The sequence below is a fragment of the Halarchaeum sp. P4 genome (genome assembly GCF_051195175.1).
Lineage (GTDB): Archaea > Halobacteriota > Halobacteria > Halobacteriales > Halobacteriaceae > Halarchaeum.
Genome location: NZ_JBNTKC010000001.1, coordinates 655,170 through 1,086,822 on the forward strand (window position 1 = coordinate 655,170; position 431,653 = coordinate 1,086,822).

At 68.1% G+C, this 431,653-nt stretch carries 469 protein-coding genes, 4 tRNA genes and 1 other RNA gene (2 of these 474 only partly in view); 250 read left to right on the forward strand and 224 right to left on the reverse strand.

The window, feature by feature from the left end; all coding sequences use genetic code 11:
• Nucleotides 1-672 carry the 3' portion of a PhoU domain-containing protein gene (locus tag ACQUS8_RS03450; RefSeq protein ID WP_435096957.1) on the forward strand. 357 nt of this gene lie to the left of the window's left edge, so the window shows 672 of its 1,029 coding nt (coding positions 358-1,029); the start codon falls outside the window, past its left edge; its stop codon occupies nt 670-672.
• Nucleotides 673-695: 23 nt separating this feature from the next.
• Here the strand turns inward: ACQUS8_RS03450 and ACQUS8_RS03455 are convergent, their stop codons facing one another.
• Nucleotides 696-1,862: an LEA type 2 family protein gene (locus ACQUS8_RS03455; protein WP_435096959.1), complete on the reverse strand. Its 1,167-nt coding sequence runs from the start codon at nt 1,860-1,862 to the stop codon at nt 696-698.
• A gap of 120 nt (nt 1,863-1,982) precedes the next feature.
• On the opposite strand from ACQUS8_RS03455, the gene ACQUS8_RS03460 reads away from it, so the two are divergent.
• From ACQUS8_RS03460 to ACQUS8_RS03475, 4 genes are read left to right on the forward strand one after another with little or no spacing between them, the layout of a single operon-like run.
• Nucleotides 1,983-2,162: a DUF7525 family protein gene (locus tag ACQUS8_RS03460; RefSeq protein WP_435096970.1), complete on the forward strand. Its 180-nt coding sequence runs from the start codon at nt 1,983-1,985 to the stop codon at nt 2,160-2,162.
• A 42-nt stretch (nt 2,163-2,204) separates the two neighbouring features.
• The gene (locus ACQUS8_RS03465; RefSeq protein WP_435096972.1) at nt 2,205-2,429 is read left to right on the forward strand and encodes a DUF7123 family protein; all 225 of its coding nucleotides are present in this window, start codon (nt 2,205-2,207) and stop codon (nt 2,427-2,429) included.
• A gap of 48 nt (nt 2,430-2,477) precedes the next feature.
• Nucleotides 2,478-2,894: an SRPBCC family protein gene (locus ACQUS8_RS03470; RefSeq protein ID WP_435096974.1), complete on the forward strand. Its 417-nt coding sequence runs from the start codon at nt 2,478-2,480 to the stop codon at nt 2,892-2,894.
• Complete coding sequence (locus ACQUS8_RS03475) at nt 2,894-3,718, forward strand: nitrilase-related carbon-nitrogen hydrolase (RefSeq protein ID WP_435096976.1); 825 nt, start codon at nt 2,894-2,896, stop codon at nt 3,716-3,718. Before ACQUS8_RS03470 ends, ACQUS8_RS03475 begins: the two co-directional genes overlap by 1 nt.
• Nucleotides 3,719-4,289: 571 nt before the next feature.
• Here the strand turns inward: ACQUS8_RS03475 and ACQUS8_RS03480 are convergent.
• Nucleotides 4,290-5,123: an RIO1 family regulatory kinase/ATPase domain-containing protein gene (locus ACQUS8_RS03480; protein WP_435096978.1), complete on the reverse strand. Its 834-nt coding sequence runs from the start codon at nt 5,121-5,123 to the stop codon at nt 4,290-4,292.
• Between the two features lie 100 nt (nt 5,124-5,223).
• On the opposite strand from ACQUS8_RS03480, the gene ACQUS8_RS03485 reads away from it, so the two are divergent.
• On the forward strand, nt 5,224-5,424 hold the full coding sequence (locus tag ACQUS8_RS03485; RefSeq protein WP_435096980.1) for a hypothetical protein: 201 nt from the start codon (nt 5,224-5,226) through the stop codon (nt 5,422-5,424).
• 297 nt (nt 5,425-5,721) lie between these two features.
• Here the strand turns inward: ACQUS8_RS03485 and ACQUS8_RS03490 are convergent, their stop codons facing one another.
• From ACQUS8_RS03490 to ACQUS8_RS03505, 4 genes are all read right to left on the reverse strand, one after another.
• On the reverse strand, nt 5,722-6,981 hold the full coding sequence (locus ACQUS8_RS03490) for a Glu/Leu/Phe/Val family dehydrogenase (RefSeq protein WP_435096982.1): 1,260 nt from the start codon (nt 6,979-6,981) through the stop codon (nt 5,722-5,724).
• A gap of 216 nt (nt 6,982-7,197) precedes the next feature.
• A complete protein-coding gene (locus ACQUS8_RS03495) occupies nt 7,198-8,043 on the reverse strand; it encodes a class 1 fructose-bisphosphatase (RefSeq protein WP_435096984.1) in 846 nt (281 codons plus the stop codon).
• Nucleotides 8,044-8,145: 102 nt separating this feature from the next.
• Nucleotides 8,146-10,617: a heavy metal translocating P-type ATPase gene (locus ACQUS8_RS03500; protein WP_435096986.1), complete on the reverse strand. Its 2,472-nt coding sequence runs from the start codon at nt 10,615-10,617 to the stop codon at nt 8,146-8,148.
• On the reverse strand, nt 10,614-11,390 hold the full coding sequence (locus ACQUS8_RS03505) for a sulfite exporter TauE/SafE family protein (RefSeq protein ID WP_435096988.1): 777 nt from the start codon (nt 11,388-11,390) through the stop codon (nt 10,614-10,616). Before ACQUS8_RS03505 ends, ACQUS8_RS03500 begins: the two co-directional genes overlap by 4 nt.
• Before the next feature lie 123 nt (nt 11,391-11,513).
• Here ACQUS8_RS03505 and ACQUS8_RS03510 point away from each other — a divergent pair, with 123 nt between their 5' ends.
• The 5 genes from ACQUS8_RS03510 to ACQUS8_RS03530 all read left to right on the forward strand — a co-directional run bounded on the left by ACQUS8_RS03510 (nt 11,514) and on the right by ACQUS8_RS03530 (nt 14,123).
• Nucleotides 11,514-12,098: a TIGR00730 family Rossman fold protein gene (locus ACQUS8_RS03510; RefSeq protein WP_435096990.1), complete on the forward strand. Its 585-nt coding sequence runs from the start codon at nt 11,514-11,516 to the stop codon at nt 12,096-12,098.
• 48 nt (nt 12,099-12,146) lie between these two features.
• Nucleotides 12,147-12,458 (forward strand): DUF7111 family protein, encoded by a 312-nt coding sequence (locus tag ACQUS8_RS03515; protein ID WP_435096992.1) that lies wholly within the window; start codon nt 12,147-12,149, stop codon nt 12,456-12,458.
• Nucleotides 12,459-12,548: 90 nt separating this feature from the next.
• Entirely contained in the window at nt 12,549-13,442 is an 894-nt protein-coding gene (locus tag ACQUS8_RS03520; protein WP_435096994.1) for a dihydrodipicolinate synthase family protein, read from the forward strand.
• Between the two features lie 65 nt (nt 13,443-13,507).
• A complete protein-coding gene (locus ACQUS8_RS03525; protein WP_435096996.1) occupies nt 13,508-13,684 on the forward strand; it encodes a protein translocase SEC61 complex subunit gamma in 177 nt (58 codons plus the stop codon).
• Between the two features lies 1 nt (nt 13,685).
• The gene (locus tag ACQUS8_RS03530) at nt 13,686-14,123 is read left to right on the forward strand and encodes a transcription elongation factor Spt5 (protein WP_435096998.1); all 438 of its coding nucleotides are present in this window, start codon (nt 13,686-13,688) and stop codon (nt 14,121-14,123) included.
• A 114-nt stretch (nt 14,124-14,237) separates the two neighbouring features.
• Here ACQUS8_RS03530 and ACQUS8_RS03535 read toward each other — a convergent pair whose 3' ends face one another.
• Nucleotides 14,238-14,624 carry a BGTF surface domain-containing protein gene (locus ACQUS8_RS03535; RefSeq protein ID WP_435097000.1) on the reverse strand — a complete coding sequence of 129 codons (387 nt, stop codon included), beginning with the start codon at nt 14,622-14,624 and terminating at the stop codon, nt 14,238-14,240.
• Between the two features lie 207 nt (nt 14,625-14,831).
• Here ACQUS8_RS03535 and ACQUS8_RS03540 point away from each other — a divergent pair, with 207 nt between their 5' ends.
• Nucleotides 14,832-15,377, forward strand: coding sequence for a GNAT family N-acetyltransferase (locus ACQUS8_RS03540; protein ID WP_435097002.1), 546 nt, complete (start codon nt 14,832-14,834; stop codon nt 15,375-15,377).
• A gap of 27 nt (nt 15,378-15,404) precedes the next feature.
• Here ACQUS8_RS03540 and ACQUS8_RS03545 read toward each other — a convergent pair whose 3' ends face one another.
• The 3 genes from ACQUS8_RS03545 to ACQUS8_RS03555 are packed head-to-tail and all read right to left on the reverse strand — an operon-like array spanning nt 15,405 to nt 17,196.
• Nucleotides 15,405-16,505 (reverse strand): zinc-binding dehydrogenase, encoded by a 1,101-nt coding sequence (locus ACQUS8_RS03545; protein ID WP_435097004.1) that lies wholly within the window; start codon nt 16,503-16,505, stop codon nt 15,405-15,407.
• 49 nt (nt 16,506-16,554) lie between these two features.
• Nucleotides 16,555-16,833, reverse strand: a complete 279-nt coding sequence (locus ACQUS8_RS03550; protein WP_435097006.1) for a hypothetical protein — start codon at nt 16,831-16,833, stop codon at nt 16,555-16,557.
• Nucleotides 16,834-16,875: 42 nt separating this feature from the next.
• On the reverse strand, nt 16,876-17,196 hold the full coding sequence (locus ACQUS8_RS03555; protein ID WP_435097008.1) for a DUF7565 family protein: 321 nt from the start codon (nt 17,194-17,196) through the stop codon (nt 16,876-16,878).
• A 29-nt stretch (nt 17,197-17,225) separates the two neighbouring features.
• Between ACQUS8_RS03555 and ACQUS8_RS03560 the strand changes: the two genes are divergently transcribed.
• Complete coding sequence (locus ACQUS8_RS03560) at nt 17,226-18,044, forward strand: PHP-associated domain-containing protein (protein ID WP_435097011.1); 819 nt, start codon at nt 17,226-17,228, stop codon at nt 18,042-18,044.
• On the opposite strand, the gene ACQUS8_RS03565 is transcribed toward ACQUS8_RS03560, so the two are convergent.
• The 3 genes from ACQUS8_RS03565 to ACQUS8_RS03575 form a co-directional block, all read right to left on the reverse strand.
• Complete coding sequence (locus tag ACQUS8_RS03565) at nt 18,041-18,547, reverse strand: metal-dependent hydrolase (protein WP_435097014.1); 507 nt, start codon at nt 18,545-18,547, stop codon at nt 18,041-18,043. The genes ACQUS8_RS03560 and ACQUS8_RS03565 overlap by 4 nt on opposite strands.
• Complete coding sequence (locus tag ACQUS8_RS03570; RefSeq protein ID WP_435097017.1) at nt 18,544-19,059, reverse strand: CinA family protein; 516 nt, start codon at nt 19,057-19,059, stop codon at nt 18,544-18,546. The genes ACQUS8_RS03565 and ACQUS8_RS03570 overlap by 4 nt, the downstream gene beginning before the upstream one ends.
• Nucleotides 19,060-19,154: 95 nt before the next feature.
• Nucleotides 19,155-19,514 (reverse strand): nuclear transport factor 2 family protein, encoded by a 360-nt coding sequence (locus tag ACQUS8_RS03575; protein ID WP_435097020.1) that lies wholly within the window; start codon nt 19,512-19,514, stop codon nt 19,155-19,157.
• A gap of 126 nt (nt 19,515-19,640) precedes the next feature.
• Here ACQUS8_RS03575 and ACQUS8_RS03580 point away from each other — a divergent pair, with 126 nt between their 5' ends.
• Complete coding sequence (locus ACQUS8_RS03580; RefSeq protein WP_435097023.1) at nt 19,641-21,137, forward strand: GAF domain-containing sensor histidine kinase; 1,497 nt, start codon at nt 19,641-19,643, stop codon at nt 21,135-21,137.
• 48 nt (nt 21,138-21,185) lie between these two features.
• Here ACQUS8_RS03580 and ACQUS8_RS03585 read toward each other — a convergent pair whose 3' ends face one another.
• Nucleotides 21,186-21,932, reverse strand: coding sequence for a proteasome assembly chaperone family protein (locus ACQUS8_RS03585; protein ID WP_435097026.1), 747 nt, complete (start codon nt 21,930-21,932; stop codon nt 21,186-21,188).
• Between the two features lie 97 nt (nt 21,933-22,029).
• Between ACQUS8_RS03585 and ACQUS8_RS03590 the strand changes: the two genes are divergently transcribed.
• Together ACQUS8_RS03590 and ACQUS8_RS03595 are read left to right on the forward strand one after the other, a co-directional pair.
• Entirely contained in the window at nt 22,030-22,938 is a 909-nt protein-coding gene (locus tag ACQUS8_RS03590) for an RsmB/NOP family class I SAM-dependent RNA methyltransferase (protein ID WP_435097029.1), read from the forward strand.
• Nucleotides 22,935-23,438, forward strand: coding sequence for a DUF7122 family protein (locus tag ACQUS8_RS03595; protein ID WP_435097032.1), 504 nt, complete (start codon nt 22,935-22,937; stop codon nt 23,436-23,438). Before ACQUS8_RS03590 ends, ACQUS8_RS03595 begins: the two co-directional genes overlap by 4 nt.
• Here ACQUS8_RS03595 and ACQUS8_RS03600 read toward each other — a convergent pair.
• Complete coding sequence (locus tag ACQUS8_RS03600; RefSeq protein ID WP_435097035.1) at nt 23,435-24,946, reverse strand: DUF790 family protein; 1,512 nt, start codon at nt 24,944-24,946, stop codon at nt 23,435-23,437. The genes ACQUS8_RS03595 and ACQUS8_RS03600 overlap by 4 nt on opposite strands.
• Nucleotides 24,947-24,990: 44 nt before the next feature.
• On the opposite strand from ACQUS8_RS03600, the gene ACQUS8_RS03605 reads away from it, so the two are divergent.
• Nucleotides 24,991-25,350 carry a hypothetical protein gene (locus ACQUS8_RS03605; RefSeq protein WP_435097038.1) on the forward strand — a complete coding sequence of 120 codons (360 nt, stop codon included), beginning with the start codon at nt 24,991-24,993 and terminating at the stop codon, nt 25,348-25,350.
• Between the two features lie 27 nt (nt 25,351-25,377).
• Here ACQUS8_RS03605 and ACQUS8_RS03610 read toward each other — a convergent pair whose 3' ends face one another.
• Nucleotides 25,378-26,721: a DEAD/DEAH box helicase family protein gene (locus ACQUS8_RS03610; protein ID WP_435097041.1), complete on the reverse strand. Its 1,344-nt coding sequence runs from the start codon at nt 26,719-26,721 to the stop codon at nt 25,378-25,380.
• A gap of 170 nt (nt 26,722-26,891) precedes the next feature.
• On the opposite strand from ACQUS8_RS03610, the gene ACQUS8_RS03615 reads away from it, so the two are divergent.
• The 6 genes from ACQUS8_RS03615 to ACQUS8_RS03640 all read left to right on the forward strand — a co-directional run bounded on the left by ACQUS8_RS03615 (nt 26,892) and on the right by ACQUS8_RS03640 (nt 33,284).
• Nucleotides 26,892-27,545 (forward strand): nucleotide exchange factor GrpE, encoded by a 654-nt coding sequence (locus ACQUS8_RS03615; RefSeq protein ID WP_435097043.1) that lies wholly within the window; start codon nt 26,892-26,894, stop codon nt 27,543-27,545.
• Between the two features lie 191 nt (nt 27,546-27,736).
• A complete protein-coding gene (gene dnaK / locus ACQUS8_RS03620; protein ID WP_435097045.1) occupies nt 27,737-29,629 on the forward strand; it encodes a molecular chaperone DnaK in 1,893 nt (630 codons plus the stop codon).
• 48 nt (nt 29,630-29,677) lie between these two features.
• Nucleotides 29,678-30,838 carry a molecular chaperone DnaJ gene (gene dnaJ / locus ACQUS8_RS03625; RefSeq protein WP_435097048.1) on the forward strand — a complete coding sequence of 387 codons (1,161 nt, stop codon included), beginning with the start codon at nt 29,678-29,680 and terminating at the stop codon, nt 30,836-30,838.
• A 122-nt stretch (nt 30,839-30,960) separates the two neighbouring features.
• Nucleotides 30,961-31,563, forward strand: a complete 603-nt coding sequence (locus tag ACQUS8_RS03630; RefSeq protein WP_435097051.1) for a cupin domain-containing protein — start codon at nt 30,961-30,963, stop codon at nt 31,561-31,563.
• Nucleotides 31,564-31,662: 99 nt separating this feature from the next.
• Nucleotides 31,663-32,784: a pyridoxal phosphate-dependent aminotransferase gene (locus ACQUS8_RS03635; protein ID WP_435097054.1), complete on the forward strand. Its 1,122-nt coding sequence runs from the start codon at nt 31,663-31,665 to the stop codon at nt 32,782-32,784.
• Between the two features lie 56 nt (nt 32,785-32,840).
• Nucleotides 32,841-33,284, forward strand: coding sequence for an NUDIX hydrolase (locus tag ACQUS8_RS03640; protein WP_435097057.1), 444 nt, complete (start codon nt 32,841-32,843; stop codon nt 33,282-33,284).
• Here ACQUS8_RS03640 and ACQUS8_RS03645 read toward each other — a convergent pair.
• Nucleotides 33,281-34,234 (reverse strand): TIGR03557 family F420-dependent LLM class oxidoreductase, encoded by a 954-nt coding sequence (locus tag ACQUS8_RS03645; protein WP_435097060.1) that lies wholly within the window; start codon nt 34,232-34,234, stop codon nt 33,281-33,283. The two genes, ACQUS8_RS03640 and ACQUS8_RS03645, sit on opposite strands and share 4 nt — an antisense overlap.
• Nucleotides 34,235-34,349: 115 nt before the next feature.
• Between ACQUS8_RS03645 and ACQUS8_RS03650 the strand changes: the two genes are divergently transcribed.
• The 3 genes from ACQUS8_RS03650 (at nt 34,350) to ACQUS8_RS03660 (ending at nt 36,103) form a co-directional block, all read left to right on the forward strand.
• The gene (locus ACQUS8_RS03650; protein WP_435097063.1) at nt 34,350-35,027 is read left to right on the forward strand and encodes a class I SAM-dependent methyltransferase; all 678 of its coding nucleotides are present in this window, start codon (nt 34,350-34,352) and stop codon (nt 35,025-35,027) included.
• A 78-nt stretch (nt 35,028-35,105) separates the two neighbouring features.
• Entirely contained in the window at nt 35,106-35,855 is a 750-nt protein-coding gene (locus ACQUS8_RS03655) for a competence/damage-inducible protein A (RefSeq protein ID WP_435097066.1), read from the forward strand.
• Between the two features lie 113 nt (nt 35,856-35,968).
• Nucleotides 35,969-36,103 carry a hypothetical protein gene (locus tag ACQUS8_RS03660; RefSeq protein WP_435097069.1) on the forward strand — a complete coding sequence of 45 codons (135 nt, stop codon included), beginning with the start codon at nt 35,969-35,971 and terminating at the stop codon, nt 36,101-36,103.
• 34 nt (nt 36,104-36,137) lie between these two features.
• On the opposite strand, the gene ACQUS8_RS03665 is transcribed toward ACQUS8_RS03660, so the two are convergent.
• From ACQUS8_RS03665 to ACQUS8_RS03680, 4 genes are all read right to left on the reverse strand, one after another.
• Complete coding sequence (locus ACQUS8_RS03665; protein WP_435097072.1) at nt 36,138-37,319, reverse strand: redox-regulated ATPase YchF; 1,182 nt, start codon at nt 37,317-37,319, stop codon at nt 36,138-36,140.
• Nucleotides 37,320-37,358: 39 nt separating this feature from the next.
• On the reverse strand, nt 37,359-37,793 hold the full coding sequence (locus ACQUS8_RS03670) for a VOC family protein (RefSeq protein ID WP_435097075.1): 435 nt from the start codon (nt 37,791-37,793) through the stop codon (nt 37,359-37,361).
• 93 nt (nt 37,794-37,886) lie between these two features.
• Nucleotides 37,887-38,759 carry an acyltransferase gene (locus ACQUS8_RS03675; RefSeq protein WP_435097078.1) on the reverse strand — a complete coding sequence of 291 codons (873 nt, stop codon included), beginning with the start codon at nt 38,757-38,759 and terminating at the stop codon, nt 37,887-37,889.
• Between the two features lie 34 nt (nt 38,760-38,793).
• Entirely contained in the window at nt 38,794-39,420 is a 627-nt protein-coding gene (locus ACQUS8_RS03680) for a GNAT family N-acetyltransferase (protein ID WP_435097081.1), read from the reverse strand.
• A gap of 249 nt (nt 39,421-39,669) precedes the next feature.
• On the opposite strand from ACQUS8_RS03680, the gene ACQUS8_RS03685 reads away from it, so the two are divergent.
• On the forward strand, nt 39,670-39,870 hold the full coding sequence (locus tag ACQUS8_RS03685) for a DUF5800 family protein (protein WP_435097083.1): 201 nt from the start codon (nt 39,670-39,672) through the stop codon (nt 39,868-39,870).
• Nucleotides 39,871-39,902: 32 nt separating this feature from the next.
• Entirely contained in the window at nt 39,903-40,241 is a 339-nt protein-coding gene (locus ACQUS8_RS03690) for an SHOCT domain-containing protein (protein WP_435097085.1), read from the forward strand.
• On the opposite strand, the gene ACQUS8_RS03695 is transcribed toward ACQUS8_RS03690, so the two are convergent.
• Together ACQUS8_RS03695 and pan1 are read right to left on the reverse strand one after the other, a co-directional pair.
• Entirely contained in the window at nt 40,242-41,048 is an 807-nt protein-coding gene (locus tag ACQUS8_RS03695; protein WP_435097087.1) for an aminoglycoside N(3)-acetyltransferase, read from the reverse strand.
• 105 nt (nt 41,049-41,153) lie between these two features.
• Nucleotides 41,154-42,362 carry a proteasome-activating nucleotidase Pan1 gene (gene pan1, locus ACQUS8_RS03700; RefSeq protein ID WP_435097089.1) on the reverse strand — a complete coding sequence of 403 codons (1,209 nt, stop codon included), beginning with the start codon at nt 42,360-42,362 and terminating at the stop codon, nt 41,154-41,156.
• A 136-nt stretch (nt 42,363-42,498) separates the two neighbouring features.
• On the opposite strand from pan1, the gene ACQUS8_RS03705 reads away from it, so the two are divergent.
• The 3 genes from ACQUS8_RS03705 to rad50 all read left to right on the forward strand — a co-directional run bounded on the left by ACQUS8_RS03705 (nt 42,499) and on the right by rad50 (nt 46,815).
• On the forward strand, nt 42,499-42,753 hold the full coding sequence (locus ACQUS8_RS03705; RefSeq protein ID WP_123076928.1) for a MarR family transcriptional regulator: 255 nt from the start codon (nt 42,499-42,501) through the stop codon (nt 42,751-42,753).
• Nucleotides 42,754-42,826: 73 nt separating this feature from the next.
• On the forward strand, nt 42,827-44,134 hold the full coding sequence (gene mre11, locus ACQUS8_RS03710; protein ID WP_435097090.1) for a DNA double-strand break repair protein Mre11: 1,308 nt from the start codon (nt 42,827-42,829) through the stop codon (nt 44,132-44,134).
• Nucleotides 44,131-46,815, forward strand: a complete 2,685-nt coding sequence (gene rad50, locus ACQUS8_RS03715) for a DNA double-strand break repair ATPase Rad50 (RefSeq protein ID WP_435097092.1) — start codon at nt 44,131-44,133, stop codon at nt 46,813-46,815. Before mre11 ends, rad50 begins: the two co-directional genes overlap by 4 nt.
• Here rad50 and ACQUS8_RS03720 read toward each other — a convergent pair.
• Genes ACQUS8_RS03720 through ACQUS8_RS03730 form a run of 3 tightly spaced genes read right to left on the reverse strand, consistent with a single transcriptional unit; the run spans nt 46,812 to nt 47,823 of the window.
• Nucleotides 46,812-47,234, reverse strand: a complete 423-nt coding sequence (locus tag ACQUS8_RS03720) for a DUF7346 family protein (protein ID WP_435097094.1) — start codon at nt 47,232-47,234, stop codon at nt 46,812-46,814. The two genes, rad50 and ACQUS8_RS03720, sit on opposite strands and share 4 nt — an antisense overlap.
• Nucleotides 47,235-47,273: 39 nt before the next feature.
• Complete coding sequence (locus ACQUS8_RS03725; RefSeq protein WP_435097096.1) at nt 47,274-47,588, reverse strand: DUF7322 domain-containing protein; 315 nt, start codon at nt 47,586-47,588, stop codon at nt 47,274-47,276.
• 40 nt (nt 47,589-47,628) lie between these two features.
• Complete coding sequence (locus tag ACQUS8_RS03730; RefSeq protein ID WP_435097098.1) at nt 47,629-47,823, reverse strand: DUF7331 family protein; 195 nt, start codon at nt 47,821-47,823, stop codon at nt 47,629-47,631.
• Nucleotides 47,824-47,996: 173 nt separating this feature from the next.
• Between ACQUS8_RS03730 and ACQUS8_RS03735 the strand changes: the two genes are divergently transcribed.
• From ACQUS8_RS03735 to ACQUS8_RS03770, 8 genes are all read left to right on the forward strand, one after another.
• Nucleotides 47,997-50,708: a DNA-directed DNA polymerase gene (locus ACQUS8_RS03735; RefSeq protein ID WP_435097101.1), complete on the forward strand. Its 2,712-nt coding sequence runs from the start codon at nt 47,997-47,999 to the stop codon at nt 50,706-50,708.
• Nucleotides 50,709-50,781: 73 nt separating this feature from the next.
• Entirely contained in the window at nt 50,782-51,351 is a 570-nt protein-coding gene (locus ACQUS8_RS03740; protein ID WP_435097104.1) for a DJ-1/PfpI family protein, read from the forward strand.
• Nucleotides 51,352-51,461: 110 nt separating this feature from the next.
• Nucleotides 51,462-52,370 carry an ABC transporter ATP-binding protein gene (locus tag ACQUS8_RS03745; RefSeq protein WP_435097107.1) on the forward strand — a complete coding sequence of 303 codons (909 nt, stop codon included), beginning with the start codon at nt 51,462-51,464 and terminating at the stop codon, nt 52,368-52,370.
• 12 nt (nt 52,371-52,382) lie between these two features.
• The gene (sufB, locus tag ACQUS8_RS03750) at nt 52,383-53,810 is read left to right on the forward strand and encodes a Fe-S cluster assembly protein SufB (RefSeq protein WP_435097110.1); all 1,428 of its coding nucleotides are present in this window, start codon (nt 52,383-52,385) and stop codon (nt 53,808-53,810) included.
• 1 nt (nt 53,811) lies between these two features.
• A complete protein-coding gene (sufD, locus tag ACQUS8_RS03755) occupies nt 53,812-55,038 on the forward strand; it encodes a Fe-S cluster assembly protein SufD (protein WP_435097113.1) in 1,227 nt (408 codons plus the stop codon).
• 147 nt (nt 55,039-55,185) lie between these two features.
• Nucleotides 55,186-55,677 carry a ferritin-like domain-containing protein gene (locus ACQUS8_RS03760; RefSeq protein WP_435097116.1) on the forward strand — a complete coding sequence of 164 codons (492 nt, stop codon included), beginning with the start codon at nt 55,186-55,188 and terminating at the stop codon, nt 55,675-55,677.
• A gap of 28 nt (nt 55,678-55,705) precedes the next feature.
• Complete coding sequence (locus ACQUS8_RS03765) at nt 55,706-56,158, forward strand: metal-dependent transcriptional regulator (RefSeq protein WP_435097118.1); 453 nt, start codon at nt 55,706-55,708, stop codon at nt 56,156-56,158.
• A gap of 196 nt (nt 56,159-56,354) precedes the next feature.
• Nucleotides 56,355-56,427: transfer RNA gene (locus tag ACQUS8_RS03770), tRNA-Gln, on the forward strand.
• A gap of 127 nt (nt 56,428-56,554) precedes the next feature.
• On the opposite strand, the gene ACQUS8_RS03775 is transcribed toward ACQUS8_RS03770, so the two are convergent.
• Nucleotides 56,555-56,854 (reverse strand): NifU family protein, encoded by a 300-nt coding sequence (locus ACQUS8_RS03775; RefSeq protein WP_435097121.1) that lies wholly within the window; start codon nt 56,852-56,854, stop codon nt 56,555-56,557.
• A gap of 87 nt (nt 56,855-56,941) precedes the next feature.
• On the opposite strand from ACQUS8_RS03775, the gene ACQUS8_RS03780 reads away from it, so the two are divergent.
• Complete coding sequence (locus ACQUS8_RS03780; protein WP_435097124.1) at nt 56,942-57,070, forward strand: hypothetical protein; 129 nt, start codon at nt 56,942-56,944, stop codon at nt 57,068-57,070.
• A 3-nt stretch (nt 57,071-57,073) separates the two neighbouring features.
• Here ACQUS8_RS03780 and ACQUS8_RS03785 read toward each other — a convergent pair whose 3' ends face one another.
• Together ACQUS8_RS03785 and ACQUS8_RS03790 are read right to left on the reverse strand one after the other, a co-directional pair.
• Nucleotides 57,074-58,078 carry a hypothetical protein gene (locus ACQUS8_RS03785; RefSeq protein WP_435097126.1) on the reverse strand — a complete coding sequence of 335 codons (1,005 nt, stop codon included), beginning with the start codon at nt 58,076-58,078 and terminating at the stop codon, nt 57,074-57,076.
• Nucleotides 58,075-58,269: a hypothetical protein gene (locus tag ACQUS8_RS03790; protein ID WP_435097128.1), complete on the reverse strand. Its 195-nt coding sequence runs from the start codon at nt 58,267-58,269 to the stop codon at nt 58,075-58,077. Before ACQUS8_RS03790 ends, ACQUS8_RS03785 begins: the two co-directional genes overlap by 4 nt.
• Before the next feature lie 285 nt (nt 58,270-58,554).
• Here ACQUS8_RS03790 and ACQUS8_RS03795 point away from each other — a divergent pair, with 285 nt between their 5' ends.
• From ACQUS8_RS03795 to ACQUS8_RS03845, 11 genes are all read left to right on the forward strand, one after another.
• Nucleotides 58,555-59,625 carry a TIGR00341 family protein gene (locus tag ACQUS8_RS03795; protein WP_435097131.1) on the forward strand — a complete coding sequence of 357 codons (1,071 nt, stop codon included), beginning with the start codon at nt 58,555-58,557 and terminating at the stop codon, nt 59,623-59,625.
• Nucleotide 59,626: 1 nt separating this feature from the next.
• Nucleotides 59,627-60,760 (forward strand): hypothetical protein, encoded by a 1,134-nt coding sequence (locus ACQUS8_RS03800; RefSeq protein WP_435097134.1) that lies wholly within the window; start codon nt 59,627-59,629, stop codon nt 60,758-60,760.
• A gap of 77 nt (nt 60,761-60,837) precedes the next feature.
• Nucleotides 60,838-61,698 (forward strand): DUF2182 domain-containing protein, encoded by an 861-nt coding sequence (locus ACQUS8_RS03805; RefSeq protein ID WP_435097137.1) that lies wholly within the window; start codon nt 60,838-60,840, stop codon nt 61,696-61,698.
• 2 nt (nt 61,699-61,700) lie between these two features.
• A complete protein-coding gene (locus ACQUS8_RS03810; RefSeq protein WP_435097140.1) occupies nt 61,701-62,777 on the forward strand; it encodes a hypothetical protein in 1,077 nt (358 codons plus the stop codon).
• A 105-nt stretch (nt 62,778-62,882) separates the two neighbouring features.
• Nucleotides 62,883-64,397 (forward strand): permease, encoded by a 1,515-nt coding sequence (locus ACQUS8_RS03815; RefSeq protein WP_435097143.1) that lies wholly within the window; start codon nt 62,883-62,885, stop codon nt 64,395-64,397.
• A 3-nt stretch (nt 64,398-64,400) separates the two neighbouring features.
• Nucleotides 64,401-65,726 carry a hypothetical protein gene (locus ACQUS8_RS03820; RefSeq protein ID WP_435097146.1) on the forward strand — a complete coding sequence of 442 codons (1,326 nt, stop codon included), beginning with the start codon at nt 64,401-64,403 and terminating at the stop codon, nt 65,724-65,726.
• A 339-nt stretch (nt 65,727-66,065) separates the two neighbouring features.
• A complete protein-coding gene (locus tag ACQUS8_RS03825) occupies nt 66,066-67,628 on the forward strand; it encodes a cytochrome c oxidase subunit I (RefSeq protein ID WP_435097149.1) in 1,563 nt (520 codons plus the stop codon).
• Between the two features lie 126 nt (nt 67,629-67,754).
• A complete protein-coding gene (locus ACQUS8_RS03830) occupies nt 67,755-68,069 on the forward strand; it encodes a hypothetical protein (RefSeq protein WP_435097152.1) in 315 nt (104 codons plus the stop codon).
• Between the two features lie 24 nt (nt 68,070-68,093).
• Nucleotides 68,094-68,405: a hypothetical protein gene (locus ACQUS8_RS03835; RefSeq protein WP_435097155.1), complete on the forward strand. Its 312-nt coding sequence runs from the start codon at nt 68,094-68,096 to the stop codon at nt 68,403-68,405.
• A gap of 35 nt (nt 68,406-68,440) precedes the next feature.
• Nucleotides 68,441-68,767, forward strand: coding sequence for a hypothetical protein (locus ACQUS8_RS03840; protein ID WP_435097158.1), 327 nt, complete (start codon nt 68,441-68,443; stop codon nt 68,765-68,767).
• Nucleotides 68,768-68,868: 101 nt separating this feature from the next.
• Nucleotides 68,869-69,540 carry an HD domain-containing protein gene (locus ACQUS8_RS03845; RefSeq protein ID WP_435097161.1) on the forward strand — a complete coding sequence of 224 codons (672 nt, stop codon included), beginning with the start codon at nt 68,869-68,871 and terminating at the stop codon, nt 69,538-69,540.
• Here ACQUS8_RS03845 and ACQUS8_RS03850 read toward each other — a convergent pair.
• The 4 genes from ACQUS8_RS03850 to ACQUS8_RS03865 are packed head-to-tail and all read right to left on the reverse strand — an operon-like array spanning nt 69,537 to nt 72,913.
• Nucleotides 69,537-70,166, reverse strand: a complete 630-nt coding sequence (locus tag ACQUS8_RS03850) for a LysE family translocator (RefSeq protein WP_435097164.1) — start codon at nt 70,164-70,166, stop codon at nt 69,537-69,539. The two genes, ACQUS8_RS03845 and ACQUS8_RS03850, sit on opposite strands and share 4 nt — an antisense overlap.
• Nucleotides 70,167-70,214: 48 nt before the next feature.
• Nucleotides 70,215-70,976 carry a TMEM165/GDT1 family protein gene (locus ACQUS8_RS03855; protein ID WP_435097167.1) on the reverse strand — a complete coding sequence of 254 codons (762 nt, stop codon included), beginning with the start codon at nt 70,974-70,976 and terminating at the stop codon, nt 70,215-70,217.
• On the reverse strand, nt 70,977-71,663 hold the full coding sequence (locus ACQUS8_RS03860) for a metal-dependent transcriptional regulator (RefSeq protein WP_435097170.1): 687 nt from the start codon (nt 71,661-71,663) through the stop codon (nt 70,977-70,979). It lies immediately after the preceding gene.
• Between the two features lie 56 nt (nt 71,664-71,719).
• The gene (locus ACQUS8_RS03865; protein ID WP_435097173.1) at nt 71,720-72,913 is read right to left on the reverse strand and encodes a pyridoxal-phosphate dependent enzyme; all 1,194 of its coding nucleotides are present in this window, start codon (nt 72,911-72,913) and stop codon (nt 71,720-71,722) included.
• A 108-nt stretch (nt 72,914-73,021) separates the two neighbouring features.
• Between ACQUS8_RS03865 and ACQUS8_RS03870 the strand changes: the two genes are divergently transcribed.
• Nucleotides 73,022-73,948, forward strand: coding sequence for a VOC family protein (locus ACQUS8_RS03870; RefSeq protein ID WP_435097176.1), 927 nt, complete (start codon nt 73,022-73,024; stop codon nt 73,946-73,948).
• The gene (locus ACQUS8_RS03875; protein WP_435097179.1) at nt 73,945-74,610 is read left to right on the forward strand and encodes an alpha/beta hydrolase; all 666 of its coding nucleotides are present in this window, start codon (nt 73,945-73,947) and stop codon (nt 74,608-74,610) included. Before ACQUS8_RS03870 ends, ACQUS8_RS03875 begins: the two co-directional genes overlap by 4 nt.
• A gap of 28 nt (nt 74,611-74,638) precedes the next feature.
• Here ACQUS8_RS03875 and ACQUS8_RS03880 read toward each other — a convergent pair whose 3' ends face one another.
• Genes ACQUS8_RS03880 through ACQUS8_RS03900 form a run of 5 tightly spaced genes read right to left on the reverse strand, consistent with a single transcriptional unit; the run spans nt 74,639 to nt 76,837 of the window.
• The gene (locus tag ACQUS8_RS03880) at nt 74,639-75,394 is read right to left on the reverse strand and encodes a proteasome assembly chaperone family protein (RefSeq protein ID WP_435097182.1); all 756 of its coding nucleotides are present in this window, start codon (nt 75,392-75,394) and stop codon (nt 74,639-74,641) included.
• A gap of 5 nt (nt 75,395-75,399) precedes the next feature.
• Nucleotides 75,400-75,570 (reverse strand): RNA-protein complex protein Nop10, encoded by a 171-nt coding sequence (locus ACQUS8_RS03885; protein ID WP_435097185.1) that lies wholly within the window; start codon nt 75,568-75,570, stop codon nt 75,400-75,402.
• 4 nt (nt 75,571-75,574) lie between these two features.
• On the reverse strand, nt 75,575-76,378 hold the full coding sequence (locus ACQUS8_RS03890; protein WP_435097188.1) for a translation initiation factor IF-2 subunit alpha: 804 nt from the start codon (nt 76,376-76,378) through the stop codon (nt 75,575-75,577).
• Nucleotides 76,375-76,548 carry a 30S ribosomal protein S27e gene (locus tag ACQUS8_RS03895; RefSeq protein ID WP_435097190.1) on the reverse strand — a complete coding sequence of 58 codons (174 nt, stop codon included), beginning with the start codon at nt 76,546-76,548 and terminating at the stop codon, nt 76,375-76,377. The genes ACQUS8_RS03890 and ACQUS8_RS03895 overlap by 4 nt, the downstream gene beginning before the upstream one ends.
• Before the next feature lie 4 nt (nt 76,549-76,552).
• The gene (locus tag ACQUS8_RS03900) at nt 76,553-76,837 is read right to left on the reverse strand and encodes a 50S ribosomal protein L44e (protein ID WP_435097193.1); all 285 of its coding nucleotides are present in this window, start codon (nt 76,835-76,837) and stop codon (nt 76,553-76,555) included.
• Nucleotides 76,838-76,965: 128 nt separating this feature from the next.
• Between ACQUS8_RS03900 and ACQUS8_RS03905 the strand changes: the two genes are divergently transcribed.
• The 3 genes from ACQUS8_RS03905 to ACQUS8_RS03915 all read left to right on the forward strand — a co-directional run bounded on the left by ACQUS8_RS03905 (nt 76,966) and on the right by ACQUS8_RS03915 (nt 79,329).
• Nucleotides 76,966-77,931 carry a hypothetical protein gene (locus ACQUS8_RS03905; RefSeq protein WP_435097196.1) on the forward strand — a complete coding sequence of 322 codons (966 nt, stop codon included), beginning with the start codon at nt 76,966-76,968 and terminating at the stop codon, nt 77,929-77,931.
• A 69-nt stretch (nt 77,932-78,000) separates the two neighbouring features.
• Nucleotides 78,001-79,011, forward strand: a complete 1,011-nt coding sequence (locus ACQUS8_RS03910) for a hypothetical protein (protein ID WP_435097199.1) — start codon at nt 78,001-78,003, stop codon at nt 79,009-79,011.
• 48 nt (nt 79,012-79,059) lie between these two features.
• The gene (locus ACQUS8_RS03915) at nt 79,060-79,329 is read left to right on the forward strand and encodes an HAH_0734 family protein (protein WP_435097202.1); all 270 of its coding nucleotides are present in this window, start codon (nt 79,060-79,062) and stop codon (nt 79,327-79,329) included.
• 125 nt (nt 79,330-79,454) lie between these two features.
• On the opposite strand, the gene ACQUS8_RS03920 is transcribed toward ACQUS8_RS03915, so the two are convergent.
• From ACQUS8_RS03920 to hpt, 3 genes are all read right to left on the reverse strand, one after another.
• Nucleotides 79,455-79,529: transfer RNA gene (locus ACQUS8_RS03920), tRNA-Met, on the reverse strand.
• A gap of 71 nt (nt 79,530-79,600) precedes the next feature.
• On the reverse strand, nt 79,601-80,281 hold the full coding sequence (locus ACQUS8_RS03925; RefSeq protein WP_435097205.1) for a type 1 glutamine amidotransferase domain-containing protein: 681 nt from the start codon (nt 80,279-80,281) through the stop codon (nt 79,601-79,603).
• Nucleotides 80,282-80,395: 114 nt separating this feature from the next.
• Nucleotides 80,396-80,962 (reverse strand): hypoxanthine/guanine phosphoribosyltransferase, encoded by a 567-nt coding sequence (gene hpt, locus ACQUS8_RS03930; RefSeq protein WP_435097208.1) that lies wholly within the window; start codon nt 80,960-80,962, stop codon nt 80,396-80,398.
• A 243-nt stretch (nt 80,963-81,205) separates the two neighbouring features.
• Here hpt and ACQUS8_RS03935 point away from each other — a divergent pair, with 243 nt between their 5' ends.
• From ACQUS8_RS03935 to ACQUS8_RS03945, 3 genes are read left to right on the forward strand one after another with little or no spacing between them, the layout of a single operon-like run.
• A complete protein-coding gene (locus tag ACQUS8_RS03935; RefSeq protein WP_435097211.1) occupies nt 81,206-81,748 on the forward strand; it encodes a type IV pilin in 543 nt (180 codons plus the stop codon).
• A gap of 56 nt (nt 81,749-81,804) precedes the next feature.
• Nucleotides 81,805-82,320: a DUF7549 family protein gene (locus tag ACQUS8_RS03940; protein WP_435097214.1), complete on the forward strand. Its 516-nt coding sequence runs from the start codon at nt 81,805-81,807 to the stop codon at nt 82,318-82,320.
• Nucleotides 82,321-82,363: 43 nt separating this feature from the next.
• A complete protein-coding gene (locus tag ACQUS8_RS03945) occupies nt 82,364-82,717 on the forward strand; it encodes a TRAM domain-containing protein (RefSeq protein ID WP_435097217.1) in 354 nt (117 codons plus the stop codon).
• Nucleotides 82,718-82,787: 70 nt separating this feature from the next.
• On the opposite strand, the gene ACQUS8_RS03950 is transcribed toward ACQUS8_RS03945, so the two are convergent.
• From ACQUS8_RS03950 to ACQUS8_RS03970, 5 genes are all read right to left on the reverse strand, one after another.
• Complete coding sequence (locus ACQUS8_RS03950) at nt 82,788-83,558, reverse strand: bacterio-opsin activator domain-containing protein (RefSeq protein ID WP_435097220.1); 771 nt, start codon at nt 83,556-83,558, stop codon at nt 82,788-82,790.
• Nucleotides 83,559-83,750: 192 nt separating this feature from the next.
• Nucleotides 83,751-84,812, reverse strand: coding sequence for a tyrosine-type recombinase/integrase (locus ACQUS8_RS03955; protein ID WP_435097223.1), 1,062 nt, complete (start codon nt 84,810-84,812; stop codon nt 83,751-83,753).
• Nucleotides 84,809-84,940, reverse strand: coding sequence for a hypothetical protein (locus ACQUS8_RS03960; RefSeq protein WP_435097226.1), 132 nt, complete (start codon nt 84,938-84,940; stop codon nt 84,809-84,811). The genes ACQUS8_RS03955 and ACQUS8_RS03960 overlap by 4 nt, the downstream gene beginning before the upstream one ends.
• On the reverse strand, nt 84,933-85,205 hold the full coding sequence (locus ACQUS8_RS03965) for a hypothetical protein (protein ID WP_435097229.1): 273 nt from the start codon (nt 85,203-85,205) through the stop codon (nt 84,933-84,935). The genes ACQUS8_RS03960 and ACQUS8_RS03965 overlap by 8 nt, the downstream gene beginning before the upstream one ends.
• Nucleotides 85,202-85,555 (reverse strand): PadR family transcriptional regulator, encoded by a 354-nt coding sequence (locus ACQUS8_RS03970; protein ID WP_435097232.1) that lies wholly within the window; start codon nt 85,553-85,555, stop codon nt 85,202-85,204. Before ACQUS8_RS03970 ends, ACQUS8_RS03965 begins: the two co-directional genes overlap by 4 nt.
• Nucleotides 85,556-85,938: 383 nt before the next feature.
• Here ACQUS8_RS03970 and ACQUS8_RS03975 point away from each other — a divergent pair, with 383 nt between their 5' ends.
• The 3 genes from ACQUS8_RS03975 to ACQUS8_RS03985 all read left to right on the forward strand — a co-directional run bounded on the left by ACQUS8_RS03975 (nt 85,939) and on the right by ACQUS8_RS03985 (nt 87,381).
• Nucleotides 85,939-86,253, forward strand: coding sequence for a hypothetical protein (locus tag ACQUS8_RS03975; RefSeq protein ID WP_435097235.1), 315 nt, complete (start codon nt 85,939-85,941; stop codon nt 86,251-86,253).
• Between the two features lie 2 nt (nt 86,254-86,255).
• A complete protein-coding gene (locus ACQUS8_RS03980; protein ID WP_435097238.1) occupies nt 86,256-86,561 on the forward strand; it encodes a repressor phrH2 in 306 nt (101 codons plus the stop codon).
• Nucleotides 86,562-86,685: 124 nt separating this feature from the next.
• A complete protein-coding gene (locus ACQUS8_RS03985) occupies nt 86,686-87,381 on the forward strand; it encodes a hypothetical protein (protein ID WP_435097240.1) in 696 nt (231 codons plus the stop codon).
• A gap of 1,257 nt (nt 87,382-88,638) precedes the next feature.
• On the opposite strand, the gene ACQUS8_RS03990 is transcribed toward ACQUS8_RS03985, so the two are convergent.
• Nucleotides 88,639-89,298 (reverse strand): hypothetical protein, encoded by a 660-nt coding sequence (locus tag ACQUS8_RS03990; RefSeq protein WP_435097243.1) that lies wholly within the window; start codon nt 89,296-89,298, stop codon nt 88,639-88,641.
• A gap of 61 nt (nt 89,299-89,359) precedes the next feature.
• Nucleotides 89,360-90,406 carry a hypothetical protein gene (locus tag ACQUS8_RS03995; protein ID WP_435097246.1) on the reverse strand — a complete coding sequence of 349 codons (1,047 nt, stop codon included), beginning with the start codon at nt 90,404-90,406 and terminating at the stop codon, nt 89,360-89,362.
• Between the two features lie 187 nt (nt 90,407-90,593).
• Between ACQUS8_RS03995 and ACQUS8_RS04000 the strand changes: the two genes are divergently transcribed.
• From ACQUS8_RS04000 to ACQUS8_RS04035, 8 genes are all read left to right on the forward strand, one after another.
• Nucleotides 90,594-91,004 carry a hypothetical protein gene (locus ACQUS8_RS04000; RefSeq protein WP_435097249.1) on the forward strand — a complete coding sequence of 137 codons (411 nt, stop codon included), beginning with the start codon at nt 90,594-90,596 and terminating at the stop codon, nt 91,002-91,004.
• Nucleotides 91,005-91,113: 109 nt separating this feature from the next.
• Nucleotides 91,114-91,374 (forward strand): hypothetical protein, encoded by a 261-nt coding sequence (locus ACQUS8_RS04005; RefSeq protein ID WP_435097252.1) that lies wholly within the window; start codon nt 91,114-91,116, stop codon nt 91,372-91,374.
• Nucleotides 91,371-92,948, forward strand: coding sequence for a hypothetical protein (locus tag ACQUS8_RS04010; protein ID WP_435097255.1), 1,578 nt, complete (start codon nt 91,371-91,373; stop codon nt 92,946-92,948). Before ACQUS8_RS04005 ends, ACQUS8_RS04010 begins: the two co-directional genes overlap by 4 nt.
• Before the next feature lie 2 nt (nt 92,949-92,950).
• Nucleotides 92,951-93,169 (forward strand): hypothetical protein, encoded by a 219-nt coding sequence (locus tag ACQUS8_RS04015; RefSeq protein ID WP_435097258.1) that lies wholly within the window; start codon nt 92,951-92,953, stop codon nt 93,167-93,169.
• A 72-nt stretch (nt 93,170-93,241) separates the two neighbouring features.
• Nucleotides 93,242-93,781, forward strand: a complete 540-nt coding sequence (locus ACQUS8_RS04020; protein WP_435097261.1) for a hypothetical protein — start codon at nt 93,242-93,244, stop codon at nt 93,779-93,781.
• Nucleotides 93,781-94,611: a hypothetical protein gene (locus ACQUS8_RS04025; protein WP_435097264.1), complete on the forward strand. Its 831-nt coding sequence runs from the start codon at nt 93,781-93,783 to the stop codon at nt 94,609-94,611. Before ACQUS8_RS04020 ends, ACQUS8_RS04025 begins: the two co-directional genes overlap by 1 nt.
• A complete protein-coding gene (locus ACQUS8_RS04030) occupies nt 94,604-95,761 on the forward strand; it encodes a hypothetical protein (RefSeq protein WP_435097267.1) in 1,158 nt (385 codons plus the stop codon). Before ACQUS8_RS04025 ends, ACQUS8_RS04030 begins: the two co-directional genes overlap by 8 nt.
• 184 nt (nt 95,762-95,945) lie before the next feature.
• Nucleotides 95,946-96,320, forward strand: a complete 375-nt coding sequence (locus ACQUS8_RS04035) for a hypothetical protein (RefSeq protein ID WP_435097270.1) — start codon at nt 95,946-95,948, stop codon at nt 96,318-96,320.
• Nucleotides 96,321-96,332: 12 nt separating this feature from the next.
• On the opposite strand, the gene ACQUS8_RS04040 is transcribed toward ACQUS8_RS04035, so the two are convergent.
• The 5 genes from ACQUS8_RS04040 to ACQUS8_RS04060 form a co-directional block, all read right to left on the reverse strand.
• Complete coding sequence (locus ACQUS8_RS04040) at nt 96,333-97,067, reverse strand: hypothetical protein (protein ID WP_435097273.1); 735 nt, start codon at nt 97,065-97,067, stop codon at nt 96,333-96,335.
• A gap of 290 nt (nt 97,068-97,357) precedes the next feature.
• Entirely contained in the window at nt 97,358-98,113 is a 756-nt protein-coding gene (locus ACQUS8_RS04045) for a hypothetical protein (protein ID WP_435097276.1), read from the reverse strand.
• 222 nt (nt 98,114-98,335) lie between these two features.
• Nucleotides 98,336-98,512, reverse strand: a tRNA-Trp gene (locus ACQUS8_RS04050).
• 49 nt (nt 98,513-98,561) lie between these two features.
• Nucleotides 98,562-98,789 (reverse strand): DUF5795 family protein, encoded by a 228-nt coding sequence (locus ACQUS8_RS04055; protein WP_435097279.1) that lies wholly within the window; start codon nt 98,787-98,789, stop codon nt 98,562-98,564.
• A gap of 45 nt (nt 98,790-98,834) precedes the next feature.
• Nucleotides 98,835-99,716, reverse strand: coding sequence for a DUF5794 domain-containing protein (locus ACQUS8_RS04060; protein ID WP_435097282.1), 882 nt, complete (start codon nt 99,714-99,716; stop codon nt 98,835-98,837).
• Between the two features lie 504 nt (nt 99,717-100,220).
• Between ACQUS8_RS04060 and guaB the strand changes: the two genes are divergently transcribed.
• The gene (gene guaB, locus ACQUS8_RS04065) at nt 100,221-101,717 is read left to right on the forward strand and encodes an IMP dehydrogenase (protein WP_435097285.1); all 1,497 of its coding nucleotides are present in this window, start codon (nt 100,221-100,223) and stop codon (nt 101,715-101,717) included.
• 49 nt (nt 101,718-101,766) lie between these two features.
• On the opposite strand, the gene coaBC is transcribed toward guaB, so the two are convergent.
• The 4 genes from coaBC to ACQUS8_RS04085 are packed head-to-tail and all read right to left on the reverse strand — an operon-like array spanning nt 101,767 to nt 105,969.
• Complete coding sequence (coaBC, locus tag ACQUS8_RS04070; RefSeq protein WP_435097288.1) at nt 101,767-102,918, reverse strand: bifunctional phosphopantothenoylcysteine decarboxylase/phosphopantothenate--cysteine ligase CoaBC; 1,152 nt, start codon at nt 102,916-102,918, stop codon at nt 101,767-101,769.
• A 46-nt stretch (nt 102,919-102,964) separates the two neighbouring features.
• Nucleotides 102,965-103,864 (reverse strand): alpha/beta fold hydrolase, encoded by a 900-nt coding sequence (locus tag ACQUS8_RS04075; RefSeq protein ID WP_435097291.1) that lies wholly within the window; start codon nt 103,862-103,864, stop codon nt 102,965-102,967.
• Nucleotides 103,861-105,216, reverse strand: a complete 1,356-nt coding sequence (locus tag ACQUS8_RS04080) for an NAD(P)/FAD-dependent oxidoreductase (protein WP_435097294.1) — start codon at nt 105,214-105,216, stop codon at nt 103,861-103,863. The genes ACQUS8_RS04075 and ACQUS8_RS04080 overlap by 4 nt, the downstream gene beginning before the upstream one ends.
• Before the next feature lie 3 nt (nt 105,217-105,219).
• Nucleotides 105,220-105,969, reverse strand: a complete 750-nt coding sequence (locus ACQUS8_RS04085) for an FAD-dependent oxidoreductase (RefSeq protein WP_435097297.1) — start codon at nt 105,967-105,969, stop codon at nt 105,220-105,222.
• A 148-nt stretch (nt 105,970-106,117) separates the two neighbouring features.
• Between ACQUS8_RS04085 and ACQUS8_RS04090 the strand changes: the two genes are divergently transcribed.
• Nucleotides 106,118-106,645, forward strand: coding sequence for a type II toxin-antitoxin system RatA family toxin (locus tag ACQUS8_RS04090; RefSeq protein ID WP_435097300.1), 528 nt, complete (start codon nt 106,118-106,120; stop codon nt 106,643-106,645).
• Here the strand turns inward: ACQUS8_RS04090 and ACQUS8_RS04095 are convergent.
• Nucleotides 106,642-107,694, reverse strand: a complete 1,053-nt coding sequence (locus tag ACQUS8_RS04095; protein WP_435097303.1) for a M42 family metallopeptidase — start codon at nt 107,692-107,694, stop codon at nt 106,642-106,644. The genes ACQUS8_RS04090 and ACQUS8_RS04095 overlap by 4 nt on opposite strands.
• 846 nt (nt 107,695-108,540) lie before the next feature.
• On the opposite strand from ACQUS8_RS04095, the gene ACQUS8_RS04100 reads away from it, so the two are divergent.
• Entirely contained in the window at nt 108,541-109,767 is a 1,227-nt protein-coding gene (locus ACQUS8_RS04100; RefSeq protein ID WP_435097306.1) for an orc1/cdc6 family replication initiation protein, read from the forward strand.
• Nucleotides 109,768-109,773: 6 nt separating this feature from the next.
• Here the strand turns inward: ACQUS8_RS04100 and ACQUS8_RS04105 are convergent, their stop codons facing one another.
• Nucleotides 109,774-110,844 carry a polyprenyl synthetase family protein gene (locus tag ACQUS8_RS04105; RefSeq protein ID WP_435097309.1) on the reverse strand — a complete coding sequence of 357 codons (1,071 nt, stop codon included), beginning with the start codon at nt 110,842-110,844 and terminating at the stop codon, nt 109,774-109,776.
• A 94-nt stretch (nt 110,845-110,938) separates the two neighbouring features.
• Here ACQUS8_RS04105 and ACQUS8_RS04110 point away from each other — a divergent pair, with 94 nt between their 5' ends.
• Nucleotides 110,939-111,196, forward strand: a complete 258-nt coding sequence (locus ACQUS8_RS04110; protein ID WP_435097312.1) for an MTH865 family protein — start codon at nt 110,939-110,941, stop codon at nt 111,194-111,196.
• 2 nt (nt 111,197-111,198) lie between these two features.
• Here ACQUS8_RS04110 and ACQUS8_RS04115 read toward each other — a convergent pair whose 3' ends face one another.
• Together ACQUS8_RS04115 and ACQUS8_RS04120 are read right to left on the reverse strand one after the other, a co-directional pair.
• Nucleotides 111,199-111,531 (reverse strand): hypothetical protein, encoded by a 333-nt coding sequence (locus tag ACQUS8_RS04115; RefSeq protein WP_435097315.1) that lies wholly within the window; start codon nt 111,529-111,531, stop codon nt 111,199-111,201.
• A 43-nt stretch (nt 111,532-111,574) separates the two neighbouring features.
• On the reverse strand, nt 111,575-112,054 hold the full coding sequence (locus ACQUS8_RS04120; protein WP_435097318.1) for a hypothetical protein: 480 nt from the start codon (nt 112,052-112,054) through the stop codon (nt 111,575-111,577).
• Between the two features lie 96 nt (nt 112,055-112,150).
• On the opposite strand from ACQUS8_RS04120, the gene ACQUS8_RS04125 reads away from it, so the two are divergent.
• Genes ACQUS8_RS04125 through ACQUS8_RS04135 form a run of 3 tightly spaced genes read left to right on the forward strand, consistent with a single transcriptional unit; the run spans nt 112,151 to nt 114,991 of the window.
• Complete coding sequence (locus ACQUS8_RS04125) at nt 112,151-112,864, forward strand: hypothetical protein (protein ID WP_435097321.1); 714 nt, start codon at nt 112,151-112,153, stop codon at nt 112,862-112,864.
• Nucleotides 112,865-112,914: 50 nt separating this feature from the next.
• Entirely contained in the window at nt 112,915-114,216 is a 1,302-nt protein-coding gene (locus ACQUS8_RS04130; protein ID WP_435097324.1) for a M28 family peptidase, read from the forward strand.
• A gap of 37 nt (nt 114,217-114,253) precedes the next feature.
• A complete protein-coding gene (locus ACQUS8_RS04135; RefSeq protein ID WP_435097327.1) occupies nt 114,254-114,991 on the forward strand; it encodes an ATP-NAD kinase in 738 nt (245 codons plus the stop codon).
• 18 nt (nt 114,992-115,009) lie between these two features.
• Here ACQUS8_RS04135 and nth read toward each other — a convergent pair whose 3' ends face one another.
• Complete coding sequence (nth, locus tag ACQUS8_RS04140) at nt 115,010-115,693, reverse strand: endonuclease III (protein ID WP_435097329.1); 684 nt, start codon at nt 115,691-115,693, stop codon at nt 115,010-115,012.
• A gap of 102 nt (nt 115,694-115,795) precedes the next feature.
• On the opposite strand from nth, the gene mvaD reads away from it, so the two are divergent.
• Together mvaD and ACQUS8_RS04150 are read left to right on the forward strand one after the other, a co-directional pair.
• On the forward strand, nt 115,796-116,773 hold the full coding sequence (gene mvaD, locus ACQUS8_RS04145; protein ID WP_435097332.1) for a phosphomevalonate decarboxylase MvaD: 978 nt from the start codon (nt 115,796-115,798) through the stop codon (nt 116,771-116,773).
• A 42-nt stretch (nt 116,774-116,815) separates the two neighbouring features.
• Entirely contained in the window at nt 116,816-117,967 is a 1,152-nt protein-coding gene (locus tag ACQUS8_RS04150; protein ID WP_435097335.1) for an NAD(P)/FAD-dependent oxidoreductase, read from the forward strand.
• Here ACQUS8_RS04150 and ACQUS8_RS04155 read toward each other — a convergent pair.
• Nucleotides 117,964-118,434 (reverse strand): hypothetical protein, encoded by a 471-nt coding sequence (locus ACQUS8_RS04155; protein ID WP_435097338.1) that lies wholly within the window; start codon nt 118,432-118,434, stop codon nt 117,964-117,966. The genes ACQUS8_RS04150 and ACQUS8_RS04155 overlap by 4 nt on opposite strands.
• Before the next feature lie 372 nt (nt 118,435-118,806).
• Between ACQUS8_RS04155 and ACQUS8_RS04160 the strand changes: the two genes are divergently transcribed.
• Entirely contained in the window at nt 118,807-119,586 is a 780-nt protein-coding gene (locus tag ACQUS8_RS04160) for a proteasome assembly chaperone family protein (RefSeq protein WP_435097341.1), read from the forward strand.
• On the opposite strand, the gene ACQUS8_RS04165 is transcribed toward ACQUS8_RS04160, so the two are convergent.
• Nucleotides 119,587-119,778, reverse strand: coding sequence for a hypothetical protein (locus tag ACQUS8_RS04165; protein WP_435097344.1), 192 nt, complete (start codon nt 119,776-119,778; stop codon nt 119,587-119,589).
• A 69-nt stretch (nt 119,779-119,847) separates the two neighbouring features.
• A complete protein-coding gene (locus tag ACQUS8_RS04170) occupies nt 119,848-121,710 on the reverse strand; it encodes an SLC13 family permease (RefSeq protein ID WP_435097347.1) in 1,863 nt (620 codons plus the stop codon).
• Between the two features lie 161 nt (nt 121,711-121,871).
• Here ACQUS8_RS04170 and ACQUS8_RS04175 point away from each other — a divergent pair, with 161 nt between their 5' ends.
• Entirely contained in the window at nt 121,872-122,090 is a 219-nt protein-coding gene (locus tag ACQUS8_RS04175) for a hypothetical protein (protein ID WP_435097350.1), read from the forward strand.
• Nucleotides 122,091-122,408: 318 nt separating this feature from the next.
• Here ACQUS8_RS04175 and ACQUS8_RS04180 read toward each other — a convergent pair whose 3' ends face one another.
• Nucleotides 122,409-123,443: a tyrosine-type recombinase/integrase gene (locus tag ACQUS8_RS04180; protein ID WP_435097353.1), complete on the reverse strand. Its 1,035-nt coding sequence runs from the start codon at nt 123,441-123,443 to the stop codon at nt 122,409-122,411.
• Between the two features lie 385 nt (nt 123,444-123,828).
• Between ACQUS8_RS04180 and ACQUS8_RS04185 the strand changes: the two genes are divergently transcribed.
• Complete coding sequence (locus ACQUS8_RS04185; RefSeq protein ID WP_435097356.1) at nt 123,829-124,158, forward strand: phage repressor protein; 330 nt, start codon at nt 123,829-123,831, stop codon at nt 124,156-124,158.
• A gap of 419 nt (nt 124,159-124,577) precedes the next feature.
• Here the strand turns inward: ACQUS8_RS04185 and ACQUS8_RS04190 are convergent, their stop codons facing one another.
• From ACQUS8_RS04190 to ACQUS8_RS04225, 8 genes are all read right to left on the reverse strand, one after another.
• Nucleotides 124,578-125,516, reverse strand: coding sequence for a hypothetical protein (locus ACQUS8_RS04190; RefSeq protein ID WP_435097359.1), 939 nt, complete (start codon nt 125,514-125,516; stop codon nt 124,578-124,580).
• Nucleotides 125,517-125,697: 181 nt separating this feature from the next.
• Nucleotides 125,698-126,591, reverse strand: a complete 894-nt coding sequence (locus ACQUS8_RS04195) for a hypothetical protein (protein ID WP_435097362.1) — start codon at nt 126,589-126,591, stop codon at nt 125,698-125,700.
• A 131-nt stretch (nt 126,592-126,722) separates the two neighbouring features.
• Nucleotides 126,723-127,685 (reverse strand): hypothetical protein, encoded by a 963-nt coding sequence (locus ACQUS8_RS04200; RefSeq protein ID WP_435097365.1) that lies wholly within the window; start codon nt 127,683-127,685, stop codon nt 126,723-126,725.
• On the reverse strand, nt 127,675-128,541 hold the full coding sequence (locus ACQUS8_RS04205) for a hypothetical protein (RefSeq protein WP_435097368.1): 867 nt from the start codon (nt 128,539-128,541) through the stop codon (nt 127,675-127,677). The genes ACQUS8_RS04200 and ACQUS8_RS04205 overlap by 11 nt, the downstream gene beginning before the upstream one ends.
• Nucleotides 128,531-129,118, reverse strand: coding sequence for a hypothetical protein (locus ACQUS8_RS04210; protein ID WP_435097371.1), 588 nt, complete (start codon nt 129,116-129,118; stop codon nt 128,531-128,533). The genes ACQUS8_RS04205 and ACQUS8_RS04210 overlap by 11 nt, the downstream gene beginning before the upstream one ends.
• Before the next feature lie 304 nt (nt 129,119-129,422).
• Nucleotides 129,423-130,961, reverse strand: a complete 1,539-nt coding sequence (locus tag ACQUS8_RS04215; RefSeq protein WP_435097374.1) for a hypothetical protein — start codon at nt 130,959-130,961, stop codon at nt 129,423-129,425.
• A 113-nt stretch (nt 130,962-131,074) separates the two neighbouring features.
• On the reverse strand, nt 131,075-131,467 hold the full coding sequence (locus ACQUS8_RS04220; RefSeq protein ID WP_435097377.1) for a hypothetical protein: 393 nt from the start codon (nt 131,465-131,467) through the stop codon (nt 131,075-131,077).
• Nucleotides 131,467-131,841 carry a hypothetical protein gene (locus tag ACQUS8_RS04225; protein ID WP_435097380.1) on the reverse strand — a complete coding sequence of 125 codons (375 nt, stop codon included), beginning with the start codon at nt 131,839-131,841 and terminating at the stop codon, nt 131,467-131,469. Before ACQUS8_RS04225 ends, ACQUS8_RS04220 begins: the two co-directional genes overlap by 1 nt.
• Nucleotides 131,842-132,180: 339 nt before the next feature.
• Between ACQUS8_RS04225 and ACQUS8_RS04230 the strand changes: the two genes are divergently transcribed.
• The gene (locus ACQUS8_RS04230; RefSeq protein ID WP_435097383.1) at nt 132,181-132,948 is read left to right on the forward strand and encodes a hypothetical protein; all 768 of its coding nucleotides are present in this window, start codon (nt 132,181-132,183) and stop codon (nt 132,946-132,948) included.
• Nucleotides 132,949-132,953: 5 nt separating this feature from the next.
• On the opposite strand, the gene ACQUS8_RS04235 is transcribed toward ACQUS8_RS04230, so the two are convergent.
• The 4 genes from ACQUS8_RS04235 to ACQUS8_RS04250 all read right to left on the reverse strand — a co-directional run bounded on the left by ACQUS8_RS04235 (nt 132,954) and on the right by ACQUS8_RS04250 (nt 135,951).
• On the reverse strand, nt 132,954-134,741 hold the full coding sequence (locus ACQUS8_RS04235; RefSeq protein WP_435097386.1) for a hypothetical protein: 1,788 nt from the start codon (nt 134,739-134,741) through the stop codon (nt 132,954-132,956).
• 191 nt (nt 134,742-134,932) lie between these two features.
• Entirely contained in the window at nt 134,933-135,073 is a 141-nt protein-coding gene (locus ACQUS8_RS04240; protein WP_435097389.1) for a hypothetical protein, read from the reverse strand.
• Nucleotides 135,074-135,287: 214 nt separating this feature from the next.
• Entirely contained in the window at nt 135,288-135,533 is a 246-nt protein-coding gene (locus ACQUS8_RS04245) for a hypothetical protein (RefSeq protein ID WP_435097392.1), read from the reverse strand.
• Nucleotides 135,534-135,876: 343 nt separating this feature from the next.
• Nucleotides 135,877-135,951, reverse strand: a tRNA-Arg gene (locus ACQUS8_RS04250).
• 97 nt (nt 135,952-136,048) lie between these two features.
• Here ACQUS8_RS04250 and ACQUS8_RS04255 point away from each other — a divergent pair.
• From ACQUS8_RS04255 to ACQUS8_RS04265, 3 genes are read left to right on the forward strand one after another with little or no spacing between them, the layout of a single operon-like run.
• Nucleotides 136,049-136,879 carry a geranylgeranylglycerol-phosphate geranylgeranyltransferase gene (locus tag ACQUS8_RS04255; RefSeq protein WP_435097395.1) on the forward strand — a complete coding sequence of 277 codons (831 nt, stop codon included), beginning with the start codon at nt 136,049-136,051 and terminating at the stop codon, nt 136,877-136,879.
• A gap of 50 nt (nt 136,880-136,929) precedes the next feature.
• Complete coding sequence (locus ACQUS8_RS04260) at nt 136,930-137,625, forward strand: RAD55 family ATPase (protein ID WP_435097398.1); 696 nt, start codon at nt 136,930-136,932, stop codon at nt 137,623-137,625.
• Between the two features lie 31 nt (nt 137,626-137,656).
• Nucleotides 137,657-138,067 (forward strand): CoA-binding protein, encoded by a 411-nt coding sequence (locus ACQUS8_RS04265; RefSeq protein WP_435097401.1) that lies wholly within the window; start codon nt 137,657-137,659, stop codon nt 138,065-138,067.
• On the opposite strand, the gene ACQUS8_RS04270 is transcribed toward ACQUS8_RS04265, so the two are convergent.
• Complete coding sequence (locus tag ACQUS8_RS04270; protein ID WP_435097404.1) at nt 138,068-138,331, reverse strand: DUF5798 family protein; 264 nt, start codon at nt 138,329-138,331, stop codon at nt 138,068-138,070. It lies immediately after the preceding gene.
• A gap of 96 nt (nt 138,332-138,427) precedes the next feature.
• Between ACQUS8_RS04270 and ffs the strand changes: the two genes are divergently transcribed.
• Nucleotides 138,428-138,743, forward strand: an RNA gene (gene ffs, locus ACQUS8_RS04275) — signal recognition particle sRNA.
• A 154-nt stretch (nt 138,744-138,897) separates the two neighbouring features.
• On the opposite strand, the gene ACQUS8_RS04280 is transcribed toward ffs, so the two are convergent.
• The 3 genes from ACQUS8_RS04280 to ACQUS8_RS04290 form a co-directional block, all read right to left on the reverse strand.
• Nucleotides 138,898-139,827, reverse strand: a complete 930-nt coding sequence (locus ACQUS8_RS04280) for a mechanosensitive ion channel family protein (protein ID WP_435097407.1) — start codon at nt 139,825-139,827, stop codon at nt 138,898-138,900.
• Nucleotides 139,824-140,066: a YhbY family RNA-binding protein gene (locus ACQUS8_RS04285; RefSeq protein WP_435097410.1), complete on the reverse strand. Its 243-nt coding sequence runs from the start codon at nt 140,064-140,066 to the stop codon at nt 139,824-139,826. The genes ACQUS8_RS04280 and ACQUS8_RS04285 overlap by 4 nt, the downstream gene beginning before the upstream one ends.
• A gap of 73 nt (nt 140,067-140,139) precedes the next feature.
• The gene (locus tag ACQUS8_RS04290) at nt 140,140-140,415 is read right to left on the reverse strand and encodes a ribonuclease P protein component 4 (protein ID WP_435097413.1); all 276 of its coding nucleotides are present in this window, start codon (nt 140,413-140,415) and stop codon (nt 140,140-140,142) included.
• Nucleotides 140,416-140,487: 72 nt separating this feature from the next.
• On the opposite strand from ACQUS8_RS04290, the gene ACQUS8_RS04295 reads away from it, so the two are divergent.
• Nucleotides 140,488-141,555, forward strand: a complete 1,068-nt coding sequence (locus ACQUS8_RS04295) for a glycosyltransferase family 4 protein (RefSeq protein ID WP_435097416.1) — start codon at nt 140,488-140,490, stop codon at nt 141,553-141,555.
• 55 nt (nt 141,556-141,610) lie between these two features.
• On the forward strand, nt 141,611-142,708 hold the full coding sequence (locus ACQUS8_RS04300; protein WP_435097419.1) for a glycosyltransferase: 1,098 nt from the start codon (nt 141,611-141,613) through the stop codon (nt 142,706-142,708).
• On the opposite strand, the gene ACQUS8_RS04305 is transcribed toward ACQUS8_RS04300, so the two are convergent.
• Genes ACQUS8_RS04305 through ACQUS8_RS04320 form a run of 4 tightly spaced genes read right to left on the reverse strand, consistent with a single transcriptional unit; the run spans nt 142,709 to nt 145,400 of the window.
• The gene (locus ACQUS8_RS04305) at nt 142,709-143,131 is read right to left on the reverse strand and encodes a hypothetical protein (RefSeq protein WP_435097422.1); all 423 of its coding nucleotides are present in this window, start codon (nt 143,129-143,131) and stop codon (nt 142,709-142,711) included.
• Nucleotides 143,132-143,179: 48 nt separating this feature from the next.
• Nucleotides 143,180-143,599, reverse strand: coding sequence for a hypothetical protein (locus ACQUS8_RS04310; protein WP_435097425.1), 420 nt, complete (start codon nt 143,597-143,599; stop codon nt 143,180-143,182).
• Complete coding sequence (locus tag ACQUS8_RS04315) at nt 143,596-144,612, reverse strand: DUF7490 domain-containing protein (RefSeq protein WP_435097427.1); 1,017 nt, start codon at nt 144,610-144,612, stop codon at nt 143,596-143,598. Before ACQUS8_RS04315 ends, ACQUS8_RS04310 begins: the two co-directional genes overlap by 4 nt.
• Nucleotides 144,613-144,641: 29 nt before the next feature.
• A complete protein-coding gene (locus ACQUS8_RS04320) occupies nt 144,642-145,400 on the reverse strand; it encodes a DUF2797 domain-containing protein (RefSeq protein ID WP_435097430.1) in 759 nt (252 codons plus the stop codon).
• Nucleotides 145,401-145,472: 72 nt separating this feature from the next.
• Between ACQUS8_RS04320 and ACQUS8_RS04325 the strand changes: the two genes are divergently transcribed.
• The 4 genes from ACQUS8_RS04325 (at nt 145,473) to ACQUS8_RS04340 (ending at nt 149,497) form a co-directional block, all read left to right on the forward strand.
• Nucleotides 145,473-146,126, forward strand: a complete 654-nt coding sequence (locus tag ACQUS8_RS04325; protein WP_435097433.1) for a Yip1 family protein — start codon at nt 145,473-145,475, stop codon at nt 146,124-146,126.
• 94 nt (nt 146,127-146,220) lie between these two features.
• Nucleotides 146,221-147,699, forward strand: coding sequence for a hypothetical protein (locus ACQUS8_RS04330; protein ID WP_435097436.1), 1,479 nt, complete (start codon nt 146,221-146,223; stop codon nt 147,697-147,699).
• A gap of 2 nt (nt 147,700-147,701) precedes the next feature.
• Nucleotides 147,702-148,364: an ABC transporter ATP-binding protein gene (locus ACQUS8_RS04335; RefSeq protein WP_435097439.1), complete on the forward strand. Its 663-nt coding sequence runs from the start codon at nt 147,702-147,704 to the stop codon at nt 148,362-148,364.
• Entirely contained in the window at nt 148,361-149,497 is a 1,137-nt protein-coding gene (locus ACQUS8_RS04340; protein ID WP_435097442.1) for an ABC transporter permease, read from the forward strand. The genes ACQUS8_RS04335 and ACQUS8_RS04340 overlap by 4 nt, the downstream gene beginning before the upstream one ends.
• A gap of 36 nt (nt 149,498-149,533) precedes the next feature.
• Here the strand turns inward: ACQUS8_RS04340 and ACQUS8_RS04345 are convergent, their stop codons facing one another.
• The gene (locus ACQUS8_RS04345; RefSeq protein ID WP_435097445.1) at nt 149,534-150,568 is read right to left on the reverse strand and encodes a restriction endonuclease; all 1,035 of its coding nucleotides are present in this window, start codon (nt 150,566-150,568) and stop codon (nt 149,534-149,536) included.
• A gap of 136 nt (nt 150,569-150,704) precedes the next feature.
• Here ACQUS8_RS04345 and ACQUS8_RS04350 point away from each other — a divergent pair, with 136 nt between their 5' ends.
• From ACQUS8_RS04350 to ACQUS8_RS04360, 3 genes are all read left to right on the forward strand, one after another.
• Nucleotides 150,705-151,217 carry an adenylyltransferase/cytidyltransferase family protein gene (locus tag ACQUS8_RS04350; RefSeq protein WP_435097448.1) on the forward strand — a complete coding sequence of 171 codons (513 nt, stop codon included), beginning with the start codon at nt 150,705-150,707 and terminating at the stop codon, nt 151,215-151,217.
• Between the two features lie 24 nt (nt 151,218-151,241).
• Nucleotides 151,242-151,919, forward strand: a complete 678-nt coding sequence (locus ACQUS8_RS04355; RefSeq protein ID WP_435097451.1) for an SOS response-associated peptidase — start codon at nt 151,242-151,244, stop codon at nt 151,917-151,919.
• A gap of 156 nt (nt 151,920-152,075) precedes the next feature.
• Nucleotides 152,076-153,116 (forward strand): lysylphosphatidylglycerol synthase transmembrane domain-containing protein, encoded by a 1,041-nt coding sequence (locus tag ACQUS8_RS04360; protein ID WP_435097454.1) that lies wholly within the window; start codon nt 152,076-152,078, stop codon nt 153,114-153,116.
• Here the strand turns inward: ACQUS8_RS04360 and ACQUS8_RS04365 are convergent.
• Nucleotides 153,113-154,015 carry a hypothetical protein gene (locus ACQUS8_RS04365; protein ID WP_435097457.1) on the reverse strand — a complete coding sequence of 301 codons (903 nt, stop codon included), beginning with the start codon at nt 154,013-154,015 and terminating at the stop codon, nt 153,113-153,115. The genes ACQUS8_RS04360 and ACQUS8_RS04365 overlap by 4 nt on opposite strands.
• A gap of 351 nt (nt 154,016-154,366) precedes the next feature.
• Between ACQUS8_RS04365 and ACQUS8_RS04370 the strand changes: the two genes are divergently transcribed.
• Nucleotides 154,367-155,131: a helix-turn-helix transcriptional regulator gene (locus ACQUS8_RS04370; RefSeq protein ID WP_435097460.1), complete on the forward strand. Its 765-nt coding sequence runs from the start codon at nt 154,367-154,369 to the stop codon at nt 155,129-155,131.
• Nucleotides 155,132-155,133: 2 nt separating this feature from the next.
• Here the strand turns inward: ACQUS8_RS04370 and ACQUS8_RS04375 are convergent, their stop codons facing one another.
• Nucleotides 155,134-155,706 (reverse strand): hypothetical protein, encoded by a 573-nt coding sequence (locus ACQUS8_RS04375; protein WP_435097463.1) that lies wholly within the window; start codon nt 155,704-155,706, stop codon nt 155,134-155,136.
• Between the two features lie 112 nt (nt 155,707-155,818).
• Here ACQUS8_RS04375 and ACQUS8_RS04380 point away from each other — a divergent pair, with 112 nt between their 5' ends.
• From ACQUS8_RS04380 to ACQUS8_RS04395, 4 genes are read left to right on the forward strand one after another with little or no spacing between them, the layout of a single operon-like run.
• Nucleotides 155,819-156,691, forward strand: a complete 873-nt coding sequence (locus tag ACQUS8_RS04380; protein WP_435097466.1) for an ATP-binding cassette domain-containing protein — start codon at nt 155,819-155,821, stop codon at nt 156,689-156,691.
• Nucleotides 156,688-158,460 (forward strand): PrsW family intramembrane metalloprotease, encoded by a 1,773-nt coding sequence (locus tag ACQUS8_RS04385; RefSeq protein ID WP_435097469.1) that lies wholly within the window; start codon nt 156,688-156,690, stop codon nt 158,458-158,460. Before ACQUS8_RS04380 ends, ACQUS8_RS04385 begins: the two co-directional genes overlap by 4 nt.
• Entirely contained in the window at nt 158,453-159,499 is a 1,047-nt protein-coding gene (locus ACQUS8_RS04390) for an ABC transporter permease (RefSeq protein ID WP_435097472.1), read from the forward strand. The genes ACQUS8_RS04385 and ACQUS8_RS04390 overlap by 8 nt, the downstream gene beginning before the upstream one ends.
• A gap of 31 nt (nt 159,500-159,530) precedes the next feature.
• On the forward strand, nt 159,531-160,505 hold the full coding sequence (locus ACQUS8_RS04395; RefSeq protein WP_435097475.1) for an aldo/keto reductase: 975 nt from the start codon (nt 159,531-159,533) through the stop codon (nt 160,503-160,505).
• Between the two features lie 228 nt (nt 160,506-160,733).
• Here the strand turns inward: ACQUS8_RS04395 and ACQUS8_RS04400 are convergent, their stop codons facing one another.
• Nucleotides 160,734-161,162: an EamA family transporter gene (locus ACQUS8_RS04400; protein WP_435097478.1), complete on the reverse strand. Its 429-nt coding sequence runs from the start codon at nt 161,160-161,162 to the stop codon at nt 160,734-160,736.
• Between the two features lie 84 nt (nt 161,163-161,246).
• Here ACQUS8_RS04400 and ACQUS8_RS04405 point away from each other — a divergent pair, with 84 nt between their 5' ends.
• Nucleotides 161,247-161,663, forward strand: a complete 417-nt coding sequence (locus tag ACQUS8_RS04405) for a GIY-YIG nuclease family protein (protein WP_435097481.1) — start codon at nt 161,247-161,249, stop codon at nt 161,661-161,663.
• Between the two features lie 33 nt (nt 161,664-161,696).
• Here the strand turns inward: ACQUS8_RS04405 and ACQUS8_RS04410 are convergent, their stop codons facing one another.
• From ACQUS8_RS04410 to ACQUS8_RS04420, 3 genes are all read right to left on the reverse strand, one after another.
• Complete coding sequence (locus tag ACQUS8_RS04410) at nt 161,697-162,356, reverse strand: RAD55 family ATPase (RefSeq protein WP_435097484.1); 660 nt, start codon at nt 162,354-162,356, stop codon at nt 161,697-161,699.
• 87 nt (nt 162,357-162,443) lie between these two features.
• On the reverse strand, nt 162,444-164,141 hold the full coding sequence (locus tag ACQUS8_RS04415; protein WP_435097487.1) for a potassium channel family protein: 1,698 nt from the start codon (nt 164,139-164,141) through the stop codon (nt 162,444-162,446).
• 66 nt (nt 164,142-164,207) lie between these two features.
• Nucleotides 164,208-164,405: a heavy-metal-associated domain-containing protein gene (locus ACQUS8_RS04420; RefSeq protein ID WP_435097490.1), complete on the reverse strand. Its 198-nt coding sequence runs from the start codon at nt 164,403-164,405 to the stop codon at nt 164,208-164,210.
• 103 nt (nt 164,406-164,508) lie between these two features.
• Here ACQUS8_RS04420 and ACQUS8_RS04425 point away from each other — a divergent pair, with 103 nt between their 5' ends.
• The 4 genes from ACQUS8_RS04425 (at nt 164,509) to ACQUS8_RS04440 (ending at nt 166,140) form a co-directional block, all read left to right on the forward strand.
• Nucleotides 164,509-165,102 carry an AsnC family transcriptional regulator gene (locus tag ACQUS8_RS04425; RefSeq protein ID WP_435097493.1) on the forward strand — a complete coding sequence of 198 codons (594 nt, stop codon included), beginning with the start codon at nt 164,509-164,511 and terminating at the stop codon, nt 165,100-165,102.
• A gap of 41 nt (nt 165,103-165,143) precedes the next feature.
• Nucleotides 165,144-165,398 carry a heavy-metal-associated domain-containing protein gene (locus tag ACQUS8_RS04430; protein WP_435097496.1) on the forward strand — a complete coding sequence of 85 codons (255 nt, stop codon included), beginning with the start codon at nt 165,144-165,146 and terminating at the stop codon, nt 165,396-165,398.
• A gap of 87 nt (nt 165,399-165,485) precedes the next feature.
• Nucleotides 165,486-165,782, forward strand: a complete 297-nt coding sequence (locus ACQUS8_RS04435; protein WP_435097499.1) for a PadR family transcriptional regulator — start codon at nt 165,486-165,488, stop codon at nt 165,780-165,782.
• A 79-nt stretch (nt 165,783-165,861) separates the two neighbouring features.
• Nucleotides 165,862-166,140: a MarR family transcriptional regulator gene (locus tag ACQUS8_RS04440; RefSeq protein ID WP_435097502.1), complete on the forward strand. Its 279-nt coding sequence runs from the start codon at nt 165,862-165,864 to the stop codon at nt 166,138-166,140.
• Nucleotides 166,141-166,201: 61 nt separating this feature from the next.
• Here ACQUS8_RS04440 and ACQUS8_RS04445 read toward each other — a convergent pair whose 3' ends face one another.
• Nucleotides 166,202-166,570, reverse strand: coding sequence for a winged helix-turn-helix transcriptional regulator (locus ACQUS8_RS04445; RefSeq protein ID WP_435097505.1), 369 nt, complete (start codon nt 166,568-166,570; stop codon nt 166,202-166,204).
• A 117-nt stretch (nt 166,571-166,687) separates the two neighbouring features.
• Between ACQUS8_RS04445 and ACQUS8_RS04450 the strand changes: the two genes are divergently transcribed.
• The 4 genes from ACQUS8_RS04450 to ACQUS8_RS04465 all read left to right on the forward strand — a co-directional run bounded on the left by ACQUS8_RS04450 (nt 166,688) and on the right by ACQUS8_RS04465 (nt 169,738).
• The gene (locus tag ACQUS8_RS04450; protein WP_435097508.1) at nt 166,688-167,155 is read left to right on the forward strand and encodes a halocyanin domain-containing protein; all 468 of its coding nucleotides are present in this window, start codon (nt 166,688-166,690) and stop codon (nt 167,153-167,155) included.
• A 63-nt stretch (nt 167,156-167,218) separates the two neighbouring features.
• Nucleotides 167,219-167,857 carry a uracil-DNA glycosylase family protein gene (locus ACQUS8_RS04455; RefSeq protein ID WP_435097511.1) on the forward strand — a complete coding sequence of 213 codons (639 nt, stop codon included), beginning with the start codon at nt 167,219-167,221 and terminating at the stop codon, nt 167,855-167,857.
• Between the two features lie 230 nt (nt 167,858-168,087).
• On the forward strand, nt 168,088-169,041 hold the full coding sequence (locus ACQUS8_RS04460) for a mechanosensitive ion channel family protein (protein ID WP_435097514.1): 954 nt from the start codon (nt 168,088-168,090) through the stop codon (nt 169,039-169,041).
• A 37-nt stretch (nt 169,042-169,078) separates the two neighbouring features.
• Nucleotides 169,079-169,738, forward strand: a complete 660-nt coding sequence (locus tag ACQUS8_RS04465) for an O-methyltransferase (RefSeq protein WP_435097516.1) — start codon at nt 169,079-169,081, stop codon at nt 169,736-169,738.
• Nucleotides 169,739-169,765: 27 nt separating this feature from the next.
• On the opposite strand, the gene ACQUS8_RS04470 is transcribed toward ACQUS8_RS04465, so the two are convergent.
• From ACQUS8_RS04470 to ACQUS8_RS04485, 4 genes are all read right to left on the reverse strand, one after another.
• Complete coding sequence (locus tag ACQUS8_RS04470) at nt 169,766-170,476, reverse strand: PGF-CTERM sorting domain-containing protein (RefSeq protein WP_435097519.1); 711 nt, start codon at nt 170,474-170,476, stop codon at nt 169,766-169,768.
• A gap of 126 nt (nt 170,477-170,602) precedes the next feature.
• On the reverse strand, nt 170,603-170,833 hold the full coding sequence (locus ACQUS8_RS04475) for a DUF7543 family protein (protein ID WP_435097521.1): 231 nt from the start codon (nt 170,831-170,833) through the stop codon (nt 170,603-170,605).
• Between the two features lie 37 nt (nt 170,834-170,870).
• Nucleotides 170,871-171,947, reverse strand: coding sequence for a M24 family metallopeptidase (locus tag ACQUS8_RS04480; RefSeq protein WP_435097523.1), 1,077 nt, complete (start codon nt 171,945-171,947; stop codon nt 170,871-170,873).
• Nucleotides 171,948-171,993: 46 nt separating this feature from the next.
• A complete protein-coding gene (locus ACQUS8_RS04485; protein ID WP_435097525.1) occupies nt 171,994-172,800 on the reverse strand; it encodes a hypothetical protein in 807 nt (268 codons plus the stop codon).
• Between the two features lie 147 nt (nt 172,801-172,947).
• Between ACQUS8_RS04485 and ACQUS8_RS04490 the strand changes: the two genes are divergently transcribed.
• From ACQUS8_RS04490 to ACQUS8_RS04515, 6 genes are all read left to right on the forward strand, one after another.
• A complete protein-coding gene (locus ACQUS8_RS04490; RefSeq protein ID WP_435097527.1) occupies nt 172,948-174,438 on the forward strand; it encodes an extracellular solute-binding protein in 1,491 nt (496 codons plus the stop codon).
• 24 nt (nt 174,439-174,462) lie between these two features.
• Nucleotides 174,463-175,449, forward strand: a complete 987-nt coding sequence (locus ACQUS8_RS04495; protein WP_435097530.1) for a carbohydrate ABC transporter permease — start codon at nt 174,463-174,465, stop codon at nt 175,447-175,449.
• 25 nt (nt 175,450-175,474) lie between these two features.
• A complete protein-coding gene (locus ACQUS8_RS04500; RefSeq protein WP_435099248.1) occupies nt 175,475-176,428 on the forward strand; it encodes a carbohydrate ABC transporter permease in 954 nt (317 codons plus the stop codon).
• Nucleotides 176,429-176,431: 3 nt separating this feature from the next.
• The gene (locus ACQUS8_RS04505) at nt 176,432-177,571 is read left to right on the forward strand and encodes an ABC transporter ATP-binding protein (protein ID WP_435097533.1); all 1,140 of its coding nucleotides are present in this window, start codon (nt 176,432-176,434) and stop codon (nt 177,569-177,571) included.
• A gap of 2 nt (nt 177,572-177,573) precedes the next feature.
• Nucleotides 177,574-177,777: a hypothetical protein gene (locus ACQUS8_RS04510; RefSeq protein ID WP_435097536.1), complete on the forward strand. Its 204-nt coding sequence runs from the start codon at nt 177,574-177,576 to the stop codon at nt 177,775-177,777.
• Nucleotides 177,778-177,857: 80 nt separating this feature from the next.
• On the forward strand, nt 177,858-178,928 hold the full coding sequence (locus ACQUS8_RS04515; protein WP_435097539.1) for a Gfo/Idh/MocA family protein: 1,071 nt from the start codon (nt 177,858-177,860) through the stop codon (nt 178,926-178,928).
• Here ACQUS8_RS04515 and ACQUS8_RS04520 read toward each other — a convergent pair whose 3' ends face one another.
• The 4 genes from ACQUS8_RS04520 to ACQUS8_RS04535 form a co-directional block, all read right to left on the reverse strand.
• Nucleotides 178,929-180,305 carry an NAD(P)/FAD-dependent oxidoreductase gene (locus ACQUS8_RS04520; protein ID WP_435097542.1) on the reverse strand — a complete coding sequence of 459 codons (1,377 nt, stop codon included), beginning with the start codon at nt 180,303-180,305 and terminating at the stop codon, nt 178,929-178,931.
• A gap of 204 nt (nt 180,306-180,509) precedes the next feature.
• Nucleotides 180,510-181,760, reverse strand: coding sequence for a Glu/Leu/Phe/Val family dehydrogenase (locus ACQUS8_RS04525; protein ID WP_435097544.1), 1,251 nt, complete (start codon nt 181,758-181,760; stop codon nt 180,510-180,512).
• A gap of 87 nt (nt 181,761-181,847) precedes the next feature.
• Nucleotides 181,848-182,933 carry a DUF7096 domain-containing protein gene (locus tag ACQUS8_RS04530; RefSeq protein WP_435097547.1) on the reverse strand — a complete coding sequence of 362 codons (1,086 nt, stop codon included), beginning with the start codon at nt 182,931-182,933 and terminating at the stop codon, nt 181,848-181,850.
• A gap of 181 nt (nt 182,934-183,114) precedes the next feature.
• Nucleotides 183,115-184,266, reverse strand: a complete 1,152-nt coding sequence (locus ACQUS8_RS04535) for a DUF7345 domain-containing protein (protein WP_435097550.1) — start codon at nt 184,264-184,266, stop codon at nt 183,115-183,117.
• A gap of 347 nt (nt 184,267-184,613) precedes the next feature.
• Here ACQUS8_RS04535 and ACQUS8_RS04540 point away from each other — a divergent pair, with 347 nt between their 5' ends.
• The 3 genes from ACQUS8_RS04540 to ACQUS8_RS04550 all read left to right on the forward strand — a co-directional run bounded on the left by ACQUS8_RS04540 (nt 184,614) and on the right by ACQUS8_RS04550 (nt 186,594).
• The gene (locus ACQUS8_RS04540) at nt 184,614-185,492 is read left to right on the forward strand and encodes an alpha/beta hydrolase (protein WP_435097553.1); all 879 of its coding nucleotides are present in this window, start codon (nt 184,614-184,616) and stop codon (nt 185,490-185,492) included.
• 99 nt (nt 185,493-185,591) lie between these two features.
• The gene (locus tag ACQUS8_RS04545) at nt 185,592-185,792 is read left to right on the forward strand and encodes a hypothetical protein (RefSeq protein WP_435097556.1); all 201 of its coding nucleotides are present in this window, start codon (nt 185,592-185,594) and stop codon (nt 185,790-185,792) included.
• Nucleotides 185,793-185,844: 52 nt separating this feature from the next.
• Nucleotides 185,845-186,594: a ribonuclease H-like domain-containing protein gene (locus tag ACQUS8_RS04550; RefSeq protein ID WP_435097559.1), complete on the forward strand. Its 750-nt coding sequence runs from the start codon at nt 185,845-185,847 to the stop codon at nt 186,592-186,594.
• A 117-nt stretch (nt 186,595-186,711) separates the two neighbouring features.
• Here the strand turns inward: ACQUS8_RS04550 and ACQUS8_RS04555 are convergent, their stop codons facing one another.
• Nucleotides 186,712-187,353, reverse strand: coding sequence for a DUF7504 family protein (locus ACQUS8_RS04555; RefSeq protein ID WP_435097562.1), 642 nt, complete (start codon nt 187,351-187,353; stop codon nt 186,712-186,714).
• A 193-nt stretch (nt 187,354-187,546) separates the two neighbouring features.
• Between ACQUS8_RS04555 and ACQUS8_RS04560 the strand changes: the two genes are divergently transcribed.
• Nucleotides 187,547-188,677 carry a WD40/YVTN/BNR-like repeat-containing protein gene (locus tag ACQUS8_RS04560; RefSeq protein ID WP_435097565.1) on the forward strand — a complete coding sequence of 377 codons (1,131 nt, stop codon included), beginning with the start codon at nt 187,547-187,549 and terminating at the stop codon, nt 188,675-188,677.
• Nucleotides 188,678-188,763: 86 nt separating this feature from the next.
• Complete coding sequence (locus ACQUS8_RS04565; RefSeq protein WP_435097568.1) at nt 188,764-189,099, forward strand: hypothetical protein; 336 nt, start codon at nt 188,764-188,766, stop codon at nt 189,097-189,099.
• A gap of 33 nt (nt 189,100-189,132) precedes the next feature.
• Here ACQUS8_RS04565 and ACQUS8_RS04570 read toward each other — a convergent pair whose 3' ends face one another.
• A complete protein-coding gene (locus tag ACQUS8_RS04570) occupies nt 189,133-189,627 on the reverse strand; it encodes a DUF7504 family protein (RefSeq protein ID WP_435097571.1) in 495 nt (164 codons plus the stop codon).
• Nucleotides 189,628-189,870: 243 nt separating this feature from the next.
• A complete protein-coding gene (locus ACQUS8_RS04575; protein ID WP_435097574.1) occupies nt 189,871-190,113 on the reverse strand; it encodes a hypothetical protein in 243 nt (80 codons plus the stop codon).
• A gap of 300 nt (nt 190,114-190,413) precedes the next feature.
• Here ACQUS8_RS04575 and ACQUS8_RS04580 point away from each other — a divergent pair, with 300 nt between their 5' ends.
• Complete coding sequence (locus ACQUS8_RS04580) at nt 190,414-190,623, forward strand: DUF7563 family protein (RefSeq protein ID WP_435097576.1); 210 nt, start codon at nt 190,414-190,416, stop codon at nt 190,621-190,623.
• Here the strand turns inward: ACQUS8_RS04580 and ACQUS8_RS04585 are convergent.
• The 3 genes from ACQUS8_RS04585 to ACQUS8_RS04595 are packed head-to-tail and all read right to left on the reverse strand — an operon-like array spanning nt 190,620 to nt 192,796.
• A complete protein-coding gene (locus ACQUS8_RS04585; protein ID WP_435097579.1) occupies nt 190,620-191,630 on the reverse strand; it encodes a carbohydrate kinase family protein in 1,011 nt (336 codons plus the stop codon). The two genes, ACQUS8_RS04580 and ACQUS8_RS04585, sit on opposite strands and share 4 nt — an antisense overlap.
• On the reverse strand, nt 191,631-192,308 hold the full coding sequence (locus tag ACQUS8_RS04590; RefSeq protein WP_435097582.1) for a phosphoglycolate phosphatase: 678 nt from the start codon (nt 192,306-192,308) through the stop codon (nt 191,631-191,633).
• A 41-nt stretch (nt 192,309-192,349) separates the two neighbouring features.
• Nucleotides 192,350-192,796 carry an acyl-CoA thioesterase gene (locus ACQUS8_RS04595; protein WP_435097584.1) on the reverse strand — a complete coding sequence of 149 codons (447 nt, stop codon included), beginning with the start codon at nt 192,794-192,796 and terminating at the stop codon, nt 192,350-192,352.
• 112 nt (nt 192,797-192,908) lie between these two features.
• Here ACQUS8_RS04595 and ACQUS8_RS04600 point away from each other — a divergent pair, with 112 nt between their 5' ends.
• Nucleotides 192,909-194,306 carry a hypothetical protein gene (locus ACQUS8_RS04600; protein WP_435097587.1) on the forward strand — a complete coding sequence of 466 codons (1,398 nt, stop codon included), beginning with the start codon at nt 192,909-192,911 and terminating at the stop codon, nt 194,304-194,306.
• Between the two features lie 11 nt (nt 194,307-194,317).
• Here ACQUS8_RS04600 and ACQUS8_RS04605 read toward each other — a convergent pair whose 3' ends face one another.
• Entirely contained in the window at nt 194,318-195,430 is a 1,113-nt protein-coding gene (locus tag ACQUS8_RS04605; RefSeq protein ID WP_435097590.1) for a M24 family metallopeptidase, read from the reverse strand.
• Between the two features lie 120 nt (nt 195,431-195,550).
• Here ACQUS8_RS04605 and ACQUS8_RS04610 point away from each other — a divergent pair, with 120 nt between their 5' ends.
• From ACQUS8_RS04610 to ACQUS8_RS04625, 4 genes are all read left to right on the forward strand, one after another.
• Complete coding sequence (locus ACQUS8_RS04610; RefSeq protein WP_435097593.1) at nt 195,551-195,814, forward strand: hypothetical protein; 264 nt, start codon at nt 195,551-195,553, stop codon at nt 195,812-195,814.
• Nucleotides 195,811-196,983, forward strand: coding sequence for an MFS transporter (locus ACQUS8_RS04615; RefSeq protein WP_435097596.1), 1,173 nt, complete (start codon nt 195,811-195,813; stop codon nt 196,981-196,983). Before ACQUS8_RS04610 ends, ACQUS8_RS04615 begins: the two co-directional genes overlap by 4 nt.
• A 68-nt stretch (nt 196,984-197,051) precedes the next feature.
• Nucleotides 197,052-197,528, forward strand: coding sequence for a metal-dependent hydrolase (locus tag ACQUS8_RS04620; protein WP_435097599.1), 477 nt, complete (start codon nt 197,052-197,054; stop codon nt 197,526-197,528).
• Nucleotides 197,529-197,573: 45 nt separating this feature from the next.
• Nucleotides 197,574-198,158 carry a DUF6663 family protein gene (locus ACQUS8_RS04625; protein WP_435097602.1) on the forward strand — a complete coding sequence of 195 codons (585 nt, stop codon included), beginning with the start codon at nt 197,574-197,576 and terminating at the stop codon, nt 198,156-198,158.
• Nucleotides 198,159-198,162: 4 nt separating this feature from the next.
• Here the strand turns inward: ACQUS8_RS04625 and ACQUS8_RS04630 are convergent, their stop codons facing one another.
• Nucleotides 198,163-199,068, reverse strand: a complete 906-nt coding sequence (locus ACQUS8_RS04630) for a ketopantoate reductase family protein (protein WP_435097605.1) — start codon at nt 199,066-199,068, stop codon at nt 198,163-198,165.
• Nucleotides 199,069-199,162: 94 nt separating this feature from the next.
• Between ACQUS8_RS04630 and ACQUS8_RS04635 the strand changes: the two genes are divergently transcribed.
• Entirely contained in the window at nt 199,163-200,938 is a 1,776-nt protein-coding gene (locus tag ACQUS8_RS04635) for an FG-GAP repeat domain-containing protein (RefSeq protein WP_435097608.1), read from the forward strand.
• Between the two features lie 6 nt (nt 200,939-200,944).
• Here ACQUS8_RS04635 and ACQUS8_RS04640 read toward each other — a convergent pair whose 3' ends face one another.
• Together ACQUS8_RS04640 and ACQUS8_RS04645 are read right to left on the reverse strand one after the other, a co-directional pair.
• Complete coding sequence (locus ACQUS8_RS04640) at nt 200,945-201,556, reverse strand: response regulator (protein ID WP_435097611.1); 612 nt, start codon at nt 201,554-201,556, stop codon at nt 200,945-200,947.
• A gap of 66 nt (nt 201,557-201,622) precedes the next feature.
• Nucleotides 201,623-203,485: an ATP-binding protein gene (locus ACQUS8_RS04645; protein ID WP_435097614.1), complete on the reverse strand. Its 1,863-nt coding sequence runs from the start codon at nt 203,483-203,485 to the stop codon at nt 201,623-201,625.
• Nucleotides 203,486-203,645: 160 nt separating this feature from the next.
• On the opposite strand from ACQUS8_RS04645, the gene ppc reads away from it, so the two are divergent.
• The 4 genes from ppc (at nt 203,646) to ACQUS8_RS04665 (ending at nt 209,740) form a co-directional block, all read left to right on the forward strand.
• Nucleotides 203,646-206,363: a phosphoenolpyruvate carboxylase gene (gene ppc / locus ACQUS8_RS04650; protein WP_435097617.1), complete on the forward strand. Its 2,718-nt coding sequence runs from the start codon at nt 203,646-203,648 to the stop codon at nt 206,361-206,363.
• Nucleotides 206,364-206,480: 117 nt separating this feature from the next.
• A complete protein-coding gene (locus ACQUS8_RS04655; RefSeq protein ID WP_435097620.1) occupies nt 206,481-207,902 on the forward strand; it encodes a multicopper oxidase family protein in 1,422 nt (473 codons plus the stop codon).
• 72 nt (nt 207,903-207,974) lie between these two features.
• Nucleotides 207,975-208,973, forward strand: coding sequence for an ABC transporter ATP-binding protein (locus tag ACQUS8_RS04660; protein ID WP_435097623.1), 999 nt, complete (start codon nt 207,975-207,977; stop codon nt 208,971-208,973).
• Nucleotides 208,970-209,740 (forward strand): ABC transporter permease, encoded by a 771-nt coding sequence (locus ACQUS8_RS04665; protein ID WP_435097626.1) that lies wholly within the window; start codon nt 208,970-208,972, stop codon nt 209,738-209,740. The genes ACQUS8_RS04660 and ACQUS8_RS04665 overlap by 4 nt, the downstream gene beginning before the upstream one ends.
• On the opposite strand, the gene rtcA is transcribed toward ACQUS8_RS04665, so the two are convergent.
• Nucleotides 209,730-210,737, reverse strand: coding sequence for an RNA 3'-terminal phosphate cyclase (gene rtcA, locus ACQUS8_RS04670; protein WP_435097629.1), 1,008 nt, complete (start codon nt 210,735-210,737; stop codon nt 209,730-209,732). The two genes, ACQUS8_RS04665 and rtcA, sit on opposite strands and share 11 nt — an antisense overlap.
• A gap of 130 nt (nt 210,738-210,867) precedes the next feature.
• On the opposite strand from rtcA, the gene ACQUS8_RS04675 reads away from it, so the two are divergent.
• A complete protein-coding gene (locus ACQUS8_RS04675) occupies nt 210,868-211,416 on the forward strand; it encodes a DUF1684 domain-containing protein (RefSeq protein ID WP_435097632.1) in 549 nt (182 codons plus the stop codon).
• A 148-nt stretch (nt 211,417-211,564) separates the two neighbouring features.
• Here ACQUS8_RS04675 and ACQUS8_RS04680 read toward each other — a convergent pair whose 3' ends face one another.
• A complete protein-coding gene (locus ACQUS8_RS04680) occupies nt 211,565-212,545 on the reverse strand; it encodes a transcription initiation factor IIB (protein WP_435097635.1) in 981 nt (326 codons plus the stop codon).
• Between the two features lie 393 nt (nt 212,546-212,938).
• On the opposite strand from ACQUS8_RS04680, the gene ACQUS8_RS04685 reads away from it, so the two are divergent.
• The gene (locus ACQUS8_RS04685; protein WP_435097638.1) at nt 212,939-213,508 is read left to right on the forward strand and encodes a response regulator; all 570 of its coding nucleotides are present in this window, start codon (nt 212,939-212,941) and stop codon (nt 213,506-213,508) included.
• Here ACQUS8_RS04685 and ACQUS8_RS04690 read toward each other — a convergent pair.
• The gene (locus ACQUS8_RS04690; RefSeq protein ID WP_435097641.1) at nt 213,505-213,930 is read right to left on the reverse strand and encodes a DUF7112 family protein; all 426 of its coding nucleotides are present in this window, start codon (nt 213,928-213,930) and stop codon (nt 213,505-213,507) included. The two genes, ACQUS8_RS04685 and ACQUS8_RS04690, sit on opposite strands and share 4 nt — an antisense overlap.
• A gap of 241 nt (nt 213,931-214,171) precedes the next feature.
• On the opposite strand from ACQUS8_RS04690, the gene ACQUS8_RS04695 reads away from it, so the two are divergent.
• Nucleotides 214,172-214,306: a DUF7503 family protein gene (locus ACQUS8_RS04695; protein WP_435097644.1), complete on the forward strand. Its 135-nt coding sequence runs from the start codon at nt 214,172-214,174 to the stop codon at nt 214,304-214,306.
• A 40-nt stretch (nt 214,307-214,346) separates the two neighbouring features.
• Here ACQUS8_RS04695 and ACQUS8_RS04700 read toward each other — a convergent pair whose 3' ends face one another.
• Nucleotides 214,347-216,509, reverse strand: a complete 2,163-nt coding sequence (locus tag ACQUS8_RS04700; protein WP_435097647.1) for a hypothetical protein — start codon at nt 216,507-216,509, stop codon at nt 214,347-214,349.
• 197 nt (nt 216,510-216,706) lie between these two features.
• Entirely contained in the window at nt 216,707-217,609 is a 903-nt protein-coding gene (locus tag ACQUS8_RS04705; protein WP_435097650.1) for a lysine exporter LysO family protein, read from the reverse strand.
• A gap of 132 nt (nt 217,610-217,741) precedes the next feature.
• Here ACQUS8_RS04705 and ACQUS8_RS04710 point away from each other — a divergent pair, with 132 nt between their 5' ends.
• The gene (locus ACQUS8_RS04710) at nt 217,742-218,047 is read left to right on the forward strand and encodes a hypothetical protein (RefSeq protein ID WP_435097653.1); all 306 of its coding nucleotides are present in this window, start codon (nt 217,742-217,744) and stop codon (nt 218,045-218,047) included.
• Here the strand turns inward: ACQUS8_RS04710 and ACQUS8_RS04715 are convergent.
• Both ACQUS8_RS04715 and ribH read right to left on the reverse strand, forming a co-directional pair.
• Complete coding sequence (locus tag ACQUS8_RS04715) at nt 218,044-219,186, reverse strand: pyridoxal phosphate-dependent aminotransferase (protein WP_435097656.1); 1,143 nt, start codon at nt 219,184-219,186, stop codon at nt 218,044-218,046. The two genes, ACQUS8_RS04710 and ACQUS8_RS04715, sit on opposite strands and share 4 nt — an antisense overlap.
• A gap of 2 nt (nt 219,187-219,188) precedes the next feature.
• Entirely contained in the window at nt 219,189-219,599 is a 411-nt protein-coding gene (gene ribH / locus ACQUS8_RS04720) for a 6,7-dimethyl-8-ribityllumazine synthase (protein ID WP_435097659.1), read from the reverse strand.
• Nucleotides 219,600-219,680: 81 nt separating this feature from the next.
• Here ribH and ACQUS8_RS04725 point away from each other — a divergent pair, with 81 nt between their 5' ends.
• The 18 genes from ACQUS8_RS04725 to ACQUS8_RS04810 all read left to right on the forward strand — a co-directional run bounded on the left by ACQUS8_RS04725 (nt 219,681) and on the right by ACQUS8_RS04810 (nt 238,913).
• Nucleotides 219,681-221,408: a flippase activity-associated protein Agl23 gene (locus ACQUS8_RS04725; protein ID WP_435097662.1), complete on the forward strand. Its 1,728-nt coding sequence runs from the start codon at nt 219,681-219,683 to the stop codon at nt 221,406-221,408.
• Nucleotides 221,409-221,498: 90 nt separating this feature from the next.
• Nucleotides 221,499-222,623 carry a 5-(carboxyamino)imidazole ribonucleotide synthase gene (locus tag ACQUS8_RS04730; protein WP_435097665.1) on the forward strand — a complete coding sequence of 375 codons (1,125 nt, stop codon included), beginning with the start codon at nt 221,499-221,501 and terminating at the stop codon, nt 222,621-222,623.
• Nucleotides 222,624-222,625: 2 nt separating this feature from the next.
• On the forward strand, nt 222,626-223,261 hold the full coding sequence (purE, locus tag ACQUS8_RS04735) for a 5-(carboxyamino)imidazole ribonucleotide mutase (RefSeq protein ID WP_435097668.1): 636 nt from the start codon (nt 222,626-222,628) through the stop codon (nt 223,259-223,261).
• A gap of 85 nt (nt 223,262-223,346) precedes the next feature.
• A complete protein-coding gene (locus tag ACQUS8_RS04740; protein ID WP_435097671.1) occupies nt 223,347-223,742 on the forward strand; it encodes an NADH-quinone oxidoreductase subunit A in 396 nt (131 codons plus the stop codon).
• Nucleotides 223,739-224,443: an NADH-quinone oxidoreductase subunit B gene (locus ACQUS8_RS04745; RefSeq protein ID WP_435097674.1), complete on the forward strand. Its 705-nt coding sequence runs from the start codon at nt 223,739-223,741 to the stop codon at nt 224,441-224,443. Before ACQUS8_RS04740 ends, ACQUS8_RS04745 begins: the two co-directional genes overlap by 4 nt.
• Complete coding sequence (locus ACQUS8_RS04750) at nt 224,440-226,119, forward strand: NADH-quinone oxidoreductase subunit D (protein WP_435097676.1); 1,680 nt, start codon at nt 224,440-224,442, stop codon at nt 226,117-226,119. Before ACQUS8_RS04745 ends, ACQUS8_RS04750 begins: the two co-directional genes overlap by 4 nt.
• Nucleotides 226,119-227,171 carry a complex I subunit 1/NuoH family protein gene (locus tag ACQUS8_RS04755; RefSeq protein WP_435097679.1) on the forward strand — a complete coding sequence of 351 codons (1,053 nt, stop codon included), beginning with the start codon at nt 226,119-226,121 and terminating at the stop codon, nt 227,169-227,171. Before ACQUS8_RS04750 ends, ACQUS8_RS04755 begins: the two co-directional genes overlap by 1 nt.
• Nucleotides 227,168-227,629: a NuoI/complex I 23 kDa subunit family protein gene (locus ACQUS8_RS04760; protein WP_123073988.1), complete on the forward strand. Its 462-nt coding sequence runs from the start codon at nt 227,168-227,170 to the stop codon at nt 227,627-227,629. Before ACQUS8_RS04755 ends, ACQUS8_RS04760 begins: the two co-directional genes overlap by 4 nt.
• Complete coding sequence (locus ACQUS8_RS04765; protein ID WP_435097684.1) at nt 227,626-227,889, forward strand: NADH-quinone oxidoreductase subunit J; 264 nt, start codon at nt 227,626-227,628, stop codon at nt 227,887-227,889. The genes ACQUS8_RS04760 and ACQUS8_RS04765 overlap by 4 nt, the downstream gene beginning before the upstream one ends.
• Nucleotides 227,886-228,182, forward strand: a complete 297-nt coding sequence (locus ACQUS8_RS04770) for a hypothetical protein (protein ID WP_435097687.1) — start codon at nt 227,886-227,888, stop codon at nt 228,180-228,182. The genes ACQUS8_RS04765 and ACQUS8_RS04770 overlap by 4 nt, the downstream gene beginning before the upstream one ends.
• Nucleotides 228,182-228,484 carry an NADH-quinone oxidoreductase subunit NuoK gene (nuoK, locus tag ACQUS8_RS04775; RefSeq protein ID WP_435097690.1) on the forward strand — a complete coding sequence of 101 codons (303 nt, stop codon included), beginning with the start codon at nt 228,182-228,184 and terminating at the stop codon, nt 228,482-228,484. Before ACQUS8_RS04770 ends, nuoK begins: the two co-directional genes overlap by 1 nt.
• A gap of 1 nt (nt 228,485) precedes the next feature.
• Entirely contained in the window at nt 228,486-230,519 is a 2,034-nt protein-coding gene (nuoL, locus tag ACQUS8_RS04780) for an NADH-quinone oxidoreductase subunit L (RefSeq protein WP_435097693.1), read from the forward strand.
• Between the two features lies 1 nt (nt 230,520).
• Entirely contained in the window at nt 230,521-232,041 is a 1,521-nt protein-coding gene (locus ACQUS8_RS04785) for a complex I subunit 4 family protein (RefSeq protein WP_435097696.1), read from the forward strand.
• Complete coding sequence (locus tag ACQUS8_RS04790; RefSeq protein WP_435097699.1) at nt 232,042-233,514, forward strand: NADH-quinone oxidoreductase subunit N; 1,473 nt, start codon at nt 232,042-232,044, stop codon at nt 233,512-233,514. It abuts the gene before it with no gap.
• Nucleotides 233,515-233,567: 53 nt separating this feature from the next.
• Nucleotides 233,568-235,073, forward strand: coding sequence for a DHH family phosphoesterase (locus ACQUS8_RS04795; RefSeq protein WP_435097702.1), 1,506 nt, complete (start codon nt 233,568-233,570; stop codon nt 235,071-235,073).
• Nucleotides 235,074-235,119: 46 nt separating this feature from the next.
• Nucleotides 235,120-235,926 (forward strand): CBS domain-containing protein, encoded by an 807-nt coding sequence (locus tag ACQUS8_RS04800; protein WP_435097705.1) that lies wholly within the window; start codon nt 235,120-235,122, stop codon nt 235,924-235,926.
• Between the two features lie 218 nt (nt 235,927-236,144).
• Entirely contained in the window at nt 236,145-238,154 is a 2,010-nt protein-coding gene (gene acs, locus ACQUS8_RS04805) for an acetate--CoA ligase (protein ID WP_435097708.1), read from the forward strand.
• Nucleotides 238,155-238,250: 96 nt separating this feature from the next.
• Nucleotides 238,251-238,913: a haloacid dehalogenase type II gene (locus ACQUS8_RS04810; protein WP_435097711.1), complete on the forward strand. Its 663-nt coding sequence runs from the start codon at nt 238,251-238,253 to the stop codon at nt 238,911-238,913.
• On the opposite strand, the gene ACQUS8_RS04815 is transcribed toward ACQUS8_RS04810, so the two are convergent.
• The 6 genes from ACQUS8_RS04815 to coxB form a co-directional block, all read right to left on the reverse strand.
• A complete protein-coding gene (locus ACQUS8_RS04815; RefSeq protein ID WP_435097714.1) occupies nt 238,910-239,194 on the reverse strand; it encodes a DUF7520 family protein in 285 nt (94 codons plus the stop codon). The genes ACQUS8_RS04810 and ACQUS8_RS04815 overlap by 4 nt on opposite strands.
• A gap of 186 nt (nt 239,195-239,380) precedes the next feature.
• Nucleotides 239,381-241,135: a cbb3-type cytochrome c oxidase subunit I gene (locus tag ACQUS8_RS04820; RefSeq protein WP_435097717.1), complete on the reverse strand. Its 1,755-nt coding sequence runs from the start codon at nt 241,133-241,135 to the stop codon at nt 239,381-239,383.
• Nucleotides 241,136-241,194: 59 nt separating this feature from the next.
• A complete protein-coding gene (locus tag ACQUS8_RS04825) occupies nt 241,195-241,443 on the reverse strand; it encodes a DUF6684 family protein (protein ID WP_435097720.1) in 249 nt (82 codons plus the stop codon).
• Nucleotides 241,444-241,490: 47 nt separating this feature from the next.
• Entirely contained in the window at nt 241,491-241,850 is a 360-nt protein-coding gene (locus ACQUS8_RS04830) for a DUF7541 family protein (RefSeq protein WP_435097723.1), read from the reverse strand.
• Between the two features lie 49 nt (nt 241,851-241,899).
• Nucleotides 241,900-242,769: a cytochrome c oxidase subunit 3 gene (locus ACQUS8_RS04835; RefSeq protein WP_435097726.1), complete on the reverse strand. Its 870-nt coding sequence runs from the start codon at nt 242,767-242,769 to the stop codon at nt 241,900-241,902.
• Between the two features lie 108 nt (nt 242,770-242,877).
• Complete coding sequence (coxB, locus tag ACQUS8_RS04840) at nt 242,878-243,729, reverse strand: cytochrome c oxidase subunit II (protein ID WP_435097729.1); 852 nt, start codon at nt 243,727-243,729, stop codon at nt 242,878-242,880.
• A gap of 116 nt (nt 243,730-243,845) precedes the next feature.
• Here coxB and ACQUS8_RS04845 point away from each other — a divergent pair, with 116 nt between their 5' ends.
• The 4 genes from ACQUS8_RS04845 to ACQUS8_RS04860 all read left to right on the forward strand — a co-directional run bounded on the left by ACQUS8_RS04845 (nt 243,846) and on the right by ACQUS8_RS04860 (nt 247,642).
• Entirely contained in the window at nt 243,846-245,228 is a 1,383-nt protein-coding gene (locus ACQUS8_RS04845; protein WP_435097732.1) for a heme o synthase, read from the forward strand.
• Between the two features lie 3 nt (nt 245,229-245,231).
• Nucleotides 245,232-245,879, forward strand: a complete 648-nt coding sequence (locus ACQUS8_RS04850) for a DUF7546 family protein (RefSeq protein ID WP_435097735.1) — start codon at nt 245,232-245,234, stop codon at nt 245,877-245,879.
• Between the two features lie 66 nt (nt 245,880-245,945).
• Nucleotides 245,946-246,866, forward strand: a complete 921-nt coding sequence (locus ACQUS8_RS04855; RefSeq protein WP_435097737.1) for an ABC transporter ATP-binding protein — start codon at nt 245,946-245,948, stop codon at nt 246,864-246,866.
• Nucleotides 246,863-247,642 (forward strand): ABC transporter permease, encoded by a 780-nt coding sequence (locus ACQUS8_RS04860; protein WP_435097740.1) that lies wholly within the window; start codon nt 246,863-246,865, stop codon nt 247,640-247,642. Before ACQUS8_RS04855 ends, ACQUS8_RS04860 begins: the two co-directional genes overlap by 4 nt.
• On the opposite strand, the gene ACQUS8_RS04865 is transcribed toward ACQUS8_RS04860, so the two are convergent.
• Nucleotides 247,643-248,242 carry a DUF420 domain-containing protein gene (locus ACQUS8_RS04865; RefSeq protein ID WP_435097743.1) on the reverse strand — a complete coding sequence of 200 codons (600 nt, stop codon included), beginning with the start codon at nt 248,240-248,242 and terminating at the stop codon, nt 247,643-247,645.
• 85 nt (nt 248,243-248,327) lie between these two features.
• On the opposite strand from ACQUS8_RS04865, the gene ACQUS8_RS04870 reads away from it, so the two are divergent.
• Nucleotides 248,328-249,239, forward strand: a complete 912-nt coding sequence (locus ACQUS8_RS04870) for an alpha/beta fold hydrolase (RefSeq protein WP_435097746.1) — start codon at nt 248,328-248,330, stop codon at nt 249,237-249,239.
• Here ACQUS8_RS04870 and ACQUS8_RS04875 read toward each other — a convergent pair whose 3' ends face one another.
• The 4 genes from ACQUS8_RS04875 to ACQUS8_RS04890 all read right to left on the reverse strand — a co-directional run bounded on the left by ACQUS8_RS04875 (nt 249,240) and on the right by ACQUS8_RS04890 (nt 253,376).
• On the reverse strand, nt 249,240-249,590 hold the full coding sequence (locus ACQUS8_RS04875; RefSeq protein ID WP_435097749.1) for a Zn-ribbon domain-containing OB-fold protein: 351 nt from the start codon (nt 249,588-249,590) through the stop codon (nt 249,240-249,242).
• A complete protein-coding gene (locus ACQUS8_RS04880; RefSeq protein ID WP_435097752.1) occupies nt 249,587-250,753 on the reverse strand; it encodes a thiolase domain-containing protein in 1,167 nt (388 codons plus the stop codon). The genes ACQUS8_RS04875 and ACQUS8_RS04880 overlap by 4 nt, the downstream gene beginning before the upstream one ends.
• A 102-nt stretch (nt 250,754-250,855) precedes the next feature.
• The gene (gene ftsZ / locus ACQUS8_RS04885; RefSeq protein WP_435097755.1) at nt 250,856-251,992 is read right to left on the reverse strand and encodes a cell division protein FtsZ; all 1,137 of its coding nucleotides are present in this window, start codon (nt 251,990-251,992) and stop codon (nt 250,856-250,858) included.
• Between the two features lie 31 nt (nt 251,993-252,023).
• Complete coding sequence (locus ACQUS8_RS04890) at nt 252,024-253,376, reverse strand: D-aminoacyl-tRNA deacylase (protein ID WP_435097757.1); 1,353 nt, start codon at nt 253,374-253,376, stop codon at nt 252,024-252,026.
• Nucleotides 253,377-253,548: 172 nt separating this feature from the next.
• Here ACQUS8_RS04890 and ACQUS8_RS04895 point away from each other — a divergent pair, with 172 nt between their 5' ends.
• From ACQUS8_RS04895 to ACQUS8_RS04925, 7 genes are all read left to right on the forward strand, one after another.
• Complete coding sequence (locus ACQUS8_RS04895; protein ID WP_435097760.1) at nt 253,549-254,688, forward strand: sodium:calcium antiporter; 1,140 nt, start codon at nt 253,549-253,551, stop codon at nt 254,686-254,688.
• A 51-nt stretch (nt 254,689-254,739) separates the two neighbouring features.
• On the forward strand, nt 254,740-255,537 hold the full coding sequence (locus ACQUS8_RS04900; RefSeq protein WP_435097763.1) for a shikimate dehydrogenase: 798 nt from the start codon (nt 254,740-254,742) through the stop codon (nt 255,535-255,537).
• Nucleotides 255,538-255,563: 26 nt separating this feature from the next.
• Nucleotides 255,564-256,256 (forward strand): helix-hairpin-helix domain-containing protein, encoded by a 693-nt coding sequence (locus ACQUS8_RS04905; protein ID WP_435097766.1) that lies wholly within the window; start codon nt 255,564-255,566, stop codon nt 256,254-256,256.
• A gap of 81 nt (nt 256,257-256,337) precedes the next feature.
• Nucleotides 256,338-257,828, forward strand: a complete 1,491-nt coding sequence (gene pabB / locus ACQUS8_RS04910) for an aminodeoxychorismate synthase, component I (RefSeq protein WP_435097769.1) — start codon at nt 256,338-256,340, stop codon at nt 257,826-257,828.
• Nucleotides 257,825-258,484 carry an anthranilate synthase component II gene (locus ACQUS8_RS04915; protein ID WP_435097772.1) on the forward strand — a complete coding sequence of 220 codons (660 nt, stop codon included), beginning with the start codon at nt 257,825-257,827 and terminating at the stop codon, nt 258,482-258,484. The genes pabB and ACQUS8_RS04915 overlap by 4 nt, the downstream gene beginning before the upstream one ends.
• A complete protein-coding gene (locus ACQUS8_RS04920) occupies nt 258,469-259,320 on the forward strand; it encodes an aminotransferase class IV (RefSeq protein WP_435097775.1) in 852 nt (283 codons plus the stop codon). The genes ACQUS8_RS04915 and ACQUS8_RS04920 overlap by 16 nt, the downstream gene beginning before the upstream one ends.
• A 61-nt stretch (nt 259,321-259,381) precedes the next feature.
• The gene (locus tag ACQUS8_RS04925; protein ID WP_435097778.1) at nt 259,382-259,798 is read left to right on the forward strand and encodes a Rieske (2Fe-2S) protein; all 417 of its coding nucleotides are present in this window, start codon (nt 259,382-259,384) and stop codon (nt 259,796-259,798) included.
• Here the strand turns inward: ACQUS8_RS04925 and ACQUS8_RS04930 are convergent.
• Nucleotides 259,795-260,085, reverse strand: a complete 291-nt coding sequence (locus tag ACQUS8_RS04930) for a transcriptional regulator (protein ID WP_435097781.1) — start codon at nt 260,083-260,085, stop codon at nt 259,795-259,797. The two genes, ACQUS8_RS04925 and ACQUS8_RS04930, sit on opposite strands and share 4 nt — an antisense overlap.
• Before the next feature lie 129 nt (nt 260,086-260,214).
• Between ACQUS8_RS04930 and ACQUS8_RS04935 the strand changes: the two genes are divergently transcribed.
• A complete protein-coding gene (locus ACQUS8_RS04935; RefSeq protein ID WP_435097784.1) occupies nt 260,215-261,177 on the forward strand; it encodes a sugar phosphate nucleotidyltransferase in 963 nt (320 codons plus the stop codon).
• Between the two features lie 37 nt (nt 261,178-261,214).
• Here the strand turns inward: ACQUS8_RS04935 and ACQUS8_RS04940 are convergent, their stop codons facing one another.
• The 4 genes from ACQUS8_RS04940 to ACQUS8_RS04955 form a co-directional block, all read right to left on the reverse strand.
• On the reverse strand, nt 261,215-261,949 hold the full coding sequence (locus tag ACQUS8_RS04940; protein WP_435097787.1) for a diphthine--ammonia ligase: 735 nt from the start codon (nt 261,947-261,949) through the stop codon (nt 261,215-261,217).
• A 36-nt stretch (nt 261,950-261,985) separates the two neighbouring features.
• Nucleotides 261,986-263,122, reverse strand: a complete 1,137-nt coding sequence (locus ACQUS8_RS04945) for a DUF373 family protein (protein WP_435097790.1) — start codon at nt 263,120-263,122, stop codon at nt 261,986-261,988.
• Between the two features lie 87 nt (nt 263,123-263,209).
• Nucleotides 263,210-264,211, reverse strand: a complete 1,002-nt coding sequence (sppA, locus tag ACQUS8_RS04950; RefSeq protein WP_435097793.1) for a signal peptide peptidase SppA — start codon at nt 264,209-264,211, stop codon at nt 263,210-263,212.
• A 162-nt stretch (nt 264,212-264,373) separates the two neighbouring features.
• A complete protein-coding gene (locus ACQUS8_RS04955; RefSeq protein WP_435097796.1) occupies nt 264,374-265,273 on the reverse strand; it encodes a coiled-coil protein in 900 nt (299 codons plus the stop codon).
• A gap of 300 nt (nt 265,274-265,573) precedes the next feature.
• Between ACQUS8_RS04955 and ACQUS8_RS04960 the strand changes: the two genes are divergently transcribed.
• Nucleotides 265,574-265,990: a DUF371 domain-containing protein gene (locus ACQUS8_RS04960; RefSeq protein ID WP_435097798.1), complete on the forward strand. Its 417-nt coding sequence runs from the start codon at nt 265,574-265,576 to the stop codon at nt 265,988-265,990.
• A gap of 30 nt (nt 265,991-266,020) precedes the next feature.
• Here the strand turns inward: ACQUS8_RS04960 and ACQUS8_RS04965 are convergent, their stop codons facing one another.
• Entirely contained in the window at nt 266,021-266,353 is a 333-nt protein-coding gene (locus tag ACQUS8_RS04965) for a winged helix-turn-helix transcriptional regulator (RefSeq protein ID WP_435097801.1), read from the reverse strand.
• Between the two features lie 135 nt (nt 266,354-266,488).
• On the opposite strand from ACQUS8_RS04965, the gene ACQUS8_RS04970 reads away from it, so the two are divergent.
• Genes ACQUS8_RS04970 through ACQUS8_RS04980 form a run of 3 tightly spaced genes read left to right on the forward strand, consistent with a single transcriptional unit; the run spans nt 266,489 to nt 268,426 of the window.
• Nucleotides 266,489-266,908, forward strand: coding sequence for a DoxX family membrane protein (locus ACQUS8_RS04970; protein WP_435097804.1), 420 nt, complete (start codon nt 266,489-266,491; stop codon nt 266,906-266,908).
• Entirely contained in the window at nt 266,909-267,553 is a 645-nt protein-coding gene (locus tag ACQUS8_RS04975) for an alpha/beta hydrolase (RefSeq protein WP_435097807.1), read from the forward strand.
• 54 nt (nt 267,554-267,607) lie between these two features.
• Nucleotides 267,608-268,426: an endonuclease III domain-containing protein gene (locus tag ACQUS8_RS04980; protein ID WP_435097810.1), complete on the forward strand. Its 819-nt coding sequence runs from the start codon at nt 267,608-267,610 to the stop codon at nt 268,424-268,426.
• Nucleotides 268,427-268,505: 79 nt separating this feature from the next.
• Here ACQUS8_RS04980 and ACQUS8_RS04985 read toward each other — a convergent pair whose 3' ends face one another.
• A complete protein-coding gene (locus tag ACQUS8_RS04985; RefSeq protein ID WP_435097813.1) occupies nt 268,506-268,889 on the reverse strand; it encodes a methylglyoxal synthase in 384 nt (127 codons plus the stop codon).
• A gap of 362 nt (nt 268,890-269,251) precedes the next feature.
• Here ACQUS8_RS04985 and ACQUS8_RS04990 point away from each other — a divergent pair, with 362 nt between their 5' ends.
• The gene (locus ACQUS8_RS04990; RefSeq protein ID WP_435097816.1) at nt 269,252-269,428 is read left to right on the forward strand and encodes a hypothetical protein; all 177 of its coding nucleotides are present in this window, start codon (nt 269,252-269,254) and stop codon (nt 269,426-269,428) included.
• A gap of 184 nt (nt 269,429-269,612) precedes the next feature.
• Here ACQUS8_RS04990 and ACQUS8_RS04995 read toward each other — a convergent pair whose 3' ends face one another.
• Nucleotides 269,613-271,532: a beta-CASP ribonuclease aCPSF1 gene (locus tag ACQUS8_RS04995; protein WP_435097819.1), complete on the reverse strand. Its 1,920-nt coding sequence runs from the start codon at nt 271,530-271,532 to the stop codon at nt 269,613-269,615.
• Nucleotides 271,533-271,778: 246 nt separating this feature from the next.
• On the opposite strand from ACQUS8_RS04995, the gene ACQUS8_RS05000 reads away from it, so the two are divergent.
• A complete protein-coding gene (locus tag ACQUS8_RS05000; RefSeq protein ID WP_435097822.1) occupies nt 271,779-272,267 on the forward strand; it encodes a hypothetical protein in 489 nt (162 codons plus the stop codon).
• A gap of 16 nt (nt 272,268-272,283) precedes the next feature.
• On the opposite strand, the gene ACQUS8_RS05005 is transcribed toward ACQUS8_RS05000, so the two are convergent.
• On the reverse strand, nt 272,284-272,424 hold the full coding sequence (locus tag ACQUS8_RS05005) for a hypothetical protein (RefSeq protein ID WP_435097825.1): 141 nt from the start codon (nt 272,422-272,424) through the stop codon (nt 272,284-272,286).
• Between the two features lie 122 nt (nt 272,425-272,546).
• Between ACQUS8_RS05005 and proS the strand changes: the two genes are divergently transcribed.
• The 4 genes from proS (at nt 272,547) to ACQUS8_RS05025 (ending at nt 280,465) form a co-directional block, all read left to right on the forward strand.
• A complete protein-coding gene (gene proS / locus ACQUS8_RS05010) occupies nt 272,547-274,052 on the forward strand; it encodes a proline--tRNA ligase (protein ID WP_435097828.1) in 1,506 nt (501 codons plus the stop codon).
• Nucleotides 274,053-274,232: 180 nt separating this feature from the next.
• Entirely contained in the window at nt 274,233-278,720 is a 4,488-nt protein-coding gene (gene gltB / locus ACQUS8_RS05015; protein WP_435097831.1) for a glutamate synthase large subunit, read from the forward strand.
• 63 nt (nt 278,721-278,783) lie between these two features.
• Entirely contained in the window at nt 278,784-279,425 is a 642-nt protein-coding gene (locus ACQUS8_RS05020; protein ID WP_435097834.1) for a hypothetical protein, read from the forward strand.
• 50 nt (nt 279,426-279,475) lie between these two features.
• Nucleotides 279,476-280,465, forward strand: a complete 990-nt coding sequence (locus ACQUS8_RS05025) for an NAD-dependent epimerase/dehydratase family protein (protein ID WP_435097837.1) — start codon at nt 279,476-279,478, stop codon at nt 280,463-280,465.
• On the opposite strand, the gene ACQUS8_RS05030 is transcribed toward ACQUS8_RS05025, so the two are convergent.
• Complete coding sequence (locus tag ACQUS8_RS05030; protein ID WP_435097840.1) at nt 280,466-280,726, reverse strand: hypothetical protein; 261 nt, start codon at nt 280,724-280,726, stop codon at nt 280,466-280,468.
• A gap of 92 nt (nt 280,727-280,818) precedes the next feature.
• Between ACQUS8_RS05030 and ACQUS8_RS05035 the strand changes: the two genes are divergently transcribed.
• The gene (locus tag ACQUS8_RS05035; RefSeq protein WP_435097843.1) at nt 280,819-281,877 is read left to right on the forward strand and encodes an NAD(P)-dependent glycerol-1-phosphate dehydrogenase; all 1,059 of its coding nucleotides are present in this window, start codon (nt 280,819-280,821) and stop codon (nt 281,875-281,877) included.
• 27 nt (nt 281,878-281,904) lie between these two features.
• Here ACQUS8_RS05035 and ACQUS8_RS05040 read toward each other — a convergent pair whose 3' ends face one another.
• Nucleotides 281,905-283,704 carry a S9 family peptidase gene (locus ACQUS8_RS05040; protein WP_435097846.1) on the reverse strand — a complete coding sequence of 600 codons (1,800 nt, stop codon included), beginning with the start codon at nt 283,702-283,704 and terminating at the stop codon, nt 281,905-281,907.
• 102 nt (nt 283,705-283,806) lie between these two features.
• On the opposite strand from ACQUS8_RS05040, the gene ACQUS8_RS05045 reads away from it, so the two are divergent.
• A complete protein-coding gene (locus tag ACQUS8_RS05045) occupies nt 283,807-284,850 on the forward strand; it encodes a glycosyltransferase (RefSeq protein WP_435097849.1) in 1,044 nt (347 codons plus the stop codon).
• Nucleotides 284,851-284,877: 27 nt separating this feature from the next.
• Here the strand turns inward: ACQUS8_RS05045 and ACQUS8_RS05050 are convergent, their stop codons facing one another.
• The 3 genes from ACQUS8_RS05050 to ACQUS8_RS05060 are packed head-to-tail and all read right to left on the reverse strand — an operon-like array spanning nt 284,878 to nt 288,943.
• Nucleotides 284,878-285,531: a class I SAM-dependent methyltransferase gene (locus ACQUS8_RS05050; RefSeq protein ID WP_435097852.1), complete on the reverse strand. Its 654-nt coding sequence runs from the start codon at nt 285,529-285,531 to the stop codon at nt 284,878-284,880.
• Nucleotides 285,524-287,986, reverse strand: a complete 2,463-nt coding sequence (gene folP, locus ACQUS8_RS05055; RefSeq protein ID WP_435097855.1) for a dihydropteroate synthase — start codon at nt 287,984-287,986, stop codon at nt 285,524-285,526. The genes ACQUS8_RS05050 and folP overlap by 8 nt, the downstream gene beginning before the upstream one ends.
• Before the next feature lie 54 nt (nt 287,987-288,040).
• The gene (locus ACQUS8_RS05060; protein WP_435097858.1) at nt 288,041-288,943 is read right to left on the reverse strand and encodes a CPBP family intramembrane glutamic endopeptidase; all 903 of its coding nucleotides are present in this window, start codon (nt 288,941-288,943) and stop codon (nt 288,041-288,043) included.
• An 85-nt stretch (nt 288,944-289,028) separates the two neighbouring features.
• Between ACQUS8_RS05060 and ACQUS8_RS05065 the strand changes: the two genes are divergently transcribed.
• On the forward strand, nt 289,029-290,102 hold the full coding sequence (locus ACQUS8_RS05065; RefSeq protein ID WP_435097861.1) for an ATP-binding protein: 1,074 nt from the start codon (nt 289,029-289,031) through the stop codon (nt 290,100-290,102).
• Nucleotides 290,103-290,258: 156 nt separating this feature from the next.
• Here ACQUS8_RS05065 and purH read toward each other — a convergent pair whose 3' ends face one another.
• The gene (gene purH / locus ACQUS8_RS05070) at nt 290,259-291,845 is read right to left on the reverse strand and encodes a bifunctional phosphoribosylaminoimidazolecarboxamide formyltransferase/IMP cyclohydrolase (RefSeq protein ID WP_435097865.1); all 1,587 of its coding nucleotides are present in this window, start codon (nt 291,843-291,845) and stop codon (nt 290,259-290,261) included.
• 169 nt (nt 291,846-292,014) lie between these two features.
• On the opposite strand from purH, the gene purB reads away from it, so the two are divergent.
• Nucleotides 292,015-293,385 (forward strand): adenylosuccinate lyase, encoded by a 1,371-nt coding sequence (gene purB, locus ACQUS8_RS05075; protein ID WP_435097868.1) that lies wholly within the window; start codon nt 292,015-292,017, stop codon nt 293,383-293,385.
• Between the two features lie 93 nt (nt 293,386-293,478).
• Entirely contained in the window at nt 293,479-293,706 is a 228-nt protein-coding gene (locus ACQUS8_RS05080) for a zinc ribbon domain-containing protein (protein WP_435097871.1), read from the forward strand.
• On the opposite strand, the gene ACQUS8_RS05085 is transcribed toward ACQUS8_RS05080, so the two are convergent.
• From ACQUS8_RS05085 to dapA, 6 genes are read right to left on the reverse strand one after another with little or no spacing between them, the layout of a single operon-like run.
• Complete coding sequence (locus tag ACQUS8_RS05085) at nt 293,703-294,782, reverse strand: M20 family metallopeptidase (RefSeq protein WP_435097874.1); 1,080 nt, start codon at nt 294,780-294,782, stop codon at nt 293,703-293,705. The two genes, ACQUS8_RS05080 and ACQUS8_RS05085, sit on opposite strands and share 4 nt — an antisense overlap.
• On the reverse strand, nt 294,775-295,596 hold the full coding sequence (gene dapF / locus ACQUS8_RS05090) for a diaminopimelate epimerase (protein WP_435097877.1): 822 nt from the start codon (nt 295,594-295,596) through the stop codon (nt 294,775-294,777). The genes ACQUS8_RS05085 and dapF overlap by 8 nt, the downstream gene beginning before the upstream one ends.
• Nucleotides 295,593-296,855 carry a diaminopimelate decarboxylase gene (gene lysA / locus ACQUS8_RS05095; RefSeq protein ID WP_435097880.1) on the reverse strand — a complete coding sequence of 421 codons (1,263 nt, stop codon included), beginning with the start codon at nt 296,853-296,855 and terminating at the stop codon, nt 295,593-295,595. Before lysA ends, dapF begins: the two co-directional genes overlap by 4 nt.
• Nucleotides 296,852-297,700 (reverse strand): 2,3,4,5-tetrahydropyridine-2,6-dicarboxylate N-succinyltransferase, encoded by an 849-nt coding sequence (locus tag ACQUS8_RS05100; protein ID WP_435097883.1) that lies wholly within the window; start codon nt 297,698-297,700, stop codon nt 296,852-296,854. Before ACQUS8_RS05100 ends, lysA begins: the two co-directional genes overlap by 4 nt.
• A complete protein-coding gene (dapB, locus tag ACQUS8_RS05105; protein ID WP_435097886.1) occupies nt 297,697-298,461 on the reverse strand; it encodes a 4-hydroxy-tetrahydrodipicolinate reductase in 765 nt (254 codons plus the stop codon). Before dapB ends, ACQUS8_RS05100 begins: the two co-directional genes overlap by 4 nt.
• Entirely contained in the window at nt 298,458-299,351 is an 894-nt protein-coding gene (gene dapA, locus ACQUS8_RS05110; protein ID WP_435097889.1) for a 4-hydroxy-tetrahydrodipicolinate synthase, read from the reverse strand. The genes dapB and dapA overlap by 4 nt, the downstream gene beginning before the upstream one ends.
• 313 nt (nt 299,352-299,664) lie before the next feature.
• Between dapA and ACQUS8_RS05115 the strand changes: the two genes are divergently transcribed.
• Together ACQUS8_RS05115 and ACQUS8_RS05120 are read left to right on the forward strand one after the other, a co-directional pair.
• Nucleotides 299,665-300,306, forward strand: a complete 642-nt coding sequence (locus tag ACQUS8_RS05115) for a metallophosphoesterase family protein (protein WP_435097893.1) — start codon at nt 299,665-299,667, stop codon at nt 300,304-300,306.
• A 54-nt stretch (nt 300,307-300,360) separates the two neighbouring features.
• Nucleotides 300,361-300,858 carry an NYN domain-containing protein gene (locus ACQUS8_RS05120; RefSeq protein WP_435097896.1) on the forward strand — a complete coding sequence of 166 codons (498 nt, stop codon included), beginning with the start codon at nt 300,361-300,363 and terminating at the stop codon, nt 300,856-300,858.
• Here ACQUS8_RS05120 and ACQUS8_RS05125 read toward each other — a convergent pair.
• On the reverse strand, nt 300,855-301,037 hold the full coding sequence (locus ACQUS8_RS05125; protein ID WP_435097898.1) for a hypothetical protein: 183 nt from the start codon (nt 301,035-301,037) through the stop codon (nt 300,855-300,857). The two genes, ACQUS8_RS05120 and ACQUS8_RS05125, sit on opposite strands and share 4 nt — an antisense overlap.
• A gap of 87 nt (nt 301,038-301,124) precedes the next feature.
• On the opposite strand from ACQUS8_RS05125, the gene ACQUS8_RS05130 reads away from it, so the two are divergent.
• The 3 genes from ACQUS8_RS05130 (at nt 301,125) to ACQUS8_RS05140 (ending at nt 302,783) form a co-directional block, all read left to right on the forward strand.
• Nucleotides 301,125-301,604 (forward strand): PUA domain-containing protein, encoded by a 480-nt coding sequence (locus ACQUS8_RS05130; RefSeq protein WP_435097901.1) that lies wholly within the window; start codon nt 301,125-301,127, stop codon nt 301,602-301,604.
• A 70-nt stretch (nt 301,605-301,674) separates the two neighbouring features.
• A complete protein-coding gene (locus ACQUS8_RS05135; protein ID WP_435097904.1) occupies nt 301,675-302,061 on the forward strand; it encodes a nascent polypeptide-associated complex protein in 387 nt (128 codons plus the stop codon).
• On the forward strand, nt 302,058-302,783 hold the full coding sequence (locus ACQUS8_RS05140) for a tRNA (adenine-N1)-methyltransferase (protein ID WP_435097907.1): 726 nt from the start codon (nt 302,058-302,060) through the stop codon (nt 302,781-302,783). The genes ACQUS8_RS05135 and ACQUS8_RS05140 overlap by 4 nt, the downstream gene beginning before the upstream one ends.
• A gap of 32 nt (nt 302,784-302,815) precedes the next feature.
• Here the strand turns inward: ACQUS8_RS05140 and ACQUS8_RS05145 are convergent, their stop codons facing one another.
• The 4 genes from ACQUS8_RS05145 to ACQUS8_RS05160 form a co-directional block, all read right to left on the reverse strand.
• On the reverse strand, nt 302,816-303,133 hold the full coding sequence (locus ACQUS8_RS05145) for a hypothetical protein (RefSeq protein ID WP_435097910.1): 318 nt from the start codon (nt 303,131-303,133) through the stop codon (nt 302,816-302,818).
• A 69-nt stretch (nt 303,134-303,202) separates the two neighbouring features.
• Nucleotides 303,203-303,517 (reverse strand): transcription factor S, encoded by a 315-nt coding sequence (locus ACQUS8_RS05150; RefSeq protein WP_435097912.1) that lies wholly within the window; start codon nt 303,515-303,517, stop codon nt 303,203-303,205.
• A gap of 47 nt (nt 303,518-303,564) precedes the next feature.
• Nucleotides 303,565-303,825, reverse strand: coding sequence for a DUF5789 family protein (locus tag ACQUS8_RS05155; RefSeq protein ID WP_435097915.1), 261 nt, complete (start codon nt 303,823-303,825; stop codon nt 303,565-303,567).
• Nucleotides 303,826-303,907: 82 nt separating this feature from the next.
• Nucleotides 303,908-304,681, reverse strand: a complete 774-nt coding sequence (locus tag ACQUS8_RS05160; RefSeq protein ID WP_435097918.1) for an enoyl-CoA hydratase/isomerase family protein — start codon at nt 304,679-304,681, stop codon at nt 303,908-303,910.
• A gap of 91 nt (nt 304,682-304,772) precedes the next feature.
• Here ACQUS8_RS05160 and ACQUS8_RS05165 point away from each other — a divergent pair, with 91 nt between their 5' ends.
• Nucleotides 304,773-305,273: a DUF5797 family protein gene (locus tag ACQUS8_RS05165; protein WP_435097921.1), complete on the forward strand. Its 501-nt coding sequence runs from the start codon at nt 304,773-304,775 to the stop codon at nt 305,271-305,273.
• 1 nt (nt 305,274) lies between these two features.
• Here the strand turns inward: ACQUS8_RS05165 and ACQUS8_RS05170 are convergent, their stop codons facing one another.
• Genes ACQUS8_RS05170 through ACQUS8_RS05180 form a run of 3 tightly spaced genes read right to left on the reverse strand, consistent with a single transcriptional unit; the run spans nt 305,275 to nt 307,106 of the window.
• Nucleotides 305,275-305,643, reverse strand: coding sequence for a hypothetical protein (locus ACQUS8_RS05170; RefSeq protein WP_435097924.1), 369 nt, complete (start codon nt 305,641-305,643; stop codon nt 305,275-305,277).
• Nucleotides 305,644-305,680: 37 nt separating this feature from the next.
• On the reverse strand, nt 305,681-306,679 hold the full coding sequence (locus tag ACQUS8_RS05175) for a DUF5787 family protein (protein WP_435097927.1): 999 nt from the start codon (nt 306,677-306,679) through the stop codon (nt 305,681-305,683).
• Nucleotide 306,680: 1 nt separating this feature from the next.
• Entirely contained in the window at nt 306,681-307,106 is a 426-nt protein-coding gene (locus ACQUS8_RS05180) for a bis(5'-nucleosyl)-tetraphosphatase (RefSeq protein WP_435097930.1), read from the reverse strand.
• A gap of 126 nt (nt 307,107-307,232) precedes the next feature.
• Here ACQUS8_RS05180 and ACQUS8_RS05185 point away from each other — a divergent pair, with 126 nt between their 5' ends.
• Nucleotides 307,233-307,565, forward strand: a complete 333-nt coding sequence (locus ACQUS8_RS05185) for a 30S ribosomal protein S10 (protein WP_435097933.1) — start codon at nt 307,233-307,235, stop codon at nt 307,563-307,565.
• Nucleotides 307,566-307,669: 104 nt separating this feature from the next.
• Here the strand turns inward: ACQUS8_RS05185 and ACQUS8_RS05190 are convergent, their stop codons facing one another.
• Together ACQUS8_RS05190 and ACQUS8_RS05195 are read right to left on the reverse strand one after the other, a co-directional pair.
• Entirely contained in the window at nt 307,670-307,936 is a 267-nt protein-coding gene (locus ACQUS8_RS05190; RefSeq protein ID WP_435097936.1) for a DUF7513 family protein, read from the reverse strand.
• On the reverse strand, nt 307,933-309,492 hold the full coding sequence (locus tag ACQUS8_RS05195; protein ID WP_435097939.1) for a Na+/H+ antiporter NhaC family protein: 1,560 nt from the start codon (nt 309,490-309,492) through the stop codon (nt 307,933-307,935). The genes ACQUS8_RS05190 and ACQUS8_RS05195 overlap by 4 nt, the downstream gene beginning before the upstream one ends.
• A 103-nt stretch (nt 309,493-309,595) precedes the next feature.
• On the opposite strand from ACQUS8_RS05195, the gene ACQUS8_RS05200 reads away from it, so the two are divergent.
• The gene (locus ACQUS8_RS05200; protein ID WP_435097942.1) at nt 309,596-310,876 is read left to right on the forward strand and encodes an amidohydrolase; all 1,281 of its coding nucleotides are present in this window, start codon (nt 309,596-309,598) and stop codon (nt 310,874-310,876) included.
• A 299-nt stretch (nt 310,877-311,175) separates the two neighbouring features.
• Here ACQUS8_RS05200 and ACQUS8_RS05205 read toward each other — a convergent pair whose 3' ends face one another.
• Nucleotides 311,176-312,546, reverse strand: coding sequence for a geranylgeranyl reductase family protein (locus ACQUS8_RS05205; RefSeq protein ID WP_435097945.1), 1,371 nt, complete (start codon nt 312,544-312,546; stop codon nt 311,176-311,178).
• 109 nt (nt 312,547-312,655) lie between these two features.
• On the opposite strand from ACQUS8_RS05205, the gene ACQUS8_RS05210 reads away from it, so the two are divergent.
• A complete protein-coding gene (locus ACQUS8_RS05210) occupies nt 312,656-312,988 on the forward strand; it encodes a 2Fe-2S iron-sulfur cluster-binding protein (RefSeq protein ID WP_435097948.1) in 333 nt (110 codons plus the stop codon).
• Nucleotides 312,989-313,003: 15 nt separating this feature from the next.
• Here the strand turns inward: ACQUS8_RS05210 and ACQUS8_RS05215 are convergent, their stop codons facing one another.
• A complete protein-coding gene (locus ACQUS8_RS05215) occupies nt 313,004-314,008 on the reverse strand; it encodes a PhoU domain-containing protein (RefSeq protein ID WP_435097951.1) in 1,005 nt (334 codons plus the stop codon).
• Nucleotides 314,009-314,237: 229 nt separating this feature from the next.
• Between ACQUS8_RS05215 and ACQUS8_RS05220 the strand changes: the two genes are divergently transcribed.
• The 5 genes from ACQUS8_RS05220 to phoU (ACQUS8_RS05240) are packed head-to-tail and all read left to right on the forward strand — an operon-like array spanning nt 314,238 to nt 319,549.
• The gene (locus ACQUS8_RS05220; protein ID WP_435097954.1) at nt 314,238-315,257 is read left to right on the forward strand and encodes a PstS family phosphate ABC transporter substrate-binding protein; all 1,020 of its coding nucleotides are present in this window, start codon (nt 314,238-314,240) and stop codon (nt 315,255-315,257) included.
• A 55-nt stretch (nt 315,258-315,312) separates the two neighbouring features.
• Nucleotides 315,313-316,323 (forward strand): phosphate ABC transporter permease subunit PstC, encoded by a 1,011-nt coding sequence (gene pstC / locus ACQUS8_RS05225; protein WP_435097957.1) that lies wholly within the window; start codon nt 315,313-315,315, stop codon nt 316,321-316,323.
• A 1-nt stretch (nt 316,324) separates the two neighbouring features.
• Nucleotides 316,325-317,968, forward strand: coding sequence for a phosphate ABC transporter permease PstA (pstA, locus tag ACQUS8_RS05230; RefSeq protein WP_435097960.1), 1,644 nt, complete (start codon nt 316,325-316,327; stop codon nt 317,966-317,968).
• Between the two features lie 8 nt (nt 317,969-317,976).
• Entirely contained in the window at nt 317,977-318,828 is an 852-nt protein-coding gene (gene pstB / locus ACQUS8_RS05235; RefSeq protein ID WP_435097963.1) for a phosphate ABC transporter ATP-binding protein PstB, read from the forward strand.
• 40 nt (nt 318,829-318,868) lie between these two features.
• Complete coding sequence (phoU, locus tag ACQUS8_RS05240; RefSeq protein ID WP_435097966.1) at nt 318,869-319,549, forward strand: phosphate signaling complex protein PhoU; 681 nt, start codon at nt 318,869-318,871, stop codon at nt 319,547-319,549.
• A 211-nt stretch (nt 319,550-319,760) separates the two neighbouring features.
• On the opposite strand, the gene ACQUS8_RS05245 is transcribed toward phoU (ACQUS8_RS05240), so the two are convergent.
• A complete protein-coding gene (locus tag ACQUS8_RS05245; protein ID WP_435097969.1) occupies nt 319,761-321,002 on the reverse strand; it encodes a mandelate racemase/muconate lactonizing enzyme family protein in 1,242 nt (413 codons plus the stop codon).
• Nucleotides 321,003-321,050: 48 nt separating this feature from the next.
• Nucleotides 321,051-322,265 carry an HAD family hydrolase gene (locus ACQUS8_RS05250; protein ID WP_435097972.1) on the reverse strand — a complete coding sequence of 405 codons (1,215 nt, stop codon included), beginning with the start codon at nt 322,263-322,265 and terminating at the stop codon, nt 321,051-321,053.
• A 159-nt stretch (nt 322,266-322,424) separates the two neighbouring features.
• Here ACQUS8_RS05250 and gfcR point away from each other — a divergent pair, with 159 nt between their 5' ends.
• Both gfcR and ACQUS8_RS05260 read left to right on the forward strand, forming a co-directional pair.
• Entirely contained in the window at nt 322,425-323,072 is a 648-nt protein-coding gene (gene gfcR / locus ACQUS8_RS05255; RefSeq protein ID WP_435097975.1) for a transcriptional regulator GfcR, read from the forward strand.
• A 133-nt stretch (nt 323,073-323,205) separates the two neighbouring features.
• Nucleotides 323,206-323,628: a glutaredoxin family protein gene (locus ACQUS8_RS05260; RefSeq protein ID WP_435097978.1), complete on the forward strand. Its 423-nt coding sequence runs from the start codon at nt 323,206-323,208 to the stop codon at nt 323,626-323,628.
• 45 nt (nt 323,629-323,673) lie between these two features.
• On the opposite strand, the gene ACQUS8_RS05265 is transcribed toward ACQUS8_RS05260, so the two are convergent.
• Nucleotides 323,674-324,507, reverse strand: a complete 834-nt coding sequence (locus tag ACQUS8_RS05265; RefSeq protein ID WP_435097981.1) for an aldo/keto reductase — start codon at nt 324,505-324,507, stop codon at nt 323,674-323,676.
• A gap of 139 nt (nt 324,508-324,646) precedes the next feature.
• Here ACQUS8_RS05265 and ACQUS8_RS05270 point away from each other — a divergent pair, with 139 nt between their 5' ends.
• Nucleotides 324,647-325,342, forward strand: a complete 696-nt coding sequence (locus tag ACQUS8_RS05270) for a hypothetical protein (RefSeq protein ID WP_435097984.1) — start codon at nt 324,647-324,649, stop codon at nt 325,340-325,342.
• Here the strand turns inward: ACQUS8_RS05270 and ACQUS8_RS05275 are convergent.
• A complete protein-coding gene (locus ACQUS8_RS05275) occupies nt 325,339-326,457 on the reverse strand; it encodes an aminotransferase class V-fold PLP-dependent enzyme (RefSeq protein ID WP_435097987.1) in 1,119 nt (372 codons plus the stop codon). The two genes, ACQUS8_RS05270 and ACQUS8_RS05275, sit on opposite strands and share 4 nt — an antisense overlap.
• A gap of 45 nt (nt 326,458-326,502) precedes the next feature.
• Entirely contained in the window at nt 326,503-327,039 is a 537-nt protein-coding gene (locus ACQUS8_RS05280) for an NUDIX hydrolase (protein WP_435097990.1), read from the reverse strand.
• A 204-nt stretch (nt 327,040-327,243) separates the two neighbouring features.
• Between ACQUS8_RS05280 and ACQUS8_RS05285 the strand changes: the two genes are divergently transcribed.
• From ACQUS8_RS05285 to ACQUS8_RS05305, 5 genes are all read left to right on the forward strand, one after another.
• Nucleotides 327,244-328,995: a 2-oxoacid:acceptor oxidoreductase subunit alpha gene (locus tag ACQUS8_RS05285; RefSeq protein ID WP_435097993.1), complete on the forward strand. Its 1,752-nt coding sequence runs from the start codon at nt 327,244-327,246 to the stop codon at nt 328,993-328,995.
• Nucleotides 328,992-329,858 carry a 2-oxoacid:ferredoxin oxidoreductase subunit beta gene (locus ACQUS8_RS05290; protein WP_435097996.1) on the forward strand — a complete coding sequence of 289 codons (867 nt, stop codon included), beginning with the start codon at nt 328,992-328,994 and terminating at the stop codon, nt 329,856-329,858. The genes ACQUS8_RS05285 and ACQUS8_RS05290 overlap by 4 nt, the downstream gene beginning before the upstream one ends.
• Nucleotides 329,859-330,079: 221 nt before the next feature.
• Nucleotides 330,080-331,342, forward strand: a complete 1,263-nt coding sequence (locus ACQUS8_RS05295; protein WP_435097999.1) for a digeranylgeranylglycerophospholipid reductase — start codon at nt 330,080-330,082, stop codon at nt 331,340-331,342.
• 39 nt (nt 331,343-331,381) lie between these two features.
• Nucleotides 331,382-332,482: a pyridoxal phosphate-dependent aminotransferase gene (locus ACQUS8_RS05300; RefSeq protein ID WP_435098002.1), complete on the forward strand. Its 1,101-nt coding sequence runs from the start codon at nt 331,382-331,384 to the stop codon at nt 332,480-332,482.
• A gap of 87 nt (nt 332,483-332,569) precedes the next feature.
• Nucleotides 332,570-333,634 (forward strand): ArsA family ATPase, encoded by a 1,065-nt coding sequence (locus tag ACQUS8_RS05305; RefSeq protein WP_435098005.1) that lies wholly within the window; start codon nt 332,570-332,572, stop codon nt 333,632-333,634.
• Here ACQUS8_RS05305 and ACQUS8_RS05310 read toward each other — a convergent pair.
• Genes ACQUS8_RS05310 through ACQUS8_RS05330 form a run of 5 tightly spaced genes read right to left on the reverse strand, consistent with a single transcriptional unit; the run spans nt 333,624 to nt 337,735 of the window.
• Complete coding sequence (locus ACQUS8_RS05310) at nt 333,624-334,946, reverse strand: glycerate kinase type-2 family protein (protein ID WP_435098008.1); 1,323 nt, start codon at nt 334,944-334,946, stop codon at nt 333,624-333,626. The genes ACQUS8_RS05305 and ACQUS8_RS05310 overlap by 11 nt on opposite strands.
• The gene (locus ACQUS8_RS05315; protein WP_435098011.1) at nt 334,947-335,768 is read right to left on the reverse strand and encodes an SDR family oxidoreductase; all 822 of its coding nucleotides are present in this window, start codon (nt 335,766-335,768) and stop codon (nt 334,947-334,949) included.
• Nucleotides 335,769-335,816: 48 nt separating this feature from the next.
• On the reverse strand, nt 335,817-335,993 hold the full coding sequence (locus tag ACQUS8_RS05320) for a DUF1059 domain-containing protein (protein ID WP_435098014.1): 177 nt from the start codon (nt 335,991-335,993) through the stop codon (nt 335,817-335,819).
• Nucleotides 335,994-336,050: 57 nt separating this feature from the next.
• On the reverse strand, nt 336,051-336,848 hold the full coding sequence (locus ACQUS8_RS05325; RefSeq protein WP_435098017.1) for an endonuclease V: 798 nt from the start codon (nt 336,846-336,848) through the stop codon (nt 336,051-336,053).
• The gene (locus ACQUS8_RS05330) at nt 336,848-337,735 is read right to left on the reverse strand and encodes a rhomboid family intramembrane serine protease (RefSeq protein ID WP_435098020.1); all 888 of its coding nucleotides are present in this window, start codon (nt 337,733-337,735) and stop codon (nt 336,848-336,850) included. The genes ACQUS8_RS05325 and ACQUS8_RS05330 overlap by 1 nt, the downstream gene beginning before the upstream one ends.
• A gap of 147 nt (nt 337,736-337,882) precedes the next feature.
• Here ACQUS8_RS05330 and ACQUS8_RS05335 point away from each other — a divergent pair, with 147 nt between their 5' ends.
• The 3 genes from ACQUS8_RS05335 to ACQUS8_RS05345 are packed head-to-tail and all read left to right on the forward strand — an operon-like array spanning nt 337,883 to nt 340,565.
• Nucleotides 337,883-338,359 carry a DUF5788 family protein gene (locus ACQUS8_RS05335; protein ID WP_435098023.1) on the forward strand — a complete coding sequence of 159 codons (477 nt, stop codon included), beginning with the start codon at nt 337,883-337,885 and terminating at the stop codon, nt 338,357-338,359.
• 2 nt (nt 338,360-338,361) lie between these two features.
• A complete protein-coding gene (gene polX / locus ACQUS8_RS05340) occupies nt 338,362-340,113 on the forward strand; it encodes a DNA polymerase/3'-5' exonuclease PolX (protein WP_435098026.1) in 1,752 nt (583 codons plus the stop codon).
• Nucleotides 340,113-340,565, forward strand: a complete 453-nt coding sequence (locus ACQUS8_RS05345; protein ID WP_435098029.1) for a Mut7-C RNAse domain-containing protein — start codon at nt 340,113-340,115, stop codon at nt 340,563-340,565. The genes polX and ACQUS8_RS05345 overlap by 1 nt, the downstream gene beginning before the upstream one ends.
• 9 nt (nt 340,566-340,574) lie before the next feature.
• Here the strand turns inward: ACQUS8_RS05345 and ACQUS8_RS05350 are convergent, their stop codons facing one another.
• Nucleotides 340,575-341,447, reverse strand: coding sequence for a DUF7139 domain-containing protein (locus ACQUS8_RS05350; RefSeq protein WP_435098032.1), 873 nt, complete (start codon nt 341,445-341,447; stop codon nt 340,575-340,577).
• A gap of 102 nt (nt 341,448-341,549) precedes the next feature.
• Here ACQUS8_RS05350 and ACQUS8_RS05355 point away from each other — a divergent pair, with 102 nt between their 5' ends.
• Nucleotides 341,550-341,909: a DUF5789 family protein gene (locus tag ACQUS8_RS05355; protein ID WP_435098035.1), complete on the forward strand. Its 360-nt coding sequence runs from the start codon at nt 341,550-341,552 to the stop codon at nt 341,907-341,909.
• A gap of 3 nt (nt 341,910-341,912) precedes the next feature.
• Here ACQUS8_RS05355 and ACQUS8_RS05360 read toward each other — a convergent pair whose 3' ends face one another.
• The 3 genes from ACQUS8_RS05360 to nreA are packed head-to-tail and all read right to left on the reverse strand — an operon-like array spanning nt 341,913 to nt 344,325.
• Nucleotides 341,913-342,689 carry a CPBP family intramembrane glutamic endopeptidase gene (locus ACQUS8_RS05360; protein ID WP_435098038.1) on the reverse strand — a complete coding sequence of 259 codons (777 nt, stop codon included), beginning with the start codon at nt 342,687-342,689 and terminating at the stop codon, nt 341,913-341,915.
• A gap of 33 nt (nt 342,690-342,722) precedes the next feature.
• A complete protein-coding gene (locus tag ACQUS8_RS05365; protein WP_435098041.1) occupies nt 342,723-343,025 on the reverse strand; it encodes a preprotein translocase subunit TatA in 303 nt (100 codons plus the stop codon).
• A 34-nt stretch (nt 343,026-343,059) separates the two neighbouring features.
• Nucleotides 343,060-344,325: a DNA repair protein NreA gene (gene nreA, locus ACQUS8_RS05370; RefSeq protein WP_435098044.1), complete on the reverse strand. Its 1,266-nt coding sequence runs from the start codon at nt 344,323-344,325 to the stop codon at nt 343,060-343,062.
• 214 nt (nt 344,326-344,539) lie between these two features.
• Here nreA and ACQUS8_RS05375 point away from each other — a divergent pair, with 214 nt between their 5' ends.
• Entirely contained in the window at nt 344,540-344,686 is a 147-nt protein-coding gene (locus ACQUS8_RS05375; protein ID WP_435098047.1) for a hypothetical protein, read from the forward strand.
• A 210-nt stretch (nt 344,687-344,896) separates the two neighbouring features.
• Here ACQUS8_RS05375 and ACQUS8_RS05380 read toward each other — a convergent pair whose 3' ends face one another.
• Complete coding sequence (locus ACQUS8_RS05380) at nt 344,897-347,377, reverse strand: DNA topoisomerase I (protein WP_435098048.1); 2,481 nt, start codon at nt 347,375-347,377, stop codon at nt 344,897-344,899.
• Between the two features lie 192 nt (nt 347,378-347,569).
• Here ACQUS8_RS05380 and ACQUS8_RS05385 point away from each other — a divergent pair, with 192 nt between their 5' ends.
• On the forward strand, nt 347,570-347,935 hold the full coding sequence (locus tag ACQUS8_RS05385; protein WP_435098049.1) for a hypothetical protein: 366 nt from the start codon (nt 347,570-347,572) through the stop codon (nt 347,933-347,935).
• 4 nt (nt 347,936-347,939) lie between these two features.
• Here the strand turns inward: ACQUS8_RS05385 and gatB are convergent, their stop codons facing one another.
• The gene (gene gatB / locus ACQUS8_RS05390) at nt 347,940-349,415 is read right to left on the reverse strand and encodes an Asp-tRNA(Asn)/Glu-tRNA(Gln) amidotransferase subunit GatB (protein ID WP_435098051.1); all 1,476 of its coding nucleotides are present in this window, start codon (nt 349,413-349,415) and stop codon (nt 347,940-347,942) included.
• A gap of 490 nt (nt 349,416-349,905) precedes the next feature.
• On the opposite strand from gatB, the gene ACQUS8_RS05395 reads away from it, so the two are divergent.
• Genes ACQUS8_RS05395 through ACQUS8_RS05405 form a run of 3 tightly spaced genes read left to right on the forward strand, consistent with a single transcriptional unit; the run spans nt 349,906 to nt 354,913 of the window.
• Nucleotides 349,906-350,241, forward strand: a complete 336-nt coding sequence (locus ACQUS8_RS05395) for a DUF7518 family protein (RefSeq protein WP_435098053.1) — start codon at nt 349,906-349,908, stop codon at nt 350,239-350,241.
• A 21-nt stretch (nt 350,242-350,262) separates the two neighbouring features.
• On the forward strand, nt 350,263-353,838 hold the full coding sequence (gene smc, locus ACQUS8_RS05400) for a chromosome segregation protein SMC (RefSeq protein ID WP_435098054.1): 3,576 nt from the start codon (nt 350,263-350,265) through the stop codon (nt 353,836-353,838).
• On the forward strand, nt 353,831-354,913 hold the full coding sequence (locus tag ACQUS8_RS05405; protein WP_435098056.1) for a segregation/condensation protein A: 1,083 nt from the start codon (nt 353,831-353,833) through the stop codon (nt 354,911-354,913). Before smc ends, ACQUS8_RS05405 begins: the two co-directional genes overlap by 8 nt.
• Here ACQUS8_RS05405 and ACQUS8_RS05410 read toward each other — a convergent pair.
• Nucleotides 354,910-355,551: a DUF7504 family protein gene (locus ACQUS8_RS05410; protein WP_435098058.1), complete on the reverse strand. Its 642-nt coding sequence runs from the start codon at nt 355,549-355,551 to the stop codon at nt 354,910-354,912. The genes ACQUS8_RS05405 and ACQUS8_RS05410 overlap by 4 nt on opposite strands.
• A 222-nt stretch (nt 355,552-355,773) precedes the next feature.
• Between ACQUS8_RS05410 and ACQUS8_RS05415 the strand changes: the two genes are divergently transcribed.
• Complete coding sequence (locus ACQUS8_RS05415) at nt 355,774-357,198, forward strand: MATE family efflux transporter (protein ID WP_435098060.1); 1,425 nt, start codon at nt 355,774-355,776, stop codon at nt 357,196-357,198.
• Nucleotides 357,199-357,205: 7 nt separating this feature from the next.
• On the opposite strand, the gene ACQUS8_RS05420 is transcribed toward ACQUS8_RS05415, so the two are convergent.
• On the reverse strand, nt 357,206-357,907 hold the full coding sequence (locus ACQUS8_RS05420; RefSeq protein WP_435098062.1) for a phosphoribosyltransferase: 702 nt from the start codon (nt 357,905-357,907) through the stop codon (nt 357,206-357,208).
• Nucleotides 357,908-358,243: 336 nt separating this feature from the next.
• Here ACQUS8_RS05420 and ACQUS8_RS05425 point away from each other — a divergent pair, with 336 nt between their 5' ends.
• A complete protein-coding gene (locus tag ACQUS8_RS05425; RefSeq protein WP_435098064.1) occupies nt 358,244-358,474 on the forward strand; it encodes a hypothetical protein in 231 nt (76 codons plus the stop codon).
• 42 nt (nt 358,475-358,516) lie between these two features.
• The gene (locus ACQUS8_RS05430; protein ID WP_435098066.1) at nt 358,517-359,416 is read left to right on the forward strand and encodes a PhzF family phenazine biosynthesis protein; all 900 of its coding nucleotides are present in this window, start codon (nt 358,517-358,519) and stop codon (nt 359,414-359,416) included.
• Here the strand turns inward: ACQUS8_RS05430 and ACQUS8_RS05435 are convergent.
• Nucleotides 359,413-359,823, reverse strand: a complete 411-nt coding sequence (locus ACQUS8_RS05435) for a hypothetical protein (protein WP_435098068.1) — start codon at nt 359,821-359,823, stop codon at nt 359,413-359,415. The genes ACQUS8_RS05430 and ACQUS8_RS05435 overlap by 4 nt on opposite strands.
• Nucleotides 359,824-359,970: 147 nt before the next feature.
• Between ACQUS8_RS05435 and ppsA the strand changes: the two genes are divergently transcribed.
• The 3 genes from ppsA to ACQUS8_RS05450 all read left to right on the forward strand — a co-directional run bounded on the left by ppsA (nt 359,971) and on the right by ACQUS8_RS05450 (nt 363,996).
• Nucleotides 359,971-362,217 carry a pyruvate, water dikinase gene (gene ppsA / locus ACQUS8_RS05440; protein WP_435098070.1) on the forward strand — a complete coding sequence of 749 codons (2,247 nt, stop codon included), beginning with the start codon at nt 359,971-359,973 and terminating at the stop codon, nt 362,215-362,217.
• A 129-nt stretch (nt 362,218-362,346) separates the two neighbouring features.
• Nucleotides 362,347-363,414: a tyrosine decarboxylase MfnA gene (mfnA, locus tag ACQUS8_RS05445; RefSeq protein ID WP_435098072.1), complete on the forward strand. Its 1,068-nt coding sequence runs from the start codon at nt 362,347-362,349 to the stop codon at nt 363,412-363,414.
• Nucleotides 363,415-363,420: 6 nt separating this feature from the next.
• The gene (locus ACQUS8_RS05450; RefSeq protein ID WP_435098075.1) at nt 363,421-363,996 is read left to right on the forward strand and encodes a YqaA family protein; all 576 of its coding nucleotides are present in this window, start codon (nt 363,421-363,423) and stop codon (nt 363,994-363,996) included.
• A 24-nt stretch (nt 363,997-364,020) separates the two neighbouring features.
• On the opposite strand, the gene ACQUS8_RS05455 is transcribed toward ACQUS8_RS05450, so the two are convergent.
• The gene (locus ACQUS8_RS05455) at nt 364,021-364,209 is read right to left on the reverse strand and encodes a DUF5786 family protein (protein ID WP_435098078.1); all 189 of its coding nucleotides are present in this window, start codon (nt 364,207-364,209) and stop codon (nt 364,021-364,023) included.
• A 348-nt stretch (nt 364,210-364,557) separates the two neighbouring features.
• Between ACQUS8_RS05455 and metG the strand changes: the two genes are divergently transcribed.
• From metG to ACQUS8_RS05470, 3 genes are all read left to right on the forward strand, one after another.
• Nucleotides 364,558-366,618, forward strand: coding sequence for a methionine--tRNA ligase (gene metG, locus ACQUS8_RS05460; protein WP_435098081.1), 2,061 nt, complete (start codon nt 364,558-364,560; stop codon nt 366,616-366,618).
• A 121-nt stretch (nt 366,619-366,739) separates the two neighbouring features.
• Nucleotides 366,740-368,488: a pyruvate kinase gene (gene pyk, locus ACQUS8_RS05465; protein ID WP_435098084.1), complete on the forward strand. Its 1,749-nt coding sequence runs from the start codon at nt 366,740-366,742 to the stop codon at nt 368,486-368,488.
• Between the two features lies 1 nt (nt 368,489).
• Nucleotides 368,490-368,705 carry a DUF7312 domain-containing protein gene (locus ACQUS8_RS05470; RefSeq protein WP_435098087.1) on the forward strand — a complete coding sequence of 72 codons (216 nt, stop codon included), beginning with the start codon at nt 368,490-368,492 and terminating at the stop codon, nt 368,703-368,705.
• 166 nt (nt 368,706-368,871) lie between these two features.
• Here ACQUS8_RS05470 and ACQUS8_RS05475 read toward each other — a convergent pair whose 3' ends face one another.
• Nucleotides 368,872-369,330, reverse strand: coding sequence for a hypothetical protein (locus ACQUS8_RS05475; protein WP_435098090.1), 459 nt, complete (start codon nt 369,328-369,330; stop codon nt 368,872-368,874).
• 216 nt (nt 369,331-369,546) lie between these two features.
• Between ACQUS8_RS05475 and ACQUS8_RS05480 the strand changes: the two genes are divergently transcribed.
• The 3 genes from ACQUS8_RS05480 to ACQUS8_RS05490 all read left to right on the forward strand — a co-directional run bounded on the left by ACQUS8_RS05480 (nt 369,547) and on the right by ACQUS8_RS05490 (nt 372,016).
• Nucleotides 369,547-370,113, forward strand: coding sequence for an NfeD family protein (locus tag ACQUS8_RS05480; RefSeq protein ID WP_435098093.1), 567 nt, complete (start codon nt 369,547-369,549; stop codon nt 370,111-370,113).
• A 65-nt stretch (nt 370,114-370,178) separates the two neighbouring features.
• The gene (locus ACQUS8_RS05485; protein ID WP_435098096.1) at nt 370,179-371,375 is read left to right on the forward strand and encodes an SPFH domain-containing protein; all 1,197 of its coding nucleotides are present in this window, start codon (nt 370,179-370,181) and stop codon (nt 371,373-371,375) included.
• A gap of 44 nt (nt 371,376-371,419) precedes the next feature.
• Nucleotides 371,420-372,016: a winged helix-turn-helix transcriptional regulator gene (locus ACQUS8_RS05490; protein ID WP_435098099.1), complete on the forward strand. Its 597-nt coding sequence runs from the start codon at nt 371,420-371,422 to the stop codon at nt 372,014-372,016.
• Here the strand turns inward: ACQUS8_RS05490 and ACQUS8_RS05495 are convergent.
• A complete protein-coding gene (locus ACQUS8_RS05495) occupies nt 372,013-372,258 on the reverse strand; it encodes a DUF7123 family protein (protein ID WP_435098102.1) in 246 nt (81 codons plus the stop codon). The genes ACQUS8_RS05490 and ACQUS8_RS05495 overlap by 4 nt on opposite strands.
• Before the next feature lie 307 nt (nt 372,259-372,565).
• On the opposite strand from ACQUS8_RS05495, the gene ACQUS8_RS05500 reads away from it, so the two are divergent.
• A complete protein-coding gene (locus tag ACQUS8_RS05500) occupies nt 372,566-374,410 on the forward strand; it encodes a flippase-like domain-containing protein (RefSeq protein ID WP_435098105.1) in 1,845 nt (614 codons plus the stop codon).
• Between the two features lie 3 nt (nt 374,411-374,413).
• On the opposite strand, the gene ACQUS8_RS05505 is transcribed toward ACQUS8_RS05500, so the two are convergent.
• Genes ACQUS8_RS05505 through ACQUS8_RS05515 form a run of 3 tightly spaced genes read right to left on the reverse strand, consistent with a single transcriptional unit; the run spans nt 374,414 to nt 377,263 of the window.
• Nucleotides 374,414-375,169 carry an SAM hydrolase/SAM-dependent halogenase family protein gene (locus ACQUS8_RS05505; protein WP_435098108.1) on the reverse strand — a complete coding sequence of 252 codons (756 nt, stop codon included), beginning with the start codon at nt 375,167-375,169 and terminating at the stop codon, nt 374,414-374,416.
• A 49-nt stretch (nt 375,170-375,218) separates the two neighbouring features.
• A complete protein-coding gene (treF, locus tag ACQUS8_RS05510; RefSeq protein WP_435098111.1) occupies nt 375,219-376,739 on the reverse strand; it encodes an alpha,alpha-trehalase TreF in 1,521 nt (506 codons plus the stop codon).
• The gene (locus ACQUS8_RS05515) at nt 376,739-377,263 is read right to left on the reverse strand and encodes a nicotinamide-nucleotide adenylyltransferase (RefSeq protein ID WP_435098114.1); all 525 of its coding nucleotides are present in this window, start codon (nt 377,261-377,263) and stop codon (nt 376,739-376,741) included. The genes treF and ACQUS8_RS05515 overlap by 1 nt, the downstream gene beginning before the upstream one ends.
• 178 nt (nt 377,264-377,441) lie before the next feature.
• On the opposite strand from ACQUS8_RS05515, the gene lonB reads away from it, so the two are divergent.
• The 8 genes from lonB to ACQUS8_RS05555 all read left to right on the forward strand — a co-directional run bounded on the left by lonB (nt 377,442) and on the right by ACQUS8_RS05555 (nt 387,843).
• Nucleotides 377,442-379,484, forward strand: coding sequence for an ATP-dependent protease LonB (gene lonB, locus ACQUS8_RS05520; protein WP_435098117.1), 2,043 nt, complete (start codon nt 377,442-377,444; stop codon nt 379,482-379,484).
• 127 nt (nt 379,485-379,611) lie between these two features.
• Complete coding sequence (locus tag ACQUS8_RS05525; protein ID WP_435098120.1) at nt 379,612-380,046, forward strand: DUF7575 domain-containing protein; 435 nt, start codon at nt 379,612-379,614, stop codon at nt 380,044-380,046.
• A gap of 203 nt (nt 380,047-380,249) precedes the next feature.
• Nucleotides 380,250-381,374, forward strand: a complete 1,125-nt coding sequence (locus ACQUS8_RS05530) for a substrate-binding domain-containing protein (protein ID WP_435098123.1) — start codon at nt 380,250-380,252, stop codon at nt 381,372-381,374.
• A 73-nt stretch (nt 381,375-381,447) separates the two neighbouring features.
• A complete protein-coding gene (pstC, locus tag ACQUS8_RS05535; protein ID WP_435098126.1) occupies nt 381,448-382,569 on the forward strand; it encodes a phosphate ABC transporter permease subunit PstC in 1,122 nt (373 codons plus the stop codon).
• Nucleotides 382,566-385,226, forward strand: a complete 2,661-nt coding sequence (pstA, locus tag ACQUS8_RS05540; protein ID WP_435098129.1) for a phosphate ABC transporter permease PstA — start codon at nt 382,566-382,568, stop codon at nt 385,224-385,226. Before pstC (ACQUS8_RS05535) ends, pstA (ACQUS8_RS05540) begins: the two co-directional genes overlap by 4 nt.
• The gene (pstB, locus tag ACQUS8_RS05545) at nt 385,219-386,139 is read left to right on the forward strand and encodes a phosphate ABC transporter ATP-binding protein PstB (RefSeq protein ID WP_435098132.1); all 921 of its coding nucleotides are present in this window, start codon (nt 385,219-385,221) and stop codon (nt 386,137-386,139) included. The genes pstA (ACQUS8_RS05540) and pstB (ACQUS8_RS05545) overlap by 8 nt, the downstream gene beginning before the upstream one ends.
• Before the next feature lie 4 nt (nt 386,140-386,143).
• On the forward strand, nt 386,144-386,821 hold the full coding sequence (gene phoU, locus ACQUS8_RS05550) for a phosphate signaling complex protein PhoU (RefSeq protein WP_435098135.1): 678 nt from the start codon (nt 386,144-386,146) through the stop codon (nt 386,819-386,821).
• 2 nt (nt 386,822-386,823) lie between these two features.
• On the forward strand, nt 386,824-387,843 hold the full coding sequence (locus tag ACQUS8_RS05555; RefSeq protein ID WP_435098138.1) for an AbrB/MazE/SpoVT family DNA-binding domain-containing protein: 1,020 nt from the start codon (nt 386,824-386,826) through the stop codon (nt 387,841-387,843).
• A 25-nt stretch (nt 387,844-387,868) separates the two neighbouring features.
• Here the strand turns inward: ACQUS8_RS05555 and ACQUS8_RS05560 are convergent, their stop codons facing one another.
• From ACQUS8_RS05560 to trpC, 5 genes are all read right to left on the reverse strand, one after another.
• Nucleotides 387,869-389,035, reverse strand: a complete 1,167-nt coding sequence (locus ACQUS8_RS05560) for a 3-dehydroquinate synthase II (protein WP_435098141.1) — start codon at nt 389,033-389,035, stop codon at nt 387,869-387,871.
• A 72-nt stretch (nt 389,036-389,107) separates the two neighbouring features.
• On the reverse strand, nt 389,108-389,896 hold the full coding sequence (locus tag ACQUS8_RS05565) for a 2-amino-3,7-dideoxy-D-threo-hept-6-ulosonate synthase (protein ID WP_435098144.1): 789 nt from the start codon (nt 389,894-389,896) through the stop codon (nt 389,108-389,110).
• A gap of 23 nt (nt 389,897-389,919) precedes the next feature.
• Nucleotides 389,920-390,744 carry a tryptophan synthase subunit alpha gene (trpA, locus tag ACQUS8_RS05570; RefSeq protein WP_435098147.1) on the reverse strand — a complete coding sequence of 275 codons (825 nt, stop codon included), beginning with the start codon at nt 390,742-390,744 and terminating at the stop codon, nt 389,920-389,922.
• Nucleotides 390,741-391,964, reverse strand: a complete 1,224-nt coding sequence (gene trpB, locus ACQUS8_RS05575; RefSeq protein ID WP_435098150.1) for a tryptophan synthase subunit beta — start codon at nt 391,962-391,964, stop codon at nt 390,741-390,743. The genes trpA and trpB overlap by 4 nt, the downstream gene beginning before the upstream one ends.
• Nucleotides 391,961-392,725, reverse strand: coding sequence for an indole-3-glycerol phosphate synthase (gene trpC / locus ACQUS8_RS05580; RefSeq protein ID WP_435098153.1), 765 nt, complete (start codon nt 392,723-392,725; stop codon nt 391,961-391,963). Before trpC ends, trpB begins: the two co-directional genes overlap by 4 nt.
• A 93-nt stretch (nt 392,726-392,818) precedes the next feature.
• On the opposite strand from trpC, the gene ACQUS8_RS05585 reads away from it, so the two are divergent.
• The gene (locus tag ACQUS8_RS05585) at nt 392,819-393,274 is read left to right on the forward strand and encodes a methylated-DNA--[protein]-cysteine S-methyltransferase (RefSeq protein WP_435098156.1); all 456 of its coding nucleotides are present in this window, start codon (nt 392,819-392,821) and stop codon (nt 393,272-393,274) included.
• On the opposite strand, the gene ACQUS8_RS05590 is transcribed toward ACQUS8_RS05585, so the two are convergent.
• The 3 genes from ACQUS8_RS05590 to ACQUS8_RS05600 form a co-directional block, all read right to left on the reverse strand.
• Nucleotides 393,275-393,955 (reverse strand): type I 3-dehydroquinate dehydratase, encoded by a 681-nt coding sequence (locus ACQUS8_RS05590; RefSeq protein ID WP_435098159.1) that lies wholly within the window; start codon nt 393,953-393,955, stop codon nt 393,275-393,277.
• 25 nt (nt 393,956-393,980) lie between these two features.
• Nucleotides 393,981-394,349 (reverse strand): hypothetical protein, encoded by a 369-nt coding sequence (locus ACQUS8_RS05595; protein ID WP_435098161.1) that lies wholly within the window; start codon nt 394,347-394,349, stop codon nt 393,981-393,983.
• Between the two features lie 123 nt (nt 394,350-394,472).
• The gene (locus tag ACQUS8_RS05600; RefSeq protein ID WP_435098164.1) at nt 394,473-395,441 is read right to left on the reverse strand and encodes a transcription initiation factor IIB; all 969 of its coding nucleotides are present in this window, start codon (nt 395,439-395,441) and stop codon (nt 394,473-394,475) included.
• A gap of 123 nt (nt 395,442-395,564) precedes the next feature.
• Here ACQUS8_RS05600 and ACQUS8_RS05605 point away from each other — a divergent pair, with 123 nt between their 5' ends.
• Both ACQUS8_RS05605 and yjjX read left to right on the forward strand, forming a co-directional pair.
• The gene (locus ACQUS8_RS05605; protein WP_435098167.1) at nt 395,565-396,305 is read left to right on the forward strand and encodes a helical backbone metal receptor; all 741 of its coding nucleotides are present in this window, start codon (nt 395,565-395,567) and stop codon (nt 396,303-396,305) included.
• Between the two features lie 25 nt (nt 396,306-396,330).
• The gene (gene yjjX, locus ACQUS8_RS05610) at nt 396,331-396,834 is read left to right on the forward strand and encodes an inosine/xanthosine triphosphatase (protein WP_435098170.1); all 504 of its coding nucleotides are present in this window, start codon (nt 396,331-396,333) and stop codon (nt 396,832-396,834) included.
• On the opposite strand, the gene ACQUS8_RS05615 is transcribed toward yjjX, so the two are convergent.
• A complete protein-coding gene (locus ACQUS8_RS05615) occupies nt 396,831-398,147 on the reverse strand; it encodes an APC family permease (protein ID WP_435098173.1) in 1,317 nt (438 codons plus the stop codon). The genes yjjX and ACQUS8_RS05615 overlap by 4 nt on opposite strands.
• A 118-nt stretch (nt 398,148-398,265) precedes the next feature.
• Here ACQUS8_RS05615 and ACQUS8_RS05620 point away from each other — a divergent pair, with 118 nt between their 5' ends.
• A complete protein-coding gene (locus tag ACQUS8_RS05620) occupies nt 398,266-399,222 on the forward strand; it encodes an LLM class flavin-dependent oxidoreductase (protein WP_435098176.1) in 957 nt (318 codons plus the stop codon).
• A gap of 10 nt (nt 399,223-399,232) precedes the next feature.
• Entirely contained in the window at nt 399,233-399,478 is a 246-nt protein-coding gene (locus ACQUS8_RS05625) for a hypothetical protein (protein ID WP_435098179.1), read from the forward strand.
• 28 nt (nt 399,479-399,506) lie between these two features.
• Here ACQUS8_RS05625 and thsA read toward each other — a convergent pair whose 3' ends face one another.
• On the reverse strand, nt 399,507-401,075 hold the full coding sequence (gene thsA, locus ACQUS8_RS05630) for a thermosome subunit alpha (protein WP_435098182.1): 1,569 nt from the start codon (nt 401,073-401,075) through the stop codon (nt 399,507-399,509).
• A gap of 105 nt (nt 401,076-401,180) precedes the next feature.
• Between thsA and ACQUS8_RS05635 the strand changes: the two genes are divergently transcribed.
• Nucleotides 401,181-402,002, forward strand: coding sequence for an amidohydrolase family protein (locus tag ACQUS8_RS05635; protein WP_435098185.1), 822 nt, complete (start codon nt 401,181-401,183; stop codon nt 402,000-402,002).
• Here ACQUS8_RS05635 and ACQUS8_RS05640 read toward each other — a convergent pair.
• Nucleotides 401,990-402,910 carry a glycosyltransferase family 2 protein gene (locus ACQUS8_RS05640; protein ID WP_435098188.1) on the reverse strand — a complete coding sequence of 307 codons (921 nt, stop codon included), beginning with the start codon at nt 402,908-402,910 and terminating at the stop codon, nt 401,990-401,992. The genes ACQUS8_RS05635 and ACQUS8_RS05640 overlap by 13 nt on opposite strands.
• A gap of 98 nt (nt 402,911-403,008) precedes the next feature.
• Nucleotides 403,009-403,713 (reverse strand): class I SAM-dependent methyltransferase, encoded by a 705-nt coding sequence (locus ACQUS8_RS05645; protein WP_435098191.1) that lies wholly within the window; start codon nt 403,711-403,713, stop codon nt 403,009-403,011.
• A 176-nt stretch (nt 403,714-403,889) separates the two neighbouring features.
• On the opposite strand from ACQUS8_RS05645, the gene ACQUS8_RS05650 reads away from it, so the two are divergent.
• The 3 genes from ACQUS8_RS05650 to ACQUS8_RS05660 are packed head-to-tail and all read left to right on the forward strand — an operon-like array spanning nt 403,890 to nt 405,653.
• Nucleotides 403,890-404,159, forward strand: coding sequence for a MarR family transcriptional regulator (locus ACQUS8_RS05650; RefSeq protein WP_123074166.1), 270 nt, complete (start codon nt 403,890-403,892; stop codon nt 404,157-404,159).
• Between the two features lie 60 nt (nt 404,160-404,219).
• Nucleotides 404,220-404,969, forward strand: coding sequence for an MBL fold metallo-hydrolase (locus tag ACQUS8_RS05655; protein ID WP_435098195.1), 750 nt, complete (start codon nt 404,220-404,222; stop codon nt 404,967-404,969).
• Between the two features lie 36 nt (nt 404,970-405,005).
• Complete coding sequence (locus ACQUS8_RS05660; protein ID WP_435098198.1) at nt 405,006-405,653, forward strand: YkgJ family cysteine cluster protein; 648 nt, start codon at nt 405,006-405,008, stop codon at nt 405,651-405,653.
• A 36-nt stretch (nt 405,654-405,689) separates the two neighbouring features.
• Here ACQUS8_RS05660 and ACQUS8_RS05665 read toward each other — a convergent pair whose 3' ends face one another.
• The 3 genes from ACQUS8_RS05665 to ACQUS8_RS05675 form a co-directional block, all read right to left on the reverse strand.
• Nucleotides 405,690-406,109, reverse strand: a complete 420-nt coding sequence (locus ACQUS8_RS05665) for a TRAM domain-containing protein (RefSeq protein ID WP_435098201.1) — start codon at nt 406,107-406,109, stop codon at nt 405,690-405,692.
• Between the two features lie 61 nt (nt 406,110-406,170).
• Nucleotides 406,171-407,868 (reverse strand): radical SAM protein, encoded by a 1,698-nt coding sequence (locus ACQUS8_RS05670; protein WP_435098204.1) that lies wholly within the window; start codon nt 407,866-407,868, stop codon nt 406,171-406,173.
• 45 nt (nt 407,869-407,913) lie between these two features.
• Nucleotides 407,914-408,738 (reverse strand): DUF429 domain-containing protein, encoded by an 825-nt coding sequence (locus ACQUS8_RS05675; RefSeq protein WP_435098207.1) that lies wholly within the window; start codon nt 408,736-408,738, stop codon nt 407,914-407,916.
• 120 nt (nt 408,739-408,858) lie between these two features.
• On the opposite strand from ACQUS8_RS05675, the gene ACQUS8_RS05680 reads away from it, so the two are divergent.
• The gene (locus ACQUS8_RS05680) at nt 408,859-409,017 is read left to right on the forward strand and encodes a DUF7559 family protein (protein WP_435098210.1); all 159 of its coding nucleotides are present in this window, start codon (nt 408,859-408,861) and stop codon (nt 409,015-409,017) included.
• Entirely contained in the window at nt 409,014-409,415 is a 402-nt protein-coding gene (locus ACQUS8_RS05685) for an Hsp20/alpha crystallin family protein (protein WP_435098213.1), read from the forward strand. The genes ACQUS8_RS05680 and ACQUS8_RS05685 overlap by 4 nt, the downstream gene beginning before the upstream one ends.
• On the opposite strand, the gene ACQUS8_RS05690 is transcribed toward ACQUS8_RS05685, so the two are convergent.
• Together ACQUS8_RS05690 and ACQUS8_RS05695 are read right to left on the reverse strand one after the other, a co-directional pair.
• A complete protein-coding gene (locus tag ACQUS8_RS05690) occupies nt 409,416-409,808 on the reverse strand; it encodes a hypothetical protein (protein WP_435098216.1) in 393 nt (130 codons plus the stop codon).
• A 65-nt stretch (nt 409,809-409,873) separates the two neighbouring features.
• Entirely contained in the window at nt 409,874-410,947 is a 1,074-nt protein-coding gene (locus ACQUS8_RS05695) for an NAD(P)/FAD-dependent oxidoreductase (protein ID WP_435098220.1), read from the reverse strand.
• A gap of 184 nt (nt 410,948-411,131) precedes the next feature.
• Here ACQUS8_RS05695 and ACQUS8_RS05700 point away from each other — a divergent pair, with 184 nt between their 5' ends.
• Nucleotides 411,132-411,302 carry a hypothetical protein gene (locus tag ACQUS8_RS05700; protein ID WP_435098223.1) on the forward strand — a complete coding sequence of 57 codons (171 nt, stop codon included), beginning with the start codon at nt 411,132-411,134 and terminating at the stop codon, nt 411,300-411,302.
• Here ACQUS8_RS05700 and ACQUS8_RS05705 read toward each other — a convergent pair.
• The 16 genes from ACQUS8_RS05705 to ACQUS8_RS05780 all read right to left on the reverse strand — a co-directional run bounded on the left by ACQUS8_RS05705 (nt 411,299) and on the right by ACQUS8_RS05780 (nt 426,730).
• Nucleotides 411,299-412,078: a DUF7388 family protein gene (locus ACQUS8_RS05705; protein ID WP_435098226.1), complete on the reverse strand. Its 780-nt coding sequence runs from the start codon at nt 412,076-412,078 to the stop codon at nt 411,299-411,301. The two genes, ACQUS8_RS05700 and ACQUS8_RS05705, sit on opposite strands and share 4 nt — an antisense overlap.
• Before the next feature lie 131 nt (nt 412,079-412,209).
• Nucleotides 412,210-412,803, reverse strand: a complete 594-nt coding sequence (locus ACQUS8_RS05710) for an NUDIX hydrolase (RefSeq protein ID WP_435098229.1) — start codon at nt 412,801-412,803, stop codon at nt 412,210-412,212.
• Nucleotides 412,804-412,898: 95 nt separating this feature from the next.
• Nucleotides 412,899-413,426, reverse strand: a complete 528-nt coding sequence (locus ACQUS8_RS05715; protein ID WP_435098232.1) for a DUF7109 family protein — start codon at nt 413,424-413,426, stop codon at nt 412,899-412,901.
• 26 nt (nt 413,427-413,452) lie between these two features.
• Complete coding sequence (locus ACQUS8_RS05720; protein ID WP_435098235.1) at nt 413,453-414,544, reverse strand: glycosyl transferase family 2; 1,092 nt, start codon at nt 414,542-414,544, stop codon at nt 413,453-413,455.
• A 63-nt stretch (nt 414,545-414,607) separates the two neighbouring features.
• Nucleotides 414,608-415,498 carry an SDR family oxidoreductase gene (locus ACQUS8_RS05725; RefSeq protein WP_435098238.1) on the reverse strand — a complete coding sequence of 297 codons (891 nt, stop codon included), beginning with the start codon at nt 415,496-415,498 and terminating at the stop codon, nt 414,608-414,610.
• On the reverse strand, nt 415,499-415,930 hold the full coding sequence (locus tag ACQUS8_RS05730; protein ID WP_435098241.1) for a DUF5791 family protein: 432 nt from the start codon (nt 415,928-415,930) through the stop codon (nt 415,499-415,501).
• 50 nt (nt 415,931-415,980) lie between these two features.
• A complete protein-coding gene (locus ACQUS8_RS05735) occupies nt 415,981-418,686 on the reverse strand; it encodes a DUF7286 family protein (protein WP_435098244.1) in 2,706 nt (901 codons plus the stop codon).
• Nucleotides 418,683-419,174 (reverse strand): DUF7284 family protein, encoded by a 492-nt coding sequence (locus ACQUS8_RS05740; RefSeq protein WP_435098247.1) that lies wholly within the window; start codon nt 419,172-419,174, stop codon nt 418,683-418,685. Before ACQUS8_RS05740 ends, ACQUS8_RS05735 begins: the two co-directional genes overlap by 4 nt.
• Nucleotides 419,171-419,566 (reverse strand): DUF7285 family protein, encoded by a 396-nt coding sequence (locus ACQUS8_RS05745; protein WP_435098250.1) that lies wholly within the window; start codon nt 419,564-419,566, stop codon nt 419,171-419,173. Before ACQUS8_RS05745 ends, ACQUS8_RS05740 begins: the two co-directional genes overlap by 4 nt.
• Nucleotides 419,547-420,014 carry a DUF7283 family protein gene (locus tag ACQUS8_RS05750; RefSeq protein WP_435098253.1) on the reverse strand — a complete coding sequence of 156 codons (468 nt, stop codon included), beginning with the start codon at nt 420,012-420,014 and terminating at the stop codon, nt 419,547-419,549. Before ACQUS8_RS05750 ends, ACQUS8_RS05745 begins: the two co-directional genes overlap by 20 nt.
• 32 nt (nt 420,015-420,046) lie before the next feature.
• The gene (locus ACQUS8_RS05755) at nt 420,047-421,735 is read right to left on the reverse strand and encodes a type II secretion system F family protein (protein WP_435098256.1); all 1,689 of its coding nucleotides are present in this window, start codon (nt 421,733-421,735) and stop codon (nt 420,047-420,049) included.
• Nucleotides 421,732-423,519 (reverse strand): ATPase, T2SS/T4P/T4SS family, encoded by a 1,788-nt coding sequence (locus tag ACQUS8_RS05760; RefSeq protein ID WP_435098259.1) that lies wholly within the window; start codon nt 423,517-423,519, stop codon nt 421,732-421,734. Before ACQUS8_RS05760 ends, ACQUS8_RS05755 begins: the two co-directional genes overlap by 4 nt.
• Nucleotides 423,516-424,031: a DUF7311 family protein gene (locus ACQUS8_RS05765; protein ID WP_435098262.1), complete on the reverse strand. Its 516-nt coding sequence runs from the start codon at nt 424,029-424,031 to the stop codon at nt 423,516-423,518. Before ACQUS8_RS05765 ends, ACQUS8_RS05760 begins: the two co-directional genes overlap by 4 nt.
• Nucleotides 424,028-424,444, reverse strand: coding sequence for a DUF7310 family coiled-coil domain-containing protein (locus tag ACQUS8_RS05770; RefSeq protein ID WP_435098265.1), 417 nt, complete (start codon nt 424,442-424,444; stop codon nt 424,028-424,030). Before ACQUS8_RS05770 ends, ACQUS8_RS05765 begins: the two co-directional genes overlap by 4 nt.
• A 33-nt stretch (nt 424,445-424,477) precedes the next feature.
• On the reverse strand, nt 424,478-425,830 hold the full coding sequence (locus ACQUS8_RS05775; RefSeq protein WP_435098268.1) for an alkaline phosphatase family protein: 1,353 nt from the start codon (nt 425,828-425,830) through the stop codon (nt 424,478-424,480).
• Nucleotides 425,831-426,196: 366 nt separating this feature from the next.
• Nucleotides 426,197-426,730, reverse strand: coding sequence for an inorganic diphosphatase (locus ACQUS8_RS05780; RefSeq protein WP_435098271.1), 534 nt, complete (start codon nt 426,728-426,730; stop codon nt 426,197-426,199).
• Between the two features lie 113 nt (nt 426,731-426,843).
• On the opposite strand from ACQUS8_RS05780, the gene ACQUS8_RS05785 reads away from it, so the two are divergent.
• On the forward strand, nt 426,844-427,197 hold the full coding sequence (locus ACQUS8_RS05785) for a PadR family transcriptional regulator (protein WP_435098274.1): 354 nt from the start codon (nt 426,844-426,846) through the stop codon (nt 427,195-427,197).
• Between the two features lie 44 nt (nt 427,198-427,241).
• On the opposite strand, the gene ACQUS8_RS05790 is transcribed toward ACQUS8_RS05785, so the two are convergent.
• Nucleotides 427,242-427,793, reverse strand: coding sequence for a DUF7108 family protein (locus ACQUS8_RS05790; protein ID WP_435098277.1), 552 nt, complete (start codon nt 427,791-427,793; stop codon nt 427,242-427,244).
• The gene (rnhA, locus tag ACQUS8_RS05795) at nt 427,786-428,379 is read right to left on the reverse strand and encodes a ribonuclease HI (protein ID WP_435098280.1); all 594 of its coding nucleotides are present in this window, start codon (nt 428,377-428,379) and stop codon (nt 427,786-427,788) included. The genes ACQUS8_RS05790 and rnhA overlap by 8 nt, the downstream gene beginning before the upstream one ends.
• A 206-nt stretch (nt 428,380-428,585) precedes the next feature.
• Here rnhA and ACQUS8_RS05800 point away from each other — a divergent pair, with 206 nt between their 5' ends.
• Complete coding sequence (locus tag ACQUS8_RS05800) at nt 428,586-429,296, forward strand: phosphoglycerol geranylgeranyltransferase (protein WP_435098283.1); 711 nt, start codon at nt 428,586-428,588, stop codon at nt 429,294-429,296.
• 89 nt (nt 429,297-429,385) lie between these two features.
• Nucleotides 429,386-430,687, forward strand: a complete 1,302-nt coding sequence (gene aspS, locus ACQUS8_RS05805) for an aspartate--tRNA(Asn) ligase (RefSeq protein ID WP_435098286.1) — start codon at nt 429,386-429,388, stop codon at nt 430,685-430,687.
• A 215-nt stretch (nt 430,688-430,902) separates the two neighbouring features.
• Here aspS and ACQUS8_RS05810 read toward each other — a convergent pair whose 3' ends face one another.
• On the reverse strand, nt 430,903-431,448 hold the full coding sequence (locus tag ACQUS8_RS05810; RefSeq protein WP_435098289.1) for a hypothetical protein: 546 nt from the start codon (nt 431,446-431,448) through the stop codon (nt 430,903-430,905).
• A 104-nt stretch (nt 431,449-431,552) separates the two neighbouring features.
• Here ACQUS8_RS05810 and ACQUS8_RS05815 point away from each other — a divergent pair, with 104 nt between their 5' ends.
• On the forward strand, nt 431,553-431,653 hold the beginning of the coding sequence (locus ACQUS8_RS05815; RefSeq protein ID WP_435098292.1) for an SGNH/GDSL hydrolase family protein. It continues 928 nt past the right edge of the window; only the first 101 of its 1,029 coding nucleotides appear in the window; the start codon lies at nt 431,553-431,555; its stop codon lies beyond the right edge, outside the window.

Sequence of the window (431,653 nt, forward strand, 5' to 3'; positions counted from 1 at the left end):
CGCATCACCATCCGGTGTTCGGTCGACCCCGAGGACTTCACGCTCAACAACCTCCTGAGCCGCCTCGAGAACACCGGGAGCACGATGCGCGGCGAGGCCGTGAAGGCGCTCGCGCACGGCAACCCGGATCTCGCACAGCGCGCGCTCAACCGCGAGCGGCAGGCGAACAAGATCTTCGTCCTCTGCCTGCGGCTCATCTTCACCGCCTACGAGAACCCGAACCTCGCGCGCGCCGTCGGCCTCGACGACGGCTTCCCGCTCATCGGCTACCGGAGCGTCGCGAAGAACCTCGAACTCACCGCCGACAACGCCGAGGACATCGCCGAAATCGTCCTCGAAGCCGACAGCCACACCCTCGACGTCGACTCCGCGACGATGCGCCGCATCCGCGAGTTCACCGACCAGGTGGACGAACTGACGACGCTCGCCGTCGAGGCCGTCGTCGAGCGCGACTACGACAAGCACGTCCAGTGTCGCGAACTCTTCGCGGACATCGGCGACCTCGAATCGGAGTTGCTGAACGACCTCACGGAGATGGAGAACGAACGCCTGCTCCGCATCCGCGACGTCCTCGTCAGCCTCCAGCAGACCGCCGAGTACGCGATGCGGAACGCCGAAATCGCCGCGAACCTCGCGCTCAACGAACAGTCCGCACACACCACCATCGAATAAGCCGCCGGCGCGGGCCGTCCCGCTCAGGCCGGCTCGCGCACCGCGCCGAGCAGGCCGCCGTCGGACGTCGTGGTAGTGGTCGTCGCCCCTTCCGTCGTCGACGTCGTACTGGTCGTCGTCGCCGTCGTGCCGTCTTCTGTCGTTGAGGTGGTGCCGTCCTCCGTCGTGTCGCTCGTCGTCGTCTCCTCGCCGGACGACCCACCACCTGACCCGCCGGCCGTCGCGTTCGTGCTGGCGTTCGCGTTCCCGAAGATGTCGGTGTGAATCGTCTTCTCGTAGGTCAATCCGCGCAGCGGCACCCGAATCGACTCGCCGCCACCGACGGAGAGGCGCGCGTAGAAGTCGATGCGGAGGTCGGTCGTCTGGTTGTGCTGGAGGTGTGTCACCCACCACTCGTCGAGTCGCCGGTTCTCGAGGACGGTGCTCGCCTGCACGGTGCGGGTCGCGCCGCCCGGAATGACGACTGCTTGCTCGCTCTCGCCCTCGCCGACGTCGACGCCGTTCATCGTGATGTTGTAGCCGAGCGACCCGAACGTCACCGGCGTCGCCTTCGGGTTATAGACGACAAATGACGTCTCGAGCGGCGTCTCGGTGGCCGTCACGGTCCCCCAGTGGGCGCGCGTCTCGCGGACGACCAGCACGGGGTCCTCGACGAGCGGCGAGCCCGCGTTCACCGGCCGGTCCGCCGTGGAGTTGAACTGGTCGCTGATGTTCGTTGAGACCGTACGCGTCACTGGCGTGACGTGGACAGTCCGGCCGAGCGTTCCCGAGCGGACGTCCGCCGCGACCTGTACGGTCGTCTCCTCGCCGTTCGAGACGTGGCTCGCCCACCAGTTCGGGATGCGCTCGTTTCGCAGGTAGCTCTCGAAGCGCAGCGTCGTGTTCCCCGTCCCGATTTCGACGCCTTCCTTCTGGCCGTACGCCATCCCGATGTCGTTCATCGACACCGTGTAGTTCACGCTCACGCCGCCGAGGCGGACGGCGATGGGGTTCGGGTTGTGCACCGTCATCGCCGTCTCGACGGTGGTGGTCGTCTCGTTCACGTCGCCGAAGGCGTTCTCCGTCGCCACCACCGACGGGAGGCCGAGCAGCCCGACGGCGAATGACCCGCCGACGACGAGGCTTCCGGCGAGAACGACGGTGAGCGCCGTCTTCAGCGTGCTCCCGAACGCGAGTGCGCGCAGGTCCATACGTGGGAGCGCGGGCGGCGCCGGCGAAAGCCTTGCGCACCGCACGGCCCGGCCGCCGCGGGCGGCGCACACCGTGACGCGACCGTAGCCGATAAGTCACGGCCTCTGGTAGCCGGTGGTATGGCTGAATCCACCACGGACAAGAGTCTCGGTATCGGACTCGCCGGCGGCGCCGTCGCGACGCTCGGCGCACTCTACCTCCTCATCAACGCCCACCACCAGATTGCGGCGTCGAGCGGTTTCGCCGTCGCGCTGGTCTTCGCGATGCTCGCCGTCGCCGCCTTCCACGTCTTCGAGTGACGAGCGGAAACGGTTAAGCACGACTCGCACCTAGACGTGAGTATGACGGAGTACACCGAGGAAGAACGCCGCATCCTCGAGTACCTCCACGAGAGCGTCGAGGCCGGCGAGCGCTACTTCCGCGCGAAGAGTATCGCCGGCCAGCTCGGACTCACCGCGAAGCAGGTCGGGTCACGTCTCCCGCGGCTCGCGGAGAAGACCGAGGACGTCGACATCGAGAAGTGGGGGCGCTCGAAGTCGACGACGTGGCGGGTCGAACCCGCCTGAACGAGCGGACACCGGCGGTTTTTTGCTCGCCGCTGTCCACGTCCGCGTATGACTGTCCGGGTCGAACGCACCTTCGAGTTAAACGCGTCTCCCGAGGACGTCTGGGAGTTCATCGCCGACCCGACGAAGCGAGCGTCGGCCATCAGCGTCGTCACCGGCTACGAGGAGCGCGGCGACGTCACCGTCTGGTTCGTCGAACTGCCCGTCCTCCGCCGCACCGTCGAGGTCGAAACGCGTGACGTCGAGCGCCGCGACGGCGAGTACGTCAAGTTCGTCGGGAAGTCGAAAGTCCTCACCGTCACCGGCGAGCACGAGCTCGCCGCGAACGACGGCGACGGCTGCACGCTCACCAACACGTTCGTCGTCGAGGGGAAGTTCCCCGGCGTCGAGGGCTTCTTCAAGCGGAAGTTCGACGAGGAACTCGACAACCTCGAGCGCGAGCTCGAGGAGCGCGGCCACCGCTGATGCGCCTCGCGCTCGCCCAACTCGCCCCCACGATGGGCGACGTCGCGGCGAACAACGCGGCCGCCCACGACGCCATCGCGGCGGCCGCCGCGAACGGCGCGGACGTCGTCGCGCTCCCCGAACTCTGGGACGTCGGCTACTTCGCCTTCGAGGCCTACCCCGACGCCGCCGAGTCGCTTGCCGGCGAGCGGCTGGCGAGTATCGCGGACGCCGCCGACGAGCACGATGTCGCCGTCCTCGCGGGGACCGTCGTCGAGGACCTCGCCGCGACGGCAGCCGACACCGACGCCGCCGTGCCCGCCGAGACGGGCTACGCGAACACGAGCGTGCTTTTCGATGCGACCGGCGAGCGGCGCCTCGTCTACCGTAAACACCACCTCTTCGGCTACGACTCCGCCGAGGCCGACCTCCTCGTCCCCGGCGAGCGACTGGAGACCGCCGACGTCGGGGGGTTCACGGTCGCCGCGACCACCTGCTACGACCTCCGCTTCCCCGAACTCTACCGGGAGCTCGTCGAGTTGGGGGCGACGCTCGTCCTCGTCCCCTCGGCGTGGCCGTACCCCCGCGTCGAGCACTGGCGGACGCTCTCGCGGGCGCGCGCCGTCGAGAACCAGTGGTACCTCGGCGCGGTCAACGGCGTCGGCGCGCAGGGCGAGTCGCGACTGCTCGGGCGCTCCACCGTCTACGACCCGTGGGGGACACCGATTGCCACGACGGACGACGACGCCGATGTCGTCTACGCGGACCTCGACCCGTCGCGGGTCGCGGACGTCCGCGAGGAGTTCCCCGCTCTCGCCGACCGGCGCGACGCGGAATGCGAGTAGCGACCGACGGTCCCCACCGGCGGACGGTGACGGCAACGCGGCCGGCACGGTAGCAGCGCCGGGCCGCTGAGACGCCGCGTGCCCCGCACCGTCGGCCATGCTCGGAGGCTGCGTCGGTGGATACCTTTTTACGCTCGGAGGGCGAACCAGGGAGTGCCGACGCGAGACGCTTTTCTCGTCGCGTGTTGGCACAACAACGTCCGCACCTCGTCTCCACGCCGACCCACCGTCGGCCGGCCCGCCCGCACCGGTCGACCTCCGGCCCCTCCGACCAGGAAGGGGCCACCCCCATCGCCTCCCGCCTTCGTCTCTCACCCCGTCGAGCGACCGCTATCTTCGTCGCGACTACCGGAACGGGCTCGACGGTTGGGTGAGTGTCTGGTGGAGCGAGCGGAACTCGGACTCGGTGAGTTCGAGGTTCGCGCGGATGCGTTCGAGTATCCTGCTTCGTCACTACTTGGTCGGTGACGTCATCGACGTACACGACGTGTACCGGTTCCCGGCCGTCGGCGTCGCTGGCGGCGTCTATGCAGTCAGTTCCCCGGCACGGGCGATGAAGGCCGTGCTCGTTTCAGGCTGGTGCGCCCTCGCTCGCCGCGCCCTCGAGTTCTCCCCGGAGCGCGGCGGCGTCGAAGTCGTGGTCGGGGCGGATGGCGACGAAGTCGAGGAACTCGCGGGCGGCGAGCAACTCCTCGGTCTCGAAGCGCTCGCGGGCGGCACGGACGGCGGCCGCCGCGCCGATGAGGGGTTCGAGGACAGCGAGCGCACAGGCGAGGTCGTAGGCCTGTGCGGGGCGCTCGACGCCCGCAGTCTCCTGCCCGCCGCGCTCGCGGACTTTCGTCGCGTCGATGAAGTAGAGTTCGTCCTCGTGAATGAGGACGTTCTCCGCACGCAGGTCGCCGTGCGCGAGACCGTGTTCGTGCATCGTCTTCAGCGCGCCGAACAACTCGGGTGCGCGCACCTCGATTTCGGCGCGCGAGAGGTCGTCCAGCGTCTCGAACTCGGGGAGGTACTCCATGACGAGCACGCCGAGTCCCTCGACTTCGAAGGCCTCGACGGGTTCGGGGACGTTCAGGCCCGCCTCGCGCATCCGGCGCGTGGCCTCGAGTTCGTGCTCCGCCATCTCGACGGGGCCGTCGAACGGCTCGAAGAACCCCTCCTCGCCGGCGGAGAAGACCCCGAGGTTCCGCATCCCGGTGAACAGCGAGTGTACGAAGGCGTTCTGCGCGGAGACGACCTTACAGAACCAGCGGTCGTCGACGACCATCGGAGTGGAGAACCAGTTGTCCGCCTCCAAGAACTCGACGCGAACGGATTCCTCGCCGTACCGCTCGGCGACCTCCCGCGCGACCGCTTCGAGGGCCGGCCACGGGACCGTACCGCGGACGAACCGCCGGACGCTCATACGCCGAGAAGGGCCGCCCGACGTATAGTTCCTTCCGCCCGGGTGGACACCTGTCGAGTTCGTCCCGACTTTTTTCCGTCCGGACACACCTAGTGTGTCAGTGGAAGTCATGTCTGCACAGTCGACGGATTCCAGTGCGGACGACGAGTGGGGGTCGAGCTCGATAGCAGACGCGTTCGAGAACCTCGACAGCGAACTCGAGAGTGCCGAACGCGACGCCTCGGGCGCCCGCGCTATCGCGCTATCGCGCTCGCGGGACCTGCTCACGAAAGTCGAGCGGACCCTGAAGAAGACCGCATAGCGGTTCACGCGGCCACACCGTTTTCTTTGACGCGCACGCCGAGCACCGACACGACCAGCGGCGGCGAGTGCGGGCGCACTGTCGTGGCGCGAGACGTGATCTGGCTGCAGTAGTGGTGTGCCCGCGTCGCCGTCTGGCTCTACGAGGTGTTCGAGCGGCGTCAGCCGCCCGGATGCGTGCGTCGATGGCCAGGGTGGGAGTCTGCAAGGGTTCGGGCGAGACGTTGTCTCGCCCGACGGGTCGGAGAAAACCGAAGATGTTTCGGACCCGAAGAGACCGCCGGTCTCTGCCGGCTTGCTAGGGCCAGTTCCCGCTGCCGGTGTAGGCGTCGACGACGCGCTGGATGGCGACGACGTAGGCGGCAACGCGGAAGCTCGGGAGGTCGAGTTCCTCCTTGGCGTCGACGAGGTCGTCGAAGGAGTCGACGATGATCTCCTCGAGCTCCTCGTTGACGCGCTCTTCGGACCAGTAGAAGCGCTGGCGGTTCTGGACCCACTCGAAGTAGGAGACGGTGACGCCGCCGGCGTTCGCGAGGATGTCCGGGATGACGGTGACGTCACGCTCGGCGAGGACGTCGTCGGCGTCGGGCGTGAGCGGGCCGTTCGCGGCTTCGGAGATGACGTCCGCCTTAACGTCCTGGGCGAGGTCGGCGTCGATGGCGTTCTCGAGGGCGGCGGGGACGAGGAGGTCGACGTCGAGCGTGAGGAGTTCCTCGTTGGTGAGCGACTCGGCGTCGCCGTAGCCGGAGACGGAGCCAGTCTCGTTCTTGAACTCCTTGACGGCCTTCGGGTCGAAGCCGTCGGCGTCGTAGAGACCGCCCGAAGAGTCCGAGACGGCGACGACGGTGGCGCCGAGTTCGTCGGCGAGCTTCGCGGTGATCCAGCCGGCGTTCCCGTAGCCTTGGACGGCGACGGTGGCGTCGGAGATGTCCTCGCCGAGGTAGTTGAAGGCCTCGCGAGCGGCGATAACGGTGGAGCGACCGGTCGCCTCGACGCGGCCCTTACTGCCGCCGTTCTCGAGGGCCTTGCCGGTGATGACGCCGGGTTCGGTCTTGTTCTCGAGGGTCTCGTAGGTGTTCTTGATCCAGTTCATCTCCCGCTGGCCCGTGTTCACGTCGGGCGCGGGGACGTCGCGGTCCTCGCCGATGAGCGGGCGGAGCTCCTTGGCGAACGAGCGCGTGATGCGCTCGAGTTCGTCGGCGCTGTAGTCGTCGGGGTCGATGACGATGCCGCCCTTCCCGCCGCCGAACGGGATGTCGACGACGGCGCACTTGTAGACCATCCAGCCGGAGAGGGCCTTCACCTCGTCGCGGGTGACGCCCGGGTGGTAGCGGATGCCGCCCTTGTAGGGGCCGCGGTCGCCGTTGAACTGGGAGCGGTAGGCGCGGAAGGTTTCGAGGCTCCCGTCGTCCATGTCGACGGTGAGGTTCGCCTCGAGGACGCGCTCGGGGTTCTTGAGGCGCGTGAGTACATCGTCGTTTACGTCGGACGGCAGATACGACGCCGCGTCGTCGATCTGTTCCTGCAGGTTTTCGAACGGATTGTCGTCACTACCCATACTGGGTGGGTCTCTCTGTCTGAGAAATAAACCTATGGATATAGTTGTCAGGGCGGCACGCGCTCGCCGCATCAGATGACCTCACTATCGCTGAAGAGCCCTATGTGTCTTTATAATACATCCATGGGTATAATTACCACATATGTCTCGTCCCGCCGAACGGCCCCATCGCTGGCGAGGTCGCCGCTACGTCTCAGGAATGGCGCGGCTGTCGTCTCAGGGGAGCGCGCGCTCGGCCTGCTGGATGAGTTCGTCGTTGCCGAGGAAGACAGGGGTGCGCTCGTGGAGGTCGGACGGCTCGACGTCGAGGACGGAGCGGCTGCCGTCGGTGGACGCGCCGCCGGCGCACTCGATGATGTAAGCCATCGGCGCGGCCTCGAACTGCGCGCGGAGTTTCCCCTCGGGGCGCTCGCGGAGGCCGGGGTAGGCGAAGACGCCCCCGTAGGTGAGCACTTGGTTGACGTCCGCGACCATCGCGCCGCCGTAGCGGAGTTTCAGGTCGTCCTCGACGTCGTCGGCGTAGTCGGCGAACGCCTCGGACCACTCGGGCGTCCGGCCGCCGAAGCCGTAGACGGTGGGGTCGCAGGGGAGTTCGACGCACTCGGGGTTCTCCCGACCCGACTCGGTGACAGCGTAGCGGGTCACGTCACCGTCGCGCGCGACGACCATCGTTGTGAGGGGCCCGTAGAGGACGTAGGCGGCGGCGACGAGGTCGTTACCGGGCGCGGGGAGGGGCGCGTCGTAGACGCCGACGATGGTACCCGTGGGGTTGTTCGCGGTGAGGTTCGAGGAGCCATCGAGGGGATCGACGGAGACGGAGAACGGGCCGTCCCCGACGTCCTGGACGGTCTCGGCTTCCTCGCTCGCGTACTCGCCGACGGCGTCGAGGCCGCCGAGGAAGCCCTGGAGGACGTCGTCGGCATGCAGGTCGGCGTGGAGTTGCTGGTCGCCGGACGCGTTCTGGCCGTCGGTCTTCTCGCGACGGCCCGCGAAGCCCGCTCGGACTTCGAGGGCGGCCGCGGCGAGCGCGTCGAGCACGTCGTCAACGTCGGGCGTCGCCATCACGACGTACTGGTCGTCGAACGGCCTTAACCCTTTCCGAACATCCGCCGATTTCTCGGAGTATACGCTCTCTATCGGCAAAATTCGAAACTACAGTCTGAGTTAATCGTCGCCGAGGCCGAAGGAGCGCGAGGAGTTCGCGACGACGAGGAGGCTGGAGGCAGCCATCGCGACGGCGGCGAGGAGTGGGTCGATGAAGCCGAGCGCCGCCGTCGGGAGCGTGAAGACGTTGTAGCCGAGCGCCCACCCGAAGTTCTGCCGGACACGCGAGCGCGTCGTCTCGGCGATACCGAACAACCGGCGGACGGAGCGCAGGCCGCCCTTCGTGACAGTGGCGTCCGCGGCCTCCGTCGCGAGTTCGGTGCCGGAGGCGAACGCCACACCCAGATCGGCGGCGGCGAGCGCGGGCGCGTCGTTCGTCCCGTCGCCCACCATCGCCACCGTCCCGTCGGCGCCGCGGAGGCGTTCGACGACGGCGGCTTTCGCCTGCGGGAGCACGCCCGCGAACACGTCGTCGACGTCGGGGTGCGCCTCGAATTCGGTAACCTCGGACTGGTCGTCGCCGGTGACGACGACGATTGTCCGACCCTCGGCGGCGAGCGCCTCGACCGTCTGCTCCCAGTCGGCGCGCGGCGTGTCGCGCGTCGCGAGCACGCCCTTCGCCTCGCCGTCCCAGCCGACGACGGTGGCGATGGCGCCCGCGTCCTGGACGTCGGCGACGGCGCGCGCGACCGACTCGGGGAGCGTCCAGTCCTCCGCGAAGAGGTCGGGGTGGCCGACGAGCACGCGCGTGCCGTCGAGGGTGCCCGAGGCGCCGCGGCGGTGTTCCTCGAAGTCCGTAACGCGCGGGACGTCTCCGTCGTCTGCCTCGCTCTCGTTGCGGTCCGTGGTCTCCATGTCGGCGACCGCGCCGCCGTCGGCGACGGCCTGCCCACTCGCGTCGCTCGCGTGTTCGTCGGCGCGCGCGACGATGGCGTCCGCGACGGGGTGGTTCGCATCGCGCTCGACGGCCGCCGCGTACCGAAGCACCTCGCGCTCATCGGTGTCAGGCGCGGCGACGTCCGTGACGCGCATCCGGCCCTCGGTGAGCGTCCCAGTCTTGTCGAAGGCGACGACGTCCACGTCCGCGAGCGACTCGACGGCGGAGGTGTTCGTGACGACGACGCCCTCGTCGGCGGCGCGACTCACGCCGGCGGCGACGGCGACGGGCGTCGCGAGGCCGAACGAGCACGGGCAGGAGACGACGAGGACGGAGACGCCGATGGTGACGGCTTCCCGGACGGGCGCGCCGAGCGCGAGCCATGCGCCGGCGACGACGACGGCGAGGCCGAGGACGAACGGCACGAAGAGCGCGGCGATGGTGTCCGCGAGGCGCTGGCTCCCCCCAGATCCGGACTGAACGTTCCAGAGCTGGGCGAGCAGGCGGTCGTAGGTGCTCTCGGCCTTCTCGCCAACGGAGACGACGAGGCGGCCGTCCGTGGCGATGGATCCGCCGATGACCGAATCACCTGGCTCCTTCGTCTCGGGGACGGACTCGCCGGTGACGAGCGCCTCGTCGACGGCGGCCTCGCCCTCGACGACGGTACCGTCGAGCGGAACGCGCTCGCCGCGCTTCACGACCGTCTCGTCGCCGGGCTCGAGGTCCGACACGTCGACCGTGTGGGCGCCCGACTCGTCGCGGACGAGCGCCTCGGTCACGCGGTCGAAGTCGAGGTCGCCGACGGAGCCGAGCGCGCGGCGCTTCACGCGGCGCTGGACGAAGTCGCCGAGCGTGACGACGGCGACGATGGCGACGGCGACGTCGAAGTAGATGACGATGCCGCCGGTCAGCACCTCGTACATCGAGTAGCCGTACGCGGCGAGCGCGCCGCCCGCGATGAGGACGTCCATGTTCGGCTTGCCCGCGCGCAGGCTGACGTACGCCGAGCGGAGGATGGGGTAGCCGACGAGGAAGACGACGAACGTCGAAATCAGGGGTATCGGCACGAACACCATCACGTGCGTCGCGGACTCCCGGAGGAACGACTCGGGGTAGATCCCGAGGTAGGACGGGTAGACGAACAGGACGTAGATCATCATCACCGCCATCGCACCCAGCAGGCCGAGGACGGTGCGGAGTTCGTCGCGGCCGAAGCGCTCCTCCTCGGCGGCGGCCGTCCCGACCTCCGGGGTGTTCGCGCGGTAACCGAGGCGGCTCACCGACTCCCCGACGGCCTCAGGGTCGGTTCGCTCGGGGTCGTAGGTGACCTTCAGCATCTCCGTCGTGTAGCTCGCCTCGACGTCGTAGACGCCGTCGGTGTCGCCCGCCGTCGACTCGAGGAACGCCTCGCAGGCCGTGCAGTGCATCCCGTCGACGGTGAGGAACGCTGTCTCAGCGTCGTCGCGGACCTCGACAGCCTCGGCGTCGCTGGCTTCGGCGTCGAGGTCGCGCGCCGACACCTCTTCGGGGTCGACGTCGCCGAGGGTGCGATACACTTCGAGACAGCCCTGACAGCAGAAGGACCCCTCAGTGTCGGGGTCGGTCAGGGGGTCGCCGCGTATCGGCAGCTCACAGAGGGTGCAGTCGTCGGTCATGGTCTGAGGGAGGGCGGGACGTAGTGGGGGACGCGAATCATCGGGACCGGCACGCCGAGGAGGCCGAGGCCGTGGAGGAGCGGGAGCAGGCCGAGGAGGACGAACGCGACGCCGAGGACGCGGTGGGCGGCCGCGCGGCGCGCCGCCGGCACCGACCCGAGGACGGTGCCGTAGAGGAAGAGCGTCGGAATCGTCCCGACACCGAGCGCCGCGAGGTTCAGCGCGCCCGCGAACGGCTCGCCCTGCCCGAGCGCGTAGACGAACGCCGGGTAGAGCAGCGGGCATGGGAGGAAGGCGTGTATCGCGCCGAGGAGCGCGATTTTCGGCCCGTTCGCGTAGTCGTCGACGCGCGCGGTTGCGACGCCGGCGACGCGCCCGAAGAGGCCGCCGACGCCGAGCGAGACGGGGACGAGCGCGCTGAGGCGGTCGCGCCCGAGGACGCGCGTGACGCCGACGCTCACGACGAGGAGGCCGACGAGGACACCGGCAACGCCGCGAACGACGTCGCCGACGCCGCCGAAGTCGGCGCCGGCGTAGAACGCCGCGCCGACCAATCCCAGGAGACCGCCGACGAGCGCGTAACTCGCGGTGCGCCCGAGGTTGAAGAGGGCGTGCTGGCGGAGTTCGAACCACGAGGGGCCCCGGCCGTCCGAGGGCATTCGCTCGGCGTACGTCGTCACGAGTGGGCCGCACATCCCGAGGCAGTGCGCGCCGCCGAGTAGTCCCACGACTGCGAAGAGCGCGAGTTCCGTGGGTGCGACGGCGGCGGGCATCGTGTTCGGGGCTAAGACGTTCGGGCCTAAACCCTCACCGGGTCAGCGTCGCCCCACCACGCCGTGGCGAGCCACCGTCGCGAGCCAGTGATATTTATTCACCGGACGCGCACAGTCGCGAGTATGGACACTCTCTGTGTCTACTGTGGGTCGAGCCCCGGTGACCGCCCCGAGTACGTCGAGGCCGCGACGGCGCTCGGCGAGGCGCTCGCGGCGCGCGACGTGACACTCGTCTACGGCGGCGGTCGCGTCGGGATGATGGGTGCCGTCGCGGACGCCGCGCTCGCCGCCGGCGGCGACGTCCACGGCGTGATTCCCGAGTCGCTCGAAGCGAAGGAGGTCGCACACTCCGGGCTCACCGAACTCAAGGTCGTGGAATCGATGCACGCCCGGAAGGCCCGGATGGCCGAGCTCGCGGACGGCTTCGTCGCGCTCCCGGGCGGGTTCGGCACGCTCGAGGAAATCGTCGAGGTGCTCACGTGGGCGCAACTCGGCTTCCACGGGAACCCGTGTGGCTTCCTGAACGTCGCGGGCTACTACGACGACCTCGCGGCCTTCTTCGACCACCAGACCGACGAGGGGTTCGTCGAGGCGAAACACCGCGAGATGGTGGTGTTCGCGGACGACATCGAGGAACTCCTCGCGGCCTACGAGTCCTACGACGCCCCGAGCATCAAGTCCGTCCTCTCGGACGCCGAGGAGACCTGAGGCGCGGGACCGACAGCGTCACTTACCGGGCGCGAGAACCGCCGGCGTATGACTGACGCCGCCGACGGCGACGCCGCCAGCGACGACCCCGACACCGCCGAAGCGAACGACGTCACTGCGCGCTACTACGAGACTGACGAGGAGCGCGTCCTCACGTTCGAGCGCGAGAACGGCGCGACGGCCGCCGTCGCGCAGAACGTCGAGGGGTACGCCATGCTGAAGGTCCGCCCGACCGCCGAGGGCGACGAACTCGAACGCTACTACGGCTTCGACATGGCGCTCGACCACGCCGCCGAACTCCTCGGTGTCTCCCCGAGTGACCTGCCCGTCCCCGAGCGGGCCGCCGACATGGGGATGTAGGACTGGACGGCGCTCGCGTGCCGCCTCAGCAGCCAGCGGTCGTCTCCCCCTCAGAAGACACTATACGCTCGCGCGGTGAACGCGTCGCTGATGTCTGAGACACACGTCCTCACGCCGCTCGTCACGCCGTTCGACGAGGCGGGCGACGTCGACTTCGACGCCCTCGACGCCATCATCGACTCCGTCCTCGAGGCGGGTCTCGACGGCGTCGTCCCCTGTGGCACCACCGGCGAGTTCGCGAGCATGACGCGCGCGGAGAACCACGCCGTCCTCGAACGCGTCCTCGCGCGCGTCGACGACGATACCACCGTGGTCGCCGGTGCGGGCGCGACGTCCGTCGCCGACACCGTCGACTCGCTCGAGTTCGCCGCGGACGTCGGCGCGGACGCCGGCCTCATCGTCGTCCCCTACTTCCACACCGCGAACGCACCCGACGGGAACGCGCGCTTCCTCCGGCGGGTCGCCGACGCCAGCCCGATCCCGCTCTACCTCTACAACATCCCGGCCTGCACGGGCAACGAAATCCCCGTCGACACGGTCGTCGAGCTCGCCGACCACGAGGACGTCGTCGGCCTGAAGGACTCCAGCGGCGACTTCGGCTACTTCACGGACGTCCTCGCCGCCGCGCCCGACGACTTCGAGGTCTACCAGGGCGTCGACGGCCAACTCGTCCCCGCGGGGCTGATGGGCGCGACTGGCGGCATCAACGCCCTCTCGAACGCGATTCCCGAGGTGTACGCCGCCGTCCGCAACGCCCTCGACGCCGGCGACGACGAGCGCGCACGCGAGCTCCAGCAGGAGGGGATCAAGCCGCTGTTCGCCCACTGCGCGGAGTACGGCTTCGCGCCCGCGACGAAGGCCGCGCTCCGCGCACGCGGCCGCCTCCCGACCGATACCGTCCGTCCGCCGCTCGTCGAACTCGATGCCGACGCCCGCGCAGACGTCGCGGACGCCGTCGACGCAGCGCTCTCGCTCGTCGGGTAATCAGCCGGGCCATTCCGTGAACGGCGGTGCGAAAGACAGAAAAGGAGCGCTGTCGAAGGAACGCTATGGACGTTCCCCTAGAGCTTTCAGCGTACATGCGGGTGCTGAAACTGGCCAGCACCCCGGGATGGGACGAGTTCTCCCAGATCGCCCTCATCGCGGGTGCCGGCATCCTCCTCATCGGCCTGATGGGATTCATCATCTTCCTCGTTATGGGCGTCGTTCCGGGAACGGGAGTCTAACATGAGCATTTACGCCGTCAAAACGACCGCGAGCCAGGAACAGACCGTCGCGAGCATGATTGCGAACCGCGAAGAGGACGAGATTCACGCCGTCCTCGCGCCGGACGCCCTCACCAGCTACGTCATGGTGGAGGCGGACAACGATGCCGTCATCTCGCGCGTGCTGGAGGAGATTCCGCACGCCCGTAGCATGGTGCCCGGCGAGTCCGGCATCAGCGAGGTCGAGCACTTCCTCAGCCCGAAACCCGACGTCGAGGGGATCGCGGAGGGGGACATCGTCGAGCTCATCGCCGGCCCGTTCAAGGGCGAGAAGGCGCAGGTCCAGCGCATCGACGAGGGCAAGGACCAGGTCACCGTCGAACTCTACGAGGCGACCGTCCCGATTCCGGTCACCGTTCGTGGCGACCAGATTCGGGTGCTCGATTCCGAAGAGCGCTAACGCGCGCTCCCCTACTGTCGAACGACGTGCCGTACGGCAGTTCGTCGATCACTCCTTTCCGAGTGATGCGACTGCCGACGAGCGGCAGTGCTCGGGAAAAGGAGCGGTGTGGCGTCAGGCGACGACGCCGTCGGCGGTGACGACGGACGATCCGTTGTGGCGGACGGCGACCTCGAACGTCGCGCCGCTGGGCGCGTCGGAGAAGTCGAGCGTCGCGTTGAACGCCCCGCCCTCGGTGACGTTCGTCGTCGTGCTCACGATGAAGGGCGACGAGCCACTCGAGGACTGCGCGCGGACGACGACTTCCGTGCCGGCCTCGAGCGTCGTCTCGCCGCTGATGACCTGCCCGCTCGCGGGCTGGACGGTGACGTTCTCACCCTCGTGTGCGATGTAGGGCGGCTCCGGGTGCGACTCGTCGCTCGGCGCGACGAGCCCCGAACAGCCGGCGGCGGCGACGAGTGCTGCCGCGAGGAGGGCGAGCGCGACCGGCCGCCACCTCATCGTTCACCTCCGGACGGGCGGACAGCTCGAACGGCGAGACGCGGTCGGCGTGTCGCTGGAGGGTCGGCGTGGAGGTGGGTAGGGACCATGCGTTTCAGCCTATCGTGTAGAGTCGAATAACCGTACGGTACGGTGAAACGCCGACTTCACCTCGGCGTGCCGACGGATGACGGAAAACCCATTGCGCCCCCACCCGGAGTCGGAGGTATGCCCGGCGCACGCGTGAAGTTCGGCGAGCGGGTGTCCCTGCGGACGGTGGAGCGCGAGGACGTCCCGTTCGTCCAGCGCGCGAACGCCGACCCGGCGATACGCCACCCGCTCGGGACGCGACTGAAGAACCGCGAGCAACTGGACGTCGACGAGGAGGACGGCCCCGATAAGTTCCTCGTCTGCCGCGAGGACCCGGAGCGCGCCGCACCCGAGGACGACGTCGAGGTGCGCCGCCTCGGCGAAGTCCACGTGGACGACGCCCACTACAAGCGCCCGCGTCTCGGCTACTGGCTGGTGCCGAGCGCGCAGGGCGAAGGCTACGGGCGTGAGGCGGTGGCGCTCGCGCTCGACTACGTCTTCCGGACGTACGACACGCCCACCGTTGGCGCGGGCGCGTTCGCCTACAACGAGGCCTCGCGCGGCCTCCTAGAGTCGCTCGGCTTCGAGGAGGAGGGCCGCCGGCGCGCGTTCATGTTCGTCGACGGCGCGCACCGCGACATGGTGGAGTACGGCCTCCTGCGCGAGGACTGGCGCGGACGCTGACCGAACCCCGGCCCGTCCCGCGACTGCTCAGTGCTCGTGCGGGATGAGCGAGGCGCGCGTAATCTCGCGCGCGTCCGACTTCTCGAGGGCAGTCTGGGCGTCCACGAGGTCGAACTCGGCGTCGATGAGGTCCGCGTAGGGGTATTTGTCGACGGTGCGCGCGAGGAAGTCGAGGCCCTGCTTGAGGTACCACGGGTCGTAGCGCATCGTCGGCGTCACCTGGATGTTCTTTCGCGTGAACAGCGCGGGGTCGACGTCGGCGGTCCGGCCCGGCGTGATGTTGCCGATTTCGAGGTAGCGTGCGCCGTCGCGCAGGAGGTGTGGGCCCTCCGCGAAGGCGTCGGGGACGCCGGCGACTTCGACACCGACGTCGGCGCCACGCCCGTCGGTGAGTTCGGCGACACGCTCGCCGCGCGCCTCGACGGTGTCGTACTCGCGGAAGTCGACGACGTGGTCGACGCCGAACTCGCGGGCGCGCTCGATGCGGTCGTCGACGCCCTCGACGAGAATCGTCTCCGCGCCGTACTCGTTCGCGACGGCGATGGCGTTCTGCCCGAGGCCGCCCCCGCCCTGAATCACGACGGTTTCGCCGTAGGAGAGGCCGACCTCGTCAAGGCCGAAGAGCACCTGCGTGAGCGCGCAGTTCGCGGCCGCCGCGACGCCGCCCGGGATGTTCTCGGGGACCTTGTAGAAGTGCTGCTCGGGGTGGATGTAGTAGTGCGTCGCGAACGTCCCGTGGAAGTGGGGCCACTCGTCGGGGTGTTTCAGCCAGTGCTGGAGGGCGTTCTCGCAGGAGCGGAAGTCGCCGCGCCCGCAGTAGTCGCACTTCCCGCAGGCGACGAAGTAGGTGGGCGCGACCAAATCGCCCTCCTCGATGGGTTCGCCGGCGTAGTCGGTCTCGACGCCCTCGCCGACGTCGGTGACGCGGCAGAGCGCCTCGTGGCCGAGCACCATCTGGTCGAGGACGGGGTGAATCCCCTTCCAGATGTGGAGTTCGGAGCCACACACGTTCGCCTGCTCGACTTCGGTGACGAGCGCGCCCGGTTCGGGGTCGGGCACCGAGTACTCGCGTATCTCGACGGACTGCTCCTCGCGGAGGTAGGCGAGACGACCCGTGGTTGACGTCATCGTGTGTGAGGACGACGCCCACGGACTATAGGCGTTCGCGTCCCGGACCTCAGTCGATGTAGCCGAAGGCGTCCTCGCCGAACTCCACGCTCGCGTACTCGCGGCCGCGCTCGGTGAGCCGGTAGTACTCCGTGTCCTCGAGCGTCTCGACCATGTCCCGATCGGCGAGCAGTTCGAGCGCACCCTCGACGTCCGCGAGTCCCACTGTCTCATCGAGGAGGCTGTCGATGTTCGCAGCGATACCGCCGGGAGAAACACCGAGCGCCGTCTGTGCGAGTACGCGCAGCACGGCGTCGACGTCGTCCGTCCGCCACTCGTCGTCGGTCATACTCGTCGCGTGTGTCGGCGTCGGGAAAAACCGTCCGGCCGCTCAGGCGTCCGCGGCGTCGTCCGCCCCGGCGTCGAGGTCGAGGCGCTCGCGGACCGCCGCGACGTCGACGGCGTCCTCGACGTCCGCCTTCACGTCCTCGCGGACGCGGATGTCGTCAGAGTCGGCGTCGTAGGCGCGGACGTAGTCGGCGCGGGTGTGCGCGTCGAAGAAGTGCGCGATGGCGAAGAACCCCTCGGGGACGACGGTGTTGCAGACGCGACACTCGTGGCGGCCGTGCTCGGTGACCTGGTGCGCGAGCAGGTCCGTCACGTCGCCGTAGACCGCCGAACAGTCGCCGATTGCGCACTCCCAGCCGGGCATACACCCCGATACCGCGAGCGCGGGGATAAATGTTGTCCGAGAGCGGCGCGGGAAACTACAATCCTAAAACCCCGCCGCGCGTAGCCGAGGCCGTGACGGAGACTCGGGTCGACCCCCACGTGAAGATACTGGACGCGGACGTCGTCGAGCGCGCGAAGGCGCGCGGCATCGACGTCCTCGTGTACGCGCCGCACTTCGTGCGCCTCCCCGAGATCCGCGAGCGCGCCGAGGCGTTCAGCGACGACGAGCTGCTCGTCGTCCCCGCCCGCGAGGTGTTCACCGGGCCGTGGCAGACCCGCAAGCACGTCCTCGCGCTCGGCCTCTCGGAGCCGGTGCCGGACTTCATCACGCTCGAGGGCGCGTTCGAGGAGTTCGAGCGACAGGACGCGACGGTGCTTGCACCCCACCCGGAGTTCGCGACGGTGAGCCTCGGCGCGAGCGAGTTCGAGCGCTACGGCGACCAACTCGCCGGCGGCGAAGTTTACAACCCGAAACACCTCCCGTGGCAGAACGAGCGGGCCCGCGCGGTCGTCGAGGCCTTCGACCTGCCGCCGTTCGGGTCGAGTTACGCCCACCGGCACGCGACGGTCGGCGAGGTGTGGACGACGTTCGAGCGCGACATCGAGACCGAGGCCGACCTCATCGCGGCGCTCGAGGAGGGCACGCCCCGACGCGTTGAACACCGGACCGGGTGGAAGCACACCCTCCGCTGTCGCCTCGAAACGCTCGACTTGCTCTACGAGAACACCTACAAGAAGATGGACAGAATCCTGCTCTCCGGGATGGAGCCGACCCATCCGCGCCACATCGCCTACGAGGGTCGGTTCGACGACGTTCGCGTCTATTAGCCCGTCAGTGCCTGCAGGCCCTGGACCTTCGAGGCGAAGTCGACGTTCGGGACGACGCCCGGCAGGAAGTGGATGAGGGCGTAGATGACGACGAGTTCGACTATCGTGATGATGACCGTGATGGCGGTGGCGTACTGCGAGGACGTCGTGACGCCGACCGGCGTGCCGAACTCCTTGTCCCAGAGCGGGTAGAACAGCGCGATGCCGCGCTTCGACCCGAGGACGTCGAGCACGAAGTGCGTCACGACGCCGATCCACACGAACATCAGGTTGTCGAAGTAGAGGGTGTAGCCGTAGAGAATCCCGACGACGAAGAGGTTGTGCAGGGTCTTGCGGTGTTTGCCGAACTCGGTGTCGATGTCGGGGAACATCGCGCCGAGCACCACCGGCACGAGGACGGCGGCGGTGGTGACGAGCGTCTGCATGCTCCCCTCGGGGTGGAGGACGAACCCGAGTCCGGCGCCGAGGAGGAGGCCGTTCAGGATGTGGTCCTTCTTGTTCATTCGCGGGCCTCCATCGCGGCGAGCGCGTCCGTGAGCGCCTGTCGGGCGATCTGCTCCTTGATTTCCGTCCGCGTGCCGTCGAAGACGTAGCGCTCGACGGTGGTGTAGGTGTCGTCGGCGCCCCATTCGCCGGCGTGCGCGACGCCGATGTAAACGGTGCCGACGGGTTTCGTCTCGCTACCGCCAGTCGGGCCCGCGATGCCCGTCGTGGAGACGCCCCACGTCGTGCCCGCCTCGTCGCGGACGGCGCGCGCCATCTCGCGGGCGACCGGCTCGCTCACCGCGCCGTGCGAGTCGAGGGCCTCGCGGGAGACGCCGGTGTCGAGTTTCGCGTCGTAGGTGTAGGTGACGTAGGTCCGGTCGAAGTAGTCCGAGGACCCCGGAACGTCGGTGATGAGCGACCCGACGAGGCCGCCCGTGCACGATTCTGTCGTGGCGATGGTGTCGCCGGATTCGCGGAGCGCGTCGCCGATGCGCTCCTCGACCGGCGGGTCGTCGGCGAACTCTCGCATACCGCGAGGTAGCACCGGGGGTGGTATTGCGCTTGTGGGTGCGGCGGACAGCGTCACGCGCACGTCGGACGCGACCGCCGCCGACAGTCCGACCCTCAGACCGTGTCGCGGTCGGTGTAGCTGTGCCGGTAGACGATGAAGCCCTCGTCGTCGAACTCGTGGAAGTCCGCGAAGCCGAAGGAGACGCGCTCGCCGTCCTGCACGCCCTCGAAGGAGCCACGGACGGCGACGGTGTCCCCCTCCGCGACGACGGCGTGGAGCGTGTGCTCGCCCTCCGAGAGCGGACGACCCGTCTCGTAGAACGCCCGGAGCTCGGAGAGCCCCTCGATGGGGGGTTGTCCGGGGCGCTCGTAGACGACGTTCGGGCTGAACAGCCCGACCAGTCCCTCGTAGTCCTCGTCGTCCACGAGGTCGTAGTAGCGTCGCGCCGCGTCTGGGTCCGCGTTGCCGACCATACGTTTCGTGGGCGGCGTCGGGTACGTAAGCGGTTCGGCCCGGCCGGGGGGCGGCGCCGGGGGAGTCGACCCGCCGTACGCAACGTTATAACTGCGTACGACCTAGGACTCTCAAGACTCGAACGCGTGAGCCACTCAACCACCACTCCAGCACTGGACCTCTTCGACGGCCTGTTCGTCGGCTTCGACGACTCGCTCGCCGCCGTGGAGTGGAACCGCTCCCTCCGGGAGTCGCTGGCTTACGACGACGCGTCCCTCGCGGGACTGACGCCGGCGGAGCTGTTCGCCGACGCGGACGCCGCCGACGTCCGGGCAGCTCTGGACGGCGCACCCGACACCGGCGAGACGACGCTGGACGCCTCGCTCGTCACCGCGGCCGGCGAGCGGATTCCGTGTCACGTCACCGTCGCCGCGCTTCCCGAGGGGAGCGCGGCGGGGGCCGTGGCGTGCGTCTGCCAGCCGAACGCCGAGGACGCACATCGAGCGTTGCGCGAGCGCGAACGCGTCCTCCGGCGCATCTACGAGATAACGTCTGACCGCGAGCGGACGTTCGAGGAGCAAGTGTCGGCCGTCCTCGACCTCGCTCGCGAGCAACTCGACGTCGCGTACGGCACGCTCTCGAAAATCGAGGGCGAGGAGTACACCTTCGAGGTGGTCAGCAGCGCGGACGACCGCGTCACGGAGGGGATGGTCGTCCCGCTCTCCGCGACGAACTGCGAGGTGGCCGCCACGACGGAGCGGACGCTCGTCCTCGGCGACGTCGCGCGGGACGCCCCGGAGCAGACGGACCGCGCGGGCTACACGGACATGGGCATCGCGTGCTACCTCGGCGCGCCCGTCTTCGTGGACGAGGGCGTCTACGGGACGCTCTGCTTCTACGACACCGAACCGCGCGACGGCCAGTTCAGCGAGTGGGAGGTCACGCTCGTAGACCTGCTGAGTCGCTGGGTGAGTTACGAGGTCGAGCGCCGGCAGATGAACGAGCGCCTCCAGCGCCGTAACGAGCGACTGGACCGCTTCGCCTCCATCGTCTCGCACGACCTCCGCAACCCGCTGAACATCATCGTGGGGACGCTGGAGTTGGCGGAGGAGACCGGTGACGCCGAGCACTTCGAGCGAGCGTGGGACACCATCGACCGGATGGACGAACTCATCGACGACCTGCTGACGCTCGCGCGCTCCGGAACGGTCATCGGCGATCCAGAGCCCGTCGCCCTCCGGGCCGTCGCGTCGGCCGCGTGGAAACACGTCGAGACGGACGCGGCGACGCTCAGCGTCGAGACGGAGGCGACGGTGCTGGCGGACGCCTCACGGCTCCAGCAGGTGCTGGAGAACCTCTTTCGGAACGCCGTGGAGCACGGCGGACCGACCGTGACTGTCCGCGTCGGCGACTGCGAGGGCGGCTTCTACGTCGCCGACGACGGCGTAGGGATTCCCGCGGACGAGCACGGGCAGGTGTTCGAGGACGGCTACTCGACGCTGGCCGAGGGCACCGGGTTTGGGCTCGCCATCGCCGCCGAAATCGCCGACGCGCACGGCTGGACGGTGTCCGTCACGGAGGGTGAGGGGGGCGGCGCGCGCTTCGAGTTCGCCGGCGTGGAGCGTGCACAGCGTGCGGACTGAGAGGAGACGGGGAGCCGCGCACGTCACGCCGGCGGGCGTGTCAGGCGCTCACTCGAACATTCGCATCGGCTTGGCCTGACTGGACTCCTCCTCGCTGGCCTGCTGCATCCGCTGGGCGAGCTGTTCTTTCTGCTCACGGATTTCTTCGGCCTGCTCGACGAGGGTGTCGGTGTCGACAGTGATGTCCGCGATCGGCTCGATACCCTTGTCGATGAGCTGCTTGGAGGCGGCGGGGTCGGGGAACTGCGGATCGGACTCGACGACGAGGCCGACGCCGTCGAGTTCGTTGACCTCGGCGCGGTTGACGAGCGCGCCCGTGGGGCCGCCGACAACGCCCTGCTCGGGCGGCGTCTCGACGTCGTGCTCGGTGAGGAAGTCCGAACCGTCGCCGGTGGCCACGCCGAACACCTCGGGGACGTGGCTGGGGTCCTCGTTCTGCGTGGGGAAGCCGCTGAGGTAGAGCGGGGTCGCGCCGACGTCCATCACCCAGTCGGTGACGCAGTCGGCGAACTCGGCGGCGGCGACGCGGTTCACGGGGATGTCCGCCTGGAGCGCGAGCAGGTCACGCTCCTCGTCGGCGTAGAGGCGGACGGGGGGACGCGCGGTGTAGTCGTCTTCGTCGTAGACGGCGACCTCGGGGAGGCCTTCGCAGTCGACGCTGGCGACGAGCTCCATGTCGTACTGGTCGACGATGTGGTCGGTCGCGATCTTTCCGACGAGACCGACGCCCGGCAACCCCTCGACGAGCACCGGGTCGTCCAGGTCGAACTCGGCTCGTTCTCTGACGCGTGCCATGCGTGTGGCGTCTCGCGGGCGCTGTATAAAGCCGGGGGCGGCCGGTCACGCTCGAACGCAACCCACAAGCGGGCGGGAGCCGACACGGTAGACGAGAATGGACGCGCTCGAACGCTACGAGCCGATAATCGACGACTACGACGCCTTCTTGGCGGCCTGCGAGCGCCCGCTCCCCTCGGTGGTCCGGGTGAACGAAATCAAGGCCGACCCGGAGCGCGCCGTTGCGGCCCTCGAAGCCGAGGACGTCACCGTGACGCGCCGCGAGTGGAACGACACCGTGCTCGAGGTGGACACGGGCAAGCCCGGGAACACGTGGCCGTACTTCCACGGCTGGATTCACGGCCAGGAGGAGGTCTCCGCGGTGCCCGCCGTCGCGCTCGACCCGAGCCCGGGCGACGCCGTCTGGGACACTTGCGCCGCGCCGGGGTCGAAGACGACGCAGCTCGCCGACCGCCTCGACGACGAGGGGCTGCTCGTCGCGAACGACGACAACCTCGGGCGCCTCTCCGCGCTCCGCTCGAACGCCGAGCGCCTCGGCGCGACCTGCGTCGCCGTGACGAACGAGGACGCCCGGCGCTTCACCACCGAGGGCTTCGGCATCGAGGCGTTCGACGCCGTCCTCGCCGACGTCCCCTGTACCTGCGAGGGCACCATCCGGAAGAACGCGGACGCCCTCGACGACGTCGGCCGCGAGGCCAGCCTGAACATCGCCGCCCTGCAGGAGGACATCCTCCGGCGCGCCATCGAGTTGACGCGCGACGGCGGCACCGTCGTCTACTCGACGTGCACGTTCGCCCCCGAGGAGAACGAAGCCGTCGTCGACGCCGTCCTCGAAGACGAACCCGTCGATATCGTCGAGTTCGACGTCGGCCTCGACTCCTCGCCCGGCCTCACCGAGTGGGACGGCGAGACCTACGACGAGTCGCTGTCGGTGGCCAAGCGCTTCTACCCCCACCAGAACGATACTGGCGGATTTTTCTGCGCGAAACTGGAGGTGGCGCGATGAGCGAGAACGTCAGCCACCGCTTCGAGCGCCTGCCTGCGACCGAGGCGGAGAAGGACGTCGAGGGCCGGCCCACCCGCGAGGCCGTCCTCGACTACTGGGAGGACCGCTTCGGCGTCCCGCGGGACGTCTTCGACGACTACACGTTCTGGGAGAAGGGCGCGGGCAAAGTTTGGGTGTCCGCGAGCGACGTGCCGGACGGCCTCGAAGTCGAGTCGCTCGGCATCACGTTCCTCCGGACGCGCCAGGAGCACTGGAAGCCGACGACGAACGCCGCCCAGCGCTTCGGCCGCCACGCTACCGACTGCGTCGTCACCCTCTCGCGCGAGGAAGCCGAGCGCTTCGTCGCCGGCGAGGACCAGGAACTCGAGTGGGACGGCGACTGGGGCTACCTCATCGCCGCCCACGAGGTCGAGGGCGAACGTGAACCACTCGGCGTCGGCCTCTACCTCCACGGCGAACTCCGCTCGATGATTCCGAAGGGCCGCCAGCGCGACCTTTAATTCTTCTCGCGGAGGACGCCGCCGCCGAGCCCCTCCCACTCGACGCGATAGCCGAGCCGGGCGAGCACCGCGCTCGTCTCCGAGAGGCCGCGTTCGTCGAGCGCGTCCTCGGCCTCACCGAGCGCCATCCCCGTTTCGAGGTCGTCGGCGAGCGCGTCCAGCACGGCGGGCCGGACGAGCGTGCGCCCGACGCGCTCGTGCTCGGGGAACGCCCGGTCTTCGAGGGCGTCGACGGCCACGCCGTGCGCCTCGGCGAGGGCGCCGAGCGTCACCGCGTCCGCGTCAGGGGCGAGTTCATCGGGGAGGTCGTCGCTCGCGTCGGCGAGCAACTCGGTCTCGAACTCGCGGAGGACGTCCACGACGTCCTTCACGCGCACCGACCCCGAGTAGGGGATGGCGCGGTGGTCGCGGGCCGCGACGTCCTCGCTCACGCCCAAGGACTCGTCGATGGCGACGAGCAGTTCGACGTCCGTCGCCTCCAACTGGGCGAGTTTCTTCTCGACGTACTCGGGCGTCCAGAAACCCATAATTTCGAAATACACGCGGAAGTCGGCGTAGCGGTAGTCGAAGGCGAAGTCCGGCACCATCAGGTAGTCGCCGGCGTCGAGCAGGTCGGGTTCGCGCACGAGGTCCCAGTCGAGGTCGAGCGACGCGAAGCGGGTGGCGAACTCGCGCTCGACGTCGCTGTCGTAGGACACCTCCGCGACCGGGTCGGCGTCCGGGACGCGCAGCGGGTCCGAATCGGAGAGCACCATCGTCCGCTCGGTGCCCCGGTCGTCGATGGTCGCCTCGAGCCGCCAGTCGGCGCGCCCGACGACGGAGCGGAGGACGCGCGCGAAGCGCGTGCCATACCTCCTAGTTCGCTTGAAGAGCGCGTCCGGTCCCGTCAGGACGACTTCGCGGCCCGCGCCGTCCTCGACTTCGTGGACTTCGTAGAGGAGGCCGAGGCGCTTGATGGCGAGGACGAGTGAGCGCGGGTCGTCGGTGCGGACGCGGACCTCGGTGGCGTCGAAGAGCGCGGTCTGCGCGAGCGAGAGGTTGTACTGCGCGAGGAGGTCCGCAGGCGCCCACCGCGGGTCGAACTCCGTGAGCACCGCCCGGGAGTCCCGGTCGGCGTGGAGGCTCGTCGCCACGTCCTCGGGCGTCGCGTCGAGGCGGTCGCCCGCCGCCGCGAGCGCCGCCTCGCGTTCGTCGTCGGTGACGACGCCGACGTCCTCGGCGGCCGCGAAGGCGACGCGGCGCGCGGTCGCGGGGTCGACGGCCGCCCGAACCTCGAAGTCGGCGTCGCGCTCCGCGAGTTTCGCGAACCCCCGCACGAGCTTGAAGTCGGGCGCGTCGCGTTCGAGGTCGGTGAGCGCCGCCTCGACCTGTCGGCGTTCGTCGCCGACGCCGTCGCGGTAGGCCGCGAGGACCCGGCGTGCGACGTCGCGGTCGGCGTCGCCGCTCGCGAACTGGGGGCGGTAGCCGCCGCCCGCGCGCGACACCCGCAGGAGGTCCTTCGTGAGCACGAATCCGGGTTGGCGACCGGCGGATAAAAGGTGCGGGGAAGCGCATGGCCACCATGGACCGCCGGACGCTCCTCCGCAGGACGGGGGCGCTCTCGCTCGCCGCGCTCGCTGGGTGTACCGGGTCGGGGGGCGGCCAGTCGCCGCTCCTCGTCGCGAGCGAGGACTTCCGCTTCGCCGACGACGGGTCGCTCGTCGTCTCCGCCACCGTCTCGAACGTCAGCAACGCCCGCCACGGCGCGACGCTCGTCTTCGCGCCCGAGATCAACGGCGAGACGCGCGAACGCCGCGTCGAGGTCGAACTCGCCACCCACGAGACGCGCGTCGTCGAGACGACCTACGCGGACGTCAGCGAGAGCGACGTGCGCAGCGTCCAGATGCACGCCTACCTCGAAGACGTCCGGTAGAGCGGTCAGCGCCACCGATGACGTCGCCTAGCGCCGACGGTTTGCGACGCGTTCTTCCGCCGTGTCAGCGCTCACGAGTTCGTAGAGCGTCGCGCGCGAGCCGTCGTCCTTCGGTCGGAGGACGCGCCCGAGGCGTTGAGTGAACTCCCGCTCGCTCCCCGAGCCCGCGAAGACGACGGCGACGTTCGCGTCCGGGACGTCCACGCCCTCGTCGAGGACGTTCGCCGTCACCACCCGCGAATAGGTGCCGTCGCGGAACTTTCGCAGGATTTCGCGGCGCTCCGCCGCGCCCGTCTCGTGCGTGATGGGCGGCATCAGGAAGCGCTCGGAGAGTCGGTAGACGAGGTCCGTCGAGGCGGTGAAGACGATGACGCGGTCCTCGCGATGCGTGTCGAGCAGGCGCTCGAGTTCTGCGACCTTCGCGTCCGACTCCTGGACGATGGTGCGCGCGCGCTGCTTGGCGAGGAGCGCCTCCCGCGCCCGCGGGTCGTTCCCGGAGCGCTTCACGAGCTCCTGGTAGTCGCTCCCCGAGGTGAACGTGATGTTCGCCTGCCGGAGGTAGTCCGTGAAGGTGCTCTGGGCCTCCTCGTAGCGCTCGCGTTCCGCGGGCGTCAGGGGGACTTCGAGCCTGCGGACGTCGTAGGCGGCGAGGTGCTCGCCCGCCAGGTCGTCCACGTCGAGGCGATAGACGACGTCGCCGACGAGGTCCTCCAGAACCTCGTGGGCGCCGTCCGGGCGCTCGAACGTCGCGGTGAGGCCGAGGCGCGCGGGCGCGGCGAGGAGGCGCGCGATGTCCCGGTAGCCCTCGCCGCCGAGGTGGTGCACCTCGTCGAAGACGACGAGGCCGAAGTGGGCCCCGAGTTCGTCCGCGCGCAGATAGGCGGAGTCGTAGGTGGCGACCGTCACGTCGCCGAGTTCCTGTTCGCCGCCGCCGAGTTGCCCGACGTCGCAGTCGAACTCGCGCTCGAGCTCCTCGCGCCACTGGTTCAGGAGGTCGATGGTGGGGACGACGACGAGCGCCGTCTCACCGACCGCTTCGATGGCCTTCAGCGCGAGGACGGTCTTGCCCGCCCCAGTGGGGAGTTCGACGACGCCGCGCTCGTCGTTCGCCGCCCACGCGTCGAGCGCCTCGCGCTGGTAGTCCCGCAGGTCGTAGGTGGAGGCGACGTCGAGGCGCTCCCACTCGGGCACGGCGTCCTCGACGGTGGTGCCGAGCGTCCGCAGGTGTGCGCGCAGCGGGCCGTACCGGTAGCCGGGGACGCGGCCCGACTCCGTCCGGTCGTCCCGCTCGACGTACGGGAGGCGCCCGTAGACGTCGGCGTCGCCGCCGACCCGCACCGTGCCGTCCTCGTAGTCGAGCGTGACGGTCATGGCTCGACGTAGGTCGCGGGGGGATAAATCGTCGTTCCTCTCGGGCGACGGCCACCCGGCCGACTTCGACACGTCGGGGACACAGACGCCACCGCAGCCGGGCGCGGCACGCGTGTCGACGCGGCGGGGTTTCTGAAACGCTTATACGGCGAAGGCCGCTTCCCTCACCCATGACTGACGACGCCGACGGAGTCGAAGTCGAAATCGAGGACGAGGACGGCGCGGCGGACGACCCCGCCGAGGACGTCGAAGCCGAGGGGCCGACGCTCGTCGAGCGCGTCGCCGAGTACGACGAGGACCTCGCCGAGGAGGTCGCGGACGTCGTGAGCGACCGGAACGAACTCGCGGAGGACGTCGAGGACCTCGAAGCGGAGGTCGAGGACCTCACCGAGCGCCTCCAGCGCGTGCAGGCGGACTTCCAGAACTACAAGAAGCGCGCGAAACGCAAGCAGGAAGAGACCGAGGAGCGCGCCACCGAGGACCTCGTCACACGCCTGCTCGACGTCCGCGACAACATGACGCGCGCGCTCTCCGAGGAGGCCGGCGACACCGAGTCGCTGCGCGAGGGTGTCGAGATGACGAAGCGCGAACTCGACCGTGTCTTCGAGGACGAGGGGGTCGAGGAGATCGCACCCGAGCCCGGCACGGAGACAGACCCGCACCGCCACGAGGTGATGCTGCAGGTCGAGAGCGACGAACCCGAGGGCACCGTCGCGGAGGTCTACCGCCCGGGCTACGAGATGGGCGGGAAGGTCCTGCGCGCCGCGCAGGTGACGGTGAGCGACGGGTCCGGCCACGACGGTGAGGGTGGCGAAGACGAGTAACGCGTCTCGCGGCGGCGCCACCCGGCGCTGCTCGGCGTTGCGCCGGCCGCCTGCTTACCGGTTCAACATAAATCCAGCGCTCTTTCGCTCTCTGACGGCCCGAAACGCCCGAATTCGTGGCTGTCGGCGCCCTCGAGCGGCGTCCGCACTAGCAAGCTTTAAACCGAAACAGCGGTTCATTCTCTCCCAAGATGGCTAGTCAGAAGATTCTCGGTATCGACCTCGGTACCACGAACAGCGCGTTCGCGGTCATGGAGGGTGGCGAGCCCGAGATCATCCCGAACAGCGAGGGCGACCGGACGACGCCCTCCGTGGTCGCGTGGGACGACGGCGAACTCCTCGTCGGCAAACCCGCGAAGAACCAGGCCGTCCAGAACCCCGAGCAGACCATTCAGTCCATCAAGCGCCACATGGGCGAGGAGGACTACACGGTCGAGCTCGGCGACGACGAGTACACCCCCGAGGAAATTTCGGCGCGCATCCTCCAGAAGATCAAGCGCGACGCCGAGGACTACCTCGGCGACGACGTCGAGAAGGCCGTCATCACGGTCCCCGCCTACTTCAACGACAAGCAGCGCCAGGCGACGAAGAACGCCGGCCAGATCGCGGGCTTCGACGTCGAGCGCATCGTCAACGAGCCGACCGCCGCGTCGATGGCGTACGGCCTCGACGAGGAAGGCGAGGAGACCGTCCTCGTCTACGACCTCGGTGGCGGGACGTTCGACGTCTCCGTCCTCGAAATCGCCGACGGCGCCTACGACGTCATCGCGACGAACGGCGACAACGACCTCGGCGGTGACGACTGGGACGAAGCCCTCATCGACCACCTTGCCGAGGAGTTCGAGGACGAACACGGCATCGACCTCCGCGAGGACCGCCAGGCCCTCCAGCGCCTGAAGGACGCCGCCGAGGAGGCGAAGATCGAGCTCTCCTCGCGCAAGGAGACGACCGTCAACCTCCCGTTCATCACGGCGACCGACGACGGCCCCGTCCACCTCGAACAGGACATCACGCGCGCGACGTTCGAGAAGGTCACCGCCGACCTCATCGAGCGGACCGTCGGCCCGACGGAGCAGGCCCTCGAGGACGCCGGTCTCGACGCCGCCGACATCGACGACGTCGTCCTCGTCGGTGGGTCGACCCGGATGCCCCAGGTCCAGGAGAAGGTCGAGGAGCTCATCGGCCAGGAGCCCCGGAAGTCCGTCAACCCTGACGAGGCCGTCGCGCTCGGCGCGGCCGTCCAGGGCGGCGTGCTCTCCGGCGACGTCGAGGACGTCGTCCTCCTCGACGTGACGCCCCTGAGTCTGGGAATCGAGGTGAAGGGCGGGCTCTTCGAGCGCCTCGTCGAGAAGAACACGACCATCCCGACGGAGGCCTCGAAGGTGTTCACGACGGCCGTGGACAACCAGCAGTCCGTCCAGATTCGCGTCTTCCAGGGCGAACGCGAAATCGCCGAGGAGAACGAGCTGCTCGGCGCGTTCCAGCTCACGGGCATCCCGCCCGCGCCCGCCGGCACCCCGCAGATCGAGGTGTCGTTCAACATCGACGCGGACGGCATCGTCAACGTCGAGGCCGAGGACCAGGGCTCGGGGAACTCCGAGGACATCACCATCGAGGGCGGTGCCGGCCTCTCCGAGGAGGAGATCGAGCAGATGCAGGAGGAAGCCGAGAAGCACGCCGAGGAGGACGAGCAGCGCCGCGAGCGCATCGAGGCCCGGAACGAGGCTGAGACCGCGATTCAGCGCGCCGAGACGCTCCTCGAGGAGAACGAGGAGATGGTCGACGACGACATCCGCTCGACCATCGACGCCGACATCGAGGAGATCGAGGCCCTCCTCGAAGAGGAGGACGAGGTCGACATCGAGGAGCTGCAGGACGCCACGGAGCAGCTCTCCGAGGACCTCCAGGAGATCGGCAAGCAGGCCTACCAGCAGCAGGCCCAGGCTGGCGCGGGCGGCGCCGGTGCCGGCGCTGGCATGGGCGGTATGGGTGGCATGGGCGACATGGACGCCGAGGACGTCGATGCCGAGGACTTCGTCGACGCCGACTTCGAGGACGTCGACGACGAAGACGACGAGGAGTAACGCGAACGCCTAACCGCTTCCACCCACTACCGTCTGTCAACGAAGCCGATGAGCGAGAACTTCTACGACGCGCTCGGGGTCGACCGCGACGCCGACGAGAGCGAGATCAAGAAGGCGTACCGCAAGAAGGTCAAGCAGTACCACCCGGACGTGAGCGATGAGCCCGACGCCGAGGAGAAGTTCAAGACGATCCAGAAGGCGAAGGACGTCCTCACGGACGAGGAGAAGCGCGAGGCCTACGACCGCCTCGGCCACGAGCGCTACACGGAAGCCGAGAAGCATGGCGCCGACCCCGGCAGCGGTGGCGCCGGTGGCATGGGCGGCGCTGGTGGCATGGGCGGCGCTGGTGGTATGGGTGGTGCCGGCGGGATGGGCGACATCTTCGACCAGTTCTTCGGCGGCGGCGGCCGCCAGGACCCGAACCGCCCGCGACAGGGACAGGACCTCCGCACGCGCGTCGACATCGACCTGCAGGAGGCCTACGACGGCGTCACGAAGCAGGTGACGGTGACGCGACCCGAGTCCTGTCCGGAGTGTGGCGGGAGCGGCCACCCCGCGGACGCCGACGTCCGCACCTGCCCGGAGTGTGACGGGCAAGGCCAGACGACGCGCGTCCAGCAGACGCCCCTCGGTCGCGTCCAGCAGCGCCAGCAGTGTCGGCGCTGTGGCGGCGAGGGCCAGATTTACAGCGAGAACTGCGGCGAGTGCAGCGGCCAGGGCACGGTCCGGCGCGACGCGACGCTCACCGTCGAAATTCCGGCGGGCATCGCGGACGGCCAGACCCTCCGCATGGAGCGCGAGGGCGCGCCCGGCGAGAACGGCGGGCCGAAGGGCGACCTCCTCATTGAGGTGTCCGTCGCCGACCACCCTGAGTTCGAGCGCGACGGGACCGACCTCGAACACCGCCACGCCATCTCCTTCCCGCAGGCCGTCTTCGGCGCGACCGTGCAGGTGCCGACGCTCGACGGCGACGTCGAGTTCGAGGTGCCGAAGGGCACGCAGAGCGGCGAGCGCTTCCGACTGCGCGGGAAGGGTATGCCGCGCCTCCGCGGTCGCGGGCAGGGCGACCTCTACGTCACCGTGCAGGTGGTCACGCCCGAGTCGCTGAACGAGGAACAGCGCGAGGCTCTCGAGGCCTTCGCGGAGGCCGGCGGCGAGGAGGTCGACGTCGAGCAGGGCTTCTTCGAGAAGATAAAGAACTCGCTGTAGAGCCGCTCTCGCCGTTTTTCGCGTCCGACTTCGTCCGAGTAGCCGGTCGGCCGCGCGGCTTCACCCAAATCGTGTTGGGTGGTGACACACCCCTAAGTGTGTCGGGCTCGAACACGCCACGTATGGCCGACGACGCACCCTCGTTCGTCGACGCCGACCCGCACCTCGTCAGAGCGACGGCCGAGGAAACCGACGGTGCGTTCGTCCGCTTCGAGAGCACACTCCACCCCGCCCTCGACGCGGATGACCCGGGTGTCGACCTCGCCCACGAACGCTGGGGGTTGGACAACGACTTCGAGCACGTCCACCCGGAACAGGAGGAGCGCTGGGAGGTCGTCGCCGGCGAGCTGCGCGTCGCGTACGCCGACGAGACGCGGACGCTGCGCGCGGGCGAGTCGGTGACGCTGCCGTCGAGGGTGCCACACCGCCACTGGAACCCGAGCGCGGAGCCGGCGCGCGTCGTCTGGGAGCGCCGCCCGGCGTTCCGCGACGAGGAGTGGGCCGAGAGCGTCTACGCGCTGGCGCAGGCCGGGGAAACCGACGAGAACGGCGTGCCGGACGCGCTACAGATAGCGGTCTGGATGGACGCGTATCCGCACGCGACGGCGTACCCCGCCGTCGTCCCGGTCGGCGTCCAGCGGGTGCTCGCCGCGCTCGTCGCACCGCTCGGTCGGTTCGCCGGCTACGAAGCCACCCACGCACGACCCGACGGCACGGACGACTGACGCGCCGGCCTCGGCGCCGTCGGACGAGTCGGGCGCATCGCGTGCCGGCGCGACTCGGAACCCGAGCGTTTTAATCGGGTGCGCGACGCCCCCGCACACATGAGCGACTTCTCCGAGCGCGTGGAGGCCATCGACATCAGCGGCATCCGGAAAGTGTTCGAGGCGGCGGGCGAGGACGCCATCAACCTCGGACTCGGGCAGCCGGACTTCCCGACGCCCGAGCACGCGCGACAGGGCGCCATCGAGGCCATCGAGGCCGGCAAGACGGACGGCTACACGTCGAACAAGGGGACGGCGAGCCTCCGTGAGGCCATCGCGGAGAAACACGCCCGCGACAACGACCTGACGGTTCCCCCTGAGAACGTCATCGCGACGTCCGGCGGGAGCGAGGCGCTCCACATCGCCATCGAGGCGCACGTTGACGAGGGCGAGGAAGTGCTCTTCCCCGACCCCGGCTTCGTTTCCTACGACGCACTGACGAAGCTCGCGGGCGGCGATCCCGTCCCGCTCCCTCTCCGCGAAGACCTGACGCTCGACCCCGAAACGGTCGAGGAGCACATCACCGATGACACGGCGGCGTTCGTCGTGAACTCGCCGGCGAACCCGACTGGCGCAGTGTCCCCGCCCGAGGACATGCGCGAGTTCGCACGCATCGCCGAGGAGCACGACGTCCTCTGTATCAGCGACGAGGTCTACGAGCACATCGTCTTCGAGGGCGAACACCGCTCCCCGATGGAGTTCGACGACTCGGGGAACGTCGTCGTCGTGAACGCCTGCTCGAAGACCTACTCGATGACCGGGTGGCGCCTCGGCTGGGTCGCCGGCCCGGAGGACCGCGTCGAGCGGATGCTCCGCGTCCACCAGTACGCACAGGCCTGCGCGTCCGCACCCGCCCAATACGCCGCGGAGGCCGCGCTCACCGGCCCGCAGGACCCTGTCGAGGAGATGGTGTCGGCGTTCCAGGAGCGCCGCGACGTGCTGCTCGACGGCCTTGAGGACATGGGGCTGGAAGTCCCGAAACCGAAGGGCGCGTTCTACGCGATGCCAAAAGTCCCCGAGGGCTGGGTCGACGAGGTGCTGGAGCGCGACGTCGTCGTCGTCCCCGGCGACGCCTTCGGCGAGCGCGGTGAGGGCTACGCGCGCATCTCCTACGCGACGAGCATGGAGAACATTGAGGCGGCGCTCGACGCGATGCGCGAGGCGACAGCCGCGACGCGCTAGTCAGGTCAACCCGCTGACCGGAGGGCTTTAGCCGACGTCCGACTAACCTCCGGAGTATGTCCGAGGGGAGGCGGCGCGTCGTCGAGAAGGCGTACGCGTACGTGACGCGGCGCGACGGCGCGGAGCTGCTGGTGTTCGAGCCGCCGAGCGGCGAGGGCCCCGAAGTCCCGAAAGGTGGCATCGAGCCGGGTGAGGACCCCGCCGAGGCGGTCGTCCGCGAACTCCGCGAGGAGACCGGTCTCGCGGACGCCGAGGTCGTCGCCGCCGTCGCCACCGACGAGTGGCCGCATCCCTCGAAGCCCAAGACCTACCGCCGTCACTTCTTCCACGTCGCCGTCGCGGACGCGCCCGACGAGTGGGTTCACGAGGTGACGGGCGGCGGCGAGGACGACGGCCTCCGCTACACCTGCCACTGGATGGGGAGCGAGGACGCCGGCGACGCGCTCATCCGCGAGCAGGGCGCCTACCTCGACGCGCTCGACGCCCGCGAGGACGCCTAGAACGACGGCAGCACCTCCTCCTCGTAGAAGTCGAAGAACGCCTCCTGGTTCGGCCCGACGTTGTGGACGTAGACGTGGTCGTAGCCCGCGTCCACGAACGCCTGGAGGGCCTCGACGTGCGCCTGCGGGTCCGGGTCGGTGAGCGTGTGGCCCTCGCGGACGTCCGCGCGCGTCACGTCCTCGCAGGCGTGCTCGAAGTGCGCAGGCGTCGGGAGCTCCGAGCTCACGCCACCGGGGAGTTCGCCGGTCGGCCACCAGTCGTAGACCGTCTCGACCGCCTCGTCCTCCGTTTCGGCGTAGCAGACCGCGAGCTGGCCGTAGGTCGGGCCGTCGCCGCCGGCGTCGCGGTAGGTCTCGACGACGCGCTCGTTCGGGCCGACGCAGACGAGACCGTCCCCGAAGTCTGCGGCCTTCCTGGCGGTGCGGTCGCCGTACGCCGAGACGTACACCGGTGGGTTCTTCTCGGGGAGTGTGAAGAGCTGGGCGTTCTCCACGGTGAAGTGCTCGCCGTCGTGGCTCACCATCTCCCCGCTCCAGAGCTCCCGGATGACCGTGACGGCTTCTTCGAGCATTTCGAGGCGGACGTGGTGGGGTGGCCACTTCTCGCCGGTGACGTGCTCGTTCAGGCGCTCGCCGGTGCCGACGCCGAAGAAGAACCGGCCGTCGAACATCGACGCCGTCGTCGCCGTCGCCTGCGCGAGGTTCACCGGGTGCTGGCGGTTGATGGGCGCGGTGACGCCCGTTCCGACCGCCAGGTCGTCGGTGGTCTCGGAGATTGCGCCGAGGCTGCTCCAGACGTAGGGCGCCTCGCCCTGCTGTCGGACCCACGGGTGGAAGTGGTCGGAAATCGGCGCGAAGTCGAAGCCCCGGTCCTCGGCCTCGGCAGCGAGCGCCGCGAGGTCGCTCCCGCCGTGCTCCTCGCTGGACAGCGCGTAGCCGAACTCGGTCATACGTGGGACGTCGCGCGCCGGCGGGTCGTGATTTCGGGCCGCGAGCGCGCGGCGAGGGAACCCGGAGGGTTATGTCGAACCGGGAGGGACGACCGAACGACCGGGGGATGCACTCGTGACACGCTCGACGCAGGACGGCGCCGTGAAGGACCTCGTCCGACGGCACTGGAACGACCGCGCGGCGACGTTCGACGCGGCGGCCCACCACGGTATCCACTCCGCTGAGCAACGCGAGCGATGGCTCGACGTCCTGCGCGAGTGGGTCGGCGACGAACCGCGTCGCGTCCTCGACGTCGGCTGCGGGACGGGCGTCGTCTCACACCTCCTCGTGGCACTCGGGCACGACGTCGTCGGGGTCGACTTCGCGGCGGCGATGCTCGAGCGGGCACGCGAGAAAGCCGGGGACGCCGCGAACGCGCCCGCCTTCGTGCGCGGCGACGCCGAAACACTCCCTCTGCAGGAGGACGCCGTCGACTGCGTGGCGGCACGCCATCTCGTCTGGACGCTCCCGAACCCGAACGCGGCGCTCCAAGAGTGGCGACGCGTCACCCGCCCGGGCGGACAACTCCTCCTCGTGGAGGGCTACTGGGACCACGACGAGCCGTGGGCCGAGTACGAGGCGATGCACGAGGCCCTACCGCTCTACGACGGCCGCCCGCCCGACGAACTCGCCGACGTCCTCGCTCGCGCGGGCTTCGCCGACGTCACGCACGACTATCTGCGGGACGCGACGCTCTGGGGGCGCGAACCCCGACACGACTACTATGTGATGCGCGCCACCGTCCCGCGCTGAGTGCGCGGGTCGGGCAGGTCTGCCCCCTCATCCGCCGATGCCACACCGCTTAATCGTCGCGCCGTCCTCCACTCGGGCATGGAAGTCGCGATTCTCACTGTCGGCGACGAACTGCTCGCCGGCGACACGGAGAACACGAACGCCACGTGGCTCGCGCGCCAACTCTCCGCGCGCGGCGCGTCGGTACGTCGAGTGCTCGTCGTCCCGGACGACCGGGGGACTATCGCCGACTACGTCCGGGAGTGGCGCGACGCCTTCGACGCCGTCATCGTCACCGGCGGCCTCGGCGGGACGCACGACGACGTGACGATGGACGCCGTCGCGGACGCCACCGACCGGACCCTGCACGTCCCCGAGGAGTCCCGCGAGGCCGTCGAGCGCGCCGCGCAAGCCTACCGGGACGCGAACCCCGAGGAGGCCGAGCGCTTCGACCTCGACTTGGACGTCGAGGCATGGGCGGCCGTCCCCGAGGACGCGCGTGTCCTTCCGAACGATCCGGGCCTCTCGCCGGGCACGAAAGTCCCTGCGGAGGGCGACGCGGGTGCCGTCTACGTCTTTCCCGGCGTCCCCGACGAAGTCCACGCGATGTTCGACCTCGTCGCCGAGGACTTCGGCGGGGACGTCGTCTCCGAAATCACGTACACGAGCGCCCCGGAGGGCGCGCTCGGCCCCGTGCTCGACGCCGTCCGCGAGTCCCACGACGTCGCGGTCGGGAGCTACCCCTCCGGGGAGGGGCCAAACCGCCTGAAGGTCACCGGCGAGGACGAAGCCGAAGTCGAGGCGGCGCTCGCCGACCTCGAGGAGCGCGTCGCCGAGCTCACGGCCTGAGCACGCCGGACGACGGAAGCAGGGTACGGAGCCGACGACAGCCGCGCACAGTCGTGTCGGCGGGGATAGATTTACGGGATTCCACCAGAAAGTATATCACGGGGGATCTCACCGTGCCAGTACCCACGTACCCGAGCGACGAACCGGACCGCCGCGGTGGTGCCCCCGACATCGACGACCTCATCGGGCGCATCATCCGCGGGAACGACGACCACGACAGCGCACCGAGCCCGACGTGCGGTGCCTGACGCCCGCGCGTCAGGACTGACCGAAACCGTCGCGCTATTTCGCGGTACTGACGATTTTGATGACGTCACCCTCCTCGAGTTCGTAGTCCTCACCCACCTCGCGGCTCGTGCGGGCGTTCACCGCGTGCAGGTAGCCGTCGCCGATGTCGGAGTGGACGGCGTACGCGAGGTCGGGCGGCGTCGACCCGTCGGGCAGGAGGAAGGCGTCCGGGAGCATCGTCCCCGTGCCGTCCGTCCACTTCGAGGCGTCCTGTACCGGGTAGGCCGTGATGTGCTCGAGCAGGTCGTAGACCGCGTAGTCGAGCGAGCGCTGAATCCCGGTGCCGCCGTACTCGGCCATCGTCTCGCGCAACTCGGAGAGGAGGTCGGCCTGCTCCGCGGGCAGGTCGCCGACGACGTCGAAGGACTCGTCGCCCGGGTCGTAGTCGAGCGCGCCCGCGTCCGCGCCGCGGCGGAGCGCGAGTTCGCCCTGCGCGGTCGCCGGAATCACCGGCTTGTCGAGTGAGAGGAGGCGCTCGACGTTCTCCGCCGGCGCGACGTCAATCTTGTTCGCGACGACGACGATAGGCTTCGTCCGCGCGCGGAGGTCGCGCGCGAGTCGCTCGCGGTCCTCGTCCGTCCACTGGATGGGGTCCTCGGGGTAGTCGATTTCGCGGAGCGTCGCCATCACCTCGTACTCCGTCGCGCCGAAGCCCGTCAGGAGGTCCGTGAGCGCCTCCTCCATGTCGAAGCCGGGACTGCGCGACTGGCGCTCGACGGACTCCCAGTTCCGGTTCACGATGCCCGCCAGCCAGAGGTCCATCTCCTCCTCCACGAAGTCGATGTCGTCTAAGGGGTCGTGCGTCCCCACCTCGACCGGTTCGCCCTCGGGGCCCGTGCCACCGGAGGCGTCCACGACGTTCAGGATGGCGTCCGCGTTCGTCAACTCGTCGAGGAACTGGTTGCCGAGGCCGCGTCCCTCGTGTGCGCCCGGGACGAGGCCGGCGACGTCGAGCAACTCGACGGGGACGTAGCGCTTCCCGTCGTGACAGTTCTCGCTGTCACAGGACTCCTCGCGGTCCGTACACGGGCACGTCGTGCGGACGTGCGTGACGCCACGGTTCGCGTCGATGGTCGTGAACGGGTAGTTCGCCATCTGGACCTCCGCCATCGTCGCCGCCGTGTAGAAGGTGGACTTGCCGGCGTTCGGCTTGCCCGCGAGCGCCAGAGAGAGCATGGGACGACGTAGCAGAGCGGCGGAAAAGGCCGTTTCGCTTCAGGTCTCGATAATTTCGATGAGGTTGCCGTCCGGGTCGCGCACGAAGAGGATGGTCGACCCGCTCGCCGTCGTCTGCGGCCCGTCCGAGAGCGTCTCGACGTCGTCGGGAAGCGACTCGTAGAACGCCTCGACGTCGTCGACGGCGAGTCCGAGGTGCGTCGCGCCCACGTCGTTCACCGCGCCGCCGCGAGCGTCCGCGCCCTCGGGGTCGTAGGAGACGAGTTCGACGCGCGCGCCGTCCGCGTCCAGATGCGCGAACGCCGCGCTCGCGCCCTCGACGCCGACGCCCGTCGCGAACCCCTCGCCCGACACCTCGAACTCGCTCAGGACCTCGAGGCCGAGGACGTCCCGGTAGAACGCGACGGCCGCGTCGAGGTCCGAGACGGTGATGCCGAAGTGGTGCGCGCTGAGAGCCGTGTCGCTGTCGCTCATACGCGGACGTGTGACGTTCGCGGGCAAATAGCTGACTCACTCGGCGCGGGTCCGTCGCTCGCCGTTCGTGTGTTTGCACACCCGTCGTGTGGTCTACTCGGGGTCGCGCGTCGGGTCCCGGTCGAGCGTCATCTCGCCGCGCGCCCGGATCCCACCGTCGACGTCCGCGTCCGGGTGGATGACGACGTTCTCGCCCGAAACGTCACCGAGGACGAGTGCGTCCTCCCGGATGTAGACGTCGCCGCCGCGCGTCGTCACGTCGCCGTGGACCTTCGTCCCCTGCCCGACGACGACGTCGCCCTGCGCGCGCAGGCTCCCAAAGAGGTTCGAGTCGCTCCCGACGTCGATGTCCGTCGCGCGGACGTTCCCGTGGAGGCGACAGTCGTCGCCGATTTCCGCGGGCGTCGACACCCGCCACGCGTCGTCGCTGACGCGCGCGCCGCGCGGAATCGTTATCGGGTCGGCCTCCGCCTCCGCCGAGAGTTCGTCGATGAGCTCCTGGGCTTCGGCTTCCTCGCCGAGCCGGAGGAGCTGGGCGAGGTAGGCCATGAAGAAGACCACCGTCGGCATCGGGTTCCGGATGACGATCCAGCCGTTCGCCTCGAACCCCTCCTCGATCTCGACGTCGTCGCCGATGTCGAGGTCGCCGCCGACGACGAGGCGCCCCGAGACGTGGACGCGCTCGCCGAGGTAGGCGTCGCCGCCCGCGAGGACGTTCCCCTCGACGTCGCACCACATGTCGAGACGGACGTCGCCCTCCGCCTCGATGTCGCCGCCGAAGCGGGCGCGCTCGCCCGCGACGACGTTCTGACCGCGGACCCCTAGCTCGACCGTACTCTGGCCGCCGACGAGGACGTCGCCGTCGTTCACCACGTCGTGTTCTTGGACGGTCGTTCCGTCGGGAATTCGCAACCTGTCGAGGGGGTCCGAACCGAGCACGGCCGTACGGAACCACCCCACCGACATAAAGGACTCGTCGGTTGGGTATCCGACAGGAGCGCTACGTCGACGCCCGGTACTCAGCTCGCGTTATCGTGTAGCGGACTTCGTCGTGGACGCTGCCGTCGAGGTCAACGAGGCTGTTGCGCAGGCGGCCCTCGCGGCGGCCGCCGTGGCGCTCGACGTACTTCGTGATGGCGCGCTCCGACTGCTCGTTCTCGGGACGGTGGCTCACCTCGACGCACGCCAACTCGAGCGTTTCGAAGGCGAGTTCGAGCAGGGCGTCCGCTCGCTCGCCCGAGTAGCCCCGTCCCCAGTAGCGCTCGCGGAGCCAGCAGCCGAGCGTGCCGAGGTCGCGCTCCCAGTCGACGTGGAGACCCGTGGCACCCGCGAGGTCGCTCGTGGTTTCACCGCTCGCGTGTTCGGCGTCCGCCCGTCGGTCGGCCGCCTGCTCGCCGTCCGCGTAGATGGCGTACTCCGCGCCCTCGCCGGCCTCCCAGCGCTCGCGACAGCGCTCGAGGAACTCCTTCGTCACCTTCGGCGTGTCGTGGGGGCTCCACGTCATGTACTCGGTTATCGTCTCGATGCCGGGGTCGTGCGCGCAGACCTCGTAGTAGTCGAGGACGTCGACGGCGGTGTCGAGGCGCCGCAGTTCGAGTCTGTCCGTCTCGATGGTGTCGGGGAACATCTCTATCTAGTGTTCGTGTCGCAATCAGTCGTCGACGATGCGTCGAGAGAAGCAGAGTGAGCACGGCCGGACCGTCACGTGGGTGACGCCCGCGTCACGCACCGAACGCACTGTCCGCTTCCAGGACACGACAGACATGGGTGGAAGCGGACATCGTACGCCATACCACGGCGAGCGGTCCCTTCAAGCTACCGCCGTCCGCAGGCGTCCGACGCGCCGTTTTTACGCGCCGACCACGTACCGGTGGGTATGACTACGCTCTCCTTCAGCGAGGACGGCGTCGACGTCGTCTACGAGGGCACGGAGTTCCGCCTCGAACGAGACCTCGTCGAGCAGGCCACGCAGAAAGACTACTTCGACGTCACCGACCACGAAGTCCTCCGGATGGTCGAGGACGACCCCCAGCTCAGCGGCGAAGCGCGCCAGATCAGCGACATCGTCGGCCGCTAACCTTCTTCTCGCTCGCGGGTGAACACCCGCACATGGACGACTGGCTCAAAGCGGTGCTCGCAGTGCTGGCGCTCCTCGTCACCATACCGCTGCTCGCGATGGCGTTCTTCGTGCCGATGCTGTACGGCGGCATGGGCGGGATGTACGGCGACATGGGGATGTACGGGCCGGGCTACAGGGCGCTCGGCATCGCCCTCGCGCTCCTCGTCCCACTCGCCTTCCTCCTCGGGTTGCTCTACGTCGCCTCCCGGCTCCTCGGCTCGTTCGAGGACGGCCGCGACTCGGCGGCGCTGCGCGAACTCGAGGCCGCGTACGCCCGCGGCGACCTCACCACCGAGGAGTACGAGGAACGCCGCGAGCGCCTCGAGTAGCTACCTGTTCTCCGTCATCCACGTCGTCGCGTAGTCGACGAGCGCACGCTGGTCGGCCAGTTTCGCGTCCGCGAGCCCCACGGTCCCTTCACGGAGGCCCACGTCGGCCTCGAACGCCGCGCCGAGCGTTGGGAAGTCGTCCGTCTCACGCTCGACGTCCTCAAACGTCACCCATTGGCGCTCGCCGTCGCGTCGCACCGGGCCTTCCTCCGTCACCGTCTCCGTATCGTACTCCGCGCGGTCCTCCGCGAGATGGAGCGACGTGTTCGCCTCGTGGCCGACGCCGAGCAGGAGGACGCGCCCGTCGCGCTCGTAGACGGCCGCGAGCGGCGACTCCTCCCCGAGACCGTAGTCGAGGCCGTGGTTGTCGACGACGGCGTCGCGCTCCGCGCCCCACGCCGCGAACGAGTTCGAGGGGTGGGCGCTCCGCCGGACGTCCGGGTGAGTGCGGAAGCACTCCGGTATCGCGCCCATCCCGCGCGTCGGCGTCACGTCGGGGTCGTACGCCGGCATCGCCTCGCGCACCTCGGGGAGCCAGTCGTCCGGTATCGGCGGGTTCGACCACAGCTCGGAACTACAGAGCTGCGAGGAGTGTGTCGGCAGCACGAGCGTCCCCGAGTCGGTGACGGCGCGCTGGAGGGCGTCCACGACCGTCTGCGCGCCACCCGGCACCCAGCCGAGGCTGGACAGCGAGGAGTGGACGAGCAGCACGTCGCCGGCCTCGACGCCGAGTGCGCGCAAGTCGTCGACGAGTCGGTCCGCCGTCACGGGCGCCTCGGAGCGCTCGACCGCGTCCGCTTCGCTCATGGGTGACGGGGACTGCGAACGAGAATAAGTCTTCTCGAACGGAAAAATGGGAGAGAGACGCGACAAGCCGAGAACGAGATGGAGCGACGCGCTCCCCGGCCTCGCTTACGCGAAGGTCCGGGAGACGTCGGGCTCGTCGTCGTGGTCGAGCTTCGCCATCGCGTTGCGGAAGTCGTCCATCCGGACCTCCGTGCGGTCGTCGCGGATGGCATACATGCCGGCCTCGGTCGTGACGGCCTTCACGTCGGCGCCCGAGAGCTCCTCGCTCTCGCGGGCGAGGACGTCGAAGTCCACGTCGTCCGCGAGGTTCATGTCGCGCGTGTGAATCTCGAAGATCTTCGAGCGACCCACCTCGTCGGGCTTGGGCACCTCGATGAGGCGGTCGAAGCGGCCCGGCCGGAGGATGGCCCGGTCGAGCATGTCGAAGCGGTTGGTGGCGGCGATGATGCGGATGTCCCCGCGCTCGTCGAAGCCGTCCATCTCGGAGAGGAGCTGCATCATCGTCCGCTGGACCTCCGCGTCGCCGGACGTCTTCGAGTCCGTGCGCTTGGAGGCGATGGCGTCGATCTCGTCGATGAAGACGACGGCAGGCTCGTGGTCGCGCGCGACCTGGAAGAGGTCACGGACGAGCTTCGCGCCCTCGCCGATGAACTTGTGGACGAGTTCGCTGCCGGCCATCTTGATGAACGTCGCGTCAGTCTGCGCGGCGACAGCCTTCGCCATCATCGTCTTCCCCGTGCCCGGCGGGCCGTAGAGCAGCACCCCGCTCGGCGGGTTGATGCCGACGGTGTCGAAGAGTTCGGGGTTCTCCATCGGGAGTTCGACCGTTTCGCGGACCTCCCGGAGCTGGTCCTCGAGGCCGCCGATGTCCTCGTAGCCGACCGACGGCGACTCGTCGACCTGCATGACGCGGGCGCGGACGTCGGCCTCGTCGTCGAGACGCTTCACGATGGAGAGGCTGTTGTTGACGGCGACGCGCGCACCGGGTTCGAGGTCGTCGCGAAGTTCCTCGGTGACCTCGGTGAGCGCCTCCTGGTTGTTCCCGTGCTGCTTGATGATGGCCCCACGGTCGTTGAGTTCCTGAATCGTGGCGACGAACAGCGGGGACTGCTTGAGCTTCTTGTTCTCGTGGTTGAGCCGCTCGAGCTTCTGCTGGTACTTGTTGTTCTCGGCGTTCGCGTCGAGGAGCTTGTCGCGCATCTCCTCGTTCTGCTCCTCGAGGACGTCGAGGCGCTCCCGGAGGGCCTCGATTTTCTCCTGCTGAGGCGCCCCCTCCTCGTACGGGAGTTCGACGTCGTCGACGGTGTCAGTCATCGCTACTCGCTAGGGCGTTAGTTCATAAGAGGCTTCGGGTGAACCACGTCCTCACGGGAGCCCGACACGACTGATGCGTAGAAGTAATAGAAGAGAAGCACAAATATTATCTTAGAGTATCGCATCGACCCAGGTGATGAGCGCGATACAGGCCGCGGACGAGGAAACCCTCGAGCGGGTTCGGGACCTCCCGCCGAGCGCGAAACTTGTGGCGAAGGTGCTGGAGTACAACGACACGCTCACCCAGAGCGAACTCGCCGAGGAGACGCTCCTGCCGCCGCGAACCGTCCGGTACGCCCTGAACCGCCTCGAGGAAGAAGACGTCGTCGAGTCCCGATTCTCCTTCACCGACGCCCGCAAGCGCCTCTACACGCTCTCCCTCGACGCCTGACGCGCTCCACCGCCCCGCCGTCGGCCGGTCGGCGCTGCATACTTATGACCGACTGGCCAACCTATTGTCGAGCATGACGAAGGTCATCCACACGGGGGACACCCACCTCGGGTACCGTCAGTACCACTCCCCCGACCGCCGGCAGGACTTCTTCGACGCCTTCCGGCGGGTCGTCGAGGACGCCATCGCGGACGACGTCGACGCCGTCGTCCACGCCGGCGACCTCTACCACGACCGCACGCCCGGCCTCGAAGACCTCATGGGCACCATCGACGTCCTCCGCCCGCTCTCCGAGGCCGACATCCCCTTCCTCGCCGTCGTCGGCAACCACGAGGGCACCCGCCACGCCCAGTGGCTCGACCTCTTCGAGCGCCTCGGCCTCGCCGAACGCCTCGACGCCGACGGCCGGCGCGTCGGCGACACCGTCTTCTACGGGCTGGACCACGTCCCGAAGTCCAAGCGCGACCGACTCGACTACGAGTTCGCCGCGCGCGACGCCACCCACACCGCCCTCGTCTCCCACGGCCTCTTCCAGCCGTTCCCACACGGCGACTGGGACCTCGAGGAAGTCCTCGCGGAATCGAACGTCGCGTTCGACGCCGTCCTCCTCGGCGACGACCACACCGCCGACACCGTCCGCCTCGACGGCACGTGGGCGACCTACTGTGGCTCCACCGAGCGCGCGAGCGCGAGCGAGCGCGACCCCCGCGGCTACAACGTCGTCGAGTTCGACCCCGAGGAGAAGGCAAACGCCGACGCCGGCGAGGAGACGGGTACGGGCGTCCACATCCGCCGGCGCGGCATCGACACCCGTGACTTCGTCTTCATCGACCTCGAACTCGGCGAGTCCGAGGGCGCCGAGCGCGTCCGCCAGCGCATCCGCGAGGAGGACGTCGAGGACGCCGTCGTCGTCGTCACCATCGACGGCGAGGGCGGCGAGGTGACGCCAGCGGACGTCGAGCGCTTCGGCGACGAGCAGGGCGCGCTCGTCACGCGCGTCACCGACCGCCGCGAGGTCGACGTCGAGGCCGACTACGAGGTGTCGTTCGCCGACCCCGACGAGGCCGTCCGCGAGCGCGTGCGGGACCTCGGCCTAAGCGAGGCCGCGCGCGGCATCGACGACACCGTCCGGCAGGGCGACGTCGCGGACTCGAACGTCCGAGACACAGTGAAAGAGCGCGTGAGCGACCTCGTGGACGACGGCGACCTCGCCGCCTTCGAGGCCGCCGCGCAGGACGCCGGAAACGAGGGGGGTGTCGAGGTGGCGGGCGACGACGGCGAGCGAGCCGAGACCGGCGACAGTGACGCGCCCGCCGATGCTGTCTCCGAGCCGGCCGAGACCGACGACGCGACGACGACCACGATGGAGGACTACCTGTGAGAATCGACCGAATCCGACTGTCGAACTTCAAGTGCTACGCGGACGCGGACGTCTCGCTCGATGCCGGCGTCACGGTCATCCACGGCCTCAACGGGAGCGGGAAGTCCTCGCTCCTCGAGGCGTGTTTCTTCGCGCTCTACGGCGCGACGCCACTCGACCGGACGCTGGAGGAAATCGTCACCATCGGCGCCGAGGAGGCCGAAGTCGACCTCTGGTTCACGCACGCCGGCGCGTCCTTCCACCTCCACCGGCGCGTCCGCAACACCGGCGACCGGGCGACGACCGCGGACTGCACACTCGAAACGCCCGACGACGTCGTCGAGGGTGCGCGCGACGTCCGGGACTACGTCGTCGACCTCCTGCGGATGGACGCGGACGCCTTCGTCAACTGCGCGTACGTCCGGCAGGGGGAGGTGAACAAACTCATCAACGCGACGCCCCAGGAGCGCCAGGACATGATCGACGACCTGCTCCAACTCGGCAAGCTGGAGGAGTACCGCCAGCGCGCCCGGAAGGCCCGCCGGGGCGTCACGGCCGTCCACGACGCCCAGCAGGAGCGCCTCGACACCGTCGCCGAGCAGGTTGCCGAGTACGAGGAGCGCGACCTGCACGCCGAGTTGAACGCCCTCCAGACGGAGCTCGCGGACGTCGAGTCCGACATCGAGAACTTCGAGGAGAACCGCGAGCAGGCCCAGCAGACGAAGGAGGACGCCGAGCGCGTCATCGAGCAGTACGCGGACAAGCGCGGGGAACTCGACGACCTCAAGGAGACCATCACTGACCTGAAGGAAGCCATCGCGGAGACCGAGCGCGAACGCGAAGCCCTCGCGGAGACGGTCACCAAGGCCCGCGAGCGCGTCGACGAACTCGACGAGCGCGTCGCCGAGTTGCTCGTCGAGACGGACATCGACGCCGACCCCGACGCGGTGGACGTCGAGGCGGTGCGCGAGCGCCGCAGCGCGGTCGCCGAGGAGCGCGACGACGTGCAGGACGAACACGGCGACTGCCGGACGACCATCCAGTCGCACGCGAGCGATGCCGAGTCGAAGCGCGAGCAGGCCACCACGTACGAGGAGCGCGCCGAGGAAGCGCGCGAGCGCGCCGACGAACTCGACGCGGAGGCCCGCGAGGCCGCCGAGAAGGTCGCCGAAGCCGACGAGCGCATCGAGGGCGTCGAGGCGAAACTCGACGCGAAGCGCGAGGCGTTCGCGGACGCGCCCGTGGCCGTCGGGGAGGCCGAGGCGCACCGCGAGTCGCTCCGCGAGACGCTCGCGGACGTCCGCGAGCGCGAGTCCGAGATTCGCGCCGACCTCCAGACCGCGCGCGCCAGCGTCGAGGAGGCGGAGGAACTCCGCGAGGCCGGGAAATGTCCGGAGTGTGGCCAGCCGGTCGAGGACTCTCCGCACGTGGACGCGCTCGAGGAGCGCCGCGCGGAGGTCGAGGCGCTCGAAGCCGACCTGGAGGCCGTCCGCGAGGAGAAAGCCGACGTCGAGGAGCGCCTCGAGCGCGCCACGGCGCTCGTGGACGCCGAGAGCGACGTCGAGCGCCTCGAGTCGCGCAAGCAGGACCTCGCGGAACTCCGCGAGGGGCACGCCGAGGCCGCCGAGTCGAAGCGTGCGGAGGCAGAGGCGAAACGCGAGGAGGCCAGCGAGTACGAGGAGCAGGCCGCAGAAGCGCTCGACGCCGCTGAGGAGGCCGCCGAGCGGGCGGACGAGGCCCGCGAGCGTCTCGGCGAACTGAACGCCCGCATCTCGACGCTGAAGGGGCGCATCGAGACGCTGGACGCGCTCGCGGACGCGCTCGCCGACCGCGAGAGCGCCGCGAACGACCTCGAGCACGCCCGCGAGCGCCGCGCCGACCTCGAGAGCACGAACGACGAGCGCCGCGAGCGTCTCGCGGAGGTCCGCGAGCGCAAGCGTGAACTCGAGTCGGAGTTCGACGAGGGGCGACTGGAGAGCGCGCGCGAGGAGAAGTCACGCGCCGAGGACTACCTCGAGAAGGTCACGGCGAAACTCGAGGAACTCGACGAGAAACGCTCGGAGCTCCGAGGGAAAATCGGCGCCGTCGAGAACGATATCGAGACGCTCGAGGAGTTACGCGAGCGCCGCGACGCCGTCCAGGAGCGCGTGGACGCGCTCGAAGACCTGGTCGCGGAGGCCGAGGAGTTGGAGGCGATGTACGGCGACCTCCGCGGGGAGTTGCGCCAGCGGAACGTCGAGAAGCTCGAGCGCCTGCTGAACGAGACGTTCGACCTCGTCTACGGCAACGACTCCTACGCGCGCCTCGAGCTCGACGGCCAGTACGAGCTCACGGTCTACCAGAAGGACGGTGAGACGCTCGACCCCGACCAGCTCTCGGGCGGCGAGCGCGCGCTGTTCAACCTCTCGCTGCGCTGTGCGGTCTACCGACTGCTCGCGGAGGGCATCGAGGGCTCCGCGCCGCTCCCGCCGCTCATCCTCGACGAACCCACCGTGTTCCTCGACTCCGGACACGTCTCGCGGCTCGTGGACCTCGTGGAGTCGATGCGCGACCTCGGCGTCGAGCAGATTCTCGTCGTGAGCCACGACGACGAACTCGTCGGTGCGGCCGACGACCTGCTGCACGTCGAGAAGGACGCGACGTCGAACCGCTCGCACGTCTCGGCGGGCGTCGAGGCGGAGGCGGCGGCGACGCTGGACTAGTCACACAACGCCGCGACGCCCTGTTTTCCCTCCTCGGTGAGTTCGTAGCCGCGCTCGCCGTAGACCTCCGTCTCGGCGACGAGGCCGGCGGCGCGGAATTCCGTGAAGAGGCCGTGGACGTCGCTCTCGCAGAGATCGTACTCGGCGAGGACGGTCCGGACCGGAAGGGCGCCGCGTTCGTGGAGTTCACAGAGGAGGCCGAGCGCGCGCTCGGAGCGCGCGACGGTGAGGACGCGCCGGGTGTGTTCGGGGACGGCCCGTGCGGCGGCTTCGAGGGGGTCGACGCCACCCGCCCGCTCCAGCTCGTCGTTCGGCAGGTGTGTCTCCGCGCCCGTCTCGGGGTCGCGGACGAGGCTGCTCTCGCTCGACTCCTTCACGAGGAGGTACGTCCGGCCGTCGGCGTCGCGAACGGTCCGCATCGCTCGATACGTGGGGCGTCGGGAGGATAGGGCTGTCGTCTATTCGTCCGACTCGTCGTTGGCCTCCGCGTCGGCGCGCGCGTCCTCCTCGGCGAACTCGCGCTGGACGCGCCAGTAGGTGTAGAACCCGTAGGCGAGGCCGGCGAAGCCGACGGCGGCAAGCCCACCACCGAGGAGGAGTTGCCCGCGGAAGTAGAGGAAGAGGAGGCCGAGTGACGCCGCGAGGACGGCGAGGTTGAAGACGACGACGAGGTACCAGAACTTGCGCTGGACGTCGCTGTCTATCTCGACGGAGTCGTCGTCCTCGTCGTCGTCGTCGGGGACGGCGCTCCCGGGCTTCAGCGGGTTGTACACGAGCGAAAGAACGAGGGGGGAGCGTAAAGAGCGTTGCTAGTCAGCGCTGGTCGCCGAGGGGGACCGCGTGCGTCGCCTTCAGCCACGCAAGGGGGTTCTCCGAGTCGTAGAGTACGACCCCGTCGTTCGTCTCGTACGTCTCGATACCTTCTCGGGGGTCGTCGCCTTCGGGGAGCTGGGGAACGTGGTTCCCGCGCTCGTCGTCGTGCGTGGCGTTGTCGGACACGTCTTTCACCTCTGTCCTGTGCTATGTGTTACCACGTTATATGCCTTTCCCCGAATGACGCCCGCAAGACGCCGCGCCGTCACGCGGTTTCGGTTCGGGAACCTCGTGACACGCTCGCGCTCGCCAGTCGTGGCGCCGCCGAAGGCGCGGGCTTTTAGGACGGCAGTCGCTAGAGGACGCCAATGACGAACACCAGCCTCACGGACTTCTCCACGGGCGACGAGGGCGACGCCGACGACGGCGCCGCCCGGCCCGACGAGGAGGCGCGATACGTCGCCGGCGACGACAACCCCGTCGTCAGCGAGGTGTTCGACGCCGAATCCGGCGCCCTCCCCGACGTCGAGGCCACTGTCGACCTGATGGTGACGCAGGTGGACTACACCGTCGAGGGCTCCGGCGACCGCGAACGCCCCGTCATCCACGTCTTCGGCCGCACCGACGACAACGACGTCGAGCACGTCCGGGTCCACGGCTTCCGGCCGTACTTCTACGCGCCCACCGACTCGCTCACGGCGGACGACCTCGCGAAGGACGTCATCACCGGCCACGAGGAGGGCTACGAGTCCATCCGCGGCGACGAGCTCACGAAGATTTTCGGGCGGACCCCGCGCGACGTCGGGAACATCCGCGACGAGTACGACCACTACGAGGCGGACATCCTCTTCCCCAACCGCTTCCTCATCGACAAGGGCATCAACAGCGGCGTCCGCGTGCCCGCCCGGCGCGCCGACTCCGACGGCGCCCTCGTCGTCCGCCACGACGAAGTCGAGGCCGTCGAGGCCGACGCCGACCTCCGCGTCAACACTTTCGACATCGAGGTCGACGACCGCAACGGCTTCCCCGAGGAGGGCGAGGAGCCCATCGTCTGTCTCTCCAGCCACGACTCCTACCGCGACGAGTACATCGCGTGGCTCTACGAGGCCCCCGAGGGCGACGCGCCCAGCCCTGACGACCTCGGCGGCTACGACCTCCTCGAGGAGGACACCGACGCCACCATCGACGTCCGCGTCTTCGAGGAAGAGGAGGCGATGCTCGAGGCCTTCCTCACCTACATCGGGGAGACCGATCCCGACGTCCTCACCGGGTGGAACTTCTCCGACTTCGACGCCCCCTACTTCATCGACCGCCTCGACGTCCTCGACGGCGGCACCGAGTACGACCTCTCCTATCACCGCCTCTCGCGCGTGAACGAGGTCTGGCGATCCGACTGGCAGGGGCCGAACGTCAAGGGCCGGGTCGTCTTCGACCTGCTCTACGCCTACCAGCGCACCCAGTTCTCCGAGCTCGACTCCTACCGGTTGGACGCCGTCGCCGAGACCGAACTCGGCGTCGGGAAGGAGCGCTACCCCGGCGACATCGGCGACCTCTGGGAGGACGACCCCGAGCGCCTGCTGGAGTACAACGTTCGGGACGTCGAGCTCTGCGTCGAAATCGACCGCAAGCAGGACGTCGTCTCCTTCTGGGAGGAGGTCGCCTCCTTCGTCGGCTGCAAGCTCGAGGACGCGACGACGCCCGGCGACGCGGTGGACGTCTACGTCCTCCACAAGGCCCACGGGCGCTTCGCGCTCCCCTCGAAGGGGCGCCAGGAGTCCGAGGACTACGAGGGCGGCGCCGTCTTCGACCCCATCACGGGCGTCAAGGAGAACGTGACGGTGCTCGACCTGAAGAGCCTCTACCCGATGTCGATGATGACCGTCAACGCCTCCCCGGAGACGAAGGTCGACCCCGAGGAGTACGACGGCGACACCTTCCGCGCGCCCAACGGCACCCACTTCCGCGAGGAGCCGGACGGCATCATCCGCGAAATCATCGACGAGACGCTCAGCGAGCGCGAGGAGAAGAAGGGCCTGCGCAACGAACACGAGCCCGGGACGAACGAGTACGAGCGCTACGACCGCCAGCAAGCCGCCGTGAAGGTCATCATGAACTCGCTCTACGGCGTGCTGGGCTGGGAGCGCTTCCGCCTCTACGACAAGGAGATGGGCGCCGCCGTCACCGCCACGGGGCGGGACGTCATCGAGTTCACCGCCGACGCCGCGAGCGAACTCGGCTACGAGATCGCCTACGGTGACACCGACTCCGTCATGCTCGAACTCGGCCCGGAGGTGTCTACTGAGGGCGCCATCGAGCAGTCTTTCGACATCGAGGAGTACATCAACGGCCGTTACGACGAGTTCGCCCGCGAGGAACTCGACGCCGAGGAGCATTTCTTCGAAATCGAGTTCGAGAAACTCTACCGGCGGTTCTTCCAGGCCGGGAAGAAGAAGCGCTACGCCGGCCACATCGTCTGGAAGGAGGGCAAAGACGTCGACGACATCGACATCACGGGCTTCGAGTACAAGCGGAGCGACATCGCGCCCATCACGAAGGACGTCCAGAAGCAGGTCATCGACATGATCGTCCACGGCGAGGAGACGGACGACGTGAAGGAGTACGTCCACGACGTCATCGAGGACTTCCGCGACGGGAACGTCGACCTCGACGACGTCGGCATTCCCGGCGGCATCGGGAAGCGCCTCGACAACTACGACACGGACACCGCACAGGTCCGGGGCGCGAAGTATGCGAACCTCCTGCTCGGCACGAACTTCCAGCGCGGGTCGAAGCCAAAGCGCCTCTACCTCGAGAAGGTCCACCCCGAGTTCTTCCGCGAGCTCGAGGAGGAACGACCCGAGCTGCAGGACGAGCCGCTCTACATCGAGTTCAAGCGCGACCCGGACGTCATCTGCTACGAGTACGCCGACCAGATTCCCGAGGCCTTCGAGGTGGACTGGGAGACGATGCTCGAGAAGACGCTCAAAGGCCCCATCGAGCGCATCACGGAGGCGCTCGGCGTCTCGTGGGAGGAGGTCGAGAGCGGGCAGACCCAGACCGGCCTCGGCTCCTTCATGTAGGCGGGTCCGGTCCGACGCGACCTCGGGCAACGCCTAAGCCCTCGCCCGTCCTCTCTCCGTGTGGGTAATACTCATGGGTAAGAGACTCCTGATGATCGTCGGTGACTTCGGCGAGGACTACGAGATCATGGTGCCGTTCCAGGCGCTCCAGGCGGTCGGACACGAGGTCGACGCCGTCTGCCCCGAGAAAGAGGCGGGCGAGACGGTGAAGACGGCAATTCACGACTTCCGTGGCGACCAGACCTACCTCGAGGAGCGCGGCCACGACTTCCAGCTCACCGCGACGCTGAGCGACGTCGATCCTGCGGACTACGACGGCCTCGTCGTCCCGGGCGGGCGCGCCCCCGAGTACCTCCGAACGTACGACGTCGTCCTGGAAACCGTCAGGCACTTCTTCGAGACGGAGAAGCCCGTGGCGTCGCTCTGCCACGGCCCGCAGATACTCGCCGCCGCAGGTGTCCTGGACGGCTACGAGGTGACGAGCTACCCGGCCGTTCGCCCGGAGTGTGAGGCCGCCGGCTGCTCGTGGGTGGACAAGGTGACGACCGACGGCAACCTCGTGACGGGACAGGCGTGGCCGGACCACCCCGAGTGGATCGCGCAGTTCCTCGAACTGCTCGAGGACGACGAGCCGCGCGACTAACCGGCGCCAGTTTCCAGAATCAGAAAAACGTTTTTCGCTCCGCAAAGACGAGGGGGCCGAATGCGTAACCTTAATCCCGCGCGCGTGCGTTGTTTAGGACGACCTAACCAATGGCTACGATCGAACTCAAGAACGTCCACGCGGAAGTCGCCGAGGGGGACGAGCAGATCCTCCACGGCGTCGACCTGGAGGTTTCCTCCGGCGAGATCCACGCCCTGATGGGCCCCAACGGGAGCGGGAAGTCGACCACGTCGAAGGTCATCGCGGGTCATCCCGCCTATGAGGTCACGGAGGGCGAAATCCTCCTCCACCTCGAGGCCGACGACTTCGACGACCTCGACGAAATCCCCGAGGACGCCCGGACGTGGAACCTCCTCGAACTCGAACCGAACGAGCGCGCCGCGCTCGGCGTCTTCCTCGCCTTCCAGTACCCCGCGGAGATCGAGGGCGTCACGATGACGAACTTCCTCCGCACCGCGCTGAACGCGAAGGTCGAGGAGCGCGACGAGCTCCTCTTCGGCGAGGACGAGGAGGACGAAGAAGAGGAAGAGGCGGGCTACGACACCTCCCCGATGGAGGGCCCAGCCGACGAGGGCGAAATCGGCGTCGCGGAGTTCCAGCAGAAGCTCAAGGAGACGATGGAACTCCTCGACATGGACGAGAAATTCGCACACCGCTACCTCAACGCCGGCTTCTCCGGCGGTGAGAAGAAACAGAACGAGGTCCTGCAGGCGGCCCTACTCGAGCCCACCATCGCGGTGCTCGACGAGATCGACTCCGGTCTCGACATCGACCGCCTCCAGGACGTCGCGAACGGCATCAACGCCCTCCGCGACGAGCAGGGCACCGGCGTCCTGCAGATCACGCACTACCAGCGCATCCTCGACTACGTCGAACCCGACACCGTCCACATCATGCTCGACGGCGAAATCGCCATGGAGGGCGGCCCCGAGCTCGCTGAGAAGCTCGAGGACAAGGGGTACGACTGGGTGCGCGATCAGGTCTACAACGCGGCTTAAACCATACACATCATGAGTTCAGAAGAGAACCTACAGGAGACAGACACCGAGGCACGCTTCGAGTTCAAGAAGGAGCAGAGCTCGGCGTTCGAGTCCGGGAAGGGCCTTACCGAGGAGACGATTCGACTCATCTCCGAGGACAAGGGCGAACCCGACTGGATGCTTGAGCGCCGCCTTCGCGCGCTCAAGCAGTACAAGAAGATGCCGATGCCGACGGATTGGCCGGGCCAGCCCGACCTCTCCGAGCTCGACGTCGAGGAGATCATCCCGTACATCCGCCCCGACGTCGAGACGCGCGGCGGCGCGGAGAACTGGGAGGACCTCCCGGACGAGATCCAGGACACCTTCGAGAAGCTCGGCATCCCGGAGGCGGAACGGGAGGCGCTCTCGGGCGTCGGCGCGCAGTACGAGTCCGAGGTCGTCTACCAGAACATGCAGGAGCGCTGGGAGGAGAAGGGCGTCGTCTTCTGCAACATGGACGAGGCCGTCCAGGAGCACGAGGAGATCGTCAAGGAGCACTTCATGACGAAGTGCGTCCCACCCTCCGACAACAAGTTCGCGGCGCTCCACGGCGCGGTCTGGAGCGGTGGCTCGTTCGTCTACGTCCCCGAGGACGTCACGGTCGAGATGCCCGTGCAGGCCTACTTCCGGATGAACTCGGAGGGGATGGGGCAGTTCGAGCACACGCTCATCATCGCCGAGGAGGGGTCCGAGGTCCACTACATCGAGGGCTGTAGCGCGCCGAAGTACGGCACGCACAATCTCCACTCCGGTGGCGTCGAAGTCTTCGTGAAGGAGGACGCCCACGTGCAGTACTCGACCGTCCAGAACTGGTCGAAGAACACGTTCAACCTCAACACGAAGCGCGCCATCGTCGAGGAGAACGGCACGATGGAGTGGGTCTCGGGCTCGATGGGCTCGAAGGCCACGATGCTCTACCCGTGTACGATCCTCAAGGGTCGTGGCGCGACGGACAACCACATCACCATCGCCTTCGCGGGCGAGGGCCAGGACATCGACACCGGCGCGAAGGTCTACCACAACGCGCCCGACACGAAGTCCACCATCGAGTCGAAGTCCATCAGCAAGGACGGCGGCCGCACGAACTACCGCGGCCTCGTCCACATCGCCGACGGCGCGGAGGACTCCTCCACGTCCGTCGAGTGTGACGCGCTGATGTTCGACAACGAGTCCACCAGCGACACCATGCCGTACATGGAGATCAACGAGTCGAAGGTGGACGTCGCCCACGAGGCGACCGTCGGCAAAATCGGCGACGAGGACGTCTTCTACCTCCAGTCCCGCGGACTGGACGACGACGACGCCAAGCAGATGATCGTCGCCGGCTTCATCGAGCCGATTACAGAAGAACTGCCCATCGAGTACGCCGTCGAGCTCAACCGCCTCATCGAGCTCGAGATGGAGGGAAGTCTCGGGTAACATGAGCGAGGCTACACAGTTCCACGCGGGCATCGACACGGAGACCGTCGAGCGCATCGCCGAGGAGCGCAACGAGCCGAAGTGGCTCCGCGCGAAGCGTCTCGAAGCGCTCGAGGCGCTCTCGGACCTCGAGTTCCCGGACGTCATTCGGACGCCGGGCCGCACGTGGACGAACCTCGAGGACCTCGACTTCGAGGCGCTCGTCGAGCCGTTCGACCAGACCGAGGAGAAAGACTGGGTCGCGGACGACCAGGCGACGGTCGTCCCGTTCCACGAGGCGCTGAACGACGCCGACCTCGAAGAGCTCGTCAAGGAGCACTTCGGGTCGGTCGTCGATCCGCAGGAGAACCGCCTGACGGCGCTCTCTACGGCGCTCTTCACGACGGGGACCGTCATCTACGTCCCGTCGAACGTCGACGCCGAGGACGTGAAGATCCGGACGACGATGAACGGGCAGTCCCTGTTCAACTACACGCTCGTCGTCACGGACTCCTCGGCCTCCGTCACGATTCTGGAACGTCAGGACACCGGTGAGGACGTCGAGGGTGACGAGCGCTACTACTCGGGTATCGTCGAGGTCGCGGCGGGCGAGAACTCCTACGTCCAGTACGGCTCGCTCCAGGACTTCGACCAGTCCACCTACAACTACACGCTGAAGCGCGGCGTCACCGACACCTACTCGACGGTCAACTGGATCGAGGGCAACCTCGGCTCCCGGCTGACGAAGACCGAGGTGTCGACGCTCTTGGAGGGTGAGTCCTCCGAGACGAAGATCGTCGGCGCGTTCTTCGGCCACGAAGACCAGCACTTCGACCTCGACTCGAAGGTCTGGCACCGCGCCGAGCACACGACGGCGGACCTCGTGACGCGCGGCGTCATCGACGACGAGGCACGCTCGGTCTACGAGGGCGTGCAGGACGTCGGCCGCGAGGCGTGGGACACCTCGTCCTACCAGCGCGAAAACACGCTGATGCTCTCGGACGAGTCCGAGGCGGACGCGTCGCCGAAGCTCATCATCAACAACCACGACACCGAGGCGTCGCACTCCGCGACGGTCGGGCAGATCGACCAGGAGGACCTCTTCTACATGGAGGGGCGCGCCATCCCCGAGCACGTCGCGAAGAACATGCTCGTGGAGGGCTTCTTCGTCCCCGTCCTCGAAGAGGTCGAGGTCGAGGAGCTCCGCGAGGACCTCCAGGAGCGCATCGCGGAACTCCTCCGCGCGTAATCCCGCGCACCATCTTCTCTCTCGTCTTTTAGACTCCGAGCGGCGCCGCCGTCCTCGGCACTCGGTCGAACGAAGGTAGAAAGCACTTACTTACTGGACGCCCCACCTATCGAGTATGCGACCGGGAGCACACGGAGAGGGAGCGCCGTGAGCGTCGCGCCGCGCGTCGACTCTGACGGCCAGCTTGCCCGCCTCCTCCAGATCGGCATCGTTCTGGAGGAAGTCGTGGAGGCGCGCGCCTACGAGCACTACCAGCGACTGCCGGACGAGGAGCGTGACGCCCGTATCGAGGCGTTGCTGGAGGAGGCGCGCGAGGAGTCCGCCGAGCATCGCGCCGCGCTCGAGGACCTCGCGGAGCGCCTCAACGGCGACGAGGAGGCGGCGGTCGACATCGCCGAACTCGTGAAGGAACACTACGGTCGGACGGACCCCGAGGACTTCGACGGGGTCCTCTACGACCAGCTGAACGGCGAGGAGACCGCGTACAAGTTCTACGACGACCTCATCGAGGCCGTCGAGGCGAGCGACGCGAGGTTCAGTATCGAACGCGAACTGCTGCTCTCGACGCTCCGTGACATCCGTGAGGCGGAAGCGAAGGGCGTCGAGGCGGTCGCTGCACTGATGGAGTCCCGCGCATGAACGCTCACACCACCACGGAGGCCGTATCGTGAACACCGCCGACCAGTACCTGAAGGCCGTCTTCCTCGTCCAGCAACTCGAGGGCGGGCCGGCGTCGACGGGCGCGCTCGCCGACCGGCTCGGCGTTAGCCCGGCGTCCGCGAACGAGATGGTGGGGAAGCTCGCCGATCGCGGCCTCCTCGAGCACGAGAAGTACAAGGGCGCGACGCTCACCGACGACGGCGAGGCGCGCGCCCGGGACGCGCTCGCGACCTACTGCATCCTCGAGCGCTTCCTCGCGAACGTCCTCGACGTCGAGGACTACCGGGGGGAAGCCGGCCAACTGGAGGCGGTCATTGACGAGACGGTTGCGGAGCGCCTCGACATGATCATTGAGCGCGAGCCGGACTGCCCGAACTGCTTCGACGCGGAGGCTGACGCCTGCTCGCACCTCGTCGAGGAACTCGACGAGGCGGACGCGGAAGCCGAAGCGGGCGACTGACGCCCGAGTCGCGATGCTCGTGTGCCGCGCTCGCTAAAACGGACCCCGTCCAGCGGAGATACGCGCCAAATTCGTCTGTCGTGTCGCGCCCGTCCCGAAGAGTAACCCCTTAGTAGGACACAGACAGAGTATCGGACGGAGTCCCGTGGTGTCCGACGGAGCAGAGCGACGTCGGGTAACCGGGAACGACGTGGGGAGTCCCGTGGTGTAGTGGCCAATCATAGCGGCCTTTGGAGCCGTTGACGGCGGTTCGAATCCGCCCGGGACTACTCGAATTTCGGACATAGTCTAATTCCTAGTGGATTCTGTTCTGATCTCCTCCTCGTGTAGTGACAGCTGGTATCAATCGGTCACATAGACTCGAGTCTCGACGTCGCTGGAGCGCCGCGCCCGTCGCTAGAAGTGCATGCCGACGCCGCCCGCGTCGACGTGGACGGTGTCGAGTTCGGGAATCTCCTGCGGGAGGCGGGTCTGAATCGCCTGGACAGTCATCGGGGAGATGCCGCATCCCGAGCACGCGCCGCCGAGCGCGAGCCAGAGTTCGCCGCGCTCGGCGTCGACGGCTTCGACGCCGGCGGTGCCGCCGTGCATCGAGATCTGCGGGAAGTTGCGCGCGAGGAACGTCTCGACGCGCTCGCGGAGTTCGGCGTCGGTGTCGACGCCGGCGTCGCCGTCGGTTTCGTGCCCGGTGCTCATGACTGCGTGTCGGCGACCACAGGGTATAGCCGTGTCGCCGGCGCCGGACCGTGCAGACTATATGGTTCGTTACTGTCCCATGCGGATATGAGCGCTTTCCGAACGCTCTGGAAACTGGTACGGACCGGGTTCGTGTTCGCCGGCATCTTCGCCGTCGCGTTCGTCGTCCTCTCCTACGGCTGGAACGGCGAGCCGCCCGAACTCACTCTGGAGTAACCACTACGGCTTCTTCGGGCCGTCGCGCGCGGAGCGACTGCGCCCGCCGCTCGGCTGCTGTGACTGTGCGGTCTGCGACTGCCGTGGGTTCGACGGCTGCTTCGAGCGTGGCGGCGCGTGCGTGAGGACGCGACCGCTCGAACCGACGGCGAGGTCCGGATGGCCGAGCGAGACGTCCCGGAGCGCGCTCCCGATGGGCGTCGCCTGCTGGGACCAGCGTCCGTCACCGGTGCGCCGATAGACGCGGCCGCTGTCGCCGACGGCGACCACGCGGCCCTTCCGGACGTCGATGCCCCGAAGCGCGCCGGGCGCGACGTTCGTGCCGTGCCACGTCCCGCCGCGACGGCGGAAGACGCGGCCCGCGCTCGTGGTGACGAACGCCTGCTGGTCGGCGACGATGACGTCGTTCAGCGTCGAGCCGGCGCCGTCGATGCCGACGGCCTCCCAGCCGCTCTCGCGCTCGCGGAAGACGCGACCAGCGCTGTTGACGACGACGGGGCGACCGTTCTCGTCGAGGGCGAGGGAGGTGATGCTCGCGCCGCTGCCGAGCGAGTCGCCGTCGCCGTCGTCGGAGGCGACGGTCCACTCGACGTGGTCGTCGCTGACGCGCCCGCGGAGCACCTCGCCCGAGGTGTTCGTGAGGTAGACCGTCTCGCTGCCGGCTTTCCCGGTGACGGCGACGGCGCTCCACGTGCTCGTCATCGCGCGCGGGGAGACGTGGCTCCGCGTCGCGTCGTCCGTGTAGTCGTAGCGGCCGAGCGTCCCGGACGCGCCGGCGAACCAGACGCGCGTACCGTCGTCGGTGACGTCGAGGCCGTAGAGGGTGTTTCCGCCGCCACCGGGGCCGTTTCCGAGGACGACGCGCCACGCGCCCCCGGCGGTCCGGGCGAGTGCAGTGCCGCCGCTGCCGACGGCGAACGCGCCGTGTTTCGTGCGGACGACGCGGTAGAGCGTCCCGCCGATAGGTGCGCGGTGGTCGTGCCACGGTCGTCGTTGGCGCTCGCTCACGCGAGAACTGTTGCGTGTCGCGGCCGGTAAAACGCCGCCCTCACCCCGACGTCAGTCGTCGGGTGGGACGCTACGGCGGGGTCGACGACGGGGAGGGCGGCGACGTTCACGACGACGCTAAGCGCGCCGCCGGCGTCGGTTGCGGGGGCGACGATGACTGGCACGGACTCGCCGTGGGCGAGGGCGCCCACGTGTGCGCGCCGATAAGTTCGCGTGTGCCGTCGTGGTGGTCGACCAGATTGGCGCGCACAAAGCGACGTACACATCATGGGACATTGTACACATTGGGGAGTGTCCGAACCCGGCCACACATTTTTTACGTCCTTGTGTCGTTAATTAATCTAACAAGGGTCGGGAATGGAATGGATATGATACACTCTACACGCCTCTATTCGGACGACGGCCCGACGGCCGACGCGCCCCGGCCAGTCGCGCAGAACCGTGGAACGAGGACGCGAACACGGAGGACCTGACACGTGGCACGCGAAGACATGCGGAAGGTCGAGCTCGTCGTGATGGACCGCGAGGTCCTGAGTGGCATCACCACCCTGCTCGACGACGAGGGTATCGATTTCGCCGTCTCCGACCACAGCGACGGCGGTGACGCCGCGCTCGTCGTCTTCATGGTGCCGGCGAACGCCGTCGAACCGATACAGGACCGCATCGACGGCGCGCTCGACGACATGGGCGTCGGCAACGACACCTACACCGTCGTCTCCGACCCCGAGGCCGTCGTCTCCCCTCGTCTCGACGTCCGCGAACAGTACGGCAACATGGGCGCGGAGGGCCCCGAACGCATCTCCCGGGACGAACTCCACTCCACCGCCGCCGACATGCTCCCGGACGGTACCATCTACGGCATCCTCACCGCCATCGCCGCCGTCGTCGCCACCTCCGGCGTCCTCCTCGGGTCGATGTCCGTCCTCGTCGGCTCCATGGTCATCGCGCCGCTCATCGGCCCGCCGATGGCGACCAGCGTCTCCACCGTCCTCGACGACCAGCGCCTCTTCACACGCGCCGCCAAGCTCCAGGTCGTCGGCATCGGGTTAGCCATCGTCACCGCGCTCATCTTCGCGTTGTTCGTCAAGCAGACCGCACTCGTCCCGAACGCCGAAGTCACGCAGAACCTCCAGTTGAACAACTACGCACAGCCGACGCTCCTGCTCATCACCGTCGCCGTCGGCTCCGGCGTCGCCGGCGCCATCAGCCTCGCGACGAGCGGCGAGGTCGAACTCGTCGGCGTCATGATGGCCGCGGCGTTGGTCCCGCCGATGGGCGTCATGGGCGTCGCCATCGCGTGGAGCCAGCCCACCGCTGCACTCGGCTCCGGCGCCGTCGTCCTCGTCAACCTCCTCAGCATCAACCTCGGGGCGACCATCAGCCTCTGGTATCTCGGCTACCACCCGCGCGGCTGGACGGACCTCCGGGACACCCGGAGCACCATCCTCAAGCGCGTGCTCGTGCTCATCGGGATGATCGGCTCGCTCGCCGTCGTCCTCTCCTCGCTCGCCGGCCACGGTGGGCTCACGCGACTCATGGGGGTCTGAGATGTCGGCCGCACTCGACAAGGTCAAACTCGCGAAGGTCGGGACGGTGCTCCTCTCGCTCGCCACCGGCGGCGCGCACCTCCTCGCGCGCTTCGGCGTCGTCGCCGTCCGGGTCGGCGCGCGCCTCGGCGGCGCGGGCGTCATCGGTGCGCTCACCCTCCTCACGGACGAGGAGCGCCGCCGCGAGGCGTTCCACTGGCTCCTGTTGAGCGGGAACCGGTGGTACATCGTCGCCGCGATGGAGGGGAGTTTCGTCCTGATGGCGCTCAGCCTCGGCCTCGCGGACATCATCGGCGTGCGCGAGTCGGGTTTCGTCACGACGATGTTCTCCACCATCAACTCCGGGCTGTTCAGTTTCGTCCCCATCGTCGTCTCCATCAACAGCCTCACCATCACGCGCCTGTTCGGCACGCCGGAGGGGCTCCGCGAACGCATCGAGGAGGTCCAGGAGTTCCGCGAGGGCGTCGAGGACCTCTCCTCGGCCACCGTCTCCCCCACCGACCCCGCCGGCTTCCTCGCACTCGTCATCGACTCGCTCCACGAGCGCGTGGACACGCTGGAGGCCGCCGTCGAGGACGACCCCGACCGGACGAAGGGCGACGTCCACGCCCTCGTGGGGGACGTCCGCGCCGCCGTCGGCGACCTCGACCGGGAGCTCGCGGAGGGCGACGCCTCCGTCTTCAGCGTCCTCCTGCCGATGGTGAACGAGAACTACTCCCGGGACATCAACCACGCGCGCCGCGTGAAGCGCTCGCACCGCGAGGCGCTCTCCGAGGAGGCCGAGGAGGCTCTCGAGGACGTCCAGGAGCTCCTCGTCAGCCTCGACGTCACCCGCCAATACTTCAAGGTGCTCTACCTCCAGCAGGAGCTCGCGGCGGTCTCGCGCTACATCGCCTACTCGGGCATCGGCGCGTTCGTCCTCTCGACGCTCGTCATCATGATTTACTCCTCGGGCTATCCACCCATCGTGAACGCCGAGCCGCTGCTCGCGCTGGTGAGTGTCTCGCTCGGCGTCGCGTTCCTCCCGTTCTCGGTGCTGTTCGCGCACGTCGTCCGCGTCGCCACGGTCATCAAGCGGACGTCGGCACCGGGCGCGTTCACGCCGCCGGGCGAGCGGCCGGGCCGCTTCCCCTGATCGGCGATTCGTTCGACGCCGGATGGGGGTGAAGTCGGTCTTTTTAGGCACTTAATTACGTACTAATCTACTACGAAATGAGTTCGCTATCCGACCGACAGATACTCGAAGACGTCGCGTTCCCCACCCTCGATCTGCCCGCCGACCGGACCCAGACCGTCGTCACCGCGCTCGTCGGCTTCGACATCGTCTTCTGGGTGCTCGTGATGGACGGCCACGTCCCGATGCCCGGGATGATGTGGCTGATGGACCAGGGTATCCTGATGAGCGCGCCCGGCGCGATGGAACTCGGCGTCTTCCACGTCGGGAGCGTCGGCGCCGTCCTCGGCTACGTCCTGATGTGGGGCGTGATGATGTGGGCGATGATGTTCCCCGCGATGACGCGCTTCACGCGCGAGTACGCCCGCGCGCTCCGCGGGTCGAACGCCGCCGTCGCCGCGGCCGTCGCGGCGTTCCTCGGCGCATACTGTCTCGTCTGGGCGCTGAGCGGAGTCGTCCCGCTCCTCTGGCACGGCCTCCTGGAGGTCGCCGGCTTCGGCGGCATCTACGGCTTCACGAAGCAGTTCCCGCACCTCGCCGTCGGCGGCGTCCTCCTGGTCGCCGGCTTCTTCCAGCTCACCGAGTTCAAGCAGTCGCTCCTCCGTGACTGCTGTGCGCACGTCGCCCCGCAGGACGTCGACGTCCCGGACGCCGCCCGCGAGGGGTTGCGCCACGGCGTCATCTGCTGTACGGTCTGCTTCGGCTACTTCTTCCTCGTTATGCCGTTCGTCGGGGAGATGAACTTCTTCTGGATGGTCGTGCTCGCCGTCCCCATCATCGTCGAGCGGCTACCGACGTGGGGTGAGGAGCTCGCGACGGCGTCCGGCGTCGTCACCTTCCTCGCCGGCCTCCTCGTCCTCGTCGTCCAACCCGACCTCGGCCTCGCGTTCACGATGTAATCATGACCGACTACGACAGACGCGAGTTCGTCGGCGCGCTCGGGATCGGCGCGCTCGGCGCGCTCGGCGCGGAGAAATACCTCTCCGGGAACGGCCGGGCCGGGGCAGCGGACGCCAACGGCACCGCCGACCCGGACAACGCCAGCATCGGCAACGAGACCGACGGGGACGGCACGCAGGACCTCCCCGAGGGGACCTCCGAGTGGACGGAGGCCGACGTTCCGGTCGAGGCGTCGCTGAACGACGTGGTGACGGCGAAGGACGGCCTCTACGCCGTCGGCGAGAGCGGCGTCGTCCTCCACCGCGAGAGCGACGGGACGTGGAGCACGGTCGTCGAGAACGGCCCGTACGCCGCGCAGAACGAACTCGCGGGCGCGGCCGTCACGGACAACGGCGGCCACGTCTGGTTCGCGGGCGGGAGCGGCGCGCTCGGCGTCTACAAGATACCCACAGGGCAGGTGACAGATTACTCCTTCCCGAAGGAGCATACCTCCTCGTGGTCGGACGTCGCGGTCGTCGGCCTCGCGGGGAGCGAGTGGGTCTTCCTCGTGAACTCCTCGGGCGAACTCTTCCGCGGGCGCATGGACGCCGGGTCGATGACGTGGGCGGACGAGGTCGTCGAACCCGGCTCAGGGACGACGATTCCCGCCATCTGCACGGACTCGAACGGCTTCGGCTACGTCGCGGACTCGTCGGGGGCCGTCTACGAGTCGGTCGACGGCGGGAAGTCGTGGAAGAAAATTGGCATCAAGGGCAACGACGGCGCGCTCTACGACATCGCGGCGCTCGGCACCCACACCATCGACGTCGCGGGCGACGACGGCCACCTGTTCAACTTCAACGGCTTCCGCTGGGACAGACGGGACATCGGGCAGAAGACGCTCTACGCGGTGTCGCGCTCGCGTCGCGACGGCGTGGTCGCCGGTGAGGGCGGGCACGTCTGGGAGTTCACGGAGGACGGCTGGACGGAGGCGGACTCGCCGACGGGCGCGCAACTCAACGGGACGACGCTGGGGTCCTCGACGCATCCGGCGGTCGTCGTCGGCGGGAGTTCGACGGTGCTCGAACGCCAGCGGTGAGGGAAGATGGCGGGCCCAGTCCTTTTTACCGCATGCGGCAGTAGTAAAATCCGAATGAATCCGGGTTGAATTATAGTCTCGGCCCGGACACGTTCGCCACCGACAATGGTACTCCAACAAATACAACTGCTCCAACAACTCGAGAGCGCCGTCACGCTGTTCTTCGGGATGGCGTGGGACACGTGGTGGACGCTCGTCCTCGGGTTCACCATCACCGGGGCCGTCGAGACGTTCGTCTCCGAAGAGCGCATGAGCGAGGTCCTCGGCGGCGACGACTGGGAGGACGTCGGCGTCGGCACCGTCCTCGGGGCCGCCTCCTCCTCGTGTTCGTTCGCCGCAACCTCCACTGCCAAGAGCCTCTTCAAGAAGGGCGCGTCCGCCGAGTCCAGCATCGCCGCCTACCAGTTCGCCGCCACCGACCTCGTCGCCGAACTGTTCCTCGTCATGTGGGCGCTCCTCGGCTGGCAGTTCGTCGCCGCCGAAATCTTCGGCGGCATCCTCGCCGTCGGCGTCATCGCCTACCTCTGGAAGAACGTCGTCCCGCAGTCCTGGTTCGACGCCGCGCGCGAACACCTCATGAGCCTCGAGGACGTCCAGTGTGCGGCCTGCGGGATGAGCGCCGACCCCGAGGACGCCGACACCACCGAGTGGACCGACCCCCGCTCAGGCACGACCAAGTACTTCTGCTGTGGCGGTTGCCTGAACGCCTACAAACACATGGACCGCAACCCCGACGAGGAAATCGGCTGGCAGGAACACGCCACCTCCCTCAAGGGCTGGAAGGACGCCTCCCGGAACACGATGAAGGAGTGGGACATGCTCTGGGACGACATCGCCATCGGCTTCGTCATCGCCAGCCTCCTCGGCGCGTTCGTCCCGACAACCTGGTGGGCGACCCTCTTCCCCGCCGGCGAGAGCATCGTCGCCGTCACCGTCTCCGCCACCATCGGCGTCATCATCGGCATCGTCACCTTCCTCTGCTCGGTGGGGAACATCCCGTTCGCCCTCGTCCTCTGGTCGAACGGCGTCCCCTTCGGCGCGCTCATGTCCTTCATCTACGGCGACATGCTCATCCCGCCGCTCCTGCGCACCTATCGGCGCTACTACGGCACCCGGATGATGTTCGTCATCCTCCTCACCTACGGCTTCGCCGCCATCGTCGCCGGCGTCTTCGTCCACTACCTCTTCGCCGCCGCCGGCGCGATTCCCGCGTCCGGCACCGTCGGCGGGACGCTCTCCAGCGACTACACCGGCATCCTCAACATCATCGCCTTCGCCGTCTTCGGTGCCCAGGTTTACGTCGCCTACGGGCCCGAGAAGATGCAGGAAGACCTCGAGGCCGCACCCGCGCTTGCCGCCGCCGGCCTCGCGGACGCCAAGCGCGCCGGGCGCATCACCGCCGACGCCTTCAGCATCCTCGCCACCGCCGTCACCGAGGCGCTCCGCCTCCTCAGCGCCGCCGGCAGCCACCTGCTGAGCGGCCTCCGCACACTCAACGACGGCCTCAGCCTCGTCACCACCGGCCTCGTCGAACTCTGGGCTGCGTTCAAGACCGTCACCGAAGCCATCGGACGTTTCCTGCGCCGCCTCGGTGACGCCGCCCGCGTCTTCCGCGACTGAACCATGAGCGACGACCGACCACACCCCATCGCGGACGCCACGACCATCCGGGGCTTCCTCGCACAGCGCCCCGAGGTGCTGCTCCTCTCGCTCACCGTCCTCGGATACGACCTCGCCGTCCAACTCGCCAACCGATTCGTCGCCGTCCACATGCTCGACATGGGCGCGAGCGCCGTCGCCGTCGGCGCGTTCGCCAGCCTCGGCTACCTCGTCGCCGTCCTCTACCCCTTCCTCGGCGACGGCCTCCCCGACGCCGCGAACGACCGGGCCGTCGTCGCCGTCACCGGCACGCTCTCCGCCTGTGGCCTCCTCTTCTGGGTCGGCGCGCCGCACGTCGGCGCCACCACCACCACCATCGACGGCTTCCCCGCGTGGGTCTGGGCGTTCGTCGGCATGTTCGTCCTGCACGCCTGGAAGGTCCGGGGCGTCGGCGCCGCGTTCGCCGAAGTCAAACGCCGCGTTCCCTACGAACCGCTCGTGACCGGCGTCGACACCACCGAGCGCCTCCGCCGCCTCGGCGTCGTCGTCGCCGCCCTCCCCCTCGTCGTCCTCTTCGTCAGCGTCCCGTTCACGCCGGGTTTCTACGTCCTCGTCGCCACCGCCGCCGCCCTCGGTCTCGTCGTCACCGTCGTCCAACTCGTCCTGCGCTACCACGACGAACGCGGCCCGCCGCCCTCCTTCCGCGGGAGCGCGACTATCCGCGCCGACGTCCGCTCGCTCCCGCGGAAGGCGTTCGCGCTCCTCTGCGGGGACGCCCTCGTCGAGTTCTCCTTCGGGATGGTCCACGTCTTCCTCGTCCTCTTCGTCGTCAACGACCTCGCCCTCGAGGCCGCCGTCCTCGGGGTGTCCCTCCCGCCCGCCGCCACCTTCGCCGTCCTCCTCGCCGTCGAGGGGTTCGTCGCGCTCGCCGCCGTCGTCCCCGGCGAGGAACTCGCCGCCGAGTTCGGTGCGCGCCCCACCGTCGTCGCCGGCCTCGTCGCCGGCGTCGCCTTCCCCGCGCTCCTCGCGTTCGCCCCGCCGGTCTTCCCCGCCGTCGCCGCACTCTTCGCGCTCTTCGGCGTCCGCTTCATCGCCGTCCCCGCCCGCGGCGAAGTGCTCGCCGACCTCGGCGAGGAGTCCGTCGCCTCCTACCGGACCGCGCGGAACGTCGCCGTCGTCCCGAGCGCCGCCGTCGGCGGCGTGCTCTACGCGCTCGCGCCGTCGTTCGTCTTCGTCGCCGCCACCGTCGTCGGCACCGTCGGCATCGCGCTCTTCTGCGGCGTCGAGACCCTCGTCGACGCCGTGGAGGCGCGTCGGCCGACCGAGCCGCGGGGTGAGCCGACGACGTGACGGCCGCGCACCGTCGCACCTATGTGCCGACTGGTCCACGTGCGAACGTGGAGGACCTCGCGTGACCAACGTCGAATGCGGTCCGACTGGGTCACCCTCGCCCGGGTGGTCTCGCGTGACCAACGTCGAATCTGCGACCCGACTGGGTCACCCTCGCCCGGGTGGTCTCGCGTGACCAACGTCGAATCTGCGACCCGACTGGGTCACCCTCGCCCGGGTGGTCTCGCGTGACCAACGTCGAATCTGCGACCCGACTGGGTCACCCTCGCCCGGGTGGTCTCGCGTGACCAACGTCGAATCTGCGACCCGACTGGGTCACCCTCGCCCGGGTGGTCTCGCGTGACGCACTCCGAGAAACCGTCCGGCATCCGGCGCTGGCTGACGACGGTCGACCACCGGGACATCGGCCTCCTCTACATCACCCTCGGCGTCGGCGCCGGCCTCTGGGGCGCCGTCGACGCCCTGATGTTGCGCGTCGCGCTCGTCACCCCTGCCGCGGACGTCTGGGGCCGGATGACCTACAACGCCGTCTTCACCGCGCACGGCCTCACGATGCTGTTCCTCTTCGCGACGCCCGTGATGTTCGGCGTCGCGAACTACGTCATCCCCGACCTCGTCGGCGCCGACGACATGGCGTTCCCCCGCCTGAACGCCATCGCGTTCTGGCTCCTGCCGGGGTCGCTCGTCCTCATCCGCATCGGCCTGCTCTCCGATTTGGTGGGCATCACGGAGATACGCCCGCCGATGACCGGCTGGACGTTCTACACGCCGCTCTCGCTCCAGAAGCCGAACACCGGCGTCAACCTCGTCCTCATCGGGCTCCACCTCTCCGGGATTTCGACGACGATGTCGGGCGCGAACTTCGTGACGACCATCGTCGCCGAACGCGACCTCCCGTGGGGCCGCCTCGACATCTTCACGTGGGCGATCGTGACGACGAGCGGCCTCGCGCTCTTCGCCTTCCCCGTCCTCGGCGCCGGCGTCCTCATGCTCCTCGGCGACCGGCTGCTCGGGACGGCGTTCTTCGCCGCGGAGGGCGGCGGCGCGATGCTCTGGCAACACCTCTTCTGGTTCTTCGGCCACCCCGAGGTGTACATTCTCGTCCTGCCCCCGATGGGGCTGTTGAGCCTCATCATCCCCGCGTTCTCCGGGCGGGACCTCTTCGGGGAGCGCTTCGTCGTCTACTCGACGCTCGCCATCGCCGTCCTCTCCTTCGGCGTCTGGGCCCACCACATGTTCACGACGGGCCTCAACCCCCGCCTCGTCGCCTCCTTCATGGCCATCTCGCTCGCCATCGCAGTGCCGTCGGCCGTGAAGACGTTCAACTGGCTGGCGACGATGTGGAACGGCGAAATCCGTCTGACGACGCCGATGCTCTTCTGCGTCGGCGCGCTCTCGAACTTCATTCTGGGTGGCGTGACCGGCGTCTTCCTCGCCGCCGTCCCCTACGACCTCGTGATGCAGGGCACCTACTACGTCGTCGGGCATTTCCACCTGATGCTCGTCGGGATGGTGGTCTTCGCGCTCTTCGCGGGGTGTTACTACTGGTTCCCGCTCCTCACGGGGAAACACTACAACGAGGCGCTCGCGCGCATCCACTTCTGGCTCACGATGGTCGGAACGGTGGCGACGTTCGTCGTGATGCTCCTCGTCGGCGCGCACGGCCTCCCGCGCCGGATGGCGACCTACCCGGAGTCGTACACCGTCCTCCAGCAGCTCACCACGGTGGCGGCGTTCGTCCTCCTCTTCGCCCAACTCGTCTGGGTGTGGAACATGCTGCGCTCGCTCCGGCTCGGCGACGACGTCGAGCACGCCGACGTCTGGGGGTTGCGCGAGCGCGGCCAGTTCACCCGCGAGTGGCAGGCCTTCGCCGAGCGACTCGAGGACGACCGCGAGGAGTGAGCAGGCCGAGTTGGATGCGGGCACCCCGCATGCCGTCCGGCCGGCCCTTTATTTTCCAAAACTGAATATGTGAATGTATGTGGCGGTGGGGACACGACCCGCCGAGCCACGCACGGAGACCAATCCATGAGTGCACAAGACGTCGCGCTATCCATCATCCAACTCGTCTCGCTCACCGTACCTCCGATTGCGGTGCTCATCAAGATGCTCCGCAACTCCGAGAACATCGAGTGGCGGACCCGCCAGTTCGCCTTCGGACTCGCCGTCTCCGCCCTCCTCTTCTTCATCCTCGGCGAGGCGTTCACGCTCGCGTGGCTGCTCGGGAACGCCGGCATCCCGCAGCTCCTCTCCTACGGACTGATATGCGTCCTCATCGCCGTCACCGCCTTCCCGCCGTTCATGTACGTCCTCTACCGCGAGCAGAAACTCCGGTTCCACTGACCCGTCGACGGCCTCCGCGCCCCAATGTACACAACCCTCGCCTTCGTCCTGTTTCAGGTCGCCGCGCTGTTCATCCCGGCGATGCTGCACATCATCGGCCTCCTCGAGGAGACGGACAACGTCTCGTGGCGCGTCCGCCAGACCGCCCTCGTCTTCTCCTTCGCCAGCATCGTCTGCTTCGTCGCCGCCGGCGGGACCGTCCTCGTCTACGCCTACACCGTCCTCGCGCTCCCGCCTCTCCTCTTCGCCGCCGTCGCCACCGTCGAGTTCGCGCTCCTCCCCTTCGGCATCTACGTGCCGCTCCTCTACATCGACGAGCGCGTCCTCTTCGAGTAGCGGGCCTTTTCTTCGTTCGGCCCCTTCACGTCCGTATGACCACGCTCTCGTCGCTCCCCGACCGGCCGCTCACCACGACGGAAGTCGCCGCGCTCAACGACGCCGACGCCTTCGACCTCGTCGTCCCCGTCGAACGCGAGGAGGCCGTCCGCACCGACGACTCCGAACCCGTCGTCGTCACCGAATCGCTCATCCTCGCCGCCGGCGACTGGGTGAAGGGCGCCGTCCACGAAACCGACGGCTGGCGCGTCGTCGAGAGCGTCACCGTCGAGGGCGAGAACCGCACGGAGGCCATGCTCACCTGCGAGGAGGCGGTCGAAGACGCGCTCAAGCCCGGCGAACGCGCCGACGTCTCCGCCTGATTTTTTCTCGGGTCGGCGTCTGCAAAAGGCTAAAGAGCGAAACTAGCCTCTATTGAGACAACAATGACAACGCGACACGAACCCCCACCGGAGGTGACGGCATGGGTGTCGAGATAAAGGAATCGACCGTCTCCGAGGACGAACTCACCGCGATGGAGGAGTTCGTCTACGACTACCTCGCCGCCAGCGTCGAGAACGAGGACGACGGCGGCCGGATGCGCTGGTACCCGTGGCACTCCGCCGAGTACCGCTTCAACCACATCGTCAACGTCCGCGAGCTCGCCGCCGAAATCGCCGAGAAGGAGGGTGCGGACGTCGACGTCGTGCGCGTCGCCGCCCTCTTCCACGACATCGCCAAACTCGACGCCGACCAGGAAGTCCACGCCGAGGAAGGCGCGCGCGTCGCCCGGCAGTATCTCGAAACCCATGGCGACTACCCCGCGTCCTTCGTCGACCGGGTCTGTCGTGCCGTCGAGCACCACTCACACACCGACGAACTCGGCGAACTCGACCTGGAGAGTCGCTGCCTCATCGAGGCCGACATGCTCGATAAGGTCGGCGCGAACGGCACCGCGCTCATGCTCCTGCGGATGGGCTACGAGGCGCGCACACACATGGACGCCGCCGAGATGGTCGAGCGCGTCCTCGAACGCGGCCGCGACGCCAAGGCACGCGTCCACAGCGACGCCGCCGAGTCCATTGCCCACCAGCGTCTCAAACGCGTGCGCTGGTTCCGCGAATGGCTCGAAGAGGAAGTCCCCGAGATGGACTAGAGCAACGCGGGCAGCGACCCCGCGACGAACAGCACGCCGAACGCCACGAGTACGACCGCGCTCCCGTACCCGACGACGCGCTCCAACGCCCCGACTTTCTCCCCGGCCGCCCGCAGGAGCGCCGGGAAGCCCGTTATCCAGAGCAGAATCCCACAGAAGAACCCGAGGACGGTGAGCACGCCGTTCGACACCGTGAGCGTGTAACCGAACGCCTCGACGGTCCCCGGGTCGAGCAGCGCGACGCCCGCGGTCAACCACCAGATGATCTGCATCGGGTTCGCGAGCGCCGCGAGGAACGTCTTCCGGAACCCCGCGCCCGCTTCGGTGCGTTCGGCGCCAGCGTGCGCGCTCTTCGCCGCGCCGTACGCGAAGTAGCAGAGGAGGACGCCGCCCGCGACCTTCATCGCGGCCTGCAGGGTCGGGGTATGCTGGAGGAAGGCGACGACGCCGCCGTACGCCAGGAGGAAGAACACCGCGTCCGCCGTCATCGCGCCGAGGCCGGCCCAAAAGCCCGCCTTCCAGCCCCGAACCACCGTCTCGTTCGCGATGAGGGCGTTCATCGGGCCGGGCGGCGCGGCCAGCGAGAGGCCGAGCGCCACGCCGGCGAGGAGTGAGAGGAGCACCATACCCGCACGGAGGCACCAGATTGCGAAAACGCCTGCGTTCGCATCCCGTCAGCGCTCACGAACGCGGCCGTAGGCGACGGTGGCGAGCGCGACGACGATGGCGCCGACGAGGACGTCCTCGCCGACGACACCGAACTCCACGAGGCCGAACGCAACGAAGACGACGGCCGCCGCGAGTTCGATGTAGGCGGTGGGGAGCCAGCGCTCCGCGCGCCCGCCGAGGAAGGCGTCGATGCCCGTCCGGATGCCGAGCGCGGCGACGACGCCGCAGAAGACGGCGACCGGTGCCTCCGGGAACGTCGCCGCGAGGTTGATGGTGAGCAGTTGGGTCTTGTCGCCGACTTCCGCGAGGACGATGAAGCAGAAGGCGGTCGCCATCGGCCCGTAGCCGCGCGTGTACTGCGCGACCCGGTCCGGGAGCACCGCCGACGTCACCGTCCCACCGTCCGTGGACGCGCCGGGCGCGCCGCCGCGCCGATAGCGCCCGTAGACGGAGTAGGCCGTCCAGAGCCCGAACGCGACGAACAGGACGCCGGTCGCAGTACCGATGGCACCCTTCGGGAGGACGCGCGTCAGCCACGCGCCGAGCATGACCTCCACCGCGCTCCACCCCGCGAACGCCGCCATCGCGCCCGCGAAGACGCGCTTCGCGTCGTAGCGGCTCGCGAGCGTCACGACGACGAGTTGGCCCTTGTCACCGAACGTCGCGAGGAAGTTCGCGAGGAACGCTGCAAGGAACGGCCCGTAGTCCGCGTAGCGCCGAACGACCGCGTCCAGCCCGTTCCCGGCTGCGAGTGGGAGGCCGAGCATTCACGCCGTCACCTCGTCCGCCTCGGACGCCTCGACGTCGCGCACGCGAATCGCGGACGCGATGCTCGTCGGCAGGTGGACGTCCCGACCGTCGACGCTGACCGTGATGAGGTCGATGGGCGCGACGTCCACGACGTCGAGGCGCGCGCCCGGTTCGACGCCGCGCTCCGCGAGATAGGCGAGGTGCTCGTCGTCCCGGTCGCTGACGCGCGCGACGACGACCGTGTCACCCTCCTCGGCCTCCGCGAGCGCCGTCGTGTCGTCGTCCGCGAGCGGCGCGAGGTCCTCGGAGGGGATGGGGTCGCCGTGCGGGTCGACACGTGGTTCACCGAGTGCGGCGGCGACGCGGCGCTCGAACTCCTCGCTGATGTGGTGCTCGAGGGCGTCGGCCTCCTCGTGGACCTCGCTCCACCCGTAGTCGAGGTGCTCGGCGAGATACGACTCCAGGAGGCGGTGGTGGCGCAACACCTCCAATGCGACCGTCTCGCCCTCGTCGGTGAGCTCGACGCCCTTGTACTTCTCGCGCTCGATGAGCCCGCGCTCGTCGAGCTTCTCCAGCATACTCGTCACCGTCGGCGGCGTCACTCCCAGGTATTCCGCGAGCGCCGACGTCCGCACCGGCGGTTCCTCTTCGCGCTGGAGGACGTAGATCGCCTTCAAGTAGTCCTCCATGACGTCACTCAGCATCACTACGCGTGATTAGACGCGTCTAAACCTTAGTTTTGCCGGCGACCAGACGCACGTTAGATGCCCTTGCCCATCAGGTGCGAGCGCAGGATGTCGTCGTCCTTGCTCCCCGCGCCCGCGTTCACCAGGACGAGGACGTCGTCGGCGTCGAAGGCGTCGCGCTCGTGCAGCGCGTACGCCGCCGCGACTGCCGCGCCACTCGACGCGCCGAGTTCGAGGCCCGCGGACTCCGCGAGCGACGTCGCTCCCTCCAGAATCTCCGGGTCCGGCGCCGCCACCGCGTCCCCGCCGGACTCGCGCAGCGCCTCGAGGGCGAGCGGACTCCCGACCGGATCGGGAATCTCGATGCGCCCGCAGATGGTGTCCGGCGCGTCCCACGGCTCGTGGCTGTCACGCTCCTCCTCGAACGCCCGGACGATGGGCGCACAGCCCTCCGCCTGCGCCGCGTGGACCTGCGGGACGTCCGCGACGAGGCCGAGGTCGGCGACCTCCGTCGCGGCCTTGTAGAGCGCGTAGAGGCCCGCGCCGCGGCCCGTCGGGTTGATGACGTGGTCGGGGGCCGTCCAGTCGAGCGCCTCCGCCACCTCGAAGTACGTCGTCTTCAGGCCCTCGTGGGCGAACGGCGTCGAGAACACCTGCACCGGGTGCCAGTCGTCGTGCTCGTCGACGGCGTCCGCGAACGCCGCGTCCGCGTCGCCGATACGGCCCTCCACGACCGACATGTCCCCGCCGTGGACGTTCACCATCGCCTTGTTCGTGAAACTCGCGCGCGTCGGCACGAACGTGTGGCTCTCCAGGCCCGCGCGCGCCGCGTACGCCGCCGCCGACTGGCCGTCGTCGCCCGTCGAGGCCAGCGCCACGTCCGTCGCGTCCGCCTCCCGCGCCGCCGTCGCCGCCACCGACTGCGCCCGGTCGTCGATGGTGCCGGTCGGGTTTCGGCCCTCGTCCTTCACGTACACCGCCTCCACGCCGAACTCCTCCGCGAGCGCCGGCACCGACACGAGCGGCGTCCCGCCCTCGTCCGTCGTCACCGCCGCCTCGCGCGCGAACGGCAGGAGTTCGCGATAGCGCCACTGCGAGCGCTCGCCGCGGTCCTCGAACGTCTCGCGCGAGACGTCCAGCGCGTCGTAGTCGTACTCGACGTCGAGGACGCCGCCACACGACGGACAGCGACCCGGCGCGTCCGCCGCCTCGAACGTCTCGGCGCAGTCCGTGCACGTCACGCCCGCGAATGCCGCGTTCGTCTCCATGCGAGGACGTTGCGCGAGGCGGGCGTTAAGCCCTGCCCTTCTCCGTCTACGCCGTCGCAGACCGCCCCGGGGACAACATGGAAACCCCACGAACCCCTATTTCGGGTAGTGCTTACCGACACGCCCGGCATCCACCACGTCACCGGACTCGCGGGCGACGCCCAGCGCAACCTCGACTTCTACACCGAGGTGCTCGGACTGCGCCTCGTCCGCCGTACCGTCAACCTCGAGGACATCCTCCAGTACCACCTCCTCTTCGGGAACGCCGTCGGCGCGCCCGGCACCGTCTACACGAGCTTCCCCTCCCGGAGCGCCGAGGACGGCCGCGTTGGCCCGCCACAGCCCGAGCGCATGGCGTTCGCCGTCCCCGAGGGATCGCTCGACTACTGGCGCGACCGCCTCGCCGACTTCGATGTCGCCCACGAGACCGAAACGCGCTTCGAGGACGAACGCGCCCTCCAGTTCACCGACCCCGACGGTACCCGCATCGAACTCGTCGAGGCCGACCAGCCAATCGAGCCGTGGACGAGTCGCGTCCCCGAGACGGCCGCGATTCGCGGCTTCTTCGGCGTCTCCGTCCTCTCGGTCAACCCCTACGCGACCGCGAGCGTCCTCGACACGCTCGGCTACGACCTCGACGCGCAGGACGGCGATCGGATTCGCTATCGCGCGCCCGGCGACGTCGGAGCTGTCGTCGACATCCTCGACCGGGACGTCCCGTTCGGCCGCGAAGGCGCGGGCGTCCTCCACCACGTCGCTGTCCGCGTCGCCGACGAGACCGAACTTCACGAATGGCGCGAACTCTTCGCCGAGCGCGACCTCCGCGTCTCGCGCGTGAAGGACCGCCACGTCTTCCACTCGCTCTACGTCCGCGAGCCCGGCGGCATCCTCTTCGAGCTCGCCACCGACGGCCCCGGCGTCGCCGTCGACCAGGACGTCGAGAGCCTCGGCGAGGACCTCGTCCTCCCCGGCCACTACGAGGAGGACCGCGACCTCATCACCTCCCAGCTCCCCGCCCTCGACTACACGCCGTGAGCGAGCGCTTCCTCCCGGCGAGCGACGAGGACCCACACGCCGACACACCGCTCGTCACGAGCGGCGCGCCGCTCCGCGCCGCCGACGTCGCCGTCGTCCTCCTGCACGGCCGCGGCGAGTCCGCACAGAGCATCACACGCGTCGCCGAGGAAGTCTATCGGCACGGCATCGCCTTCCTCGCCCCGCAGGCCGCGAAGTACACGTGGTACCCTCATCGCTTCGACGCGCCCGTCGAGGCGAACGAGACGTGGCTCACTTCGGCCGTGGACGCAGTCGAGCGCGCCGTGCAGACGGCGCGCGACGCCGGACTCGACGACGAGCGAATCGTCCTCTTCGGCTTCAGCCAGGGGGCCTGTCTCGCCGCCGAATACCTCCGCAGAGAGCCGCGGCGCTACGGCGGCGCGTTCGTCCTCGCGGGCGCGCTCCCCGGCGAGCCGGGCGAACGCGATCACTTGGGGTCACTCGAGGGCACGCCCGTCTTCTGCGGTGTAGGCGAGGACGACCCCAAGATCGACGTCGAGAGCGTCGAGCGCACCGCCGACGTCTTCGCCGCGATGGACGGAGACGTCACTGTCGAGACCTATCCCGATACCGGTCATCGAATCACCGACGGCGAAATCGCCGCCGTCGAGGCGCGACTCGACGCGCTGCTCGACGACTAGGACCGCGACAAAAGAGGGTCGTTCGGGACTATCCGATGTAGCGCAGGTCTTCCTCGCCGCCCGGGCTCGGGCCCTGCTCCATCTGCTGCATCTGCTCGACGACGTCCTCCATCTCGTCCGCGCGCTCGTCCAGCGCCTCGAAGTCCACCTCGAAGTCCAGCAGGTTCTCCAGCACTTCGAGGACGGCGCGCGCGCTCTTCGGGTCCACGAGGTAGCCCGAGGTCTCGCCCATCAGACAGGCGGCCTCGAAGTCCCGGCGCGTGCCGAGCCCGACCAGCAGGCCGGACGTTCCGACGATGCCGCCGGAGGGCTCCTCCGAGCGGAACTCGACGCCGGCGTCCTCGAGCACGTCCTTCTGTTCGTCGTCGCCCACTGCGCCGACGACGGCGTGGTCCTCGACGAGTTCGCCCGTCGGGACGCCGCCCAGCGCGTACAGTTCGGAGACGCCGAACTTCTCGGCGACGTCGAGGAAGGCGTCCGTCAGTCGATAGTGGCCGCGGTTGTCCGTCGCCTGATGGTCGCCCGTCAGCACGAGGAGGTCGCGGCCCTCCGTCTCGATGGCGTGGAACTCGGCGTCAGCGAGCGACGCGACGCTCTCCTCGCTCACCGTGACCTGCGGCGGGAAGAGTTCGGAGTAGACGCGGCGCACGAGCGTCGACTCCGTCTCCTCGACGAGGTGCTCGGCGACGAGTTTCCCGACGTGTCCGACCCCGGGCAGTCCCTCGACGAGAACAGGGTCGTCCAACTCGACGTCCGCGACGACCTCGATGTCGACTTCGTCCATGCGTCCTAGTCGCGGACGCGGCGCTTAAGTTTGCGTCGGTACTCGCCGTACGGATCGTCCGGGTCGAACGGTGCGGGCGCGCTGTTCTCCGTGCGCTCTCCACACTCCGGACATGTCTCAGAAAGGGTGTAAACGGGGTCGTCGTGCTCGCGACAGACTCGGATGTCCGAGTGCACGGGCCTAGGCTTCTTCTTCGAGCTGGCGCTCGCGGTGGAACTCACCGCTGCCGCCGCGACTCTCGACGTCCGCAGTCGCGCGCGCGGCCGCCGCCTCGAGTTCGTCCTCAGCCGTCTTGTAGTTCGGCGCCTCCACGCGGATGCGGTACTCGGGCGCGCCGACGTACGTCACCTCGAGGTCCGCCTCCTCGGGGACCTCGTCCTCGTCCTCGGCGGCCTGCAGGGCCTCCTTGATGTCGTCCACGCCGTCGGGCGCGGGCGACTCCAGGTGGACGTAGCCCGTCACCGTCACGTAGGGGACGGAGACGTTCTCGCGGGCCGTGGAGACGATGGCGTCGACGTCCTCCTCGGAGAGGTCGAGACCCTCGAGCGCCTCCGTGCCGTGGATGGCGGCCTGCTCGAAGCCCTCGTAGAGCGAACCGAACTCCGCGACGAGGACGTCCGCGACGTCGCGGAACTGCTCGTCGGACATCTCCTCGCCAAAGGCGAGTTCCATCCACTTGTCCGCCTTCTGCTCGTTCTTCCACTCCTGGATGGCCTCCGAGCGCTGGTGGTCGTTGACGTCCTTGATGGAGAGGTCGATCTGCTGGGAGGACTTGTCGACGTCGAGCACCTTCGCCACGACGGTCTGCCCCTCGCGGACGTGGTCACGGACGTTCTTGATCCAACCGCTCGCGACCTCGCTGATGTGGACCAGCCCGCGCTTATCGCGGTACTCTTCGAGGTCGACGAAGACGCCGAAGTCCTCGATCTCGTCGACTTTCCCGACGACGAGTTCGCCCTGCTCGGGCCAGCCCTCGTACTTCATCGGGCCTCGACGGTCTCGACGACCTCGCCTTCGAGGTCGGCCTTCCCGCCGGTCGGTCGCGCGAGCGTCGTACCACAGACGGCGCACGAGACGGGCGAGGAGGCCTTCTCGAAGACGACCTGTTCGTTCTCACAGTCCGGGCACGTGATACGGAAGAAGTTTCCAGCCATCGTATTACTCCTGGAACTCCAGCTTGCCGGCGCGCCATCCCTGACGGAGGTGGGCCTTGCCACACTCGCTGCAGCGGTACTTGAGGTCCGTCTTCTTGGTCGGCTTGTCGCCACCGGGGACCTTGCTGAACTTACCGGAGTTACCGATGCGGGAGGTCTGGCGCTTGCGCTGGCGGCCCTGCACCTTCGTCATGCCGGAGGTGCGGCCCGAGCGGACGCGCTCGACTTCGTGTTCGTGATGCTCGTTGCAGTGCGGGCAGTAGGTGTTGAAGCGTCGTGGCATCTGCATAGCGAATCAGCTCTGTTGTTCACCGGTTCGACTCCGACGCTTAAAATGGACACGGTTCGGCCCGGCGACGCGACAGGCACGACTGCACTCTGACGCAACTATTTACGGCTCGTTGACACACGTCCCGTATGGTCTGCCGCCGTCGCGCCCTCCTCTGTTGTGTCCTCCTCGTCGCCGGCCTCGCCGTCGTCGCCACGCCGACCGTCGCGCGCCCGCCGCCACAGCCCGTCTCCGGGTTCGGCGGCTTCGACGGTGGCACGTACGCGCCCGGCGAATATCCGCCGTCGGACGCGACGAACGTCAGCGTCGACGTCGCCGTCCACGCGAACGGGACGAGCGTCTGGACCGAGCGTGCGACCCTCACGAACTCCGACACCGCCGCCGCGTTCCGGTCGAACGACAGCCTTCGCCGGGCCGTCGTCGCCCACTGGTTCGACGACCGCTTCGACCGCGAGACGACCCACCTGGCCTCGCGCGTCGCGAACGACACCCTCGTCGTCACCTATCGCCTCGGCGGCGTCGTCACCCGTGGCGTCGGCGGCGGCGTCCTCTTCGCGCCGTTCGCGGACTACCGCAACGACTACTACCCGGGCGCGGCCGACGTGACGATTCATGCACCGGAGGGCTACCGTGTCGTCAGCCACCCTGACGAGATGCGCGCCGTCGAGCGCGACACCCTTCGATGGGGTGCGGACGGGCACTCCGCCGGCGTCTCGCCCGGATTGGTGACGTTCGCGCCCGCGGGCGCGGCGCTCCCGAGCGCCCGTGCGGACCTCGCGGTCCTCGCCGCCTATGGTCCCGCAACAGTCGGCGTCGGCCTCGCATGGGCTCTCCTCTTCGGGCTCCCGCTCGGCCTCGTCCTCTCCGGCGGCGTCAGACTCGTCCGCGACGACCGGCGAACTGTCCGCCGCGTCGCACTCGCGACTCCGCTCCTCGTCGGCCTCGTCGTCGCCGTCGCGCAGTACCCCGCGACGGGGAGCACCACCGGGGGCGCGTTCGGCCGAGTCGCTTTCAGCCTCGGTGTTCCCGTCGCGCTCGTCGTCGCGCTCCTCGGCCTCGGAATTCACGGCGTCGCACGGCGCCACGCACCCTGACTCACGCCCGTCGGCGGCGGGCGTCATGGCTGTCCATAGGTTTTTGGTCCGTGTGAATGGACGTTCAGTATGGACTGCCCAGCCCGCCACGCCCTCCTCTGGTGTGTCCTCCTCGTCGCCGGCCTCGGCGTTGCCGCCGCGCCCGCAGCGGCCGCTGACCAGCCGGACCCCGTCTCCGGGTTCGCCGGCGGCTTCGAGGGCGGGACGTACCGCCCCGGGAACTACTCCTACGCCGGCTCGGCCGTCACGAACGTCAGCGTCGACGTCGCCGTCTACGCGAACGGCACGAGCGTCTGGACCGAACGCGCGACGCTCGTCAACGACGAGACGGCGACCGTCTTCCGGGAGAACCCGGGCGTCTACGAGACGATCGTCCAGCAGCGCTTCGACCGGCGCCTCGGTCACGACACCCACGACCTCAGCTCGCGTGTCGTGAACGACACCGTCGTCGCCACCTACCGCATCGACGACGCCGCCTCGCGGACCCGCGGTGCCGTCCTCTTCGCGCCGTTCGACCGCCACGTCGCCGACCTCGCGCCGATGCAGGCCGACGTGACGATTCACGCGCCCGAGGGCTATCGTATCGTCGATCACCCTGGCGTGATGGCTTCGACGGGCACGTCACTGCGCTGGAACCGCTCGACGGGTCCGGGCAACGCCACCGTCGCCTCCGGCCTGATGACGTTCGCGCCCGCGGACGCGTCCAACCCGACGTTCGCCGCCGAGCTCGCCATACTCGCGGCCTACGGGCTCCCGTCGCTCGGCGTCGGCACCGGCTGGGCACTCGTCTACGGGCTCCCGGTCGGCTACGCCGTCGGCGGGCTCCTCAGACTCATGCGCAACAGGCGCCACGACGGCATCGACGTCACCGCCGGCCAGCGCCAGACCGTCCGTCGCGTCTCGCTCACCGTCGTAATACTCGTCGGCGCCGTCGGGACTGTCCTCTTCTACCCGGCGACGACCACCGTCGTCGGCCGCCTCTTCCACCCGGCCACCATCATCGTCGCCATGATGGGCGCCGCGCTCATCGTCCCCATCGCCCTCTACCTCCACCACGCCTCCGGGCGCTACGAGCGATAGCGCCGGGAGTGCGAAGCGTTTAATCGGCGTCCCGCGGAAGGCCCGAGTATGAAGCGGCTCATCATCCACGGGGACCCCGGCGTGCGCAACGGCGCCGTCATCGAGCGCGACGGCGACGAGAAGGTCCTGTTCGGCGTGACTCGCAACGGCGACTGGCACGGCCCCGAGCGCGTCCAGCTCTGGTGCGTTATGGGCGACCGCGAGGAGTACGAGGACTACGAGAAACGCAACTACATCCCCCACTGGCTCGACGTCGAGACCGTCGACGCCGAGGACGTCGTCGTCCGCGAGAAGCAGACGACGCTCACGCTCGACTGACGGGTTTTCGCGACTCTTCAGCGGACTCGAACGACGGACAGCGACGCGTCTCAGAAGTAGGTCGGTTGCGGAGAACGGACGGGTGAGCGAGACGACTCGCTCTCAGGGCGTGAGTTCAGGAGAAGTAGCGGGAGGTAGATTTGAACTACCGATCTCCGGGTTATGAGCCCGGCGGAATCTCCTGGCTATCCCATCCCGCTGATTCTTCATAACGCGGTGCGCTAGTTAAGACTTGCGAAGCCCGGTGCCGTATGTGGATTTGTCCCTCGGTTCAGAGGTCGAGTTCCGCGGCGAACGTCTCGGCCGCGGCAACGGATGACTCGGGGCCACGCGCGGTGACGAGGTCGCCGTCGACGGTGACGGAGGTGTCGGCGTCGAGTTCGGCGTCCCAGTCCGCGCCGGCCGCGACAACTTCGTCCTCGACCCAGTAGGGGAGTTTGCGGCCATCGGGCAGCAGGTCGCGCTCATCAACGATGCCCTCCTCCCACTCGTTCGGGAAGCCCGTGACGGAGCGCCCCTCGACGAGGAACTCGCCGTCGGCGTCGCGCGTGAACGCGAGGATGCCGGCGGCGTGACAGACGACGAGCGCCTTCCCGTCCTCGCCCGCGACGGCCTCGCGGAGGAGGCGTCGGGCGTCCCGGTCCTGGTTGATGTCCCACGCGGTGCCGTGGCCGCCCGGGAAGACGACGGCGTCGTAGTCGCTCGCGTCCTGTTCGGCGAGCGCCTCCGGGTCGTTCAGGCGCTCGTCCGACTCGTGAATCTCCGTGACGCGCTCGGCGGTTTCCTCGCCGACGCTCTCCGGGTCGACCGACCGTTCGTCGACCACTGGCGGGTTGCCGGTCGGCGTCGCGACCGTGATGTCGGCGCCGCGCTCGTCGAGCGTCGTGAGCGGCTCGATACACTCCTCGCCCCAGTATCCTTCTTCGCTAACGACGAACAGGACTGACGTCATGCGCTCGTTCGTTCGGCCGTCGCACGCAAAACAATGACTCCGGGTGTGGTGCTTGCCGCCTTCGAGGCGCCAACACCGAGAATACGGTGGGAATCGCCGCCGGACGGGTCGACCTCAGTCGTCGCCGTGTTCGTCGGTGATGACGACTTCGCCGTCGACGACGTCGACGTTGATGAGCGTCTTCACGTCGATGTCGGACTCGTCGAGTTCGTTCGGCCCCTCCTTCTTGATGACGGCGACGACGTCGGAGACGTCCGCGCCGATGTGATCGAGGGCGTCCGTGATGGCGCGCAGGGTGCCGCCCGTCGAGAGGACGTCGTCGAGAACGAGCACGCGGTCGCCCTCGAAGACGTCGTTGATGTACATCTCGGACTCCGAGTAGCCCGTCTGCTGGGTGAGCGAGACCTCGCCCTCGAGGCCGTACTGACGCTTGCGGATGACGACAAGGGGGATGTCGGTCATCAGCGACACCGCCGTCGAGATGTGGATCCCCATCGCGGCGGGCGTGACGATCTTGTCGACGTCCTGAATCTCGGCCTTCCGGATGATTCGGATGACGATTTCCCGGAGGAGCTCGGGTTCGAGCATCGGGACGCCGTCGCTGATGGGGTGTACGAAGTAGTGATACCCTTCCTTCTCGATGATGGGCGCATCGAGCAGCGACTGCTTCAGTCTATCCATGTCGCCTCTTCTCGCGCGAGCAATAAAGGCTGACGGAACTTTTGCCGCTTCGCTACGCTTTAGCGAGGCAGACCACGTCGCGGCATAGCCTGCCGCTACCGCGGTATCTCGGCCGTCAGGCACTTCTCCCCGTGTTCGCTGGGTCCCATCGGGCATGTGGCAACGTGGGCACGGCCACGATGATTCCAAATCGTGGACGACAGCAATAAAAACAGTAAAGTTGTATTGTATGAATACGTGACTATGGACGTACTGGGGGTCTTCAGCGACGAGCGGGCCGTCTCACCCGTCGTCGGCACGATACTCATGGTGGCGATCACCGTCATCCTCGCCGCCGTCATCGGCGCCGCGGTCTTCGGTATCGTCGGCGATATCGGACAGACGGCGCCGCAGGCGACGTTCGAGTGGGATTACAACAATAGTACGAGCGACACGCTGACCGTGATGCACGCGGGTGGAGAATCCATCAAGCGAGAGCAGCTCGCGTTTAACACTACTGGGGCGACGGTACAGGTTCCTGGTGAAAACGGTGAGTACGGAGACAGTAATGACCAGTACCTCCGTGCGCGTCCAAAACAGGTTATCGGCGATAATGGAACGATGCAGGCTGGCGACTCCGCTACCGCGAACTACTCGGATTTTGAAAGTTACACGAGCCTCTATGGATGGTCGACTCTACACGATGGTAGACTTCACCTCAACGGTTCCACGGCCACACTTGTCTGGAACGGCGGCGAGCGCTCCGCCGTCCTCTCCGGGTGGGAAGGACCCGACGAGAATGAGTAACGCCGTCGAGTCCTGACCGGACACGCTTATACGGCCGTCGGCGGTAGGCGACGCATATGCCTCGCTGGACCGCTCCCGAGTACGAGAACCCGCTCGCCGTCCTCTTCGTCTGGGTGAGCGCGCTGCTCCCGTGGGAGGTCGCCTACGCGACGCTCTCCGGCCCGAACGTCTCCGTCCTCTTCGTGCGCTGGCCGCTCTTCCACCTCCGTCGCGTCACCGACCTCACGAGCGCCGGCGGCAGTAGCACGATGGTCGCCACGTCGCTCGGCGCCTACCAGTATCAGGGTACGACGACGATGGCCACCGGCTACCTCGTCTGGACCGTCGTCTCCGTCGTCTTCCTCGCGCTCCTCGCGTTCAGCGTCGCGTTCTACCTCCGCGAGGAAGCCGTCACGGCGCGCGTGCGGCGGCCCGCGCGCCTCGTCGGCGCCACCCTCCTCCTCACCGGCATCGGCTACCTCGTCGCCGCCGCCGCCATCTACAAGACTGGCTTCGGCGGCCTGCACGTCCCCCTCGGCGCGCTCTTCCAGCTCGCCTTCGGTGCCGTCCTCCTCACGAACGACCCCGCCTGAGCGGGCCGTTCGGCATAAGTACGCCCCGACCCACGCCACCCGTATGGTCTCTCTCACACTCCTTGCCGGCGCCGCCGGGGCCGTCCTCGCGCTCCTCGGTCTCGGCTATGGGTGGCGTCGCCGCACCGCCGAGAAACGCAAATCGAAGCGCGCACACGACGCCGCCCAGCAGCGCGACCCGCCGGTCGACATCGGCGACACCTACGAGTTCGGCGTCACCGACTTCAGCGACCACCACTCCGGCGAACGCGTCGCCGTGGGCAAAGTCGAGGGCTTCGTCCTCTTCACCGAGGACGTCCCCAGCGACGTCGCCGAGGGCGACGTCATCCGCGCGAAGGTCATGTCGTTCAACAACGGCCACACCTCCGCCGACGCGAAGTTTCAGGGTCGGGTGTAGGTGCCGCCGCGCACAGACATCGTCGCAACGATAGCTACGTCTCGGAGCGTTCGCGACTGCCGACGAACCGTCAATCAGTCTCGGCGTCCGCACCCGACGCATCAATGAAGGGGTGGGTCGGCTCCGCCACCTCATCGAGCGTCCCGTCTTCGAACAGCGCGGCGAGGACCGTCTGCTCGGCATTGTGGAGGCGTACGTCGAGCACGGCCTCGTCGACGTCCATCAGGCGCGCGAGTTCCGTGAGCGTCGTCTCTCGTGGCCACGCGTAGAACCCTTCCGAGACCGCCGTCGCGAGCACCCGGCGTTGGTGCTCCGTGAGTACGTCGTGGCTCTTCCGGAAGATGTCCGAGTGCTCGAACGACGGGAGCGTCCTGGCGCTCCCGTCCCGCGTGACGACGTCGACACCCTCGTGCGTGTCGAGGATCTGGCGGACGAGCGAGCGACCCTCCCCGCGCGGGAAGTCCGCGACGACTCGGCCGTCGCCGCTCTCCCCGCGGACGACACGGGGATACGCCCCGACGTCCGCGAGCGACACCGCGATACAGCCGCCCGCGACTTCGAACTCGAACAGGCTCACGTCGCCGTCCTCGCGGAGGAGCGTCGGTTCGACCTGCGGCGTCTCCTCCGCGATTCCGAGAATGCGGTCGGTATCCGCACCGTCGATGCGGAAGAACTCCGAGTAGACCCCGTCGCCCCGCGGAATCATCTCCTCGAGTTCGAACGTACAGGACTCGACCGCCGACGCCCCGACGAACGGATACGTCTCGTTCTCGACGCGGAACTCAACCGACAGGCGACTCGAAGAAGGAGCACCTGACCCCGTATCGTCCCTCCGGGCCATAACCAGACATAACGATGGCGGGTGTTCGGAAAAATCATCTGGCCGACAGCGTGCCGGGACGCGAGACTCGTTCCGAGTACAGACGTGGGAAACGGAAACCCGAAGCTCCCTACCGGAGTTACTTCGAGGAGAATGGGGCCGGAGGGCTCGCGGGGTGTTTCTGCACACCCACCTACCTCGGCGATCGCTTGCTCACTCATCGGCATCGTCCTCCGTCGTCAGGTCGTTCATGATGTCGAGGTTCTCCGTCTCCGGACGTCGTCTCGCGAGTTCTTCCTCTAGGTCGGGCTTGTCGTAGTAGCGCCGAATCGTCTCCGGGGAGGCTGCCACGCGCTTTGCGACCTTCACGTAGCTGAGTCCCTGGTTCAACTGCCACGTGATGCTGCCCGTCCGGATCGCGTGCGGGCTTCGACTCGACGGGCACTTGCTCGAATGCTGGCGGTGGGTGTACTCGCACGTGTCGCGACGGCGGTTGTGCGGACACCCGGCGTAGATGCAGGGTTGAGTCGCCTGATACGCCCAGCACTGGATGCTCGTCTCGCTCGCGCGCCCGTGCGTCGTCGAGAAGAGCGGCTTCCGGCCCGCGTCGTCGCGCTTCTCCGGACGCTCGCGTGCGACGAACAGCTCGAGGGCGTCCGCGACGGGCTTCGGGACGGCGACGTTCCGCTCGTGTTCTTTCCCGTCCTTCAGGCGCGTCTCCGGCGGCCGATGGCGGAAGCGAAGTACGCGCTCCTCGGGGTCCCAGTCGCCCACGTCGAGCGACCGGAGACAGCTCGTGCGACACCCGACGTGCCAGAGCACTTCGAGGACTGCGTGTTGGACCGTCCCCGTGTGCTTCACGCTGTCCCGGTAGAAGTTCAGGAGGCCGCGCGCGTCGTCGGCGGCAAGCAAATCGTCGTTCGTCTGATCGTCCTTCGAGAGACGCGGAAGCGTCACCTTGTCGGGCAGGTCTTCGTCGACGACTTCGATGTCGGCGCAGTACTTCAGGAGTTCCTTCAGCGCGCTCAACTTGCCCTTCACCGTCGCGGGCGCGTTGCCCTGCTCTTCCAGGTGGCGCTCGTACTCGTCGATGAGCCACCCGTCGAGTTCGCGCATCGACTCGATGCCCTGCTCGTGCGCCCACATCACGAACGCCTCCGTCCGCTGGCGGTAGCTCCGGACGGTGTTCGCCGTGTTCTTGTTCTCGCGCTTGCGGATGAAGCGCTCGGCGGCCTGCACGGGCGTGATGTCGCGGCGCGAATCGCGGTCGCTCACCGGTCGGCCCTCCGCGTGAACATGAGGACGTCCGGCTCGCGCTCGTCGCCACAGGCGGGACACTCCTCGACGTCGTCGAAGGTGACGACCGAGCAGCGCTGGCAGACGTAGAGCTGGTCGCTACTCATCGTCGTCACCCATCCAGTCGGCAAGCTCGCTCGCACGGACGAACTCGTCGCGTTCCTCCGCGGGGTCGGCTTCAAGGACGACGTCACCCGCGTCGTTCCGGCGGACGGTGACTTCGTCGCCCACCTCAGCACCGATCGCGTCGAGGGCGGGCGCGGCCAGCGTGACGTGCTTCCCGCCCGTCGACGTCTCGAAGACCGAGTAGCGACGCGGCAGGTCTGGCGCGTGGCGCTCGTAGCTTCCCCGCTCCGATGGTTCGCCGCTCATGCGTCGCCCTCCGAACCCTCGCCGTCAGCGACGACGCGCGCGGCGGCACCGTCGCGAGCGTCCGCCACCTCGTCGTGGGCGACGTCGAGCAGCGACGCGCCCGCGGGCGTGATACGGTACTCGTTCGTCCGCCGGTCGAGCGCCGACTTCTCGATGAAGCCCGCCTCGACGAGCGTGTCGAGGTTCGGGTAGAGGCGACCGTGGTTTACCTCCTCGCCGTAGCGCGCTTCCAGCTCGCGCTTGATGGCCAGCCCATAGACCTTCTCGGCGTCGTCTTCGAGCGACGCCGCGACGAGCAGGATGTCACGCTGGAACCCGGTCAGGTCGTGCCACGCGTGCGTCTGGTTCATTCGTCCGCACCTCCCTCGCGCGTCGCGCACGTGCGACAGGTCGCTCGGCCGTCCGGCAGAACGCCGACGGCGGCGCGGGCTTCACACACCTCACACGGTGTGTCGGGGGCTTTTTCGGTAGGCAGTGCTTCCGGTCGGTCGTGCGGCTTCGGCCGCACAATGGCAGTCTCATCCATGGTTACGGAGTGAGACGCCCTTTTGGGCCGTGTTCCAGCACGGCCCGCCTTCACCAACCAACAAGAGTCATCTTCGACCAACTGGGGCGTCTGTCTGTACTGTAACACTCTGTGTGCATAAATGCACGGGTAGTGCTGTAAGGTGTTTTTAGTGAGTTATAGTCCGATACCCTATTCATACGTACGCTGAGAGAGATTATGCGCTTAATGAGAAAATCCGGGTCGTGGCAGAGTGTATGGGACGACCGGATTCTTGAGTATCTTCGAGAATGCGAGACGGGGACTGCCACGGAGATGAAGGAAAGCGGGTATTTCAGCGTCTCTCGCTCACAGTTGTCCCGCCGACTAAGCAAGCTCGCTGACCACGATCTCGTTCGTCACCTCGGTAACGGTGTCTACACGATCACCGACGAAGGGGAGGCGTACCTCAATGAGGAATACGACGCCGAAGCGGGCGTCTACATCGACTCGGAAGGTGGGAGCGAACCAAGCGCAGCGGAAACGGAGGCAAACGGAGCATAGCCATGCGAATGCGAAAGACCGGTGCGTGGCAACGTGCCCCCGACGACCGCATCCTCGAGTATCTCCGCGATCACGATGTCGCCGGCGCGCACGAGATCGCCCGCGACATCCAGTACCCGATTACCGTTCATCGTGTTCGCCGCCGACTCCGGGTACTTGCCCAAGCCAGCTACGCCGCGCCGCTCGACGACGACTACGACCTGTTCGAGCTGACCGTGTGGGGACAGTTGTACCTCGAAGGCGAAGTTAGAGCGGATTTGCTGGTGCCAGAGCCTGACGAGCGGAGGGAGGGGTACGTGTTGGGGTGAGAGAAAGTGTCTTAAGAAAATATTATAGCATGATTTTCTGTGAGGTTGGTGATCCTAGCAACTGCATAAAGCCGCTCATCGCTGGATGGATTTATGTAGATCTGCCTGAATTGATAGAATAGAGATGCAAGCTGGTATTCTTGGAGAGGTGCAAGGAGACTTCGAAGATCCGCAATCTTTCCATCAGACACATCACCAAGACGGGACTACATTCACCAGGTCATTCCAAATACGGCAAAATGACCACCTTGAATCTGGTATACCCGTATATCAGGGAGAAGCAGCAATAGAGGTCGTGGATGAAAGTCAAACGGTACAGATTGACGAAGAATCAGGGAATATTTCGGTGACTTCCGCACCAGAACGGCGGGGTAAATACACCCGTTTTATTATTATACCAGATAACATTATGGTCGTCGCCAGTTCAGATGGTGACTTTGCGTTCGATCTCCTTTCCGAAGCGGTTCCTTCCGCTGGAGTCCTTCAAAGTAAACTAGATCTTAATTCTTTTGCAGAAGATTACTATTCTGCCGATGGTGTTGATCCTTGGCAGGTAGGCTTCTTCGGAAATATTGGACAAGCCGAGAAGGGCATCGTTTATGGAGAAGACGTCTTTAACGATAGCGAGATGGGCGATCTCTTAGAGAGATCAGAGGTTAATCAGCTCGGATTAGAGTATGAATTCCGGGGGGAAACTGTTAAAATGACATCGGCACGCAGCGGCTACGTTGAAGTGTACAATCCATCTAATTGGGATTACACAGAATATGCACAATATCTATCGGATGAAATATCCAAATACACAACTACAAGAATCTAACTAGGTGATAGCATGAGTTCTTATGAACGGCTAGTAAAAATCGTCTATTCATATTTAGGATGGACGGTGTTTTGTTTATCGATCGTCGGACTAGTTGGATATGTCTACTTTCGCCAAGTGAATTTCATACAGAGTCCGACATATCTGGATGTGGTGAAGGTTTTTGGTTCAATTGCTCTTTCAGCTGCTCTATTCGCTCTATACGGAAGAATGTCAACTATACAATCTAATCAGACAGGGATACAGGATACACAGACCCAAATTATGGACGCACAGCTTCGGCCAGTCGTCGAAGTTCAGGATATTTCAGCGACAGACGATCGGCTTGAGGTTAAGCTAAAGAATATGGGAAATGGTATTGCACGCAATCTGCGTGTTTCAGTTCACATTTTATGCTACAACTCCAATACGGGGTCTAACTTTTACTGTCCTCCTTCAAATAGGGCTGACAAATTAGAGTCAAAGTACGGATCTATTGGCCAACTCCCAGCAGGGGAATCGACGAATCTGACTGCACAAATCCATACCCGCTCGATCACTAATCCAGATTTAGATCGGCTACTGGGCGCGTCTCTGAGCTCCTTAGTAAGCCAAACCGATGGTGGGTACGATCAAACATATTATCAGATAGAAATAAGATATGATCAACATATGACCGAGGGTCCCGAATCAACTTTTCTTCCCCCTGCTCGGGCACCTCTCGGGTCACAGCCAGATATGGAATCTTTGCTCATAAATGGTGAATCTGTTCGTGGTGAATTTTCATTCTACGCTGACCAAGATGAGTATGGATTCCAACCCCCTGGTGATCATTAGACTACTCAAATGTACGACTATGGATTTGAATAGGATTACTAGCAAGAGTTATGTTAGTACCACGGTCTCTAGCACGAATTGACCCTGAGCATTCGCCTCGAAAGCTTTCATCAATTTCAATTCTAAGACGAATGACGATCATACTCGGGAGTTCTTCGAATTCTACCTCTTGACGGTCCTCAATATAGTTAAAGTATCTATTTGTCTGGGATATCGTCACTACTAAAGGCTCTGTAAGATCTAAGCGAAGAGTTCTTCCAGACATTTCTTGTTTCGCTGCCAGTACAGCTATGCCTGGTGTATGGTCAGTAACAAGAATACTGTCATCAGACCACCGTTCATTGTGCTGATCTGACCTTGCTTCAAGGCGAGTTGAATTCTGTAGGGCTAATCGAATAGCTCCTATATAGGAATGAGTCCTTCGGAGATCAATATCGCTTATCATTCAGATGCAAATGCTGATTCAAAATGCTGCAATACATATTCTCGAATTTCGCAAGACTCGTCATCAATTCTAATCTGATCGTCCGAATACACGACAGTTGTGGAATGCTCCGTCCCATTGACTTTCTTAGTGAAACGGAGCTGTAGACGCTCAATGGGGTTCGTTTCAAGACGACCATCAGAAGGGTCTTCAATAGTCACAAGATCACCCCTGGAATCCAGAATCTCCGCTTCAATTAGACGATCAGCTCGATTAATGAAGTCAGATATAGAGGAAGCCTTCGGGCGAAGTTCTGCCATCTCTTCAGGCGAGAAGTCACCGGAATCCTCTTGGCTGGATACAGCTTCTGCAAGCGCCTCTAATACCTTCTTAGCGTTTGGCACACTATTCTCTGACTCGGAAATTATAAGCTGAGAATGCTGGCGTATCTGGAACCTCCCTCTCGATTCTGTTGGCGATCCAAAGAGGGGTTCAGACTCGTATTCGAACGTCCCATAGATTATGTATGGTTGGTCAAAGGGATAATTCTGGGGAGAAACTAGGATCTCCCTCTCTGCTTCGTTCTCGAAGACAAACTCAAAATTTTCGTAGACAAGCTCTTCGACACGCTCAGCGGGGGGCTGACTCGAGATCCGCCGAACGCTGTCTACAGTCATGGGAGCTACTTATGCTTGGGAAATCGTGCTGATGAACTATACGGTTTGTGGCGCACGAATATTAATTGTTCTCCTCATGGCTTCCCCACTCTAGATCGGAATACTTTGACGGGTCTTCACCGCGCTTCTCTGCATAGTCTGTGACTAACTCACTCAGGGGGAAGTCATACTCGGCAGACTGAGGTAGATCGGCAGCGCGACGGTGGAGCTTCGCGAAAAATTTTGGGCTTACATATTTCTCTGTAGGATCTAAACTCGTCCACTCATCGTATAATCGAATAAGACGCCGCAGGAAATAGAGAGAGAGCAACATCCGAATGAGGTGAGGGCTGTCATCAATCGAGTTCTCAACTTTGACATGGATTCGTCCAGTTGTGTAGTCCCGGACATTCGTCTGTATATTTGCGGTTATATCATAGTCTTCAAAGCTGAATCTCCCCTCGATTTCGCGGATCTCGTAGTTAAGGAGGATCCCAGCAATGACTGGAAGAGCATGAGTGGCATTTAGTGAATTACGAACTTCGTTTTCTTCTCCATATGCTCCGATATCTCCAGACATTCGCACATCAGAGAGATTAGAGATGCTAATTCCGTTTAACCTCTCATCCTCATCATATTTCTTGAGAAGATACAGAAGAAAGTCGGGTTTGATCGTTAATGGTTCCAGTTCAACCTCACCACTCCAGTCTTCATGGAGTCGCTCCTTGAGATCACTTACTTTTCCATGGCTTCCTTGAAAGAAGGCATAATCTGGGTTATCCCAATGGAAGTAGGAACTATTGGTCGATCGTTCCCATCCACTGGTCGGATCCCCCTCTTCGTCAACTAGTTCATCAGGCTGATTATAGCTTTCAGATTTGAATTCTTGGATAAGTGTTTCAGAGGCAACCTTCTTCAGCGACGGCTTAATTGCATCATACCTATCAAAGTAATTGCTTAATTCAATCTGTTTAAACCCCGACTTCTCCTCACCTGGTGTCCCTCGATCGAAAGACGTGAGCTCGCTGAGTTTTTCACCGTCAAGGTCGTCAGAATCAACAGAGATAGTCCGATATATTCCATTAAACACCAGCGTTCCTTCGTAAGTGAATTTGTCATTGTCTGCCATTAGTGCTGTAGAATGACTGAAGTCATATTAACATTGAGGTATTCTCACTCGACAAGGGAGCTCTCAGCTGGTGCTAGGGAATCAGATATTTCACTAACAGTGTCTTCTATCTACGATTCGTATCTCGGTGCTCAAACTACAGACAGATAGACGACACTAGACACCTATACCGCCATCGTACGCCTGCATGGCGTACAATCTCGACCGTGAACGGTTGGTACAGGTAATCGACGGCGTGCTGTCGCCGTTCTTCGTGATCGCGACGCTGGTGCTCGTGGGGATCGGGCAGTTCTCCGCACTGGGCGTCTCGATGGCGGACACGCTCGTCGAGGCGAACGGCTCGCAGATCTCCGTCTCGCTCGTGGTGTCGCTCGTCGTCGTGGTGGCGGCCTACGTGATGAACGAGTCGGTAGACTGGTCGGAGTGGAGCGAGTGGGAAGCCGCGCTCGTCGGCGCGATGGTCGTCTCGAACGTCTCCGTCGCGCTGGTGCCGCTCGTCCGCGACGTCGTGACTGGCTCGAAGTGGATCGGCGTGCTCGTGCTGATTCTCAACTCGGCGGCGTACTACGTTGTCGCCTACTGGGACGGTGGTCGCTAATGAGCGACGCCACCCATACGCGCGAAATCGACGCGCGTCTCGCGTTCGTCCTCGGTGCGCTGGCCAGCTTCGCCGGCGTCGCCCTCGCGACGCTTCCGGGGGTGGGGCTATGAACGACGCGACGCTCTGGAAGGGCGCACTCGCAAGCGGTGTCCTCCTGGTGATCGTCTCCGTGACGGGCGCGGACGGCACGGCGCTCATCGGTGCCGCGCTTCCCTTCGCCTGTGTCGCGTGGGTTCGCTACGACCGTCGCCGCCATCCTCGTGCTGAGGACGAACTCGTTCGTCCCGAACGCGATGGGCATGGGCGTCGTGACGTCGGCGGCCTCTCCTACGCCGGACAGAGTCTCCGGCGGGAGGAACGGCAATGAAGCCGCAGTTTCGCCGGCTGACCGCGTTCGCGCTCGTCGTCCTCCTCGTCTCCTCGAGCGTCGCCGCGCCGGTCGCCGGCACAACCGCCTCGACCGGGGAAGACGCTGTCTCCTCGCCGGAAGGGTATGCGGCAACGTCTACAGATGGCTGCTCGGCGTTGGATATGTTGGCGTCGTTCGCGACACTGAATCCCTACGACGACGCCCAGGAAATCGGCAAGTGTCTCAGTGGCTCTACTACCTCCGAAGTTGAGGAAGTGAAGCAGGCTGAGGACAACCAGACAGCGCTCCAAATTTACAATGCTGCGAGCGCCCAAGCCGCCGCAGACGACCAATTCCTCTCGACCGCCTCTAACTACGCCAACGACACGCGCCACGCCGCGTGGTCAGCCGCTGAAGTTGCCTACTACAAGGCGATTCAAAATGGCTCTGCGAAGGCTGTCGCGCGCGAAAAGGCGATGCGCGCCATCGAGGACTATTTCACTCGACGGCAGATGTCACTCAAACAGCGCTGGGAGATTCAGGTTCGTGCTGCCTACGCACTTCATCAGCGCGCCGTCAACGAAACGGGCGTCTCTGACACCCTTCTCGATATCGTCCCACACGGCCAACCTGACTCGAGCCTCGCAGACTCACTCCAGAAAGAGGGTGTCCCTGAGTGGAACAAGACTGCCACCATCTCCTATGTGAACGGCTCGACGACAACGGTCTACTCGTTCGGTGGTACCCGCCACTGGCTCCGGTCCGGTAACTACCACGAGATTGCCCACGGTGTCCGGCTCCCTGACGGGACTGCAACCACCTCCAAGATCTCCGGCGACTACCTCCGTATCGTCGTCAACCCGCCCAGTGGCTCCGACATCAGCCAGTTCACGTACTTCGACACGACCGAGTACGCAACCGTCTGGAACCGCTACAGCGCGCTCTCGACGGATCTGAAAACCGAGTTCTCCACCTACGTCAACAACACCTATCCCGCTGTCGAGGATGGCCGTCTGAATGCCTCGCAAGTCCTCTCGACCGAAACTCGGATGTTCAACCTCGGCACCGCTGGCGGTGACGGAACTCTCTACGACTCGGTCGCTGCACTCGCAAACCTCGGCCTCGCAACCCCCTCGCTGAACGGCACCGGTACCATGACCGTCTACTACAACAACCGCGAGTATCACGGCCTTCTGCTCGCCCCGCAGGTCCCCAACGGGACGTGGCGGGCAAACACGACGTACAACGCGAGTACGCCACCGCTGAACAACTCCACACTGCTCGCCACCACCGGCGGTAAGACGGTGCATCTCTCCGGCGAGTTCCGCGTCGGCACCATCTCGACCCAGAGCGGCGGCACGATGCAGAACGTCTCTGCGACGCGCACGCAGTACCAGACCGCGAACGTCTCGAAGCTGCTCGAACAGATTAACGAGACTCAGCGCCTCATCGCCCAAGTCGAAGCGCGGCAAGGGAGCGGTGCCACAAACCCCGACGACGGCGGTGGCGGTGGTGGCTCCGGCCCGCTCATCATCGTCGGTCTTGCCGTCGTCGCGATCGGCGCTGCGGCAGTCATGCAGAGGGATAGCTGACGATGCCTCGCCCGCTGCTCTCCATCGCGCTCGTCTTCCTCGGCCTCCTCGCGCTCGCGTGGGTAGCCGGTGACGTCACGGGTTGGTGGTCGATGCAGGCGATCGTCGGCGACGCCATCACGCAGACTATCGGTGGATTCGTCGACGGCGTCGTGGACGCCGGGCAGAGCCTCGTCGATTGGTTCTTCGACCGACTCGGCGACGCCGTCAACCCCGTCTAACCCGGCCCATCGTGGCCGGGAGCCGCCCGTGGTCGGCACGTGCGTCGGTTCGATTCCGGCGGCGGCCCTCAGATGAGACGACTACTGTTGGTACTCGCCGTACTCGGTGTCGCAGTCGCACCGGCGGCCGCTGCGCCGAACGGAACGACGACGTCCTCGACGAACACGACCGTTGTCGCCGGCGGCCACCCGGTCGCCGTCGACGGCGTGATGACGATACAGGGTTGGGAGTACGAGAACGGGCGGTTCAACGTCACGCTCACCGCCTCGCAGTATCACGTCGCGACGCTCGCGGCGTCGGCGAAAGCGAGCGGGCGGGTCGCCCACAGCCCATATCGGCAGGTCGTCCTCCAGGGAGGCGAGTCGAAGACCGTCTCCATCCCCGCGGACCGTATCGACGGCGAAGCGAGCGTGAGCGTAACGACCGGTGCGTGCATCCAGTCGGGGAGCTGTCCCACCGTCTACAGCGACGACACCAGTCTCGGGTCGCCGTTCGGTGGCTCGCCGACGCTCGGGTGGCTCGGCGGGGCGGGCATCGCCGTCCTCTCGATGGTCGCCGGCGCGCTCTACGTCGTTCGTCGCGGGGGCGCAGAACCCCGGGAGGCCCGCTGATGAGTCTCCGTCCGACCTTCGCGAACGCGTGGGACCGCCTCACCTACCTGCTCGCCGAGGCCCAGCTACTCGTCGCCACACTCGTCGTCACGAGCGGCGTCCTCCTCTGGGTCTTCTCGCCCTCGATACCCGCCCTTCCCGCGTGGAGCGTCCACCTGCTCGTCGGGTCGCTCGTCCTCGCGCCGCCCTGCCTCCTGGTGGGCGTGCGCTTCGCCGGGTGGTTCGACCGGCGCGACTGGGTGGACGTCCAGCACATCAACGCCGTCGAGGACGTCGCGAAGGAGTACAAGGTCCCACCGGACGTCTGGAAGAACAAGACCGTCGAAGGCCCCGCGCCGTACCCGATGAACGACGGCGAAACCTGGGTCGTGCGCGAGTACGAGTGGCTCCCCGACGCCGGCCCGGACGGCCAGCTCATCGTCCGCGGCGTCTGGCTCTCCGAGCTCGAGGACACGAAGCTCCTCACCACTCGCTCACACTTCAACCGCGTCTACGATACCCTCCAGCAGTCGCACATCCGTCTCGATCTCTTCGAGGACAATCTCGAGGACATGGCCGCCGCCCTCCAATCCCGACTCATGAACAAGATCACCGAAGCGAAGCAGCGTGGCGAATTGCTCGATAAGAACGCAGTGACGGCCGTCGTCGAGGAGTTCGAAGACGACATCGAGGAAGTGACCGGCGACGATCTCGCCGACCTTCGCGAAGACGACGTCGATCCCTTCGATCCTGAAGACGCGACGGGTGCCGTCGTCGACGAGATATCCGCGAGTTCACCGACTGCCGGCCCGGACGCCGTCGCGACGGACGGTGGTGAGAGCGATGAGTGAGGACAGCGATCAGTACACGCCGCCGCAGTTCCGCGAACACCAGGAGGAGAAGGGGCACCGCGAGCCGTTCGCCCGGCGACACACCGGACTCACCCGTGACCCGGCGCTTTCGCGCTTCCTCTCGGTCCTCGACGCCAGCTACGACCCGGTTTCGCACGCGGAAACCCCAGGGAAGATGCCCGGAAACGCCATGGACACCGACCTTGCGCGGACGATTCTGCAGAACGAGGCGACCGAAGTCGGTCGGGAAGCCCTCGACAACGGCGACATGGCGACGCTCAAGCACCTCACCGGCGACGCCGGCCAGCAGGCGGACGTCTCCGGACTGAAGGCGATGCAGACGATCGACGAACTCATCGAGTCGCCCGCGCCCGTCATCGTCGTCTTGGGCGAGATGGGCGCGGGCAAGACCGACTTCGCCTGCCTCCTCGCGCAGCGCGCACGGCACCTCCTCGGCGTCGACCAGGTCGCCAGCAACATCCAGTCGCTTCGGGAGACGACTGATTGGACCGACGTCGAGGGCGAGCATCGCGACGGCTTCGTTCCCGACTATCCGACACTCGAGGAGTGGGTACAGCAGGACGGCGATCCGCTCACCTACGACCAGCAGCAGAAGCTCTTCATCGGCGACGAGTTCTCCTCACACGCGGACGGCACCGGGAAGTCCGGCCATCTCACGCGGAAACTGATGGGGCCGCTCGTCTACAAGATCCGCAAGTACGACGGGATGCTCATCTACATCGCGCACGACGAATCCTCGATCCACCCGCTCCTCTGGCGACTCGGCGTTATCGTGAAGAAGACGGCCCAGAAGACCGCCGTCGTCGCGGACAGGGTGAAGGGTGGCGAACTCCGGGGTATTCGCACCGAAATCACCGGTATCCCGCCGACTGACTGGCGATATAACACGAAAGAGGCCTCCGACTGGGCGTGGACAGACGACGAGGAGAAAGAGGACCCGTCTCCGGACGAAATCGCTCGCGACGTCGCAATCTGGACGGTCCACGAGTGCCAGCGAATGGGTCTCTCCTACCGCGAGACCGCCCAGTACGTCCCGTTCGCGAAGTCGTGGGTCGGTGACCGCGCCGTCGAACTCGAGAACGGCGAGCACGACGCCGCCCTGGACAGGGTGCGTGCGATAACCTCATGAGACGCCCGCTTCGCCGTCTCTCCGGCAGGTGTCCATCTATCCGCGTCCACGGTACACCCTTTAGTAATAGCCCACAGCCGCGGTCGTCCGGCGCTATCGCGCCGAACGAAGCCATGGGCGCGACGTCGCGAGTGGCGGAGGAGTCTATATATAAGACGCGTGACGCGTGCGAGGCGCGATAGCGATGCCCTCTCAGAGAGCGAATCGGTACGGGACGCTCGCCGAACGGAAGGCGTGCGAACGCTACCGGCTTCGACGTGAGGGCGTGCACACCAGCTGGCGCGACGCCGTCGATCGCGACGGCACCCCCATCGAAATCAAGGCCACCGACGCCACTCGAGACTACCCGCGCTTCAAGGTCTTCGAGAAGTACCACGACCGCCTCGCCGCCGCCGGCGGGAAGTACGTCTTCGTCCTCTACCGCCGCCGTGGGCGCGGGCTAACCGTACTCCGGATGCAGATGCTTCCTGCGACGCAGATTCCGGTGTCTACGTGGTACACGAACGGCGGGCATCGAGACAGTAAGGAAACGAAGATACGCCCATATGACATATTCTAACCGAATCTCCCTTTAATTGGGAGATGAGCGTTCCGTCAGAATATATTTGACCACATCTGAGATGTGATCTGGGTTTAGTTTGAACTCTACTTCGTTAGCATCTAACTGGCTCAGGTACTGCCCCTCACCCAGTTCGTATTCCTTGTCGAGAAAGTAGTCCATCTTACTAATAAAGACACCTGCAGAAGCCTCTGAAAATTCAATTTCATCCATAATCTCTTTCTGCGAAACCGTGGGCTGATTCCTCTCATCAGCACGCGAAGCAGCCCACGCTGCTAAAACATAGAGCATAGCCTTATGATCTGCACCAACCTGCCCTTTTGGCGTTAGTTCAATCTCTCCACCTTCGTGTATTGTAAACCACCCCTGAATTTCTCTTAGTGCCTCTTCAATCCGCTCTTCGTCAGATTTGACAAAGCCTCTCACCGGATCTGAAAGACCGGTGTCCATATCTGGTTCTTCACTGGTTAGCTTATTGACTACTGGACTGGTGGATATCGACTGCTTCACTGTGATAACTGAAGCGATAGCTCCAAGAACTCCAAATACGGCAGTTATTATACCAAATGTCCAACTTATTATAGAGTTCGCAGTTACCTCTGGAACATAGATGATCAGAAGGAGGAGATTTAGGAACAGAGAGACCGCTAGAAGAGCACTACTAAACCACGTAAAATGCCGCTTGACGACTCCCTGGATCCTTTGAGGGACTACGTGGTCTACAATAGATCGGAAGGCTTCAAGCATCATAGTATCTCAACTATCTCGATGATTAACCCTTACGGGAAGTGTTTTATGTAATATGGGTTTCCTCAGTCACACTGTTGTGAGTCCGGCGCGAGAGTGGGTGTGAGAAGAAACAGGATTGTTACGCCGGTGAAAGAGCCGTAAACAGCAAGGAGAGACAGCAAGGAGAGAGACACCCAGCAGTAGCGGAGTGTTGCTTGCGTACGGGTTGGGCGTGAAACCCGTAGTGGAGCGGCTACGGCCCCGTGGTGGCACTCACGGCCCTTCGTCGGGCCGTCCTCACAACGGTGTTATTTCGGCCCTCCTTCGCCGTCGAGGCGAGCGGCAGCGTCTTCGCTCCACTCAATCCACTCGTCACGCTCGGCCTGAAGCGCAAGGCGACCATTCCGCTTCGTGAGCGTGAGCAGGTTCGATTCGTCGCGGGGATCGAGATCGCCGTCGTCGTCCCGGGAGGTGAGCTTCGCCGTCCAGCGCATGACGCGCCGGACGGTCTCGTCGGGCCAGTCCTCGGCGTCGACGTCCGTCTTCTCGTCGAGCGCCTGCCGGACATCGTCGGAGGACATGACGAGCTTCATGCCGCCCACAGTGCGTGCTTTCCCGCCGAAGGTCGGGAAGACGACGGCGGCGCGCTCTTCGTTGGCGGTCATGCCGTCGTCACCGACTTGCTGGCGGGCGATACGCGACTCGATGGGGAGCGCGTCGGGATCGGCCTCGGAGCGGACTACGACGTCTGCACGGCCTTCCTCGACGTCCGTGAGACGCTCCTCGATATCCTCGACGTCGCGCCGGTCGGCCTTGTCCGTGATCGCCTGATACGGATAGACGCCGTTCCCCGTCTCGCTGGCGACGATCTCGATGTCGGCGGGGTTCGGTCCCGCCCATCGCACGGTGGCTTCCTGCTCGCGCTTCGCTTCCAGATCGGCGACGCGCTCGCGCAGTTCTTCGTTCTCCTCACGGAGTTCGCGGACTTCGTCGGCGAGATCCTCGACGAGCGCGCGAAGGTCGCCGTCTGCGTCGGCACCGACGCTCGGGGCGTCGGTACTCATTCGCTCTCACCCCAGAGACACCGGCAGGAGCGACAGAGCGGCACTTCGCCGTGTTGTGGCGTTTTGGTACGCTCGACGCCGTGTGACGCGCCACAGAGCGCACACGCGCCGCTCGTGACGGCTTCGCTCACGCGGACCACCCCGAGAAACAGCGATGGCTCTCCGTGCTTACGTGAGGTAAACGGAAGGAGGCAGTACCTTCCGAATTTGTTAAATGTAGTATGGGGCCGGAGGGATTTGAACCCCCGATCGACTGATATCTCCGGTGCGCCTCGGAACTCCAGAGGGTCGTCGTCGCGAGCCGATGATCAGTCGGTCGCTCGGTATACCAGTCTGGAATTTCGTCCCGGGCGCGTGGCCTCTGGAGTCAGTCGCCATCCCTGGCTTGGCCACAGCCCCTTGCATCGTTTCGTATGCCGATTCTGCCTAAATGGGTTTCGATTCGCGGTCAGTCGCGGTCGGTGTCGCTCCAGTCGCAGTCCTGGCACTTGTAGCCGACGACGTACTCGGTGACGCTGGGCATGTAGCCGACTTTGACGACGTCGCCGCCACAATCGGGACAGTCGCGGTCCGCGTCCTCGATGGCTTCGGCTTCCATGACGTCGTCGTCCTCAATGAGTTCGGCGAGGTGGCGGGGCGTGACCATGCGGCCCTGCACGACGCGGTTGTCGGGCATACGCGTAGCGTGTGGCCCGGAGGTGGGTAAGCGCTCCGTTCCGCCCTACAACCAAGGGGCGCGTTCGTCGGCACCCTCCTCACCGGGGTAGCCGTAGGGAGCGGGGCCGTCGTCGTTCGCGGCCGCGGGATCGTCCTCGACATCGTCGGTGGTTTCGACGGTGGGGACGGCGTCGTCCTGCCCGGGCTCAATGGCGAGCAGGCCGGCGAGCGCGAAGACGGGGAGCGCGGCACCTTCGGGGACGATGCCGAACAGCGAGAGGGCGAGCGTCCCGAGCGCGACGGCGCTCCCGAAGCGGAAGCGGTCGATGTCGAGCAGGCGGCGCAGGTGGGGTTCAAGGAGCGCGACGCCGAGCGCGAAGCCGAGCGCGACGACGGCGGAGCCGACGGCGGCGGCGATGACGGCCGGCTGGAGTTGGACGACGAGGTCGAAGGACGCCGGCCGGACGCTGGCGAGGAGGCCGAGTGCGACGATGACGGCGGGGCTCGGGAGGTAGTCGCCGACGCGCGTGCTCGCCGTCTTCGCGGCGATGGCGAGGACGACGAACGCGGCGAAGCGCTCGAAGACACCGGTGTCGAGGAGGCTCTCGACGGTGGGGGCGAGCGCGGCGACGGCGGCGGCGCCGAGGACGAGCGGGACGCCGACGAGGAGGACGGCTTGGGCCTTCTCCCTCCGGTCGCCCTGCATCTCGACGAGGACGACGGCGACGGTGGCGCTGCCGCCGAAGACGAGCAGTCCGATCTGGAGGACGCCCGTCGGTATCACGAGCGACCCGACGGTGGTCGTCTGGGTGAGCGCGCCGCTGAGGACGAGCGCAGCGAAGATACCGTCCACGAGCGGGAGGAGCATGACGGTCGCGAGGAGCCGCGTCGCGCCGCCGACACGCTGCTCTAAGCGAAGGGCGATAGGGTGCCGTGAGATGCTCATCGCTCAGCGATGGCGGCCGTCACCACCGGCCGAACGGCGATATACTGGGTGATGCGACGATGACGAGGTCGTCATCTGCCGCCGCCAGAAATTGGTGGCTCCCGTAAATGTCCCGGTGGTCTCGCAGAGTTTTGTAAAGTCGCCGGAGCGCTGACGCTGGTCACCGGCGGTGCGAACTGCGATGGGACCGTGGGAGTCCATACGTGACCATTCCCGATGAATCGGTATAAACGTTGTGTGACACGAGTGCTCATATATCGTCCATACGTCACGCGATGTGGGCGTTAGAGTGGTCCATTTCCAGGAAATCACCACTATTTTCGTTTATTCTTCGGAAATCCACTCGGCAACGCCGAATCGTACACGTTCGTTCACGGGTCGTGGGCGAACGTGGAGTGCGCGGGCGGCAACGCTTGCCTCTGAGTATACACGACCGTGATAGAATTCGCCTCGGTCTGTGGCCAGTTACGCAACGTTTTTGCGTATCGGGCGAACACGATTTACATGGCGAACGACGAGCGACCCACAGGTTCATTCTCCGAGAAGCTTGACGTCCCCGAAGCGCTCACGTTCGACGACGTGCTGCTCCGCCCCGCCGAGAGCCGCGTCGAACCCGACGAGGCGGACGTCTCCACACGCGTCTCGAAGAACGTCTCGATCAACGTCCCCATCCTCTCGGCGGCAATGGACACCGTCACCGAGAGCGAGCTCGCCATCGCGATGGCGCGCGAGGGTGGGCTCGGCGTCCTCCACCAGAATCTCGACGACGACGAGCTCGTCGCCGAGATCGAGCGCGTGAAGCGCGCGGACGAACTCGTCATCCGCCGCGAGGACGTCGTCACCGCCGCGCCCGAGCAGACCATCGAGGAGGTCGACGCGATGATGGAGCACGAGGGGGTCTCCGGCGCGCCCGTCGTCGACGATGACGACGTCGTCCTCGGTATCATCTCCGGCACCGACATCCGCCCCTACCTCGAGGTCGGCGAGAAGGACACCGTCCGCGAGGCGATGACGGACGAGGTCATCACCGCCACCGAGGACGTCGACGCCCGCGACGCCCTCGAACTCATGTACGAGCATAAAATCGAGCGCGTCCCCATCGTCGACGACGAGGACCGCCTTGTCGGCCTCGTCACGATGCAGGGGATCCTCGAACGCCGCGAGCACGAGGACGCCGCCCGCGACGAGGACGGCCACCTCCGCGTCGGCGTCGCCGTCGGTCCCTTCGACGTCGAGCGCGCGAAAGCCGCCGACGAGGCCGGTGCGGACGTCGTCTTCATCGACTGCGCGCACGCACACAACCTCAACGTCATCGACTCCGCGCGCGAAATCAAGGCGAGCATCGACGCGGACATCGTCGTCGGGAACGTCGGCACTCGCGAAGCCGCCGAGGACATCGTCGACTTCGCGGACGGCATCAAGGTCGGCATCGGTCCCGGCTCCATCTGTACGACGCGTGTCGTCTCCGGCGCCGGCATGCCCCAGATTACCGCCGTCTCGCAGGTCGCGGACGTCGCCACCGAGTACGACGTCCCGGTCATCGCCGACGGCGGGATTCGCTACTCCGGCGACGCCGCGAAGGCCTTCGCGGCGGGCGCGGACGCCGTGATGCTCGGCTCCTACTTCGCCGGCACCGACGAGGCGCCCGGGCGCGTCATCACGATGAACGGTAAGAAGTACAAGCAGTACCGGGGCATGGGCTCCGTCGGCGCGATGCAGTCCGGCGGCGGCGAGCGCTACCTCAAGGAGGACGACGAGGACGAAGAGTACGTCCCCGAGGGCGTCGAGGCCGCGACGCCGTACAAGGGCCCGCTCTCCAGCGAACTCCACCAGCTCGTCGGAGGCATTCAGTCCGGGATGGGCTACGTCGGCGCCGCGACCATCCCCGAGTTCAAGGAGGAAGCCCGCTTCGTCCGGGTCTCCTCGGCCGGCCAGACCGAAGGCCACGCCCACGACGTGATGATTACGGACGAGGCGCCGAACTACAGTCCGGGCGAGTAGGTCGGCTCGGAGGGCGACCGAACACCGAGCGGCGGAGCCGCGAGCAGCCCTAGAGCTCCGTCGCGAGCTCGTCCGCGACGCGGAACCCGAGGCCCGATTTCGACCCCGTGTACTCCGCGACGCCGTCCTCGCGCACGACGAGTGCGCGGGTCTCCTCGGCACCCATGACGCTCGCGTCGTTCGCGACGACGAACGAGAGGCCGGCGCGCGCCATGATGCGCCGCGCCTGGGCGACCATCGCGTCGTCGTCGCCGCTCGTCTCCGCTTTGAACCCGACGAGCGGCAGGTCCGGGTGGGCCTCGCGAACGGAGTCGACGAGTTTCGGCGTCGGCTCGAGTTCGAGGGTGAGCTCGCCGCCGCTGCGAATCTTCTCGGACGCGGGCTCGACGGTGTAGTCGGAGATGGCGGCGACCGAAAGCACGGCGTCGGCGTCGTCGCAGGCGTCGAGCACGGCCTCGAGCATCTCCGCGGCGGACTCGACGTGCGCGACGTCCGCGTAGGGGACGTCGTCGCCGTCGTGGACGAGCGTGACGTCGGCACCGCGGACGTAGCAGGCGCGCGCGACCGCCCGACCCGTCCGCCCCGAGGCGCGGTTCGTCAGGACGCGTACGGGGTCGATGCGCTCGCTCGTCGCGCCGGAGGTGACGACGACGTGATTCCCTTCGAGGGGACGCTCGCCGGCGGCGCGCGCGACGTTGAGGCAGATGGCGTCGATGCTCGCGATTTTCGCCTTCCCCTCCTCGACGCGCGGGTCGACGAAGTCGACGCCCCACGATTCGACGCGCTCGATGCTCTCGAGGACGCCGGGGTGGTCGTACATCGGCTCGTGCATCGCGGGCGCGATGACGACCGGAACGCCCGCGCCGAGCGCCGTCGTCGCGGTCGTCGTGACGGGCGTGTCGTCGACAGCGGCCGCGATTTTGCCGACGGTGTTCGCGGTGGCGGGCGCGACGAGGAAGACGTCCGCCCACCCCTCAGTCCCGCAGAGCTCGACGTGCTCCACCCATCCGGAGACGTCGGTGACGACGTCGTGCTCGGTGGCGAACGTCACGGCGGCCGGCGTGACGATTTCCTGCGCGCTCTCGGTCATCACCGCGCGGACGGACGCGCCGCGACGGCGCAACTCGTGGGCGAGTTCGACGACCTTCACCGCCGCGATGCTGCCCGTGACGCCGAGCGCGACGTTCACACCCTCCAACATGGTGTGCTCTCCTCGCCGGCGGTAGTAAAAGCGTCCGCCTTTGACCCTACGCGTCGAGGTGCGCGCGCAGGCGTCGCGTGACGCGCTCGGGGTGTTCGTGGTGGAGCCAGTGGGTCGCGTCCCCGAAGCGCTCGAGCGTGCCCGCAGCGCAGTAGTCCCGACTCGTCTCGGCCAACTCGGGGACGAGCGCCTGGTCGTCCTCGCCCCACAGAATCAGCGTCGGGGTGACCACGCGCTCGCGCGAGGGCGAGGAGGGCGCGCGCAGGAGTGCCCGGTACCAGTTCACCATCGCGGTCGGCGCGCCGTCGCGTCGCCACGCCGTCCGGTAGCGCTCGAGGTCGGCGGTGTCGAACGCGCCGGGGCGGGCCGCCTCCAGCGCCGCCACCCAGAGCGCGAAGTCGTCGCGGCGCGCCGTCCACTCGGGGAGCCACGGCAACTGGAAGAAGAGGAGGTACCAGCTCTTCCGGAGTTGCCGGGGGTTCGACGCGATCGTGCGCGTGAAGACGGTCGGGTGCGGCGCGTTCAGAATCGCGAGCCGGTCGACGAGGGCGGGATACCGCCGGGCGACGTCCCACGCGACGAGGCCGCCCCAGTCGTGGCCGACGACGTGCGCGGAGTCCCGACCCTCCGTGGCGACGAGGCCGGCGACGTCCCCCGAGAGCGCGTCGATGCCGTACGCGCCGACGCCGTCGGGTTTCGCGCTCAGGTTGTAGCCCCGCTGGTCGGGGACGAGAACGCGGTAGCCGGCCGCGACGAGCGGCGCGACGTGCTCGCACCAGCCGTACCAGAACTCGGGGAAGCCGTGCAGGAGGACGACGAGCGGGTCGTCGGGGTCGCCCGCCGCAACGACGTGCAGGCGGACGCCGTTCGCCTCGCGGTACTCGCTCGTCGCCGAGGGGGCGTCCGGGAGCGGCGCGTCCGCGGGCGTGGGCGGCTCGTCGGTCACCGCGACACCCCCGGGCGGAGCGCGCGCCACAGCGTCCGCGGCGCGAAGAGCGTCGCCGGCGACTCCTCGAGCAGGAAGACGCGCGCGAGCGTCTCGGCGAGCACGGGGTCGTCGTGTGCCTTTCGCGTGAGGCGCGCGATGTAGCGGTTGAAGACGTCAGTTCCGAGCGGCTTCGGACCGGTCGTCTGCGCGTACTCGAAGTCAGGGCCGACGGCGAGTCGCCAGACGACGTCGACGGTGTCGGCGGCGCGCTCGAAGAACCGCGGCGCGAGCGCGTCGGTCCCGGCCGCGAGCGCGTGGTGGAGGTGGAGCGCGTCGAGCGCCGCGACGGACATCCCGTGACCGTAGACGGGGTTGAAGCTCGCGAGCGCGTCACCGGTGACGAGCAGACCGTCGGGGAGCGCGTCGAGGTCCTCGTAGTGATAGCGGCGGCTCGACGGGAACGGGTACCCGACGGCCTCGTTCGTGCGCCACTCGTGCTCGCGGACGATGCGGCCGAGTTCGGGAACTGGGAGGCTCTCGGCGAACGCGACGAACGCCTCGGGGTCCGTCGGCGCCTCGTCCCCGTGCATCCCCTGGAGGGTAACGACCCACGCGCCGCCCTCGACGGGTATCGCGACGCCGCCGCGTGTCCGGGGCGCGCCCGGCGAGGCGAAGAGCACCCGGCGGTCGTCGGGCGGGCGCTCGACCCGAATCGTCGCGTAGGAGACGTCCACGCTGACGGTCTCGACCGCCGGCGCCTCGTCGCCGCGTTCCTCGAGCCACGACGGCGTCCGACTCGTCCGCCCCGTCGCGTCCATCACGAGGTCGGCGGCGAGCGTCTCGTGCTCCCCGTCGGGCGTCTGGACGTCCACGCCGGTGACGGCGTCGCCGGCCGCGTTCGTCCGGTAGTCGAGCCACTGCGTCCCGTCACGGACCGTCACGTCGTCGAGCGCGCGGACGCGCTCCCGGGCGACCTGCTCGAAGAGCGGCCGGGTGGCGCAGTAGAGCGAGAGGCGTGTCTCCGCGGCCGCGACGAACCCGCCCTCCCGGTACATCGAGAGGTCACGGGCGGCGTCGACCAGCAGGCCACCGCGCGCGAGTACCGTCTCGCAGAACCCCGGGAAGAGGTCCTCGACCGTCGCGCGGCCGGCTTCGAGCAGGATGTGTGGCTGGCGGGTCTGCGGGGCGCCGTCGCGCACCACCGGTTCGTCCGGGAGCACGTCCCGCTCGACGACCGTGACGCTGTCGTAGGCGTCGGCGAGCACGCGCGCCGCGCAGAGGCCCGCAATACTCCCGCCGAGGACGACGGCGTGCTCACCGACCGGCGAAACGCGCTCGCGGTCGTAGCGGGCAGTCTCCGAGAGGACCACGTGTTACTCGTCGTCGTCCTCGGCGACGCTCGGGTGCATCGTCGGCTCGTCGGGGTGGCGCTCCGCGAAGGCGTCCTGCATGCGCTCCATCGAGTCGAGTTCGCGCGCCTCGCGCTCCGGCTCGTCGATTTCCTCGACTCCCGGCGGGACGTCGCGGCCGCGGCCCGTGAAGTAGCCCTCGGGGGCGACCCAGTCGTGGTAGTAGGGGACCTCGGAGTCCTCGACGATCGTGAGGCCGACCTTCGCGCCGTGGCCGGCGACGATGGCGGTCTGGTGGGGTTCGGCGGCGAGGCGACCCGCGATATAGAGGCCCTCGACGTCGGTTCGGCCGCGGTCGTCGGTGCGGACGTAGGTCTTCGAGCCCTGCTGGTCGAGGTCGAGGTCGAAGCCGTCGAGGTAGCCGGGGTTCGACTTCGTCGCCGCGACGGCGTAGTCGCCCTCGTAGGCCTCGTTGCCGGCGGCGTCCGCGACGAACTGGCCCTCGACACGGCGCAGCGAGACCACTTCGTCCTCGACGAGGTCCGCGCCCGCCTCGGCGGCCTGCTCCTCGAGCAGGTCGAGGAACGTCCGCGGGTTCACGCCCGCGGGGAATCCCGGGACGTTCTCGAGGTGGCCGTTCCGTCGGAGGATGGACTCGCCCGCGTTCACGACGGTCGTCTCGAAGCCCGCGCGTGCAGTGTAGAGTGCGGCGTTCAGGCCGGCGACGCCGCCGCCGACGATGACGACGCTCGGCGCGTCAGTGGGTTCGCTCATGCCCGAGTCGTTGACGCCCACCGTTACAACGGTTGCGAACGCGGCGACGGCCACCCGTGGCACCACGGGACGACGGCGCGACGGTCGGGTGACGGCACCGCCGTGTGGCACCGACAACTTATGCCACTCGCGCGCGCACGTTCGAGTAGTGAAGACTGTCGAGGTCAGCACCACCGTCTACGCGCCACCCGGAGACGTCTACGACTTCCTCCTCGACTTCCCGGGCTACGCGAACTACTCGAAGCACCTCCAGTCCGTCCGCGCCGACGGCGAGGGCGGTCCCGGCACCGACTACTACCTCACGTTCGCGTGGTGGAAACTCGACTACACCCTCCACTCGCGCGTCACCGACGTCACGCGCCCCGAGCGAATCGACTGGGAAGTCGTCGAGGACTTCGACGCCGCCGGCCAGTGGGTCGTCGAGGAACTGGAAACGGGAGACGGCGAGGGGGAGACCGACGACGGGCGACCGGCGTGTGAGGTCCGCCTCGTCGTCACCTACGACCCGGACTCCGCACAGGGGACGCTCGACCTGCCGCTGTTCGTCTCGCTGGACTGGGTCATCGAGAAAGCCTCGAAACTCGTCGTCGAGGAGGGCGAGCGCGTCGTCGAGCGCGTTGTCGCCGACCTCGAGGGCGAGCGCCGCGCGGTCGACCTCCGGGTCGACGTCTACTAGAGCCGGTAGTCGTTCGCGCCGCTCTCGGAGTCGAGAAACGCCGCGAGGAGGTCGACCGTCGCGTCGATGTCGGCCTCGTGGGCGGCCTCCGTTACCGTGTGCATGTAGCGCAGCGGGACGCTGATGGCCCCGACGGGCTTCGCACCGTTCGTGTTCTGGAAGCCCGCGGTGTCCGTCCCGCCGGCCGGGAGCACTTCGAGCTGATGGGTGATGGTCTCGCTCTCGGCGACCGAGCGCATCCGTTTGTGGACCTTCGGGTTTGTGATGACGCTCCCGTCCTTCAGTTTGATGGCAGCGCCCTCCCCGAGTTCGGTGACGTACTTCGACTTGTCGCTCATCTGCGGGATGTCGTTGGCGACGGTGACGTCGAGTGCGACGGCGAGGTCCGGGTCGAGGTCGACGCCGAGCGCCTTCGCACCCCGGAGGCCGACCTCCTCCTGGACGGTCGCCGCGAAGTGGACGGTGACGTCGGGGTCGACCCGTTTGGCGGCCTCGAGCATCGCGAAGAGGCAGACCCGGTCGTCCATCGACTTCCCGGTGACGGTGTCGCCGAGGACGCGGGTGTCCTGGTCCATCGTCACGACGTCACCGACGGAGACGAGGTCCTCGACCGTCTCGGCGTCGCGCCCGAGGTCGACGTAGAGGTCCTCGACTTCGTCTTTCGACTCGCGCTCCTCCTCGCTCATCGTGTGCGGCGGCGGCGACCCGATTATGCCCTCGACGTCGCCCTCGGCGGCGTGGACGGTGACGCGCTGGGCACGCAGGACGCGAGGGTCCCACCCGCCGAGCGCGTCGAGTTTCAGGAAGCCGTCGTCGGTGACGTGTTTCACCATGAAGCCGATTTCGTCCATGTGCGCGGCGACCGCCACCTCGTAGTCGGGGTTCTCGGACCCCTCGACGGTGGCGACGACGTTCCCCATCGCGTCCGTCCGAATCTCGTCGGCGACGTCGGCGAGTTCGCGCCGGACGACCTCGCGGATGCGGTCCTCGTGGCCGGGCGCGCCGTGCGCCTCGGTAAGTTCCTGCAGCAAGTCGAAGTTCGCGTCCATACCTCCTCGGTGGGTCGGCCCGGCAATAAATACCGGACCCTCGACGGCGAGTGCGCCCACCCGAACACCCCGAGGGCGGCCTCCCGAACCCCCCACGTTTCCGTCGTTTCCGGCGTGTGTCCGGGCGGGTGCCGGGTCCCACCCACCCCACGTTTCCGTCGTCCCGGGCGAGTGAGCGGGAGAGCGGAGGAGGGGTGCCCGCGACACCCCCACCCCACGTTTCCGTCGTACGCGCCGCGAAAGAGGGGGAGGGGGTGACGGCGCGAGCGAGTCAGGAAGGCACGGAGACGGCCGACGACAGCAGCGAGACGCGCACACCGACTCGATACCGGTGAAGCGGGGATGGGCGAGCCCGTCACGATGGGTGGCCGTCACAGCCGTCGGTGCTTCCGGCGGTGGGCTGACTCGACTCGGGGCCGCTCGGCCTCTAACCGGATGTTTGAAGTACGAGAGTAGAGTTATAGTTCAGTAAGTATACTTCGTGTACTGTCGTAACGAAGAGTGCTTCGTGTAGACGCCCGAAACGTACACGTTCTCACGGCTGTTCCTGTTCCGCCCCGAGCTTCCTCTCCAGCGCGCCCTACCGTCGATCGTGCGCCGGCGTTCCGTCGTTTCTCCTCCACCCCGTCCCGCTTCGCGGAATACGTCGGAAACGTGGGGTGGGTGGGTTCCCTGTGTTTCCACGCTCGTCGGCGGAGGAACGGGGATTCCGAGCACCGCGACATCGCCGTACTCGCCACGATACGCACGCCTCACCGCCCCTCGCCGACTCGGATTACGTCGGAAACGAGGGGTGGCGACTTCGCGAGGTTTATCCGGGCGAGTCGATACTGGACGGACACCCGAATGGCGCCCGACTCCTCCTCCATCGACGACCCTCTCTTCGACGCGGGCCACCGCATCTTCGCGAACAAGGACCTCCTGAAGACCGGCCACGTCCCCGAGGCCGACCGCATCGTCGGCCGGGACGAAGAAATTTCGAAGCTCGCGACGCGACTCAACGGCGCCGTCCACGGCTACTCCCCGGAGAACGTGATGGTCTACGGGAAGACCGGCACGGGCAAATCGCTCGTCTCCCGGCACGTCTGTCAGCGCGCGCGCAACGCCGCCCAAAGCGACGTCACAATCGGCACCGCCTACATCGACTGCGCGGAGGACAACACGGAGACGCAGGCCGTCTCCTCGCTCGCCGCGAAACTGAACGACGAGGACGAGACCGGCATCTCGGTGCCCCACACCGGCCTCAGCACCTCGAAGTACTACAAGCTCCTCTGGGAGACGCTCGACGCCCAGTACGACTCGACCATCGTCATCCTCGACGAGGTCGACTTGATGAACGACGACAGCGTCCTGATGAAGCTCTCGCGCGCCGAGGAGGCCGGCAAGATCGAGGGGAGCATCGGCATCATCGCCATCAGCAACAAGATCCAGTACATCGACGACCTGAACGAGCGCGTCAAGAGCAGCTTCCAGCACAAGGAGCTCTTCTTCAAGCCCTACGACGCGAACCAGCTCCGCGAAATCATGTACAACCGGCAAGACGCCTTCCGCGAGGGTGTGCTCTCCGAGGACGTCATCCCGCTCTCGGCGGCGTTCGCCGCACAGGAGCACGGCGACGCCCGGAAAGCCATCGACATCCTACGCCACGCCGGCGAAGTCGCCTTCGAGGAGGAGGCCGACACCGTCCGGGAGAGCCACGTTCGGCAGGCCCAACAGCACGCCGAGAAGGACCGCTTTCGCGAGCTCGTCAGCGGCGCGCCGACGCAGGCGAAGGCCGCGCTCCTCGCGCTCACCGAACTCTCCATCAACGCGAGCGAGGACGCCTTCCTCACGAGTCAGGTCTACGACCAGTACGAGCGGGTCTGTGAGTTTCTCGACATGGACGTCCTCTCCGTGCGGCGCTTCCGGGACATCCTGAAGGAGCAGGCGTTCCTCGGCGTCGTGGAGATCGAGAAGATAAACAAGGGGAGCGCGGGCGGCATCCACCTCCAGAACCGCCTCATCGAGGACGCACACGTCGTCCGCGAGACGATACTGGAGGACACCCGGATGCAGGACTGGGCGAGCGAGTAGCGGGAGTTACACGTCGCGTTCGACGACGTACTCGGCGAACGCGGCGAGTTCGGCGCGCGTCTCCTCGTCGACGGGCACCTCGTGGAGGGCGTCCAGCGATTCCTCGACGAGCGCGAGCGCGCGCTCGCGGGCGTACTCGACGCTCCCGTACTGCTGCATGATGTCGATGGCTTCGAGCGCCTCCTCGTCGGTGGTGTCGTCGGCGGCGAGAATCTCGGTGAGGCGCGCGGCGTCCTCGTCGCTCGCGTTCCGGACGGTGTGGACGACCATCAGCGTCTTTTTGCCCTCCTTGATGTCGTTGCCGACGGCCTTCCCGAACTCGCCGGTGGACTCGGGGTCGACGCTGTGCTCGACGTCGAGGACGTCGTCGGAGATCTGGAAGGCGATGCAGACGGTCTCCATGAACTCCGCGAGCGCCCGCTCGGTCTCGTCGCTCTGGCCGGTGACGAGGGCGGCGAGGCGGCCGACGATGCGGCCGAGACAGCCGGTCTTGCATGCGGACATCTCCATGTACTCGGCTTCGGTGATGTCGACGGCGTCGTCGTTGTGCCAGCGGATGTCCATCCCCTGCCCAAGGTGGGTGCGGTTCAGCTCGTAGGTGAGCATCTCGTAGACAGCGAGGCGCGTCTCAGGGGGGAGGTCGCCGGGGTCGCGCTCAAGGATTTTCAGCGGGATGAAGTAGAGGGCGTTCCCAGCGTTCAGCGCGATGTCCTGCCCGTAGCGGCGGTGGATGGCTTCCTCGCCGCGGCGCATCTCGGCCTCGTCCTCGACGTCGTCGACGATGATGGTGCCGTTGTGGAGGATTTCGGGGATGACGGCATACGGGAGGAGTTCGTCGGGGTCCGCGCCGAACCCGTCGACGAGCATGAGGAAGACGACGGCGCGCCAGCGCTTCCCGCCGCGGTCGAGGAGGTCCCAGACGGGGACGGAGAGGGCGTCCTCGATGGCCTCGGCGTCGTACTCGTATCGGCCCTCGCCGAAGAACGACCGGAGGTACTCCTGGGTGAGGGCGCGCGGGAGGACGCGTTCGATTTCGCGGTCCACCGCGGGCCGCCACTCGGAGAGCGGGTCGGACATATAGCCCGGGATTCGCGCGGGTGAGCAAAAAGGTTGAGTTCTCACACCCCCGAGCAGTCACAATCCTTTTCCGGTCCGTCGGCGACCATCGCTCATGAGCGATGCAGAAGCCGAACTCCGCGACGAACTCACTGCGGCCTTCGAAGGCGCGGACTATCCCGTCACCAGCATGACGAGTCTCCTGCCCGTCCTCCCGCGCGGCCCGATGACGAAGTTCAGCGCGGGCGAGACGACCTACTCCGCGATGGAGCTCGCGAAACTCCTCTCCGGCCACGAGGACTTCCCCTACGAGAACGTCGAGAGCCTCGTCGACGACGTCATCGCGGGTCTAAAGGCCGAAGGCGAACTCTAGTTCTAGTCGCGTCGCCAGTAGACGGCGACGGCGAGAACCCCACAGATAGCGACGCCGATGACGTTCATCCCGAGGAACGCCAGTCCCATCCCGAGGACGAACGCGAGGATGGCGGCGTCGTGCCCGTAGTCCCGACCGGTGTAGAGCATCCAGCACGCGACTAGCTCTGCGAGCGCGATGGCGAACGCGACGCCACCCAAAGCGAATTCCGCGAGCGTGCTGTCTCCGAGCGCGACGAGCGCGTAACCGGTGAGCGCGCTGACGGCGACGGCGAGCAGGCCACCGACGGCGAGGAGTTGGGAGACCGTGTCGACGCGTCGCGGTGAGTCGACCATACGTCTCTCTGGCCGGCCACGACCGTATAGTCCCACGGGTTCCTCACCAGTCGAGGTCGTCGAGCGGCGAGTCGATGCCCCGGTCGGCCGGCGACGGCTGCGGATAGTACTCCCGGTTGCTCCAGACGTAGGCGACGATGACGGCGCCGACGAGGGCGGCGCCGAGGGCGCCCGTGATCGAGGCCGCAACGGTGGAGAGGCCGAAGACGAGGAGTGCGCCGACGTAACCCCAGCGTTCGAGCGTCCAGAGGCCGTAGACGATGGCGAGCTGGGCGGCGGCGACGCCGACGGTGACGAGCGCCGCGACGGCATCAAGCGGCCCGCCCATTTGGAGGAGTTTCACGCCGCCCATGAGGTCGAGGCCGGCGGAGAGCGCGGCGAGCACGCAGATGACCTTGATGCCGAGCGGCGCGCGTTCCGGGGTCTCCACGCCGTCGACACCGTCGCGACGGCGCTCGCGGGGCGGAGTGCGCGCGTCCCGGTCCACCGGCGTCCCGCGCGGCTCCGGGTCGGTGTCGGGCATACCCGTACCGGACGCGGGCGCGCCACCTAAACGGCGGGCGTCACCGCGACGGTGGCCACGGAAACGCAGAAGTATCAGACCCTCAATACTCCCCGTGTGCCCTCCTTCAGTCCCCGCACTCGCCGCCTCGCCCTCGGCGCGCTCGGCGCCGCCCTCCTCCTCGCCGCCGTCTTCGCGCCCGTCCAGTCGACGGCCGTCGCGTACACCCACCAGTACGACGTCGAGACCGTGAGCGCCGACCGTCCGAACCTCGCCGACGTCCTGGAGATACCCGAACGGACGGCGGACTGCTCCCGCGAGCAGTGCCCGCTCGCCCACGAGGCCGTCACGAACGGCTCGCAGGTCGTTCACGAGGTGCGCTACGAGCGGGCGTACGCCCTCGACGGCGGGTTCGCGCTCGTCATCTTCGAGGGGCGCGACAGGCCGTTCTACCGGACGAACATTACGCACTACGACAACAACAGCGTCGGGGTCGCCCTCGAACCGGTCTCGAACGCGACCGCGCTCGACCTCGCGTCCACGTCCGCGCGGCACTATCCGGCCGCCACCCAGCGCCTCCTCGAACGGGGCCGCGTCCGCACCGATCACGCGCTCGCCGGCTACGCGCTCTGGACGCACACCCACGCGATACTCGCCTACGAGGGCGACCACTACCGGCAGTCCTTCTTCGAGTATCGCGGAAGCGCGGACAGCGTCGAGGCGTTCGTCCGTCTCTTCCTGCTCCTTTCGGGCGCGCTGCTCTGCTACGCGGCCGGCCGGACGCGCGTCCCGGAGGTACGCGACGTGACGAGCGCGCACGACGAGGAGTGAGCCGCCTCGGACAGCCAACGCTTAGGTGGGCGGCGCGCCGACACCCGAGTATGTCGGAGTGGATCGGCGAGACGTTCACGAGCGAGACGGGCTGGAACCACCTCGAGACGCTCGTGGACATCGGGAACCGGATGGCCGGGAGCGAGGGCGAGCGCGAGGCGGCGGTGGCGACGCGGGACGCGCTCGCCGAGCACGCGCGCGACGCGCGCCTCGACGAGTTCGAGATTCAGGGCTGGGAGCGCGGCACCTCCCACATCGAGGCTGGCGACACCACGCAGGACTGCATCGCGCTCCCGCGCAGTCCCTCGGGCGAGGTGACGGGCAAGTTCGTCGACCTCGGCCACGGCCTGCCGGAGGACTTCGAGGGCCGCGACCTCACCGGGACGGTCGTCATGGTTTCCTCGGACGTCCCCGGCCACTACGACCGGGTCGTCCACCGCCGCGAGAAGTACTATTACGCCGTCGAGGCGGGCGCGGCGGCGTTCGTCTTCAGGAACCACTACGAGGGCGGTCTCGCGCCGACGGGGAGCGTCGGCACCGCCGAGTCGCCGGTCGGAGAGATTCCGGCGGTCGGCGTCTCCAAGGAGGTCGGCGCGCGCCTCTCGCGGCGCTTCGACGGCGACGACGTCACCGTCGCGGTGGACGCGACGCTCTCCGAGGCCACGTCGCAGAACGTCCACGCGGAACTCGGTCCCGACACCGAGGAGGCGGTGCTCCTCACCGCGCACGTCGACGCCCACGACATCGCGGAGGGTGCAGTCGACAACGGGACGGGCACCGCGATGGTCGTCGAACTCGCGCGGATACTCGCTGACCGCGAGGACGACCTCGACACCCGCGTCCATTTCCTCGTCTTCGGCGCGGAGGAAGTCGGCCTCGTCGGGTCCGCGTACGACGCCGCGAAACGCGACCGGGACGCGATTCGCGCCGTCCTGAACTGCGACGTCGTGGCGGCCGCGCGCACCCTCGAAGTCACCACAAACGGTTTCGACGCGCTGACGCGAGCCGTCGAGGACGTCGGCGAGCGCTTCGGGCACCCGGTGACGACGAACCCCGAGCTCGGCCCACACTCCGACCACTGGGAGTACGTGGCGTACGGCGTCCCCGGCGTGATGGTCGCGAGCGACACCGGCGACAGCGGGCGCGGCTGGGCGCACACCGCCGCGGACACGCTCGACAAGGTGGAGAAACGCACCTTCCGCGAGCAGGCCGTCCTGCTCGCCGCGCTCGCCGTCGACGTGGCGGACGACGGGTTCTCCGTCGTGCACGCCGCCCCCGAAGACATCGCGGCGGCCTGCGAGGCCCAGGACCTCGCCGAGGGCATGAAGGTAACCGGCGATTGGCCGTTCTGACAGCAGTTTTTTCCCCGCGGGAAGCGACCCTCCGACGATGACCGACGCACACGTCGGGCTCGTCGGCCCCGATGCCGACGGCGCCGCCGCCGTCGTGGGGAACGCGGGCGGCCACGCACACGTCGGCACCGCCGCCGACGTCCTCGCGGAGCGCGTCGACGCCGTCGCCGCGCTCTCCGAGTCCGCGCTCTACGACCTCGTGCGGGCCGGCCTCCCGACCGACACGCCAGTCCTAGCCGTGAACGCCGGGGACGGCGTCCCGTCCGTCCCCGCGACCGACCGAGACCGCGCGCTCCGTCGCCTCGTCCGGGGCGAGTATTCGACGCGCGAGCGCCAGACACTCGCCGTCGACGCCCGCCGCGAGGAGTACCGCGCGCTCGCCGACGTCGCGCTCGTCACCGCGGAAGCCGCGCGCATCTCCGAATACGCCATCGACGCCACCGGCGAGACCGGCGAGGTCCACGTCGACACCGTACGCGCGGACGGCGTCGTCGTCGCGACGCCTGCGGGCACCCGGGGATACGTCCGCACCGACGACGCGCCCGTCCTCTCGCCGACCGTTGAGGCCGTCGCTGTCGTCCCCATCGCGCCGTTCCGCGTCGAATGCCCGGACTGGGTGGTGTCGCTCCCCGCGACGCTCTCCGTCGAACGCGACGAGACGAAGGTCGCGCTCCTCGTGGACGACGAGGACGTCGGCCTCGTCGAACCCGGGGCGCCCGTCGCCATCAGCTACGGCGATCCCGTGACGCTCGCCGTCACCGACGAGCAGGACTGAGCGGCCCCACGAACGCGCCTACCACTCCGAGCCGTCCGCGAGGTCGACGTCGTGGTCGAGTTTCGAGGACGGACAGATGTCCTCGAGAACGCAGTCCGAACAGTCCGGGTTGCGCGCCGTACAGGTGTCCCGGCCGTGGCTGATGAGCCAGTGCGTGAAGTTCTGCCAGTGCTCGCGGGGCACGACGTCCATCAGGTCCTGCTCGATTTTCTCCGGGCGCTTCTCCTCCGTGATGCCGAGCCGGCGGCTGATGCGCTGGACGTGCGTGTCGACGACGATACCCTCAGTGATGTCGTGGCCGTGCTGGAGGACGACGTTCGCCGTCTTCCGCCCGACGCCGGGGAGGTCCGTGAGCTCCGACATGGTGTCCGGCACCTCGCCGTCGTGCTCCGCGACGATGGTCTCGCAGGCGTCGTGGATGTAGCCCGCCTTGTTGTTGTAGTAGGTGATGGAGTTGATGTCCTCGGCGAGCTCCTCGACGTCCGCGTTCGCGTAGTCCTCGGGACCGTCGTACTTCTCGAAGAGGTCCGCGGTCACCTTGTTCACGCGCTCGTCCGTGCACTGCGCGGAGAGCACGACGGCGATGAGGAGTTCGAGCCGGTTCGAGAAATTCAGCGAGATTTCGGGCTCGGGGTACTCCGCCTCGAGCCGGTCGATGACCTCCTCGGCCTGTGCCTCCCGCGAGTCGAGTGAGTCGCCCATACCGGCGAGTCGGGTCGCGTGTGGTTTCACTGGTTCGATTCTCACACTCACCCAAACCCGCGTTTCGGGGGCTTTATGGCCGCGTCCGCCGGCCGATGTGGTATGAAGGCCACCGCGAAAGCCCACCCGATTCAGGGCCTCGTGAAGTACCACGGGATGCGCGACCACGACGCGCGCTACCCGTACCACGACAGCATCAGCGTCTGCACCGCGCCCGCGCACACGAAGACGACCGTCGCGTTCGACGAGTCGCTCGACGCTGATGAGTACGTCATCGGCGGCGAGGACGTGACGGGGAGTGGGGCCGCACGCATCGAGAGCGTCCTCGACGAAGTCCGGGAGCGCGCCGGCATCGAGACGCGCGCGAAGCTCGTCAGCGAGAACGACTTCCCGACGAACATCGGCCTCGGCTCCTCCGCGTCGGGCTTCGCCGCGGCCGCCGTCGCCGCCTGCGAGGCCGCGGGCCTCGACCTCTCACACCCCGAGATGTCCACTATCGCCCGTCGGGGCTCAGCGTCGGCCGCGCGCGCCGTCACCGGCGGCTACTCCGACCTCGGCGGCGGCCTGAGCGACGCGGAGTGTCGTAGCCACCGCATCGAGGCCGCCGAGACCTTGGAAGACGACGTCCGCATCGTCATCGCCGAAGTGCCGGCGTACAAGGAGACGCAGGCCGCCCACGACGAGGCCGAGGACAGCCACATGTTCGACGCGCGGCGCGTCCACGTCGAGGACCAACTCGCGGAGATGCGCACCGCGCTCCGGGACGGCGACGTCGAGCGCGTCTTCGAGACCGCCGAACACGACTCGCTCTCGCTCGCCGCGACGACGATGACCGGGCCCGCCGGCTGGGTCTACTGGAAGCCCGACACGCTCGAGGTGTTCGAGACCGTCCGTGACCTCCGCGACGAGGGGGTCCCCGCGTGGTTCTCGACGGACACCGGCGCGACCGTCTACGTGAACACGGACGCCGAGCACGTCGACGCCGTCGAGGCGGCAATCGCCGAGACGGGCGTGAACACGCGCGTCTGGGAGGTCGGCGGTCCCGCACGCGTCATCGACGCGGACGAAGCGCTCTTCTGAGCGGGCCCGAAACCCGAAGGCCCACGCCTTCGAAGCGCGAGTATGCACGTCGCTGTACTCGGCGGAGGCTACGCCGGCCTGCTTGTCACGCGCAAGCTCGAGGAGCGACTTCCGCCCGAGGACGAGGTCGTGCTCGTCGACGAGACGGGCGACCACCTCGTCCAGCACGAACTCCACCGCGCCGTCCGGTATCCCGACATCGTCGAGGACATCTCGCTCCCACTCACCGACCTCACGGAGCGCGCGACGGTGCGCGAGGCGACGGTGACGGCCGTCGACACAGACGGGCGGACGGTCGAACTCGACGACGGCACGCTCGACTACGACGCCTGCGTGGTCGCGCTCGGCTCGCAGACCGCCGACCACGGCATCCCGGGCGTCGAGGAGCACGCGACGCCGCTGAAGCGCCTCGAACACGCCGCTCGCCTCCGCCGGAAGTTCCTCGACGTCGTGGAGACGGGTGGGGGCACGGTCGCCGTCGCGGGCGCGGGGCTCTCGGGTGTCCAGACGGCCGGCGAGTTCGCGGCGCTCGCCGAGCAGGAGGGCGTCCGGGACGCCGTCGAAGTCGTCCTCGTCGAGCAAGCCGACACCGTCGCGCCGTCCTTCCCGGAGAACTTCCGGGCAGAGACCCGCGATGCCCTCGAAGCGTACGGCGTGCGCATCGAGACGGGGACGACGATTACCGAGGTCCGGGAGGACGACGTCGTCACCGAGGGCGGGTCGTTCCGCTACGACATGCTCGCGTGGACGGGCGGCGTCCGCGGACCGGACGCGCTCGACGGTATCAGACGGGACGTCCGCGCGGACCTCCGGCTGGCGGACCGGACGTTCGTCGTCGGCGACGCCGCGCGCATCGTGGACGCGGACGGCGAGCGGGTGCCCGCGAGCGCGCAGGCGGCCGTCCGGGCGTCGCCGACCGTCGCGACGAACGTCGCGCGCGTCCTCGAGGCCGCGCGGAACGACAAACCCGTCGAGCATCTGGAGAAGTGGGCGTTCGAGACGCCGGGCTGGCTCATCAGCGTCGGCGACGACGCCGTCGCACAACTCGGCCCGCAGGTCCTCCGCGGGTCGGCGGCGAACGTCGTGAAGTCGAGCGTCGGCCTCACCTACCTCGCCGAGCACGGCTCGCTCCGAAACGCCCTCCGGGTGCTCCGGGAGGAACTCGGCGACGGACGCGTCATCCCCGAACCCTAGATGCCGGGGATGCCTGCGGTGCGGAACCAGCCCAGTCCCACGAGGTCGAGCGCGCCGTCGAGGACGAGCGCGACCAGCCACGTCCCGACGCCGAGGAGGCCGGCGGCGAGCCAGCCGCCCTCGTAGCGCCACTTGAGGACGCCGAACCAGCCGACGAGCGCGAGAATCGGCCCGAAGAACGGTATCCACCCGAGCGCGAACAGCACGGCCTCGCCGAGCACGGCGGTGAAGAGCGCGTGCAGGTAGCTCTCCTCATCGGTGAAGACGAGTGACGCGCCGTGAATCGCGAGCGCACCGAGCAGGAGGCCGACGAGGAGGCCGACGACGCCGATGGTCCCGGCGCTCACGAAGTGGAAGACGTCGCCCGCCGGCGCGAACGGGGCGAAGAGGACGCCGACGAACCGTCCGGCGACGTAGAACGCGAACACGACCACCAGGAGGGAGACGAGCGCGACCAGGGCCGACATGTCTCGGGATACTCGACGTCGTCACTTAGGGACTCGACCTCACGCGGGACGGCGTCGAACACACTTCTGCCTTCTAAAAGACTTGGCCAGTCAGGGGGTAGCACTACTTGAGTGGAGACGTTATATCCGATGCCTGCGTGTCAGGCCCGACCGTGGGGCAGGTCGGACCGGGGTGGCCGAATCGCTCGCTGCCCTGGACGGATGCCGGTTCGACTATCCACCACCACCCTCCGGCGTCTGGACCGCCCCGCTTTCGGACGGCGCGTGCCCTCTGGGGGGAGGCCTCCGTCGTCCGTTCTCTCGCGTTTCGACTCGTCGAGCGGCGCGTCCGGGGAGTGGTTCTAAGAGTGCGGCGGACGCACGGACACCCACATGTCCGATTCGACCCCGACTGCCTCCTTCGAGCGACTGACGGACAGCCCGGACGAACGCGCGACGCTCGTCGAGGGCCTGCCCGGCCACGGCCTCGTCGCGGCCATCGCCGTCGACCTCGTCACGCGCCAACTCGACCTCGAACAGCACGGAGCTATCACCTCCCCCGCGTTCCCCGCCGTCTCCTCGTTCGCGGACGGCCGCGTTCGGGATCCTGTCCGGGTCTACGCGGGCGACGACCCCTCGGTGATGACGCTCCAGTCCGACGTGCCGTTCCCCGAGTCCGCCTACGACGCCCTCGCTGACGGCGTCCTCGGCGGCATCGGCGACGACCTCGACCGCGCCGTCCTCCTCGTCGGCGCGCCCGCCGAATCCCAGCAGGAAGTCGGCGACGTCTCCGGTATCGCGACGACGGACGCCGTCGCGAGCGATCTCTCGGCGGCCGGCATCGACCTCGCCGAGGGGACCGGCCTCGTCGGCGGCGCGACGGGCGCGCTCCTCGCCGAATGCTACCATCGGGACGTCCCGGCCGCGGCGCTCGTCGTCCGCGCGAACCCCTACATACCGGACCCGCGCGCCGCACAGGCGGTCATCGAGGACGCGCTCGAACCGCTCGTCGACTTCGACATCGACACCGCACAGCTCGAGGCGGAAGCCCACGAGATAGAGGACCGCCTCGAGCAGATGGCCGAACAGTACCGGCGCGCGCAGACGGGGCCGGCCGAGGAGCAGTCGGCGCCGACGAAGCGCTCGCCCACCCTCTCGAACATGTATCAGTAACTAGATGTCGTCGGTCACCGCGTCGACGGCCTGAATGACGATGCGGCCGTCGCGCGTCCGCACGTAGACCTCCTCGCCGATGTCCAGACCGGCGACGAGGAGTTCGTCCTCGTGGATGTTCACGTGCGCGTTGTGGTACTCGCCGTCGGCACCCTTCGCCCCGCTCGGGCTCAGGGTCTTCTTCCGCACCATGCTGTCTTCGCCGAAGCCACGCGCCGATAAAACGGTAGCGACTGCCTCGCCGGCCGAGTCGGCGCGCGACTACGCGCGCACGCCCCAGATGAAGACGATGCCGAGCACCGTCACCACCGAGAGGAGGAACTGGAGTGGCGCGCCGACGCGCACGTAGTCGCTGAACTTGTAGCCGCCCGGCCCGTAGACGAAGAGGTTCGTCTGGTAGCCGACGGGGCTGAGGAACGCCGTCGAGGCGGCGAACGTCACCGCGAGGACGAACGCGAAGGCGTTCGCGCCGAGGCGGTTCGCGGCGTCCACCGCGACGGGAATCATCAACACGACGCTCGCGTTGTTCGAGATGACGCTCGTCACGAGCCCCGTCACGATGTAGAACACCCAGAGGACACCGAGCAGCGGGAGGACGTCGCCGCTCGCAGCCACGAGTTGCCCGATGAGCGCGGCCGCCCCCGACTGCTCGATGGCGATGCCGAGCGGGATGACGCCCGCGAGCAGGAAGATGACGTCCCAGTCGACGCTCTCGTAGAGCTCGCTCGGCCGGAGGACGCCCGACAGCACCATCGCTACGACGCCCGCGAGCGCCGTCACGACGATGTTGACCGGGAGGAACGGCTGGGAGGCGAGCGCGACGACGCCGACGATGATGGCGACGGCGTGCGGTATCTTCTCCGTCCGATAGCTCGGCTCCTCGGGTTCGCGCGCGACGATGAAGTCCGGGTTCTGCGCGAGGCGGTCGATGCTGTCCGCGGGCGCCTGAATCAGGAGCGTGTCGCCGATGCGCAACTCGACGTTGTCGAGTCGCGAGCGTACCGTCTCGCCGCGCGAGCGGAACGCGAGGACGTTCGCGTCGTAGCGCTGGCGGAACGACGTCGAGGTGAGTGTCTCCCCGACGAGCGCTGACCCCGACTGGATGACGACTTCGACGAGCGACTGCTCGTCGCGGCCCTCCTCCAGTTCGGCCTCCGTTCGCGGCATCCCCGTCAAGTCGAGCCCGTCGAGTTCCGCGATAGTCGCGAGCGTGTCCCGGTCCGTGCGGAGCATCAACACGTCGCCCGGCCGGATGCGTTTGCTGTCGATGCCCTCGAAGAACGTCTCCTTGTCCCGGGTAATCTGGAGGATGTCCGCGTCGAACACCGCGTCGTCGATGGCGCGCGCCACTGTCTCGCCGACGATGGGCGAGTCCTCGCGGACGACGACCTCCGTCACGTAGTCCTGAATCTCGTACTCCTCGAGGTAGTCGTCGCGCGCCGGCACGCGCTCCGGGAGGAGACGATAGCCGACCGTCATCAGGTAGATGGAGCCGACGATGAGGACGACGACGCCCAGCGACGTGAACTCGAACATCGAGAACGGCGCGCCCTCCACGCCGAGGTCCGCGGCGACGCTGGACGCGAGGATGTTCGTCGACGTCCCGATGAGCGTCAACATCCCGCCGAACATCGACGCGAACGAGAGCGGCATCAGGAGCTTCGAGGGCGAACTGTTCCCCTCGTGCGCGAGGTCCGTGATGACCGGGACGAGGATGGCGACGACCGGTGTGTTGTTGATGAACCCCGAGACCGGCCCCGTGACGCCGATGGTCGCCGCGAGCTGCTTCATCGGGTCGTCGCCCGCGAACGACGCCATCCGCTTCCCGATGGACTGGACGAGTCCCGTCTTCGAGACGCCGGTGGAGAGGATGAGCATCGCCAACACCGTAATCGTCGCGGGGTTCGAGAATCCCGAGATACCTTCCGCGACGGACACCTCCGTCCACGGCCCGAGCACCATCAACACCACCATAATGGCGATGGCGGTGACGTCGATGGGGAGCGCCTCGGTCACGAAGAGCACGAGCGCGAGCGCGACTACGACGAGCACAACCACGATGGAGGGTGTCACCGTCGCACTCCCCGCTTGCGCTGGAAGTAGTGAGAGAACGGTACCGACCATACCCGCAGTGACTCGCGAACCCCGTAAAGGGTTGATGGTCCGCTCCGGTGAGCCACCCGCTGCGCCCGCCGTTCACCCGTCACGCGACGGCCCCGTGACTGACCACTGACGATGTCGTCCCCGACCCCGGATTTATGTGCAGGTGCAAACGAGGCTACCACATGTCACGATCGGACGACGGACAGGGGGAGAGCGGCGGGTCGTCGCTCACCTGGAAAATCGACACCGACGGGGACGCGGCGTCGGAGATCATCGGAAAGGGGAAAGGCTGGGGAATTCCCGGCATCGTCGTCTTGGGTACACTCGCGCTCGACTTCGTGTTCAACGGCGGGCAGGTCACCCTCTCAATCGTCGACGCGGTCCTCAGCGCCGTCACGTGACCGGAAACGCGACGACGCACGACCCGGACGTCGGGCCATCCTCTGAGTCCCCTCCACGTCGGAACATACCGTTCTCTCGAAGGGGACACACGAGCGACGGTAAATAGAACGCCGTCACCGGAACCGGCTTTGCGTCGGTTCAGGCGGTTCGCAAGTGGGCGTTGCAGGTCTCTGAAACCGGCGCCACCGCGCACCGGACCGCGCGAAATTTCCACGGTCATCGTAGCCACCTCGAGCCGCAGTCGCCGCACCAGGCATCGCGCTTCGGCGTCTCCGACTTGTGCACGTTCTCGCTCCCGCAGTTCGGACAGGTGTCGCTCATAGGAACTCCCACCGGCGATCTGCCTTCTCGCGCTTCGAGGCGCGGTCATAGTGCTTGTCGATCATCGCCTCGGAGGTGTCGAGGCGATCGGAGACGACGCCGCGCGGCACGCCGTCGTCGCGGTACTTCGTCACGCGCGCCTTCCGCACGTCGTGGGTCGAGCGTGACGACGGGCAGCGCGTCATTCCGTCCTCGCGCGCGTACTCGCAGGTGCTCGGGTCCTCGTCGTGCGGGCAGACGATACCGACCATACAGGGCCGGGACCAGCGGTAGAACGCGTTTCGAACCGCCGTGTGCGAGACACGCCCGTACTTCGTCGTCACCAGCGGCGTTCGCCCCGCGTCGTCCTGCACGTTCTTCCGGGGGCCGTCGATGTAGTCCTGGAGCGTCTGCGCGACATCCTGACTGATCCGGTTGAACCGCTCGCCGTCCTCGTCGTTCTTCAGCGGCGTCCCGGTACCGGGCCGATGGACGAAATCGAGGCCGGGCTTGTTGCCCTCGAGCTCGCAGTCGTGGAGGTCGAGCGCGCGCACCGCACCGAGTCGCGCGCCCGTGTGCCAGACGAGCGTCCAGATCACGTGGTCGCGACTCGCGTACTCGTAGCGACGCAGGTACTCGATGATGGGCGGCACCCGGTCAGGTTCGATTGTCGAATCGCTCACTTCGTCCGAGGTCGAGAGGTTCGGTAGCGGCACCTTCTCGTACAGGTCCTCGGGGACCGCCTCGATCTGCGCGCAGAACCGGAGGAACGAGCGCACCGTCGTCAGCACCGAGTGGATGGTCTTCGGCGCGATCTCGCCGTCCTTCCCCTTCGAGTAGCCGCCATTACGTCGCCACACGCGGAACTCGTAGAGGTCGCGGCCGTCGAGGTCGTTCATGTTGTCGACGCCGCCGTGTTCTCGGCACCACTCCACGAACGCGCGCAGGTGACTCTCGTGCGACGTCCGCGTCCACTCTGCAGAGTCCTGCTTCATCGACTCGAGGTGGAGTTCCACGGCCTTCTCCGGGGGGATCGGGGTCAGGTCAGTCATACGCTCACCTCCGCATCGAGGCGCTCGGCGCACATTCGGCAGACTGACCGGCTGAGTTCGGCGTCGTACCCGTCCGCGGCGTCGCCGCAGACTGCACACTGCGAGACAGCGGGTTTATCGGCTAGCGATACACAAAACGTCGTGTGGGCCACCGCGCCCACGATTCTGGTTTCGGGCATTGCAGGTGCCACGAAGCCGTTCTCGGGCGCGTTCCAGCGCGCCCGTTCTTCATCAACCGACAAGAGTCATCTTTGACCAGCGGCGGCTTCGCATGTTCTACCAACGACGCCTAGTTCATATAGTTAACGACGGTGCTACTGGGAACATAGGGTTCTGGTCGGAACGATACGTCAGCACTACACCTGTCCTATACCCAAGTAACGATATGCGACACTCGGGGGACTGGATGGCACTCGTGGACGACCGTGTCCTCGAGTATATCAGCGAGCACGGCTCCGGTTCCCCAACGAAGATGAAGGAAGAGGGGCCGATACACTACTCGCGGCCGTATATTCACAAGCGATGCAAGAAACTCGCTGAGAAAGGGTTACTTCGCGACCTGGGAAACGGCGTGTACGTCCTCACTGACGACGGAGAGGCATATCTTGAAGGCCGTCTCGACACGCAGAATTGGAAGTACCTCACCGACGGAGACGAATCGGCAACGGCCGGAATTGAGGAAACGAGCGGGGAGACGAGCGAGCAGGAGGGATAAGGCATGCGTCAGTCCGCTCCATGGATGGTGCAGCTCGATGAACGCATCCTTGAGCACCTCCACGAGGTCGCGTGGGCGGAGCCCGAAACAATGACCACGACTTTCTGCTCGACTGAATCCCGTGCAAAGGTCAGAAGCCGGTGCCACCGGCTTTCGTCGTCCGGACTTATCGGGCCACTTTGGCCGGGTTCACGGATGTATGAGATAACCACCAGCGGAGAACTCTATCTCCGCGGTCAGCTAAATGCCCAAGACGTGCCGGCACCAGGGCCGGTCCGTGTCGGACCACCACCGAAGAAGAGCGAGCGACCCGAGTACACCCTCAGATAACATGTATCGATTCGAATCCGACGAGATTGATAGTGAACGCGCGCACAATTAGCTACGTCCACTGTATTTCAGCATATTACGAAAAACGACTAACGGGGCTCATTCGGCCGAACAGACACATCTAACTCTTCAATATATGGGATGTCCGACTCAACTATGTCCCCATGCACATCTCTGAAGTTCTTTGCTTTTCGAAACCGCGGCTTAACCGTATGTTCGCCAGGGAGAAAATTGTCAAGTGAGGGCTCATCAGGGTCCGTATAAACACCATCTAAAATCGTTTCTGCGTGAGTTTGTCCATACATTACATCTGTGAATACAATCTGCATATATATCGCGGGTGAGTATGTATCTGGCCGCCCATTTGTATGTCTATCAATTATATCGGGTAGTGTTCCTTCATCGGCCGGGAAGTTCGAATAGAGCGCCTTTGAAGTACCAACATTGTCCATGTAGTCATACAAATTATCGACGCTAACCTCAGATGTAATTCCAGATCGGCCTAAATCACCTTCGGGGAAATTTTCGTCCGGACCTTCTTCCAGTTGTAAGAGTTCTCCCAATGGCTTATCAGTATACTCGGTATAGAACTTTGGTCGAAATACGACTGTGTCACCCTCTGGCGTGTGATAGCTATATTGGGGTGGTAGTGATTCTGATAGCTTCAGCTTGTACGTATCGATTCCACGCCCGACTATAGATATGAGTATAGAGACATTTCTGGCAACACCTTGGCCCCGATTCCGCACTTCTAAACTTATCTCACCATCATCATATTCATATCGAGCATCTAATGCAGGCATATACGTCGCCCTTGCTGCTTCGACCTGATTCTCGTTAATTTTCAATAGCTCCTTCGTTGAATAGGCATACCAGCCTGTTAGAAGGACAAGAGCCAATGTCGACAACGTAGATGCCAGAGAGCTTGTGAAACCCGTACTCTGATACGATTTATATACTGACCAGAGGATTATGGTCACCATCACAACAACCAGTAATAGTACCAACTGGCTAGCTCGCTTCCTCATATCTGTCCTTAGATTGAATCAATAAAAAGGTCTTCTCACAAACCGGCGCGCCCGTGCCGGGGCCCGTTAAGGGCCGCGGGCGCGGTCGCTCGCGCGGAGACGGGTGGGCAAACGACATCCTGCCGGCACGTCAGGCTCCGAGATAAATAGTAGAACCCTCATTTAGATCCTAAGAGAATGCTCAACTGCGAATGAGTGTTCTCTTCATAAATTCTATCGTCTCCTTTTGCATATTCTTTTGGCCAAATTCTACCTTCCCGACTAGATCACCATTTGAGGAGATACGCTGAGTAGACTCATCAGGGAACACACCACCTACCGCGAGGAAGCTTGAACCGTCAGTCTCGACTGACAGATATGCCCTAAACTGGAGGTCATTCCAGAGTGCGTCATCCTCCTTATTCTGCCACTCTGGCTCATACGTGAATTGAACGGTTGTATACCCAGATTTTGAATATGCGAGTGGCTGCCATGTTTGGGAAGATACAGGCTGAAGGTGCCTTTCACTGTCTCTCTGATTAGCAAAACTATGCAGACCGTTGATTTTGTCTTGGAAGGACGCCTTCAATGATTCTGTAGCGTATTCTGAGACAGGGTTTGGATCTGGACTGATACCAACTCCTTTCTCAACCCAGCTACATGGGAGAGAGAGGCCGAACCCATAGATCGTAATACCGAAAGTCCCGCTACATTCTTTCGTCTGTTCCGACTTCTGAGGCAGATCTCCCTTCGGCGAGAGTTGTATCGCAGTTAACGATTGAACTGGCCGGTCAATACGACTATCCGTTGCTGTCTTCACCGATTCTCTCAGATCTTCGTTTGAGAACGTTCTCCGGTGTAGATTGTAGTTCTCTGAAACGCAGATAGGCTCATCCGTCATGGTCCATTTGTCACCCATCTCGGGGGTTTGTGGGGCCTTTGGAGAGCAGTCCTGGGAGCTAGCGGATACTGTTGGTAGCGAGGCGAGGCCAATTCCGACCGAACGGAGGAAGGTCCGTCTACGCACAAAGAATTCCAGAGCAATTTCAAATATAAATGTTTCGATACCCCAATATTGTAGAATTCCGGGGAACATGCGTCTAACATGGTAATACTATTGTCTATCGGTGTACCCCCATAAGTATATAAATATATTTGTGGCTGTTCTGGGTGCGTTGAGGAGTGTGGGAACAGAGACGAGTGGACGAACAACATCCTGCCGGCACGTCAGGCTTCGAGGTCGAAGGTCGATTTCTCGTCGGGCTCGTAGGTGCCGGTGATGGGCGGGACGTGACCGAGGGGGAACTTGAGATCGACAGCGCCGGCGTCGTCATCGAGCCGGTCGAAGAACTCGGCGGAGTACACGTCGTCGTCGCCGCGCCGCCGCTCGCGGTGCTGGACGATGAAGTCGTCTGCGTGCTCGCGGACGGACTTGATGATGTCCTTGCCGTCCTTCCGGTGGCCGATCAGGATGTAGCGCGCACCGTCTTTCGCCTTCCCGGTGATCAGCGGGTACATCTGTTCGTTCGCGGCGTAGCTGTTCGTCTGCCCGTCAAGGACAGTCGAGAGTTCGTCGAGGACTACGACGACCTTCTCGTGTTCATCGAGGACGGCGCGCAGTTCGCTCTTCGCCTCGACGAACTCGGTGCGCTCCTGGAGCCAATCGTCCTGCCAGACGAGCGAAGTCACGTTCGTCGCGAGCACGAGTTCGTCGTCGTCGCGGAGCCCGAGTTCGGCCATCGCGAGCGCGGTCATCGTCTTCCCGCCGTCGGTGTCACCGACGAACTGACCGAGGTAGCCGTCCGTGCGCATTCGCTCGACAACACGCACGAACGCCTGCAGAGAGGACACGTCCGTCTCGCGAGACGTGAGTCCGGAGAGGTAGTTCAGCGTCGCGAGGTGGCCTTCGCGAACGGCCCACGTCGCGAGTTCCGACCCATACCGCTCGATCAGCCGCTTACAGTATCGGGTGTCCTCGAACGTCGGCGGGAGAGAAACATCTACGTCGTCGTCCACCTCAGCATGATGGTCACGGATTTGCTGGTAGTGCTGCTTGTACCAGACGTACCGCTGCAGTGGCGCGCCCTGGAGGAAGGGAGCGAGCGGGAGCGTTCGACGATTCGACGTGAGCTTTCCCTCACTCACTTCGCGGAACTCGGCAGCAGTCACGCCGTCGGCCTTACTGTCCATCGTCGGCACCTCCGGCAACGTCGCCACCGAGGTCTTCATCGAGGTCGAGCGAGAGATCGGGGTCACCGTTCTCCCGCAGCTGGTCGAGTGGGCGCGTCGTGTCAGTCGTCGGCGCACCGTCAGCGAGATCGTCGAGCGAAGTCAGGTCGTCACGAACACCGAGGTCGAGGTTCGCCATGTCCTCGAGCCCGACAGCGAACTCGTCGGCCTCGGCACCGGCGATCAGCGACCGACCGATGGAGACGGAGTTCCGAACGACCTTCGAGTCCGCGGACGCGCGCGTCTGTAGCGCGGACTGCACGAGCGGAACCATCTCGTCACGCTGCTTCTCGAGGACGCTCTTGTCTTCGAGGAACTGGTAGTAGCTCACCGCACCCGACCACGTACCTTCGAGCACGACAGTCTTCTCGGGCGAGACAGAGCCGTCGTCCTGGACGCGGTCGCGCGACTCGACACGCAGGCCCTCAGCGATGTGGACCGTCCGACCGTCACGCGTCGAGTGACGCCGGTCGAGCGACCCGTCCGTCTCGGCGGTACTGAAGAACGACGGACTCCAGAACTCCAGGCCGATCTCCTGCTGGTCCTTATCGACATACAGCACGGGACGAGAGGTCTTGCCAGCGAGGACGTACAGGCAGAGGAAGACGAGCGTCGCGACGTACGGCACGAAGCCGGACATCACCAGCGTACTCAGCGCGAGCGCGCGAGACGGAACGTCAGCGAACCAGATGACAGCCACGGCGAGGATACCGAGCACGCCGATCCCGATGGGAAGCGCAGCGACGCGCAGTACGTCGGTCGCACTCGAGCGCCACGACGACGAGGCCTCACCGACGGACGGCTCTTCAGAAGACATTGCGACGACCCCCGATGAACCGCTTATAGCCGAGACCAGCAGCGAGCGCGCCGAGGAGCGCCGCGATACCGGCAGCGACGAACGTCACAATCCAGTCGCTACCGGACGGCGTACCGGGCAGCAACGACCCGGACGAGTCCTCACGCGAGTAGACAGTCGGACAGCTACCGGACGAGATACAGGCAGACGTGGTGATACCGACCGAGGCACGGCCGTCGATCCGGTCAGCCGGGATTGTGACGGTCGTCGTCTCGCCGCGCTGCAGCGTTACACGACGGAACGCGGAGTGTGCAACACGACCCTGCCGTTCAGCGGAGCCAGACAGCGTAATGACGTGGTACTGTGATACCTTCAGCGTCACGCGCATCACGCCGTCCGCGTACTTCCAGCCGGTGACAGTCGTGACTCCATCAACGGGAAGCGGGCCGCCGGTCACGACGGTTGTGTTCGACGAGGACGAGTTCGATGGAGCCGAGCCGCTTGTCGGACTCGAGGCGTTCGTCCCGTTCGGTGCTGCGGCTACCGAGCCGGTGACCGTGACGGTCACGAGCAAGACTACCAGCAGGAAGCGTCTCATAGGGTCGCCGCCGGAATCGAACCGACGCAAGCCGACCACGGGCGACCACCCGGCTCCACGTGGAGCCGGATTAGGCTGTGCCTCTGCGTACTGCGCTACCAGGGCGACGCGGAGGAGATTACGTCGGACAGGAACGACTTGATACCTCCAACGGCCCAGTCTACCGCAGCATCTACCGACTGGCCCACTGCGTCAGCGAAGATCTGGCCGATATCGAACCAGCCAGTTGCCATACCGATGGCAGCCGCGACGCCGAAGACCGCGAACAGCATCAGCACAAGGGACAGCAGCGGGCGCGGCATCGTTATCTATCCCTCTGTAGAGCGACGACTGCGAGGAACGCGAGCACCGACAACCCGATCAGCACGTACACGGGAGTCATCCCGCTCGAGTCGGAGGACGAACCACCACTACCAGCAGCAGCAGTTCGCTCGCGGATGTCGTCACGGAGCTCCGCGAGCATCTGCAACTGTTGGGTGAGATTCGAGGCGTCGGCGGTCTGTGCGTTATAGCTCTGGTAGCTCACGGACGCGAGTGACTCCCCGTTAGCGGTGCTCGCGCTCAGAATAGTGAAGTTCGCACCGTCATTGAGGGTCATGTACTCGCCGGTCGTCGTCACGATATGCTCGGTACCGTTGAACGTCGACGTGTTGTAGGTCGTGTTGACGAGGAGGCCACCCGACGGTTCGGCGTGCATCATCAACAGGCCGTTATACGTCTGATTCTGGTAGCGGACCTGCATCACGCTCGTGTTGTCGAGGTTCGGCGTCTGCAGACCCATCATCGCGAGCGACGCCGCCGAGTACGAGAACCGACTACTGCCGTCCGTGCTCGAATACTCGGAGGCCAGCATGTAGGGATCGACGAGATCGCTCGTGTTGATCTGTCCAGCCTGATAGGAGTCGTACGTCGAGTTGACGAACGAATCGATGTTCGCGAGGATTTGCGTGCGCGACTCGTTCAGCGCGCTGTAGGACTGCGAGAAGTGCGACCACTTCGCCGCGATAGTCGCGTTGTACTGCGGCGTCGGCGGCTCAACCTTCACTCCTGTTGTCGTCCCACTCATCGCGTTCCCGTTCGACCGGGACTCTTTCACCACACCGGACGGCCCGATGTGGAAGTAGTTGTAGTAGGTGTTTCCACCCGACGCCTCGAACTTTGCCTGCCAGTAAATCGTTTGGAACGTCGTCGTAGAGCCGTTCGGAAGGGTGTACGTGACGTTCTTCGTCCCCTGCCAATTCGGAGTGTAGGACGACGCTCCGACATTACCACCATAGAAGTGGACGAACGACGTCGAGATATTCGAGGCGTTCGCGGCCCGATGCCGCATCCGCTGGACGGTCATCGTCGATGTCTCGACTTGCGCGATCTGGTTGAGGACGCGCTTCGAGTAGTAGTCGTTGACCGCCTCGATCATGTCGTTCTTCATCTCGATCTTGGTGGAGCCGTTGTTCAGCGCCTCTACCCCGGCGGTCTTGGCCTTCATCCAGGCGATGTTCTTCGAGTCGTGCGCGTAGTTCTCGATGACGGTGAGCGTGTTCTTGTCCTGCTGGTAGTTGGTCGCGCCAGTCGAGTAGATGGCCGCCTTCAGGTCTTGAGTCTCCTGTGAGAGGTTCATCCCGTCGTCGACAACGCGCGACTCAGTGGTGTTCGCACTCATGAACAGGTCGAGCACCATCTGCGTGGCTTCAGCCGTCGCGTCGAAGAACATCATCGGCTGGACATCCGGCGAGGCGACGGCGTCCGTCGACGCCGGGCCAGTAGCGGCGACGGGCGCGGCGACGCTCGAGGAAACGAGCAAGACGACGAGGGCGAGGGCGGCGAGCCGGCGAACCCGACTCACACGAGAACACCCGCATTAGCGATAGCGACGCCGGCAAGCGTCGCCAGCGCGCCGACGACGTACATGACGCGGCCATCGACGTTCTTGAGTTCAGTTTCCATACCTTTCACCTCCTATCTCGCGACGATTGCACCGACGACGATCTGCAGGCCGAGTACGATTCCGTCCGACCACGGCGAGTACGTCGCCATCATGTCCTGTACGGGCGTGAGGAACGCATACGCGGCCAGCAGGAGCATCACGGCGAAGACGATGAACCACTCGCTCGGATGGTAGTACCGTGGGTCCCGAGTCGAACTCGAGAAGAAGATCAGGCAGAGCGCGGCCATCGACGCACCCCACGGCAGGTACTTGTACTGCGTGAGGAGGTTGATCGCGTCCTGTGCGAGCCCGGTCATCACGAGCCCGCAGAGCGCGAACACGAGCAGACCGATGGAGGTCAGGATGCTGATACGGCTGTAGGCGCGGATCACACCCGACCAGCCGCTCGAGGACGAGTACGCCATCAGTCACCACCGTCCCGAACGCGGACCTCGAACCCGTACGCCTCCTGCTCCTCGCCGTCGTCGTCCGTGAAGGTGTACGAATCCTCCTCTTTCTTGATGCCGATGACGTCACCGGGACCGACATCCGCGTTGTTCAGCGGACGGGTTACGGACGCACTCGCGAAGTAGGAGACGTAGCGCGGCTCCTCGCCGTCGACGCGAGTCAGGTGGAACCGGTCGCGACCGTACCGGTCCGCGTCCCGCTCGATAGCACGCACTTCAGCAACCACCGAGTCACCGGGGTCGAGGTTCAGCACGTCGTCGTCCTCTTCGTCGTCGTTACCAGTGGAGACCTCAGAGAGGTCGTCCCAGCCGGGCTGCTTGCCTTGCGACATACACGAGGAAATTACCCCTCTTGCATCTAGGACGTGAGCCCCTCTTACGGGGGGACTGAAGGGTTTTTATACCAGTTCTTAGCACCTACCGTAAGCTACTACTCGAAATATCGTCTAAACTAAAACAATGGCTCGGAATAGCGACAACCCGATTAAGACGGGTATAAACATAATGATACTTATCATCCTGCTGGTGGTCTTCTATTCTGTCTATACGACGATGCAGGGTGGTGATCCATCCGGAGTAATTCAGACCTTTTCTGACGTCGCGCAACCGCTCTTTGGAATGATTTTTCTTGCCTCAGTTGTGGTCTGGATACTCTCAGAGATTACATAAATATGAGAACAGCAACACCAACTATTGATGACCTAATCACGAGAGGGATTCCTGGGGCTGTTGTAGTCGCCGCTTTCTTCGTTGGCGGATATCAGCTTGATCGATCAATATTAGATTCGAGTTCTATTCTAATCGCGTTCTTAGCACTCTCATACACTTGTGGAACATTTCTCGATCTGCACAAGCACGATATTTTTACTGCACCTCCCTATCTGCGACGTATACTCTATGAGGAAACAAAAGATGAGCAGTACCTTCGGCTCCCTACTCGTGTAGCATTAGAAATCCGCAGAAGCTCGATCGGATCCATGATGAATGAAGTCCCGAAGATAAATATCTCCAAAAACCCAGAATACGGGCGAGAGTCTGCCTTCTCAGACTGTGATATAGGATTTATCGAGGCCTTCGAGCAGCAAGAGGATATAGAGATTTCTCCTGATAATCTTGATGAGCTCTGGTTAGAGTTAGAACGAGCAACCAATAGTGAACTAGGTCGAATTGGTGAAAACCAACATACTGTGTATCATTTTTCCCTCAACCTATTCCTATCAATTGCCATTTCAGCAGGAATGTTGATTTCTAGTTTTCTTTACCGGAGCATGGCGTCAGCGCAGATTTTATTCCTCATCACTCTACTGATGGTATTTATACTACTTGTAGAAGTAAACCTATTCGGGAGCTATGGATCACGATATACACGGCGGCTAGTGGCAATTTACTACTCGATGATCTCTTCAAATGGGTCTGAAAATGTAGGCCCAGCCTCATAGCCTTCTCAGCGAACCTGTACGATTTCCTCGAAGGCCGTCTCCAGATGATCCGGCGGCACACCGGCCTGTGCAACGACACCCATCGGGGAGAGTGAGGTGTTCTCAGCAAGCCGACGAACGCGATTGAGTGCATCATCGAGTTCGCGCTGTTCTTCGAAGGACAGCTCACGGACGACCGGGTCCGGGTCAAGGAACGACAGCCACTCGTCTACCGACAGCGAGCCGAGCGACCAGTCTTCCGCCGCGTTCGCGAATCGGAGTTGGTCACCGCCGCAGTCACAGGCGTCGGGGAGATCGTCGCCACGCCAGGAGTCGAGCGACCGCGCAAGCACGTCGCAGCGACAGACGACGTACGTCGCGGGATCACTCAAGAACGCAGCTATCTCGCCACGTGTTTTCGGACGAGTCGGTATCCGTAGCGCACGCATATCGACGCCACCGCCAGTTGCGGGCTTCTCCTCGCCGGACGACTCGATGATGGCGTCCATCCTCCACGACGGCGGACGGGTAGTCGATTCGAACTCTACACAAGTGCCGTGGTGTGGATCGACTTTCGTCGAGGCCGAGGCCGCCGCGCGCGCAGACGGCCATCGGTCACCGACACTCTCAGCGTCCCACCGATCTGGTTCGTCATCGTCCTCGAGGTCGTCGCCGGACCCGTCGGTCGCAGGTACGCGAGCACCGGTTTCACGACGCGCTTCGGTCAGTGTATCGTAGTGCTGCGGAATCTGCCAGGGCGAGCCACAACACGAACACTCGAAATCGACGCCGCGCCGGGATGAGCGAACGATTCGCTCACCATGCCCGACGTTCTGGTTCGACCGTTCTGACTCGTACCGCTGTTTGCAGGAATCGGCAGCTATCGCACTGTTCGCAGTCATCGAGCGGGTCGCTTTCTGCGAGCCGGTCGCCCACTGGGTCGCGGCCCACATGATGTACTGGTTCGACCGTTCGAGGAGGTCCTCCTCGGCAGAGGCGATGTATTCGGCAGCGTAGGCGGACCACGACTCGATTTCTTCGTCGTCGTCACCGACACGCCGGACGGAAATCGCACCGTCACCGTGCGCGCCGGAGCCGGCGAGATCGCACACATCGACGTGCTTGTCGATCACTTCGCGGAACGCAGACTCGAGGCGGCGCGTCTGGTCGCCGGAACCGAGCGGAGCGGCATCGACCATCAGCATCACGTGGTGATGGCCGTATCCGACGTTCGGGCCGTCGCCCGGGTGAGGTTCGCCTTGCTTGTGGTAGAGGTAGTCCGTTATTCCGAGGTTCTCCTCCAGCTGGTAGTGGAGGGTTCGATAGACGCCGTTCGTCCACGAGTCCGCGATCTCCCGGTCGTGGTCGGCAGGGCCGATACGGTCGCCGTTCGGCTTTGAGGTACCCGAGAGCGTGAGAATCACCGAGTGCGGATTCTCGTACGCTGGGTCTGCTTCGCCACCAGACGGACGCTGGCCTCCGACCGTCTCGCGTTCGAGCGCTTTCAGCCGGGCGACTTCGCGCTTGCAGTAGCTCGGTTGCCACGAGTTTTCAAGGTCGATCAGGAACTCGTCGTAGTCGGACTCACCGGCGTAGCCACGAGCGAGTCGTCCCTGTCGTCCTCGAGCACGTTCGTACCACGCGAGCATCGCGGCAATCGCGTCCAGCCAGGTGACGGCGCGCCGTTCATCGACCTCGCTCACGTTGAAGGTGTCACCGGTGGGGCCGGGCTCTTCGACACGGTACTCGACCCACGTCTCGTTGACGACCTCCGAACGGAGTTTCCGACCGTCCGTCTCAGACAGCGGCGTCATCAGCCGGTCGCCGTACTCGGCCCATATCTGTGCGAGCCGGTGCGCCGGGTGGGGCAGATCGCGTGTCGGGTCAACGTCCTCGAAGTCGTTCAGACCGTAGCGCTGAATCGCCGCTTTGAGCGCTCTACCCGATGACGAAGAGTTAGTCCGGTTGGCTGGCCAAGCCGCACCGCCGGTTGTTTGGCCGGTACTCATAGGTCGAGATCAGAAGGAGAGTCGCCGATACGGCAGATGGGACAGCTACCGGGGTGGACGGCGAGGTCGCGCTCGTACTCGACGATGTAGGCGTCGCAGGTGCCGCAGATGTACGCGACGTTCACCGTTCCCTCCATGAGGCAAGGTCGAGGTCGGCCCGACGCGGCGTCGTCACGTCGCCGTGATAGCGCGAGCCACCTGCTCGGAGGTTCTCAACCTTACCAGTCGCACCACAGTCCGGGCACCGATAGGACAGCCACCACGCGATGCTGTCCTGCGATTCGTCAACGCGCTCGAGGCGAGTACAGTGACAACTCGCGCAGATGGTATCGTCGGGGAGTACCGGTTCTCTCATCGAGTATCACCCGAGAGATACCGGGCGTGACAGTCGAGGCAGACCCGTGCGCGGAAGAGAATCGACTCGGCAGGATTGAGGCACGGCGTCCAGCAGTTCCGACACTTGTAGCTCCGCTGGTCAGCATCGAGGTCAGCAGTGAGCCGCGCCTCGATCTCCGCGCGGAACTCGTCAGCGGAGGGGCGCGAGTACGGGTCGCCAGGTGTCGGCGAATCGCTCGGCCCTTGGGAGGCATCAGACACGAGAATCACCTCCGATGCAGAACCGTCGAGGGGTCCCTCCCTCCGGTCGGGACTGAGGCGGTGGACAGCTGAAGACCGAGATACTACCGCCGGGCAGTACCGTCCGCGCTCGCGGCGCAGCGCTCGCGCTGGCCGAGCAGTAATCGACGAGATTCTGACCGCGCGCGGAGACTGAAGGGCCGGCCTTTGCGAACGTAATCGCCAGACAGCGGAGGGGCGCGCAAGGTCCGCTGTTTAGATCAGAATATACGTCTTTCTCGAACGACGCTAAAACGCTACTGCGTGGAGAAAGACGACCTGAAACGCCAGAATCGGTTTTGTCCCGATTCGGGCGGTCTGCAAGTGGGCGTTGCAGGATTTGAACCCGCGGCGTCTTGGTCCGAAGCCAAGTGCTCTGTCCAAGCTGAGCTAAACGCCCGGCACGCATTCCTTTCCCGTGGTGGCGCTTAAGTCCCGCGGTTCGGCGTGCGCGGGATGCGGGTGTTTATGCTCGTGGGTGTGCGAGTGGCGCCCGTATGTCTCTGGGTGCGCGCGCGAAGGGATTCCTCGACCTCTGCCGACCGATGAATTCGGTGGTCGCTGGCGTGCTGACGTTCATCGGGGCGTACGTCGCGGGGCGTCCGTTCGCGACGGAGGCGCTCATCGCGGCGGTGGTGACGGTGTTGGCGACGGCGGCGGGCAACGCCATCAACGACTACTTCGACCGCGATATCGACGCCATCAATGCGCCCGAGCGACCGATTCCGCGCGGCGCGGTGTCGGCGCGGAGCGCGCTCGCGTTCAGCCTCGGGCTGTTTGCCGTCGCGGTCGCGCTCTCGGCGCTGCTCCCCTTGTTCGCCATCGGCATCGCGGCGGTGAACCTCGTCGCGCTCCTCGCCTACACGACGGTCTTCAAGGGCCTGCCGGGAGCGGGGAACGCAGTGGTGGCGGCGCTCGGCGGGAGCACGTTCCTCTTCGGTGCGGCGGCGGTCAGCCGGCCGTTCGCCGGCGTCGTCCTCGCAGCGCTCGCGGCGCTCTCGACGTTCGCGCGCGAGGTCGTGAAGGACGTCGAGGACGTCGAGGGCGACCGCGAGGAGGGACTGAACACGCTCCCGATCGCCGTGGGCGAGCGTCCCGCACTCCTCGTGGCGGCGGCCGTCCTCGCCGTCGCGGTGCTCGCGAGTCCGCTCCCCTACCTCACGGGTCTCTTCGGCGTCCCGTACCTCGTCGTCGTCGTCCCGGCGGACGCCGTGATGGCGTACGCGGCGTATCTCTCCTTCTCGGACCCGACGCGCGCGCAGGGCCTCCTGAAGTACGGGATGTTCCTCGCGGCGGCGGCGTTCGTCGCCGGCCGGGCGTTCGCCTAATCGCCGTCGGCGGTAACTTATTTCACCTCACGATGAGTCAGGCGAATGCAATGATGTCCGGGGAGTCTTCTCGTGCGCTCGGGTCGTCGGGAGCCACCCAGCGCGTGCCGCTCGGTGGCCCGTTCGACGACGTCGCCGTCCCGCGCGGGACGAACCTCCTCGTCTCGGGGCCGCCGATGTCCGGGAAGCGAACGCTCCTCTTCGACGCGCTCGCCGACCGGGGCCCCGCCGACCCCGTCGTCGTCGTCTCCACGGACGACGGCCCCGAACGCGTCTTTCGCGCGCTCGACTGCGACCCGGTAAACGCCGCCGAGGAACGGGCCGCCGTCGTCGACTGCGTCTCCAGCGAACGCGGCGACGCCCCGTCGGGCGCGCCGACCGTCGTGTCCGTCGCCTCCCCCGACGACCTCACCGGTATCGGCATCGGTTCCTCGACGTTCCTCTCGCGTTTCGACGCCGGCGAGGGCGACGTCCACCGCGTCGCCATCGACTCGCTCTCGACCATCCTCCACTACGCCGACCCGCGCGCGGCCTTCCGGTTCCTCCACGTCTTCACGAACCGCGTCCGAAGCGTCGACGGCGTCGGCTTCTACGTCGTCAACCCGGACGCCCACGACGACCGGGAGCTCGCGCGCGTCTCCGACCTCTTCGACGGCGCGCTCCGCGTCGAGACCACCGACGAGGGGCCGCGCTGCCGTCTCCACGGCGTCGGGGGTGACGCCGAGGGCGAGTGGCGCGACCTCTAGGCTTTTCGGCCCGGCGCGCGAAGACCCGCGTATGCCCGTCGAGGACGACGAGACGCTCGCGGAGATACTCGACTACGACACCATCGCCGTCGTCGGCTGTTCGAGCACGCCCGGGAAGGCCGCCCACGACGTCCCGAAATACCTCCAGTCGCAGGGCTACCGTATCGTCCCGGTGAACCCGACGACCGATGAGGTGCTCGGCGAACGGGCCTACGACTCGCTCGCGGACGTCGAGGAAGACGTCGATGTCGTGGACGTCTTCCGGCCGAGCGAGGAGGTCGCCGGCATCGTTGAGGACGCCATCACGCGTGACGACGTGACCGTCGTCTGGACGCAACTCGGCATTCGCGACGACGAGGCCGCCCGGCGTGCCGAGGACGCGGGGCTCCTCGTCGTGCAGGACCGCTGTATGAAGGTCGAACACCGCCGTCTGAAAACGTAGCTACGTGTCCGCGTCGTCGAGGTCGTTGTCACCGGCGTCCGCCAACACCTCGTCGACGTCCACGCCGGACTCGGCGGCGAGCGCCTCGATGATGGCGCGCTGCTCGTCGAGTTCGTCCTCGAGGTCGGCGACGCGCTCGTTCGTCTCGCCGACCGTGTCACGGACCTCCTGGATCTGCTCGCGAATTGCCTCCACGCGCTTGTAGAGTTTCTCCGCGAGGTCCGTGAGCTTGCTCACCTTGTTCGCCGTGCTCGTGAGTCCCATACCGTTCGTTCGGCCGGGACCGTCCTAATGTCTTCCCCCACCGTCATGCCGTCCCGTGACTAGCGAAAGGCCCTTATGTGAAACCCGATTACGGTTGAGTGGACTAGGTCGGGCGGTTTGGCCCCGCCCCTTGCCCGCGAAATGGTCATTAGCGGGGACCGAACGCCGAGGAAGTCCGGCCCGCCCGGGTCGGACCCCGGAAGCCGACGTCGAAACCTCGTCCTTCGGGGGCGACGGTCCGTCGTACACGCGCCTGCAGGGGCGTCGTGGCACGGTTCGTCGGTGCGAACCCGCCAGGCACGGAAGTGAGCAGCGGAGCACCGGACGTTCGTCGCTCGAAGGGTCGCGGGGTGGAGGAGGCGACCGGGACTATCCGGCCCGAAACGGTCGGGCGACCTCGGCCCGTCCACCATTCATACTTCATCGCTGTTACTGACGCCCGAGCGACGGCGCCAGTCGTCTTCTCGACCACACGCCACTGAGCCGCCGCTCCGCGAACCCACACTCAAGCGTCACGCGTAGGCGTCGGTTTCGACGCCGAGAAACCGCAGAAAGAAGGAATCGGGTTACCGTTCGTCGGTGTCGAAGGCTTCGGCGTCGACGGCTTCGCCGTTGACCGTGACCGAGCCCTCGAGGGTGCGCGTCGGGTAGGGGATGTCGATTCCCTCCTCGTCGAAGCGCTCCTTCACCGCCTGCACGTACTCCCCGCGGGTCTTCACGAAGTCCGAGCGCGAGGGGTTCGCGATCCAGAAGCGACTCTTCAGGCCGACGTAGGAGTCCCCGAGTGCGGTGAGGCGAACGGAGACGCCGGGGTCATCGAGGATGTCGTCGTGCTTCTCGGCCTCCTCGACGATGATGTCGGTGGCCTTGTCGATGTCGTCGTCGTAACTGATGCCGAACTCGAACTGGATGCGGAGCGTGTCCTTCGCGACGGGGTTCTTGATGACGCCGTCGGTGAGGTTGGAGTTCGGCACGGTGAGGAGTTCGTTGTCGAACGTCCGCACCCGGGAGACGCGGAGGCTGATGTCCTCGACGATGCCGGCGTTGCCGTCCCACTCGATCCAGTCGCCGATCTTGAACGGCTTGTCCGTGTAGATGAAGACGCCGGCGACGAAGTTCTTGAGGACGTCCTGCATCGCGAACCCGATGGCGAGCGTCGCGGCGGCGCCGATGGTCGCGACGGCCGTGAGGATGTTGCCGAAGCCGGCGAACGCGAACGCGACGCCGATGGCGGCGAAGAGTACGACGATGGCCGTGACCTTTCGGAGCGGGCGCTTCGCGTGCTCATCGAGGCCGCGGCGTTCGAGGACGCGACTCACCAGCGGGACGGCGATGGCCTTCCCGACGTAGTAGAGGACGACGGCGACGACGAGGAAGGTAATCGCCTTCCCGAGCGGGCCCGCGTAGGAGGCGTCGATGAAGTTGGCGAGGTAGTCCCCGACGGCGTTCCCGGTTGACGCGCCCGCCTGCAGCGGCAGTGCGAGCGGCCCCGTCATCGGGTATACACCGCGGTGTTCCCGCGAGTCTCGAAGAGGTCGGCGTTCGCCTGTTCGGCGAGTTCCTCGGCGAGTTCCTCGGTGGTCGTCCCGCCGCGGGACGCCCGGAGGAACTTCACCTTCACCACGTCCCGGTCGTCGAGCTGGTCGCCGAGTTCGTCGACGACGGACTCGATGCCGGCCTTCCCGACCCAGACGGTCACGTCGGCCTCGTGAGCTTTCGCGCGTAAGTCAGTCATTACGTCCCCGTTAACTCGCGGCGAGGGTTTGAAGCTTCGGCCTTCGACGCGCCTCGTGGGCGCTGTGCGGCCGTTAGCGGTAGGGATACCGTGCCTGTGCGCCACAGTCGCAGGTGACGACGACGTGGCCGTCCTGCAGGCGCGTGCGGGCGTTCCGGCCCGGTATCAGGTAGGTGTCGCAGGCGTCGCAGGTGAAACGCACGAGTTCGCGGGGGAGGCGCAGGCGGTTGCGCTCGGCGATGCGGCGCGCGAGGCGGACGTACTCGCGCGAGCGCTCGTAATCGCCGTCGCGCGCGGCGGCTTTCGCGAGCGTGGCGAGTCTCTCGATGCGCTCCTCCGCGACGGTCATACCCCGAGATTCGGCGACGGCGACCGAAAACCGTTCCGGTAGGTCTTTCGCCGGCGCGCCACACGCTCCGGTATGCGAACCCTCGACTACCTCGAATTCGAGGACCGCCTGCGTGGCGGCATCGTCACGGCGACCCGCCAGCAGCGCGCGGCCCTCCGCGAGCAGGGCGTGGACGTCGTGGAGTCGCCGTGGCGCGCCGACGACCCGGTGCGCTCGCTCGGCACCGCCTTCGCGGGCATGGGGTATTTCGAGGAGTACGACGTCGCACACTGCAACACCATCGGCCCCGGGTCGCTCGCCGTCGCCCGCCACGCGAAACGCGAGGGCATTCCGCTCGTCCTGCACGCGCACACGACCGGCGAGGACTTCGCCGAGTCCTTCCGCTACTCGGAGGCCGCCATCCCCGCGCTCAAGCGCTACCTGAAGCGCTTCTACGCGCAGGCGGACGTCGTGCTCTGCCCGAGCGACTACACCCGCCGCGTCCTCGAGTCCTACCCGGTCGAGGCCCCGATTCGCACCGTCTCGAACGGCGTGGACGTCGAGAGTCTCAAGGGGTACGAGTCGTTCCGCGAGGAGACGCGCGAGCGCTTCGACCTTGAGGGGATGGTCGTCTTCTCCGTCGGCGAAGTCTTCGAGCGCAAGGGCCTCTCGACGTTCTGCCGGCTCGCCGAGGAGACCGACTACGACTTCGCGTGGTTCGGTCACTACGAGACGGGGCCGGCGGCGAGCGAGGAAGTGCGAACGTGGACGCAGAACCCCCCGGAGAACGTGACGTTCACGGGGTTCGTCGACGACAAGCGGATGGCGTTCGGCGCGGGCGACGTCTACTGCTTCCCGACGAAGAACGAGAATCAGGGCATTGCCGTCCTGGAGGCGATGGCGACGGGCAAGCCCGTCGTGATTCGGGACATCCCGGTCTTCGACGAGTTCTTCGAGGACGGCCACGACTGCCTGAAGTGCGAGACGCGCGCGGAGTTCCGCGAGGCGCTCGACAGACTCGCCGACGACCCCGCGTTACGCGAGCGCCTCGGTGCGAACGCACGTGAGACGGCGAACGAACACAGCCTCGCGCGCGTCGGCGAGCGCCTCGTGGACGTCTACGAGGCACTCCTGAACGAGGAGACGCCGCCCGAGCAATGAGGCGGGGACGCCGTGAACCGATGGACGGATAGGCCCGCACACCACAGTCGGGCGTATGCAGCCACGCGTCGCGGCGTTCACGGACACCTACCTCCCGACCGTCAACGGGGCGACGTACACGGTCCGGACGTGGCGCGAGCGCTGGCAGGCCCGTGGCGGCCGGATGGACGTCGTCTACCCGGACGCCGACTACGACCCCGAGCCCGGCGAGCACCCCGTCGCAAGCCTCGACTTCCCCTTCTACGAGGGGTATCGCGTTGCCGTCCCCTACGTCCCACGCGGCGTCGTCACGCCGGACGTCGTCCACGCCCACTCGCCGTTCTCGGTGGGTGTCGCGGGCTACCGCTACGCCCGCACACATGACGCGCCGTTCGTCGTCTCCTACCACACGCCGACGAGCGAGTACGTCGAGTACGTCGCGCCCGATATCCTGACGCCGCCGCTCGAACGCGTGAGCGAGCGCTGGGAGCGCTGGTTCCTCGAGCGCGCGGACCTCGTGCTCGCGCCGAGCGAGCGCACCTGCGAGCACGTCCGCGACCTCGGCGTCGCCACGCCCACGGAGGCGCTCTCGAACGGCGTCGACGTCGAGTTCTTCGCGCCGACCGACGCGGGCGAGTTCCGCGAGCGCCACGATCTCCCGGACGGCCCGCTCGTCGGCTACACGGGCCGACACGGCTACGAGAAACGCCTCCGCGATCTGGTGGACGCCGCGGCGGACCTCGACGCGACGGTCGTCTTCGGCGGCGACGGCCCCGCCCGCGACGACCTCGAAGCGCGTGCGCACGAGGTGGGCGCCGACGTGCGCTTCCTCGGCTTCCTCGAGCGCGAGGAACTCCCCGCGTTCTACAGCGCGCTCGACGTCTTCGCGTTCCCGAGCCCCGTCGAGACCGAGGGCCTCGTCGCCTTAGAGGCGAACGCCTGCGGGACGCCGGTCGTCGGCGCGGACGCGGGCGCGCTCGTCGAGACCATCGACGACGGCGAGACCGGCTATCACTTCCCGGTCGGCGACGTCGCGGCGTTCCGGGACGCGATTCGGCGCGCGCTCGCGGAGGTCGCGTCGCTCTCCGAGACGTGTCTCGAACGGCGTGAAGAAGTGAGCGTCTCGCGGGCCATCGACCAGCTAGAGGCGGCGTACGCCCGCGTGCTCGAGTAGTTAGTCGCGGTCCTCGAGTGCGTTCGCGATGCGGTCGAGTTTGTTGTTCGTCCGCTCGATCTCCTTGCGGAGTTCCTCGAGTTCGCGCGCCATGCGCTTCTGGGCGCCCGAGTCGCCGGATTCCTCGCCGCCACGGCCGCCGGGCCCGCCGCCCATGCCGCCGGGGCCGCCACCGCCCATCATGCCGCCCATCATCTGCGCGAACGGGTTGCCCCCGGCGCCGCCGGGACCGCCGCCCATGCCGCCTTCGCCGCCCATGCGCTCGCGGAGTTCCTCGCGGCGGGACTCGCCGTCCTCGCCTTCGCGCTCCTCGCGCTGCTCGCGGATCTCCTCGACGCGCTCGCGGAAGGACTTCGTCTCCTCCTCCCCCTCGGTGTCGGCGTCGACGTCGGTGTCCTCGCTGTTTCGGTCGTCTTCTGCCATACGTCCGGTTTCTCGTGTCGCCGTGAAAAGACCTGTGACCCCGGACAGCTACGAGAACGCGTCCGATTCGCGCGCGAGACGGACGACGACGGCGGCGGCGACGAGCAGGACGACGACGTCGAAGCCCGCGCGGAAGAGCGGCTGGTAGCGTGCACCCACCCAGACGCTGATGAGGGTGCCGACGGTGGTGTAGAGGTTCACGGCGGCGACGAGCGCGAGCAGGCTGGCGATGCCGATGCCGACCCAGCGCGCGACGCGCAACAGCGAGCGCGCCGAGGTCTCGGTCGCGGAATCGTCCGTCTCGGAGGTCGTAGTGGTCATCTCGGTGGTGTCGGTGTCGCGGTCGTCCGTCCCGTCCACGGTGGCGTCGGGGCCGTCAGTCGCCGGCTCGTCGTCGGTGTCGTCCGCGTCGGCGACTCGCTCGACGGCGTCGTCGAGCGCATCGTCCTCGCGCGTCGGGTCGCTCACGCCGACCACCTCCGAGCGAGGAGGGCGAGGCCGGCGAACGCGGCGAGCGCGACGGGAACGCCGAACCCGGGCGTGCCGCCGGAGGTGCGGGTAGTCGTCTCCGGTCGCTCCCCGGACTTCGCGTCGCCAGTCTCGAAGTCGCTGACGTTCAACGCGACGTCCTCGGTGGTCCGGTTGACGCTGATGGTGCGCGAGGGGTCGAGGTTCGCGGCGGCGGTCGTGGAGTCGATGACGACGCCGTCCTTCCAGAGTATCGCGTCGACGTAGTAGTTGTAGCCGCTCGGGACGGAGAGCGTCGCGTTCGGCGTGACGGTGTGGCCGGAGGGGACGCTGCCGACGGTGACGCGCGCGCGGTCTGCGACGAGGTTCGACTCGGCCTGTCGGGCGACGTACTCGATGCGCACGGGCTCGCTCTGTCCGCCGGTGTTCGTCACGTAGGCGGCGACGTCGAGGGTCGTGCGCTGCTCGCCCGCCTCCTGAACGGCGACGGAGACGGTCGGCATCGCGCCGCCGTCGAACGCGTGGAAGCGAATCGGACTCCGGGCGTAGGCGGGGGTGAGCGCGCCGATGCCGCGCACCGAGCGGTGGCCGGTCGCGACCCGCGACCCGTTCTCGTAGACCACCGTCTCGATACGGTAGCCGCCCTCGCGTTCGACGGTGAGGTTCACTTGCGGCGAGCGTTCGCCGTCGGCGGTGAGGTCACCGAGCGACACCGTCTCGCTCGTCGCGACGAAGCCGCTGTCGAGGTCGACGGCGCGCGTCAGGAGGGTGACGTTCCTCGCGGGGCCGCCCTGGTGGCGGACGTAGTTCCGGACGCCGAGCGTCACGGTGTCGCCGGCGACGGCAGTCGGTGCGACGGTCATCTCGGTGAACTCGACGTGCGCGGGCGGCCGGTCCCGGTCCGGCGGCGCGAGCGCGCCGGGGACGGCGAGCGCGGTGACGAGCGACAGCACCACGACGGCCGCGGCGCCGCCGAGGAGGGCTTTCTCGACGTTCACGGGGACGAGTCGCATGCCACCGGTAAGTGTTTTCGGGACGAAACTTAGCCGAACGCGCCGAGGCTGGCTTGCAGGTCGCGCCCGCTCGCCCCCTCGCTCGCCTCGTAGCCCACGAGGTCCCGGAGGTCGACGGCGTACGTCGTCCCCGCGCGCTCGAGACAGCAGACGCGGCCCTTGACGCCGCGAACGGTTCCCGTCGCGACCACCTCGGGGACCGGCTGACTCTCGACGTCGAAGCCGTAGTCGAGCGCAAACGTCTCGATAGGGTCGAAGTCGGCGAGCGCGTCTGCCCAGACGGTTTCGTCCATCGACTCGTGGAGGCCCGCAACTTTCGTCGGGACGCGCACCCGGTCCGGGATCTCGTTCGCGATGTCGGCCTCGATCTCGCGGGCGATACGGCCGTTCTCGACCGTCTGGAGGTGGGCGGCGACGTCCGCGCCCTGCTCGCGCAGGCGCGTCAGGAGGCGCCACTCGCGCGTGACGCCGACCTTGACGGTGTCCGGTGCGAACCCCGCGAGGTAGACGGCGTGGGACTCGTGGCAGTCCATCTCGTCCTTCAGACAGTCGCCCGTACACTTCGCGCAGACCCACGTCGAGGTGTGCGAGAGACAGTACGGTGCCTTCTCGTTCTGACAGGCGACGTGGCCGTCGTCGGTGACCGTGCCCGCGCAGCGGCGCTCGCCGAGCGTGTAGGCGAGTTCGACGCCGGGTTCGAGCGGGACGCGCTCGACGGTGCCCTCACTGGCGACGAGGAGCGCCGCGGCGTCGTCCGGCCGACTCGGGCGATAGCCCACGAACTGCACACCCACGCGTAGGCACCACCGCCCTTTAGCCGTGGCGAGACGCGGGACAAGAGCCAAGTGGAGTCCTGTCGAATGCGCTACTACATGCCCTCCACCCCGTCAGTCCTGACCCTCCTCACCGACCCGGACGGCTTCTTCGCCGCGAAAGAGCCCGACGACTGGGGCTACCTCCGCCCCGTGCTCGTCGTCGCCGGCACCGGGCTCCTCGGTGCCGTCTCGGCCTACCTCATGACCAGCCTCGTCCTCGCCGCGCTCCCCGAGGACGCACAGAGCGTCGGCGCGTTCATCGGCCTCATCGGTGCGGCCGGCGGGTTCCTCGGCCCGTTCCTCATTTGGGGCGTCCTCGCCGTCGTCTTCTTCCTCATCAGCGCGCTCTTCGACGGCGAGGGGTCGCTGAAGAAGACGGCAGCCTACGTCGGCTGGGGCTTCCTCCCCCAACTGCTTGGCTCGGTCGTCTCGCTCGCGCTCACCTACGTCGGCCTGCAGGGTATCACGCCCCCGAGCGACGCCGCGCAGTATCAGGCCTTCGTCCAGCAGCTCCAGTCGCGCCCGATATTCCTCCTCTCCTCCGTCCTCGGTGTCGTCTTCCTCCTGTGGGCGGGGTTCGTCTGGACGTTCGCGCTGAAGCACGCGCGCGACCTCGATCTGCGACAGGCCGCCATCACCGTCTTCGTCCCGGTGGGCCTCTACGCGCTCTACCAGCTCTCGACCTACGTCCAGATATGACACATAACAGTCATTTCGGCACAGTTATTCCCCCGGAACGACACGACACGCCCATGCCTGAACGTACGTTCACGTCCGGCGCGAGGTGGCGGCGATGACCGCCTCGCGCTCCCGCACCCCCGTCGTCGCCCTCCTCCTGCTCGCCCTCCTCGTCGCACCGGTCGCGCCCGTCCTCGGCGCCGGCACCGCCTACGTCTCCATCACGGACGCGACGGTCACGCCGAGTTCGCCCGCGCCCGGCGACACCGTCACTGTCGATGCCACCGTCCGCAACCTGGCCTCGAGCGACGCCGGGTTCAGCATCGACTACGTCCGCCTCATCGACGAGCGCGGGAGCGTCCGGGGCTACGCCGGCGACCTCGGCACGCTCGCGCCCGGCAGCGAGATGAGCGTCCCGCTCACCGTCTCCTTCGGCTCCCCCGGCACCTACCATCTCCGCGTCGAGGCGCACGGCACCACCGACACCGGCGCCGAGAAGACCGTGAAGTACCCCGTCGTCGTCCGCGTCCGCGAGCGCGGCCCCGCCGTCGACGTCAGCGCACAGAACGCCGTTGCGAACGCCGCCTCCGCGGTGGACGTCACCATCGCGAACGGCCTCGACAGTCCCGTCCGGAACGTCCGCGTCACCCTTGAGGGCGAGGGCGTCACTGTCGCCCAATCCCAGCGCGTCGCCGCCACCGTCGCCGCCGGCGCGAGCGAGACGCTCACCTTCGACGCCACTGCCGCCTCCGCCGGGACGCACAACCTCACCGCCACTGTCCGCTACAGCACCGGCGACGCCGACCGGACCACCACCCACACCGTCCCCGTCAGGTTCGCGCCGCTCCGCGAGAACGTCGACCTCACCACCGAGCGCGTCGGCGACGGCAGCAGTCTCGCCGTCACCGTCGCCAACCTCGGGAACGCCGACCTCCGGAACGTCACCGTCCGCGGGACCAGCGACGCCGCCACCGTCACCGGCGCGACGCTCCAGCGCGTCCCCGCCGGCGAGTCCCGGCGCGCCGTCGTGAACGCCAGCGGCTTCAGCGGCGAGGCGAGCGTCGACGTCGTCGCCACCTACGACTACGGCCCCGACACCCGCACCGGCCGAGCCACGACGGAAGCCACCGTCGCCGCGAACCCCGGACAGGTCCGGCTCACCGGCCTCTCGCTCGAGCGCGAGAACGGCAAACTCCACATCACCGGGAGCGCGAGCAACGTCGGCCTCGGCACCGTCAACAGCGTCGTCGTCAGCGTCCTCCCCGGGAAGGGCGTCCAACCCGCCTACCCTGGCAAGGAGTACTTCGTCGGCACCGTCCCGGAGAGCGACTTCGTGAGCTTCGACGTCTACGCGTCCACCACCGCGAACGCCACCAGCGTCCCGCTCGAAGTCTCCTACCTCTCCGACGGCGTCCGCAAGAGCACCACCGTCGAAGTGCCCATCGACGACGCCCGGCCCGCGAGCCAACCCGCCGACACCGGCGGTGGCGGCGGGGGCGGCTGGCTCGTCCCCGCGCTCGTCGGCCTCATCGTCGTCGCCGGCGTCGGTGCCGCGATGTACGTCGGCTGGACGAACTACGCCAGCGAGGAGTAGCCGTGCCCGTCATCGAAACCCGCGGTCTCACGAAGACCTACGAGTCCGGCCCCGAGACCGTGCACGCCCTCGTCGACGTCGACTTCTCGGTGGACGCCGGCGAGTTCGTCTCCATCGTCGGGCCCTCCGGGAGCGGGAAGACCACGCTCCTCAACATGCTCGGCCTGCTCGACCAACCGACCTCGGGCGACCTCTACATCGCCGGCGAGGACGCCACCGCGCTCGACGAGCGCGAACGCACGCGGACCAGAAAGCGCTTCATCGGCTTCGTCTTCCAGCAGTTCTTCCTCATCCCGACGCTCACCGCCCGCGAGAACGTCGAGGTCCCGCGCCTCCTCGAGCGCGACCCCCGAACCGAGGCGCGCGCCGCCGACCTCCTCACCCAGTTCGGCCTCGGCGAACGCCTCGAACACACGCCCGACGAACTCTCCGGCGGGCAGAAACAGCGCGTCGCTATCGCGCGCTCGCTCATCAACGAGCCGCGCCTCGTCCTCGCCGACGAACCCACCGGGAACCTCGACCGCGCGACGAGCATGAAGATACTCGAGGAGTTCCAGCGCATCTGCGGGGAGGGCGTCGCCGTCATCGCCGTCACGCACGACGAACTCGTCGAGGAGTACGTCGACCGGACCGTCGAAATCGTGGACGGTGAACTCACGCGATGAACCCACTCTACGAGCGCTTCCCGTGGCTGTTGATGGCGCGCCGAAACGTCGCGCGCACGCCCGTCCGCTCCGCGCTCGCCGCGCTCGGTATCGTCATCGGCGTCCTCGCCATCGCTTCTTTGGGCGTGTTCGGCACGACGCTCCAGTACTCGGTCACGCAGAACCTCGGCGACATCGGCAACGACGTCACCGTCTCGCCCGCCGCCGACGCCAGCCAGCGGTACCTCACCGACCGGGACGTCCGGGAGGTCGAACGCGCCGTCACCACCGACACCGTCGTCCCCGTCAAACAGGGCCGGGGCACCGTCACCTATGGAAGACAACGGACAATCGTCCCGCTCTACGGCATCGAGCGCCCCGGACAGTTGTTCGACGCACGCGACGGCCGCATCCCCTCACCTCTCCGGAGCGGGGTCCTCGTCGGTGACACGCTCGCCGACCGCCTCGATGTGCACGCCGGCAACTCCCTCACGCTCGACGGGAAGACCTACCGCGTGAAAGCCGTCCTCGAAGCTCAGAGCGGTATCAGCGCCATCAGCCCCGGCGGCGGCCTCGTCGTCCCGCCGGGAGCCGTCGAGCACGACGGCTACGACCAGGTCGTCGTCCGCGCGGAGAGCGCCGCCGCCGCGAACGACTCCGCACAGGCCATCCGCGAGCGTTTGAATGACCGCCAGCAGCGCGTCAGCGTCTTCGAGTACTCGTCGCTCACCGACCAGATATCGAGCGTCTTCGGCGTCATCAACTCCTTCCTCATCGGTATCGGTTCCATCTCGCTGGTCGTCGCCGGCGTCAGCATTCTCAACGTCATGCTGATGAGCGCCGTCGAGCGCCGCCAGGAAATCGGCGTCCTGCGCGCCGTCGGCTACCAGAAACGCGACGTCCTCATCATCATGCTCACGGAAGCCGTCCTGCTCGGCCTCGCCGGCGGTACCGTCGGCGTCCTCCTCAGCATGGCCGCCGGCCTCGTCATCAATCAGGTCGTGCTCGGCGACCCGCTGTTCACGTTCAGCGCGCAGAACCTCGTCTACTTCGGCGCGGCGTTCGCGTTCGCCTTCGTTACCAGCCTCCTCAGCGGCCTCTACCCCGCGTGGAAGGCCGCGAACCGGAACCCCGTCGAGGCGCTCCGGTCGTAGCGTGGCAACTCCGACCGGTCTCGGTCCGCTGCGACCTCACTCGACGGCGCTGAACGGCGTCTTGCGGCGGAAGCGCAGCGTGTAGAGTTTGCGCTCCAGCAGGTCGTAGAAGCTGTTGCCGTTGCGAATCCACTCGAGGTCGTTGGCGTCCACGACGACGATGGCGATGCCCTCGTTGCGGAACGCCATGTCGAGCTCGCCGAGCGCGTACTCGCCGCGCGTCCCGCCGGTGACGCCGCTCTGCGAGAAGAAGACGCCGAGGTTCACGCCGGAAGCCTGGAGTTTGCCCTTGAAGTCACGAATCTGCTTCGCGCCGACGGGCTTCGACCAGTTCTTGCACTCGATGAGGATGTAGCGCGAGTACTCGTCGAAGAGCGTGTAGTCGCGCACGCCCTCGTGGCGCGCGACGACGTCCACCTCCGAGGTCGCGGTGAACATGTTCTGCTCGGTGGTCGCGGTGGCGTCGATGCCGTCGAAGAGCAGGCCCGCGAGGTTCTCGAGGCTCTCGCCCTTCTCCTGCGTGCTGGAGGGGTTTTCGACGGTGTGGAGGACGTCCTCGAACGCGTCGAGGTCGAGGTGGAAGCGCTCGGTGTCGATGACGCGCTCGGTCGCGGGGTCGTGCTCGACGAACGGCTCGTCCGGGAGGGATTCGGGGGGTTCGAGGGCGGACGCGACGTCCGCGACGGCGTCTCCGTCGGGGTCGGTGAGATCGACGTGGTGGCGCTCGCCGTCGATGACGGTGAGTTCGGTGGGGGAGACGAGGACGACGTAGTCGGCGCGCGAGCGCTCCTTGTACTCGGCGAGTTTCTCGGTGGCGGCGCCACGCACGCCCTCGCCCTCGAAATCGGCCTCGACGAGGAGATGTGGGCGCTTGTCGCGGCCGGCAGCGACCATCGCGTCCGGGATGAGGTCGTAGGTGGCGTCCAGCGGCACGCGGAAGTGGAGGTGCGTGTCCCGATAGCCCAGTTCGGCGACGAGCTCGGGGATGACTTCCTCCTCGAACGCCTCGGCGCTCTCGAACGTCCGGTCGGACAGGTCGCTCAGGAACGACCGCAGGGACTCACTCGGCATATTATTTCATACCTTGTCCATTCGTAAATATAGTGGGCCGGACGGCGAGCGCGACGACCGGCATTCGGTATCGCGACATACACTATATAATGGGGTGTGGGTACGCTTTTGGGGGCGGCGTGCGCGCCCACGAACGATGTCGTCGCTCGCCGACGCTCGCGTCGCCTTCCCGGGCCGCTTCCAGCCGCTCCACCGTGGCCACTATCGCGTCATCCGGGCATACAGAGAAATCGCGGGGTCGTTCGTCGTCGCGCTCGGTAGCCCCGGGAAGTCCCGGACCGCGGAGAACCCACTCACCGCCACCGAACGCGAACGGCTCCTCGGGGCCTGCTTCCCCGCCCTCGACGTCGCGCGCGTTCCCGACGAGGACCGCGGGGAAGCCGGCTACCCCGTCTGGGGGCGGCGCCTCGTCGAGCGAACCGACGCGGACGTCGTCCTCTCCGGCAACGACCTCGTCCGGCGCATCGTCCGCGAGCACACCGACGCGCGCCCAGTCGAGCAGGACCTCCACCAGCCCGAGCGCTTCTCCGGCACCGAAGTCCGCCGCCGCATCCGTGCCGACGAGTCGTGGCGCCCGCTCGTCCCCTCGTGCTGTCGGGACGAACTCGCCCGGTATACGGACATCATCGCCCGGACCGGCGAGGCTTAAGGCCTGCTCGCCCAACCCGCAGGTATGTGCGGCCGCTACGCGCTCTTCAGCGACCCCGAGACGCTCGCCGACCGCTTCGACGTGAGCGTCGAGGCCTACACCCCGACGTACAACGCCGCGCCCTCCCAGTCGCTCCCCGTCGTGACGAACGACGACCCCGACACTCTCCAGCCGTTCCAGTGGGGATTCGTGCCGTCGTGGGCTGATGACGCCGACCCCGGCCCCATCAACGCCCGCGCCGAAACCGCCGACGAGAAGCCGATGTTCGCCGACAGCCTCGAGGCGCGGCGCTGTCTCGTCCCCTGCGACGGCTTCTACGAGTGGCGCGAGGAGGACGGCACTAACCAGCCCTACTACTTCGCCCGGCCCGACGGCGAACCGTTCGCGATGGCCGGCGTCTGGGCGCGCTACGAATCCGAAACGCGACAGACGGGCCTCAGTAATTTTGCCGACGACCATGTCGAGCGCGAGGCCGACCCCGTCCACTCCTTCGCGATTCTGACCACCGAGGCGTCCGGCGTCGTCGCCGACTACCACCACCGCGAGTCCGTTATCCTCTCGCGCGCGGAGGAAGACGAGTGGCTCGCCGGTGACCTCGCCCTTGACGAGCACGAGAACGACGTCGAACTCGCCGCGCGACCGGTGTCACGTGCGGTGAACAATCCCGCAAACGACCGCCCTGGCCTCGTCGAACGCGTCTGAGCGGCCCGCTCGACGCCCGTTTCTCCCGATGACGCACGAACCAGTAGCGAGAGCCGTGCCGACGCCGGCCAGTTGTAAATCCTATGCCGCGATATAGAATTCGTATCGTCGCCCCGAAGCCGTTGGGTTCACGTCCCCGTTCGCCCAAGGGCCGCCATGCTCGACAACCGCCGGCAGGCCGCCGTCGTCGGGTTCCTCGCCGCGGCGCTGCTGCTCGCCGGCCTCTTCTGGTACGTCGGCGCCGCCGAGGTGTTCGCGGAGCTCGTCGACGCCGACCTGCGACTCGTCGCGCTCGTCGGCGCGACGGCCATCGCGTGGCTGCTCTCGTGGGCGCTCGTCCTCCGCCTCGTCCTCGGAGCACTCGGCCGGACGCTCCCCGCCCACGAGTCCGTCCTCGTCTACGCCGCCGCGACGTTCGCGAACAACGTTACGCCGTTCGGACAGGCCGGCGGCGAACCCATCACCGCGCTCCTCATCGCGGACGTCGCGGACGTCGAGTACGAACGCGGCCTCGCCACCATCGCGAGCACGGACGCGCTCAACTTCGTGCCGTCCATCCTGCTCGCCGTCGGCGGCGTCGCCTACTACGCGACGCAGGTCGGCCTGCAGGGCCGCCTCGAAACTGTCGCGTCCGGCGTCCTCGCGCTCGCCATCGCCGCGCCCGTCCTCTTCGCCGTCGGGTGGCGCTACCGCTATCGGGTCGAGGCCGCGCTGCTCGAGGCGACGGCGCCCGTCCTCTCGCGCCTCGACCGCACGCTCCCGTGGCTTCCGGTACCGACATCGGAGGGCGTGAAGGCCCGCATCGAGGGGTTCTTCCACGCCATCGAGCGCATCGCCACGAGCCCGAAACGCCTCGCGCTCGCGCTCGCCTGCTCGGCCGCCGGCTGGCTGCTGCAGGCGCTCGGCCTCTGGATCGCCTTCCAGGCGTTCGGCGTCACCGTCCCGCTGTACATCGCGCTCTTCGTGATTCCCATCGGCACCATCGCGAGCGCGTCGCCGACGCCGGGCGGCCTCGGCGCAATCGAAGCCGTCCACGTCCTCCTGCTCACCGTCGCGACCGCGGTGCCGGCCTCGACGGTGACCGCCGTCGTCGCCGTCCACCGGGTCGGCGGTTTCCTCCTAATGACGTCGCTGGGTGGTGGCGCGACGGCCTACCTCTGGACCACCGGACGGCGGACCGGGCCGGCCGCCGACTAGCGGTAGCCGAGCGCTTCGAGTCGGGAGACGACGCCGCCGTCGCTCACCGCCTCGTTCTCGTAGTTCGCGGGTTCGTGACTCCCGGTGTCGCTCGCCTCCGCGATACACCACGGCACCTCGCGGAGTTCGGGTGTCGAGACACCACCAACGTGGCCGTAGAGGTGGCGTTCGCCGAGGGCGTTCCCGTGGTCGGCGGTGACGGCGACGCGCTCGGCGTCGATGTTCTCGACGAGCAGACGCACCTCATCGAGGACGTAGCGGAGGTTCTCAAGGTAGTCCGCCCAGACGTCCTCGGGGTCGCGCCACCCGAAGCGCAGTTCCTCCCAGACGGAGAGCGACTCCTTCCCGAAGCGCTCCAAGGCGATGCCGTCCCCGTCGCCGGCGGGGACGCAGGGGAAGTGCGGTTGCATGTAGTGGACGACGAGGCGCTCGACGTCCCGCTCGCGACTCGCGGCGATAGCGCGGTCCGTGATGGGGCGCGCCGGCACCGTGCCAAGGTCGTCGTCCCAGCCGTACTCCCAGACTTCGTCGACGAACGCGAACGACTCGTGCTCGACGTACTCGTCGGAGTAGGGGTTGCCGGTGACGTAGCCGACGTCGGCGAGCGTCTCCGCGGGGAGCGGCCCGAACGTCTCGGTGAGCCATTCGCTCGACGTCGCGCCGGCCGACTGGACGCTCCCCTCGTGAGTGAGCCAGTCGTAGTCGTCTACGACGGCCGCCATCAGGTCGGCACGGCAGGCGTCGAGGACGACGAGGGCGTCCCAGTCGCGCGCGAAGACGTCGTCGGTGTCCGTCCGTTTCCCGTAGGTGTAGTAGGTCCGCGAGAGAAGCTCGAGGGCGACGGCCGGACCGCCGTGTCGGAGCGCTCGAACGCCCTCTCGGACGAGGCCGCGACTCATACACCCCGGTTACCGGACGGTCGTGAAAAGGCCGCCGAAGCGCGTCCAACATTCTCGATTCGTGTCCGCGCGCCGATGAAACGTGGCCGCCGCTCGGCGGGTCGCGTCAGTACGAACGCTCGTCGGCCGCCATCCGGCGGCCGAGAGCGGTTCAGAGGCACAGCCGGTGCGTGCGCACCAGCACCTCTGTAGTGGTCGGGGACCCGTATTAACCCATCCACTGCGGAGGTAGCCATCTATCGATAATCCCTAATAAGTCTATCTGTTATTTATATACTTGCGGTCGCCGCCGCCGGGCGATCCTCCCGGGTAAGCGAGAGTTTATACATCGCGCAGACGCCACGAGGTGGTATGGTCGGCGATCCCGAGTGGTTCGCGCGATTGCTCGTCCAGCGCGTACCCTACCTCCGCTCGCTCGCCACCGAGAGCGCCACGAAGGCCGAGCTCGCCGACGAACTCGACGTCTCGCGCTCCACCGTCGACCGAGCCGTCCGCGATCTCGAATCCGCGAACGCCGTCGAGCGCCGCGAGGGAGGCGTCGCGCTCACGCTCGTCGGCCGTCTCGCCCTCACCGCCTACGACGACTTCTACGCCGACCTCCTCGCGCTCACGGACTGTGCCGCCCTCACCGACCTCGACGTCGAGGCCCCGATAACGATCGACACTCTCCGGGGCGCGGACGTCGTCGACGCGCCCTCGAACGCCCCTCATCGGCCGGTCTCGACGCTCGTCGACTTCATCGAGGACGCCGTCCACGTCTCGCTCTACTCCTCGATGGTCCTCCCAACCGTCCTCGACACGCTCGTCCAGCGCATCGATGAGGGTCTCACCGTCGATGCCTACCTCGACGGCGACGCGCTCGACGCGCTGCTCTCCGACTACGCCGCGATCCTCCCGGACGTCCTCGAAACAGGGCGCATCAGGCTCGCCGAGACGACGGCCGACTACTGCTTCGACTTCGCGCTCATCGACCGCCTGGGCGGCGAACAGGTCGCCGTCGTCGCCTGCGGTGGGTCCGGTATCGACTCACTCCTCGTCAACGACACCGCCGACGCCCTCGAGTGGGCGCGTACCCGGCTCGACGCCGTCGCCGCCGACGCCACGCCGCTCAACTGACGCTACCGTGACGCCAGCGTCCGGCCGTCGTAGTCGCGCTCGACGCGGTACTCGACGTCGGTGAGCCGTGTCCCCGCCCAGACGCCGAGGACGACGTCTGCGTCGGCGTCGAGACCGTCGGCCGGGACGTGGCGCGACCCACCGGGGCGGAGGACGGGCAGGAGCTCGTCGTAGACCCGGTCGCCGTCGACCGCCACCGCGACGCGGGCATCGATTGCCGGGCCGACTCCGACGTTGCTGACGACGAGGCCGTCGCCGGTCGCCTCAAGGACGACTTCGGGGGCGGCCTCTGCGCGTCGCGTCCGGCGCTGCTCGACGTTCCCCCAGACGAGCGCCAGCGCGTACCAGACCGTCGCGAGGACGACGTAGAGCCCGAAGAGGAGGCGCGTTCGACTCGCCGGGAGGACGCCGACGAGGTAGGCGACGAACGTCAGGCCGACAAGCAACCCGAAGCCGACGATGCTCGCGTAGAGGACGAACGCCCGGCCGGCGACGCGCCGAATCCGGTCGCGGTAGCCCGTGAGCCCGACTTCGGACTCACCGCTGGAGGACCAATCGAAGGGGAGCGACGACATCGTCCGCGTCTACCGGGTCCGCACAGGTAACGGCCGTGGTCGACGGCGACGCGATAGCTCACTTGCCGAGGCCGCCGCAACGACCATAGGCGTCCCGCCCGCGAACTCACCCGTGCTCTCCGTCTCCGGCCTCCGCAAGACCTACGGCGACGTCGAGGCCGTTCGCGACATCAGTTTCGAGGTGGCCGACGGCGAGGTGTTCGGTCTCGTCGGCCCGAACGGCGCCGGGAAGACGTCGACGCTGAAGACGCTCGCCGGCCTCCTCGAACCGACCGCGGGCGACGTCGTCGTGAACGGCTACGACTCCACCGACCCCGAGATGCGCCACACCCTCGGCTTCCTCCCCGAGGAGTCCCCGCTCTACGAGGACATGACGCCGCGCTCCTACCTCCGGTTCTTCGCGGACCTCTACGACGTCCCGCGCGAGGTGGCCGACGAGCGCATCGAGACGACGCTCGACCGCCTCGACCTCGCCGTTCGGGACCGGCCCGTCGGGGACTTCTCGAAGGGGATGAAGCGGAAGGTCGCCATCGCGCGCTCGCTCGTTAACGACCCCGACGTCCTGATTTACGACGAACCCGCCTCCGGCCTCGACCCGACGACGACGACCGTCGTCGTGGAGTTCACGCGCGAACTCGCCGACGAGGGCAAGACCGTCGTCTTCAGCGCCCACGACCTCCATCACGTCGAGTCCGTCTGCGACCGCGTCGCCATCGTTTCGGAGGGGGAAATCGCCGCACAGGGGACGCTCGCCGACATCCGCGAGGAACACGGCCGCGTCGAGTACCGCGTGTTCACCGACGTCCCGCTGGACGGGAGCGAGGAGGTCGAACCCGGCCGCCATCGCGTCACCGTCGAGTCGATGGCCGGCGTGGACGACGTCCGCGACCGTGCCCGCGAGGCCGGTGGCAACGTCGTCGACATCCGGACGCGTGAGTCGACGCTCGAGGACGTCTTCCTCGCCGTCACCGGGGGGCGACCGTGACCCCGAAGCGGACGCTCCGCATCGCGCGCTGGGAGGTGGCGCGCGGTGCGGGCGCGCTCGACCGCCGGACCGCCGCCCTGCTCGGCGTCGTCCTCCTGCTCTGTGCCGGCCTCGCGCCCGTCCTCGTCGCGAACCCACCCGCACCCGGCGAGGGCGTCTACCGGGTCGCCGTCTCCGAGTCGAACCCCTACTACGCGCCCGTCGCCGCCGACGGCCAGCTCCGGGCCGTCGCGCCGGACGCGAACGCCGTCGCCGGCGGCCGCGCCGAAGTCGCAATCACGGGCACCTCGTTCCGGGTCGCGGACACCGAGAAGGGGCGCGCGGCGCTCGCAGACCTCCGGAGCGCCGTCGCCGCCTACAACGACCGCCTGATGGCGCTCGAGGCGGACGAGGCCGCCGCGTTCCCCGTCACCGTCGAGTTGACCTACGTCGAGCGCGGGACGACGCCCGTCGGTGGCGGCACCGAACCGACGACGACGCGAGCGCCCACAACGACAGAAACGACTGCGAGCAGAACGACGAGCGGCGGGACGACCGCTGACGGCGGCACTGCGACACCCACGGACACGACCGACGCACCCGTGACGACTATCGCCGACGGTGGCGACGGTGCCGGCGGCGCGCGCCCGAACACACCCGGTAGTCTCTCCCCGCCCTTCCCCCTCCAGTCGCTGTTGCTCGCGTTCGCGTTCCTCCTCCCGCTGAACGTCGTCATCCAGTCCTACGGCTCCAGCGTCATCGACGAACGCATCGGTCGGCGCGGCGAGCCGCTCCTCGTCTCGCCCGCCACCCGGGGCGACATCGTCGCCGGGAAGGCCCTCCCCTACTTCCTCGGGGCGGCCGCTGTCACCGCGGTCATCGCGCTCGCCGTCGGCGCCGGCCTCCCCGCCGTCCTCGCCGTGCTCCCGCTCGCCGGTCTCTTCCTCGGCGTCACCTTCCTCGGCGCGCTCTTCGCGCGCTCCTACAAGGAACTCACCTTCGTCACCGTCGCCGTCAGCGTCGGCCTCACCGCCTACGCCTTCGTCCCCGCAGTCTTCACCGAAGTCCACCCTATCGCCGCTATCTCGCCGCTCTCCGTCGTCGTCCGGGACATCCGTGGCGACCCCATCCAGACGAGTAGCTTCCTCCTCTCGACGGTCCCCGTCGGCACCGCCGCGCTCGTCTCCTACGCCCTCGGCACCGGCGTCTACCGCGAGGAGGACCTCTTCACGCAGAAGCGCCTCCCTGCGAAGGCGATCGACGCCCTCGCCGCGCCGCTCACCTCCGTGTGGCGCGTCGGCCTCTGGAGCGCGCTCCTCATCCCGTTCGTCCTCGTCGCCGAACTGTTCAGCGTCGCCGCGCTCTTCGTCGTCCCCGGCGCGCTCGCGATACCCGTCCTGCTCGTCCTCATCGCACTCGTGGAGGAGGTCGCGAAGAGCCTCCCCGCCTACGCGGGCTTCGTGAACGCGCGCTTCCCCCGGACCGACCGGGCCGCGCTCGCCATCGGCGTCGCCGCCGGCGTCGGGTTCTTCTGCGGGGAGAAACTCCTCCTGCTCACCCGCCTCGTCGGCCTCCCAAACCTCGCCGTCGGGCAGGCCGCCTTCGGCGGCGCGGAGCTCGGCGTCGGGTCCCTCGGTCTCCTCCTCGCACCGCTCGCCCTACACGTCAGCACCGCCGTCGTCGCCGCGCTCGGCGCGCGACGCTCGCGGGCGTGGTACGCCGTCGGGCTCACTGGGGCGATACTGCTCCACGTCGCCTACGACTACACGGTGGTGAGCGTCCTTGGATAGTCGCCTCGTCGTCGCGCGCCGCGAGCTCGCGTCGCTGCGCCGCGAGAAGACCATCGTCCTCGCGCTCGCCATCCAGCTGTTCGTCGCGGCGTTCAGCTCGTTCCTCGTCGTCGGCCTCGTTAGCTTGTATGCGCCCGGCGCGACGGCCGGTGCGTACGTCGTCACCGTCGGCGTCGCCGGGAACGCCAGCGGCGACATCGCGCCCGCCGTCAGTGCGAGCGGCGCCCGGACCGCCATCGAGTACGAGAACCCCGACCTCGCCCGCAACGCGTTCCAGCGCGGCGAGGTGGACGCCGTCGTCGTCGCCGACCGACTGTCCTCCGGGCGTACCACCGTCGAGGCGGTCGCACCCGAGGGCTCCTTCGAGACGACGCTCGTCGTCACCCAGTTGAAGGACGCGCTCTCCGACTACGAGCGCCAGCAGAGAGCGGCGTTGTCCGAGCGCCTCACGCGCCAGCCGCTCGACCTCCCGCCCGAACGCGGCGGCAACCCCTACTTCGGGTTCACCTACACCGTGCTCGTGCCCGTGCTCGCGTTCCTCCCGGCGTTCATCAGCGGGTCCATCGCCGCCGACAGCGTCGCCGAGGAACTCGACCGCGGAACCTTCGAGTTGCTCCGCGCCGCGCCGCTCTCGGTGGCGAATATCGTCGACGGGAAGGCGCTCGCGTTCGTCGCCATCGCACCCGCGCAGGCCGCCTGCTGGTTCGCGTTCCTCGCGCTGAACGGCACGCCGCTCGCGCACCCGCTCGCGACGCTCGGCCTCGTCGGTGCCGTCGCCACCGTCCTCGTCGGGGCTGGCATTGCCACCGCGATTCTCGCGCCGAAACGCCGAGAAGCCCAACTGCTCTACTCGTTCGGCGCGCTCGCGGCGTTCGGCGTCGCGAGCCTCCTCCCCGAGAGTCCGCAGAACGTCGTCGCGAAACTCGCCATCGGCTCGCCCACGACGGTGACGTGGCTCTCCGTCGCCGGCGCGCTCGCCCTCGGCGCCGCAGGCTACGCCGCCGCGCGTCTCGCGGCAGACCGTGCGGGCGGCGCGTAGGCTTTTCCCGGAGCCGCGTGTGCCCTCGCGCATGGAGTACACGACGCTCGGGAACACGGGCATGTCCGTGAGCGAAATCTGCCTCGGCTGCATGAGCTTCGGGTCGAGCGACTGGCGGCCGTGGGTCCTCGACGAGGAGGAGTCGCGGGAAATCATCGAGCGGGCCATCGACCTCGGGATCAACTTCTTCGACACCGCGAACGTCTACTCGATGGGCGAGTCCGAGCGCGTGCTCGGGAACGTGCTCGACGAGTACGACCGGGACGAGCAGGTCGTCGCGACGAAGGTGTTCGGCGAGATGGGCGAGGACCCGAACAGGCAGGGCCTCTCCCGGAAGGCCATCGAGCAGGAGTTGGAGAACTCCCTCGACAGGTTGGGGATGGACACCGTCGACCTCTACCAGATTCACCGCTGGGACGACGAGACGCCCATCGAGGAGACGCTGGAGACCCTCGACGACGCGGTCCGGCGCGGGAAGACCCGCTACGTCGGCGCGTCCTCGATGTGGGCCCACCAGTTCGCCGACGCCCTCGCGACGAGCGACCACCGCAACCTGGAGCGCTTCGTCTCCATGCAGAACCACTACAACCTCGTCTACCGGGAGGAGGAGCGCGAGATGCTCCCGCTCTGCGAGAAGGAGGACGTCGGCGTGATGCCGTGGAGCCCGCTTGCGCGCGGCTACCTCACGCGCCCCCACGAGGACGTCGACGCCACGGAACGCGGCGAAAGCGAGGAGCGCCTGTACGACCACCCCTACCGGGAGGGTGGCGGCGCGGAAATCAACGAGCGCGTGCAGGAGCTCGCCGCCGAGCGCGGCGTGAAGATGGCCCAAATCGCGCTCGCGTGGCTCCTCCACAAGGACTGGGTCGACACCCCCATCGTCGGGACGACGAGCGTCGAACACCTCGAGGACGCCGTCGAAGCCACCGAAATCTCGCTCTCGGCGAGCGACATCTCGTACCTCGAAGAGCCCTACGAGCCGGTCCGGGTGTCCGGGCACGAGTAACCGCGGTTCCGACGGAACCGCGACCGGACGAGCGGGAGGGAGCGAAGCGACCGACACGCGAGCAACGTCGCGCTCCGCGCGACGGCAACACGAGCGCCGAACGCTAGCGAAGCGCGAGTAACCGCGGTTCCGACAAGCTCGCGAGAAAGCGAGCGCAAACGACCACCGGGAGTGAGACGCGAGTAGCCGGAGTTCCGAGCGACGCGAAGAATTCCGAGAACAGGAGCGCTACGCCCGCGGCCCGGCGGTGAGGTAGACGGCGGCGACGGCGAACGCGATCCCGAGGCCTTTGCGGACGGTGACTTCGTCGCCGAGCCAGAGGACGCTGACGAGCGAGCTCGTGACGAGGAACATCCCGAAGACGGGCACGACGACACTCACCGGGCCCTTCGAGAGCGCCTGGTAGTAGGCGAGGATGCCGACGGTGAGGCAGACGCCGGCGGCGAGGACGTACACCATCCGTGGGTGCGTGGCGTACTCGGCGACGGAGAGGTCCGAGTAGAGGACGACGCCGATGGAGCCGACGACGAGGACGGTGTTCGCGACGAGCGCGGCGACCGTCGAGGGGATGCCGCCGGGAGACGTGGCGACCTTCATCAGCGGTGCGACGAACGTGTAGCCGGCGAGGGCGACGAACGCCCACTGCACGTAGTTCATAGCGATGGGTGGGCCGTCACGGGGAAACCCGTGTCGAAGGCGGCGTCCGAACGACCCATGGCGCTCGCGCCCCACCGCCGAGGTATGGCGAACGGCACGTACACGCTCCTGCTCTCGCTCCCGGCGGACGCGACGGTGACGTTCGGCGCGGCGGGTGAGCGCGCACTCGAGGCCGGCTGGTACGCCTACACGGGGTCGGCGTTCGGGCCGGGCGGCCTCTCGCGCGTGGAGCGGCACGCGCGAGTCGCACGCGGCGAGCACGACGTCCGGCACTGGCACGTCGACTACCTCACCGGCCACCCGCTCACCGACCTCGACGCCGTCTACGTCACGGAGGGCGCGGACCGCGAGTGTGCGGTCGCGCGGGCGCTCGACGACGCGGGCGCGACCGTCCCGGGACTCGGCGCGTCCGACTGCGACTGCGAGAGCCACCTCGCCTACGCGCCGGAGCGCGAGACGCTTGCGGCGGTGGCGCGCGAAGAACACGAGACGCGCCGCTGAGTAATTGGGGATTCCGAGAGCGAGTCCGACCAGTCAGTCGAGGGCGACCCAGTCGGTCGGCGCGTCGGTGATGCCGCGCACGCGGGCTTCGCGGCCCTCCTCGGCGAGGCGAATCTCGATCATGCCGTCGAAGAGCTGGCTGATGGTGTTGACCTCCTGCTGGTCGTGGCTGTCCGGGTCGATGGCGAAGAGGCCGAGCCAGTCGCGGGACTGAATCTGGCTCGTGAAGACGTGGAGGAACCGGAAGAGGCGCTGGAGGTCGACGTACATGAGGAGCGGGGAGAGGGAGTCGAAGCCGACGCGGAGGCGCTCGATATCGGCGGCTTCGGCGTCGCGGGCGATTTCGGAGAACTCGATACCGATACCGGTGAGATCGCCGGGCGACGATACCTCGTGGACGCGCGCGCCGTCGACGCTCGCGCCGCTCCGAGAGCTGACGCAGTCGATGACGCGGAAGTAGCCGAGGTCCTCGTCACCGTCGAGCGCGTCACGGTAGGCGTCAGTGACGTCCTCGGCGGGGTTGCGGGAGGTGACGACGACGGAGCCCTCGCTCTCGCGGGCACCGCGAGCGAGGAGCTGCAGCAGGAGCTTGCGTTTCCCCGACATCGCCGGACCGCTGACGAGGAGGTTCGTTCCCGGCTCGACCTCCGTCAGCAGTTCCGGCGGGAGGACACCGTCGATCTTGTATGGCATTGCTGAATGAACCGACATCTCCTCTCGATGCTGTCCTTGGTTCGTCTATGCCCAGCCAACTTAAGTATGTGCGGGATGGCCGTGAATTCACCCCGAACGGATGGCGTCGCTCGCCCACGGCGTCGAGCTGTCGGCGTCGACGTCCGTGGGTTCCGTCTCATTCCCGACGAGTTCGTTGAACGCGGCGACCGCCTCGTCGTCGCCGGCGACGACGAGGGTGTCGTCCTCGCGGAACTCGAAGTCGGGGTCGAGGTCGGAGAGGACTTCGCCGTCGCGCTCGACGGCGATGACAGTACAGCCGGTACGACTCCGGACGTCGGCGCCTGCGAGGGTGTGGCCGGCGAGTTCGGGGGCGGCGGTACGGACGATGGTGACGCCGGTGTCGAGGCTCATGACGTTCTCGCCGAGGATTGTGTCGGCGAGCATCCGGCCGCTGACGGTGGCGAGTGCGAGGACGTAGTCGGCGCCGGCCGCGTAGAGCTTGGAGGCGGAGCCGACTTCGTCGACGCGCGCGACGATGTCGAGTTCCTCGACCTCCTCGCGGGCGACGAGCGTGCTGAAGACGGTACTGGTGTCGTCACCGAGCGCGAGGACGAGCGCGGTGGCGTCCGCGACGCCGGCCTCGGAGAGGACGCCGGGGTCGGAGATGTCGCCGACGACGTCGACGCCCTGTTTGTCCTCGACGTCGACGACGGTGTTCTCGACGCCCTCGCTGTCGAGGACGCTCCGGACGGTGGAGCCGACTTCGCCGTGGCCGGCGACGACGACAGGCCCGCGGGTGTGGACGCGGTGTTCGGCGAGCGTGAGTTCCTTGAGGTCCTTGAGCGCCTCCGTGGGGCCGGCGACGAGGAGGATCGTGTTCCGGTCGATGACGCGGCCGGGGTCGGGGCCGCCGACGAACGCGCCCTCGAACCACGCGCCGATGACGTTGACGCCGGTGCGTTCGCGGATGGCGCTCTCGGCGAGTGTGACGCCGTCGAGGTCGGAGCCGGACTGGATGGGCATTTCGGCGACGACGAAGTCCTCGCCGATGTCGACGGTCTCACCGAGGTCGGTGCTGACCGCGGAGGTTACCTTGTCGGCGAGGCTGTGGCCGAGGATGTCGTTCGGGCTGAGGACTTCGTCGGCGCCCGCGTACTCGAGGTAGGTGGCGACGTCGCGGTCCTCGGCGAAACTGACGATGCGGACGCCCTCGTGGACGCCGCGCGCGGAGAGCGCCATCATCGCGTTGCGCTCGTCAGTGTCGTCGAGGACGACGCTGCGCGCGACGGAGACGTTCGCGGCTTCGAAGCCGTCGGTCGTCTCGGGGTCGCCGACGACGACGTTCCGGCCGTCGGTGTACAACTCGCGCGCGGTTTCCCGGTCCTCGAGGAGGACGACGTAGGGGACGCCGGCGGCGGCGAGTTCGTCGATGAGCGTCTCGCCGCGCGCGGAGAACCCGGCGACGACGACGTGGTCCTCCTCATCGACGCTCGTCGGTGGGTTGACTTCGAGGCGGCGTTCGACCCACGGTGCGGCGAAGAGCGGCAGGGTGAGGACGAGGAGGACGACGCCGGTGAGCTGCATCAGTATGACGAGCACGTGCATGGGCGCCGTCGTCCACGGGGCGTCCTCACCGTAGCCCGTCGAGGTGAACGACTGCACCGTCACTTCGAGCGCGTGGATGAAGGTGACGGGGCGACCTTCGAGGTGCGCCATCCCCCACTGGTAGACGAGCGCGTAGGCGACGGCGACGACTGCGAGCAGCACGAAGTAGCCGGCGGCACGGCGCTGCTGCGTGTTCATCTACCAGTCCGTCCGGCCGGGTCCGGTATAACCCCGGCGGAGCGTCAGTGTGAGTCGGCGGGCGCGTCAGGCGTTCGCGCTGTAGCCGGCGGCTTCGACGGCGGAGACGAGCGCGTCCGTGTCGGTGTCGCCCTCGACGGTGGCGGTTTCGGTGTCGAGGTCGACGTCCGCGTTCTCGACGCCCTCAACGTCCTCGAGGACGCTGGTGACGACGCGGGTACAGCCAGCACAGGTCATTCCGTCGATGTCGAGGGTCTTCGACATACACCACCGTAGCGCCCACAGAGACTTAATTTGCTTGGCCAATCAAGAAAATATTGTACCGTGCCCATCAATAATTAAGGGCGTGAGCGGTGACGGTTCGAGTATGCGCGACCTCGACGACATCGACCGGGAGATCCTCCGGTTGCTCGCGGAGGACGCTCGCCGGCCGTACAGCGAAATCGCGGAGGCCGTCGACCGCTCCCCGCCGACCGTCTCCGACCGCATCGACCGCCTCGAAGAACTCGGCGTCGTCCGGCGCTTCACCGTCGACGTCGACTGGGAACGCCTCGCCACCGGGACGGCGGTCCTCCTCGACCTCTCGTTGCGTCCCGGGAGTGTCGAGTCCGTTCGCGACGCGCTCGCCGACGCCGACGGTGTCCAGTACGTCTACACTACCGCCGACGCACGCATCGTCGTCCACGCCCGCGTCCCCGACGGCGACCCGCGTGCCTTCCTCTCGGAGCACGTCGACTTCGACGACATCCGGCAGTATGACGTCTCGCTCCTCTCCGACACCCGCTGGACGCCCGGCGTCGGCGACGCCTCCCTTTCCCTAGAGTGCGCGCAGTGTGGCAACACGGTTACCGCCGAGGGCGAGGTGGCGACCGTCGACGGGACGCGCTACCACTTCTGCTGCCCGTCGTGTCGCGAACGCTTCGTCGCACAGGCCGAAGGCGGGAGCGTCGGCACGGACTGACACCCACAACGCCCTAAGGCCCGCAACCCGAAGAGGGCGACATGGTGACGACACGACTTCGCGTCAGCGGAATGGGTTGTGAGGGCTGTGCCGACATCGTCTCGAACGCGCTCTCAGAAGCGGCCGGCGCCAGCGACGTCGAGGTCGACTACGAGGAGGGCGTCGCTGTCGTCGAGGGTGACACCGACACCGACACACTCCTCGGGAAAATCGAGCGCGCCGGCTACGAGGGAGAGATCGTCGAACGCGAACCGGTCATCGACGAGGAGGAAACGGAAGCGACCGACGAGGAGTAATCCGTTACTCGCGGTGCCGTAGAATGTTAGATTATTTTACTTTAGGGGAGCAATTTATTAGGCGCATACGTATATACCACGCCCGGGATGAACGAAATAACGGGCTTTCAACGAGACATCCTCTACGTCGTCGCCGGCCTCGGCGACCCGAAGGGGATGCGTGTCCAAGACGAACTCGAGGAGTACTACGGGTCCTCCGTGCTCCACGCCCGCGTCTACCAGAACCTCGACGACCTCCACGAAGCAGGCCTGATCGAGAAGGGAGAGCGCGACTCGCGGACGAACTACTACCGGCTCACCCCAGTGGGTCGCGAACGCATCGAGAACCGCCGCGAGTGGGAGCAGGAGTACGTCGACGACCTCGTCGCCGAACCCGACGGCTGAACGCGGTTACCTCCACGTAACCCCCTCACGCCGCCGTTACCGAGGTACTATAGTGCTGGCGTCCCTTCCGTATAGTACGATGAACGAAGAGACGGTCCAGGACCTCCCGCCGAGTGCGAAGCTCGTCCTCAAGGTACTCGAGTACAACGGTGGCCTGACCCAGAAGGAGATTGTCGAGAAGTCCCGCCTCTCCCAGCGGACCGTCCGCGACGCCCTCGAGCGTCTTCAGGAGAACGACATCGTCCAGAAGGACATCTACATCCCGGACGCTCGGCAGAACCTCTACCAGCTCGACGTCGAGACGGAGAGTGAGGCGGAGGACGCCGAGGCGGAGCAGAGCGCGGCGCTCCTCGACTGAGTCGAGACGTATTTTCCGGTTTTTCGCGGCGCGTAGCCGCGCGTCCAGCGGTGCAGCCGGGTTACGTCGTCGGGGCGCCGTCCTCGGCCGGTTCGAGGTGCTCGTCGCCCCACTCGGCGAGCGCCATCACGACCGTCTCGAGCGACTCGCCGGTCTCGGTCAGCGAGTAGTTGACGCGGACGGGTTTCTCCTCGATGACGGTGCGGTCGAGCAGGCCCTTCTCCTCGAGGTCATCGAGGCTCTCGGAAAGCACCTTGCTCGAGATGCCGTCGACTTGGTCTTGGAGTTCGTTGAACCCGGACGGGCCGTTGATGAGGAGACGGTGGATGATGACGGGGTGCCACTTCTTCCCGATGAGCGAGGCCGTCGCGGTGATGGGGCACCACTCGCTCCCCGGGCATCGCGTCTGGAGGCGGTCGGATTCGGACACACACCTATTGGCGCGTGCACTGCCAAAAAGGATTACGTCTAGAAAGGAGGTTACGTCACGGTACCCCGGTAACGCGACGCCACTACGCTTTTATTTCCGAAGTGGATAACGAGAAATATGACTGTGGACCGTCGGACGCTCCTCCGACGCGGTGGGACGGCCGTTCTCGGCGCCGTCGGCCTCGCGGGCTGTTTCGAGACGGATTCGCCCGACGCCGACCCCGTCGCGGAGGAGCCCGACTACGGCGGGTGGTTCGCCCGGAGCGAGGGGTACAGTCGAACCCTCGACTACACCGGGCAGGGGCAGGTGAACGTCGAGGTCGGCGTCCCCGGCAACGGTGGCGAGTTCGCGTTCGCTCCGCCCGCTATTGCTGTCTCCCCGCACACCACGGTCGTCTGGCAGTGGACCGGCGAGGGCGGCCAGCACGACGTCGTAGCGGCCGACGACTCCTTCCGCAGCCCCTACCACAGCGAGGCGGGTGCGACGTACAGCCACACCTTCGACGACACCGGCGTTCACCGCTACTTCTGTGCTGCTCACCGCTCCGAGGGGATGCGCGGCGCCGTCGTCGTCACCGACGAGTGAGCGGGGGGCGCGGCCACCCGGGGAAGCACACGACTCTTATCCGCGAATCCCCTCTGTCCGCCTATGGAGAACGTGACCGACCGGACGAGCAACCCGTTCGGCATGCAGCCCGAGGGCGACGCGCACGTCTACGGGTACGGCGACGCGAACGCCGACTTCCACGTCGTCGGCGACCATCCCGGCGCGCACGGCGGCATCGACACCGGCGTCCCCTTCACGGGCACCGAGGCCGGCGTCCGCCTCCAGCACGCCCTCGCCGCCGTCGACCTCATCACGGACCCCGGCGACGACCCCGTCGTCGACAACCTGTTCCTCTCCTACCGGCACATGCGCGTCCTCGAGGAGGACCGCGAGCCGACGCCCACGGAGTACGCGGACTTCGAGATGTTCTTCGACGCCGAGCTGCGCGCCATCACCGCCCACGTCCTGCTCCCGGTCGGCCGTGAGGCCACCGAGCACGTCCTCGAACAGTACACCGCGCGCCTCGGGAAGGTGGACACGGACGACATGGCCGCGCTCCACGGCGAGGAGATATCCGGGAACGGCTTTCTCGTCGTCCCCGTCCGCGACCCGCACGACTGGGACGACGGCGACGGCCGGGCGCTCGCGGAGTCGCTCGCCGACCTCATGGCGCGCGATTACCGCCGCGAGTCCGACCTCGGCCGCTTCCTCACGGGTCCCGACCCCTACCGTGTCCGATAGGCCGAATCGGCCGGCGGACTTAAACACATGAATATTCATGCAGAGGGGATTTCCCGTGGCGAGGGCTACCTCTAGACGCCTGTTCGACAGGCACCGTGCCTCTGATAGGGGGCGGACGCCCCACCGCTCCCACCCGCTACTGCCGGCCGGCCGACCGTGCCCCCATCGGCCGGCCTGACGCCCGCACCGACCGGTCGGTTTTTTGTACCGCCACACCGCACTCCTCGGTCGTGAATCGTGGGTACGTCGCGCTCGCCGTCACCGTCGTCTGTGTCATCGCCGGCGGCGTCGTCTTGAACGCCGGTGGCCGCCTCGTGACGACGATGTTCTACGGCTACGCCGCCGGCGAACTGCTCGGCCGCGCGCTCATCGCGACGGCCGTCGTGGCCGGCTTCTACGGCGCGTACGCGCTCATCCGACGCTTCCTCATTCGACGGACCCCGGACAAGGTCGAGCGCCACAAGGCCGTCTCCGTCCTCCAGTTGCTCTTCGTCGTCCTCGGGACGCTCGCCGTCCTCGGCGTCGTCACCGACCGCTGGGTGCCCGCGCTCGTCTCGCTCGGCGTCGTCGGCTTCGCCATCACTTTCGCGCTCCAACAGCCCCTGCTCTCGCTGTTCGGCTGGCTCTACATCATGGTCAAGGAGCCCTACCAGGTCGGCGACCGGGTCGCCATCGAGGGCTCGAAGGGCGACATCATCGACGTCGACTTCCTCGTCACGACGCTCTGGGAGGTGAACGGCGAGCTCGTCTCCTCGAACCAGCCCTCCGGGCGCCACGTCACCGTCCCGAACAGTGTGGTGCTCTCGACGCAGATTACGAACTTCTCGCGCGCGGAGTTCCCCTACGTCTGGAACGAGGTCGAAGTGCAGGTGGCCTACGAGACGGACCTCGACTTCGCGAGCGCGCAGATGCGCGCGGCCGCCGAAGAGTTCCTCGGCGAGGAGATGGAGGAGGCCATCGCACACTACCGCGAACTCCTCGAGGAGACCCCGGTCGAACTCGAGGTGAACGAGCGCCCGAGCGTGAACGTCGAACCCGAGAACACGTTCGTGACGCTCCGCCTGCGCTATCTCGTCCCGCCCAAGCGCGGGCAGAAGACGAAGAACGAACTCTATCAGCGCATCATCGCGCGCTTCAACGAGCACCCGGACCGCGTCGCGTTCCCGATGGGACGCAGCCGATAGGCCTAGAGCTAACTCCCTGCACTCGCACGCCTCTCGTATGGCTGACGTACTCACGGACGATGTCGCGGCGCTCATCGACGCCGCGAACCCCGCCCCGGAAGAGACACTGACGGAGATGGCCGACCACGCAACGCAACGTGGCTTCCCCTACGTCGGACCGGCGGTCGGACAGTTCCTCCGCACGCTTGCGGCGGCGAACGGCGCCGAGCGCGTCTTCGAGTTCGGCTCCGGGTTCGGCTACTCGGCGGCGTGGTGGGCGGGCGTCCTGCCCGCTGAGGGCGACGTCGTCCTCACGGACTTCGACGAGTCGAACCTCGCGGACGCTCGGGAGTTCTTGGAGGGGAGCTACCCGCCGACGTTCCACTACGAGGTCGGCGACGCCTTCGACAGCTACGAGCGTCACGAGGGGCCGTGGGACGCCGTGCTCGTCGACCACGACAAGGGCCGCTACCCGGAGGCGTTCGAAGCGGTGCGCGACGACCTGCGGCCGGGCGCGGTGGTCGTCGCGGACAATGTGATGGAGGGGCCGGTGACGCCGGATGAGGTGCGCGCGGCGCTCGAGGGTGAGGAGCCGGCCTCCGAGGCCGCGGCGGGCGTCGCGGACTACCTCGAACTGGTGCGCGACGACCCAGACTTCGAGACGGCACTCGTGCCGCTGGGCGAGGGCGTCGCTGTCAGCACGTATCGACCCGAATAAAGAAGCGTCGCAGGGGTGGAGGACTGGTTAGTGCTGGCGGGCGGCGACGAGGGCCGCACCGGCGAGCGCGACGAGGGCGAGGCCGGCACCGAAGCCGGGCGAGCCGCCGGATGTCGTCTCAGTCGTGGTCGTCGTGGACCCGCTGGACGTCGTCGTGGACTGCTGCGTCGTGGTCGTCTCGGTCGTCGATGTCGTGGTGGTCGTCACGTCCTTCTTCGTGATGCTCAGGGTCGCGGACGCCTCACCGCCGCTGGACTGTGGGTTGATGTCGGTGGAGACGTTGTAGTCGCCGACCGAGCCCGGGTTCGTCGCGTTCCCGAAGGAGACGACGACCTGGTCGCTCTCGTTCAGGCTGTAGGAGCCACCGAGGTTGAGGGTGAGCGTTCCGCCGTTGTTGCTGGCGGAGACGCCGTCGAGGTCGTCGGAGACGGAGACGTCGACGGTCTTGCCGGCGTCGTCGTTCCCACGGTCGATACCGATGGTCTCAACGTCCGCCATCGTGACGTTACTCACGTCGGCGCTGCCGTCCGGGTAGGTGATCTTGTAGCCGGTCCAGGAGGCGCTCGCGACGTTGCTACCGACCGTCTGGGTGACGGTGTGCGTCGCGGAGCGGTCCGGCGTGCTCGGGTTCGCTTCGATGGTCGCGGTCCCCGCAGCAGCGGCGAGGCCGGACGTCCCGGCGATGACCGTCAATGCGAGGAGTGCAGCGAGGATGCTGCGGGAGAACTTTCCGTTCATGCGTCGTTTGCGACCGACGGCCGGGTAAAGTAAATGGCTTTGGGCCACTGAGAAAACATGTTAACTCCTCTCAATCACGAAATCACGGGTCTGACGGCGTGTCTCGCGACCGGCCTCGACGTCGTGTCAGTGTTCTGCGACAGGCTCGCCGCCGCGCCACTCCGCCGCGAGCGAGAGGGCATCCTCCTCCGATTCGACGGTTCGATGTCGGTACGCTGACCCCTCAGGAGCCTGCCGGAGTCGGTCGTACGTCACCGCCCAGTCGCTCGTTGCCGTCTCGCGGACCCAGACGACGGCGTTCCCGTCCTCGCGCTCCCAGCGTCGGCCGTTCTCGACCGACTGATCGTGCCACTCCATACCACAGTATACGTGCTCGGTGCGTTTATGGCCGTCGTCAGGGCTCGAACGCCACCGGGTGCTCGAGGGCGACGTCGAAGTCGAACGCCGCCGCCGACTCGCGCTCGACGTCGCCCGCCGTCAGACACTCGAAACCGTCCTCGGTGACGAGCCACGTGTCCTCCGTCTTCGTTCCCTGCACCGTCGGGTTCCACGCATACGCCATCGGCAGGTGGACGGCCCGCTCCATCCCGGGCGTCGCGATCCACTCGCGGCCCGCGAACCCGGCCGCGCCGCCCTGATGGTGCTTGCGCCACTCGCCGTCGTAGCCCGCCGCTGCGTAGGCGTCCTGCACGTGCGCGAAGACGTCGCCCGCCGTCCCGCTCGCCCGGCCGACGGCCTGAGTGGCCGCGAGCGCCGTCGACGCGACGCGCGCCGCCGCCTTTTGGCGCTCGTCGTACCAGTCGGGTGCGTCGAAGCGCACCGCGCGCGTCAGACTCGCCCAGAGGCCGTCGCGTTCCGCCGTCACCGAGAGCAAGCCATATCCACCGAGCTCGACGTCTTGCGGCGTGTAATGGCGGTACTTCGGGGCGCGCTCCTCGCTCCCGACGAGCACCACCGGCGAGCGGATATCGCGCTCCGCGAGTTCGCTCGTGAGTGCCGCCGCCGCCTCCGACTCCGTCGTCCGCGGGCCGACGTCGTGACAGACCGCCTCGACGGCCGCCGCGGCGTCCGCGCCCAGTTCGCGGTACGCCTCGACGTCCGCGTCAGTGAGCGGTTGGCGGAGTTCGGTCGCGTCCACCGCCTCGAAGCCGGGGACGTCGAAGTCCGCCGCGGCCGGCGTGGGGCTGCGCTCCGCGAGCGCCTCGGCGAGGCCGTCCGCGTACCACGGGAACGACTCGACGACGGCGTCGCTCGGGAGCTCCTCGTCAGCGAGGCGCTCGGCCTCAATGTCGTCCGTGACGACGCGCAACTGCTCGCCGTCGTAGCCTGCCGCCGCGACGCCGACGTCGCCCGCGTAGTCCACGACGTTGTCGCCGCCGGTCAGCCACGCGAACCCGTTCGGCCGGGCGAACCAGACGGCTTCGAGGTCGGTGCTGTCGAGGTAGGCGTCGAGGCGCTCGCGTCGTCGCATGGCGTGGAGTGTCACGCCGACGCTCTTGAATGGTGCGCTTGCGCAGTCACTCCGAGAAGACGGCCGCCCCACACGCCTCGCACGCGAGCACGCGACTCGGGCCGTCCGGGCCGTAGCCGCCACAACACCCCTCAGTCTCCCACGCGAGCGCCCCGTCGCAGGCGGGACAGCGTTCCAGGAATCGGCGGAGCGCGCTCGCGGCGGGAAGGGCAACATCGGGCGAGACACCGCGTGCGTCGAGGGCGGCGACAGCGGCGACGTCCGCGACCGCGACGGCGGGAGCGAGCCACGTTTCGTCGGGCTCGCCTGCCCTGAGGACGACCCACTCCGCGTCGTCCTCGTCCGTCCGGCGCTCGACGGTCGTGTCGGGGCGGGTCTCCGCGACGGCCGCGACAACGTCGCGGTCGCGGACCGCCCGCATCCGCTCGCGCCAGTCCGCACGGAAGGTCTCGTCGAGCGCAAGGTCGTCGTCGCTCCCACCGATGACGCCCGCATCGACGAGCGCGTCGAAGACGGCGTCGCCGTTCGGGGCGACCCCACTAGACCCACTCGCGTCGGCGTCGGTCGTCGCTCCATCCCTCCCGGACGAGACGACGGCTCGTTCAGAATGACCGAACGATACCGGGAGGTGGCGGGCGATTCGCGGCGCGAAGCGTGGGGTCCCCGGAACGACGTACCCTCGGTAGGCGATGGCGAAACTTCCGAGGACGGCGACGAGAAGCGCCAGCGGCACCGAAACGAGAACGAGTGCGAGCGCGGCGACGGCGACGATACCGGCGTTGAGGGCCGTACAGGGCCAACAGCGGTTCTCGCCGACGAATTCCTCGCGGACGAGGCGGTCGCGGAGCGTCATGGCGTCACGTTCGCTACGCGGCGCTTTCAGGGTTACGTCGGTCTCCACGAGTGTCCGGGAGACGGACAGATTCGGGGCCTCAGGTCACTACAACGGGTGTTGTTCCTGACCTAAATTATAAATAGTGTCCATCTCTGAGGAACGAGTATGGCACCGAACACGCCAAGTAAGGACGACTTTTCGCGTCGAACGTTCGTCAAGACCGTCGGAGCGACCGGCGTCGCGGCCGGTCTCGCCGGTTGTGGGGGCAACGGCGGCGACGGCGGGACGACGACGTCCGGCACGACGACGTCCGGCGGTAGCGGCGGGAAGACCACCATCCAGTTCGCCGCCGACTCCCGTGCGGCGGACCACGAAGCCAAAATCAACGAGTTCCTGCACAACGCGGGCCTCTCGAAGGACATCGAGGTGTCCATCCTCGCCGGTTCGCAAGTCACGGACAACCGCCAGCAGAAGTACACGCAGTGGCTGTCCGCCAAGCGGCAGAACCCGACGCTCCTGATGATGGACTCGGGATGGACGATTCCGTTCATCGTCCGCGACCAGCTGCAGAAGCTCGACGACGTCCTCCCCTCGGACCTCCTCAGCCGCGTCAAGAACGACTACTACCAGGCCAGCGTCTCGACGGCGCAGGCGCCACAGAGCGACGCGCTCTACGGCATCCCGCTCTTCCCGGACTTCCCGACGATGCAGTACCGCAAGGACCTCGTCGAGCAGGCCGGCTACAACCCCGAGAGCGAGAACTGGGCCACCGAGTCGATGAAGTGGGACACGTTCTCCCACGTTATCTCGGACACGATGAGCCAGACCGACGTGGACATGGGCTACAACTTCCAGGCGAAGGTCTACGAGGGCCTCTCCTGCTGTGACTTCAACGAGTGGCTCACCTCGTGGGGCGGCGCCTACTTCGGCGACCACGACAACCTCTTCGGGCCCATCGGCGACCGGCCCATCACCGTCGACGAGCAACCGGTCATCAACTCGCTCAAGATGGTCCGCTCGTTCCTCGACGACGGCTACGACCCCGGGCTCAGCGGCGACTACGCGGGCAAGATTTCGCCCGACTCCTGTCTCCAGTGGGTCGAGGACGACTCGCTCGCGCCGTTCCAGAACGGCAACGCCGTCGCGCTGCGCAACTGGCCGTACTCCATCAACATCTGCGGTGCCGACGACGTCTTCGGCGAGGACCTCGGCGTCATGCCGATTCCCTACGCCGTCGAACCGTCCAACGCCAAGTACGAGGGCACTGGCGGCCCCGTCTCCGCGCTCGGCGGGTGGCACGTCACGATGAACCCGTACGCCTCCGAATCGAACAAGCAGGCCGCCGTCGAGGTCATCAAGGCGATGACGACCGAGCAGTTCGCGCTCGACATGTTCGGCCTCATCGGGTGGATTCCGCCCGTCCCCAGCGCGCTCACGACGGACCGCGCGAAGAGCGTCCCCGTCATTGGCCGCTACGTCGACTCGCTGCGCGTCGCCGGCGAGAACGCCGTCCCGCGCCCCGTCACGGCCGTCTGGCCGCAGGAGTCCACGAAGGTCGCGCAGGAAGCCAACGCCGCACTCAGCGGGGACAAGACCGCCGAGAAGGCGATGGGCGACCTGAAGAGCTCGCTCGAAGCCATCGAGAGCAGCGTCTAAGCACCCGCTCTCTCATTCTCCAGCATGTCGACAGAAACCGACGCACCGTCAGACGGCGTCCGGCAGGGGTCAGCGGGTCCGTTGACGCTCGTAGCGAGGCGGATCGAGAACCTCGGCGAGGCCGGGTTCGCGTACCTCCTGCTCCTCCCAGCGATGGCCATCCTGCTGGTCATCGCCGTCTGGCCGCTCTTCGAGACGTTCAAGATGTCGCTCCACGCCGACGCGCTCCTCTCGGCCAATCAGGTCGGGGAGTTCGTCGGCCTCAAGAACTACCGTCGGCTCCTGACCGGTCAACTCGACCCGCTGCTGGTCAGGCCGTTCTTCGACCTCTCCCAGCCGTTCCAGAGCGCGCTCACCGTCACGCTCCTGTTCACCGGCGTCACCGTCGCGCTCGAAACCGTCATCGGGCTCGGGCAGGCGCTCGTCCTCGACCAGGAGTTCCGCGGCCGGCGCTGGGTGCGGGTCGCGATCATCCTCCCGTGGGCCGTCCCCATCGTCATTCAGGGGATGATCTTCTACCTGCTCTTCCAGCCCCAGATCGGCTTCCTGACAGCGCCGCTCCAGAGCATCGGCCTGTTCAGCTCGACGCCGCTCTCGAACAGCGTCGACTCGTTCATCATCGTCTCCGTCGCCGACGTCTGGAAGACGAGCGCGTTCATGGCGCTCATCATCCTCGCCGGCCTGCAGAGCATCGACCGGCAGCTATACGACGTCGCGAAGGTCGCCGGCGCCTCCAAGTGGCAGCAGTTCAAGATGATCACGTTCCCGCTCGTCCTGCCGTCCATCATGGTCGCGATGCTGTTCCGCACCATCGGCGCGATGCGGGTCTACGGTATCATCGAGACGGTCTCCTCGTGTAGCACCGTCCCGTCGCTGTCCTGCATGGTCGTCTCGTCCTTCAGCCAACACCGCTACGGGAGCGCCGCCACCCTCGCGTTCGTGACGGCGTTCATCATCGCACTGTTCGTGTCCGTGTACATCGTGAAATTCGCCGACGAGGGGGGTGTCTGACGTGTCCGCAGAGGGAGAAGTCCCGATGGACGCCGACGACGAGGAGCCCCGTGGTAACGTCCTGCAACGGTGGACGCGTCGCGCCATCGAGAACCCCGAGAACGTCTACCGGGCGATGTTCTACGTCGCCGCCGCGTTCTTCATGGTGACGACGCTGTTCCCGTTCTACTGGCTGCTCGTCCTCGCGCTGACGCCGAACCAGTTCATCTACCACGTCGGCCTGCTGCCGAACGGCTTCAACCCGGAGGCCTTCATTCAGGTCTTTCAGGTGTTGCCGTTCCACATCTACGTCATCAACAGCCTGCTGCTCGCCGTCGGGACGACGATCATCGTCCTCCTCATCGCGAGCCTCGCGGGCTACGTCTTCGGCCGACTCGAGTTCCCCGGGAAGGCGCCGCTCATGCTGGGCGTGCTCGCCATCTCGTACTTCCCGCCGGCGGCGTTCCTGCTGCCGCTGTTCAGCCTGTTCAACGGCAACGTGGTACTCTTCGGCATCAGCTCGCCGAACCTCTACAACACGCCGTGGTCGATGATGCTGCCGTTCACGGCGCTGTTCATGCCGTTGAGTATCTTCATCCTCTCGACCTTCTACGGGCAGATCCCGGACGGGTTGGAGGACGCGGCGCGCATCGAGGGGACAACGCGCATCGGCGCGCTCTTCCGCGTCATCATGCCTCTGTCGGCCCCCGGCGTCGCGACGGCCGGCGTCCTGACGTTCATCAGCGTCTACAACGAGTTCTTCTTCTCGTTCCTGATGACGGACGGCCTCATCCCGGCCACCATCGCCGGCATCGCGAGCTCGCAGAACCACTGGGCACCCCTCGTGCAGGGGATCATCCAGTACCAGGGACAGTATCAGAAGTTCTACAATCTGATGGCTGCGGCGAGCATCGTCGGCGTCCTCCCGGTCGCCGTGCTCGTCGTCGTCGCACAGGAGAAAATCGTCAGCGGCCTCACGCAGGGCGCTCTCAAGGAGTAATCTATGGGTAACGTAACACTCGAACACGTCACGAAGGAGTACGGCGACGTCGTCGCAGTCGACGACATGAATCTGGACATTCGGGACGGCGAGTTCGTCACGCTCGTCGGCCCGTCGGGCTGTGGGAAGTCCACGACGCTCGAGACCATCGCGGGACTGACCAAGCCCACCTCGGGCACCATCAACATCGCGGGCAAGGACGTCACGATGCTGCCCCCGAAGGACCGGGGCATCTCGATGGTGTTCCAGAGCATCGCGCTCTTCCCGCACATGGACGTCTACGACAACATCTCGTTCGGCCTGCGTCTGCGGGACTACCCGAAGGACGAGATCGACCGACGCGTCGAGCGCGCCGCCGAAATCGTCCAGCTCGAGGGGATGATGGACCGGATGCCCGACGAGATGAGCGGCGGCCAGCGCCAGCGCGTCGCCATCGCGCGCGCCATCGTCCGCGAGCCCGAGGCGTTCCTGATGGACGAGCCGCTCGCGAACCTGGACGCGAAGCTCCGCGTCCACATGCGCACGGAGCTCCAGCGCCTCCACAAGGAGCTGGACACGACCATCATCTACGTCACGCACGACCAGGCGGAGGCGATGACGATGAGCGACCGCATCGCCATCATCAACGAGGGCGAACTCCAGCAGATCGATCCGCCGCTCGTCTGCTACAACGAGCCGGCGAACGAGTTCGTCGCCGGGTTCATCGGCAGCCCGTCGATGAACTTCCTTGACGCCGAAGTGACTGCGGACGGCCTCGTCTCCGAGCACTTCACGCTCGCGCTCGACCCCGAGGACGCCGGCGTCTCGGTCGGTGACCGCGTCCGCGTCGGCGTCCGCCCGGAGGACGTCTACCCCACCGAGGAGTCCGATGACCTCGACCGGCCGAGTACGGCCATCGAGGCGACGACGGACGTCCTCGAGCCAATGGGCGACGAGATCTTCGTCTACCTCCTGCTTGGGGGCGCCGAGGAGCGCCCGAGCATGGACGCGGAGGCGAGCGCGAACCAACTGCTCATGTCCGTCGACCCGGACAGCGACATCGCGGAGGACGACGAACTGAACGTCGTCCTCGACCGCTCGAAACTCCACCTCTTCGACGTCGAGACCGGCGAGGCTATCACACACGGTCTCGGAGGCCGATAAGCATGGTTTCGACGCTCGGTTGGTTCTACCTCGCCGGCGGCACGCTCCTGTTCTTCTTCTGGGCGTACGGCATCGTGTCGTTCGTCCTCGACGTGAAGAACAAGTTCATCCCTGCGCTGCGAACGCTCTGGCGCGAGCGCAAGCGCCAGAAGGCCGAGGAGGAGGCCGAGCGCGAACGCGAGGAGAAGGAGAAACAGCTCTACTGAGGGGCACGGCGGCCGCGTGGCCGCCGCCCGCATCGCCTACCCGAACGACCAACTGACTGACCTACGACACGTGATTCACAATGACTGACACAGACAGTCCCGTCCGCGTCGGCATCGTCGGACTCGGCGGCATCGGCAACCACCACGCGGAACAGCTCACCGACCTCGGCGAGGACCTCGTCGGCGGCGTGGACGTCGTCGAGGAGGCGCGCGAGGACTTCAGCGAACGCTGGGGCGTCCCGACCTACGAGAGCTACGACGCCCTCTACGAGGCCGGCGTCGACGCCGTCATCATCACGACGCCGAACAAGTTCCACGAGCAGTACGCCGTCCAAGCGTTGGAGTCGGGCGTGGACGTCCTCCTCGAGAAGCCGCTCGCGCACACGCTGGAGTCCGCCGAACGCATCGCGGCGGCCGCCGCGGACGCGGAGGGATTCTGCATGGTCGGCTTCAACAACCGATTCCACCCGGGCGTCGAGGTGTTCAAGGCCGAGCAGTCCGACGGGCGCTTCGGCGATGTGATGCACGTGGAGGCGAACTGGGTGCGCCGGCGCGGCGTCCCGGGCCGCGGCGGCTGGTTCACGACGAAGGAAATCTCGGGTGGGGGCGCGCTCATCGACATCGGCGTCCACATCATCGACCTCGCGCTCCACGTCGCGGACTTCCCCGAGGTCGTCGAGGTCGCGGGCGAGACGCGCTCGGAGTTCGGCGGCCGCGAAGACTACACCTACCTCTCGATGTGGGGCGAGGACAGCGAGGAGGTTTCCTTCGACGTCGACGACTCGGTGACGGCCTACCTCCGGACCGAGGACGGCGCGAGCATCGCCGTGGAGGTGGCGTGGGCGGCGAACCGCCCGCCGAAGTCCGAGTTCTCGATTCAGGGCTCGGAGGCCGGCGCAACGTTCGACCGCGAGAGCGGCGACCTCACGATTCACGAGACGAGCGCCGCGGGCGCACCGCACCACGAGGACACCGTCGTGGAGACGCGCGACGTCGACATCCATCAGGAAGAACAGCAGTACTTCTTCGACGCGGTGCGCGCCGGCGAGAAGCCCCAGCGCAACACCGTTAAGCAGGGCTTGCAGGTTCAGCGCGTCATCGACGCCATCTACCGCTCCAGCGAGTCGGGCGAGGCCGTCCGCCTCGACTGATTAGTAGCGGTACTCGTTTTCGCGCAGCTGGACGTACTTGCCCTTGCGGTAGCGGAACTTCGCCTGCTTGTAGTCCTTGTAGAGCCGGAGGCCGTCGACGCCGACGCTCGCGTTCTTCCGGGTGAGAATCTTCCCGCCGTCGGCGGACTCCAACATCTTGCGCGCGACGCGGAACGTCGTGTCCCAATCACTGGGCTCGTAGTCCTGGACCATCTCGGCCATCGCGACGTTCCGCAGGATTTCGTCGCCGATGGCGTCCTTCCACGCGTCGTTGTAGGCGTGGAGTTCGCCGATGGCGGCGAGTTCACCGGCGAGCTTGCCGGTGCGCATGGCGACGTGGTCGCCGCCCTCGTGGAACGCCGACGTGGTGCCCATCGCGCCGCCGACGACGGCGATGCCGGCCTCAGTCGGCGAGTCGATGGGGCGCGTCGAGGAGATGGCGTACGTCTCAGTCCCCCGTGATTTCCCGTATCCGTCCTCGACGACGGGGAAGTCCTCCTCGACGTCGTACTCGTCGCCGTAGAGTTCCTCGAGGAGGCGGCGGATGTACTCGGCGCCCTTCGGGATGCTCTCGTCGTCCTCGTTCAGGAGCCGGTAGGCCGATTTATCGAAGTCGTCGATGTCGAGGCCGATGGGCATCGTGAGGCCGACGCGCGCGACGTTGTCGGCGTTCGGGAAGACCCACGGGTAGGCCGTCTCGCCCGGCATCCACCCCCACCAGAACTTGATGTTGTCCTCCTCGAGGACTTCATCAGGGAACTTGCGGTACTCCTGATAGGCGATGTGGTTCGTCTCCGGGGGGCTGAGGCGCTCGCTCGCGGACTGGTCGTCGGGGAGGAACCCGTCGAGGACGGGGATGGTGATGCGGCGCTGGGGGCCGTCCGCGAGGATGACGTAGTCGGCCGTCCACTCCTCGCCGTTCGAGAGCGTGAGCGTGTGCTCGTGACCGTCCGAGAGGTCGGACTCGACGTTGAGGACGCTGTCGCCGACGCGGTAGTCGGCACCGGCGTCTTCGGCCCGTTCGCGCAGCCAGTCGTCGAAGCGCGCGCGCTGGAACGTAAAGCCGAAGCCGTCGTAGGAGGAGTCGATGCCGGTGCGGTCGACGGCGACGGACTCCTCGGGGCCGATGAACTCGGCCTTGTTCAGTTCCTGTTGGACGACGCCGTCCGGGAGGTCCTCGACGTCGAGTTGCGCGATGTCGACCCAGTAGTCCAGGAAGCCGGCGGCGTCAGTCGAGTCGGGACCGAGTTCGTCGCGGTCGTCGCGGGGGACGCCCTTCTCGAAGACGACGACGTCGGCACCCTCGGCGGCCGCACGCTCCGCGGCGGCGGTGCCGGCGGGGCCACCGCCGACGACGGCCACGTCTACGTGGTTCATATCTCTCCCACTATACGCGCCGACTAAAAGCCTTCAACTTCCGGTAGGTCCTCCCGCACGTTTATACTGGACAGTTGGACACTCCTGGATTGGCACCGGCCGCGTCCTCTACTGGTTCGTCGCCACCGCCGTCTGCTGTCTCGTCCTCCGGTTCTCGCTCGGCAACTGCCTCGTGACAGTCGGCCTCTTGGCCTACGTTGTGACCTAGGGGAACCGTCCCCTGACCTCGTGGGCGCGGGCGGTGCGCTGGAGCGCAGTGGTGTAGGCGGCGGTGCGGAGGTTCGGTGTTCCCTCCTCCTCAGCCGTCTCCACCGTCGTCTCGAAGGCCTCGGTGAGGCGCTCGCGGAGGTCCGCGTTCACTTCCTCGAGGCTCCACGAGTACTGCTGGCTGTTCTGGACCCACTCGAGGTAGGAGACGATGACGCCGCCGGCGTTCGCGAGGATGTCCGGGACGACGGGCACCCCGCGCTCGATGAGGACGTCGTCGGCGACGTGCGTCGTCGGGCCGTTCGCGGCTTCGACGACGAGGTCGGCCTCGAGCCGGTCGGCGACGTCGGCGGTGATGACGTTCTCGATGGCGGCGGGAATGAGGACGTCGCAGTCCATCGTGAGCAGGTCGTCGTTCGTGACCTCGGTCGCGGCATCGTAGCCGGCGAGCGTGTCCTCGGTGGCGACGTGCGTCCGGAGCGCCTCGACGTCGAGGCCCTCGGGGTCGTGACGACCCCCGGTGACGTCGCTGACGGCGACGACGTTCGCGCCCGCCCGGTCGAGGTAGGACGCGGTGACGCTGCCGACGTTCCCGAAGCCCTGAATGGCGACGTCGGCGCCCTCGACCGGCTTGGCGACGTAGTCGAGGGCCCGCTGGGTGACGATGCTGACGCCACGACCGGTCGCCTCGACGCGCCCGACGGTGCCGCCGGCGGCGAGCGGTTTGCCGGTGACGACTTCGGGGACGGCGTGGCCCTGATAGGTCGAGTAGGTGTCCATCACCCACGCCATCGTCTGAGGATCGGTGTTGACGTCGGGTGCGGGGATGTCGACGTCGGGGCCGATGAGCCGCCGGATGCCCTCGGTGTAGCGCCGCGTGAGCGCCTCGCGTTCGCGCTCGGAGAAGTCGCGGGGGTCGCAGACGACGCCGCCCTTCGCGCCCCCGAAGGGGAGACCGACGGTCGCCGTCTTCCACGTCATCCACCCGGCGAGTGCCTCGACTTCCGCCGCGGAGACAGCGGGGTGGTAGCGGATGCCGCCCTTGTAGGGCCCGCGCGCGCCGTCGAACTGGCAGCGGTAGGCCTCGAACGTCTCGACGTGCCCGTCGTCCATCTCGACGGGACAACTCACCTTCAGCGTGCGCTCGGGCGCTTTCAGGCGCTCGAAGGTGTCGTCGTCGAGTGCGACGTACTCGCGGGCGCGCTCCATCTGCGCGTGCATCGTGTCGAGCGGACTTCGCTCTCCCATGCTCTATCCAACTCCGCGTTTCGAGAAATAAACCCGCTCTCGCCCGGAGGTGAAACGGACGGCGCGACGCGACGAGACACCGTGCCCCTAGGCAGTCGTGTTCGTCGCGCCGTCGGTGGTGTTCTGCGTCGTCTCGCCGCTGTCGCCGAGCGTGTCGTCGACACCGTCGAGCGTCGCGTTCACCGTGTCGTTCACCGTCTCACCGACTGCCCCGTCCGCGGACGTGTTCGTCGAGTCGGTCGACGAGACGCCGTCGGACGTCGTCGGTGCCGTGGAGGTGGACGGCGCGGTCGTCGTTGACGTGAGCGACGTCGTGTTCCCATCCGTCTCGACGGCCGTCGTCGTGACGTCCGTCTGCGTTCCGACGCGCACCCCAGTGCTCACGTTGACGAACGACCCCGCCGTCGCAGCGTGGTCCGCCGCGCGCTCCGCGAGGTGGGCAGCACGAGTCGCGTTGCCGTCCTCGCGTGCGGCGCGGGCGTCCTCCAGCGTCTCACGCGCCTGCTGGAGGGCCTCACGGGCGTCCGCGTCCACCGACGACGTCGCGTTCACGGCGGTTTCGACGCGCTCGACGGCGTGCGTCGCACGCTCGAGCGCGGCCGTGGCGTTCCCCGCAGCGGGCGTCGGGAGGGGGGAGGAAGACCCGATACCCGGCGGACCGTTCCCGACCGCCGCGTTCGCGGCGGCCGGCAGGTCGGTGCGGTTCACGACCCCGTGCGCCCGGTCGCTAATGGAGCGGAGCGTGCTGGGGTCGACGCCGTGGTCGGCGCGGACGGATGCGGGAAGCGTGGCGGCGGCGTCGGCGGCCCGGGAGGCGAGCTGGCTCACGGACTGACTCCGTGCGGCCAGCGCCGACATCCGAGCCGCGAAGGCGCCGTCACTCAGCGTCCCGTTCCGATGGGCCGCGACGAGCGCGGCCCGTCGGTCGGCGAACGCGTCGACGCGGTCGTGCAGGGAGACCTGTTGGGAGGCGAGGAACCGCGCTTTCGACGCGTTCGACTGCATGGACGCGAGCGCGTTGGCGAACGACCGGTGCTCGAGCGCACCGTTGACGGTCGCGCCCTGCGCGCCGAGCGCGCCGGCGAGCTGTGCCCCAGGCGCGACGTCGGACGCGTTTGCGCTCGCGTTCGACGCCGTAGTCGTCGTGCTCGACGGGCCCGGCTGTGCCGCCACGGCCGGAAGACCGACCCCGGCCGCGGCTACGACCAGCGCGAGCACAACGAGACGGATACGGGTCGTCACCATGCACTCACCCCTTGGGTCCTCGAGACCATATACGTCCACGACCGTTGGCCCGAATTTCGGACCGTTAAGCCGGATTTGAACGGTCCTGAACGGTCCGCCGTCGTGCGGTTCATGGCTCTCCGCCCTCCTCGTCGTCGGGAAGCTTCAGGACGTTCTCGCGACCGATACGGAACGACTCCAGTTCGCCCGCCTCGCGCATCCCGCTGACGACCTGGCTCGTCTTCGCCTCCGTCCAGCCGGTCTCGGCGACGACTTCCTGCTGGCGGGCGCGCCCGCCGTGCTCGCGGAGCACGCGCTTCACGCGCTCCTCGTTGCTCAGGAGTTCAGGTGGTGGCTCCTCGCGGCCGGTGTCCTTCGCGCCGCTCGCCTCGTCCGCTCCCTCGTCTGCGGACACGGTGTCTTCGGCGCTCGTGGCCGCCGCAGCGTCGCCTGCCGGTTCGGCTTTCGCGGCGCCGCCACCGGCCGACGTGGGTTCGCCAGCACTCGCTCCGTCGCCGGTACCGCCGCCTGGGGCGCCGGCCTCACTCCCCATCCCGGTGTCGCCAGTCGTCCGGCGGCGGTACCAGACCGCGCCGCCACCGGCGAGGACGAGCAGGGCGGCGACGCCGGCGACGAGCGTCCACGGGAACGGCGACCCGGCCGGCGTGAACGTCACGCTCGGGTTCTCGGTCGTGAACGTCAACGGGCCGTCCCAGCGGACCATGTCTGTCGTCCGCTCCGCCGGCGGCGGCGACACAGAGGAGACCGTGTAGTCCTCCGGCGCACTCATCGTGAGCGTCGTGTTCCCGTCAAGGTAGAAGCCCGCAATGGCGTCCCCGGCGTGGACCGTTCGGCCGTCGACGGCCGCGAACCCGTGCCACGTGAAGTGGTAGGCGACGACGCCGTACTGGGTGCCGATTGACTGGACGCGCGTCGTCACCGAGAAGTTCGTGGCGTTCATCTCCCGGCCCGTCGCGTTCTCGGCCGTCCGGACGGTGGCCTCGATGCTCCGCCTGAAGGGGTCGAGGTAGCTGCTGGTGTTCCGCCTGACGTCGCGCTGGAGGTCCGCGAAGGCCGCCGTCTCGTTCTCCGTGGTGAGCGCCATCCGGTAGGTGACGGTCCACGTCGCCGACCCGTTCGCCGCGACGTCGACGCTCAGGTCGACACGGTCCGGGGAGACGCTCCCGGGTGCGAGCGCGGCGAACCCGCCGCTTGCCGCGCCGACGGGCATCGCGACGAGGAGGACGGCGCACGCGAGCGCCGCCGCGGCCGTTCTGTGCATACTCGCCTTGCGGTGCCGAACGCTTGAAAGTCGTTTCTCTCGCCGTCGGTCTGTGATACCCCCTTCGCGGCACCGTCGGCGGCGTGAACGTCGCCGCGGAGACGGGGACGCGCGCGGCGTGCATCCTCGACACGGAGGCCGGTGAGGGCGTTCACAGCGGCGTACACGGTGTGCCTGTCCGCTCCGCCGACGCTATCGCCGAGGCGGACGCCGATATCACCGGTCCAGCCGACTGGACGCCTCCCGATTGCTCCGTAGTCGCCCCTCGTTTTCTGTACCCGTACACAGAGAAAATTCATTGTTCATCCATCCGAGACGTTAGTCGGGCGCGACGCCCACGATTCCACATGACTGAGCAGACCCGACGCACGTTCCTCCGCACCGCCGCCGCGACCACTGCCGCCCTCGGCGTCGTCGGCACCGGCCGCGTCGCCGCGAAGACCGACCGCGGCGTCCCGCTCGTCTCCACCCGGGGCGACGTCGCCGACGACGGTACCCTCACGGACGGCGCGAGCACCACCGGGTACGACACCGACGGCCATGTTCCCGGAGTCGACACCGACGCCGTCGACGACCTGTTCGTCTACGTCCACGGCTGGAACAACGCCGAGAGCGACGCCCGCACGAAGTTCGACACCGCCGACGCCGCGTTCTCGAAGGCCGGCTATACGGGAACCCTCGTCGGATTCACGTGGGACTCCGACGTCGGCGGCGGCGTCGACATGGGCTGGGAGGAATCGAAGGACGCCGCCGACCTGAACGGCCCGAAGCTCGCCGCGTTCTGCAGGGATTACGCCGACGCCGCGTCCTCGCCGCGGATTCACCTCGTCAGCCACTCGCTCGGCGCGCGCGTCCTCTTCGGCGCGCTGCGCGCCCTCCGGAGCGCCGACTGGGGCCCGGACGGTCAGCAGGTGACGAGCGTCCACCTCCTCGGTGCCGCCGTGGACAACGAGACGCCGACGGCCGAGGACACCGCGAACTACCGGGCGACCCGCGACGTTCCCGAGGCCGCCTACAACTACCACAGCGAGGACGACGACACCCTCCGGTCCTTCTACAACGCCTACGAGGTCGACCAAGCGCTCGGCGAGACTGGCTTCGAGGACGGCAACACCGTCCCCGACTCCTACGACGAGTACGACGCCACCGACGAGGTCGGCAGCGACCACAGCGGCTACACCGAGTCGCTCGCCGACCAGGTCGTCTCGGACGCCGCCGCGCAGTAGGCAATCGGCGGAAACTGCCGCGACAGCGCGTCACCCTTAGAGTCTTTGTGGCCTCGGCCGAAACACATAATTTGACCCGTCCCTTGGGAATCGGGTGCCATGTCGACCGATGCCGACGGCCTGCGCGACATCTTCGTGTCGGTCGCAGGCGACGAGGAAATCGTCGAGGAACAGGAGGAGGAAATCAACCACGGTGCCGAGGAGCGCGACGAGAACATCGACGTCGCACGCGCCGTCGACGACGGCCTCAACGAGGCCATCGAGGGCCAGGAGGCCGGCGGCGGCGCGTCCTTCGAGTAACGTTTTTTCGCACGACGTAGCACTCATACGCGTCGAACGCCCAGTCGTGAGTATGCGCGTCGAGAACTCCTTCATCGCGGCCGACGGGGTCGGCCGGAAGACCGAACGGTCGCTCTGGGCGGACGGCGTCCACCACTGGGACGACTTCGAACCGGACTACCTCGGTTCGAAGACCGGCCGGCGAGTCGCGGACTACATCGAGGAGGCGCGCCAGCGCCTCGAGGCCGGCGACGCGGGCTTCTTCGCGGAAACGCTGCCCTCGGGCGAACTCTGGCGCACCTACGAGAACTTCGCGGACGGTGCGTGCTTCTTCGACATCGAGACGACGGGATTGGACGCGGCGACGAACGACGTGACGACGGTGAGCTTCCACCGCGGCGGCGAGACGCGGACGCTCGTTCAGGGCGACGACCTGACCCGGGAGAACGTCCGGTCGGAACTCGACGACGCGGACCTCCTCGTCTCCTTCAACGGCAAGCGCTTCGACGCGCCGTTCCTCGCCGAGAACTTCGACCTCGAGGTCGGGACGCCCCACCTCGACTTGATGTACACCTGCAGGAAACTCGACCTCTCGGGCGGCCTGAAGGCCATCGAGAAGCAACTCGGCCTGGAGCGCGAGGGCGTCGAGGGCGTCGACGGCCGCGAGGCCGTCCGCCTCTGGCACCGCTACGAGCGGGAGAACGACGAGGCGGCGCTCGACCGCCTCGTGACGTACAACCGCTACGACGCGGAGAACCTGCGCGCGCTGGCCGAGCGCGTCACCGGCGACCTCCACGAGGAGACGTTCGCCCCGCACCGCTGAGGAGACGCGTCGCTCGCGGTGTGTCCCCGCGCCCGACAGGGCTTCGAGACGGCGAGCGACGGCCGGGGAGTCGAGGCCCCTCAGCACTCGACCCCGCGGGCGTGCGCTCGCGTCGCCTCAGAGGCTGACCCAGTTGGTCTGCTGGCCGTAGGAGGGAACGTGCCAGCGCTGTTGGGCGCTCGCACCGCTCCGGCGGAGTTCGACACGGGCGTCGAAGAGCGTCGCGACGGACTCGACGGTCTCGGAGGCCTCGGGCGTCGGGAGGTGGCAGTGACACATCCCGTTGGCCTCGGTGACGATGTCGGAGAGTTCACCGACGAAGCGCGCGACGTCCACGTAGTCGTACTCGCCCAGTATCGGGTAGAGCGAGTTGATGGAGACGCGGAGTTCAGCCGGCCCGAGGTCGCTTCCGCCGAGCCGCTCGACGGCGGCGTCGATCTGCTCGAGCAGGTCCTCGAGGTCGGTCTGCGACTGGAGGCGCTGGCCGCCGCCGGGCGTCGTCGCGGCGGCGGAGCGGGTGTTCACCTTGGCGTCGATGACTTCGATGCTGTCGTCGCTCGGCGTGCACCCGCCGGGGAGGTGGGCGCCGACGCCCATGGCCTCCGAATCGGTCAACACCAGTACGCGCTTGCGGTCCTCGAACGGCGCCCCTAGCAGCCGTCGAGTCGCGAGTGCGGTGACGTCCTGCCCGACTTCCCCAGTGACGAGCAGGGTGCATCCGCGCCGCTTGAACCGCGACAACACCTCGTCGAATGACAACGGTGTGTCGTCCCCTCGGAACTGTATTTCTGTGACGGACACTATAAATTGATTCGTGGTCTGTGAAAATATAAATCCCACGGCCCATTCCCGGGCGTCTGCCGCGTGGCCCCCGGAGACCCGCCTCAGGAAATTTATTTTCTCCTCGTCTGGTATTGGATTTATATGGTGTCGGGAAGTATGAATGAGTGCAATGTGGCAGTTAGGCCCTGAAGCGAACGAGCCCGAGTGGCGACAGGTCGACACCCCGTTCACGAACGACCTCTTCGAGATTTGCCAGACGACGGTCGGCCCCTACGCGGTCGGTGACGGCGGCGTCCTCGCCGGCAACCGGAACAACGAAGGGTGGGAGATCATCCTCGACGACGGCCCGAACGCCCGCGACAACCAGCTGCGCGGGATGGACGTCACGGACGACGGGAAGCGCCTCTGGTTCCTCGGTTCCAGTGGTGCCATCGGGTGCTACGACGTCGAGACCCGCCGCAAGTACGACTACTCCTACCCGAAGGAGATGACCTCCACCTGGGAGGGCATCACCGTCGCCGGCCCCGCCGGCAAGGAGAAAGGACTCGCCGCGAACGGCTCCGGTGAAGTCCTGCCGTTCACCATCGACGGCTTCGACGTCGACTGGGGCGTCGCGACGAAGCCGGTCAGCGGCAAGGCCTCCAAGATCGCCGCGCTCGCCTCCACCGAGGAGGGTGTCGGATTCTGTATCGACACCTCCGGCAACGCCTTCAAGACGACGAAGGAGGAGGGCTGGAAGGACATCGGCATCGTCAACGCGCAGGTGAAGTTCTACGACATCTACGCCGGCAGCCACGGCAAGGTGTACGTCTCCGCGGGTGACGGTCGCCTCTACCGCTACGACGACTCCTATCGCTCCTGGACGCCGATCTCCGTCGGGAGCGCCTCGCTGCGCGCCTTCGACATGTACGACACGCAGATGTGCGTGCTCGGCGACAACGGGATCTTCTACGAGCGCCAGTTCGGCGGCGAGCGCTGGGAGAAGGTCCACACGCCAGTCTCCGCGACGCTCTACGACGTGAAGCTCGGCAAGCCCGACGTCGCCGTCGGGAAGAGCGGCACGGTCATCAAGCGCCTCCGCGGCAAGACCAAGCAGTCCGGCAAGAGCGCCGACGGCGACAACTACGAGGGCCGCGGCGAAATCTACGACAACGACAACAACCAGCGCGGCGAGAAGGCGAACGACGACTCCGGCGAGACGTCCGGCGATTCGACGTCGGGTGACTCCACGTCGGGTGACTCCACGTCGGGCGACTCCACGTCCGGCGGCTCGACGAACGACGAGACGACGTCGCAGTAACGCACCCGGGCACCCCCGGCATCGACCCGCCACTCGTTTTACGAATACCGTAGCGTTTTCGGCGGAGTAGCCGTCTATCTACGCGCATGGCTGCACGCCCGCCAGTGAACGACGACGACGGACCCGACGTCGTCGAGTTCGGCATCCCGGCCGTCGAGACACACCTCGATGCGGCCGACCTCACGTATCCCGTCGACAGCGAGACGCTCGTCGCGGTGACCGGCGACCCCGAGGTCCCGGTCAACACGCGCGGGCGGAGTATTCGCCTCTCGACGGCGCTCGAGCGCACCGGACGGGAACAGTTCGACTCCCGACGCGACCTCCTCAACGCGCTCCATCCGGTCCTCGAGGACGCCCGGCAGTCCGGAGCCGCCGGCGTGCTCGGCTACGTCCGCTCGCTCATCCCGAACGTCCTCAAGTGAGGCCAGCCGGTCGTTCTCGGCGGAAGCCGTCGCTCAGTGCTCGTCGAGAGTGACGACCCTATCGAAGAGCGGCGCGACGGTGCGTGCGGTCACGTCGTCGGCGAGGTGGACGTGACAGCGGCCGCCGTCGTCGGTGACGCGCGCGGTGAGCGCGTGAAGGAAGTGGAAGAACGCCCGTTCGTCGTGCTCGTCGAGCGACCCGGGGACGCCGTCGAGGCAGACGTGACAGTCCGGGGTGTCGCCGACGCTGACGAGGTTGGCGATGGCGTCGTCGAGCGCGATGCCGAGTTGGGCGGGCGCCATCTTCTCGAAGACGCCGCTTCCGTACCAGTCGGTGGTGTCAGCACACGGATCGGCGTCACCGACGAGCGCGCGGAACCGATAGTCCTCGTCGGCCGCGAGGGCGCGGCAGGTGTGTCCGTGGGCGTCCTCGCTGCGCTCGCCGACGACGAGGACGGCCTCGGAGTCGTCGCGGTGCCCCTCGACGCTGTCGTCCGCGGCATCAATCGGCTCCGGATGGCTCGTCACGACAGTAGTTGTTGGTTAAAGCGAGGGAAAAAGACTTGTGGCCACGATCAGGGGCTAGGAACGTCGCGGCGTCGCTGAACGGGTGAAGAACGGGTGCGAGCACGACTGCTCGCGAACGAAAACGGGAACGGACGTGACCGGGATGGCGGCGTGTGCCGCGTCCGGTCGGCATGACGGAGTGTCGGTGTCCCCGGGGCCTGTCGACCCGAGGGACGGAGGTCGAGGTGGGGGAGTGGCCTGTCGTCAGGCCTCACCGCCGAGTTCGTCGGGGTCCATCTCCCAGAGGCGACGCGCGAGCCCGTCGACGGGACCGCGGTTTCGGTCGGAGGTGTCGTAGCCCGCGTCCTGGAGCACGCGCCGGACTTCGTTGTACGTGGTGTCCTCACAGTGTTCGACGATCTCCCGAATCGACCAACCGTACTGGTCGTAGAGGAGTTCGAACGTGTCGAGCGTGGCGTCGGTGGGTAGGTCTCGTCGGCTGGGCATGGGGTATCACTTCGTTCGGGTGCAGGGTGGCCGTGAGGGCCGGGTCGAGACGAAACTCGATGCAGACCGGCTCGAGCGTGAGCCATGCCGGAGGCGGCCTGCACAGAGTTTCTTTCTCGACTGCACACCCTGAATTAACGGAGCTATAGTGATAAAGATGGCGGCCATTGGGCCGAGTCTACACATTGTACAATGTCCAAGAATCCTGCACACGGCGAGTAACTTTATTTATCCAGAATTCGTATGCAAAAATGCGAACGCGGGACGAGACCCGCGTCCCCCAACACGAGCGATCCCCCCATGACCCCCGTCGAAACCTCCGCTGTCGAGACCGAGAAGAACCGCTGTCAGGAATGTGGCGCCCGCGTCTCCCCGCACTGGCGACGCGTCTTCGGCAACAACGAGAACGAAGTCTACGGGTGTCCGCAGTGTACGAACAGCGTTGAGCGGCGGTGCGGGCACACGCGCGCCGCGAAGGATTCCGAAACCGAGCTCGGCGCACTCATCTAGAGTCGCTCGGCCAGCCACGACGCCAGCGCCTCGCGTCCGCCCGTGACCGCGTGCGTGACGTAGAACGTCGCGCAGGCGTTCCCCAGCGTCAACGCGTCCACAATCGGCCAGTCGGCCGCCAGCGCGTACGCCAGCCCGGCGCTGAACCGGTCGCCCGCGCCCGTGTACCGAGACGCGGACACCGGGAGGTTCGGACACCGCGTCACTCCCGACGAATCGACGGCGACGGCCTCGTCCTCCCCGTGGAGGACCGCCACCTCGAGGTCCGCGAGCTCGTGCAGGACCGACAGCCGCCCCGACTGCTCCGCCGGCCCTTCTCCCGCCTCCGTCACCGCCTCGGCGAGGAACGCCAGCTCCTCGTCGTTCACGCTCACCGCCACCCGCCAGTCGTCCAGCGCCGCGAGCGCGTCGAGGAACGGCGCGACGGCGCGCTCCTCGCACAGTGTCACGTCGCCCGGGTCGACCACGAGCCACCCGCCGCCGACGTCCCGCTCGGCGAGCTCCTCGAGCGCGAGCGTCCCCGCCTGGACGGACGCCCAGTTCGTCCAGACGACCGCGTCCGCCTCGAACGGCACGCCGAAGTCGTCGACGGCCCGCTCGAGGTCCGCAAGCGCCCAGTCCGCGATGTCCGGCGACTCCTCGGTGAACATCACCGCGTCGTCGACGAACTCGAAGACGGCGACGTCCGCGGGCTGCCCCATCGAATGCGTCTCACACTCGAGGTCGTCGAACACCGCGTGGTCGAGGTGGCCGTAGAGCGCGGTGTCGGCGCCGAGCGCCTGCGCCTGCCGCGCGGCGTTCACCGACTGACCGCCGGGCTCGGTGTCCTCGTGGTCGACGAGGAAGGACTTGGCGTGGCCCGTCGCGATGCGCTCGCCGAGATCCTCGCGGGACTCGACGTCCCCGGACGCGTCCTCGACCTCGTAGCGCCGGTCGACGCTCCCGTCCGGCAGGCACGTCACGGAGACGTCGGCGGCGTCGGCGAGTCGGTCGCGTATGTCCTCCATCTATTCGCTCGCCGCCGCGATTTCCTCGGCGGCTTCGAGGAAGCCGTCCGCGTAGGACGCCTCGGTGACGTAGTCGGCGGCCTCGCGGGCGTGGTCGTCGGCGTTCGCCACGGCGTAGGCGACCCCGACCTCCTCGAACATGTGGGCGTCGTTCTGTGAGTCCCCGACCGCCGCGAAGTCGGTGACGTCGTAGTCGAGGCGACGCGCGACGCTCCGGAGCGCCCGGCCCTTGCTCATCGTCGGGTCCTTCACGTGGTAGGCGTAGCCGGTGTCGACGACTTCGAGGCCCTGCTCAGCGGCGATGACCTCAAGCGGCTCGAGCGGCCGGTCGCGACTCACCGCGACCTCCGTCTCGCGCCACCGGTTCGTCAAGTCGAGCTCGCCCCAGCCGAGGTCGTACCCCCGAGATTCGTACTCATCGATGACGGCCTGCGCGCCCGTCCGGTCGCCGTGGACGACGAGGTCGTCACCGACGAGCGAGATACCGCCGTTCTCGGCGATGACCGTCCGCTCGATGCGGAGGAAGTGCGCGAGCGCCACCGGATAGGGGAAGGCCTTCCCCGTCGCGACGACGACGGGTGCCTCCCACTCCTGCAGGGGGGCGAAGACGCGCGGGTCGACGGCGCCGTCGCCGTCGGTCAGCGTGCCGTCGATGTCGACGGCGAGCGGTGGTACCATACTCGCGACTCGGGCGTGCGCGGACAAAAAGACGGCGTCACTCAGTCGTCGCCGTTCTCGCCCTCGAGCGCCGCCTCGAGCAGTTTCTCGTCGCGCTCGGTCTCGACGTCGAGGTCCGGTACTTCGGTCGGATGGCCGTCCTGGTCGACGGCGACGAAGACAAAGTAGGACTCGGTGGTCTGCTTCAGTTCGCCCGAGCGGGGGTTCTCGCCGAACGCCTGCAGGCGGACCTTCACGCTCGTCCGGCCGACGTCGTAGACGTACGCCTTGATGACGACGATGTCGCCCACCGGGACGGGGCGCATGAAGTCCATGTGGTCGATGCTCGCGGTGACGCACGTCTCGCCGGCGTGGCGCATCGCGCTCATCGCGCCCACCTCGTCCATCCACTTCATGACGTTGCCCCCGTGGACGGTCTCGTAGTTGTTCGCGTGGTTCGGCTGCACCCGGTTCCGGTTCTCTATATAGGTCTCCTCGACAGTCGCCATACCGAGCACTCCACCGCCACCACAAAGAACCCCGCGACGGCGGCAGGAAGAGCCAAGCGGGCGTTGTACCCTGCGGTACAGTTATGTCGAGTACTGTCGAATCGCCGACTCGATGCGCCCTCCACACGCACTCGCACTCGGGAGCGTCCTGCTCGTCGGGGTGGCCGCCGCCTGCCTGGCGGGCCCCGCCGTCGCCGCCGACCCCGTCGCGGCGACGAACGGAACCACCTACGAGCACGGCACCAGCATCGCCATCGACGTCGAAACGAACGGCAGTTACGCCCTCTACACCGCCGACGACGCGTTCGTCGCGGAGTTCGCCGCCGAGAACGGCACGGTCGTCGTCGACACCGGCGACCTCGAAAACGGCGACTACGTCCTGACGAACGCGTCCGAGGCGACGGTGTTCGCGTTCGGCGTCGAGGGCGCGCCGACCACGACGACCACCACGGAACCCGCGAAGACGACCAACGACACGGACCGCCCGGACGACAAGACGCTGAAACTCGAGGACGGCAGCACCTACGACGCCGGCGTGACACTCACCCGCGACGTCGCCGGCGACGAGTACACCCTCGAGACGACCGACGGCGAGTTCGTGATGGAACTCGCCGCCCAGAACGGCACGCTCACCGTCGAGACGGACGGTCTCGACGGCGAGTACGTCCTTCGGGACGCGGACGGGACCGCCGTCGCGACCTTCACGGTCGAGGCGACGGACGAGACGACGACTACGACGACCACCACGACGAGTTCGGCGTCCGTCTCGGACGGCGGCGACTCGGCAGGTGACGACGCGCCCCTCGACCAGACCGTTGCCGCCGAGAACGATAGCGTCTACTGGCAGGGGCTCACCCTCCGATTCGACGTCGACGCGGACCACGCGACCCTGCGAACGGCTGACGGCGCGTTCGTCGGGGAGTACGCCGCCGACAACGGCACCGTCACCGTCGAGACGGCCGGGCTCGATACCGGCGACTACTGGCTGAATGCCTCCGGGACCGTCCACTTCAGCGTCGCCCGCCAGTTCCTCGACGCGGCCGACCAGGGCGACACGCTCGGTGTCACGTCGAACCGGGCCGGCTACCCGCTCGTCCTCCAGTCGTCCGCGCTCAGCGACGAGCAGCTCCGCGTGCTCGTGCCCGCGAGCGAGACGCGCGACGGCCACGTCGTCGTGTCGAACCTGAGCCACGACGCCACGCTCGAGCTCGACGAGAGCGTCGTCGCCCCCGGCAACTACTCGGTGACGGCGGTCGCGGGCGACACCGGCGTCCGCGACGACGCCACCGTCACCGTGCGCGCGACGTCCGGCGGGTCGGCAACCAGCACCACGACTGGTCCCGCCGAGAACGGCGCGACGGGCGGGGCGAACACGACCAGCACGGCGACGAGCACGACCAGCGCCACAACCACGACCCCGCCGGCGACGAACGGCGGCTCGCCCGGGTTCGGCCTCGCCGCCAGCGCCCTCGCGCTCGGCGGCGCGGCGCTCCTCGCGCGGCGCGACTAAGTCTCTCTTTCTCAGACGCGCCACCCGCGCGGCGTGTCGTTCAGCCGCTCACAGCCGTCCGCGGTGACAACGACGAGGTCCTCGACGCGAACGCCCCAGCGACCTTCGAGATAGACGCCGGGTTCGACGCTGAACACCATTCCTTCCTCCAGCACGCGGTCGTTCCCGGCGACGATGTAGGGCTCCTCGTGGACGTCGAGGCCGACGCCGTGGCCGGTTCGGTGGACGAACGCCTCGCCGTAGCCCGCCGCCTCCAGCACGTCGCGGGCGGCGGCGTCGACGTCTTCGGCGGGGACGCCGGGTTCGACGGCGTCCACGGCGGCGTGATGGGCGTCCACGACGGCCTCGTGGGCTTCGGCGTAGCCCTCGGGCGGGTCGCCCGCGAAGACGACGGTGCGCGTCTGGTCGCTCGGGTAGTGATTGACGTGCGTCCCGAAGTCGAGCGTCACGGGGTCGCCCGCCCCGATTTCGCGCTCGCCGTGGCCGTGGTGGGGGTTCGCGGCGTTCGGCCCCGACGCGACGATGGGTTCAAAGGACGTGCCCGTCCCGCCGTGCGCGACGAGGCGCTCCTCGACGTAGCGCGCGAGTTCGCTCTCGGTCATCCCGACGGCGTCCGCGCCGAGGTCGCGGACGTCGCGCATCGCGGCGTCGGCCGCGCGGCCCGCCCGCCGGAGCGCATCGAGTTCGGCGTCGTCCTTCCGCACGCGCAACTCGGAGAGGACGGCGTCCGCGAGGGCGAACTCGCAGTCCGGCCGCACGTCGCGCAGGTCGAGCGTGAAGCGCGCGTGCATCGTCGGGTCGAGGAGTACCGTGCCGTCCTCGACGCCGCAGTCGGCGAGCGCGTCGTCGACGACCGCGAGCGGGTCGGCGTCGTCCACCCACGTCCGCACGTCGTCGACCCACGTCGCGTCCCGAACCTGCGCGCCGTAGAGTTCGGGGACGACGAAGACCGGGTCGCCCGACGCCGGGACGAACAGGAAGAAGTGGCGCTCGCCGGGCTCCTCGTGGACGCCGCCGAGGTAGTAGGTGTTCGGGCTCGGAAAGAGCGCGAGCGCCGCCGCGTCCCGCTCGCGGAGGCGGGCCTGTGCGGCGCGCGTGCGTCGTTCGAACGGTGAGTCGGACATACGCGAGTCGTCGGCCCGCGCGGGCAAGAAACCACGCCCGCGGGAATCGCGGGAGGGCGAGGTGGTGCCGACGAGGCCAGCCCATCACGTTTTTGCGCGTGCCGACCCGAACAGTGGGCGATGAGTTCTGGTCTCGGCTCTCGTTTCCTCGGCGCCATGAGCTCCCGCACGCAGGAGCTCATCGGCGGCATCCTCGGCTGTGTCGGCCTCCTACACTTCGTCGTCTGGATGTCGGCGGGCGGCGGCACCAGCGCGCTCGCCGACCTGCAGGCGGGGCAGTACTCCGTCGCCGCCACCCAGTTCGGCGGCTACGCGAGCGGCCACCCGGCCTACGTCGTCGCGTTCGTCGTCGGCGTCGGCGTCATCCTCGCCGCCCGGAAGTGAGCTCCGAGGGGAGTTGGCGCGGCGTCCTCGCCGTCGCGCTCTGGCAGGTGGTGGCGAGTCTCTGCTACTACTCGGCGTTCCCCGCGACGGACTCCTTCCAGACGGACTTCGGGCTGACGAGCCTGCAGGTCGGCCTCGTCATCACGACGCTCACCCTCGGGTACACGCTCTTCCTCTTCCCCGCGGGCGCGTTCGTTGACGCCTACGGCGACCGGCCGGCGATGGTCGTCGGCCTCGCCGGACTCGCGCTCGGCGCCGTCGGCGTCTCGCTCGCCACGAGCTATCCGACACTGCTCGTCGCCGTCTTCGTCCTCGGGTCGGCGTACGCGACGGCGATGCCCTCGACGAACATCGCGGTGGCCGAGCGCGCGCCGCGAGGCGCGTACAACCTCGCCGTCGGCGTGAAACAGGTCGGCGTCACCGCCGGCTCCGCGCTCGCCGCGTTCGTCGTCGCCGGCCTCGCGGCGTTCGCGCTCGACTGGCAGGTCGGATTCCTCCTCGCCGCGGGCGCGGCCGGCGTCGTCGCGCTCGGCTTCCTCCTCGTCTACGAGGGCGCGGGCGGCACCGGCGACGTGGGCTTCCCGGACGTTCGGGCGCTCTGGGGGAACCGGGCGCTGATGGCGCTCGCCGCAGGCGGGTTCTTCATCGGCGCCGCCATCTTCACGACGACGGGCTACGCCGTCCCCTACCTCGAGAACGACACGACGGCGTCGAAGGCGACGGCGGGCCTCGTCCTCGGCCTCACGCAGGTCACGGGGAGCGTCGGCCGCATCGGCGCCGGCTGGGTCGCGGACCGGGTGCGCGGCACCGCCGCCGTCGCCTCCATTCGCGTGCTCAACTGGCAGACCGGCGTCGGCGCCGTCGCGATGGCCGCGATTCCGCTGCTCGCGATGCCGGGGGCCGCCGTCGGTTTCGCGATTCTGGGAGTGAGCCTCCTCGGCGTCACCGGCCTCTATCACGGCGCGCTCGTCGCGCTCGCCGGTGACGGGGAGTCCGGCGCGGCGACTGCCGCCGGCCAGACCACCATCAACCTCGGCGGCCTCCTCGTCCCCCCGACGTTCGGATGGCTGGCCGACACCGCGGGCTACGCCGCCGGCTGGAACCTCCTCGCCGTCTGCGTCGCCGCCGGAGTCGCCTGCGCACTCGTCGCCGGCCGCCTCACGGACTGAATAACTGTTAGATTTTCTATGGGTGCGCGGTGGGGTTTAACCGTCCGTCTCCCCTTCGTCCCACCGACATGTACAAGCCCGGGCATTACGGCGTCTCCCTGCTCGTGTACGCCCCGGTGTTCGCCGCCCTCCTGGTCGCCGGCTACGACGCCCTCGCCCTCCTCGGCGGCGTCGCGATGCTCGCGCTCGCGACCGTCCCCGACTACGACCAGCGCGTGCCGTTCGTGAAACACCGCGGCGTCACCCACACGTTCGCGTTCGCGTGGCTGGTCGGCGCGGCGCTCGGGGGCGCGGCCCTCCTCCTCCCCGCGGACGGCCAGAACCGCGTCCTCCTCGCCGGCGTCGGCTTCGGCGTCGGCGTCCTCGGAATTCTCGCCCACCTCGCCGGCGACGTCCTCACGCCAGCGGGTATTCGGCCGCTCTGGCCGTTCACGAAGAAGAAATACACCCTCTCGCTCTGGACGGCCGACGACACGCTCGCGAACTACGGCCTCCTCGCCGCCGGCGCGTTCGTCACCGCCGTCGCCTACCTCCTCCTCGCCTGAGAGCGGGTCGCGCGACTTTTCTCCCTGCGGTCCCTCGTCCGACGCGTGACACCGACGACGACCGGGACGTTCCGGGTGCGCTCGCGCCGTCCCGACGGCACGCTCCGCTGCGTCGACCTCTCGGACGGCGAAGCCGTCGACGTCGCGCCCACCGAGGGCCTCCTGCCCGGCTATCGCTTCACCGCCGACCTCGCGTGGGAGGACGGAACTGCCCGCGTCGTCGACGTCGACGTCGAGGACCGGACGCTGTTCGCCTACGGCGAGGGCGTCGCCAACCTCTTCGAAGTCGCCCTCGACACGTGGGAGGAAGCCCGCCACGAGGGGCTCGGCGTGAACGCCCGCCCCACCTACGACACCGGCGGCGACCCGAACGGGGCCGTCTACACGTTCGCCGAGCAGGCCGGCGAGCGCGACGTCTACGCGGAACTCCGGGACGGCACCGCGCCGCTCGAACCGCTCCTGGAGCGCTTCCGGGACGGCGAGGACGGCTTCGACGCGCCGAACGAGGTGTTCGTCCTCCGACCCGCCACCCACCAGTTCGTCCTCGTCGCCCTCGTCGCCGAGAAGGGCGGCACCTACGCCGACACGATGCGCGACACCTACGGCTGTCCCCGCCCCACCGAGGACTGACCGCTCAGTCGCCCTCCGCGAGCCGCACCAAGTCCGCGAGCGTCCGGTTCACCGGCGCCGGCAGCCCCGCGTCCTCGGCGCGCGACACCACCGCACCGTGGAGCGCCTCGACCTCCGTCTTCCTGCCCGCCTCGACGTCCTGCCGCATCGAGGAGCGGTTCGACGCCGTGCGCGCCGCGACGGTCAGCGTTTCCTCGACCGGGTCCCCGACGTCGATTCCCTCGTGACGGGCGACCCGGGCCGCCTCCGCGACTGCGCGCCGGACGAGGCGTTCGCCCGACTCCGTCTCGGCGAGCGCGCCGTTCTCGACGCGCGCGAGCGCCGTCGCCGCGTTGATGCCGACGTTCACGAGCACCTTCCGCCAGAGTGCGCGCGGCACGTCGTCCACAACGTCCGTCTCCACGCCCGCGAGCGACAGCGTCGTCGCGAGCGTCCGCACGGACGCGTCGTTCAGCGCGAAGTACTTCCCGAGGCGCGTCTCGCCCCGGCCCGCGTGCCGGACCACGCCCGAGCCTTCAAGGGTGGCGCCGTGACTCGTCGTCCCCGCGAGCACGCGCTCCTCCGGGACGTACTCCGCGAGCGTCGCCGCGTTCCCGAGGCCGTTCTGGAACGTCGCGACCGCCGCGTCCACGAGCGCGCCCCGCCACGTCGAGAGCGCGTCCGCGGTGTCGTAGCTCTTCACGCAGACGAGCACGTAGTCGCAGGGCGGCGCGGCGAGCGGGTCCGTCACCACCGGCACGTCCACCGTCTCCGCCGCCCCGTCCGGGTGGACGAGACGGAGGCCGTCGTCCTCGACGGCCGCGACGTGCGCGCTCTCCCGGCCGAACAACACCGTCTCCGTCTCGCTCGCCGCGAGCAGGCCCGCGAACAGCGACCCCATCGAACCCGCGCCGAGCACGCCGATGCGCATACGCCGAGATACGGGTGGCGCGGGTTAGTTCCACTCCATTCGGTCGCCGTCCGCGAGCGAAACTATTTCCGCTCGGCACCAGAAGAACGGGCGAATGCACGGCGGGCGACCCACCGACGAGTCGACGCGCGAGGAGCGCCGCGACCGGGGACAACTCCTCCTCATCGCCGGCCTCGGCATCGCCGTCGCGTTCGTCGCGCTCGCTCTCGTCGTCAACAGCGTCGTCTTCACGCACAACCTCGCGACGCGCCCCGCGCCGGACGGCGGCGAAGCAATGGAGTACCAGCACATCGTCGTCGAGGGTGTCGGCGGCGTCGTCTCCGAGACGAACTCCCACCACTACACCGGTCACGGCAACCTCCGCGACGCCCTCCGCGGCGACGTCCAGGTGTGGTCAAACCTCACACTCCATCACTACGGTGCCTTCGGCACGCTGACGAACGTCTCCGTCCACGACGTCACGAACGGGACGAGCATCCACCAGGCCACGGCGCGTTCGTTCACCGACCGCGGCGGCAAGGAGTCGTGGACGCTGTTCAGCGGCGCGAACGGTGCGCGGCGCTTCAAGATGAACGTCACCGACACCACCGGACCGCTCACCGTCGAGACTGGGTTCGCGGACGGAAGCACGGTCTCCGTCACCGTCGAGGAGGACGCCAGCGGCAACATCCAGGTCACCAACAGCGGCACTGGCCAGACCTGCTCGGCATCCGCGCCCGCCACCGTCGACTTCTCGAACGCGAGCGTCGACGGCGCGCACTGCTCGGCGCTCGACTTCTTCGGCTCCGGCACCGTCTCGGAACTCGGCTTCTCGAATGGCGACGCCGTCACCGGGCGCTACGTCGTCGTGGCGAACGCCACGCCCGAGGGCCTCTACACGAGCGAGAACTACACCGACCACTACTACACCGCCGACTCGCCCTCGCCGTACGCGCTCCCCGCCGTCTACGCCGCAACCCTGAACGTCACCTATCGCGGCCCCGACGTCACCTACGCGACGCGCGTCCGCGTCCGACCGAACGCCACGCCACAGGGCCCGCGCTACGGCGTCGTCCCGCTTCGGGGCCAACTCGTCTTCTCGTTCGCCAACGACCCGAAGAACCTCGCGACGGTCGACGCCCTCGGCGGCATCAGCCGCTTCGCGCCCACGAACGCCAGCGTCATCGGGCCGCGAAAGTACGACTTCACCGACGACAGCGTCCAAGACGTCCCGTACGTCGACAGCGCGCAGGCCGTCCACATCGCGAACGCGAGCGGGACGATGGAACTGACGACGGGCGCGGACGCCACGAAGTCGCTCCTCGCCGTCGGGTCGTGGAACAACACCCACCCCTCCATCTTCTACACGTCGGGCGACACCGTTTACCGGGTGCGGCCCGGGACGGCCTCCGAATCAGTCTTCTCGGACACGAACGACGGCGTCTCCGCCGTCGCCGGCGTCGGGGACATCGACGGCGACGGGGCTGACGAGTTCGTCTACGTCGACGACAGCCAGCAGTTGCGCTACCTCGAAAACGACGGCTCGCTCCACAAGGTGGACAACGGGGGCGCCGGCGCGAGCACCGGACTCGGCGTCGGCGCGCCCGTCGACGTCGACGGGGACGGGCACGCGCGCGTCCCGATGGTTGACGGGTCGAACAACCTCTGGCTCGTCGGCGCGAACAGCAGAACGAAGGTCCTCTCGGGGAACGTTGATAAGTCGCCGGTGGCGGCGTACGACGCGGACGGCGACGGCCAACTCGAACTCCTCTACTTGAACAACGGCCAGATATGGTACGCCGACCACGTGCTCGGGAGCCCGACCCGTCACCAGTTCGAGAACGCGAGCGGCGGTGCAATCGTCGCCGACAAGGCGACGGGCGTCGCCTGACGCTCCCTAGCTCTCGATTTCGCGGAAGGCGTCCTCGAAGTCCCCGACGTCGGAGAGGGAGTCCTGCACTTGCGCTTCGAGGTCGGCTTTGCGCTGCTGGAGGTGCTGGTAGGCCGCGTTGCTCTCGCGCTCGTCGCTGGAGAGTTCGGACTCGAGCGTCGCGACTTTCGCCGAGACCGCGAAGTACTCCTGCAGATCGTCGTTGTACTCGGAGCGCGCGAGCAGGTTCTCGACGACGTCGAGGACGTCCTCGCGGGTCACCGGCTTCACGAGGTACTCGTCGAACGGCATGTCGACGATGTCCTCGTCGGGTTCGACGGCGGTGAGCATCGAGACGCGCACCTCGTAGCCGGCGTCGCGGATACGGTCGAGTACGTCGCCGCCCGACATATCGGGCATCCGGCGGTCGAGGAGGACGACGTCGACGTCCTCGTCGATGTCCTCGATGGCGCTCTCGCCGTTGTAAGCCGTGCGTACGTCGTACTCCTCGCCGAGCCAGATCGCGTAGGTGTCCGCGAGGTCCTGGTCGTCGTCGACGGCGAGCACGGTCGGGCGCTCCTCCTCGTCAGTGGCCTCGGCGCGGGAGCGCTCGCCGTGGGCCGGAGCGTCAGGTGACATGGTGGGGGGAATCCGTCTTCGCCTAGAAGATAGGGTCCCGCGATGGTATAGTCTTGTGGCCTCACGTCACGCCCGCGGGAGCGTGACTTCGAATATCGCGCCTTCGGGCTCGTTGTCCCGGACGGCGACGTCGCCGCCGTAGCTCTCGACGATTTCCTTCACGAGGTAGAGGCCGAACCCCGAACCCGGGCTCTGGAGACCCTTCATCCCCTTGTCGAAGACGTGCGGTTTCTCCTCGTCGGGGACGCCGGGACCGTTGTCCCGGACGATGACGGCGACTTCGTCGTCGCGGACGTCGGTCACGACGGTCACGACGGGGTGGTCCTTGTCGTTGTGCTGGACGGCGTTCGTCAGGAGGTTCTCGAGGAGTTCGGGGAGGAGGTCGTCGGCCTGCACGGCGACGTCGGGGTAGCCGTCCTCGACGTCGACGGTGACGTGGTCGTAGGCCGAACGGGTCTTCTCGACCTCCGACTCGAGGACGTCGTCGAGCGCGACGGTGCGGAGTTCGTGCTCCTCGTCCTCGACGATGGCCTTCATGAACGAGCGCATCGTCTCGACGAGGTCGATCATGTCGTCGACACGGGTGGCGACCGTCCGACGGTGGTCCGCGTAGGCCTCGTCGACGTGGCCCTCGAGCAGTTCGAGGCGGGCCTGCACGACGTTCATGCCGTTGAGGAGGTTGTGCCGGAGGATGCGGTTCATGAACTCGAGGCGCTCGCGTTCCTCGCGGGCCTCGCGCTCCTGGTCGAGGCGGGCGAGCGTCTCCGCGACGTGCGTCCCGAGCAGGTCGCCGATGGAGCGGTCGCGGTCGTCGAAGGCACCGTCGGGGCCGCCGAGTTGGATGGCCCCCCGGTCGTCGACGGGGATGGTGAGGACGCTCATCGAGTCGATGCGGGTGACGGTGGTGGTCCCGCCGGCCTGCGCGGCTTCGACGGCGTCAGCGTCGAGCATCCCCTCGGTGCCGCGCGTCTCGACGAGGTCGCCGTCCGCGACGAGGCAGCCGTAGTCGTGCGTGAGCGTCTCGGCGGCGGCGTCCATCGCGACGTCCGCGACTTCCCCAGTGTCCTGAGCGTTCGCGAGTTCGGAGACGACGCCGTGGAGGTACTCGATGCGGTCCTTGTCCGCGACTTCCTTGTGGAGGCGCTTGCGCTCGGTGATGTCGGTGTAGACGGCGTAGGCCTCCTCGCCGTCAGCGAGCGGGATGAGGCGCATGAGGAACTCGCGGCGCTCGTCGGCGCTTTCGCGGACGACCTCGGCCTGGAAGGACTCGCCGCGCCGGACGCGCTCGTTGAAGTCCCGTGCGCGCGTCGCCGCGTCGTCCTCGGGGACGATGAGGTCGTCGAGCGAGCGCCCGACCGCCTCGGCCTCTTCAATGCCGAACGTCCGCTCGAAGGCGCTGTTGACGTCCTCGACGAGCGGGTCGCCCTCGTGGAAGTCGATGCGGACGACGCAGTCGGTGGTGCTGTCGAAGAGCGAGGAGAGCCGGTCGCGCTCGGTGGCGAGCTCGGCTTCGCGGCGCTCCTGTCTGGCGTCGTAGACGCCGACGATGAGGCCGAGGACGGAGGCGGCGATGACGGTGTCGGCGGCGGTGACGTAGGGCTTGATGTCCTGCTGGAGGAAGAGCTGGATGCCGAACACCCAGACGTAGAGGGCGACGGCGGCGACGAACACCGTGAGGCTCCACGAGACGACGGTGCTGACGTACTCGTCCTCCCACTTGCTGAAGACGAACCAGAACGCCGCGCCGACGAGGACGGCGGCGCAGACACCGGGGAGGGCGTTCTCGAGCAGGGTCGAGTAGAACGGCTTCCCCTGCTGGAGGACGGCGTCGGCGTAGACGTCGTAGAGTGGCACGACGAGGGCACCGACGCCGAGGACGCCGAGAAGAGCGGGGCCGAACCGCCCGAAGAGCCGACGAAAGGCGCTCATGTCAGCGAACACGCGTGCTGGCGCCCAAAAGGTTGTGGCACACCGTGAACCCGAGGACAGTATTCACCATCATGAAACGGCATCCTTCCCCGTTCTACATTCCTGTGGCAACACTCGGGTGTTCCGGGGATTTAACTACAGTGGTACTCAATGACGGGGTATGGAGTTACACGGACGGAGCGTCCGACAGGACGTTCGGGAGTTAGGCGACTTACTGGGGGACGCAGTCGAGCGGCACGCGTCGAGCGAGGCCTTCGAGGCTGTCGAGGCCGCTCGAAACGCCGCCATCGACTACCGGCAGGGCGACGCGTCCGACCGCGCGGAACTGCGCCGCATTCTCGCGGAGAACGACGAAGTGGTCAACGCCTCGGTCGCCCGCGCGTTCACGACGTATTTCGAATTAGTGAACCTCGCCGAGGAGCGCGAGCGCGTCCGCTCGCTCCGGGAGGGCGAGGACGAAGGCACGCTCGCGGACAGCCTGCCGGCGGCCGTCGAGCGGCTTGCGGCCGACGGCGCGGACCCCGAGGAGGTTCGGGACGTCCTCGAGGCCGTCCGCGTCGTCCCGACCTTCACCGCCCACCCGACCGAGGCGCGCCGAAAGACGATTAAGGCGACGCTCGTCCGGGTGACCGACCTGCTCGAGGAACTCGACCAGCATCGGCTCACCCGGCGCGAGACCGCGAACAAGCTCGCGCGCCTCGAGGCGCTCGTCGAGAGCCTCTGGACGACCAAGCAGGTCCGGGACCGCCGGCCCGAGCCGTTCGACGAGGCGCGCAACGTCCAGTGGTACCTCGAGAACGTCATCTTCGACCAGGTCCCCGAGGTCTACGCCCGCCTCGAGGACGCCCTCGAGGAGCACTACGAGGACCCGCCCGAAGTCCCCGAAATCCTCGACTTCCGCTCGTGGGCCGGCAGCGACCGGGACGGCAATCCCTTCGTCACCCCCGAGGTCACGACCAAGACCCTCGAGCGCCAGCGCGACCTCGTCGTCGAGAACTATCGGGAGGCCCTCGACGATATCTCGGGCGTGCTCAGCCAGGACGCCTCCCGGATGGACCTCACCGCCGTCGAGGAGTCACTCGACCGGGACGCCGAGCGCGTCCCCTCGCTCGTCTCCGGCGCGCGCGAACGCTATCCCGACGAGCCGCTCCGCCAGAAGATTCTGATAATGTGGCGCCGCCTCGGCCGCATCACGGACGTCCGGCCCGGCGGCTACGACGACCACGAGGCCTTCCTCGAGGACATCGACGTCGTCGAGGACGCCCTTCGTGCGAACGGCGCCGACCGCATCGCCGACGAATACATCGACCCGCTCGAACGGCAGGTCCGCACCTTCCGCTTCCACCTCGCCAGCCTCGACCTTCGTGACCACCAGGAGATGCACACGGGCGCACTCGAGGAGGCCTTAGAGCGCGAGGGCGTCGACTACGCGGGGATGGACGAGGACGAGCGCGTCGAGTTCCTCACCGAAGCCACCCTCCAGGAGGACCCCGTCCTCGACCTGACCGACACCGAGGGACTGAGCGACGACGCCGCGCGCGTCCTCTCGCGCTTCGACGCGCTCGGCGACTGGCACGCCGAGTACGGCGAGGAAGCCATCGACACTTACTGCATCAGCATGACCGAGCGCCCGAGCCACGTGCTCGAGGTGCTCTTCCTCGCCGACCAGGGCGGCGTCGTCTCCCTCCCCGAGCACTGCGGGCTCGACGTCGTTCCGCTGCTCGAAACCGAGTCCGCGCTCGCGAACGCCCGCGAGACCATGGAGACGCTCTTCGACAACGACGCCTACGGCGCCGCCCTCGAAGCCCGCGGCACCGTCCAGGAGGTGATGCTCGGGTATTCGGACTCGAACAAGGAGAACGGCTTCCTCGCCGCCAACTGGGCGCTCAACGAAGCCCAGCGGAAGCTCGCGACGATCACCGATGACCTCGGGGTCGAGTTGCGGCTTTTCCACGGTCGCGGTGGCTCGATTTCGCGTGGCGGCGGTCCGATGAACGAGGCGTTGCTCGCCCTCCCGCCAGAAACGGTCACGGGCGAAGTGAAGTTCACCCAACAGGGCGAGTCCATCGCCGAAACCTACGGCAACCCGTACATCGCCCGGCGGAACCTCGAGCAGATGCTGAACGCGCAGATCCGCGCGCGCCACGACGCGGTGTCACGCGGGGACTCCCGCGACGTCCACGACCCCGGCTCGGACATCGACGCCGAGTGGGAGGAGGCGATGCAGACGATGGCGACGGCCGCCCGCGAGGCGTACGTCGACCTCCTCGGAACTGACGGGTTCGTTCAGTACTTCGAGCAGGCGACGCCGATTACGGTCATCGAGGAACTGAACATGGGCTCGCGGCCCGCGAGTCGCTCCGAAGAGCGGAGCGTCGAGGACCTGCGCGCGATTCCGTGGGTGTTCTCGTGGACGCAGAGTCGGTGTATCGTCCCCGGCTGGTTCGGCCTCGGCACCGGCATCCAGGCCTACCTCGATTCGGGTGGCGACGTCGAGACGCTCCGCGAGATGTACGATGAGTGGGCGTTCTTCCGGACGATGCTCGACCGGGCGTCGATGGCGCTCGCGCGCACCGAGATGGAGATCGCCGAAGAGTACGCCGCTCTCGCCGACGAGGAGTTGCGCGAGCGCATCTTCCCCACCATCGAGTCCGAGTACGAGCGCTCCACGAACGTCGTCCTCGACATCACCGAGCAGGACTCGCTCATCTCCCGCGGCTGGCTCGAGGAGAGCCTCGAACGCCGCAACCCCTACGTCGACCCGCTCAACTTCCTCCAGGTGAACCTCCTGCGCCGGAGCCACCGTACCGAGGAGGCCGAGCGCACCCTCCGGCTCAGCGTCAAGGGCATCGCCGCCGGCATGAAGAACACCGGATAGACGACCGCTCGGAGGTGTGTCGTGTCCCCCGGTCGCCGCGCGTCGACCGCGTCGCGCGAGCGCGGCACCCGGGGTGAGGCCGCTCCCTTTTGTGCGACGCGCGTGACCGATGAACCAATGGTCTTCCGCCGTCGCTTCCTCCAGTCGCTTGCCGGCGTCGGCTCGATACCCGTCGCCTCGACGCTCTACGACCAGCACGACGGCGGCGACGGCGGCGGGACGGGCGACGCGGCGCGCGGTGGACAGGTCACGCACGGCTCCGCCGACCTGAACGCGAGCGACACCGGCGACGACGCGCCGAAACAGCCACCGTCCAGAAAACCGGACTCGCGCGTCCACCTGATGCCCGCGCCCGAGACGGCGACGCCGACGGAACAGGGCAGCGTCGAGCGCTGGCTCTACACGTCCAGCCTCCCGGGCCCGACGATTCGCGTCCGCGAGGGGGACGTCGTCGCCGTGACAGTGCGCAACCACCTGCCGCAGGGGACGACGGTCCACTGGCACGGCCTCCCCGTCGCGAACGCGATGGACGGCGTCCCGCGCGTCACGCAAGCGCCCATCGGGAAGGGCAAGACGTTCACCTACAAGTTCCGCGCGGAACCCGCCGGCACCTACCTCTACCACAGCCACACGAGCCTCCAGCAGGACTGGGGACTCAGCGGCGCGCTCGTCGTCACGAAGAACCCCGTCTCGCGCGCCGACGCGAACGACCGGGTGTTCGTCCTCGACGACTATCGGGACTCGAAGCCGTCGATGGGCGTCGCCGACCCGTCGCCACCGGAGTACGCGGGCTACCTCGCGAACGGCACACTCCCGAGCGACTACCACACCTACGACGTCCCCGAGAACGAACACGTCCGCCTGCGCTTCCTGAACGCCGGGTCCGCGACGACGTTCCGCGTGCGCGTCGCCGGCCACACGATGGCCGTCACGCACGCCGACGGCCGGCCCGTGAGTCCGGTGGAGGTGGACGCCCTCGACATCGCACCGGGCGAGCGCTACGACGCCGACCTCCACACGACGAACCCGGGGTCGTGGTTCGTCGAGGCCGCGCCGCTCGGCGACCCGGACGCGACGCCGGCGCGCGCCGCGATTCGCTACCACGGCGAGCAGCAGGACGCCGAGCCGGACTCACCCAGCGGGTCGCCGTCGTCCGTGCTCGCTTACGGCGACCTGCACGCCACCGACCGCATCGGCGTCGCCGGCCGGCCCGACCGCACCTTCGACCTCGACATCACCGAATCGGGCCGGCGCTGGCAGGTGAACGGCCAGTCCTACCCGCACGCCGACCCGCTGGCCGTCACGCCCGGCGAGCACGTGCGCCTCTCCGTGACGAACGAGACGGGCGTCGACCACCCGATGCACCTCCACGGCCACTTCTTCCGCGTCGGGAACGCCGTCAAGGACACCGTCCGCGTCCCCGCCGGCACCACCCGCACGCTCGACTTCGCCGCGGACAACCCCGGCGACTGGCTGTTCGCCTGCCAGAACCCCTACCACTTCCAGTCCGGGCTCGGGCGCGTCGTTCGCTACGCCTGACACGCGGAAACCCGGTGGTCTCTCCGGGTTCCGCCGGCCTTAATCCCGTACGCGGCCTCCCCTCGAACACGAATGCCACCAGCGATACGCGTCGAGGGCTTGGTGAAGGACTACGGCGACGTCCGAGCCCTCGACGGCCTCGACCTCACGGTCCCCGAGGGGTCGTTCTTCGGGCTGCTCGGGCCGAACGGCGCGGGGAAGACGACGTTCATCTCCGTCCTCGTCGGCCTCGTCCGCAAGACCGACGGCACCGCCGAAGTCTTCGGCCACGACGTCGAGGACGACTACCAGCAGGCCCGGGACGCCATCGGCCTCGCCCCACAGGAGTTCAACGTCGACCGGTTCTTCCCCATCAAGGAAGTCCTGATGCACAAGGCCGGCTACCACGGCATCCCGGAGGACGAGGCGAGCGAGCGCGCCGACGCCGCCCTGAAGCGCGCCGGCATCTACGACAAGCGCGACGTCCGCTTCGACTGGCTCTCCGGCGGGATGAAGCGGCGCTTCATGCTCGCGCGCGCCCTCGTCACCGACCCGGACCTCCTCATCCTCGACGAACCCACCGCGGGCGTCGACGTCGAGTTGCGCCACGACCTCTGGGAGGTCATCACCGACCTGAACGACGAAGGGACGACGGTGCTCCTCACCACCCACTACATCGAGGAGGCAGAACGCCTCTGCGACGAAGTCGCCATCATCGACTCCGGGCGGAACGTCACCGTCGCGACGCCGGACGAACTCACCGAGAAGGGTGGGGACACCCTCACCGTCTTCCTCGAGTCCGAACCCGCGACGCCACCCGAGCTCGACGACGAGCGCATCGAGAGTCTCACCGTCGAGGGCGACGAACTCGTGATTCGCACGCCGTCGGCGAGCGAACTCGTCCCTGAGGTCGTCCGCCAACTCGACGCACAGGGCCAGACCGCGAGCGACATCGACATCGAGCGCACCTCACTCGAAGAGGTGTTCGTCGACCTCACGCGGCGTGAGGACGGCGACGAGGGCGAGGCGACCGACGACGAATCGCGTGACGACGACGAGGACGACGCCCGCGAAGCGGAGGTCCACGCATGAGCGTGCTCTCGACGGGCGTCAAGACGCTCACGAAGCGCGAAATCCTGCGCTACATCCGCCGGCCGTGGAACACCTTCCTCCCACCGTTCGTCACGAACGTCCTCTACTTCTCCGTCTTCGGCGTCATCCTCGGCTCGCGCATCCGCGAGGTCGGCGGCGTCCCCTACATCCAGTTCATCCTCCCCGGTCTCGTCGTGCTCGGCGCCATCGGCAACGCCTTCGAGAACGCCTCGTTCAGCATCTTCCACGGCCGCTGGAACGAGTACATCCACGAACCGCTCACGTCGCCGCTCTCCTACCGGGCGATGGTGTTCAGTTACGTCGCCTCCTCCGCCCTGCGGGGTATCATCATCGGCGTGCTCATCGCCGTCATCGGCGCGTTCTTCACGCCCGTCCACTCGCTCGCCCACCCGGCCTACGCCGTCGCGTTCCTCCTCGTCATCACCGTCCTCTTCGCCGGGTTCGGCGTCATCGGCGGCCTCGTCGCCGAGGACTTCGACCACCTCACGGTGCTCAACCAGTTCATCCTCCGGCCGCTCGTCTTCTTCGGCGGCGTCTTCTACTCGCTGGACGCCCTCGAGGGCGCGGCGCTCACCGCCTCCTACCTCAACCCGATGGTCTACATGGTCAACGGCGTCCGCTACGGCGTCCTCGGCGTCTCGGACATCCCTGTGAACGAGGCGCTCGCGGTGCTCGTCGCGCTCACCGCCGTCGTCCTCGCCGTCAACGTCTACCTCTTCAAGCGCGGCTACGGCCTCACCGACTGACCCGCACCCGTCCCTCCGCTTCTGCGACGTCAACGTCGAACGCGAACGCCTCCAACAACTCGACGTGCGTGTCGAGATGCGCCGTCCGCTCCGGCGTCGTGTACGTCCCGCCCGCGAGCGCGAGGAACGGCAGGAGTTGGTCGGCGAGGTGCCGGTCGACGCTCGCCGCCGTCTCCCGGAACGACTCGAACGCCGCGACGGCCTCGTCCGCGACGTCCTCGGCTGGCTTGCCCTGCTCGCCGAGCGCCGAGAACCCCGCGCGAGTGTGCTCGTAGACCGCCACGACGGTCACCACCGACCCGGGCGAGGTCGTCCTGTCGTAGGACGTCTCGCGCAACACCGGGACGGCGGCGTTCGACTGGAGCGCCTCGACGGCCGCGTCCGCCTGTCGGTGCGCCACGTCCGCGTCGCGCAGCGACTCGCTCGCCACCGACTCGACGGCGATGTGCTTCGGGCGCCCGCGCTCCGCGAGGTCGAGCGCCTCGAACGTCGACGGCCGGAGCGTCAGCGTCACCTCGCCGCCGCCCGCCGGATAGAACCCACGGCGCGTTACCGTCTCACTCGCGTCGAGGCCGTGACGTCGCAACACCGGGAGTTTCACCTCCCGGAAGAAGTCCATCGGCGGCGCCCACCGGACGTCCGTCCCGCCGGTCACCGTCACCCGATAGGGCGCGTCGAGGCGCGCCGCCAGCGGCAGGACGGCGTCGAGGATGAGCGGTATGCTCCCCGCCGTCTCGACGTCCACGCGCGCCTCCCCGCCAGCGAGCGTCCCCGGGTCGATGGTGACGTGCTCGGAGCCGACCGCAGCGCCCTCGACGTCCGCGTCGCAGGCCGCCGCCACCGCCTCGACGGCCGCGACGTGCTGGCGTTTCAACCCGGGCTGTTCGCGCGCACCCCGGACGTCCGTCACCTCCACCGCGCGGCCGGTCAGCGCCGCGAACGTCGCCGCCGTCCGGACGAGCTGGCCGCCGCCCGCCGCACCGGAGAGCGTCAACATGGCCGGAGCCTCGTTCGCACCCCGGATAACGCTGACGTGATACGTGGACGAGGGTCGTCCTACTCGTTCGCGCTCCGCGAGGCACCGCATATCCAATACCCTTACCGCCGCGGCACTCCCAGACGCACGTATGCCCGAGCAGAACTTCGACGAGCCGGCGTGGCGTGAGCGCGTCGAGACGTATCGCGCGGAGAAAGACGAGTTCCTCGCGGAACACCCCCAGTCGCCGATTCCGCCCGAGGAGCGCGAGGACTTCGACGGCCTCGACTACTACGAGCCGAAACCGACGTACCGCGTCGTCGCACGGATTCAGGAGCCAAAGGAGATCGAGGAAGTCGAGTTGGCGACGACGACCGGCCCCGACCGGACCTACGAGCGCGTCGCGACGCTCGGCTTCACCATCGCCGACGAACACCAGGTGCTTGAGGCCTACGCCGCGCCGTCGCAGGAGGGACTTTTCGTACCGTTCACCGACGCGACGAGCGGCGAGGAGACCTACGAGCTCGGACGTTACCTCGAGCTCGACATCGAGGAGTTCGAGACGGGCGACGACGTCGTTGTCGACTTCAACACCGCGTACAACCCGTTCTGCGCGTACAACGACGGCTTCGCGTGCGTTGTTCCGCCAGAAGAGAACCACATCACCGTCCCGATAGAAGCGGGCGAACGCGCGCCTTAGCGGCCGTGTGCTGCCGCGGACCGCCCCGCTACCGCGCGGCCGTGACGTGGAGACGTCTCTCGGCGTGTGAAAACGAAGAAACCGCCTCAGACGGGTACCGGTGCGAGCCGTCGTGGCTCGCGAGAAGAGGACACCAGACGAATACCGCTTACTGGAGCGTCTCGGCTGCCTCGAGGAGCTCCTGATAGCGGTTGCGGATGGTGACTTCGCTGACGTCCGTCACGTCGCTGACCTCGCTCTGGGTGACCTTCTGGTTGGCGAGCAGGCTCGCCGCGTAGATAGCCGCCGCGGCGAGGCCGACCGGGGACTTCCCGCTGGTGACGCCCTTGTCGCCGGCCGTCTTCAGGAGGTCGCGGGCGCGTCGCTCGACTTCGTCGTTGAGCTCGAGTTCGCTGACGAAGCGCGGGACGTAGCTCGCGGGGTCGGCGGGCGCGACCTCGAGTTTGAGCTCGCGGACGATGTAGCGGTACGTCCGCTTGAACTCCATGTCGTCGATACGCGAGACGGTCGCGACCTCGTCGATGGAGCGCGGCGTCTGCATCTGCCGCGCGGCGGCGTAGAGGGAGGCAGTGGCGACGCCCTCGATACTGCGGCCGGGGAGGAGGTCCTCCTTGAGCGCGCGGCGATAGATGACCGACGCCGTCTCCCGGACTTCCTTGGGCAGGCCGAGGGCGGAGCTCATGCGCTCGATTTCGCCGAGCGCCTGCTTGAGGTTCCGCTCCTTGCTGTTACGCGTGCGGAAGCGCTCGTTCCAGGTGCGGAGCCGCTGCATCTTCTGGCGCTGGCGGCTGGAGAGGCTGTTGCCGTAGGCGTCCTTGTCCTGCCAGCCGATGTTCGTCGAGAGCCCCTTGTCGTGCATCATGTTCGTCGTGGGGGCGCCGACGCGGCTCTTCTGGTCCTTCTCCTGGCTGTTGAACGCGCGCCACTCGGGACCGCGGTCGATGGCGTCGTCCTCGACGACGAGCCCACAGTCGACACAGACGGTTTCGCCGTGGCCCTCGTCGGTGCGGAGGTCGCCGCCACACTCGGGGCAGACGGTGGTGTCAGTTCGCGTCTCGGACTCCTCTTCGACGGTGTTCTCGGCGTGCTGGCTGTCGCTGGTGAACGTGCGGATGCTGGTGTCGCTCATTATTGGTGTACTCCGTGACCGGGTGAAGGAGGAACGTATAAAGCCCTTCAACCCGACTCTTCCTAACCATAGATTAGGCCGTAAGACACTTAAAGCTTTCGCCTCCGTAACCTGTGCTATCAAATGCCATAGGGGCGGTAGAGGGAGTATTAGGCGTGATAACCGCCGGTTTTGGCAAGCCTAAGGACTCACACCCAGCCGGTATGTTTATATGTACCGTGGCGGTACTCTCGTATTGGTTGCCAGACAGGCAGGGGAAAGTTTAGGTCAATGAGTACGGAAACCTTCTCACAACGTGAGGATGAGTGGAGAGGGGGCCACACGGACCGCGACGCTCAGCGGTCGGCAACACGACAGGGACACCGAGAGCGACTGGACTCGCGGTGAGAGCACATGAGTCGACAGACGACGAACACGGCGACGCCGACCATCCTCGCCGTCGACGACCTCCCCGAGTACCTCCAGCTCTACGAGGCGCGTCTCGACGACTACGACGTTCGGACTGCCGGCGACGGCGAGAGCGCCATCGAGACCATCGACGAGGACGTCGACGTCGTCCTCCTCGACCGGAGCATGCCCGACGTCCCGGGCGACGACGTGCTCGCGTACATCCGCGAGGAGGGCTACGACTGCCAGGTCGCGATGGTCACGGCCGTCGAACCCGACACGGACATCGTCGAGTTGGGGTTCGACGCCTACCTCGTCAAACCCGTCTCCGGCGACCGCCTCGTCGACACCGTCGAGCGCCTCCTGCGGCGCTCGCGCTACGAGGACGAACTCGAAGAGCTCTACGCGCTCTGCTCGCAGCGCGCCGCCCTCGCCGCGGAAGGGAAGACCGAGAACGAGGAGTACGCCGAACTCAGCGCACGCATCGAGGAGCTTCGACGCTCCGTCGACTACGCCGTCACCGAGTTCTCGCCGGACGACTACCGGGCGACGTTCCGCGACATCCCCGAGTTCTAGCCGTCGAGGTCGCGGGCGATGGCGGCCAGCCCCGAGTCCGGTTGTTCGGTCGCCGTGTATGTCGCGCGCTCGCCGGGCGCGCGCACACCGTACTTGTAGTCGGCCGTGACGACGTCCAGGTGGACGGTCCGACCGTAGTCGAGGTCGACGTCGTCCAGCCACGCGCGGAGGTGGTTCTCGCCCTCGCCGGGCGTGCGGGCGAGACGCGGCGTCTCGAACGCGCCACGAATGACCGGGTCGCCGTCGGCGTCCGTCTCGATGCGCGCGCGGTACTCCGTCTCGTCGACGACGAGGCGGACGACTTCGCCCGTCGGGACGGCGTCGGGGTCGCTGACCCGCAGTTGCGGGCGGTTCGTCGGGCCGTACCGTTCGAGGGTCGTCTCCACGGACGGGACGCCCTCGCTTGTGACGCGGTCAGCCATGGTCGCGTAGAGGGCCTCACCCCGGAAGGCCGTTTCGCCGTCGGTAGTCGTGACGCGTCCGTCACCTCCCGTCTCAGAGCCTGAAACGATCGATGTGGCGGAATGTGGCGGCCAGTAGACTTTTGTAATATCACGCCGCTGAGATATTTATGCAGGCGCCGAACGGATTGTATTCTATCTTCCTTCGTTATTACAAATACAATACCTATTTTAATACAGCCGCCTTGGAATCCAATGTCGCATGACGGATTCCAACCTGCAATCGTACCTGATGGACAACCCGCGCATGGTGGGCGTCCTGTTCACGCTGACGCTGCTCCTCGCGACGGCGGGGAACTCCAGTGCGGCCATCGCCGCGACGTTCAGCGGCCCGTAACTCAGGTACGACTCCCCCCACAGGCGTATCATCCCCCCAACTACCGCTTTTGTGTCGTGCCCGACAGCGTCTCGTGGAGCGTCGCGTACGTCAGGTCGCTACTCCAGTGTAACTCGCCGTCTAGACGCACCGGGATGCTCTCCATCGAGAGCACGTCGAGGAGTTCCTCCGGCGTCATCGTCTCCGTCGTCACGCTGCCGGACGCGAGATAGCGCTCGCCGCCGTCGCCGAACGCTGGGATGAGGACGCTCCCCATGCCCGCGTGGTCGGTCGGGTAGCCACGGAGCGTCACCGAGAGGGTCGCGTCGTCCGTCGCCTCGGAGTCGACGTCGAGCGTCACCGGCGTGCGGCTCTCCGCCTGCGAGAGCGTGAAGCCGCTGTCGCCGATGACGACGTAGCGGTTCGACATGATGCTCTCGTCGCTCGCGATGTCGAGCGCCGCGCTCAGCGGGAAGCCGCGGTTGAGGAGGCGCGCCATCACGTGGCCGATAGCTTCCGCGCCGCGGTTCACGACGTCGCGAACGGTGACGACGCCACCGATGCCGCCGCGCTCGATGAGCTCCATCCCCTGCCCGTAGGACTGGCAGGCGTTCAGGAAGAAGGCGTCCACACCCACCTCGTCGAGCGTCGCGGCGTCGAGCAATCCGTCCGCGCACTTGAAGCCCTCGCCGTCGATGTGGCCGATGAAGTGGAAGAGGTCCGCCGGCTCGGTGAGGACGTCGCGGAGGTCCGCCGTCGAGAGGTTGCGGTAGACGGAGACCGTGAACGGGAGGTCATCCCGGTCGCCGTACACCTCGTTGACGAGGTCGCGCTCGGTGTCCATCTGGGCGTCGTTGCAGACGACGGTGACGCGGATGTCGCCCTCCGAGCGGTCGCGTGCGAGCCGGTTCTTGAACGCCGTCGTCGTCGGCTTGCTCGCGCCGAGCGGCGCGCCCTCGCCAATCCACGCCTGCTCGACGGAGTCCGTCGCCGCCGGGCGGACGGTGTTCGGCGTCTTCGAGGCCGTCCCCGTGACGCTCCGGGTGAACGGCTCGGCGGCCGTCGCGCCGTCTTCGCCGCGCATGAAGTCCCGGACGGCGGCGGTCTTGAGGTCCGTCGAGCCGAAGTCCTGCGTCTGCGGGGAGCGGACGACCGCGAGGTCGTTCACGAGGAACGGGAGGAGTTCGACGCTGTTCGGCGTCGGCGCGACGTGCGTCGTCTGCTTCCACCCGGGCACGTGGTCCTCGATTTCGGCGTGCGGGACCTCGAGGAAGGTCGCGACGCGCTCGGCGAGCGGCGCCTCGAAGAGCCCCGTCCAGTCGAGGTCGAGGCGCTCCTCGAGCGCTTCTCGCTCGTGGATGTCGACGCCGTAAACGCCCTCGCTGCGGACGACGCAGTCGAGGAGGAAGAGCCGTTTGAGAACGGCCTCGACCTCCGCCTCGAACCCCCTCGTGGTGTCGAGGCGGTACTCGTAGTCGCCGGCGACGATTTTCGGGGCGGGCGACGGTTCGAGCGTCGCGCCGAGGTAGTAGGCCAGCGGCGTGGCGACGTAGATTGAGCGGTACTCCGCCGGTATCTCGATGGTGATGTCGGTGTCGGGCGTCTCGATGGTCTCCGGGACGTCGAGTTCCTCGCCGACTTCGATGAGCGGCGGGTGGCCACGCAGCGTCGGGTAGGAGCGCTCCGGGCTGTGGGTCTTGAGCGCGGAGCCGAGGTGTGAGACCGCCGTCATCATGTCGACGGGGTCGGTCGTGGTAGTGATTGTTCCGGCGGGGTGCTCGTGTCGGGAGCGCGCCCCGATTTGTACCGTCGTCGATTCGTCGAACGTTATCTGGGGGGATGGGGGGTTCGTGTCGACCGTCATCGGGCCGTCCGCCCGGACGTAGAGCTTGACCGGAGTGGTCAACTCGATGGTGTACGTCCCGGCGTCCAGCGTGGCCTCCGAGAGTGGGTCGACTTGCTCGACCATTTCGCCGTCGGCGTCCTGTACGAACGCCGCGACGACGGTCGGCAACTCGATGGCTTCGGTGTCGACGGCAACGAGCGAGTCGATGGGGTAGCGGAACCCCTCGGGGTCCAGCCGCCGGAGGGACGACGACTGGGAGATTCCGAGCCGGATTTGGTGACGCTCGATGGCGTCGAAGACGGTGAGGCCATCTTCGTCCGCCTCGATGGAGAGGGGGCCATCCGAGGCGGGCCCGTCCACGTTCCTTCGCGGGCTCATCTATATTGTCGAATCGTCTCTAATGGTAAAAAACTGCGGGCCGTTGACGCCTGTAATTTATAAACGAACTTCGCACAGTTCACACATTGTACACATTGCGAAAAGTTCGCCGGACAGCGGCGGGACGAGCAGGGCCGACCGGACCGACACGACCAGGGGTTCAGGCGGCGCAAACGCAGGCCGAACGGGGGTGGGCCTCAGCGGACGAGCGCGGGAACGAGTATCGGCACGAGGAGACTCAACGTCACCCCGTTCACTACCGCGGGGACGACGGCCTCTCGGCCGGCCGTCCGGCGCACCGCCGGGAGGGTGACGTCCATCGTCGTCGCGCCGCCGGGTGCGATGCCCGCCGTCCGGCCGAAGCGCCGCACGACGAACGGGAGGACGAGGAACGTCAGGAGTTCGCGCAGGACGTTCGCGAGGAACGTCAGCGACCCGAGGTAGACGCCGTGGAGGTCGCTGACCAGGACGCCCGAGAGCGAGTACCACCCGAAGCCCGCGCCGACGGCCGCCGCCTCCATGCTCGCCATCCCGAAGGCGACGCCGACGACCATCGCGCCGGCGATGCTCCCGAGCGCCACACAGAGCGGGAGGACGAGCACCGTCGGCCCGAGGCGCCGCGCGGACGCGATGACGTCCGTGCCCGCTGCGAGCGTCGCCCCCACCGCGACCAGCAGAACGTAGAGTGCGGGTGTCGTTGCCGCCTCGACGAGCGACGCGACGCCGGACGGGACGACCCAGCCGAAGAGGCCCCCGACGAGGAGCGCCGCGAGCACGAGCGCCGGGAGTGACGCCCCGTCCTCGGCCGCGTCCGCCGCGGGGACGTCGCCCTCGAGCGTCGGCAGGTAGCGACCGGCCGCCGCGACCAGCAGGACGCTCCCCGCGATGCTCCCGGCGGCGAGCGCCACCGCGCGGAAGCCGAGCGGGCCGAGGTTCGCGACGACACGCTCGCTCGCGCCCATGCGCACGCCCATCATCGCGAGCAGGACGAGCAGGCCGCCTTCGAGAACGCGGTCCGCGACGCGCCCCACCGGCCACTCGTCGGGCGCGAGACGGCCGGCGACGCCACCACACAGCAGAGAGAGGACCAGATAGAGCACGCACTGGGACAGTCGTCTCGCGGAGAAATACACGTCGGATTCGCCGCGCCGTGCCTCGGCTTCGCACGCGTCGTGGTGTCGCCGTCGAACACGGTGCCAATAGATAAGGTCAGCTGACACGACTGACGAGTCATGTCCACCGACCGCCACACAGCGGGCCTCCGCTATCCGCTCGGCGTCGTCGCGCTCGTCGTCGCCGCCCTCCTGCTCCACGTCGCCGTCGGGCAGTTCGTCGCGACGACCGCCATCACCGGGTTCCCGATGTGGCTCCCGATCGCCGGGTCGCTCGGCGAAACCGTGCTCGTCTACGAGTGGGGCGTCATGCGCTTCGGGTTCGCACTCGTCCCCGCCGGGGCGTTCTGGCTCGGAGCGCAGTACGAGCGGACGAACGGCTGGCGGCGGCGAAAAAGTCGAGAGAACGGAACGAACGCGGTTTAGAGGTAGTCCTCGGCGGCGAGGCGCTCGACGGCCTCCTCGAGGCGCTCCTTGCTGTTCGCGTAGGAGATGCGGGCGTAGCCCGGCGCGCCGAAGGCGGACCCAGGGACGGTGGCGACGTGTGCGTCCTCGAGCGCGTTCGTACACCAGGCCTCGTCGTCCTCGTCGACGGGGAGCATCATGTAGAACGCGCCGTCGGGCGTCGTGGGCTCGACGCCGTGGTCCGCGAGGAGGTCGAGGAGGAACTCGCGGCGCTCCGCGAACGCCTCGACCATCTCCTCGACGGCCGTGTCGGTGTTCTTCAGCGCCTCGACGCCGGCGTACTGCACGAAGTGCGTCGCCGAGGAGACGGAGTGGGACTGAATCTTCCCGGCCTCCGAGATGACGTCGGCGGGCGCGGCGAGGTAGCCGAGGCGCCACCCGGTCATCGAATAGGCCTTCGAGAAGCCGTTGATGGTGACAGTGCGCTCGTACATCCCGTCGAGGCCGGCGAGCGAGACATGCTCGGGGCCGTAGTTGATGTGCTGGTAGATTTCGTCGCTGATGACGGTGATGTCGTGCTCGACGGCGAGGTCGCGCACGCCCTCCATCGCCGCGCGGCTGTAGACGGCGCCCGTCGGGTTGCTCGGGGAGTTCACGACGAGGAGTTTCGTCTCGTCGCTGACCGCCGCCGCGAGGTCGTCGAGCGCCGGCTCGAGCTGGAAGTCGTGCTCGGAGAGGTCGACGCGCGTGAGGTCGCCGCCCGCCATCTTCGCCATCGCCTCGTAGGAGACCCACGCGGGGTCGAGGAGGACGACCTCGTCGCCCTCGTCGACGACGGTCTGGAACGTCTCGAAGAGCGCCTGCTTCGCGCCCGGCGTCACGATGACGTTCCCGGCGTTGTAGTCGAGGCCGTCGTCCTGCAGTTTCTCCGCGATGGCCTCACGGAGTTCGGGGACGCCGTTCGACGGCGCGTAGCCCGTGTCGCCGCGCTCGACGGACTCCTCGGCGGCCTGCACGATGTTCTCGGGCGTCTCGAAGTCCGGCTCACCCACCGAGAGGTCCACGACGTCGTGGCCTTCGGCTTCCAGTTCCTTCGCGAGGTTGCTCACCGCGAGCGTCGCGCTCGGTTCGACACGCGTGACTCGGTCTGCGAATTCCATTGTTAGAGGTCCTCCAGTGTTTCCGCGAGTTCGACGGCAGCGACGACGGCGTCCGCGCCCTTCTCGACGCGCTCGCGCGCCTCCGCGCCGGACATCCCTGGACCCATAACGCCGAGCGTCACGGGCACGTCGCGCTCTACGCTCACGTCCGTGAGCTTCTCCGCGATGGCGTGCCCGATGACCTGGTCGTGGTCGGTGTCACCCGTCACGATGGCGCCAAGCACCGCGACGGCGTCGACGTCGTCGCGACGCGCAAGGCGGTCCGCGACCAACGGCGCGTCGTACGCGCCCGGCACGTGGACGGTCTCAACGACGGACGCGTCGGCGTCAGCGGCCGCTTCGAGAGCGGACTCCTCCATCCCCTCGGTGACGCTGCGGTTGAACTCGGCGACGACCAGGCCCAGGGATACCATACCGGATGCGTTCGTGCGCGCCGGCAAAACGCTACCGTTCTCCGAAAAGACCGTATGGGCCCCACGACACTACAGGGATAGATGTCCGACTCGGACCGCCGCGTGGCCGCCGGCGTCGTCGCCGTGACCGCCGTCGCGCTCATCGCACGACTCGTCTCACTCGGCTTCCGCGTCGCCCACTGGGACGAAGGGCGCGTCGGCTACTGGATACTCCGCTACATGGAGACCGGCCAGTACACCTACCACCCCATCGTTCACGGGCCGTTCCTCTTCCACGTCAACCAGGTCGTCTTCGACCTCTTCGGCGCGAGCGACACGACGATGCGCCTCGTCGTCGCCGTCGTCGGCGGCCTCCTCCCGCTCACCGCGTGGCTCCTCCGCGAGCGCTTCTCGACTGCCGAGACCGTCTCGCTCGCCGTCCTCCTCGCCGCGAACCCGCTCCTCCTCTACTACTCGCGATTTATGCGCAGCGACGTCCTCGTCGGCGCGTTCGCCCTCTTCGCGCTCGCATTCGTCGTCCGCGCACACGACACCGGCGACCGCCGGCACCTCTACGCGGGCGCGCTCTCGCTCGCGCTCGCGTTCACCACGAAGGAGAACGTCCTCATCTACGTCGCGTGCTGGGTTGGCGCGCTCGTCCTCCTCCTCGACTGGATGCTCCTCAGCGCGCGCCACCGCGGCGAGGACCCGAAAACCGTCTTCTCCCGACGGATGCTCGCGCTCGCGCGCGGTCTCCGACCGTGGGCGCGCGACGTCGCGGGGAGCGCCGTCCTCTTCCTCCTCGTCGTCGTGTTCTTCTACGCGCCCCGGCCCGAACTCTGGCGCGCGTTCTCGGACCCGACGCTGTTCCCGAGCGTCGTCGCGCGCGCCACCGCGGGCTCCGTCCAGAAGTTCGTGAACACGTGGGTCGGTGGCCACCCACACAGCTATGTCGAGTTCTTCGTCCACGACGTCGAGACGCTCGCCGCCGGCGCCGCCGCCGTCTGCCTCCTCGGCGTCGCCGGGTTCGTCTACGACCGCTACACGGACGACCACCCGCGGCCGCTCGTCGCGTTCGCCGGCTACTGGGCGCTCGCCTCCATGGTCATCTACCCCGCCGTCTCCGACATCTCCGCGCCGTGGGCGATGGTCCACGTCGTGATTCCGCTCGCGATTCCGGCCGCCGTCGGCGCCGGCCTGCTCCTCTCTACCGTCGCCGCCACCCGCCGCGCCGAGGACGACGCCGGCACCGTCATCGCCGTCGCGCTCGTCGTCACCGTCGTCGGTTGGATGGCCGTCACGGGCCTCTCGACGGCCTTCCTCCACCCGCAGGAGCCTGGCCCGCTCGTCCAGTACGGCCAGCCGAACGGGAACCTGCATCCCGCAATCGCCGAGATCGACGACGCCGTGCAGGCCCACCAGGGCGAGTCCGGGCCGGACGTCCTCTACTACGGTGAGCACTTCTACGCGGCGAGCGAGCCCTCGGTCGCGCCGGACGAGAACTTCTCCGAACCCGGCCACTGGACGTGGCGCCTGCCCCTACCGTGGTACTTCGAGGGGATGGGCGCACAGACGGCGAGCACCACGCAGCTGTCGGCGTTGAACGGCACGACACCGCCCGTCGTCATCACGCGCGCGGAGAACTACGACGAGGTCGCTTCCTACCTCGAGGGCTACGACGCAGCGACCTACGAGCTGACGGCGACCGGCACCCCGACGGTGTTCTTCGTTCGCGACACCGGAAGCGCGGACGGGAACGCGACAGCCGGGAACGCCACGAACCCGAGCACAATCGCGTCGCCCGACGCGCTCCCCGCCGCGACGGCGTAGCTCCACGGCCACCCGAAACTGTAGCACGTTCGTGGATACCTGAAGACACGTTCGACAACTCTTATACACTCCCGTTCACATCCCTCGGGTATGCAGACGCCACCCGGAACCACGCTCGGCGTCGTCGGCGGCGGCCAACTCGGTCGGATGCTCGCCGAGGCCGCCTCACCACTCGGCGTCGACGTGGTCGTCCTCGACCCTACGCCGGACTGCCCCGCGGCGACGCCCGCCGCCGACCACATCGAAGGGGCGTTCGACGACCCGGACGCGTTCGCCGAACTCGCAGCGCGCTCGGACGTCCTCACGTTCGAGATCGAGCTCGCCGACGCGGACCTCCTCGCGGACGTCGACGTCCCCGTCCACCCGAAACCGTCGACGCTCCGGACGACCGAGGACAAACTCGCGGAGAAGGAAGCGCTCGCCGACGCCGGCGTCCCCGTGCCGTCCTTCCGGCGCGTCGACTCCGCGAGCGACCTCCGTAAGGCCCTCGACACCCTCGGGAGCCCCCTGATGTTGAAGGCTCGCCACGGCGGCTACGACGGCCGGGGCAACCACCGCACCGGCTCCGTCGGCGACGCCGAGGACTACTTCGGCGACCTCGAGGGGTTGGTCGCCGAGGAACTCGTGGACTTCGAGCGCGAACTCTCCGTCATCGCCGCGAAGGGCGCGAGCGAGAACGCGCAGTTCCCCGTCGTCGAGAACGTCCACGAGGAGGAAATCCTGCGCGAGACGCGCGCGCCGCCCGCCACCACCGACGACGTCGTCAAGCGCGCACGCGAGGTCGTCAACGACGTCATCGACGTGCTGGAGGGCCGGGGCGTCTACGGCGTCGAACTCTTCGAGGTGGACGGGCAGGTGCTCGTGAACGAAATCGCCCCCCGGCCGCACAACTCCGGCCACTACACCATCGAGGGCGCGGTCACCTCCCAGTTCGAACAGCACGTCCGGGCCGTCCTCGGCCTGCCGCTCGGCGACCCGAGCCTCCGCGGGCCGACGGCGATGGTGAATGTTCTCGGCGACGTCGAGGAGACGAAACCCGCACGCCTCACCGGGGTGCCGGAGGCGCTCGCCGTCCCGACGGCCGCCCTCCACTGGTACGGCAAACACGACGTGCGCCCGCTGCGCAAGATGGGGCACGTCACCGCCCTCGGCGACGACGTCGCGGAAGCAAGCGAGCGAGCGAACGACGCGCGAGACGCCCTCTCCTTCGAGTAACCATGACCAGCATCCCAGACCCCGACGTCGAGCAGGACAGCGTGGACGAACTCTGCGACCTCTTCCGCGCGGAAGCCGAGCGAGAGCGTGAGAAGACCCCGGACGTCGGCATCGTGATGGGGAGCGACTCCGACCTCCCGACGATGCGCGGGGCCTACGAGGCACTCACCGACCTCGGGTTCGCCGAAGTCACCGACTACGACGACCCGCCCGCGGAGCGGTTCACCTTCGAAACGTTCGTCGTCTCCGCCCACCGCACCCCCGACCTGATGTACGCGTACGCGGAGACGGCCGAGGCGCGCGGCCTCGACGTCATCATCGCGGGCGCCGGCGGGAAGTCCGCCGACCTCCCGAACATGACCGCGTCCATCGCCTACCCCGTGCCGGTCATCGGCGTCCCAGTCCAGGAGAAGTCCGTGGACTCCGTCATCGGGATGCCGACCGGCGCGCCGCTCACCACGGTCGACGCCGGGAAGTCCTACAACGCCGCGCTCTCCGCCGCACAAGTGCTGGCGCGCCAGTACGACGACCTCCGCGACCGACTCGTCGCGCTCCACGAGGACCAGCGTGACGGGGTGGGTGACGTCTCCCGTCGTTTGCACGAGCGTGGCACACCCGGATTCGAGGAGAGCGGCTGAACCGTACAAATTCGGGGTTTTAGGAAGTATCCTAAAGAATCAATGTTTATACGCGTGGGGGGTGAAGTGCCGCGTGATACGGACGATGAACCAATGGATCGCCGTCGGCGTGTTCGCCGTCGTGGCCGCTTCGATACCTGCCATCATGGTGCAGGCGTCGAAGCTGCTGCGGCCGAGCGTGCCGGAAAAAGGGAAAGAAACCGTCTACGAGAGCGGTGAGGTCCCGACGGGGGGGACGCGGCTCAACTTCAACATCCAGTACTACCTGGTTGCGCTGCTGTTCCTCGTCTTCGACATCGAGACCGTCCTGATCTTCCCGTGGACCGTCATCTATCAGGACGCCGTCAGCTCCGTCGGTCTCGGAGCCTCACTCTACCCGATGCTGGCCTTCATCGCAGTCCTCGTGGTCGGTCTCGTCTGGGCATGGCGCACCGGCGCCATTCGGTGGGCGAGCACTCCGAAATCTGAGTTCAACACATGAGTAGCGACCACCCTCGCGACGACATCATCGACACGACCGCACCGCAGACGAAGACACGGGAGGACCGAATGGGCGAGGTCGACTCCCGATTCAACTCGACGCTCCGTGAGGCGTTCGGCTCGACGCCGTTCATCCTCACGAAGTTCGACCAGTTCATGAACTGGGTGCGCGGCTCCTCCATGTTCATGCTCCAGTTCGGTATCGCGTGCTGCAGCATCGAGATGATGCACACGTACGCCGTCAAACACGACCTCGACCGCTTCGGCTCCGGGGTCCCGCGCGCGTCCCCGCGACAGGCGGACGTCATGATCGTGCCGGGCACTATCGTCTCCAAGTTCGCCCCGCGCATGAAGCGCGTCTACGACCAGATGCCCGAGCCGAAGTTCGTCGTGAACATGGGCTCCTGTTCGACCTCCGGCGGGCCGTTCCAGCAGGGCTACAACGTCGTCAAGGGCGCCGAGGAGGTCATCCCCGTGGACATCCACATCCCGGGCTGCCCGCCGCGCCCCGAAGCCCTCGTCTACGGCGTCGTCAAACTCCAAGAGCGCATCAAGAACGGCGAAACGTCGCCAGTCACCGTCAAACCCTACGAGCTCGAGGAGTTCGGCGACCTCGAACGCGACGAACTCGTGGAGAAACTCGCCGACGAAATCGACGAGGACACCCTCGTCATGCGCTACAACTGGGCTGATTCGCCATGAGTCAGACCACCGAGGAACCGTCCGAGGACGCCGAGGTCGAGCCCGAGGACGTCGTCGAAGGCGTCGACTACGACGCCATCGAGGCGCTGCTCGGCGACGCCGTCGTCGGACGCGAAACGCACACGAACGCCGAGGGCTTCGTCGTGCGCGCCGACCGCGTGCAGGACGCGCTCTCCGCGCTCAAGGAGGAGGCGGGCTTCGACCACCTCTCGAACGTCTCCGCACAGGAGTACGCGGACCGCTTCGAGTCCATCTACCACCTGAAGAAGTACGACGACCCCACGCAGGAAGTCTCGGTCGTCGTGCCGACGACGCGTGACGACCCCGTCAGTCAGAGCGCCGAGCCGGTCTTCCGCACCGCCGACTGGCACGAGCGGGAGGCCTACGACCTCGTCGGGGTCAACTACGACGAGCACCCCGACCTCCGGCGCATCCTCCTCCCCGAAACGTGGCAGGGCCACCCGCTCGGGCGGAACTACAACCAGGACAAGCCCCAGATCGTTACGTTCGAGGAGCACGAGAACCCGCTCGCGGACGACCACCGCGACGAGGACACCATGCTCATCAACATCGGGCCGCACCACCCCGCGACCCACGGTGTCCTCCACCTCAAGACGATTCTGGACGGCGAGCAGGTGCTCGACGTCGAGCCCGACATCGGCTACCTCCACCGCTGCGAGGAGCAGATGGCTCAATCGGGTACCTACCGCCACCAGATTATGCCGTACCCCGACCGCTGGGACTACGGCTCCGCGGGCATCCTGAACGAGTGGGCGTACGCGCGCGTCGCCGAGGACCTCAACGACATCGAGGTCCCCGAGTACGCACAGGTGATGCGGACGATGAGCGCGGAACTCTGTCGCATCGCCGCCCACCTCCTCGCGCTCGGGACGTTCTGCCTCGACATCTACGGCGACTTCACCGCCATCTTCATGTACGCGATGCGGGACCGCGAAGTCGTCCAGAACATCCTCGAGGACCTCACCGGCCAGCGGATGATGTTCAACTACCTCCGCCTCGGCGGCGTAGTCTGGGACGTCCCCGAGCCCCGCGAGGAGTTCTTCGCGAACGTCCGGGAGTTCCTCGACGAACTCCCCGGCCGCATGGAGGAGTACCACGACCTCATCACGGAGAACGAGCTCTTCCAAGCCCGGACGGTCGACACCGGCATCCTCGAACCCGAGACGGCGAAGGACTACGGCGTCACGGGTCCGGTCGCCCGCGCCTCCGGCATCGACTACGACCTGCGCCGGGACGACCCCTACGGCTACTACGAGAACCTCGACTGGAAGGTCGTCACCGACGACGGGAAGGACAACTACTCGCGCCTGCTCGTCCGCATGCGCGAAGTCGAGCAGTCCGCGCGTATCATCCAGCAATGCGTCGACCTGCTGGAGGAGTGGCCGGAGGACGAGCGCGACATCCAGGCGAACGTCCCGCGGACGCTCAACCCCGAGCCGGACAAGGAAGCCTATCGCGCCGTCGAGGGCGCGAAGGGCGAGCTCGGCATCTACATCCGCTCGGACGGGACGGACAAGCCCGCCCGCTTCAAGATCCGGAGCCCGTGTTTCAGTAACCTGCAGGCGCTCCCCGAGATGGCGGAGGGCGAGTACGTCCCGGACCTCGTCGCCACGCTCGGGAGCCTCGACATCATCCTCGGTGAGGTGGATCGCTGATGGCGACGGCACCGGTCGCGCTCGCGGAGTGGCTCGGTTACGCCACGCCGCCGCTCTGGCTGGAGCTCCTCCTCGACGTCGCCGTCGCAGGTGTCATCGTCACCATCATGCTCCTCATGTCGGCGATTGCCGGCCCGTGGGCGAAGCGAAAGATCACGGCGATGTTCACCGACCGCATCGCCGTCGACCGCATCGGGCCGTTCGGCATCCTCACCATCGTCTCGGACGCCGTGCGCCTGATGTCGAAGGAGCTCATCATCCCGGACGGTGCCGACCGACCCGCTTTCGACCTCGCGCCCGCTATTCTGCCGCTCTCCGCGCTGCTCGGGTTCGCGGTCATCCCGCTCGGGAGCGGCCTCCAGCTCGCCGACCCCGAAATCGGCCTCGTCTACGTCTTCGCGGTGTCCGGCATCGCGAGCGTCGGCATGGTCGTCGGTGGCTACGCCTCCGGGAGCAAGTACTCGCTCCTCGGGTCGATGCGGTCGGTCGCCGAGAGCCTCGCCTACGAGATTCCGCTCGTCGTCACGGCGGCGTCGGTCGTCCTCCTGACGGGGACGCTCCAGCTCAGCGAAATCGTCGCTGCCCAGCAGGGGACGCTGTTCTCGCTCGGGCCCATCGCCGTCCCGGCGTGGTACGGCTTCCTCAACCCGTTCGCGCTGGCGCTGTTCCTCGTCGCGAGCCTCGCGGAAGTCGGGCGTAACCCGTTCGACATCGGGGAGGCGCCGACCGAAATCGTCGGCGGGTACATCACGGAGTACTCCGGTATCTACTTCGTGCTGTTCTTCCTCGGCGAGTTCCTCCACATCTTCCTCAGCGGCGCCGTCGTCACGACGCTGTTCCTCGGCGGCCCCGCCGGCCCCGGACCCGAGTGGCTCGGTATCCTCTGGTTCGCCGTGAAGGTCTGGGCGGTCTTCCTCTTCACCCAGTGGTGTCGCGCCGCAGTCCCGCGCGTACGTATCGACCAGATGCTCGAAATCGGCTGGAAAGGACTCCTCGTCCTCTCCTTCGCGAACCTGGTTCTCACGGCCATCATCGTGGGAGTGATAGCATGATTGGACTCCTCAAGTCGATGGCGACGACGATGAAACACGCACTGGACGGGAAGACGTTCACCGTCGAGTACCCGGAGGAGGCCCCGGAGGTCTCCCCGCGGTTCCGCGGCATCCACAAGTTCAGCCAGGAGCGCTGTATCTGGTGTCGCCAGTGCGAGAAGGTGTGTCCGAACGACACCATCCAAATCGTCACCGACGACAAACGGCAGGGCGAACAGTACAACCTCCACGTCGCGCAGTGCATCTACTGCCGGCTCTGCGAGGAGGTCTGTCCCGTTGACGCGATTCTCCTCACGGAGAACTTCGAGTTCAACGGCGACACGAAACACGACCTCGTGTACAACAAAGAACAGCTCGGGAACGTCCCGTGGTACAAGGACATCGACCCGCTGGCGGCCCGCGAACCCGACCGTGGTGCGTGGGTCGGCGAGGGTGACGGGGAGGTCGACTACCAGTGAGCAACACACTCGAACTCGCGGCGTTCCTCGTGTTCGCGCTCGCGACTGTCGGGTTCAGCCTCGGCGTCGTGCTCGCGAAGCAGGCGTGGCACTCCGCGCTCTCGCTCGGCGGCGCGCTCTTCACCGTCGCCATCCACTACGTGATGTTGAACGCGGAGTTCGTCGCGGCGATGCAGGTGCTGGTGTACGTCGGGGGCGTCCTCGTCCTGCTAGCGTTCGCCGTCATGCTCACGCAGGGTGAGCGGGAGGTGGCGACATGACCTCGCGCCCGAAGCTCGCGACGAACGCGAACTTCGCCCGCGGCCTCGGCGCGCTCGCGCTGTTCGCCGTGCTCGCAGGCGCGTTCCTCCTCACGGAGTTCGGGCCGGCCGCGTGGTACCCCGAGGGCGCATCCGTCACCGCCGGCATCGGCTACGCGCTCTTCGACATGAGCGGCCAGACGCCGCTCATCGACACCGGCTTCCTCGCGGCGTTCGAGACGGTGGACTTCGTGCTCGTCGCCGCGCTCGTCGCCGCGATTACGCTCGCACGCAAGGACGGAGGTGAGGCCTGATGGTCCCGCTAGAGTACTATCTCGTGCTCTCGGCCGCCGTCTTCTGCGTCGGCGTCTTCGGCGTGCTCGCGCGGCGGAACGCGCTCGTCTTCCTGATGAGCGTCGAACTCATGCTCAACTCGGCGAACATCGTCTTCGTCGCGGCGAGCGGCCAGTACGGCACCATCAGCGGCCAGGTGTTCAGCCTGTTCACGATGGCGCTCGCCGCCGCCGAAGTCGCCGTCGGCATCGGCATCGTGCTCGTGCTGTATCGGAACTTCAAAAGTGTGGACGTCACGAAAGCGACGGGTATGAGGTGGTAACATGTCGGGTGCACTCTCCTTCGCGCCCGCGATCGCCCTGCTCCCGTTCGCGGCGTTCCTCGTCGCGTTGCTCGTCGGGCACTACCGGCCGAACGCGCTCCCGAAGGGCGGCGCGCTCCCGGGCATCGTCGCGACGGCGCTCTCGCTCGCGCTCTCCGTGTGGACGCTCCTCGCGGTGAGCGTCGGGCAGACGACGTACTCGCAGGTCTGGACGTGGGTGCCGGCGGCGAACGAGTCGTTCGCGCTGACGTTCGGCGTGCTCGTCGACCCGCTCTCGTCGCTGATGGTCGTCATCGTCAGCGGCGTCTCGCTGCTCGTCCACGTCTTCAGCCTCGGCTACATGAACGACGAGGGGGAGACCGGTCTTCCCAGGTATTACGCCGGCCTCGGCCTCTTCACGGCGAGCATGCTCGCGTTCTCGCTCGCCTCGAACCTGCTGGAGGCGTTCGTCTTCTTCGAGCTCGTCGGTTTCTGCTCGTGGTGGCTCATCGGCTTCTGGTTCCGCGAGCCCGGCCCGGCGTCCGCCGCGAAGAAGGCGTTCCTCGTCACCCGCTTCGGTGACTACTTCCTGCTCGTCGGCGTCGTCGGCGTCCTCGGGACGTTCGGCACCGCCGCGTTCGCGGGCGCGGAGTCGTTCCCGACGCTCGCACACGCCGCCCTCGAGGGCGAGGCGAGCGTGAACACGTTCGGGTTCGCCCCCGAGACGTGGTTCACGATGCTCGGCCTCCTGATCCTCGGCGGCGTCGTCGGGAAGTCCGCACAGTTCCCCCTGCAGACGTGGCTCCCCGACGCGATGGAGGGCCCGACGCCCGTCTCCGCGCTCATCCACGCCGCGACGATGGTTGCGGCCGGCGTCTACCTCGTTGCGCGGATGTACGGCTTCTACGCGCTCACCCCGACGACGCTCACGGTCATCGCGCTCGTCGGTGGGTTCACCGCGCTGTTCGCCGCGACGATGGCGCTCGTGAAGCGCGAGATCAAGCAGGTGCTCGCCTACTCCACCATCAGCCAGTACGGCTACATCATGCTGGGCCTCGGCTCCGGTGGGTACGTCGCGAGCGTCTTCCACCTCTTGACGCACGCGACGTTCAAGGCGCTCCTCTTCCTCGGCGCCGGTGCAGTCATCATCGCGATGCACCACGACGAGGACATGTGGCAGATGGGCGGCCTCAAGGACCGGATGCCCACGACGTACTGGGCGTTCCTCGCGGGGTCGCTCGCGCTCGCCGGCATCGTGCCGTTCGCGGGCTTCTGGTCGAAGGACGCCGTCCTCTACCACGCCCTGACCGTAGGCCTCGGGGGCGAACCGCTCGTCCTGCTCGCCTACGTCATGGGACTCGTCGCGGTGTTCTTCACCGGGTTCTACACGTTCCGGATGGTGTTCCTCACCTTCCACGGCGAACCCCGCAGCGACGCGGCGCGCGAGGCCGAACCCGCCTCGGCGAACATGCGCTACCCGGTCGCGATTCTCGGCGTCGGCGCCGCCGTCGTCGGCCTCGTGAACGTGGACGCCATCCGCTCGCTCGTCGGCCATCAGCTCCTCTTCCTGGAGCGGTGGCTCGACGGCCCGCTGCCGGCCGTGAGCGGCCACGCCGCCGAGCACTACCACGAACTCGTGGTTGACGTCGCCGGCTTCCACGCGGCGTCGCTCAGCCCGCTCGTCGCCGCCGGCGTGACGCTCGTCGTCGCACTCGTCGGCGTCGCGCTCGCGTGGTCGTGGTACAACGTGCCGAACCCGACCGAGCGCACGGACGCGCTCGGCCCCGCGAAGACCGTACTGTACAACAACTACTACCAGGACGAGTTCCAGACGTGGCTCGCGCAGGGCGTCACCGAACCGCTCGCACGCGGCGTCGACGTCTTCGACGGCAGCATCGTCGACGGCGTCGTCAACGGCGTCTCCTCCGGGAGCCTCTCGGCTAGCCGTCGGGTCCGCCGGCTCCAGACCGGCGTTGTGACGACGTACGTGACCCAGATCGTCTTCGGGCTCGTCGCCCTTCTCGTTCTGGTCCTGCTGCTCGGGAGGTGGTTCTGAGATGTTAATCGAAGCCCTACTCGCCGTCACGTTCGCCAGCGCGTTCGCGGTGTTGCTCGCCCCGGAGAAGTACGCGGGCCGGCTCGCCGCCGCGCTGAGCCTGCTCCCGCTCGCCGGGAGTCTCTACGCCTACGCGACGTTCGACGCGAGCGGTAACGCCGTGCTCGGCGGGACGCCCGCGTTCGAGACGACCATGCAGTGGATCGAGGCCGGTGCCTACACCATCAACTGGCACGTCGGCCTCGACGGCATCAGCCTGCCGCTCGTCCTCCTCACCACCGTGCTGACGACGGTCGCCGTCGTCGCCGCGTGGGGCGACATCGCCGAGCGGGAGTCGCTGTTCTACGCGCTCCTGTTGTTCACGGAGGCGAGCCTCGTCGGCGTCTTCGCGGCGCTCGACTTCTTCGTCTGGTTCGTCTTCTGGGAGTTCGTGCTCGTGCCGATGTACTTCCTCGTCGCCGTCTACGGCGGCCCGCGTCGGCGCTACGCCGCGATCAAGTTCTTCGTCTACACGAACGTCGCGAGTCTCGTGCTGTTCGTCGGGCTGATGGCGCTCGTCGTCGCGACGCCCGTCACGAGCTTCGGGTTCGAGGCCATCGCGGCGGCCGTCCGCGCCGGTGAGGTGAGCGCGGCATTCGGCCTCTCGGCCGGCACGCTCACCGCCGTCGCGTTCCTCGCGCTCTTCGTCGGGTTCGCCGTCAAGAGCGCGTTCGTCCCGTTCCACACGTGGCTGCCGGACGCCTACACGGAGGCGCCGACGGCCGTGACGGTGCTCCTCGCGGGCGTCGTCACGAAGATGGGGACGTACTCGCTGCTGCGGTTCAACGTCACGATGTTCCCCGACCTGCTGCGCGAGTGGGCGCTCCCGCTCGCAATCGTCGCCGTCGTCACGGTACTCTACGGGTCGCTCGCGGCGCTCGCCCAGCGCGACGCCAAGCGCCTCGTCGCCTACACCTCCATCCCGTCGATGGGCTTCGTCCTCCTCGGGCTGGTAGCCTCGACGAACTACGGCGTCGCCGGGGCGACCTTCCAGATGGTGAGTCACGGCCTGCTCGTCAGCGTGCTCTTCCTCGGCGTCGGCTACGTCGAGACCGCCACGGGCACACGGATGCTCGATAAGGTCAGCGGCCTCGCCGACCGGATGCCCGTCGCGGCCGCCGTCCTCGTCGCGGGCGCATTCGGCTACATGGGCCTCCCGCTCATGTCCGGGTTCGCCGGCGAGTTCTTCGTCTTCACGGGCTCGTTCGCGGCCGACTACGCGAACGCCCAGCTCGTCACCGCGGTCGGCATGTTCGGCATCGTCGTCGTCGCCGGCTACTTGCTGACGTTCCTCCAGCGCGTCCTCATGGGGCCGTTCGAGGCACCGTCGGAGGCCGTGAGCGCGGCGTCGCGGCGCGACCTCGCGCCCGCCGTCGTCCTCGTCCTCCTCTCGATACTCCTCGGGGTCGCCCCCGGGACGCTCATGGGGATGATTCAGAACGCCGCCGGCGCGCTCGTCGGCGTCATCGGAGGTGGTCTCTAGATGGAACTCCCAGCCCTCACGCCACAGTACGTCCTCGGCCTCGCGGCGCTGCTCGTGCTCGCCGCGGACGCGCTCTGGCCCACGGACCGCAAGAACAGCCTGCTCGCCGGCATCGCGACGCTCGGCAGCGCGGTGAGCGCCGCGGTGGCCGCGTGGTTCCTCGCGGCCGGCGTCGGCGTGACGCCGCTCGTGCGCTTCGGCGGCGCGCTCGCTGTCGACCAACTCGCGCTGTTCTTCACGGTGGTCTTCGGGAGCGTCGCGGCGCTCGTCTCGCTCGCGAGCTACGACTACGTCCGCGACGAACCGCACCGCGCGGCCTACTACGCGCTCGTCCTCCTCTCGACGGCGGGCATGTCGCTGATGGCGGCGGCGAACTCGCTCGTCACGGCGTTCGTCGCGCTCGAACTCGTCAGCCTGCCCGCGTACGCGCTCGTCGCGTACCTCAAGCAGGACAAGGGGAGCGTCGAAGCCGGCCTGAAGTATTTCCTCGTCGGCGCGCTCTCCTCGGCCGTGTTCGTCTACGGCATCGCGCTCGTCTACGCCGCCACCGGCGTCTTCGGCTTCGAGGCGCTCGCCTCGGCCGTCGCCGGGAGCGAGCACGTCGAGTTGCTCGGCGTCGGCATCGTGATGCTCATCGGCGGCTTCGCGTTCAAGACCGCGAGCGTCCCGTTCCACTTCTGGGCGCCCGAGGCCTACGAGGGCGCGCCCGCGCCGATCAGCGCGTTCATCTCCTCGGCGTCGAAGGCCGCGGGGTTCGCGCTCGCGTTCCGCGTCTTCCTGCTCGCCTTCCCTGCGGGCGTTCTCGCGGACGTCGGCGTCCCGTGGCCGATGGTCTTCGCGATTCTCGCGGCGGTCACGATGACGCTCGGGAACTTCGCGGCGGCGACCCAGGAGAACGTCAAGCGGATGCTCGCCTACTCGAGCGTTGGGCACGCCGGCTACGTTCTCATCGGCCTCGCCGCGCTCGGCGGCTCCGGTGACTCCTTCGTCGTCGGCGCGAGCCTCACCCACCTGCTCGTCTACGGCTTCATGAACACGGGCGCGTTCCTCGTGGTCGCGCTCGCCGAGCAGTGGGGCGTCGGCCGCACCTTCGAGGACTACAACGGCCTCGCGACGGAGGCGCCGGTGGCGTGTGCCGCGCTCGCTGTCTTCGTCTTCAGCCTCGCCGGCCTCCCGGTCGGTGGTGGCTTCTTCTCGAAGTACTTCCTCTTCCTCGGCGCGGTCAACTCGGGGCTCTGGTGGCTCGCGGCGCTCGGCGTCGTGAACAGCGCGCTCTCGCTGTTCTACTACAGCCGCCTCGTGAAGGCTGTCTGGGTGAACGACCCCGAGGGCGAGTTCGACATCCGCGAGCGCCCGGTCGGCATCTACGCCGCCGTCGTCGCCGCCGCCGTCGCGACGGTCGCGCTCCTCGTCGCCTTCGGCGTCGTCTCCGACGCGGCGTTCTCCGCGGCGTCCGTCCTCGTCGGCGCCTGAGCCGACTCGTAGACGGCACACTTTACTTTCTACCGGCCCGAGGTTTCGAGCAGATGGTATCTCGGCTGGTGCTCGGTAGCGGGACGGTCTGTCACTCCGTCCTCGAGACGGTCCGCGAGCGGCCCGGCGACCTGCTCGTCCTCGACCCGGACGAGAGCCGTATCGAGTCGCTGCGGAACGAGAAGGTCGCCGCCGAAGTCGGGGACGTCACCGATGCCACGGAGCTCCGCCGCGTCGGCGGGACGCCGGACGTCGTCTTCGTCGCGAGCGACGACCCGACGGTGAACACCCTCGCGACCGAGGCAGCCAACGAGGCATTTCCCAAAGCGTACCTCGTCGCGTACACGGGGACGGGGGCGACCGCACGGCACCGCCGGACGCTCACCGAGACGGCCGACCGGGTCTGTTCCGCGGGCGCAGCGCTCCTCGACGACGTGGAGACCGAACTCGAACGCGGGATGGACACACGCGCCCGGCGCCTCCGCGAGACGCTGCAGGCCGTCGAGGGGACGCTGACAGTTCTCGCACACGACAACCCCGACCCGGACGCCATCGCGGCGGCCATCGCGCTCTGTCGCATCGCCGAGTCCGTCGGCGTCGACGCCGAGCCCTGTTACTTCGGCGAAATCAGCCACCAGGAGAACCGGGCGTTCGTCAACCTCCTCGAGTTGGAGTTGACGCGCCTCGACCCCGAGGAGGCCCACGCGTTCGACGCCGTCGCGCTCGTCGATCACTCCGCGCCGGGCGTGAACGACCAGCTCGACCCGGAGACGGAGGTCGACATCGTCGTTGACCACCACCCGCCGAAGGGCGAGGTGACGGCGCGCTTTTCGGACATCCGCGAGGACGTCGGCGCGACGAGCACGATTCTCACCCAGTACCTCGAGCGCTTCGACATCACCACCGCGGAGGACATCGCGACGGCGCTCCTCTACGGCATCCGCATCGACACGAAGGACTTCCGGCGCGAAATCACCCAGCAGGACTTCGAGGCGGCGGCGACGCTGCTGCCGGACGCGGACACGGACGTCCTCGAGCGCATCGAGAGCCCCTCCATCAGCGCGGACACCTTCGAGGTGGTCGCGCGCGGCATCCGGAACCGCGAACTCGACGGCTCCGTCCTCGCGTCCTGTGTGGGGCCGATAACCGACCGCGACGCGCTCGCGCAGGCCGCCGACCGCCTCCTCGCAATTCAGGGCGTGACGGTGACGTTCGTCTACGGCTTCACCGAGGGGACGATTTACGCGTCGGCGCGCGGCCGCGGGAACGACGTGGACCTCGGGGAGGCGCTCCGCACGGCGTTCGACGGCATGGGGAGCGCGGGCGGCCACACGGACATGGCGGGCGCGCAGATCCCGCTCGGCATCTTCGACGTCCTCCAGGAGGACGAGGGCGAGACGCTCGCGTCCGTGCTCGAGGACACCATCACGCCGCGCTTCTTCGACGCGGTCCGCGGGCGCACCGCGGCTGGCGGGACGATGCCGGGCACCGACGACTCGGACGCCGGCACGGCCGACGAGGGCGGCGACGCCGAAGGCGCGGGGGGCGACGCGGCGTGAGACGCCGGCAACGTCTTTTTGTCCGTCGCACGCCTCCTGACAACTAATGGACGAGCCGTTCGACTCGACGGCGGGCGGGAAACCCCGCGTGCGAGACTACATGACGCGAGACGTCGCGACTGTCGCGCCGGAGGACACCGTTGGTGAAGTCGCGCGGCGCATCGTGGAGAGCGACGGTCACAACGGCTTCCCGGTCGCGCAGGGCCGGAAGGTGGAGGGCTTCGTGACCGCGCGCGACCTCCTGCGCGCGGACGACGCCGCGCCGATGTTCCGCGTGATGTCCGACGACCTCATCGTCGCACACCCCGAGATGAACGTGAACGACGCCGCGCGCGTCATCCTCCGCTCGGGCATCCAGAAACTCCCCGTGGTGGACGACGCGGGGACGCTCGTCGGCATCATCTCGAACGCGGACGTCATCCGCTCGCAGATCGAGCGCGCGACCCCCGAGAAGGTCGGCAAACTCCTGCGGACGCTGGAGACGATTCACGACGTGCGCGCGGACGAGGAGCGCCGCCGCGTCGCCATCGACGACCTCGTCCCCACGCAGGGGAAGGTCTACGCGGACGAGCTGGAGGGACGACGGTACGAACTCGAGCGCGGCCTCACGGAGCCGCTCGTCGTCATCGACAACGCCGGCGACCTGCTGCTCGCCGACGGCCACCACCGCGCGATGGCCGCACACACGACGGACGTCGAGGAGATGGACGCCTACGTAATCGTCCTTAGCGAGCGCGTCGACCTCGGGATGGCGCGTACCGCGCGCAACGAGGGTCTCGAGTCCGTCGAGGACGTCAACGTCGTCGACTACGCCCGACACCCGCTGGTCGAGACGACCGAACGCCTGCAATAGGGACTTTTCTCCCCCGAGTGTCAGTCTGGCGCTCCGTCGCCGGCCGAGACGTGTCACTCAGCCACGCAAGGAGCGTCGGCACACGCGTCGAGAGCCACGGTGTCGAATCGCACGAGGGGTCTCGGTTTGCCCGACGATGCCGCTGGTGTGGTAAGCCCTATCTATCACTATCCATCGGCAAGTTTTATACCGGTAATCGGCCATTGTGCACACGAATCATGGCTGGCGAAGCAGACCCCGAAGACGTGGAACTGGAGGCACATCTCGCGGAGCAAGAGGTATTCGAGCCACCCGCGTCCTTCGTGGAGCAGGCTAACGTCACCGACGAGGATATCTATGAGGAGTTCGAGGAGAACTGGCCCGAATGCTGGGAGGGCGCGGCCGACCTCCTGAGCTGGGACGAGGACTACGACGAGGTCCTCGACGCCTCGAACCCGCCGTTCTACGAGTGGTTCACTGACGGCAAGCTGAACGCCTCGTACAACTGTATCGACCGCCACCTCGACGAACGCGGCGACGAAGCCGCCCTCGAATGGGTCGGCGAACCTGTCGAAGAGGACAACCGCACCATCACCTACGAGGAGCTCCACCGGGAGGTCAACGAGTTCGCCGCCGCGCTCCGCGACCTCGGCGTCGGCGAGGACGACGTCGTCACGATGTACATGCCGATGATCCCCGAGCTCCCCATCGCCATGCTCGCCTGTGCGCGCATCGGCGCACCTCACTCGGTCGTCTTCGCCGGCTTCTCTGCGGAAGCGCTCGCGACCCGGATGAACGCCGCCGACTCGGAGTACCTCGTGACCTGCGACGGCTACTACCGGCGCGGCGACCCCCTCGACCACCTCGACAAGACGAACGAGGGGCTCGCGGGCGTCGACCACGACGTCGACACCGTGGTCGTCGACCGCCTCGGCCCGAACGGCGACGACTTCGGTCATGACCTCGCCGACGACCAGCACGACTACGGCGACCTCATCGACGCCCATGCCGGCGCGGAGGTCGAGCCGGTCGAACGCGACGCCGAGGACATGCTCTTCCTCATGTACACCTCGGGCACGACCGGCCAGCCGAAGGGCGTGAAACACACCACCGGCGGCTATCTCGCGTGGTCCGCGTGGACCTCGCAATCCGTCCTCGACATCAAGCCCGAGGACACCTACTTCTGTACCGCCGACATCGGCTGGATTACCGGCCACTCCTACATCGTCTACGGCCCGCTCGCGCTCGGCACCACCTCGATGATGTACGAGGGAACGCCGGACTATCCGACCCGTGAACGCCTCTGGCAGATCATCGAAGAGTACGAGGCCGACCAGCTCTACACCGCGCCGACCGCCATTCGCTCGTTTATGAAGTGGGGCGAGGAGTACCCCGCAAACCACGACCTCTCGAGCCTCCGCCTGCTCGGGACCGTCGGCGAGCCAATCAACCCGCGCGCGTGGAAGTGGTACTACAAGCACATCGGCGGTGAGGAGTGCCCCATCGTCGACACCTGGTGGCAGACCGAGACCGGTGGCCACATGGTGACGACTCTCCCCGCAGTCAACGACATGAAGCCCGGGAGCGCCGGCCCCGCGCTCCCCGGCCTCGACGTCGAGATCGTCGACACGAACGCCGAGGAAGTCGAGCCGGGCCGCGCCGGCTACCTCACCGTCCAGAAGCCGTGGCCGGGCATGCTCCGGACGCTCTACAAGAACGACGAGCGGTTCATCGAGGAGTACTGGTCGGAGTACTCCGACACGGACTCCGACGACATGGAGGACTGGGTCTACTTCCCCGAGGACGGCGCGAAAATCGACCAGGACGACTACATCACCGTCCTCGGACGCGTCGACGACGTCATCAACGTCTCCGGGCACCGCCTCGGCACGATGGAGATCGAGTCCGCCATCGTCGGCGTCGAAGGCGTCGCCGAGGCCGCCGTCGTCGGCGGCGAGCACGACCTGAAGGGCGAAGCCGTCTACGCCTACGTCATCCTCGAAGAGGGTTACGAGGGAGACGACGAGATGCGCGACCGCATCGTCGCCGGCGTCGAGGACGCCATCGGGCCCATCGCGCGCCCCGAGTCCGTCGTCTTCACGCCCGAACTCCCGAAGACCCGCTCCGGGAAAATTATGCGTCGCCTGCTCGAGGACATCGCGAACCAGGCCGAGCTGGGTGACACCTCGACCCTGCAGAACCCGAACATCGTCGAGGAGATCCGCGACAAGGTCCACGGCGACGACTGACGCGGCACCCACCGTTCCTCCGTCTTTCGCATCGGGTAGCCACGCGTCTCGCCGACGGCCGGGCTTCTTAGGGGCTCCCCGCCCTCGTGGTCGCGTATGGCCGAGGCACTCTGCTTCGACATGTACGGCACGCTCTGTGACGTCTCCAGCGTCGCGGACGCCATCGAGTCCGAACTCGACGTCCCCACCTCGCTCGCCGCGGACGTCGATACACTCTGGCGCGAGAAACAACTCGAGTACGCCTTCCATCGGGGCGCGATGGGGCGCTACGAGCCCTTCGACGTCGTGACCCGGGAGGCACTCGACTACGCGCTCGACTACTACGGCCTCGACGCGACGGCGCGCGCCGCGCTCATGCAGGCCTACGACGACCTCGAGCCCTACCCGGACACGCTCGATGCGCTCGCGTCGCTCGCCGAACGCCACGACACGGTCGTCTTCTCGAACGGCACGCCCGCGATGCTCGACGCGCTCGCCGCGAACACCAGCATCGACGCGCACGTCGACGGCCTCGTCAGCGCCGACGCCGTCGAGGCGCTCAAGCCCGACCCGGCAGTCTACGAGCACGTCGCAAGCGACCTCGGGCGCCCCATCGAGGAGTGTCGGCTCGTCTCCTCGAACGCGTGGGACGTCGCGGGCGCGAGCGCCGCCGGGATGCGGACCGCGTGGGTGAACCGGGCGAACGCCCCCGCCGAACGCGTCGGCGGCGACGCCGACCTCGAAGTCCCGGACCTCGAAGCGCTCGCCGAAACGCTCTAACGCTCCTCGACCGTGGTCGGCGTCGCGTCGTCGAAACGCGCGACGTACGAGACGAGCAACAGGAGGACGCCAAGCATCAAGCCAACCATCACCATCCCGTAGACGGCGAGGTTCAGCGGCGTCAGCGCGAACGTGACGGGGCCGAGCGACCCCGCGTGGCCGTCGATATTCGGCTGCAGGACGTAGCCGAGCGCGTAGCCGAACAGGCCCGCGATGACTACGGCCGCGCCGTAAATCCCGAAGACGACGTGACGGCCGCGAGTCGGCGCAGAAGTGTCCATACGGCGTCTTCGAACCGGAGCGATTAGCCTTTTGCGTTGTCCGCCGTAGCCGCGTCCATGCAAGAGAAGGAGAAACTCCTCATCATGCTCTTCGGCATCGCCATCGTCATGATGGCCGCATCGTTCGCCGTCGTCATCTCGTAACCGCGCGGAAAACAGCGAAAACCGAAACCCCGTCGCGCCGCGTCAGTCCGCCGCTTCGACGTCGACGTCTTCTTCGCCGCCGTCAGCGAGCAGGCGCTCGCGCTTCTGCTCGTACCAGTCCCACTCGTGGGTGAACTGGTCGATCGCCTTGAGGTCCCACGGGTCGCCCGAGTCGATGCGCTTGCCGTAGTTCGCGGACTGCCAGACGTTCCAGAGGAACGCGAGCTGGCCGACCGTCATGATGAGCGCACCGAGCGTCGCGACGGCGTGCCACGTCATGAACTGCGGGATGTAGGTGGCGTAGCGACGCGGCATCCCGCCGTAGCCGAGGATGAGCATCGCGATGAACGTCACGTTCCCGCCGATGATGGAGAGCCAGAAGTGCCACAGCGCGAGGCCCCGGTCGTACATCCGGCCGGTCATGAGCGGGAACCAGTAGTAGAGGCCCGCGAAGAGCGCGAATCCGATTGCGCCGAAGACGATGAAGTGGAAGTGCCCCACCACGTAGTAGGTGTCCTGCATGATGAGGTCGAACGGGATGGCGGCGAGGAAGACGCCGGTGACGCCGCCGATGATGAAGTTCTGGACGAAGCCGACGGCGAACAGCATCGGCGCCGTCATGCGCAGTTTCCCGTTCCAGATCGTTGTGATCCAGTTGAACACCTTCACCGCGGACGGCACGCCGATGGCGAGCGAGATTGCCATGAAGGAGGCGGTGAGTCGCGGGTTGATGCCCGTCGTGAACATGTGGTGCGCCCACACCCCGAAGCTCAGGATACCGATAGCGAGCGTCGAGTAGACGACGAACTTGAAGCCGAAGAGCTTCCGGCCCGCGAACTTCGGCAGGATGAGACTGACCAGCCCCATCGGGGGCAGGACGAGGATGTAGACCTCGGGGTGGCCGAAGAACCAGAAGAGGTGCTGGAAGAGCAAGGCCCCACCGCCCTCCGCGGCGAAGAACATCGTCCCGAAGTTCCGGTCGAGCAGCAGCATCGTGACTGCCGCGGTCAGGACAGGGAAGGCGAACAGGATGAGTCCGCCCTGCGTGAGCATCGTCCAACTGAAGATATCGAGCTTGCTCCACGGGACCTTCTCCGTGTTACGCTCGACGACGATGGTGGCGATGAAGTTGATCGCACCCATCGTCGTCGAGAAGCCCGACAGGTGGAAGCCGAGCAGGAAGACGTCGACGCCCACGCCCTCCATCGACGTCGAGAGCGGCGTGTAGAGCGTCCACGCGGTCTTCGCCGCCTGGATGTCAATCCCAATGACGGGGAGGAAGAACCCGGCCCACATCAGGATAGTCGCGAACGGGAGGATCCAGAACGCGATGGCGTTGATGCGCGGGAACGCCATGTCGTCGGCGTCCACGAGCAGCGGCACCATGTAGTTCCCGATGGCGAAAATCATCGGCGCCGCGAACAGGAACAGCATCGTGATGCCGTGCGTGGTCAGCAACGCGTTGTAGAGCCCGAACCCACCGTAAGTGGACATCAGGTCCATCGACGGCGTCGTGAGCTCGAGGCGCATCAGGAGCGCCGTGATGCCGCCCCACGCGAACGCGACGACGCCGAACACGAGGTAGAGCAGCCCGAGGTCCTTGTGGTCGACGGTCGTTAGCCAGCGAGTCAATCCTGCCGGTTTCTCTTCGTGCCCGTGCCCGGTGCTTTCGCCGTAGCCGCCCCCTCCGACAGGCGCGTACGCCTGCCAGTCTTCGAGGCGGGTCAGCCATCCCGCCACGATGAGGAGCAGCAGCCCCATCAGCACCGAGAGTATGAGTTCGGGGGAAACTGCCATGTTCGGTGGTGGGCGGCCCACCGTAAAGAAAGGTACGGGTTCGTCCCCCGGCGGTCAGTTTATGGACCGACTTCGACGTCCTCGGCAACCTCGATGCGATTGGCGGCGACGTACGTCAGAATCGCGAGGCCGACGAACGGCAGGACGATGAGCGCGTACTGCAGCACGCGACTCAGCAGGTCGCTGCTCGTCCACGGGTCGACGACCCAGAAGAGGACGGCGAACGCTAGCATGATGACGAGCGGAATGATGTTCACCGCGATGTCGAGGAGGACGTCCTTCTCGAAGACGCTGGAGTGGGAAGTCATTGAGGGAGTGTGCGGCCCGCGCCCAAATATATGTTGAGGGTTCCGGCCTACAGGTAGCCGGACTCGTAGAGGAACAGTCCGACGGCGGCGATGACGGCGAGGAGGCCGCCGCCGGCGAGCGTGAGCGCGCGGCTCGTGTAGGGCGTGAGGACGAGGAGCGCCGTCCCCGCGACGCCGACGAGTGCGCCGACGCCGAGCGACGTGCTCCAGAGCGAGTTCGCGTAGCCGGACTCGCGCATGATGCCGACGACGCTCGCCTCGAGGAGGAGGACGCCGCCGATGCCGACGGGGAGGACGACCCCGCCCAAGAACACGCCGACTTCGCTGAGGACGAGACCGAGTGCGACGAACAGTGGCCACGGGCTCGCGGTCGGATATCGCTCGCTGAGGCCCGATTGTTCTTCCATGCCCCGTTGTTGGGGTGCGGGGATAAGAAGCGTATCGCTCCGGGGACGCCTAGAAGGGACTGAACTCGGTGCCGTAGACGGAGCCGATGTAGACGACGGCGACGAGGAACAGCCAGACGGCGTCGACGAAGTGCCAGTACCAGGAGACGGTGGTGACGGAGACGTGGCGGTCCTCGTTGTACTGACCACGCAGCGCGCGGACGACGAGGATACCGATGAGGAGCGCCCCGAAGCTCACGTGCATCCCGTGGAGGCCGGTGAGCCCGTAGAAGCCGCTCGCGAAGACGCCCGAGGTGAGGGTGAAGCCCTCGTGGACGATGAACTCGTAGTACTCGTAGACCTGTCCCACCATGAAGACGGCGCCGAGCAGGAACGTCACGACGAGCCCCTGCACGAAGCGCTGGTGGTTCCCCTTCTGGAGTTCGTGCTCAGCCCAGTGGATGGTGAAACTGGAGACGACGAGCAGCACCGTGTTCAGGACGAGGACGCCGGTGAGAAGCCCGCTGTGCGGGAGGTACTCGGCACTCCACGAGCCCGTGCGGATGAAGAAGTAGTACGCGAAGCCGACGCCGAACGTGGCGATGTCGGTCGCGAGGAACAGGATCATCCCGAGACGCAGGGACTCGCCGCCGTTGTGCGAGCCGCGCTCCCAGAAGTCGACGATGAACGCCTGATAGATCCAGCCGATCATTCCGGCGATGCTGACGACCACGCCGGCGCCGAACAGACCGACGCCGACCGTCGGGGTAGTCAGGTCGGTTGTTCGGCCGACGACGAACAGCGTCGCGCCGAAGTACACCAGCGTGAGCCCGATTGCCGTGAAGAACGGCCACCAGCTCGCCTCACCGTAGCCGCGCGGCCAGTCGCGGACGGCGGGCAGGAAGTGATGACCGTGGTCTTCGCTTTCCTCCGTAGCCATATACTCGCGGGTAGCGCGGGATACACTAAAAAACCTCCCAACTGGCCTCGCGGGTTCGGGCGAACGCCGTCGCTCGGCGTGTGAACGAACGGAGAAGTGTGGGCGGCGTTACGCGGCGAGGCTGGGGGCCGCGACGGCGTGAGAGCTCGAGTCGGTCGACGTGGAGTTGGTGGACGTCGAGTTCCCGCTCGAACTGGAGCTGCTCGACCCGGAGTCACTCTGGGCCTGCTGTGCTTGCTGGCTCGCCCACTGCTCGTAGTCGCTCTGACTCTTCACGACGACGTCAGCGAGCATGTTGGAGTGGCCGGCGCCACAGAACTCCGCACAGTAGAGGACGTAGGGTTCGTCCTGCACGGCGCTGGAGTCGATTTCCGTGGCGATGTAGGTGGCGTGCCCGGGGAAGGCGTCTTTCTTCAACCCGAGCGCCGGAATGTGGACGGCGTGGAGCACGTCACGCGACGTGATCTTCAACACGAGTTGCTTCTCGGCGGGGAGTACGAGCTTGTTGGACGTGAAGTTCGTCCCGTTGTGCTGGTAGTGGAACTGCCACGACCACTGGTAGGAGTCGACGTGGACGACGGTCGTCTCGGGCTGCTCCGCCATCTGCTGGGCGTCGGTCTTCGAGGGCATGACGTAGGGCGAGCCCATCGCACCGTAGGCGGCGAGTCCGACGAACAGCAGGACGACCGCAGTGGCAGCGGTCCAGGTGATTTCGAGACGGCGGTTCTCCTTGGTGGGTTTCGCCTCGTCGGCCTTCCGGAATTTCCAGATGGCGTAGAAGAGGACACCCTCGACGATGATGGTGATGGGGAGCGCGACGGCGAGCAACAGGTCGCTGACGTTGTTGATGTACCCGCTCGTGACGGAGGACGCCGCTGCGGCCGGAGTCGCGGCGACGACGAACGGCACCAGCCCCATCAGCCCCATCGTCAGGACGGACGCGAGCCGCTTCCGGAACATTGCTATGCGACGGTTGGGAGGTGCCGGGCAAATAACTACCGACTCGGGGTTTCGCACGCCACGGAGTCGGACAGGCTAAGTACGCCCCACCCCAACCGACGCCAAGAGGTTTTCACGTGCGCACGACACGCCCCCGACTCACGCACGCACTCGTCGCCACCACCCTCGGCGTTTACGCACTCCTCGTCGTGGGTGCGACGACGGCGCTGACGGACGCCGCATCGGCCTGTCGGACGTGGCCGGCCTGTAACGGCGAGTGGTTCGCGCTCTCCTCGTTCGCGCTCGAAGTCGTCTGGGCGCACCGCCTCGCCGCCGTCGTCGTCGGCCTGCTCGTGCTCGGGACCACCGCGCTCGCCGTGCTGGAGGACGCCGAGACGCGGGTCGTCGCGTCGCTCGGCGTCTCGCTCGCACTCTACCCCGTACAGGTCGGCGTCGGCGCGCTCGCGGCGACGGGCGCACTCGCGTACGTCCCGGCGCTCCACCTCGGCCTCGGCGTCGTCATCTTCGCCGGTCTCATCCTCGCGCTCGCGTGGACGCTCGAGACACAGACGGCCGACCGGCCCTCGGCGGAGTGGGCAGGCGAGCCGAAGGACGGGACCGGCGGCGCCGTCGACGACGACGGCAATTCGCCCTCGGGGCCGCTCGCACTCGCGAACGCCTACTTCCGGATGATGAAGCCGCGGTTGATGTGGCTGCTCTGTCTGGTCGCGTCCGCGGGGATGGCACTCGCCGCCGGCCCCGACCTGTCCGCGCGTACCGTCGTCTTCACGCTGCTCGGCGGCGTGCTCTCCATCGGCGCGAGCGGGACGTTCAACCACGTCCTCGAGCGCGAGAAGGACAAGAAGATGAACCGGACGAGCGACCGGCCGCTCGCCACGGAGCTGATCCCGAAGCGGAACGCGTTCGCCTTCGGCGTCCTGCTCACGGTGGCGTCCGTCGCCGTCTTCCTACAGGTGGGGATGCTCGCGGCGGGCCTCGGCCTCGTCGCCATCCTCTTCTACTCGGTGGTGTACACGCTCCTGTTGAAGCCGAACACCGACCAGAACACGGTCATCGGCGGCGCTGCGGGCGCGCTCCCCGCGCTCATCGGCTGGGCGGCGGTCACGGGAACGCTGGGCGTGCCCGCACTCGCACTCGCGGGCGTCATCTTCCTCTGGACGCCGGCGCACTTCTACAACCTCGCGCTCGCCTACCGCGACGACTACGAGCGCGGCGGCTTCCCGATGATGCCGGTCGTCCGGGGGGCGGCGGTCACCCGCAAGCACATCGTCGGCTGGCTGGGCGCGACGCTCGTCGGCGCGGCGGCGCTCGCCGCGGTCACCGACCTCGGGTGGCTCTACGCGGCGACGGTCGTCGCGCTCGGCGGCGTGTTCCTCTGGGCGGTCGTCCGCCTGCACTACGAGCGCGACCGGGCGGCGGCGATGCGCTCGTTCCACGCCTCGAACGCCTTCCTCGGCGCGACGCTCCTCGCCGTCGTCCTCGACGCCCTCGTGATCTGAGCGATGCACGCACTCGCACGCCGACTCCCCGACCTCGATTCCGGCACACTCCTCTCGTGGGCGGCCGTGCTGAACGCCGAAATCCTCGTCACGCTCGCGTACGTCGTGCTCGCACCGTCGATACCGACGGACCCGCTCACCTACGTCTACCCGTGGGTCTGGCTGAACGTCGCGGCGTGGGGCGTCCTGCGCGTGCGCCCGTCGCCGACCCCCGGGCGGGTCCGGTGGCTCGCGGCCGCCGTCGGCGTCGCCTACTTCCTCGTCGTCGGCTACGCGGGCGGCCTCTACCACCTCTCGGGCGCGGGCCTCGGGTTCTCGCTCCACTGGCTCCCGCCGGGGTGGGGGCCAGCACCCGTCTACAGCGCCGACGGCCTCACCGTCGTCCTGATGCCGTTCAAACTCGGAGGGTACGCGGCGCTCGCCTACCTCGTCTCCGTGACGGTGCGCGACGCCTCCGCGTCGGCGCTCTCGGGCGTCCTCGGCCTCGTCTCCTGTGTCTCCTGTACGTGGCCGATTCTCGCCACCGTCGCGACCGGGCTCTTCGGGAGCGCGTCGGCGCTCACGTCCGTCGCGATGACGGAGGCATACGGGATTTCGACGGTCGTCTTCGTCGTCTCCGTGCTCGCGCTCGTCTGGCGGCCGACGCGTTGACAGTTGTACTGTGCCGTCGCTCCGTGAAGCGATATCCTTACCGCGTGGCCGCGAGGAATTTTGGGTATGGCACCGGTAGTCGTCGCCGACGACGTACGCAAGCACTACGGCGACACCGTCGCGCTCGACGGCGTCTCTCTCGCCGTCGAGGCGGGCGAGGTGTTCGCACTCATCGGGCCGAACGGTGCCGGGAAGACGACGCTCACGCGCTGTCTCACGGGCACGCGCGACCCCGACGACGGGAGTGTCAGCCTTCTCGGTGCGTCGCCGGGCGAGGCGGCGAAGGAGCGCCTCGGGTTGCTCCCGCAGGACTTCGCGCCCCCGGAGCGCCTGACGCCGCGCGAACTCGTCGCGTACTACGCCGCCCTCTACGACGATGCGCGTGACCCCGACGCCCTCCTCCGCGAAGTCGGGATGGACCCCGACGTGGAGACGTGGTATTCGGAGTTGAGCGGCGGCGAGCAGCGCCGCACCTGCGTCGCGGCGTCGCTCGCGAACGAGCCGGACGTCCTCTTCGTGGACGAGCCGACGACGGGCATCGACCCGGCGGGCCGTCGGGCGCTCTGGGACGTCTTCGAGGACCTCGCGGACACGGGGACAACGGTGTTCCTCACGACGCACTACATGGCCGAGGCCGAACGACTCGCGGACCGCGTCGGCCTGCTCGCGGACGGCGAGCTCGTCGCCACCGGGACGCCCGAGGCGCTCGTCACAGAGTACGGCGGCGAGCAGTACCTCGCCGTGGAGACGACGGCCGACCCGGACGCGCTCGACGACCTCGGGTACGAGGTGCGTCGGGAGGGCGATGCCCTCCACGTCGTCGGCGTCCCCCCGGAGGCCATCGGTGACGTCGCCGCCGCACTCGAAGCGCAGGGCGTGGCCTTCGACGCGCTGACGTGGAGCGAGCCCGACCTCGAGGACGTCTACCTCCGGCTCGCGGACGACCCGAGTGTCGTGGACGCCGACGAGGAGGAGGTGGTGGCGTGAGTCGACGCTCCCGAGTCGCCTCGGAGGTCCGGGCGGCCTACAAGTCGTTCGTCCGGCGGCGCGTCGCCGTCTTCTTCACGTTCTTCTTCCCCGTGTTGCTCATCGTCATCTTCGCGGGCCTCGTCCGCACCGGCGGGGGCGGCACCGGGCTGTTCAGCCAGCCGGCGGGCTACTACGTCCCCGCGTACCTCGCCGTCGTCGTGTTGTTCACGCCGCTCTCGCGCATCGGGAGCGAGGTGGCGCGCTTCCGGGAGGGCAACCGCTTCGAGAAGCTCTCAACGTCCCCGATGCGGCGCTGGGAGTGGTTGCTCGCGCAGACGCTCGTGAACGTCGCGCTCATCGCGCTCGCCTGCGTCGTCCTCCTCGCGCTGCTCGTGCTGACGGGCGCGGACATCCACGTCTCGCCGTGGCTCGCACTCTTCGTCCCGGTCGGGTCGGTGTTGTTCTGCGGCGTCGGTGCGATGCTCGGGTCGCTCGCGGACAGCCAGGACGGCGCGATCACGGCGTCGAACGGCGTCGCGCTCCCGCTGTTGTTCCTCTCGAACACCTTCCTCACGCCGGCGTCGCTCCCGGGATGGTTCCAGCCGATAACGAACCTCTCCCCGCTGTCCTACTTCGCGTACGGCGTGCGCGCCGCAACCTACCGGACGCCGGACGCCCTCAGCACGAGCTACGCGGGCTGGCCGGGGTCGGTCGCGGCGAACTTCGGAATCCTGTGCATGCTCGCCGTCGTCGCGTTCGTCGTCGGCGCGCACCTCATCCCGTGGACGGAGTAATCACCGGGGCGCCCACGAGTAGACGTGGTTCAGCATCCAGTAGGTGACGACGCCGAGGAAGAGGCTGAGCGACCACGACGCGACGGCGAGTTTCCCTGCGATCGGGTGGTCGGTGTCCGGGATCTCCGAGACGTCGTGTGAGAGGCCGATGACGACGGCGTGGACGACGACCGGCACCGCGAGCGCGCTCAGGAGGATGTGGACGGCGAGCATCGCGAGGTAGAGCGGGTAGACGACGTCCGCGTAGGCGGCGAGGAACTGGCCCTGCTCGATGACGATTTCCTTCTCGAAGCCGCCACCGACCTTCCAGAGGTAGACGACGAGGAACAGGAGGATGAGCGCGAACGCGGTGAGCATCGCCGCCCGGTGGGCGCGTACCTTCCCGCGGCGGACGAAGTAGTACCCGAGCAGGAGCGCGGTGAGCGCGCAGGTGTTGATGACGGCGATGGCGTCCGAGAACAGGAGGACGGTCTGCCTGCCGATGTCGGGGAATATCGGGAGGACGCCGGCGAACGTCCCGATGACGAGCGCGTAGCCGACGGCCGAGACGACGGCGGTGACTCGGCGCGGGTGCGCACGGGCGTAGCCGCGAATGTTCATACGTCGGGTTGCGGTGCCCGGGCCTTATCCTGTGCGATGGCGGGGCGGCACAACGCCTAACCGGCCGGCGGGCCACCGACGAGGTATGAAACTCGGGAAGGCGCTCGCCGGCCTCGCCGGCGCGGGCGCCGCCACGGTGGCCGCGGACGGACTGCTCGCGACGCTCGCGGGCCCCCTCCCGCCCGCGCTCCCCGGCACGCAACGGACGGTCCACTGGCGCGGCTTCGACGTCGCCTACGCGGAGGCGGGCGACCCCGACGACCCGGACGTCCTCCTCCTCCACGGCGTCCACGCCGCGGCGTCGAGTCGCGAGTTCCGAGGCGTCTGGGAGGCGCTCGCCGAAGACTACCACGTCGTCGCCCCCGACCTCCCGGGGTTCGGCCGCTCCGAGCGCCCGCAGGTCGCCTACACGGCCGCGCTCTACGAGGGGTTCGTCGCCCACGCGGTCAAGCGACTCGACGCGCCGACCGTCGTCGCCTCCTCGCTCGCGGGGTCGTACGCCGCCATCGCCGCCGAGGAAGCCGACGTCTCGGGCCTCGTCCTCGTCTGCCCGACGGCAGACACCACCGACCACCGCGAGTGGCTCCGCGAGGGCTTTCGCGCGCCCGTCCTCGGGCAGGCCGCCTTCGACGCCCTCGTCTCGAAACCCGCCCTCAGATATTTCAACCGACGCGAGGCCTACGCCGGCCCGATTCCGGACGGTGTCGTCGAGTACCAGTGGCGGAGCGCCCATCAGCGCAACGCGCGCTTCGCGCCCGCGTCCTTCGTCGGCGGCTTCCTCGACCCCGTCGTGGACCTCGGCGCGGAACTCGCCGAGCGCGACGTCCCCGTGACGCTCGTCTGGGGGCGCGAGGCGACGACGACGCCGCTCGCAGAGGGTCGCGAACTGGCGGAGAACGCGGACGCGCGGCTCGTCGTCCTCGACGACGCGAAACTCCTCCCCCACGACGAACACCCTGAAGCGTTCCTCGAGGCCGCCGCGCCCGACCTCCCCTGATTACTTGAGGACAAGGTGGCGCTTGCCGCCGGTTTCCGCGACGGTCAGCGTCACCTCGTCGCCGCGTTCGACGTCGCCGCACGCCCGCCCGGTGAGTCGGACGGGGCCGAAGCGCGCGATAGCCAGCCCGTAGGGCGTCTCGTCGGCGAACGCCGGCGTCCCGACGTGGACCTCGGTGGCGGCGCGAACCGTGCCGGTGTCGGGCAGTCGCTCGCGCGTGAGGTCGCGCGACCCGCAGTCCGGACAGACCGTGCGCGGCGGGAGCGACCCGTGGCCGTTCGGGCAGACGAGACAGAACCCCTCGCCACGCTCGACGGCGTCGAGCACGTCGTCGTAGCCGGCGTCGCTCATGCGACCACCTCCAGGACGTGGACGACGGCACTCGCGACCGTTCCGCCCGCGTTGTGCGCGAGGCCGACCTCCGCGTCCGGGACGGCGTCGCTGTTGGTGTGGTCGCCCCGGAGGAGCGCGGTGAGTTCGGCAATCTGGCTCGTCCCCGTCGCCCCGACCGGGTGACCCTTCGCCTTCAAGCCGCCGGAGAGGTTCACGGGGAGGCGGCCGTCGCGCGTCGTCTCGCCTGCGCGCGCCGCGCCGACCGCCTCGCCGTGCTCGTAGAAGCCGAGCGCTTCGAGCGCGAGCACCTCCGCGATGGTGAAGCAGTCGTGGACTTCCGCGACGTCCACGTCGCCCGGGACGATGTCGGCGTCCGCGTAGGCGGCCTCCGCGGCCTCGGTGGCGGCGGGTGTCCGCGCGAGGTGCGCGCGGTCCGCGAGCGCGAGCCGGTCCCCGCCCTGTCCCGACCCCGTGACCCCAACGGGCGCGTCCACGTCGTTCGCGGCCGCGTACTCCTCGCTCACGAGGACGACGGCGCTCGCGCCGTCCGTAATCGGGCAGGCATCGAGCAATCCGAGCGGCTCGGCGACTGGCGGGGCGTCCAGCACCTCCTCGACCGTGATTTCGCGCTGGAACTGCGCGTGCGGGTTCCCCATCGCGTTCGCGTGGTTCTTCACCGCGACGTGCGCGAGGTCCGTCCGGTCGCCGCCGAACTCGCCGAAGTAGGCGTCCGCCATCAGCGCGTACACCGCAGGGAACGTCGCGCCCGCGCGCCCCTCCCAGAGTTCGTCCGCGGCGGACGCGAGCGCCGCCGTCGTCTCCGCGGTGTCGAGATGGGAGAGGCGCTCGGCACCGCCGGCGACGACGACGTCCGCGTCGCCCGCACGGACCGCCCGAACTGCCTCGCGGAACGCCACGCCGCTCGACGCACACGCCGCCTCGTACCGCGTCGCCGGGGCGTCCACGCCGAGCGCCTCGGCGGCGAGCGGGCCGGTGTGTCCCTGCCCCTCGACGAGGCCGCCCGCGAAGTTCCCGTAGTGGACGAACTCCACGTCGGCGTGCGGGACGCCCGCGTCCGCGAGCGCGCTCACCCCGGCCTCCGCGAAGAGGTCGCGACTCGTCCGCTCGGGATGCGTCCCGAAGTGGGTCGACCCGACGCCGGCGACGCGCACGCTGGTCATGCGACGACGTTCCGGGCCGCGCCACAAAAAGACACCCACCGGCTCACACCCGCGACACTCGCGGCGGTCGCGGACGCGGTGGTCGAAAGAGGAGCGGGCGCGTTATTCGACGTAGTCGATGTCGCGGCCGCCGCCGGCCGAGACCTGCTCGTCCTCGTTCTGCCCGTAAATCTGCGGGGACTCGACGCCGGTGACGACGACCATCGTCCGCATCTCGCCGTCGAGTTCCTCGTCGACGGACGTCCCCCAGATGATGCGCGCGTCGGGGTCGATGCGGTCGTAAATCTCCTCGACGACACCCTCGGCCTCTTCGATGCTCATGTCGGGGCCGCCGGTGACGTTCACGAGGGCGGAGTTAGCCTGCCCGATGTCGACGTCGAGGAGCGGACTGCGGAGCGCGCTCTTGACGGAATCCACCGCTTTGGAGTCGCTATCGGACTCGCCGAGGCCGATCATGGCGACGCCGCCCTTCTCCATGACGGTGCGCACGTCGGCGAAGTCGAGGTTGACGAGGCCGGGTTTGGTGATGAGCTCCGTAATTCCCTTCACGGAGCGCATGAGGACTTCGTCGGAGACCTTGAACGCCTGCCGGACGGGGAGTTTCCCGACGGAGTCGAGCAGACGGTCGTTCGGCACGACGATGACGGTGTCGGAGACGTCGCGCAGGCGCTCGAGGCCGGCTTCCGCGTTGTTCCGCCGAACTTCGCCCTCCGCGGTGAACGGCGTCGTGACGATGCTGATGGTGAGCGCGCCCGCCTCGCGGGCGGCCTTTGCGACGACGGGGGCGCTCCCCGTGCCGGTGCCACCGCCGAGGCCGGCGGTGACGAACACCATGTCCGAGCCGGCGATGGCTTCGCGGATGTCGTCCTGCGACTCGAGGGCGGCCTCCTCGCCGACCTGCGGGAGCGACCCGGCGCCGCGGCCGCGGGTCTTCTCCTGGCCGATGAGGATCTTCGTGTCCGCCTCGATGTCGACGAGGTGCTGGACGTCGGTGTTCGCGGCGACGAGTTTCGCGCCGTGAATCCCTTCTTCGTACATCCGATTGACCGTGTTGCTGCCCGCACCGCCACAGCCGACGACGGTAATGTTCGTCTGCAGGTCCTCGAGAACGCCGAGTAGCTCCTCGTCAGACATCTGGCCGGAGCTAGCGTTCCCCCCGCCGGTGTCGGGGGAGACGCCCTCGGAGGAGTCGGCGTCCTCCTCGGCCTCGTCGATAGCGTCCTGCACGATGGAGTCCATGTTGCCTATACAGTAAACGAGAGGCGTTTAATTACCTTTCCCCCTCGTGTCGGACGACCGTCTCACGCTCCGCGAGCGGGTAGGTTTCCTCGCGCTCGCTCGACACCGTCTCGGGGCTGATTTCCTCGCCGTTCACCTCGACGGGCTGGCCAGCAGCGAGGCGGCCGAATTTCGGGCCTTCGGGGACGCCGAGCGTCATCGCCTTCTCGGGGTCGAAGGACTCGTCGACGACGTGGACGGCCGCGTCGTCGCGCGTGACGTCGTCGTACTTCTCGTCGAGGAGGCCGACGAGCGCGTCGACGTAGTCGTCGTAGGCTTCGGCGTCGGCGAAGGCGACCTCGCCGGCGACGCGGTTGCCGCTCTCCTCGGTCGTGTAGGCGAGCGCGTGCTCGGACGCGGCGGCGAGGGCGGCGTCGGGGTCGACGCTGTGCGCGTCCGCCCAGAGGCCGTCCGGGTGGTCGGCGACGACGTACTCGGCGGGCGGCTCGCGGCGCGCGGCGTCGCCGAACCGGAGTCCGTCATCGACGCTACAGAGGTGGGTTTCGAGGTCGTCGACGAGGTCGAGGTCGACGCCGGTCGTCTCGCGGAGCCACGTCTCGCTCACGACGTCGTAGCCGAGGTCGTCGATGACCGAACGCAGGCGCGGTTTCTCGCCGTCGACGACGGCGCGCGTCGCGTCGCTCTCCACGAAGACTTGGTCGACGACGTCCGCGTGCTCGCGGGGGTCGCCGAGGTCGTCCAGACACCAGTCGGCGGCGATGTGGCCGACCGCCCAGTCGGTCGTCTCGACGACGCGGGTGGGGCGTGGGACGTAGTGGCCGCCGCCGAACGCGACGACGGTGCGCTCGGTGTGTGGGGCGACGCCCTGCAGGTCGAGGATGGCGCGCGCGACGGCTTCGGCGGCGTCCTCGTCCGCCCACTGGTCCTCGCCGGAGCCGAGTTCGACGAACATCGACGGCACGCCGACGGACGTCGGGCCGTGGTGGGTGCACTCCATGCCGACCTCGTACCCGCCGGGCGCGTGGTCGGCGAACGCGGAGACGACTTCGCGGTGGGCGTTCGGGCAGGCCTCAGCGAGCGAGCGGTCGGCGCCACCGTGCTCGGCCGCGCCGAAGTTCCCCGTGAAGTGCGCAGTGAGGAATGGCCCCGTCTCCCCGGAGTGCCGGGAGGCGAAGACGACGAGCTCGGGGTCGTCGAAGACCTCGGCGATGTCGTCCAACTCGAGGTGCCAGTCCTCGAACTCGCGGAGTTCGAAGCCCTCACAGCGGTGGCGCGCGGCGCTCGCGTCGTCGTCCGCCCGCTCCCAGTTCCGGAGCGCGAGCAGTCGCTCGCCGATGGCGCGTGAGGCCGAGTCGGCGCGGCTCACGACGATGCCGACAGTCATACTCGAACGCTCGCAGTCGTCGGCGCTAAAAGCCGTCGGAAGGGGCGGCGCTCGGCGGGACCTCGCCGACGGTCCGACCGCGGGGCGCGACGCCAACAAACGACCCCGGGAACCCGCCGCCGTCGGTGCCGAATGAAACTGCTTACAAACCCCGTGGCGGTACACGCGAGGTATGTATACCGGCATCGCTCCGGCACTCATCACACCGGCGGCGGACCGGGCGATTCTCCTCGTCGGGTCGTTCGCCCTGCTGCTGCTGGGCGCGGAAGTGTTCACGAACGGCGTGGAGTGGCTGGGGCATCGGCTGGGCGTGAGCGAATCGGCGACTGGGAGTATTCTGGCGGCGGTCGGCACCGCACTGCCCGAGACGCTCATTCCGGTCATCGCCATCCTGCAGGGTGGGGAGGACTCCGGGCACGTCGGCGTCGGCGCGATTCTCGGCGCGCCGTTCATGCTGGCCACCATCGCGATGTTCCTCGTCGGCGCGAGTGTCTACTACTTCCGCAATCGGCGGACGTTCGGGATGGAGATGCACTTCAACGAGGAGGCGACGCGACGCGACCTCTCGTTCTTCCTTGTCGGCTACGTCATCGCGTTCACCGCCGCGTTCGTCCACAGCCGCCCCGTCGAGTACGCGATGGCTGCACTCCTCGTCGTCCTCTACCTCGTCTACCTCGTGCGTTCCCTCCAGAGCGGCGAACTCACCGAGGGCGAGGACATCGACGCGCTCCACCTCGGCCTCCTTATCGAGCGCGTCGCCTATCGGTTCGGCTACAACCCCCGCGAACACGGCGAGAACCCCCACTTCTTCTTCGTCGCACTCCAAACGCTCCTCGCGCTCGCGCTCATCATCGCTGGCGCCCACCTCTTCGTCAGCGAGGTAAAGTGGCTCTCGAAGGAGGTGTTGGGCATCCCCATCGCCATCGTCGCGCTCCTCATCGCGCCGCTCGCCACCGAACTCCCCGAGAAATTCAACTCCGTGCTCTGGATTTCCCGCGACAAGGACACGCTCGCGCTCGGGAATATCACGGGCGCGATGGCGTTCCAGGGCACCCTCCCGGTCACGCTAGGCATCGTCTTCACGGACTGGGACCTCTCGCTGACGTGGGGGACGACCGGCTTCCTGAACGCTTTCTCGGTCATCCTCGCCGTCGTCTCCGGCGGGATTCTCTACCTCCGTGCACGCTCTGCCCACGAGGAGCCGATGGACCCCAAGCCCTTCCTCATCGGCGGCCTCTTCTACGCCGCCTTCATCGTCCTCCTCGTCTACTTCGTCCTCTTCATCGGCATCAGCCCCGGCGCCGGCCACTGATGCCGACGCCGTAGCACGACCCTTTTTGCTCGCCGCCGTGCCTCGCCCTGTATGGACGTCTATGGACTCATCGGCAACCCGGTGGGGCACTCGCTCTCCCCGCCGATGCACGAAGCCGCCTACGAGGAGCTCGACCTGAACGCGCGCTACGTCACCTTCGAACCGGACGCCGCGGACGGCGCGGCTGCCGTCGAGGCCGCCGAAACCCTCGGCGTCGACGGGCTGAACGTCACCATCCCGTTCAAGGAGGACGTGCTGGACGCCGTCGAGCCGGACGACCTCGCGCGACGCGTCGGCGCCGTCAACACCGTCGATTTCTCCGGGGAGGTCCCGACGGGCCACAACACGGACGTCGCGGGCGTGCAGCGCTCCTTCGAACACTTCGACGTCCCGCTCGCGGGCGCGGACGCCGTCGTCGTCGGCGCGGGCGGTGCGGCCCGCGCGGCGGCCGTCGCGCTCGTCACCGACGGCGCCGAAGTCGCCATCGCCAACCGGACCGTCGAGCGCGCCGAAGCGCTGGCAGACGACGTTGGGGCGGACGCCCACGGCCTCGACGCGCTTGAGGACCTCGTGAGCGAGGCGGACGTGCTCGTGAACGCCACGAGCGTCGGGATGGAGGAGGACGTCTCGCCCGTCCCGGCGGACGCCCTGCACGGCGACCTCGCCGTGCTCGACGCCGTCTACACGCCCCTAGAGACGCGCCTCCTCCGCGAGGCCGCCGACGCCGGCGCGACCACCATCGACGGCGCGTGGATGCTCCTCTATCAGGGGGTGGCCGCGTTCGAGCGCTGGACCGGCGAGGACGCCCCCGTGGAGGCGATGAACGCCGCTCTACGGGAGGGTCTTTAAGTCCCCCGCGGTCGTTAGGCCGGCCAATGGGTCTCATCTCGAAACTGAAGTCGCTTCTCGGTATGGAGTCGAGTCGTACCGGCCGGGGACGCGAGACGGGTGTCACCGTCGAGCGCGAACGCGAGAGCGAGCGGACGGTCGATGAACCGGTGGCCGAGGAGACGGACGCCGCCGCCTCCACCGAATCGCTCGTCGAGGAGTCGGTCGAAGAGGGTGAGGCCGACTCCCCCGCCGAGGCCGCCGAACCCGCGGAGGCCGCCGGCCCCGAAGCCGACGACATGACGACAGACCTCGAGGCCGAGGAGGCCGGTGAAGCCGGCGAGGACGAAGTCGAGGAGCCGGTGGCCGAGGAGACGGACGCCACCGCCTCCACCGAGTCGCTCGTCGAGGAAACCGTCGAGGAGGCCGAACCCGACTCGCCCGCGGAGGCTGCCGAGCCCGCGGAGGCCGCCGGCCCCGAGGCCGACGACATGACGACTGACGTCGACGACGTCGAACCCGACGAGGGCGAGGACGAGGTGCCGGGGAGCGAGGGCGCCGAGGACGTCGAAATCATCAAGGGCGTCGGCCCGGCGTACGCCGAGCGCCTCCGCGACGCGGGCGTCGAGACGGTCGACGACCTCGCGGACGCGGACGCCGAGGACCTCGCCGAGGACGTCGACCTCTCGCCGAAGCGCGTCCAGCGCTGGGTCGACCGCGCGCGAGAGCGCGAAGAGTAGGGCGAGTCGAGGGCGTCGCGCGCGAGCGGCAGGCGTGACCGCCCCGAAACGGGTTTCCCGGTACAGCACTCCTTCTCAGCTATGAACGACGTAGACGTGTGGACCGAACGCGCGGCCTTCCTGGCCGCGGCGCGCGACGCCCCGCCCGGCGCGCGCGTCCCCGTCGAAGTCCGGGTGGCGGTCGACGACCCCTTCGACGCCTATCGGCGCGCACGAGGTACTTCGGGCGGCGCGGCGAGCGACGACGCGGCCTTCTTCTACGAGACCGGCGGCGGCCGCGAGGGCTGGGGCTACTTCGGCGTCGCGCCCACCGACGTCACGACGGTCGGCCCCGACGAGACCGGCGCGTTCGACGCCATCGACGCCCTTCTCGACGACGAGACGCTCGTCCGCGCGGGCTGTGACGTGCCCTATCCCGGCGGGTTCTTCGGCTACCTCTCCTACGATGCCGCGCGCGAAACCGAGGCCATTCCCGAGACGACGACCGACGACCGCGGGATTCCCCGCCTCGAACTCGCCACCTACGAGGTCGTCGCGGCGTGGGCGGACCCCTTCGAGGCGGGCGACGACCTCCGCGTCGTCGCGACGCCGCGCGTCGACGCCCACGACACACCCGCGGACGCCTACGCCGACGCCCGCGAGCGCGCACTCGCGCTCGCCGACGCCGCGACGACCGGCGAGTTCGGCGACGAGACGCCGCCGGCACCGGACGCGGAGCACGTGGCGTTCGAGAGTGACGCCGGCCGGGCGGCGTTCGCGGAGCGCGTCGCACACATCAAAGACGCAATTCGCGCGGGCGAGACGTTCCAGACGAACGTCAGCCAGCGCCTGCGCGCGCCGGCGGCCGTCCACCCCGTGACGGCGTACGCGGCGCTCCGCGAAGTGAACCCCGCGCCATACGCGGGTCTCGTGGAGTTCCCGGGCTGTGACCTCGTCTCCGCGAGCCCCGAACTCCTGTTGGAGCGGCGCGGCGAGCGCCTCCTGACCGAGCCGATTGCCGGCACCCGCCCGCGGGGCGAGACGGCCGAAGAAGACGCCGCCAACGAGGCCGACCTGACGAGCGACGCGAAGGAGCGCGCCGAGCACGCGATGCTCGTCGACCTGGAGCGCAACGACCTCGCGAAGGTCTCGGAGGCGGGGAGCGTCGCAGTCGAGGAGTACAGGAGAGTAGACCGCTACTCGCGCGTGATGCATCTCGTCTCGCTCGTCTCCGGGACCCAGCGGGCGAACATCTCGCTCGGCGAGGCGGTTCGCGCCGTCTTCCCCGGTGGGACCATCACCGGCGCGCCGAAACCCCGAACGATGGAGCTCATCGACGAGGTGGAGGCGACCCGCCGCGGCCCCTACACGGGGAGCATGGCCACAATCGGCTTCGACGGCGACGCGACGCTGAACATCGTCATCCGGACGCTCGTCCGGACGGACGAGGAGTACGGCCTCCGCGTGGGTGCGGGCGTCGTCCACGACTCCGGCCCCGAATCGGAGTACGACGAGACGCTCGCGAAGGCCCAAGCACTCGTGGACGCCGTGGACCGCGCGCTCGCGGACGCCGAGTTGGAGGTGGAGCGATGAGCGCCTCCGTGCTCGTCGTGGACAACTACGACTCGTTCGTCTACAACCTCGTGGACTACGTCGCCACGCACGTCGGCCGCGAGCACGTCGTCGTCCGCCGGAACGACGCCATCGACGTCGCGGACGTGCACGACCTCGACCCGGACGCAGTCGTGGTGTCGCCCGGCCCCGGCACCCCCGAGGACGCCGGCGTCTCGATGCCGCTGTTCGCCGAGACGGACTACCCGATTCTCGGGGTGTGCCTCGGCCACCAGGCGCTCTGTGCGGCCCGCAGCGCGAGCGTCGTCCAGGCGCCCGACATCGTCCACGGGAAGCCCTCGACGGTCACGCACGACGGGCACGGCGTCTTCACGGACCTCCCCGAGACGTTCGCCGTCGGGCGTTACCACTCGCTCGCCGTCGAGGCCGGGACGCTCTCCGAGCGTCTCGAGGAGAGCGCACACACCGTCAGCGGCGAGCACGGGGGAAGCGACGGGGAGAGCGAAAACGACGAAATCGTGATGGCGGTTCGGGACGTCGAGCGGCCGCACGTCGGCGTCCAGTTCCACCCGGAGAGCGTGCTGACCGGCCGGCCCGAAGACCCCGCCGACCTCGCGCTCGGCCGGGAGCTAGTCGCGAACTTCCTCACGGAGGTGGCCGGATGCGCTATCACGTAGGCGGCGAACTCGTCGACGCCGACGAGGCGAGCGTCTCGGTGGCCGACCGGGGCTTTCGCTACGGCGACGCGGCCTTCGAGACGCTGCGCGCCTACGGTGGCGAGGTGTTCCGCTGGGACGACCACGCGACACGCCTCCGGAACACCCTCGAGGAGCTCTACTTCGACGCCTACCCACCGATGGACGACCTGTACGGACGCGTGCAGGAGACGCTCGCCGCGAACGACTTTGAAGACGCCTACGTCCGCGTCTCCGTGACGCGCGGCCCCCAAGAGGGAAAACTCGCGCCGGGGCCGGCGGACCCGACAGTCGTCGTCGTGGCGAAACCACTGCCACGGGGCGGGACGGCCGGCGAGGAAGTGTGGGACGCACCCGCGACGGCACGCGTCGTCGAGACCCGCCGGGTTCCCACGGAGGCGCTCCCCGCGAGCGCGAAGACGCACAACTACCTGAACGGCGTCCTCGCGCGCGCCGAACTCGACGGCGAGGACGAGGCCCTCCTCCGCGACACCGAGGGCCACCTCGCCGAGGGCGCGACGAGCAACGTCTTCTGGGTGCGCGACGGCGTCCTCCACACGCCGAGCCTCGCCGGCGATGTCCTTCCCGGCGTCACGCGCCGCGTCGTCCTCGAACTCGCGTCGGAGGAGGACATCGACGTCGAGACGGGCGTCTACGCACCCGACACGCTCCGCCACGCCGACGAGGCGTTCCTGACGAACACGACGTGGGAACTCCGGCCGCTCGTCGCCGTCGGTGACGTCGAACTCCCGGTCGGTCCCGTCACCGAGCGCCTCCACGAGGCCTTCGACGCCGCCGTCGAGGAAACGCACTACTGAGGACCACCGGCGCGTGGGTGAGACGACGCGTTCAACTCGCCCGAGGGCGTAGCGAGACGCGATGGATTCCGGGACCCGAATGGCCGCCGTCGCGGACGTCCCCGAGGAGTCGAGTCTGCTCGTCACCCTCCGCGAGAACGGCGAGGAAGTCGAGTTCGTCCTCGTACGCGCCGACGACGGCGTCAACGCGTGGCACAACGTCTGTCCACACTGGACGGACGTCCGACTCGACAAGGGAAGCGGGGCGACACTCCGAAACGGCGACCTCGTCTGCAACAAGCACGGCGCGACGTTCGACTGCGAGGACGGCCACTGCGACTTCGGCCCGCCGGAGGGGTCGTCGCTCACCGGCGCGGACGTCACCGTCGAGGACGGCGACGTCTACCTCACTGACGACGACTACGAGTTCGTGCGCGTCGGCGCGGCCGGCACCGGGCGCGACCTCTCGACGAACCCCGGCGAACGCCTCGGGTTCTAGGACTCGACGACGAACGCGGGTTCCTCGATGCCTTCGTGTTTGCACTCCGGACAGCGCGACGGGAGGTTCAGCGGGACGTCGAAACCGTTGAAGCCGCACTCGCGACACTCCGGCGGCCGCACGAGCAGCTCTTCCTCCGACGAACCCCGGACCGACTTCGCGACGTGCTCGACGTGGCTGAGGGCCGCGTGCGGCGTCACCTCGAACGCCTCGGCGAGGGAACTCGGCGTCTCCGGCCCCTCACGGAGGGCGTCCGCGATGCGCTCGCGGGTCGTTCGTGACTCCATACCAACCCTACGTCGTCTCCCGGTTTAGGTTCCCCGATGGACGACGGAATCGCGTCCCGGGCCCGACTCGTTCGGCGCACGAACGTGCAGAGGGAAAAGGACTTAGGGACTGCGGGGGTCGCTTCACGTATGAAAGCCGTCGTGCTGGCTGGTGGGTACGCGACGCGACTCTGGCCCATCACCAAGAACCGGCCGAAGATGTTCCTGCCCGTCGGCGACTCCACCGTCATCGACCGGATCTTCGCCGAACTCGAAGCAGACGACCGCATCGACGAGGTCTTCGTCTCCACGAACGAGCGCTTCGCCGACGAGTTCCGCGAGCACATCCGCGACTCGGAGTTCGAGAAGCCGACGCTCTCCGTCGAGGACACCAGCGAGGAGGACGAGAAGTTTGGCGTCGTCGGCGCGCTCGCCCAACTCTTCGAGCGCGAGGGCGTCGAGGACGACACGCTCGTCATCGCCGGCGACAACCTCATCAGTTTCGACGTCTCCGAGTTCGTCGACTTCTTCGAGGCGAAGGACACCCCGACCCTCGCCGCCTACGACGTCGGGAGTTACGAGCGCGCGAAGTCCTACGGCCTCGTCGAGCTCGAGGGCGACGAAGTCGTCGAGTTCCAGGAGAAGCCCGACGACCCCAACAGCACGCTCGTCTCCATCGCCTGCTACGCCTTCCCCGAGGACGTCATCCCGATGTTCGACGAGTACCTCGAGGCCGGCGAGAACCCCGACGAGCCCGGCTGGTTCATCCAGTGGCTCCAGTCGCGCACCGGCGTCCACGCCTTCACCTTCGAGGACGCGTGGTTCGACATCGGCACGCCCGAGAGCTATCTCGACGCCGTCGCGTGGACGCTCGACGGCGAGACGCTCGTCGACGAGGACGCCACGGTCGAGAACACCACGCTCGGCGAGAACGTCCACGTGATGGACGGCGCGGAAGTCGTCGACTCCAGTCTCGACCGCGCGGTCATCTTCCCGGACGCCACGCTCTACGAGTGCGACGTCCGCAACTCCATCATCGACGAGGACACTCGCCTCGAAAACGTCGACTTCTCCGGCGCGCTCGTCGGCGCGCACACCCACATCACGAACTAGCGGCCGCGACGCCGACCTTCTCCCGCGGTCTCGCAGGCTACCCGAGCCGCGCGTCCGTAATCTCGACGTGGCCCCGGTCGCCCTCCCACACCTGCTCGTAGTCGAGTTCGATGGGGCGCTCCATGTGCGGGCCGTCGGTGACGAACGTCTCGAACTCCCCGCCCTCGCCGAGCGGGTGGACGCCGTACTCCTCGTTGAGCGCGGCGAGCTCCGCGAGCGCGTCCCGGTCGAGCGTCCGGCCGAGCCACGACTCATCGAGACCGTAGGCGGCGACCTGCAGAATCGTGATTTCGAAGCCGGCGTCCAACATCGCCTCGCCGAGTTCGATGGGGTCCTCCTGCCAGAGCGGCGCGAACACTTCACAGCCGAGGCGCTCGGCCATCGCCTCGATACGCGACGTCTGGAACTCGCTCTCGATGGCACCCGCGGTGACGCCCGCGAGGCCGCCCTCGAGGTCGTCGGCGAGGTCGGCGAGCGCGCGCTCCATCGGCTCAAGTTCGGCGTCGCCCTGTTCGCCCGCGTCCGTGGCGTTCGCGGCGTCGAAGTCAGCGGGCTCGACGTTCACGTGCTCGATGCCGACGCTCTCGGCGGCGAGCCCCGTGAGGCGCGTCGCGGGGACGTGATACATGTAGGAGTCGCCCTCCGGGTGGACGGTGAGGAGGCGTGCGACGTCAAGCCCTTCCTCGAGAGCGCGGTAGAGCGCCCAACTGGAGTCCTTTCCGCCGGAGAACAGCGACACCCACCGGCCCGTGCTCGCTTCGCAGTCGCTCATACGCACCCGTGGACGCGGACGGCTAAAGACTCCTCGTTACCGTGAACGTCGCGCGACGTCCGCCTCCCCCTCCGCGGCCGCGAGGTGGCTGGAGACGCGGATGCCGACGAGACTGACGAGCACCCCGAGGAGGACGAACGTCGCGAGGCGCTCCTCGGGCGTGAGGACGACGGTGCCAGCGAGCGGGAGCGGCGGCGTCCGGAACGGCGCGATGGCGTCCGCGCGCTCCACGAAATACGCCGTGAATCCCCGGACGACGAGGCCGACGGCGACGACGCCGAACGGGAGGTTGAGGTGCGACGATCCGAGCGCCTCCTCGCGGATGTACTCGTCGATGAGGCGACCAGTCGCGGCCGCGAGCGCCGCGAGCGCCAGCCACGGGACGCTGTGATAGCCGAACGCCATCGCGGTAACGAGCACCCCGGGGTCGGTGACGGCAGAGGCGCCGAGCACGCCCGCGAACGTCCCGACGAGCGCGAGGCCGGCGGCGATGACGTAGGTGACGATGGAGACTCGCCCCGAGTAGAGCGCGTCGCGGACCTGCGTGGGCAGGTCCGCAAGGTACTCATCGACGCTCAGGCCCTTGTAGAGGAGGAAGACGCCGATGACGGCGGTGATGGACGCGACGGCGACCGCGAGGCTCCGCGTCACCGTGAGCAACACCGGGAAGACGAGGAGGACGACGCCGAGCGGGACGAGCACGCTCTCGCGGAGTTCTTCGTCGGCGAGGAACTGCTTCAGGAGATAATAGGTGCTCTCGATGTCCCGTGCCTGCCGGACGACCACGCGGTCCACCGCATCGACGGGTAGACGACTCTCCACGATGGGAACGAGACGCTCGTCCTCGGCGGTGTCGACGACGACCACCGCGGAATCCGGGTCGTAGAGCGCGACGAGTTCGTCGAGTTGCGCGGCGACCGAGCGGTCCGCGCCGACCGCCGTGTCCGCGACGCCCGAGACGACCGCGGGCACGGCGTCGTCGCCGTCCGCGCGGAGGTCGTCGGTGAGGCGGAGGGCCTCGAGGAGGCAGTTGACGCTCGAGTCCTCGGGGTCGTCCATCCCGAGGTCCACGACGAGCGATTCGACGGCCTCACGGCCGGCGACCGGCACGTCGACGTCGGCCTTCCGGGCCACGTCGCCCGCGCGGTCGACACACACAACCAGCGTACGCATCGAACGTTCCTACCGTCGCGGGCGGCGCCTAAAAAGACTCGCTAATACGGGCTGGCCGACGGGCGAACGCCGGGCCGTCGGGCGCGCTCAACGGAGTTCGACGTCGACACCGTCCTCGCCCGAAATCGTCCGCGCGACGCCGGCGCCCGCCGCGTACGCTACGGACTGCGCGCCGACGCGGAGCCGACGCATCAGGCCGGGTTCGGGTCGGAACTCCTCGACGTGGACCTCGACGCCGAGTTCGGCTTCGAGGGCGTCCTCGGCGTCCCGCGCCGTGCCGATGTCGTCGACGAGGCCGCGTTCGAGTGCCTCCTCGCCGAGGAAGACCCGTGCCTCCGTTTCCTCGACGGTCTCCGGGTCGAGGTCGCGTCCCTCGGCGACGCGCTCCACGAAGTTCTCGTAGTAGTCGTCGATGAGCCCCTGGAGGTAGGTCCGGTCGTCCTCGTCGAGGTCCTTCAGTGGCTGGCCGGCGTCCTTGTACTTCCCGGCGGCGAAGCGCTCGTAGGAGACGCCGAGTTCGTCCGCGAGCTCCTTCGCGTTCACCCTCGAGCCGATGACGCCGATGCTCCCCACGAGACTCCCCTCGCGGGCGAACAACCGGTCGCACGCCGTCGCAATCCAGTAGCCGCCGCTCGCACACTGGTCGGTCGTGTAGGCGACCACGGGACCGTCGAAGCGCTCGACGGCGAGTCGGATGTCGTCGCTCGGGACGATTTCGCCGCCCGGCGTGTTCAGTTTCACGAGCAAGCCGTCAACGTTCGGGTCGTCGTCCGCCGCGTCCACCTCCTCGACGACGGCGTCCGCCGGCGGCGTCACCACGCCGCCCGCGATGCCGTCGCCCGTCCCGTCGCGCGTGATCGGACCTTCGACCACCACTTCCGCGACGTTGTAGTCGGCGAACCATCCGCGGGCAATGCCCGCCGCGATACGGACGACGAGAATCGCGAACACGAGCGTCAGGAGGACGCCGAGCAGTTCGGCGGTGTCGCCCGGGAGCCGGACGAACACCGACCACCCGACGACGACGGCGGCGACGGCCGCGAGCGCGACAATCGTGAATCGACCCAGTCGGTTCCCCACAGTGTCCATACCCTAGTGGGTGGTGCCCGCCACGTAAACACTCGGGCGACGGAACGACGACACTCGCGGAGCCAGACAGAACAGGACGGCCACATCGCTACGCGGGGTGAGAAACGAGAGAAGAACAGTGCGTCGCGACGGCGACGCGAAACCGATAGAGAGAGGAACCGATTACAGGAGGCCGGACTTCTGGAGCTTGCGGAGGTCCTCGGTGTCGACCGTCTCGCCCTCCTTGAAGCGCTCGTAGATTTCCTCGGCCTCTTCGCGAGCCTCTTCCTGCTTCTCGGCGCGCTTGCCTTTGCGCTCTTCTTCTTCCTGCTTGTCGAGTTCGCGCAGGCGCTTCTGGACGCGCACGAAGGCCTCGTGGTGGGCGTCAGCAGCTTCCTGAGCCTCGACGAAGCTCTCGTGCATCTCGTCGGCTTCGTCGCGGATGTCGTCGGCCTCGCGGTAGGCCTCGATCATCTGGTTGTGGTGCTGCTGGGCCTCGTCGGCGAGCTCGGTGACCTTCTCGTGGTGGTTGGACGCCTCGGCGCGGACCTCCTCGGCTTCCTCGACGAGGTCTTCGAGGTCGTCGTTGTCCTCGAGGGTCTCCTTGCGCTGCTGGTACTCCTCGCGCTTGTTCTCGATTTTCTCGATGAGCTCGCGCTCGTCCTCCGGCGAGAGAACTTCGGTCTGCTGCTTGAACTCGAGCTGCTCGATGTCCTCCTTGAGCTCGTCGAGGTCCTTCCCCTCGTCGAGTTCGAGGTCACCTTTGCGCTCATCAACCTTGTCGAAGAGCTCGTTTGCCTTCGCGTTCAGCTCGTTGCGCTGTTCCTTGTGCTCCTGAACGCGCTCGTTGAGCTCGTCGCGCTTCTCGCGGTGTTCCTGCGCCTCGTCGACCTTCTCACGCGTCTTGGCGTTGAGTTCGTCGCGCTCGGAGGCACGGGAAGAAGCGAGTTGGTTGAGTTCGTTCCGTCGGTCACGGAACTGGCCGGCCTTCTTGATGAGCTGGCCCTTGGATTTCTCCTGGAGTTCTTCGTCAGTGATCAGTTCGTCCGCGTCGGATACTTCGAGAGTTGCTTCCTCTACCATTGTTTGATCCTCGGTTCCATTCCGCTGGAGCGTCGCGCACGGCGACCGCTCGTGGTGTCCTGTTGCCCGTCGTAAGGAGAGCGTCGGTTCATTCTCGAGCGGTGCTGACGAACGCCCGCAGCGTTCTGGTAACTCAAGGTAGGGGAGTACCACATTTAAATTTTGCGCTGGCGAGGGCGCTGTAAACAGTTAGCATACCCCGCGTATTCGCGGTCGTCAGGCTGTGGGTTACGTTCACATATGTACTTAAAGCCGCGCCGAAAGAACGGCCTAAAATGTGGCCACGGGCTACGCCGTCGTATGCATCAGGAAGTCGTCCACGCGAGCGGGCACGAGAACGTCAGCGCCGCGCACGCGAGCACGTTTGAGGTCACCACCGACGACTACCTCACGCCCGCCGGCGACTGCATCCTCGCCGTCGAGGCCGACCGCGCGCCCGCCGACTTCGACGACGCGTTCGTCGAGGCCGCACAGGACGCCGACGCCACCATCACGGCGACGCTGGAGGCCGGCGGCCACGAGGAGTCGGTCACGGGACGGGGCGACCCCGAGCTCACGTTCGAGAGCGAGCGCTCGATGGTCGGGCGCACCAGTACCTACGTCGACGAGCGCACAATCATGCTCGACGCCGACTTCGCCGCGGAGGGCTTCGACCGCGACCTCGTGGCCGCGCTCGCCGACGGCGCCGACGCGACGTTCACGCTCACCGTCGAATAGGCCGATACGGGCGAGCGCGGGAAAGAACCTCTAGAGCCACTCGTCCGCCCACGACTCGATCTCGTCGAAGACGGGACAGAGCGCCTCGCCCTTCTCCGTGAGGGCGTAGTAGGTGGCGACCGGGGCGTCCTCCTCGACGCGCCGGGAGACGAGGCCCGCCTCCCCGAGGTCGTCGAGCACGCGCGAGAGCGTCCGGGCGTTCGCGTCCGTGGAGCGCTTCAGTTCGTTGAACCGCTTCTCGCCCTCCTGGAGGTCGTGGAGGACGAGCAGGCGCCACTGCGAGCCGACGAGTTGGAGGGAGTCGACGACGGCGCACGCCTCACCGGTCTGTGCGTCCGTCTCCGCCTCTGCTTCTACGGACATGACTGTTACCTGCTTACGTCTACGTCCGCGAGCCGTTAAGTAGTTCGCTATCGTACCAGGTGACGTGACACAACCACTGTCCATCGAGACGGCGGACGGACGGACGACCAGCGACGCGACGGAGGTGGCGGCCTGATGGCGTTCGAGACGCCGCTCGCCGGCGAGTTCTTCCTCGTCGGTCGCGTCCTCTTCGGCCTCGTGCTCGCCTACATGGGCCTCAACCACTTCCAGTCTGCCGACTGGCTCGCGGGCTACGCCGAGTCGAAGGGCGTCCCCGCGCCGAAGGTGGGCGTCCTCGTCTCGGGTGGCCTCCTCGTCCTCGGCGGCCTCGCCGTCGTCGTCGGCGCGTTCCCCGTCCTCGCGTCGGGCGGCCTCGCGCTCTTCCTGCTCGTCTCCGCGGTTACCATCCACGACTTCTGGGCGGCCCCCGAGGACCAACAGCAGGACGAGCAGACCGCGTTCCTGAAGAACGTCGGGCTCGCCGGCGGCGCGCTCGTCCTCCTCTCGCTCGGCGGTGCCGCGTGGCCCTACGCCCTCAACGTCGGGGTGTTCTAGATGAGCGCGGACGACCCGCACGCGGACGCCGAGTTCGCCACCGCGGGCTCCGAGCCCGAGGACGCCGACGTGGGCGCAGTCCTCATCCACGGCCGCGGCGCCACCGCGCAGAGCGTCCTCGGCCTCGCCGACGAGTTCGACCGGGACGACGTCGCCTATCTCGCCCCGCAGGCCGCCAACCGGACGTGGTACCCTCAGTCCTTCATGGCGGCCACCGAGCCGAACCAACCCCACCTTGACTCCGCGCTCGCCGTCGTCGGGCGCGCGATAGAGCGACTCGCTGACGCGGGCATTCCGGCCGAGAACGTCCTCCTGCTCGGCTTCAGCCAGGGCGCGTGTCTCACCAGCGAGTACGCCGCGCGGAACGCCCAGCGCTACGGCGGTCTCGCCGTCCTCTCCGGCGGTCTCATCGGCGAGACGGTCGAGCGCGAGCGCTACGGCGGCGACTTCGAGGACACGCCCGTCCTCCTCGGCTGTAGCGACAGCGACCCCCACATCCCCGAGGAGCGCGTCCACGAGACCCGCGACGTCCTCGCGGACCTCGGCGCGGACGTCGACGAACGCATCTACCCGGACGCCCCGCACGGCATCTTCGAGGACGAAGTCGCGGCCGTGAACGACATCGTCGCCGGCCTCGGCGAGTAGGCCGCCCGCGAGCGAGCCGCCTCGTTTTTACGCTATCACGGGCAACTCGCGTGCATGAGCGACGACGAACCCGCCGAGAACATCTCGGGCGGCGACGACGGCGGCGGTATCCCCGCGGCGTTCGTCCCCGGTGACGGCGACGACGCCCCGCTCGTCGAGCGCGTCGTCGACCGGCTCGGCGAGCGCTACTGGCAGAAGACCTACGGCGGACAGGACGCCTTCGAGTGTCTCGTCCGCACGATTCTCTCGCAGAACACCACCGACACCGCGAGCCAACCCGCCCACGACTCGCTGATGGCGAAGTACGACCACGACGAGGAGACGGACCTCGCGGCGTCGCTCGCGGACGCCCACCAACCCGAGCTCGCCGAGACCATCGCCTCGGCCGGCCTCTACAACCAGAAGTCGAAGACCATCATCCGCCTCGCGAACCGCATCGTCGAGGAGTACGGCGGCGCCGATGGCTTCGACGAGTTCGTCCGCGAGGGCGACTACGACGAGGTCCGCGCCGCCCTCCTCAACATGAAGGGCGTCGGCCCGAAGACCACGGACTGCGTCCTCCTCTTCGCCGGCGGCCGCGACGGCGTCTTCCCGGTCGACACGCACGTCCACCGCATCGCGCGCCGGATGGGGTTCGCGCCCCCGGACGCCGACCACGAGGGGGTCCGGGAGGCCATCGAGTCCGAACTCCCACCCGAGAAGTGTGGCTTCGGCCACACCGCGATGATTCAGTTCGGACGGGACTTCTGTACTGCGCGCAAGCCCGCGTGCCTCGACGACCCCGAAGCCTGCCCGATGACCGACGTCTGCGAGCAGGTCGGCGTCTATCCCGACACCGGGGAGGTCGTCGACCCGAGCGAGACGGTCGAGTAGCGCGGCACAGCGCCGCGCAGGGCGGCGGTCACTCGCGCCTCACTTCGTTCAGCACTCGCCGTGCTCGCCCGGCGCCGCGTTACTCGTCCGCGCCGATTTCCTCCGCGAGCCCGTCGATGACGTGCTCGGCGGACGCGATGTTCGTCGCGAGCGGGATGTCGTGGACGTCGCAGATGCGCAGGAGTGCGGAGATGTCGGGCTCGTGGGGCTGTGCGGTGAGGACGTCGCGTATGAAGATGATGGCCTCACACGTCCCCTCCGCGACCTCAGCGCCGATCATCATGTCGCCCCCGAGCGGCCCCGAGGCCTTCCGTTCGACCTCGAGGTCCGTTTCCTCCATGATGCGCGTGCCGGTGGTGCCGGTGCCGATGAGGTCGAACTGCTGCAGGCGCTCCTCGTGGTTCTGTGCGAACTCGATGAGGTCCGGTTTCTTCTCGTCGTGTGCGATGAGCGCAATACGCATACCGGGAGTCGGGCGAGGAGGGTGAAGAAGGTTCGGAACACGCCACTCGTGCGGCGCCGCCGCTCGGTGACCGAAAGCAGATACCTGCCAGCGGAGTGGCTAACGCATGGTGTCAGAAGGACCGGGTATCGTCACGACCCTCCCGGTCGCCGTGGTCGTCGGCCTCGCCGCGGTTGCCGCGGGGTTCGCGTACGTAATCCGCCGTCTCGCCGCGCGGCACGACTGTCACGTTCTCGGCCGTCGGACTCGCCCTGCTCTTCGGTACCGTTCACGTCCTCGTCTTCGGCGCGGCGGGCGTCTTCCTCGGCGTCACCGGCGGATGACCGGAGGGGCCACTCTACGGGCCACCACTACTGGCCCTCGTGGGCGTCTACGGCGGGCCACTCGCCGCCGGAGCAGCCGTCGTCGGGTGGCTGGTGGCGTCACGCGGGAACGACACCGTCTCGCGGCGGTTCTGGGCACTCGCGAGTGTGACGTTCGCCGTCGCCCACCTGCTGTCGATACCGACGATTTGGGCGCTCTTCGTCCTGCTCGACTAGAGACCGGCCGCGCTTGCGGACCGAGCCACCGGCTAGCGTCCGTCGACCGAGTGATCCGAAGAACCCGGACGGTCGTCGGTTCGCCGAGCGCGGTGCGCTCGGGTCGACCGGCCACCGACGACAGTGAGGACGGTTTTAGTGCAGGTTTTGCAACGTCACGAAGCGACGCGCGGCAAAACGTGCGTTAGAGGAAGCGGAACGTTTCGAGGTTCTTCGGCGCGAACGTCCGCATGTTGTAGTCGTGGTAGAGGGCACTGGAGAGGTCCTGCGTGGAGCGCTCGTCGCCGTGCACGCAGAGCACCTTCTCGGGGCGCGGGTTCATGGTGCGCACGAAGTTCTCGAGACCCTGCCGGTCGGCGTGACCGGAGAAGCCATCGACGGTTTCGACGTCCATGTTGAGTTCGAGGTGCTGAGTTCTTCCTCCAGAGCCGCCGATGGGGATTTCGTCCCAGCCGTTCTGGATGCGCCGGCCGAGGGTACCCTGCGCCTGGTAGCCGACGAAGATCATCTGGTTGTCCTCCTGTGGCCCGAGGTGCTCGAGCCAGGACATGATGGGGCCGCCGGTGACCATCCCGGAGGTGGAGAGGATGATGCACTGCTCGCCGTCGGCGACGTCCTTGCGCTCGTCCTCGCCGCCGTCGATGTGGTTGAACTGGTCGGCGAGGAAGGGGTTCTCGTCCTCGTGGAAGATACGGTCCCGGAGGTCGTCCCGGAGGTACTCGGGGTAGGTGGTGTGGATGGCGGTGGCCTCCCAGATCATGCCATCAAGGTGGATGGGCATGGTGGGAATCTTGTCCTCGCGCATCGCCTCCTCGAGGACGAGCATCAGTTCCTGGGAGCGACCGACGGCGAACGCCGGGATGACGATTTTGCCGCCGCGGTCGTAGGCCTCGTTGATGACCTCGATGAGTTTGCGCTCGGAGTCCTCCTGGTCGGTCTGGTAGTCGTTGCGACCGCCGTAGGTGGACTCGAGGACGAGCGTCTCGACGCGCGGGAAGTCGTTGACGGCGCCGTTGAACAGGCGGGTGTCCTCGTAGTGGATGTCGCCGGAGAAGGCGACGTTGTAGAGGCCGTCGCCGATGTGGAAGTGCGTGACGGCGCTCCCGAGGATGTGGCCCGCGTTGTGGAACGTGAGTTTGACGTCGGGCGCGATGTCCGTCACGTCGCCGTACTCGAGGGTGATGGTGTGCTTGATGGCCTCGCGAACCATCTCGGAGTCGTAGGGCGGCGTGCGGCCCTCCTTCGCGGCGACGTCGAGGTAGTCGAGTGTCAGCAGACCCATCAGGTCGCGCGTCGGCTCCGTGCAGTAGATGGGGCCGTCGTAGCCGTACTTGAAGAGGAGCGGGATGAGCGCGGAGTGGTCGAGGTGGGCGTGCGTGAGGACGACGGCGTCGATGGTGTTCGCGCCGGCGCCGAGCGCTTCCGAGACCTGGAGGTAGGGGACTTCGTCCTCGCTGCCGGGCTTGTCACCGCAGTCGATGAGGATGCGGGTCTCGGGCGTGCTGAGGATGAAGCTCGCGCGCCCGACTTCGCGACAGCAGCCGAGCGTGGTGATGCGGACGTATTCGTCGTCCGACATCTCCTCGCGGTGAATCTGGCGGCCGACCTTCTCGAGGATGTCCCGGCGGTCTTCGCGCTCGGTCTTCAGGAAGTTCCGGACGTTCCGCACGGTGGAGGACTCGATGGGGGGCGTGCGGACGACTTCGGGCGTCCAGCCGGCACGCTGGGTGATTTCGCGGAGCGTCGAGCCGTGGCGGCCGATGACCATCCCGGGCTTCGAGGCCTCGATGACGACTTCGCCGGTGTCCTCGTGGAAGTCGAGGTCGGTGACGCCGGCGTCCTCGGGCACGACGTCCATGATTTCCTCGCGGGCCTCGCGCGGCGGCGAGAGGACGTCGGGGTCGGGCCGGACGGTGATGCGCTTCCGGAGCTTGGAGGCGAGGCGCCGGATGAGGTCACCGTTCTCCGCGAACTTCTTCGGGTCGCGGGTGTAGACGACGAGTTCCGGGCCCTCGTACTTGACCTCCGTAACGGAGATGTCGGGCGGTACTTCGTCTGTAATCGTCTCTTGGAGTTCCTGGAGTTGTTTGTCTACGGAGCTCATAGTGTAGCGTGGCGGGCTTCGTCGGAACCCGGCGCACCGTCGCTGCGGGGCGCTCTGACGGCCGGGCGTCGAATGGTCAGTGACTGGCCGAAGGGTATCATCGTAGTGAAAGCGGACAGTCGTCGGGCGATGCCGGACGACTCCGCGGGGTAGTAGTCGTGGAAAACCCGCTTGCCCAGCACTATACCCGTCCGGTTATAAAAGCTCTTCGCAAGGTAGACAGTCCTCGGACGCACGACACGTCGTATGGACGTGACGCCGGCGACTGTGCGTGCGGAGCACGAACGACTCCTCGACCGGGCGGACGACGTGGCCCCGGTGGTGAACGCGGTGCGCGACGAGCTCGGCACGGCCTTCGACACCGACGTTGCGCGCGTCGATGCCGCGGACTACCGGAACGCCATCGACACGGTCTTCGCGGACGACGACCGCGCGGTGAACGTCGCGGGGCTCTCGATGCTGTTGCGCGACCTCGACGTCGAGGGGGACTACCCGGGGTTCGTCGTGGACGAACTGCTCGGCCGAGAACTCGCGGCCATGCTGGCGGGCGAACAGCCTCTGCGACTGCTCGCGGAGGCGACGTTCCACTACGCGGACGTGGCGGTCGTCGACGACACCGAGGGCGCCGCAGGTCTCGACGACCTAGACGCGGCGCTGGCGGCGGGCGTCCAGACGCGACTCCCGGGGTGGGAGTGGCGTGAGCGACCGAACCCCTTCGAGGGGAGCCGAAAATAGGCCGAGCGCGAAAGGGTCAGTCCCCGATGCTCAACTCGGAGTCCTCGGGCTCCGGGGGCTCCTCGTCGGCTCGGAGCGTGCGATAGACCTCGCGTTCGCGACGCTGCTGGCGCTTGCCCATACCCTTCCGCTCGCGACCGCGTTTCGTATCTCCCATTACACTGTGGTATGGGTACCCATGGCACTTAAGCCTGTCTTCCACGTATAGGCTTTCCGTTTGTGGCAGAATCTCTGCGTCCCTTCAGGAGATTTAAGGCCGCTGTCGGCCTCGTTCGGGGCATGAGCGAGGACCAGGAGCTCGGCATCACCGAGCAGAAGGAGTACAACCCCGGCGAGTGGTATGCTGAGGTCGTCGAGAAGGCCGAACTCGCGAGCTACGGGCCCGACGGGATGGGTGGGTTCATCGTCACGCGCCCGCGCGGCTACAGCCTCTGGGAGAGCGTGCAGGACAACCTCGACGCGTGGTTCAAGGAGACCGGCGTCGACAACGCCTACTTCCCGCTGTTCATCCCGGAGAGCTACCTCGAGCGCGAGAAGGACATCGTCGAGGGCTTCGACCCCGAGGTCGCGTGGGTGACCCAGGGCGGCCACGACGAACTCGAGGAGCGCCTCGCCGTCCGCCCCACCTCCGAGTCCATCATCGCGCCCTACATGGCGCAGTGGGTGCGCTCGCACCGCGACCTGCCGCTCCGGCTCAACCAGTGGTGTAGCGTCGTCCGCTGGGAGGCCACCGACACGAAGCCGTTCTTCCGCACGAAGGAGTTCCTCTGGCAGGAGGGCCACACCGCCCACGAGACCGAGGACGAGGCGTGGGAGGAGACCCTCACCCGCCTCGACCAGTACCAGCGTCTCTACGAGGAGGTCTTCGCGATGCCCGTGATGCGCGGCGCCAAGCCCGACCACGACAAGTTCCCGGGCGCGGACACGACGACGACCGTCGAGGCGCTGATGCCGGACGGCAAGTCCGTGCAGGGCGGGACCTCCCACTACCTCGGCCAGTCGTTCGCGGAGGCGTTCGACCTCACCTTCTCGGACGTCGACGAGAACGACCGCGTCGCGCACACGACGTCGTGGGGGCTCTCGTGGCGTGCACTCGGCGCGCTCATCATGACGCACTCCGACGATCAGGGGCTCGTCCTGCCGCCCACCGTCGCGCCCGAGCAGGTCGTCATCGTCCCCATCTGGCAGGAGGAGACGAAGGAGGACGTCCTCCAGTACTCCGCGGAGATCGCCGCCGAGCTCGAGGAGGCGGGCGTTCGCGTCCATCTCGACGACCGGGACGAGCGCAACCCCGGCTTCAAGTACAACGAGTGGGAGCTGAAGGGCGTCCCGCTGCGCCTCGAAATCGGCCCGAACGAGGTCGAGGACGAGGAGATCACCGCCGTCCACCGCCCGGACGGCGAGCAGGAGACGACGGCGCGCGAGACACTCGTCGAGGACGTCGAGGACCACCTCGACGAGGTGTTCGCGAAGCTCTACGCGGCCGCCGAGGAGACCCTCGAGGAGAACGTCCGGGAGGCGGACAGCCCCGAGGAAATCATGGGCACCATCGGCCAGCACGGCGGCTACGTCCGGACGCCGTGGTGTGGCGACGAGGCCTGTGAGGAAGCCATCAAGGAGAAGGTCCATGCGGAAATCGTCGCAGTGCCGCTCGACGAGGGCGACGCCGAGGGCGAGCACCGCGAGAACGCCCACCGCGCGGAACCCATCCACGAGGAGGGCGACGAGTGTACGGTCTGTGGCGACCCCGCCGTCGAGACGGCGTACTTCGCCCAGTCCTACTAGAGAAGCGTTAACACACTCTTTTCCCGCCGTTCTCCCGTCGTCAGCGATAGCTGAACGCTCGCGTCCACGGGAGTGACGTCTGCGTGTTCATATTCCCTTATACTCACTAAGGATGTGGTTATATGACCTAAGAGTTTGATAGAAGGTGTTTTATGCGCCGACGTGTGCCCTTCAGTCACAATGACTGAGCACGACGCACGGAGCGGCGGCCGGCGCCTCGCGGACCCGGCCGAGGCACGCTCGAACTGCGGCGTCGGGGTCGTAATGGACCTCGACGGCCGCGGCGGCCACGACGTCGTGGCCGACGGCCTCGAACTCCTCGCGAACCTCGAACACCGAGGGACGACTGGTGCGGAAAAGAAGACCGGCGACGGCGCGGGTATCCTCCTGCAGACCCCTCGCGACTTCTTCGACGAGCAACTCGACCTCCCTGACACCTACGCCGTCGGGTCGCTCTTCCTCCCGCAGGACGCCGACGAGCGTGCGGACGCCAAGGAGACAGTCGCGGACACTCTCGCCGAGCACGACCTCGACGTCGTCGCGTGGCGCGACGTCCCCACGGACAACTCCGACCTCGGACAGACCGCGCTCGACTCCGAACCGCACGTCGCGCAGGTCTTCGTCTCCCCCGACGAGCCCATCAGCGACGACGAATTCGACCGCGCGCTCTACGTCGGGCGACGCGCCGTCGAGAAGGCCGTCGACCACGAGCGGTTCTACGTCTGCTCGCTCGACCGCCAGACCCTCGTCTACAAGGGCCTCCTGAAGGGCGACCAGGTCGAGGACTACTACCTCGACCTGCAGGACGAGCGCCTCGCCTCCACCTTCGTCCTCGTCCACGCGCGCTTCTCCACGAACACCCTCGGCGCGTGGCACCTCGCACACCCCTACCGGAACATCGTCCACAACGGCGAGTTCAACACCATCAAGGGCAACGTCAACTGGATGCGCGCCCGGGAGGCGGACCTCGAGAGCGAGCGCTTCACCGAGGAGGAGCTCGACACGATTCGGCCGGTCATCCCCGACCCCGACCAGTCGGACACCGCGAGCGTCGACAACGCCCTTGAGCTCCTGATGCAGGGCGGTCGGGACCTCCCGCACGCCCTCCGGATGCTCATCCCGGAGGCCTGGGAGGGCGACGACGCGATGTCCGAGGCCCGCAAGGACTGGTACGACTACCACGCCTCCCTCGTCGAACCGTGGGACGGCCCCGCCCTCGTCGTCGGCACCGACGGCGACCGCGTCGGTGCCGCCCTCGACCGGAACGGCCTCCGGCCGTGCCGCTACGAGGTCACCACGGACAACACCCTCGTCATGGGCAGCGAGGCCGGCGCGCTCGAGACCGACGCGGAGAACGTCGCGAAGCGCGGTCGCCTCCAGCCCGGCCAGCTCTTCCTGGCCGACCCCGAGGAGGGCCGCGTCATCCCCGACGAGGAGGTCTTCGACGACCTCACCGACGAGAAGTACGGGGAGTGGGTCGAGGAGGAACAGACCCGCTACCAGGGCCACGCTGCCGACCCGCTCCCGACCGGCGACGGCGACTCGCTGCGCGCGCGCCAGGCCGCGTTCGGCTACACCCACGACGACCTGAACGACGTCCTCGAGCCAATGGTCGAGTCCGGGAAGGACCCGGTCGGCTCCATGGGTGACGACACGCCGCTCGCGGTGCTCTCGAAGTTCAACCTGCCACTGTTCAGCTACTTCCGGCAGATGTTCGCGCAGGTGACGAACCCGCCGATCGACTACATCCGCGAGGACGTCGTCACCAGCCTCCAGACCCGACTCGGGCGCGAGCACAACCTCCTCGACGAGACGCCCGAGCACGCCGACCAGGTCGTCCTCGACTCGCCGGTCCTCACGGACAACGACCTCGGGCGCGTCCGCGACGCGGACGTCCCGGACGTCACCATCGACATCACCTACGACCCCGAGGAGGACCTCGAGGACGCCGTCGAGCGCGTGCGCGCCGACGCCGAGGCCGCCATCCGCGACGGCGCGGAAATCCTCGTACTCTCCGACCGCGAGGTCGGCCCGGACCGTCTCGCGGTGCCGAGCCTGCTCGCGACGAGCGCCGTCCACCATCACCTCGTCCACGAGGGGCTGCGCACGCGTGCCGGCCTCGTCGTCGAGTCCGGCGACCCCCGCACCGTCCACCAGCTCTCGACGCTCGTCGGCTACGGCGCCGGCGCGGTCAACCCCTACCTCGGCATCGAGTCCGTCACGGACCTCGTCGCCGGCCCGGACGGCATGGACGACGCCGAGGCCGTCGAGACGTACGTCGACGCCCTCGAGCAGGGCCTGCTGAAGGTCATGTCCAAGATGGGCATCTCCACAGTGGAGTCCTACCGTGGCGCGCAGATCTTCGAGGCGGTCGGCCTCGACACCGACCTCGTGGACGAGTACTTCACGGGGACGACGAACAAGACGAGCGGCATCGGCCTCGAGGAAATCGAGGAGGACCTCCGCGAGCGCCACGCGCAGGGCTTCGGCGACGAGGAACCCGAACTCGACCGACAGGGCGAGTTCACGAACACCTCGGAGGGTCGCTTCCACCAGTGGAACCCGCAGACAGTCAACGCCCTGCAGTCGGCGGTCCGCTCGGGCGAGTACGAGCAATTCGGCGAGTTCTCCGAGCTCATCGACGACCAGACGAAGCAGCTCCAGACGCTGCGCGGCCTCATCGACATCGAGACGGAGGGGCGTGAGTCCGTCCCGCTCGAGGAGGTCGAGCCGGTCGAGGACATCGTCGAGCGGTTCTCGACGGCCGCGATGAGTCTCGGGAGTCTCTCGCCGGAGGCCCACGAGAACAACGCGGAGGCGATGAACTCCATCGGCGCGAAGGCGAACACCGGCGAGGGCGGCGAACCGCCCGAGCGCTTCGACACGGAGAAGGAGTGTCGCATCAAGCAGGTCGCGTCCGGGCGCTTCGGCGTCACCTCCGAGTACCTCTCGGCGGCCGACGACCTCCAGATCAAGATGGCGCAGGGCTCCAAGCCCGGCGAGGGCGGCCACCTTCCCGGCTCGAAGGTGAACGAGATGATCGCGGGCGTCCGGTGCTCGACGCCGGGCGTCGGCCTCATCAGCCCGCCGCCGCAGCACGACATCTACTCCATCGAGGACCTCAAGCAGCTCATCTACGACCTGCGCTCGGGCAACCCGGACGCGCGGGTCCACGTGAAGCTCGTCTCCGAGGCGGGCATCGGCACCATCGCGGCCGGCGTCGCGAAGGCGAAGGCGGACTGCATCCACATCTCCGGGCACTCCGGCGGGACGGGTGCGTCCCCGAAGACCTCCATCAAGCACGCCGGCCTCCCGTGGGAACTCGGCCTCGCAGAGGCGAACCAGCTCCTCCGCGAGACCGGCCTTCGCTCCCGCGTCACGCTCCGCGTCGACGGCGGCCTGAAGACGGGTCGTGACGTCGCCGTCGGCGCGCTCCTCGGCGCCGAGGAGTTCGCGTTCGGGACGGCGAGCCTCGTCACCTCCGGCTGTGTGATGGCGCGCCAGTGCCACGCGAACACCTGTCCCGTGGGCGTGGCGACACAAGCCGAGAAGCTCCGCGAGCGCTTCCCCGGCCAGCCCGAGCACGTCGTGAACTTCATGACGTTCATCGCGATGGAGCTCCGGGAGATCATGGCGGAACTCGGCTTCACGGAGCTGGACGAGATGGTCGGGCGCACCGACCTGCTCGGCCAGCGCGAGGTCGACCACCCGAAGGCGCGCAACGTCAACCTCGATCGCGTCATCGCGGACCCGGTGCCGAACGACGACCGCTACCGGACGCGCGAGCAGGAGACCGAGCACGACGAGCACTTCGACTGGGACGTCCTCGAGGAGATCGAGGACGCCATCGAGGCCGGCGAGCAGGTCGACCTCGAGACGGACGTGACGAACGTCGACCGCGCGGTCGGCGGCGTCCTCTCGAACGCCGTCTCGAACGCCCACGGCGGCGACGGCCTGCCGGACGACACGGTGTCGCTCGACCTTGAGGGCACCGCCGGCCAGTCCTTCGGCGCGTGGCTCGCCTCCGGCGTCTCGCTGAACCTCACCGGCGCGGCGAACGACTACGTCGGGAAGGGCCTCTCGGGCGGGAAGATCGTCGTGAACACGCCGAACGACGCGCCGTTCGACCCGTCGGCGAACACCCTCATCGGGAACGTCGCGCTCTACGGTGCGACGGACGGCGAACTCTACGTGAACGGCGTCGCCGGCGAGCGCTTCGGCGTCCGGAACTCGGGCGCGAAGGCGGTCGTCGAGGGCGTCGGCGACCACGGCTGTGAGTACATGACCGGCGGCGTCGTCGCGGTGCTCGGCGAGGTGGGGCGGAACTTCGCGGCCGGGATGAGCGGTGGCGTCGCGTACGTCTACGACCCGGACGACGAACTCGCCGAGAAGGCGAACACCGGCATGGTGACCCTCGAGTCCGAGCTGACCGAGCAGGACGAGGCGATGCTCCGCCGGCTCGTTACGAACCACGAGACCTACACGGATTCGACGCGCGCGGAGGAGCTCCTCGAGACGTGGGCGTCCGCGCGTGAGGACTTCGTGAAGGTGATGCCCGAGGCCTACGCAGAGGCCATCAAGGAGCGTCCGGAGAACGACGCGCGAAAGTCCCTGCCGGCGCCCGCCACCCGCGAGGCGGAGGCGGAGGCGGACGCCCGCGCGGACTGACGGACTAAAGCGCGCGCTTTCGTCCACCGAATCCCTTTTTGAGTGCGCCGCGTCCCCACACGTATGCAGCAGACGCGGCGCCAATTTCTCGCGACGCTCGGCCTGAGTAGTGCGGCCGCGCTCGCCGGCTGTACGAGGCAGTCGGGCGCGCCCGCCCCCGAGACGTCACCGCAGACGACCACGACCACCACGACGACGCCGGCGTTCTCGGGGTGTCCGTCGCTCCGTGAGCACGCGGACGAGACGGTGTGCGCGGCGACGGCGGCCGACGACTCGCCGGTCGTCCTCCGACCGTCGGCGACCGAGCTCTCCGGGTCCGGCACGCTTCAGTTCACGCTACGCAACGGACGCGAGACGAGCATCGGGTTGAACCCTTACGACTGGGCAGTCCACCGCAAGACGGAGTCCGGGTGGGCGAAGGTCGCGCCGGACATGGTGATTCAGCCGTGGCACGAGATTCCGCCCGGCGAGGCGCAGTCGTGGGTGCTCCGAGTTGGTGAACGGGCGGAAACCACGACGACGAACGACAGCACGACGGCGTCGAACACGACTACGACGACGTCGAACACCACCACGGCGACCGCGTCGAAGGACCCAATCGAGTGTGGCCCGCTCCCACTCACACCGGGGACCTACGCGTTCAGCGTCGTCGCCGCTGAATCTGGGACGCGGACGGCGTACGTCGCGCGCTTTCGCGTGGCGTGAGCACCGCCGGGTTCGCCATCTCTTTCGGGACGTGGTGAGTGCCCCCGCGTATGAAGGAAGCGCTCGTCATCGGCGGCACGCGGTTCATCGGCCGGCACACGGTCGAGGAACTGCTCGCACACGACTACCGGGTGACGGTGTTCAACCGCGGGGAACACGAGAACCCGTTCGCGGACGACGGCGACGTCCACCACTACGAGGGCGACCGGACGAACGACCGCGAACTCCTCACGGCGAAACGCGAGGTCGAGCCCGAGATCGTCATCGACTGCGTCGCCTATCAGCCGCGGGACGTGCGGAAGGCGACGGAGATTTTCGCGGACGTCGACGCCTACGTTTACGTCTCCTCGGGGGCGTCCTACGCCGTCGACGACATCCCGAAGCGCGAGGGCGTCACGCCCCTCCGGAAGTGCTCGGCCGACCAGGCGGTGGACGACTCGCGGGAGACCTACGGCAACCGGAAGGCGGAGGGCGACCGGGCGGTGTTCCGGGCGGCCGAGCGCGGCGCGCCCGCGATGGCGGTCCGCCCCACGGTCGTCTACGGCCCCCACGACTACTCCGAGCGCCTCGACTACTGGCTCCACCGCGTCCACGAGTACGACGAGGTGGTGGTGCCGGGCGACGGGACGAACGTCTGGCAGCGCGCCTACGTCGAGGACGTCGCCTCCGCGCTCAGAATCGTCGCCGAGGAGGGGACGCCCGGCGAGGCGTACAACGTCGGCGACCAGAACGCGCTCACCCTCGAGGACACGGTGCGACTGGCGGCCGAGAAGTTGGAGACGGACGTCGAGCTCGTGCACGCGAGCGACCGCGAGCTCTCGACGGCCGGCCTCTCGCTCGGGTCGTTCCCGCTCTACCGGCCGTCGCCCCACCTGCTCGATACGCACAAACTCGAAGCGCTCGGCTGGGAGTCAACGCCCGTCGAGGAGGCGATGGCGCGAACGGTACGGGAACACCTCGATGCCGACCGGACGGGTCGCTCGGAAGGGCCGAGCAGGGAAGACGAGGAGACGGTCATCGGCATCCTCGACACGATATAGCTACCGCGTCGACTCGCGGGCGAGCGTGAGGATGTCGGCGACGGTGACGCCGACGACCGCGGCGCCGACGAGGAGCGCGAGAACGGCCGTGACGAGGTAGACGAGGTCGTAGCCGGACGAGCGGAGCCACTGTTGGACGACGATGGCGTACGCGAGCACCGCGACGGCGGCGTACGGCCGCAGGCGGCGCAGCGTCCCCGACAGCCCCTCGGAACCGAACAGGCCCCTCAGCCTGTCGCGGTCCCCGGAACGCGCTTGCATACGACTAGTGCAGTGCGGCCGACTGGAAAGTATTTGGGGCCGGACACGTCGCGGAGGACAACCGCTTTGTCGCCCGACGCCGACACGCCGATATGTTCACGAAAACGTCCTGGATCAAGCTCCCGCGGAACGTCGTCGTCGGTCACGACGTCCTCGGGGACGTCCAGGCAGTGGTCGCGGACACCCATCTCCGCGGGCGGCCGCTGGTCGTCACGAGTCCGACGCCGCGCGAGGTGGCCGCGGACGACATCGTCGCACAGTACGAGGCGGCGGGCGTCGAGCCCGCGCTCGAGGTCGTCGACGCCGCGAGCTTCGACGCCGTGGAAACGGTCATCGACGCCGCGGAGGCCGCCGACGCCGCCTACCTCGTCGGCGTCGGGGGCGGGAAGGCCATCGACATCGCGAAGATGGCGAGCGACCACTGCGACCTCGGCTTCGTCTCGGTGCCGACGGCGGCGAGCCACGACGGCATCGTCTCCGGCCGAGGCTCCGTCCCGGAGGGCGACACCCGCCACAGCGTCGCCGCCGACCCGCCGGTCGCCGTCATCGCGGACACCGCCGTGCTCGCGGAGGCGCCGTGGGAGCTCACGACGGCGGGCTGTGCGGACATCATCTCGAACTACACCGCCGTGAAGGACTGGCGGCTCGCCAACCGGCTGAAGAACGTCGAGTACAGCGAGTACGCGGCGGCGCTCTCCGAGATGACCGCCGAACTCCTCGTCGAGCGGGCGGACAGCATCCGTCCGGGCCTCGAGGAGTCCGCGTGGGTGGTCGTGAAGGCGCTCGTCTCCTCGGGCGTCGCGATGAGCATCGCGGGCTCCTCGCGGCCCGCGTCGGGCGCGGAGCACCTCATCAGCCACCAGCTCGACCGCATCGCGCCCGGCAAGGCACTCCACGGCCACCAGGTCGGTGTCGCCGCCATCGTCACCGAATACCTCCACAGCGGCGAGCGCGGCGACTGGGAGGCCGTCCGGGACGCGCTCGCGCAACTCGACGCGCCGACGACCGCCGACGATCTCGGCGTCACGGACGAGGAACTCCTGGAGGCGCTCACGACCGCCCACGAGATTCGCGACCGCTACACCATCCTCGGGAACGGCCTCAGCGAGGAGGCCGCGGTCGAAGCCGTGACGAAGACCGGCGTGCTGTAGCGCGACAGCGACGAAGAGGCCGCCGTCTCAGACGTGCTCGTCGAGGAACTCGACGGTCGTGCGATACGCCTCGATGCGGTTCTCGAGCTTGGAGAAGCCGTGCCCCTCGTCCTCGAAGATGAGTTTCTCGACGGGGACGTGTTTCGCGGCCTCCTCGGCGATCTGCTCGGCTTCGCCGACGGGGACACGCGGGTCGTTCGCGCCGTGCAGCACGAGCAGCGGGGCCTCGATGCGCTCGATGTTGTTGATGGGCGAAATCGATTCGAGGAACTCCCGGTCCGCCTCGAGGCTGCCGTACTCGGCCTCGCGGTGTTCGCGGCGCCAGTCGCCGGTGTTCTCGAGGAAAGTGACGAAGTTCGCGATGCCGACGACGTCGACGCCGGCCGCCCAGCGCTCGGGGTACTCGGTGAGTGCGGCGAGCACCATGAAGCCCCCATAGGACCCCCCGTAGGCGACGACGCGGTCGGGGTCGACGTCGTCGCGGGCGGTGAGCCACTCGACCCCGGCGTCGATGTCCGCGACGGAGTCCATGCGCTTCTCGACGTTGTCGAGGTTCATGTAGCGCTTCCCGTAGCCCGAGGAGCCACGGACGTTCGGCTCGAAGACGGCGTAGCCGTTGTCCACGAAGTACTGGCGCAAGGCGAGGAAGTAGGGGCGACGCTGTGACTCGGGGCCGCCGTGGATGTCGACGATGACCGGGTGGGGGCCCTCGCCCTCCGGGAGCGTGAGGAACGCCGGGATTTCGAGGTCGTCGAAGCTCTCGTAGTGGACGAGGTCGGGTTCGCGGAACGTCTCCGTCGGGATGCCGGCGGTGGAGGCGTCCGTCCAGCGCTCGCTCGCGCCGCTCTCGAGGTCGAAGACGTGGACGTTCGTGTTCTCGGTGGGGCTGGAGACGGCGGCGGCGACGCGCTCGCCGTCGGGGCCGAAGGAGAACCCCATCACGACGCCCTCGGGGAGGTCGGGGCTGGCGAGTTCGGTCCGATCGCCATCATCGTCGAGTTCGTAGAGCGTGAGGTCGCTGTAGCCCTCGACGTTCCGAATCACCGCCATCGTCCGCGAATCGACGTCGACGGCGACCGAGGAGACGTTCCATTCGCCGCCCCCCTCGACGACCGAGAGCGCGCCGCTCTCGGGGTCGAGTTCACAGAGCGCGAGCGTGTCGCGCCCGTAGTCCGTCGTCACGTAGAGCGTCTCGCCATCGGGCCCCCACGCGACCGAGCCGTAGCGCACCTCGCCCTCGTGGCCGGCGGTAAGGTGGGTCACCTCGGCGGACGCGAGGTCACAGACGTAGAGGTCGTGGTCGCGATTCGAGTGCATCTCGTGGAAGACGAGGCGGTCGTCGGCGGGACTCCAGCCGGCGACCGAGAGCCAGTCCTTGCCCTGCCCGTCGAAGACGAGCTCGGCCTCCTCGTCCGTCTCGTCGCGCGCCTGCACGTAGCCGTCGAAGTTCGCCTCCGTGCGGCGGTTCGCGGTGTACGCGAAGTGCTCGCCGTCGTGGCTCCACCCGCCCCACTGGTGGATGCTCTCCGGGTCGTCCGTGAGCACGACCTCCTCGCTCCCGTCGCCCGAGAGGCGAAAGAGCTGCGTCTTCTCGTTGCCGCCCGTGTCCATCCCGAAGACGAGTTCGTCGCGCGTTGGCGAGTAGGAAGCGAAGCCAATCGACTCCTCGTGGAAGGAGAGTTGCTCCGGCCACGCCTGCGGGTCGTCGAGCCGCCAGACCTGCTGGACGCCCGTCATGTCCATCGAGAACGCGAGCTGGCCGTCCGGGCCGAAGGAGGGCGCGCCGGCGCTCCGGATGTTCAGGTATCGCTCGATGTCGTACGCCATACGCAGAGGTGCTCCGGGCGCCCCGAAAGGTCTTCGGGCGCCGTGGCGCGACCCGGCCGACGGAAGGGAATACTTTTGCCGGCGTCACACCGACGCGAAACCATGCGTGTGGCGCTCGTCACGGCCCGAACCGTCCACCACGCGGACCCCAGCGCGGCCGCCGACCGCCTCGACACACTCCGCGCTCTCCTCGCTGGTCGCGGCCACGACGTGACGGTCTTCTGTGGACAGTGGTGGGAGGGCGAGCACGACGCCTTCGACCACGATGGCGTCACCTATCGCGCCGTCGGGCTGACGCCCGCGGACCGCTGGGCGCCACTCCGTCTCGTCCCGGCGCTCCGCGCGTTCGACCCCGACGTCGTCCACGTCGCCGCCAGTCGCCCGGGGTTCGTCTTCGCCGCCCGGGCCGCGACGCCGCTCGGCGCGCCCGTCGTCACCGAGTACTACGACCCGCCGCCCGCGGGCGCGCTGCACCGGTGGGCGGCGAACGCGAGCGACGCCGTCGTCGTCCCCTCGGAGTTCGTCGCGACCGCCGCACAGGAAGTCGGCTTCCCGAGTGAGTCGCTGCGCCAGTTCCCGAACGCCGTCGAGATGGAGCGCGTGCGCGCCGTCGAGGCCGATCCGGACGCGGGCGACGTCGTCTACTCGGGGACGCTCGACGAGGAGGCGAACCTCGAGTCGCTGTTGCTCGCGCTCGCGGAGTTCCGTTCCTACGACTGGTCGGCCACCGTCGTCGGCGACGGCCCCGAGCGCGCGGGCTACGAGCGCCAGGCCCGCGACATGGGCATCGCCGACCGTATCGACTTCGTCGGTGAGCAGGACCTCGAGTCCCGCCTCGCGCTCTTCAAGGGGGCGCACGTCTACGCCCAGACCGCCTACCGGAGTTCGTTCCCCACCGACCTGCTGCGCGCGCTCGCCTGTGGCTGCGTCGGCGTTGTCGAGTACCACGCGAACTCCGCGGCGCACGAGCTCGTCGCGGGCTGCTCCCGGGGCTTCCTCGCGACCAGCGACGAGGAGCTCGTCGACTGCCTGCGCGACGCCACCGACGTTGACCACGAAGATGTCGATGAGCGCTTCGCGACGTACGACGAGACGGCGTTCCTCGAACGCTACCTCGAGCTCTACCGCGAGCTCGGCGCCGTCTGAGCGCGACGAAGAAGGACGGACGCGAGTTCAGGCCCGGACGCGAACGAAGAGGAACTCGCCGCCGCCGTGTTCGTCCGGGACGCGGGTCTCCTCCTCGACGGTGAAACCGGCGTCGCGCAGGTTTCCGAGCGTCTCCTCGGCGGACGGGAAACTCCAGTGCATCTCGACGCCGCTCCCCAGCCAGTTCGGCGTGCCGCCCTCGTAGGCGTCCGTGCCCGTCGTGACGAGCGCGGGTGCACCGTCGGCGAGCACGCGGTTGAACTCCCGGTAGACCGACGCGTGGGCCTGCCGGGGGACGTGGATGATGGAGTGGAGGGCGACGAGGCCGTCGAAGGCCCCGTCGCGGAACGGGAGCGCGCTCATGTCGCCCTGCACGAGGCCGGCGGTCGGCGAGCGCTCGTGGGCGTGCTGGAGTTGCTCGTGCGAGAGGTCGAGACCGACGACGTCGAACGCGAGGTCAAACCGCGAGAGGACGGGGACGCCGGAGCCACAGCCGGCGTCGAGGACACGCGCGCCGTCCGGAAGGTCACGCGCGAGCGCGTCTACCTCGTCGATGCCGGGTTCGCCGACGGCGGTCCGGGCTTCGCGGTGGACGCGCGCCAGTTCGTCGTAGCCCTCCCGGACCGCGCGGAGGTAGGAGACGCGGCCGTCGGCCTCCGGGAAGTCGTCGTTCTCACTCATCGCTCTCACCCCCCGTGTCGGGACGCATGCCCCGACGCGTCGCCTCGACGGCGCGCACGGCGGCGACGTTCTCCGCGACGTCGTGGACGCGGACGATGTCCGCGCCGCGCTCGGCGGCGATGGTCGTGCCCGCGACGGTGGCGTAGCCACCCTCGTCCGGATAGCGGTCGATGCGGCCGAACATCGACTTGTGCGAGTGGCCGATGAGGACGGGACAGCCGAGCGCGTGGAACTCGTCCGTCCGGTCGAGAATCTCGAAGTTCTCCCCGACGGACTTCCCGAAGCCGATGCCGGGGTCGACGATGATTTGCTCGCGTGACAACCCGGCTTTCTCCGCGAGGAGCACGCGCTCGCGCAACTCGTCGATGACGTCCTCGACGACGTCGTCGTAGTGGACGTCGGTCCCGGGGTCGACGGGCGCGTTCAGCGAGTGCATCACGACGAGCGGCGCATCGTACTCGGCGGCGACGAAGCGCATCTCGGGGTCCTCGAGGCCGGTCACGTCGTTCAGGATGTCCGCGCCCGCCTCGAGGGCGGCGCGCCCGACCTCGGCCTTCATCGTGTCTACGCTGATGAGGCAGTCGAGGTCCGCGATGCGCTCGATGACGGGGACGACGCGGGCTTTCTCCTCGGCGGCCGGCACGGGGTCGGCGCCGGGTCGGGTGGACTCGCCGCCGATGTCGATGACGTCCGCGCCGTTGGCCACCATCTCCTCGGCGCGCGCGACGGCGTCCTCGACGGCCTCGTACTCGCCGCCGTCGTGGAACGAGTCCGGCGTGACGTTCAGGATGCCCATTACGGCCGTCGAGTCGCCCGCCCACGGGTAGTCCGGTTCTGCCGACGGCGTCTCGATGTCGAGCGCCTCGCGGAGTTCGTCCGCGTAGACGGAGAGCCCGTAGGGCTGGCCCTCCAGTTTCCCGCAGAGGCGCTTGAACTGCGCGAGCGTCCCCATCATGACGACGTCGAGCATCCCGCGCGGCTGGTCGTTCAATCCCGAAATCGCACACTCGCCCCCGAGGCTCAACAGCTCCTCCTTCAGGTACTGCGCTTGGCGTTTCTGGACGCGTGAGCGTACGACGCGGTGGACGCCCTTCGCGCGCATCCGCCACGCGCCCGCCGGCGTGACGTGCGCCCGCTTGAGGTGCTCGCGAGACTCATCGAGCGACCGGGCGCGCTTCTCGACGGTGGTGCGCGTCCAGCGCTGGCGGGCCTCCGCGACGGTGAACAGCGACCCCGTGACGAGCACGGCGTCGCCTGCCTCGGCGTCCTCGACGGCGCGCTCGACGGCGGCTTCGACGGAACTCATCGCGGTCACGGTGCGCGCGTCCGTCTCGCGGAACGCGACGGCGAGCGCCTCCTGGTCCTCCGCACGCCCCGAGTCCGGCCGGCACGTCCGGACGGTGTCGGGCGTCGGGAGCGCCGCGGCCATCCCGCCGTGGTCCTTGTCGTGCATCGCACCGACGACGAGGTGCAGGTCGTCGTAGTCGAACTCGCCGAGCGTCTCGGCGAGCGCCTCGCACGCGCCTGGATTGTGCGCGCCGTCGAGCACCACCATCGGCTCCTCGCCCATCACCTCGAAGCGCCCCGGCCAGTGGGCCTTCCGCAGGCCGCGCGCGAGCGTCGCGTCGTCGATATCGGTCAGTTGCCGGACGAGCGTCGCCGCGATGCCCGCGTTCGACGCCTGATGCTCGCCGAGGAGCGGAATCCGGGCGTCCAGCGTCCCGGCGTCGTCCGTGATGGCGACGGCCGCTTCGGCCGGCGAGACGGCACCCTCGTAGGTCGTGCGGACGTCGCAGTCGTCCTCGGGGCCGACGGTGACGATATCGCCCGCCACGTCGCGCACCGCCTCGCGCGCCGCGCCCGTCGTCCCCGTCACCAGCGGGGCGTCCGCGGGCGCGACGTGCGCCTTGTCCGTCGCGATTTCCTCGACGGTGTCGCCGATGATGCCGGTGTGTTCGAGCGTCACGCTCGTCACGCACGCCGCCGCGGGGTCGACGACGCTCGTCGCGTCGTACTTCCCGCCGATGCCGACTTCAAGGACGGCGACGTCGACGTCCGCCCGGCCGAACTGCCAGAGCGCCAGTCCCGTTATCGTCTCGAAGAACGTCGGGGACTCGCCCTCGGCGGCGCGCTCCGTGACGTAGTCGTCGATGGCCTCGACGTACTCACAGACGGCGGCCTCCGGAATCTTGCGGCCGTTCACGCGGACGCGCTCGCGCAGGTCGTCGAAGTGCGGCGACGTGTAGAGTCCGACGTCGAAACCGGCCTCGCGGAGCGCGGACTCGACCATCCGGGCGGTGCTCCCCTTCCCGTTCGACCCCGCTATCTGGACGTACGTCGGGCCCTCGTGGGGGTCATCGAGGGCCGAGAGGAGTTCCGCGACTCCCTCGGTGCCGGCCCGCGGGCGGAACCGTCTGAGGTCGAGGAGGAAGTTCGCGGCCTCGTCGTAGCGCATATACCAATACCTCCGTTCCGGCGGGCAAAGGCGTGTCGGATGCCGCGGCGCCCGTCACACCGCCTCCGGGCGCCGGACGTCCGGGCGACGGAAGAGGAGGAGCGCGAGGGCGACGTAGGGGAGCATCCCCAGCAGGCCGACCGGGAGCGGGCCGAACAGGAGGTCGGGGTCGCCGGCGACGAAGACGAGGCCGAGCCCCGCCGAGGCGTTGATGGCACCGTGGCCGACGCTCGGCGCCCAGACGCTCTCCGTGCGGAACCAGAGCCACGCGAGGAACGCGCCGGCCGCGACGGTGAAGACGCAGAAGACGAGGAAGCCGGTGACCGGGAATCCCGGGTAGGTGAAGCCATACTCGTAGCCCATCGCGATGAGAGGCCAGTGCCAGACGCCCCAGACGAGGCCGTGGACGAGGACGGCCTCGCGGACGCCGAGCGCTTCGAGTTCCGGCAGGAGGAACGCCCGCCAGCCGTACTCCTCGCCGAACGCCGGAATCGCGTTCAGGAGCGGCGCGACGGTGACGGCAACCACCGTCTGTACGAGCAGCGCAGTCATCGGGTCCACGCCCGACCCGGCGAGCGCGCCGCGCAGCGCCTCCAGCGACGGGTCGAACCGCCCGGGGAAGACGGCGAAGTAGCACGCGGCACCGGCGATGGTGAGGACGACAGGGAGGAGCCACGCGACGGCGTACGTCCAGAGGTGCGCGCGGACCTTCGGCCGGATCCCCGTCCCGCCGAACCCCTCGCCCTCAACGAGGCGGACCGCGACGTGCCCGATAGACGGCCCGAACATGTACGCGGTCGGCAGGAGGACGGTTGCGACGGTGAGGCCGCCGACGAGTCGCTGGCTGTCCGTGAGCCCGCCCGTGGCGTAGATGGCGAGCGCCGTGAGCCACGAGACGCCGAAGGCGACGAGCAGATAGAGTCCGACTCGCCGCCGGTCGATTCCGTTCGACGACATGTGGGGGCGTTCGCTCGGCCGGCCCGTAGCTGTTGCCCCGTCCTGCACGCCAACGCCTATGGACGGCCGGCCGTACGACACACGCATGGACATTCCGCACTCGGTCGCGAGCGGCGCGCTCGACGCGGCGAGCGACCCGATCGGGGTGCTCGACGCGGACGGCGTCGTCGTCGGCGGGAACGACCGCTGGGCGTCGTTCGCGCACCTCGGCACGACTGCGGACGACGGCACCGACTACGTCGCCGCGATGGCGGACACCGGCGAGGACGGCAACCGAATCGCCGACGCGCTCCGCTCGGTCCTCGACAGCACGGCGTCGGCGAGCGTCGAGTACGACTACCCCATCGACGGGACGCGACGACGCTATCGCTTCCGTGCGACGGCGTTCGACGCCGAGGGCGAGCGCTACGTCCGCACCGTCCACGAGGACGTCACCGAACAGGCCGTCGCCGAGCGCGCCGTCCGGGAGCGTGACGAGGCGCTCTGGGCGAGTGCCGCCGTCCTCAACCACGACCTCCGCAACCGGCTGACCGTCGCGAGCGGCTGGCTCGACATGCTCCCCGAGGGCGACGCGGAGGGGAGTGGCCCGAACCCGAAGGAGCGAATCGCGAACGCCGTCGAGCGCGCGGACGAGACGGTCGTCGACGCCGTCCACTACCTCCGCATCGGACGCGCCGGCGTCGCCGAGGACGAAATCGACGTCACGGCGCTCGCGAACGCCGCGTGGAAGAACCTGGAGGGAGAGACGGCGACTGCGACGCTCGACGTGCGCTCGCCCGGGACAGTGGCTGGCGACGCCGTGCTCGTCACGGACGCGCTCACGCGCGTCTTCGACAACGCGCTCACGCACGTCGGCCCGGACGTGCTAGTGACCGTGGACGCCTTCGAGCGCGACGGCGAAGCCGGCTTCTACGTCGCGGACGACGGCCCCGGGATTCCGGTCGGCCGCCGCGAGCGCGTCTTCACCCTCGGCGAGACCACGGTCGCGGGCGGCACCGGCTACGGCCTCCCCGTAGTCGCGCGAATCGCGCACTTGCACGGCTGGGACGTGCGCGTGACCGACGCCGAGACCGGCGGCGCGCGAATCGAGTTCGTCACCGACCCGCGGGAGCCGCGGGTGCGCGGCGAGGTGCCGGACCCGCGACTGGCCGGGCAGTAGGAAAAGGCGAACGACGGGACGGCGGCGAGGTGAGCGGGTGTCCCGTCACGAGTCGCGGCGTCGAGCGCCGCACGCGGCCCACCCACCGCCAGCGTCAGAGCATGTGACAGTGTGGCCGCGCGATGTGTCTTGAAGGTCCGTCTACGAGCGTTCCGTCTAGCTGTGCCGGAACGTCCGGTTCCCGGTGAACGCCATCGCGATGCCGTGCTCGTTACAGGCCTCGATGACGTCGTCGTCGTTCACGGAGCCACCGGGTTGGATGACGGCCTCGATGCCGGCCTCGGCGGCTTCCTCGATGCCGTCCGGGAAGGGGAAGAATGCGTCGGAGGCCATGACGGCGCCGTCCGCGTCCTTGCCCTCGGCGTGCTCGTCGGCCTTCATCGCGGCGAGGCGGACTGCGTCGACGCGGGAGACCTGCCCCATGCCGACGCCGACCGTTTCCGTGTCTTTCGCGAAGAGGATGCCGTTCGACTTCACGTGCTTGAGCACCTTCCACGCGAAGAGCATCGTCTCGACCTGCTCCTCGTCGGGTTCGGCTTCGGTGACGAACTCGAGGTCGTCGGCGGTGGGCGCCCACGTGTCGCGCTCCTGGACGAGTGTGCCGCCGACGAGCGACTGCTCGGTGTACGTCTCGGAGACGACGTCTGGTCCGAGTTCGTCGCCACCGACGTCGAGGACGCGGAGGTTGTCCTTCTCGGTGAGGACGTCGAGCGCGGCGTCGGTGTAGCCGGGCGCGACGACGACTTCCTTGAAGGAGTCAATGACGAGTTCGGCCGTCTCCTCGTCGCACGGGCGGTTGAGGGCGACGATTCCGCCGAAGGCGCTCATCGGGTCGGTGGCGAGCGCGTCCTCGTAGGCCTCGGCGAGGGTGTCCGCGGTGGCACAGCCCGCGGGGTTGGTGTGCTTGATGACGGCGGCGGCGGGCTCCTCGAACTCCTTGATGAGGTTGAGCGCGCCGTCGGCGTCGTTGTAGTTGTTGTAGGAGAGGGCCTTCGCGCCCTCGTTGAGCTGGTCGGCGTGGACGACGCTCGGCTCCTCGCAGGTCGCGTCGCCGTAGACGGCGGCGTCCTGATGGGGGTTCTCGCCGTAGCGTAGGTCGGCCTCGCGGTCCCCACTGGTGAGGCGGCGCACCGGGAAGTCGTCGGCCGCATCCGCCGCGACGTGGACCTCGCCGTCGGCGACTTCGGCCTCGCCGTTCGCGAACCACTCGATGGCGCGCGGGTAGGCTTTGAATTCGGCCTCGTAGAGCACGCGGTCCTTGAGCGCGGCTTCGTCGTCGTCCTCGTAAACGGGGACGGGCTCCTGGGTAACGATGGGGCCGGCGTCGACCTCCTCGCTGACGACGTGGACGGTCGCACCCGTCACGCTGACGTCGGCGTCAAGGACCTGCTCGTGGGCGTCCATCCCGGGGAAGGACGGGAGCAGGCTCGGGTGGACGTTCAGCGTCGTCGGCGCAGCATCGAGGAACGTGTCGGTGAGCACGCGCATGTAGCCGTCGAGGGCGACGAGGTCGACCTCGTAGTCGGCGAGGGCCTCGAGGACGCGCTCCTCGTGGGCCTCGCGGTCCTCGTCGTCCGCGCGCTCGACGACTTCGGTGGGGATGTCGCGCTCCGCGGCACCCTCCAGAACGGGCGCATCGGCGTCGTTCGTGAGGATGACCGAGAACTCGGCGTCACCGGGCGCCCGGTCGGCGATGTGCAGCAGGTTCCGTCCACGGTTGCTGGCCATGCCGGCTAGCTTCATACGCGATGCACGCGCACCCCACGCCGAAAGGGGTTGCGGTTCCGAAGACAAACATATGCACGAACAGGCATAGATAACCGGTGAATTTCGCCCTACAAAGAGTCGTGTATGCACGCACGTGGCGATTGGGACCGGCACGCTTTTGGGTCGCGCGACGGGACTGGCGCGTATGCCGGACCCGCTCTACGCGGTTTCACCCCTCGATGGACGCTACGCCTCCCGGACCGCCCCGCTCGCCGATTACGCGAGCGAGGCCGCCCTGATGCGTGCCCGCGTCCGCGTCGAAGTCGAATACCTCTGCGCGCTCGCCGACCTCGACGCGACGCCGCTCGAACTCGACGCCGAGGAGCGCGCCACCCTCCGTGACGCCTACGAATCCTTCGACGAGGAGTCCGCGCACCTCGTCAAGCGGATCGAGACGGAAGGCACCGAGAAGTACGCCGCGACGAACCACGACGTGAAGGCAGTCGAGTATTTCGTCCGCGAACACACCCCCGAGCGCGTCCACCAATGGATTCACTTCGCGCTCACCAGCGAGGACGTCAACAACCTCGCCTACCGCCTGCTCGTCAAGCCCGCCGTCACCGAGGTGCTCGTCCCCGAACTCCGCGCGGTCCGTGACGCGCTCGTCGAGTTCGCACACGACTACGCCGACACGCCGATGCTCGCGCGCACCCACGGCCAGCCCGCGACGCCGACGACGTTCGGCAAGGAGATGGCCGTCTACGCCGCCCGCCTCGGGCGCAAGCTTGCGGACGTCGAGGCCGCCGCCGCCGGCCTCGCCGGCAAACTCGCCGGCGCGTCCGGCACCTACGCCGCCCACCACGCCGCCTACCCGGACGTCGACTGGCGCGCGTTCGCCCGCGAGTTCGTCACGTCGCTCGGCCTCGAGCACACCGAACCCACCACGCAGGTAAACCCCTCCGACGACTTCGCGGCGCTCTTCGACGCGCTCCGCGAGACGAACACCGTCCTCCTCGACCTCGATCGGGACGTCTGGACCTACGTCTCCCAGCGCTACCTCGGGCAGGAGGCCGCGAAATCCGAGACCGGGAGTTCGACAATGCCGCACAAGGTCAACCCCATCGACTTCGAGAACTCCGAGGGGAACCTCTCGAAGGCGAACTCCGACCTCGCCTTCCTCGCCGACTACCTCCCCACTTCGCGCCTCCAGCGCGACCTCTCGGACTCCACGGTCAAACGCAACATCGGCGCCGCGTTCGCCTACTGCCTCATCGGCTACACGAAACTCCAGAACGGCCTCGAGAAGGTCGTGCCGAACGAGAAAGTGATGCGCGAGGACCTCGAAGGCACGCCCGAAATCATCGGCGAGGCCGTCCAGACGATCCTCCGCCGCGAGGGTGACACCGAAGCCTACGAGCGCGTGAAAGCCCTCACGCGCGGCGAGCGCGTCACCATCGAGGACTTCCGGGACCTCTTCGAGGACCTCGACGTCGACGACGACGTCCGCGAGGAACTGCACGCGCTCACCCCGACCGGGTACACAGGCGTCGCCGACGACATCGCCCGCGACGCCTGAAGACGGCGACATGGACGGTGCGACGCGGTGCGCACCGCGAGGACCGACTCCCCGACAAAACTTTTGCCGGCGGGCGCGCCACTCACGCCCGCAATGTCAGACCGCCCTGCGTCCTCCAGCGACACGAACGGCTGCCCGAAGTGCGGACACGACGAAGTGACGACCGGCTCCATCTCCACGACCGGGTCGGGCCTCTCGAAGATGTTCGACGTGCAGACGAACCGCTTCGAGACGGTGACCTGCGCGTCCTGTGGCTACACGGAGTTCTACAAGGACGTCGGAAACAAGGGGAGTGACTTCGTGGACGTCTTCCTCGGCTAGGCGAGCAACTCGCGCAGCGCCGCCGTCGCAATCTCGGCGCCCTCGCGGACTTCCGGGAGGTCGACGTACTCGCGCTCGGCGTGCGCGACAGCACCCTCGTCGTCCGCGAGATAGCCCGGCCCGAAGACGACGGTCGGCGCGTCGTTTGCGAAGTACGACGACTCGGTGGCCGCGCCGAACGGCCGGACCTCGCCCGCGCCAGCGTCGGTGAGCGCCGCGACGACGTCGCTGTCCTCGGGCGTGGCGAACGCCTCCAGGAACGGCGTCGTGCGCTCCTGTGGCGTGACCGTCACGTCGACGTCGTCGGGCACCGCGGCGCGCAGGTGCTCGCGGAGCGCCGCGAAGAAGCCCTCGGCCGTCTCCGGCGGCACCGAACGTCGGTCGATGACGAACGAGCACTCCGCGGGAATCTGGTTCGTCGCCTCGCCGCCCTCAATGGTCGTTGCGGTCAGCGTCGGCGCGCCGAGCGCCGCGTGGACGCCGGGGCCGTGTGCCTCGTCGAACGTCTCCACCGCCCGAAGCGCGGCCGCCGCACCCTGGATCGCTGAGACGCCCGACTCGGGTTCCGCGGCGTGCGCGGCGACGCCGGAGAGCGTCACCGTCCCCTGAAAGCGCCCGCGCGCCGCCGTGCAGACGTCGAGTTCGGTCGGCTCGCCCACGACGTAGTAGTCGGCGTCGAGGGCGAGGTGGTGGGCGCCCGTCGAGTCCGTCTCCTCGTCGGGCGTCACCGCGAGCGTCAGGCGCCCGCGCTCGGGCTCGACCGCGAAGAACGCCGCGAGCAGCACCGCGAGCGGGCCCTTCGCGTCACACGACCCGCGCCCGCGCAGGACGTTGCCGTCCCGCTCTGGGGGGATGTGCGGCGGCACCGTGTCGATGTGCGTGTTCAACACGACGTGCGGGCCGTTTTCGGGCCCCTCTTTCGAGGCGAGCGTGTTTCCCGCCTCGTCGATGTCGACGTCGAGTCCCTCGCCTTCGAGTTCCGCGACGAGCAGGTCGCGCATCGCCGACACGTCCTCGTGAGAGGGCGTCTCGACGGCGCGCTCGAGGAAGCCGACGGGGTCGAAGTCCTCACTCATGGACGGCCTCCGCTGCGTCCGTCCGTTCGACGTCGCCGGACGTCACGTAGCTCGTCGGGCCACGGAGGACGGTGGTGCCGTCCTCACGCAACTCGACGCCGAGGTCGCCACCCGGCGGCGAGACGGTGACACTCCCGTGCTCGGGAATCTCGCCGAGGCGGGCGGCGGCGACTGCGATGGCGACCGCCCCCGTCCCGCAGGCGTCCGTCTCGCCCTCGACGCCGCGCTCGAACGTCCGCTGGTCGAAACCGCCGTCGGCCTGGGGCGAGGCGAGGTTCACGTTCGCGCCCTCCGGGAAGACGTCGTGGTGGCGAATCGCGGGTGCCATCGCGTCCAAGTCGACGGCGTCCACGTCGTCTACGAAGACGACGGCGTGCGGGACGCCCGTGTTCAGTGCGGTGACTGTGTGGCCCTCGATGTCGACGTCGACGAGGTCGCCGTCGCGGGTGTGGGGCACCTCATCGGGCGCGAACGTCGGTGTCCCCATCTCGACGGTCACGTCCTCGCCGTCGACGGTACACCGGCGTGGGCCCGCGCCCGTCTCCAGCGTCACGGCGTCCGCCCCCTCGCGCTCGGCGACCCAGCGGGCCGCACAGCGCGCGCCGTTCCCGCACATCGCCGCGCGGGAGCCGTCCGGCTGGACGAGCGTCATCGACGCGCGCGCGCCGCCATCGGACACACCCAGAAAGAGCGTGCCGTCGACGCCGAGCGAGTCGCAGAGGTCGACACCGAGCGCGTCGGGGTCGCTCGCCGTCGCCGCGTCGACGACCGCGAAGTCGTTGCCGGTGCCGTGGTAGACGTCGTAGCTGGTCATGGGTAGGGGTCCTCGGCCGTGTCCTCGGCGAGCGTCACGTCCGCGAGCGTCTCGCGGCGTCGCACCACCTCGCGGGTCTCGCCGCCGAGCGCGACGACGGCGGGCCGGGGCCGCGAGTTGTACTGCGACGCCATCTCGACGCCGTACGCGCCCGCGTTCCCGACGGCGAGCAGGTCGCCACGCTCGGGTGCGGGGAGGTCACGGTCCTCGCCGAGGACGTCTGTACTCTCACATACGGGCCCGACGACGGAAACGTTCTCGGTCGCCCGCGACTCGGTGGCGAGCGAGCGAATCGGGTGGTGCGAGCCGTACATCGCCGGGCGGACGAGCGTCGTCATCCCGGCGTCCGCGCCCGCGACGGTGGCGTCGCCGACGCGCTTGACGGTGTTCACCTCGGTGAGGAGGACGCCCGCGTCCGCGACGAAATACCGGCCGGGCTCGATGGTGAGCGTCGCGTCGATGCCGTCGAGCGCCGCGCGCGTCCGTTCCGCCACGGCGTCGAGGTCGAGTGGTGCCTCGTCCTCGTGGTAGGGGACGCCGAAGCCGCCCCCGACGTCCACGAACTCGAGGTCGAGGCCGCTCTCGCGCGCGACGTCCGCGAGCGTGGAGACGACCGCTTCGTGCTCCTCGAGTTGGTCGGCGGAGATGCCGCTGCCGGCGTGCGCGTGGACGCCGACGACGTCGAAGCCACGCTCGGCGGCGTCCGCGAGCACGTCGGCGGCCTCGTCGGCGGGAACGCCGAACTTCACGTCCTTGCCGGTCGAGACTTCCTCGCTGTGGCCGGCGCCGACGCCCGGGTGGACGCGCAGACAGAAGCGACCCGTGAACCCGCGCTCGTCGAGGCGCTCGATGGTGTCGCGCGCGCCCGCCGTCACCGTGAGGGCGGGGTGCTCGGCGGCGACCCGGCAGGCGTAGTCCAGGTCCTCGGCGGGCGGGTTGACGGCCGTATAGTGGACGTCCGCAGGGTCGAACCCCGCGTCGAGTGCGCGCGCGAGTTCGCCCGCACTCGCACACTCCGCGCCCGCGCCGGCGTCGTCCAGCGTTTCGAGGACGTGCCGGCCGGCGTTTGCCTTCACCGCGAACAGCACCTCGGCGTCCGGGAAGGCGGCGGCGAGGCGCGCGTGGTTCTCGCGGACGCGTTCGAGGTCGTCGACGTAGAGCGGCGTGCCGTACTCCCTGGCGAGCGCGCGCAACTCGTCGGCTTCCCAGTCCGCGAGCCGGCGGACGGCCGGACCCGTCGCGTTGCCGTCCCCGCTCACTCCCGGAGCGCCTCCTCGCGCTGGCTCGCCTCGAGCGTGCTCGCCTCGAGGTCGGTGGCGACGACGGCGGGCTTGTACGCGCCGCCCTCGAAGAGGTCGTGCTCGCCGATGGAGGACTCGACGAAGCGCGTGAATGCACGGCGGTCCGCCGGCAGTTCGCCGTAGAGGACTTCCTCCTCGACGAGGTCGTAGACCGGGATCCGCGGCGTGAGGAGCGTGTTCTCCCCGACGACCGAGTTCTCCCCGACGACGAAGCCGGAGGTGACGCGACAGCCGGCCCCGAGCGAGACGTTGTCCTCGACGACGACGGGCGCGTCCTCGACGGGCTCGAGGACGCCGCCGATGAGCGTGTTCGCGCCGAGCTTGACGTTGTCGCCGATCTGCGCGCAGGAGCCGACCGTGTCGCAGGAGTCGACGAGCGTGCCGTCGCCGACGTGCGCGCCGATGTTCACGAACGCGGGCGACATCAGGATGGCGTCGGAGCCGATGTAGGCACCCCGACGGATGGTCGTGCCGTCCGGCGTGTTGCGGGTGCCGCGCTCGCCGAGGTCCGCGGTCTCGCGCAGCGGCAGGACGTCATGGTAGGTGACGCCGCCGTACTCGCGGGGCTCGGTCTCGCGCAGCGAGAAGTTGAGCAGGACGCCACGCTTCACCCATTCGACGGACTCCCACTCGCCGTCGACCTTCTCGGCGGCGCGGACGGCGCCCTCCTCGAGCGCGGCGAGGAAGGCGTCGATGGTCGCGGCGTCGTCGCGCGTCAGGTCGTCCGCGGAGACCTCGTCGGCCTGCAGGCGTTCCCAGAGGTCCTCTACGTCGGCTTCGAGCGAATCGTAGCTTCGGCTCACAGTTGGCTGGCGATTGTCTCGAAGCGGTAATAGTCCGCCGATTGCTCGCGAAGCCACGCCGCCGCGTCGAGCGCGCCCTCCGCGAAGACGCTCCGGGAGCCCGCACGGTGCGTGAGTTCGAGGCTCTCGTGGTTGCCGGCGAGCAGCACTTCGTGCTCGCCCGTGATGTCGCCCGCGCGGCGCGCGTGAACACCGATTTCGTCCTCGTCGCGTGGCGCTTCGCCCTCGCGGCCGTGGACGCGATCGCTCTCGCCCTCGCGGGCTTCCTCGATGCGGTCGAGGAGAATCTTCGCGGTGCCCGAGGGCGCGTCGCGCTTCCCGTTGTGGTGGGTCTCCATCAGCTCGACGTCGTACTCGGGGAGGTCCGTGACCGCCGACTCGACGGCGTCGAGGAGCGCCTGCACGCCGCGCGAGAAGTTCGCGCCGACGAGAATCGGCGTTTCCGTGGCGGCCTCCTCGAGCGCCGCGATGTCGGCCTCCGAAAACCCGGTGGTGCCGGTGACGAGCGGGACGCCGGTTTCGGCGCACGCCCGCGCGTACTCGACAGCGGACTCCGGGCCAGTGAAGTCCACGACGGCGTCCGGGCGTTCGGCGGTGAGGAGCGCCTCGAACTCGCTCGCCGGCTGGACGGGCACGCCCTCGACGTGCTGGCCGTCCCCGTTGCGGTTCACGGCGAACGCGACGTCGATGCCGCGCTCGCGCGCGACTTCGAGGACGGTGCGGCCCATCCGGCCGGTCGCCCCGGTGACGGCGACGTTCATCGTTCGCCCTCCAGGTCCTCGTGGACGGCCTCGAGTTCGGCGCGTGTCTCCGGCGTCGCCCGCGAGAGCGGGTCGCGAACCTCCGCGGGGCCGTAGCCCCAGACGTCCATCGCCTCCTTCACCGGAATCGGGTTCGTCTCCCGGAAGAGCGCGCGGAAGAGCGGCCCGAGTTCGTGGTGGTGCTCGCGCGCGAGGGCGTACTCGTCGTCGAGGGCGTCCGTGACGAGCGCGCCCATCCGCTCGGGTTCGACGTTCGCGGCGACGCTGATGACGCCCGTCCCGCCGACGGAGAGAATCGGGAGGGTGAGCGGGTCGTCGCCGGAGAGCACTGCGAACTCCTCGTCGCGCGTGCGCTCGACGACTTCCGAGATGAGGCCGAGGTCGCCGCTCGCGGCCTTGTAGCCGACGATGTTCTCGTGCTCGGCGAGCGAGACGGTGGTGTCGGCGTCGATGGAGCGGCCCGTCCGGGAGGGGACGTTGTAGACGATTTGCGGGACGTCGACGGCGTCCGCGATGCGGCGATAGTGGCGCTCCATCCCCTCGGGTTCGGGCTTGTTGTAGTAGGGCGAGATGAGGAGCAGGGCGTCGGCGCCCGCGTCCGCGGCGCGCCCGGCGAGCGAGATCGCTTCGTGCGTCGAGTTCGACCCCGCGCCGGCGATGACGGGGACGTCGACGGCCTCGACGACGGTTTCGACGACGGCGACGTGTTCGTCGTGCGTGAGCGTCGCGGACTCGCCCGTCGAGCCGACGGGGACGAGGCCGTCGACGCCGGCGTCGGCGAGGCGCTGGGCGTCGGCGGCGAGTTGGTCGTGGTCGATGCGTTCCTCGGCGTCGAACGGCGTCGTCATCGCGACGAACGTGCCGGTCGTGACGTTTCGTGGTGTACTCATTGGTGGTGTCGGATGGGTCTCGGGATACTGTACGTACCGGTGCGGCCCTACGGTGACCCGTGACGGGGGCGCTACGCCCGCAACGAGTGCCTACTGTGGGTCGCGTTTACCGGGTTTCGAGAAAGCGCCGCCGCTCGCGGTAGGGGACGACTCCGCTACTGCGCGAGCGCCGAACATGTCTGCATACCTGCGTTCCACTGGCATAGGTCTGTCGCCGCGAACAGGCGTTGCCGGACGGAAAAGGGGCGCGCCGGCCACCGGGGCGGGTCGTGTGCCGTAGTTTTATGCGGGCGCGGTGGAGACTGCCGAAACGATGCTGGTCCTCGGCGACGCACACGCGACCGACCCCGACCGACGCCAGTCGCTCTTCGCGGCCTACCGGGCCGCCGACGAGGACGTCGCCCTCCAGTGCGGGGACCTGATGTACTACGACCTGCCGGTGCAGACCTACTTCGTCGCGGGGAACAACGAGGACTTCGACGTCATCGACGCGCTCCGACACGGCCGCGTACGCTCCTCGGACGTGGCGAACGCCCGCCTGCTCGCGAGCGACGCCGTCGACGTCGAGGGCGTCCGCGTCGCCGGCCTCTCCGGGAACTACGCGCCGACGCAGTTCGACAAACCACGCGCGGCCCTCGAGGGCGAGCGACGGCGCCATTTCGTCCGTGCGGACGTCGAGGCCGCGAAGGAGCTCGAGGACGTCGACGTCTTCCTCGCCCACGAAGCACCCCACGGCACGCCCGTCGAGGAGGACTACGACGTCGGCTGTCAGTACGTCGACGAGATTCTGCGGGAGCTCGAGCCCGACCTCTGCCTCGTCGGCCACCACCACGAGCACACCGAATCCACCTTCGGCGACACGCGCGTCGTCACCGTCGACCCCGTCTGGAAGTCCCACTACACGCTCGACCCGGCGACACTCGAACTCGAACGCCACGAGACGCCGGACGCCTGAGGATTCGGTCGTGCGTAGCCTCTTTAGGGCGGTATGCACAAGTAGCGGTATCTGATGGTCGAAATTCACGACGCCCAGCGCGTCGCCGTGCTCGCCGACGCGCAGAACCTCTATCACTCCTCTCACAGCCTCTACTCGCAGAACATCGACTACTCGGGGCTGCTGGAGGAGGCCGTTCGCGGGCGCGAACTCGTGCGCGCCATCTCCTACGTCATCCGCGCGGACTCCCCACAGGAGGAGTCGTTCTTCGAGGCCCTGCGCGACATCGGCTTCGAGACGAAAATCAAGGACATCAAGACGTTCGGGGACGGGTCGAAGAAGGCCGACTGGGACGTCGGCATCAGCCTCGATGCCGTCACGCTCGCCGAGAAAGTCGATGCGGTCGTGCTCTGTACGGGCGACGGGGACTTCTCGCGCCTCTGTCACCACCTCCGCCACGAGGGCGTCCGCGTCGAAGTGCTCGGCTTCGGGTCTTCGACGGCCGACGAACTCATCGAGGCCGCCGACACCTTCACCGACCTCTCCGAGCGACAGGAGGACGTCCTGCTCTAGACGGAGCGGCCCTCGACGGACGTTCCGACGAGGAGCGACCCGACTGCCAGTCCGACCGCCGCGACGGCGGCGATGCCGAGGTGGAGCGGTCCAACGCTGTCCATCGAGAGAGTCGTCCACAGCAGGAGAATCGTGCCGACGCCGAGGAGCGGCAGGCCCGCGAGCACCTTCGTGTCCATGTCTAATCGGCCGTTGGGTGGCCCACCACATAAGCCCATCTCCATCGTCCGAAGGGTACATCCCCGTCCCACACGCAGAGGGTGACGATGGAGGACGCAGAACGCCGCACACTACAGGCCGTCGCGGACTACCAGTTTCGTGCCGGTGCCGGCCGCGCGCTGTTCCCCGAGGGCGAGTCCTACGACGTCGACCGCTCGAAGTCCGGGCGCCCCCGACAGGTCGCGACCGACGAGGGGCGCCGGCTCGTCTCGTTCGGCACCGACGGTCGCTTCACGCTCGGCCTCGCCGGCGGTGAGCGCCTGCTCGCGGAACTTGAGGCGCCCGCCTGTCGCGTCGTCGTCGGCGACGAGAGCGAGCCGTTCGTCCGCGACGGGAAGAACGTCTTCGCGAAGTTCGTCACGGACGTCGACCCCGAGGTCCGGCCGGGCGACGAAGTCGTCGTCGTCCACGAGGACGGCCACCCCATCGCGGTCGGGCGCGCGGAACTCGACGCAGAGGCCGTCGCGGACTTCGACACCGGGATGGCCGTGAAGGTACGCGAGGGCGCGGGAACGACTGACGCCTGATACGTCTGTTTCGCGGCGTTCGCGGCGCCGACCCGCAGTGTTTTTCCCTCCTGCGGCCACACGCAGAGGTATGTTTGGAGGAGGCGGTGGGATGAACCCCCGGAAGATGAAGCAGATGATGAAGCAGATGGGTATCGACGTCGAGGAAATCGACGCCGAGGAAGTCGTCATCAAGACGACCGACGGGAAGGAACTCGTCTTCGACGACGCCGACGTCACCCAGATGGACGCGCGCGGCCAGCAGACCTACCAGATCATCGGCGAGCCCGAGGAGCGAGAGGCCGCCGAGACCGGTGAGGGGGAGGAGGCCGACGAGGAAGGCGAAGCGGCCGGCGAAATCCCCGAGAGCGACGTCGAAATCGTCGTGCAGCGCACGGGCGCGACCCCCGAGGAGGCGCGCGCCGCACTCGAGGGTGCCGACGGCGACCTCGCGACCGCCATCGACGTCCTGGAGTGAGCACGTTCCTCCTCGTTCGGGACGGTCGCGAGTTCCTCGTCCACCCCGGCGAGGAACTGCACACGGACCTCGGCGTCGTCGAGGTGCCCGAGGACCCCAAGCCCGGACAGACCGTCGAGACGCACCTCGGCGAGTCGTTCACGGTGCGCGCGCTCCGGGGCCCGGACCTCTTCGACCATCTCGAGCGCACGGGCGCGCCGATGGTCCCGAAGGACATCGGCATCGTCGTCGGGCACACGGGCGTCGCGTCCGGCGACCGCGTCCTCGACGCCGGCACCGGGACCGGCGTGCTCGCGGCCTACCTCGGGCGACTCGGCGCGGACGTCCTCACGTTCGAAGCGCGCGAGGAGTTCGCCGAGGTCGCCCGGGAGAACATGGCGCTCGCGGACGTCGCCGACACCGTCGAGGTACGGACGGGCGACATCACCGAGGAGCTCGAGGACCTCGGCGCGTTCGACCTCGTGACGCTCGACACGCCGGACGCCCCCGAAGTCGTCGAGCAAGTCGACGCTCACCTCGTCCCCGGCGGCTACGTCTCGGTCTACTCGCCGTTCGTGGAGAACGCGCGCGCGAGCCACGAGGCCGCCCGTGAGGCCGGCCTCTCGGACGTCGAGACGCTCGAGACCATTCAGCGCCGGATGGACTTCGACGAGCGCGGGTCGCGCCCGACGACCAAGGGCGTCGGCCACACGGGCTACCTGACGTTCGGGCGGAAGACGTAGCGCGTTTTCGCACGCGGTCCTTTTTCCACCGCTCAGGCGCCGAGTCGGTCGCGCAGTTCGAGCGCAACGATGTACGCGGCGGCGGGCGGGAAGGCGACGGTCCAGAGCGCCGCCTGCCAGAGGCCGACGACGGAAAGGCCGAGCGCGCACGCGAGCGCGATCGCGCGCCGGTTCAGGACGACGGAGAACGCACCACCCCACGTGACGACGAACAGCGAGGCGATGAAGACGGACGCGCTCCCGGGAAGCGATGCCGATGGTGGACTCCAGAGTGCGACGGCGCTCGCGACGAGCGCGCCGAGGACGGCGACGGCGCTTGCGGCGTCGAGTCGGATCGGAGTGTCGGCCATACGGACCACTGCGGGTCGAGCGACTAACGGGTGTCGCTGTGCGTCAGCGGAAAACGGACCGGGTGGCGCTCAGTTGTCGTCTTCGCGCCAGCGGTTCTCACACTCGGTGCAGATGAAGAAGCGCGTCTCGGACTCGTCGGCGCTCCGAATCTGCTGCATGTAGTAGTAGGCGCGGTCGTTCCCACACTCGGGACAGAACGTCTTCGTGGAGGGGAGGCCGCGGTCCTCGGCGTCGGAGACGTCGACGATTTCGGAGACCTCCTGTCCTTCGGTGACGGTGTACTGCGCGGCGTCGCCCTTGGGCTGTTCGTGCCCGCAGGACGTGCACACCCAGAAGTCGTCCTCGGCTCGCATCATCGAGCCGCAGTCGTCGCAGAATTCCATTTGTACTCCTCGTAACCGACCCGGGCCTATAAGCGCGATGTTCAGGCCTAGTCGCCCTCGCCTTCGGACTGGCCGGGTTCGCCGACGGCCTCGACTGGGAGGGTGTTGCGGATGGAGGCGGCGAGCGACGCCGGGTCGTCGAAGACGTCCTCCTGGATGCGCGCGACGACGTCCCCCACGGCTTCCTCGCCGTCGGCGTAGACGAGGACGACCCCCTCCAACTCGTCGACGGCGTTCTCCTTCGTGATGGGATACGGGAGCCCCTCCAGTGATTCTTCGAGGTCCTTCAGCTTCACCCTCTCAGTCATGGCGTGAGGTACCGACGCCCGCTCCTTAACTGTTGGCGGCCGTGCGAGCGGGCACGCGCACCTCACTCCGCTCGGTGGCGCGTCACTCGAAACTCGGGTCGCGCTCCTCGAGGAAGGCCCGCATCCCCTCGCGCTGGTCGTGGGTGCCGAACAGCGACGCCCACGTTCGGCGCTCGAAGTCGAGGCCGGCACCGAGGTCGGTCTCGTGGCTCTGCGTGATGGCTTCCTTCGCGGCGGCGAGCGCGACCCGCGGACGCGCGGCGAGGTCGGAGGCGAGGTCGGCGACGTGCCCGTCGAGTTCGTCGTGCGCGACCACTTCGCCGACGAGGCCGAACTCGTGAGCGTCCTGTGCGTCAACGCGCTCACCGAAGTAGACGAGGCGTCGGGCGGTCTCGTCGCCCACGAGACGTGGGAGGCGCTGGGTACCACCCCAGCCCGGGATGATGCCGAGGTCGGTCTCGGTCTGCCCGAGGACGGCGCGCTCGGAGGCGACACGGAGGTCGCAGGCGAGCGCGAGTTCGAGGCCGCCGCCGAGCGCGTAGCCGTTGATGGCGGCGACGACGGGCGCGGGGAACGTCTCGATTGCGCGCGTGACGTCGTGGCCGAGACTCGCGTAGGCGTGCGCCTCGGGCGTCGAGAACTCGGCCATCTCCTCGATGTCCGCGCCGGCGGCGAACGCGTCCTCGCCCGCGCCGGTGAGGACGAGCACGCGCGCGTCGGCCGCCTCGGCCTCGTCCAGTACGTCGAGGAGAGCCTCGAGCGTCGCGCTACTCAGTGCGTTCAGCCGGTCGGGACGGTCGATGGTGACGGTGGCGACGCCGTCGTCGTCGACGGCGACCGTGACGGGCCCGGTCATAGATAGCGGAAGGCGGACGACCCCCATAACGGTAGGGGCGAGTGCGACGTGAGGGGAAACGGCGAAATACGGACGGCGAATAGCCGAGGGCATGACGCTCTCGGAGGAGGCGAAAGAACGCCTCGCGGACATCGTCGAACTCCAGCCGACGAAGAACTCGGCGCTGCAGGACCGCTGGGAGATGGAGTCGGGGAGCGACGTCCACCAGTATCTCGAATCGGAGTTGAAGGAGTACTACTATCGGGACGAGAACAGCCTGATTCGCGCGACGGCGGAGGCCCGCGCCATCGTCACCGGCGAGGAGCCCGAGGGCCCGACGGAGGTCTACATGTCCGACCTCGAGCGGAAAGTGTTCGCCGTCGCGCCCGGCCCGGACGAGGACACCGAGAGCGTGGTGAGCGTCCTCCACCGCCTCCAGGACGAGTACGGCGACGACCTCGCGGACGAGGACGGCGAGGAGCCGTCGGCGAAGGACGTCCGGCGCGCGCTCCAGACGCTCAAACGCAAGGGCGTCGTCGAACTCGTCTACCGGACGGTGCCGACGTTCCGACTCGCCGTCGAGCGCGAGGACGTCGCAATCGCCGAGGAGTGACTCAGACGCCGGGCTGGGAGGGCGGATAGGCCGTCGGCACCTCGCCCTCGGGCCCCGAGACGTCGCGTCGCTCGAAGCCGAACTCCTCGGCGAGTCGCTCGCGGAGTTCGAGCGCGCGTTCGCGCTCGATACCGCGCGTCCTGACTTCGCGCTCCTCGAGCGCCGCGATGGCGATACGAGCACGCGCTCGCGTGAGCGAGACGGCGACGGTCGCGTCGGCCGTGACGTCGTGGTCGAACGCCGCCTCGATGTCGTCGATGGTCTCCGTCTCGACGTCCGGTGCTTTTGGCTCGTGGCGTTCGAGCGCCTCGCGGACGACGTCCGCCTCGCGGCCGGTGAACTCGAGGTCGCGTGACTCTGTCTCCGTCATACTCTCGGCGAGTGGAACGGACGGCGCGCGGAAACGATTACTGGCCGGGCCGCCGGCGCGAGCGGCGCCGGGCGAGCAGACGCTGTATCGCCTGCCCGGGGCCGCCCTCGATGGGCCACCCGCGCTGACGCCACTGTGGCGGTTCGGGAGAGAACGACGCACAGGACCCCGAGCACTCCGCGGCCGTCTGCTCGCAGTCCTTCGCGTGACAGTAGGGAACGTAACCGTGCTCGGCGTCCCGGAGGTCGAAGGCCTTGCAGTCGGGGCGCATCGTCTCGACGTAGGAGCGCCAGCCCCGGCCGTAGGCGCGCTCGGCGATCCGCCGGCGCGTCTCGCGTTTCTCGTCGGCCGCGACGTACTCGAACGTCGTCGGGTCGCCGTGCTCGGTGACGCGCACGCCCGCCGCGTCGGGGTCGAGCGACCGCGGGTGCCACGCGACGCTCGCGTCCATCGCCTCGTCGAACGTGAGGACGCCGGCGTGAATCGGCATCTCGGTGACGAGCGCGCGCGTCTCGTCGGCCCGCGTCGCCACCCAGACTTCGTCCGCGAGGCCGAGCGCGACGTCGCGCTCGAGTTGGTCGGCGAGGTCGCGGGCAGCAGAGGCGTCGAAATCGGGTTTGTTCTCGATGGCGACGACCCGGCGCACCCAGTCGGGGTAGGGTGCGACACGGCGAATCTCGATGCGGTTCCCGCGCTTGCGCTCCTCGAGGACGCCGCGGGCGGACGCCCGATGAATAGCGTCGCGGACGTACCGCCACGGGTAGCCGGGGTCGGGGAGCGCGTCCCGGTAGTAGGTCCAGTCGGCGGGCGCGTGCTCGGCGAGCGAGCGGAGTTCGGGGTCGAGTTCTCGGTCGCCGAGCTCGGCGCGCGTCCGCAGCGCCTCGGGGTCGGCCTCGACGAGGACGGTGTCCCAGCGGCGCCGCTGCGTGCCGAGCTGGCGCGCGACGAGCACGCGGCTGTCCGGTTCGGCAGGCGTCCAGTTCGACTCCGCCCACGCGCAGACCCGGAGTTCGAAGCCGAACTCCGCGCCGGCCATCTCAGAGGTCCTTCTCGTCGAGGAACTCGTGGGCGTCCTCGAGAATCTCGCGGGGGCCGTCCTGCGTGATGGTGTTCAGTGCCTGTTCGTAGTCTCGCCATTGGAGGTCGGAGTGCTCGCTGGAGAGTTCAGCGGAGGCCTCGAAGGACTTCGCGATGAAGAGATGGACCGTCTTGTGGATGCGATTTCCGTTCGCTTCGAAGACGTAGTCGTAGTCGTCACGGAATCCGTCGACGAGACGGAAGTCCTCGATGCCGGCCTCCTCTTTCACCTCCCGAATGGCTGTCTGCTGGAGTTCCTCGTCCCCCTCCACACCGCCCTTGGGGAACTCCCAGTCCCCTGGGCGACTCTTGAGGAGAAGGTATTCGCGCCGGCCCCGGGTGTCCCGGAAGAGGATGGCTCCGGCGCTGGTTGCTTCAACCGTCATTAGCTTCACTAAATAGGCCGCGGATTAAGAGAATGTCGGAGACTGCCGGCGGGTAACAGGGCGCGAGCGCAACCACGCGATTTTTGAGGGTGGGCGTCCTCGGATATGGTTACGCAGTTCCCAGCCATGACCTTCGTCACTAGCCTCACACTCGAAAGCGGGGACCGAGCGGCCCTCGACGACATCGTCGGGGAAATCCGCGACACGGTCCGCCGCAAGGGCGCAGAGCTCAAAGGACCGCACTCCGACTCCCCGAAGCAGCACTTCGTCTCGCAGTACAAGCAACTCGACGGCGAGGGCGACACCTTCGACTCCTGGAGTTACACGGTGTATCGCCGCCGCGTCGAGATTCGCGGCGCCGATGACCTCGCGCGCGACATCATGACCTGGGACTTCCCGAACAGCGTTCACGTCACGGCCGACATCGAACGCGTCCAGCACGTCGGCTCCACGGCGTAAGTCTCTCCTTTACTCACGTCTACTCCGGTCGACGAGCGACGGCGCCGCCCGGCGTGCGCGCCGACGGGGCCGAAACTGGTCGCTGCGAAAACGGGCGCGCGGAGTCAGTACGCGGACTCGCCGACCGTCCGGAGGTAGTCAACGTCGCCGGCGTGTGCGTCGTCGTCGAAGTCGGTGACGCGCACCGCGATCTTCGTGCCCTCGCGGACGCCGTCGGGCGCGCCGTGGACCGTCAACACGGTATCGCCGACGCGCGCGCGGACGCGGTCGCCTTCGACGTCGCTGACGTAGACGCTGAACTGCTCGCCTTCCTCGAAGCTCGGCGTCGTGGTGCGGAACGACCAGCCGGCACGGAACTTCCAGAGGTTCATACGCGACTCACCTCCTCGGACTCGCGGTCCGGAACGTACTCGAGGCCGAACCCGGTGAGGGCGGCGACGAGGAACACCGCGAAGAGGAACCAGCCGTGGAAGACGAACGGCACGACCTTCACGGGGCTGACGAGCATCTGCGGGCCGTACTGCTCGACGAGCGCCGGCATCTGGGAGTAGCCGGCGAGGACGCCGCCCGCCCACGGGAAGATGTAGCCGAGCGCGGACGTGTTCGCGTCGAGGATGTTCGCGCGCCGGTAGCCGTTGATGTTGAACGACTCGCCGATGCGCGCGACGTAGGGCGAGATAGCGATTTCGGCGGCGGTGTTGATGGTGATGGCGGCGTTGACGAGCGCCGTCCCGAGGACGAGCGTCGTCTCGGCGCGCCGGACGGAGGTCGCGACCGTGGAGAGCAGGAAGTCCTGAATGGCCTCGAAGGCACCGCCACGAATCATGATGCGCGCGCCAGCAACGATGAGGAGCGTGAGGACGATGAGCGGGAAGAAGCCGGCGGCGCCCGAGTAGAGACTGCCGCCGACGCCCGCGCTCGTGTCGGGACCGGCGATGGCGAGGAACGGGAGCCACGTGAAGTTCTCGGCGAACGGCGCGTTCTGCGGCGCGACGAACGAGACGATACCGGAGAGCGCCTGCAGGCCGAGCAGGAGGTTGAACGCGATGGCGACGAGCATCCCCCACGTGATGGCTTCGACGATGTGCCGGCCGCGAATCGCGGTGTAGATGACGACACCCATCGAGACGAGGTGGACGAGGCCGACCGGGTTACCGGTGGGGAGGCCGCCGCTCCCGACGCTGGTCGCCATCGTCGTCCCGGCGACGAGGTAGGCGGCGAACGCGAGGACCGCGGCGGTGATCGCGTACTTGAAGCGCGAGGCGACGACGCCGCCGATGTCGGCGTTCTGCGTCACCGCGCTCACGATGGTGGTGTCGCTGACGGGCGCGAGGTTGTCACCGAACGCCGCCCCGGAGAGGACGGCACCGAACATCAGTACAGGATTCGCGCCGAGGAGCACCGTCGCGGGGAAAAACGTCGTGACGAAGGTCACGGCCGTCCCGTAGCCGGTGCCGATACCGGTCGCGAGGAGCGCCGCGAGGATGAACGTCACCGCGGGCAGAATCTGGACGAGGACGCTCTGCGAGACGGGGAGGACCTGTGCGACCCAGATGAGGCCGGTGACGAAGCCGCCGTCCTGGAGGAGCTGGGCGAACATCCCCGCCCAGAGCCACGCGACGATGGCCGTCGCCGCGACCCGTTGGGTCATCCCCTCGAAGATGGTGTTCGCGTAATCTTTCCAGTCGCCCTTCGCGAGGAACATCCCGACGACGAGCGCGAACAGCATCCCGACGACGAGGCCGGTGGTGTCGCCGATGCCGAACAACCCACTCTGTACGACTGCCCAGACGACGAACACCCCGAGGGGGACCGCGCTCGCGGCGGCCCCGCCGTAGAACTCGAGGTCCGAGCCGGACGACTCGGCCATCCCGAGCTCCGCCTCGACCTCCGAACCGGGGGTTTCGTCGCTGTTCGACTCACTCATGCTCGTGTGTCTCAGTCCCGGGCCGCCAAATATCCACGGGACCGCGACGGCCGCGGTGGACCCGGGACCGCCGGAATTTACCTGCGCGGCACCTACGGGACGTATGACCTCCGGCCGAGACCGTTTGACGGAACTCCGACGCGACCTCCACCGACACCCCGAGCCCGCGTGGCGCGAGTTCTACACGACCGCACGACTCGTCGAGGAAATCGGGCGCGTCGGCGTCGACGACCTCCACGTCGGCCCCGACGCCATCGACGGCGACGCGCGCCTCGCCGTGCCCGACGAGGCGTCGCTTGCCGAGTGGTCTGAGCGCGCCCGCGACGCCGGCGCCGACCCCGGCGTTCTCGCACAACTCGAGGGCGGCCATACGGGTGCCGTCGCGGTACTGGAGCAGGGCGAGGGTCCGACCGTCGCGCTCCGCGTCGACATCGACGCGCTCCCGGTCACGGAAGCCGACACCGACGACCACGCGCCCGCGAGCGCGGGCTTTCGCTCCGAGAACGAGGGCTACATGCACGCCTGCGGACACGACGCGCACGCGGCGCTCGGAATCGGCGTCCTCGAGGCCGTGAAGGAAAGCGACTTCGCCGGGACGTTCAAGCTCTGCCTCCAGCCCGCCGAGGAAGTCGTCGGCGGCGGGAAAGCGATGGCTGAGAGCGGCCACCTCGACGACGTGGACGCGCTCTACGCCATCCACGTCGGCCTCGACCACCCGACCGGCGAGGTGGTCGCGGGCGTTGATGGCTTCCTCGCCGTTCACCACGTCGCCGCGACGTTCCGCGGCGCGTCCGCGCATGCTGGCGCGAAACCCGAGGAGGGCCGGAACACCGTCCAGGCGATGGCGAGCGCCGTCCAGGCGCTCTACGGGATTCCGCGCCACTCCGAGGGCGCGACGCGCGTGAACGTCGGCACCGTTGAGGCCGGCACCGCCGTGAACGTCGTCCCCGAGCGCGCCGACATCGAGGCCGAGTTCCGTGGCGAGACGACCGAGCTGAAGGACTACATGGTCGAACGCGCGGAGAGCGCACTCGCCGGGGCGGCCGCCACCTACGACTGTGAGGTGGACGTCGAGACGGTCGGCGAAGCGCCGAGCGCCGTCTCGGACGACGCGCTCGTCGACGTCGTCCACGGCGTCGCGAGCACCGACGCTGGCGTGACGACGCCGACCCGCACGGACGCGCTCGGCGGGAGCGAGGACGCCACCGTCCTGATGCGACGCGTCCAGGAGCGCGGCGGGCAGGCGTGTTATGTCATCGTCGGCACCGACCACTCCAGTGGGCACCACACGCCGACGTTCGACGTGGACGAATCGAGCCTCGACGTCGGCGTGCGCGTGCTCTCGGGGAGCGTGCTGGAGACGTTCGAGACGCTGGCAGAATAAGGGCGAGCGGACGGCGCACCGCTGTCGGGAGTCGGGTGCGCCGTCGCGTCGCGAGCACCGACTCCGACCGTGGTCAGAGGATACCGACCGCTGGCGGCGGATTCGCGTTTGAACACTCGGGAGCGGAGGGTCGACCAACACGATCGCGTCCGGCGACCGGGTGTCCCGTTAGCGCCCGGTCGGTCGCCGGTTCACTCGCGCCAAGAGCGCGAGGGCGACGAACGACTGGAGGAGCGAAGAAGGCTGTTGTCGAAGCGTTTGCCGAGCGGCGGCCACGCCGCCGCGCAGCGCACGGTGCTCTAGTACTTGGGGTCGGCGCCGGTGACCTCGTAGACGTCCTCCATGATGTCGTCGCGGCGGGCCTGCCAGCGCTCGAGGCCCTCGGGGGAACTCGGGTAGTCCTCGTAGTGTTCGAGGAGACGGTCGGCGACCTGCTTCGTCTGGTACATCTGGTAGATCTGTCCCCAGTGGCCGAAGCTCTTGACGGCGACTTTCGCGGCGAGCGCGGGGCCGAAGCTCGCACTGCCGGCGTAGAGGGCTTCGCTGAGTTGCTCGCCGGGGAGATTGGCGAGGAGACTCATCAGGTCGTCGACGTCGACGGCAGTCGAGAGGATGTTGTAGACGTCGAGCGCCGCGTAGCGGGCGCCGAAGTGGTCCATGACGCGCTCGTTGTACTCCCAGAGGGCGTCCTCGGAGAGGTCGCCGTCCTCGATGCCCTTGATGGCGGCTTCGGCGGCGTACTTGCCGGCGTAGGCGGCGCCCGCGATGCCGCCACCGGTCGTGGGGTTGACGTGCGCGGCGGCGTCGCCGACGGCGACGTACCCCGGATGCGTGGCGGAGTCGTAGGGCCGCCGGGTGGGGAGCGCGGCGCCGAGTTTGTCCTTGACTTCCGCGCCGTCGAACTCCGCGCGGTTGTGGAGGTCCGTCTTGAGGTCCTCGATCATGTGCATCGGCTCCTCGTTCATCTGGAAGCCGAGGCCGGCGTTGATTTCGGTGCCGGTGCGTGGGAAGTACCAGAGGTACCCGGCAGCACGCTTGGTGGGCTTGAAGACGAGGGCGTCCTTCCACTCGACCTCCTCGGGCACCTCGACGATTTCGCGGTAGGCCGAGCAGAACTGCGAGTAGTTGACGTTCGTGTCGAAGGTCGACTCGCTGAAGTCCGTCTTGTCCTGCAGGAGCGAGAGCGAGCCGGCGGCGTCGACGACGATGTCGGCCTCGTACTCCACGGGTTCGCCCTCGCGCGTGGCGGTGACGCCGGTGACGCGACCGTCGCGGTCCTGTTCGACGTCCTGCACGACGGTGTCGTAGTGGAACTCGGCGCCGCGGTCCTTCGCGCCCCCGATGATGAGTCGACCGTACTTCCAGCGGTCGATGACGGCGAGCTCGCCGGGGATGGGGATTTCGAGAACGGTGTCCTCTTGGGGAATCTCGAAGCGGCCGTGGTCGACGTCGACGTTGGTGAACGCGGGTTCGAGCTTGGACTTCGGGATGGCCGCGGGGAAGTTCGCGGCTCCCTTGAGGGCGTCACCGCAGGCAATGTGCCCCGCTTCCTGCTCGTCCTTGCGTTCGACGACGACGACGTCGTAGCCGGCCTCGGCGGCGGTGGCGGCGGCGTAACACCCGGACGTACCGGCACCGACGACGACGAAGTCGAACTCGTGGGTGGTCATACCGCGGTGATTGTGACGGGCCGTGAAAACTCTTTTCGGAAAATCCGTCGCTTCGCCGGGGACACGGGGCGATAAAGAGTTTTATCGCCGCTCCACAAAACGGCGTCCCATGACCGAACACACCGTGGAGTTCGTCGGCCGCGAGGAGTCCATCGAGGTCTCGGAGACGGAGACCATCCTGTCGGCCTGTCTGCGCGAGGGCATCGCCCAGGAGTACTCCTGTCGCGTCGGCATGTGTCTCGCCTGCTCCGCCGAAATCGTCGAGGGCGACGTCGCCCAGCCGGCCGCGCGCGGCCTCAGCGAGGAGGAAGCCGAGGACTACTGTCTGACCTGCATGGCCCGTCCGCTCTCCGATCTGAAGCTGGACCGCGGGAAGTACCCGCCGAGCATCGAGACCGAGACGGTGGACGCCTCGGGCCCGGTGACGGCGGACGACGACTGACCGGACTCCTCCTTCTTAGAGGTCGGGCGCGGGCGCGGCCTTCTGTAGTGCGGTTTCAGCGACGTTCCCGCCGTAGTCGGCACAGCGCGAGAGCGAGTCGACGACCAGGCCGAGGTGCTGGGCCTCGTGCGGCGCGAGGTCTCGGAGGATGTCGTCGAGCGAGCGCGCGTGCTCGTCGATTTCGAGGACGGAGCCCCGAGCGCGGTTCGCGAGGTCGGTGGCGTCGTCGCGCTCGTCAGTGAAGAGCGCCTCCATCGCGGTGTCGACGATGTCGGCGGCGTCCGCGTGGAGGTCCGCGAGCGCCTCGGCGGCCTCCTCGGGGACGGGTTCGTCGAGTTCGAGCGCGACGTTCGCGATTTTCGCGGCGTGGTCGCCGATGCGTTCGAGCTGGCGCGCGCTGGAGTGGTAGTCGAAGCACGTCTCGCGCGTCACACCGATTTCCTGTGCGGTGCGCGGCGAGCGCAGCGCGCCGCGGAAGATGCGCGAGACGACGAACCAGAGGCGGTCGACGTCGTCGTCGCGCTCGATGACGTCCTCGGCCATGTCGTCGTCGTTCTCGACGAGCGCGGTGACGGCGTCGTCGAGCATCGAGAGCGAGATGAGGCGCATCCGCCGGACGGCGTTGTGGATGGAGAGCTCGCTGGAGTCCAGCAAGTCCTGGATGACGACCCGGTCGCTCGTCTCCTCGAGCACTTCGAGGCCGACGAGGCCCTGCGTGGCGTTGCGGACGACGCGGCGCTGAGCGGACGTGATACGGTCGGCTTCGAGGACGAGGACGTCGAAGCCGCTGACGTACATGGTCATCACGGTCCGCATGAGGGCGTCGCCCTCCATGCCGGTGATGTCGAACGTCCCGCGCTGGGCCTCGTCGTCGGTGACCGGCGAGAGCAACAGCGACCCGCTGTCCGGGTGGAAGGCGATCTCGTCGCCGGCGCCGACGTCGTGGTCGCGCGCCCAGTCCTTCGGGATAGAGACAGTGAACGTCGACCCGCCAGTGACCTGCACCTTGCGGCGTTCCATACCGACCGATATCCAACAAGGGACTATAAATTTACGCATGAATATATACTCCAGCGGCGGCCGTCACACTAGACCGGGTTGAACGGACACATCCACCCACGTACGGCTCGTTCCGTGGTTCTCCATATCGAGATTGACTGCTCCACACGACCGAATATACGGGTCGATATAGAATACTATATAGATATAATAGTAGAGTATTTATTTAGGAAATGGGTTTCATCCGGTGATGGCAAAGCAGTCCACGAGCTTTGAAACGAAAACGCGGCGCGGTTTCCTGGCAACGGCTGGTGCGACGGGGGTCGCGGCACTGGCTGGCTGTACCAGCGGTCCCGACAGTGGGTCCGGCGGCAACGGGGGAACGACCACGAGCAGTGACTCGCAACAGCTCTCCGGCGACATCACCATCACCGGGTCGAGCACCGTTTACCCGCTCGCGGCTGCGGTCGCCGAGAAGTTCCAGCAGGAGCACCCGAAGGTCAACATCAGCGTCAGCCCCACCGGCTCCGGTGGCGGGTTCAGCAACCACTTCTGCCTCGGCAAGTCCGACTTCAACAACGCCTCCCGCCCCATCACGAAGGAGGAGAAGCAGCTCTGTCAGGAGAACGGCGTCGAGTGGCACGAAATCACGGTCGCCACGGACGCGCTGACCGTCATCGTGAACAAGGACAACGACTGGGTGGACTGCATCACGATGGAGGAACTCGCCCAGATCTGGAAGGCCGACGGCGCCCAGAAGTGGTCCGACGTCAACTCCGACTGGCCGGACAAGGAGATCAAGCGCTTCGGCGCCGCCGACACCTCCGGCACCTTCGACTACTTCAAGGAGGCCGTCCTCGGCGAGGAGACGAACCACACGAGCGACTACGAGGCCACCGAGAAGGACAACCTCATCCTCCAGGGTGTCCAGCAGGACAAGTACGCCATCGGCTACTTCGGCTTCGCGTACTACCAGGGCAACAAGGACGCCGTGAAGGCGCTCTCCATCAACGACGGCGACAAGTGCGTCAAGCCGACGCTCGACAACGCCAAGGCCGGCGACTACCCGCTTTCGCGCCCGCTCTTCACCTACCCCGCGAAGGAGTCCCTGAAGCAGGACCAGGTCGCGGAGTTCGCCCGCTACTTCGTCAAGCAGAGCGCGAACACCGAGCTCGTCGCCAACCAGATCGGCTACGTCCCCCAGACGCAGGAGGACATGCAGGCCGAGCTCGACGAGCTCAACAAGGTCATTTCGGAAGTCCAGGGCTAACTGAGCGAATTCGAGTTCTTTTTGCCGTGATACCTGATAATCGTGGGTGTGGACGATGACTGGTGAGGGACAAGTCCCCGACTTGAGCGGCGAGCGGGGTCTCCGGACGGTGCGTGAGTCGATATACAGATACGCCTTAATCGGGTGCGCTGTGCTCTCCGTCCTGACGACCCTGAGCATCATCGGGGTGCTCGTCGTCGACGCCGCGGAGTTCTTCAGCGTCGTCCCCATCCTCGACTTCCTGACGGGGACGCGCTGGAGCCCGAACCTCCAGCCGGTGCAGTTCGGCGTCCTCCCGCTCCTGCTCGGGACGCTCCTGATCACCATCGGGTCGGCGGTGGTCGCGCTCCCGCTCGGCGTCCTGACCGCGATCTACCTGAGCGAGTACGCGAGCAAGCGGACGCGCTCGATCCTCAAGCCGATGCTCGAAGTGCTCGCCGGCGTCCCGACGGTCGTCTACGGCTACTTCGCGCTGGTCTACATCACGCCGGCACTCAACGCCGTGCTGACGTGGCTCAACGGCACGCTGGGCCTGAACCTCCCGCGGCTCGGCCTCTTCAACGGGCTCTCGGCGTCCATCGTCGTCGGCATCATGATCATCCCGATGGTCTCCTCCATCAGCGAGGACGCGATGAGCTCCGTCCCGGACTCGCTGCGACAGGCGGGCTACGGCCTTGGAGCCACGAAGTTCAACGTCTCGACGACCATCGTCGTCCCCGCCGCCATCTCCGGCATCGTCTCCTCGTTCATCCTCGCGATCTCGCGCGCCATCGGCGAAACGATGGCCGTCACGCTCGCGGCGGGTTCGACGCCGCCGTCGATTCCCGCGACGTCGTCCGTCTTCGGCATCCCCTACGTCTCCCCCGGGGACCTCCTCGGACTCTACGCCGACAGCAGTGCGACGATGACCGTCGCGATGATCAACATCGCGAGCGGCGACATCTCCGGCGGCTCGACCGCCTACCAGTCGCTGTTCGCCATCGGCATCACGCTGTTCGTCATCACGCTGGCGATGAACGTCATCAGCAACCTCATCGCCGGCCGCTACCGCGAGGTCTACGAATAACATGTCTCAGAGAACGAAAGAAACCGAATTCGGTGAAGTGAGTCGGCTGAAGGGCGCCATCTTCCGATACGTCGCGTTCGTCGCGTCTATCGTCGGCATCCTCTCGCTCGCCGTCCTGCTCGCGTACGTGTTCTGGGACGCCCTTGGCCTCGAGAGCGCGGGCATGAGTTGGTACGCGACGTACCTCGTCACGCTCGTCCTCCCGCTGGCCGGGTTCGTCTTCTACGTACGCACGCGACCCGCCGTCGCGAAGGGTGCGTTCGAGCTGTTCAGCCTCACGCTCGCCGGCCTGCTCGGAACGGTCGCGGCGGTCATCGTCCTCTCGATTATCGCGGGGCCGACCGTCTGGTTCGCCTACTTCCTGACCGTCGTCGGCCCGATCGCGGCGCTCTTCGTCTACGGCCGCTACGAACCCGAGGCGACGTGGGTCGGCATCGTCTCGCTCGGGTTCGCCATCGTCGGCCCCATCGTCGGGACGCTCGCGCTCGACGTCCTGTCCTCCGTGGGCGCGCTCCTCGGGCCGCCCGGCATCTACTTCCTCACGCTCGTCGCGCCGGGCGCAGGCGTCGTCGCCTACCTCGCGGACGACCGCTTCGAGGCGAGTCGCCGGACGAGCGGCGCGCTCGCCGCGGGATTCCTCGTGCTCGCCGTCGTCGGCGTCCCGGTCGTCGACCAGCTGCCGACCGTCTCACGCTCCGCGTGGCTGACCGCGCTCGTGCTCTTCGGCATCCCCGTCGGCTACGCCGTCGCGAACACCGCGACGCGGCCCGAGCGCCGTGCGGCGTTCGCGCTCCCCGTCATCGTCGTCGGGGGCTTCCTCGTCGGGGAGTTCGTCGTCGGCCTCGTCGGCGCCTCGACGCCGTCGCCGTGGCTCGACTGGCAGTACGTCACGAGCGGCCCCTCCATCATCTCCGCCGAACAGGCCGGACTCTACCCGGCCATCATCGGCTCCGTCTTCCTCATCGTCCTCGTGAGCGTCTTCACGTTCGTCTTCGGCTTCGGGACCGCCATCTACCTCGAGGAGTACGCCCCGCAGACCGGCGCACTCGGGACGGTGACCCGCATCATCAACGTCAACGTCTCCAACCTCGCGGGCGTGCCGTCCGTCGTCTACGGCCTGCTCGGCCTCGGCATCTTCGTCAACATCAACGCCCAAATCGGTCCGATTTCCTACAGCGGCTTCGGCGTCGGAACGGTCCTCACCGCGGCGCTCACGATTTCGCTCCTCATCCTCCCCATCGTCGTCATCTCCGCACAGGAGTCCCTGCGCGCGGTCCCGGACTCGCTCCGGCAGGCCTCCTACGGGATGGGGGCGACGCGCTGGCAGACGACGCGGAACGTCGTCCTCCCGCGCGCCCTCCCCGGGACGCTCACCGGGACGATTCTCGCGCTCGGCCGCGCCATCGGTGAGACTGCGCCGCTCATCATGATCGGCGCAGCGACGACGAAGTTCACGCCCCCCGGCGGGCTGTTCAGCAAGCTGACGGCGATGCCCATGCAGATCTACGCGTGGGCGTTCCAGCCGAGCGAGGCCTTCCGGCACGGCGTCGTCGCCGCCGGTGTCGTCACGCTCCTCATCGTCCTCCTGACGATGAACTCGGTCGCAATACTCGTACGGAACAAATACCAACAGGAGAGCAACTAATGACGGACATGGACAGCGATACGGAAGCCGAACAGAACGGAGGCTCCCTCCTCGAGACCGACCCCGGTCAGGGCGGCCTCGCCGACAACACCACGGCCGAAGAGGCGACCGGCGTCGCCATCGAGTCCCAGGACCTCGACGTCTACTACGGGGACACGCAGGCGCTCCAGAACGTCGACATCCAGATTCCCGAGAACCGCGTCACCGCGATGATCGGTCCCTCCGGCTGTGGGAAGTCGACGTTCCTCCGGTGTATCAACCGGATGAACGACCTCATCGACGTCTGCCGCGTCGAGGGCGACCTCTTCTTCGAGGGGAAGAACGTCTACGACCCCGACGTCGACCCCGTCGCGCTCCGGCGCCGCATCGGGATGGTCTTCCAGCACCCGAACCCCTTCCCCAAGAGCATCTACGACAACGTGGCCTACGGCCTCAAGATTCAGGGGAAGACCGAGAACATGGACGAGCGCGTCGAGCGCGCGCTCAAGCAGGCGGCGCTCTGGGACGAAGTGAAGGACCGCCTCGACGAGAGCGGCCTCGACCTCTCCGGCGGCCAACAGCAGCGTCTCTGTATCGCGCGCGCCATCGCCGTCGACCCGGACGTCATCCTCATGGACGAGCCGGCGTCCGCCCTCGACCCCGTCGCCACCAGCCAGATCGAGGACCTCATCGAGGAACTCGCCGAGGAGTACACCGTCGTCATCGTCACCCACAACATGCAGCAGGCCGCCCGCATCAGCGACAAGACCGCCGTCTTCCTCACCGGCGGCGAACTCGTCGAGTTCGACGACACCGACAAGATCTTCGAGAACCCGGAGAGCCAGCGCGTCGAGGACTACATCACTGGCAAGTTCGGGTAAGCCCACGAACGTTTTACCCTTCCCGCCAAACCAACTACCTATGCCACGCGCAAGCTACCAGGAACAACTGGAGACGATGCAGGAGGACGTCCTCTACATGAGCGAGGTCGTCGTCGACCGTCTCCGCACCGCACTCGCCGCGATGGAGACGAAGGACTACGACGCCGCCCAGGAGGTCATCGAGGGCGACGACGAGGTCAACGACCTCTATCTCGACCTCGAGCAGGACTGTATCGACCTGCTCGCGCTCCAGCAGCCCGTCGCCGGCGACCTCCGGCTCATCGCCTCCTCGTTCAAGATCATCACCGACCTCGAGCGCGTCGGCGACCTCGCCGTCAACCTCGCGGACTACACCCTCGACGCCGAACACGACATGTTCCCCGAAGTCGACATCAACACCATCGGCGACCACACCGTCGAGATGCTCGAGGACGCCATGGCGGCCTACGAGGACCGCGACGCCGAGGCTTGCTACGAGATCGCCGAGCGCGACGACGAACTCGACGCGCTCTGCGAGCAGGCCTCCCAGACCGTCGTCCGCGAGCTCATCGAGACGGAACTCGACGCGGACGCCAGCGACGACCAGGTCGAAGAACTCATGCAGGACGTCTCCCGCATGCTCCTCACGATTCGCGACCTCGAGCGCGTCGGCGACCACGGCGTCAACATCGCCGCGCGCACCCTCTACATGGTCGAGAACGACGAGGAGCTCATCTACTAAAGACCGCTTCTCCGCCTCCGAGTCGCCACAAAGCCACGCGCCTCCGTCGCGCGACCACTACTCGCAGTCCCGCGTTCCGTCGTCCGTCGTCAGCCCGTCAGCCGCGGCTCAGCGGCCGGCGTCGAAAGAAATAATCGGCAGTCAGTACCGCTCGACGAGCCTTACGCCTCGTCGAACTGGGCGACGCGAGGCGTCGCTTGTTCGACGAAGGTCACGCTTCGTCGAAGAGGGTTTCGCCGTCGACCATGTGCTCCTCGACGGCGTCGAGGTCGAGCGTCAGGCCGAGACCGGGCTTCTCCGGGACCTTGATGCGGCCGTTCTCGATGACGTCGTCCTCCTCGACCAGGTCCTCCCACCAGCCGAGTTCGTAGGAGTGGTATTCGACGGCGAGGGCGTTGGGGACGGACGCGCCGACGTGCGCGGAGGCCATCGTGCCGATGGGCGAGGAGACGTTGTGCATCGCGACCGGGATGTAGTACTGGTTCGCGACGTCCGCAATCTTCTGGGTCTCGCGCATCCCGCCGACCTTCGGGAGGTCGGGCGCGACGATGTCGACCGCCTGGTTCTCGATGAGGCGGCGCTCCTCGGTGACACGGTAGCGGTTCTCACCGACCGTGATCGGCGTGAGGGTGGACTTCGTGACCTCCTCCTGCACCTCGAGGTTCTCCGGCGGGACGGGGTCTTCGAGCCACCAGACGTCGTACTCCTCGATTTCGGCGGCGAGGCGCTTCGCGCTGTTCGGGCTGTAGGTCCAGTGGCAGTCGAAGGCGACGTCCGCCTTGTCCTTCACGCGCTCGGTGACCTTCTCGACGATTTCGGCCTTGTGACGGATTTCACCCGGACGGAGGTGGCGGTTCGCGCGGTCCTTCTCGTGGCCGGAGGGAACGTCGAGGTCGAACTTGAGGGCGTCGTAGCCGAGTTCGTCGACGACGCGCTCGGCCTCGTCGGCGCACGCGTCGGGGTCGGCCTCCTCCTCGGTGTGACAGTCACAGTAGACCCGGACCTCGTCGCGGTACTTGCCGCCGAGCAGCTGGTAGGCGGGGAGTTCAGTGATCTTGCCCGCGAGGTCGTGGAGTGCGACTTCGATGCCGGCGATAGCGGTGACGGTGACGCCCTCGACGGAGCCCTCGCCGGACATCTTCTGGATGAGGTGTTCATAGAGCCGGTCGATGTCGAGCGGGTTCTCGCCGATGATGAACGGGGCCATCCGGTCGACGAGTTCGGGGACGCCGGCACCCCAGTAGGCTTCGCCGGTGCCGACGATGCCGGCGTCGGTGTAGATGCGGACGAGGGTCCACGGGAAGTTCCCGTCGACCATCGTCGTCTGGACGTCCGTAATCTCGACATCGCGGCCGCCGCCGCGCTTCGCGGTGACGCCCATCGTCTCCGCGGAGAGTTCACGCATGGTGTACTCCGCGTTCGGGTCGTGGAGCTCTCGATAGTCCTTCGCCATGCGAGTGAGATTCACTCGGTGCGGGGTAAATCTTTGGAGATTATTTCGTCAGTTTTCGGCGGTCAGCCGGTTGAGCGCGTAGACGGTGCGGAGGACGTCGCCGGCGGCGCCCCGGTCGTAGACGAGGCCGTCAGTCCGCTCGACGTGCTCGCGGACGCGCTCGCTCGCGTGGTCGGGCGCGGCGGCGATGCCGGCGTCGTGTTCCTCGGCCCACTCCATCACGCGCAGGTCGCTCTTGGAGTCGCCCATGACGAGCGCGAACGGGTCCTCGACGCCGAGGACGTCGAGGGCGGCGGTGACGCCAGCGACCTTGTCGAGTTCGTTCGCGGTGACCTCGGCGGCGTCGCCCTCGTAGTAGGCGAGCTGGACGCGCTCGAGGACGGACTCGGCGTCCGGGTCGACCTCGTGGGCCTCGTCGGGGCGTGCGTCGCGCTCCTCGAGGACGGCGGCGATTTCGGGGTCGCGCGCCGCGAAGTACGCGCGGACGTCGGCGACGCTCGCGGCGGGAATCGCATCGGCGAGCAACTCGGTGAGGTAGACAGTCGCGCGGTCGATGACGTCGACGGCGCCCTCGCTTCCCGTCTCGTAGTTCGGCTTCAGGGTGACGTTGAACTCGTTGCCCTGCAGGTGACAGCCGCGCCGGACCTCCTCGGGGGCGTCCGGGAGGACGCGCGAGCGGACGGACTCGAAGACGTCGCGCACGGGGTCGTCGAGGTCCTCGTAGAGGAGGCGTTTGGTGTCGGGGCCGTGGCCGGGCGTGAAGACGCCGGTGCCGGCCTCGTAGACGACGGAGACGTCGCCGGAGTGGACGAGTTCGTTCCCGAGCCCCTGAATGAGGAAGCCCTTGACGTTCTCGAGGGTCTGCCCGGTGCAGACGACGATGGGGACGTCGTTCTCGTGGAAGACGGTGAGGAGGTGGAGCGTCTCCCGGGGAATTTCGTTGTCCGTGCCGCCGGCCGAGCGCAGCGTCTCGTCGACGTCGAGGACGAGGACGTTCACGGCCCGGTCGTGTTTGCTGTAGAGGTCGAGCGCGGTGAACGCCTGCTCGCGCGTCGCGTGCGCGGCGAGCGCCGCGTACGTCTCGCTGTAGGCGTCCGCGACACGCTCGGTCCGCTCGTAGAGTTCGTCGCTCGCCTCCTCCCAGTACTCGAGGGCAACCCGCGAATCGACCGGCGGGAAGAGGTCCACGAAGTCCTGATAGGCCCGGAGCGTGTCCGTGTCGAACGCCTCGTACAGCGAGTACAGCGTGTCGTACCGCTCCATACACGGTGTGGTCGCCGTCGCAGCATAAAGAACCCCGGTAGCGTCGGCACCCACCGATCGCACGAATACTTACTCGTGCGCGAAGAAACGACGCCGCAAGCCGGCGCTGGGCTGTCGTCAGCGAAACGCCCTTAAAAATTGGACCCGAACCCGCACGACATGAAGAACGTTGACGACCTCATCGAGAGCGCGGGCGACCTCGCCGCGCGCGGCCTCTCGCGGGGGGAGATCGCGGACGAACTGAACGTCTCGCGCGAGACGGCGAGCTGGCTCGTCGAGCGCGCCGGCCGGAGCGCGAGCGCCGTCGAGGAAGAGGCGGAGACCCCCGCGACGGGCGGCCCGCAGGACGTGCACGTCGACTGGAGCGCCATCGGCGAGGCGGGCGCGCGCCTCTCGTCCATCGGCGAGGCGCTCGCCGACCTGCTGCGCGAGCACAGCCACGACGTCGACCTCGTCGTCGGCGTCGAGAAGGCGGGCGTCCCGCTCGCCACCGCCGTCTCGCGCGAACTCGGCGTCGACCTCGGGACGTACACGCCGCGCAAGCACCAGTGGGAGGAAGGCGACATCGAGGACCTCGGCGGGAGTTTCAGCCGGAACTTCGCGAAGGTCGAGGGCCGGGACTGCTTTATCGTCGACGACACCATCACCTCCGGCACCACCATCAGCGAGGCCGTCGAGGCCATCGAGGAGAGCGGCGGGAACGCCATCGCCGCGGCCGTCCTCGTGGACAAGCAGGGCGTCGGCGACGTCAACGGCGTCCCCGTGGACGCGCTCATGCAGGTCATCCGCGTCGGCAACGACGACTGAACGACGTCGAGTGGGGCCGTCTGCGCCTCCCTCTGCCGGGGTCGCACCTCCTCGGTCGGCCGTTCGGCGGTCGGTCGCGGTGCTCACGACCACCAGCGCAACGCATTTCCCGAGTGAGCGCCAATCCGTTCGCATGACCTTCGATCCCATGGGCGAGGCGCTGGACGATGAGGAAGTGCAGGACGTCGTCGACAACGCCATCGAGAACAACGAAGTCGTCCTCTTCATGAAGGGGACGCCGCAGCTCCCGCAGTGTGGCTACTCGAAGCGCGCGGCCGGCCTCATCGGGCAGTACCGCGAGGACTTCGAGGCGGTCGACACCCTCCAGAACCTCGGCGCGTTCCGCGAGGCGCTCGAGGAGCACTCCGGCTGGGAGACGATCCCCCAGACGTTCGTCGAGGGCGAGTTCGTCGGCGGGAGCGACGTGCTCGCGCAACTCGACGAGGAGGGCGACCTCGCGGCGACGCTGAACGCCGCGGACGCCGACGGTGATGCGGGCGCGGAAGCCGCGACGGACGGCGGCACTGACGACGACGACCTCGACGCGCCCTTCTGAAGGCCGCGCAGTTCTCCAGTTCTTTCTCCGACCGAGTAGCGACGCCTATCGCGCGTTCCACGGCGCGAAGTCCGTGTCGACGCGCCGGTCGACACGCTCGATGGCGTCGATGCGTCGGACGTCCTCGGCGTCGAGGCCGAGAGTGAGGCTCTCCCAGTTGTCCCGAATGTGGGACTCGGAGGTGGCCTTTGGGATGGCGGTGACGCCCTTCTCGCGGAGCCACGCCAGGCTCACCTGGGCTTCGCTGACGTCGTGTTTCTCCGCGATGTCGGAGAGGACGGGGTCGTCGAAGACCGCGCCGCGCGCGAGCGGCGAGTAGGCGACGAGCTCGACGTCCATCTCGTCGGCGACGGCCCGGAGTTCGCGCTGCTGGAGGAACGGGTGCATCTCCACCTGATTGGCAAAAATCGGTTCGTCCAGGACCTCGCGGGCGCGTTCGAGGTGGCGGCGCTGGAAGTTCGAGACGCCGATGCGCTCGATTTTGCCGTCGTCCTTCAGCTCCTCGAACGCGGGCAGCGTCTCCACGGGGTCGTAGGTCCGGGCGGGCCAGTGGACGTAGAGGAGGTCGACGTAGTCGACGCCGAGTTTCTCGAGGCTCTCCTCGGTGGAGGCGATGACGTCGTCGTGGGTGAGGCTGTCGATGAAGACCTTCGTCGCGAGGAAGACGTCGTCGCGCTCGACGTCCGCCTCCGCGATGCCGCGCCCGACGTGCTCCTCGTTCTCGTAGGCCTGTGCGGTGTCGATGTGCCGATAGCCCATCTCGAGGGCGGTAGCGACGGCGTTCGCGCAGGCGTCGGGATCCTCGTTCTTCCACGTCCCGAGGCCGAACTGCGGCATGCCGTCGACGCGCGGAACGTCGTTGCTGGTGAGTTCCGTCATGTGTTGCTGGTCGCGTGGGACGGGAAAAGGCGTTCGGGCGTCGGCGAGCACCACAGCCGACTCGAATCGTGTCACACGGTAGGTGGCCACACGAGCGGAGAGCGGGTCGGCTTTGTGCCCCCACCACGAAGGCCCGGACATGGAGACGGTTTACGAGTTGCTCGCGGACCTCCCGGCGGAGGCGACGCTCCGGGCACCGCCGGCGTCAGTCCCCGCGCGGGACGTCCGGGTGACGGCGTACAAGGTCGGGAACTACCTGCGCTCGCGTGGCGTCCACCGCGGCTCGGCGGTCGGCGTCGCCGACGAGTCGGACCCGAAGACGGTGCTCGCGTTCCTCGGGTCGGCACTCCTCGCCGCGCCCGTGACGTTCGACCCGCCGCGCGCGTTCGACGGCCGCGCCGTCGTCGCCCCCACCGCGACGCTCGAGGAGTTCGACCTCGGGCCGGGCGGCCAGCGCGTCGGCTACGGCGCTGAACCCGACGACCCCGCTGACGGTCACTTCGAGGGCGGCGTCTGGAGCGAGAACCCGGCGTTCCCGCCGGTGAGCTACGACGGCGACGTGGCCGCCCTCACCGGGACGGGCGACGCCGACGGCCCGAGTCAGCGCGCCCTGCTCGACGCCGCGGCGGACGCCGCCGACCTCGACACGGACGACACGCTCGCGGTCCGTGCGTCGTTCACGCACGCGGGCACGCTCGTCGGCGTCCTCGGCGCGCTCCGCGCGGGGGCGACGGTACTCCTGCCGGACGAGGGGACGACGGGGACTGTGGCGCTCGCCGCGGGCGACACGGACGCGCCCGAGGACGCCGTGTTCCGGCCGACCGACCTCTTTTAGCCCTCGACGTCGGCCATCGCGTCGAGCAGGCGCTCGACGTCGCCGGGCGTGTTGAAGACGTGGAAGGAGGCCCGAACGGCCCCGGTCGGGAGCGCGCGGACGACGACGTCGTGCTCGCGGAGGCCCGCGACGAGCGCCTCGGGGTCGTCGCTCTCGAAGGCGACGAGGCCGGACTCGTACTCGCGGGGACCGACGAGGCGGTCGTCGGCGAGGCCGTCCTTGAAGCGCTCGGTGAGGTCGGCGACGTGCGACTGAACCGTGTCGAGGCCGAGTTCGTCGTGGACATCGAGCGCCGCCAGCAGGCCCGCGTAGGGCGCGGGCGAGACGGTGCCGACTTCGAGGCGGCGCGCACCCGGGTGGAACTCGTAGCCCGCGGCGTCGGGCTCGCGGACGCTCCGGTAGCCGACCTGCATCGGTTCGAGGCGCTCGGCGGCCTCCGGGGCGACGTAGAGGAAGCCCGCCCCCCACGGGCCGAGGAGCCACTTGTGGCCGGCGGCGGCGACGTAGTCCGCACCCCACTCCTCGACGGGCATCGGCGCCTGCCCGGGCACTTGGACGGCGTCCACGAGCACCTCGGCGCCCGCGTCGTGTGCCTCGGTGACGAGGTCCGCGACGGGGAGGCGGGTGCCGGCGGTCCATGTGAGCGCGGAGAAACAGACGAGGCGGGCGTCCGAGACGGCCTCGCGGTAGGCCTCCCGGTCGATGCGGCCGTCCTCGGTGGGGACGACGCGGGTCGTCACGCCGTGGGCGTCGCGGAGGCGGCGCCACGGGAGGATGCCCGCGGAGTGCTCGACGTCCGTCCGGACGACGACGTCGCCGGGGTCCCAGTCGATGGCGGAGGCGATGCGGTTCACGCCGTCCGTCGTGGACTGCGTGAGCGCGACGTTCGCAGCATCAGTCCCCAAGAACTCGCCGAGTCGCTCGCGGACGTCGTCGTAGAGGGCGTGTGCGGAGGCGTACGGGTCGTCGGTGGCGTGCGCGTCGAACTCGTGGTGTTCGAGCGCGGACTCGGCGGCCTCGACGACGCGGCGCGGCGACGGGCCGCTCGCGCCCGTATTCAAGTAGGTGACGTCGTCAAGTGCCGGGATGTCCGCGCGAAGCGTCTCCGGATCCATATTCAACGCTGGACCGCGGGCGTACAAACCGTTGGGGGCTGCCGCTCAGTCGGCGGCGGCAGCCTGGGTGCGGACGCGCTCGCGGACCGGTTCGGTGACGGCCTCGGGGGGCGTCTCGAACCAGCGTGCCTCCAGAATCTCCGGGTCCGGGTCGAGCTCGACGTCGGGACCGAACGGCTCGGCCTCGAAGTAGACCCAGAGCCCGGCCGTCCCGTCCCCGTCCTCGACGAGCGAGAACGACTGGCGGCGCGCGCGGAACGCGCCGGTGAGCTCGCACTCGATGCCGAGTTGGTCGGCGACGTGTCGTTTAGCGGTCTGTTCGTGCGTCTCGTGCCGTGATAGGCTCCCCCCCGGGAGGTCCCACACGTCCGGGTTGTCACGGTACCGGACGAGCAGGGCACGACCGCCGTGTCGGAGGAGTGTGCGCGTGCCGCCGAGTCGACCCTCGCTCGCACTCGTCATGCACTCGACGAGCGCCTCTCGGGGCACGACAGTCTCCTCTTCGACGACGGGGAACCTGCCGTACGTCTCACGCAGCTGCTCGAGTGCGTCCTCGACAGCCGCGCTCCCCTCTCGCGACATACGTGACGTATTAGCGCCTGCACGGCGAAAACTATTTGGGTTCGTTCGGGAACGTTTGTCAGGGTTCGATTACCCCTCACGAGGGGTCGAAACCGCCGACGGCCACAACAGTATTCACTCGGTCTAGAGTAGTCTATTCGGGCGAATGCGCCCGCATCGTTCCTTCAGAAGTCTTTTGCTTGCCCGCTCAGAATCCCCCCACACATGCACGACGACCTGAACTGGGCCATCGGCGGGGAAGCCGGCGATGGAATCGACTCCACCGGGAAAGTGTTCGCGCAGGCACTCTCCCGCGCCGGTCGCCACGTCTTCACCTCGAAGGACTTCGCGTCCCGAATTCGAGGTGGCTACACCGCTTACAAGGTTCGCACGTCGGTCGACAAAGTACAGAGCGTCGTCGACCGTCTCGACGTCCTCATCGCGCTCACCGAGCGCACCGTCGAGGAGAACCTCGACGAACTCCACGAGGGCTCCGTCATCATCTACGACGGCGAACGCACCGAGTTCAGCGACTTCGAGGTGCCCGAGGGGATGGTCGGCCTCGACATTCCGCTGAAGTCGCTCGCCGAGGACGCCGGCGGCGCGCTCATGCGCAACGTCGTTGCGCTCGGCGCCGTCTGCGAAGTCGCCGAGTTCCCCATCGAGAACCTCGACGAATCGCTCCAGAAGCGCTTCGGCTCGAAGGGCGAGAAAATCGTCGAGAACAACAAGGAGGCCGCGCGCCTCGGCGCCGAGTACGTTGAGGAGCACTACGCCGACGACGTCGCCGACCTCAACTACGAGCTCGAGACAACCGACAACGACTACGTCCTCCTGAACGGCGACGAAGCCATCGGGATGGGCGCCATCGCCGCCGGCTGTAAGTTCTACTCCGGTTACCCCATCACGCCCGCGACGGACGTGATGACCTACCTGAAGGGGCGCATCGAGCAGTTCGGCGGCCACGTCGTCCAGGCGGAGGACGAGCTCTCCGCCATCAACATGGCGCTCGGCGCCGCCCGCGCCGGTGCCCGCGCCATGACCGCGACGTCCGGACCCGGTATCGACCTGATGAGCGAGACGTTCGGCCTCGTCGCCACCTCCGAGACGCCGCTCGTCATCGCGGACGTCATGCGCTCGGGTCCCTCCACGGGGATGCCGACGAAGCAGGAGCAGGGCGACCTCAACATGCTCCTCTACGGTGGCCACGGTGAGATTCCCCGGTTCGTCGTCGCACCCACCACCGTCGCGGACTGCTTCCACAAGACGGTGGAGGCGTTCAACCTCGCCGAGAAGTACCAGACGCCCGTCTACATCGCCTCGGACCTCTCGCTCGCCGTCACCGAGCAGACGTTCGCACCCGAGGAGTTCGACATGGACGCGGTCGAAATCGACCGCGGTAAGGTCGTCGATGAGGAGAACATCTCCAAGTGGCAGAACGAGAAGGACCAGTTCAAGCCACACGCCGTCACCGCCGACGGCATCAGCCCCCGCGCCTTCCCCGGCACGGAGGGCGGCGTCCACATGAGCACCGGCCTCGAGCACGACGAGCTCGGCCGCCGGACGGAGGACACCGAGGAACGCATCGACCAGGTCGACAAGCGCAACCGCAAGGTCGACACCGCACGCGAGCAGGAGGACTGGAGTCCCGTCGAGTACGGCGACGAGGACGCCGACACGCTCGTCATCTCGTGGGGGTCCAACGAGGGTGCGCTCGTCGAAGCCCTCGACTTCCTCAAGGAGGACGGCGTCGACGTTCGCGTCCTCTCCGTCCCCTACATCTTCCCGCGCCCCGACCTCTCCGAGGCAGTCGAGTCCGCGGAGACGACCATCGTCGTCGAGTGTAACGCCACCGGTCAGTTCGCGGACGTCATCGAGAAGGACGTCCTCGAGCGTGTCGACCGCATCAACAAGTACAACGGCGTCCGCTTCAAGGCGGACGAACTCGCCAACGACATCAAGGAGGTCATCGCATGAGCTCAGACGTTCGCTTCACCGACTTCAAGTCCGACAAACAGCCCACGTGGTGTCCCGGTTGCGGTGACTTCGGCACCATGAACGGCATCATGAAGGGTCTCGCCGAGACCGGCAACTCGCCCGACGACACGTTCGTCGTCGCCGGCATCGGCTGCAGCGGCAAGATCGGCACGTACCTCCGTTCCTACGCCCTGCACGGCGTCCACGGGCGCGCGCTCCCGGTCGGCACCGGCGTCAAGATCGCCAACCCCGACCTCGAGGTCGTCGTCGCGGGTGGCGACGGTGACGGCTACTCCATCGGTGCCGGTCACTTCATCCATGCCGTTCGCCGCAACATCGACATCACGTACGTCGTGATGGACAACCGCATCTACGGCCTCACGAAGGGGCAGGCGTCCCCGACGTCCCGGCCGGACTTCGAGACGGCGACGACGCCCGAGGGCCCGAAGCAGCCGCCGGTCAACCCGCTCGCGCTCGCGCTTTCCGCCGGCGGGAGCTTCATCGCCCAGTCGTTCTCATCGAACGCCCTGCGCCACCAGGAGATCGTCCAGAAGGCAATCGAGCACGACGGCTTCTCGCTCGTCAACTGCTTCAGCCCCTGCGTGACGTTCAACGACGTCGACACCTACGACTACTTCCGCGACGCCATCGTGGACCTCGACGAGACGGACCACGACCCGACCGACCGCGAGGCCGCGAAGGACAAAATCCTCGACAACGAGAAGGAGTACATCGGCGTGCTCTGGGAGGACGAGGACGCAGTCGACTACAACACCGCCCACGGCGTCGAGGGCAACATGGCCGACATCGACGAGTCCGGCGCGCCCGACGGCGCGACCGACCTCGTCCGGGAGTTCTACTAGACGTCCGCCTCGGGTCGCGACGCGACCCGCTCGGCGTCGACACCCTCCCGAACGCTCCGCGCTCGGTGACCCTCGCGGACATCTCCCTGCGGTTCTGTCTCTCTGGTAGCACGTGCATCGTCTCCGACGACGAACCTTCTGTTCCCGACGAAACGTCGGAATAGCGCCGGAGACGTGCGTATTCAGCAAGACTGATTAGCGCGACACGGGTTCAGGTGAGTATGACTGACCACTTCGACGTGGTTATCGCCGGAGCCGGTCCCGCCGGCGCGCAGTGCGCCCGGGACCTCGCCGAGCGCGATTACGACGTCCTCGTCCTCGAGACGGAGAGTGAGGACGAGTTCCCGCGTCAGAGCAACAAGTCCACCGCCGGAACTTTCCCCTCGATGATGGGGGCGTTCGGCATCCCGGACGACGTCGTGATGAACTTCACGGACAGCGTCGTCCTCGAATCGCCGAACGACCACTTCACGCAGGGCCAGCCCGGCGCGGTGCTGGAGTTCGCGGACTTCAAGCGCTTCCTCGTGCGCGAGGGCCGCGAGCACGGCGCCGAGTACCGCTTCGACTCGCGGGCCACCGCGCCCATCACGGAGAACGGGTCCGTCGTCGGCGTCCGCTACAACGGCGACGAGGAGGTCCGCACGGACGTCGTCGTCGACGCGACGGGGCCGGCCGCACCGCTTGCCAAACAGCTCGGCGTCGTTGACCTCGAACGCGAGAACCAGGCGATCGGCATCGAGTGGGAGATGGAGGGCGTCGAGGTGAACCACCCCGACTACGCGGACCTGACGGACGCGATGATGCTCCGGCTCGATCACGACCTCGCGCCCGGCGGGTATTCGTGGATCTTCCACACGGGCGAGGACACCGCGAAGGTCGGCCTCTGCTACATCCAGAACAAGACCTACCACGCGGACGACGAGGGGCTCAGCATCGACGGCCACCTCGAGAAGTGGCTGGACAACGACCCGCGCTTCGAGAACGCGGAGAAACTCGAGGGCAAACAGCACCGCGGGAGCGCGCACATCCAGCCCCCCAGTTCGCTCTCGACGGACGGCTTCATGGCCATCGGCGACACCGTGCCGTCCATCGACCCGCTCTGGGGCGAGGGCATCCACAAGGGCATGAAGTCCGCGCGCGCCGCCGCCATCACCGCTGACCGCTGTCTGACGGGCGGCGTCGACACGTCGGCCGAGGAGATGCGCGTCTACGACGACCTCTGGCACCGCGACGTCGCGCCGAACGCCTCGGTTCGCCTCCTCATGACCCACCTGCTCTACTACGCGCCGAACGAGCGCTACGACCGCCTGATGGCGGACATCAACGCGATGGACGTCGACACGCTCGCGAGCGCGAACGGCGGCAACCCGCTCGCCATCGCGAAACTCCTCCACCGCGAGGACCTCCCGATGCTCCGGGACTTCGTCCGCGACGACCCGGAGATCGTCAAGCAGGCGCTCCCGGAGTTCGTCCCTTTCCTCTAACGCTCCACCTTTTTGCGGGCCGACGCCCACGCCCCACGCATGAACTACGACGAGCCGCTGTTCTTCACGGTGATGCAGTACGCCGACTCGGCGGAGCGCGACGTCGTCGACATGGTTTCGGGGAACCCGGACTGGGGCGCGCCCGAGGGCATCAGTCAGGGCCTCCACGACTACGCCGACACCGGCGGCGAGGAGTTCCAGTATCCGCCGAGCGACGGCCTGCGCGAACTCCGGGAGCGGGTCGCGACGCGCCGCGGGGTCGACGTGGACCGCGTCGTCGTGACGAACGGCGGCGCGATGGCGAACACGCTCGGGATGGCGCGCGCCCTCGAGCGCGGCACGGGCGACGAGGTGGTGATGACGGACCCCGTCTACCCCTACTACCCGGGGAAGGCGGAGATGCTGGGCGGGACGAAGCGCTTCGTCCCCGTGGACGAGGAGGGGCGCCTCGACCCGGCAGACGTCCGCGCCGTCGCGAGCGACGAGACGGCCTGCATCGTCGTGAACACCCCGAACAACCCGACCGGCCGCGTCTACCGCGAGGAGACGCTGCGCGAACTCGTCGAAATCGCGGAAGCACACGACGCGCTCCTGGTCTCAGACGAGGTGTACGACCACTTCGACTTCACCGGCGAGTTCACGTCCGCGCTCGAATTCGACTCCCAGCACGTCGTCGTGACGAACTCCTTCTCGAAGACGTACGCCATCACGGGCTTCCGGGTGGGGTACGCGATTCTCCCGCGACGGGACGCGCCGGCGGCGCGCACTCGCAACATGCTGACGAACGTCGCGACGAGTCGGCCCGCCCAGGAGGCGGTCCTGCACGCGCTCAAAACGACGCCGGCGTCCTATCACGAGGCGAACCGCGAGCGCCTCCGGAAGCGCGTGGAGACATTCACGGCGGCGCTCGATGCGGCGGGCGCGGAGTACTCGACGCCCGAGGGCTCCTTCTACGTCCTCGCGAAGTTCCCGGACTATCCGGGGACGATGCATAACGTGAAACGCCTCGTGGACGAGGCGGGCGTCGCGGGGATGCCCGGCGAGGCGTTCGGCGAGGCCCGCAGCGAGTGGCTTCGCTTCGCGCTCGTCACCCCGCGCGTCGAGACGGCCGCGGACCGCCTCGTCGGGTTCTTCGGGTAGTGTCGTGCCGAACGAGAGCGAGGCGTGAGGTGCCGCCGGCCGCGAACGACCGACGGAACTACCCCGGAGGAACCCTCGGAGTCGAGTATGAGCGAACTCGAAGTCGAGGCCGTCGACGAGATCGAGTCGACGGGCGTGGCACCCGGCACGGCCGACTACGTCCTCTACGGCGGGAAGGGCGGCGTCGGGAAGACGACGATGGCGGCGGCGACAGGACTCGCGAGCGCCCGCGAGGGGACGCCGACGCTCGTCGTCTCGACGGACCCCGCGCACAGCCTCTCGGACACCTACGAGGTGGACGTGCCGAGTCAGCCCAGCCGGCTCCGCGAGGACGTCCCGCTCTGGGGCGTCGAAATCGACCCGGACGAGGCGATGGAGCGCGCGAGCGCGCTCGGGTTCGGCGGCGCGGGCGCTGACGGCGAGGGTGCCGGTGCGGGCCCGATGGGTGGCCTCGGCGACCTGCTCGGCGGCGAGGGCGCGAACCCGTTCGGCGGCCCGATGCCGGGCGCGGACGAGGCGGCGGCGATGCAGCTCCTCATCGAGTATCTGGACGACGAGCGCTTCGAGCGCGTCGTCGTGGACACCGCGCCGACGGGCCACACGCTCCGCCTGCTCGAACTCCCGGAGCTCATGGACTCGATGATGGGTCGGATGCTCCAGTTCCGCGAGAAGATGAGCGGGATGATGGACTCGCTCACGGGGATGTTCGGCGGCGGCGAGGAGGACGACCAGATGGGAATGGGCGACATGGAGGAGGTCCGCGAGCGCGTCGAGCACCTGCGTTCGGTTCTCACCGACCCCGCGAAGACCGACTTCCGCATCGTCACGGTGCCCGAGGAGATGAGCGTCGTGGAGGCCAAGCGCCTCCGCGCGCGCCTCGACGAGTTCGGCATCCCCGTGAACACCGTCGTCGTGAACAAGGTGATGGAGCCGCTCGTCGATGTCGTGCCGGACATCCCCGCGGACACTTTCGTCTCGCCGAACCTGGAGGAGTGCGAGTTCTGCCAGCGCCGCTGGGACGTCCAGCAGGACGCGCTCGCGGAGGCACAGGAGCTCTTCCGGGGCCACGACGTGAAGCGCGTGCCTCTGCTCGCCGAGGAAGTCCGGGGCGAGGACGCGCTCCGAGTCGTCGCGGCGTGCCTCAGCCGATAACGAGGACGCGCAGGTCGTTGACGTTCGTTCCCGTCGCGCCCGTCTCGACGAGCGCGTCGCACTCCTCGAGGTAGGGGAGCGCGTCGTTCGCGCGGAGCGCGCGCCGGGCCTCGCGGCGGTCGTCAACGGTGGTCACGTCGACGACGGCACCCGCGGCGTCAGTCGCGCCGTCGATGCCGTCGGTGTCCACGGCGCAGAGCGCGCTCTCCTCGGGGAGTTCGAGCGCCGCCGAGAGTGCGAACTCGAGGTTCGGCCCGCCATCGCCGTCGCCCTCGACCGTGACCGTGCACTCGCCGCCGGAGAGGACGACGCAGGGCGGTTCGATGGGGTCGCCGGCGGCGAGGGCTTCCTCGGCGACGGCTGCGTGGGTCTTCGCGGCCTCGCGTGCTTCCCCGCGGACGCTCGCCGAGAGGACGAGCGGGTCGTAGCCGGCGTCCGCGGCGACGTCGCCGGCGGCGTCGATGGCGGTGCGGTTGTCCGCGAGGAGGTGCGTCGACACCGACTCGAAGGTCGCGTCGCCCTCTTTCGGGGTTTCGTCGTACTGGCCCGCGGCGCCGCGTTCGAGGTGTTTTCGCACGGCGTCCGGCACCGAGACGTCGTAGTCCTCGAGGACGGCGAGCGCGTCCGCGTACGTCGTCGGGTCGGGGACGGTGGGCCCGCTGCCGATGACCGAGCGGTCGTTGCCGACGACGTCGCTGAAGAGGAGGGTGGCGACGCGTGCGGGCGCGAGGCGCGCGGCGAGGCGGCCGCCCTTCAGCTCGGAGAGGTGTTTGCGGACGCTGTTCAGCTCGTGGATGGTCGCGCCGCTCGCGAGCAGCGCGTCGGTCGTCGCGCGCAAGTCCTCGAGCGAGACGCCGTCGGCGGGCGCGGGCAGGAGCGCACTCGCGCCGCCCGTCACAACGGCGAGGACGAGCGTGTGCTCGGTGAGGCCGTCCGCTTCGTCGAGGAGGCTGCGGGTGGCGTCGACGCCGCGTTCGCTCGGCACGGGGTGGTCGCCGCGCAGCACGGTGACGCGCTCCGTGTCGGCGGGGTCGTCCGTGACGACGACGCCACCGTCGAGGTGGTCGCCGAGGACGGCCTCGAGGGCCGCGGCGACCTGCGAGGCGGCGTTCCCGCCGCCGAGCACCACGACGGACTCGTAGCGTGCGAGGTCGAACGTCGCGTCCCCAATGTGGAGCGCCTCGCCCTCACGGCGGACGGCGTCGCGAATCACGGCTGTCGGGTGTGCGGCGTCGATGCCGGCGGTGGCACACTCGCGGGCGAGCGCACGGCGGGCGGCCACGACGTCGCCGTTGGCGTCTTCAGAAGACATCTACGCGAGTTTGTAGAGGAGGTCGACGATACGGTCGCGAATTCGGTCGGGCGCGTAGCGTGCGAGCGTCATGACGCGCGCGGCAGGGCCGACGGTGTAGCGCGGGTCGGGGTCGGTCGTGCTCGCGGCCTCCACGATTACGGCGGCGACGTCCTCGGGCTGACTCGACGCGAACCCGCCGGAGACGGCGTCGAAGTCCTCGAAGAAGCGATAGACGCGGTCGTAGGCCCCGGAGGCCTCGACGGGTTCGAGCTCCTCGCTCGCGCGCTCGGAGAAGCCCGTCTCGACCGGGCCAGGTTCGACGAGCGCGACGTCGATGCCGTGGGGAGCGACTTCGCCGCGGAGCGCGTCGCTCAGTGCTTCGAGCGCGAACTTGGAGGCGGAGTAGACGCCCATTCCGGGCGTGCTGATGCGGCCGGCGACGCTGGAGAGGTTGACAATGGTGCCCGCCTCGCGTTCGCGCATGTGCGGGAGGACGGCGCGGATGAGGCGGTGGGGCCCGTAGACGTTCACGTCGAACTGCTTGTTCATCCGGCGGGTCGTCACGTCCTCAACGGCGCCCATCTGCCCGTAGCCGGCGTTGTTCACGAGGCAGTCGAGGCGGCCCTCAGCGTCGATGAGTCGCTCGACGACGTCGCGACACTGCGCGGGGCGCGTAACGTCGAGTTCCGCAGTCGTACAGCCGGCGTCGCGGAGTTCTTGGAGGTCGGACTCGTCGCGGGCGGTCGCCCATACCGTCCACTCCTCGGCGAGGAACGCCTCGGCAGTCGCACGTCCGATACCCGAGGACGCACCCGTGATGAGAACCGTCTCGTTCGTCATACACGGGCCGTCGTGCGGACCCGAGTTAAGAATGGCCGTTTCGAGACCTCAGGCCGAGACTTCCGCCTCGGCGATGAGGTCCTCGACGTCCGCCCGCGAGAGTTCCTCGTCGTGGACCCGCTCGGCGTGGTCCTGCATGTGGTGGACGAGTTCGTCGACGTTGTCGGTCTCTACCCCGAAGTCGCAGTCGTGACCGCGGTCACGACAGAAGACAGCGTTGACCATGACGACAGGCGATGCTGGTAGTGCCGCCGACAAAACCGCTGGGGCCGTCCGGGCGCCCTACTCGCCGCGCTTGTGCTCGCCGACGAGCGTGTCCGCGAGGCGCGTCGGCTCGGGGAGTTTGTAGCCCGCGGCCGTCGCGGCGACGAACTCGACGGTCGTCTCGGCGCTCACGCGGTGGCCGGGACTGACGACGAGCGGGTTGACGTGGCGACGCTCGGGGTTCGCGTACTGCTTCGACTGGTAGTAGTGGCCGATGGTCGTCCCGTTGGCGCAGGTCTCGACTTCGTCGTCGGCCTCGATGGCGACGCGCTCGCCCTCGGACAAGTAGCGGTCCTCGACCGGCTCGACGGGCGTCCCGCAGAGGAGGTTCTTCGCGACGCCGATTGCGGGGGCGTCGAAGAGCACGCCGACGTGTGTGGCGAGCCCGGCCTCGCGGTAGTGGATGCGCCCGCTCCCGTCCAGCACGAGCAGGTCGGGGGTGACCGAAAGCGACTCGAGCGCGTCCACGATGGCGCTCCCTTCGCGGAACGCGAGCAGGCCCGGGATGTAGGGGATTTCGAGGTCCGCGCGCCCATACGCGCGCTCGACGACGGTCCCGTCCTGAATCGCGACGGCGGCGCTGACGGCTTCCTCCTCCCGGAAGGCCTGGTCGACGCCGACGACGATTGGACCGTCGCCGAACGTCGATTGGCCCGCATCGGTCTCGGCGACCGGTTCGGAGAGCGCGACGTCGGCCGGGTCGAGACCGTGGTCGTCCGCGAAGACGGCGGTGTCGGCGATGTCGCGCTGCATGGCCTCCATCTCCTCGGCGGAGAGCGCGGGGTCCGGGAGGTAATCGGGGCGTTCGAGGTCCATCAGAACGGGCCGCGGCCACCTCCGGGGCCACCGCGGTTGCCGCCGAGCGCGATTTGGCCGGGGCCGCGCCGCCCCTGCGACTTCAGGTAGGCGCCGTAGAGGAGGCCGAGGCCGAGGCCGGCGAGGTGCGCGACCTGCGCGACGCCGCCGCCACCGACGCCCCACGTCGTCGCGACGAACACCGAGTAGGCGGCGAAGCCGAGCGTGAGCACCCAGAGCGGCATCGGGATGAAGAAGTAGAGGTACACCCGGAGGCTCGGGTTCAGGACGGTGAGGACGCCCATGACGGCCATGATTGCGCCGCTCGCACCGTAGACGGCGGCATACTGGCCGAGCGCGGCGGCAGTGAGGACTTGTGCGAGGCCGGCGAGCGCCCCCGCCGCGAGGAAGAGGAGCGCGAACTTCCCGGAGCCCATCCGGCGCTCCACGGGCGGCCCGAAGAAGTAGAGCGCGATGCCGTTGAAGAGGAGGTGGCTGAAGCCGCCGTGTGCGAATATCGAGGTGAACCACGGGAAGACGAACGCGATATTGGCCGTGTTCAGCGTGAAGACGGTCAGCCACGCGCTCCTCGAGAGGAGCGCGGGCGCGACGGCATACTGGACGAAGACTGTCAACACCATCAGCCCGAGGAAGACGAAGGAGACGTTCCCCCGGAGATATCCCAGGGGGCCGCCGGTGGCGCGCACCGACTCGACGGCGCGTCCCACGCGGGACGTATCGGCCTCCTCCTCGTACTCGCCGAAGACGCCGGACGGGTCGTTCCACTCATCCAAGCCCGGACAGTCGTGGCTCTCCGGGAGGCGGTGCTCCTCGCAGTAGGTGCCCCCGCAGAACCGACAGCGGTAGGGCATCCCCACCTGCTCGCCGCACCGGTCGCAAGTCGCCATTACCGGAGACTCGGTGGGCGGACGGGTTAGTGCCTTTGGTCGCGGCGGCGGGGCGAGCGCCTCCCACCAGTCAGCGCTCGCTCGTCCCGACGCCTACGGCGTCGAGGGCCCCCAGCCTACAAGGCCGCGCCGACCCACACATCGTCCATGAAGGAGTACGAGCGCAAGCAACTCTTAGAGCGCGTCGGCCGGGAGTCCGCGACGGTCGGGGCGACCATCCCGGACGAGGTGGCACTCGACGGCGAGACGTTCCCGCTCCGGGAGTTCGTCTTCGAGATGAAGCGCGTCGACTCGGTCCCCGCGGAGCGCCGCGAGGAAGTCGAGGACGCGAAGCGCAACCTCCGGCGGGCGCGCCGCGAGCGCATGGACCGGCTCGAGGAGGCCGAACTCGACTACTCGGAGGGCGAGACGCTCGCCGAGGAAATCATCGGCATCGACCGCGCGCTGAACGCCCTCGAGTCGCTCGGTTCGGAGACCGACATCGAGCGCGAGATGCAGGCGAAGGAGACCGCCGACCAGAAGCGCTGGTACAACTTCCTGCAGAAGGCGCTCGGCCACGAGAACGAGAGTTCGCGCGGCCGCGGCCACAAGAGCGGCGGCGGAACGGGCGGCCGGGGGCGATAACTGTGAGTCGGAACGCCGAGGTGGCCGCGATTCTGGAGGAGTACGCCGACCTGATGGAGGCGAAGGGCGACGACTACCGACCGAACGTCTACCGGCGCGCCGCCTCGAACGTCCGGGACTACCCCGAGGACATCGAGGACCTCGCCGCGGAGGGCGAGGACGCCGTCCAGGAAATCGACGGCGTCGGCGAGGGCATCGCCGAGCACGTCGTCGACTACCTCGAGACGGGGACGTTCGAGGAACTGGAGGCCGCCCGCGAGGACCTCCCCGCGGACATGGCCGAGTTGACGAGCGTCGAGGGGGTCGGGCCGAAGACGGTGAAAAAACTCTACGACGCGCTCGGCATCGAGACGCTCGACGACCTCGAGGAGGCCGCAGAAAACGGCGAAATACGGGAAATCAAGGGGTTCGGTCCGAAGACCGAGCAGAACATCCTCGAGCACGTCGCGTTCGCCCGCCGCGCCCAGGAGCGCGAACTCCTCGGGAACACCCGGCCGCTCGCGGACGACGTCGAGGACTATCTCGCCGAGGCCGACGACGTGGCGCGCGTCGAGATTGCGGGTTCCGTCAGGCGCTGGCGCGAGACGAACGGCGACGTCGACGTCCTCGTCGCGAGCGACGCCGGCGAGGCCGTCGGCGAGCACCTCACCGAGTGGGAGCGCGTCGATGAGACCATCGAAATCGGCGAGACGAAGACGTCGGTGCGCGCGAACGGGATGCGCGTCGACCTCCGCGTCGTCGTCCCCGAGGAGTTCGGGTCGGCGCTCCAGTACTTCACGGGGTCGAAGGACCACAACATCACCCTTCGGAACCACGCCATCTCGCAGGGCAAGAAGGTCAACGAGTACGGCGTCTTCGACGTGAGTGACGTCGACGACCCGGATGCGGGCCAGCGCGTCGGCGAGCTGCTCGCCTCCGAGACCGAGGAGGCCGTCTACGACGCGCTCGGGCTACCGTGGATTCCGCCAGAACTCCGCGAGGACCGCGGTGAGGTCGACGCCGCCGTCGAGGACGCCCTCCCCGACCTCCTCACCGCGGACGACGTTCGCGGCGACCTGCACTCCCATACGGACTGGTCGGACGCCGACTACTCGCTCGAGGAGATGGTGGATGCCGCCGCGGAGTTCGGCCACGAGTTCGTCTGCATTACCGACCACGCCGAGGGGCCCGGCGTCTTCGGCGACACCGGCCTGAGCGACGCGGAGATACGCGAGCAGGCGGACGCCATCGCGGACGTCCGCGGGGACGCCGACATCGACGTCCTGCACGGCGTCGAGGCGAACGTCGACGCGGACGGGAACGTCGTAGAGGTGAGCGACGACGTCCTCGAAGAGCTCGATTTGGTCGTGGCGTCGCCGCACTCCGGACTCGGTGACGACGGCGGCGACCAGACTGCGCGTCTCGTCTCGGCCGTCGAGCACCCGCACGTCGACATTCTCGGCCATCCGTCCGGACGCCTCATTAACGAGCGGCCCGCGATGGAGTTCGACGCCGCCGAGCTCGCGGCGGCCGCCGCCGACGCCGGCACCGCGCTCGAAGTGAACGCGAACTACCACCGCCTCGACCTCTGGGGGAGCGCCGTACAGGCGGGTGTCGAGGCCGGCGCAACCATTACCGTCAACACGGACGCCCATTCGCCCGCGGAGTTCGAGTACGTCACCTACGGCGCCCACACCGCCCGACGCGGGTGGGCCGAACCCGAGGACGTCCTGAACGCGTGGGCGCTCGAGGACGTCCGCGACTTCCTCCACTGATGGCGACACCCGAGGACACGCCGCTCCTGCTGGACGTCATGCTCGGGAAGCTCGCGCGCCTCCTCCGCATGTGCGGCTACGACGCCGCCTACGCGCTCGACCGGGGCGTCGAGGACGACGCGCGCCTCCGCGAGATCGCGAACCGGGAGGGCCGCGTCCTCCTCACGCGCGACGAGGAGTTGGCGCGGCGCACGCCCGAGAGCGTCCTCCTGCGGACGCGGCACGTCGACGACCAACTGCGCGAACTCGCCGACGCGGGGTTCGAGCTCTCGCTGCCCGAAGAACCACGCCGGTGTGCGACCTGCAACGGCACGCTGACGGACGCCGCGACGCCCCATCCCGAGCACGTCCCCGACGACGCCGAGCGAGTCTGGGCGTGCACGGAGTGCGGCCAGCACTACTGGAAGGGAAGTCACTGGGAGGACGTCGAAACGCGGCTCGAAGAAGTGTAGAAGGCCGAGTCAGGCGTCGTTTCGCGTCCACTGCTCGCAGGCGTCCATGTCCTCCATCAGGCCGTCGTGGAAGCCACAGTAGGGCTGGATGTCGCCGTCGTCGGTGCGGATGTAGTCGAAGTGCTCGCAACTGCCGCAGTACTCGTCGGGGCCGGAGTCGCCGCCCGGGCCGACGTCGGCGTTCGGGCCGGCGTCGTCGCCGACTTCGCGGATGTCCCGCGTGGTCTGCCCGCCGTCCGAGGTGGGTTGCGGGGAGGTGTCCTCGACGTCGGTGTCGGTGCCGAAGACGCCGACGCCGCCGAAGGACCCGCCGCCGGAGAGCGCGGCGCGCGCGTCGTCGAGGTCCTCGCGGGGGACTTCGACGGTTTTGGTTTTGCCGTTCTCCGTGAACGTCATGGAGACGGTGCCGCCGGGCGAGTTCCGCGTCTTGAACGTCGCGACGGCGGTGAAGAGACACCAGAACGTCGTGAGGAGGCCGAGGGCGTAGACGACGCCGCCCGCGAGTACGGTGGTCGAGGGGACGGTGGCGGCCGTCGCGAACCAGTCGTAGGGGTAGGCCGCGCGCAGGAGGACGACGCCGACGACGGCGAGGAGCGAGCCACCGCCCGCGGCAGCGCGCTGGAAGCGGTTCGCCGGGAGGACGGTGAAGACGCCGACGAACGTCGCGGGGATGCCGAGGCCGACGAGCGTGATGGCGAGCTCGCGCGCACCGTACTTCGCGGCGTCCGTCGGGTTCGGCCCCATCACGAGGTGGGTGGCCCCCGAGAGAATCCCGCCGACGACGAGTATCGCGCCGGCGGCGAACAGCGCCGTACCGGCGTAGACGCGGCGCTGGCTCGCACCGTTGGCGTCTCGTTCGTACGCGTCCGCGAGGCTGGTCATGGACACACATACGCGTGCATGCCTAAAAACAGTGCGTCAGACGCGGAACGAGCGCCGCGAGCATCGAAAAGTCTAATCGCCCGGCCCGTCGATTCCTCTCGTATGGCTGACGACGAAGGCGAGGAGGAGGAGGCCCCCGCGGTCGAACTCGGCGAGGGCGCCGCCGTCGAGGGCGCGCCGCTCGCGCGGGTCGCCTCCCGATTCACGTGGGGCATCCAGCGCAGCGAAATCGTCCGCCGCGAGGGCGAGACGGAGATACGGACGCCGAAGGGCCCGCGCCGCCTCGCGGACGTCCTCGCACACACCGACGTCCCCTACTTCGAGTCGCGCCGCGAGTTCGTGAACACGGTCCGCGAACAGATCGGCGACGGCCCCGTCCCGACCACCGGCGCGGCCGAGGCGACTGCGGCGGACGAATCGGCGGACGAGGAGGACGCAGAAGCGGACGCGGACGAGGAGTAATTTTCAGCCGAGGAACGCGGCCGCGTTCTGCAGTTGGTCGCTGTACTCGATGGACACGTAGAGAACCAGGAACTGCGTGGCGTTGTAGGCGCCGTGGACGAGCGCCGGCACCGTGAGGTTCTCCGTGTACTCGTAGAGCGCGCCGAGGAACAGCGAGATGACGAACAGCGCCGCGATAGTGACGACACGGCCGGCGAGCGCGCCCGAGAGCGACGTAAAGTGGACGCTCGCGAAGATGAGGCTCGCGATGAGCACGGCGGGCACCGCGCCGAAGCGCTCGCGCAGCGTCCCCTGCACGACGCCGCGGAAGAGCAACTCCTCGCCGGGGCCGACGAGCAGGAAGGAGAGCGGAATCAGCAGCAGGAGGACTTCAGGATGTTCGAGACCGTAGTTCGCGATCTGGTTGCTCGCGGTGGGTGCGCCGGTCGACTGGAGGACGATGCCGATGACGATGAGCGCGGCGAGCGCGCCGACCCAGCCGCCGAACGCGAGGGCGAGTTCGCGCAGCGACGGGACGTGGAAGGTGATGAAGCGCTCGGCAGCGTCCCGGTAGCGCGCGTAGGCGAACGCGACGCTGCCGAACGCGACGCCCTGCAGGAGGACGACGGAGAGGACGATAGAGGACGAGGGTGTGAGCGAGACGCCGGCGAACTGGAAGGCGAGGGCGGCGGTGAGGGTGAGCGCGTACCCGAAGGCGAGCCCGCCGAGGCCGATGCCGAGGGCGAGCACGACCGTTCGGGCGCGGGCCGTGATGGTGGGGTCGAGAGCAGTGCGTGCCATTAGGGGTGCGTACGCCGGGGGGCCACTAAGGTACTACTCTCGGCGCTCGTCGCGCGACGCCACCTCGGCGTCCGCGGCCGACTCCTCGCCCGCCACCTCCGTGTCGCTCCCGGGCGACTCCTCGACCTGGTCGCGCAGGTGTTCGACTTCGCGCTCGAGCTCCTCGATGCGGTCGTCCTTCTCGGACTCGCGCGCGAGCAAGTAGCCACCGCCCCCGAGCAGGAGGATGACGGGAATCCCGAAGAGGACGATGGCGACGAGGAGGATGACGAACAGCTCCATGCCGCCCGGAATCCCCATGAACGCGGGGACGGCGGCCTCGCGGAGGGCGTGCATGCGAGGACGTAGCGCACCTCGCGTTGTAAGTCTTCTACCCCCAGTCGGAGAGGCTCGTCTGGAGGCCGGCGACCATCGTGGACTTCCGGCGGAGGTCACCCATGGAGACGGGGAGGTGGTCTGTAACGTCCCGAACGGCGGCGTGGAGGGTTTCGGCCTCGGCGCGCTCGCGCTCGAAGGCGTGCCGGACGCTCTCACGGACTTGCCAGACGCCGACGGGCGCCCAGTAGTCATCACTGACTTCGCGGAGGACGAGCGCCTTCGCCTGCCGGCCGCGGTCGGCGAGGTGTTCGAGGACGCCGAGGCGCGCGGCGTAGTAGGCGCCCGCCGTCTCCTCGACGTAGCCGCTCCGGCCCTCGTAGCCCTCGCTCGCCGCGGCCATCCAGACGTCGCCGGCGGGGTCGGGGTTCCAGACGCTGCCCGGGGACTTCATCTCGACGAGCTCGAACTCCCAGGTGCCGGGCGCGAGAATCACCCAGTAGCGGTTGCCCATGTACTCGTTCATCCGGACCTCCACCTGGTTGACGCTGGGCGCGTCGCGTATCTGGCCGCGGAGGAACTGCCCGACGGTGTCGTCGACGGCGGTGATGGACCAGCGCGTCGGGACCAACCTCCGATTTTCGCCCCGCCCGAGTGCGCCGACGGAGAGCACGCGGTTGACGTCGTAGACGTCGAGGCCGTGGTTGTAGAGGTAGGTCATCGCGCCCTGCGCGTTCCAGTCGTCGTCCTCGAGGGTCTTCTCGACGGCGCGCGGAACGTGCGGGTTCTCGGTGAGGTCGGCGGACTCGGCGCTCGCGCTCGGCCCGCTGGGGGCGTTCGCGGTGGGTTGGGCGTACTGGTCGGGGTCGAACTCGGGCGTGTCCGCGAGGCCGATTTCGACGTCGACGGGCCGGTCGGCGATGGCGACTTCGCGCTGGACGCCGACGAAGCCGTCCCAGACGTCCTCGACGTTCACGGACGCGGAGCGCCGCGAGTTGAGGAGGCCGGTGCGGTACTGGAGGACGTTGTCGATGCCGAGACCCTGTTCGTACCACGCGCCGCTGGTGGCGTACTCCTCGGCGTCGGCCTTCGACTCGACGGGGGAGAGAATACCTGCAGAAACGTTCGGGTAGGAGGACCGGCCGACGAAGACGGAGGGCGCGGTGGCGCCGTAGATGGAGTCGCCCTGCTGGACGGCCTCGAAGGAGGCGCGGGCGTCGTCGAGGTAGTCCGTGATGGCGTAGGACTTCTCCTCGGCGAGTTTCCGGCGTTCGTACTCCTCGTCGGGTTTCAGCCCCTCGACGTAGTCATCAAGCCGCATCGCCACGGAATTGGGGCGCGCGGTGCTTAAGCCCACGGCTCCCGGTCGGCGCCGTCGACGTAGTACGATAATCCGGCGATTTCGTCCGCCATTTCGAAGATATAGTCATATATAACCCACCAGCTCGAAACGTATGGATGGAAATAGCGTAGTGATTCGGACACCGCGCCGGTAGCTATATGGTGATGTGGTAGTAATTAGCATGCGAAGGACGATGCCCACGCTCACCCGCCTCACCACGCGGCTCCTGTCCGACCCGACGGACCACCCGTTCGAGTGTTCGCTCTGCGGTCAGGGCTACGACGTGCAGCGGGACAACTGCCCAGCGTGTGGCTCCCTCAGAATCGAACCGACCGACTAACGCACGATCGGAAAGCTGGACAGCCGTCCACGGGACGCCCCGACGGACGAACCGAGCGCGACCCCACGAGGTGACAATCGAAAGGAGACGACGACCCGACTGCCGCGCGACGCGCAGTCAGCGGTCCCGGCGATGGGTGCGACGACACCCACCGAGTCCTGTCATGGTTTTCTGTCGGCGCGGCACGTCCGCGCCGACGGCTCCGTCTGCTCAGTCCACCTTCGCCTGCCACTCGCGGACGCGCTCCGCGCTGACGCCCTCGACGTCCTCCGCGACGGCGTCGGCGTCCGCCTCGCGGAGGTCCGCGATACTCTCGACGCCAGCGCCGGCGAGTTTCTCCTTCGTCTTCGAGCCGATGCCCTCGATGCTGTCGAGGCCCTGCCGGGCACGGTACTCCTCGTAGTTGCAGATGGGACAGCCCAGCTCCCACGGTTCGTCGTCACCCTCGTCGTGGACGACGAGCTTCGGCAGGTCGTGCTCCTCGCAGAACTCGTCGGTGATTTCGATGTCGCCGCGCCGCGGGAGCGGCAGGGAGTACTCGCAGTCCGGGTAGCGCGTACACCCCACCAGCCGCGAGCCCGACTGGAGCTTGCGAATCGCGAGCTCGCCGCCGTGCTCCTCGCCACACTCCGGGCACGGCCCGATGACGCGGTCCTCCGTCTCGGCGGCCTCCTCGGCCGCGCAGAGCGGACAGCCGTGGACGAACGTATTCCGGCCGGCGAGCATCTTCACCTCGTTGAGGCCGTGCTCCTCGCACGCCGAGTCGAGCACGACGGGTTCGCCCGTGGACGGCAGCGGGAGGGTGAAGCGACAGTCCGGATAGCCGTCACAGCCGACGAAGAACGAGCCGTGGCGGCTCCGCCGGACGAGCAGGTCCTCGCCACACTCCGGGCACTCGCCGAGGCGCTTGTCCGCCTTCAGCGACTCCCGGAGGTGCTCGCCGATCTCCTCGCGGGACTCCGCGAGTTCGTCGAAGATGCGGTCGAGGATGTCGCGGGACTCCTCCGTGACCTCCTCGAGCGTCTTCTCGCCCTCCGCGATGGCCGTCATGTCCGCCTCCAGCTCGGCGGTCATCTCCTCGGAGACGACGAGGTCCGCGTACTCCTCGGTCGCCTCCACGACTGCCATCGCGAGACGCGTCGGCTTCGGCGGGTCGCCCTCAATGTAGCCCCGGTCGTAGAGCTTCTCGATGGTGTTGTGTCGGGTGGACTTCGTCCCGATACCCATCGACTCCATCGTCTCGATGAGCCGCGACTGGCCATATCTACGAGGCGGCTGGGTCTGCTTTGCCTCCATCCGGGGGTCCGAGACGGCGAGCTCCTCGCCCTCCTCGACGTCGGGCACGTAGTTCTCGTCCGTACTGAAGTAGGGATAGACGGCGTGGTACCCCTCGTCAAGGAGGCGCCGGCCGTTCGCCTTCACGCTCGCGCCCTCCGCATCCGCGACGACGCGCAGGTGCTCCCACTTCGCGGGCTCGGCGAGCGTCGCGAAGAAGCGCCGCACGACGAGTTCGTAGATCTCCCACTCGTCCTCCGAGAGGTCCGCCCTGTCCGGGAGGTCGGGCGTCGGGTGAATCGGCGGGTGGTCGGTCGTCTCGTTCTCGCCCCTCGTGGCCTCCAGTTCCTCGAGGTCCTGCAGGAGCGACACGGAGTCCGCGAACTCGCGTTCGGCGCCGAGCGCCTCGAGGAGGTCCGCGGGATCGAGGTCGTCCGGGTAGACGGTGTTGTCCGTGCGCGGATACGTGATGTACCCCGCGGTGTAGAGGTCCTCGGCGATGCTCATCGCGCGCCCGGCGCCGTAGCCCAGGGACCCGGCGGCGCGGATGAACTGCGTCGTGTTGAACGGCGCGGGCGGGTCGTCCGTCCGGGTGCGCCGGCGGACCGTCTCCACGACGGCACTCGCGGCGTTCCGCAGGGTGTCGAAGGCCGCCTCGGCGTCCTCCTCGTTCCAGACGCGCTCGGCTTCGGTGTCGTCCTCGTCGAGGTAGAAGTACTGGGCCTCGAAGGTCGTCTCGTCCTTCGTGAGGTCGGCGAACAGCTCCCAGTAGTCCTCGGGGTCGAACGCCTCGATCTCGCGCTCCTTGTCGACGATGAGCTTGAGCGTCGGGGACTGCACCCGACCCACCGAGATGAAGTCGTCGCCGACCTGTCGCGCGGAGAGCGAGAGGAAGCGCGTGAGCGCCGCGCCCCAGATGAGGTCGACGATCTGGCGGGCCTCGCCGGCGGCCGCGAGGTCGAAGTCGAGGTCGTCCGGGTCCGCGAACGCGCTCTTCACCTCGTTCTCGGTGATAGAGGAGAAGCGCACCCGCGAAATCGGGGCGTCCTCGTTGGCCTCGCGGACGAGCTCGTAGGCCTCCTTCCCGATGAGTTCGCCCTCGCGGTCGTAGTCAGTGGCGATGACCGCCGAGTCCGCCTCGCCGGCGAGGCGCTGCAGGACGTTCACGATGGACTCCTGCGTCGGCGTCTTCGTCACCGGCGCGTACGCGAGCTCCGCGGGCTCGACGTCGCGCCAATCGCTGTACTCCGGGGGGAAGTCGACGCCCACGACGTGTCCAGAGAGGCCGACGCAGCGTCGGCCACCCCACTTGTAGACGTTGACGCCCCCGCTCCGTTCGGTGGACGCGCCGCCCTCGCTGAGGATGTCGGCGATGCGACGGGCGGCGTTGTCCTTCTCGGTGATGATGAGTTCCACGTGTCTCCCTGCCGCCTCGCGGCGGTCGTTGGTTCCCGGTAGGCCGGACGCCGTTCTAAAGCTTTCGGGGCTGAAACGCCCGTTTTCGTGCGCGTGAGCGCCTGTGTGGGCGTCGGGCGCGTTCGGGCGAGCGGGCGTCGTGCGTGCGCCCGCAGGAGGTGACTACTTGGGCGTGGACGTCCGAGAGGGCGTATGGCACTCACGTTCCGCCGTTTCGGCTACCTCGGCGCGTTCCTGCTCGTCCTCGCTGCGCTCTTCTTCGTGGCGTTCGGCACGCCGCCGCTCACCAGCATCACGGGCCTCCAGCTCGTCGTCTTCGTCCTCGCCGGCCTCTTCGAACTCCTCGGCGGCTTCCAGAACCCCGTCCGCGAGCGCGTCGGCGCGCTCCGCCTCGTGGGTATCGGGCACGTCGGCCTCGGCGTCTCGATGGGGCTCTCGGCGGCGAGCGAATCGAGCCTGGTCTTCCAGGTCCTCTTCGCGCTCACCGGCCTCATGCTCGTCGCGTTCGGCGTCGACTACGTCACCGGCGCGAACTACTTCGACGCGCCCGAAGAATAGGGAGTCAGTCGAGTTCCTCGCGCAGGAGTTCGTTCACCTGCCCGGGGTCCGCGCTCCCGCCGGTCTTCTGCATCACCTGGCCGACGAGGAAGTTGATGGCACCCTCGTCGCCCTCGTGGTAGTCCTCGACGGCTTCAGGGTTCTCCGCGATGGCCTCCTCGACGGCCGCCTTCACCTCGCCGGCGCCCGTCTTCCCGAGGTCCTCCTCCTCAACGACCACGTCGGGGGCTTTCTCCTCGTCGAGCATCTCCCGGAGGACGACCTCGCGGGCGTTCTTCTCCGTAATCTCGTCCTCGGCGACGAGTTCGACGAGCCGCGTGAACTCGTCGAAGCGCCCTTCGAGGTCCGTGATTGCCATGTCGCGGTAGTTCAGTTCGCCGAGGAGGTTGTCCGCGACCCACGTCGCCGCAAGGTCCGGGTCGTACTGCTGGGCGATCTCCTCGAAGAAGTCCGCAACCTCCTTCGTGGAGGTGAGTTTGCTCGCCGCTTCCTCACTGAGGCCGTACTCCTCCTGGAAGCGCTCGCGGCGCGCGTCCGGGAGCTCCGGGATGTCGAGGCGCTCCTTCCAGTCCGAGACTTCGAGCGGCGGGAGGTCGGCCTCGCGGAAGTACCGGTAGTCCTTCTCCTCCTCCTTCGAGCGCATCGAGACCGTAATTCCCCGACTCTCGTCCCAGTGGCGGGTCTCCTGCTCGACTTCGCGGCCGCGCTGGATGGCGTTGCGCTGGCGCGTGACCTCGTAGGCGAGGGCCTTCTCCGCGCCCTTGTGGCTAGAGATGTTCTTCACTTCGGTGCGGTTCGCCTCGGCGAGCGTCTCCTCGGACGCGCCGCCCTCGAGGTCCGCGGCGGGCACCATCGAGATGTTCGCGTCGACGCGGAGGCTGCCGTCGCGCTGGCTGTCGTAGATACCCAGATACTCGAGGACTTCCTCGAGTTTCGCGAGGAACGCGCGCGTCTCCTGGGGCGAGCGGAAGTCGGGCTCGGTGACGATCTCCACGAGCGGGGTGCCCGCGCGGTTGTAGTCGACCTTCGTGTAGTCCGCCGTCTCGATGCTGCCCCCGACGTGCTGGAGGCTCCCGGGGTCCTCCTCGAGGTGTGCGCGCGTGATGCCGATGGCGCGGCGCTCGTCCTCGACGCGGATTTCGAGCTCGCCGTCCTGACAGACCGGCGCGTCGTACTGGGTGAGCTGGAAGCCCTTCGGGAGGTCGGGGTAGAAGTAGTTCTTCCGGTGGAACCGGGTGCGCTCGGGGATGTCCGCGTGGAGGGCCTTGCCGAGGCGGACGGCGGCCTCGACGGCGCCCTCGTTGAGGACGGGGAGCGCGCCCGGGAGCCCGAGACACGTCGGGCAGGTGTGCGTGTTCGGCTCGGCGTCCACGGTGTCCGTCGAACACCCACAGAAGATCTTGGTGTCCGTCTCGAGTTGCACGTGGACCTCCAGCCCGATGACGGCGGCGAGGTCCTCCGTGGCGGCCTGCGTGCTCATTGCGTGAGGCTTCGACGCGCGGGCGCTTAGGCGTAACGAAGGTACGAGAGCCGCCGCCGACCCGAAAGCACTCACTCCCCGCCCCGACGAGTCACGTCAATGACTCGTCTCGTTCCGTCCGCTCTTCTCGGACTCGGCGGCGGACTCGTCGCGTTCTGCCCGCACGCCGGCGTTCTCGCCGACCCGGGCTGGCCCTCGCGGCCGGCGCGCTCCTCCTCGCCGGCGGCTTCGGGCTGCTCGGCTCCCACGTCGGCGCCGTCCTCGACCTCCCCGCGAACCTCCCGCTCGTCGATCACGCAGGGACGCCCGGCCTCTCGCCTACGTCGGGGTCGCGCTCGCGACGGCGCGCGGTCGGTCGCCCGGCCGCACGACGGGGTGAGCGCCGAGGGAGTGGGCGCCGCGGACACCCGTGTGCGCCGCCTGGGCGTCAGACGTGTGTCTGACGCTTGACCGCCACAGGCTTATGGTCGGCGAGGCTGTTCTGGTGGGTATGTCGAGCGATAGCGACCGGGTCTCCGAGCTCGAAAGCCGCGTGAAGGAACTCGAAGCCACCGTCCGTGGGCTCACCGAGGAGCTCGTGGACGCGAACGAGCGAATCCGCGAGCTCGAGGACTACCACGGCGCACACGAGGGCGCGGGCCGACCCGCCTCCGAACCGCTCGCCGCCGGCTCACCCGAGGAGGACACGTCGGCCTCGACGGTCGCGGAGCAGAGCGCCGAATCGCCGGACGACGCCGCGGCCGACGACGAAGGAGCTAAAGGCGCAGAGGGCGACGATACGACGACGGAAGAGGAGTCCGACCTCGACGACATCATCGTCGCCTGAGGCGGCTCCGAGAGCCCCCAGATGTACATCGACGAAATCGTTCTCGAGAACTTCAAGAGCTTCGGCCGGACGACGCGCATCCCGTTCTACGAGGACTTCACGACGATCAGCGGTCCGAACGGAAGCGGGAAGTCGAACATTATCGACGCCGTCCTCTTCGCGCTCGGACTCGCGCGCACCCACGGCATGCGCGCCGAGAAACTCACCGACCTCATCTACAACCCGAGCCACGAGGGCGACGACGACGCCGCGGGCCCGCAGGAGGCGAGCGTCGAGGTCGTCCTGAATAACGAGGACGGCACGCTCGCACGCTCGCAGGTCGTCAACGCTGCCGGCAGCGACAACGTCGGCGACGTGGACACCATCACCGTGAAGCGCCGCGTGAAGCGCACCGAGGACAACTACTACTCCTACTACTACCTGAACGGCCGCTCGGTGAACCTCTCGGACATCCGCGAGTTGCTCGCGCAGGCCGGCGTCACCCCCGAGGGGTACAACGTCGTCATGCAGGGCGACGTCACCGGCATCATCAACATGACCGCCGGCGAGCGCCGCGAGATCATCGACGAGATCGCGGGCGTCGCGGAGTTCGACGCGAAGAAAGAGGACGCCTACGAGGAACTCGACGTCGTCGAGGACCGTATCGAGGAGGCCGACCTCCGCATCGAGGAGAAGCACGACCGCCTCGAGCAGCTCGCGGACGAACGCGAGACCGCCCTCGAGTATCAGGGCCTCAAGGAGGAGAAGGAGGAGTACGAGTCCTACCGGAAGGCCGCGGAACTCGAGGAGAAACGCGAGGACCTCGCGAACACCGAGGCCGACATCGCCGAGCGCGAGGGCGAGCTCGAGGACCTCCAGGCCGAACTCGACACGCGCCGCGGGCGCGTCGAGCGCCTTCAGGAGGAACTCGACGAGCTGAACGCCGAAATCGAGCGCAAGGGCGAGGACGAACAGCTCGCCATCAAGCGCGAAATCGAGGAGGTCAAGGGCGACATCGGCCGACTCGAGGACAAAATCGAGGCCGCCGAGGAGCGCCGCGAGCGCGCCGAGAACGAGCGCCGCGAGGCGTTCGTCGCCATCGACCGCAAGCAGGAGGAGCTCGACGAGCTGGAGGCCGAGATTCGCGACGTGAAAGTCGAGAAGGCCTCCGTGAAGGCCGACGTCCAGTCCCGGAAGGCCGACCTCGCGGACGTCGAGGAGGAGATCGAGTCCGTCGACACCGAGTTCGACGAGCTGAAAGCCGACCTCCAGCAGAAGAAGGAGGAGCTCGAGGAGGCCAAGAGCGAGCGCAACGACCTCCAGCGCGAGAAGGACCGCCTGCTTGATGAGGCGCGGCGTCGCTCGAACGAGGTGAGCGAGGTCGAGGCCGACATCGAGGCGGCGAAGGAGGAGGTTCCGGAACTCGACCGGAAGCTCTCGGACCTCCGGGACGAACTCGCGAAGGCGGAGAAGAACCACGCCCAAATCGAGGACGTCGTCGAGGACCTGAAGGCCCAGAAGAAACGCCATCAGCAGAAACTGAACGAGGTCGAGGACGACCTGCAGGCCGCACAGGAGAAGTACGCGCGCCTCGAGGCGAACGCCGAGCAGTCCGGTGACTCCTCCTACGGGCGCGCCGTCTCCACGATTCTGAATGCCGGGAAGGACGGCGTCCACGGCACCGTCGCCCAGTTGGGCGGCGTCGAGGGCCGGTACGCGACGGCCGCGGAGACGGCCGCGGGCGGCCGGATGGCCCACGTCGTCGTGGACGACGACAGCGTCGGCCAGTCCTGCATCGAATACCTGAAGTCCCGGAACGCGGGGCGGGCGACGTTCCTCCCCATCACGAAGATGCAGAACCGCTCACTGCCGCGCGCGCCGGACGTCCCCGGCGTCGTGGACTTCGCGTTCAACCTCGTGGAGTTCGACCGGCAGTACGCGCCGGTCTTCTCCTACGTGCTCGGGGACACGCTCGTCGTCGAGGACATGGAGACGGCGCGCGACCTGATGGGCGACTACCGACTCGTCACGCTCGACGGCGAGCTCGTCGAGAAGTCCGGTGCGATGACCGGCGGTTCCAGTTCCGGGTCGCGCTACTCCTTCTCGAAGTCCGGCGAGGGCCAACTCGAGCGGGTCGCCGCGAAGATCAACGACCTGGAGGAGGAACGCCAGTCGATTCGCGACGACATCCGGGACGTCGAGGAGCGCCTCGACGGCGCGCGCGACCGGAAGTCGGACGCCGCGGATACCGTCCGCTCGCTGAAGGGCGACATCGAGCGCGTCGAGGCCGAGAAGGAGGACGCGAAGACTCAGATTGCCGACCTCGAGGAGCGCCTCGAGGAACTCGAAGCCGAGCGCGCGGAGGTCGACGAGCGGATGGGCGAACTCGACGAGGACATCGCCGCCGAGACCGAGCACATCGAGGAAATCGAGGCCGACATCGAGGAGTTGGAGGCCGAGCTCGCGGACTCCGAGATTCCCGAACTCACGGCACGGAAAGAGGAAATTCAGGAGGACATCGCGGACCTCGAAGACCAGCTCTCCGCGCTCGACGGCGAGCTGAACGACCTCCAACTCCAACAGCAGTACGCGGAGAACGAAATCGAGGACCTCCACGACGACGTCGAGGAGGCGCAGAACACGAAGGCCGAGCAGGACGAGCGCATCGAGTCCTTCGAGGCCGACATCGAGGCGAAGCGCGAGACGCTCGCCGAGAAGGAGGACGCGGTCGAGGAGCTTGAGGACGAACTCGCCGAGTTGAAGGAGGAACGCGAGTCGCTCAAGGCCGACCTCTCGGAGGCCGAGCGCGCCCGCGACGAACAGCAGCAGCAGGTCGAGTCGGTCGAGAGCCGCCTCGAGAGCCTGCGGCGCGCCGCCGAGCGTCTCCGCGAGGAAATCGCCGACCTCGAGGAGGCCGTCGGCGACTACGACGCCGACGACGTCCCGGACATCGACGAGGTCGAGGAGACCGTCGAGCGCCTCGAACGGCAGATGGAGGCCCTCGAGCCGGTGAACATGCTCGCCATCGAGGAGTACGACGAGGTGGAGGCGGACCTCGAAGACCTCGAGGAGAAGCGCGAGACGCTCGTTGATGAGGCCGACGGCATCCGCGAGCGCATCGAGGGCTACGAGTCCCAGAAGAAGCAGACGTTCATGGAGGCCTACGAGGCCATCGACGAGCACTTCCAGCGCATCTTCTCGCGGCTCTCCGCGGGGTCGGGCGAGCTCGTCCTCGAGGACGAGGACGACCCCTTCGAGGGCGGGTTGACGATGAAGGCCCAGCCGGCGGACAAGCCGGTCCAGCGCCTCGACGCGATGTCCGGCGGGGAGAAGTCGCTGACCGCGCTCGCGTTCATCTTCGCGATTCAACGCCACAACCCCGCGCCGTTCTACGCGCTCGACGAGGTCGACGCCTTCCTCGACGCCGTGAACGCCGAGCGCGTCGGCGAACTCGTGGACGAACTCGCCGAGGACGCCCAGTTCGTCGTCGTCAGCCATCGTTCCGCGATGCTCGAGCGCTCCGAGCGCGCCATCGGAGTCACGATGCAGGGCGACAACATCAGCACTGTGACGGGAATCGACTTGACGAGCGTCGAGGAGGCGCCCGCGGATGACTAGGGAGACGCCTGAGCCGGCGACATCGGCGAACGAGGTCTCCGACGCGAGCGCTGAACGAAGTGAAGCGCGAGCAGACGATGGGTTCGAGCGGCCGGAGGCGTCGAAGGAGCCATCGGAAAAGCGAGCGCTGAACGATAGTGAGGCGCGAGCAGACGACGAGCCACGACGCGGTCAGTCGCCGTCTCGCCTCCGCGCGGACGGCGGCAACCCCGAGGACGCGTTCACGCTGACCGGCCACGAGGCCGGGGAGGGCGACAGCGCGAACCTCCCGTTCGGCGACGGGCCCGACGACCCCGAGCCCTCGGGCGAGGACGAGGAGGAAGTCGAACCCGTCGAGTTGCTCGTCCAGTTGGCGAAGGAGGGCGAGATCGAGCCGTGGGATATCGACATCGTGGAGGTGACGGACGCGTTCCTCGAGAAACTTGATGAGGCGGACCTGCGGACGTCCGGCCGCGCGCTCTTCTACGCGTCGGTGCTCCTGCGGATGAAGTCGGACGCCCTACTCGAACCGGACGACGACGAGGACGAGGCGGAGGACGAGGAAACCGGCTGGGACGACTGGGAGCCGGGGATGGAGCCACCCGAGACGCCGGACGTCGACCCGGTGGCGGCGCTCGAGGACGAGATGGATCGGCGCCTCGAACGCAAACCCCAGCGCGGGACGCCGGAGACGCTGGACGAACTCGTTCGCTCGCTCCGGGAGGCCGAGCGCGGGTCGTGGTGGAAGGAGTCCCGGACGTACGACACCTCCGACAGCCCGAAAGGGTTCCAGCGCGGCGTGCAGGAACTCGACTACCGGAGCGGCGACGACTTCCGGATGGAGGAAGAGCCCTCGGCGGCGGACGTCACGGGGACGGCGCACTCCGAGGACATCGAGGCGGTCATCGCGGACGTGGACGCGGCGCTCGCCGAGCAGTACGAGCGCGGCCGCGACGAAGTGCTGTTCGCGGAGATTGCGGACGCCGGCAGTTCGCGCGTGGAGACGTTCCTCGCGCTCCTCTTCCTCGCACACCGGGGACGGCTAACGCTAGAACAGGACGAGTTGTTCGGCGACCTCTGGGTCGTCGACGCCTAGTCGAGTTCGAACCAGTCGGTGGAGAGGCCGGACTCGGTGAGCACCCAGCGCTGTTCGACGGTGCCGTCGGGTTGGGACTCGACGTAGACGGTGGCGTCGAAGAGCGGTTCGAGCGTGGCGACGGTGACGTCGTGTGCGCCCGCGGACGTGTGGAAGTGGCCCATGCCGCGCGCGTCCCGAATCGCACTCGTCAGCAAGTGGACGAAGCGAAAGAGCGTCTCCTCGGGGACGGCGTCGAAGAAGGGGTCGATGGAGTCGAGGCAGAACCGGAGTTCGCCGGGCGCGCCGCGGTCGCCGGCGACGACGCGCTCGATGTGCTCGTGGACGGTCGCGAACAGCGTTTCGAGGTCGGTGAGATCTGCGACCTCGTCGTACCACTCGGGGTCGCTCGCCCCGTCGATGGTGGGGCCGGCGGTACCGGTGGACGCGGCCGCGGCGGCCGAGCGAGTGGTACTCGCGTCCGTCGCGTCGACGACGCCGAAGCGACCGGCGTCGCGCGACCGCGTGCCGTGCCGGTCGAGGACTTCGGCGACGGACACCGTCGTCGGAACGAAGACGTGGCGGCGGTCGAGGTCGTGCCCCCCGAGCAGTCGCTCACACGCCGCGCGCTCCCCCCCGGGATCGTTGACGACGAGCACGTTGCACCCCTCCCGTTTCAGGGCGGCCAACTTCCGCGAGAAGGCCGCCGCCTCTGAATCCGCCACTCCCATGACTTATTACTACTACCCACGGATTCATATTTAGTTTTTCTGGAAAAGTCGGTGTATGTTTCGGCGACGCTCGGGCGAATTTCGTCGATTGCGGCAACGCTACCACGTCTCAGGAGTGTTCAAGGCGTCTGAGCGCCTCCGAGCAGAGCAGTGTCAGGTCCCGCCGCTCCCCGAACGCCGACGCGCTCGCTCACGAGCGGACCCCTCGTCCGGCCGACGCTCACGCTCGCGTGGCCACTCGTCGTCGTCCAGCTCCTCCAGGTCGCGTACAACCTCGTGGACACCATCTGGCTCGGCGCCTACTCGCCGGACGCCGTCGGCGCGCTCTCGCTCGCGTTCCCGCTCGTCTTCCTCCTCATCTCCGTCGGCGGCGGCTTCACGGCCGCCGGGAGCATCCTCGTCGCGCAGCACACGGGCGCGGGGAGCGAGGCGGCCGCATCGAAGGCCGCCGGACAGACCGTCTGGTTCGTCACCGTCATCGCCGTCCTCATCGGCGCCCTCGGCTTCCTGCTCGCGAAGCCGCTGCTCTCCCTCCTGCCGGCGGACCCCGTGACGGCGGCACGCGTCGTCCCGCTCGCTGGCGAGTACATGCAGGCGTACTTCCTCGGCGTCCCGTTCGTCTTCGGGTTCTTCGTCTTCACCAGCCTCCTCCGTGGGTACGGCGACACCCGGACCCCGATGTACGTGATGATGCTCACGGCGGCGCTGAACGTCGCGCTCGACCCGCTGTTCATCTTCGGCTACGCGTTCGTCCCCGAGATGGGGGTGGAGGGTGCGGCCATCGCGACAGTACTCTCGCGCGTCGTCGCGGCCGCCGTCGGCTTCTACGTGCTCTTCTACACCGCCCGCGGCCCCGACGTCGGCCTCGCGGACCTCCGGCCGGACTTCGACGTCGTGCGCGACATCGTCCGCCTCGGTGTCCCGAGCGCGCTCGAGCAGTCCTCCTCGTCACTCGCGATGGTCGTCCTCACGGCGATGATTGCGGCGTTCCCGCCCGCCGTCGTCACCGCCTACGGTATCGGGAACCGGCTCTCGTCGCTCGTCTTCCTGCCGGCGCTCGGGTTGGGACAGGCGACGAACACGATGGTCGGGCAGAACCTCGGCGCGAACGAACCGGAGCGCGCGGAGAAGGCAGTGCACGTCGCGGGCGGTCTCGTCGCCGGGTCGATGGCCGTCGTCGCCGCGCTTGCTTTCCTCTTCCCGGAAGCAGCCGTCGCGCCGTTCCTCACGGCGGACGCGCCCGGCGTCGCGGAGACGCTCGCGCACGCGAGCGAGTATGTCCGCGTGATGAGCCTGATGTTCGTCTTCATGGGCCTCCTGCAGGTGATTCTGGGTGCGTTCCGGGGTGCGGGCGACACCCGGACGAGCATGGCGTTCTCGCTCGTGACGCTCTGGGCGGTGCGCGTGCCCGCGACCTACGTGCTCGCGTTCGCGCTCGGCTGGGGGGCGACGGGTCTCTGGTGGGCGGTGGCGCTGGGCGACATCGTCGGCTGTCTCGCCGCCGGCGTCTGGTTCACGCGCGGGACGTGGAAGGACCGCGTCGTCGCCTCGCGCGACCCGGAGCCTGCGGACTAAGAAGGAATCAGGCTTGCTCGCGGAGCAGCCACTCGTCCGAGGACGTCTTCACGAGGACGTCGCGGCGCACCATCTCGGAGAGGACTTCATCGAGGCGGTTCGGCTGGGCGATCTCCATCTCGATGCGTTCGACGTCGTGGTAGGAGGCGAGAAGGTGGCGAATCTCCTCCTTGGAGTAGGGGCCGTCGCCGTCGGTCTCCATGACGCCGCTGATGAGGTCGACCATGTCCTCGATGAAGTTCCACGGGTAGACGACCCACGCCCACTGTTCGAGGCGTTCGCCGACGAAGTCGGGGTCGAACTCGCTGGTGCCGAGCAGCTGGAGGGTGGCGGTGCGGACGTCGTTGGCGCCACGCTCCTCGACGTACTCGTGGGCCCGCTCGATGGAGCCGCCGGTGTCGGCGATGTCGTCGATGACGAGGACGTCCTTGCCCTCGACGGAGCCCTCGGGCATCGGGTAGCGCACCTCGGGTTCACCGGTCTTCTGGGCGGTGCCGACGTAGTGTTCCATCTTCAGGCTGGTGAGGTCGTTGAGTCCGAGGAAGTCACAGAGGCAGCGGCCGGCGAACCAGCCGCCGCGCGCGAGTGCGACGATGACGTCGGGTTCGAACTCGGAATCCTTCACCTGCGTGGAGACGTCTCGGCAGAGCCCGTAGATGTATTCCCAGTTAGTGATGGTGCACTTGAAGTCGTCCGGGAGCTCGGACATGAGGTATCTAGTCGGCCCGGAGGGTTCGGAGGACGTTAAGTGGTCGGAAACGGAGTCGACGCCGAGACGCGGGGGCGTCGCTCGGCGTCGACGAGACTGAGAGGGGGAGGGGACGGCGGACGACGGATTCCAACTGTCGATGGCAGGTCACGGCGTGGGGTGTCGACGTGACGACGTGCCGTCCCCCGGTGTATGCGGCTGGCACCACGGTGTGTCCGTCCGTGTGCCATCAGTACCGTGTTCCGGGTGCCACAAGTAAATTTTGGTAGGTCCGACGGCGGGGGAAACAGTTAAGCCGTTTGTCTCTGTGTTATTGTATAGCAAGGTCGATTGGTAATGAGTGTCACACAGAGAGCGGGGGAGTGGACCCTCGACAAGAAGGAACCCGGCGTCTACCTCGTCAAACGTCGCGGCCACCTGCAGGCGAAAGTCGTCACCGACGACTGCGAACCCACCGAGACCGTCGAGTATCTCCTCGACGACGGCGTCGCAGACGTCATCGAAGTCGAGACGGCGGACGACGCCCACGAACGCTTCCGGACGCTCGTCAGCGAGCGCGCACGGTGACGAAGCCGAGCGTTCAACTGGGTCGCGTGCGAGCGTCGAGACGTGCACACCACTCGTGCCCTTCTCTGCGACGCGTTCACCGACCGACCGCTCACCGGTAACGCCGCCGGCGTCGTCCCCGACGCCGCCGAGTTGAGCGATACGCAGATGCGGGCCGTCGCGCGCGAACTCGCCGTGAGCGAGACGGCGTTCGTCACGGCGAGCGACGACGCCGACCGACGGCTGCGCTACTTCTCCCCCACCACCGAGGTCGACCTCTGCGGGCACGCCACCATCGCGACCCACGCCCACCTCCACGCGGACGGCGAACTCGAGGCCGGCAGCCACACCGTCGAGACGAACGTCGGCGTCCTCGACGTCGAGGTCGAGGAGTCCGGCACCGTCTGGATGACCCAACGCGACCCGATGGTCCGTCGCCAGCCCGACCTTGACCCGGAGCGCGTCGCGGACGTCCTCGGCGTCGAGGCGATGGCGTTCGTCGACGAACTCCCGCTCGCCGTCGCCGACACCGGCCTCCCCTTCCTCGTCGTCGGCCTCGACTACCTCTCGACGCTCGGCGACGTCGACCCGGACGACGACGCGCTCCGCGAGCTCTGCGCGGACGTCGACGCGAAGGGGGTCTACGCGTTCACCTTCGACACGCTCGACCGGGAGGCGTCACTCCACGGCCGGGCGTTCTGCGCGCCGCTCGGCATCCACGAGGACCCCGTGACGGGCACCGCCTCGGGTGCCGTCGGCGCCTACCTCGACCACGTCGCCGCGTTCGGCGGCGACTTCCCCGACGAACTCGTGTGTGAGCAGGGCCACTACGTCGACCGGGCCGGCGAAGTCCGCGTGCGCGTCGGCGACGCCGTCCGGGTCGGGGGCACCGCCGAGACGTCCTTCGACGGCGAGCTCCGCGTTCCCGAGGACGACGAGGAGGACGAGATACTCGAAGCTTAGAAGCCGTCGTTGTCGTCGCGCTTCAGCTCGCGGACCTCGCGGTTCACCGACTGGAGGTCCTGCTGCATGTCGCTCAGCCGGTCGTCGAGCACGCTCACGATGTCACTCTTCACGCGCTCGGTGTCGTACGTCTCGGAGACGTCGTCGGTCACGGCGCCCGTGAGCGTCCGGTAGAGCGCCCACGCCTTCCCGAAGCGGTAGACGAGGACGCCCGCGACGACGAGCGCGAGTCCCGGCGCGCCTGCGGTCGTCGGCACGGGCACGGACGTCGGGCCGACGGGCGTCATCGTCGCGCTCGCGAGCAGCAGATAGCCGCCGCCGGCGACGAGTGCGACGCCGAGGAGTGCGAAGAGGACGGTCCACCCGAAGTACGCGCCTGCCCAGCGGAGCGCGCGTTTCCAGTTCATACACGCCCGGTATCGGCTGATACGGTAAAACCCTCGGTCGGACACGCGCGCCGAGGGGGCGGGATTAACTCGGCGTCGGATACGAAATAATTGCCGTAGACTGTCCGAAACGACTATTTTCCGGGGTTCGTATTGTCGAGACGCCTAATGCCAGTACGTTGGCTCGTAGACATCAGCGCCGAGGACGTTCCGAGCGTCGGCGGGAAGGGCGCCTCGCTCGGGGAGCTCACACAGGCCGGACTGCCGGTGCCGTCCGCGTTCGTCGTGACCGCGGACACCTACCGGACGTTCCTCGAGGAGACCGGACTCGACGAGGAACTCTCGGACGTCCTCGACGTCGACGTCGAGGACTCGGCGGCGCTCGCGGACGCCGCCGCGACGGCGAAGGAACTCGTCCTCGACGCCGACCTGCCCGACGAAGTCGCCGAGACCGTCCTCGCGGCGTACGACGACCTCGGCGACGCGCCGTTCGTCGCGGTGCGCTCGTCGGCGACGGCCGAGGACCTCCCGGACGCGAGTTTCGCCGGCCAGCAGGAGACCTACCTCAACGTCACGCGCGAGGACCTCCTCGACCGGGTGCGCCGCTGTTGGGCCTCCCTCTTCACCCAGCGCGCCATCTACTACCGGGAGGAGCAGGGGTTCGAGCACGACGCGGTGGACATCGCCGTCGTCGTCCAGCGGATGGTCGACGCCGAGAAGTCCGGCGTGATGTTCACCAGCCATCCCTCCACGGGCGCGCCCACCACCATCATCGAGGCCGCGTGGGGCCTCGGCGAGGGCGTCGTCTCCGGGAGCGTCAGCCCCGACAACTACGTCCTCGACCGCAAGAGCGGCGACGTGACCGACGTCACCGTCGCCGAGAAGAAGACGCTCATCACGCGCGACGAGGCCACCGGGGAAACCGTCGAGCGCGACGTCCCGCCCGAGCGACGCGAGGAGCGCGTGCTCTCCGAGGCCGAACTCGAAGAACTCCGTAAACTCGGCGAGCGCGTCGAGGACCACTACGGCACGCCACAGGACGTCGAGTGGGCTATCGCCGACGGCGAGGTCTTCATGCTCCAGTCCCGCCCCATCACCACCATCGACGACGGCGCCGACATCGCCGAGGAGACCGCGACGGACGGCGAGTCGCTCGTCTCGGGGCTGGGCGCGAGCCCCGGCATCGCCTCCGGCGCGGCCCGCATCGTTCGGGGTCTCGATGAACTCGACAAGGTCGGGCAGGGCGACGTCATCGTCACCGAGATGACGACGCCCGACATGGTGCCGGCGATGAAGCGTGCATCCGGCATCGTCACCGACGAGGGCGGGATGACGAGCCACGCCGCCATCGTCTCCCGCGAACTCGGCGTCCCCGCGGTGCTGGGGACGGGGAGCGCGACGACGGTGCTCACCGACGACCAACCCATCACCATCGACGGCGACCGCGGGACGGTCGAGGCGGGCCGCGCGGAGCCCGACGAGCAGCGCGAGCCCGTCGAGGAGGCCCGCCCCACCACGCCCGTCAAGCCGATGACGGCGACGGAGGTGAAGGTAAACGTCTCCATCCCGGAGGCCGCCGAGCGCGCCGCCGCGACGGGCGCGGACGGCGTCGGCCTCCTCCGCACTGAGCACATGATCCTCTCGACGAACCAGACGCCCGAGCGCTACGTCGAGAAACACGGCGCCGACGCCTACACCGACGAACTCGTCCAGGGCATTCGGACGGTCGCCGACGAGTTCTACCCCCGTCCGGTGCGCGTGCGGACGCTCGACGCGCCCACCGACGAGTTCCGCCAGCTCGAGGGCGGCGAGAACGAACCCCACGAGCACAACCCGATGCTCGGCTACCGCGGCCTGCGGCGGTCGCTCGAAGAGCGCGAGCTCTTCGAACTCGAGCTCGCGGCGTTCGCCGAACTCTACGAGATGGGCTACGACAACGTCGAAGTGATGTTCCCGCTGGTGACGGACGGCCGGGACGCCGAGGCCGCCCGCGACGCGCTCGCCGAGGCGGGCGTGGACACGGAGAAACGCCGCTGGGGCGTGATGGTCGAGACGCCCGCCGCCGCGCTCTGCGCCGAGGAGTTCTGCGAGGCGGGCGCGTCCTTCGTCTCCTTCGGGACGAACGACCTGACGCAGTACACGCTGGCGGTCGACCGGAACAACGAGTTGGTCGCCGACCGCTTCGACGAACTCCACCCGAGCGTGCTCGCGCTCATCGAGGGCGTCATCGAGACGTGTCGCGAGCACGACGTCGACACCTCGATCTGCGGGCAGGCCGGCTCGAAGCCCGAGATGGTGGACTTCCTCGTCGAACGCGGCGTCTCCTCAATCAGCGCGAACGTCGACGCCGTGCGCGACGTCCAACACGAGGCCAAGCGCGTCGAGCAGCGCCTCATCCTCGACGACATCCGCTAGCGCCGCGACGCGAGACGGGACGCCGACGGCGTGCCGCAACCGGCATGCCCCTCGCGTGCCCCCACCTCGGACCGGCAGGGTCGGCGTCGAACGGAACGCCTTAACCACCCGCCACGGTATCACGTGCGTATGGACGCGTCGCCCCAGGAGTTCGACCGCGTGCTCTCCTCGATGTGCACGCTCCCGCACCCGGAGGCCCGAACGGCCGCCGAGCGGTTCCTCGCGGACAACCCCGGCGACCCCGCGACCTATCCGGACGTCGCCCGCCTCGAGGAGCGCGCCGTCGACGCCCTCGGGACGATGACGGCACTCGAGGACCCCGCGGGCTACGTCGCGAGCGGCGGCACCGAGGCCAACATTCAGGCCGTACGCGCCGCCCGCGAGTTCGCGGCGAACGAGAACCCGAACGTCGTCGCGCCGGAGAGCGCGCACTTCTCGTTCAACAAGGCCGCCGACCTGCTCGGCGTCGAGTTGCGCCTCGTCCCCGTTGACGACGACTACCGCGCGGACGTCGAGGCCGTCTCGGCCGCCGTGGACGGCGACACCGCGCTCGTCGTCGGCGTCGCCGGCACCACCGAGTTCGGCCGCGTCGACCCGATTCCCGAACTCGGTCGAATCGCCGAGGAGGCGGACGCGCGCTTCCACGTCGACGCCGCGTGGGGCGGCTTCCACCTCCCCTTCACCGACCACGACTGGCACTTCGGGCACGCGCCCGTCGACACGCTCACCATCGACCCCCACAAGGTCGGGCGCGCGCCGATTCCCGCCGGGGGCTTCCTCGCGCGCGACGACGCGACACTCGACCGGCTTGCCGTCGAGACGCCCTACCTCGAGTCGACGATGCAGGCGACGCTCACCGGCACGCGGAGCGGCGCTGGCGTCGCGGGCGCCGCCGCCGCACTCAACGCACAGTGGCCCGACGAGTACCGCGAGAACCACGAGCGCGCCGCCGGCAACGCCGCGTTCCTCGCCGACGAACTCGTCGACCGCGGCTACGACGTCGTCGATCCGGAGCTCCCGCTCGTCGCCTTCTCGCTCCCCGAACCCGAGTTCGAGGCCGCCCGCGACGAGGGCTGGCGGCTCTCACGGACCGGGAGTGGGGAGGCTCGCATCGTCTGCATGCCACACGTCACCCGCGAGATGCTCCACGGTTTCCTCGCGACGCTCGACGCCGCGCGCGTCGGCGCCGGAGCCTGAGTCACGATGGCGCTCCCCGTTCCACTCACGTCCCTCCTCACGACGGCCGCCGCGCTCCCCGCGGACTACTTCGGGATGCAGGGGCTCGTCGAGAACGCCACGGGGCCCGCGGCGCTCCTCATCGTCTTCGTCTACAGCTTCCTCATCGCCGTCGTCCTCCCGCTCCCGAGCGAGGTCGTCCTCGTCCCCGCGGCCAGCCTCGACTTGGGGTTCAGTTATCCCGTTCAACTCATCCTCGTAATGGCTGCGAGCGGCCTCGGGAAGGCCGCGGGTAGCGTCGTCGCGCTCTACATCGGACACGGCGCGACCCACTCCGGACCAGTCATCGACCTCCTGCGGCGCGCCGGCTACGACCCCATCGAGTGGTCGAAGTCGCGCGTCGTCGAACTCGTGCAGGCCTACGGCTACGTCGGGCTCGCGCTCGGCCTCACCGTCCCCGGCTTCCCGGACACGCTCTCAATCTACGCGTTCAGCGTCCTCGAGAGCGACTACCTGAAGTTCGCCGCCGCGACGTTCGCGGGCAGCGTCGGCCGGCTCGTCGTCACCGTGCTCCTCATTCACGGTACGCTCGCCGTCGTCTGAAAGAAGAGAGAAGAAAAGGGGGGGTTACTCGTCGTCGCCGTCGTCCTTCATGTCCTGCAGGCGGTCGACGAGGTCCTCGCTGGAGGCGCCCGTGTCGAAGCTGACGGTGCCGTCGTGGTCGTTCTCGTGGACGCTGACGGCGTCCTCGTTGTCGTAGTCGGTCCCCGAATTCTGCTTCTCCTGCTCGGACTCGTCGTAGCTACCAAAACCCATACGACACAATCGAGGGGCCGCGCGGGGATAAACCGCTCGTCCACAACGCGGATCGCGTGGGGTTCACTCACGCACAGCGTCGGGAAACGCTTTTGTCGAGCGACGGCCACGTTCCGAGCGTGACCCGGACGGACCGCGCGCCGACGTGCCATATGCGATAGCGACCGCGGCCACAGCGTCGACGCCGCGGTCCGTCCACCGGGAGAGCGCCCCCGACCACAGCCCTCATACGGCCCCGCGGGGGCGCGAAACCGGCCCGCCTTCGTTCTGCATCGCAACCGACCGAGCGACTAGCACCATGATTCCGAATCCACGGGCTTTAGGCCCATACGGCGAGGCGTATCACGTATGACTCACCGAGACCTACCCACGGACAACCCCGCGGTGGTGACGTGCGGGCTCCCCTACGCGAACGGGGACCTGCACGTCGGCCACCTGCGGACGTACGTCAGCGGCGACGCGCTCTCGCGCGCGCTCCGCACGCTCGGCCAGGAGACGGCGTTCGTCTCCGGGAGCGACATGCACGGCACCCCGATCGCGGTGAACGCCGAGAAGGAGGGCGTCACCCCCGAAGAGTTCGCTCTGCGCCACCACGAGGAGTACGAGGAGACGTTCCCGAAGTTCAACGTCGACTTCGACAACTACGGGCACACCCACGAGGAGACGAACGTCGAGCTCACCCAGGAGTTCGTCCGCGAGTGGGAGGCGAACGACCACGTCTACGAGCGCGAGATTCCGGTCGCCTACGACCCGGACGCCGACCAGTGGCTCCCCGACCGCTTCGTCGAGGGCGAATGCCCCTACTGCGGCGAGCACGCCCGCGGCGACGAGTGTGACGAGGGTTGTCAGCGCCACCTCGAGCCCGGCGAAATCGAGAACCCGCGCTCGACGCTCACCGGCAACCCCGCCGAGTACCACGAGCGCGCCCACAAGTTCCTCCGCCTCGAGGACTTCCAGGAGTACCTCCAGGGGTTCATCAACCGGATGGAGGGGACGAGCAACGCCCAGAACCAGCCCCGCGAGTGGATCGAGGGCGAGCTGCAGGACCTCTGTATCACTCGGGACATGGACTGGGGTATCGACTACCCCGGCGAGGGCGCCGAGGACCTCGTCCTCTACGTCTGGGTGGACGCCCCTATCGAGTACGTCGCCTCCACGAAGCAGTACTCCGAGCGCGTCGGCACCGACACCTACGACTGGGAGGAGGTCTGGAAGGACGGCGACTCCGAGATCATCCACGTCATCGGCCGCGACATCATCCAGCACCACACGGTGTTCTGGCCGTCGATGCTCCGGGCCGCCGAGTACAACGAGCCGCGCGCCGTCTGCGCGACGGGGTTCGTCAACCTCAACGGGAAGGCGTTCAGCACCTCGCGCAACCGCGCCATCTGGGCGAACGAGTACCTCGAGGAGGGCTTCCACCCCGACCTCCTGCGCTACTACCTCGCGACGGCCGCGGGCTTCGAGCGCGACGTGAACTTCTCCTGGGAGCGCTTCCAGGAGCGCGTCAACACCGAGCTCGCGGACGTCGTCGGGAACTTCGTCAACCGCGCGCTCCTCTTCGCCGCGCGCAACTACGGCGGCACGCCCGACGCCGAGTTGACCGACGAGACGGAGACCCGCATCGCGGAGGCGATGGACGACTACGAGGACGCCCTCAACGAGTACGACGTCCGGAGCGCCGGCGAGACCGCGGTCGCGCTCGCGCGCTACGGCAACGAGTACATCCAGAACGAGGAGCCGTGGAAGCTCGACGACGACGAGGCCGCGCCCGTCATCCGGGACTGCGTCCAGCTCGTCAAGGCCGTCAGCGTGCTCCTCCAGCCGTTCACGCCCGAGAAGGCCGACCTCGCGTGGAGCCAGCTCGGCGAGGACGGCAGCGTCGCCGACGCCACCGTCGGGGACTGCCTGCAGGCCCCGCCCGCTACCTTCGCGGAGCCCGACGAGCCGCTCTTCGAGAAGATCGAGGACGAGCGCGTCGAGGAACTCAACGAGAAGCTCGAGGAGCGAGTCGAGGAGACTACGAGCGAGGAGGACGAAGCCGAGGACGTGAGCGAAGCCGACACGTCCGAGTTCGAAGCACTCGCCGACGAACGCATCAGTTTCGACGACTTCGAGGCGCTCGACCTGCGCGTCGGGCGCATCGAGGACGCCGAGGGCATCGAGGGCGCGGACAAGCTCGCGCGCCTCACCGTCGACATCGGCGTCGAGGAGCGCCAGATCGTCGCCGGCATCAAGCAACTCCACGACCTCGAGGAACTGCCCGGCACGAAGGTCGTCGTCGTCGCCAACCTCGAGAAGGCCGAACTCTTCGGCGTCGAGTCGAACGGCATGGTGCTCGCCGCCGGCGAGGACGCCGACCTCCTCACCACGCACGGCGACTCCGAACCCGGCACGAAAGTTCGGTAGATCCCTCACGGTCGTTCCACATCCTTACTGGCGCTGAACGGGTCTGAGAGGCCGTAGCGACCGTCTGCGGCGCCGCGTCTACCACCGCCCTTTTTCCCACCGCGGCACCAAGAGCGTCCCAATGCGGAACGCGAAAATTATCTGTACACTCGGACCGGCGACGGACTCCCGCGAGGCGATTCAGGACCTCGCCGACGCGGGCATGTCCGTCGCGCGGCTGAACGCCAGCCACGGCACTATCGAGGACCGACGCGAGCGCATCCATACCGTCCGCCAGGTCGACGACGCCACGGACGAGCCGCTCGCCGTGATGCTCGACACGAAAGGGCCCGAGGTCCGGACCGCCGAGATCGACGAGCCGATTCAGATCGAGACCGACACCACCGTCGAGTTCTACGTCGGCGAGGACGCGACGCCCGAGCGTATCGGCCTCTCGAGCGATATCAGCGCCGTCGAGCCCGGCGACGTCGTCCTGCTCGACGACGGCCGCATCGAGACACGTGTCGAGGGTGTCGCGGACGGCGTCGTCACCGCCTACGTCGTCAGCGGCGGGGAGCTCGGCGCGCGCAAGGGCGTGAACGTCCCCGGCGTCGAACTCGACCTCGACGTCGTCACCGAGAAGGACCGCAGGGACCTGAAACTCGCCGCCGAGGAGGACGTGGACTTCGTCGCGGCGTCGTTCGTCCGGAGCGCCGAGGACGTCTACGAGATCTCCTCGACCATCGAGGAGTTCGGCAACGAGATCCCCATCATCGCGAAGATCGAGCGTGCGGGGGCCGTCGAGAACCTCGACGAAATCATCGACGCCGCCTACGGCATCATGGTCGCGCGCGGCGACCTCGGCGTCGAATGCCCCATGGAGGACGTCCCCATCACCCAGAAGCGCATCATCCGCAAGTGCCGCGAGGCCGGCTCGCCCGTCATCACCGCGACGGAGATGCTCGACTCGATGGTCCACTCCCGTCGGCCCACGCGCGCGGAGGCCTCCGACGTTGCGAACGCCGTCCTCGACGGTACCGACGGCGTGATGCTCTCCGCCGAGACCGCGGTCGGCGACAACCCGACGCGCGTCGTGGAGACGATGGACCGCATCGTCCGAGAGGCCGAGGCGAGCGACGAGTACCACGAACTCCGCGAGCAGCGCGTCCCGACGGCCGACGACAACTCCCGGACGGACGCGCTCGCCCGCTCCGCGCGCTACCTCGCGCGTGACGTCGACGCGACGGCGGTCGTCGTCGCCTCCGAGTCCGGTTACACCGCCCGGAAGGCCGCGAAGTTCCGCCCCGGCGTGCCGGTGGTAGCGACGACGCCGAACGACGAGGTGCGCCGCCAGCTCGCGCTCTCCTGTGGCGTCGCCCCCCAGTACGCCGAGTACACGAGCGGCGGGGCCTCCGCCGTCATCGAGAACGCCGTCTCCGCGGCCATCGACACCGGCATCGTCGAGTCCGGTGACACCGTCGTCGTCGTCTCCGGGATGATGACCGAGCTCGACGGCTCCGACACGACGAACACCCTGAAGGTCCACGTCGCCGCCGAGACGGTCGCCACCGGGCGCTCCGTCGTCGCCGGGCGCGCCACCGGTCCCGCCCACCGCGTCACCGACGGCGACCTGAGCGGCGTCCCCGAGGGCGCTATCGCCGTCCTCCCGCCGGAGTTCGACGGCGAGTTCTCCGGCGACATCGAGAAGCTCGCGGGCGTCGTCAGCGCCGACACCGGCATGACGGGTTACGCCGCGATGGTCGCGCGCGAACTCGACCTCCCGATGGTCGGAAGCGCGACGCTCGACGAGGAGGTCGCGGACGGCGACACCATCACCGTGGACGGCGAGCGCGGCGTCGTCTACGCCGGCGAAATCACCGGGAGCCGATAAGATGGTCGACGTCCTCCCCGACGGCGGCCGTGACGGCGATGACGACGGCGAGTGGCGCTTCTCGCTGGAGGACCTCGAAAACGGTGGGGTGGCAGACGACGAAGCAGCCGGCCCGCCACCCGTCGAACCCGGGTCGCCGAGTGCAGAGAACGTCCTGTTCTTCCTGCTCGGCGCGCTCGGTGCCGTCGGCGTGTTCGCACTCCTGCTGTTCGGGTAGGGACGCAACTCCTCCGAACTCGCTGGAAACGCGAGTGCCGAGCGAAGCAAGGCGTTAACGCCGTAGTTCCCGCGGAGCCACGATACCAGTAATCGACGGCAAGTTCGAGATTCAGTCCGGACCGTGAATCCGAGAGGGTCGGAGACCGATGAGTCGGCCTGTGAGTTCAGCTGTGCATCTTGTACTCCCGTATTCGTCGGAAGATGGAGCTTACTGCTGCCCCGAGTAATACGACGGCACCGATGACGGCAACGAGGATCCCGAATGGCTGGAAGAGAGAGCTCACAACGTCGACGTGAGCGCCGGAGACATCGTAGACAGTCCCATTGTATCGAACGGAGTAGGGCAGTTCTGAGGCGAGGTCCTGTAACTCTTCATCGGTGATCATAAACTGTCCGTCTTGGCCAGGTTCGACTGCGAGTAAGAATAGGGCCCGTTGCTCCCGTGGCAGGTCGGAGAAGTTCGTCGCTGTCGTGTTGGGTTGTGACGTAGGCGTAACGTCGATTCCCGCCTCCCGGTCGATTGTCGCTGAATCGTAGGCCCCATACCCGTAGAGACCGCCGCCGGCGACGAGGAGCACGATACCGATGACGACAGAGACGCGGATTGTTACGGTAGGAGCCATATCCGCACGTCTTCTTCCATTTACAAATATTTCCTCTCACTACTGACAGAAATGTCGTCGTGAACGATAGACGCGTCCTCTATACCGAACGTCCCGCGTGGCTAGCGTCCGCGCGACCACTGGGAGCGCGCCGCGCTTCTGCCAGCGACGGCGAACCCGTCGCGCAGCAAAAGGTCGCGGGTAACGTTCTTCCCGGTCCGTCACGGACGTGCACGTATGGCGGACCCATTCACGCTCTCGTTGCCGCTCCTGCTCGTCATCGCGGGGACCGCACTCTGTATCGCGGAGGCGTTCGCGCCGGGCGCACACTTCGTCGTCATCGGCGTGGCGCTCCTCGTCGCCGGCCTCGCCGGCGTCCTCTTCCCGGCGGTGGTCACGCCGCTCGTCCTCGCCGTCCTCGTCTTCGCGGTGGGTGCGGTAGCGCTCTGGGGCTATCGGAACCTCGAACTCTACGAGGGGACGGGACGGGGGAAGACCGAGGGCTCGACGTCGCTGCGCGGGGAACGCGGCGTCGTCACGGAGCGCGTGACCGACTCGGCGGGCCAGATTCGCCTCCAGGACGGCGGCGGCTTCGACCCGACGTACGCCGCGCGCACCATCGCGGGCGCGAACGCCATCGCGGAGGGGACGGAAGTCGTCGTCGTCGACCCGGGCGGCGGGAACGTCCTCACCGTCGCGGAAGTCGACGGCCAGGACGACATCGACCGCGAACTCGCGAAGGAGCGCGAGCGTCGGGAGCGCGAACGGGACATAGAGAGCGAGCAGGAGTTAGAGCGGGAGTGAGCGCGAGACTCTAACGGAGGTGAGACGGGCGAAGCTTTATCCTTCACTTCGCCAATCGTTGTGGCATGGTCCCGCTCATTCCGCTCCAGACGCTCGGCGGGAGTCTGCCGCTCACCATCGTGGCGGTGCTCCTCGTCGCGCTCGCGGCGGTCACGGTCTACCAGATGGTGGAGATCGTGGACGCCTACGAGAAGAAAGCCCTCACCGTCTTCGGGGAGTACCGCGGCCTCCTCGAGCCGGGTATCAACTTCATCCCGCCGTTCGTCTCGCGCACGTACACCTTCGACATGCGGACCCAGACTATCGACGTGCCGAGACAGGAAGCCATCACGCGCGACAACTCGCCCGTGACGGCCGACGCGGTCGTCTACATCCGCGTGATGGACGCCAAGCGCGCGTTTCTCGAGGTCGATAACTACAAGCGCGCCGTCTCGAACCTCGCGCAGACGACGCTGCGTGCGGTCATCGGCGACATGGAGCTCGACGACACGCTGAACAAGCGCCAGGAGATCAACGCGCGCATCCGCAAGGAACTCGACGAACCCACGGACGAATGGGGGATTCGCGTCGAGTCCGTCGAGGTCCGGGAGGTCAACCCCTCGAAGGACGTCCAACAGGCGATGGAGCAACAGACCTCCGCGGAGCGCAAACGCCGCGCGATGATTCTGGAGGCGCAGGGGGAACGCCAGTCCGCCATCGAGGAGGCCCAGGGTCAGAAGCAGTCCGACATCATCCGCGCGCAGGGGCAGAAGCAGTCGCAGGTCCTCGAAGCGCAGGGTGACGCCGTCTCCACCGTCCTCCGTGCGAAGTCCGCGGAGTCGATGGGCGAACGCGCCGTCATCGAGCGCGGGATGGAGGCCATCGAGCGGATGGGCGAGAGCGAGTCCACGACGTTCGTCCTCCCGCAGGAGCTCACGTCGCTAGTGGGTCGCTACGGCAAACACCTGACGGACAGCGACGTCGCGACGCCGACGGAGGGCCTCGAGAGCCTCGAGTTCGACGAGGAGACGCGCGAACTCCTCGGCCTCGACAGCATTGACGAGCTGCTGAACGAGATCAGCGAGGAGGCCGACGTCGACCCGGAGAAGCTCGAGCAGAAGGCCGAGGAAGTGATGGCCGGACAGGATACGGGCGCACAGGAGACGAATCAGGTCATCGAGGAGATGGACGCGGAACTCGAAGGCGGGTCCGCGGGCGAAACCGGCTCCTCGACGTCCGAGTCTCCCACTGAAGACGTCGAACCCGAAACCGAGAAGGAATAACCCAACATAAGCTTTTTGCCTGAAGGGGAGGTATAGAGTAGCCAATGGGTATCGACGAGGACAAGCGCGCCACGCTCCGTCGGTTCGCCGCCGTCGGGGCCGCCAGCCCGCTCGTCGGCCTCGCGGAGGCCTCCGGGGGGGAGAGCGAAGTCCGGGACGCCATCGGCGGCTACCTGACGACGACGCCAGGCGCGCACTTCTCGAAGCTCCGCGACGACCTGCAACTCGGCACCGGGGAGTCCCAACATCACCTCCGCCGGTTGCTCGACGACGGCATCGTCGAGAGCTATCGCGACGGCGACTACCGGCGCTTCTACCCTGCTGGTGAGTTCTCCGACTTCGAGAAGGTCGTCCTCGGCTACCTCCGGCGCGCGACACCGTCGGCGATGCTCGTCGAACTCCTCCGGACCCCCGACGCGACCGGCGGCGACCTCGCGGAGGCCGCCGACGTCTCGCGCGGGACGATAAGCAAGTACGCCGCAGAACTCGAGAACGTCGGCCTGCTGTCGCGCGAGGACGGCTACGCGCTCACGCGCCCCGAAACCGTCCTCACGCTCGTGCTACGCTACGCGGACTCCTTCGGGCCGGATGCCGCCGCGCTCGCCCGCGAGGCGGACGGCCTCATCCGCTACGACCCCTAGACGGTGACCTTCCACGTCGTCGAGGACGAGTAGCCCCACTTCTCCACGTCGAGGCCGAACTCGCCCTCCTGAATCGCCGTCATGTTCGCGCCGACCTCCTTTGCGGAGAGGTCGAGTGCCTCGCCGATGAGCCGCGACTTGAAGTAGGTCTGCGTGTCGGCGTTCTCGCGGAGGTACGAGAGGATACGCTCCTGCTTCGGGGTGAGAGTGCTCGCCGCCTGCGCCGTCGCGCTCGTGCTCATACTCGATAGGACGGGCGAGTCGCACATAGGGGGTTTGGTACGAGTGGTAAAACAAGGAGTAGAAGCGCTTTCTATCGGTATTAAACGGTTTCGAGGTGTTTCGATTCGGCGTCGGCGTTGGGTCTGCACCGGTGGTTGGTATAGATGGGTAACGTCGCCGGCGCGACCAGTCGTCGCTCGGCGACGGGCGGAACGTCCGAGGGGCGACTGTGCCGTCGCGACGGGGGACGAACCGCCGTATTGGTGCGTCGAGCGGCGGTTCTGAAGTCCAGAAAGGCTTTACGGGGCAGCACCCTTTACCCCGCCAATGAGTACCGGGTCCGTCGAGGTGAGCGTCGTCCTCCCCGCCTACAACGAGGAGGACACCATCGAACACACCGTCCGGAGGACGCGCGAGACGCTCGCGTCCTTCCTCCCCGCAGGGAGTTACGAGGTCATCGTCGCTGAAGACGGCTGTGAGGACCGGACCCCCGAAATCGCGGACGAGCTCGAGGCCGAATTCGCCGACGTCCGCCACTTCCACAGCGACGAGCGTCTCGGGCGCGGCGGCGCGCTGAACGCCGCCTTCGAGGCCGCGGAGGGCGACGTCCTCGTCTACTTCGACACGGACCTCGCGACGGACATGCGCCACCTCGAGCATCTCGTCGAGAGCGTTCGCAGCGGCGAGTACGACGTCGCGACGGGGTCGCGCTGGATGCCCGAAAACGTCGCGGACCGCCCCGCGAAGCGCGGCGTCCCCTCCCGCGGGTTCAACCTCGCCGTGCGCACGATGCTCGGCTCCGAGTTGCGCGACCACCAGTGTGGCTTCAAGGCGTTCTCGCGCGAGGCGTTCCGCGAACTCCGGCCGGCTGTCGAGGACGAACACTGGTTCTGGGACACGGAGATGCTCGTGCGCGCCCAGCGCAAGGGCTTCGCCGTCGAGGAGTTCGCCGTGGACTGGGAGCCGAAGGGCGACTCGAAGGTCGACCTCGTCCGCGACGTCCTCGGGATGGGCTCGCAGATTCTGCGCTGCTGGTGGGAGTTCGCCGTCTCCCCCTACGTGAACCGGCGGACGGGCGCGGTCGCGGGCATCGCGCTCACGCTCGTCGCGCTCGGCCTGATGTTGTTCTACCTCGACCCGAGCGAGGTGCTCGCTGCCGTCGAAGGCGCCGACCCCGCGCTCGTCGCCGCCGGCGGCGTTATCTACGCGCTCTCGTGGCCGCTGCGCGGCGTGCGCTACCGGGACATCCTCGCCGAGTTGGGCTACCACGAGGACACGACCTTCCTGACGGGCGCGGTGTTCGTGAGTCAGACCGGGAACCTCGTCTTCCCGGCACGCGGGGGCGACCTCATCCGCGCGTACGTCGTGAAGGCCCGCCGGAAGGTGCCCTACACCTCCGGGTTCGCGTCGCTCGCCGTCGAGCGCGTCTTCGACCTGCTCACCATCACGTTACTCGCGGGCAGCGTCCTCCTCGGTCTCGCGGTCTTCGCGCCCGAGCAGGTGAGCGCGCTCCTCGCCGCCGTCACCGGCGACGGCGCGCTCGCGGGCAGCCAACAGCAGAGCGGGCGGGTCGCGCTCGCCGTCGCCAGCTTCGTCGGGTTCGCCGCCATCGCCGCCGTCGGCGTCATCGTCGCGTCCGCGCGCACCGACGGCGGCTACGTCCGCCGCGTCGTCGAGTGGGCGAGTGACGACGGCTACGTCGAACTCGTCGCCACGACCGTCGAGGGGTTCGTCCGGGATGTCCAGACGGTGGCCGCGGACGGCCGGGCGTTCGCTCGCGTCGGCGCGACGAGCATCCTCGTTTGGACGATCGACGTCATCACAGCGCTCTTCGTCTTCGCCGCGTTCGGGGTCGATATGCCGCTCGCCGCACTCCTCGCGGCCGGCTTCTTCGCCGTCTCGGTCGGGAACCTCGCGAAGGTCCTCCCGCTCTCCCCGGGCGGAATTGGCCTATACGAGGGCGCGTTCACGCTCCTCGTCGTCACGCTCACCCCGGTCGCCGCGCCCGCGGCGCTCGCGATCGCGCTCGTCGACCACGCCGTGAAGAACGCCGTCACCGTCGTCGGCGGCGTCATCAGCATGGTCACACTGAACGTCTCGCTTACCGAGGCCGTTGACGGCGCGAGCGCGGAGTCCGAGCACGCCGTCGAGGCGACGACTACCGACGACTGATCGTCAGGGGAGATCGAGGCGCACCCGACTTCTGGGGTGGACGCCGAACGCCTCGTCGCCGCGACCTTGGTTCACCGCGAGCTCGACGTTCCCGTGGCTACCGACGGTGAGGATGCGAGTGTCGACGTCGACGGCGTCGTAGGTCCGCGCGATGCGGACGCGTTCGCCGTTCACGTGGGCGTAGTCGCCCCAGTGGTCCTCGAGGAAAGAACCATCAACGTTCGTGATGGCGTTCCCGAAGCCGTCGACGACGAGCACTTCGCCGCGTGCGCTCTCACTCTGGAGCGACGGCTCCGGGAAGGAGAGGTCAACGGGGTCGCTGACGCGCGGATAGTCGAGGGCGTCGAGGCCGGTGTCGTGGACTTCGGCGGCGGCGGGCGCGAAGACGTCCCGGCCGTGGAACGTCGCACTCTCCGGGTCCTCGACGGGTATCTCGTAGCACTCGACGTCGTCCACATCGCCAGCGAGTTCGCGAGCGGCGGGGAGGAGGAGGCCGTTGTCCGGGCCGACGAGCGCGTGTTCGCCCGCGTCGACGGCGATGGGGCGGCGTTCCGTGCCGACGCCGGGGTCGACGACGGCGAGGTGCGTCGCCGCCGGGAACGTCGGGAGGAGTTCGCGCAGCCAGAACGCCGCCGTGCGGACGTCCTGTCGCGGGAAGTCGTGTGCGACGTCGACGAGGCGGGCATCCGTTCGTGAGCAGAGCACGCCGCGCATCGCCGCCGGGTACGGCGACCCGAAGTCGGAGGCGAGCGTAATCATGCGCGAGAAAAGGGGCGGGCGCGAGTAAAACCGTGCGGCCCGCGGGCGTCTAGTCGTCGGCGAGCCACGCGGCGACGACGCCGTTCGTCCAGCCGAAGCCGTCCTGCAGCTCGTACTCGCCGCCACCGGCTTCGCCCGTCGGGTCCCGGACGTCGTACTTCTCGACGAGTTTGCCCTCGCGCTCGAACGTCGCGCGGACGGCCGCGAGGAAGCGGCGCCGGACCTCGTCGGCGAGGTCGTCGTGGCCGTAGTGGCGCAGGCCCTCGACGGCGACGTACTGGAGGGGTGCCCAGCCGTTCGGCGCGTCCCACTGCTCGCCCGAATCGGTGAGCGTCGTCAGGAGGCCGCTCGGGGCGAGGAAGTCGGCTTCGAGGCGCTCGGCGATGGCGGCGGCGTGCTCGTCGCTCGCCAGACCCGTCCAGAGCGGCGCGGCGGCGGCGAGGGTCGCACGGTCCGTCGTCTCGCCGGTCGTCCAGTCGTAGTCGAAGTAGAACGCCTCCGCCTCGTCCCAGCAGTACTCCTCGACGGCGCGCTTGCGTTCCGCGGCACGGCGGTCGTACGTGCGTGCCGTCTCGACGTCGCCAGTGGCCTCCAGCCAGCCGGCGAGGCGTCGCTCCATCCCGTAGAGGTAGCTGTTCAGGTCGACGGGGACGAGGTCCGTCGTGTGCATCGTCTCGAACGCCGCCGGGTCGGCGAGCCAGCGCGAACTGAAGTCCCACCCGGACTCGGCGGCCGCCCGGACGTCCCGGTAGAAGTCGGGTCGTTCTGCCGGGTCGAGCGCGTCGGCGGCCGTGACGTCCTCGCGGTAGGATTCGGGGCGTGGCTCGTCGCGGGCGTCCCAGTGGCGGTTCAGGACGGTGTCGCCGACGCGGACGACGTGCTTCGCCGCCGGGTCGTCGGGCGTGCGCTCGGCAGCGCCGTCCATCCAGTAGGCGTGCTCGCGTTCGAGCGCGTCGAGGTACGGCTCGACGGCGTCGACGCCGCGCTCGCGTTCGAGGACCGCGAGCAGGCGAGCGAACAGCGGCGGCTGAGAGCGGCTCTCGAAGTAGACGCGCGAGCCGTTCGGGACGTGGCCGAGACGCTCGATGAGGCTCGCGAAGTTCTCCGCGAGGGCGTCCACGAGGTCGACGCGGCCGTCGGCGGCGAGACCCTCCGCGGTGAAGTAGGTGTCCCAGTAGTAGAGTTCGCGAAAGCGCCCGCCGGGAACGACGTAGTCCGCGGGGAGTTCGAGGCGCGTGTCGTAGGCGGGGAGGTCCGTCGCCGGGTCGCGGGCGAGGTGGTCCCAGAGCAGGTCGATGTGCTCGCGGAGCCCCCGGTCCGCGGGGAGGTCCGGCGGGTCGTACTCGTCGCTCGGCACGTCGAAGTGCGAGCGGACGAACTCCACCAGGTCGACGTCGCCCGACTCGCGGGCCTCGTGGAACGCCTCGCGAATCGCCTCGGGGTCCTCGGTCGGCGTGGCGTCGACGAACGTCTTCGAGTCCGCGAAGACGCCTGCGCGCTGGACGGCCTCGTAGAGTGCGCCGGCGAGCTGCGGGTAGGTCTCGGCCGCGGGGTGTACGTCGTCGCCCATCAGTCGTTGGGGGAATCGATGTCGGTGTCGCTTATCTGACGGATGCGTTCGATGCCATCGACCTCCCGGATGACGTCCTCGACGGGTTCAGGGACGAGGTCCTCCCAGTCCTCGCCGGCGATCATACGCTCGCGGATTTCCGTGCCACGGAGCACCTCGCGGTCGAACATCGGCGACCCGCGGACCTCGATGCCGGCCTCCTGAAAGAGCCGGACGACGAGCGGGTTGTTCGAGTACGCGACGTCGAAGTTCGGGCTCATCGACTGGACGTGACTCACCCAGACCGCGTTCCGGTTGATGTCCTCGATGGGGACGGCGTACGTCACGAGGTCGATGTCGACGAGCGCCTTCGTGATCATCATGATGCGCTCGCCGCCCGTGAAGGGGTTGCGGACGCTGTGGGACTGGTCGGCGCTCCCGATACCGACGACGAGTTCGTCCACTTCCTCGGCGATCGCCTCGACGACGCGGTGGTGGCCCTGGTGGTAGGGCTGAAACCGCCCGATGTAGAAACCACGAGTCATGGTGTAGTGGTGCGTTGTCCTCACTCACCCTCCGCTGGCGCATAAGAGTGGCGAGTCACCACGGGGTGACCGCCGAATATGGCACGCTAGCCGCCGGAGTCCGGCGTTTTCGTCGTTTTCTGCAGGGAGAAAGTATATCAAGCGCGCTCCCGTTCTTCCCACTAGCGATAAGGGTTCTATGAGCAACGACCGCACGACTGATACTCCCTTAGAGGGGGAGAACGACACCGACCCACGGTCCGACCCCTCGACCGACGGTGACCTCGACGATCTCGGTAGTCAGGTCGACGTCGAGGGCGACGTCGAGATCGACGAGGACGCCGAGGACGACCTCCTCGGCGGCCTGAAGGTCGACTCGACCGCGGACATCAAGGTGCCCGACCGACTGGTCGACCAGGTCATCGGCCAGGAGGAGGCTCGCGACATCGTGATGCGCGCGGCCAAACAGCACCGACACGTGATGATGATCGGCACCCCGGGGACGGGGAAGTCCATGTTGGCAAAGGCGATGAGCCAGCTCCTGCCGAAGGAGAACCTGCAGGACGTCCTCGTCTACCACAACCCGGACGACTCCAACGAACCGAAGGTTCGTACCGTCCCGGCCGGGAAAGGCGACCAGATCGTCGAGGCCCACCAGGAGGAAGTCCGCAAGCGCAACCAGATGCGCTCGTTCCTCATGTGGATCGTCCTCGCGGTCGTCGTCGGCTACGCCTTCCTCGTCGTCGGCCAGATTCTGATGGGTATTCTCGCGGCCGGCATCATCTACTTCGCGTTCCGCTACTCGAACCGCGGGAGCGACGCAATGATTCCCAAGCTCCTCATCAACAACGCCGACCGGCAGAAGGCGCCATTCGAGGACGCGACCGGCGCGCACGCCGGCGCGCTCCTCGGCGACGTCCGCCACGACCCGTTCCAGAGTGGGGGGATGGAGACGCCGAGCCACGACCGCGTCGAGGCCGGCGCCATCCACAAGGCGAACAAGGGCGTGCTGTTCATCGACGAGATCAACACGCTCGACATCCGCTCCCAGCAGCACCTGATGACGGCGATTCAGGAGGGCGAGTTCTCCATCACCGGCCAGTCCGAGCGCTCCTCGGGCGCGATGGTGCAGACCGAACCCGTCCCCTGTGACTTCATCATGGTCGCCGCCGGGAACATGGACGCGATGGAGAACATGCACCCCGCGCTCCGCTCCCGTATCAAGGGCTACGGGTACGAGGTGTACATGGACGACACCATCGACGACACCCCGGAGATGCGGCGCAAGTACGCGCGCTTCGTCGCCCAGGAGGTCGAGAAGGACGGCCGGCTCCCGCACTTCACGCCGGACGCCGTCCGCGAGGTCATCCTTGAGGCGAAGCGTCGCGCCGGCCGGAAGGACCACCTCACGCTCGAGCTGCGTAATCTCGGTGGGCTCATCCGCGTCGCCGGCGACATCGCCCGCGCGAGGGACAGCGAGCAGACCGAGCGCACGGACGTCCTCGAGGCAAAGAAGCGCTCGCGCTCCATCGAACAGCAGGTCGCGGACAACTACATCGCCCGCCGGAAGGACTACGAGCTGAAGACCTCCGAGGGCGAGGCAGTCGGCCGCGTCAACGGCCTCGCCGTCATGGGCGGCGACTCCGGCATCATGATGCCCGTCATGGCCGAGGTCACGCCCCGGCAGGGCGAAGGTGGCGAAATCTTCGCCACCGGCAAACTGCAGGAGATCGCCCAAGAAGCGGTGGAGAACGTCTCCGCCATCATCAAGAAATACACAGGCGAGTCCATCGCGGACAAGGACATCCACATCCAGTTCGTCCAGTCCTACGAGGGCGTGGAGGGCGACTCGGCGTCCATCACGGTCGCCACCGCCGTCATCAGCGCCCTGGAGGACATCCCCATCGCGCAGGACATCGCGATGACCGGCAGCCTGTCGGTCCGCGGCGATGTCCTCCCGGTGGGTGGGGTGACGCACAAGATTGAGGCCGCCGCGAAGGCGGGCTGTAAGCGCGTCATCATCCCGAAGGCGAACGAGCAGGACGTGATGATCGAGGACGAGTACAAGGACCAGATCGAGGTCATTCCGGTCAGCCACATCAGCGAGGTTCTCGACATCGCCCTCGTCGGCGAACCCGAGAAGGACTCGCTAGTCGACCGGCTGAAGAACATCACGGGCGGCGCCCTCGAACGCGGCGCCACCGCCCAGAAGGGCAACAGCGGCAGTCCCTCCCCGCAGTAGGGACGTCTTCCGTTCTCGACTCTTCGTCTCCCGTTTTCGACCGCCGAGCCGCGGCTCGCGACGCCGACCCCGACGAGGGTCGGAAGGCGTGGCCTTAAGGCCGAGTATCCCCGAGACGTAGACATCCGTGAGTGTCAATCGCAAGGGCGTCGTCGCTGCCGCCCTCTCGGTCCTCTACCCGGGTATCGGCCACCTCTACCTGCGCGCGTGGTTGCGCGCCGCCGGGTGGGTCGCGCTCTCGCTCATCACCTCCTACCTGCTCGTCCCGGAGTCGACGCTGGTCGCCTACGAGCAGGCGATTGCGGCGGGGAACGTCGGAGCGCTCGGGTCGATCGCGGTCCCGATGGAGGCAGCCGTCGGCGTGCTCGTCGTCCGGCTCTGTAACGTCGCGGACGCCTACCTGCTTGCCGTGCGGCAGGCGACGCCGTCCCAGGCGAGCGACGGCCAGCCGGCGTGTCCGGTGTGCGGGCGCGAGCTCGACACCGACCTCGACTTCTGCCCGTGGTGTACGACCGAGATCGAGTGGCACTACCCGGCCGAGAACGAGCGGGACGCGAACTGATCCCGTTCGGCCGGCGTCGTTTTCACGGTGCGACCTGTTCGAGTGACCAGCGACCGCCGGACTGTCAATCGTCTATATAGTCAGTCGTAGCGAGCAATATCGCTAATAGATGATCAGAGGAAGCTATTGGAGTCGGGACGGGTCTGATTGATTCGTACCCCTATTATAAACCGATTTAATAGTGAATCGGAAGTTATCGGGTGATGACGGACGACGCAGACCGACTGTCGAACCTGGTATCGCGGCGGAAATTCCTCGTCACGTCGGGCGCCGCTGGCGCGGCGGCGCTCGCCGGCTGTGGGGGGTCGAACTCGGGGAACTCGACGACGTCCACGACGTCCGGTACGACGTCGAAGACGACGACGAGCGGCGGGTCGAGTGCGAGTCAGGACGTGAGTTCGCTCGAAGCCGGTGGGTCCTCGACGGTCTATCCCATCGCGAACACGGCAGCGTCCTACTGGAACGCGAACCGTCCCGCGAGCGACACCGAGTATTGGCCGCACAAGAAGTACGACATCCAGACGGACAAGAACCTCGCTGACTACTGGGCGGGCCTCTACGGCTTCGAGGCGAAGGAGAGCAGCGACCCGCCGTTCAGCGTCTCGGTCGCACTCTCGCACTCCGGCACCGGCGTCGAGAAGGTCATGAACGGCCAGCTCGACATCGGGAACTCCAGCGGGAACGTCCAGGACGAGCTCCCGGACCGTGACTCCTACAAGAACTTCATCGACCACGTCGTCGGCGTCGACGGCCAGCCGCTCGTCGTCTCCAGCGAAATCAAGGAGGCGGGCGTCTCGAAAATCACCGGCCAGCAGCTCAAGGACCTCTACAAGGGCCGTATCTCGAACTGGTCCGAACTCGGCGGCCCCGACAAGCAGATTCAGGTCCTCGGCCGCGTGAAGGGCTCCGGGACGCGGACGTCCTTCGTCTCCAACGTCTTCGGCAACCCCGAGGAGGAGACGACGGTCGCGAACCGCTACGGCCAGAACCAGCGCCTCGCGCAGGCGGTCGCGCAGGCCGACAACGCCATCAGCTACCTCGCGCTCGCCTTCCTCGGCACGGACGGCGTCAGCCCCATCGCCCTCGAGTGGGAGGGGACGACGTACTCCTACAACGACGACCAGAACGGCCTCGACTCGAAGTCCTACCCGCTCTCGCGTGACCTCCACATGTACACGTGGAAGGGCACCTCGATGAAGGAGGCCGCCTTCATCAACATGATCCTCTCCGACTTCGGGCAGGACACCTTCGTCGCGCCGAACAACTACTTCACGCTCGGCAAGCGGCGCCAGGAGGAGCAGCGCGCGAAGCTCCCCGATCAGGTCTGATCGCTACTGCTCGGTGTCGCCCTGCCTCGCCGTCGAGACGACCGACCACCATTACTATTTAGAAACCTGATACATGTTCGAAGACGTCCAGACGACGTTCCGTAAATTGACGTTCGGCGAAGACGCTGCCTCGGGGGCTAGACTCCTCGTCGCGACGATGGGCGTCCTGCTCGCCGCGCTGACGCTCGTGTTCCTGTTCATGCCCGCGTACGCCGTGCCGGTGTTCGTGGCGTTCGCCGTGGTGACCGGCGTGGGCTGGGTCACGCATCAGGCGACCGTCGCGCGACTGCTGACGCTCGTCGCCACCGTCTCGACCGTCCTCACCGTCGCGTTCATCACCTATTTCCTGTTCGCGAGCGCGTTTCCCGCGTTCGTCGAGCATGGCCGCGGCCTCCTCATCGTCCCGGTAGAGAACGGGCATACGCGGTGGTTCTTCTGGCTCGACGCGGTCTTCCCGGCGAGCGAGTCGACGTGGAACCCCGCGGCGGACGTCTACTCGCTCGTCCCGACCATCTGGGCGACGGTCATCGTGACGATCATCGCCGGCTCCGTCGCCGGCCCGCTCGGCCTCTTCGGCGCGCTGTTCATCGCCGAAATCGCGAGCGACCGGATGCGCGAGCTCATCAAGCCCGGCGTCGAGGTCCTCGCGGGCATCCCGTCCATCGTCTACGGGTTCATCGGCTTTCAGGTGCTGAACGGCTTCATTCAGACGTCGTTCCTCGACGACGGCGCGAGCTTCCTCATCGCGGGCATCGTCGTCGGCGTGATGGCGCTCCCGACGGTCGTCTCCGTCGCCGAGGACGCCCTCTCCAGCGTCCCGGGGTCGATGCGTGACGGCTCCATCGCGATGGGCGCGACGCGCTGGCAGACGATGAAGAGCATCTCCGTTCCGGCGGCGTTCTCGGGCATCTCCGCCGCCGTCATCCTCGGCCTCGGGCGCGCCATCGGCGAGACGATGGCCGTCGCAGCGATCATGGCGGCAGGGGTTGGCCTCGCGAACCCGCTCTTCGACGTCTTCGACGCGAGCGCGACGCTCACCAGCCTCATCGCGACCCAGTACGGGAGCGCCTCCGAGAGCACCCTTGAGGTCCTGTTCGTCGCGGGCGTCCTCCTCTTCGCCATCGTCGCGACGATGAGCGTCGTCTCGCGCTACATCGAGCAGCGGATGAGGCGGAAACTGGAGGGTGGCCAATGAGCGGGGCGTTCGGTGCGGACGCCGGCACGGACTCGGCGTTCATCGACGCCGAGTCGAGCGTCTACGACCGCGGGCTCGACGCCGTCATCGCGCTCGGCGTCGTGAGTTTCGCCGTCGCACTCTGCGCGCTCGTCGAACTCGTCGCCCTCGATGCCACCGGCGCACCGCTCACCGGGTTCTTTGGGACGTTCACCGCCGTCGTCGTCGGCGGCGTCGGCGCCATCGCGCTCGCGTCGTGGACGAGAATCGCGCCCATGACGTCCTCGCACGCGTGGGGCATCGTCGGCTCGGTCGTCGTCGTCTCCGGCACTCTCACCGCCGTCAGCGCCACGATGGCCGTGACGCTGGCCGTCCTTCTCGGTGGTCTCCTCCTGCTGCAGGCGGTGGGTGTGCTCGTCGCTGGCGTCGCCTCGCGCGTCGGCCTCGTCGACACGACGCCGGACGCCACCGCCGGCTTGCTCGCGGGCATCGCGTTCGGCACCCTCGGCCTGTTCGTCGGCGCGGCGCTCGGCGGGACGCTCGTCGGTTTCGACACGCCGCTCTGGCTGGTCGTCGCGCTCGCGGTCGGCCTCGGCCTCCTCGCGCTCACCGTCGTCCCGTGCGAGGACGTCGGCTCCACCCTCTCGCCAGCCCTCCTCGTCGGCGCGCTCGGCGGTTCCGTCGCCACCGCCGCCATCGGCGTCGGCTGGCAGTGGGACCCGAGCGCGGTCTCCGGCGGCTTCACGGGCGGCGCGGTGATTCCGCTCTTCGTCATCTTCGGCGCGCTCGTCTCCTCGTGGGCGGCCGCGAAGTGTCGCGCCGGCTTCGGCGCGCAGGGCCGCGAGTACGGCGCGTTCCTCGTCATCAACCTCAACGCCTTCCTGATGCTCGCGGTGATGGTCGCCGTCGTCGTCTTCGTGACGATGAAGGGCGCGGGCTACGCCTTCCACGGCCTGACGGTCGGCGCACTCGCCGCGCTCGTCCTCCTTGCCCCGTTCGTCCTCCTCGTCCTCGACTTCGCACGCACCCCCGCCGGCTCCGAGAGGTGGCGCGGCGGCGCGCGACAGGTCGTTCGGCTCCTCCCGCTCGCGGCCGTCGGCGCCGTCGTCGCCGTCCTGCTCTCCGTGCTCGTCACGCGAAACCCGCTCGTCTACCCGTTCACGTACACGGTCCAGGTGAACCGCCAGTCGCAGGTCCTCGACACCGCGATCACCGTCACGGCCGAGCCCGCCGTCGGCTCGCTCCTGCTCGCGCTCTCCGCGCTCGTCGTTGCCGTCTACTGCTATCGGCGCTACGGCTCGCTGCGGAACGTCGGGTCGGCCGGCGAGCGCGTCCGGACGCTCAAACGGACCATCCCCGGCATCACCGCCGGCTTCCCCGTCGTCGCCGCGGCGTTCGTCCTCGTCGGCCCGACGCCCGCCGGCCTCCCGGTCGCCGGGACGCTCGGCGTCCTGCTCGTCGCGCTCGGCGCCGTCGGCGCGCTCCTGCTCGCACTCACCCCGCTGGCGGGCGTCCTCGTCGGGAGTGGGGAGGACGTCGCGGCGCGCGCCCAAGAACACGCCCCGCTGTTCACGCTCGGCGTCTTCGGCGGCCTCGGCGTGCTCGCCGGGACGCTCGTCCTCCAGCAGGGCGCGGGCGTCGCGGCGACGCTCGGACCCGTGATTCCCGTCGTCGCACTCCTCGCAGCAGTCGGCGTCGCGGTGCTCGCCGTCCTCACCGCGTTCGCGCGCCGCGGGGAGACGGCGCCGATACGGCGGCGCCTGCTCGCCGAGGAGACGACGCTCGGCCTGTTCGGCGCCGCGGGCTTCCTCTCGCTGACCGGTTTCCACGTCTGGCTCACCGGGTCGTCCCTCGACGTCCTCGGCGTCACCGTCGCCGCCGGCGGGACGCTCTCGTGGCCGATGACGATGCAGGCCTACATCCCGCTCGGCGCGGAACCGGGCGGTATCATGCCCGCCGTCGTCGGCACGGTCTGGCTCGTCATCGGATCGACGCTGTTCGCGGTGCCGCTCGGCGTCGGCGCTGCCGTCTTCCTCACCGAGTACGCCGAGCAGGGTCGTTTTACCGGCATCGTCGAGATTGCGACGAACGCCCTCTGGAGCACGCCGAGCGTCGTCTTCGGGCTGTTCGGCGCGGCGTTCCTCATCCCGCGTCTCGGCGGCGACACCTCGCTGCTCGCCGGCCAGCTCGTCCTCGGCTTCATGCTCCTGCCGCTCATCCTCATCACGAGCCGGGAGGCCATCATGGCCGTCCCGGACGACTACCGGGACGCGAGCGCGGCGCTCGGCGCGACGCGCTGGCAGACGATTCGGAGCGTCGTCCTCCCCGCGGCGATGCCGGGCGTCATCACCGGTGGCATCCTCGGCGTCGGCCGCGTCGCCGGCGAGACGGCGCCGCTCATCCTCGTCCTCGGCTCGACACTCAACGCCACCGAAGCTGTCCACGTCCTCGACGGCTTCCGCTTCGTGAGCCGGCCCCCGTTCATCATCAACGACCAACTCGTGACCGCCTCCGCCTCCCTCCCGACACAGGTCTGGGCGGTCATCGCAGCGGGCGTCAGCGGCTCCCCCTCGATGGGATGGGCGACGGCGTTCGTCCTCCTCGGCGTCGTCCTGACGTTCTACGCCGTCGGCATCGGCGCGCGAACCTACTTCCAGCGGAAAATCAGCCATGACTAACGCCATCACTGACCAGAGTACTGGCACGACCGTAGACACGAGCACCGACGCGGAGACGACCACGACCGGCGAGACGGTCGAGGAGACCAGAGCGAAGTGGACGGAGTACGACTTCGACGGCGACGCGAAGTTCTCCGTTCGGGACCTGAACGTCTGGTACGGCGACGACCACGCCCTCCAAGACATCTCGCTCGACATCCCGGAGAACTCGGTGACGGCGCTCATCGGTCCCTCGGGGTGTGGGAAGTCGACGTTCCTCCGCTGTCTCAACCGGATGAACGACCGCATCAAGTCCGCGCGCATCGAGGGCACCGTCGAGTTCGACGGCGCGGACGTCTATGACCCGAACGCGAACCTCGTGGAGCTGCGAAAGCGCATCGGGCAGGTCTTCCAGAGTCCCAACCCCTTCCCGAAGTCCATCCGCGACAACGTCGCCTACGGCCCGCGCAAGCACGGCGACATCAACAAGGGCCTGCTCGCGCGCCTCTTCGGCCGCGACGACGCCGAGCGCGAGGCCGACCTCGTCGAGCGCGCGCTCAAACAAGCCGCACTCTGGGACGAGGTGAAGGACCGCCTCGACGACAACGCGCTCGGCCTCTCCGGCGGCCAACAGCAGCGCCTCTGCATTGCCCGCGCGCTCGCCGTCGACCCCGAGGTCATCCTCATGGACGAGCCGGCGTCCGCCCTCGACCCCATCGCCACCTCGAAAATCGAGGACCTCGTCGAGGAACTCGCCGAGGAGTACACCGTCGTCATCGTCACCCACAACATGCAGCAGGCCGCCCGCATCTCGGACCAGACCGCCGTCTTCCTCACCGGCGGCGAACTCGTCGAGTACGGCGACACCGAGCAGATTTTCGAGAACCCCGAGAGCCAGCGCGTCGAGGACTACATTACCGGCAAGTTCGGGTGAGACGATGCCACGAGACGAATACCAAGCGGCGCTCACGGACCTCGAGCGCGACGTCTCCGAGATGGGCGACCTCGTGCTCGGGCGGCTCGACGACGCCCTCGAGGCGCTCGCGTCGAACGAGGACGCCCTCGCGCGCGCCGTCATCGAAGGTGACGACGAAATCAACAAGCGCTACCTCGCGCTCGAACAGGAGTGCATTGACCTGCTCGCGCTCCAGCAGCCCGTCGCCGGCGACCTGCGTTTCGTCACAGCGTCGTTCAAGGTGCTCACCGACCTCGAACGGGTCGGCGACCTCGCCGTCAACCTCGCGGACTACACCCTCGACGCCGAGGAGGGGCGCGCGCTCGACGTCGACGTCCACGACATCGGCCTGGACGCCCGCGCGATGGTCGCGGACGCCCTCGACGCCTACGCGAGCGCGGACCCGGAGGCCTGCATGACCATCGCCGACCGCGACGACGAACTCGACGCGCGCTGTCGGCGCGCGAACGAACACGTCGTCCGCGACCTCATCGTGCGCGAGGTGGACGCGGACGACCCGTGGGCGGTCGAGCGCCTGATGGACGACGTCTCGCGGACGCTGCTCACGATTCGCGACCTCGAGCGCGTCGGCGACCACGCGGTCAACGTCGCCGCGCGCACCCTCTACATGGTCGAGACTGACGCCTCGCTCATCTACTGACTATGGAGACGCGCAAACTCCAGAAGGTCGGCGGGGGCACCTACACGGTGTCGATTCCGAAGGACTGGGCGACCGACCACCGCCTCGAAGCGGGCGCGCCCGTCCACGTCTACACCCACGACGACGGCACGCTCGTGGTCCGAAGCTCGCGCAGCGACGAGGAGCCGGTCGAGTCGGCGACGCTCGAGGTGTCGCCGGACGACCCCGAGGACGTCGCGCGCGTCCTGCGCGCCGCCTACACCGCGGGATTCGGCGAGGTGACGCTCACCACGGAGGAGGTATTCACCGAGGACGACCACCGCGCCGCCCAGTCGCTCGCGAGCACGCTCGCCGGCGTCGAGGTCCTCGAGGCCACGGAGTCCTCGCTCACCGCGCGGAACTTCCTCGACTCCGGGGAGGTGTCCGTCCGGCAGGCGGTCGGCCAACTCCGCTTCCTCACGCTCGCGATGCACCGGACAGTCACCGAGGACCTCGCCGCGCCCGTCGAGGAGCGCCGCGAGCACCTGCGCCAGCGCGAGGACGACATGGAGCGCTTCTTCGGGATGGTGACGCACCACTTCACCCGCGCGCTCGCGAGCCTGAAGGAGGTGGACGCGCTCGGGGTGAGCCGCCTCGACCTGTTCGCCTACTACCTGAGCGCCCACCACCTCGCGGCCGTCGTGACGCACGTGAAGCGCGTGCTCGCTGAGGTGGAGCGCCTCGAGGGCGAACTCCCCGAGTCGTTCGTCGACGAAGCCGAGGAACTCGCCGCGGCCGCCCGCGACGTCATCGAGCGGGCGGTGACCGCCGTCCTGAACGAGACGGGGCTCGCGGAGGCGAGCGTGCTCGTCGAGGACGCCGACGACGTGGCGGCGCGCGCCGCCGACGCCAAACAGGCGCTCCGCGAGGACGAGACGGTCGGGCGCTCGGACGCCCGCGCCCTCGCCGGCGTCCTGGACGGCATCGAGCGCACTGCCGAGCGCGGCGCGGACATCGCCGAAATGGCCGTGCAGACGGCGATTCGCGCGGAGAACCAGCAGTAGAAGGAGGGGGGCGACGCCGACGGCGTTACTTCTCGATGATGCGTTCTTCGACCTTCTCGCCGAAGTGCCGGCCGCCCTCCTGCGTGAAGACCTTGATTTCGTCGCCGGCCTCGACCTCGGTGATAGGCGTGCGCCCGTCAGTCGTCTCGACCTTGATGGTCTCGGCGTTCTGGATGAGCGTCTCGAAGCGGTCGCCGTCCGCCGTCTCCGCGGTGAGGCGGAACATCGGGCGGCGCTCGATTTTCGCGCGCCCGACGACGGCCTCGCGGGTGTTGCCCTCGGTGTCGACGACCTGGACTTCGTCGCCGCTCTTCAGTTCCGCGAGGTACTTCGTTCCCCCGTCGGGCGTGCGGACGTAGGCGTGGACGGCGCCGGCGTTCACGCGGAACGGCCGGGAGGCCACGTAGGGCGACTCGGCAGTCTCGGCGTAGACGAAGAAGAGCCCACGAGACATCGACCCGACGAGCATCCCCTCGTCGTCGTCCATCAGCGTACCCGTATCGACGCAGACGCGGTCGGCGGCGCCCGCCTCCTCGACGTCGACGACGTCCGCCCACTCGAGGTCGAGCGTCTCGCGTTCGGCCTGGTCCCGCACCTGGACGGTGCGGCGAATCTCGTCGGGGTCGTCGCTGTCGAGGAGGACGGCGTCCGCGCCGATGTCGAGCGTCTCGAAGGCGGTGTCGGCCTCCTCGGCGGTGGTGACGCCCGCGACGATGTTCGTGTCGTCGCCGATGCGTGCGATGAGGTTCTCGAGGGGGATGATTGTCCAGTCCTCGCCGACGACGAACGTGTAGTCGGCGTCGCTCGCGGCCGTCTCCGCGAACGCCTCGTACTCCTTGCCGAGGATGCGGACGTACGCGCCGCGAACGTCGTCGTTCCGTCGGAGCGTCGTGAGGTCCGCGGAGCCCGAGAAGTCACTGGGGAGCTCGACGGTGCCGTCGCCCTCGCCGCCCTTCCCGACGACGTAGGTGTCCGGTTCGGCGGTTTCGGCCTCGGCCTCGCCGATGACGTCGACGTCGTCGCTCGTGAACGCCGCGACGTTGACGCTCCCGAGTTCGCGGACGCGCGCGACGTCCGCCTCGTCGACGAGCACCCAGTCGACGCCCGCCTCGAGGCCCGCCGTGATCCGTCGTTTCCGCGTCTCCCAGTCGCCGACGGTGTCGTCGGCCTTCAGCCAGACTTCGCGTGTCATTAGTTGCACCTCAGTACGCGACTGCTTGAACGTGGCGAATACCGCAGTCGAGGGGGAGAGGGGAGTCCGCAGTCAGGCGTCGAGGCCGGAGCGGTCGAGCGCCTCCTCGACGCTCGCGTCGTCGTGGATGACGGCGGAGACAGCGGTGGCGATGGCTTCGGGGTCGTCGTGCTGGAAGATGGAGCGGCCCATGGAGACGCCCGCGCCGCCCGCGTCCATCACGCCCCGAACGTCCGCGAGGGTCTGCCGGTCGCCCTCGGGGCTGCCGCCCGCGATGATGACGGGCTTGGACGTGGCCTCGACGACGTGCTCGAAGCTCTCGGCGTCGCCCGAGTAGGCCGTCTTGATGAGGTCCGCGCCGAGCTCCTCGGCGAGGCGGACGGCGTGGCCGAGCGATTCGGCGTCGTGTTCGTCGACGCCGGGGCCGCGCGCGTACGCCATCGCGAGCACGGGCAGCCCGTAGCGTTCGGCCTCCTTCGTGACCTCCGAGAGCATCGTGAGCTGGTCGGGTTCGTGGTCGCTCCCAACGTTGATGTGGAAGGAGACGGCGTCCGCGCCGACGCGGACGGCTTCCTCGACACTCCCGGTCATGCGCTTGTCCTCCTCGTCAGGCCCGATGACTGTCGAGCCGTTCAGGTGGACGATGTAGCCGGCGTCGTTCTTGTTCGGGTGGACGCGCTCGGCGATGCCCTTCTGCGTGAGGACGGCGTCCGCGCCGCCGCGCGTCACGGCATCGATGGTGCTCTCGATGTCCTTCAGCCCCTTCACGGGGCCGAGCGTGACGCCGTGGTCCATCGGGACTGTGAGGTAGTTGCCGTCCGTGCCGATGCGTTCGAGTCGTGCCCGCGTGCCTGTGTTCATAGTGGTGCGTGGTACCGTAGTGACTACTTTGGTGTTTCCGATTCGTCCCGCTCGGCGTCGCGGATGCCGGCCTTCAACTCCGCGGCCTTCTCCCGGAGCGCCTCCGCGGCCTCAGCGACGCTCTCAGCCTCCGCGATGCGGTCGACGAAGACGCTCCCGGCGACGACGCCGTCCGCGCCGCCCTCGACGATGGCTTTCGCGTGCTCGCGCTCGCTCACGCCGAAGCCGACGGCGTACGGGAGGTCGCCGTCCGGCAGTCGTTCGAGGCTCTCGTAGGTGTCCTCGGAGACGTCGGTGCGCGCGCCCGTCGTCCCCATGCGTGCCTGCACGTAGACGAACCCGGAGGCGCGCTCGAGGATGCGCTCGACGCGCTCCTCGGTGGTGGTGGGTGCGACGATGAAGACGAGCGCGACGTCGTGTTTCTCGCAGGCGGCCTCGAGTTCCGCGGACTCCTCGACGGGGAGGTCGGGGATGATGAGCCCCGAGACGCCCGCCTCGGCGGCGTCCCGGACGAACGTCTCGACCTCGTCGCCCTCGCCGTACTGCAGGAGGAGGTTGTAGTAGGTCATGCAGACGATGGGGACGTCGACGTCCAACTCGCGCACGAGGTCGAGGTATTTCGCGGGCGTCATTCCGCCGTCGAGCGCGCGCCGAATCGCCTCCTGAATCGTGGGGCCGTCCGCAATCGGCTCCGAGAAGGGCAGGCCGAGTTCGACGACGTCCGCGCCGCCCTCGACGAGCGCCTCGACGTACCGCTTGGTGGCCTCATAGCTTGGGTCGCCCGCGACGACGTACGGGACGAGCGCGGGTTCGCCCGCGAACGCCTCCGTGATGTCGGCGACAGTCATTGGAACACCTCCATGTCCGGGGCCTCCGGAAGGTCGCGTTTCGCGGACTCCTCGATGACGGTGTCGAGGTCCTTGTCGCCGCGCCCGGAGACGTTCACGATGACGGGACCGTCGCCCTCGTAGTGTTCGAGGTAGGCGACGGCGTGACTCGACTCCAAGGCGGGGATGATGCCTTCCTCCTGTGAGAGGCGGTGGAAGGCGGCGAGTGCCTCGTCGTCGTCGACGTTCACGGGCGTCACGCGGTCCTCGTCGACGAGGTATGCGAGTTCCGGGCCGACGCCGGCGTAGTCGAGACCGGCGGAGACGGAGTGGGACTCGACGATCTGGCCCTCGCCGGTCTGGAGGAGTTTCGTCTTCGCGCCGTGGAGCACGCCGACAGAGCCGGTGCCGAGGCTCGCGGAGTTCGGCGCGTACTCCTCGTCCTCCTCGACGCCGAGGCCGGAGCCGCCCGCCTCGACGGCGTAGAGGTCGACCTCCTCGTCGTCGACGAAGTTGTGGAACGCGCCCATCGTGTTCGACCCACCGCCCGCACACGCGATGACGGCCGCCGGGAGACGGCCGATGGTCTCGGCGGCCTGCCGGCGCGCCTCCTCGCTGATGACCGACTGGAAATCACGGACCATCGTCGGGAAGGGGTGGGGGCCGACGACGCTCCCGATGACGTAGTGGGTGTTCTCCACCGTCGTCGCCCAGTCGCGCATCGCCTCGTTCGTCGCCTCCTTCAGCGTGCCCGAGCCGACGTCGACGGGGTTGACCTCGGCGCCGTGGGTACGCATCCGGAAGACGTTGGGGCGCTGGCGGTTGATGTCCGTGCGGCCCATGTAGATTTCGCAGGGCATGTCGAGGTAGGCCGCGGCCATCGCCGTCGCGGTGCCGTGCTGGCCGGCGCCCGTCTCCGCGATGACACGCTCCTTGCCCATGTACTTCGCGAGGAGGACCTGCCCGAGCGCGTTGTTCAGTTTGTGCGCGCCGCCGTGGACGAGGTCCTCGCGCTTCAGGTAGACGTCGAAGCCATACCGCTGAGAAAGGTTGTCCGCCTTGCCGAGCGGGGTCGGGCGGCCGCCGAAGTCCCGGAGGCGCGCCCGGAACTCGTCCATGAAGCCGTCCTCGTTCGCGAGGACGTAGCGCTCGTAGGCGTCCGTCAGCTCCTCGACGGCCGGCATGAGGACTTCGGGGACGTACTGGCCGCCGTACTCGCCGAACTTCCCTTCCGAGCTCATTCTGCCGCCTCCGCGTTCACTAGTTCCCGCGTGGTCTCGGTGACGTCTCCCGCCATGATGGCCGACCCGACGAGGAGGCCGTCCGCGCCGGCCTCGCGCATCCGTCGGACGTCCGCGGGCGTGGAGACGCCGCTCTCCGCGATGAGTGTCACGTCGTCGGGTACTGCGGGGGCCACCCTCTCGAACGTTTCGAGGTCGACCTCCAACTTGGCGAGGTCGCGGTTGTTCACGCCGACGTAGTCGGCGCCGACGTCGAGCGCGCGTTCGAGTTCCTCGCGGTCGTGGACCTCCACGAGCACCTGGAAGCCGCGCTCCTCGGCGGCCGCGTGGAGGTCGGCGAGGTCGTCGCCGACGAAGCGCGCGATGAGAAGGACGACGTCGGACTTGACGGCGTCGAGTTGCTCCTCGCGGACGACGAAGTCCTTGCGGAGGACGGGGACGTCGACGGCCTCGCGGATTCGTTCGAGGTTCTGGGTCGACCCGCCGAAGTGCTCGGGTTCGGTGAGGACGGAGAGGGCGGCGGCGCCGCCCTCGACCATCCCCTCGGCGAGTTCGACGGGGTCGTCGTGGCGTTCGCCCTCGGTCGTCGGACTCGTCGGCTTCACCTCGGCGATAATCGGGACGCGCCCGTCGGCTTCGGCGTCCGCGAACGCCGCCGACAACGAGCGCGGCGAGACCGAGACGCGCCCGTCCGCCTCGACGTCGCGTTCGCGCGCCGCCCGCAGGATGGAGCGCACCTGCGGCGCGAGTGTATCGTTCATCGTTGTACAATGATGCACTCATCTGTACAAGAAGGTTTCCCCACGTGGCGTCGAGCACGAACATTCAAGGACGCCCTGTCCGACGGCTACCCCATGGACGCCGGCATCTACGCGACGGAGTCGACCTACCTCGAACGCTACGTGCAACTCGGCGTCGCCGGCGACCGCGTCATCAGCCTCAGCTTCCCGAAGGACCCGGACGAGGACGCCGAGGCGGACCACCCGCTCTTCGAGCGCATCACCGCCTACCTCGAAGGTGTCGAGGACGACTTCGCGGACGTCCCCGTCGGCCTCACCCTCCCCACCGACCAGCGCGCCGTCCTCGAAAAAGCCCGAGAGATCGGCTACGGCGAGCAGGTCGGCGTCGAGGCGCTCACGCGCATGACGCCCGGTCTCGACGCCGACGAGGACGAGGACAGGCAGCTCGTGCGCACCGCGCTCGCCGAGAACCCCGTCCCAATGCTCATTCCCGACCATCGCGTCCGGGACGCGCCGAGCGGCGCACCCGCCGACGTCGAGCAGAAACTCCGCAGCCTCGAAGGCCTCTAGCTACTCGCCGCGCAGGTCGTCGACCAACTCCCGGAGCGTCGCGAGGTCGTACTGGCCGGGCGCCGTCGCCGACTCGGGTTTGACGGGCGCGTAGCCGATTTTCGACCCGTAGACCGGCAGGACCGCCCGCGAATGCCGGCCCGCTTCGCCCATGGCCATCGTCGCCACCGTCTCGCCCTCGACGTCGAACTCGTGGGTGACCGTCGTGAGGTCGAGGACGTCGACGCGCTCGGTGGCCGTCACCGCGAGCTTCGCGACGTCGCCGTGTTCGAGCGCGTTCCCGAGGAGGCCGCGCATGTCCTGGCGGAGCGGCGTCCCCTCGAAGTCGTGCGTGGAGACGACGACGGAGGCGTCGTGCTCGTGGGCGGCCTCGCGGACGCGCGCGCCCCGGCCGTCCAGCATCGTCGAGAGTTCAACGTCCACCGCGCCGACCGCGTCGAGTTCGACGGCCTCGACGAGCGCGTCGAGGCGGGCCTCGTCGTCGGGCGCCTCGCCGCCCTCGTCCTCGTGGCGGTTCGTGACGAGCAGCGGCAGCTCGCCGTCGTACTCGCGCAGCTGTGCCTCGGGTTCGTCCGCGAGGTCCATCCGGAACTCGACGGCGTCCGCGTGCTCGCGCGCCGCGGGTTCCTCGGAGAGGTCCGTCGTCACCGCACAGAGCGTGAAGTCGTCGAAGGTGAGCATACTCGGGTGTGCGTGGCGTCGCGCCTTAGGGTCGGGGGATTCGCCCGGCCAGCCACCGGCCGCCGTACTCCGCGGCGATGAACGTCGCGCCAGCCGTGACCCCTGTCATCCACGGGTCGCCGAGCATGAGCGCGCGAACGGCGAACGCGGTAATCGAGCCGACGGTCACGCCGGCGAGCGCGGCGGCGACGCCGATCCGGAGACCCTCCGTGGCGTCGGCCGGGACGCGCTCGGGGTAGAGTGCGACGTCGATGACGGGGACGGCGACGGCGAACCCGACGGCGAGCGGGTACGGGTCGGGGAGGACGGTCGAGACGCCCGCGGCGACGAGGCCGGCGAGGAGCGCGCCGGCGAGGAAGACGGCCGCGCGGACGGGGAGTGACGGCGTGTTCACGGCTACGGGTTCGGCCGCGAGCGGATAAATAGTGGCGCCGACGCGAGCGCCGCGGCTACACGGCGTGAGCGTGACGGGTCGTGCATCGACGGCGCGAGCCGTGAGAAGTCGCCGCGCGTCCAGTTACGCCGGGAGCGTGTCCTCGGCTTCGAGGAGTTCGTGGTAGCGGTTACGGATGGTGACCTCGGAGATGTCCGCGACCTCGCTGACCTTCGCCTGCGTCGTCTTCTCGTTCGTGAGGAGGGCGGCGGCGTAGACGGCGGCGGCCGCGAGGCCGACCGGCGACTTGCCCGAGTGGACGCCCTTGTCCTTCGCGGTCTTCAGGAGTTCGCGCGCGCGGTGCTCGGACTCGTCACTGAGGCCGAGCGAGGAGGCGAAGCGCGGGACGTAGCTCTCGGGGTCCGCGGGCCGGACTTCGAGGCCGAGTTCCCGGATGACGTAGCGGTACGTCCGGGCGATTTCGGCCTTCTCGACGCGCGAGACGTCCGTAATCTCGTCGAGGCTGCGCGGGACGCCGGCCTGCCGGGCGGCGGCGTAGACGCAGGACGTCGAGACGCCCTCGATGGAGCGACCCGGGAGGAGGTCTTCCTCGAGCGCGCGCCGATAGATGACCGACGCGGTCTCCCGGACGTTGTCGGGGAGGCCGAGCGCGGAGGCCATCCGGTCGATTTCGCCGAGCGCCTGCTTCAGGTTACGCTCCTTGGCGTCGCGCGTGCGGAAGCGCTCGTTCCACTTGCGGAGGCGCTGCATCTTCTGGCGCTGGTTCGAGGAGAGGGAGTTGCCGTAGGCGTCCTTGTCCCGCCAGTCGATGTTCGTCGAGAGCCCCTTGTCGTGCATCGTGTTCGTCGTCGGGGCGCCGACGCGGGACTTCTGGTCCTTCTCCTGAGAGTCGAACGCGCGCCATTCGGGCCCGCGGTCGATGTCGTCCTCGTCGACGACGAGCCCACAGTCCATACAGACGGACTCGCCGTGCTCCTCGTCGGCGACGACGAGGCCGCCACACTCGGGACACTCGTCGGTCGATTCGGTCGTGTCTTCCTCTTCGGTCTCTCGTTCGCCGTGTCGTCGTGCTCTGGTTCGTGCGTTTTGCATACTGCGTATAGCCCCCGGAAAACCCGGAATCGTCGTGGCACTTTCGTTGTCCCAAATCGCACTTAACGGTTCCGTAATAGACCGACAGCGGGATGTGCGAGCGGCGCACACTCGTGAACGTTCGTGAGAGTCTGCTCGCTCGCCCCCGCCGCGACGGCCACCGTCGTCGCCCTCGGTGGGTCCGCCGACCTCGTGGGTGTCACCCACAACGCCACCGTGGACGTGGACGCCCCGCCGGTCGGCGGGTGGCTGAACCCCGACTACGACCGCCTCGCCGACCTCGACCCGGACGTCGTCCTCACCGACGACCCGCTCCAGCGCGAGGTCCGCGACGAGTTGGAGGCACGCGGCTACACCGTCCACCACCACGAGCCGTCGCGCCTCGAGGACGTGCTCGCTGGGTTCTCGTCGCGCGGCGAGGCAATCGGCCGCGCGGCGGCGGGCGCGGAACTGGAGGCCGAGTGTCGCGAGCGCGTCGCGGCCGCCCGCGAGGTCGTCGCGGACGCGGAACGGCCTCGCGTCTACTGCGAGGAGTGGGACGACCCGCCGATGGCGGCGGGCAACTGGGTGCCGGACGCCGTCGCCGCGGCGGGCGGCGAGCACCTGCTCGTCCCGCCGGGCGAACGCTCCCGCGAGGTCGAGCAGGCGGCCGTCGAGGCCGCCGATCCCGACCACGTCGTCGCGCACTACTGCGGGCGCGGCGGCCGCGGGGAGCGCTCGCGGCCCGACTTCGACGCGCGCGGGTGGGCCGTCGACGCGGAGGTCCACGTCCTCGACGACGCGCTCCTCAACCAGCCGAGTCCCACGCTCGTCGAGGGCATCGAGGAACTCGCGCGCCGCCTCCACCCCGACCGGTTCGCTTAATCCGAAGACGAGTCGAGAGACGGGCATGCGAGTCGCGGTCGGCAGCGGGAACCCGGTGAAGCGTGCGGCGACTGAGCGAGTGCTCGGCGACGGCCACACGGTCGTCGCGGAGTCGGTGCCCTCGGGCGTGTCCGAACAGCCGTGGGGCGAGGCGGAAACCGTCGAGGGCGCGGCGAACCGCGCACGGCGGGCGCTCGCGGCGGGCGACTACGACCTCGGCGTCGGGCTGGAGGGCGGCGTCGCGCGTGTCGAACACATTGATGGGCTTTTCTTGACGATGTGGGCGGCCGTCACGGACGGCGAGCGCGTGGAGTACGGCGCCGGGCCGCGCCTGCGGCTCCCCGAATCGGTCGCGCGGCGCGTCGACGCCGGCGAGGAGCTGGGGCCGGTGATGGACGACGAGTACGACATGGAGAACGTCGCGGAGAACGAGGGCGCGGCGGGCGTCCTCACCGCCGGGGCGATGGACCGGACGAGCGCGCTCGAACACGCAGTCGCGGGCGCACTCGGGCCGTTCGTCGCCGACTAGAAGCGGTCCTCGGCGCGCTGCGCGGCGCGCGCGAGGCGAGTGCGCTCGAAGTAGGTGAGTTCGACGACGAAGACGGCGGCGAGCGAGAGCACGACGAAGCCGAACGTCTTCGGTTCGTGCGCGGCGAGGTGGTAGCAGAGCAGCGGCAGGAGGAGTGCGGCGCCGAGGACACCGACGAGCGGCGGGTAGGGCGAGACGCCGTCGGCGTCGCGTTCGGTGAACGCGATGGCGCTCATCGCGCCGAAGACGACGAGGAAGGAGACGGAGGCGAGCGACGTGATGCCGTCGAGCGTGCCGTAGACGGTGAGCCCGAGCGTGACGATGCCGAGCAGGAGGACGGTGCGCTGGGGGACGCCGTCGCCGTCGGCGTGGTCGGCGATGCGGTCCGGGAGGACCCCCTCGTCGGTCATCCCGTTCGCGAAGTGCGCGGCGGAGAAGAGCGTCGCGTTGATTGCGCTCCCCGTGGAGACGACGGCAGCGACACTGATGACGTCGTAGCCGAGCGACCCGAGAACCGGCTCGGCGGCCTTCGCGAGGGCAACCTCGCCGTACTGGGCGATTTGCGCGGGTGTGAGGAGGCTCGTCGTCGTGACGCCGACGAGGACGTAGGTGAGGACGGCGACGGGGATGGCGACGTAGACGGCGCGCGGGATGGTCCGCTCGGGGTCGGCGATGCTCCCCCGGTCGTAGAAGAGCAACTGCCAGCCCTGGAAGGCGACGAAGGAGACGCCGGCGGCGACGACAGGTGCGATACCCACCGCGCCGCCGAACCCGTAGTCGAGGAGGCCGCGACTGGAGCCGTAGAGCGCGGCGAGCGCACCGAAGCCGAGGAGGACGAGCATCTTCGCGGCGACGAGGACGTTCTCGGTGGTGCCGCTGGCGCGCGCGCCCATGCGGTTGAGCGCGACGAAGAACGCGACGGCGAGCGCGGAGACGAGCGGGCGCGCGGCGCCCCCGAGGACATCACGGAGGTTGAGGACGCCGACAGTGTACTCGCCGAAGGCGTAGGCGTACATCGCCATTGAGCCGATGTACCCGAAGAGCAGGGTCCAGCCGACCATCCCGGCGACGGTGGTGTTGTTCGTGTAGCGCTGGACGAACGTCACCGACCCGCCGGTGCGCCCGGAGACGGCGTTGAGCCTGTTGTAGGAGTAGCCCGCACAGAGCGCGACGACGCCGGCGACGACGAACGCGAGCCACGTCCGGGCGCCCGCGATTTTCGCGACGACGCCGAGGACGGAGAAGATGCCGCCCCCGATCATCCCCCCGAGTGCGATGGAGACGGCGGACGGCAGCCCGAGTCGTTCCGACATCGCGCGACAGTAGGGCCGGGCCGGTGTTAGGCGTGCGGGCTTCGACACCGGGGCGGGCACGCGACGACGGTCGCGCCGGCCCCGACAGCTAAATCCACACCATCCGTTAGCCCCGCGTATGCGCCTCGGCTACCACAACGCGTCCTTCCACTACCCCGAGCAGGACGACCCGTTCGACGGTGCGATGGCACTCGCGCGACGCCTCGAAGGCGCGGGCTTCGAGTGGTTCTCCGTCATGGACCACCTCTGGCAGCTCCCGTTCGTCGGCGTCCGCGACGAGCCGTTCTTCGACGCCTACACTACCCTCCCAGCGCTCGCCCGCGAGACGGAGACGATGGACCTCTCCGCGCTCGTGACGAGCCCGCACTACCGGAATCCGGCGATGCTCGGCCGTCAACTCGCGACACTCGACCACGCGAGCGACGGGCGCGCCGTCCTCGGCATCGGTGCCGGCTGGTTCCAGGAGGAGTACGAGGCCTACGGCTTCGAGTTCCCCGAGATTCCGACGCGCGTCCACCAACTCCGGGACACCGTGAACCTCGTCCGCGCGATGTGGACGGAGGAGTCGCCGGTCACCTTCGAGTCCGACTACCACGACGTCGAGGAACTCTACCTCGAACCGAAACCCGTGCAGGACGGCGGCCCCGACGTGCTGGTGGGCGGCGGCGGCGAGGACCTCACCCTGAAAGCCGTCGCGGACCTCGCCGACCGCTGGAACGTTCCGGGGGTGAGCCCGGAGACGTTCGCGCACAAACTCGACGTCCTGGAGGGGTACTGCGAGCGCTTCGGCACCGACTTCGACGCCATCGACAAGACGGTCCTCCAGACGGTCGTCATACGGGAGAACGAGGAGGACGCCCACGCCGTCTACGAGGACCTGCAGGGCGAGACGGCCGCCGCCGACCCGACGCCGCGCGGCGAGCACCGCGGCCTCGTGGGGACCGTCGAGCAGGTGAAGGAGGGAATCGACGAGTTCGAGGCGGAGGATGCCGAGATGGTGATCCTGCGCGCCGAGCGCAACGACCCCGAGACTATCGACCGACTCGTCGAGGACGTCGTCCCCGCGATGGGGTAGGGCGGCACCGATGAAGGACTACTGGGCCGTCGTCGGCGTCCTGTCTGTCGTTGGCGGCGCGTACATCGCGCTGAACCCATACGAGGAAGCGCGCACGCAGCTAGACGACATCACGGGCGAAGCGGGCAGCGGGACGCGAACCGACGACCGGGACGCCAGCGACCCACGAGCGGGCTACCTCCGGAAGGTCCGCGTACAGGGCGTCGCCATCGCCCTCATCGGCCTACTGGTCGCGGTGCTAGCGCTCACGACCTGAGCAGTCAAAGAAAGAACGGACGGGGCGGTTACTCGGCGGAGATGATGTCGTCGATGCGGGCGATCATCGTCGCGGCCTCGGTCGCGGAGCCGAGGGCTTCGCGCTTGACGGCCACGGGGTCGATGACGCCGTGCTCGACGGGGTCGGCGATTTCGCCGTGTTCGCCGCTGGTGATGAGGCCGGCGCGGCCCGACTCGTTGGCGGCGCGGAGGTCGACGAGCGCGTCGATGGGGTCCATCCCGGTGTTCTCGGCGAGGGTGCGCGGAAGGACGTCGAGGGCGTCCGCGAACGCCTCGGCGGCGAGTTGGGCGCGGCCCTCGATGCTCGCGGCCTCGCTGCGGATGCGGTCGGCGACGACGATTTCCGCACAGCCGGCGCCGGGGACGACGCCCTCCTCGTCGAGCGCGACGACGACGACGTCGACGGCGTCGCCGATAGCGCGTTCGAGTTCGCTGAGGACGTGGTCGGTGGAGCCACGGACGAGGAGCGTCACCGAGGAGGCGTCGGCGCCGCCCTCGATGAAGGTGAGCTCGTCCTCGCCGAAGCGCTCGACGTGGACGTGCTCGGCGGCCCCGAGGTCGGCGTCGTCGAGTTCGGTGACGTCGCCGGCGACCGTCGCGCCGGTGGCGTTCGCGATGTCGGAGACGTCGGATTTGGCCACGCTCTCGAGCGCGAGGATGCCCTCCTCGGCGAGGTAGGCGGCGACGCGGTCGTCGATGCTCTTCTGGGAGACGAGGACGTCGACGCCGGCGTCGCGGACGGCCTCGGCGTAGCGCCGGAGTTCGGACTCTTCAGCGTCGAGCGCGGCGTTGAGTTGGTCGACGCTCGTGATGTTGTACTCGACGTCCGCGTTCGCCTCGCGGGTCTCGAGTTCGGTGTTGATGACGGCGACGGTGGCGTCCGCGACGTCGCGGGGCATGTCGTCGCGGACGGGTTCCTTGTCCGCGATGATGCCCTCGACGAGTTCGGTGGCGCTGGAGGCGGCGCCGACCTGCGTGTGGACGCGGACGTCGTCGCGGTTTGCGCCCTCCTCGCCCTCGACGTGGCGGACGGCTTCGACGACGAGGTCGGCGAGGGCGTCGGCGTTCACGTCGCCGGTACCCTTCCCGGTCATGGAGGTGGCGGCGACCGTCCGGAGGAGGGCGTCGTCAAGCTCCTCCTCGAGCACGAGGTCCTCGAGGGCCTCGTAGCCGATGTCGCGCGCGGCGGCGTAGCCCTCGACGATGGTGGTCGGGTGGACGTCCTGGCCGAGGAGGTCTTCGGCCTTCGCGAGGAGTTGGCCGGCGAGGACGGAGGCGGTGGTGGTGCCGTCGCCGACCTCGCTCTCCTGGGTCTGGGCGACTTCGACGAGCATCTGCGCGGCGGGATGCTCGATGTCCATCTCCTCGAGGATGGTGACGCCGTCGTTCGTGATGACGACTTCACCGGTCGAGTCGACGAGCATCTTGTCCATCCCGCGGGGGCCGAGCGTGGTCCGGACGGATTCCGCGACGGCCTTCCCGGCGGAGATGTTCGACGTCTGCGCGTCCTGCCCCGACGTTCGTTCGGAGTCGTCGCCGAGGACGAAGACCGGGTTACCCATTCCCTGATACGACATACAGTCGTCTGATGGTTAGCGGTTCTATATATAGTTTTCGCAGCGAGTGACGCGACGGGGCGATCCGACCGGTAGGGAGAAATATCGGCGCGGCAACCCTACTGCATGCTCGAACTCGAGCACGGGTTCCGCGCCGTCGACGTCCACGCCCGTCTCGGCGTCGACCCCGGTACGCCGCCGGACGGCCCCCGCCTCGACGCCGAAGCCCTCGAACGCCACCTCCACCAGGCGGGCATCGTCAAGGCCGCCGTCTTCGCACACGCCACTGGCGCCGACGGTTACCTCCGCGCGAACAACGCCGTCGCCCGCCACGCCATCGACCGGCCGTTTGTCGCGCTCGCCCGCCTCGACGGGCCCCGCGACCCCGCGACCTCCGTCGGGTCGCGACTGCGCAACCGCCTCAGCGACCGCGCCGACCACCACGCCGCGCCCGACGACGTCGAACGCTACGCCTACGGCGACCGTTTTCGCGGATTTCGCCTCGATCCGCATATCGACGGTCTCCCCGACGCCGCGACGCTCGACGCCGTCGCCGACGCCGAGTTGCCCGTCTTCGCCCACGGCGGCCGCGGGTTCACCCCCGAGATGGCCGCCGAGTCGCTCCTCGAGCGTGGCGTCACCGTCGTTCAGAGCCACTTCGGCGGCCACCCGCTCGACCGCTCGGGGATGGACGACGCGCTCGCGTTGCTTGACGAGTACGACCACTACTACCTCGACACGAGCGCCGTCCGCTATCGGGACCTGCTCGAACGCGCGCTCCGCGAACACCCGGACCGCGTCCTCTTCGGGAGCGGCGCACCCGACGTCCACCCGAACGTCGCCGTCATGGAACTGTTGACGCTCGACGTCCCCGAGGACGCGATGGCGCGCGCGTTCGACGCGAACCCCCGCCGGGTCCTCCCCGCGCTCGGCGCTCAGGACTCGTAGCGCGACATCGCACGGTCCATCCGCGAGGACGCGCCGTTGGGGTTCCGGCGCGGCGAGCGGTCCTGCCGGCGCGCCGCGAGGCCGTCCTCGACGCCCGCGACGACGTTCGTCACGACCGCGCGCCCGTTGCGCACCCACGAGGAGAGCGCCTCGTCGCCGCCGACCACGCGCAACGCCGCGTCCTTCGCGTCCGAGAGCGCGTGCCGGGCCGCGCGCCACGCGACGCTCGCGCGCAGGCCGTAGTTCTTCGCGAGGCGATAGCCGAGCGCGCGGTACTTCAGCCCCCACGCGGGCACGTCGGAGTCGTCCGCCATCCGGTCGGCGACGTCGTCGCCGTCCGTCCGCAACACCGCGAACGCGGGCGTCCACGTCACCTCGTACTCCATCCCGGCGAGCCGATGGGCGGCGTCGCGCGCCGCGCCCGTCTCCAGATACTCGTCGAAGCCGTCGAGCGCCTCCAGGACCTCGCGGCGGAACGCGACGTTCCCGCCGTCGAAGTAGGTGACGTCGCGGCCCGCGATGTCGTCCTCCTCGCAGGCTTCGGTGGTGACGCCGCCCGACACCGAGCGGTGGACGGGGCCAGCGACGACGTCCGCACCGCCCGCGATGGCTCCGTCGAGCGCGTCGAACCACCCCTCGCGAATCACGGAGCCGTGACTGACGAACGCGACGACATCGCCGTGTGCGGCCGCGAATCCGGCGTTCCGCGAGGCGTTCAGGTTCCGCTCGGGGAGTTCGAGAAGGACGTCGGCGGCCGGGTGGTCGCGGACGAGCCCGGACGTCCCGTCGCTCGACGGCCCGTTGACGACGAGCACCTCGGCGTCCGGGAGGCGTGCGCCGAGCGCGTCGAGTGCGCGCGCGAGTCTGTCGCGCGCGTTCAGGGTGGGGACGACCACCGACAACTGCATACGCACCACCGAACGGGTCTGCGCGTAAAAACACCACGGGAAACGACGGTCAGTGAGCCGCCAGTGAGCGCGCCACAAACGGCCGCGTCAGACGCTCGTTAGACGTGCGCGTGCCAGTAGGAGACGGAGGCGACGGCGTCACCGACGGGTGACTCGCCGACGGCGGTGTCGACGTCACGAATCGGGTCGGCGAGCCAGCTCGGGAGCTTCCGGTAGAAGCCGTAGGGGAGGACGAAGTCGTGGTCGGCGTTCCGGAGCGTGAGGCCCGCGCTCGCGATGAGGTCCTCGACTTCGGCACCGGAGTAAAGCCGTGACCCCATCGGAAGGAGCCAGTTGTACACCGAGCGCGTGCTGTAGCGGTTGAAGGTGTCGAAGAAGACGTGGTCCTTCGAGACGCGCGCCATCTCGCTGAGGAACTTCGCGGGCGTGTCGGCGAGGTGGAAGAAGCGCATCGCGAAGACGGCGTCGAAGTAGTCGTCGGGGAACGGGAGGCGCGCCGCGTCGCCGCGCATGAACTCGAGGTTGTCGTCGACGCCGGCACTCCGCGCTTTTGCGCGGCCCTCCTGGAGCATCGCCGCCGAGATGTCCATGCCGGTGATGTCGGCGCCCCGCTGGGCGCAGAGGACGGTGAACCGGCCGGTCCCGCACGCCACTTCGAGCACCCGCTTCCCCTCGAGGGGTGCGAGGGCGTCAAGAACGGCCTCCTTCTCGCGACGGTCGATGAGTCGGCCGCCGCCGGAGAAGCGTTTGTCCTCGTACTCCTCGGCGACTTCGGCGGCCTGATACCACTCCTGTCCCTTCACGGTCTATGTGTTCTACTTCGGTCGGGAAATAAAACGATACTGGATACGTCCCGCCGGTGACGCCTCAGCACCCCGGCCGCCGACGGGGAGCCCTACGTATGGTACATTATATCGTTTAAGGTGTATATTCACAGGAAGGGCTAACCTTTATCTACAGGCGTGTGCGATTCTCTCGCATGAGTACGACGGCAGAGCAGCGTCAATCACCCATCAAGAACGACGAGGAGTTCCGCGAGCGCCTGCGCGAACTCCCGCCGAGCGCGAAGCTCGTCGCGAAAGTCCTCGAAACGGACGCACCACTCTCGCAGGGCCAACTCGCCGAGGAGTCCCTGCTCCCCGACCGGACGGTCCGATACGCGCTCAACCGGCTGGACGAGGCCGACCTCGTCGACTCCCGGTACAGTTTCCGCGACGCGCGAAAGCAAGTCTACTTCCTCGACCACTGAACGAGCGCCGCCGCCGAGCCACAGCCCATACGGTGGTCTGGGTCCACGAGAGCAGTACTAATGGTCGCCATCCGGCGCGTCCCCGTCCCCGTCGACGCCCCCGTTCCGACCGGCACGACGAACAGTTACGTCGCCGGCGACGCGCTCGTCGACCCCGCCGCGCGCACCGCGCGCCTCGACGACCTCGTCGCTGAGGCCGACGTCGCGCACATCGTCTGCACGCACACCCATCCCGACCACGTCGGCGCCGTCGCGCACTACGCCGAGGCGACGGACGCGACCGTCTGGGCGCACGCGCCACACGCCGAGCGCTTCGAGCGCGCGACCGGCGTCGCACCCGACCGGATGTTCCGCGAGAGCGCGTCGGTCGGCCCGCTCGACGTCGTGGCGACCCCCGGCCACGCACCCGACCACGTCGCGTTCGCGTGTGACGACGCTTACCTCGTCGGCGATCTCGCGCGCGCCGACGGGAGCGTCGCCATCGGCGCCGACGGCGACATGCGCGCCTACCTCACCAGCCTCCGCCGCCTCTACACCCGAGATCCCGACCGACTCTATCCCGGCCACGGCGCGCCGATAGACCGCCCGCGCGAGCGGCTCGCCGCCCTCCTCGCACACCGCCGGGAGCGCGAAGCGCGCGTCCTGCAGGCCGTCGACACGGGGGCGGCGACGCTCGACGAGGTCGTGGACGCGGCCTACGACGCCGACCTCACGGACGTCCGCGAGCACGCGACAGCGACCGTCGCCGCGCACCTCGACAAACTTGCCGTCGAGGGCCGCGTCGCCCGGGCGTGGCGCGACGCTCGGTAGCGGGTGGCTTTTGGCGCTCCCGGTCTGATTCTCAGTATGGAGCGCCTCGAAGACGAACTCGAACGCGCGCGCACCCTCGACGTCGCCGACCTCGCGGACGCCATCGAGGCGATCGGCTTCGAGTGCACGCGCTGTGGCGGGTGCTGTAAGGGCCTCGACGACGAGCACACCGCGACCGTGTTCCCCGACGAGGTGCGCGAACTGGAGGCCGCCGAAGAGTTGGAGTGGCGCGACGTCGCGCGCCCGATGCCGTTCGGGCTTGATGCTGATGGGCACGGCGAGACGTTCGAGTGGGCCCTCCAGACGGACGACTGCGGGGACTGCACCTTCTACGAGGAGGGCGACGAACCACGGAGCGGTGCCTGCACCGTCCACGACCACCGCCCGCTCATCTGTCGCACCTATCCGTTCTCGGTGGCGCTCGGCGGCACCAGCCAGCCGATGGGCGAGGCCGTCGACGAGGAGGGGATGGTGCGTGCCCACGAGTGCGAGGGACTCGGACGCGACATCTCGCGCGCGGACGCCGAGGAGCTCGCAGCGGCGCTGAAGGAGCGTGCCGTCACAGAGTTGGAGGAGGCGATCGACGTCCGGGACAGCTACGCGCCCGTCGACGCCGGCCCCGAGGAGACGGTCGTCCACGACTCCGAGGGCGCGAAGCGCGCGGACGGGACGCCGTACCGCTAACGGAGCGTCCGTTCCCGAAAGAAGAACCGAGAGGCGCTACTCTTCGTCGGCGTCCTCGTCGATGATTTCGCCGACGGCGAAGTTCGACTTCACTTCAGTAATTTCGATTTTGACGCGCTCGCCGACGTCCGCGCCGGGCACGATGATGACGTAGCCGCGCTCGACGCGTGCGATGCCGTCGCCCTGCTTGCCGATGTCCTCGATTTCGACGTACCGGATTTCGCCCTCCTCGACCGGGGGCTGTGGGCCTTCGGAGGCGGCGGACGTCCCGGTGGAGGCCGTGGCTGTGGCCTCGGACTCGCCCTCGTCGCGCTCGATGAGCGCGACGCGATAGACGTCGCCCGGTTCGATCGAGCCCTTCTCGACTTCGCTAGTGGGGACGCGAACGACGTACTCGTCGTCGCTGACGGTGACTTCGGCGTTGAACAGACAAAGGAGTTTCTCGGAGATTTCCACTGTAAGACCCTCTGTGGGCGTATCGGTATCGTCCGTTATAATTCTAGCCCCACTGAGCGCGTCAGCCGCGCATGAATCGGGTGAGGTCGGCGTCGCCGGGGACGTCGCGCGCGGACTCGTAGGGTCGGTTGACGACGATGTCGCCCGCGGTGCCCGTCCCGACGCCGGGAATCGCGGTGAGTTCGTCCATGGAGGCGTCGTTCACGTCGAGCGGGTAGGGGACGCCGGTGACGGAGCGATAGCCGTGGTCGGTGATGGCGACGTCCGTGACCGTGCCGAGTTCGCGCTCGCCGGGAACGGCGACGAGGAGCGCGTACGTCCCGAGCGAGCGCCCGAACGTCTTGCCGTCCTGGTGGTACTCGAAGTGGACGTCCTCCAGGACGGTGCCGGGCGGGCAGACGCGCTCGAGCATCGGCTGGTCGACGTCCTCGCGGACCGCCGTCTTGTACTGCTTGAAACGCTTCTTGTTCGCCTTCGCGACGTCGGCGCCGGTCTCGGCCATCTCGGTGCCCTCGAAGGCCATCACCTGCCGGATGTTGATGCGCCGGAGCATCAGCCCCTCATCGTAGACGCGCTCGAGGAAGCGCTTGTTGTGCTCGTAGGTCTCCGGGCGCTCGCCCTTCAAGCCGTGCAGGAGGTTGATGCCGGGGAGGAGTTTCGGGAGCCGGTCGACGTCGTCGCCCGTGGAGGGGCCGACTTTCTCCGATTCGCCGGGGCGCCAGCCGCCCTCCTCGTTGACGACGCGGACGGCCTCCAGACACTCGTCGGCCGTGACGAGGAGGTTGTTCTCCTCCTGGACGACGGGGTCGGCGGACTCGAGGCCGAACGCCGCCGTGTCGCCGGGCGTGTTGTGCTCGGCGATGACCCGGATGGCTTCCCGCGATTTTTCGGGGTAGTCGACGATGGTTACCGGGTTCATGTTGTCGAGGTGGAGCGTACCGAGGTCCGGCACCACCTCGCGGATACCCTCGTAGAGTTCGCGGAGGGCGTCCGGGTTCGGGGCTTCGCCGTCCCCGCCGTAGGCGAGGATGTCGGCCTGTCGGCCGATGCGGAAGTCGTTCACACCCGAGTCGGCGAGCGCGGCGACCTCGGAGACGACGGAGTCCGGCGTCCGGAAGTCCGGGTCGCCGTACATCGGCTCCGTGCAGAACGAACACCGGTAGGCACACCCACGGGAGGTCTCGAGTTCGGCGATGAGGTAGTCGGGATGGTTCGGATGTTGCTCGACGACGAACGCGCCTCGTTCGGCCCAGCGGTCGAGTTCCTCGTTGTCGCGATAGCGGTCCTCGAAGCCCTCCAGCCCGCTCGCGACGAGGTCGTGGGCGGCGGCCTCGACGTCCGCCATCGCGAGGAAGTCGAAGTCGAGGTCGTCGCGCGCCATGTCCTGTGCGCCCGCGTTCTCCTCGCCGACGCCGAAGCGAATCGGCCCACCCATCAGCGAGGTGCCGTCGGCGGTCCACGCGAGCTCGCGGACCTCGTCGGGCTCGGCGGGCGTCCCGCCGACGTACTTCCCGGGGACGGTCATGCCACCGAGGTAGATCATCAGGTCGGCCTGCTCGACGTCCAGCCAGCGGTCGCGCTCCTCGCGCAGGGCGTCGATGGTGTGATAGGTGATTTGGGAGGCGGGGACGCCCGCGTCGACGAGCGCGCCGGCGGTGTAGCGTGGATACGTGGAGATGTAGGGCGGCACGCCGAAGTGTGCCGGTTCGTCGACGTAGCCGTCCACGATGGTCACGTCGAGAGCCGCAGGGTCGGTCATAGGCGCGAAGAAGGGTTCGAGGCGTAAAAGCGCGGCTCTACCGACTCAGACGTAGATGTGACCCTCAATCGGGTCGTAGTCCGCTCCGGGGTCGTAGCCGTCCTCTCGGGCGTGCGCCGCCGCAATCGCACAGAGGACGGCGTCGAGCGCGTCGCCCTCCTCGTCCTGCTTCACGGTCTCGCGGAGGGCGTCGCGGTCCTCGTACTCGATGGCGGTACAGCGCTCGATGCCGTCGAAGTTCCGCGCGCGCTTGTTCGCCGCCGACCGGTCGTCGCCCGTGTAGCCCTCCCGGAAGAGCGCGTAATGGTCGAGGACGCCCGCGGGATACGTCTCGCAGACGTGCGGGCCCGTCTCGCTCGCGCCGTCGGCGTCGACGCCCGCCATCGGCTCGACGGGGACGCCGCGCTCGCGGAGGGGTGCGAGGACGTCCCGAATCCCGTAGAACGTCTGGTTCTGCACGACGAAGTGGTACGGGGAGAGCGCGTCGACGCGCTCGTCCGTCTCGCGGCGCTCGTGCGTGCCGTCCGCGGCCTCTAGGCAGGATTCGCGGAAGTCCTCGGGGTCGGCGAAGCGCTCGCCGAAGCGCGCGCAAAAGTCCGTCCAGTCGTCCGCCTCGACGAAGTCGGCGGGGAGGCCGAACGGGAAGTCGAGGCCGACGGCGGCCGCGTCGCTCCCCGCGAGGAAGTCGACGAGCGCCTCGTGGACCGCCGCGCGCTCGGTGACGCCGAAGCGCTCGCTCGCCGGCTCGACCCGGTCGACGACGAGCGCGTCCCCCTCATCGCGCGCGCTCGCCACCCAGACTTTCTCCCCCGCGCGTTCCGCCCCGCTGAAGTCGATACCGTAGATATCGTAGCCCATCTCCGAACCCATTCGTGAACGCTCCGTGAGTTCGCCGGCCGCCCTTACAAAAACCCTCGCTCTCCGAGTCGAGTGTCGGCCGACACCACCGTAGCCCGCGTGTTTATTGCGGGCGCACCCGAACGCCCGGGTATGCCCGCGACGATGGAAGTCACGTGCACGGACGACGCGTGCGAACTCGACATGGCGGAACTCCACTTCACCTACGACATGCCCGACGACGTCACCGCGTCGGACTTCCAGTGTCCGTACTGTGGGGGAACGGACTGCCTCGAAGAAATCGAACTGTGAGTGACCCGCGCGCGTACGGCGAGGCCGCGACGCGCGCCGTCCTGAAGCGGATCGGCCGCGCCGCGAGTCGCCTGCAGGCGACCACGCCGCTCGCCGCCGACGTCCTCGAGAGCGACGAGGCGTTCCTCGTCGTCTTCGACGCGCCCGGCGTGGAGCCGCGCGACGCCGAGGTCGAGGCGGACGAGACCGGCGTCACGGTCCACCTCGACCGCTTTCGGAACTACCGCGAGGGATTCGAGACGCTCTTCGCGGGGCGCGCGCTCTCCCTCGAGGGGCGCGCCGATCTCCCCGAGGGCGCCGTCGTCGACCCGGAGGACGCCCGCGCACGCCTCGACGAGGACGGCACGCTCTCCGTCTTCGTGCCGAAAGCCGAACGCGTGCCGGTCGGCGAGGAATAGTCAGGCCTCGAGCGCGACGAAGTCGACGTCGTGCTCGAGCATGTACTCCCGGAACGCCCCGACGACCTCAGGGAGAAGCGGGAGGACACCGCGGTCGAACGCCGCGACGGCGACGTACTCGCCGACGAAGCCCGTGAAGAGGATTTTGTCGTCCGCGACCTTGATTAGCTGGTTGACGTTCTCCGCGTCCATCAGTTTCTCGTAGGTCTCGCGCGCGACGAGTGCGTCGAGTTCCGAGTCGACTTCGCGGCGCCGGAACTCGTCCCACTCGACGTCGTCGCGGACGTAGAGCGCGTCGACAGTCCGCTCCGCCGGGTCCGCCCCCGCGAAGTATCGGAGTTTCTCGCCAGCGTGCTCGGCGGTGATGTCCGCCATGTCCTCCAGGACGTCCATAGCGGAGGCGAGACGCGCGCACGACCTAAAACCACTCACTGACGGTTCGGCCGGTCGGCGACACCTCAGGCGTCGCCCGCCCCGAACCGCGTCGGGTCGAACGGCCCGACGCCGTCGCGCTCCCCGAGCACCTGCAGGGCGAGGCGTTCGCCGAGCGCCGGCGCGCGCATGAAGCCGTGACCGCCCCAGCCGGCACCGATGTAGAGGCCGTCCGCGAGTTCGCCGAGCAACGGGTCGTTGTCCGGCGTGCCCGCGCAGACGCCCGCCCACGAGCGCGAGAGTGGGACGTCCGCGTTCACGAGGCGGCGGCGAAGCCGCCGGCGCGTCTCCTCGCGGAACCAGTCGTCCGTCGCCTCCGCGAAGTCGTCCGGGTCCGCCTCGCCGTCCGTGACGCCGTCGCCCGCGAGCAGCCCCTCCGGGTGCGGACGGACGTAGTACTCCTCGTCCGCGTCGTAGAAGATGGGGACGCTCGGGCCGCCCGCGACGAGCGCCTGCACGCGATACGGGCGGAGCGGAACCGACACCGCGACGTCCGCGAGCACGCGCTTTGTCCACGCCCCCGCCGTCACGACGACGGCGTCGTAGGCCGTGTCGTTCACACGCGGCGGGTCGAGCGCGACCGATGCGGGCGTCTCCGAGTGGAGCGTCGCGCCCGCCTCGCGGACCTTCCGGACGAGCAATGCGACGTACGCCGACGGGTCGGCGACGCCGGCCGTCCGGGCGATGGCGCCCACCGCGATGTCGTCCACGCGGAGGACGGGGAACTCGCGGCGGATGTCGTCGCTCTCGACGAGTTCGACCTCGCGGCCGTGGTGTCGCATCCGCTCGGCCTGCTCGCGTATCGCCGCGGCGCTCGCGCCGCCGTCGGTCGTGAACCAGAGGTAGGGCGCGGGCGTGAGCCGGAAGTCGCGCTCGCCGGAGAACTCCCGGAAGCGCTCGATGGCACGCTCGGCGAGCGCGACGTCGACGTCCTCCGCGTAGGCGTCGTAGACGATACCGGCGGCGCGCTCCGTGCTCCCCGACCCGAACGCGCCGCGGTCGAACACCTCGACGTGCGCGCCGCGCGTCGCGAGGTCGTACGCCGTCGTGAGCCCGACCGCGCCGCCGCCGACGACGGCGACGCGCGTCCGCGTCGTCATCGCCACCGCGTCGTCGGCGGTCGTTCGTGTCCGTACATACTCGCAGGACGCACGGCCGGCCACTTCAACCCGTGTGACCGAACCCGGAAGGTGAGAAATCGGGCCGTGAGAGGACTCACCCGTCTACTTTCACTTTCACCGCGCACGGGTGAGTTATTAGCCGGTACGGGACGTCGGAACGAGTATGAGCGCCGACGGAGTCGACGTCGTCGGAGGAGAACAGGAGCGAAGCGAGTGTGAAGCCGCGCGTATCGACGTGAGCGACGTCTCGCTCGCGTGGGTGCGCTCGTTCGTCCGCGACCGGGACGCCCACTTCGAGCGCACCACCGAAACGACCTACCTCGTCCTCGACTAGCGGAACTCCTCGGGGCCGCGCGCCGGATAGCCGACGACGGCGTCCGCGCCCGCGGCCTTCAGTTCGGCGACGCGCTCGCCTACCGTCTCGGCGTCGCCGACGAGCGCGTAATCGCGGACCGCGGCGGAGAGCACCTCGCGTGCACGGCCGGTCGCCGACCCGTCCGTCGCCGCCCCCTCGGGGAGCGCCGCCGCGACGGGACCGCGGCGCGCCGCGTAGCCGCCGACGGCGTCCAGCACCTCGTCCTCGTCCTCGGTGAGCACGACGGGCGCGTAGACCACGACTTCCCCAGAGAAACCCGCCGCGCGGAGCGCGTGCAGGTCCCGGTCCGTCGAGCGCGAGAGCAACTCGAACTGGCTGGCGCCCGTCGCGAGCGCCACCCGCTCGATGCCCTCGGTGCCGACCCACGCGTCCGGGTTCGCCTCGACGGCCGCGCCGAGTCGCGGTGCGACGCGCTTCGCGCGCTCCTGCTCGTCGAGGTAGGCGCTGTGGCCAGCGACGAACACTCGACCCGCCGCTTCGGGGAGCGCCGACGCAAGTTCGTCGTCGCCGAGCGGGTCGAAACCGGCCGCGCGCACCGGCGCGGTGACACGCAGGTCGCGCTCGGACGCGACGTCGCGCAAAACGTCCATCTCGGGGAGATGTTCCCGGCCCTCGTAGTCGAGGACGACGGTGTCGAAGGGGAGGGTGGCCGCCTCGGCGACGTCGCACTCCATCGGCTTCAGCGCCACCGCGTCGATGCCGGTTTCGCGGACGCGGGCCTCAGCCGTCAACATCTCGATACCTCCAGTTCTGCGGGACGTGTCACGCGCACGGGGAGAGTCTCAGAACGCTGCCGGAACTCGACCACTCGTCTCTGCGACCATACTGTCTCGGGATAACCAACCATGCGGCAAAAGCGTAGCGGTCACGGCTCAACGTCCGGGTCCACGACGTAGTCCGGCCGCCGGGGCGGCGTCCAGTCCGTCGCGAGCTCGAGGAACTGCGCGAGGATGCGGCCCGTCGCCCCCCAGACCGTGTAGCCGTCCACGCGGAAGAAGTGGACGTCGAGTTCGCCGAACTCCGGGTGTTCGCGGCGCTCCAGTTCGTGGTTCACGGGGTCGATGAGGTCCGCGACGGGGAGCACCGCGATTTCCGCGACCTCGCGCTCGTCCGGGTCGTACTCGCGGTCCGGGACGCGTGCCACTACCGGCGTGACGGAGTACCGTGTCACCGTGTGGATGTCGTCCAGCCGACCGACCACGCGGGCCTCCTCGGGCTTGAGGCCGATCTCCTCGTCGGCCTCGCGGAGCGCCGTCGCCGTCAAGTCCCGGTCGCTCGGCTCGCGCCCGCCGCCGGGGAAGCTCATCTGCCCCGGATGCTCACCGAGGTGCGACGCCCGCTTCGTGAAGAGGAGCGCCGGGCCGTCCGCGCGCTCGATGACCGGGACGAGCACCGCGGCGTCGCGCTCCGCGTCCGTCACCTCGACGGGGTCGTGGGCGGCGATGCGACCGAGGTTCATACGTGAGGCCAGACGCCACGCGCCCTTAATTGACTCGCGTGAGGCGGCCGAAGGCGCGTCCACCGGCGCCCGACCGCGATTTCGGTCACGGGTGCTCAGACGTAGGCGTCGAGTTCCGCCCGGACGCACTCGAAGTCGCCGCCCGTGGACGCCTCCGCGTCGTACGTCACGTCCAACAGGAGGTCCGCGCGCGACGGGTCGAGATCGCCGTCGGCGAGCGCCGCGACTTCGGACTCCAGTCGCTCGCGGATCGCGGCCTCGAGTGCGTCCTCGGGGACGTCGCGGCGCTCCACGTCGAGGATGTGCGGCAGGTCGGCCCCGCCGTCGGGGACGACCGGGAACGCGCGCGGGCCGGGAACGACGAGCGGCGTCGAGGCGTCGAGGCCGGCGTCGTCGAGTACCGAGCGGACGTAGGCGTCGAGCGCGTCGTCCTCACTCGAGGCCTCAAGCACCACGAGGGCGTACGCCTCGCGGGCCGCCTCGACAGCCGCGTCGTGTGTCTCGCACTCGAAGTCGACGCCACGGCGGAAAGCGAGTTCCTCCACGGCAGTCGCGAGTTCCGCACGCGTGAGGCCGCCGAAGAGGTCACAGACGCCCGCGAGTTCGTCCGGATCGAGGTCCATAGCGGGGATATGTCGGCGGAGGGGTTTCAGCGTACCGCGTCGAGGTCCGCCGCCGCGGCCTCCCGAACGTCCGCGGGCGTGAGCGGCGCGTCCGCCCACGCGGGCAGGCGCGTGTCCTCGCCGGGCGGCGAAATCGCCTCCCGATAGGTCGCCACCTGCTCGTGCTCGCCAGCGACGTCGTGCTCGAAGCCGTTGAACGCCGCGTCCGCCGCGTAGCCGCGCTCGAACGCCGCCGCGGCCTGCGCGTAGCGCTCGGGGAGCGTGTCGTAGTCGGGGTCGACGCCCGCCTCCTCGACGGCGCGCAGGAGCGCGTCGGCGACACCCTCGCTCATGTCGCCGAGCCCCGTCGGCCCGGAGACCGCGCGGTGGTCGTGCTCGTAGAAGCCCAGGTCGACCTGTGCGGTTTCGGCGGGGCCGGCGAGCCGGTAGGCCTCGCCGAGCGTCCCGACCTCCAGTCCCCAGCGACGCTGGACGCGCAGCGAGCGCGCGACGTCACCCGTCATCGCGCACTCGCCGGCGAGCGCGTAGCGGAACGCCCCGAGGTAGTCCAGAATCTCGGCGTCGTGGGCGTCCGCGAGCGCCGCCACCAGCGGCTCGTAGAACAGCCGGAAGAGCCGCCCGTAGAGTCGGCCGGACTCGACGCGCGCGTAGTAGCCCTTCACGAACTCGAAGTCGCCGTCGAGCGGCGCGAGGAGCTTCGGGACGTCGCGTTCCGAGTAGCTCTCCGCGTCCGCGTCGTGGAGCACGACGTACTCGGAGCTCGCCGCCACGCCGAGCGCCAACCAGACGTCACGACCCTTTCCCGCCTCGCCCGCAAGACCCGCGTCCTCGAGGAGCGACGAGAGACGCGGTCCCGTACACCAGAGCACCTCCAAGGGGAGATCGAACCCCTCCAGCCACTCGCAGAACGCCGGGACGCGCTCGGCGGGCGCGCGCAGCGGAACCAGCACGCGCCCCGGCGAGAGGTCCTCGAGTGTCGAGAGCACGCCCTCCGCGGCGAGCCCCGCGTACTCGCGCTCCGTCATCGGGACGACCACCGTCGCCCGGTCGACGGGCGCGTCCGGGTTCGCGTCGCCGTAGTCGTGGAGCGTCGCCACCCGCTCCTGCGTGTAGTCCATACGCGAACGTCCGGCCGCGGCCGGCAAAAGGAGGGCGGAATGGGGGCGCGAGCGGGGGTCCGACTACGACGACTCGGCGCGGTATGCTTCGACGGCGTCCGCGTACCCCTCGCGGAACGTCGGGTACGCGAACTCGTAGCCGAGCGAGCGCAGGAGGTGGTTCGAGCAGCGCTTGCTCGTCGTGAGACGGCGGCGGGCCGCCTCCGAGAGGTCGTCGGCGTCGAGGCGCTCCGCGCGCGTCTCCTTTTCGGGCGGTTCGACGCCGCAGGCGTCGGCCAGCCAGTCCGCAAACGCCGGCCGCGACACCGGCTCGTCGTCCACCGCGAGCAGGACGGGTTCGTCCGTCTCCTCCAGCGCGAACCGGACGACGCCCGCCGCGTCGTCGCGGTGAATCATGTTCAGGTAGCCCTCGACGACCGAGCCCGTGATGTAGCGCTCCAGCCGGTAGCGGTCGGGGCCGTAGAGCCCGGCGAAACGGACGACGCGCCCGGCCATACCGTGCTCGGCGGCGCGTTCGCGGGCGACGCGCTCGGCCTCAACGAGGACTTCGGTCTTCGCCGTCGTCGGCTCCAACTCCGTCTCCTCGTCCACCCAGTCGCCGCCGTGGTCGCCGTAGACGCCCGTGCTCGACGTGTAAATGAACTGCTCCGGCGAGTTATCGCGCTCGCCGAAGGCGTCGATGGCCGTCCGCAGGCCCTCGACGTAGACGCGACGGGCCGCCGCCGCGTCACGGCCGCCGGAGGACGCCGCGAAGACCACGGCGTCGGCGTCCGGCACCTTCGTCAGGTCGTCGGCGTCCGTCACGTCCGCGCGCACGGCCTCGAACCCCGCGTCCTCGATGGCCGCCGTGCCGTCCGCGGAGCGCCGAACGCCGATTGGCTCGTGGCCGGCCTCGCGGAGCTGCCGGCCGAGTTCGATGCCGACATAGCCACAGCCGAGAATTGCGACGCGCATCTACCAGGGGTTCTCCTCGGCGAGATAGTGGGTGACGCGCGCGTACTCCTCGAGCGTCATCTCGCGGCGTCCCTCGACCTTCTGCTGGAGCGCCTTCGCGTCGAGGTCCGTCTCGATGCCGCGCCGGAGCGAGTCGACGTCCACGACGGCCGAGCTCATCTGGAGCATCAGGTGGTCGCGAACCTCCAGGAGGTAGTCCTCGGCGTCAGGGTAGTCCGGCGAGCAGGCGAGCAGGTCAGCCGCCTCCTCGAGCGTCAGTCCGTCCGCATCGCCCGAGAGGAGGGCGTCGACGCGCTCCGCGGAGAGGTCGGTTTCGCCGACGACGGCGTCGACGCCGCGCTCCTCCGTGACCGCCGTGAGCGCGGCCAGATACTGTGTTCGGAGTTCGGCGGGCGACGTCGCCTCGGGGTCGGCAATTTCCTCGGTGAGCATACCACAGACTAAACGGTCGAGCTAAAAGGGGCTTCCTTCTCCGGCGCGTGCTACCAGCCGGCAGAGCGTTCGTCCGCGTCGCCGACGTCCCCGACGCCGCGCGGGCCGGGCGGGACGACCACCACGACGCCCGTCCGGTAGTCGAAGGCAAGGCAGGTGTTCCGACCGAGGCGCTCCGCGCGGCCGTCGCCGTCCACGTCGAACGCCACCGACGCGTCCTCCCGGACGTAGCGCAACGTGCCGTCACCCACGCCAGGTCGGCCGAGCGGTGCTTCGACCTCGAAGCGGCCGTAGCCGCCGTGCGCGGCGACGTCCCACGCGTTCACCGTCACGTACCACTGACCGGGGAGCGGGAGGACGGGCAGACCGGTGGGGAGGAGCCGGAGCGCCGAGCGTGCGAGCGCGCGCTCCGCCGTCCGCTGCGTGGCGCCCGCGACGGCACCGTGCGCAGACGTGCGGACCGAATCGACGACGGCCGAGCGCACCGGGTCGACGGTGGACTCGCCGACGGCGAGCGTTCCCGACGACTCCAGTTCGCGGAGTGTGGCGCGGAGGCGTGCGGCGAGGACGCCAGTGTCGCCAGCACCGCGGTCAGCGGCGGCCGTGGCGACGGTTTCCGCCATCGTGCCGTTCGAGACGGCGAGCGCGCGCGTCGCACCGCTCGGATACCGGCCGAAGCCGGCGTCGATGGCGCGCGAACGGCCGGCGTCGGAAATCGACGTGTGGGCCGCGAGTGTCTCGTCGAGTCCCGCGCGAGCCTCGCCGAGCGAGTGGGTGACGCCGTCGCGGAGGTCGGTGGCAGGCGCGTTCGTCCGGTCGGCCGCGCGGAGTGTTGCGGCGGCCGTCGCGAGCGGCACGCGCTCGGCGTCTCGGCCGTCCAGAAAGCCCAGCACCGTGTCCGCGACGTCACCCGACGGGACCGTGAACAGGTTGGTGTTCCGTGCACCGAGCGGGTAGTACGGGGCGTCGACGTCAGCGTCACGGGGCGTGACGCGCTCCAGCGAGAGGTAGGCGGGCTCCGTCGAAACCTCCATCCGGACGGGCGGCGCGTCGGGGCCGGTGACGGGCAGCGGCGTCGTCGGGATGCCGTGACCGGCGAGCGCGTCGCCGATAGCGCCCTGTGCCCGCGCAAGCGTCGACTGGCGTTCGGAGACGAGCGCGCGCACCCGGTCGGCGTACCCGCGCCGAACGACGACGGCCGCACGGCCGCGGAGCGTCCGGACGCTCGACGTGTCAGCGTCGACGGTAGCGTCGACGGTCCTAGTGACCGAAGCGAGCGGCGTCCCGTCGAGGAACGCGCGCCGATCGACGTGGTTCGTGACACCGCGGAGCGCCGCGTGCGTCTCCGAGACGGCGTCGAGTGCGGCAGCGCGACGCGCGCCCGTGACCGCTGGTTCGACCACGAACGACGTGTCGAGCGACCCGTCGACCGCCCGCTTGCCGAGCGACGCCGGGAGGGCGTCGTCGACGGCGCGACGGACGGCGGCCGAGTCGAGCCACTCACCGGCATTGCCGACTGCGGGAGGGCCGGAGTCAGTGGCGAGACGGACACCGACGGTGACGGCGACCGGCCACGTCCGGTTCCCGTCGGTCACAGTACGATGAAGCGTCCGCAGGTGCCGGTAGCCGGCAGGTGTCGCAGACGTGTCAACGGACGCGTTCGCGTCGCCGACGCGGACCACGAGGCGAACGTCGACGGCGTAAGCACGCGCGAGCGCGGCGTCGAACTCACGGGTTTCGTCGACGTACGCGACGAAGGCGTCGTCCGCGACCGGGGCGAGCGGGACGGGTTGTGGGTTCGCCGCACCCGTGTCGAACACGCCAGCGGCGTTTGACACGGCGGTTCCGGCGGCCGACGAGCCGTTCATCCCCTCGGTCACGTTCGTCGCGGCGACGCCCGTTCCTTCGAGGACGTCCCGGCCGGCGGTGACGACGGCGGCGCGCTGGGTCGCACTCCGGGCTTCGGGGTCGGCCGCACCGAACGTCGCGCGCTGGAGGGAAACGACGCCGCGGTTCGTCGCGAGCGCGACGTGGCGGTTCGCGACGACGTTGTCGATAGGTGCGCCGCCGTACTGTGCGAGCCCGCGCGCCTCCGCGAGCAGGGTGAGCGAGACGGTGACGCGCCGGGCGAGGCCCGACCCCTCGAAGACGCCGCGGTCGAGCAGGTCCTCGAACGTCGCGACACGCCCGCGGACGGCGAGTATGGGCGTCGCGGCGGTGACAGTGAGCGGGCGCGTGAGCTGCTCGACGACGGCACCGTTCCGGGTCGCAGTGACGGTGACAGCCCGGATTTCGACGCGGAGCGCGCTCCCGTTGTGCGCCCCGGTGAGCGTGACGCGCTCGATGGCGGCGCGTGCGTCGGCAGGGGAGTCGATGGCTGGCAGGGACGTGATGGCCCGGACGCCGCCGACGGTGACGGGCGCGTCCACGAGTGCGCGCCGGACGGCGACGTAGACGCGGAGTCGGAGCGAATCGCGGAACGGCCGGCTCGCGTTCAGAGCACGGCCATAGGGTGTGTCGGCGGCGTCGAGAACTGGATAGCGTGCGGCCTCGATGCTCGCGATGACGACGGCGCGCTCGGCGGCCGCGCCGGCCGCGGTCCACGATGCCTCGACGGCTGGCGCCGCGTCGTAGCCCGTCTGCGCGGGCTTGGCGGCGATGCCGGTGGCGAGTGTCGCGCTCGTGACGAGCAGGAGCGCGCCGATGACGGCGAACGGAATACGGCCCCGCTGGTCGGGGAACGGGTCGAGTCTCACGGCGACCACGTCCGAACGGTGAGGTGGACGGATGCGCGCCCACAGCCGGTCGCGTTCGTCGTCGGGACAGTGAGCGTCACGGCGTCAACGGCGGCTCCGACCGGTGGTGTCGGGCCGACGGCGAGCACGGCGGCCCGACACGGCGCGTCGGGTTGCCACGACGCCGTCACGGCGGCGGTCCGCGTGGTGTTGGCGAGGCGGCGCGTCGCGACGACGGAGACGGCGTCAGCGTAGTCGGGCGCTCGAGCGTGCCCGTCAGCGACGGCGGCGTCGACGAGGAGCGTGGCGAGCGTGCCGCGTACTGTCTCGTTCGCGACGGTGACTGTCGCAGTGCTGTCGAGGACGGCGCGTGCCGTCGCCGTCGGATCGGTCGTGGCGGGCACAGACTCGTCCGGAACGGCGGCTGTGAGTGCGACGACACCGGCACCGACGAGGAGGACGCAGACGGCGACGTCGAGAACGGTGCTGAGGCCGCGGTCGGCAGTCATCGCCACACCACGACCGAGAGCCGCCCCGGTCGGACGGCGTCGTTCGAGACGCGGACCGGGAGCGTCGTCGTCGCGATGTCGGCGCGCACAGTAGGAGCAGGCCTCGGAGGGCCGACCGACCACGTATGCGTCGCGGTGCGGAGCGTCGCGTTCACCGCGTAGTCGCCGGGGAAGCCACGGACGGCAGCGGCGAGGTCTCCGGGGTCGGCGGGCCCGGGGCCGAGCTGCCCATCGACATGTGCGAGCACGGCCGCCGCGCGTTCCGGTGCCGCGCCGTCCAGCAGGAGGTGTGCGTGGGCAGTGCCGTAAACGCCGAGCGCGAGGGTGAGCACGAGAACGGCGGCAAGCGCAGCGGTCGGTTCGACCTGCGCCCTACCCGACGAGCGTGACATCGACACCTCCGAGGACGACGTGGCGGACGGTCAGCGACTCCTTGACCGGGTGCCAGTCGGCGGCCGCAGCGTTCACTCGGGCGTCGACGACAGCGTAGTGGAACGCGCCCAGCGACGGGTAGACGTCGAGCACCGGGTCACCCCGGAGGACGCGCCGGAGCGCGGGCGTGTTCGCGGGCGTGACGGACGGGGTGAGCGTCGCGTGCGCGGCACCGGCGGTGTTCCGGAGGCCGAGGCTGGTCGGCCGGACGCGCACGCCGGTGGCGTCGACAGGTATCGTGCGTGCGGCGGCGTGGTTGCCCGCGGCGACGACGTTGACGGCATTCGCGGCGGCCGTGGCGTCCGGTGGCGGCGTCCCGGGTATCGCGAGGACGGCGCCGAGCATGACGGCGCCGACGGCAGTGAGGGCGACCCAGACGGGGAGCGTGTCGCCGAACGTGTCGGTCATGAACCCCGTGTGGCCTTCCCTTCGTATATAAACTAGAGCAGGAGTGCGGCGACTGCAGCGGCGCAGACGTAGCACGCGCCCGCAGTGGCGAGCGAAGTTCCGACGCGATAGGCGAGTTGGGCGCGCCGGACGCCGCCGTCCAGACAGACGCCGAGTGCCGTGAGGACGACGGCGGACCACGCGACATAGCCGCCGACGACGAGGCCGAGCGAGGCGACGGGAAGCGCGCTCCCGCCGGAGCCGTCGAGCGTACCGACGTTGCCAGCGAGCGTGACCGTGACGCCGGCGATAACGGGCGCAAACAGACCACCGGTCCGGACGAGGGTGTCAGCGAGGTCAGCAAGGTCGGCGCGCGCGTCGGCTTCGAGTCGCTGGACGCCGTCGAGGCCGTCCGCGACCTCCGAAAGGACGCGCCCGCCAGCCCGGCCACCCGTGGCGGCATCGAGGGCGAGGCGGAGCGTCCCGTGGACGCGCGAGCCGTGTTCGGGACCGACGACGCCATGGCGACCGAAGAACGCGTCGTCGAGCGGGCGGCCGAGCGCGCGACGCGTCCGGTCGGCGGCGGCGAACAACTCGCCGGTCGGGCCGGGGATTGTCTCGCCCGCCGCGGCGACGGCAGTTTCGAGTGGGGCGCCACCGGCGAGGCGGCGGCCGACGACAGCCGTAGCGTCGGGGAGGCCGGCCGAGACGGCTTCGGCGTGGTCGTCGACGGCGACGGCGGCCCGACTCGCTTCGGCGAGCGTGACGCCGAGGCCACAGCAGAGGACGACGACGGGGAGCGCCCACGCGACGTCGAGGACGACAGCGCCGATGCCAGCGAGGACGGCCGCGCCGAGACCGAACATGGCGGCGCGCCGGTAGTCGGGGGTGACCGACTGGTCGGCGCGGCCGGCCGGGAAGACGGCGGGGCGGTTCGCGAGCACCCAGACAGCGGCCGCGAGGAGTGCGAGCGGGAGGACGACGTCGTAGAGGACGGCGACGACGCCGAGGGGGAGTGTGACGCCGGCGGCGGGTGCGACGGGGACGAGGCCGACGAGGGCGAGGGGGAGGATGACGCCGAAGGCGTAGACGGCGTTGACGGGACCGCGGACGGCGCGGATACCCTCACGGACGTGCCGTTCGGTCGCGTCGTGCGCGGCGGCGAGCGCCCGATCGAGGACGCGGCCGCGGTCGGCGACGGGCGTCTCGACGGCGGCACGGACGAGCGCGACGGCGCGCTGAAGGCCAGGGTTCGAGAGGTCGTCCGCGACGGCGTCGAGCGCCGTGTCCGGGGTGCCGGCAGTCGCGCGAATCCGGTAGGCGAGGGCGTCGGCGAGCGGTCCGTCCCCGGTCCGGGCGGCGAAGCGGGCGGCGGCCTCGGCGGACGGCTCGAAGCGGACGCGGAGTGCGAGGCGGGCGACGAACCCGGGGCCGGCGCCGACGACGCGGCTCTCGTGGAGCGCGAGCGCGAGGTCGGGGACGCGAAGGAGTACGTAACCGGCGGCGACGGCGTACGTCACGAGGACGAGACCGACGAGCGGGAGGACGGTGAGGAGCGGGAACGCGACGACGGCGAGGAGACCACAGAGCGCGGCGAGGCGCGCGAGGTCGGCGGCACTCGTGTGCCAGCCGAGGGCCTCGAGCGCGTCCGCGGTATCGTCCGGCGCGGGGACCGACCAGTCGGGAACGGCGCGGGACAAACGGACGAGCGCGTCGTCCACGCGGGCGAAGGGGCGCGTCACGCACCCACCCGGCTGGCGAAGTCGGCTTCCCGCGCGGTGAGCGCGTCCCGGACGTTTCGTTCGCTCTCGCCGGGACGGGCGAGCGACGCGAGCAGATGACTCGACCCATCTGTGAGTCGGCGGGTCCGCACGAGACGCGTGCCCTCGAGCGCGTAGAGCGCGTGGAACGCCTCGCCCGTGTACTCCTCGATGCTGACGACGCGGTGGACGCCATCAGCGAGGCCTGCGGTGACGACGACGTCGGTAGCGGCGAACGCGGACGGCTGGACACCCAAGTCGGAGACGACGCGCTCGCGGACTGCATCGCCGTTCTCACCGTGAATCGTGCCGAGGACGGCGCTGACGTGTGCGCCGATACGCATCGCCTCGTAGAGCGTCGTCGCTTCCGCGCCGCGGACTTCGCCGACGACGAGCGCGCCCTCCCCGAGGCGGAGTGCGGTGCGCAGCGCGTCGTTCGGCGAGAGCCCGTCGCCGTCGAGTGCCGTCGTGAGGCCCTGTACGTCGCGGCCGTCGCACTGGAGTGCCGCGACGGGGAGTTCGGGCGTGTCCTCGACGACGACGGTGCGGACGTCGCGCGGGAGTTCACGCAGAAGCGCGGCGAGAAGTGTTGTCTTGCCGGCACCGCGGGCACCCGCGACGAGGCCGGCGGCACCGCGTTCGACGGCGAGCGAGCAGAGCGCGGCCGCCTCGGCTGGAAGCGACCCGCTCTCGACGAGGCGCGCGAGCGTCCACGCGTCGTCGCCGTGTGCGCGGAACGCGAACCCCGGGCCGTCGCTCGCGGGGTCGGTGACGCCGGCGACGCGGACGCGGCGGCCCGCGACGTCCTCGGCGACGGCGTCGAGCGTCGGGTCGGCGCTGGAGAACGCGCGCCCGCTGCCCGCGCGGAAGCGCGAGGCGAGCGCGGACGCGCCCTCGGAAGTGAGTCGGACGTTCGTCTCGTGACGCTCACCACCACAGCGGACATAGAGCGGCGTCGCGCCGGCGGGCGCGGGCGCGAAGACGTCGGTGACGCGCTCGTCCGCGAAGAGGTCATCGAGGACGCCGAAGCCGCGGGTGTGCTTGCGGAGGACGCGCGCGAGCGACTGGACGCGCTCGCCGTCGTCGGTGACAGCGGCGACGGCACGGTCGGGACGAGGTGCGTCGTCTGCGACGAGTCGCTCCGTGGCGGCGTCGAGCGCGCGGTAGTCCGCGGCGGTGAGGCGTGTCTCGGGCGGGTCGAGGTGGTAGAGCGGGAGGGCGTTCGACCGGTCGTACCGGCGAACAGTCGTCTCGGGTGCGATGTCGTGAACGTCCCGAAGCACCGCGTCCGCGGGCGGCGTCCCGTCGACGCGGGCGAGCGCGATCGCCGGCCCGACGTAGGCCGCGTAGGGCGCAGCGGCGTCGGCGGCGTCGGCGAGCCCGCTCTCGGCGAACAGGGTGGCGACGGGACCGACGCGGCCAGCGGCTTCGCGAGCGGCGGTAAGCGGGTCGCGGCGTGCGTGCACGGCGAGTCCGGGGTCGACGGCGGCGACGCGCGCGGCGAACCGACCGGCAGCACTGACGAGCGCGACAGTCTGATCGGCATAACGGCGCTCGACGCCGGCGTACTCGACGCGAACGGCGTTCGCGGTGCGACCATCAAGGGCGCTCACGGCGGTTTCGCGGCAGGCGGGTTCGTCCGCAAGCAGACCCGCGCCGGGACAGTCACTCGCGTCGATTCGGAGGACGCGGTCGGCGTACGTCGGGTCGCAGGAACACGCCGGGGGCTCGCGCCGGCGTCCGGGGAGGTACTCGCGGAGCGTCATAGACCGCCGTGGACCCGTCCTCCGGTATAAACTCGCGCACCGTCGCGTGGGGTGACGAGGACGGTCGGACGGCCGTCGTACGTGATGTAGCGGAGGACGAGTGTCGCACGGTCAGTGACGAGGAGTCCGGTGGTGTCTGGCGCGATACTGCCGTTGTCGACGACGCGGATGTCGACTGGAAGTGTCGTGGTCTGTGTTTGGTCGCCAGCGTGGACGACGAGTACGTCCGTGGTGGTGGCGTCTCCACCACCGACTCCGACGAGGAACCTCGCCCGCGCCGTCGTGGCGTCGGGTTCGGGGAGGAAGACGGTAACCGTGCGAGACGCACCGAGTGTACCCGGCGGCGCGGGCGTGCTCGCGGCGAGGGCGACGACACCGTCCTGGACGTCGTCAGCCGCCGTCTGTGCGTCGCTGACTGCGTTCGTGGCGCGGGCATCCTCGACTGCGGGCGCGGCGGCGATGGTCAGCGCACCTGCAAGGACGACAGCGAGGAGGACGCGGAGCGGCGTCACCGGCGGAGGAGACGTGCGAGCCAGCTGGCGTCATCGCTATCGGCAGTCTGTGCTGGTTCCGGCGTCGGGTCGGGGAGGTCAGGGACGGGATGGACCGACTGTGGTCGCTCGGCGGCGGCGAGCGCGGCGTTCGCCCGCCGCTCGACGGACTCGTTCACCGACTCGACGCTCCCGACGTACCCCTGGAGGCTCTGTATTGCCGCGTCGAGGTCGTCGAGGCGTCGTTCGACGTTCGCGATGCGGTCGGCGACGTCGGCGGTGTGATCGGCGGGCGTCGCCGCGCCCGGATCGGCACCGTGAACTGCACGCTCGACGGCCTGCAGGCGGGCATCGAGGGCAGCAGGGTCAACGGAGTGGGGGCCGGTCGGGGCGTCGCGAGGTGCGGTATCACCGTGGCGAGTGTCGGTAGGCACGCGCCGAGATGGCCCCGCCTCCCTACAAGAAGGTTAGCCCTTGACGAGGCTGCCGCCGTCGAACTCGGTGGCGTCGAAGTCGATCTCCATCAGGTCGAGCATCGTCGGCGTAAGGTCGAAAAGGTTGACCTCGTCGATGGAGACGCGAGGGTCGTCGGTGACGAGCGTCGCGTTCTCGAAGGAGTGCATGCCGTTGCGCGGCCCCTTCTCGAAGATGTCCTCGTCGTTGCCGCGGAAGCCGGCCTTCAGGTCGAATCCGTGGTTCGGGATGGCGACGAGGTCGGGCGCGATTTCGTCGTGGTCGCCGGCGAAGGCGTCCTCCTTCTCAACGACACGCTCGACGACCGGCTCGCCGTCCGGCCCGGTGAGCCCTTCGATGGCCGCCTTGAGTTCGTCGCGCACCTCGTGGTAGTCCTCCTGCGGGACGCTGCCGCGCGGCTCGCGACCCTCGAGGTTGAGGTAGAAGCGCCCGGGAACGAATGCGTAGGCACGCGTGTCGTCGTCGATGTCCGCGAGGCTGTCGTGCTCCTCGTCCTCGAAGGAGAGCCAGCCTTCCTCCTGGAGCCACTGGTTGAGGTGGACTTCGTAGTCGAGCGTCGTGAAGCCGTGATCGGAGGCGATGACGAACGTGACGTCGTCGGGCGCCTGTTCGCGGAGCTTCCCGATGTACTCGTCGACCTGCCGGTAGAAGTCGAGGAACTCCTCCTTGTTCTCGCCGTCGCGCTGGTAGTCCTCGAAGAGGAAGTGGTTGACGCGGTCGGTCGTCATGAAGACGCCGAAGAAGAGGTCCCAGTCGTCCTCCTCAAAATAGTGCGAGAAGGCCTCGTAGCGCTTCTCGAGGGTGTGGTGGGCGTCCTCCATGAACTCGGACTTGTCCTCCTTGTGGCCGAGTTTGGCGTTGACGTCAATACGGTAGCCCTGCTCATCGAGGTAGTCCGCGACGTCGCTCGGGTAGGAGGCCTTCTTGACGCCCGGGGAGAGAAAGCCCGAGACCATCCGGTCGACGTTTCGCTGTGGTGGGAACGTGACGGGGACGTTGAAGACGGACGCCGAACGGTCGGCGTCGGCGACGCGGTCCCAGAGGCGCGTCGCCTGGACGTCGCGCCCCATCGGAACGTAGGTGTCGTAGGTGCCTGTCTCGCGGTCCTGAAAGCCGTAGACGCCCGTCTTGCCCGGGTTGACGCCGGTGGTGAGGGAGGGCCAGCAGGCGCTCGATTCGGGCGGAACGATGCTCTGGATGGCGCCGCCGGCGCCATTTTCGGCGATTGCTGTGAGGTTCTCGAACACCTCGGGGTTGTCAGCGACGAGCGAATACGGCACGCCGTCGATACCGATGAAAGCGACTCGTGGCCCGTCGTCGCCACGGAGTCGGTCGAAGAGTCCCATACAGTATGTTCCACCGAGCGCCATAAGAACCTTCGTTCGTGACGACGTTTCGCCTCTGCCTGTGACCCACGCCGTCCGACGAACAGCAGGGCGGGCGAACGCCGCGCGGCGCCGGTGGGCGGAGCGTTACTCGTCGTCGCGGTTCGCGTCGTCCCGGTCGTCCTCGGGGTCGAAGTTCTCCGGGACGACGGTGAGGTGATCGACACCGGCCGCGGCGGAGTGCTCCGTAGACATACACGTGTGTAGGGCCGGATTCGCCAAAAGATTACCCATACGCATAACGAATGGTGGCCGTGGGCGCAATTCCTGCCGGTAATCGGCGTCGAACGAAAGAACGGTAGTGTGGAGTCCGCGACGTCGTTCGGACTACGCGAAGTTCTCTTCGTAGAGGTCCTGCGCGTGCTCGATGGCGTCCTTCGCGGACTGGGCGTCCTCCCAGCCCTCGACGGCGACTTCCTTGCCCTCCTCGAGGTTCTTGTAGGTGCGGAAGAACTCCGCGATCTCGTCCTTCTTCTGCTGCGGGAGGTCCTCGAGGTCCTCGATGTGGTCGTAGCGCGGATCCTCGGTCGGGACGGCGATGACCTTGTCGTCCTGCTCGCCGTCGTCGTCCATCTTCATGAGGGCGACGGGGCGGGCCTCGATGACACACTCGGGGAACGTCTGGTCCTTCACGAGGACGAGGACGTCGAAGGGGTCCTCGTCGTCGTAGTACGTCTGCGGCATGAAGCCGTAGTCCGAGGGGTAGTGGACGTTGCTGTGGAGGACGCGGTCCAGCACCGTGCCCGGGATGTCCTTGTCGTACTCGTACTTGTTCCGCTCGCCCTTGAGGCACTCGACGACCGCGTAGACGGTGTCGGGCGCGTCGGGTCCGGTTTCGAGGTCTTCCCAGAGGTTGACCATGGCGGTTTTGACTGTGACGGACGCCCTAAAGGACCTTTCGGGTCGTCGGAGACGGTGAAACCGCCCATCCGTTTGAGAAGCGTTTAAATACTCTGCATGTCATTAAATCAGGTATGTCAGAGGCACAACCCACGGCGCGTGCTGACGCCCGTGATCTGACAGCGTTCCAGAAGAACATCCTCGTGGTTCTGTCCGAAGAACCGCGCTACGGGCTCGCAGTCAAGCGAGAGCTCGAAGACTACTACGACGAAGAAGTCAACCACGGGCGGCTCTACCCGAACCTCGACGATCTCGTCAACAAGGGGCTCGTCGAGAAGTCGGAACTCGACAAGCGTACGAACCAGTACGCGCTGACCGACGACGGCCTCGCGGCCGTCCTCGACGACATTTCGTGGACGCTCGGCAAGTTCATCGTGGACGACGAGCGCGCCGAGACGGTCCGCGACATCGTCGCCGAGAACGAGTAAGTCCCCACCCGACGCCGACGTGTAGGTGACGCGGGGGCAGTCACCTACAACGGAAGTTCTTTGCCGGCTACGTCGAACGCGTAGCGAAGCGACTCCTCGACGGATTCCTGTTGTTCCTCGCTCGGCCACGCGTTACGCACGAAGTACTCCTCGCGGAACTCCGCGAGTTCCTCGGCGGTGAGTTCCTCGATTGCTTTCGCGTAGTGGTTGCTGGCGAACGTCGCGAGCGCCGTCACCGTCTCGCCGTGGACGCTCCCGTGGTCCTCGTGGACGCGGCGGGCGAGTTCGCGGTTGTGTTCGGCGACGTCGTCCCACTGCTCCGGGTCGCCGGGCCCGCCGAGCGGCCGCTCGACGGCCTCGGTGGGATCGACGGCCTCCATCCGGATGGTGCCGGTATCGTCGAGCCACTCCTCGGGGTAGCAGACGAGCGTGACGGTGGTGTCGTCCTCGCGCTCGCGGGCGGCGTAGCCGTGCTCGGCGAGCAGGGCGGCGCGCCGGTCGCGATAGGCCGCGGCTTCGTCCTCGTCGACCGCGCGGAGCGCGAGGCGGGTGAGACGTTCGGCTTCGTCGATGGTGTCGTCGGGGAGTTCAGGCATCGTCGAGTGCGTCGTTCGCGAGTTCGTCCGCGCGCTCGTTCACCTCGCGGGGGACGTGCGTGATGGTCCAGTCGTCGAAGTTTGAGAGCAGTTCGCGCACGCGGACGCGGCGTTCGCGGAGCGCCGGGTCGTTCGTGTTCCATTCGCCCGTCACCTGCTTCACGACGAGCTGGGAGTCGCCCCGCAGCTCGATCTCGTCGAAGCCGAAGTCGACGGCGGCCTCGAGGACGGCGATGAGCGCCTCGTACTCGGCACGGTTGTTCGTCATCGTCCCGATGGTGTCGTTGCCTTCAGCGACGATGCCGCCGCTGGCGACGAGCACCCAGCCGACCGCCGCGGGGCCGGGGTTCCCGCGGGAGGCGCCGTCGAAGTAGCCGTGGACGCGCCCGGCGTGGTCCTCGATGACCGCGACGACGTCCATCGGGTCCGCGCCCTGGACGACCACCTGGTCGTCGTAGGCGACGGCAGTGGCGTCCCCGTGGGTGGCGCGCCACCGCTCGTGTTCGGTGTTCCCCTCGGAGAGGTCCGCGCCGGCGGCCTCAAGCCGCTCGCGGGCGTCCGCGGGGTCGCAGTCGATGACGGGCATTCGTCTCGTACTGGGAGACAGCGAGTAAAGGGGTTGTCGTTCAATACGAGGCCGAGCGAAGCGAGGCCTCGGAACGGCGAACGCCGACCAGCGGGAGCGTGGACAAGACGGCGGCTGGCCGGGGCTGGAGCGCGGGGCGACGGAGCCGCGGGGACGCGCGCGGCGGTCCGAAGGGGTTTTGCTCACCCGGATTTATACCCCGAGGCATGAACTCCCCGTGGGCCGACTGGGACCACGTCCTCAAGGTCGACCCGGACAAGGACCTCGTCGACGGCGAGACGTTCGACGACGTCTGTGAGACCGGGACGGACGCCATCGAAATCGGCGGGACGCTCGACGTGACGAGCGACAAGATGCGGCGCGTCATCGACGCCTGCCGGACGCACGACGTCCCGCTCTATCAGGAGCCGTCGAACCCGGCGGTCGTCGTGGACGACGACGCGCTCGACGGCTATCTGGTGCCCGTGGTGTTGAACGCGGGCGACGTCGCGTGGGTGACGGGCGCGCACAAGGAGTGGGTCCGTATCGACACCATCGACTGGGACCGCACGACGACGGAGGCGTACATCGTCCTGAACGACGACGCCTCGGTCGCCCAACTGACGGACGCGGACTGCGACCAGTCGGCAGAGGACGTCGCGGCGTACGCGAAGGTCGCCGAGCGGATGCTCGGACAGGACGTCGTCTACGTCGAGTATTCGGGGATGCTCGGCGACCCGGAGAAGGTGGCGGCTGCACACGACGCACTCGACGACGCGACGCTCTTCTACGGCGGCGGCATCCACGACTACGACGACGCCTACCTGATGGGCCAGCGCTCGGACGTCGTCGTCGTCGGCGACCTGCTGCACGACGAGGGCTGTGAGGCCGTCCGCGAGACGGTCGAGGGCGCACGCGACGGGACGGCCGACCAGTAGGCGGCCCCACGTCCACTGGCCGTTCGACACCGTACCACACTCGCGACGAAAGGCGGCCATTTAAGCGCGAGACGCCGGTAGTGGCCCGCATGGAGAACCGAACGTACACGGCCGACGCCGAGCCGGGCGACCACGTCACGGTCGCCGGGTGGGTTCACGAGATTCGTGACCTCGGCGGCATCGCCTTCCTCATCCTCCGGGACAAGTCCGGGAAGATTCAGATCAAGTTCGAGAAGGACGAGATGGACGAGGACCTCGTCGAGACGGGTCTCGGCGTCCACCGCGAGTCCGTCATCTCGGTGACGGGCGACGTCGAGGAGGAGGAGCGCGCCCCGACGGGCGTCGAGATGCTCCCCGAGTCCATCGACGTGCTGAACGAGGCAGACGCGGAACTCCCGCTCGACCCGTCCGGGAAGGTCGAGGCGGAACTCTCGACGCGCCTCGACAACCGCACGCTCGACCTCCGGAAGGAGGAGGTGAAGGCGGTCTTCGAGATCCGTGCGGAGATGCTCCGCTCGGTCCGCGAGTACTTCCGCGACATCGCCTGCACGGAGATCAACACGCCGAAGATCGTCGCGACGGGCACGGAGGGCGGCACGGAGCTCTTCCCCATCACGTACTTCGGCGAGGAGGCGTTCATGAACCAGAGCCCGCAGCTCTTCAAGCAGCTGATGGTCGGCTCCGGGCTCGAGCGCGTCTTCGAAATCGGCCCGATCTTCCGCGCGGAGGAGCACAACACGCCACGCCACCTGAACGAGGCGACCTCCATCGACTTCGAGGCCGCGTTCACGGACCACCAGGAGGCGATGGACGTCTGTGAGGGCGCCGTGAAGGCCGCGTATCGTGGCATCGCGGAGAACTGCGAGCGCGAGCTCGAAGCGCTCGGCTTCGAGGACTTCGAGGTCCCCGAGGAGGACTTCCCGCGTCTGAGCTACGAGGAGGCCATCGAGCGCGTGAACGCGACGGGCGAGCTCGACACGCAGCTCGTCTACGGCGACGACCTCTCGACGGAGGCCGAGAAGGCCCTCGGGCAGGACGTCGGCGGGCACTACTTCGTCACGGACTGGCCGAGCGAGATCAAGCCGTTCTACATCAAGGACCACGAGGACGACGAGTCCCTCTCGACCGGCTTCGACCTGATGCACCCACGCCTCGAGCTCGTCTCCGGCGGCCAGCGTGAGCACCGCTACGACGAGCTCATCGAGGGCTTCAAGCAGCAGGGTCTCGACCCGGACGCCTTCGAGTACTATACGAAGATGTTCAAGTACGGGATGCCGCCCCACGCCGGCTTCGGCCTCGGCGCGGAGCGCCTCCTCATGACCATCCTCGGGCTGGAGAACATCCGGGAGGCCGTCCTGTTCCCACGGGACCGCCAGCGCCTGTCGCCGTAGGCGACGGCGCTCGTCGTCGAGTGGGGACAAGGAGCGAATCTCCGATTTGCGAGCGAGTTCCCACGGGACCGCCAGCGTCTGAGCCCGTAGAGCGAAGACCCGACTGGCAGCGAGACGCGCCAGCGTCTCGCCCGCCCGACACGCTCGTCGGCGGACGGGACGCGACGACACGCCGATTTTTCTCTTCGGGCCCCGTCCGTCGAGCGGCGGCGCCGTCAGGACTGTTCGACGGTGACCGTGACGCTGTCACCAGTGAGGCCGGCGGCGTCGGCGTCGACGTCGAGGAGGCGGCGGCATGGCGTCAGCGGCGAGAGTCTCGCGGTCCGCCTCGAGTTCGAGTCGAGTGGGTTCGCCCGTAGTTTCGAGTTCGTGCTCGGCGACGGCGTCACCGCCTCCTTCGCGACGGCACGCAGCGTCCCGGCCTCGTAGGGGAGGGACCACTCGACGGCGTGCGGGTCGTCGCCGTGCCCGCGGAAGAACCGCCGGCATTCGGAGCCGACGATGGGGTTGTCGACGCCGGCCTCGCGGAGGTCGTCGTACCAGTGCTCGCGGTAGTTACAGGAGAGGACATCGACGTACTCGGCGACCTTCGCGATGTTCTCGATGACCCCCTCGGTCCCCTCGCCCCAGCCGGGGTTGCCGTAGGTGGTGGGTCGCGTCGGGTCGGCGCCGCGCTCGACGTCGCCGCGGTGAAAGCGCCAGTCGGTTTCGAGGCAGCGCACGCGGCAGTATGTCTCGCTGCGAGAAATAGTGAGTGACATACCCCACACGAAGCGGGTCGGGTTATGGTAGTTCGGTTCGGTGACCCGCTCTGCCGCACGGAACAGAGCTATATGGGCACCCCGTGACCGGCCTATACTTGAGTATGGAGTCGACGAGCCTCGACGGCGTCGCGCTGCACAACGTCGCGGAGACGGTGCCCGCGGAGTGGGCCGAGGGTGGCGAGCAGTTGTGTCGCGTCCCCGA

Excerpts from the sequence above, each read along its gene's own strand:
- ACQUS8_RS03945 (WP_435097217.1), top strand. The coding sequence starts at position 82,364 with ATGGTCTCTCTCACACTCCTTGCCGGCGCCGCCGGGGCCGTCCTCGCG.
- ACQUS8_RS05020 (WP_435097834.1), top strand. The coding sequence starts at position 278,784 with ATGCAGCAGACGCGGCGCCAATTTCTCGCGACGCTCGGCCTGAGTAGT.
- ACQUS8_RS05780 (WP_435098271.1), bottom strand. The coding sequence starts at position 426,730 with ATGGTCAACCTCTGGGAAGACCTCGAAACCGGACCCGACGCGCCCGAC.
- ACQUS8_RS04235 (WP_435097386.1), bottom strand. The coding sequence starts at position 134,741 with ATGACGCCGCTGTCTGAGACGGACGGTCGGAAACTCCGTTCGGAGGTC.
- ACQUS8_RS05285 (WP_435097993.1), top strand. The coding sequence starts at position 327,244 with ATGCACGACGACCTGAACTGGGCCATCGGCGGGGAAGCCGGCGATGGA.
- ACQUS8_RS03505 (WP_435096988.1), bottom strand. The coding sequence starts at position 11,390 with ATGCCCGCCGCCGTCGCACCCACGGAACTCGCGCTCTTCGCAGTCGTG.
- ACQUS8_RS04725 (WP_435097662.1), top strand. The coding sequence starts at position 219,681 with ATGTCCGACTCGGACCGCCGCGTGGCCGCCGGCGTCGTCGCCGTGACC.
- ACQUS8_RS04760 (WP_123073988.1), top strand. The coding sequence starts at position 227,168 with ATGATTGGACTCCTCAAGTCGATGGCGACGACGATGAAACACGCACTG.
- ACQUS8_RS05050 (WP_435097852.1), bottom strand. The coding sequence starts at position 285,531 with ATGAGTGAGAACGACGACTTCCCGGAGGCCGACGGCCGCGTCTCCTAC.
- ACQUS8_RS03675 (WP_435097078.1), bottom strand. The coding sequence starts at position 38,759 with ATGTCGGTGGGGTGGTTCCGTACGGCCGTGCTCGGTTCGGACCCCCTC.
- pstB (WP_435098132.1), top strand. The coding sequence starts at position 385,219 with ATGACTAACGCCATCACTGACCAGAGTACTGGCACGACCGTAGACACG.
- ACQUS8_RS04550 (WP_435097559.1), top strand. The coding sequence starts at position 185,845 with ATGCGCGTCGAGAACTCCTTCATCGCGGCCGACGGGGTCGGCCGGAAG.
- ACQUS8_RS03735 (WP_435097101.1), top strand. The coding sequence starts at position 47,997 with ATGACGAACACCAGCCTCACGGACTTCTCCACGGGCGACGAGGGCGAC.
- ACQUS8_RS04505 (WP_435097533.1), top strand. The coding sequence starts at position 176,432 with ATGGGTAACGTAACACTCGAACACGTCACGAAGGAGTACGGCGACGTC.
- ACQUS8_RS03570 (WP_435097017.1), bottom strand. The coding sequence starts at position 19,059 with ATGCGAGAGTTCGCCGACGACCCGCCGGTCGAGGAGCGCATCGGCGAC.
- ACQUS8_RS03840 (WP_435097158.1), top strand. The coding sequence starts at position 68,441 with ATGACCACGCTCTCGTCGCTCCCCGACCGGCCGCTCACCACGACGGAA.
- ACQUS8_RS04750 (WP_435097676.1), top strand. The coding sequence starts at position 224,440 with ATGAGTCAGACCACCGAGGAACCGTCCGAGGACGCCGAGGTCGAGCCC.
- purH (WP_435097865.1), bottom strand. The coding sequence starts at position 291,845 with ATGAAGCTAGCCGGCATGGCCAGCAACCGTGGACGGAACCTGCTGCAC.
- ACQUS8_RS04185 (WP_435097356.1), top strand. The coding sequence starts at position 123,829 with ATGCGACACTCGGGGGACTGGATGGCACTCGTGGACGACCGTGTCCTC.
- ACQUS8_RS03960 (WP_435097226.1), bottom strand. The coding sequence starts at position 84,940 with ATGAGTAGCGACCAGCTCTACGTCTGCCAGCGCTGCTCGGTCGTCACC.
- ACQUS8_RS03635 (WP_435097054.1), top strand. The coding sequence starts at position 31,663 with ATGAGCGACTTCTCCGAGCGCGTGGAGGCCATCGACATCAGCGGCATC.
- ACQUS8_RS03985 (WP_435097240.1), top strand. The coding sequence starts at position 86,686 with ATGCAAGCTGGTATTCTTGGAGAGGTGCAAGGAGACTTCGAAGATCCG.
- ACQUS8_RS03780 (WP_435097124.1), top strand. The coding sequence starts at position 56,942 with ATGAGCGCTTTCCGAACGCTCTGGAAACTGGTACGGACCGGGTTCGTG.
- ACQUS8_RS05025 (WP_435097837.1), top strand. The coding sequence starts at position 279,476 with ATGAAGGAAGCGCTCGTCATCGGCGGCACGCGGTTCATCGGCCGGCAC.
- pyk (WP_435098084.1), top strand. The coding sequence starts at position 366,740 with ATGCGGAACGCGAAAATTATCTGTACACTCGGACCGGCGACGGACTCC.
- ACQUS8_RS03815 (WP_435097143.1), top strand. The coding sequence starts at position 62,883 with ATGGTACTCCAACAAATACAACTGCTCCAACAACTCGAGAGCGCCGTC.
- ACQUS8_RS03630 (WP_435097051.1), top strand. The coding sequence starts at position 30,961 with ATGGCCGACGACGCACCCTCGTTCGTCGACGCCGACCCGCACCTCGTC.
- ACQUS8_RS04455 (WP_435097511.1), top strand. The coding sequence starts at position 167,219 with ATGGAGAACGTGACCGACCGGACGAGCAACCCGTTCGGCATGCAGCCC.
- ACQUS8_RS03605 (WP_435097038.1), top strand. The coding sequence starts at position 24,991 with ATGGCCACCATGGACCGCCGGACGCTCCTCCGCAGGACGGGGGCGCTC.
- ACQUS8_RS05485 (WP_435098096.1), top strand. The coding sequence starts at position 370,179 with ATGGTCCCGCTCATTCCGCTCCAGACGCTCGGCGGGAGTCTGCCGCTC.
- ACQUS8_RS04995 (WP_435097819.1), bottom strand. The coding sequence starts at position 271,532 with ATGAGCTCCGTAGACAAACAACTCCAGGAACTCCAAGAGACGATTACA.
- ACQUS8_RS04585 (WP_435097579.1), bottom strand. The coding sequence starts at position 191,630 with ATGGAGGACATACGCGACCGACTCGCCGACGCCGCCGACGTCTCCGTG.
- ACQUS8_RS04440 (WP_435097502.1), top strand. The coding sequence starts at position 165,862 with ATGAACGAAGAGACGGTCCAGGACCTCCCGCCGAGTGCGAAGCTCGTC.
- ACQUS8_RS05395 (WP_435098053.1), top strand. The coding sequence starts at position 349,906 with ATGTCGAGCGATAGCGACCGGGTCTCCGAGCTCGAAAGCCGCGTGAAG.
- ACQUS8_RS05350 (WP_435098032.1), bottom strand. The coding sequence starts at position 341,447 with ATGACCAGCCTCGCGGACGCGTACGAACGAGACGCCAACGGTGCGAGC.
- acs (WP_435097708.1), top strand. The coding sequence starts at position 236,145 with ATGGCTGGCGAAGCAGACCCCGAAGACGTGGAACTGGAGGCACATCTC.
- ACQUS8_RS04890 (WP_435097757.1), bottom strand. The coding sequence starts at position 253,376 with ATGACTGTCGGCATCGTCGTGAGCCGCGCCGACTCGGCCTCACGCGCC.
- ACQUS8_RS03740 (WP_435097104.1), top strand. The coding sequence starts at position 50,782 with ATGGGTAAGAGACTCCTGATGATCGTCGGTGACTTCGGCGAGGACTAC.
- ACQUS8_RS05650 (WP_123074166.1), top strand. The coding sequence starts at position 403,890 with ATGAGTACGACGGCAGAGCAGCGTCAATCACCCATCAAGAACGACGAG.
- ACQUS8_RS03805 (WP_435097137.1), top strand. The coding sequence starts at position 60,838 with ATGAGTTCGCTATCCGACCGACAGATACTCGAAGACGTCGCGTTCCCC.
- ACQUS8_RS04905 (WP_435097766.1), top strand. The coding sequence starts at position 255,564 with ATGGGTCTCATCTCGAAACTGAAGTCGCTTCTCGGTATGGAGTCGAGT.
- ACQUS8_RS05565 (WP_435098144.1), bottom strand. The coding sequence starts at position 389,896 with ATGAACACAGGCACGCGGGCACGACTCGAACGCATCGGCACGGACGGC.
- ACQUS8_RS04425 (WP_435097493.1), top strand. The coding sequence starts at position 164,509 with ATGCGCGACCTCGACGACATCGACCGGGAGATCCTCCGGTTGCTCGCG.
- ACQUS8_RS04265 (WP_435097401.1), top strand. The coding sequence starts at position 137,657 with ATGCCCGTCGAGGACGACGAGACGCTCGCGGAGATACTCGACTACGAC.
- ACQUS8_RS05035 (WP_435097843.1), top strand. The coding sequence starts at position 280,819 with ATGTTCACGAAAACGTCCTGGATCAAGCTCCCGCGGAACGTCGTCGTC.
- ACQUS8_RS04095 (WP_435097303.1), bottom strand. The coding sequence starts at position 107,694 with ATGGACGCGAACTTCGACTTGCTGCAGGAACTTACCGAGGCGCACGGC.
- ACQUS8_RS05000 (WP_435097822.1), top strand. The coding sequence starts at position 271,779 with ATGGACGTGACGCCGGCGACTGTGCGTGCGGAGCACGAACGACTCCTC.
- ACQUS8_RS03595 (WP_435097032.1), top strand. The coding sequence starts at position 22,935 with ATGAGCGAGAACGTCAGCCACCGCTTCGAGCGCCTGCCTGCGACCGAG.
- ACQUS8_RS04745 (WP_435097674.1), top strand. The coding sequence starts at position 223,739 with ATGAGTAGCGACCACCCTCGCGACGACATCATCGACACGACCGCACCG.
- ACQUS8_RS04370 (WP_435097460.1), top strand. The coding sequence starts at position 154,367 with ATGGTCGGCGATCCCGAGTGGTTCGCGCGATTGCTCGTCCAGCGCGTA.
- ACQUS8_RS04965 (WP_435097801.1), bottom strand. The coding sequence starts at position 266,353 with ATGTCCGTAGAAGCAGAGGCGGAGACGGACGCACAGACCGGTGAGGCG.
- pan1 (WP_435097089.1), bottom strand. The coding sequence starts at position 42,362 with ATGACTGACACCGTCGACGACGTCGAACTCCCGTACGAGGAGGGGGCG.
- ACQUS8_RS04820 (WP_435097717.1), bottom strand. The coding sequence starts at position 241,135 with ATGGCAGTTTCCCCCGAACTCATACTCTCGGTGCTGATGGGGCTGCTG.
- ACQUS8_RS04970 (WP_435097804.1), top strand. The coding sequence starts at position 266,489 with ATGGCGTTCGAGACGCCGCTCGCCGGCGAGTTCTTCCTCGTCGGTCGC.
- ACQUS8_RS03540 (WP_435097002.1), top strand. The coding sequence starts at position 14,832 with ATGCCCGGCGCACGCGTGAAGTTCGGCGAGCGGGTGTCCCTGCGGACG.
- nuoL (WP_435097693.1), top strand. The coding sequence starts at position 228,486 with ATGTCGGGTGCACTCTCCTTCGCGCCCGCGATCGCCCTGCTCCCGTTC.
- ACQUS8_RS05320 (WP_435098014.1), bottom strand. The coding sequence starts at position 335,993 with ATGGTCAACGCTGTCTTCTGTCGTGACCGCGGTCACGACTGCGACTTC.
- ACQUS8_RS04315 (WP_435097427.1), bottom strand. The coding sequence starts at position 144,612 with ATGCGACTCGTCCCCGTGAACGTCGAGAAAGCCCTCCTCGGCGGCGCC.
- ACQUS8_RS05180 (WP_435097930.1), bottom strand. The coding sequence starts at position 307,106 with ATGACGGTTGAAGCAACCAGCGCCGGAGCCATCCTCTTCCGGGACACC.
- ACQUS8_RS03510 (WP_435096990.1), top strand. The coding sequence starts at position 11,514 with ATGGACACTCTCTGTGTCTACTGTGGGTCGAGCCCCGGTGACCGCCCC.
- ACQUS8_RS04715 (WP_435097656.1), bottom strand. The coding sequence starts at position 219,186 with ATGGAATTCGCAGACCGAGTCACGCGTGTCGAACCGAGCGCGACGCTC.
- ACQUS8_RS05730 (WP_435098241.1), bottom strand. The coding sequence starts at position 415,930 with ATGCTCACCGAGGAAATTGCCGACCCCGAGGCGACGTCGCCCGCCGAA.
- ACQUS8_RS04300 (WP_435097419.1), top strand. The coding sequence starts at position 141,611 with ATGCAGCCACGCGTCGCGGCGTTCACGGACACCTACCTCCCGACCGTC.
- ACQUS8_RS05555 (WP_435098138.1), top strand. The coding sequence starts at position 386,824 with ATGGAGACGCGCAAACTCCAGAAGGTCGGCGGGGGCACCTACACGGTG.
- ACQUS8_RS04935 (WP_435097784.1), top strand. The coding sequence starts at position 260,215 with ATGAAAGCCGTCGTGCTGGCTGGTGGGTACGCGACGCGACTCTGGCCC.
- ACQUS8_RS05490 (WP_435098099.1), top strand. The coding sequence starts at position 371,420 with ATGGGTATCGACGAGGACAAGCGCGCCACGCTCCGTCGGTTCGCCGCC.
- trpC (WP_435098153.1), bottom strand. The coding sequence starts at position 392,725 with ATGAACGATACACTCGCGCCGCAGGTGCGCTCCATCCTGCGGGCGGCG.
- ACQUS8_RS04365 (WP_435097457.1), bottom strand. The coding sequence starts at position 154,015 with ATGAGTCGCGGCCTCGTCCGAGAGGGCGTTCGAGCGCTCCGACACGGC.
- ACQUS8_RS05590 (WP_435098159.1), bottom strand. The coding sequence starts at position 393,955 with ATGCTCACCTTCGACGACTTCACGCTCTGTGCGGTGACGACGGACCTC.
- ppsA (WP_435098070.1), top strand. The coding sequence starts at position 359,971 with ATGCCAGTACGTTGGCTCGTAGACATCAGCGCCGAGGACGTTCCGAGC.
- ACQUS8_RS03465 (WP_435096972.1), top strand. The coding sequence starts at position 2,205 with ATGACGGAGTACACCGAGGAAGAACGCCGCATCCTCGAGTACCTCCAC.
- ACQUS8_RS04195 (WP_435097362.1), bottom strand. The coding sequence starts at position 126,591 with ATGTTCCCCGGAATTCTACAATATTGGGGTATCGAAACATTTATATTT.
- ACQUS8_RS03475 (WP_435096976.1), top strand. The coding sequence starts at position 2,894 with ATGCGCCTCGCGCTCGCCCAACTCGCCCCCACGATGGGCGACGTCGCG.
- ACQUS8_RS03480 (WP_435096978.1), bottom strand. The coding sequence starts at position 5,123 with ATGAGCGTCCGGCGGTTCGTCCGCGGTACGGTCCCGTGGCCGGCCCTC.
- gltB (WP_435097831.1), top strand. The coding sequence starts at position 274,233 with ATGACTGAGCACGACGCACGGAGCGGCGGCCGGCGCCTCGCGGACCCG.
- ACQUS8_RS04695 (WP_435097644.1), top strand. The coding sequence starts at position 214,172 with ATGACGGATTCCAACCTGCAATCGTACCTGATGGACAACCCGCGCATG.
- ACQUS8_RS05515 (WP_435098114.1), bottom strand. The coding sequence starts at position 377,263 with ATGACTCGTGGTTTCTACATCGGGCGGTTTCAGCCCTACCACCAGGGC.
- ACQUS8_RS04350 (WP_435097448.1), top strand. The coding sequence starts at position 150,705 with ATGTCGTCGCTCGCCGACGCTCGCGTCGCCTTCCCGGGCCGCTTCCAG.
- ACQUS8_RS04620 (WP_435097599.1), top strand. The coding sequence starts at position 197,052 with ATGTACAAGCCCGGGCATTACGGCGTCTCCCTGCTCGTGTACGCCCCG.
- ACQUS8_RS03685 (WP_435097083.1), top strand. The coding sequence starts at position 39,670 with ATGACTACGCTCTCCTTCAGCGAGGACGGCGTCGACGTCGTCTACGAG.
- ACQUS8_RS03460 (WP_435096970.1), top strand. The coding sequence starts at position 1,983 with ATGGCTGAATCCACCACGGACAAGAGTCTCGGTATCGGACTCGCCGGC.
- ACQUS8_RS04515 (WP_435097539.1), top strand. The coding sequence starts at position 177,858 with ATGACTGACACAGACAGTCCCGTCCGCGTCGGCATCGTCGGACTCGGC.
- ACQUS8_RS03585 (WP_435097026.1), bottom strand. The coding sequence starts at position 21,932 with ATGGCACGCGTCAGAGAACGAGCCGAGTTCGACCTGGACGACCCGGTG.
- ACQUS8_RS03495 (WP_435096984.1), bottom strand. The coding sequence starts at position 8,043 with ATGGCGACGCCCGACGTTGACGACGTGCTCGACGCGCTCGCCGCGGCC.
- ACQUS8_RS05600 (WP_435098164.1), bottom strand. The coding sequence starts at position 395,441 with ATGCAAAACGCACGAACCAGAGCACGACGACACGGCGAACGAGAGACC.
- ACQUS8_RS03555 (WP_435097008.1), bottom strand. The coding sequence starts at position 17,196 with ATGCCCGGCTGGGAGTGCGCAATCGGCGACTGTTCGGCGGTCTACGGC.
- ACQUS8_RS03855 (WP_435097167.1), bottom strand. The coding sequence starts at position 70,976 with ATGCTCGGCCTCCCACTCGCAGCCGGGAACGGGCTGGACGCGGTCGTT.
- ACQUS8_RS04600 (WP_435097587.1), top strand. The coding sequence starts at position 192,909 with ATGCGCCCTCCACACGCACTCGCACTCGGGAGCGTCCTGCTCGTCGGG.
- ACQUS8_RS05005 (WP_435097825.1), bottom strand. The coding sequence starts at position 272,424 with ATGGGAGATACGAAACGCGGTCGCGAGCGGAAGGGTATGGGCAAGCGC.
- ACQUS8_RS04330 (WP_435097436.1), top strand. The coding sequence starts at position 146,221 with ATGACCGCCTCGCGCTCCCGCACCCCCGTCGTCGCCCTCCTCCTGCTC.
- pstA (WP_435098129.1), top strand. The coding sequence starts at position 382,566 with ATGAGCGGGGCGTTCGGTGCGGACGCCGGCACGGACTCGGCGTTCATC.
- ACQUS8_RS05710 (WP_435098229.1), bottom strand. The coding sequence starts at position 412,803 with ATGAACCTCGGTCGCATCGCCGCCCACGACCCCGTCGAGGTGACGGAC.
- mvaD (WP_435097332.1), top strand. The coding sequence starts at position 115,796 with ATGAAGGCCACCGCGAAAGCCCACCCGATTCAGGGCCTCGTGAAGTAC.
- ACQUS8_RS04520 (WP_435097542.1), bottom strand. The coding sequence starts at position 180,305 with ATGAACCACGTAGACGTGGCCGTCGTCGGCGGTGGCCCCGCCGGCACC.
- ACQUS8_RS05330 (WP_435098020.1), bottom strand. The coding sequence starts at position 337,735 with ATGGCGACTTGCGACCGGTGCGGCGAGCAGGTGGGGATGCCCTACCGC.
- ACQUS8_RS04770 (WP_435097687.1), top strand. The coding sequence starts at position 227,886 with ATGACCTCGCGCCCGAAGCTCGCGACGAACGCGAACTTCGCCCGCGGC.
- coaBC (WP_435097288.1), bottom strand. The coding sequence starts at position 102,918 with ATGTTGGAGGGTGTGAACGTCGCGCTCGGCGTCACGGGCAGCATCGCG.
- ACQUS8_RS03640 (WP_435097057.1), top strand. The coding sequence starts at position 32,841 with ATGTCCGAGGGGAGGCGGCGCGTCGTCGAGAAGGCGTACGCGTACGTG.
- ACQUS8_RS05045 (WP_435097849.1), top strand. The coding sequence starts at position 283,807 with ATGCGTGTGGCGCTCGTCACGGCCCGAACCGTCCACCACGCGGACCCC.
- ACQUS8_RS04175 (WP_435097350.1), top strand. The coding sequence starts at position 121,872 with ATGTCACGATCGGACGACGGACAGGGGGAGAGCGGCGGGTCGTCGCTC.
- ACQUS8_RS03720 (WP_435097094.1), bottom strand. The coding sequence starts at position 47,234 with ATGCGGACCGTTCGCGACGCCGACGGCCGGACGTACCTCCTCGTGAAG.
- ACQUS8_RS04205 (WP_435097368.1), bottom strand. The coding sequence starts at position 128,541 with ATGTCTTCTGAAGAGCCGTCCGTCGGTGAGGCCTCGTCGTCGTGGCGC.
- ACQUS8_RS04325 (WP_435097433.1), top strand. The coding sequence starts at position 145,473 with ATGCGCTACTACATGCCCTCCACCCCGTCAGTCCTGACCCTCCTCACC.
- ACQUS8_RS03525 (WP_435096996.1), top strand. The coding sequence starts at position 13,508 with ATGGACGTTCCCCTAGAGCTTTCAGCGTACATGCGGGTGCTGAAACTG.
- ACQUS8_RS05725 (WP_435098238.1), bottom strand. The coding sequence starts at position 415,498 with ATGCGCGTCGCAATTCTCGGCTGTGGCTATGTCGGCATCGAACTCGGC.
- ACQUS8_RS04355 (WP_435097451.1), top strand. The coding sequence starts at position 151,242 with ATGTGCGGCCGCTACGCGCTCTTCAGCGACCCCGAGACGCTCGCCGAC.
- ACQUS8_RS03745 (WP_435097107.1), top strand. The coding sequence starts at position 51,462 with ATGGCTACGATCGAACTCAAGAACGTCCACGCGGAAGTCGCCGAGGGG.
- ACQUS8_RS04925 (WP_435097778.1), top strand. The coding sequence starts at position 259,382 with ATGGATTCCGGGACCCGAATGGCCGCCGTCGCGGACGTCCCCGAGGAG.
- ACQUS8_RS04375 (WP_435097463.1), bottom strand. The coding sequence starts at position 155,706 with ATGTCGTCGCTCCCCTTCGATTGGTCCTCCAGCGGTGAGTCCGAAGTC.
- ACQUS8_RS05315 (WP_435098011.1), bottom strand. The coding sequence starts at position 335,768 with ATGACGAACGAGACGGTTCTCATCACGGGTGCGTCCTCGGGTATCGGA.
- guaB (WP_435097285.1), top strand. The coding sequence starts at position 100,221 with ATGGCGAACGACGAGCGACCCACAGGTTCATTCTCCGAGAAGCTTGAC.
- dapF (WP_435097877.1), bottom strand. The coding sequence starts at position 295,596 with ATGACCAGCTACGACGTCTACCACGGCACCGGCAACGACTTCGCGGTC.
- ACQUS8_RS05185 (WP_435097933.1), top strand. The coding sequence starts at position 307,233 with ATGACCTTCGTCACTAGCCTCACACTCGAAAGCGGGGACCGAGCGGCC.
- ACQUS8_RS05700 (WP_435098223.1), top strand. The coding sequence starts at position 411,132 with ATGAGCGCCGACGGAGTCGACGTCGTCGGAGGAGAACAGGAGCGAAGC.
- ACQUS8_RS04295 (WP_435097416.1), top strand. The coding sequence starts at position 140,488 with ATGCGAACCCTCGACTACCTCGAATTCGAGGACCGCCTGCGTGGCGGC.
- ACQUS8_RS04115 (WP_435097315.1), bottom strand. The coding sequence starts at position 111,531 with ATGGTCGACTCACCGCGACGCGTCGACACGGTCTCCCAACTCCTCGCC.
- ACQUS8_RS05500 (WP_435098105.1), top strand. The coding sequence starts at position 372,566 with ATGAGTACCGGGTCCGTCGAGGTGAGCGTCGTCCTCCCCGCCTACAAC.
- smc (WP_435098054.1), top strand. The coding sequence starts at position 350,263 with ATGTACATCGACGAAATCGTTCTCGAGAACTTCAAGAGCTTCGGCCGG.
- ACQUS8_RS04285 (WP_435097410.1), bottom strand. The coding sequence starts at position 140,066 with ATGACTGACTTACGCGCGAAAGCTCACGAGGCCGACGTGACCGTCTGG.
- ACQUS8_RS04415 (WP_435097487.1), bottom strand. The coding sequence starts at position 164,141 with ATGAACACGCAGCAGCGCCGTGCCGCCGGCTACTTCGTGCTGCTCGCA.
- ACQUS8_RS04565 (WP_435097568.1), top strand. The coding sequence starts at position 188,764 with ATGGCTGCACGCCCGCCAGTGAACGACGACGACGGACCCGACGTCGTC.
- ACQUS8_RS04875 (WP_435097749.1), bottom strand. The coding sequence starts at position 249,590 with ATGAGCGACGCCGGCTACGACGACGTGCTCGACGCCGTCGAGCGTGGC.
- ACQUS8_RS05470 (WP_435098087.1), top strand. The coding sequence starts at position 368,490 with ATGGTCGACGTCCTCCCCGACGGCGGCCGTGACGGCGATGACGACGGC.
- phoU (WP_435098135.1), top strand. The coding sequence starts at position 386,144 with ATGCCACGAGACGAATACCAAGCGGCGCTCACGGACCTCGAGCGCGAC.
- ACQUS8_RS04465 (WP_435097516.1), top strand. The coding sequence starts at position 169,079 with ATGGCTGACGTACTCACGGACGATGTCGCGGCGCTCATCGACGCCGCG.
- ACQUS8_RS03895 (WP_435097190.1), bottom strand. The coding sequence starts at position 76,548 with ATGGCTGGAAACTTCTTCCGTATCACGTGCCCGGACTGTGAGAACGAA.
- mfnA (WP_435098072.1), top strand. The coding sequence starts at position 362,347 with ATGGACGCGTCGCCCCAGGAGTTCGACCGCGTGCTCTCCTCGATGTGC.
- ACQUS8_RS04660 (WP_435097623.1), top strand. The coding sequence starts at position 207,975 with ATGCCACCAGCGATACGCGTCGAGGGCTTGGTGAAGGACTACGGCGAC.
- ACQUS8_RS04590 (WP_435097582.1), bottom strand. The coding sequence starts at position 192,308 with ATGGTACCACCGCTCGCCGTCGACATCGACGGCACGCTGACCGACGGC.
- ACQUS8_RS04645 (WP_435097614.1), bottom strand. The coding sequence starts at position 203,485 with ATGAGCGCCTTTCGTCGGCTCTTCGGGCGGTTCGGCCCCGCTCTTCTC.
- ACQUS8_RS05335 (WP_435098023.1), top strand. The coding sequence starts at position 337,883 with ATGAAGGAGTACGAGCGCAAGCAACTCTTAGAGCGCGTCGGCCGGGAG.
- lonB (WP_435098117.1), top strand. The coding sequence starts at position 377,442 with ATGAGCAACGACCGCACGACTGATACTCCCTTAGAGGGGGAGAACGAC.
- ACQUS8_RS03900 (WP_435097193.1), bottom strand. The coding sequence starts at position 76,837 with ATGCAGATGCCACGACGCTTCAACACCTACTGCCCGCACTGCAACGAG.
- ACQUS8_RS05775 (WP_435098268.1), bottom strand. The coding sequence starts at position 425,830 with ATGGGACTCTTCGACCGACTCCGTGGCGACGACGGGCCACGAGTCGCT.
- ACQUS8_RS04490 (WP_435097527.1), top strand. The coding sequence starts at position 172,948 with ATGGCACCGAACACGCCAAGTAAGGACGACTTTTCGCGTCGAACGTTC.
- ACQUS8_RS04060 (WP_435097282.1), bottom strand. The coding sequence starts at position 99,716 with ATGAGCATCTCACGGCACCCTATCGCCCTTCGCTTAGAGCAGCGTGTC.
- ACQUS8_RS05160 (WP_435097918.1), bottom strand. The coding sequence starts at position 304,681 with ATGACCGGGCCCGTCACGGTCGCCGTCGACGACGACGGCGTCGCCACC.
- ACQUS8_RS04360 (WP_435097454.1), top strand. The coding sequence starts at position 152,076 with ATGCTCGACAACCGCCGGCAGGCCGCCGTCGTCGGGTTCCTCGCCGCG.
- ACQUS8_RS03670 (WP_435097075.1), bottom strand. The coding sequence starts at position 37,793 with ATGAGCGACAGCGACACGGCTCTCAGCGCGCACCACTTCGGCATCACC.
- dnaJ (WP_435097048.1), top strand. The coding sequence starts at position 29,678 with ATGAGCGAGAACTTCTACGACGCGCTCGGGGTCGACCGCGACGCCGAC.
- ACQUS8_RS05310 (WP_435098008.1), bottom strand. The coding sequence starts at position 334,946 with ATGTCTTCTGAAGACGCCAACGGCGACGTCGTGGCCGCCCGCCGTGCG.
- ACQUS8_RS04305 (WP_435097422.1), bottom strand. The coding sequence starts at position 143,131 with ATGGCAGAAGACGACCGAAACAGCGAGGACACCGACGTCGACGCCGAC.
- dapA (WP_435097889.1), bottom strand. The coding sequence starts at position 299,351 with ATGAGTACACCACGAAACGTCACGACCGGCACGTTCGTCGCGATGACG.
- ACQUS8_RS05345 (WP_435098029.1), top strand. The coding sequence starts at position 340,113 with ATGGCGACACCCGAGGACACGCCGCTCCTGCTGGACGTCATGCTCGGG.
- ACQUS8_RS03830 (WP_435097152.1), top strand. The coding sequence starts at position 67,755 with ATGAGTGCACAAGACGTCGCGCTATCCATCATCCAACTCGTCTCGCTC.
- hpt (WP_435097208.1), bottom strand. The coding sequence starts at position 80,962 with ATGGATAGACTGAAGCAGTCGCTGCTCGATGCGCCCATCATCGAGAAG.
- rnhA (WP_435098280.1), bottom strand. The coding sequence starts at position 428,379 with ATGCCCGTCATCGACTGCGACCCCGCGGACGCCCGCGAGCGGCTTGAG.
- ACQUS8_RS03615 (WP_435097043.1), top strand. The coding sequence starts at position 26,892 with ATGACTGACGACGCCGACGGAGTCGAAGTCGAAATCGAGGACGAGGAC.
- ACQUS8_RS04230 (WP_435097383.1), top strand. The coding sequence starts at position 132,181 with ATGAGAACAGCAACACCAACTATTGATGACCTAATCACGAGAGGGATT.
- ACQUS8_RS04755 (WP_435097679.1), top strand. The coding sequence starts at position 226,119 with ATGGCGACGGCACCGGTCGCGCTCGCGGAGTGGCTCGGTTACGCCACG.
- ACQUS8_RS04500 (WP_435099248.1), top strand. The coding sequence starts at position 175,475 with ATGGACGCCGACGACGAGGAGCCCCGTGGTAACGTCCTGCAACGGTGG.
- ACQUS8_RS04420 (WP_435097490.1), bottom strand. The coding sequence starts at position 164,405 with ATGTCGAAGACCCTCGACATCGACGGAATGACCTGTGCTGGCTGTACC.
- ppc (WP_435097617.1), top strand. The coding sequence starts at position 203,646 with ATGGAGTTACACGGACGGAGCGTCCGACAGGACGTTCGGGAGTTAGGC.
- gfcR (WP_435097975.1), top strand. The coding sequence starts at position 322,425 with ATGAAGAACGTTGACGACCTCATCGAGAGCGCGGGCGACCTCGCCGCG.
- ACQUS8_RS04055 (WP_435097279.1), bottom strand. The coding sequence starts at position 98,789 with ATGCCCGACAACCGCGTCGTGCAGGGCCGCATGGTCACGCCCCGCCAC.
- ACQUS8_RS04900 (WP_435097763.1), top strand. The coding sequence starts at position 254,740 with ATGGACGTCTATGGACTCATCGGCAACCCGGTGGGGCACTCGCTCTCC.
- sufB (WP_435097110.1), top strand. The coding sequence starts at position 52,383 with ATGAGTTCAGAAGAGAACCTACAGGAGACAGACACCGAGGCACGCTTC.
- ACQUS8_RS04015 (WP_435097258.1), top strand. The coding sequence starts at position 92,951 with ATGCCTCGCCCGCTGCTCTCCATCGCGCTCGTCTTCCTCGGCCTCCTC.
- dapB (WP_435097886.1), bottom strand. The coding sequence starts at position 298,461 with ATGAACGTCGCCGTCACCGGGGCGACCGGCCGGATGGGCCGCACCGTC.
- ACQUS8_RS05585 (WP_435098156.1), top strand. The coding sequence starts at position 392,819 with ATGGACGCCGGCATCTACGCGACGGAGTCGACCTACCTCGAACGCTAC.
- ACQUS8_RS04040 (WP_435097273.1), bottom strand. The coding sequence starts at position 97,067 with ATGCTTGAAGCCTTCCGATCTATTGTAGACCACGTAGTCCCTCAAAGG.
- ACQUS8_RS04825 (WP_435097720.1), bottom strand. The coding sequence starts at position 241,443 with ATGACTTCCCACTCCAGCGTCTTCGAGAAGGACGTCCTCCTCGACATC.
- purB (WP_435097868.1), top strand. The coding sequence starts at position 292,015 with ATGCCGGACCCGCTCTACGCGGTTTCACCCCTCGATGGACGCTACGCC.
- ACQUS8_RS04665 (WP_435097626.1), top strand. The coding sequence starts at position 208,970 with ATGAGCGTGCTCTCGACGGGCGTCAAGACGCTCACGAAGCGCGAAATC.
- ACQUS8_RS05425 (WP_435098064.1), top strand. The coding sequence starts at position 358,244 with ATGAGTGTCACACAGAGAGCGGGGGAGTGGACCCTCGACAAGAAGGAA.
- ACQUS8_RS03970 (WP_435097232.1), bottom strand. The coding sequence starts at position 85,555 with ATGAACCAGACGCACGCGTGGCACGACCTGACCGGGTTCCAGCGTGAC.
- ACQUS8_RS04960 (WP_435097798.1), top strand. The coding sequence starts at position 265,574 with ATGCATCAGGAAGTCGTCCACGCGAGCGGGCACGAGAACGTCAGCGCC.
- ACQUS8_RS05475 (WP_435098090.1), bottom strand. The coding sequence starts at position 369,330 with ATGGCTCCTACCGTAACAATCCGCGTCTCTGTCGTCATCGGTATCGTG.
- ACQUS8_RS04980 (WP_435097810.1), top strand. The coding sequence starts at position 267,608 with ATGAGCGACGACGAACCCGCCGAGAACATCTCGGGCGGCGACGACGGC.
- ACQUS8_RS04270 (WP_435097404.1), bottom strand. The coding sequence starts at position 138,331 with ATGGGACTCACGAGCACGGCGAACAAGGTGAGCAAGCTCACGGACCTC.
- ACQUS8_RS03925 (WP_435097205.1), bottom strand. The coding sequence starts at position 80,281 with ATGACGTCAGTCCTGTTCGTCGTTAGCGAAGAAGGATACTGGGGCGAG.
- ACQUS8_RS05505 (WP_435098108.1), bottom strand. The coding sequence starts at position 375,169 with ATGATTACGCTCGCCTCCGACTTCGGGTCGCCGTACCCGGCGGCGATG.
- ACQUS8_RS03865 (WP_435097173.1), bottom strand. The coding sequence starts at position 72,913 with ATGGAGACGAACGCGGCATTCGCGGGCGTGACGTGCACGGACTGCGCC.
- ACQUS8_RS03910 (WP_435097199.1), top strand. The coding sequence starts at position 78,001 with ATGGACTGCCCAGCCCGCCACGCCCTCCTCTGGTGTGTCCTCCTCGTC.
- ACQUS8_RS05385 (WP_435098049.1), top strand. The coding sequence starts at position 347,570 with ATGGCACTCACGTTCCGCCGTTTCGGCTACCTCGGCGCGTTCCTGCTC.
- ACQUS8_RS05265 (WP_435097981.1), bottom strand. The coding sequence starts at position 324,507 with ATGACGGAACTCACCAGCAACGACGTTCCGCGCGTCGACGGCATGCCG.
- ACQUS8_RS05305 (WP_435098005.1), top strand. The coding sequence starts at position 332,570 with ATGAGCGAACTCGAAGTCGAGGCCGTCGACGAGATCGAGTCGACGGGC.
- ACQUS8_RS05705 (WP_435098226.1), bottom strand. The coding sequence starts at position 412,078 with ATGTTGACGGCTGAGGCCCGCGTCCGCGAAACCGGCATCGACGCGGTG.
- ACQUS8_RS05210 (WP_435097948.1), top strand. The coding sequence starts at position 312,656 with ATGACCGAACACACCGTGGAGTTCGTCGGCCGCGAGGAGTCCATCGAG.
- ACQUS8_RS03695 (WP_435097087.1), bottom strand. The coding sequence starts at position 41,048 with ATGAGCGAAGCGGACGCGGTCGAGCGCTCCGAGGCGCCCGTGACGGCG.
- ACQUS8_RS04810 (WP_435097711.1), top strand. The coding sequence starts at position 238,251 with ATGGCCGAGGCACTCTGCTTCGACATGTACGGCACGCTCTGTGACGTC.
- pstC (WP_435097957.1), top strand. The coding sequence starts at position 315,313 with ATGACTGGTGAGGGACAAGTCCCCGACTTGAGCGGCGAGCGGGGTCTC.
- ACQUS8_RS05560 (WP_435098141.1), bottom strand. The coding sequence starts at position 389,035 with ATGACACGCGAAGTCTGGCTGAAGGCCGACGACACCGTCGGCGACTGG.
- ACQUS8_RS05695 (WP_435098220.1), bottom strand. The coding sequence starts at position 410,947 with ATGACGACGCGGACGCGCGTCGCCGTCGTCGGCGGCGGCGCGGTCGGG.
- ACQUS8_RS03565 (WP_435097014.1), bottom strand. The coding sequence starts at position 18,547 with ATGAACAAGAAGGACCACATCCTGAACGGCCTCCTCCTCGGCGCCGGA.
- ACQUS8_RS05450 (WP_435098075.1), top strand. The coding sequence starts at position 363,421 with ATGGCGCTCCCCGTTCCACTCACGTCCCTCCTCACGACGGCCGCCGCG.
- dnaK (WP_435097045.1), top strand. The coding sequence starts at position 27,737 with ATGGCTAGTCAGAAGATTCTCGGTATCGACCTCGGTACCACGAACAGC.
- ACQUS8_RS03935 (WP_435097211.1), top strand. The coding sequence starts at position 81,206 with ATGGACGTACTGGGGGTCTTCAGCGACGAGCGGGCCGTCTCACCCGTC.
- ACQUS8_RS04800 (WP_435097705.1), top strand. The coding sequence starts at position 235,120 with ATGGACGAGCCGTTCGACTCGACGGCGGGCGGGAAACCCCGCGTGCGA.
- ACQUS8_RS03915 (WP_435097202.1), top strand. The coding sequence starts at position 79,060 with ATGAAGCGGCTCATCATCCACGGGGACCCCGGCGTGCGCAACGGCGCC.
- ACQUS8_RS04005 (WP_435097252.1), top strand. The coding sequence starts at position 91,114 with ATGAACGACGCGACGCTCTGGAAGGGCGCACTCGCAAGCGGTGTCCTC.
- ACQUS8_RS03845 (WP_435097161.1), top strand. The coding sequence starts at position 68,869 with ATGGGTGTCGAGATAAAGGAATCGACCGTCTCCGAGGACGAACTCACC.
- nreA (WP_435098044.1), bottom strand. The coding sequence starts at position 344,325 with ATGCGGCTTGATGACTACGTCGAGGGGCTGAAACCCGACGAGGAGTAC.
- ACQUS8_RS05625 (WP_435098179.1), top strand. The coding sequence starts at position 399,233 with ATGAAGGACTACTGGGCCGTCGTCGGCGTCCTGTCTGTCGTTGGCGGC.
- ACQUS8_RS05715 (WP_435098232.1), bottom strand. The coding sequence starts at position 413,426 with ATGGACCTCGATCCGGACGAACTCGCGGGCGTCTGTGACCTCTTCGGC.
- ACQUS8_RS04410 (WP_435097484.1), bottom strand. The coding sequence starts at position 162,356 with ATGCCATACAAGATCGACGGTGTCCTCCCGCCGGAACTGCTGACGGAG.
- ACQUS8_RS04135 (WP_435097327.1), top strand. The coding sequence starts at position 114,254 with ATGACCGACGCACACGTCGGGCTCGTCGGCCCCGATGCCGACGGCGCC.
- ACQUS8_RS04795 (WP_435097702.1), top strand. The coding sequence starts at position 233,568 with ATGGTATCTCGGCTGGTGCTCGGTAGCGGGACGGTCTGTCACTCCGTC.
- ACQUS8_RS04880 (WP_435097752.1), bottom strand. The coding sequence starts at position 250,753 with ATGACCAGCGTGCGCGTCGCCGGCGTCGGGTCGACCCACTTCGGGACG.
- ACQUS8_RS05750 (WP_435098253.1), bottom strand. The coding sequence starts at position 420,014 with ATGACCGACACGTTCGGCGACACGCTCCCCGTCTGGGTCGCCCTCACT.
- ACQUS8_RS05760 (WP_435098259.1), bottom strand. The coding sequence starts at position 423,519 with ATGACGCTCCGCGAGTACCTCCCCGGACGCCGGCGCGAGCCCCCGGCG.
- ACQUS8_RS03965 (WP_435097229.1), bottom strand. The coding sequence starts at position 85,205 with ATGAGCGGCGAACCATCGGAGCGGGGAAGCTACGAGCGCCACGCGCCA.
- ACQUS8_RS04975 (WP_435097807.1), top strand. The coding sequence starts at position 266,909 with ATGAGCGCGGACGACCCGCACGCGGACGCCGAGTTCGCCACCGCGGGC.
- ACQUS8_RS05130 (WP_435097901.1), top strand. The coding sequence starts at position 301,125 with ATGGAGGACGCAGAACGCCGCACACTACAGGCCGTCGCGGACTACCAG.
- ACQUS8_RS04400 (WP_435097478.1), bottom strand. The coding sequence starts at position 161,162 with ATGAACTACGTGCAGTGGGCGTTCGTCGCCCTCGCCGGCTACACGTTC.
- ACQUS8_RS03995 (WP_435097246.1), bottom strand. The coding sequence starts at position 90,406 with ATGGCAGACAATGACAAATTCACTTACGAAGGAACGCTGGTGTTTAAT.
- ACQUS8_RS05195 (WP_435097939.1), bottom strand. The coding sequence starts at position 309,492 with ATGAGTGAGTCGAACAGCGACGAAACCCCCGGTTCGGAGGTCGAGGCG.
- ACQUS8_RS03550 (WP_435097006.1), bottom strand. The coding sequence starts at position 16,833 with ATGACCGACGACGAGTGGCGGACGGACGACGTCGACGCCGTGCTGCGC.
- ACQUS8_RS05365 (WP_435098041.1), bottom strand. The coding sequence starts at position 343,025 with ATGCACGCCCTCCGCGAGGCCGCCGTCCCCGCGTTCATGGGGATTCCG.
- ACQUS8_RS05745 (WP_435098250.1), bottom strand. The coding sequence starts at position 419,566 with ATGTCACGCTCGTCGGGTAGGGCGCAGGTCGAACCGACCGCTGCGCTT.
- ACQUS8_RS03690 (WP_435097085.1), top strand. The coding sequence starts at position 39,903 with ATGGACGACTGGCTCAAAGCGGTGCTCGCAGTGCTGGCGCTCCTCGTC.
- ACQUS8_RS03515 (WP_435096992.1), top strand. The coding sequence starts at position 12,147 with ATGACTGACGCCGCCGACGGCGACGCCGCCAGCGACGACCCCGACACC.
- ACQUS8_RS05680 (WP_435098210.1), top strand. The coding sequence starts at position 408,859 with ATGCCCGCGACGATGGAAGTCACGTGCACGGACGACGCGTGCGAACTC.
- ACQUS8_RS03835 (WP_435097155.1), top strand. The coding sequence starts at position 68,094 with ATGTACACAACCCTCGCCTTCGTCCTGTTTCAGGTCGCCGCGCTGTTC.
- ACQUS8_RS04045 (WP_435097276.1), bottom strand. The coding sequence starts at position 98,113 with ATGAGTACCGACGCCCCGAGCGTCGGTGCCGACGCAGACGGCGACCTT.
- ACQUS8_RS05120 (WP_435097896.1), top strand. The coding sequence starts at position 300,361 with ATGGTCGAAATTCACGACGCCCAGCGCGTCGCCGTGCTCGCCGACGCG.
- ACQUS8_RS03545 (WP_435097004.1), bottom strand. The coding sequence starts at position 16,505 with ATGACGTCAACCACGGGTCGTCTCGCCTACCTCCGCGAGGAGCAGTCC.
- proS (WP_435097828.1), top strand. The coding sequence starts at position 272,547 with ATGAGCGAGGACCAGGAGCTCGGCATCACCGAGCAGAAGGAGTACAAC.
- ACQUS8_RS04225 (WP_435097380.1), bottom strand. The coding sequence starts at position 131,841 with ATGTCGCAAGGCAAGCAGCCCGGCTGGGACGACCTCTCTGAGGTCTCC.
- ACQUS8_RS03940 (WP_435097214.1), top strand. The coding sequence starts at position 81,805 with ATGCCTCGCTGGACCGCTCCCGAGTACGAGAACCCGCTCGCCGTCCTC.
- ACQUS8_RS03890 (WP_435097188.1), bottom strand. The coding sequence starts at position 76,378 with ATGAAGTACGAGGGCTGGCCCGAGCAGGGCGAACTCGTCGTCGGGAAA.
- treF (WP_435098111.1), bottom strand. The coding sequence starts at position 376,739 with ATGGGCGACGACGTACACCCCGCGGCCGAGACCTACCCGCAGCTCGCC.
- ACQUS8_RS04405 (WP_435097481.1), top strand. The coding sequence starts at position 161,247 with ATGGCGAACGGCACGTACACGCTCCTGCTCTCGCTCCCGGCGGACGCG.
- ACQUS8_RS04790 (WP_435097699.1), top strand. The coding sequence starts at position 232,042 with ATGGAACTCCCAGCCCTCACGCCACAGTACGTCCTCGGCCTCGCGGCG.
- ACQUS8_RS04190 (WP_435097359.1), bottom strand. The coding sequence starts at position 125,516 with ATGAGGAAGCGAGCTAGCCAGTTGGTACTATTACTGGTTGTTGTGATG.
- ACQUS8_RS04635 (WP_435097608.1), top strand. The coding sequence starts at position 199,163 with ATGCACGGCGGGCGACCCACCGACGAGTCGACGCGCGAGGAGCGCCGC.
- ACQUS8_RS04220 (WP_435097377.1), bottom strand. The coding sequence starts at position 131,467 with ATGGCGTACTCGTCCTCGAGCGGCTGGTCGGGTGTGATCCGCGCCTAC.
- metG (WP_435098081.1), top strand. The coding sequence starts at position 364,558 with ATGACTCACCGAGACCTACCCACGGACAACCCCGCGGTGGTGACGTGC.
- ACQUS8_RS03980 (WP_435097238.1), top strand. The coding sequence starts at position 86,256 with ATGCGAATGCGAAAGACCGGTGCGTGGCAACGTGCCCCCGACGACCGC.
- ACQUS8_RS04000 (WP_435097249.1), top strand. The coding sequence starts at position 90,594 with ATGGCGTACAATCTCGACCGTGAACGGTTGGTACAGGTAATCGACGGC.
- ACQUS8_RS05675 (WP_435098207.1), bottom strand. The coding sequence starts at position 408,738 with ATGGGTTCGGAGATGGGCTACGATATCTACGGTATCGACTTCAGCGGG.
- ACQUS8_RS05200 (WP_435097942.1), top strand. The coding sequence starts at position 309,596 with ATGACCTCCGGCCGAGACCGTTTGACGGAACTCCGACGCGACCTCCAC.
- ACQUS8_RS05620 (WP_435098176.1), top strand. The coding sequence starts at position 398,266 with ATGCGCCTCGGCTACCACAACGCGTCCTTCCACTACCCCGAGCAGGAC.
- trpA (WP_435098147.1), bottom strand. The coding sequence starts at position 390,744 with ATGACTGTCGCCGACATCACGGAGGCGTTCGCGGGCGAACCCGCGCTC.
- ACQUS8_RS04035 (WP_435097270.1), top strand. The coding sequence starts at position 95,946 with ATGCCCTCTCAGAGAGCGAATCGGTACGGGACGCTCGCCGAACGGAAG.
- ACQUS8_RS05420 (WP_435098062.1), bottom strand. The coding sequence starts at position 357,907 with ATGTCCGAGCTCCCGGACGACTTCAAGTGCACCATCACTAACTGGGAA.
- ACQUS8_RS03575 (WP_435097020.1), bottom strand. The coding sequence starts at position 19,514 with ATGGTCGGCAACGCGGACCCAGACGCGGCGCGACGCTACTACGACCTC.
- ACQUS8_RS04480 (WP_435097523.1), bottom strand. The coding sequence starts at position 171,947 with ATGCGACGACGCGAGCGCCTCGACGCCTACCTCGACAGCACCGACCTC.
- ACQUS8_RS04595 (WP_435097584.1), bottom strand. The coding sequence starts at position 192,796 with ATGGCGACTGTCGAGGAGACCTATATAGAGAACCGGAACCGGGTGCAG.
- ACQUS8_RS05245 (WP_435097969.1), bottom strand. The coding sequence starts at position 321,002 with ATGGCGAAGGACTATCGAGAGCTCCACGACCCGAACGCGGAGTACACC.
- ACQUS8_RS04865 (WP_435097743.1), bottom strand. The coding sequence starts at position 248,242 with ATGAACATTCGCGGCTACGCCCGTGCGCACCCGCGCCGAGTCACCGCC.
- ACQUS8_RS04870 (WP_435097746.1), top strand. The coding sequence starts at position 248,328 with ATGAAACTCGGGAAGGCGCTCGCCGGCCTCGCCGGCGCGGGCGCCGCC.
- ACQUS8_RS05300 (WP_435098002.1), top strand. The coding sequence starts at position 331,382 with ATGAACTACGACGAGCCGCTGTTCTTCACGGTGATGCAGTACGCCGAC.
- ACQUS8_RS03705 (WP_123076928.1), top strand. The coding sequence starts at position 42,499 with ATGAGCGCGATACAGGCCGCGGACGAGGAAACCCTCGAGCGGGTTCGG.
- ACQUS8_RS04280 (WP_435097407.1), bottom strand. The coding sequence starts at position 139,827 with ATGACGGGGCCGCTCGCACTGCCGCTGCAGGCGGGCGCGTCAACCGGG.
- ACQUS8_RS03680 (WP_435097081.1), bottom strand. The coding sequence starts at position 39,420 with ATGTTCCCCGACACCATCGAGACGGACAGACTCGAACTGCGGCGCCTC.
- ACQUS8_RS04850 (WP_435097735.1), top strand. The coding sequence starts at position 245,232 with ATGCACGCACTCGCACGCCGACTCCCCGACCTCGATTCCGGCACACTC.
- ACQUS8_RS05480 (WP_435098093.1), top strand. The coding sequence starts at position 369,547 with ATGGCGGACCCATTCACGCTCTCGTTGCCGCTCCTGCTCGTCATCGCG.
- ACQUS8_RS05190 (WP_435097936.1), bottom strand. The coding sequence starts at position 307,936 with ATGAACCTCTGGAAGTTCCGTGCCGGCTGGTCGTTCCGCACCACGACG.
- ACQUS8_RS05355 (WP_435098035.1), top strand. The coding sequence starts at position 341,550 with ATGGCTGACGACGAAGGCGAGGAGGAGGAGGCCCCCGCGGTCGAACTC.
- ACQUS8_RS05325 (WP_435098017.1), bottom strand. The coding sequence starts at position 336,848 with ATGGACCTCGAACGCCCCGATTACCTCCCGGACCCCGCGCTCTCCGCC.
- ACQUS8_RS03880 (WP_435097182.1), bottom strand. The coding sequence starts at position 75,394 with ATGGACGAAGTCGACATCGAGGTCGTCGCGGACGTCGAGTTGGACGAC.
- ACQUS8_RS05280 (WP_435097990.1), bottom strand. The coding sequence starts at position 327,039 with ATGTCGCGAGAGGGGAGCGCGGCTGTCGAGGACGCACTCGAGCAGCTG.
- ACQUS8_RS05655 (WP_435098195.1), top strand. The coding sequence starts at position 404,220 with ATGGTCGCCATCCGGCGCGTCCCCGTCCCCGTCGACGCCCCCGTTCCG.
- ACQUS8_RS04510 (WP_435097536.1), top strand. The coding sequence starts at position 177,574 with ATGGTTTCGACGCTCGGTTGGTTCTACCTCGCCGGCGGCACGCTCCTG.
- ACQUS8_RS04835 (WP_435097726.1), bottom strand. The coding sequence starts at position 242,769 with ATGGCTACGGAGGAAAGCGAAGACCACGGTCATCACTTCCTGCCCGCC.
- ACQUS8_RS04165 (WP_435097344.1), bottom strand. The coding sequence starts at position 119,778 with ATGGTGCGGAAGAAGACCCTGAGCCCGAGCGGGGCGAAGGGTGCCGAC.
- ACQUS8_RS04450 (WP_435097508.1), top strand. The coding sequence starts at position 166,688 with ATGACTGTGGACCGTCGGACGCTCCTCCGACGCGGTGGGACGGCCGTT.
- ACQUS8_RS04740 (WP_435097671.1), top strand. The coding sequence starts at position 223,347 with ATGAACCAATGGATCGCCGTCGGCGTGTTCGCCGTCGTGGCCGCTTCG.
- ACQUS8_RS03470 (WP_435096974.1), top strand. The coding sequence starts at position 2,478 with ATGACTGTCCGGGTCGAACGCACCTTCGAGTTAAACGCGTCTCCCGAG.
- ACQUS8_RS04470 (WP_435097519.1), bottom strand. The coding sequence starts at position 170,476 with ATGAACGGAAAGTTCTCCCGCAGCATCCTCGCTGCACTCCTCGCATTG.
- ACQUS8_RS04955 (WP_435097796.1), bottom strand. The coding sequence starts at position 265,273 with ATGGTAGAGGAAGCAACTCTCGAAGTATCCGACGCGGACGAACTGATC.
- ACQUS8_RS05435 (WP_435098068.1), bottom strand. The coding sequence starts at position 359,823 with ATGAACTGGAAACGCGCGCTCCGCTGGGCAGGCGCGTACTTCGGGTGG.
- ACQUS8_RS04435 (WP_435097499.1), top strand. The coding sequence starts at position 165,486 with ATGAACGAAATAACGGGCTTTCAACGAGACATCCTCTACGTCGTCGCC.
- ACQUS8_RS05785 (WP_435098274.1), top strand. The coding sequence starts at position 426,844 with ATGTCAGAGGCACAACCCACGGCGCGTGCTGACGCCCGTGATCTGACA.
- ACQUS8_RS04815 (WP_435097714.1), bottom strand. The coding sequence starts at position 239,194 with ATGGACACTTCTGCGCCGACTCGCGGCCGTCACGTCGTCTTCGGGATT.
- ACQUS8_RS03850 (WP_435097164.1), bottom strand. The coding sequence starts at position 70,166 with ATGGTGCTCCTCTCACTCCTCGCCGGCGTGGCGCTCGGCCTCTCGCTG.
- ACQUS8_RS05220 (WP_435097954.1), top strand. The coding sequence starts at position 314,238 with ATGGCAAAGCAGTCCACGAGCTTTGAAACGAAAACGCGGCGCGGTTTC.
- ACQUS8_RS04730 (WP_435097665.1), top strand. The coding sequence starts at position 221,499 with ATGCAGACGCCACCCGGAACCACGCTCGGCGTCGTCGGCGGCGGCCAA.
- ACQUS8_RS04010 (WP_435097255.1), top strand. The coding sequence starts at position 91,371 with ATGAAGCCGCAGTTTCGCCGGCTGACCGCGTTCGCGCTCGTCGTCCTC.
- ACQUS8_RS03810 (WP_435097140.1), top strand. The coding sequence starts at position 61,701 with ATGACCGACTACGACAGACGCGAGTTCGTCGGCGCGCTCGGGATCGGC.
- ACQUS8_RS05455 (WP_435098078.1), bottom strand. The coding sequence starts at position 364,209 with ATGGGTTTTGGTAGCTACGACGAGTCCGAGCAGGAGAAGCAGAATTCG.
- ACQUS8_RS05060 (WP_435097858.1), bottom strand. The coding sequence starts at position 288,943 with ATGTCGTCGAACGGAATCGACCGGCGGCGAGTCGGACTCTATCTGCTC.
- ACQUS8_RS04020 (WP_435097261.1), top strand. The coding sequence starts at position 93,242 with ATGAGACGACTACTGTTGGTACTCGCCGTACTCGGTGTCGCAGTCGCA.
- sppA (WP_435097793.1), bottom strand. The coding sequence starts at position 264,211 with ATGGACACTGTGGGGAACCGACTGGGTCGATTCACGATTGTCGCGCTC.
- ACQUS8_RS04920 (WP_435097775.1), top strand. The coding sequence starts at position 258,469 with ATGCGCTATCACGTAGGCGGCGAACTCGTCGACGCCGACGAGGCGAGC.
- ACQUS8_RS04655 (WP_435097620.1), top strand. The coding sequence starts at position 206,481 with ATGGTCTTCCGCCGTCGCTTCCTCCAGTCGCTTGCCGGCGTCGGCTCG.
- ACQUS8_RS03490 (WP_435096982.1), bottom strand. The coding sequence starts at position 6,981 with ATGGGTAGTGACGACAATCCGTTCGAAAACCTGCAGGAACAGATCGAC.
- ACQUS8_RS04685 (WP_435097638.1), top strand. The coding sequence starts at position 212,939 with ATGAGTCGACAGACGACGAACACGGCGACGCCGACCATCCTCGCCGTC.
- ACQUS8_RS04110 (WP_435097312.1), top strand. The coding sequence starts at position 110,939 with ATGAGCGATGCAGAAGCCGAACTCCGCGACGAACTCACTGCGGCCTTC.
- ACQUS8_RS04495 (WP_435097530.1), top strand. The coding sequence starts at position 174,463 with ATGTCGACAGAAACCGACGCACCGTCAGACGGCGTCCGGCAGGGGTCA.
- ACQUS8_RS05215 (WP_435097951.1), bottom strand. The coding sequence starts at position 314,008 with ATGGAACGCCGCAAGGTGCAGGTCACTGGCGGGTCGACGTTCACTGTC.
- ACQUS8_RS04680 (WP_435097635.1), bottom strand. The coding sequence starts at position 212,545 with ATGAGCGACACCAGCATCCGCACGTTCACCAGCGACAGCCAGCACGCC.
- ACQUS8_RS05065 (WP_435097861.1), top strand. The coding sequence starts at position 289,029 with ATGGACATTCCGCACTCGGTCGCGAGCGGCGCGCTCGACGCGGCGAGC.
- ACQUS8_RS05170 (WP_435097924.1), bottom strand. The coding sequence starts at position 305,643 with ATGACGGAGACAGAGTCACGCGACCTCGAGTTCACCGGCCGCGAGGCG.
- pstA (WP_435097960.1), top strand. The coding sequence starts at position 316,325 with ATGTCTCAGAGAACGAAAGAAACCGAATTCGGTGAAGTGAGTCGGCTG.
- ribH (WP_435097659.1), bottom strand. The coding sequence starts at position 219,599 with ATGGTATCCCTGGGCCTGGTCGTCGCCGAGTTCAACCGCAGCGTCACC.
- ACQUS8_RS04085 (WP_435097297.1), bottom strand. The coding sequence starts at position 105,969 with ATGAGCGAACCCACTGACGCGCCGAGCGTCGTCATCGTCGGCGGCGGC.
- folP (WP_435097855.1), bottom strand. The coding sequence starts at position 287,986 with ATGCGCTACGACGAGGCCGCGAACTTCCTCCTCGACCTCAGACGGTTC.
- pstC (WP_435098126.1), top strand. The coding sequence starts at position 381,448 with ATGTTCGAAGACGTCCAGACGACGTTCCGTAAATTGACGTTCGGCGAA.
- ACQUS8_RS04475 (WP_435097521.1), bottom strand. The coding sequence starts at position 170,833 with ATGGAGTGGCACGATCAGTCGGTCGAGAACGGCCGACGCTGGGAGCGC.
- nuoK (WP_435097690.1), top strand. The coding sequence starts at position 228,182 with ATGGTCCCGCTAGAGTACTATCTCGTGCTCTCGGCCGCCGTCTTCTGC.
- ACQUS8_RS05030 (WP_435097840.1), bottom strand. The coding sequence starts at position 280,726 with ATGCAAGCGCGTTCCGGGGACCGCGACAGGCTGAGGGGCCTGTTCGGT.
- ACQUS8_RS04710 (WP_435097653.1), top strand. The coding sequence starts at position 217,742 with ATGTCCACCGACCGCCACACAGCGGGCCTCCGCTATCCGCTCGGCGTC.
- ACQUS8_RS04855 (WP_435097737.1), top strand. The coding sequence starts at position 245,946 with ATGGCACCGGTAGTCGTCGCCGACGACGTACGCAAGCACTACGGCGAC.
- ACQUS8_RS04830 (WP_435097723.1), bottom strand. The coding sequence starts at position 241,850 with ATGGAAGAACAATCGGGCCTCAGCGAGCGATATCCGACCGCGAGCCCG.
- ACQUS8_RS04120 (WP_435097318.1), bottom strand. The coding sequence starts at position 112,054 with ATGCCCGACACCGACCCGGAGCCGCGCGGGACGCCGGTGGACCGGGAC.
- ACQUS8_RS04525 (WP_435097544.1), bottom strand. The coding sequence starts at position 181,760 with ATGGGAGAGCGAAGTCCGCTCGACACGATGCACGCGCAGATGGAGCGC.
- ACQUS8_RS05085 (WP_435097874.1), bottom strand. The coding sequence starts at position 294,782 with ATGAGTGAGGACTTCGACCCCGTCGGCTTCCTCGAGCGCGCCGTCGAG.
- ACQUS8_RS04105 (WP_435097309.1), bottom strand. The coding sequence starts at position 110,844 with ATGTCCGACCCGCTCTCCGAGTGGCGGCCCGCGGTGGACCGCGAAATC.
- ACQUS8_RS04395 (WP_435097475.1), top strand. The coding sequence starts at position 159,531 with ATGGAGTACACGACGCTCGGGAACACGGGCATGTCCGTGAGCGAAATC.
- ACQUS8_RS03975 (WP_435097235.1), top strand. The coding sequence starts at position 85,939 with ATGAGAAAATCCGGGTCGTGGCAGAGTGTATGGGACGACCGGATTCTT.
- ACQUS8_RS03530 (WP_435096998.1), top strand. The coding sequence starts at position 13,686 with ATGAGCATTTACGCCGTCAAAACGACCGCGAGCCAGGAACAGACCGTC.
- ACQUS8_RS05115 (WP_435097893.1), top strand. The coding sequence starts at position 299,665 with ATGCTGGTCCTCGGCGACGCACACGCGACCGACCCCGACCGACGCCAG.
- ACQUS8_RS03590 (WP_435097029.1), top strand. The coding sequence starts at position 22,030 with ATGGACGCGCTCGAACGCTACGAGCCGATAATCGACGACTACGACGCC.
- ACQUS8_RS05375 (WP_435098047.1), top strand. The coding sequence starts at position 344,540 with ATGCCCACGCTCACCCGCCTCACCACGCGGCTCCTGTCCGACCCGACG.
- ACQUS8_RS04640 (WP_435097611.1), bottom strand. The coding sequence starts at position 201,556 with ATGTCACCTGACGCTCCGGCCCACGGCGAGCGCTCCCGCGCCGAGGCC.
- ACQUS8_RS05670 (WP_435098204.1), bottom strand. The coding sequence starts at position 407,868 with ATGACCGACCCTGCGGCTCTCGACGTGACCATCGTGGACGGCTACGTC.
- ACQUS8_RS04575 (WP_435097574.1), bottom strand. The coding sequence starts at position 190,113 with ATGCCCAGCCGACGAGACCTACCCACCGACGCCACGCTCGACACGTTC.
- ACQUS8_RS03990 (WP_435097243.1), bottom strand. The coding sequence starts at position 89,298 with ATGACTGTAGACAGCGTTCGGCGGATCTCGAGTCAGCCCCCCGCTGAG.
- phoU (WP_435097966.1), top strand. The coding sequence starts at position 318,869 with ATGCCACGCGCAAGCTACCAGGAACAACTGGAGACGATGCAGGAGGAC.
- ACQUS8_RS05080 (WP_435097871.1), top strand. The coding sequence starts at position 293,479 with ATGTCAGACCGCCCTGCGTCCTCCAGCGACACGAACGGCTGCCCGAAG.
- ACQUS8_RS03905 (WP_435097196.1), top strand. The coding sequence starts at position 76,966 with ATGGTCTGCCGCCGTCGCGCCCTCCTCTGTTGTGTCCTCCTCGTCGCC.
- ACQUS8_RS04340 (WP_435097442.1), top strand. The coding sequence starts at position 148,361 with ATGAACCCACTCTACGAGCGCTTCCCGTGGCTGTTGATGGCGCGCCGA.
- ACQUS8_RS05250 (WP_435097972.1), bottom strand. The coding sequence starts at position 322,265 with ATGGAGCGGTACGACACGCTGTACTCGCTGTACGAGGCGTTCGACACG.
- ACQUS8_RS03520 (WP_435096994.1), top strand. The coding sequence starts at position 12,549 with ATGTCTGAGACACACGTCCTCACGCCGCTCGTCACGCCGTTCGACGAG.
- ACQUS8_RS05405 (WP_435098056.1), top strand. The coding sequence starts at position 353,831 with ATGACTAGGGAGACGCCTGAGCCGGCGACATCGGCGAACGAGGTCTCC.
- gatB (WP_435098051.1), bottom strand. The coding sequence starts at position 349,415 with ATGAGCACGCAGGCCGCCACGGAGGACCTCGCCGCCGTCATCGGGCTG.
- ACQUS8_RS04700 (WP_435097647.1), bottom strand. The coding sequence starts at position 216,509 with ATGAGCCCGCGAAGGAACGTGGACGGGCCCGCCTCGGATGGCCCCCTC.
- ACQUS8_RS04100 (WP_435097306.1), top strand. The coding sequence starts at position 108,541 with ATGGCGCCCGACTCCTCCTCCATCGACGACCCTCTCTTCGACGCGGGC.
- ACQUS8_RS05615 (WP_435098173.1), bottom strand. The coding sequence starts at position 398,147 with ATGTCGGAACGACTCGGGCTGCCGTCCGCCGTCTCCATCGCACTCGGG.
- ACQUS8_RS04675 (WP_435097632.1), top strand. The coding sequence starts at position 210,868 with ATGCCCGAGCAGAACTTCGACGAGCCGGCGTGGCGTGAGCGCGTCGAG.
- ACQUS8_RS03610 (WP_435097041.1), bottom strand. The coding sequence starts at position 26,721 with ATGACCGTCACGCTCGACTACGAGGACGGCACGGTGCGGGTCGGCGGC.
- ACQUS8_RS04485 (WP_435097525.1), bottom strand. The coding sequence starts at position 172,800 with ATGACGCTCCGCGACCGCCTCGTCCGCGAGGAATTCGTCGGCGAGAAC.
- ACQUS8_RS05790 (WP_435098277.1), bottom strand. The coding sequence starts at position 427,793 with ATGCCTGAACTCCCCGACGACACCATCGACGAAGCCGAACGTCTCACC.
- pabB (WP_435097769.1), top strand. The coding sequence starts at position 256,338 with ATGAACGACGTAGACGTGTGGACCGAACGCGCGGCCTTCCTGGCCGCG.
- trpB (WP_435098150.1), bottom strand. The coding sequence starts at position 391,964 with ATGAGCTCGGAAGGGAAGTTCGGCGAGTACGGCGGCCAGTACGTCCCC.
- ACQUS8_RS03820 (WP_435097146.1), top strand. The coding sequence starts at position 64,401 with ATGAGCGACGACCGACCACACCCCATCGCGGACGCCACGACCATCCGG.
- ACQUS8_RS03950 (WP_435097220.1), bottom strand. The coding sequence starts at position 83,558 with ATGGCCCGGAGGGACGATACGGGGTCAGGTGCTCCTTCTTCGAGTCGC.
- ACQUS8_RS04985 (WP_435097813.1), bottom strand. The coding sequence starts at position 268,889 with ATGCGTATTGCGCTCATCGCACACGACGAGAAGAAACCGGACCTCATC.
- ACQUS8_RS04180 (WP_435097353.1), bottom strand. The coding sequence starts at position 123,443 with ATGACTGACCTGACCCCGATCCCCCCGGAGAAGGCCGTGGAACTCCAC.
- ACQUS8_RS05205 (WP_435097945.1), bottom strand. The coding sequence starts at position 312,546 with ATGACCACCCACGAGTTCGACTTCGTCGTCGTCGGTGCCGGTACGTCC.
- ACQUS8_RS05260 (WP_435097978.1), top strand. The coding sequence starts at position 323,206 with ATGACCTTCGATCCCATGGGCGAGGCGCTGGACGATGAGGAAGTGCAG.
- ACQUS8_RS05290 (WP_435097996.1), top strand. The coding sequence starts at position 328,992 with ATGAGCTCAGACGTTCGCTTCACCGACTTCAAGTCCGACAAACAGCCC.
- ACQUS8_RS05135 (WP_435097904.1), top strand. The coding sequence starts at position 301,675 with ATGTTTGGAGGAGGCGGTGGGATGAACCCCCGGAAGATGAAGCAGATG.
- ACQUS8_RS05165 (WP_435097921.1), top strand. The coding sequence starts at position 304,773 with ATGACGCTCTCGGAGGAGGCGAAAGAACGCCTCGCGGACATCGTCGAA.
- ACQUS8_RS03645 (WP_435097060.1), bottom strand. The coding sequence starts at position 34,234 with ATGACCGAGTTCGGCTACGCGCTGTCCAGCGAGGAGCACGGCGGGAGC.
- ACQUS8_RS04945 (WP_435097790.1), bottom strand. The coding sequence starts at position 263,122 with ATGCGTACGCTGGTTGTGTGTGTCGACCGCGCGGGCGACGTGGCCCGG.
- ACQUS8_RS04170 (WP_435097347.1), bottom strand. The coding sequence starts at position 121,710 with ATGGTCGGTACCGTTCTCTCACTACTTCCAGCGCAAGCGGGGAGTGCG.
- ACQUS8_RS04895 (WP_435097760.1), top strand. The coding sequence starts at position 253,549 with ATGTATACCGGCATCGCTCCGGCACTCATCACACCGGCGGCGGACCGG.
- ACQUS8_RS04630 (WP_435097605.1), bottom strand. The coding sequence starts at position 199,068 with ATGCGCATCGGCGTGCTCGGCGCGGGTTCGATGGGGTCGCTGTTCGCG.
- ACQUS8_RS04785 (WP_435097696.1), top strand. The coding sequence starts at position 230,521 with ATGTTAATCGAAGCCCTACTCGCCGTCACGTTCGCCAGCGCGTTCGCG.
- ACQUS8_RS03800 (WP_435097134.1), top strand. The coding sequence starts at position 59,627 with ATGTCGGCCGCACTCGACAAGGTCAAACTCGCGAAGGTCGGGACGGTG.
- ACQUS8_RS05150 (WP_435097912.1), bottom strand. The coding sequence starts at position 303,517 with ATGGAATTCTGCGACGACTGCGGCTCGATGATGCGAGCCGAGGACGAC.
- ACQUS8_RS05800 (WP_435098283.1), top strand. The coding sequence starts at position 428,586 with ATGAACTCCCCGTGGGCCGACTGGGACCACGTCCTCAAGGTCGACCCG.
- ACQUS8_RS04260 (WP_435097398.1), top strand. The coding sequence starts at position 136,930 with ATGATGTCCGGGGAGTCTTCTCGTGCGCTCGGGTCGTCGGGAGCCACC.
- ACQUS8_RS05145 (WP_435097910.1), bottom strand. The coding sequence starts at position 303,133 with ATGGCCGACACTCCGATCCGACTCGACGCCGCAAGCGCCGTCGCCGTC.
- coxB (WP_435097729.1), bottom strand. The coding sequence starts at position 243,729 with ATGTTCCGGAAGCGGCTCGCGTCCGTCCTGACGATGGGGCTGATGGGG.
- ACQUS8_RS05635 (WP_435098185.1), top strand. The coding sequence starts at position 401,181 with ATGCTCGAACTCGAGCACGGGTTCCGCGCCGTCGACGTCCACGCCCGT.
- ACQUS8_RS03560 (WP_435097011.1), top strand. The coding sequence starts at position 17,226 with ATGTTGTCCGAGAGCGGCGCGGGAAACTACAATCCTAAAACCCCGCCG.
- ACQUS8_RS04560 (WP_435097565.1), top strand. The coding sequence starts at position 187,547 with ATGTGGCAGTTAGGCCCTGAAGCGAACGAGCCCGAGTGGCGACAGGTC.
- ACQUS8_RS04150 (WP_435097335.1), top strand. The coding sequence starts at position 116,816 with ATGCACGTCGCTGTACTCGGCGGAGGCTACGCCGGCCTGCTTGTCACG.
- ACQUS8_RS03665 (WP_435097072.1), bottom strand. The coding sequence starts at position 37,319 with ATGCTCTCTCTGGCGCTCGCGGGCAAGCCGAACGCCGGCAAGTCCACC.
- mre11 (WP_435097090.1), top strand. The coding sequence starts at position 42,827 with ATGACGAAGGTCATCCACACGGGGGACACCCACCTCGGGTACCGTCAG.
- ACQUS8_RS03775 (WP_435097121.1), bottom strand. The coding sequence starts at position 56,854 with ATGAGCACCGGGCACGAAACCGACGGCGACGCCGGCGTCGACACCGAC.
- ACQUS8_RS05690 (WP_435098216.1), bottom strand. The coding sequence starts at position 409,808 with ATGGACGTCCTGGAGGACATGGCGGACATCACCGCCGAGCACGCTGGC.
- ACQUS8_RS04155 (WP_435097338.1), bottom strand. The coding sequence starts at position 118,434 with ATGTCGGCCCTGGTCGCGCTCGTCTCCCTCCTGGTGGTCGTGTTCGCG.
- ACQUS8_RS04580 (WP_435097576.1), top strand. The coding sequence starts at position 190,414 with ATGACCCCCGTCGAAACCTCCGCTGTCGAGACCGAGAAGAACCGCTGT.
- ACQUS8_RS04240 (WP_435097389.1), bottom strand. The coding sequence starts at position 135,073 with ATGGAGGGAACGGTGAACGTCGCGTACATCTGCGGCACCTGCGACGCC.
- ACQUS8_RS05660 (WP_435098198.1), top strand. The coding sequence starts at position 405,006 with ATGGAGCGCCTCGAAGACGAACTCGAACGCGCGCGCACCCTCGACGTC.
- yjjX (WP_435098170.1), top strand. The coding sequence starts at position 396,331 with ATGCGAGTCGCGGTCGGCAGCGGGAACCCGGTGAAGCGTGCGGCGACT.
- ACQUS8_RS05155 (WP_435097915.1), bottom strand. The coding sequence starts at position 303,825 with ATGACTGAGAGGGTGAAGCTGAAGGACCTCGAAGAATCACTGGAGGGG.
- ACQUS8_RS04030 (WP_435097267.1), top strand. The coding sequence starts at position 94,604 with ATGAGTGAGGACAGCGATCAGTACACGCCGCCGCAGTTCCGCGAACAC.
- ACQUS8_RS03455 (WP_435096959.1), bottom strand. The coding sequence starts at position 1,862 with ATGGACCTGCGCGCACTCGCGTTCGGGAGCACGCTGAAGACGGCGCTC.
- ACQUS8_RS04690 (WP_435097641.1), bottom strand. The coding sequence starts at position 213,930 with ATGGCTGACCGCGTCACAAGCGAGGGCGTCCCGTCCGTGGAGACGACC.
- pstB (WP_435097963.1), top strand. The coding sequence starts at position 317,977 with ATGGACAGCGATACGGAAGCCGAACAGAACGGAGGCTCCCTCCTCGAG.
- ACQUS8_RS04940 (WP_435097787.1), bottom strand. The coding sequence starts at position 261,949 with ATGAGCGACTGCGAAGCGAGCACGGGCCGGTGGGTGTCGCTGTTCTCC.
- ACQUS8_RS04610 (WP_435097593.1), top strand. The coding sequence starts at position 195,551 with ATGAGTTCTGGTCTCGGCTCTCGTTTCCTCGGCGCCATGAGCTCCCGC.
- sufD (WP_435097113.1), top strand. The coding sequence starts at position 53,812 with ATGAGCGAGGCTACACAGTTCCACGCGGGCATCGACACGGAGACCGTC.
- ACQUS8_RS04290 (WP_435097413.1), bottom strand. The coding sequence starts at position 140,415 with ATGACCGTCGCGGAGGAGCGCATCGAGAGACTCGCCACGCTCGCGAAA.
- ACQUS8_RS04130 (WP_435097324.1), top strand. The coding sequence starts at position 112,915 with ATGTCGGAGTGGATCGGCGAGACGTTCACGAGCGAGACGGGCTGGAAC.
- nth (WP_435097329.1), bottom strand. The coding sequence starts at position 115,693 with ATGGGCGACTCACTCGACTCGCGGGAGGCACAGGCCGAGGAGGTCATC.
- ACQUS8_RS04605 (WP_435097590.1), bottom strand. The coding sequence starts at position 195,430 with ATGTCCGACTCACCGTTCGAACGACGCACGCGCGCCGCACAGGCCCGC.
- ftsZ (WP_435097755.1), bottom strand. The coding sequence starts at position 251,992 with ATGGACTCCATCGTGCAGGACGCTATCGACGAGGCCGAGGAGGACGCC.
- ACQUS8_RS03500 (WP_435096986.1), bottom strand. The coding sequence starts at position 10,617 with ATGACCGACGACTGCACCCTCTGTGAGCTGCCGATACGCGGCGACCCC.
- ACQUS8_RS04545 (WP_435097556.1), top strand. The coding sequence starts at position 185,592 with ATGTCGACCGATGCCGACGGCCTGCGCGACATCTTCGTGTCGGTCGCA.
- ACQUS8_RS04210 (WP_435097371.1), bottom strand. The coding sequence starts at position 129,118 with ATGAGACGCTTCCTGCTGGTAGTCTTGCTCGTGACCGTCACGGTCACC.
- ACQUS8_RS04345 (WP_435097445.1), bottom strand. The coding sequence starts at position 150,568 with ATGCCGAGTGAGTCCCTGCGGTCGTTCCTGAGCGACCTGTCCGACCGG.
- ACQUS8_RS05125 (WP_435097898.1), bottom strand. The coding sequence starts at position 301,037 with ATGGACACGAAGGTGCTCGCGGGCCTGCCGCTCCTCGGCGTCGGCACG.
- ACQUS8_RS04025 (WP_435097264.1), top strand. The coding sequence starts at position 93,781 with ATGAGTCTCCGTCCGACCTTCGCGAACGCGTGGGACCGCCTCACCTAC.
- ACQUS8_RS05295 (WP_435097999.1), top strand. The coding sequence starts at position 330,080 with ATGACTGACCACTTCGACGTGGTTATCGCCGGAGCCGGTCCCGCCGGC.
- ACQUS8_RS05275 (WP_435097987.1), bottom strand. The coding sequence starts at position 326,457 with ATGGATCCGGAGACGCTTCGCGCGGACATCCCGGCACTTGACGACGTC.
- ACQUS8_RS05720 (WP_435098235.1), bottom strand. The coding sequence starts at position 414,544 with ATGGACTACACGCAGGAGCGGGTGGCGACGCTCCACGACTACGGCGAC.
- ACQUS8_RS04930 (WP_435097781.1), bottom strand. The coding sequence starts at position 260,085 with ATGGAGTCACGAACGACCCGCGAGCGCATCGCGGACGCCCTCCGTGAG.
- ACQUS8_RS05810 (WP_435098289.1), bottom strand. The coding sequence starts at position 431,448 with ATGTCACTCACTATTTCTCGCAGCGAGACATACTGCCGCGTGCGCTGC.
- ACQUS8_RS03655 (WP_435097066.1), top strand. The coding sequence starts at position 35,106 with ATGGAAGTCGCGATTCTCACTGTCGGCGACGAACTGCTCGCCGGCGAC.
- ACQUS8_RS04160 (WP_435097341.1), top strand. The coding sequence starts at position 118,807 with ATGTCCGATTCGACCCCGACTGCCTCCTTCGAGCGACTGACGGACAGC.
- purE (WP_435097668.1), top strand. The coding sequence starts at position 222,626 with ATGACCAGCATCCCAGACCCCGACGTCGAGCAGGACAGCGTGGACGAA.
- aspS (WP_435098286.1), top strand. The coding sequence starts at position 429,386 with ATGGAGAACCGAACGTACACGGCCGACGCCGAGCCGGGCGACCACGTC.
- ACQUS8_RS04540 (WP_435097553.1), top strand. The coding sequence starts at position 184,614 with ATGACTGAGCAGACCCGACGCACGTTCCTCCGCACCGCCGCCGCGACC.
- ACQUS8_RS04430 (WP_435097496.1), top strand. The coding sequence starts at position 165,144 with ATGGTGACGACACGACTTCGCGTCAGCGGAATGGGTTGTGAGGGCTGT.
- ACQUS8_RS05495 (WP_435098102.1), bottom strand. The coding sequence starts at position 372,258 with ATGAGCACGAGCGCGACGGCGCAGGCGGCGAGCACTCTCACCCCGAAG.
- ACQUS8_RS05740 (WP_435098247.1), bottom strand. The coding sequence starts at position 419,174 with ATGACTGCCGACCGCGGCCTCAGCACCGTTCTCGACGTCGCCGTCTGC.
- ACQUS8_RS05270 (WP_435097984.1), top strand. The coding sequence starts at position 324,647 with ATGGAGACGGTTTACGAGTTGCTCGCGGACCTCCCGGCGGAGGCGACG.
- ACQUS8_RS05360 (WP_435098038.1), bottom strand. The coding sequence starts at position 342,689 with ATGGCACGCACTGCTCTCGACCCCACCATCACGGCCCGCGCCCGAACG.
- ACQUS8_RS05530 (WP_435098123.1), top strand. The coding sequence starts at position 380,250 with ATGACGGACGACGCAGACCGACTGTCGAACCTGGTATCGCGGCGGAAA.
- ACQUS8_RS05040 (WP_435097846.1), bottom strand. The coding sequence starts at position 283,704 with ATGGCGTACGACATCGAGCGATACCTGAACATCCGGAGCGCCGGCGCG.
- rtcA (WP_435097629.1), bottom strand. The coding sequence starts at position 210,737 with ATGTTGACGCTCTCCGGTGCGGCGGGCGGCGGCCAGCTCGTCCGGACG.
- ACQUS8_RS05175 (WP_435097927.1), bottom strand. The coding sequence starts at position 306,679 with ATGGCCGGCGCGGAGTTCGGCTTCGAACTCCGGGTCTGCGCGTGGGCG.
- ACQUS8_RS04200 (WP_435097365.1), bottom strand. The coding sequence starts at position 127,685 with ATGGACAGTAAGGCCGACGGCGTGACTGCTGCCGAGTTCCGCGAAGTG.
- ACQUS8_RS04535 (WP_435097550.1), bottom strand. The coding sequence starts at position 184,266 with ATGCACAGAACGGCCGCGGCGGCGCTCGCGTGCGCCGTCCTCCTCGTC.
- ACQUS8_RS05640 (WP_435098188.1), bottom strand. The coding sequence starts at position 402,910 with ATGCAGTTGTCGGTGGTCGTCCCCACCCTGAACGCGCGCGACAGACTC.
- ACQUS8_RS04255 (WP_435097395.1), top strand. The coding sequence starts at position 136,049 with ATGTCTCTGGGTGCGCGCGCGAAGGGATTCCTCGACCTCTGCCGACCG.
- thsA (WP_435098182.1), bottom strand. The coding sequence starts at position 401,075 with ATGTCGTATCAGGGAATGGGTAACCCGGTCTTCGTCCTCGGCGACGAC.
- ACQUS8_RS03860 (WP_435097170.1), bottom strand. The coding sequence starts at position 71,663 with ATGCTGAGTGACGTCATGGAGGACTACTTGAAGGCGATCTACGTCCTC.
- ACQUS8_RS03535 (WP_435097000.1), bottom strand. The coding sequence starts at position 14,624 with ATGAGGTGGCGGCCGGTCGCGCTCGCCCTCCTCGCGGCAGCACTCGTC.
- ACQUS8_RS04915 (WP_435097772.1), top strand. The coding sequence starts at position 257,825 with ATGAGCGCCTCCGTGCTCGTCGTGGACAACTACGACTCGTTCGTCTAC.